Genomic DNA, 461,373 nt, shown 5'->3' with positions numbered 1-461,373 from the left:
AGACCTGCTGCAGGTAGAGATGCGTGCCGCCGAGCGCGACGGTCGCCTGGAGCATATCCTCGGTGGCGTAGCCGAAGGTGGAACGGCCGAGGGTCACGCCGAAGCCGATATCGACGGGCCTGTGGGTTCCCGGCGTCGTCGGCGTGACGGGACTGACCTCGGCGAGGCGCGTACAAGCCAGCACATCCGCAGGCGAATCGACGATCTTGACGAGTTCCGTCGGCGCAGGCCGGACGGCGCAGGCCGAGGCGGCCAGGGCGACGAGGGAAGCGAGAAGGGCACGTTGCATGGAAGTTCCGCCAATGATCAGCCGATTGCTCCAGCTTAGAGCATGAAGCGGTCTTGGGGAGAAGCCTTGCCGTATCCGCTGTGAAAAACCTAGACGCCGTGGCTCAAGAGCAACGGTCCGTTTACCCGCTCCGTCGGCCCGAAGATCTCCTCGAAAGCCTTGCGCATCGCCGCATCGACCTCCGGCATCGTGACGGGGATCCCGAGATCGACAAGGCTCGTCACCCCGTGCTGGGTCACGCCGCAGGGAACGATGCCGGAAAAATGCGAGAGATCCGGGTCCACGTTCAGGCTGATGCCGTGAAAGGTGGCCCAGCGGCGGACGCGGATTCCGATGGCGGCGATCTTGTCCTCGGCAGTCTCGCCCTTGTCAGGCCTGCGCACCCACACGCCGACCCGATCCTCCCGCCGCTCGCCGCGGATGTTGAAGGCATCCAGCGTCGCGATGAGCCAGGCCTCCAGGGCGGTCACATAGCGACGCAGATCCGGAGCGCGGCGCTTGAGATCGAGCATTACATAAGCCACCCGCTGCCCGGGGCCGTGATAGGTGTATTGCCCTCCCCGCCCCGTCTGATGAACGGGAAAGCGGTCAGGTTCCACGAGGTCCGCCGGCTTAGCGGAAGTCCCCGCCGTATAAAGCGGCGGATGCTCCACGAGCCAGACCAGCTCCCGCGCGTCACCCGCAGCGATCGCCTCGGCGCGCGCTTCCATGAAGGCCACTGCCTCCTCATAGCCGACAAGGCCATCCGTGATGAGCCATTCCACGGGGTCGGAGCCGCTGTCGGGATGGAATTGAACGGTCAGGCTGTCTCGCAGGTTCGACACCGATTCACCTTGGAACTTGGCGGGAAGCGGAGCGGGAATGCTCCGGTCCCTGGAAGGAGCACGGGTCAACCTCGCACTCTTCTTAAAACTCCCGCTTATATAGTCGTTACAGGCGCTTATCGCCTATACCGCCATAGGCAAGCGTGGCATTCGCTCAGCTCAATCGCCGCAAGCTCCACGGAAGGGGTTGCGGTGTCCCAATCGATCTGCTAGAGCGGCGACCTCTTCAGGAAAACCAGTCCTGAAACCGAGTTCGCGGTCATGGCGGAATTGGTAGACGCACTACCTTGAGGTGGTAGCGGGGAGACCCGTGGAGGTTCGAGTCCTCTTGACCGCACCAACTTTCGGCACGCTCGTGTCGAAGACGAAAAAGGCCCCTTTCGGGGCCTTTTTTGTTGACCATATCTGTTCAGCGCAAGGCGGCTTGAACCATCGTCTCAGCCCCCTGAATCGAGCTGGCAGGGACGGCCAATAACTGTTTCTTCGAGAAAGTCTTTTGGGCGCATTGCGTGGTCCTCCATGCGCACCTAAAAGGCGGACAACCCACCTTCAGAGCTTCAGAGGACGGCTGATGCTGGAAGTCGAAGACAAGACGCCGCTTCCGAAGCCCGATGGGCCTGAAACCGAATCCCTGGTCTTCAGGGACGAGGAAGGCGAGCTCAATCCGGAATTCCTGGCCGCCGCCGCCGATGCCATCGAGGCCTCGGAGGTCGAGCGCCTGCAGAAGCTCGTCGAGGACTTCCACGAATCCGAACTCGGCGATCTTCTCGAGGCGCTCGAGCCGGATCAGCGCCCGCGTCTCATCGAACTTCTCGGCACCTCCTTCGACTTCGCCGCCCTCACCGAGGTGGACGAAGCGGTCCGCGAGGAGATCCTCGAGGAACTCGAGACGGCGACCGTGGCCGAGGGCGTGCGCGACCTCGATTCCGACGACGCCGTCACCATTCTCGAAAGCCTTCCCGAAGAGGAGAAGGCAGAGGTTCTCGATCAGCTTCCCGCGATCGAGCGCGTCGCCCTCCAGCGCTCCCTCGACTACCCGGAAGACAGCGCCGGACGGCGCATGCAGACCGAGTTCATCGCTGTGCCGCCGTTCTGGACGGTGGGGCAGACCATCGACTTCATGCGCGAGACGGAGGAGTTGCCGGAGACCTTCTACGAGATCTTCGTCATCGATCCGGCCGCTCATCTGCTCGGAGCGGTTCCCCTGGACAAGCTCCTGCGCTCCAAGCGCCCGGTGACGATCCAGGACATCATGAACGCCGAGCCCGACCGGGTGGAGGCAACCGAGCATCAGGAGGAAGTCGCCCGCCTGTTCGAGCGCTACAACCTCGTCTCCGCCGCAGTGGTGGACGAGTCAGGCCGGCTCGTCGGCGTTATCCTTGTCGATGACATCGTGGACGTGCTCGAGGAAGAGGCGGACGCCGACATCAAGCAGCTCGGCGGCGTGAAATCGGACGAAGAGCTTTCCGATACGGTGCTCTATACCCAGAGAAGCCGCTTTCCCTGGCTTTTCGCCAATATGTGCACCGCCTTCCTGGCCGCGAGCGTCATCAGGCTCTTCTCGGAGTCCCTCGAGCGGATGGTGGCACTCGCCATCCTGATGCCCATCGTCGCCTCCATGGGCGGCAATGCCGGCACCCAGACCATGACTGTCGCCGTCCGGGCGCTCGCCACCCGCGAGCTCGGGCGCTCCAATGCCTGGCGCATCATCCGCCGCGAGGCGGCGGTCGGCCTGCTTAACGGGCTGGTCTTCGCCGTCATCCTGGGGAGCGTGGCCGGTCTGTGGTTCCAGTCGCCGCAGCTCGGGATCGTGATCGGCCTCGCACTCATCACGGTCCTGATCTTCGCGGCCCTCGGAGGCATCTTCGTGCCGCTGACCCTCAACAAGCTCGGCGTCGACCCAGCCGTGTCGTCTGGACCCTTCGTCACCAGCATCACGGACATCGTCGGCTTCCTAGCCTTTTTAGGTATCGCAACGGCCTGGTTTCATCTGTAGGCTCGCTTCGCACCGCTGTCGTAAGAGCCTGTTAACGCTCTTCCGGCATCTCTGGTGCGATCCCGTTTTGCGTACAATACAGTTGAACCGATGAAGACTCGCCGCCGCTCCTCCAGCCGCTCCAAGAGTTCCGGCCTAACGACATTCGTTCGGGCTGCCCGGTTCAGCGCGCTCGCTGCAATCGCCTTGGGTCTCGCCTCCTGCGCCATCGCCCCCTCGTCGGGCCGTTACCCGACCAAGGGTGACGCCCGTCCGCACGAGGGCGTCGCGACGGCTCACCGGTTGCCGATCCACGGCGTCGACATCTCCAAGTGGCAGGGTGACGTCGACTGGGCCGCCCTGCACCAGGCCGGCACCAAGTTCGCCTTCATCAAGGCGACCGAGGGCGGTGACCATATCGACAGCAAGTTCCATGAGAACTGGTGGGAGGCCAAGAAGGCGGGCGTTCCGCGCGGCGCCTACCATTTCGTCTATTGGTGCCGTCCGGCCCATGAGCAGGCCGCCTGGTTCAGGCGCAACGTGCCTCAGGATCCGCACGCCCTCCCCCCGGTTCTCGACGTGGAGTGGAACGGACAGTCGGTGAACTGCCCGAAAAAGGTTCCGCGCGAGCAGGCGCTCGCCATGATCAACGTGATGCTGCGCGAGATGGAAGCGCATACCGGCAAGCGGCCGATCATCTACACCGACATCACCTTCCATAAGGAGATCCTGGAGGGCGAGTTCAACGACTACCCGTACTGGATCCGCAGCACGGCAGCCGAGCCCCACGTGCGCTACAACGACCGCCGCTGGACCTTCTGGCAGTTCACGACGACGGGCCGGGTTCCCGGCGTGAAGGGCGATGTGGACCGCAACACGTTCTATGGCACCGAGAACCAGTGGCGCATGTTCGTCCAGAGCGCCTGCGACCCCCGCGACCATGGTCGCCTCAGTGCACAGGGCGTCTGCCGCAGCATGGACACCGTACAGACGGCGAGCATCGACGAGTAGCCACCTCAATCCTGCCGGACAGTTTCATCCAAGATCATCGGCCGGGAGCTCCGACGGGACCTTTGAAGCTCCAATCCTGAGCTAGAGCATCGGAATTGATCCCAAAAGTGGGCTCCACTTTTGGGATCAATTCCGATGCTCCCTCCTATAAGCGGCGCATCGTTGGGCGCGGAAAACCGGATCCACTTTTCCGCACGATGCGCTAAAGAGCCTCTCCTTAGGGAAGAACTTCCTATCTCAGTCAGAATATGATACGATACCATGTATCACTCACTCTGGCGCGAGTGGATCCCGATGTCTAAGAGCCGTCCGAACGATATCTTCTCAGCAAATCCAAAAGAATTATGGGAAGGCTTTCCCAACCCGGCACCTCAGCTTGGCGTATATCTCGTCGGCACGGATGCCGATGAAGTTCTCACCGGAACCGACTTCGGCGACACGATCGAAGGTGGCGCCGGCACCGACCTGCTCGAAGGTGGGTATGGCGACGACGTCTACATCTGGCGCCCCGGCCATGACGTCGATGTCGTGCGTGATTACGGCGGGAGCGACAAGGTTCTGATCGACGCAACCCCGGACCAGCTCAGATTCTTCGGACGGCTGGGAGAGAAAGGATATCCTCTCATCATTAAGTTTGGAGACGATCAACTCGCGATCGAGGGCTATTTCAGCGACGCCCCGTTCAAGAACGGCCAGATCGAAAAGCTGGTCTTCTCGAATGGCGTCGAATGGGGGTTGGAAGATGTCCTTGCTGTCCTGGAGAACGTGCCCGATCAGACCTCGGAAGGCGAATTCATCACCGGCACCGCGGGAGATGATACGCTCCAGGGCGGTGATAAAGACGACACTCTGGATGGTGCTCTCGGTGACGACGCTCTGTTCGGCGGCAAAGGCGACGATGTTTACGTGTGGAATCCCGGCAGCGGCAACGATCTGATCCAGGATGCTGGAGGCATGGACACGGCTTACATCGGCGCTGCATCGTCTGCAGTGACCTTGTTCGGCCATTTGGACGGAACCCTTGTCATTTCCTTGAATGGGCAGAATCTCACCATCAGGAACTATCTCGCGACAGGCGCCGAAGGGCGGTATATCGAGAACCTGATGTTCTCGGACGGTGTTACCTGGAGCCGAAACGACGTTCTGGAGATATTGAATCGTCCCAATCCTCCTCCGTCCAAGGATCTTTACCTTGTGGGGACTGAGAGCAACGACACCCTTCAAGGCGGCCAAGGTAACGATACTCTCGATGGCGCCGCCGGTGACGACGCGTTGTTCGGTGGCATGGGTGACGACGTCTATGTATGGGGCGAGACCAAGGGCTTCGACCTGATCGAGGATGCCGGAGGGGCGGACACCGTTCAGATCGGCACGGCTTCGTCCGCCGTGAAGCTGCAAATGCATCTCGACGGCACCTTAGTTGTCTCGTTGGATGACAGCGCTCTGACGATCAGAAACTATCTCGCCGCCTCGGAAAAGGGTGGCCATATCGAGAAGCTGGTTTTCGCGGACGGCGCCGTATGGGATTTGGACAAGGTCCTCGCAATCCTATCTGATCCGAAACCCGATCCAGTTCCGGAGCCCGACCCTGTTCCCGAACCCGAAGGTGAGGTTATCGTTGGTCAGAAAGGCAATGACGTTCTGCTCGGGACCCTCGACGACGACACCCTCATAGGCGGAATTGGCCAGGACACCCTCGATGGCGGAGCCGGCAATGACATCCTTGTCGGCGGTCAGGGCAAGGACGTTCTGACGGGTGGAGCGGGTGAAGACTTCTTCGTCGTCATGAAGAATGCGGATCTCGGAACCGGCAGCAAGCGAGATACGATCACGGACTTCGAAACTGGTGTTGATCTCATCGATCTCGGCAAGCTCGATGCGAATAGCCCAACAAAAAGGAACGATGCCTTCAAGGTTCTGTTAAAGGGCAAAGCGGCTTTCACGAAAGCAGGGCAACTCCACTACGATTCGAAGACAGGGATCCTCTCGGGCAACACCGATAGAGACACCCAAGCGGAGTTCCAGATCCTGCTCAAGAACAAGCCTAAGGCTCTCCACCTCGACGACTTCGTTCTCTGACGTTTCGGCTGGCTCCAGCCAAGATCGAGCTCCCTCACCCAGCGTGAGGGAGCCTTTTCTTTATGGCTTACGACCAATTGCCGGTCGCTGGGACAGCCCCACCTTTCCTTTTCCAAGCGATCCGGCCTTGATAAGGGCAGCATTGCTGACCAAAATGGGCGATCAGAAAAGCGATCCATCGCGACCCGCTTCAGCGGGCCGAGGAATGGAATTGGGAGGACAAGAGATGCTGCCGAATGCCGCCAAGAGCTTCAATTTCGATCTCGGCGAGACCGCCGATGCCATCCGCGAGACTGTGCGCGACTTCGCACAGGAGAAGATCGCACCGCGGGCGGAGGAGATCGACCGCACCAACCAGTTCCCGCGCGACCTCTGGCCCCAGATGGGCGATCTTGGCCTGCACGGCATCACGGTCGAGGAGGAATATGGCGGCGCGGGCCTCGGCTATCTCGAGCACGTGATCGCCATGGAGGAGATCTCCCGCGCCTCCGCCTCGGTCGGCCTTTCCTACGGCGCCCATTCGAACCTCTGCGTCAACCAGATCCGCCGCAACGGCAACGAGGAGCAGAAGCGCCGCTACCTGCCGAAGCTGATCTCCGGCGAACATCTCGGCGCACTCGCCATGTCCGAGCCCGGCTCCGGCTCCGACGTGGTCTCCATGCGCACCCGCGCCGAGAAGCGCGGCGACCGCTATGTGCTCAACGGCAACAAGATGTGGATCACCAACGGCCCCACCGCCGAGACCCTGGTGGTCTATGCCAAGACCGACCCGGAGGCAGGCCCCCGCGGGATGACCGCCTTCCTGATCGAGAAGGATTTCAAGGGTTTCTCTACGCATCAGAAGCTAGACAAGCTCGGCATGCGCGGCTCCGACACCTGCGAGCTGGTGTTCCAGGATTGCGAGGTGCCGGAGGAGAACGTGCTCGGCCAGGTCGGCAAGGGCGTGAACGTGCTCATGTCCGGCCTCGATTACGAGCGTGCCGTGCTGGCGGCTGGCTCCACGGGCATCATGCAGGCCTGCCTGGATGTGGTGCTGCCGTATATCCATGAGCGCAAGCAGTTCGGACAGGCCATCGGCGAATTCCAGCTCGTGCAGGGCAAGGTCGCCGACATGTATGTGACCATGAATGCGGCGAAGGCCTATGTCTATGCGGTCGCCAAGGCCTGCGACCGGGGCGAGACGACCCGTGAGGATGCCGCCGGCGCCATCCTCTATGCCGCCGAGAACGCCACCAAGATGGCTCTCGACGCGATCCAGCTTCTCGGCGGGAACGGCTACATCAACGACTACCCGACGGGCCGCCTGCTGCGCGACGCGAAGCTCTACGAGATCGGCGCCGGCACCAGCGAGATCCGCCGCATGCTGATCGGCCGCGAGCTCTTCGCCAAGACGGCATAAGAGGTGGCCCATAAAGGAGTGAGGCGCGACCGACCCTCTCCCCCTTGTGGGGGAGAGTTGGAGATGTGGGGGAGAGTTGGAGAGGGGGGTGCTGCGCAGGACTGGAACCAGCATGGCGCTCACACCCCCCTCCCTAGCCCTCCCCCACAAGGAGGGAGGGGAATAGCGCCTACATCCCAGCGCCAGCCACCCAGTGATGAATGACTCAGACTTTGAGGAAGTTTGCTCCTGCGATGACCATGTGGACCGAAACGGTTACAGTGAGGAATTCATTGATAACCGCGAGGCCTCGATGACCCTGCAGCTCTACGCGCATCCCTTCTCTTCGTACTGCCAGAAAGTCCTGACCGCGCTGTACGAGAACGGCACGCCGTTCGACTACCGCATGCTCGGCAATGAGCAGATCGACGCCGAGCTGGAGGCGCTCTGGCCGATCAAGCGCTTCCCCGTGCTCGTGGACGATGGCCGCACCGTGATGGAAGCCATCGTCATCATCGAGTATCTGGGACTTTATCACCCAGGCCCGGTGCGGCTGATCCCCGAGGACCCACGAGAGGCTCTCAATGTGCGCCTGATGGATCGGTTCTTCGACAATTACGTCATGACGCCGATGCAGAAGATTGTGTTCGATCACATCCGCAAGGAGGGAGATCGCGATCCCCCTGGCGTGGCTGATGCCCATGCGATGCTCGACAAGGCCTATGGCTGGCTCGACAAGACGCTCGCCGGGCGCGAATGGGCAGCGGGGGCGTCGTTCAGCGCCGCCGACTGCGCGGCGGCTCCGTCGCTGTTCTATGCCGACTGGGTTCACCCCATCGGAGAGGCGTATCCGCACGTCCGGGATTACCGGACAAAGCTCCTCGCCCGTCCGTCCTTCGCGCGAGCGGTCAACGAGGCCCGGCCCTATCGCCATTTCTTCCCGCCGGGTGCGCCCGACCGCGACTGAGGCACGATAAGAGAGAGTTGAGCACCCCCTTGCCCCCTCCCCACAAGGGGGAGGGAAAATGCGCCTGCATTCCATGCGAACTGCCAATAATTTGTAAGCCAGACTCTGAGATGGCGCTCATTCGGCCGGAACGCTATGAAAGCCCGATCCACCATCAGGAAACCGCCATGACCCTCGACAAGACCATCGCCGATGCCCTGCGCGCCGCCTCGACCGCCACGATCACCACCGTGCTGCTGAAGAAGGGCGTCCGCCGCTGCTGGATGAAAGGGCCGATGCCGGCCTTCAACGCCACGGAAAAGATGGTCGGCCGCGCCTTCACCTTACGCTTCGTGCCGGCGCGCGAGGATCTGGCGACGCCGGAATCCTGGGCCTCCCCGCGCTCCACCCGTGCGGCCATCGAGGACATGCCGGAAGGCTGCATCGCCGTGGTCGATTCCATGGGCATCACCGATGCCGGCATTTTCGGCGACATCCTCACCGCCCGCATGCAGAAGCGCGGCGTCGCAGCGCTGATCACGGACGGCGTGGTGCGCGATGCGGTCGGCGTCGAGGGGACGCACCTGCCGGTCTGGTGCGCAGGCGTCGCGGCACCTCCCTCTGTGGCCGGCCTCACCTTCGTCGGCTGGCAGGAACCCATCGGCTGCGGCGGCGTCGCGATCTTCCCGGATGACGTGATCGTCGCCGACCGGGACGGCGTGGTGGTGATCCCCGCCGCCATGGTGGAAGAGGTCGCCAAGGCTGCCGTCGAGCAGGAGCGTTACGAGCTTTGGGTCATGCGCGAGGTCGAGAAGGGCGTCCCCCTCCCCGGCCTCTATCCGCCGAATGCCGAGACCAAGGCCCGCTACGAGGCCGAACTGAACAAGTCGTAAGACTGAACCGAGTAAGGATGGCGGGTGTTCTACTACCTCTCGAAAGTCGCGTGGTTCTTCGCCACGCCATCCAACCTCCTGATCAGTCTCATCCTGCTCGGGCTGATCCTCGCTTTCTTCAAGCGACTGCGTCTGTTCGGCATCGGTCTAAGCCTCGCCATGACGCTGGCGACCATCGGTCTCGGCCTTCTGCCCATCGCCAGCTACGTCCTGACTCCGTTGGAAGAGCGCTTTCCGCCCTTCCGCGACGACGGCAGGCCGGTGGACGGCATCGTCCTTCTTGGCGGCTCCGTCGAGGCTGCGGATTCCGCCTCCCGCGGTATGATCGTCTCCAATGAATCGGCGGAGCGCGTGCTCGATACCATTCAGCTTGCCCACCGCTATCCGAACGCCCGCATCCTGATCTCGGGAGGTGGAGGCACGGTCTTCGGCGATGGTGCTGCGGAGGCTCCCATCATCGCGGCCTATCTGAAAAGTGTCGGCATCGACCCGGCCCGCATCCTGGTGGAGGACCGCTCACGCACGACCTCCGAGAACGCGCTCTTCTCACGTGATCTCGCGAAGCCCCAGGAGGGCGAGCGCTGGCTACTCGTAACCTCCGCCTGGCACATGCCGCGGGCCGTTGGCGTGTTCGAGAAGGCGGAGTTTCCGGTCACGCCCTATCCCGTCGATTTCCGCACCGGCGGCGGACGCAATACGCACCGCCCCTTCGCCTTCATCTCGGAAGGCTTGCGGCGGCTCGATCTCGGCACGAAGGAATGGGCAGGCCTGATCGGCTATTATGCGACGGGCCGCACGTCGAGGCTGTTTCCAAGTCCTTAGGTTTCCGCTTCGGGCGGCAGCGCCAGCCGGTAGGTGCCGCGGAAATCGTCGGGATCAACGGGACGTCCTTTGCGCAGGATGACGATGCGCCCCTCCTTCATGAGTCGCACGGCCACCTTCCGCACCGGCTGCATGAGCGGCCCCCATCCCTCCGGCTGGTTGCCGCCGAGGACTTGCGCCACATCGGCCGGGCCGATGGTCTTGCCGGGGCCACGCTCCTCAAGAAGGGACAGCATCGCGGTTTCCAGCTCCTCCGGCGTCGCATTCTTAGACATCGGTCGACCTCAAGGCTGCATCGTGCGCATCCGACAGGAATTGGCGCCGCCACATGACGAGCAGAACGCCGGCCGTCGCCGCGATAAAAAGATAAGCGCTCACAAACCAGCCGAGATAGGCCAGCGAGAAGAAGAAGGCCCGCTGCCCCCGGTTGAAATGCTTGCCGGCGACCGCATTCATGGTGCCTGCCTGCCGGGCCACCGCGAGGGCCTCGGTCTGGTTGCTTTCCTTGAGGACGGGAACTGCGCCAACGATGATCACCATGTAGTTGAAGAGGCGGTACGCCCAGGCAAATTTGAAAAAGGCATAGACGAAGATCACCGCCAGTCCGATCACCTTCACGTCCCAGGCAAGCCGCGTCGGCGGAGGACCGAACGGAAGGTCGGCAAAGACGGGAAGCACCGAGTCGGTGGATTGCAGCAGCGCCAGCACGCCGCCGATGGCGATCAGCGAGGTCGAGGCGAAGAAGGCGGTACCGTTCATGAGCGAGGCCATGATCGTGGTGTCGACGATCCGGTTCTCGCGCACCACCATCTGCTCCATCCAGCGATACCGGTACTGGTTCATGATCTTATTCAGGCTTCTCTGCCCGGCGGGCGTGAGCTCGAGCGCGGCGTGATAGCCGAACCAGGCGATCAGAAAAAAGGCCAGCGCCACATAATCGAGATTGGTGAAACCCAGCACCCGTCGCCTCCGGTTGACTCCGCTTCCATCTTGCCCAGTTTGTTGAAGGGTTCAAACAGGAAGAACATTCTGTCATGCCTCAGACCATCACACGCGGCTACAAGACATTGCTCGACGAGGCCCATGCGAAGATCAAGACGCTGCCTGTCGCCGAGGCCATGGCTCTGCATGGCCAGGAGGACGTGGTGTTCGTGGACCTGCGCGATCCGCGGGAGCTGGAAAGAGAAGGACGCGTGCCCGGCGCTGTTCACTGTCCGCGCGGCATGCTGGAATTCTGGATCGATCCTGAAAGCCCCTATCACAAGCCGGTCTTCGCCCAGGACAAGACCTTCGTGTTCTTCTGCGCCGCCGGCTGGCGCTCGGCTCTCTCGACGGCGACGGCACAGGATATGGGGTTGAAGCCTGTCGCCCATGTGGAGGGCGGCTTCACCGCCTGGAAGAAGGCGGGAGGCCCTGTGGAGACTACGGAGCCAGCGAAAAGCTAGACGGTTCCCCGGATCTCGAACCGGCCCGAAGCATCGACTTCCGCGTCACCAGCACGGAGGAGTTCGACCTGTGTCACATGGGAGCCGTAAGGCCCCTCATGACAGGCCTTGAGCATCACCTCGACGAGGTTTTCCGGACCTGAAAACACTGCCTCGACGGTGCCGTCTCGCCGATTGCGAACCCAACCTTTCAGCCCATGCAGTTCCGCCTGATGTTGCGTCCAGGCCCGAAAGCTCACGCCCTGGACGCGTCCATGGATCAGAACATGTGACGTTCGGCTCTCGGTCATCGTCTTTCAGCGGTGTGCGTGGCGGGCATCGGTATGGCGCCCGGCGTAATCCTCATCGAGCGTCTGGATGATACGCTCGCCATTCTGCGGGTCCACTTTGCGCAGGATCTCGTCGATCTTCGCTTCGACCCGGTCGTCGCCTTCCTTGGATTGGGGCGAGCCGACATAAAGAAGGATGGCGAGACCGCCGACCTGCCAGAGGAGCTGCAGAAATTCCGATTGCCAATTCTCCAGGGTGTCCCGCATCATCTCGACCAGATATTCGGAGGTCTGGATCGGCTGGGCGTGGGCCTGCTGTTCGCTGACATAGGCGAACCAGCCGAAGAGCCAGTGACCGATCAGGGAAATGATGAAGAAACCCAAGGTGATCCAGGCATAGCCATAGGCTTTCCAGATGGAGTGGGTCTTCGTGTCCATGAGCGAACCTCCTACGCAATACGGCGACTCAACGCGCTCCCGTGGGGAAGGTTCTCCCGGAGATTGAGACTCAGCGGGACTTGCGGATCGTCCCCGAGGGAGCGCTCCAGAGCGGTCGGACTTTAGGAGCCTGAGGAACCGGTGCCGCCATCTGCGTCTTCGGCAGCCATATACCTAAGCTTCGGATGTAATCCTCCGGCAGGCCCGCGTGCTTGGCTGCCTCCACCACCCCTTCCATATAGCCCGGCAGCGGCGTTCCCGGCTTGGTGCTCCGTCCGATATAAACGACAGCCCGGCGCGGCCCATGCTCCGTCACGATGGGCTGGATCACCTTGGTGTAAAGGCCGGTCGAAAGGCTCTCATAGCGGTCGAGAGCGGGCACATCGGCGAGCGCCAGATCCCACACCATGCCCCAGACCGCGCGTTGCGGATCGCGCATCACGGAGGCATAGCCTTCGTCGAAAATGATGAAGCGGTGGCGCATGAGCCGCCCGATGCCGACCGGCTTCGAAGCCGGACAGCGCTGGAGCATGGCGGCCTGGTCCATGTTGGAGCCATAGGCGAAATAGAGGGGCATGGACTAACGCATCCTTTGTTGCTGACCCCACCTCTTTCTCGGAGAGGTCGCAAGCCCTCCTCCCCCTAGACCAAATGTTCGCCTGAGATTGGGGCGACCCGTCTCACAGTATGCAGGTGTTCGAGGATTGCGCCGGATGGTTCGGCGCCGAGCCTCATGCATCGGAGACGGGTCATGGGTGAGCCTATCATCTTTGTCGGATTGGATGTGCACAAAGACACCATCACGGTGGCGCTGGCTGAAGAGGGCCAGCGCGGCGAAGTGCGCGAGTATGGCCGGATCGCCAACACGCCTGCAGATCTCAAAAAGCTGGTGGACAAGCTGGGATGCACAGGCCGCACTCTGCGGTTCTGCTACGAGGCGGGTCCATGCGGCTATGGCATCCAGCGTCAACTAACGGCGGCCGGGCACGTGTGTGTGGTGGTGGCTCCCTCACTGATCCCGCGCAAGCCAGGCGAGCGCATCAAGACCGACCGGCGCGATGCCAGCAACTTGGCCAGGCTGCATCGGGCCGGCGAACTCACCTCCGTCTGGGTTCCTGATCCGGCTCATGAGGCCCTGCGCGATCTGGTTCGGGCCCGTCTGGCGGCAGTGCGAGCCTTGCGCCAAGCCCGTCAGCAGCTCTCGGGCTTTCTCCTGCGCCATGGGCGACATTACAACCGACCGGCTTGGACCCTGATGCACCGGCGTTGGCTGGCCGGACTGCGCTTTGACCAGGAGATCCACCACGTTGTGCTGGAGGATCTCATCGCGACGGTCGAAGCTGCCACAGAGCGACGGGACCGGCTGACGCGTCAGATCGAGATGGTCCTGCCCACCTGGTCTCTGGCTCCGGTCGTCCGAGCCCTGCAGGCTTTGCGCGGCATCGCCCTGGTGAACGCGGCCACGATCATTGCCGAACTCGGTGACCTGACGCGCTTTGCCAACCCGCGGCATCTGATGGCTTACCTTGGGCTGGTTCCCTCTGAACAGTCCAGCGGCCAGAGGAGACGCCAGGGTGGGATCACCAAAGCCGGGAATGGGGCGGCCCGGCGCCTGTTGATCGAAGCCGCCTGGTGTTACCGCTTTCCGGCGCGGGTCAGCCGCGAGCTGCTGCTGCGGCAGGAGGGCTTGGCTTCCACGATCCGGGACACAGCCTGGAAGGCCCAGCTGCGGCTGTGCCGGCGTTATCGCCGACTGTCCCAAGCCGGCAAGCTGCCGACTGTGGTGACCACCGCCATCGCCCGCGAACTGGCTGGCTTTGTCTGGGCCATTGCCCGGCAGGCGTAGGCCCCGCTGATCCGCTGCCAATCCAACTCAGGGAGGTGCGCCGCGCTCATTAACATCATCTGCAGCCGAGCAAGGCCGGAGGTGCGATCCCGGCAGGAGAACCCTCGCCACCCACTACCAGCCGGATCCACTCCGACGCTGGTTCCTAGACCGAGGCAGCTCCGCGACGCATCAGGTCCTGCGGTTTTGATCCGCGTATCAGAGGATGATCAACCGTCGTTTCAGGATCGTGCCTCCTGCTTTGCCCGGGTGCAGCTGTCCTCAACCGCTGGCCAGATAAGCCAGAACTTTTCTGTTGCCTGCTGCTTGAAATGGCGAACATGAGAGTGGGGAGGAGTTGGAGGTGGGGGTGTGAGCGCCACACCTTCATTGGCTATCGCTCACACCCCCACCCTGGCCTTCCCCACAAGGGGGAGGGAATGGGCCCCTGCATCTCATCGCAGTCCGCCCGCGATTTAGGGGCCAGACATTCAGGATGGAAGCTGCGGCGTACCCGCTATCGAACCAGCTTCTCAGGCTAATAACCGAATGTGTCGGCCTTATGCGAATTCCATGATCACGGCATCGACCGCGAGGCTGTCGCCTTCCTTGGCGTGGATCTTGGAGATGGTGCCATCGCGCTCGGCGCGCAGCACGTTCTCCATCTTCATCGCCTCGACGATGCAGAGCGGCTCGCCCGCCTTGATCTCCTGGCCGACGGAAACGCTGATCGCCTTCACCAGCCCCGGCATCGGGCAGAGCAGCTGCTTGCCCGTATCGGCCTCCAACCGTTCCGGCATCAGGGCCGCCAGTTCAGCCTCGCGCCTGGTATAGACCCGCACCTCGGCCGAGGCCCCGGCATGGGACAGCACCACGCCGTTGAGGATCGTGCGCACCTGCACGGCGACCTCTTCACCACCGACCGTGCCGGTCCAGACCGGCTGGCCGGGCACCCAGCCCGAGAGGATGGGCCAGGCCTGACCGTCGATGACGACCGCAAAGCCGCCCTCGATGTCCTCGATCACGACCTCGTGTCTCTGGCTCCCCAGCAGCACCACGCGCTCGCGGTCGAACTTTACGCTGGAAACCTGGCGCATCTGGCCCGAGATGTGGCGCTTGCGCTCGTTGAGCAGATGGTCGATGGCGGCCCCCACGGCCGCCATGCGCAAGGCCACCTCGCCCTCCGGTGCCGGCGCCTTGAACCCTTGCGGGAACTCCTCGGCGATGAAACCGGTGGAGAGTTTTCCGCTTTGCCAGCGCGGATGCTGCATCAGGGCCGAGAGGAACGGGATGTTGTGGCGGATGCCATCGATGGCGAAGGCATCGAGCGCGGTGGCCTGCGCCTCGATCGCCTGTTCGCGCGTCGGAGCGTGCGTCACGAGCTTGGCGATCATCGGATCGTAATAGATCGAGATCTCACCGCCTTCGTACACGCCGGTGTCGTTGCGCACCGTGACGCCGTGATGCTCGCCTTCCTGCGGCGGGCGGTAGGTGACGAGGCGGCCCGTCGAGGGCAGGAAGTTGCGCACCGGGTCTTCGGCATAGATGCGGCTTTCCACCGACCAGCCGTTAAGCTTCACGTCGCTCTGGGACAGTCGCAGCTTCTCGCCGGCGGCAACGCGGATCATCTCCTCGACGAGGTCGATGCCAGTGATTAGCTCGGTCACCGGATGCTCCACCTGCAGGCGGGTGTTCATCTCGAGGAAGTAGAACGACTTGTCCTGGCCGGCGACGAACTCCACCGTGCCGGCGGAATCGTAGCCGACAGCCTTGGCCAAGGCGACCGCCTGCTCGCCCATGAGGCGGCGGGTGGCTTCGTCGAGCAGCGGCGACGGCGCCTCCTCGATGACCTTCTGGTTGCGGCGCTGGATCGAGCATTCGCGCTCGCCCAGGTAGATCACATTGCCATGCTTGTCGCCGAGCACCTGGATCTCGATATGGCGCGGATCGGTGATGAACTTCTCGATGAAGACGCGGTCATCGCCGAAGGAGGACGCCGCCTCCGACTTGGCGCGGGCGAAACCCTCGGCGACCTCGCCGGCGGAATAGGCGATGCGCATGCCCTTGCCTCCGCCGCCGGCGGAGGCCTTGATCATCACCGGATAGCCGATCTCATTAGCGATCTGCACCGCCTGCTCCGGCCCCTCGATCACGCCGAGATAGCCGGGCACGGTCGAGACCTTGGCGGCGGCCGCCGCCTTCTTCGACTCGATCTTGTCGCCCATGGCCGCGATGGCGCCCGGGTTCGGGCCGATGAAGACGATGCCGGCTTCGGCGAGCGCCTTCGGGAAGGCCTCGCGCTCGGACAGGAAGCCGTAGCCCGGATGGACGGCCTGGGCGCCAGTGGCCTTACAGGCCTCGATGATCTTCTCGATCACGAGATAGGATTGGGCGGCGGCGGCCGGACCGATATGAACGGCCTCGTCGGCCATCTCCACGTGGAGGGCATCCCGATCGGCATCGGAATAGACGGCCACCGTCTTGATGCCCATGCGCCGGGCGGTCTTGATGACCCGGCACGCAATCTCGCCCCGGTTCGCAATCAGGATCTTGTCGAACATGAACCCTCGAACGCTCCACCCAAACAATTAAGCCCCACCTCCGTTACTGCACATCCGTGCCTTGGGGAAGCGGGGCTTCGTCAGCATTTAGCGTTAGATCAGGCACATCCCTCAGGCAGCCATCTGGGAGAGCCTCGCCTGCTGGCGTCCGCGCATGATGAAATCGAGGAGCGCCACATCCACATAGCCGGCCTCATCGAGGATAGCGTAGGCGATGTTCATGGCGTTCGGGGATGGGCCGCTGATCTCCAGCAGGGTGGCGAGCCAGAAGGCATCGTCGTTGCTGACGACGCCATGGGGCGCCCGGTTCCAGACGACGAAATCGACCACGAGCTTGGTGAGCGTCGTTCCCCAGTTCTCCTCCGCGTCGACGACACGGTCGAGCGCCAGCAGGGACTCGACCTCGAGACGGCTTGTGATGCCGCCTTCCAGGATCCCGCCCTGAAGCATCGTCACGTCTTCATCCGAAACATACTTGGTCTCGGAGATCCTCTCGATGAAATCGCGAAGTTGATCCTTCATCATCCCTTTGGCTCCCGCCGGCTTTTCTTTGGCTCTCCGCCGGTTGATCGCTTGTCTTGAGGATGACTCTCACACGGATGGCAGGCCTAAACCGTTAATACGACATGCTGAATCGTCGTTGAGGTTAAGCCTTGTTGAGAGACTTTGGTTGCTGGAATCTTGCCGAACCGAATTCTCCAGGAATCACGCGGATTTGCCCATTCGGTGGTTCGGGCTTTGCAATCCCGCAAGGTCGCTCTTTCCGCACTTCATCGGGTTTCGGTGGTACATATCTTCCTGCCAAGCGACGCAAATCCGCGCTCGCTCGTTAAGGATTAGTCCCATGCGGCACCACGGTATTCATCACGTCACTGCCATCGCTGGCCCCGCCCGTCGCAATCTCGACTTCTACACCCGCGTGCTTGGCCTGCGCCTCGTCAAGAAGACCGTCAACTTCGACGATCCCGGCACCTATCACCTCTATTTCGGCGACAGCCTCGGCCAGCCGGGCTCGATCCTGACGTTCTTCCCGTGGGAGCATGTCGCACCGGGACGCAACGGGATCGGCTCGACGCAGGAGACCTCGTTCAGGGTGCCTGAGGCGTCACTTGGCTACTGGGCGCATCGCTTCATCGAGCAGGGCGTCGGGCACGGCACGGTGGAGAAGCGCTTCGGACAGAGCGTGCTGACCTTCAAGGACCCGCACGGCACGAGCCTTGTGCTCGTCGGTACTCCGAACGCGGAGAGCGAGCCCGCCTGGACGGTCGAAGGCATTCCGGCTGAGCATGCGATCCGCGGCCTGGAGGGCGTGACGCTCCTCGTCGAGAACGGCGAGCGGACCGGCGCGATCCTCACCGACGTGTTCGGCTTTCGCGAGACCGCCCGCGATGGGTCCCTCGTGCGCTACAAGTCCGACGCGCTGATGGGCAGCACGGTCGACATTCGCAGCGCCGGCGGCTTCCTGCCGGGCCGGCTGGGCGGCGGTTCCGTCCACCACGTGGCGTTCCGCGCCAAGGACGATGCCGACCAAGCCGAGATGGTGAAGAAGCTCGCCGAGAAGCACGGCATCGAGACCACGGAGCAGAAGGACCGCAACTATTTCCGGTCCGTCTATTTCCGCGAGCCGGGCGGCATTCTCTTCGAGATCGCCACCGACGAGCCGGGCTTCGCCGCCGACGAAGCGCAGGACAGCCTGGGCGCCGCGCTGAAGCTCCCCGCCTTCCTGGAGCCTCGGCGCAGCGATATCGAGGCTCACCTGCCGGAACTGGCGTAACCTAAAAGCCCTCTCCCCTATGCGGGAGAGGGTGGCGAACGGAGTGAGCCGGGAGAGGGGAAGTCATCGAACGAACACAACCCCTCTCCCACCCTGCTTCGCAGGGCACCCTCTCCCGCAAAGGGGAGAGGGAGATAATCGAGGAACCCCATGACCGAACCGTCCTTCATCCACCGCTTCGAGCCCGCCACGGATCCTAACCGCCCGCCGCTCCTGCTGCTCCATGGTACCGGCGGCGACGAGAACGATCTTCTCGGCCTCGGCCGCACGATTTCCCCCGGCTCCGCTCTCATTTCCCCGCGCGGCAAGATCCTGGAGAACGGCATGCCCCGCTTCTTCCGCCGTCTTGCGGAAGGCGTGTTCGACGAGGAGGATGTGAAATTCCGCGCGAATGAACTGGCGGATTTCGTCGCCGAGGCGCGTGAGGCTTACGGTCTTGAAGCACCCATCGCGATGGGCTTTTCCAACGGCGCCAACATCGCCGCCGCCATGCTGATGCTGCGGCCGGAGTCTCTAGCCGGTGCGGCGCTGCTGCGCGCCATGGTGCCGCTGTCGAACGCACCGCGAGCGGACCTCGCGGGCAAGCGCGTACTGATGATCTCCGGCGCCATGGACCCGATCATCCCAGTCGACAATGCGAAGCAACTCGCCACGTCGCTATCGGCATCCGGTGCGGATGTTCAGCACCAGATGCTGCCCACGGGGCACAACCTGTCGCAGACGGATTTGCAGCTGTTGGTGAAATGGTTTGCCGAATAGGTGCTTTTCAGAACCTCCACTGTCATCCCCGCGAACGCGGGGATCCATAACCATGACGTTTCAAGAAGAGGCGAGCAGCGTCATACATCACCTTGCAACGTCAGCGGTTATGGATTCCGGGCTCCGCTGCGCGGCCCCGGAATGACAGTAAGAGTGTAAGCTGCTCTATCATGGCCGGGCTCGTTCCGGCCACTCACGTCTTATGCAGCGCTCAAAACACCCGTCTCGAAGAACCGCTCCATCGCCTCTTCCGCCGGCTTGATGTCGATGCCCCTGCCCTGAAGCCACGCATCGTCGAAATGCGTGCTGCGGTAGCGCTCGCCGGAATCGCAGAGCAGCGTCACCACGGAGCCCTTTTCACCGTTTTTCACCATCTCACCGACGATCTGAGCGACCGCCCACAAGTTCGTGCCGGTGGAGCCGCCGCAGGAGCGGCCGATGCGGCGCGAGAGCACGCGCGCGGCCGCGATGCTCGCCGCATCGGGCACGGCGAAAGCGCGGTCGATGAGCTCCGGCACGAAGGACGGCTCGCAGCGCGGACGGCCAATTCCCTCGACGACCGATGGCGAGCCTGAGACGTTGCACACGGCACGATCCGCGAGATGCCGGTGAAACACGGACGCCTCCGGATCGGCGAGACACAGCTTCGTCGGCAGGCGACGATAGCGGATGTAGCGCCCGAGCGTCGCCGAAGTGCCACCGGTCCCCGCCCCCACCACGATCCAGCTCGGAACAGGATGCTCCTCGTGCGTCATCTGGCTGAAGATGGATTCGGCGATGTTGTTGTTGCCGCGCCAGTCCGTCGCCCGCTCGGCATAGGTGAACTGGTCCATGTAATGACCGCCGAGTTCCTCCGCGAGCCGCGCGCTTTCCGAATACATCTCGGCAGGTGAGTCCACGAAGTGACTCTCGCCGCCATAGAAGGCGATCTGCGCGATCTTTTCGGCGGACGTGGACCGCGGCATCACGGCGATGAAGCGCAGGCCCAGCATCCGGGCGAAATAAGCCTCCGACACGGCGGTCGATCCGCTCGAAGCCTCAATGATCGTGGTCTGAGGCCCGATCCAGCCGTTGCACAGCCCATACAGAAACAGCGACCGCGCCAGCCGATGCTTCAGGCTCCCCGATGGATGGGTCGATTCATCCTTGAGATACAGCTCGATCCCCGGCACTGCCGGCAGCGGCACCCGCAAGAGATGCGTATCCGACGAGCGGTTGAAATCCGCCTCGATGATCTGGATGGCGGTGGAAACCCAGGAGCGGGGACACGGGATGGTCATGGACATGTCTCGGCCGGCGTTGGCAAAAGTGCCCGGATCGGGTGATCCCGAGCCCGGACTATTGGAAGCAACGCCTTATCGAGGTCGGCCGCGCAACGCAATGGTGCGCCAAGTCCATATGGCCGCCCGTCGGAAACAGCCCAATGCTATGGACGTGCGGCGGCCGTGACAGCGAGATTCGGCGTTGTGCCCTTCGGAGCCGCGATGGAATGGAGCCCTTCGGCGATGAGCTGGGCCATGCAATCATAGCCATGATCGCCCATGTGGAATCCGTCGCCGGACAACATGGAATGCAGGACATCCGATGACCGCTCACCCCAGCCTTTCATGAGCGCATAGCGAGAAAACACCGGAACCTGTTCGGCCGCGGCAGTCGCACCTACGAGGCTCACGAACCGCTCGTAACGGTTGAGATCCTTGATGGCCGGATAATATTGCTGGTCGACAAGAACCACCTCGACGCCAAGGGCCTGTGCGGCATCGATCCCCTGCCTGAGGAGAGTCGAAAACCGGGCTTCGTCGCCTCCCTTGATGGCGTCGTTCGTGCCGACCTGCCAGATGACCAGATCCGGCTTGCTGGATTTCAGGGCCGCCTCGAGGCGGCCGACCGTCTCAGAGATCGTCTCTCCGCCCTTTCCGGCGTTCTCGACAGTGACTGTTCCCTTTCCCATCCGGGTCAGGTCGGCCTGAAGCTGGGCCGGATAGGAGAAGTCCGGAGAGGAGGCCCCGATCCCTTGCGTCGAGGAGGATCCGATGGCCAGGACCCGAACGGGCTCATGATGCCTCAGCCTTGATGCGACCCGCTCCAGCCCCGTCGGGCCCGAGAAGACCGGCTGGGAAGCGCGGCAGCTTGCATCCCCCGCAAATGCGGCACTGCTCGCGCTAACAAGGAGAAACGACGCTACCGCGGAAGCTGTCCGGGCGATACCGAAACGAGGCCATGTTTTTCGACCCGCTCCTGCCTGGGAGCGGTCGAGCCTTTCTTTTTCCATTCGAGGTATCGTGCGAGCAGGAGGAGTCCGAGGATGCCGAATATGGTGAATACCATACCGACGATGTGCGGACTAGCGGACGACTTCACGGCCGCAAGCGTCATCGTGACCTCCCCGAGGGCGCTCAGGATGGACCCGATGGCAAAGACCGGCAGGGAATACCGTCCCAGGCGCATCATTTCGGCGCCGAAGACGGTTCCCTGGAGTGCCTGACCGAAGCGAATCTGCGTCACCACATAGGCCAGCGCCAGGAAGTGAAGCAGGCGACCGAGACCGAGATCGCTCTTGATGATGTCGAGATTGACGAAGGCGCTCCAGAGCAGGTTCGGTGCCAATCCGAACGCATTCGTCATGGTGACCAGCGACGCGGCGAGGAAGGCGACGGCGCCCACAAACGCAGGACGCCAATAGAGCGAGCCCCGCTCGGACAGGAATGCCCCCGTGAAGATTCCCATCGTGAACAGAAGCTGCCATGCGAAGGGATTGAAGAACCATCTTCCTGGCTCAGGCCAGCTCGGCAAAGCGAGCACATCGGCGCGAGCGAGCGCATAGATTCCGAGAGACACGGCAGCGGCCAGCACCACATGAATCCGCATCAGGATCATGATCACCGGTGCCCACAGCATCAGGGCGATATAGAGGGGCAGAATGTTGAAGTAACCGAGTTGATGTCCGAGCAGAAGAATGCCCGTGATGCCACGCGCCGTATCGTCGAACACGGCGCTCCGGCCGTGCGCCTCGAGCATGCCGATATCGTCGCTGAGCACATAGCCGACGGAGAACAAAGCCACGGCTATCCCAGTCAGGATCAGGTGCATGCGGTAGAGCTCGAACGAGCGCTGAAAGCATCGTCTGACGACATCCAGAATGCCGCTCTGAGGCAGCTTCGGATAATAAACGAGAGCAACCGATAGGCCGGAGATGAAGACGAAGGCTTCCGCCGCATCGGAGAAGCCGTAATTGCGCGGGGTCAAGTGCTCGAGAATATTGCCTGGAACGTGATTGACGAAGATGATGACGAGGACGAGTCCCCGCCAGAAATCGATCACCGTATTGCGGCCTCTCGAGGCGTGCATTCCCAATCCTCGCAGTTTTTTGGATAGCGACAGAACGCCAGAAAACGGCAGCGGGATCCGATGAACGTCATCAACTCTTCGAGACGGATTCGGCCCTTGAGCCGGTATCCCAAATCAAACTTGGCGAGGCAAGCGTGACAGAGAACCGCGTATGAGCTGGGCGGTCCTACGCGGCGCGCTTGTCAGTTTTCGTGAAGCTCTGGATTTCGTTAGAGGCCAGCGCGCAACCCTCCGCCGTTACAGCGGAATGTTGTCGTGCTTCTTCCAGGGTCGCTCGCTCTCCTTGTGCCGCAGCATGGCGAGAGCACGCGCAATCCGCCGGCGCGTCGAATGCGGCATGATCACCTCGTCGATATAGCCGCGCTCGGCTGCGACAAACGGTGACATGAAGCGGTCCTCGTATTCCTTGGTGCGCGCCGCGATCTTGTCCGCATCGCCGATGTCCTGACGGAAGATGATCTCGACCGCGCCCTTGGCGCCCATCACGGCGATCTGCGCGGTCGGCCAGGCGTAGTTGATGTCGCCGCCGATATGCTTCGAGGCCATCACGTCATAGGCGCCGCCGAAGGCCTTGCGCGTGATGACGGTGACCAGCGGCACGGTCGCTTCCGAATAGGCGAAGAGCAGCTTCGCGCCGTGCTTGATCAGGCCGCCATATTCCTGCGCCGTGCCCGGCAGGAAGCCCGGCACGTCCTCGAAGGTGACGATCGGAATGCCGAAGGCATCGCAGAAGCGCACGAAGCGCGCGGCCTTGCGCGATGCGTCGGAATCGAGCACGCCGGCGAGCACCATCGGCTGGTTGGCGACGAAACCGACCGTGCGGCCCTCGACGCGGCCGAAGCCGGTGATGATGTTCTTCGCGTAGGATTCCTGGATTTCGAAGAAGTCGCCCTCGTCCACGACCTTCAGGATCAGCTCCTTCATGTCGTAGGGCTTGTTCGGATTGTCCGGGATCAGGGTGTCGAGGCTGTCGTCGGTCCGGTTCGGATCGTCGAAGCTCGGGATCTCCGGCACGCCGTCCATGTTGTTGGCCGGCAGGAAATCGATCAGGCGGCGCACCTGCAGCAGCGCCTCGACATCGTTGTCATAGGCGCCGTCCGCCACCGACGACTTGGTGGTGTGCACCTTGGCGCCGCCGAGTTCCTCCGAGGTCACCGTCTCGTTGGTGACGGTCTTCACCACATCGGGGCCGGTGACGAACATATAGGAGCGGTCGCGCACCATGAAGATGAAGTCGGTCATGGCGGGCGAATAGACGTCGCCGCCGGCGCACGGGCCCATGATCACCGAGATCTGCGGGATCACGCCCGAGGCGATGACATTGCGCTTGAACACCTCGCCATAGCCGCCGAGCGCCGCCACGCCCTCCTGGATACGGGCGCCGCCGGCATCGAACAGGCCGACGATGGGGGCGCGCATCTTCAGCGCCATGTCCTGGATCTTGATGATCTTCTGGGCGTGTGCCTCGGACAGCGAGCCACCGAAGACGGTGAAGTCCTTGGCGAAGACGAAGACGGTGCGGCCATTCACGGTGCCCCAGCCGGTGACGACGCCGTCGCCGGGGATCTTGACCTTCTCCATGCCGAAATCGGTGGAGCGGTGCTCGACGAACATGTCGAACTCCTCGAACGAGCCCTTGTCGAGCAGGAGCTCGATGCGCTCGCGGGCGGTGAGCTTGCCGCGGCCGTGCTGCGCCTCGATGCGCTTCGCGCCGCCGCCTAGGCGAGCCTGTGCACGCCGCTCCTCAAGCCGTTCAAGCATGTCTTTCATCGGGGATCCCTGGATGCCGGGGGAAATGTTGCTTCCCGCTTAGCACAGCCGCGCTGAGCCCAAAATCCCACTATCGGCGTGTGCTCCGCAGCACTTCACAGGGACGGTGGAGCAAGGTAGGAGCGGAGCGTTATAATGTTATAATTGAGCTGATATGACGAAGATCCATAAATCTGCGGCCGTCGCCGTGTCCCTCTCCCTCATGGCAGCGGCTTGTGCGAGCCGTTCGGAGGATGTTGGAGCTGCCTATGTCTCATCGGTCACATACCAGAGCTATAGCTGCAAGGAGTTGAGCCTTGAGGCTCAGAGGGTCAGCAGCGCCGCCGCTGCCGCGTCCGGAGCACAGGACTCGCAGCGTACCAAGGATGTGGTCGCTACGACGGCCGCCGTCGTCATCTTCTGGCCCGCTGCCTTCTTCGTGGGCGGTGACAATGCCAAGACGGCGGAACTGGCCAACCTGAAGGGCCAGTTGCAGGCCATCGAGGCCGCCTCGATTCAGAAGAAGTGCGGGATCAGCTTCCAACGCACCTGATACGGAATACAGAGATCGCGAGCCGCCGATGTGATCGCATCGGCGGCTTTTCTTATTGATTGGATAGGCGATAGACCTTTGAAGCCGCCTTGAAATCGGCCTCGCGCCGGCGGCGGCGCTCCATGGCCTCGTGATCCTCGCCCCAGACACCTTCCTGGTAGAGTTCGTCCACATGGGCGGCGGCCCAGGCCTGGTCCGCGTCCATCTGCTGCGCCGCGTGGGCGAGCGCGATCAGCACCGAACCGGAAAGCGTCGTCATCACGTGCAGGGCGGCGAGCGCGAAGGGCGAACGGTTCTGCTCGATGGCCCTGCGGATCGCGGCGATCGCCTCCTCCGGCTGGGTCACATGCATGACGCCCTCGCCCAGGGTGAAACGGGCGCCATGGGCATCCTTGGCCCAATCGAGAACCGGACGCCATGCCTCGTCCTGGGCTTTGGCCAGCCGCTCGGGCTCGCCGGCGCGATAGTAGACCAGATCGGACCCTGCATAGCGGACGAGATCATCCACCACCTCCGCCTGCCGGGGCGTGACGCCGTCGATGGCGGAGTTGACGATGCGGGTGATCGGCATGGTCGAGGGGTCGATCTCGTCCCCCTGCCCCTGCCATTCCGCGGCCAGCGCCTCGGCCAAGCCTCGTGAAGGCACGGCCAGGGTCTGCTTGCCGGGGGTCTTGGCGGTGCGCCCATCCAGAGTGAGCAGGAACTGGCCGTCCCGCTCCTCGACGTCAGCGTCCTTGTAGAAGCGCTTGGGCAGGGTGGGCTTCATGCCGGCCTGGGCGGCCCGCATCGGGTTCGGTTCCTCTTCGGACGGGAACCAGTCGCGTGAATCGGTCATGGGCATCAAATGGGTTTCAGGCGGAAATCTTCGAGGGCGTATTCAGGAATTCCTGCAGCACCGTCTCAAGCTCGGCATAGGAATGCACGATGGGTCCCGCCCCCGCCTCGGTGAGAGCCGATACGGGCTGGAAGCCCCAGGAGACGCCTACGCCCAGTACCCCGGCAGCGCGGGCCATGCCCATGTCGAAGCTCGAATCCCCGACCATGACCGTGTCATGGGGGCTGGCTCCCGTCTCCCGCATCGCCTGCAGGATCATGCCCGGATGAGGCTTCGACGGCGCATCGTCGGCGGTCTGGATCGAGGAGAAGACCCCATGCCAACCGAAATGGTTGACGATGCGCGCCACGCCGCGCTGGGAATTGCCGGTGGCGATCCCAAGCAGCACATCCTCGCGACGGCGCAGCATCTCGATGCACGCGCCGGCCCCGGGAAAGAGCGGCTCGGCATGAGCCGGATCCCGGCGCAAGGTGATGGAGACCTCCTTATAGGTCCTCACCAGGCTCTCGATGGGTGCTTTCGGCCCCGCCAGCGCCATGAAGGCCTCCGGCAGCGAAAGACCGACGATGGAGAGCGCACGTTCCCGGCTCGGTGGCTCCAGGCCATGGGCCGCGAAGGTCCTCTGCTGCGCCGCGATGATGATGTTCTGGCTGTCGACCAGCGTGCCGTCGACATCGAAGAGAATGAGCTTCAAGGATCTCTCTCGGTCCGAAGGAGAAGACGGCGCTTTAGCTTTGCGGCTTGTCGGCGTGGCAGAACTGCGGCGTGTTCATGTTCCAGTTGCCGCACTTGTCGCAGGCGGTGGCCATGAGGCCGAGGCCGATGACGGCGATGATACGGATGATGCGCTTCATGATGGGAGCCCCCTTGGTGGCGCGCACCTTATTCAATAATCCGTGCCGCTGCCAGAAGGCACTGATGGGAAACAATCTTTCACATCGCGGTTTTTCCTCCCGTCGGCCTGTAATCGTGCCTAGATCATGAGTAGGATAGGGTTTGTGCGGAAAATGGGCCAAGAAGAATAGATGATAACGACCGAGGCCATGGACAGGGATTCTCTGCTGCACAGACTTGCGGAACTGGAGCGCGAGAATCGCGAACTGCGGGCCCGGCTGCAGGAACAACCGAGTCCGGCCGCTTCCCATCCCAAGTCGGCAAATGGCGATGCGGCGGATGACAGCGACTGGCCGCTCCATGTCAGCGAGGAGAAACTCAGACAGATAGCCGATCATCTGCCGGCCCTCGTTGCCTATGTGGACACAGACCAGCGCTACCGCTTCAACAACCGTGCTTACGAGACTTGGATCGGGCGCACGCCGGAAAGTCTGTATGGGCTCCGTATTTGGGAGGCCGTCGGTTCCCCGGCCTATGAGCGGACGAGACCCTATATCGAGGCTGCCCTCGCCGGGGAGCGGACCGGGCACGAATGGTGGGCGCCCTTTCGCACAGGCATGCGCTACATCAAATCGGATTACATCCCCGACCGCGACGAGGACGGTCGCGTCATCGGCTTTTATGTCCTTGCGTCCGATCTCACCGAATCCAAGCACTCGCAGGCGGCCTTGGCCGAAAGCGAGACCCGTCTGCGGCTCGCCATCGATGCCGGGCGCATGGCCGTCTGGGAAATCGAGACGGCGACGGACACGGTGACGGTCTCGCCGGAGCTGAAACGGCTGCTCGGGCTTTCTCCGGATGCAAATCTGACCACCGAGGACATCAGGGCACGTTACTATCCGGGAGAACGTGAACGCCTCCGCGCCACGGCCCTGGGCGCTCTCGCTCGTGGCGAACGGCACGTGGAGACCGAGCTGCGGATCGTCTGGCCGGACGGCTCCCTGCACTGGCTCCTGCTCCGGGCAGAGATGCAGGACATCAAGGACGGCATACCGGCACGGACCCTGGGCGTGGCGGTGGACATCACGGAGATGAAGAAGGCCGAGGAGCATCAGCGGCTCCTCATCAACGAACTCAATCATCGCGTGAAGAACACTCTGGCGACCGTCCAATCCATCGCTTCTCAGAGCCTGCGCAACGCAGAGACGGCGAACGAAGCCCGCGACGCGGTCGAGGGTCGTCTGTTCGCCCTCTCCCGCGCCCATGATGTGCTGACCCGCGAAAACTGGAACGGGGCCTATCTGCATCAGGTCGTTCAGGGAGCCATCGCTCCTTTCCAGGGCCATGGACACAGCCGCTTCGATCTTCGCGGTCAGGACATACGCCTGCCGCCCCGGATCGCGCTTGCGGTTGCCATGGCGCTTCAGGAGCTCGGCACAAATGCGGTCAAATACGGCGCCCTGTCCGATCAGACGGGACGCATTGCGATCCATTGGTCAGTGACGCAGCAGGCCGGTGGAGCGGCCTTGGAAATGACCTGGCGGGAGATGGATGGCCCAGCCGTTGCCGAGCCCGTTCGGCGAGGCTTCGGCACAAGGCTGATCGAGCGCAGTCTCGCTCAGGAACTCCACGGCGACGTCACCATCACCTTTGCGCCGGACGGCGTCGTTTGCACGATCAACGCGCCGCTGAACGAAGATGGTGACGCGAACCGGGAAGCGGTTCGCGCCTGAAAAGAACTGGCCGCGGGCTCAGGCGGCCAGTCTCGTCTCCTGCTTGGCGACGATCGCGCGGATCTCGTCACCTTCGATCGTCTCATGCTCCAGCAGCGCCTCGGTCAGGGCATCGAGGGCATCGCGGTTATCCTCGATGCAGGTCTTCGCGGCCGCATACATCTCGTCGATGATGCGACGGATTTCCTGCTCGACCTCGCGCGGGAGACTCTCGCCCGAGCGCGCGACGCGGACCATGCCGATGGCCGGGCTCATGCCCCATTCGGTCACCATCTTGGTCACGATATTGGTGGCATGAGCGATGTCGCTCGCAGCCCCCGTCGTGACCTTCTTGGGACCGAACACGACCTCTTCCGCAGCCCGTCCGCCCATGGCGACGATCAGGTCCGCCTCGAGCTTCTCCACCGGGATGCAGAACCGATCATGCTCCGGCAGCCGCATGACGAGGCCGAGAGCCTGGCCGTGCGGGATGATGGTGGCGCTGTGCACCTTGTCGGAGGCCGGCAGCAGGCAGGCGCAGAGCGCGTGACCCGCCTCATGCACGGCGACCAGCCTGCGCTCCTCGTCCGTAATCACGAGGGACCGCCGCTCGAGCCCCATGATGATCTTGTTGCGAGCCGCCTCCAGGTGGTCGCGCGTGACCTCCTCGACGCCCCCGCGCGCCGCGAAGATCGCCGCCTCGTTCAGGAGGTTGCCGAGATCGGCGCCTGAGAAGCCGGGTGTGCCCTTGGCGATCGAGGTGAGGCTGACACCCTCCGCAAGCTTCACGTTGCGGGCATGAACGTTGAGGATCGCCTCGCGGCCGGAAATATCGGGCAGGCCGATATGGACCTGACGGTCGAAGCGGCCGGGACGCAGCAGCGCCGGATCGAGCACGTCGACGCGGTTCGTCGCGCCGATGACGATCACGCCGGCGGTGGTGTTGAAGCCGTCCATCTCCACGAGAAGCTGGTTCAGCGTCGACTCGAATTCGCGGTCGGCCGCCGAGCCTCCGCCGCCGCGCTTGCGGCCGATGGCGTCGATCTCGTCGATGAAGATCAGGCACGGCGCCTTCTTGCGGGCCTGCTCGAAGAGCTTGGATACACGGCCCTTGGCGATGCCGATCAGAGGCGCCGAGAAATCGCTGCCCGATACGGCCATGAAGGAGACACCGGCCTCCCCGGCCAGTGCCTTGGCGATCAGGGTCTTGCCCGTTCCAGGCGGCCCGACCATCAGGAGGCCGCGGGGAATGCGGGCGCCCACCTTCGTAAAGGCTTCGGAATCGCGTAAGAAGGCGATCACCTCCTGCAACTCGGCCTTGGCTTCCTCCTGGCCCGCGACATCGTCGAAGCGGTTCGGAATGCTCCGGACGACCTTGGGCCAGCGCGAGGTCGGCTTGAAGTCGGTCTGGATCGCCAGCATGAGGAGCACGGCCGCCACAAGAATAATCGGCACCAGGATGCTGGCGAGATGGGCCGCGTCGAAACCGGGCTTCTTGAAATCGACCTCCGCGCCGGAGGCGGTGATCCGCTCGATGTAATCGGCGCTCACGAGGCCATTGGGCATGCGCACGAAAACGTTCCTGTCCGCCATCGAGACGGAGAGACCGCCGCTCTCGATCAGGACCTTCTGGACCTTCTTGTCGGCGAGGTCTCGTGTGAATTCCGAATAGGTGATCTCGACAGCAGGCTCGGCCAGCAGACGGGGGCCGATGAACACGGCGGCTGCAATGACCAGGGCAAGGATGGCGGCTGAAACAGCCACGCTTTTCTTGGCCAGAACCCTTCTGGCTTTTTCGAGAACATTGGTCACGGGCGGCGCCCCCATAGCGCAGTATGGAATTTTTTGGAGGAGCCGCTGTTTAGTCGATTTTGACGCAGATCGCAGTACGGCGAATAGGCACACCCACCGAACGGCTAGAATCGGCATCAGTTCAGGAGATCGCTGTATTCCTTATGTCGGCGGATCCAGGCCCAGGCATAGCCGCAGAGCGGCGTGATCTTGCGCCCCTCCGAGCGGGCAATCTCAGCCACGCCCTGCATCAGTTCGCCAGCCGCCCCGGTACCGCGCAGCGGAATGGCGGCCTCCACATGGCGGATCACGAGATCGGATCCGCGCCGCTCGTAATTGGCGAAAGCGATATGCCCGTTCCGTTCGAGTTCGAACCGACGGTGGGCGGCGTTATCGCGAACGATGCTGCTCATGCTTCAACTCACGTTACAAACCTGTCGGAGACCAACGTTGCCCGACAGACGGCGTTCCGCAACTGGGAAAGGCTCGACACGTACAGACTGAGCGGATGAATACCCTTTACCCCTCGCTACGCGCCCTTGCGGGACTGACACTGCATTCCAAGCCCCCGCGCGTCATGGCCGGGCTTGTCCCGGCCATCCACGTCCTTACAGCGTCGCAGTTCCCAAGGCGTGGGTCCCCGGGACAAGCCCGGGGATGACGGCGGAAGTGTACCCTCGAGATGATGTTCTTGTTCTTCTTTTGTTCTTGACAATGATCCTAACCTCGGCTATATCATTGCCTCAGATCTGCTCCTGAGAGGGGCGCGCTCGCGAGGCGTCGCAGTGTGGGAGCAGGCACGGTCCCGTGCACGCACTGAACGCAGGTGCGGGTGACGGGAGGCCCAGGATGTGGGTTGGTGGTCGGGATCGGTCGCAGGCCGCCGTCGCGCAGACGGTCACCGCCGGCGGCGGTTGACTGAGCCGGCCTCGCCTGTCCGCCTAAAGAAGCCGTGCGCGGAGAGGCAGTTCGGCTCTTCCATCTCCCATCAGACATCGAGCCGGGCTGCCCGTCGCGCCACCCTCGATCACCACTCAGGCTCGCAGCGCAAGCTGCGGGCCACACGGTGCTGGCTCTTTGACAGACCCATCCCCACCCACAGCCGTCATGGCCGGACGTGATCCGGCCATCCACGTCTTGGGAACCACAGCGCTGCATAAGACGTGGATCCCCGGGACAAGCCCGGGGATGACGCGGAGAGCAATATCACTGGACACGTCATCCTGAACGGCAAAGCCAATCCGGAAACGTTTTCAGAACGATCGAGCGAAATCTCCCACCGAGCAGATTTCAGATCGACGTCAGCCGTCGCTCCAACCCCGCCTTCACCGCAGGCCATTCCTCCCGGACGATGCTGTAGGTCGCTGTGTCGCGGATGTGCCCGTCGGGCATGATCATGTGATGGCGCAGGATACCGTCGAGCTTGGCACCAAGGCGCTCGATGGCGGCACGGGACTGGTCGTTGCGGGCATGAGTGCGAATCTCGACAGAAATACAGCCTAGCGTCTCGAAGGCATGGCGCAGCATGAGGAACTTCGCCTCGGTGTTGACGAAGGTCCGCTGCCAGGACTTGGCAATCCAGGTGGTCCCGATCTCGACCCGATGATTGGCGGCATCGATGTTCATGTAGCGCGTCGAGCCGACAACCCGATTGCCGTCGTTCACCACCGTGGCGAAAGGAAGGGCAAGGCCTGCGGTCTGAAGTTCCAGCGCCTTCTGCACGTAAGCTTCGAACCCTTCCGGCCGGGGCACGGTCGTAGTCTTCTTCTCCCAAAGCTCGCCATCGCTGGCGGCGATGCCCAGAGCCGGGACATCCGCGAGGCTCAGCGGACGCAAGGTCAAACGATCCGTCGAGAGGGTTACGGGCTCGATTTGCAGCATGAGAGAAGTGCCTTTCCGATCTGCTGCTTTGTCTCCGATTCAGGGACGGCCTGCAACGGTCAAGGCACCATCAGGAGGCGGATAGCCTCCTGACGTGGTTGTCCTTCGTATAAGAACGCGCCTCAGCTCAGCAGATAGACGAGGCCAGGCAGGCTCACGGCCAGAGCAGCGAGAACCCAGGCACCGACTGCGGATTCCCAGGTGACGTTGCCCGTCGCGTTCCGCAATCTCAGAGCGCAGGTCCCAGCTTCCATCGTGCGTCCGCTCAGGCACGAGCAGAGGGCATAATGGGCCTGACCGTCGGAGAGCGCGAAGTAACGCATGGCATCGCCGAGCCGGTCGCTCGCCAATCCGTCCGCACGCAGGATGGGATCATCATAGGCGACCGTGAGCGGCGAGTCGTCCTCGCGGACCAGCGCTCGCTCCGCCGGCGGCTTGTACTCGATTTCACCGAGGGAGTTCAGGCGGCGCTTGGGATCCCTTTCGAGCAGGTCGATCCAGCGCTGAAGTCGTTCCTCGCGGGAGAGCGGTCTCGGCTGAACGTCGGCTACGCTACGGAGCTGATCAAGAGGCTTGTGTTCCATCGATCTCCTCCTTGTCATCTCAACAGCCAAAAGGCTGAATGAGACACTTGATGCTGCGCTTGATGCGCGGCGAAAGTGCGACAGGGAGAATGATCGAAGGTGTTATGAAAGCTACTCTTCCGGCGCCTCGACGATGGGATCGTAGCGGCTCGTATCGAGGCCGAGGAGGTTGAAGCTCTGCTGCATGTGCGGCGGCAGCGGCGCGGTGACGTCGATGGGCTTGCCGGTGCGCGGATGCGCGATGACGATGCGGCGCGCGAGAAGATGCAGCTTGTTCTGGATGCCGCCCGGCAGCTCCCAGTTCTCGATGTCGAAATATTTCGGATCGCCGACGATGGGATGGCCGATATGAGCCGTATGGGCGCGCAGTTGGTGCGTGCGTCCCGTGACGGGCTTCAGCGACAGCCAGGCGAGCTTCTGTGCCGCCGTATCGACCACCGCGTAATAGGTCAGCGCGTGGCTCGCCCCCTCGTCGCCATGGCGCGCCACACGCATACGGGAATCGCCCTCGTCGGCTTCCTTGGCGAGATAGGTCGACACCCTGCCCTGCCGCACGCGCGGCACACCGGCGACGAGCGCCCAGTAGATCTTGCGCGTGGTGCGGGAACGGAAGGATTTCGCCATGGTCGACGCGGCAAAGCGCGTCTTGGCGATGACGAGGCAGCCGGCCGTGTCCTTGTCGAGACGATGCACGAGACGCGGCTTCTGCCCGTCGTCATCCTTGAGAGCTTCGAGCAGCCCGTCCACATGCCGCTTGGTGCCCGATCCGCCCTGGACGGCGAGCCCCATCGGCTTGTTGATGATGAGAACGTCCTTGTCCTCGTAGAGCGTGATCGACTTCAGGAAGTCGCGGTCGTCCTGGTCCTTGGCCGCATTGCGGGAGACCGGTCGCTGCTGATCGAGCTTCAAGGGAGGCACGCGGACTTTCTGCCCGGGCACCAGACGGTCGTTGGGCTGCGCCCTCTTGCCGTCGATGCGCAGCTCGCCTTTGCGGACGATGCGCTGGATATGGGTGAAGGCGAGTTGCGGGAAGCGGGCGACCAGAAAACGGTCGACGCGCATATCGGCCTCGTCGGACTCGACCACGAGAGTCTGCACGCCGGTCGCCAGCACTTCCTGGGCTGCCGCCTTGGCCTGAGCCCGTGTCGGCTGGCGCGGAGCTTCCGCCGCAGGCCTTGCCTGCTTCGGCCGTGCAGCCGGCTTCTCCCGCAAGGCCGATGCCGTGCGCGTCTTGCCCGCAGCCGATTTCAACCCGCCCAGCTTCGCCGAGGAGGACTTAGGCGATGAAGCCTTGCGCGCTGGCTTGTCCTCGCGCGAGCGAAAGCCCTGCCGGGCACCCGAGCGCCCACCGCGGGCACCATTCCGTTCTGAACCGCTTTTTCTCATGGATCTGTCGGTATCAGAGCGCCGCGCAGGCGGCAATCGAGGTTTAGGCGCTGATCGCTCTCACCAGGCCGAGGCCGGCGACCAATCCGGCGATGGAGAGAACCACCGAAGCGACCACATAAGTCGCGGCAAGCCCGAGTTGCCCCCGCTCCCAGATCAGCACCGCATCGAGAGAAAAAGCCGAGAAGGTAGTGAAGCCACCGAGAATTCCGGTCGTGAGGAAGAGCCGCAGAGGCTGGCTCCAACCCTCGCCCGCCTTGAAGGCGAGCCATCCGGCAAGAACGCCCATGATGAAGGAACCGACGACGTTGACCGTCAGCGTCCCCCACGGAAAAGCCGTTCCGCACATCCGGGCGCAGCCGACATTCACCCCATGCCGGAGCGCGCCGCCAATCCCGGCGCCCAGGAAGACGAGGAGATAGGATTTCATGCACCCAAGCTAGCAGCCTGCCTTCTGCTTGAACAAGGCCAGATCGCGTTCGACTTTTTCAAGATCCTGCCCTTTCACCTGCATAATGAGGCGGCAGGCTTCGTCACGATTTCCAGATTGCAATGTGGCCCAAGCCAAGTTCATGCGAGGCACGGCCCAATCGGAAGTGTCCTTCACGGCCTGCTCCAAGATCGGCTTCGCCTCGGCAGGACGATTGGCAATCAAGAGCATCCGGCCGTGATCGGCTCGCAATGACTTTGCGGGTGATTTCATGCGAGCGGCAATTCGGAAGAGTTCATCGGCGTAGTCAAAATCCTTGAACCGAGCAGAAACCACCATCGCAAAGCCATGATAGACACCGCTTTGTTGCGGATCGAGCAGATAACCCTGATTGAATCGTTTTGCGGCGGTAGCGATGTCATTGTCAGACAGGAAGGCTCGCATACCGGCAACGATCGCTGTTTCTGCCGCTTTCGACCTATCCGGAACCCTTTCCAGAATCGCATCGACGAGCTTCTTGTCGGCCGCCTTTTGGGCTTCGTTCTTTTCGGCAAAGTTGAAGAACGGCGCTTCGTTGTCCGGCACCCGGTAAGTCTTGCGGCTAACGCTGACGCCAGGAGAAACTTCGGCCTTCTGAGCCTGTGCAAGACCAGGGATGGTGGCCGTTACCAACCAGATCAGTAAGAGTATTGGTTTCCTCACATGCGCCTCCCTGCCCGTCTATCGTAACAGCAAAGAGGCTTATAGGATATACAGTTACTCAGATCGCTCCTTCCTGAGCTTCTCCCACCAATCCAGCCGCTTCCTGATCTCCCGCTCGAAGCCGCGATCCACCGGTTCGTAGAACTCCTGCTGCCCCAGCTTCTCGGGCCAGTAATCCTGGCCTGAAAAGGCGTCGGGTTCGTCGTGGTCGTAGCGGTAGCTCTCGCCATAGCCGATCTGCTTCATGAGCTTGGTCGGTGCGTTCAGGATTGTCTTGGGCGGCATGAGGGAGCCGTGCTCCTTCGCCACCCGGGTGGCGGCCTTGTAGGCAGTGTAGAGCGCATTCGATTTCGGCGCGGTGGCGAGATAGACGGCCGCCTGCGCCAGCGCCAGCTCCCCTTCCGGCGAGCCCAGAAAGTCGAAGGCATCCTTGGCCGCATTGGCGATAACAAGGGCCTGCGGATCGGCAAGTCCGATATCCTCTACCGCCATCCGAACGAGCCGGCGGGCGATGAAGAGCCGGTCCTCGCCCGCGTCCAACATGCGGGCGAGGTAATACAGCGCCGCGTCCGGATCGGAGCCTCGGACGGTTTTGTGCAGGGCGGAGATGAGGTTGTAATGCCCCTCCTGGCCCTTGTCGTAGATGGGTGCGCGGCGCTGGATGATCTCCTGCAGTTGCTCCGCATCGAAGATCTCGCCTGGCTTCGCCGACCGCCAGACTTCCTCGGCGAGCGTCAGGGCGGCCCGCCCGTCGCCGTCCGCCATGCGTACCAGTGACGCCCTCGCCTCCTCGTCGAGCGGCAGGCCTTTTCCCATAACCTCCTCCGCACGGGCCAGGATCTGCTCGATCGCCGCCTCGTCGAGGGACTTGAAGAGAAGCACTCGGGCACGGGAGAGGAGAGCAGCGTTCAGCTCGAAGGACGGGTTTTCGGTGGTCGCACCAACCAGCGTGATAGTGCCGTCTTCCATGACGGGCAGGAAGGCGTCGAGCTGGGCCCTGTTGAAGCGGTGGATCTCATCGACAAAGAGTAAGGTGCCCTTGCCAATGGAGCGCCTAAGGCGAGCCGCCTCAAAGACCTTCTTGAGATCCGCCACGCCGGAGAAGATGGCCGAGATCTGCTCGAAATGAAGCTCCGTCTCATGGGCAAGCAGGCGTGCGACGGTGGTCTTGCCGGTGCCGGGCGGGCCCCAGAAGATCAGGGATCCCAAGGTTTTCGATGCGATGAGCCGGGTCAGGATACCGTCCGCCCCCACGAGATGATCCTGGCCGACCACCTCGGAGAGCTTGGTCGGCCGCATCCTGTCCGCCAGCGGACGGGGCGCATTCTGGTCGAGGCCGGCAGAGGAAAACAGGTCACTCATGATGCTTTAGGGGCTCGGACACGGACGGAAATCATTATCCGATTTCCCTGCCGCCGTCCCGCCTATCGCCCGAAAACCGTTGTGAACACGCGCCCGCCCCGGCTGACGGTCACTTCCCAATAACCACTGTTGCGGTTGATCACGCGCTCGGCATCCTTGGTGGAGGCAAGCCTCTCGCCATTGATGGCGACGATCTGGTCGCCCTTTTCGAAGCCGACGCTGCCGGCGAGGCTGCGCTCGTCGATATCCGCAATCACCACGCCGTCATCCGCGATATCGATCTGCAGTTCGTCGGCGACCGCCGGCGACATATTCACGAGTGTGGCCCCGGCAAACGGCGTGCGATTGCGGCCGCGCACGGATTCCCGCGGTGGGTTCTCGGGCGGAGGCACAAGCTTCACCTGGACCGTCGTCTGCTTGCCGCCGCGCAGGACCGTGATCGGCGTCTGCCCCTGCGTGCCCTTGAGCGTAAAGCGGTAGCCGAAGGAATCCGGGTTATCGACCGGCTGTCCGTCGACCATCAGAATGGCGTCGCCCCGCTTGAGACCGGCTTCAGCAGCAGGTCCCTTGTCGTAGATAGCGGTCACGAGGACGCCGGTCGGGCGCTCCAGCCCGAGGCCGTTGGCGATATCGCCGTCCACGGGCTGGAGGCGTGCGCCGAGCCAGGGCCGGACCACGTTCTTCGCTCCGCCCCTGGCGGAATTCAGCACTACCCGAACCATGCTCGACGGCACCGCGAAACCGATGCCGATGCTGCCGCCGGAGCGGGAATAGATCGCCGTGTTGATGCCGACCACGCGGCCGCTCATGTCGATGAGCGCACCGCCCGAGTTACCGGGATTGATGGCGGCATCGGTCTGGATGAAGAACTGATAGTCCGAGATGCCGACCTGGGTGCGGGCGAGCGCCGAGACGATACCCTGAGTTACCGTCTGTCCGACGCCGAAGGGGTTGCCGATGGCGAGTACGAGGTCGCCGACTTGAAGGGCCTCCGAGTCACCAAGCTCGATCGCCTGCAGGTTGGTAGCGTCCTTCAGCTTGAGCACCGCGATATCCGTGCGGGGGTCGCGCAGCAGGATTTCAGCCTCGAATTCCCGCCGGTCGGCGAGGGCCACCTTCACCTCGTTCATGTTCTCGATCACGTGATTGTTCGTGATCACGAGCCCCGAGGGATCGACGATCACGCCCGAGCCGAGGGAGCTCTGGGACCGGCCGCGCGGCACGCCCGGTGCATTGTCACCAAAGAAGCGGCGGAAATAATCCTCGATGGCCGCGTTCTGCCGGCGGTCGTTGCGCTTGGCATAGACGTTGACGACGGATCCAGCGGTCTGGCGCACGACGGGCGCAAAGGACAGCTGGACCTGCGCCTTGCTTTCGGGAATGACGCGCTGCGTCTGTGCCTGTCCGCCGGCTGGGGCAAAGGCCAGTATGGCGGCGAGAAATCCGATCGCGGGGTTAAAGAAGCGCATTCCTGTCGAATCCTGTGTTCAAAGGCCGTTATGGATAGAACGCGGGAAGCGAAACACCAAGTTCCAACCGCGGGCTCCAGCATGGCCGACGAAAACAAAAAGGGCGGCCCGAAGACCGCCCTTCATGAAATCTCTGAACCGAGAGCTTACTCGGCCGCCTCGACAAGCTCGTCCTTCATGGTCGGGCCCGAATCCTGGCCGCGCGCATCGACGTCGCGGTCCACAAACTCGATCACGGCGAGCGGAGCATTGTCGCCGTAGCGGAAGCCGGCCTTCAGGACGCGGGTGTAGCCACCGTTGCGGTCCTGGTAGCGCTTGCCCAGCACCTCGAAAAGCTTCTTGACCATCGCCTCGTCGCGCAGCTTCGACATGGCGAGGCGGCGGGCATGCAAGTCGCCGCGCTTGCCGAGCGTGATCAGCTTCTCGACGACCGGACGCAGGTCCTTGGCCTTCGGAAGCGTCGTGACGATCTGCTCGTGCTTGATCAGCGCTGCCGCCATATTGGCGAACATGGCCTTGCGGTGTTCGGTCGTGCGGTTGAAGCGACGACCACGGAATCCGTGACGCATTGGCTTTCTCCTAAATCTTCCGGCCGCCGTGCCAAGGGACGGACCGTCTCTCTTGATTACCGCCGGTTTCCGGCGGGGTGGACCGAAGCCGCTTGTCAGGGAAGACGAGCGGCTTCGAAAATCTTAGTAGTGCTCTTCGAAGCGCTTCGCGAGGTCTTCGATGTTCTCCGGCGGCCAGCCCGGCACGTCCATGCCGAGGTGCAGGCCCATGCCGGCCAGAACTTCCTTGATCTCGTTTAGCGACTTGCGGCCGAAGTTCGGGGTGCGGAGCATTTCCGCCTCGGACTTCTGGATGAGGTCACCGATATAGACGATGTTGTCGTTCTTCAGGCAGTTCGCCGAACGGACCGACAGCTCGAGCTCGTCGACCTTCTTGAGGAGCGCCGGGTTGAACGGCAGCTGCGGCGCGGCAGCCGCGGCCTCTTCCTTGCGCGGCTCTTCGAAGTTGACGAAGACCTGGAGCTGGTCCTGCAGGATGCGGGCGGCATAGGCCACGGCATCCTCAGGCGTCACGGCGCCATTGGTCTCGACCGTCATGATCAGCTTGTCGTAGTCGAGAATCTGGCCCTCGCGGGTGTTCTCGATGCGATAAGAGACCTTCTTTACCGGGCTGTAGAGCGAGTCGACCGGAATGAGGCCGATCGGCGCGTCCTCGGTGCGGTTGCGCTCGGCCGGAACATAGCCCTTGCCGGTATCGACCGTGAACTCCATGCGGATCTCGGCGCCCTCGTCGAGGGTGCAGAGCACGAGTTCGGGGTTCAGAATCTGCACGTCGCCGACCGTGTTGATGTCGCCAGCGGTGACGGCTCCGGGGCCGGTCTTGCGGAGCGTCATGCGTTTCGCGCCCTCGCCCTGCATCTTGATGGCGATCGTCTTCACGTTGAGGACGATATCGGTCACGTCCTCGCGGACGCCCGGGATGGACGAGAACTCGTGCAGCACGCCGTCGATATGGATCGCAGTCACTGCCGCGCCCTGGAGCGACGACAGGAGGACCCGGCGCAGCGAGTTGCCGAGCGTCGTGCCAAAGCCACGCTCGAGCGGCTCGGCCACGACCGTCGCGATACGCTTCGGATCGTCGCCGGGGGCAACTTCAAGCTTGTTCGGCTTAATCAGCTCTTGCCAGTTCTTTTGGATCACAACCACACCTCATGAGGTACGGCTTGAAGGGAGGTTTTCGACCAACCCTTTAAACCGGAACGCGCGTGGGTTTTGGACCCACGCGCCGGATAACCTTAGACGCGGCGACGCTTGCGCGGGCGGCAGCCGTTGTGCGGGATCGGCGTCACGTCACGGATCGAGGTGACGGTGAAGCCGGCCGACTGGAGGGCGCGCAGAGCAGACTCACGGCCGGAGCCGGGGCCGGACACCTCGACCTCGAGGGTACGCATGCCATGCTCGGCAGCCTTGCGGGCCGCATCTTCAGCGGCGATCTGCGCCGCATACGGGGTCGACTTACGCGAACCCTTGAAACCCATGGCGCCAGCCGAGGACCAGGAAATCGTGTTGCCCTGGGCGTCGGTGATGGTGATCATGGTGTTGTTGAACGAGGCGTTCACATGCGCCACGCCGGAAACGATGTTCTTGCGTTCGCGGCGGCGGACGCGGGTAGCTTCTTTAGCCATTCGAAAGATCCTTCAAGCGCGCCCGTCGTTCCAGGCGCTCGGGAGAAAAGGCCACCCGCCAGGGGTGGCCAAAAAATTACTTCTTCTTGCCGGCGATCGGCTTCGACTTACCCTTGCGGGTACGAGCGTTCGTGTGGGTGCGCTGACCGCGAACGGGCAGGCTGCGGCGGTGACGCAGGCCACGGTAAGCGGCGAGATCCATCAGGCGCTTGATGTTCATGGACACTTCGCGGCGCAGATCGCCTTCGACGACGTAGTCGCGGTCGATCGTCTCGCGGATGGCCAGAACCTCGGCGTCGGTCAACTGGTTCACGCGGCGCTCGGCCGGGATATTGACCTTCTCGATGATCTCTTGGGCCTTCTTGGGTCCAATGCCGTGGATATACTGAAGCGCGATCACAACGCGCTTGGCGGTCGGGATGTTGACGCCTGCAATACGGGCCATCGTCCGTCTCCATGTAAGAAGCAAATGCTTCGGGTTTTGATTATCGCGCGTCCGGTGGAGGCCGGCCCCTGCGCGGGCTTATGCAAAACAAAACGACCCGAGTGACTTCTCACGAAGCCCTCCGAGCCGAGCGCCTTCTTTTGCAAGTGGAGGCACATAGCCGCTTTTTGGCGCTACGTCAACCGGCTTCTATCACCTCCTCACTCTGATCAGTTTTGATGGCATGCTCACGGCCTTATGTTCCCATTTTGTTCTTTACAAGCGCAGTTATATGATGTAACGTTATAAATACTCGTTAAGGCATTGTAGCTATGGCCCAATCCAGACTTTCAGATCGTTATTTGTTGTAGATACAATCCAAGCTCAACTTGTTGCGGGCAAGAGCCCTCGCACTTCGCTCACGACACCCCCTTGAGCAACGCTATGACCCTAATCAGCCCCGAGTTCCTGCTGGTTCTTCTAGTGGAGGACAATGAACGAGTGGCGGCGGTAGTTCGAGTAGCCCCACACGGTCAAACAACGAGACAGGTCAGAGGGTCCGCCCAAGATCAGTTGAAGAAGGGGGAGCGGGCAGAATCACCTTGGCGTCTCAAGCACGGCGCTCAGTATGTGAAGCGCAGTATGAGTGCGACTTGTTCCAATGCAGACTTGTTCGAATCCCAAACTGCTATTCACAAGCGATGGTCTGCAAGGTCGCGTGCGATAAGGGCCACCCTTATCCTTCCCTTAAATTATTAAGGCGATCCCATGATTATTGCTAAGCGCAAGCTCAACTACATGCTGGAAGATGGAACAAACGTGACTGTTCCCGTTTGCCTTTTTTCACCGTTTACAACGGTCAAGACTGGGCATGCCAATATACGATTGAATGGCCGAATGGTGTGGAGACGTATACCATCTATGGCTTGGATCAGATGCAAGCTGTTGTTCTTGCACTTCAAGGTGTCGGCGCAAGCCTTTATCTTAGCGACTACCACCAAACTGGTCGTCTCTATTTTGACAAACTGGGCAATGGATACGGTTTCCCTGTTCCCAAGAATATCCGTGATATGCTTGTGGGAGACGACAAGGAATTTGACAGTTGAAGTGTCAAGAATCGTGGGCGGAGCGCACCGTCACCGCCCAAGGATTGCCCTGATCTCTTCCGTCACCGCATCAATAGGCTTCATGCCATCGACAGTCTTCAGCATGCCCGTGCGCTCGTAATAGGCCGAAAGCGGAGCCGTCTGCTTCCTGTAGGCATCCAGCCGGGTCTTGAAGACCTCCGGGTTGTCGTCCTTGCGCACCGGCTCTCCGCGGGCCTCGGACTCCTTGGCCCGCTTGACGATCCGGTCCACCAACTCGGCTTCGTTCACCTTGAATTCGACGACGGCATCGAGCCTGAGGCCCTTGGCAGACAGCATGGCGTCGAAGGCTTCGGCCTGCGCCACGGTCCGGGGAAAACCATCGAGGATGAAGCCGCTCCTGGCGTCTGCCTCCTCGATTCGGTCGGCGATGATGCCGACGACGATGTCGTCCGACACCAGGTCGCCCCGGTCCATGACTTCCTTGGCCTTGAGGCCGACCGGCGTGCCGGCAGCCACAGCTGCGCGGAGCATGTCGCCCGTCGAAAGCTGAGGAATTCCCAGCCGTTCAACCAGACGCACAGCCTGAGTGCCTTTTCCGGCCCCCGGCGGCCCCAGCAGGATGATCCTCATCGACGTCCCCCTCACTTCGTCGAATCTGCTCGCCTTCGGCGAGTTGTTCAATCTTAGCGTCTGCGCGCGCCCTTGAGCTTCGCCTTCTTGACGAGGCCCTCGTACTGGTGAGCCAACAGATGGCCATGCACCTGCGCGACCGTGTCCATGGTAACAGACACGACGATCAGAAGCGAAGTGCCGCCAAAGTAGAATGGCAAAGCCGCATAGGACACCAGCAGTTCGGGAATCAGGCAGATAATCACCAGATAGGCGGCGCCCAACACGGTGATGCGGGTCAGCACCTGATCGATGAAATCGGCCGTGCGCTCGCCGGGACGGATGCCCGGAATGAAGCCGCCCTGCTTCTTCAGATTGTCCGCCGTCTCCGTAGGATTGAAGACGATGGCCGTATAGAAGAAGGCGAAGAATACGATCAACGCCGCATACAGGAACATATAGGCTGGACGCCCATGACCCAGATAAGTCGTGAGCATGGAGATGAAGCCAGTGCCGTCCGTGCCGGTCTGGAAGCTGGCGATAGTGGCCGGCAGCAGAAGCAGCGACGACGCGAAGATCGGCGGGATCACGCCCGAGGTGTTCAGCTTGAGCGGCAGGAACGAGGTCTGACCCTCATACATCCGGTTGCCGACCTGGCGCTTCGGATAGTTGATGAGCAGACGGCGCTGAGCGCGTTCCATGAACACGACAAAGTAGATGATGGCGATCGCCATCACGATGACACCGAGGATCAACCCCGTCGAGATCGCGCCCTGGCGGCCAAGTTCGAGGGTACCGGCGATGGCCGACGGCAGGTTGGCCACGATGCCGGCGAAGATGATCAGCGAGGTGCCGTTACCGATACCACGCGAGGTGATCTGCTCGCCGAGCCACATCAGGAACATCGTTCCGCCAGTCAGCGTGATCACGGTCGAGATCAGGAAGAACGGCCCGGGCGCCTGCACGATGGTGCCGGAACTCTGCAGGCCGACGGCGATACCCCAGGACTGGAAGACAGCGAGGAACACCGTGAGATATCGGGTGTACTGGTTTAGGATCTTGCGACCCGCCTCGCCTTCCTTCTTGAGCGCCTCGAGGGAGGGCAGAACGGAGGTGAGGAGCTGGACGATGATCGATGCCGAGATATACGGCATGATGTTCAGGGCAAAGATGGCCATGCGCTCCACGGCGCCGCCCGAGAACATGTTGAAGAGGCCGAGCACGCCGCCGCTGGCGTTCTGGAAGCTCTGAGCCAGGGCCTCCGGATTGATGCCGGGCAGCGGGATATAGGTGCCGAGACGGTAGACGATGAGGGCGCCTAGGGTGAACCAGATGCGCTTCTTCAGCTCATCGGCCTTGGCGATGGCGCCGAAATTGATGTTTGCCGCAAGTTGCTCGGCTGCTGAGGCCATAGTGGTGTCCCCGAAATACCTGGTACGTGACGATCATCACGCAAACGGCGGCCACGCGATCAGACGCGGGCCGCCGCTTGGATCTTAGTCAATGTGGGCGCGGGCTCACGCCTGCGCAACGGCACCCAGGAGGGTAACCGAGCCACCAGCCTTCTCGATCGCTTCGACGGCCGACTTGGACGCGCCATGGACCTGGAAGGAAAGCTTAGCCTTGAGCTCGCCGACGCCGAGGATCTTCACGCCGTCGCGCGGCTTGGAGACCACACCGGCGGCCACCAGCGACTCGACTGTCACGGCAGCGCCCTTGTCGAGCTTGCCGGCCTCGATAGCCTGCTGGATACGGCCGACATTAACCTCGTTCAGGTCAATCGCGTTCGGCTTGTTGAAGCCGCGCTTCGGCAGACGACGGTGCAGAGGCATCTGACCGCCTTCGAAGCCCTTGATGGACACGCCGGTGCGGGACTTCTGTCCCTTCACGCCGCGACCACCGGTCTTGCCCTTGCCGGAGCCGATACCACGGCCGACGCGCATACGGTTCTTGGTGGAACCTTCGTTGTCACGAATTTCGTTGAGTTTCATGACGCTCTCCTCACTGCCCGTCTACAACGCGCACGAGGTGCTTGACCTTCTCGATCATGCCGCGAACTGCAGGCGTGTCTTCCAAGGTCGAAGTACGGTGAAGCTTGTTGAGCTTGAGACCGATCAGCGTCTGGCGCTGCTTGGCCTCGCGACGGATCGGCGAACCGATCTGCTCAACGGTGACGGTGGATGCTGCAGCAGCAGGCTTCTTTGCCATGGTTACAGCCTCCCTTACGCTTCAGCGCCAGCGGCTTCGCTGGTGTCAGCGTCACGGCGGCGAGCCTGCAGCGTCGAGACCTTCAGGCCACGGCGAGCAGCGACCGAACGCGGGCTGTCCTCGTTCTTGAGCGCGTCGAAAGTCGCGCGGACGAGGTTATAGGGATTCGACGAGCCGAGCGACTTCGCAACGACGTCCTGCATGCCCACCACCTCGAAGACGGCGCGCATCGGACCGCCGGCGATGATGCCGGTACCCTGAGGAGCGGCACGCAGCACGACCTTACCGGCGCCATGGCGGCCGTTCACGTCGTGGTGAAGCGTGCGGCCCTCACGGAGAGCGACGCGGATCATGGAGCGCTTCGCAGCGTCCGTTGCCTTACGGATGGCTTCCGGCACTTCGCGAGCCTTGCCGTGGCCGAAGCCGACGCGGCCCTTCTGATCGCCGACGACCACGAGAGCAGCGAAGCCGAAGCGACGGCCGCCCTTCACGACTTTGGCGACGCGGTTGATGTGGACCAGGCGGTCCACGAATTCGCTGTCGCGCTCTTCGCGATCAGCACGTTCTCTTGGTTCTCTAGCCATGAGACCTCTCACTTGCGCGGGCGGCGGGCCCGCTCGCTAAGGGTTGCTTGGATTATACCCGCCGTTAGAAATCCAGACCGCCTTCACGAGCAGCGTCGGCCAGAGCCTTGACGCGTCCGTGATAGAGGTAGCCCGAGCGGTCGAAGATGACCTGCTTCACGCCGGCCTTCGCCGCGCGCTCAGCAACGAGCTTGCCCACTTCCTTCGCCGCATCGATAGTGGCGCCGGTCTTGAGCTTGCCCTTCACGTCAGCCTCGAGGGTCGAAGCCGAGGCGACCGTGTGGCCGCGCACGTCATCGATAACCTGGGCATAGATCTGCTTGGACGAACGGAAGACCGACAAACGCGGACGGCCATTCGCTGCCTTCTTGATCGCACGGCGCACACGAGCCTTGCGGCGATCTTCAGCGCCTTTCTTCTCAGCCATGATACGTCGTCCTTACTTCTTCTTGCCTTCCTTGCGGAAGATGAACTCGTTGGCATACTTGACGCCCTTGCCCTTATAGGGCTCCGGACCGCGGTATTCGCGGATCTCGGCGGCAGTCTGACCAACGACCTGCTTGTCGATGCCGACAACGACGACTTCCGTCGGCTTCGGTGTCGTGATCGTCACGCCGGCCGGGATCTCGTAGTCGATATCGTGGCTATAGCCCAGCGACAGCTTCAGCACCTTGCCGGCAACGGCGGCCTTGTAGCCGACGCCGTTGATCTCAAGGCGCTTCTCGAAGCCCTTGGACACGCCTTCGACCAGGTTCGCCACCTGAGCGCGGGACATACCCCACTTCGCACGGGCCGTCTTGGACTCGTCGCGCGGGTTAACCGACACGGCGCCGTCTTCGAGAACAACCGACACTTCTTCGGGAACGAGGAACGAGAGTTCGCCCTTCGAGCCCTTAACTTTCACCATCTGACCGTCAACGGTCGCCGTCACACCTGACGGAACCGGAACGGGCTTCTTGCCTACTCGGGACATTTTCGAATCTCCGTGGTTCTGTGCGGGTGCTAAGTCTTAGAAGACCTTGCAGAGCACTTCGCCGCCCACGTTCTTCTCCCGGGCCTCGTGATCGGCCATCACGCCCTGGGGCGTCGAGAGAATGGTGATGCCCAGCCCGTCAGCCACGCGCGGCATGGTGTCGACGGAAGCATACACGCGGCGGCCCGGCTTGGAGACTCGCTCGATGGAGCGGATCACCGGCTGGCCGTCATAGTACTTCAGCTCGATCGAGAACTCGGTCCGGCCGTTGCCGAACTCGGTCTGCGAGTAGTCGCGGATGTAGCCCTCGGACTTCAGAACCTCGAGGACGCGAGCGCGGAGCTTCGAGCCAGGGGTGGAGACGGACCCGCGACGGCGCATTTGCGCGTTGCGGATACGGGTGAGCATATCGCCCAACGGATCGTTGATCATATGATGCCCTCCCCCTTACCAGCTGGACTTCACAAGGCCCGGGATCAGGCCCTTGTTGCCGAGCTCGCGCAGAGCGATACGCGACATGCCGAGCTTGCGGTAGTAAGCGCGCGGGCGGCCTGTGATCTCGCAGCGGTTGCGGATACGGGTCTTGCTCGCGTTGCGCGGCAGCTCAGCCAGCTTGAGGCGCGCCTCGAAGCGCTCCTCCATGGACTTCGACTCGTCGTTGGCGACCGCCAGGAGGCGCTCGCGGCGGCCAGCGAACTTCTTCACTAGCTCACGACGATGCTTGTTCTTCTCAATAGCGCTTTTCTTAGCCATGCTTTTATCTCCAGTGTCCGCGTTTGAGGACAGCTATCCTCACTGCCGGAACGGGAAGTTGAAGTGACGCAGCAGGGCGCGGGCTTCTTCGTCGGTCTTCGCCGTAGTGGTGATGACGACGTCCATGCCCCAAACCTGCTCGACCCTATCGTAATTGATCTCAGGGAACACCAGGTGCTCCTTGATACCCATTGCGTAGTTGCCGCGGCCGTCGAACGACTTGGGGTTCAGGCCCCGGAAGTCGCGGACGCGCGGGAGAGCGATGGTCACGAGACGGTCAAGGAATTCGTACATACGAACCTTGCGCAGCGTAACCTTGGCGCCGATCGGCATGTTCTCGCGGACCTTGAACTGCGAGATAGCCTTACGGGCCTTCGTGATCACCGGCTTCTGGCCGGCGATGAGCGCGAGATCGGCAGCAGCGACCGAAGCCTTCTTCGAGTCGGCGGTCGATTCGCCAACACCCATGTTGAGGACGATCTTCTCGATCGTCGGCACTTCCATGGGGTTCTTGTAGCCGAATTCTTCAATGAGCTTCGGACGCACCACTTCCTCGTAGTGCTTCTTCAGCCGCGGCGTGTAGCCGTCCACCTGAGCCTTAGCCATCGATCAGGTCTCCCGAACGCTTGGCGAAACGAACCTTGCGGCCGTCTTCGAGAACTTTGAAACCAACCCGGGTCGGCTTGCCGTCCTTCGGGTCCGCGTAGGCCAGGTTCGACAGATGGATGCTCGCCTCTTTCGAGATGATGCCACCCTCGGAGTTTGCCGTCTGGCGCTGGTGACGCTTCACGATGTTCACGCCACGGACGACCGCGCGCTCTTCCTTCGGGAGCATCTGCACGACTTCACCGGTCTTGCCCTTGTCGCGACCGGTCAGGACGACGACCTTATCGCCCTTCTTGATCTTCGCGGCCATTAGAGCACCTCCGGCGCAAGCGAAATGATTTTCATGTGGTTCTTGGCACGCAGTTCACGCGGAACGGGGCCGAAGATACGGGTGCCGACCGGCTCTTTCTGATTGTTGATCAGAACGGCGGCATTGCGGTCAAAACGGATGACCGAGCCGTCAGCGCGACGGATGTCCTTCGCGGTGCGAACGACGACTGCCTTCATGACATCGCCCTTCTTCACGCGACCGCGCGGAATAGCCTCTTTTACGGATACGACGATGATATCGCCCACGGAAGCGTACTTACGCTTCGAACCGCCGAGAACCTTGATGCACATCACGCGACGGGCGCCGGAATTGTCGGCGACGTCAAGATTCGTCTGCATCTGGATCATGGCTTTGATCCTTTCCTTTGTTTCAGACAGGTTTCCGGGCCAAGGCAGGATTGCCCCCCGGACTACGCCTGACGGGGATCTCATGTCCCCTGCCCTTCAAATGTCGAGAGAGGCGGCCGTATACACGAACCGCCCCTTTAAGACAACCCCTAGCGAAGGCCTTTTTAAGCCTTCGCTTGGTCGACGAGCACCCAGGTCTTGAGTTTGGAGAGCGGCTTGGTCTCTTCAATGAAGACCGTGTCGCCCACCTTGGCTGTGTTGTTCTCATCATGAGCGTGGTAGTTCTTCGTCTTACGCACGGTCTTCTTCATGACCGGGTGCGTGAAACGGCGCTCTACCTTCACGACGACCGTCTTGTCCTGCTTGTCGCTGACAACGACGCCCTGCAAAACGCGCTTTGGCATCTTGAATCCCTCTTAAGCCTTCGCCGCGGCCGACTTCTGGCGCTGCAGCGTCTTGACGCGGGCGATGTCCCTGCGGACTTCACGGACACGTCCGGTGTTCTCGAGTTGGCCGGTGGCGCGCTGGAAGCGGAGGTTGAACTGCTCCTTCTTCAGGTTCAGCAGCTCATCCGACAGCTGGTCCTTCGACATCGCGTTGAGGTCAGAGGCTCTCTGCTTAGACTTCATGATCCCCTCCTTACTCGGCAATGCGCTGGATGAAGCGCGTCTTGATCGGGAGCTTCGCAGCGCCGAGGCGCAGGGCCTCGCGAGCGATGTCCTCGGATACGCCGTCGATCTCGAACATGATACGGCCAGGCTTCACCTTGGCCGCCCAGAATTCGGGAGCGCCCTTACCCTTACCCATACGCACTTCGGTCGGCTTCGACGACACCGGCACGTCCGGGAAGATCCGGATCCACACACGACCCGCGCGCTTCATGGCGCGGGTGATCGCGCGGCGAGCCGCTTCGATCTGACGAGCGTTGATGCGCTCGGGTTCCATCGCCTTCAGGCCGAACTGGCCGAAGTTGAGGTCCGTGCCGCCCTTCGCGGTGCCGGAAATACGGCCCTTGAACTGCTTACGGAACTTGGTTTTCTTCGGTTGCAACATGGCAACAAACCTCTCCTGACCTCTCGGTTACGCCGCCTGCTCGCGGCGGCCACCGGAGCGGCCTCCTTCGTCGTTCATCCGCTTGTCCTGGGCCATCGGATCGTGCTCAAGGATTTCGCCCTTGAAGATCCAGACCTTGATGCCGCAGGTGCCATAGGTCGTGAAGGCCGTGGACGTGCCGTAATCCACGTCCGCACGCAGCGTGTGCAGCGGAACGCGGCCCTCGCGGTACCATTCGAGGCGGGCGATTTCAGCGCCACCCAGACGGCCCGAGCAGTTGATACGGATGCCCTCGGCGCCCAGACGCATGGCCGACTGAACGGCGCGCTTCATGGCACGGCGGAAAGCGACACGGCGCTCGAGCTGCTGAGCGATCGAGTCGGCCACCAGCGTCGCGTCGACTTCCGGCTTGCGGACTTCGACGATGTTGATCGCCACGTCGGCGTCCGTCATCTTCGAGACGAGCTTGCGCAGCTTCTCGATGTCCGCACCCTTCTTGCCGATCACCACGCCCGGACGGCCCGAGTGGATAGTGACGCGGCACTTCTTGTGCGGACGCTCGATGACGATCTTCGAAACGGCGGCCTGCTTCAGCTGCTTCATGAGAGCTTCGCGGATCGCCATGTCCTCGTGCATCAGCTTGGCGTACTCGCCCTTGCCGGCGAACCAGCGCGAGTCCCAGGTCCGGTTGATGCCGAGCCGAAGACCGATCGGGTTAACTTTCTGACCCATCTGGTTCTCCTTTATGCCTGTTCGGCAACTTCCCGAACCACGATCGTGAGGTTCGAGAACGGCTTCATGATACGAGCACCCCGGCCACGGGCCCGGGCGTGGAAGCGCTTCATGACGAGCGCCTTGCCGACGAAAGCCTGGCTGACGACGAGATCATCCACATCGAGATTGTGGTTGTTCTCGGCGTTGGCAATGGCGCTCTCGAGGCACTTCTTCACGTCGCGAGCGATGCGCTTGCGTGAGAACTCGAGATCGGCGAGAGCCGCAGAAACTTTCTTGCCGCGGATAAGGGCCGCAACAAGGTTGAGCTTCTGGGGGCTGACGCGCAGCATGCGAGCGACGGCTTGAGCCTCAGTGTCGCTCAGTGCGCGAGGAGTCGCGGCCTTACCCATCTTACTTCCTCTTCGCCTTCTTGTCCGCCGCGTGGCCGTGGAACGTGCGGGTCGGCGAGAACTCGCCGAACTTGTGACCCACCATTTCCTCGCTCACGGAGACGGGAATGTGCTTCTGACCGTTGTAGACCCCGAAAGTGAGGCCCACGAACTGCGGGAGAATCGTGGAGCGGCGGCTCCAGATCTTGATAACCTCGTTGCGGCCCGAGGAACGGGCAGCCTCGGCCTTCTTGAGGAGGTAGCCGTCGACGAACGGACCCTTCCAAAGCGAACGTGCCATGACGTGCCTCTATCCTTACTTCTTCCGAGCGTGGCGGCTCGACACGATGAACTTGTCGGTCCGCTTGTTCGAACGGGTTTTCTTGCCCTTGGTCGGTACGCCCCACGGGGATACCGGATGGCGACCACCGGAGGTGCGGCCCTCACCACCACCGTGCGGGTGGTCGATCGGATTCATGGCGACACCGCGGTTATGCGGGCGCTTGCCGAGCCAACGGTTACGACCAGCCTTACCGATCGAGGTGTTCATGTGGTCCGGGTTCGACACCGCGCCGACGCTGGCGAAGCACAGGCCATGGACCAGACGTTGCTCGCCGGAGTTCAGGCGGATCGTCACGTAGCCCTGGTCACGACCCACGATCTGAGCGTAGGTGCCGGCGGAGCGGGCGAGTGCGCCGCCCTTGCCGATCTTCAGCTCGACATTGTGGATGATCGTTCCCACCGGCATGTTGCCGATCGGCATCGCGTTGCCCGGCTTAATGTCGACCTGCTCGCCAGCCGACACCTGATCGCCGACAGCCAGACGCTGCGGGGCCAGGATGTAGGACTGCTCGCCGTCGGCGTAACCGATGAGCGCAATGAAGGCGGTGCGGTTGGGATCGTACTCGATCCGCTCCACGGTCGCCACATCGCCCAGACGGGTACGACGCTTGAAGTCGACCAGACGGAGGGTGCGCTTGTGACCACCGCCACGGAAGCGGACGGTCACGCGACCCAGGTTGTTACGGCCGCCGGAGGAGTTCTTGCCCTCCGTCAGCTTCTTGACCGGCTTGCCCTTGTAGAGCTCGCTGCGGTCGACGATCACCAGCTGGCGCAGGCCGGGGGTGATTGGTTTGAATGTTTTCAAAGCCATCGGATCACTCTCTCAACCGATCAGAGGCCCGTCGTGACGTCGATGGTCTGGCCCTCTGCGAGGGTTACGACCGCCTTCTTCACGTCCGACCGCTGGCCGCGGGTGCCGCGGAACATCTTCACTTTGCCCTTGGTGACGAGCGTGTTGACGCTCTTCACCTTGACATCGAACAGCTTCTCAACCGCTTCCTTGATCTGCGGCTTCGTCGCATCCAGCCGCACCTTGAAGACGACCTTGTTCTGTTCGGACAGGGTCGTGGCCTTCTCAGTGATGACCGGGCTTACGATCACATCGTAATGGCGCGGGTCCAGGCTCATTTGAAGCGCGCCTCCAGCGCATCGACAGCCGACTTCGTGAGAACAAGCTTCTCGCGACGCAGGATGTCATAGACGTTGATGCCCTGCACCGGCAGGACGTCGATGTTCGGGATGTTGCGAGCAGCCCGCTGGAAGTTCGTCTCGATCTCGGCTCCGCCGATGATCAGGGCGTTGCCGAGGCCGAGCTTGCCGAAGCGCTCGACGAGAGCCTTCGTCTTCGGCTCGGCGAGCTTCACGTCGTCGATCACGACGAGCGAGGCGTCCTTGGCCTTGGACGAAAGCGCATGCTTCAGGGCCAGAGCGCGAACCTTCTTGGGCAGGTCGTGAGCATGGCTGCGGACCTGCGGGCCAAAGGCACGACCGCCGCCCCGGAACTGGGGAGCGCTCGCTGCGCCGTGACGGGCGCTACCTGTGCCCTTCTGCTTGTAGACCTTCTTCGTCGTCCGGTCGATGTCCGAACGATTCTTGACGGCGTGCGTTCCGGCCTGGCGCTTCGCGAGCTGCCAGCGGACGCAACGGGCGAGCAGATCGGCGCGCGGCTCGAGACCGAAAATGGCCTCGTTGAGATCCACGGAACCGGCCTTGGCGCCTTCGAGCGTGGTGACATCAAGCTTCATCACGCATTCTCCTCTTGGGCCTGCTCAGCCTGGGCGGCCGGCGCAGCATCGTTGGCCGTGCGGAACGAGCCGGGCATCGGCACTTCCTTCGGCAGCTTGCGCTTCACCGCATCGCGGACGAAGATCCAGCCGCCGGCAACGCCGGGAACGGCGCCTTCAACGAGGATCAGACCGCGCTCGACGTCGGTCGACACGACACGCAGGTTCTGCGTGGTGACGCGCTCCACACCCAGGTGACCCGGCATCTTCTTGTTCTTGAACGTCTTGCCCGGATCCTGGCGGCCACCGGTCGAACCGATCGAGCGGTGGGAGACCGACACGCCGTGCGTGGCGCGCAGTCCGCCGAAGTTCCAGCGCTTCATGCCGCCGGCGAAGCCCTTACCGGTCGTGATGCCCGTGACATCCACGAACTGACCGGCAATGAAGTGATCAGCGGTGATCTCGGCGCCGACCGGGATGACAGCATCCTCGGAGACGCGGAACTCCGCGAGCTTGCGCTTCGGCTCGACCTGGGCAACGGCGAAACTTCCGCGCTCGGCCTTCGAAACGTTCTTCACCTTGGCCTTGCCGACGCCGACCTGCAGCGCGGTGTAGCCGTTCTTTTCCTTGGTCCGGTGGGCGACGACTTGGCAGCTGTCGACCTTCAGAACCGTGACCGGGACATGCTCGCCTGCATCCGTGAAGATGCGGGTCATCCCGACTTTCTGTGCAATGACGCCTGAGCGCATGTGCGTATCCTCTCGGCGTGTCTACCGAAGGCTCCAAGCCCGAGGCTTAGAGCTTGATTTCCACGTCCACACCAGCAGCGAGATCGAGCTTCATCAGAGCATCAACCGTCTGCGGGGTGGGGTCCACGATATCGAGAACACGCTTGTGAGTGCGCATCTCGAACTGCTCGCGCGACTTCTTGTCGATGTGCGGCGAGCGAAGCACCGTAAAGCGCTCGATGCGCGTCGGCAGCGGGATGGGTCCGCGCACCTGAGCGCCGGTCCGCTTCGCGGTCGACACGATTTCGCGTGTCGAAGCGTCGAGGATCCTGTGGTCGAACGCCTTAAGGCGAATACGAATGTTTTGACCGTTCATGGCTTATCCATTCAACAAGGGAAGCGACCGAGCCGAAACCCGGCCGCTGTCCTTTGATCCTCTCAAATTAATCCATCACGGCGGCGACGACGCCGGCGCCGACGGTGCGGCCGCCTTCGCGGATGGCGAAGCGCAGCTTCTCTTCCATGGCGATCGGCGCAATCAGCTCGACTTCCATCGTGATGTTGTCGCCCGGCATCACCATCTCGGTGCCCTCAGGCAGCTTCACCACCCCGGTCACGTCCGTCGTGCGGAAGTAGAACTGCGGCCGGTAGTTGCCGAAGAACGGCGTGTGACGGCCACCCTCTTCCTTGGTCAGGATGTACGCCTCGGCCTTGAACTTGGTGTGCGGCTTGATCGAGCCCGGCTTGCACAGCACCTGGCCGCGCTCCACGTCCTCGCGCTTCGTGCCGCGCAAGAGCACGCCGACGTTGTCGCCCGCCTGGCCCTGATCGAGCAGCTTGCGGAACATCTCGACGCCGGTCACCGTGGTCTTCTGCGTGTCGCGCAGACCCACGATCTCCACTTCCTCGCCGACCTTCACGATGCCGCGCTCGACGCGACCCGTCACCACCGTGCCACGGCCCGAGATCGAGAACACGTCCTCGATCGGCATCAGGAACGGCTGGTCGATCGGACGCTCCGGCTGCGGGATGTAGCGGTCGACCTCGGCCATCAGCTCGAGCACGCGCTCGCGGCCGATCTCCGGCGACCGGTCCTCCAGCGCGCACAACGCCGAGCCCTTCACGATCGGAATGTCGTCGCCCGGGAAGTCGTACTTCGACAAAAGCTCGCGCACCTCGAGCTCGACCAGGTCGAGCAGCTCGGCGTCGTCGACCATGTCGACCTTGTTCATGAACACCACCAGGGCCGGCACACCGACCTGACGGGCGAGCAGGATGTGCTCGCGGGTCTGCGGCATCGGGCCGTCGGCCGACGACACCACCAGGATCGCGCCGTCCATCTGCGCCGCGCCGGTGATCATGTTCTTCACGTAGTCGGCGTGGCCGGGGCAGTCGACGTGGGCATAGTGCCGGTTCGTGGTCTCGTACTCCACGTGCGCGGTCGAGATCGTGATGCCGCGCGCCTTCTCTTCCGGCGCCTTGTCGATCTGGTCATAGGCCGTGAACGTCGCCCCGCCCGACTCCGCCAGAACCTTCGTGATCGCCGCCGTCAGAGACGTCTTGCCATGGTCCACGTGACCAATCGTCCCAATGTTGCAGTGCGGCTTAGTGCGCTCAAACTTTTCCTTCGCCATCGTGGCACCCGTTCCTTTGATCTTTCAAATATTCGCTTAGTGGGTTCAGGCGTATTTCGCCTGAACCTCGGCAGCCACGTTCGACGGCACCTGCTCGTAGTGGTCGAACTGCATGGTGTAGCTCGCACGCCCCTGGCTCATGCCGCGCAGGGTGTTGACGTAGCCGAACATGTTGGCGAGCGGGACCATCGCATTGATGACCACGGCATTGCCGCGCATGTCCTGACCCTGGATCTGGCCACGACGGGAGTTGAGATCACCGATCACCGAACCGGTGTAGTCCTCAGGAGTCGTGACTTCGACCTTCATCACGGGCTCGAGCAGAACCGATCCGCCCTTCTGGAGGGCCTCACGGAGAGCAGCGCGAGAAGCGATTTCGAAGGCCAGTGCCGACGAGTCGACTTCGTGGAAGGCACCGTCGATGAGCTCGACCTTGAGGTCGACCACCGGGAAGCCGGCGACGACGCCAGCGCCCACGACCGACTGGAGGCCTTTTTCAACGCCCGGGATGTATTCCTTCGGAACCGCACCGCCGACGATCTTCGACTCGAAGGCGAAGCCTGCACCCTGCTCGTTCGGCTGAACGACGATCTTGACGCGAGCGAACTGCCCGGTACCGCCGGTCTGCTTCTTGTGGGTGTAGTCAACTTCAGCCTTCTTCGTGATCGTCTCACGATAGGCGACCTGCGGAGCGCCGATATTCGCATCGACCTTGTAGGTACGACGGAGAATGTCGACCTTGATGTCGAGGTGAAGTTCGCCCATGCCCTTCAGAATCGTCTGGCCCGACTCCTGGTCGGTGGAGACGCGGAAGGACGGATCCTCGGCAGCCAGCTTCGAGAGAGCCAGACCCAGCTTTTCCTGGTCGGCCTTCGACTTCGGCTCGATCGCGATCTCGATGACGGGCTCAGGGAACTCCATACGCTCGAGGATGACGGCCTTGTTCGGATCGCAAAGCGTGTCGCCGGTGCGGACTTCCTTGAGGCCGGCCAGAGCGACGATGTCGCCGGCATAGGCTTCCTTGATGTCCTCACGGTTGTTCGCATGCATGAGAAGCATGCGGCCAACGCGCTCTTTCTTGTCGCGAGACGAGTTGAGCAGCGTGTCGCCGGCGTTCACCTTGCCCGAATACACGCGGCAGAAGGTGATCGTGCCCACGAAGGGGTCGTCCATGATCTTGAACGCGAGCATGGAGAAGCCTTCTTCGTCGGTCGGCTTACGGGTCGTCGGCTCTTCGGTCTTGAAGTCGATGCCCTGGATAGCCTCACGGTCTGCCGGGGACGGCAGGAAGTCCACGACCGCGTCGAGCAGGGGCTGAACGCCCTTGTTCTTGAACGCGGAACCACAGAGCACCGGATGGAAGGCGCGACGCTGCACGGCTGTACGGATCAGACGACGGAGGGTCGCCTCGTCGGGCTCCTGGCCTTCGAGGTAAGCAGCCAGAGCGTCGTCGTCCATTTCGACAGCGGCCTCGACGAGCTTGGCGCGATACTCGGCAGCCTGGTCCTTCAGGTCAGCTGGGATTTCGACCTCGTCGAAGCTGGCTCCGAGCGACTCGCCGGACCAGACCAGAGCCTTCATCTTGATCAGATCGACCATGCCACGGAAGTCGCTCTCGGCGCCGATCGGGATCTGAAGGCAGACGGGCTTACCGGCGACGCGCTTCACGATGTCATCGACGCAGTTGAAGAAGTTCGCGCCGGTCTTGTCCATCTTATTGACGAACACAACGCGGGGAACGTCATACTTGTCGGCCTGACGCCACACGGTCTCGGTCTGGGGCTCGACGCCCTGGTTGCCGTCGAGAACGCAGACGGCGCCGTCGAGCACGCGCAGCGAACGCTCGACTTCGATGGTGAAGTCGACGTGGCCGGGGGTGTCGATGATGTTCAGACGCTTGTTGTTCCAGAAGCAGGTGGTGGCAGCAGACGTGATCGTGATGCCACGCTCCTGCTCCTGCTCCATCCAGTCCATGGTGGCGGCACCTTCGTGCACTTCACCGATCTTGTGGGACTTACCGGTGTAGTACAGGATGCGCTCGGTCGTGGTGGTCTTGCCGGCATCGATGTGGGCCATGATGCCGAAATTACGGTAGTCCTCAATCGCGTGCGTGCGGGGCATCGCTCAGCTCCTCAGGCCGTTACCAGCGGTAGTGCGAGAACGCACGGTTGGCTTCCGCCATACGGTGGGTATCTTCGCGCTTCTTGACGGCATTGCCGCGGTTGTTCGAGGCATCGAGCAGTTCGGCAGAGAGACGCTCGACCATGGTCTTGTCGTTGCGGCCGCGGGCGGCCTGAATGATCCAGCGGATCGCGAGAGCCTGACGACGCTCGGCACGAACCTCGACCGGGACCTGGTACGTCGCACCGCCGACGCGACGGGAACGGACTTCGATCGCCGGAGCGACGTTGTCGAGGGCCTGCTTGAAGACCTCGAGCGGGTTCGCCTTGGCGCGGCTCTCAATGCTGTCGAAGGCACCGTAGACGATGCTCTCGGCAGCGGACTTCTTGCCGTCGTACATGATGGAGTTCATGAACTTGGTGACGACGATATCCCCGAACTTCGGATCCGGGATAATCTCACGCTTTTCGGCGCTGTGGCGGCGGGACATGAGCTGACCTCAATGACAGTTGACGGCTTACTTCGGCCGCTTCGCGCCGTACTTCGAACGACGCTGCTTACGATTCTTCACGCCCTGGGTGTCGAGAACACCGCGGAGGATGTGGTAGCGGACACCCGGAAGGTCCTTCACGCGGCCGCCGCGGATCATGACCACGGAGTGCTCCTGAAGGTTGTGACCTTCACCGGGGATGTACCCGATGACTTCAAATCCGTTCGTTAGACGAACCTTGGCAACCTTACGGAGAGCCGAGTTCGGCTTCTTCGGGGTCGTCGTGTAGACGCGCGTGCACACGCCGCGCTTCTGCGGGCAGGCCTCAAGCGCGGGAACCTTATTCCGGCTCTTTTGCGCCGTCCGCGGCTTGCGGATCAGCTGAGAGATCGTTGGCATCCTGTGCCCTCTTTCACCAGCCACCGACGCGGTGGCCTTGCGAGTGTCTTCAACGGTTTAACGCCGCACCTCGACGTTTCTGCGGACCTTTTTAGGTTGCACAAAACGAAGCCACGCCATTGACTTGGGTAAGCCCCTGGCGCGGTGCGATTGCAGAGGACCACGGTTTTTATCACCGCGGTCGTGCCCTAAATCTGACATTTGTCAGTCAAGGTTGAGTTCGGCAGCGTTTAGGTGGCATCGGTCGAAGCTAGGCGCTTCAACTGGCGAAAACCTACGGCCAGCCGGAAAGTTCGGTCTCTCTAGCGTCCGAGTCGTGGAAAGTCAACACTTTTCGGTAACGTTCCCGAAAGGCTCCTCTTCCCTATCGGAATCTTCGCCAGCGTGTGCCCCAATATGGGCTTTCACGGGCGCGCAGGCAAGGTTATTTAGTAGCATAATCTGCAAGGACAGCTCCTTTGACCGCGGCGATTCATTTTGAGAACGAGGCCTACCAAGTGGCGCATGGGAAACCCATGGGCCGACATTTCGCAGGATACGGCTTCCTCTCGGCCTTCGCCCGGTACTCTTCGGGTGAGACAATCACAGGCTATGTCCGCAATGCCAAGACCGGCGAGGATTTCTGTAGCTTTATCAAACAGTTTCGCCCCGACAGCATTCCGAACTACGTCGTAACGGCCAAGGTTTCTGCGCTCAGACAGGTAGGCTGCCTTTTCACGCCAAGCCCCATCAATGCCGCTCAAGCCTGGCAGCGGGGGACCCATGGCTCGCGTGCCTGGAGCCTCTGCGGAGTGAATCATACTCTCTCCTCCGCTCGAGCCATGGACGGCCTGACGGAACTCCTGACCGCTCCGATCCAGCCATGGGATGCAGTGATCTGCACTTCCATGGCCTCCCGCGAAGTCATCGAGAAGCTTTTTGCCCGTCAGGAGGAGTATTTGGCGAAGCGCCTCGGTGCCTCGCGTTTCGTCAGGCCGCAGCTTCCCGTGATTCCGCTCGGGGTCGATTACGTCTCTCAAGCGGGACATTCCAGGCATAGGACGGAGGCCCGCGCGGTACTCAGGATCGAGGCGAACGATTTCGTCATACTGTTTCTCGGCCGCCTGTCCTTCCATGCCAAGGCCAACCCGGCCCCCATGTATATCGCGCTGGAGCGCCTAGCCTCCCGGCATCGGGTCGTGCTGATCGAATGCGGATGGACCGCCAATAACCAAATCGCCCAAGCCCTGGCCGAGGCCCGTGCCAAGCTTTGTCCCTCGGTTCGTTCCCTCGTTCTGGACGGCCGCGAACCCGATGTCCGGACCCGGGCCTGGGCTGCAGCGGATATCTTCTGCTCCCTTTCCGACAACATCCAAGAAACCTTCGGCCTGACTCCCATCGAGGCCATGGCCGCCGGGCTACCGGTGGTGGTGACCGATTGGGACGGCTACAAGGACACGGTCCGCAACGGGATCGACGGCTTCTCCATACCGACCCTTGCTGCACCATCGGGAGCCGGACAGCGCTTGGCGTCCCGCCATGCGCTGGAAGTCGACTCTTACGATTCCTATATCGCCCAAGCTTCGACGGCTGTGAGTGTCGATATCGACGCGACGGCTGCAGCTTTCAAGCAGCTCGCCTCGGATCGAGATCTGCGGCGCAGGATGGGCGAAAGCGGCGCGGCCCGGGCCCGAGAAGTCTTCGATTGGAAGGTCATCATCAAGGCTTATGAAGAACTTTGGCGCGAGCTTGCCGAATTGCGTAGAGCCGGAGAGCCGTCATCGGACTCCCCTCAGCGTACCTCAGGTTGCTGGCCCGCACGACCTGACCCGTTCGAGCTCTTCGCCAGCTTTCCGTCCGCAAGTCTCTCGGCCCGACACGTGTTCATCCAGTCACCCGGCATCGACGAAGCCGAAGTCGTAGCACGCCTTGCGCTGAAGATCGCAATGGTGAATGTCTTGCCGGATGTTTCGCCAGCGCTCCTGCTCGACCTATGGAAGCAGGTTGGCAATCAAGGAGCGAGTACAAGGGACATTCTCCAACAGCGCCCAGACTCCGTTGCTGCTCTCATTATCCGAAGCCTGCTCTTGCTGGCCAAGCTCGGACTCCTGCGCATTGCAGATCCGGCCTAGCGCATCCTGCGGAAAAAGATGATGCCGATCCCTGCAACGGCAAGGAGTGCCCATGTGCAGGATGCGGCAGCAAGTCCCAGGCCTGCGAGGACGCCGGCACGACGGGAAACGCTCATCACCGTCGATGTGACGATAGCGAGTGATCGCCTATGTCGAAGGGCTTTGAAGCTGCGCCTCGATGGCAGCCTTGTCGATGACGGACCATACTTGTTCGATCTTCTCTCTCTGAAACCGGTAAAAGACGTTCTCGCTGAATGAAACGCGTTTCCCGTTTACCGGCAGACCAAGGAAATTTCCTTTAGGAGTACAGTCGAAGACCAGCCGGCTCGCGACATGAGGCGGATCGGAAATCAGCAGCTGAATGTCAAAGTGAAGATCCGGGATTTCATCGATATCCCTCTCCAGCATTTCGCGATAACCTGAGATCCCGATCTGCCGATTGTTATGCTGGACGTCCTCCCGAACGAATTGGTTCAACGATTGCCAGTCCCGCTTATTCAGGCAGGCGATGTAGGCTCGGTAGATACGAGACAGGTTAGCTTTTATCACTGCGATTTGCTCCATGTTTCCTCAGAGGCGTGCATCAAAGCCGCACGAGGAGAAAACTCGCTTTCGGGAAGTGTGATTCAAGCAGATGCCCAGCGCCCATGAAAAAGGCCGCCCGGAGGCGGCCTTTTCGTTCTTAGCGGAAGTCTTCCAGCTTACTCGGCCGCCGGAGGCAGCTCGCTGACCTGAGCCTGGGATTCGGAGCGCTTCTGCTGCAGGATCAGTTCGTCGCGATGGGTCGCGACGGCCTTGACCTGAGCGGTCAGCGCACCGGTACCGGCCGGGATCAGGCTGCCGACGATGACGTTCTCCTTGAGACCTTCGAGGGTGTCAACCTTACCATTGACCGCCGCCTCGGTGAGGACGCGGGTGGTCTCCTGGAAGGACGCCGCCGAGATGAAGGAGCGAGTCTGCAGCGAGGCCTTGGTGATACCGAGCAGAACCGGCACGCCTTCGGCGGGCTTCTTCTTCTCGGCCACGAGACGCTCGTTGATCTCCTCGAATTCGAGGCGATCGACCTGCTCGCCGGTAAGCAGCTCGGAATCTCCGCCCTCGGTGATCTCGATCTTCTGCAGCATCTGGCGAACGATCACCTCGATGTGCTTGTCGTTGATAAGCACGCCCTGGAGGCGGTAAACCTCCTGGATCTCGTTCACGAGGTAGGCTGCGAGCTCCTCGACGCCCTTGATCGCCAGGATGTCGTGCGGTGCCGGGTTGCCGTCGACGATGAAGTCGCCGACCTCGACCACGTCGCCGTCCTGCAGGTGGATGTGCTTGCCCTTCGGGATCAGGTACTCCACCGGCTCCGAGCCATCGTGCGGGTTCAGCGTCAGGCGACGCTTGCTCTTGTAGTCGCGGCCGAACTGGATCGTGCCGGACTTCTCCGCAATGATGGCTGCGTCCTTCGGACGACGGGCCTCGAACAGCTCCGCCACGCGCGGCAGACCGCCAGTGATGTCGCGGGTCTTGGCGCTCTCGGTCGAGACACGGGCGAGGATGTCGCCGGCCTTGACCTTCGAGCCCGGATCGGCCGCGAGGATAGCATCCACGGGCAACAGGTAGCGAGCGTCACCACCACGGGCGACTTTGGCGACCTTGCCTCCGGCACCCTGGATGACCACCGCCGGACGCAGGTCCGCCGTACGCGGCGAACCGCGCCAGTCGATAACCACGCGCTTGGCGATACCGGTCGACTCATCCATCGACTCGATCATCGATGCGCCGTCGACGAGATCCTCGTAGCCCACCGTACCGTCGATCTCGGTAAGGATCGGACGGGAGTATGGATCCCACTCGGCGATACGCTGGCCGCGCTTGATCGTGTCGCCCTCGTCCACCTTCAGGCGGGAGCCGTATTGCAGGCGGTGAACCGCCCGCTCGGTACCGTCAGAGCCAATGATTACAACAGCCACGTTGCGGCCCATGACAACGAGGTCGCCATCGGAGTTCTTCGCAATGTTCTTGTTGCGGAAGCCGATCTTGCCTTCAAAGCTCGACTCGATGAAGGACGAGTCCGCGATCTGGGCCGCACCACCGATGTGGAAGGTACGCATGGTGAGCTGCGTGCCCGGCTCGCCGATGGACTGCGCCGCGATGACGCCGACTGCCTCGCCGTGGTTGACCGGGGTACCCCGGGCCAGGTCGCGGCCGTAGCAGGTGGCGCAGACACCGTTCTTCGACTCGCAGACGAGCACGGAGCGGATCTTCACCTCCTGGATACCGGCAGCGCCGATGGCCTCGAGATGATGCTCCTCGATCATCGTGCCCTTCGGAACGATGACGGTGCCGTCCTGGGCGACCAAGTCCTCCGCCGTCGAGCGGCCGAGGATGCGGGAAGCCAGCGACGCGACCACTTGGCCGGCATCGATGATGGCACGCATCTTGATGCCCCTCTCGGTGCCGCAATCCGGCTCCCGGATGACCGCATCCTGCGCCACGTCGACGAGGCGGCGGGTCAGGTAACCCGAGTTCGCCGTCTTGAGCGCGGTGTCGGCCAGACCCTTACGGGCGCCGTGGGTCGAGTTGAAGTACTCGAGAACGTCGAGGCCTTCCTTGAAGTTCGAGATGATCGGCGTCTCGATGATCTCGCCCGACGGCTTGGCCATGAGGCCGCGCATGGCCGCGAGCTGCTTCATCTGGGCCGGCGAACCACGAGCACCCGAGTGGGACATCATGTAGATCGAGTTGACCGGCTTGTCGCGGCCCTGATCGTCCTTCTGAACCGTGGAGATACGGTTCATCATCTCGGCAGCGAGACGGTCGGAGCACTTCGCCCAGGCGTCGACAACCTTGTTGTACTTCTCGCCCTGGGTGATAAGGCCGTCCTGGTACTGCTGCTCGTAGTCCTTCGCGAGGGCACGAGTCTCCTCGACGATCTCCCACTTGTTCTCCGGGATCACCATGTCGTCCTTGCCGAACGAGATGCCGGCGCGGAACGCATTGTAGAACCCAAGGCCCATGATGCGATCGCAGAAGATGACCGATTCCTTCTGACCGCAATGCCGGTAGACGGCATCGATCATGTTGGAGATCTCCTTCTTCGTCATGAGCTTGTTCACGACGTCGAAGGGGAGCATCGGATGCTTCGGCAGAAGGCGCGAGAGCATTACGCGGCCAGCCGTGGTGTCGACGATCTTCGACACCGGCTTGCCGTCCTCGCCGAGACCTTCCCAGCGATAGCGGATCTTCGTGTGGAGCGTGATGACCTTCTCGTTCAGGGCATGCTCGATCTCGCCCATGTCAGCAAAGGCCTTGCCCTGGCCGGGCTGGCCGTCGGAGACGATGGAGAGATAGTAAAGTCCCAGAACGATGTCCTGCGACGGCACGATGATCGGCTGACCGTTGGCCGGGTGCAGGATGTTGTTCGTCGACATCATCAGCACACGGGCTTCAAGCTGAGCCTCGAGCGAGAGCGGCACGTGAACGGCCATCTGGTCACCGTCGAAGTCCGCGTTGAACGCGGCGCAGACGAGCGGGTGCAGCTGGATCGCCTTGCCCTCGATCAAGGTGGGCTCGAAGGCCTGGATACCGAGGCGGTGGAGCGTCGGAGCGCGGTTCAGGAGCACCGGATGCTCGCGAATAACCTCGTCCAGGATATCCCAGACTTCCGGCTTTTCCTTCTCGACGAGCTTCTTCGCCTGCTTGACGGTGGCGGACAGGCCGCGCGCGTCGAGCTTGGCATAGATGAACGGCTTGAACAGCTCGAGCGCCATCTTCTTCGGCAGGCCGCACTGGTGCAGCTTGAGCTCCGGACCGACCACGATGACCGAGCGGCCCGAGTAGTCGACGCGCTTGCCGAGCAGGTTCTGGCGGAAGCGGCCCTGCTTGCCCTTCAGCATATCTGCAAGCGACTTCAGCGGACGCTTGTTAGCGCCGGTGATGACGCGACCACGGCGGCCGTTGTCGAACAGGGCGTCGACAGCCTCCTGGAGCATGCGCTTCTCGTTGCGGACGATGATGTCCGGCGCACGCAGTTCCATCAGGCGCTTCAGGCGGTTGTTGCGGTTGATGACTCGGCGGTAGAGATCGTTCAGGTCAGACGTCGCGAAACGGCCGCCATCGAGCGGCACGAGCGGACGCAGGTCCGGCGGGATCACCGGAACGACCGTCATGATCATCCATTCCGGCTTGTTGCCCGACTGGACGAAGGCCTCGATGATCTTGAGGCGCTTCATGAGCTTCTTGGGCTTCAGCTCGGACGTGGTAACCGCGATCTCCTCGCGGATCTCCTGCGCGGTCTTCTCCAGGTCGAGTTCCTGCAGGATCCGGCGGATCGCTTCCGCGCCGATCATGGCCGTGAAGCTATCCTCGCCGTACTCGTCCTGAGCACGGATGTACTCCTCCTCTGTGAGGAGCTGACGGTCCTTCATGGGCGTCAGACCTGCATCGACGACGATGTAGGATTCGAAATAGAGGATGCGCTCCAGATCCTTCAGTGTCATGTCGAGCAGCAGACCGATGCGGCTCGGCAGGGACTTCAGGAACCAGATGTGAGCGACGGGCGCGGCGAGCTCGATATGGCCCATGCGGTCGCGACGGACGCGGGCCAGCGTCACCTCGACGCCGCACTTCTCGCAGATCACGCCCTTGTACTTCATGCGCTTGTACTTGCCGCACAGGCACTCGTAGTCCTTGATGGGACCGAAGATGCGCGCGCAAAACAAGCCGTCACGCTCGGGCTTGAACGTACGGTAGTTGATGGTCTCCGGCTTCTTGATCTCGCCGTAGGACCAGGACAGAATCTTCTCAGGGCTCGCGATCGAGATCTTGATCTGATCGAAGCTCTGCGGCTGGGCCGTCTGGTTGAAGAGATTCATGACCTCTTGATTCATCGCCGTCTCCTGGGCTGAAGGGCGCTCACATAAGCACCCTCACCGGCAATTGCATGGGGCCGCGGCATCAGAGCCGCGGCCGAACGTCAAACTTGAAGCGCTCGAGGCGCTTACTCGGCGGCCTCAGACGGAGGCAGTTGCCCCGGCTCGTTGGCGGCCTTCTTGGAATTGGTCAGCTCCACGTTGAGACCGAGCGACCGCATTTCCTTCACGAGAACGTTGAAGCTCTCCGGAATACCCGACTCGAAGGTGTCGTCGCCGCGCACGATGGCCTCGTAGACTTTCGTACGGCCGGCCACGTCGTCCGACTTGACCGTGAGCATTTCCTGCAGCGTGTACGCGGCGCCGTAAGCCTCCAGAGCCCAGACCTCCATTTCGCCGAAGCGCTGACCGCCGAACTGAGCCTTGCCGCCCAGCGGCTGCTGGGTAACGAGGCTGTAGGGGCCGATGGAGCGGGCGTGGATCTTGTCGTCCACGAGGTGGTGGAGCTTCAGCATGTAGATGTAGCCCACGGTCACCTTGCGGTCGAACGCCTCGCCGGTCTTGCCGTCATAGAGCGTGACCTGACCCGAGGGGTTCAGGCCGGCCTTCTCAAGCATGGCCTCGATGTCCGCTTCCTTCGCACCGTCGAAGACGGGCGTGGCGAACGGAACGCCGCGACGCAGCTTGTTGCCGAGCTCGACGAGCTCCTCGTCCGAAGCCTGCTCGATCTCAGGCAGATTGCCGTAGATCGACACGAGCTGCTCACGAAGTGCGTTGGACTTGCCCGACTTCATGTAGGCATCGACCGCCTGGGCGACCTGCTTGCCGAGACCGGCAGCAGCCCATCCGAGGTGTGTCTCAAGGATCTGACCCACGTTCATGCGGCTCGGCACGCCGAGCGGGTTGAGCACGATATCCGCATGAGTGCCATCCTCAAGGAACGGCATGTCCTCGATCGGAACAATGCGCGACACGACACCCTTGTTGCCGTGACGGCCGGCCATCTTGTCGCCCGGCTGAATCTTGCGCTTCACGGCCACGAAGACCTTGACCATCTTCATGACGCCGGGAGGAAGCTCGTCGCCGCGCTGCAGCTTCTCGACTTTGTCGAGGAAGCGCTGCTCAAGGCGCTTCTTCGACTCGTCGTATTGCTTCTGCATGGCCTCGATCTCGGTCATCAGAGCATCGTCTTCGACCGCGAACTGCCACCACTGCGACCGCGGGAACTCGTTGAGGAGCTCGCGGGTGATCTTCGCGTCCTTCTTGTAGCCCTTCGGGCCCGCAACGCCGCTCTTGCCGGAGAGGATCTCGGCCAGACGCGCATAGGTGTTGCGGTCGAGGATCGCCTGCTCGTCGTCGCGGTCCTTCGCGAGACGCTCGATTTCCTCACGCTCGATGGCCTGGGCGCGCTCGTCCTTGTCGACGCCGTGACGGTTGAAGACACGGACCTCGACGATGGTGCCGGTCACGCCCGGAGGCACGCGCAGCGAGGTGTCGCGAACGTCGGAGGCCTTCTCGCCGAAGATGGCGCGCAGAAGCTTCTCTTCCGGCGTCATCGGGCTTTCGCCCTTCGGCGTGATCTTGCCGACGAGGATGTCGCCCGCATGGACCTCGGCGCCGATATAGACGATGCCGGCTTCGTCGAGGTTCTTCAGCGCCTCTTCCGACACGTTCGGAATGTCGCGCGTGATTTCCTCAGGACCCAGCTTCGTGTCGCGGGCCATCACTTCGAATTCCTCGATGTGGATCGAGGTGAAGACATCTTCCTTCACGATCCGCTCGGAGAGCAGGATGGAGTCTTCGAAGTTGTAGCCGTTCCATGGCATGAACGCGACGAGCACGTTCCGGCCGAGCGCCAGCTCGCCGTACTCAGTCGACGGACCGTCGGCGATGATGTCGCCCTTGCGCACGAGGTCGCCGGCGCGGACCAGCGGCTTCTGCGTGATGCAGGTCGACTGGTTGGAGCGCTGGAACTTCTGCAGGCGGTAGATGTCGACGCCCGGACGGGTCGGATCCGTGTTCTCCGTCGCGCGGATGACGATACGGGTCGCGTCCACCTGGTCGACGATACCGGTGCGGCGGGCCGCGATGGCGGCACCCGAGTCACGGGCCACGACCGCTTCCATGCCGGTGCCGACGAACGGAGCGTCCGCTTGAACCAGAGGCACAGCCTGACGCTGCATGTTCGAGCCCATGAGAGCGCGGTTCGCGTCGTCGTTCTCGAGGAACGGGATGAGCGCGGCAGCGACCGACACGAGCTGCTTCGGCGACACTTCCATCAGGTCCACGCGATCGGGAGCCACGACGATGTTTTCACCGGCGCGACGGCAGATCACGAGCTCTTCCGTCAGGGTACCCTGGGCATCCAGCGGCGAGTTGGCCTGGGCGATGTTGTACTTCGCCTCTTCCATGGCGGAGAGGTAGATCACCTCGTCCGTCACGCGGCTTTCGCGCACACGGCGGAACGGCGTCTCGATGAAGCCGTACTTATTGACGCGGGCGAAGGTGGCCAGCGAGTTGATCAGACCGATGTTCGGGCCTTCCGGCGTCTCGATCGGGCAGATGCGGCCATAGTGCGTCGGGTGCACGTCGCGCACCTCGAAGCCGGCGCGCTCGCGGGTGAGACCGCCCGGGCCGAGGGCCGAGAGGCGACGCTTGTGCGTGACTTCCGAGAGCGGGTTCGTCTGGTCCATGAACTGCGAGAGCTGCGAGGAACCGAAGAACTCGCGCACGGCGGCAGCGGCAGGCTTCGCGTTGATCAGGTCCTGCGGCATGACGGTGTCGATATCGACCGACGACATGCGCTCCTTGATCGCGCGCTCCATGCGGAGCAGGCCAAGACGGTACTGGTTCTCCATGAGCTCGCCGACAGAACGCACGCGGCGGTTGCCGAGGTGGTCGATATCGTCGATCTCACCCTTGCCGTCGCGCAGATCCACGAGCGCCTTCGTCACCGCGAGGATGTCCTCACGGCGCAGCGTACGCACGGTGTCCTCAGCATCGAGGTCGAGGCGCATATTCATCTTCACGCGGCCGACTGCCGAGAGATCGTAGCGCTCGGCGTCGAAGAACAGCGAGTTGAACATCGCTTCCGCCGTCTCGAGGATCGGCGGCTCGCCCGGGCGCATGACGCGATAGATGTCGAACAGCGCATCCTCGCGAGAGGAAGCCTTGTCGATGGCGAGCGTGTTGCGGATATAGGGGCCAACCGTGACGTGATCGATGTCGAGAACCGGGATCTCGGTGAAACCGGCCTCTTCCAGACCCTTCAGCAGCTTCTCGGTGATCTCGTCGCCCGCCTCGGCATAGATCTCGCCGGTCTTGGGATTCACGAGGTCTTCCCCGATGTACTGGCCGTAGAGGTCCTCATCGGTCGCGCGCAGGTTCTTGAGACCCTTCTCGGCGAGCTGGCGGGCGGCACGCGCCGTCAGCTTCTTGCCGGCCTCGAGCACGATCTCGCCGGACTTGGCGTCGATCAGGTCGACGGAGGCCTTGAAGCCCTTCATGCGCTCGGCATCGAACGGCACGGACCAAGCATCGCCATCCCGCGTATAGGCGATGTGGTTGTAGAAGGTGTTGAGGATCTCCTCGCCATCGAGGCCGAGAGCGTAGAGCAGCGATGTGGCCGGGATCTTACGCTTGCGGTCGATACGCGCGTAGACGATGTCCTTGGCGTCGAACTCGATGTCGAGCCAGGAACCGCGATACGGGATGATGCGGGCGGCGAACAGCAGCTTGCCCGAGGAGTGCGTCTTGCCCTTGTCGTGGTCGAAGAACACACCCGGCGAACGGTGCATCTGGGAGACGATGACGCGCTCGGTGCCGTTCACGATGAAGGTACCATTGTCCGTCATGAGCGGCATGTCGCCCATGTAAACATCCTGCTCCTTGATGTCCTTCACGGAGCGGGCGCCGGTATCCGGGTCCACATCGAACACGATGAGGCGCAGCGTCACTTTCAGCGGCGCAGCGAAGGTCATGCCCCGCTGACGGCACTCGTCGACGTCGTATTTCGGCGGCTCGAACGTGTACTTCACGAACTCGAGCAGGGCAGTATTAGAAAAGTCCGAAATCGGGAAAACCGATTTGAAGACGGCTTGCAAGCCCTCTTCCGGCCGGCCGCCCTTTGGCTCTTCGACCATCAGGAACTGGTCGTAGGATGCCTTCTGAACCTCGATCAGGTTCGGCATCTCCGCCACTTCCTTGATTTTCCCGAAGAACTTGCGAATGCGCTTCCGGCCGATCAGTGTGTTGGCCATCTGGACCTCGTTCCTCATACACGGCTAATCGAGAACCCCGTAAGATCAGGCTCCTCGATTAGCCGCCCGGCGGCTCAATCCGCCCGCTAACCGCAAGAATTCAGGTCCATTTCCAGACCCTTTGACGTGCCATCAAGAAGCTTGGCCTCTTTGACGACACAACGGCCCCAGGCAAAAACGCCTGAGACCGCGTGTTGTTTGAGCCCCGATTACTCGGGGGTAACCTCACGGCCCTGAAGGGCCGCAAAATTACTTAAGCTCGACCTTGGCGCCGACCTTCTCGAGGGTCGCCTTGATCTTCTCGGCTTCGTCCTTGGAAGCGCCTTCCTTAACGGTCTTCGGCGCGCCTTCGACGAGGTCCTTAGCTTCCTTCAGACCCAGGCCCGTGATGCCACGGACTTCCTTAATCACTTCGATCTTCTTGTCGCCGGCCGCAGCCAGGACGACCGTGAACTCGGTCTGCTCTTCAGCAGGAGCAGCGCCGGCACCAGCGCCAGGAGCAGCAGCGACGGCGACGGCCGCAGCAGCGGAAACGCCCCACTTCTCTTCGAGCATCTTCGAGAGCTCAGCAGCCTCGAGAACGGTCAGCGACGAAAGATCGTCAACGAGCTTGGCAAGATCAGCCATTTTTTAGATCCTTAAGTTCGGTTCGAACGGTTTGATAGTTGAGGTTACGGCCTCACGCCGCTTCGCCTGTCTTGGCATAGGCCCCGAATACGCGGGCGAGCTTCGCCGCCGGCGCAGTGCTGAGCTGAGCGATCTTGATAGCCGGAGCCTGGATAAGGCCGACCAGCTTGCCGCGCAGTTCATCAAGGGACGGCAGAGTGGCAAGCGCCTTCACTCCGTCCACGTTCAGGGCGGTCGTACCCATTGCTCCGCCGAGGATCACGAGCTTGTCGTTAGCCTTGGCGAAATCAACAGCGACCTTGGGCGCCGCGACCGGATCGTTTGAATAAGCGATCAGGGTCGGACCTTTCATAAGGCCCGAAATGGACGCGACGTCCTTGCCTTCGAGAGCGATTTTGGCGAGGCTGTTTTTTGCGACCTTCACGGTGGCGCCGGCCTGCTTCATCTGCGCACGCAGCTTCTGCATATCGGCGACCGTGAGACCAGCATAGTGGGCGACGACGACAACGCTCGTGGTGCTAAACACGTCGTTGAGAGTCGAGACGAGCTCGCGCTTTGCTGCTCTTTCCACTGGGCTCTCTCCGGTTGGCGGAAATGTCCGCCGGTTGCATTTGCCGCTCAAGGCCCGGACTTGCATCCGAGGCATCTTGAACGACGCTCTCGCAAGCCCTGTCCCCCAAATGACGCCTGGCGGCGCACCGGGTGAGATGGTTCGAACCGACTCTCTTCACCTGCGTTGAACAGGTGTTAAACTCGGCTTCCCCGTCTATGCAGGCCCTTTCGAATTAAACTGGCAAGCCAGCACCTGCAGTCTCGGACAGGACATAGCCGGAACGCGCCAAAGGTTGCCCCTTGGCTCGCCGGCTTGTCACCGCCCCGTCTCCGGGACGGATTCGCAGCCAAAGGCACGCGCAAAAAAGCGGAGCCTCGGCTTATGTTGGAAACTCAAAGCGTTCTATTAAGCCTTTCTGAAGCATTTGCCAAGAGGCTTTTTGCCGGACCTGCCGCACAAATTGACGATACGTTATTTCGCCAACTTGGCACTATCACTTTCCTGGCCAACACCGTCGCAGAAAGGACTGCTTGCAACAATGTGATGACGACAAGCTTCACATTCAAGAGCCCACACAACGAAAAAGCCCGGCACTGAGCCGGGCTTTCCCAAGTCTTGGCAATTGGGCTGATTAGCCGCCGATCACCGAGGAGGGATCGACCTTCACGCCCGGGCCCATCGTCGAGGAGATCGCGACGCGCTGGATGTAGGTGCCCTTGGCGCCGGTGGGCTTCGCCTTGGAGACGGCATCGGCGAAAGCCTTGATGTTCTCCACCAGCTTGCCCTCGTCGAAGGAGGCCTTGCCGATACCGGCATGGACGATACCAGCCTTCTCGACGCGGAACTCGACCGCGCCGCCCTTGGCGGCCTCGACAGCACCCTTCACGTCCATGGTGACTGTTCCGACCTTCGGGTTCGGCATCAGGCCGCGCGGGCCGAGAACCTTACCGAGACGGCCGACGAGCGGCATCATGTCCGGGGTGGCAATGCAGCGGTCGAAGTCGATCGTGCCGCCGTTGACGACTTCGAAGAGCTCCTCGGCTCCGACCACGTCGGCACCGGCAGCCTTGGCCTCGTCAGCCTTGGCGCCACGGGCGAAGACGGCAACGCGGACCGTACGGCCGGAGCCGTTCGGCAGGTTGCAGACGCCACGGACCATCTGGTCGGCGTGACGGGGATCGACGCCGAGGTTCATCGAGACCTCGATGGTCTCGTCGAACTTCGCCTTGGCGCGTTCCTTGATCAGCTTCACCGCGTCCTGGATCGGATAGAGCTTGGTGACCTCGATGCCCTCGCGGGCGGCGCGGATGCGCTTACCTTCCTTAACAGCCATCATGCCCTCCTTACGCCACTTCCATGCCCATCGAGCGCGCGGAGCCCTCGATCATGGCCATGGCGGATTCAACGGTGTCGCAGTTGAGATCGACCATCTTCTTCTCGGCAATCTCGCGGATCTGGTCGCGGGTCACGCGGCCAACATTACCGCCCTTGCCGGGGGTCTGCGAACCCTTGTCGATCTTCGCGGCCTTCTTGAGCCAGTACGAGACCGGGGGCTGCTTCATCTCGAAGGTGAAGGAACGATCCTGATACGCGGTGATGATCACCGGGATCGGGGTCCCCTTCTCCATCTGCGAGGTCTTCGCGTTGAAGGCCTTGCAGAATTCCATGATGTTCAGGCCGCGCTGACCGAGCGCCGGGCCGATCGGCGGCGACGGGTTGGCCGCGCCTGCGGGCACTTGAAGCTTAACGTAGCCCGAGATTTTCTTTGCCATAGGACTGCTCCCAATGGACCAACCGCCCGGCGCCAACCGAGCGGAATGGCAGTTGCAGATCGCGGTGCAGCCTGAAGCTCCCGGCTGGCGACCGGGCAGACCTCCCGCGGATGAAAGCCCCTAACAAGGGGCCTGGAAAGCGCTACCGGAAAAGTACCACTTCCCTTCCGATCAGATCTTCTCGACCTGACCGTATTCGAGCTCGACCGGCGTCGCGCGACCGAAGATGGACACCGCCACCTTGAGGCGGGCCCGGGCATCGTCGACTTCCTCGACGACGCCATTGAAAGAGGCGAACGGACCATCCGAAACACGGACCTGCTCGCCAACCTCGAAGCTGACGGACGGCTTCGGATGATCGACACCCTCGGCCACTTGGCCCTTGATCCGCTCCGCTTCCCGATCCGGGATCGGAACCGGCTTGGACTTGTCGGCGCCCAGGAAGCCCGTCACCTTGGGCGTATTCTTGATGAGGTGGTAAACTTCGTCGGTCAGGTCACACTTCACCAGGACATAGCCCGGGAAGAACTTGCGCTCCGTGTCGACCTTGCGGCCGCGGCGCACCTCGACGACCTTCTCGGTCGGGACCATGACCTCGTCGAACTTATCTTCCAGGCCGCGCTGCGCCGCCTGATCCTTGATCGACTGAGCGACCTTGTTCTCGAAATTCGAGTAGGCGTGGACGATGTACCAACGCTTCGTCATTGCATCCACCCCTTAACCACCAAGCCCAAGGATCACCGAGCGGACACCCCAGCCGATCGCCTGATCGACGACCAGAAAGAACAGGCTGGCAACCACCACCATCACGAACACCATGGCGGTCGTGATCATGGTTTCCTTGCGCGTCGGCCAAGTCACCTTCGCGGCTTCCGAGCGGACCTGCTGTATAAAATCGAACGGGTTCGTCTTCGCCATTTTGCTTGCGTCCACAGGCTTTGAAGCCACCGCGAACGTCCTCTAAGGGCACGCTTGAGCCCAAATTGAAGGGGCGCGAGGCCGTTTTCCGAGCCTCGCGCCACCTGTTCAAACCATCAGTGGGGCGCTCTGTAAACCAAAACGCCTACTTTGTCGACCCGCCGGCAGGAGTGGAGGGACTCGAACCCCCAACCCCCGGTTTTGGAGACCGGTGCTCTAGCCGATTGAGCTACACTCCTGCGAGCGGGTCGATAGGTGGCGGCGAACCGCCACCCAGGTCTTTTTAATCCATCACGGCGGCGACGACGCCGGCGCCGACGGTGCGGCCGCCTTCGCGGATGGCGAAGCGCAGCTTCTCTTCCATGGCGATCGGCGCAATCAGCTCGACTTCCATCGTGATGTTGTCGCCCGGCATCACCATCTCGGTGCCCTCAGGCAGCTTCACCACCCCGGTCACGTCCGTCGTGCGGAAGTAGAACTGCGGCCGGTAGTTGCCGAAGAACGGCGTGTGACGGCCACCCTCTTCCTTGGTCAGGATGTACGCCTCGGCCTTGAACTTGGTGTGCGGCTTGATCGAGCCCGGCTTGCACAGCACCTGGCCGCGCTCCACGTCCTCGCGCTTCGTGCCGCGCAAGAGCACGCCGACGTTGTCGCCCGCCTGGCCCTGATCGAGCAGCTTGCGGAACATCTCGACGCCGGTCACCGTGGTCTTCTGCGTGTCGCGCAGACCCACGATCTCCACTTCCTCGCCGACCTTCACGATGCCGCGCTCGACGCGACCCGTCACCACCGTGCCACGGCCCGAGATCGAGAACACGTCCTCGATCGGCATCAGGAACGGCTGGTCGATCGGACGCTCCGGCTGCGGGATGTAGCGGTCGACCTCGGCCATCAGCTCGAGCACGCGCTCGCGGCCGATCTCCGGCGACCGGTCCTCCAGCGCGCACAACGCCGAGCCCTTCACGATCGGAATGTCGTCGCCCGGGAAGTCGTACTTCGACAAAAGCTCGCGCACCTCGAGCTCGACCAGGTCGAGCAGCTCGGCGTCGTCGACCATGTCGACCTTGTTCATGAACACCACCAGGGCCGGCACACCGACCTGACGGGCGAGCAGGATGTGCTCGCGGGTCTGCGGCATCGGGCCGTCGGCCGACGACACCACCAGGATCGCGCCGTCCATCTGCGCCGCGCCGGTGATCATGTTCTTCACGTAGTCGGCGTGGCCGGGGCAGTCGACGTGGGCATAGTGCCGGTTCGTGGTCTCGTACTCCACGTGCGCGGTCGAGATCGTGATGCCGCGCGCCTTCTCTTCCGGCGCCTTGTCGATCTGGTCATAGGCCGTGAACGTCGCCCCGCCCGACTCCGCCAGAACCTTCGTGATCGCCGCCGTCAGAGACGTCTTGCCATGGTCCACGTGACCAATCGTCCCAATGTTGCAGTGCGGCTTAGTGCGCTCAAACTTTTCCTTCGCCATGTCCTTAGATCCTCGACACGCTTTGATACCTGAACGGCAAACTCGTGCCGCCCAATAGGGCTCTTTGCTCAGTTACGCAAGAGCCAGTTTCGATAGGCGGACAGATAATCTGTGATCATCGAATAACCAAGATCCGACCTTTCGAACGCCAGCGCGATACCGGTCGCCACGCCGCCGATCAGCGGTTTCGTTTCCAAGCGTCCTTCGTATCGCAAGATAAGCCGCCCCGTCGTCTTGTCGAGGATGTCGATATCGGCCTGGATCTTGGCCGTGTTGTCGACGAAGACCCGACGCGCCGCCGACGGGATATCGAACGTCTTCAAACGGACCACGGCCGTGGCCGGCTGACGTCCGGCAAAGATCTGGGCGGTCAAGTCGGTGAATTCATCTTTCACCCTGGCCGTCAGCACCTGCTTGAAATGCGCCGCCAACTGCGGAAAGTTCGTGGCAGGCTCAGCCCTGATCCGGTCGGCCGTTGCCGCGTCGACGGCACTTGATTGAACGAAACGCCCCTCCTCCGTCGGCCACGACCGGATAGCCTCAGTCCCCTCCACAGCGACGTCGACAATTCTGTACCGGCTAAGATCTTCGACACCAAGGCTATGCGGGGGAACGGAAAGACAGCCGCCCAAGAACGCGCACATAAACGCTACAACGATGCATCTCACGAACATTAAAAACCGCCGGTGCCGATAAAGATCTGTAGGGGAAACTTGTGGGATTAGAGGGGTGGAGCGGGTGAAGGGAATCGAACCCTCGTATTCAGCTTGGAAGGCTGCTGCTCTACCATTGAGCTACACCCGCATGCCATCTGATTGGGTGGTGGGGGAAGTAGGACTCGAACCTACGAAGGCATAGCCAGCGGATTTACAGTCCGCCCCCTTTGCCGCTCGGGACATTCCCCCAAAAGACCCAACCCGAACGCAAAACGCCGAGGCTGTTCTGCAGAGCGCCAGCCGTTGGCTAAGCGTTCCGTGGCGCTCTTATGGTGACCTGCATGGCCGGTGTCAACCTCAAAGCGCATTGAAATCGGATGGGTCGTGAATGGGCTCGCTCTGTGCTATGGCCCCTCCCGTCAGCACACGAGATCCAAAGAACATGAGCGACCGCCCCTTCCAGTCCCGCAAGCCCAGGTTTCAGCGCCCTCATGGGAAATCCGGCCGTCGCGATCCTCAGGCCAGGCGGCCGAATTTCGAGATCGACACCACCATTCTCTATGGCTGGCATCCCGTTGTTGAGGCCATCCGGAACGGCAAAAGGACGATTCGCCGCCTCCTGGCCACGGAGAATTCTGCCAAACGGCTGAGCGAGGAGCTGGAAGCCCCCTTGCCTATCGAACCTGAGATCGTTCGCCCGGACGAGATCAGCCGCCTCCTGGAACCGGACGCCGTACACCAAGGACTTTACGTCGAGGCCGATCCGCTGCGCTCCCCATCCGTCGATACCTTAAGCGGCAAGCGTGTGGTCTTGGCCCTCGATCAGATTACCGATCCCCACAATGTCGGCGCCATCGTCCGCACAGCGGCCGCTTTCGACGTCGAGGCCATCATCACGACGGCCCGGCACAGCCCAGCCGCCACGGGCGTCCTCGCCAAGTCGGCGTCCGGCGGCCTCGAACATGTGCCTTTCATGATCGTACGCAATCTCGGCGACACACTGACGGCGCTTGGCGAACGGGGTTTTCAACGAATCGGGCTCGATTCCTCCGGTGAGGCCAACCTGGACGAAGTCGAAATCAACCTGCCGGTCGTTCTCGTATTGGGATCGGAGGGCAAAGGGCTGCGTCAGAGGACGCGCGAATGCTGCGACGTGATCGGCCGGCTCGACATGCCTGGAGCCATCAAGAGTCTGAACGTGTCCAATGCCGCTGCGATATGCCTTTATGCTGTGGTTAAAGGAGCTTCTAGAAGCATTCGAAAGTAAACCGGTCGTTTCGGCTAAACATTTGCTGACGCTCGCTATTTTCTTTGGGTGTACGGCTTCTTAGACGGAAGTCGCAAATACCAATTGTGAATTGTGGAAAGAAAGGCCGGAGTTAGCCTCCCATTCGTTGGATTCTTGGCTGCCACGCGCAGTCACGATGCCGCGGCCCAGGCCTGCACCGCATGGCTTGCGGCTCAGAACCCGGATCACCGGGCAATGAATGGAAGGGAACCCTTATGGCAACAGCAGCAACTACGCCGCAATCGGCTGCCGCAGCGCGGCCGATGACGCGTGAGGAGAAGAAGGTCATTCTGGCCTCCTCCCTCGGTACCGTCTTCGAATGGTACGATTTCTATCTCTACGGCTCTCTCGCCACGATCATCGGCGCGCAGTTCTTCTCCGCCTTCGACGTGACGACCCGTAACGTCTTCGCGCTCCTGGCCTTCGCGGCGGGCTTCCTGGTTCGCCCCTTCGGTGCCATCTTCTTCGGCCGTATCGGCGATCTCGTCGGCCGGAAATACACCTTCCTCGTGACGATCCTGATCATGGGCTTCTCGACCTTCTTCGTGGGTCTTCTGCCCAGCTACAATCAGATCGGCTGGGTCGCACCCGTGGTCCTGATTGCCCTGCGCATGCTCCAGGGCCTAGCGCTCGGCGGCGAATACGGCGGCGCCGCGGTCTACGTGGCCGAGCACGCCCCTGTGGGCCGTCGCGGTTTCTACACCAGCTTCATCCAGACCACGGCTACAGTCGGTCTGCTGCTGTCTCTGGCTGTCATCCTTGTCCTCCGCACCTGGATGGGTGAGGCCGGATTCCAGACCGGTGAAGGCTGGCCGATTGCCGGCTGGCGCATTCCGTTCCTCCTCTCGGTGGTCCTGCTCGGCATCTCGGTCTGGATTCGTCTCCAGATGCAGGAATCCCCAGCCTTCAAGAAGATGAAGGAAGAGGGAACGCAGTCGAAGGCTCCGTTGAAGGAAGCGTTCGGACAATGGGCCAACGTGAAGATGGTGCTCATCGCCCTCATCGGTCTCGCCATCGGTCAGGCCGTGGTGTGGTACACGGGTCAGTTCTACGCTCTGTTCTTCCTCCAGAGCATCCTCAAGGTCGATCTGCTCACCTCGAACGTGCTGATCGCCTGGTCGCTCATCCTCGGTACGGGCGGCTTCATCGTGTTCGGCGCCCTGTCCGACAAGATCGGCCGCAAGCCGGTGATTCTCGGCGGCTGCCTGATCGCGGCGATCACCTACTTCCCGCTCTTTGGTGCTCTCACGAACGTCGCCAGCCCGAAGCTGGCCCAGGCGCTCGAGACCGGGAAGGTTCAGGTCGTAGCCGATCCCGCCACCTGCGGCTCGGTGTTCGATCCGGTGGGCATCCGCACCTTCACGTCACCTTGCGACGTGGCTCGCGTGTCTCTCGCCCGCGCCGCCATCAAGTACGAGCTCGTTCCGGCCGCGGCCGGCTCGCCCGTGAAGGTAACCTTCAACGGCAAGGAAGCCCCTCTTGCCCCTGCGATTCCGGCCAACATCACCGCATTCACGAATGCCGCGGCTGAAGCGGGCTATCCGAAGGCAGGCGACCCGAGCATCCTGAAGGTCGGCGGCTTCTTCGACGCCCTCGGCAACGCGCAGGCCCTCAAGGCCATCGGCATCCTGACGATCTTCGTGATCTACGTGACGATGGTGTACGGCCCGATCGCGGCGGCTCTGGTGGAGTTCTTCCCCACCCGTATCCGCTACACCGCGATGTCCCTGCCCTACCACATCGCCAATGGCTGGTTCGGCGGCCTTCTGCCTCCGACGGCCTTCGCTATGGTGGCAGCCACCGGCGATATCTACTACGGCCTCTGGTATCCGATCGTGATCGCCCTGGTGACCTTCGTGGTCGGCCTCCTCTTCGTGCCGGAGACCAAGGACCGGGATATCATGACCTTCGAGGGCGTCGGCGCGAAGCGCTAAGCCTCCAAACGGCTTCAACAGGAAAGCCCCGCCTCACGGCGGGGCTTTTCATTTGGCTTCTGGTGAAACTGAGGCTCAATAACAGGTCGTCACGCGGCGAACGATCCAGCCTTCGCCTTCGACGAAGAGACGCTTACGGGAGATGTCGCAAGACGCGTCGTTTGCGGATTTCGTCTCGATCGAGGACGTGGTCTCGACATCCTTTGCAACGACCGACGTCACTGCCTCCTTGGCAGGCTTAGCTGCCACGCCGTGCCCTGTATGAGCCGCATCCGTGCGCTCGGCAGCGAGACCGAAACCCACGGCAATTGCCAGAACAGCGAGAACCTTGAAGCCACCGAGCGGCGAGATCTTTTTCCCAGCAGAAGCCCCTAAGGCCTTCATAACACCCACTCCTTGATCATGTTTTCCTGACAATTCCATAATCAGGGGTTGGTTTCGGTGCGCTGGAACACTTAATATTTACATTTGTGTGGAACTTGCGTCCTGCTTCGCGGACTGCTACCTGAGCACGCATGACGCCAGCCGGTGTAGCACAGCGGTAGTGCAGCGGTTTTGTAAACCGAAGGTCGGGAGTTCGATCCTCTCCACCGGCACCATTCCTTCTCTCGAACGATGAAGCGTCTCCGGTTACGGCCTTTCATTTGTTTTGACGCTCGAGGACAGCAGGGCAATCGAGCCCGCGTTCACCTCAAGAATTTCACCCGTTTTCATCTGCCGAGGTAGCCCACCTGCCCAAGCTTGATTTCCGGCAATGAGGCTTACGCTGCGCCCCATATCGGACAGGAGGCGCCTATGGAGATGATCTTGCTCAAGGTGATGGGCTCAGCCGCCGTAGCCTCCGCCGTCATTGCCGGCATCCTATCGCTCCAGGTGTCGCGGCAGCTTGCCGGGCGAAGGCCCGGTCACTCCGATTCGTCTCAGGTAAAACCGAACCGGAACTTCTTTAAAGCTTGGTTCCGGTGATAGAGCGTCTCCAGGAATGATTCTGGCACAAACGCCAATTGGGCGGAGCTATGAAACAGGCCATGGACCTGCGTGAACTATCGGCTCCCCGTCGCCGATCTCTGCGGAACCGTCCTCGCAGACTGCATTTCACCCAACATTTCCAGTGAAGCTGCTCCTTGCCTCAATTTTCATGAGCGGCCTGATCGGTCATCTTCTGCTCGGTTCGCGTCAATTTGCGGCGCCGGCTGCTGAAAACGGCCATGAAGATGCCGATCAGCAAAGGCCCGCCGATGATCACCAGGCCCCAGACCCAGAGACCCAGCCATCAGCAATATCCCAATCCATCTATCATCTCCCTGCGGAAGACCGCTTTCGGCGGTCCTTTCCGCACGATGCACTAGCCGGATCGGAATGTCGTCGTTCCGCGAGCAGGGTCACATAGGCAAAGTCACGATCCGGCATTAGACAGACGGGATACATCAGCTTGCCCGGAGTGCGCCAAGCCCCATGCCAATCCCCATTTCAGAACCTGACGACCCGCGGATCGAGGCGTACCGCTCCGTGCGGGAGCGCGATCTCGTTGGGCGGCAGCACCGTTTCGTTGCGGAAGGGGAAGTGGTCTTAAGGGTTCTCCTGAAGCAGTCACGCTTCAAGATCGAATCGCTCCTGTTGGCAGAAAACCGGCTGGAAGGCCTGAGCGATGCATTGAACGTGCTTGCTCCTGAGATTCCGGTTTACACGGCGAACCGGACGGTGATGGATGCCATCGTCGGCTTTCCGATCCACAGAGGCATCCTGGCCGTTGCTCACCGGCCTTCCTTACCACCGATTGAGGAATTGCTCGCGCAGATGCCGGAAAAGGCGCTCGTGGTCGGTCTAGTCGGCTTGGCAAACCATGACAATGTCGGTGGGATCTTCCGTAATGCCGCGGCCTTCGGTGCCGGAGCGGTTCTGATCGACCAAGAGACTTGCGATCCGCTCTACCGCAAGGCCATCCGTGTTTCTGTCGGAGGGGCATTGGTGGTGCCCTTTACACGTGTCCCCTCGGCGGGCGTCATGGTGCACGCCCTGCAGGCAGCATCCTTCGACGTGATCGCTCTGTCGCCATCCGGCCGAGAAATCCTCTCGCAGGTTCGATCCTCGCGGCGAACCGCGCTCCTCCTCGGAGCAGAAGGGCCGGGGCTACCAATGGAACTGATGGCTCGCACACGTACCGTATCCATTCCCATGAGTGGCGGTTTCGACTCGCTGAATGTGGCGACCACGAGCGGGATTGCCTTGCACCACCTTGCGAATACCGCTCTCTGATTTGTGAGAAATCAGTCCCTTGTCTCCAAGCGTAGCCGTTCTAGGCTTCCGCTCCCATGACTGGAGACGCCCATGTCGATCACACGCCGCACCGTTCTTGCCAGCACCGCTCTTGCCGCTGCTCCCATCGGAGGTCCTGCCTTAGCCCAAACTGCCGCTTCGACCCCGGCCCCTGCGGCTGGCAGCCGCCAGGCTCCCGGCTTCTATCGCTACAAGGTCGGCAATATCGAGGTGACGGCCATCAATGACGGCTCTGCACCGCGCCCTCTCGAGGGCTTCATCCGCAATGCGGAACTGTCGGCCGTCCAGCAGGCCGCCAATGAAGCGTTCCTGCCTCAAACCACGATTCAGAACACCTTCAACGGCCTCGTTATCAAGGATGGCAACCGGCTGACCGTCATCGACACCGGCAATGGAGATATGGGCGCCCCCACCACGGGCCGCTGGATGGAGAACTTCCGTGCCGCGGGGTTCGATCCGGCCCAGGTGAACACTGTCGTCATCAGCCATTTCCATGGCGACCACATCAACGGTCTTCGCCGCAAGGACGGCACGGCCGTCTTCCCGACCGCCGAAGTGATGGTCCCGGCGGCCGAGTGGGCCTTCTGGATGGACGACGCCCGCATGAACCAAGCGCCCGAAGGCGCGAGGGGCGGATTCCAGGGCGCGCGCCGTGTCTTCGGCCCCATCGCCAACGATGTGAAGCGCTTCGAGGCGGACAAGGAGGTCGTGCCCGGCCTGACCTCTATTGCAGCCTATGGACACTCGCCCGGCCACACTGCCTTCATGCTGTCCTCCGGCTCGGGCCGCCTGCTGATCCTGTCGGACACGGCAAACCATCCTGCCCTGTTCGTCCGCAATCCGGACTGGTCGGCAGTGTTCGACATGGATGCGGACCAGGCCAGGGCCACCCGCCGCAGGATGCTCGACATGGCCGCTTCCGAGCGAGCACAGGTCGCGTTCTATCACGCTCCCTTCCCGGCTACGGGGCATATCGCGAAGGACGGCAACGGATTCCGCTTCGTGCCGGTGCAGTGGAGCTCGGCCGTTTAGAGCCCATCTCCAGCCGTTTCCCCGATGAGCCACTCCAGGGTGGCTTCATCGGCCCCGGTCGGCTCGATGAAGAGGATGACCGGCGTTTCATAAGGGTGTCGCTCTTTCAGCGCCCGATGCACCTGATCCTGAAGGCCCTTACGGGTCTTCAGGATGGCAACCGCCTCCTGTCCCTGCTCGATACTGCCCTTCCAGGCATAGACGGACCGCATGCCGGGCAGCACATTGATACAGGCGATCATCCGGTCCCGAACGAGCCCTTCCCCGATCGACAGGGCGATATCCATATCGGGAAAGGTCGTATAGACGAGAAGTGGGCGATCCATGCTATGCCTTTCCTCCGCATCCGATGGGACGCAACGAGGGTAACTGGGCATGGCCCGCCGTTTCAACAATATCGCATTCGTCGCCAGCGCTGCGCCTGACGCCCAAAGCGCGTTGAAGACCCTGCAGGATCGCTATCCCAACGTCGTCCCCCAGGATGCCGATGCCATCGTGGCACTCGGCGGCGATGGCCTGATGCTGCAGAGCCTCCACAGGTTCATGGGCACGTCCAAGCCAATCTACGGCATGAACAAAGGTACGGTCGGCTTCCTGATGAACGACTATCGGGAAGACGATCTGTTCGAGCGTCTGGAAGAGGCCGAGCGCAGCGTCGTACACCCGCTGCTGATGGTGGCCTGGGACGTGCATGGCGTTGCTCACACGGCGCGGGCCATCAACGAAGTCTCCATGCTGCGGCAGACCTACCAGGCCGGAAAGCTGCGCATCAGCGTCGATTCCCACGTGCGAATTTCGGAGCTCATCGCCGACGGCATCCTGGTTTCGACGCCGGCCGGTTCGACCGCCTATAATCTCTCGGTCGGTGGGACGATCCTGCCGCTCAACGCGCCACTTCTCGCCCTGACTCCGATCTCCGCTTTCCGTCCACGCCGCTGGCGCGGTGCGCTTCTGCCTGATTACGCCAAGATCCAGATCGAGGTTCTGGAAGCCGATAACCGCCCGGTGAGCGCGGTGGCCGACCACACGGAATTTCGCAACGTCTCCCACGTGCATGTCTCCATGGATCGCAGCGTCGACCTCGTGATGCTGCATGATCCCGGCCACAGCCTGGACGAGCGAATCTTACGCGAGCAATTCGGCTATTGATGCAGCAAAGGCATGGGCTCCAACATGCCGGTCAAAACGATGAGGTAAACGTCATGAACGATGACAACAGGCACCCGAGAGGCGGCCTCTATTTCGAGGATTTCGTTGTCGGCACTACCATCAAGCACCGTCTCACGCGGACGGTGACGCAGATGGACAACATGCTGTTTTCCAACATGACGTTGAACCCGCAGCCGCTCCATATCGACGCGCATTTTTGCGCCACCGAGACGGAATGGGGCAAGCCGCTCATGAATTCCCTGTTCACACTCGGCCTGATGATCGGCATCTCGGTCAACGATACGACGGTGGGCACGACCATCGCTAATCTCGGCATGACAGATGTAAAGTTTCCAGCGCCCCTGTTCGAAGGCGATACAGTCAACGCAACGACGGAGATCGTTGCCAAGCGCGAGTCGAAGTCGCGTCCCGATGCTGGTATCGTCGACTTCATCCATCGCGCCTACAAGCAGGACGGCACGCTCGTGGCCGAATGCCGCCGACAGGCCTTCATGCGCAAGAGGAGCGCCTGATGCGTTCGCTCCTATTCGTCCCGGGCGACAGCCCAAAGAAGCTCGAGAAAGGCATGAATTCAGGAGCCGACGTGCTCCTCATCGATCTGGAGGATTCGGTTTCCCTCGATGCCAAGGAGGAAGCCCGACGCACCACCGCCGCCTTTCTCGCCGAGCACAGCAAGGAAGCTGAACGCCCTCGCCTGTTCGTGCGTGTCAACGGGCTGACGACAGGCCTCATCGATGCGGATCTCGACGGCGTGATGCAATCCGCTCCCGACGGCATCGTGCTGCCCAAGACGGTCGGCGGTGCCGACGTGGCGCATCTCGGCGCCAAGCTGGCGGTGCGCGAAGCCGAATTCGGCCTGGAGGACGGTGCGACCCGCATCCTCGCCATTGCTACGGAGAACGCCGCCGGCGTGTTCGCGCTCGGCACCTTCCCCGGCGCAAGCCACCGTCTGATGGGCCTTACCTGGGGTGGCGAGGATCTGTCCGCCGATCTCGGGGCCGAGGCCAATCGCAGCGAGGATGGGGCCTATACGGATCCCTATAGGCTCGCCCGTTCCCTTACCCTCCTGGGCGCTGCAGCTGCCGGGGTCGACGCGGTCGATTCCGTCTTCACCAATTTCCGCGACATGGCCGGTCTCGAAACCGAATGCCGGACAGCGCGGCGCGATGGCTTCGTCGCCAAGATGGCGATCCATCCGGCTCAGGTCCCGGTGATCAACGGGGCCTTCACTCTGTCCCCTGAAGCTGTCGAGGGGGCACAGGCCGTGATTGAGGCGTTCAAGGCCAATCCGGGCGCAGGCGTCGTCGGCGTCAACGGCGAGATGCTCGATCGCCCGCATCTGCTCCGCGCCGAGCGGCTCCTGAGGCGAGCCGGCCGGTTCCCGTAAAGGTCAGCTTCGTTCGGAGAAACGGGATAGCAGGCTTACGAGCTGGGCCTGATGGTTCGTGCCTGTCTTCGCGAAGATCGATTTAAGGTGATACCGGACGGTCTGAGTCCCGACCTCATTTTCGTTTGCGATCTGCTGCGTATCCAACCCCTTGAGAAGCGCCGAAGCCACCCGCAACTCGGCGGGCGTCAGTTGAAAGATTTCCCGCACGGTCGTCAGTGCCAGGGTCCGATCCTCTGTCGGATCGGTGATCAGCAGGATGGCTCGTGCCCCTTGAAAGATATCGCACGCCGCCCGGGCGACCGGATAGGAATGCAGGAGGAACGGCAGACCGTTGGCCCTATGGAGGAGTGCGGAGTTCGGCCCGTCATCCTGCTCGCCGATCATGGAACGGGTGCAGGCGGTGATCAGGTCCTGCAGCGCCTTATTCGCCTCGCGCTCCGGTGAGCGCAGGCGCGACGAGACGATTTGCAGGTGCTCGCCAAGATATGCCTCGGCTCGTCCGTTGAGGCGAATAACGCGCCCTAGCCAGTCGATCAGGATGGCCCCACAGGTGAAGCGCTCGAGGCCATCGACGAGCCCTTCCGCGTATGACAGGCGTGCTTTCGAGGCCAGACGCGCTGCCCTGCGCACATGAGGCAGGTCGTGCCGCAACAGGGAGAGATCGTCTTTCGAAAAGGGCTCCCGCTTCGCCCGACGATGAAGGGAAAGGGCAATATTCGCGCCTCCTGACTCCATCAGGATCGTCCCAGCAAACCAGCCAAAGCCGACTGAAGGGAGAAACTCGGAATAAAGGGGCAGCTTTCTCAGCTCGTCTGCCGTGACCAGATCGGCATCGGTGACGATCTCTTTCCCTTTACGGGCCAGTGGGATGCCGCGCTGGGTACGCACATCGCGCGCCTCCCAGTCCTCGTCAAAGAACCGGGTGCAGAATTCCTCAAGGGCATCGGAATGGATCAGGCCTCCCAGGGAATTCGCATAGGACAAGAGAATGCCTCCATCCGCGCCCCAGGCGGCACTCGCCAGATCGAGCGCCCGTCCCCACAACTCCGGAACAATCGCGGCCTCATAAAACGCATCGGTCGCAGGCATCTCTTCTTACGCTCGGGACTTCGAGGATCGCCACTGTTGCCGAAAGGCAACCATTGGAAAGCGACCTAACCAATAGGAACTTAAACGTTATAAACTACCTAAATGGGTAGTGTACAGCCCGAGGCTGTATGGTTTTATCCGATATAACACCACAAATCGCCCTCTCCCCGCGTGGTTGGAAGCGGCAGGGCAAATGAAAACTCACCGAGCCATTCCGACCTCTCTAACGGCCGGAGCGGCTCAAAACAGGCCCGCCGCGAAGGTGGGCGTTGGGGGATATCTATGTCTCAGATGCTTATCGATGCGTTCAATGCTGCCACGACGTGGCAGCAGGCATTAGCGGCAATTAAGAATGAAGAATATGCATCGCTTCTGCTCGAGGATACTCATCGCGCCAAGCTCAATCAGCTCCCGGATGACGCTGGTCGCGAACAAGCCATCGGCCTCGGTGTGACCGAGATCAAGACCCTGTTTGGCGACTTCACCACCGTCGACGAGATCAGGTCGGCCGTGCAGAAGCAGATCGACGTGGAATACGCCAAGTTCGAGGTCATCGAGGGGGTCAGGACTGCGAACGGGGTCGGTGAGATGAGGGACGCTCTCAACCTCGTCCCAATCCTGAACGAGCACCGCCAGAATCTCATCGAGGAGTGGTCCGCCAGCGAGATTGAGGCCGTGCAGGCGCGGGTGGCGGCGCTCGAGGCCGAGGAATACACTCTCGTTCTGAAGGAAATCGCCTCGCGCGCCGGCGGCGGAGCCTATCTCGACCTCCTGGCGGCGAAGTTGGTGATCGTTCGTGACGATCCGGAGGCCGATCCCATCTTCGGCACCGGCACTCTCATCCCCGCGCTCAAGGCGGCGGATCTGGCTGTCAATGCGGACATTCTGGCCGCTTTCAACGAGGCGGATACGTGGCAGGAAGCGCTGGCCGCGATCAATGCTTACGAGATACTCCTGCTCGATGAGGTTCATCTCGACAAGCTCGATGACCTTCCCGATGGCCAGGGCCGTGAGCAAGCCATCGGCTTGGGTCTGAATCAGACCAAGGCTCTGTTCGGCAATTTCCAGTCCATCGCGGACCTCAAGGAAGCTCTCGAGTATCAAATCGATACAGAACACGCCAAGTTCGAGTTCATCACCGCGCTCGATGCCGCTGCGACAGAGGCGGAAATGACTGCAGCCATCAAGGCCACCATCCAACTCGTCAATACCCACCGGCAGGATCTGATCGCTGATCTGTTGGCCAGCGAAGACCCGGATGCCATCGAACTCGCCGGAGTCCTTCAACAATCGGCCTACACCACGGTCTTGGCAGAGATCGTGACTCACCTCAACGACAATGCCTACATGGCGCAGCTCGGCGCGCGCATGCTGTCAGTACGGAACGCCCTGGAGGGCGGTCAGTTCTTCGGCGACAGCAAGATCATCCCGGCGCTTGCCGAGGCCGATGGAGCTATCGATGCAGTGGTGACCGCGTTCAACGAGGCCGATTCGTGGCAAGAGGCTCTGGCGGCCATCAAGGACAACGCCTCCGTTCTCCTCGATGAAGCGCATCTCAGTCAGCTCGATGATCTGCCAGACAATCAGGGCCGCGAGCAGGCAATCGGCTTGGGTGTCCTTGAGATCAAGACCCTATTTGGCGATTTCACCTCGCTTGATACCGTCATCGTTGAGGTGCGGTATCAGATTGAGGTCGAGCATACCAAGTTCGCTGCTCTCAATGCGATCAATGCGGCCACTGAGGAGAACATGGTTGCCGTCCTGAAGGAACACATCGGCAAACTCCATGATCATCGCCAGGAACTGATCGAAAAGTGGTCGGCTTCTACGGACCCTGACGCACGGGAGCGTGCGGAGGAACTGTCTCACGAAGATTATACGCTCGTTCTGGCCGAGATCGTGTCGCATTTCGACGATGCCACCTATATGGCTGGGCTTGCCGAGACCATCCTGGACGCAGAGCACTTCTCCGGCGTGGGCGCCCTCATCACTGCCCTCAGGGCTGCCGATGTCGAACTCGACTCGCCAGTAGCCGGCGCTACCCAGAATGTGACGACTGACGAGGACACCGTGATCGTCCAGGACATCGGCGCGACCGATCCGAATGGCGATACACTCACCTATTCGGTCAAGAGCGGAGCAGAACCCCAGAAGGGCAAGGTCACTTTCGCCGGCGGCAAGTTCACCTATACGCCGGCCAAGGATGTGAACGGCACCGACACCTTCACCATCGTGATCTCGGACGGCGAGCACTCGATCGATCAGACGGTCACGGTCACGATCAACGCGGTGAACGATGCGCCGGCCGATATCACCCTGTCGAACAGCAAGGTCTCGGAGAACTCAATCGCGGGAACGCCGGTGGGTCAGCTCACGGCTACCGATCTGGAAGGCGGTGCGATGAAATTCGCCCTGCTCGACGATGCGGGCGGACGCTTTAAGCTCGAGACGAAGGACGGTGTCACGTCGCTCGTGGTCGCCGATGGCCTCAGGCTCGATTACGAGCAGGCGGCCTTCCACACGGTCCGGGTTCAGGTAACGGACTCGGATAACAAGACCTATGAAGAGACTCTCACCATCGACCTTACGGACGTCGCCGGCGAGAAAATCACCGGTACGACTGGCACGGATGTTCTCGCCGGCGGCACCGGCAAGGACGTGTTCAATGGCGGCCTCGGCAACGACAAGCTTTCGGGCGGCCTCGGCAACGACACGCTGACCGGCGGCAAGGGCAAGGACACGTTCGTCTTTGACTCGAAGCTTGGTACGTCGAGCACCGACCGCAAGGTCAACTTCGACGCGATCAAGGACTTCTCGGTCAAAGATGACAGTCTCTATCTCGACAACGCCATCTTCAAGAAGTTGGGATCGGGCACGGAGGCCAAGCCGAAGCAGCTCAGCAAGTCGTTCTTCACCATCGGCGACAAGGCCAAGGACAAGAACGACTACTTGATCTACAACAACAAGACTGGCGTGCTGTCCTACGATGCCGACGGTTCGGGCAAGAGCAAGGCGGTTGAGTTCGCTCAGCTCTCGAAGAACCTGAAGATGACCTACAAGGACTTCTTCGTCATCTAAGATGGTCTCAATGGTTTATTGAGATCCAATGAGCGGTAGCGGCCTGCGAGGATCCTCGCAGGCCGCTTTCTTATGGATGCGACGAGAAGCTTGTCGTCCTGACGGTCAGCGAAGCGTCTCAGCCGCCAGGACGCGTGATTGAGAACTTGGTCTCGGGCGTCGCCACGAAGTAGTCGCGATATCCCGAGCGGGCGATGGGGCGCATGGCTGCCGTGTCGACAAGGCCGTTCACGATGTAGCGGTCATCGATATGGATACCGACCACCTGCCCGATCACGAGATAGTAGGACGGATCGCCTCCCCCTAAGGGATTGAGCGGCACGGTCTGCAGCCATTTGCATTCGAGCGCCGCGAGAGCATCGGCCACACGCGGCGGCTTCACGAGTCGGGAGGGCGCGGCTTTCAAGCCTGCATGCTCCATCTCGCTCTCACCCCGCGGCAGAACAGCGGAAGTCAGGTTCATCTGCTCGCGCAAATCGTATGTCGCGAGATTGCAGACGAACTCACCTGTCTCCTCGATGAAAGTAAGCGCATCCTTCTTTCCGGCCGAGGAGAACGCCACCATGGGCGGGCGCTCGGATACGGCATTGAAGAACGAATAGGGCGAGAGGTTCACTTCCCCTTTCGCACTCATGGAGGTGATCCAGCCGATAGGCCGGGGCGTGACGATAGCCTTGAACGGATCGTGCGGAAGGCCGTGGGCGTTGGTCGAGGTTTCGTAGAACATCAGCTTAGAACCGCGTCACAATGTCGTCGAGGCTGGGTCGGTCGCGGTCTGCCGGGGTCTCCTTGATCGTGCCGATATGGACATAGCCCGCAATCCGCTCGTCGGGCTTCAGTCCCAGAGCATCCAACACCCGCCGGTCGAAAGCGGCCCAGCCCGAGAGCCATGAGGCGCCGTAGCCGAGAGCCGTCGCGCCGTTGAGCAGGTTCATACAGACGGCGCCCGCGGAGAGAACCTGTTCCCAGTCCGGGATCTTCACATGAGGGACCACACGGGACACCACTGCGATGACGAGCGGTGCCTGCGCAAAGCGCTCCCGCTCGGCGGCCACCTGCTCGCCGCTGGCGCCGGGGTTGTCCGCCTGGAAAGTCGTCGCCAAAACATCCCCAAAGCGCTGGCGTGACTCCCCTTGGATGAGGATGAAGCGCCAAGGAACGAGCTTTCCATGGTCCGGCACCCGGGAGGCGACCTTCAGGAGGATTTCGACCTCCTGCTCGCTCGGCCCCGGGGCCCCCAGCCAGCGCGGAGGGACGGAACGGCGCTGCAGGAGGCGAGAGAGGCTATCATTCATGGGATCTTCATCCGGCTTGAATAATGTGAAACAATGAAGGTGGATGCTCATGAAGGCGGTGGAAGAGGCAAGCTCCGGCTTGCCATCGTCTCGCCGTCTTACTGCGCTTGAGGGAGCGCGGGCATCTCAAAAGACGGGCCGCTGCCACAACAGAAACAGCAGCGGATGTATAGGGGGAGTGCGGTCAGACGCCAAGCAGGTTTCAACCCATGGCGGCCCCAGCGGTATGCGCAGGCAGGCCGAAGGGTGGTCCCATGGGGAGAGGCAAGGTGGCGCGATGCCGCTTGAGAGCAATGCAGACATCGATTTCCGGACTGGATAGTCCACCGTCCCTGACCGCCTGGCCTGAGCGCCAGACGCTGATCGCCTTTGGTCTCATCCTTGTAGCTTGGGCGCTGGCGGCCTCCATCTGGCCGCTGACCGGAACCGTCGTTCCCTGGGACTCCAAGAATCAGTTCTATCCGACCCTGCGCTACCTGGGCAGCGCCCTCGCCCATGGTGAGCTCCCCCTGTGGAACCCCTACCATTTCGGCGGGCACCCCTCGGCGGCCGATCCCCAGTCCCTTCTGTTCACGCCCACCATGCTGCTGTTCGGATGGCTCGTCCCCGAACCGTCGATGCAGCTCTTCGACGTGGTCGTCTTTGCCCATTTCCTGCCCGGAGCCCTGGCCTTCGTACCCCTGTTCCGGCGGAGGGGATGGCATCCGGCGGGAGCCGTGGTGGCTGCTCTCATCTTCATGCTCGGCGGCTCCGCTACGGCCCGGCTCCAGCACACCGGCATGATCTTCAGCTATGGCTTCTTCCCGCTCGCCCTCTGGCTCCTGGAAGAAGCCCTGGACCGCCGCTCGTATCTTTATGGCCTGCTCTTTGCCGTCAGCGCCGCCATGATGGTCATCGGGCGCGATCAGGTCGCCTTCCTCTGCGCCCTGACACTCATTGCCCTGGCCGTGCAGCGGATCTGGGCGGCGCCCCGGTCCTTCGCTTATCTCAAGTCCCGCCTCGGGCTCCTGGTCTTCATGGGGCTTGTCGGTGGCGCGCTTCTCGCCGTGCCGATCGTGCTGACGATGCAGTTCCTCGCCACATCGACGCGCCCCTCCTTCGGTTTCGGGGTGGCGGCCATGGGCTCCCTGCCGCCGGAGAGCTTGGCGACGATTCTGTTCGGGAACGTCTTCGGCTCCCTGCGCTGGACCTACGATTACTGGGGACCGGACTGGCACAGCCTGTCCGAGGGAACCTGGACGGACAGGGCCACCAACTACCTGTTCATCGGCACAATCCCGGCTCTTCTCCTCCTCTGGCACGGTGTGGCGGGTGGACGCCTGTTCGCCCGAGAGTTCCGGTTTTTCCTCGTCGTCGGCTTGGTCGCCCTATTCTACGCCCTCGGGCGCTATACACCCGGCTTCGAGATCATTTTCGACCACTTACCGGGCGTGAATCTTTACCGCCGGCCGGCCGACGCGACCTTTGTCATCAACATCGCCCTTGCCTTTGCTGCAGGCTATCTCGTCCATCGCTATGCGACGGACGGATTGCCGAAATGGAACCGGGCCTCGCTTGGGCCGTTCTGGGCCGCCCTTCCGCTCCTGGCCCTGGGTCTCCTGACCGCGGCCACCGCCAGCGCTCTCGCCTTCGCCATCAAGGGAGGACATGTCTCGCCCGCCCTCATCGAGATCGGCGTGGGCCTCGCTGCCGCAGCCTTGGCCATCGCGGCGATCACCAGGATGAGCGGCACCTCGCGCTGGCGCGAAGCCATGGCCCTCATGCTGGTCACGCTGACCGGTGCCGAACTCATCGGCCGCCACGCGGCTTCAGCACTGAATGCAGAGCCCGCCGAGCGCTACACGGTCTTCACCAAACTGCCGCCCGAGCAGTTGCAGGGCCTGCAGATCCTCAAGCGGGAGCTGGCCGAGCGTAACGCGAGAGGCGAATATCCTCGTGTCGAGATCCTGGGCCTGAAGGGCGCCTGGCAGAATGCGTCCATGGTCCTCGGGATCGAGGATATCATCGGCTACAATCCCTTGCGTCTGGCCGATTACGAGCGCGCCATTGGACCAGGCGAGAACGCGGAAGATCCCAACCTGCGTCGGTTCCCGACGAGTTTCCGGGGCTACAAGTGCGAACTCGCAAGCCTGCTCGGGCTCGACTACATCGTGCTCGACCGTCCGGCAGAGAAGCTGCCGCGCCATTTCCCGCGCCTGACCGGCGCCGAGGTCGTCTACGGAACCGGTCGGATGTGGATCTACCGCCTGAACACCTCCGTTCCGCGTGCCTATGTAGCCCATCATGTGACGCCGGTGGATTCTGAGGCAGTGCTGGGTCTGGAAGAACTGCCGGAATTCAACCGCGAGACGGAAGCTCTCATTGACGATGAGAGCATGTCCCTGCTCAGGGCCTCCTATGCGCCCGCGGGCTCAGTCCGCGACAAGGCCAAGGGAGAAGCGCGGATCGTGAGCTATCAGAGAAACTCGGTCACGCTCGATGTCGAGAACAGCGAGAATGGCGTGCTGGTGCTTCACGACATTCATTACCCGGGCTGGGAGGCCTGGGTCGATGGCGAGCGCCGGCCGATCCTTCGCGCCAATCTTCTGTTCCGCGGCGTCGAGATCGGCCCCGGACGCCATCGGGTCGAGTTCCATTTCCGCCCGATGTCGCTCGAGAATCTGGTTGCGGCCGCCTCCGATCTGATCGAAAGCGACGAAAAGCCGATTCAGACGGCCATTGCCTCCCCGCTCCAATGAGAGCCAATTTTCAATCGATGACCTTATTTGTGAAACAGTCCTTCCCCTTTCTTGGTCTGCTCGGTCTCATCGCAGCCGGCACTGCCTCGGCCCAGTCTCCGGCCGTGCCGTCGATGTCGCAGAGCCTGCCCCCGATCTCGGTTGGGCAGGTGACGCTGAATGCCGGGGCGACCTTCGCAGGGAGCAACGAGCCGATCCGCTCAGGACTCGTGTGGCGGATCTATGAGGATCGCGGAGACGCATCCCAGCCCAATATCGTGGCCCGCTCTACAAGCCCCATGCCGAGCTTCACGCTCTCCCCAGGCAACTACATCATCCACGTGGCCTATGGCTTCGCGAGCGCCTCGAAACGCATCAGTGTGCAGCGGGGCAACCTCAACGAGCGGCTTGCCATCAACGCAGGCGCCCTCCAGCTCAAGGGCGCCGTGGGCGGAAGCCCCATTGCCGCAAACCGCCTCACCTTCTCCGTCTATGTGCCGGAAGCACAGAACTCCGAAGGACGGCTCGTGATCGCCGACGCCAAGGCGAACGACATGATCCGCTTGCCCGAGGGCACCTATCACGTGGTCTCCACCTATGGAGATGCCAACGCCATCATGCGCAGCGATCTGAAGGTGGAATCGGGGCGTGTCACCGAAGCGACGCTGAACCATCGCGCCGCGACGGTAACCCTCAAGCTGGTTGGATCGGCCGGCGGTGAGGCCTTCGCCGGCACGGCCTTCAGCGTGCTCACGCCCGGCGGCGACGTGATCCGCGAGGCCATCGGTGCCTTTCCGTCGGTCACGTTGGCCGAGGGCGAATACGTCCTGATCGCGCGCCACGAGGGCAAGGTTTATACCCGCGAGTTCAAAATCGAGAGCGGGCTCGACCGGGATATCGAGATCATCGCCACCCCGTAAAACCGCTGAACCTTTCAGTCCCCGCGGCATTGACGGTCAGTCAATGATCGGTCGCGCCGCGCATGAGCCTGGACTCCCAAGGCGTGACCTTGCTGGAGAGGAAGCTCATGAAAATCGCAGAGATCATGACCCGCAACGTACGCGTGGTGAGTCCGGATCGGACGATCCAGGAAGCAGCGCGTCTTATGGATGAGATGAATGTGGGTGTGCTGCCCGTCTGCGACGGACGCCGCCTGCGCGGCATGGTAACCGATCGGGACATCACGGTCCGGGCGACGGCTGCGGGCCTCACGCCCGACACGACCCGCGTGCGCGAAATCATGTCCGACAATGTAGTCGGCCCTGAATAATGCGTCGGCACGGGGCTAGCGCTGGATTTCAGGCGGCTTGAGAAGTATCCGGTTGCGCAAATGAATCCATCAGAGCTGCAATGATCCAGGCAACAAAAAGCCTGAGCCAGTTCAGGATCAGCCGCAGGTTGTGCCCGGCGGCCACGAGCAAGGCATTGATCGCGTCGCCGGCTGCGCCGAGCAGGTGATTGCGTCCCAGCCGCCCGTCCGCCTTCATGTGCCCGATCGTCGGCTCGATCGCGGACCGGCGTCGCAGCTCGCGCTTGATCGTCGGCGTCAGACCCCGCCGCTGCCGGGTGATGAACACCCGATCTGTCTTGGCGTAGTCATGCCCACGATAGCCCTGGTCGACATAAGTCCGCTCCGGCTCGATGCCTGTCATGGCCACGACCTGATCGATCGTCGTGCCGAGCGTATGGCCGTCATACGGATTGCCCTCCAGCGCCTTGGAGGCGAGCACGAACCCTTCGCGGTTGGTCACCGCGAGCGCGACCTTGCTGCCGAACTCATACGGCCGATGCGCCTTGCCTTTGGCGATGCACACCACCTCGGGCGCGTGCAGGCTGTAGAGCTTGTTCTTGCTCGTGCGCTCCTGGGACAGAAGACGTTCTACGAGGCCGAGCAGAGGAGCAAACCGGCGTAAGAGAACCTCATCGCCTGTGACTTTGCGGGCGACATCGCGATAGACCCGGCCCAAATAGGTCTTCAGCCGCTTCAGTTCGCGGCGCATGCGCCGCATCTGCCGGGCATGGGCATAGCGACCGACCTGCACGGCCACGCGTTTGGCCAGGCGCGTGTGGGCCTGCCGCAGCGCGAGGCCGTGCCGCTTGGCCTGTCGCACCAGAGCCTGCAACGCCTTGAGATAGAGCTTGGCGTCGGTCGGATGGGTGATCGCCTTGGGCTGCACGGTGGTGTCGACGCTGATCCGCTCCAGGCTCGACGAGCGCACGGCGCCGCTCTCCAGCCCGGCCTGGATCGTCTCAGCCAGCAGTGTCTCCAGTCCGTCGGGTCCGAGCCGTTTGCGCCAGCGCGTCAATGAGCTCGGATCGCAGGGCAACTCATGCTGGAAGTACTCACAGCCACAGAACCATTGGTAATACGGGTTCTCGATCCAGCGCTGCACCACCGCCTCATCGGACAGGTTGAAGGTATGCTGGAGATAGGACAGCCCGACCATCAGGCGCGTCGGCTTCGCGGGCCGCCCCAGGGGCCGATAGAAGCCGCCGAACTCCTCATCGAAGCGGTGCCAGTCGATCAAAGCAGCCAGGCGGAACAACGCGTGGCGGGGATCGAGGATCTGGTCGAGGCGGCTGCGGTAGAGATCGCCGGAACTCGGCAGCGTCGGCTTGGGTCCCATGGCAAAACACCAGGTTTAAGCGGGTCCATCCCCAGATGCTGGCATTTTACAATGCTTCGTGACGACGAAGAATCCTTCTGCCCCAACAAGTTGTGGGTTATTCAGGGCCGACAATGTATGGTGGTGCTTCGATGACGATGACGTCAATCACATTGTCGAGTTGATGAGCGAGCATCAGATCCGCCGCTTGCCGGTGGTCGATCATGACAAGCATCTGGTCGGCATCGTCGCGCTCGGCGATCTCGCGACCGACAGCGAGGGCGATGCCTCCCGTGCGCTGCATCGCATTTCCACGCCCTCCGAGCCTGACCGGACTGGCACGCCAACGACCTCACGAGCAGATCAGACCCGGAGCAGTGGACAAGCCCGACTGACCGGTGAGGAGCGGCGCGAACTGGATCGACGACTGAGGAATGACGATGACGACTGGCGCCACCGTCCACACGATTACCACGAAGATCGGCACAGCCGGGAAGACCGCTCGCGCAATCGTGGCCGCGGCAGGTTCCGCTTCCGTGACGAGGATAACGTGCGCGCCGCCTTCGGTAGCTTCGGCTATCCCGGCGAGGAGAGAGCTCGCAATGCGCGCATGCGCGGCGGCTTCGGTGGTGACGGCTATCAGAGCTACGGCGACGAATACGCAGGCCGCGGCTCTGCCGGCAGAGGCTATCGTCCAAAGCGCTATGGCGCCTCCACCATCACGGGTGGACGTGCTCGCCCCGGCGATGACAGCAACGAGGATGATCACCGCATGCAAGATCGCGAGCGCACCTGGAGCCTCGTGAACGAGCGCCGCGATCACAGCAATTACGGCATGGGCCCAGGTAATACCCGCTTCGGCAATGACGCGACCGCCAGCCGCGGCGAGGTCCGCCGGGGCGAGCATCAGGGCCGCGGACCGAAGGGCTATCAGCGTTCGGACGAGCGCATCCGGGAAGACATCAACGAGCGCCTGACCGACGATGCCATGATCGATGCGTCAGAAGTCGAGGTGCAGGTCCAGAACCGGGAGGTGACCCTCACGGGTACGGTTCGCGACCGCAACGAGAAGCGGCGCGCTGAGGATTTGGCAGAGTCCGTGTCGGGGGTGAGCTACGTGCAGAACAATCTGCGCGTCGGCCAGCACCAAGGCACCCATGCTACCGGAACGGAAGCAGGCGACGCTGGTGCTGCGACAAGCAACCCCGGCAGCGGCACGGCTGGCACGACTGCCGGCACGTCCCCCGGAGGACGCACGACCGGCCGACAGCGGCAGACGACTTGAGATTTTAAACTGCGCCCTCATCCTAAGAGCTAAGTAAAAAGAAAAAGGCGGCGCTTCTCTCGAGAAGCGCCGCCTTCATTCGTGCAAACAGAATTTAAGCGATTGTCCGCTCGACCACGTGATGTCCGTCGAGCGTCACGTGGCCTTCCGGCTCGGAAACCGCCTTCGCCACACGTCTGCGATCTGGTGTCACGGCCTCTGCGGCGAGAACCTTCAAGGCCTCGTCGAGCGTCATGGTCTGCTGGTTCGGGCTTCCCAGTCGGCGGATGGAGACCGTCCGTTCGGCGGCCTCCTTGCGGCCGACCACGAGAAGCACCGGCACCTTCACGAGCGAGTGCTCGCGGACCTTGTAGTTGATCTTCTCGTTGCGCAGATCCGCTTCGACGCGAAGACCCGCGGCTTCAGCGGCGCGCACCACTTCCATGGCGTATTCGTCACCCTCGGAAGTGATGGTGGCGACGACCGCCTGTACAGGAGCGAGCCAGAGTGGGAAGTGTCCAGCGAAATGCTCGATCAGGATGCCGGTGAAGCGCTCCATGGAACCACAGATCGCGCGGTGCACCATGACAGGCGTCTTCTTCTGGCCGTCATGGTCGACATAGAACGCGCCGAAACGTTCCGGCAGATTGAAGTCTACCTGCGTGGTGCCACATTGCCAGTCCCGGCCGATGGCATCGCGCAGCACGTACTCGAACTTCGGCCCGTAGAACGCGCCCTCACCCGGGTTGATCGAGGTCTTGATGCGTCCGCCGGACTGGTCCTCGATCTGCTTGAGCACTCGGGTCATCACATCTTCCGCATGATCCCACATCTCGTCCGTGCCGACGCGCTTGTCAGGTCGGGTCGAGAGCTTCACGACGATCTCATCGAAGCCGAAATCGGCATAAGTGGAGAGGATCAGGTCGTTGATCTTCAGGCACTCGGCGGCGAGCTGATCTTCTGTGCAGAAGATATGAGCATCGTCCTGCGTGAAGCCGCGCACGCGCATCAGGCCATGAAGTGCGCCCGACGGCTCGTAACGGTGCACGTTGCCGAACTCCGCAAGACGCAACGGCAGGTCGCGATACGACTTCAGGCCATGCTTGAAGATCTGCACGTGGCCCGGGCAGTTCATCGGCTTGATCGCGAAGATGCGATCGTCCTCGGTCTGGGTCGCGAACATGTTCTCGCGATACCAGCCCCAGTGACCCGAGGTCTCCCATAGGGCCTTGTCGAGGATCTGTGGCGCGTTGACCTCCTGATAGGTGCCTTTCAGGCGGCGGCGCATGTAGGAGATCAGCTCCTGGAACACCGTCCAGCCCTTCGGGTGCCAGAAGACGACGCCCGGCCCTTCTTCCTGGAAGTGGAACAGGTCCATCTCGCGGCCGAGGCGGCGGTGATCGCGCTTCTCGGCCTCCTCGAGCTGACGGATGTAGGTGTCGAGCTCTTCCTGGTTTGCCCAGGCGGTCGCATAGATGCGGGTCAGCATGGCGTTGTTCGAGTCGCCGCGCCAATAGGCGCCCGCCACCTTCATGAGCTTGAAGGCGTTGCCGATCTTGCCTGTCGAGGTCATGTGCGGGCCGCGGCACAGATCGAACCAATCACCCTGGAAATAGATCTTCAGATCCTGGCCTTCGGGAATCGCGTCGATAAGCTCGATCTTGTAGGTCTCGCCTTTCTCCTTGAAGACCTGCTTGGCCTTGTCGCGGCTCCAGACCTCCTTGGTGAAGGGTTTGTCGCGCGCGATGATCTCGCGCATCTTCGCTTCGATGGCGGGGAAGTCCTCAGGGGTGAAGGGCTCGTTGCGGGCGAAGTCGTAATAGAAGCCGTTCTCGATCACCGGACCGATGGTGACCTGCGTTCCGGGAAACAGCTCCTGCACCGCTTCCGCAAGCACGTGCGCGGCATCGTGCCGGATCAGCTCCAGCGCGCGCGTGTCCTCGCGGTTCAGAAATTCGATCTTGGCATCCTGGGTGATCGGATCGGTGAGATCGGCGACCGTGCCGTCGAGTGCCATGGCGACGGTGCGCTTGGCGAGCGACTTGGCAATGCCTTCGACGATCTCCCGGCCGGTGATGCCGGAGTCATATTGGCGCTGCGCGCCATCGGGGAATGTCAGGGTAATCATCAAATGTTTCTCCTGGCTCACTCCTGCCAACGGAGCAGGTAAGCGGGGGCCGACGGTTCGTTGGATTGGAAGGCGAAATCAGCCGCCGTCAGGTTCGACTGCCTCGCAGGTGATCGCAGTGGCATTCTCCGGCGCGTTCACGCCCCGCCAGCGACCATAGGCCCACGGCTTATACCAGGCCGCGCTCTCGGGCAATGTTTCGGTCACCAGATCGATACCGTGAGTGCCGAAGGGGCCGCAGCGGCAGATGCGGGCCAAGCCCATCCACCCCCCAGGCCAAAAACCATGCCGTTGGATCGCCTCATCCGTGTATTCAGAGCAGGAGGGCAGATGGCGGCACTGGCGGCCGATCAGGCCGGACAGGCTCAGCTGATAGCCTCGGATCGCCCAATGGGCCGCCTGCTGGACAGGGTTAGGCATTTATCCCACGCTCTCGACGCTGTGCCTCGACTTGGCCAAGCGCATCCACGACTGCGTCGAATGTCAGGAGGATCGAGGCATGACGGGCCTTGTAATCTTGCAAAGGTTCCAGCACCTTAAGCTCTTCCCATTTGCCTTGAGGGGATTCCCCGCCAGCTTTGAGCAGACGAGTTGCCGCATCGCGAATGTCGCGAAGCTCCGCTATGGTCGCGCCGATTATATTCCGCCCCATGATCGACGATGAGGCTTGACCCAACGCGCAAGCCTTTACGTCATGGGCGAAAGCCGTCACGACATTGCCTTTGAGCTTCACATCGACCGTAACGGTCGAGCCGCAGAGCTTGGACCGGGCCGTCGCAGACGCATCGGGCTCGGCCAGCCGTCCCAGATGCGGAATATCGGCGGCCAGCTCAAGGATACGTCGGCTGTAGATGTCGTTCAGCATATCGGCCTGTGACATGACGGTTGGGAATGTGCTCATATACCTATATAAGCACTGTGATAGAGTTCTGCGACAGCGGTCATTATGGCACTGTCTGGAAAGAAAATAGAAACTGCCGGGCTGCCAAGCTTCCTCGGTTTAGAAAAGTTGAGAAAAGAGGCTCCACGTGAGTGATGTGGTTAAGTCCCTGTCCACGCGTCTGACGACAGCCGCCGACAAGCCAGTTGCGTCTCCCTCCCGGGAAGAAGCCGAAGCGGCGGTTCGCACCCTGATCCGTTGGGCTGGCGATGACCCGACCCGCGAAGGTCTGCAGGACACGCCCAAGCGCGTCGCCAAGGCCTTCAGGGAGTTCTACTCCGGTTACGACGAGGATCCATCGGAGATCCTCGACAAGATCTTCGCCGAAGTCGAAGGCTATGACGATATCGTGCTCGTGCGCGATATTCCCTTCTACTCCCATTGCGAACACCATATGGTGCCTTTCTTTGGGGTGGCGCATGTGGCTTATTATCCCACGAAGGGCGTCGTCGGTTTGTCCAAGCTCGCCCGCCTCGTCGACGCCTATGCCCGCCGCCTGCAGACGCAGGAGTCGATGACATCCCAGATCGCTAAAGCGATGGTCGAGGCGCTTGAGCCGCGCGGCGTGGCGGTCATGATCGAGGCCGAGCATATGTGCATGTCCATGCGCGGCATCCAGAAGGCAGGCGCTCTCACGCTGACCACGCAGTTCACCGGCGTCTTCAAGGAAGATCCGGCCGAACAGGTGCGCTTCCTGACCCTTGTACGGAGCCGGGGCTGAGGTCTTCTATGAACCCGTCGCCATCCACTCTTTTCCCCTCGCCTGGCTCCAAGGCCGAACTTGAGGAGGGAACGGTCCTGTCCCCTCGCTTCGGAGCGGACGGGCTGATCACCTGCATCACGACGGATGTCGCGACCGGCGAAATCCTCATGGTCGCCCATATGAATGCAGAAGCTTTGGCCAGGACGATCGAGACCGGCGAAGCTTGGTACTGGTCCCGCTCGCGTGGAGAGCTCTGGCACAAGGGCGCAACCAGCGGGCAGATCCAGGCGGTCAGGGAGATGCGGGTCGATTGCGACCAGGATGCTCTTCTTCTCAAGGTGCAGGTCGCAGGTGATGGCGGCTGCTGCCACACCGGGCGCCGGTCCTGCTTCTACCGGAAGGTCGAGACCTCCGGCGGCAAGCCCCACCTCGTCATCGATTGAGGTTCACAGCCCTGCAAAAAAGCAAGGCTGCCATCGTCCAGGAAACGGGTGCAGTTTCGGCCTGTCCGGGTTAGGAAGGCCCGATGACACGACGTGACCTTCTCCCTGCGCGGGCGGCCGCCAGCGCCATCTTCTTCGGCAACGGCTTCGGCATCGGCACTTGGGCGGCTCAGCTTCCTCGGTTCAAGGAATCGCTCGGCCTGTCCGATGGCCAGCTCAGCCTCGGTCTCCTGGCCTTCTCCCTCGGCGCAGTAGCACTCATGCCGATCATCGGCTGGGCTGTGGTGATGGTCGGCAGCCGCCCCATGACGCTGATCGCTGCCTTTTCCTTTGCGACGACCCTGATCCTCCCGGGCCTTTCTCCGAACCTGAGCTTCTTCGTCGCAGCCGCCCTCGTGGCCGGGGCCTGCAACGGCACCATGGACATCGCCATGAACACCAATGCGACGGTGGTCGAGAAGGCCTGGGGCTCGGCGATCATGTCCTCCTTCCATGCCTTCTTCAGCCTGGGCGGTCTGGCAGGAGCCGGAGCGTCCGGCCTCCTCATCGCTCTCGATGTCGGGATCGTGCCGACGCTCGTGCTCTCCTCCCTTGGGATGGGTTTCCTCTTCCTGCTGGCGGCCTTCTGGACGCTCGGCGAAAAAGAGCGGGCCGTCGAGGGTCATGGCTTTGCCTGGCCACGGGGGAGCGTCATCCTTCTCGCGGTGCTCGCCATGTTCTGCTTCATCGTCGAGGGTGCCATGGTCGACTGGACGGCGATCTATCTCCAGACCGAGGCCGGCGCGAGCCTGGAGGCTGCCGTCACGGGGTTCGCCGCATTCTCCCTCGCCATGACAATCTGCCGCTTCATGGGCGATTTCGTTGTCCGACATCTCGGCCGCGTTCGCACACTGCAGCTGGGAGCACTGCTCTCGGCCCTCGGTCTCGCGCTCGCCATGCTCGTTCCGCACCCCCTGCCCGCCTCCATCGGCTTCGCCCTGGTCGGCATCGGTCTTGCCAACACGGTACCGGTCCTGTTCAGCACAGCAGGCCAGATGAAGGATTTTCCGCCGAGCATGGGTGTCGCCATGGTGGCAACTTTGGGGTATGGCGGCCTGCTGCTCGGCCCCCCGTTGATCGGATTCGGCGGAGAAATCTTCAGCCTTCGCGTAATGCTGGGCCTCCTTATCGGCTTCACCTTCGTCATCATCATTTTGTCGCAGCGGGCTTTGCAGCGCTCCACTGTTCAGTTTTCCTGAACCAGTCCTACTTGAAACTTGAGGGGACCATTCATGCGGCTTTCATAGCGGGTTGGCATGAATAGGAAGCAAGGCCTTGGAGTGATCAATGTTGTGGGACGGGATTGCCCGGCGCAGCGCCGGATCAGGGGGTGGCGGAGGAGCGGTCGAGATCAAGTCACCGGCCGAGCGCGAAATCCGGACGAAAGCAAGAATCGGCCTGGCCTTGGGCGGCGGCGCAGCGCGCGGCTGGTCCCATATCGGCGTGCTGCGCGTCCTTACCGAAGCCGGCATCGTTCCGGACGTGATTGCCGGCTCCTCTATCGGCGCCGTGGTCGGCGGCTGCTATGCGGCCGGCAAGCTCGACGAGTTGGAGGCTTTCGCCCTGTCCCTGACCAAACGGCGGGTCATGGGCCTTCTCGATTTCCATTTCAGCGGCGCAGGCCTCATTGGCGGCGGGCGCCTGCAACGCCTGCTGGATCAGGATCTGACGGACCGAAGGGTCGAGACTTTGCCGATCAAGTTCTGCACCATCGCGACCGAGCTCGTGAGCGGGCATGAGATCTGGCTGACCCGCGGCCCTCTCGTCCAGGCCATGCGGGCTTCCTACGCCCTCCCCGGCGTGTTCGATCCGGTCATGATCGGCGGCCGCTGGCTTATGGACGGCGCCCTGGTCAACCCGATCCCGATCACTGCCGCCCGCGCGCTCGGCGCGGATATCGTCATCTGCGTGAATCTCAACGGCGAGGTGCGCGTGCGCGGGACCGTCATCCAATCCTACGATGCCGGGACGAGCGACGAGCAGGAGATCGAGGACGCCATCGATGAAGCGCCCCGGCGCTGGGGTATCTTCCCAGGATCTCGAGGAGACAAGCCGCGCAAGCCGAATGCGCCTGGTCTTGCCACGGTGATGGTCGATGCCTTCAACATTACCCAGGACCGCATCGCTCGCTCGCGGCTCGCCGGAGACCCGCCCGATATCATGGTAGCGCCGAAGCTCGCCAAGATGGGCCTGTTCGAGTTTCACCGGGCCCTGGAATGCATCGCCCTGGGACGGCAGGCCACGGAGCGTGCCCTGCCGGATATTCTCGAATTGCTGCAGGAAACCCAGACAGGCTAATCAGGCCGTCGCGATATATTCCTTGATCGCCTGAGCTTCAGCCTCGACCTCTTCAAGGCGCAGCTTCACCACGTCTCCAATGGAGACGATGCCGGTCAGGCGTCCGCTCTCGACGACCGGGATGTGACGGAACTTCTGCTGGGTCATGAGTTCCATCACGTCGTTAATGGATGTCTCGCCCGTGCAGGTTACGACCTTCTCGGTCATGAAACGGGAGACAGGCTCGTCCAGGGCTTTCGCACCTTGCGTAGCAACGGCGCGCACGATGTCGCGCTCGGAGATGATGCCGGTGACGGGCCGGTGGCCGTCGACGATAAGAAGGGCACCTATTCTGCGTTCTGCGAGAATCCTGGCCGCTTCGCTCAAGGATCGGCCCGGCTCGATGGTGGCGACATCCCGGCCTTTGAGCGAAAGGATTCGATTGACGATCATTTATTCCCTCCCGTTGTGCGAACGGCGAGGACCGTCAGCCCTCGTATCCGCAAGACTGAAGTCGGGAACCTATCCCATGACAATGGGTGAGAACCCTACGTCAGTATTACGATGATTGGGGCAAACGGTGTCGGTTTCAAGCCGAGATGCGGCTTGGCCGTGCGGGAAGTGGGTCCAGCAGCGGGAAAATGACGAGACCGGCCAGGAAGCCACCGATATGAGCCTCCCAGGCGATGCTCGCATCCATGAGCCCCAAGGGCTGGACGAAGGCGAACACATAGTTTGCGGCAAACCAGATCCCAAGGAAGATCAGAACCTGACGGTTGCGCACCATGTGCCCCAGGGTCTCGCGGGGCCGCTCGTGCGGCTGCGTTATGCGCCCTTCCCAATGCCATGAGGCCGGGGCAAACATGAACCAGGAGGCTGCTGCCATTAGGCCCGACACGGCCCCGGACGCGCCAATCATCGGCAGGATCTGCAAGGGATTCATGACGGCATAGAACACGGCTCCGCACACGGCGGAGGCCGCCAACAGGATGAAGAACCGTCCACCGCCGCATCGCCTGACGATAGGAGTGCCGAAAGCGGCAAGCCAGACGCTGTTGATGAGCACGTGGGCCCAGGAGCCATGAAGGAAGGCATAGGACAGCGCGATCCAGGGCCGCCCTTCCTCATTGGCTAGAACGTATTGTGCCAATGCCATCATCGGCGTGACCGTATCCTCCGGCACACCCTCGCGCAGGGATCTCATGATCTCGTCGACCTGAACACCCCCGAAGGCCACGGACCAGCGTGCCGGAATCACGGCCCAATCGATGATCACGGTGAAGTCCGTTTCATCGGACAGAAGCATCCGGAAGGCGTGGATGCCAATCAGTACTGCTAGGCACAGGGTGATCACAGCCGGCAGGTTGAGGATCGGCTCTCGGAGGCGGGGCGCGTGTGGAGACATGAAAAACTTTTTTGTCTGGCAGCCGGCTTAAATCCTTGTGCCGACGGCGTTCGATTCAATTTCTGAGCTAGCCCCAATCTGGGCCCGCAGTCGAGAAAAACCAACAGATTAGCAACAACCAAGCTTGCCTCAGAGGAAATCTTTCCTCCCTCTTTTCGGACGCTCGAAGTTTTTGTTAACCATAATGGAACCGGTCGAGCCGCGACGCGTTAACTCACCTTTTACTTTCCACTTGAGCCGAAAATGCAACCATGTCAGTTTGGTTAAAAGAACGTTAACCGGCTGGTGGGGCATGCGGCAGGATTATTTCAAGAATGGCCTTTTCTGTGGCGTAAATGAGAAGCCAGCCTCTGTGAGCACGTTCATTAAAACAGCTCTTCTCGGTCTGTCTCTCCTGTTTATCGGTACAACCGCCCAAGCCCAAACCGTGGCCGCCCTGCCCGTTTCGAGCGCTCCGATTACGAGCATCGGCACTGCCAAGCCGCTTCTGGGCTGGTCACAGTTTTGCGAGAATTTTCGCTCCGAATGCACCGTGAATGTGGCGGAGTCCGATACGATCGACCTGACCCCCCAAGTCTGGAAGACGATCGTCTCCGTGAATCAGCGCGTGAATTCCAGCATCAAGGCCGTGACGGATGCGGATCACTGGGGGGTCGTCGATATTTGGGGCTTCCCCGATGACGGCCGCGGCGATTGCGAGGATTTCCAGCTCCTGAAGCGCCGGCTTCTTGCCGAGGCAGGCCTGCCCCGCCGCGCCATGCGCATGACCGTCGTGATCGACGAGTTGGGCGAAGGCCACGCCGTGCTGATGGTACGCACCAACCGGGGCGACTTCGTCCTCGACAACAAGACCTCGTCGGTTCTCCCCTGGCACCGCACCGGCTACGTCTACGTCAAACGCGAGAGCCAGGACGCAATCGGCTGGGTGTCCCTCGGCGGCATCGTCTCATCGCCGACCACCACCGCAAACCGCTAAAAGAAAAACCGGCGCAAGACGCCGGTTTTTCTTTTCGGGATCAGCTTTATTCGAGGCGGATCAGTCGATCCGCCTCATTCCTTTTGCGAAGCGCTTCCAATTGTCCACGTAGTTCCTGGCCGACCAGCGAAGCCGATCGATTGCATCCGCATCAAGCGCGCGAATAGCCTTGGCCGGCGCGCCGACGATCAGCGAATTGTCGGGAAATTCCTTGCCTTCGGTGACCAGCGCATTGGCGCCCACCAGGCAATTCGCACCGATGCGGGCGTGATTGAGGATCGTGGCTCCCATGCCGATCAGGGAGTTCTCGCCGATCGTGCAACCATGCAGGATGGCCTTGTGCCCGATGGTGCACCCTGTCCCGACGGTGAGGGGCGCACCCATATCCGTATGGAGCAAAGCCCCTTCCTGGATATTCGTGCCCTCGCCGATATCGATCAGCTCGTTGTCGCCGCGTAGCACGGCTCCGAACCAGACACCCACATCCAGCCCCAAGCGCACCTTGCCGATCACATGAGCGTCCGGAGCGATCCAGAAGCGGTCAGGCGAAGGAAGAATGGGGGCGCTGTCGTCGAGGCTGTAGATCGGCATCGCATGTCCAAAAAGAAAAACAGCAGAACCTGGGAAGGCCCTGCTGCGGAAGATTGCCTAGTCCTCGAGATCCGTATCGAGGATGGCCATGGTGAAGTTGTAGGAGCGGTCCCCATCTTCATCGTCGAGGAAGAGCACGCCGACGAATTCCTCACCGATGTAAACTTCCGCCGAATCGGCCTTTTTCGGGCGACCGACGACGCGGATCGAGTGGTTCGCAAAGGTCTGGCGCAGATAGCGCTCGACTTTAGCCATCTCGGTTTTGTCCACTACAGGTCCTTTCTTGATTTTACGGAAGCTGCACTTGCCATGCCCGGCAAACGCGAGCAAGCGGGGTTAGGTCCCGAAGGGAGCCCTGCCCTCAGATTCCGTCCATCTCCGAGAAGCAATGATCCATGGAGCGGGCAGGCTCTTCGCATCCGGCCGTACCGATGACCTTCGCCGGAACACCGGCCACCGTGGCATTATGGGGCACAGGCTTGAGAACCACGGATCCTGCAGCGATTCTGGCGCAATGGCCGACCTCGATATTGCCGAGGATCTTGGCGCCGGCTCCGATCAGGACGCCATGCCGAATCTTGGGATGCCGGTCGCCGCGTTCCTTGCCGGTGCCGCCGAGCGTCACATCCTGCAGCATCGAGACATTGTCCTCGATGACGGCGGTGGCACCCACGACAAGACCCGTAGCATGATCGAGGAAGATGCCGCGGCCGATCTGGGCCGCCGGGTGGATGTCCGTCTGGAACGTGTCGGAGGAGCGGCTCTGGAGATAGAGCGCGAAATCCTGCCGCCCTCTTTTCCAAAGCCAATGAGCCAGTCGGTGGGTCTGAATGGCGTGGAAGCCCTTGAAATAGAGCACGGGTTCGATGGCACGGGTGACAACCGGATCACGGTCCATGACCGCGCTGATGTCCGCCCGGAAGGCCGCTCCGATGGTCCTGTCATCCTCAATGGCTTCGAGGAAGATCTGCTCGATGATATCGGCTGGTACAGCCACATGCCCTAAGCGCGAGGCGACCCGGTGAATGACCGCAGCTTCCAGGCTCGGCTGATGCAGGATGGCGCTGAGCACGAAACCCGCGATAGCCGGCTCGGCCTGAACGATGGCCTCGGCCTCCGAGCGCAAGCGGCTCCAGATCGGATCGACCTTTCCGGCCACGGCATCCGGAGCTCCTGGCTTCAGACGCGTCTGTGTCATGATAGTCTCCTTGCCGGCTTCTTTATCGCCTTAAGCATAGATAAGAAGCCCAAGCCCCTTACCATAGATCCACGCGAGCCATGACCTACTCTTTTTCGCCGTCGACGTCCAAGCTTGTCGTTTCGCTTTCCGGCGGCATTGCGACCCTGGCCATAGACAACCCATCCAAGCACAACGCGCTCGACCTGGAGATGTGGAAAGCCTTTCCCGACATCATGGGAGCACTCGATCAGGACCCGCAGGTGCGCGTGGTCGTCTTAAGGGGAGCGGGGCAGGAATCCTTCGCCTCCGGCGCCGATATCGGCGAGTTCGCGACCTTGCGTGCCGATGCCGAGGGCGGAAGGCTGTACGAGGCCACCAACGAGGCCGCCTTCTGGGCGGTCGCCCATTGCTCGAAGCCCGTCGTCGCCATGATCCGCGGCTTCTGCCTGGGAGGCGGCTTCGGCCTCGCCCTCTCCTGCGACCTGCGCGTGGCCTCCGAGAGTGCCATTTTCGGCATCCCGGCAGCACGACTCGGGATCGGCTACCCGCCGGGCGCCATGAAGCTCGTGACGGCATCCGTCGGTGCTCCGGCCGCGAAGGATCTTTTCTTCACCGCAAGGCGTATCGATGCGCAGGAGGCCGCACGCCTGGGCGTGGTGCAGCGGGTTGTGACGGAGGATCAACTGGAAGCCCACGTCCTGGCCCTGGCTAAGACGATTGCGGCGAATGCGCCCCTGACGATCAAAGCCGCCAAGGCAGCCATCGACGAGGCAGTTGGCGTAATGCACCCCGATGTCGATCCGATCACCCTCGCCGATCAATGCTTTGACAGTGCCGATGCCGCTGAGGGACGCAATGCGTTCCTGGAAAAGCGCCATCCGGTCTTTACCGGCAGCTAAGCTCCGTTGTCCCGGCAGTACACGAAATAGCGTCCTTCCAGCACCCTCGTCTCCGATGAAATGTCCCGACATGTTGGCATGTCGAAGGCGCGGTCGCCCAGCAGGATTCCGCCCGGCTGGAGCAGAGCTTCGAGCAAGGGCGACAGGCGCCGCGCGAGGCTTAAATTCGCGTCCTCGTCACCCGATCCGATATCGATATGAATCAAGGCCGCCGAGCCTCGGCCGTGTCTCTCGATGAAAGGCGGCAGGGTGTCGAAGAGATCGCCGACGATCAGATAGCCTTCGGGCGGATAGCAATCGGGATGGGCGGCGGGCGAGCGCTCGAAGACATAGATCTCACGCCCGGGCAGATGAGCACGTAAATGATCGTAGGTGCGCCCGTTGCCGAGGCCGACCTCCAGCACGAGTCCCGCTGGGCTTAGGTTCCGCGCGGCCCAGTCGAGTAGATCGCGCTGTGCAGTCAGACGTCGGATGGCGCTGTCGAGACGAGTCATTCGCTGCTCCTCTCAGAGAGATTGGAATGAGAAGCGCCAAGTCAACCGGCCAAGCTTCAGGGTCGGTGAGCGAGGAAGTCCAGAACACCCTGCTTGTGAACCTTGTCGCCGACGGCGAGGTTGTGATCGCGCCCGGGAATGTCGAGCGCAGTTGCATTGGGTATGAGCTTGGCCAGCTCTGGCCCCGAGCCTGACACATCGTCGGCCGTGCCGACGGAGACCAGGGTTGGGAGCTTGATGGAGGCAATCTCCGCCTTCGACAGCACCTGCCGCGAGCCGCGAATGCAGGCAGCCAACGCTTTCAGATCACTGCCGTTCTGCTCCGCAAAGGCTCGGAACATGCGCTGCATCGGATCGGTCAGGTCGTCGAGGGAGCGCGTCTCCATGGCATCGGCAATACCGAGCGGCAGGCCGACACCTTCGACGAGGTGGATGCCGAGGCCGCCAAGAAGCATAGAACGCATGCGATCCGGCGAGGCAATCGCCATATGGGCTGTGATCCGCGCGCCCATGGAATAGCCCATAACGTCGGCGCGCTCAATGCCGAGATGATCGAGGAGCCTGCGTCCGTCCTCGGCCATGCGGTAGGAATCGTAAGCCACGGGATCGTAAAGCTTCTCGCTCTCTCCATGACCGCGGTTGTCGAAGGCAATCACCCGGTAGCCAGCCCGCGTGAGGGTTTTGACCCACAGCGTGTTGACCCAGTTCACCGCATGGGTCGAGGCGAAGCCATGGATGAGGAGGATCGGATCGCCCTGCCCCTCATGGGGCGGGACATCGATATAGGCGATGCTCACGCCGTCAGAATTGAAATAGCGCATGGAACCGAAGGTAATTGGAACGATCGGGAAACTGCCGCAACCTAAGCACCTCCGGCGGCGGATGCAATCGGTTGAACTTTGCTCTAGGCGCATGGCCGTTCGGCCATTATGGTGCGCGCAAATTTCACCGGTTAGAGCAACGGCAATGGCTGACAAAGGCACACCGCACTTCCACAACGATCCGGGCGTTCCCGTCATTCACGTGGGCTCCAAGGAGTTCATGTGCATCGGAGCGACGCCGCCTTTCGATCATCCGCATATCTTCATCGACATGGGCTCTGACACCGAGACCGTCTGCTCCTATTGCTCGACCCTCTTCAAGTACGATCCGTCCCTGAAGGCCTACGAGGCTCGCCCGGCCGAGTGCGTGTGGGAGCCCGATTTCGTGGCGACTGCCGCCTCACGCTAACGCATCGTGCAGAAAACCGGCCTCTCGATTGCGGTTATCGGCGCCGGCATCGGCGGCCTGACGGCGGCCCTGGCGCTGGCTCGTCAGGGCCATGCAATTACCCTCATCGAGCGTCGGACGGGCTTCAGCGAGGTCGGGGCTGGCCTCCAGCTCTCGCCCAATGCCAGCCGGATCCTGATCAAGCTCGGCCTCGGCCCCGCCCTGCGCCGGGCCGCGTCGGAACCGCAGCGCGTCGTCGTGCGCGCCATCCGCACCGGCAAGACCATCGGACAGGTCGCGCTCGGATCTTTCATGCACGAGCGCTTCGAGGCGCCCTACTGGGTGGTGCACCGGGCCGACCTCCAGACGATTCTTCTCGACGCCGTCCGTTCCGAACCGGCGATCCGCCTTGTGATGGGCCGGACCGTCGAGGAGGTGGAGGACGGACCTCAGCGGGCCAGACTCACCTGGATTTCTGCGGGCGGTATGCGAGAAAGTATCGAGGCTGACATGATCGTCGGCGCCGATGGGGTCTGGTCGAAGGTCCGGCAGGCCCTCGGAGATGGAAAGCCCCCTGCCTTTCGTGGCTACATCGCTTGGCGTGCAACCTTCGAGCGGAAGGCAGCGCCGGCCGAACTCGCTGGCGACGAAACCGGCCTGTGGCTCGGCCCGCAGGGACATGTCGTGCACTATCCGATTGCCGGTGGCAGGCTCGTCAATGTGGTGGCCATCGAGAAAAGCCCCACGCCTGTAGAAGGCTGGGCCGCTCCAGGCAACCGGGACGAGCTTCTCAAGCATTATGCCTCGGCCACCCCTGCTCTGCGCACTCTCCTATCACAGCCGCAGGAATGGCTGCGCTGGTCGCTGTTCGACCATCCGGCTGCGCGCCTCGCCGACGGTCGCATCGCCCTTCTCGGCGATGCTGCCCACCCCGTTCTACCTTTCCTGGCCCAGGGTGCAGCTCTTGCCGTCGAGGAAGCGGCCACCCTCGCCTTCCTGCTAGGCCAAGGGGGGCAGGATATCCCTCAAATTCTCGCTTCTTATGAGAAACAACGTCTTGCGCGCGCAACCCGTGTGCAGAACGAAGCCCGCAGGAACGGGCGCCTCTACCATGCCGGCAATCTCATGGGCTTCGGGCGCAATCAGGTCATGCGCCATCTCGGACCCGAGGGCATGACCCGGCGTTACGATTGGCTCTACGGTTTCCGCACGCCTGAATGACGGCGAGAGCGGCTTGCGCTCTTGCGCTCTTGGCTTGAGCCCGATAACCCTCATTCCAACGCGGACGTGGCGAAACTGGTAGACGCAAGGGACTTAAAATCCCTCGGGCTTTGCCCGTGCGGGTTCGACCCCCGCCGTCCGCACCACTACAAATTCCTTACATCACAGCGGCTTAGAGAGGCTCCAGTCGCACATGGAGCCTGCCAATCGCCCTCGGCATGCCCACGACCGGTGACGGGATAGCCCGTCGGGTCATCGCGGCTGATGGAAAGGGCAACCTTACCGTCCTCGTGAGATCCTGGGTCCAACTTCCGTGCGGGAACGCACTGACGGCGTGACGACATGAGAGCATCCTCTTCAGATCGTTAATTCCTGATCCCTATCTTGGAGGAGATAGACAGTGACCATGAGAGGCACTCGGGCTTCCACCAAAGCCCTTCCCTATGTCGTCGAGAATTCAGACCTGGAGCGGCGTCGCGTCCCTCTCTCGCTGTGTCTGGCCGGAACCGCGGTGGCGATGAATGTTCTCGCGGCAGTGCTGTCGTTGATGGCCTTGTCGATATCCTGACAGGGATCGCGGTCGAGCGTGCCCTTACAGTGAGGTTCGCCATGAGAAACATGAAGCCGGTCTATGCTGCTATCGTCCTCGTCAGCATGAGTTCTGGAGCGATCGCCCAAAACCGCCAGCTGACCACTGCCATGGCCTGCGATCAGGCACGAAGCCTTGTTGCTGCGCAAGGCTCCGTTGTTCTCAGCACTAGCCCCACGACCTACGAACGATACGTCGCATCTTCTGCCTATTGCGGGCTGGGTGAACTGGCAGGACCGGGTTGGGCTCCAACAAAGGATGTTCCCCGGTGTCCGATTGGCTCTCGCTGTGTGCCTGTCAGTCGCGGTAGCGGGCCTTGAGGCCTTAGGGCTTCCGTGCCATCCAATAAAGGCCGACCTTGTCTCGGCAGGTCTTAAGTTGACCTAGAGCATAGGACCCAAAAGTGGATCCACTATTCCGCACGATACGCTAGGCAATACCCTCACGATAGCCCGTGGCAGCATATGGGTACCCCAGTCACAATCGCATCCTGCATGTCCTGGTGCCTAACCTGTCGCTCTCCCTCGAGGCCTCGCAGAAAGTAAGTGCGGCTGTGAAGCAGCTCACAGCATCAATGGCCAAATTGCTTCACCTTGCAGCCTCTCTGATAAGGCCGAAAGGAAGAAGCCATGAAGAAAGCGGACTATCTCCAGAGGGAAGGTAAACCAGAATCGCGGCGCATTCCCGTATCGGTTGCGCTGCTTTTTATCCTCGTCAGTATCAATATAGCGGCAACTGTCGCGTTGCTTGCGTCATTGCCAGGATGATCATCCCCTATTGTGGGCAAGCACACCAGAAGGCCAACAGACGCTACTGCCCGAACGACAAAGGAGACCGTCAGAGGCTCTTAAAACCATGTTTTTCAATAAGATCACCCGGGGATTGGAGTCCTTTGCCGTTCATACGAACCTTCTTGAAAACCTCATGACGAAAGCCGCCAAAGGGCGGTTCCCGGTGATATTTCAGCTCAGTCGCCGTGCCTCGTGCATCTCTCCCGCAGATGGACCGATCTCTCTGAGATTTCCCGTTGCCCACATGGCAGCCTGGGTGCGGTTAGCGACGCCGATCTTGCGCAGGATCGCCTTGACGTGAACCTTGATCGTCGCCTCGGTGATATCGAGCTTCCGCGCGATGACCTTGTTCGGATCGCCGCCCATCAGCGACTGTAGGATCACGGTCTCACGGGGTGAAAGCTTCTGAACTTTCGGATCCGGCGCACGGCGCTCTGCCAGTGGGATGATCTCGGCAGAATTGGAAGGCGCGAATTCCTGGTTGAGGAGCTTTCGAATGAGTGATCCGGGCAGGATCCTTTCACCCAGCATCGTGAGTTCGAGAGTCTTGATCAGAACCTCACGGACACTTGTTGCAAGACAGAAACTGTCGACGCCCGCAGAGACTGACGATTGGACCATCGGACAATCGAGCTGATTGGCGATCGCCACGACCCGAGCAGCAGGATGCTGCCTCTTGGCGTCTTGGATGAAATCGAGTGCTTGCTCAGATGAGCCAGTGCCATCGACGATGCAGAGGGCCGGTTCCGTTTGAGCGCGTTCTTCCGCCCCCGCGATCCCTCTCGACGTCGGGTTGAGGACAGTGAAGCAGGTGGCCGACAAGAGCTGCTCGAGACCGGCCTGCAGCAGCGCGTTCCCGCAAAGCAACTTTGTTACTACAATTTGAGTAGAAGCAGCCACAGGATCGATTGCAGACATTCCAGACGTTGCGTCAGATTGAAAATGTTCCTTGAACATTACTTGCCCCTTTTTGAATAAACTCTACGACATCAGCCTCCTCCCTCTATCAGCGCTCAAAGAATGGACTTGATCAAGGGATATACATACCGTTCTAATCACTAAGGAGTATGTGCTACTCCCTAAGGGCATCGGCGAATAAAGCTTGCGTTAAGGATTTTCAGATCCAGGCGGCATGGCCCCTCATAGCAGCGATTGACTCCTCGAAGTGACTATGGGCCTGAGAGTTCGCTTCCTCCTTGGGATTACTAATTCCGGGCCAGGTGCTTAATCCACAAGCTTAGATTGTACTCATTGCCGGCGAAGCTGCCGGAACGATATTATTCCCCCATGGACTCAGAAGGCTGGAGGGGGAACATGCCAGTCACCAAAGAACCTTTGACGCAACAGCTCCTCACGGACGAGCCACAGCGAGGCATGATAACCGAGAATGACTTGAAGATACTTTGGGTAGCACGGACGCTCACCAATATAGATTTCCAATATGGGGAAGACATCCTCAATCTCGACCGCAGTGGCATCGAAAGTGAGCAGAAGCAATACATCGAGAAGCAGTTGCTCCTAAAGTATCGCGAGCGGCGGGAGCCCTATCAGCGGCTTCTGGAGAACCTCAGAGCTTAACTCCCTTGCCGAGATCCGTCCCAATAAAAGAGGCCCCGAAAGGGGCCTCAGTTTCTCAGAGGGAGCAACCAATGCTGTCGGCCACGCATCAGTCTCCCGCCGCCAGGCACAATGGTCAATTCACGTATCCTTACGGATCGTGACGATCGTGATCGTAAGCGCATCAGGCAAAACACAGATCCGATTGTTCGCGCCATGCTAGCGCATCGTGCGGAAAAGTGGACCCGGTTTTCGCTGACGCGGCCCTCTGGGTCCGCACCGAACGATGCGCTCTTCAAAGAGTGGAGCAGTGGACCCACTCTTTGAAGAGCGCAGGCGCCCCATGGAACAGCGAAGCCCCAGCAAAGTTGATGATGGAGGAACAAAAGCAGCCACCGGGGCAGTTCGATCTGCTCAAGGAGTCATCTATGCCGACTGTCATTGCCATCGAAGCCAAACCCCTCGAATTCGAAGACATCGACAGCGGCCTTTTTCATCTCTATCTCGTCAAGACGGAAACCGATGCCAGGGGTCGTATCTTATCCGAGAAGGTAATCAGGGGATCCCTCGAGGGCATCGACGATCTTGGAACGCTAGCAGGAGCTGATCTTGCTTCTTCGCCCGACAGAAGAGGCTCTGACACGCCGGAAGACCGTCATCGCACATTGCTCGACCTCGGCTCAAGGAGTGCCACCGATGTTTGGAAAGTGATGGTCCAACACGCAGCCAACATCGACAAGGCCGGTCTCCATTACAGCTTCGACATTTTTAGAGAGTTTTCTGGAGGCGATCTGAACAGCAACTCAGTCATTGCCTCGGTGATTCATACCGCTGGCCTTGATTGGAGGACGAGTCTTCCAGTCGGCGTCAGCAGATCGGAGGCGCCCCTTTATGGTCAGCTTCAGTACATGAACGTGAATGACACGCTCTCTGGCACCGCGAATATCGATCGCATGCGGGGAGGTGTCGGCAACGACGAGATCAAGGCCGGACAGGCAAACGACACGATCTTCGGCGAGGACGGCAACGATCGCCTATGGGGAAGTTCAGGCAATGACAGCCTCTCCGGCGGAGACAATGATGACCGGCTCTATGGCGGTTGGGGTGCCGACATTCTGCGCGGAGGATCTGGGAAAGACGCCTTCGTGTTCTACGCGAGGCCGAATGGAACCACGAATATCGACACGATCCGGGATTTTTCCGTTGCGAGCGATACGGTGTGGCTCGAGAACACAATCTTCACAAGCGTCGGTTCGACAGGCCGCTTGAAGTCGGCGGCTTTCTGGACTGGTGATGCCGCCCACGATGTGACGGACCGCATCGTCTACGATCGCGACGACGGCGTTCTCTACTACGATTCCGACGGCACTGGTGCAACCGAACAAGTCGCCTTTGCGAAGCTCACGATAGGATTGAGAATGACCTCTGCCGATTTTCAGATCGTGTAGATCACTCCTGAATTGGTGCGAAGATCGACAGTACCAGAACGGAATGAGCGCTAAAGCACGCTGAGCAATCGCTCAACTGTCCTCTTCCCCATATCCTGAACTGCCTTCAGCGGTTAGCGGACGATTGCTCCGCCGTTATCCCAGGTCGTTGAATTTTGTTCTCGTGGAAGCGGCGAACCATGTCGGTACCCATGGTTGCTCTCACAGCACTCATAAGCTGATCACGGCTCGGCGCATGACAATCCTGCATGGCGAAGTTCTCATTGGCCTTCGGATTGTAGAACATCTTCTCCGTGCGGTTGTATGTCCATGGCTCATCGCCACAGTTACGTCCAAAAGCCCCGACCGTGTTCTCGACCGCTGTCCATTTGAGGCTGGAATTGGGGCATTGGCCTTCATATTGACCGCTATAGGCACCTATGCGCGGGTAGCAACTCGTCTGGGCTCGGGCAGCGCCGAGCCCAGCCAAGAGGATTGCAGCAGACAAAATCACTCTGGCCATTGGTTCATCCGCAAACGTTACGGCTCAGATTAACAACATAATTGACGGAGGGAAAAGCGTGCGCTGGTCATGCCTGGCACGAAAAAGAGCGCCTCTTAGCGGCTGGTCCAGGCTCGCAAGGCCAAGATCGGAGTGAGAATCGGCCAGCCGAAGCCCGCGATCAGGATATGGTCGAGGCCTATCTCTTCCTCGCCATCGATTGTGGTCGATACTGCCAGCAGCAGGATCACACCGCACAGATAAACCATGAGAACTTCACGCATGAACCCAGCCCGCCTTCGTCTTTAAGGTCGAGCTTTGGCGCAGTGTTCGAATGAATCCAATGCGACCGGCGGTCGCCTCATTCTTTGAGGTGGGGCTTTCAGACGACGATCAATCTAGAAGGAAGCTCGTCCCATCGCAGGGAGCACACGCTCCGCCAATCAAAAGAATCTTCTTTTTCAGAAACTTAGCCGCAACCCAATCCAATTTTATCCGTTCTCAGGCTCAAGGATGAGCAAAGAGGGAGCGTGTGGATGCCAAAGCGGCACCATCCTTATGCCGCAGGGAGCCATAGAGGTTGGAGCATCGGATCCAACAGTCTGACTCCGACCGGTCAGTTCGAACTCTTGAAAGATCTCGGGAGGCAGCTGCAACAGAACTACCAGAATATCCTGAAAGAGCCGGCTCCCGATCGCATCAAGCAGCTGCTGGAGAGACTGGAACGAGCCCGCCACCACGAAGAGGATTAGGATCGCTAGAGCATCGTCCGGTGCGAGCCGGCGACCTGCGTCAGTGAAACCTGGCTCCGCTTTGCCGCACAACGAGTTGGAGTCCGACCGACTTCTTGTGCGACCCCAGCCACTCTCGCAATGATGACCATCAGCGCCCGCGACGGCTTCCATGACCGGAATGGCCGTTTGTGGCCTCCCGCGGAATAAGATTGTAGATCAGAAATCCTGCCAGAATTCCCGCCCCAAACAGAATCAGTGGATAGGACTTGGCCGCATAGGCCACTTCGGACGCTTTCTGCCGCACAACGTATAACGGCGCGGAATCGTGGATCAGACGCTCGGCCCTTCTGAGGTTTTCGCGGCGGGTATGAATTTCCAGATCATATCCGTCGTCCTCCTCGTGATGGCGGAGCGAGATGCTGTTGCGGGCAAACCCACTAGACACCAGACGCTGAACGGCCTGATTGGCCTCCTTGCGAGATGAGAAGGTGCCTGTGGCAATGGACGTATGCGGCATCAGTCAAATTCCTTTTCAAACTGCTGACGCCAATTCCTGGCAAGCGCCAAGGTTCCAGATTTCTGCTGGATAGCTGGGATGAGACGTTGGGAGTGAGCCCAGTCTGCCTGTTTGATACCGCTTTAGTTCCTGCGGTAGGCCTGAGCAGCCCTCTCGGCTTCCATCAGGACTTCGAGCGCTCTCCAGGGCTTCTGCATGAACCGGACGTCACGGGGAACGTCAACGGCCCGCTGATCAAGAGGCTTGCCAGAGGTCAGCACTGTCCGAACCCATGGCCATTTGAGGCGCACGGTGCGGACCAAATCCAAACCGTCCATCAGGCAGGGAAGACGGACATCCGCAAACAGGAACGCGACCTCCTCGGAATGCTGCTTCAGATAGTCCAGCGCCTCTTCCGCGCTCGACGCCTCCACGACCTTGAGGTCGGTCTCCTCAAGAAGTGCTGCCGCTAAGCCCCTGACTTCAAAATCGTCCTCGACGATGAGGGCTATACGATAAGGCTCCATCCTCTCTCCCATCCGTCCATCTCCTCTATCCGGTTACTGTTCTTGGAGCCCATTGCGAGCGCAACGACCCTTGAGGCTCTGTGACCATTGAAAGACCGGCCCGGAAACGCAAAGCGGGTGGTCGGCATGATAAAGAAGGCGCAATACTTAGGCTGCCTCCCGTCATGCAGCTCTTCGAAATGGTTCGCCTTGAAACTATATGCAAAACCCACATCCCCCGATGGCGTGGCCATCGGGTGAAGGCCCTCATCACAGAACGGTGAACATTGAGCTCTGTTTCAGCTTGGCCGTTAAGAAATTTGCCGGAACCTCTTTTTGCCCTAGAGGAACCCGCCTTCACGCGGTAACCTAGGCTTGGAACTGACTGTTCTCATGTGAGACCTCTGCCGTGTTCAAGGAGACCCAGCTTCACCAAGAATTCTTGGATCTGGAGCACCATATGCGGCTTCTGGACCGACAGCTCGCGGATGCCCTTCAGCGCATTCGTCATGGCTCTTCCCCGGATCTCGTCGAAAAGGCCAAGCAAGACGAGAAGCAACTTCTTACGGAACTCGATCGCCTGATGACCCGGATGCGCGCCATCGAGGGACAGCTTCTCCAGATTCAGAAGGCCGCCACCCGACACTGAAATAAAGACAAAAGCACGCTGCGCTATGTGTGGAAGCACACCTCGCACGGCGCATTTGCGGTCCATGGTGGCGTGCAACTAACGCAAGGTCAGGCTACGAAGAGGATGAGACATGGCCATCAAAGGTTCTCATCTCAAATCGCATACCGAAGCTGCCTGCGATCGAGCGGCGCGGCGGCTTGGCATTCCTTTGGTTCCGACATTGCTCGGCGCATTGGCCGTCGTGAATGTCGCGTCGGTCGTCATGGTTCTGATGGAATAGGCCTCTTCACTGATAACCCTGCAGCACCGAGGTTACATGAAGGGATATTGGGAACCGCAGGGCGCCAAGCAGAAAGCCACCCTGCAGTTTCCAGATCATCGAGTGGGCGGAGAACCGAATCCGCTTTCGCTATCGTGAGCCTTCGGTTCCGCACGATACGCTAGAATGGTTTAGCGCAACCCGAGGAACGACAAGATCGCGAGGACGACTACGATCGCCCCGATGAGCCAGATGATGTTGTTCATGATGATGCTCTCCTGACGGTGGAATTGACCCCATGCCAACGGTCAAGGTGAGCCTTCGTTCCTTCGGTCAAGGTATACGGGGTTAATTGGAAGCACAGGCAGTCACGTCTTCGCCGGCTGCACTTCCCGATCGACCGATCCGCCTTCTCGATACGGTCGTGCAAGCCTCTCGCGTGAAGCCTTGGCTGGTATCCGCCTGAACGCGGCTGTCATAGACACGCTCCGTCTCATAGCCCGGCCCGGCTTGGTATTGCCAAGTGGAAACGCCGGCGGTTCCCACGCATCCGGTCAACCCAATGGCAAGGACGACAGCGGAAGCCAGATTTCTGACGGCTTTGGACATTGCTTTACCCGATCATTTTGAAACTGAACGATCAATCGCGGGCGTATAGGTAGCCTTTTCGACGCAGCAATGCACCGGCCAAACTCCAAAAGAAAACCCCGGTGTTGCCACCGGGGTTTTCCGATTCAATCAGGACAAGCCGATTAGAAGTCGCGTTGAACGCGCAGACGGCCTTCCCAAGCGTCGCCGTCGTCATTGCCGATGACGCCGCGCGGGTCGAGGTTGGAGTAGAGAACTTCAACACCGATATCGAGACCGGAGACCGGAGACCAGATCAGGTTCGAACCAGCGCGCCACTCGTTGAAGTCGCTTGCAGGGGCCGGAGCATTGGCACTGTACTCGACGCGAGCATACGAACCGAAGACGCTCTGACGGATGGTCGGGGTCCAGTAGTGGTTCAGACCACCGGCAATCGACCAACCGCGGCCGGTCTTGATGTCGCCATCGGCGCCGATGTAAGCGTCGACAACCGTGCTGGAAGCCGATCCTACCCCGACATCGGGATCGAAACCGAGATAACCGAGAGCGCCGTCCGCATAGGTCGCAGCAAGCCAGAGAGCATCGCCCTCGGCAAGCATCGGCAGGTTGACGGAGCCCTGAGCCGTAACGGCCCAGCCGAGCTCGCTGTCAGGAATTGTGCCAGCGAACGGAGCGGCGGTGAGCACATCGCTGCGCAGCTGATGGAGCGCGCCGCCGAGCTGAGCCGAACCCCAGGTGCCGGCGTATTTCACGTTGGCGACGAGGTCAGGCATCGTCTGGCCACCCTCGGGGAAGAGGCTCGTGGCATAGGTGCCCTCTTCAATCGCCAGCGTGGCCGAGAAGCCGTTGCCGAAGGAGAAGGTGTAGGCGAATGCGTTCACCGTCGGGGCATCATAGAAGCGGAGCGTACCCCAGTTCTCGTTCGGAAGGTCGCTGTTCATGAAGAACGAGATGGTACGACCGGCGGTGAGGCCGCCGAACTGGATGAAAGCCTGATCGACATTGGCTGAGGTGGCGCTGAAGCCATAGACGCCGGTGTCGCGGGTCATCTCGAAGCGCACGAAGGTGCGGAGCAGACCGTAAGCGGTGGCAGTGCGGGCATCGAGCTGGATGCGGCCACGAGCACGGAAGCCGATCGCGTCGTCTTCACGATCCACCGGTTCGAGGTACTGGAACTCGGCGCGAACACGGCCGCCGACGCGGAGGCAGGTTTCGGTGCCGGGGATGTAGAAGAAGCCTGCACCGTAGGTGGAGCAGACGCGCACGTATTCGACAGCAGCGGCCTTCTTCGCGGGAAGGTCGGCGGCTTGAGCCCCGGCGACAGCCGCGAGACCCGCGACCGACCCGAGGAAGAGGCTCTTAGCGAGCTTCATGGTTTTCTCCAAAATGCCTGAGTCCATGACCCATGTACAAGCGTGACCATAATCAAGCCCCTGTCTGACGCAACCGAGGCGAAGGCCGAACCCGCTCAATAGACTCGCAATATGCTGAAAAGATAAGCATTTTCGGCAAGGGCAAGTGTTTATCTGAGTCACTGTGACATAATTTCAACAAGCATAGGCTACGCTGAACAGAACATGACGAAACGTCAGGCGCGCACTCGGTCACCACTGCCAGGGAAGACTGGCAGACCGCGCTAGAGCTTAATCGTTGAAGAAATAATCCGCATCCCGGCAGAGATATCCCACAGGGCATTGAGGCGTGTCCCTCGTCGGCACAAAACCGGGTTGGATCGTCTCGTTGATCTCGCAGAAGCTGCGGTCCCGGACGTAGCGGTCGTAGGTGTAGGTGCCTGTGCCAAGGACCACGGCGCCGCGCGAGAACACGATTCCGCGTGCCTGATTGCAGGTCATACTGGGCGTAAAGGGCCGGGACTGAGCCAGTGCGCTCGACGTGTAGGCCAGGGCGACCAGAACAAGAGTAATTCTTCTCATCTCTGAACCCTTCAAATAGACCCGGCCATAGGGGCTAACAGTCCAAAGAACAACGTGGAAAGCCGAGCTTGGTTACCGGCAAAGTTTAAGGCTGCTCTTCAAAGAAACGAGAGCTCGGGCCTAGAGCATCGGTTGCAACCTGCGGGCTAGTTCAACGGCGGCGGCGTAATCGGTCTTGCCAGAACCTAGCACTGGAATACCGGATACCAATATGGAACGGGGCATCCAAAGCTCGGGAAAGCCCTGGGTCTTGGCATGAGCAATCAGCATATCCCGATCCGCATCGGCCTTGTCCGTAATGAGGACAATTTGCTCGCCCTTTCGCGGGTCCGGAATGGCCACGACCACATGGCTGTTGTCAGGCCACAATCCCTGAACGGTCGCCTCGATGGCGGCCAAGGATATCATCTCACCACCGATCTTGGCGAAACGCTTCGCCCGCCCCCGGATGGTGACGATCCCGTCATCTACGGTGACGATGTCACCGGTATCGTGCCAGCCATCAGTGGGAGGACGGATGCCTCCCGGAGCCTCAGAATCGAGGTATCCCTTCATCACGTTCGGGCCGCGCACATGCAGGCGCCCGCCCTCATTGATCCCCTCGACTGGGTCGAGACGCCATTCGATCCCCGGGAGGATCGGCCCGACCGATCCCGGCCTGTTGCGATCCGGCAGGCTGACGGCGATCACCGGCGAGCACTCGGTAGCTCCGTAGCCTTCCAGGATTACGGTACCGTGCTTGGCCCAGAGCCTGCGCGTCTCATCCTTCACCCGCTCCGCGCCCGCGATGACGTAACGGACGCTCGCCAGATCGCTCTCGCCGGCCGCGCGGGCATAACCCTGCAGAAAGGTGTCGGTCGCGAGCATGATCGTGGCCCGTGTGCCGGCGACGAGCTTCGGGATCTGCCTGTAGTGAAGCGGGCTCGGATAGAGCACCGACTTCATGCCGTTGAGAACGGCTGTCAGGAGCCCTGCCGTCAGGCCGAAGGAGTGGAAGATCGGCAGAGGGTTGAAGAAGACGTCGTCATCTTTCAGCACATCGCCCGCGAGCGCTTTGACCTGATAGGCATTGGCGATCAGGTTGGCATTCGAGAGCACCACGCCTTTCGGGACACCTTCCGAGCCTGACGTGAAAAGGATGACGGCGGGATCGTCGGGCTCGACTCTGACTCGGGCATGAACGCGTCGAGCCATCCAGGAATCGAGCAGCCCGCGCAGTTTGTCGAGGCTCGTCAGCTTCGCGCGAACGTCCTCAAGCCACAGGATCCGCCGTCCCTCCCCCAACGCCGCGACGATGTCATCGAGCTTACCCTGCTCGACGAAGCGGCGGGACGTGACGATGGTCCTGATCTCGGCGAGCTCGCAGGCCGCCTTCAGATTCTTGAGCCCGGCCGTGAAATTCAGGAAAGCCGGAACGCGCCCGAAAGCATTGAGCCCGAATAGGGTGACCGCAATGGCCTGGACATTCGGAAGCAGCACCCCGACAGGCTCGCGCTCATCCGTCAGGTTCGCCAACTTGCGCCCGAGAACAAGCGAACCCAAGACAAGGCGGCCAAAGGTGATCGGTTGGCGTTCGAGATCCTCGAGCGCGACCTTGTTCCGGCCGAACCGATCCCTCGCATCGAGGAGAGCACTGAAGAGGCTCTTGCGCGTCCGCGCGATATCGAACTCCGCCACGGGCGCTCCTCTGTTCGTTTAGCCTGCAGAGCCTTCGCGGATCGGGGCCTGATAGGCCAGGCCCATATCCCAGGGGAAGTAGATCCAGGTATCCTGGCTCACTTCTGTCACGAAGGTATCGATCAGAGGTCGTCCGGCGGGCTTGGCATAGACGGCAGCGAAATGCGCATTGGGAAGCATGTCGCGCACGATCTTGGCAGTCTTGCCAGTGTCCGTCAGATCGTCAATCACGAGAACGCCCTGGCCTTGACCGTCGCCCAGAGCCTTGATCGAGGGAGCGACATCCTTGAGCACCATCAGCTCGCCCTGGTTCTTGTAGTCGTGATAGCTCGCGATGCAGACGCTCTCGATGAGCCGCAGATCGAGTTCGCGCGCCACGATGGCCGCCGGCACGAGGCCGCCACGGGTGATGCAGACAATCGCCTCGAAGGGACCGGCCGAGGCCAAGCGCCAGGCGAGAGCTCGGCAATCGCGATGGAACTGATCCCAGGAGACGGGGAAGGCTTTAGGAGAGGTCGGGGACATCGTTTTGCTCTTCTAGACTGTCAGGTGACGAGGATAACTCTTAGAGCATCGGACCCAAAAGTGGATTCCACTTTTGGGATCCAATCCGATGCTCCATTCTTTTCCGATGCTCCATTCTTTGAAGAGCGCATCGTTTGAGCGGAAAACCGGGGCCACTTTTCCGCACGATGCGCTAGAGAGGCGCTCGGTCACCCTTCAGGCGACCGAGAAGCTCACGAATGGCGGTGGAGGCTGTTGTAACCGCGTCCGGGTCCTTGCCTCGGACGACAATCTGGTTGCGGAAGCCGCTTGTCGAGAACGAGGGGTAGGAACCGATGGACACGCCTTCATTCGACGAGGCGATCTGGCTCAAGCCCTCGGCATAGATGCCCTCGGCCAGCCCCTCCGCCTCAATGGTCTCGATGATCATGCGGGCGCCGGTCCGGAGAGATGGCGCGATGATGTCGAGCATCGCCTGCATGATCGACGGCACGCCTGCCATGACGAAGACGTTGCCGATCCTAAAGCCGGGAGCCTTGGAGATCGGGTTCTCGATGAGATCAGCACCTTCGGGAATCCGGGCCATGCGTAAGCGTGCCTCGTTCAGCTCGTGCGGCTGATAGCGCTCCCGCAGCAGGGCGACTGCGCGCGGGTCGACGCCGATGGCGACGCCAAAGGCCGCGGCGATGGAGTCCGCAGTAATGTCGTCATGGGTGGGGCCGATGCCGCCGGTGGTGAAGAGATAGGTGTAGCGGCTGCGCAGGGCGTTGACCGCGGCCACGATCTCCTCTTCCACGTCCGGCACAATGCGCACTTCGCGTAGATCGATGCCGATCCCGGTCAGGTACTCGGCGATATAGCCGATATTCTTGTCCTTGGTGCGCCCTGTGAGGATCTCATCGCCGATGATGAGAAGGGCAGCCGTGACGGAGATTGCCATGTGCAGCGATCCTTTTGAGGGCCTTTAGCGTCAGAAACGGCAATTCTCAAGCAACGGTTCAGTTGAACCCAGGCCTTCTCCCCTGCTACCAGGGTTTCTTCGATCAAGCGTTGGAATTTGATGCGTTTTCAGGAAACCCTGCTCGAGGGCCGTCTCATCGAGCGCTACAAGCGATTTCTGGCGGATATCGAGCTCGACACCGGCGAGGTAGTCACGGCCCATTGCGCCAATCCCGGTGCGATGCTGGGGTTGAAGGAACCTGGCAGCCGGGTCTTTCTCTCCCGGGCGACGAACCCAAACCGGAAGCTCAAATACAATTGGGAATTCGTAGAAGTCGCGGCAGGTGGCGGTCCGCTCCAGCTGATCGGCATCAACACCTCCCGCCCCAACCTCCTGGTTGCTGAAGCCCTGCGGGAGGGACTCCTTGCGCCCTTCGCCCGCTACGACCGGGTCAGGCCTGAGGTGAAGTACGGCAAGAACAGCCGTGTCGACTTCCTGCTCGAAAAGGAGGGCGAGCCGCCCTGCTATCTGGAGGTGAAGAACTGCCACCTTATGCGCGAGGCAGGCTTCGCCGAGTTCCCGGATTGTGTCGCGGCCCGCAGCGCCAAGCACCTCTACGAGCTCGCCGACATGGTGGCGGCGGGAACCCGAGCTGCCCTCGTCTATGTCATCCAGATGGATGCCGAGCGTTTCGATGTGGCCCGCGACATTGACCCGGCCTACGACAAGGCCTTTCGGCATGCCTTGGCGGCCGGTGTGGAATCATATGCCTATGTCTGTCGGATTACACCGGAGGAAGTCGTCATCGACCGGCCGGTTGAGATTGTGACGCCGCGATAGAACTACCCAACGGCTGGCTCATAAACCTACGTCCACATCCTGAGAGACTGACCGGAAAAGCGCTGACAACCCTCCTCCCCCACAAGCCTCGGGCTTGCCCGAGGCTTGTCTTGGGTCTGCTGCAAGTCGGGAACACCCGACTTGCAGTGGGGAGGAGTTGGAGGTGGGGGTGTGAGCGATCGCCTATGAAGGTCTGGCGCCGACACCCCCACCTGGTCCTCCCCACAAGGGGGAGGGAAGCCCGCGTTAATCTTTTCAGGCCAGACTTTGAGGGCTCAGGTGAATGCCGATTTGGGTTGGGCTTTCAGGAGCGCTCGAACGCGAGATTCATCTTGGTCTCGAGGATCTGCCGGTAACCCTTGTTCTTCAGGAGCTTCACCACATCGGTCTGCCAACGCTCCGGCACATTCGCGATGATCAGAAGCGAAGGATAGAGGGAGACAGGCGCATCCCGGAAAAACGGGTCGAGGACCAAGTCCTCGGCGCCTTCCACGTCGAGCTTGATGGCATCGACGCGGGTCAGGCCTTCTCGATTCAGAAGTTCCAGCATGGTCACAGTCGGGACGCGGATCGCGTCCGTCTGGCTCGAGTTCACGATCTTCAGGCTCGCTTCGCCCCGGTTGAGGGGATCGAGGAACAGGGTGAGCTTGCCGGTCTTATCCGCCACCGCGCAATCCACGGCCTTGATCGTGCAGGAGGGGTTCTGGCGGATGTTGTAGATCAGGCGGTCGAAGATCTCCGGTTGCGGCTCCACAGCCAGGATCCGCGTCGGAACACCCCTCGCCTCCCGCGCGACGGAGAGGGCATACCAGCCGACATTCGACCCTACATCGATGAAAGTGAAACCGTCCGTGATCCGGGAGATCAGGATCCTGATCTCATCAGCGTCGAAATATTGGGGGGTGAACAGGATCCGCCGCTCACAGACGTTCTTATAAGGGTAGAGCCTCATGCGGACGCCGAAGGTCTCCAGGTCGAGCGGCAGGCCCGTCAGGGTTTTCATCGCCAGGCGGCGCAGCATCAGGGCCAACCGGCGGCCGGCCCATCCCTCGGGCAGCCCGCGCGTGCGGTCGATCACCCAGCGGGCGAGTCCTGAAGGCGCAAAATCGCCGAAAGGGCGAGAATCATTCATTAAGCGGGAATCCAAAGCCGTCGAATGGGATGAACAGGGTTGCTCATGACACCCTCGGGCGCCATTCGCAAGCGGGGCATTAAGGTCTTTGCTTGCGTCGCGCGCGGCGATCCTTACATTCCGGGCATCAGATCAAGGATCGAAAATGACTGAAACCGACATTGTCGAGCGCAAGCGCGCCGCCGAGATCCCGCTCCACGGGTCGGAGGCCTTCGAGGCCATGCGGCGGGTATGCCGCCTGACGGCCGAGTGCCTCGACATGCTGACTGACTATGTGAAGCCGGGCGTCACGACGGAATTTCTGGACAAGCTCGCCTTCGACTTCATCCGCGACCATGGTGCCTATCCGGCCTGCCTGCACTATCGCGGCTATACAAAGACGATCTGCACCTCGATCAATCACGTGGTCTGCCACGGCATCCCCAACGACAAGCCCCTGCGCGACGGGGACATCATGAATATCGACGTGACCCTGATCCTCGACGGGTGGCACGGGGATTCGAGCCGGATGTACTATGTGGGCGAGGTTCCCCGCCGGGCCCAGCGCCTCTGCGAGATCACCTATGAATGCCTGATGCGCGGCATCGCCGCAGTGAGGCCGGGCGCGACCACGAACGACATTGGTGCGGCCATCCAGTCCTATGCCGAGGCGGAGCGCTGCTCGGTGGTCAGGGATTTCTGTGGCCATGGCCTCGGTCGCGTCTTCCACGATTCGCCAACCATCCTCCATTATGTGGAGCCGGCCTATAACGTGGAACTGAAGCCGGGCATGCTCTTCACCATCGAGCCCATGATCAATTTAGGGCGACCCCAAGTGAAAGTGCTCGCGGACGGCTGGACCGCGGTGACCCGCGACCGCTCCCTCTCGGCCCAGTTCGAGCACACGGTCGGCGTGACGGAGACCGGAGTCGAGGTCTTCACCTTCTCGCCGAAGGGGCTGGACAAGCCGCCTTACACCGCAGCTTGACACTAGCCTGCCGCATCGCTTCAAGCCTACAAAGTAACATCGATGGCCAGAGACCCTCGGACCATTGATTGGCAAGAAGCGACGGGCGGGCATGAGCGGCGACGAGACTCCCCATTATCACGGCCATCGCGACCGGCTGCGCGCCCGCTTCATGGAGGTGGGCGGCGATGCACTGCCGGATTACGAACTGCTGGAACTCGTCCTCTTCCGCTCGATCCCACGCCGGGATGTGAAGCCCATCGCCAAGGAACTTTTGAAGCGCTTCGGCACCTTCGCCGAGGTAGTGGCGGCCTCCCCCGCCCGACTCATGGAGATAGAGGGGATCGGCGAGAGCGTGGTCGCGGATCTCAAGATCGTGGAGGCTTCCGCCCGCCGGCTTGCCAAGGGCGAGGTGGCGAAGCGCCCGGTCCTGTCCTCCTGGACCTCCGTTCTCGACTACTGCCGGACCGCCATGGCCTTCATGGACAAGGAGCAGTTCCGGCTCCTCTTCCTCGACAAGCGCAACGCGCTCATCGCCGACGAGGTGCAGCAATCCGGCACAATCGACCACACTCCAGTCTATCCGCGAGAAGTGGTGAAGCGCGCCCTCGAACTCTCAGCCTCCGCCCTGATCCTCGTCCACAACCACCCCTCCGGGGACCCGACACCCTCCTCCGCCGACATCAAGATGACCCGCGAGATCATCGACGTCGCCAAGCCTTTGGGGATCACCGTGCACGACCACATCATCGTCGGCCGCGAGGGCCATGCCAGCCTGAAGGGTCTGCGGCTGATCTGAAGTGAGTTGCAGAACGAGAACCCCTTGCATCGCACCTATCCGGTTTCTGTCGGATCTGCATTGAAACAATGTTTTGCCGCACATAAGCTTGAGGCCATGCGTCTGAAGACCTGCCTTACCATGATCGCTGCCGCCTATTTGCTGCTCGCTCAGCCGGTAACCACTCTGGCGGCAGAACTGCCTGCCAAGAATGTCTCAGCCGTAGCCTGGCATTTCGGCCCGGCCTGCCTGATGGCCGATAGCGCTCTTACCTGCCAATGGGACCGCCTCACGCACCACTCGATTGTCCTGAACCCAGCTCAGGAAGAGATCGAAGCCGTTGCGCAGCGTCACCTAAGGAGGTCCTACTCGGACACAGTTTTACACGGGACTCCGGTGCGGCGCCTCACCTGCCCTGATCAGCTCTGCTAGATCAGCGTCTCGATCCCGGTGAAGATCGCGTAGACGAAACCCAGGCTCAAGGTCAGGCCGATGGAGCCGATGATCAGGCCGCCAATGATCACCAAGCCATCGCGCTCGACCAGTCCGAGACCCACCAGGCACACGGCAAGCCCCAACGGAATCTGCCCCACGAAAGGCGGCGCGAAGAGGAGGCCCAGGGCCAGGACCAGAATGATTGCGCCCATGAGCCGCATGGAGAAGGGCGTGTCGAGAAAGGTCATGCGCGGGCGCGAGATGCGCTCCAGCCGGCGGAAGACCGGTATCGCCCGCTCGACCGCCCGCTCCACATCAGTGCGGGCAACCGACCGGTTCATAAGCTGGCGCGGCAACCAGGGGGCTTCCCGACCGAAGGCGATCTGAATGGCGACGAGCGCGAGCAGCAGGCCGCAGACCAACGGAATCGGCGGCGGCATGGGAAGGCAGTTGGGCAGACCCAGCAGGACGATCAGGAGCGCGAAGGCCCGATCTTGGAGCACCGCCATGATCTGGCGCACGGTCAGGCGCTCGCCTGGCTGGGAGGCAAGAGCGAGCAGGATTTGAGAAGTGCGCGCGTTGGAAAACAAGAAGCCCTGGCAGGTTCTGGGATGCTCAGGGCGCCTCTCTACCTGACTTAAGGTCCGGGGCCAAGGCTCTGAGCCCCTCACAAATCAATGAATGTTGATCTCCCCCTGGATGGCCCGGAATTCCGCGGGCTTGATCAGCTGGGCATGGGTGATGGTGACCGAATGCAGCGGCCCGACGAGCTCGCGTTTCCAGAAATCGAGAAAGCCTATGAGAACGGGAAAGCGGGGAGCCAGATCATATTCCTGCCAGATATAAGTTTGCAGGAAAGATGGGTGATCCGGCATGCGGTAGAGAATTTTGGCGGTCGTCAGCCCATAGCCTTCCATCTGCCGGATAAATTCCTTGGATACCATGCGAACTCCCTCTCTCAAGCTCCAGCGAGCCTTTCCGACAGGTGTCCGCCCCAACGGCACAGGCGGTTTCCTGCCCTATGCTCAAGGCTAAATCTTGAGTGCACATCGAAGTTCCTGCAAGCGCATTGGACACAAAAGGGAAGACTACTTTTGGGATTAATCCGATGCTCATCTCTTAGTGAGCGCATCGTTTATTGCGGAAAACCAGGGCCTCTTTTCCGCATGATGCGCTGGCGGACTTGCACATCCATGCGATCTTGCGTTGATTGCCTGGGCGAGAACCTGGACGGGAACATCGGATAAGGAGATCACCGGGAATGCGCTTTGCCTTCGCGGGAATCGATTTTCTCGGAGATGTTTTCGAGACGTTGCTCGCTAAAGGCTGGGAGCCGGTCAAACTCTTCAGCCGCCCCTGCGACAGCATCTACGACTTCAACGACATCACGGTTGCACGCGCACGCGCATTGCGGCTGCCGGTCCAAACGTCGCGGATACATCCTGCGGATCTCGCAGGCCTGAAAGCCATGGGTTGCGAGGCTCTGGTAGTGGCGGGCTATCCCTGGCTGATCAAGGGTTGGGAGCGGCATCTGCCCTACGCCGTCAACTTCCATCCGTCTCCCCTGCCGATGGGACGCGGGCCCTACCCGCTCTTCCAGGCCATCCTGGATGAGCTTCCCGAATGGGGCATGACTGTCCATGTGCTCGAGCCCGCCTTCGACACCGGGGCTATCGTCACCCAGAAACGGTTCTCCTTAAACGGCACGGAAAGGCACGATACGCTGCTCGCCAAGTGCCAGATCGCCGCCAAGGAGATCTCGCTGCAGCTCGCCGACCACCTGCCCCGGCTCTGGGCCGAGGCAAGGCCCCAGGGTCCGGGGACCTATTGGCCGCGGATCACGCAGGCACAGCGGACCGTCGACTGGTCTGGAAGCATCCGGGATGTGCTGCGCACCATCCGCGCCTTCGGCTCCATCGAAGCCTTCGCCCAGATCGATTCCCGCTACATCTATGTGTGGGAAGCGACCGGCTGGCAGGAGCCACACCGCTACCGGCCCGGCACGCTCGTTCACAGGCACCGCAAGCACATGGTCGTCGCTGCGCGCGACGGCTTCATCCAAGTTACGGGCTGGAGTCCCTATGCCCCGGGACCGGCGCGAGGGTCTTAGACATTCGGCACGATCCGGTCTATGCCAGCGGCGCATCCACCGTGCAGACGATCCCTGTCGGCCGAAACTCGATCTGGGCTGCTCCATTGAGCTCCTGAGCCAGACTGCGCTCGATCAGCTTAGAACCGAAGCCCCGACGGCTCGGCGCTTGCACGGGCGGGCTCCCGCTCTCCTCCCAGGTCAAATGAAGGCGAGGAGGATGGGTCTGCTCGACTTTCCAAGAGATTCCGATCTCACCGGTGGAATTCGACAGGGCGCCGTATTTCACGGCGTTGGTCGCAAGTTCCTGAAGCGCCATGGCGAGCGCCAGAGCCATGCGAGGCGACAGGCGAACTTCGGGTCCCTGCAGGTGCAGCCGGTCTTCTCCGCGGCCAGCATAAGGCGCAACTGCCTGGGCGACGATTTCCCTGAGCTCCGCCCCTTCCCAGCTCTCCCTCGTCAGTACGTCATGCGCGCGGGCCAAGGCGATCAACCGACCTTCGAGAGCCTCCTTCGCATCCCGCATGGTCGGAGCATTGCGCAGGGTCTGCGAGGCGATGGATTGGACCGTGGCAAGCGTATTCTTCACCCGATGGTTCAGCTCGTGGATCAGAAGGGTCCGCTGGTCCTCCGCCTGCTTACGGTCTGTGATGTCGCGCTGGATTCCCCAGAGCCGCTTGAGCTGACCGTTCTCGACAATTCCGGTCATGCTGTTGTCGAAATGCTTGTGGTTTCCTGCAGCGTCCAGCTCGACGGACTCCACGCCGGTCAGGTTGTAACCGGAGCGAATGACCCCGGCGAGAAAGGCTCTTGCCTCAGGGTCAGACGAAGGCAATGAAAACTCGAGCGTCTTGCCGATCAGATCCTCCGCCCGCGCGAGGCCATACATTTCGGCCATGGCATCATTGCATTCGACGAAGCGCCCGTGGCGATAAGCGAGCTCGACCTGCTTCTCGACTGGTAGGGACACGTCGAGAGGGGGATCAAATTCCAGAAGCCAGATACCCTCCGAGCTGTGCGCGATGAACGAACGATAGCGCTCCTCGCTCTCGTGCAAGGCTGTCTGCGCGTCCTTTTCCGCCGTGATATCCCATTGGGCGCCGAGCGAACGCACGAAGCGTCCCTTGTCATCGCGAAGAAGTTTGGTTCGCGCGGTGATCCAGCGCATCTCGCCATTATCAGCACGAAGAATGCGGAACTCATAGTCGAGTTGATTGCGAGAGGGATCGGCGACGGCAGCCCGCGTTTCGGCTTCGATCCACGGCCGGTCTTCCGGATGCACAAGGGCGATCCAGTCGTCGTACGAGAAGAAGCCGGAGAGATCCTCGGGCAGTCCGTACAGTTCCAGGTATTCCGGCGAAGTGATGGCCTTGTTGGTTCGGCGGTCGAACTCGAAGCTGCCGATCCTTGCGGCCTCCTGCACCTGCCTGAGCCGCTCCTCGCTTTCGCGGCGGGCGTTTTCGGCTAGTTTTCGCCCGGTGATGTCATCGAACAGAATCGCGACGCGGCGCTGTTCCGGATTGCCGATCCGGTAGGCGAAGACATCGTACCAGCGGTCCAGAGCAGCCGCCTCATGCTCGAAACGGGCCGGCTCGCCGGTCAACGCGACCCGGCCATAGATATCGAACCAGTAATCCTCGTGCGTGGGCTGCAACGAACGCATGCTTTTGCCGGCTGCATCATACAGACCCGTCTGTTCCTCGAAGATGGGATTGACCTCGGCGAAGACGTAATCAACCGGTCGGTTCTGTTCGTCGAAGATCATTTCGACGATGCAGAAGCCCTGATCGAGCGCCTCGAAGAGGGCGTGATAGCGCATGTCGGTCTCACGGAGTGCGACCTCCTGACCTTCACGCAGGGCATCTTCAGTGAGGACCTTGTCCGTTGTCTCTGTTGCGGCGCAGTAGAACCCGGCAACGCCGCCGGCTTCATCCCTGATTGGTGTCCAGGAAAAGGTGAACCAGCTCATGGGCCGACCCGGACGGCCAGCCAGAGGAACCGGACGGTCGATGAAATGCTGCGCCTCGCCCGCCATCGTCGCCGCAGCGATGGGGCGGTATTCGTCCCAAATCTCCGGCCACACCTCCGAATAAGGCCTTCCCAGAGTCTTCGGGTGTTTGATGCCGAGAATTGGCAGGTAATTGTCGTTGTAAAGCGACGTGAGTTGGGCTCCCCAGGCAACATAGACCGGCTGCTGTGAGGCAAGCATGAGATCGACGATAGTCCGCAGGCTCTGGGGCCAGGTCTGTATTGGTCCTAAAGGCGTCGCAGCCCAGTCATGTGTGCGGATGCGCTCTCCCATCTCGCCCCCCGCCGCGGGCCAATGGGATGCCCCGAACGCCTGCGAAGCGGTGCTCTCCTGATATCCCGAACGCTGGGGAGAGGTCCCGTTCAGGGCGACATCGTTCATCGGACGGATGTCCGACGACAAGAGTTTACCGCCTCGGTTGCCTGGCAGGAACGAACCCGATGAGCAGCGTCCGAGGTCAAGACAAGAATGGATCTTTGCGGTCTCGCGGACATTCCCTGCCTTTTGGCTCGACGGATTGCGTCGTGATGCAACCTGGAAACATAAGGCCCATGGGTAGGCGATCAAGAGATGACGGAATTGCCCGCAAGCCGGGACCCGGTCCCTGCCGGGATTCGCATGCCGCATGAGGGTTTCCAGGCCATCTGCCTCAGCCCTGGACGGATTCTTCGCCCATCACCTGCGGAACTAATATCTCCTGACAGCATTACTTCCTCACGAAGACCAAATGCCCCCAGGTCTTCGAGACCCTCAAAGCCCTTCACCGCCCCTCGTGAAGGGCTTTTTCTTTGTGCGGACTTAGCTGTCGGCCAAGCTGAAACTCTCCGCCCTCCCGATCATTGCCCTTCTGAAGGCTATCCTGTTGGCCTTCAGGACCGGGAGGCCTCCTCATTTGCTGGAAACGGCGGGTGGGGAGGCCTCTCTGTCATGTGTCCACAGATTTCAGAGCTGGTGGTAGTGACGTCCCTGATAGACCAGGGTGGGCTTCTGTTCGCCAAGCCGGATGCGGACGATCTCGCCGATGATGACATGGTGGGTCGCAACGACCCGGGCATCGCTGATGCGGCAATCGAAGGAAACGAGGCTCGTTGTCAGGGCGGGCGAACCCGTCTCCAACCTTTCCCACTGACCGACTGTGAAGCGCTCCTGCCCTTGAAGACCGGAGCGGCCCGCGAAGACGTCAGCGAGCGCCAGATCCTCAGCACTCAAGGTATTCACGCAGAAAACCCGGTTGGCCAGGAGCGCCTGCGCCGACCGTGAGGCGGTATTGACGCAGACCAGAAGCGAAGCTGGGCTGTCCGTCACAGGGGTGACAGCGGTCGCCGTAAAGCCCGCGCGTCCGGCCGAGCCATCAGTCGTGACCACGTGAACGGCCGCGGCCGCCCGGCTCATGCCCTCCCTGAAGAGAACAGCATCGGGGCTGGTGTCATCTGCGGTGGCTGAATTGGGAGTGGCTTGAGACTTCAACATCGTGATCCGGACAAGCCTCTTCCACTCTTTTCAGGCCGAGCACAAGGCTGCTCAGAACCATATGGGCCTCGGTCTTATCCTTTGGAAGCAGTAGGCAAAATTGGACTTGCCCAGTATTGCAGCTGTTCCTGCCGCTTATTCCATCATAAGAGGTAATAGGAAACTTAACAGAAAGTTGTCGAACGAAAATCCGTTTGCTAGAGACACGCGCACCTTACGTCAGGCTTGGCGACGTTCGCACGTCGTGCTTTCCTGCAGTGTTTCCCAAGAATGACCCCATTCCAGAGGGGCAAGGGTAGGACATGGAAATCTTTGTGCAGCAGCTCATCAATGGGCTGACTCTGGGGTCGATCTACGGCCTCATCGCCATCGGCTATACGATGGTCTTCGGTATCATCGGCATGGTGAATTTCGCCCACGGCGACGTCTTCATGCTCTCGGCCTTCATCTCGCTCATCCTCTTCCTCCTCCTGACCACTTGGCTCGGGATCTCGTCCGTCGCGCTGGCACTTCTCGTCGTGCTCGTCGTCGCGATGGCGCTCACGTCCCTGTGGGGTTGGGCCATCGAGCGGATCGCCTACCGGCCCCTGCGCGGCTCGTTCCGCCTGGCGCCTCTGATCTCGGCCATCGGCGTCTCGATCTTCCTGTCGAACTTCGTCCAGGTGGCGCAAGGAGCGCGTAACAAGCCGATCCCGCCGATGGTCCAGGACGTGATCGTGCTCTTCCAGGGCGAGAGCGGCTACAACGTCGCCCTCTCCTACAAGCAGATCATCATCATGGTCACCACCGCGGTGCTGCTGACGATCTTCTGGTATCTCGTCCAGAAGACCTCCCTCGGACGTGCCCAGCGCGCCTGCGAGCAGGACCGCAAGATGGCCGCTCTCCTTGGCATCAACGTGGACCGGACGATCTCCCTGACCTTCGTCATCGGCGCCGCCCTCGCTTCGGTCGCGGGCACCATGTACTTGCTGTATTATGGCGTGGTGAGCTTCAACGACGGCTTTGTGCCGGGCGTGAAGGCCTTCACGGCAGCGGTTCTGGGTGGCATCGGCTCGCTCCCGGGCGCCGTTCTGGGCGGGTTGATCATCGGCCTCATCGAGACCTTCTGGTCGGCCTACTTCTCGATCGAGTACAAGGATGTGGCCGCGTTCTCGATCCTCGCCATCGTCCTGATCTTCATGCCCTCCGGTATCCTCGGACGGCCTGAGGTCGAGAAGGTTTAAGGAGCCTAAAAGCATGAACGCTCCTTCCATCACCACCGCGGGCCAAACCCAGGCCGCGACGCGGACCTTCGACCTGCGCGCCGCCTTGAAGGATTCCTTCAAGACCGCACTGATCATGTTGGGCCTCTCGATCCCGATCCTGGCCTACAGGACGGATCAGTCCGGTGCCGATCTCTTCCTCACGCCCCGCTGGGGCCTGGTCGCAATCATCTGTGCCATCGTCTTCGGACTGCGCCTGTTCCTGCACGCCTTCACGGCGTCGCGGGCCTATCGCCAGGCGACGCCCAGCCCACGTCAGGCGACGGAACCGGTTCATGCCGAGCCGAGCGCCTTCCAGCATGTGTCACGCTTCGCTATCCCCTTCTTCCTTGGCATAGCGCTCGCTTTTCCGCTTCTGGTCTACCTGATCCAAGGCGGATTGAACGAATCCCGTTACTGGGTCGATCTCGGCATCCTGATCCTCACCTATGTGATGCTCGGATGGGGTCTGAACATCGTGGTGGGGCTCGCTGGCCTGCTCGATCTGGGATACGTGGCCTTCTACGCGGTCGGGGCCTATTCCTATGCCCTGCTCTCGACCACGTTCGGGCTGTCGTTCTGGATCTGCCTGCCGCTCGCCGGCATTCTCGCCGCCTTCTGGGGCATGATCCTCGGCTTCCCGGTGCTGCGCCTGCGCGGCGATTATCTCGCCATCGTCACCCTGGCCTTCGGTGAAATCGTCCGCCTTGTCCTCATCAACTGGGTGGATCTGACCAATGGCGGCGCCGGCATCTCCTCGATCCCGCGCGCGACCTTCTTCGGCATACCGTTCACAGCGGGTGAAGGCGGGTTTGCGCAGACCTTCGGGCTCGAATTCAACGGCATGCACAGGATCATCTTCCTCTATTACCTGATCCTGGTGCTGGCCCTGATCACCAACTTCGTCACCATGCGCCTGCGCAGGCTGCCGATTGGTCGGGCCTGGGAAGCTCTGCGTGAGGACGAAATCGCCTGCCGGTCTCTCGGCATCAACACCACGAACACCAAGCTGACGGCCTTTGCCATCGGCGCCATGTTCGGCGGCTTTGCCGGCTCGTTCTTCGCAGTCCGCCAGGGCTTCGTCTCTCCGGAAAGCTTCAACTTCCTGGAATCGGCGATCATCCTGGCCATCGTGGTGCTCGGCGGCATGGGCTCGCAGATCGGCGTGGCGATTGCGGCCATCGTGCTCGTCGGCGGCCCCGAGATCCTGCGCAACCTGACCTTCCTCCAGGCCATCTTCGGATCGGGCTTCGACCCGAACGAGTACCGCCTGCTGCTCTTCGGTGCCGGCATGGTGGCGATGATGGTCTGGCGTCCGCGCGGCCTGATCTCGGAACGTGAACCCTCGGTGATCTTGAAAGAGCGCAAAGCCATTTCCGGCTCGCTCGTGAAGGAAGGACACGGCTAATGCGCTGGCTGCAGGATCCCATCCTCGACGTACAGCATCTCACGATGCGCTTCGGCGGCCTCGTCGCCGTCAACGATCTCTCCTTCCAGGCCGGGCGCGGCGACATCACCGCGCTCATCGGCCCCAACGGAGCAGGCAAGACCACGGTCTTCAACTGCATCACCGGATTCTACAAGCCGACGGAGGGCATGATTGCCCTTCGCAAGCCCGACGGCTCGCATCTGCTGCTGGAACGGCTTCCGGGCTTTGACATCAACTGGAGGGGCAAGGTTGCCCGTACCTTCCAGAACATCCGCCTGTTCTCCGGCATGACCGTGCTCGAGAACCTGCTGGTGGCCCAGCACAACCCGCTGATGATCGCCTCGGGCTTCACCTTCCTCGGCGTCCTCGGCCTCGGCGGCTATCGCAAGGCCGAGAAGGAGGCCATCGAGAAGGCCAAGTTCTGGCTGGAGAAAGCCCGGCTGATCCACCGGGCGGACGACCCGGCCGGCGACCTGCCCTACGGCGACCAGCGCCGTCTGGAGATCGCCCGCGCCATGTGCACGGACCCGCTGCTGCTCTGCCTCGACGAGCCTGCGGCGGGCCTCAACCCGCGCGAGTCGCATGAGCTCAACGAGCTCCTGCTCTCCATCCGCAAGGATCACGGGACCTCGATCCTTCTGATCGAGCACGACATGTCGGTCGTGATGCAGATCTCGGATCACGTGGTGGTGCTCGATTACGGCACCAAAATCTCGGACGGCGCGCCCTCCGAGGTCAGAAACGATCCCAAGGTCATCGCCGCCTACCTGGGCGTGGCGGATGACGAGGTGGAGAAAGTCGAAGCGGAGGTCGGGGCATGAGCACCGCTGGAGCAAACATCGCGATGCAGAGCCCTCAAGGGGCCACCTCCCGCCAGCCCCTGCTGAGCGTACGGGGCGTGAAGACCTATTATGGCAACATCATCGCCCTCAAGGGCGTCGACATGGACGTCCATGAAGGCGAGATCGTCACCCTGATCGGCGCCAACGGCGCCGGCAAGTCGACGCTGATGATGACGATTTTCGGCAACCCGCGCGCTCGCGAGGGCACGATCACCTATGGGGGCCAGGACATCACCAAGATGCCGACCCACGAGATCGCCCGCCTGTCGATCGCGCAATCGCCCGAAGGCCGGCGCATTTTCCCGCGCATGACAGTATTCGAGAACCTTCAAATGGGCGCGTCCATGCACAACATGGCCCATTTCGACCAGGATCTCGAACGGGTCTGCACCCTGTTCCCGCGCCTGAAGGAGCGCCTGCAGCAGCGCGGCGGCACCCTCTCGGGCGGCGAGCAGCAGATGCTGGCCATTGCCCGCGCGCTCATGAGCCGGCCCAAGCTTCTCCTCCTGGACGAGCCGTCCCTCGGCCTGGCACCCCTGATCGTGAAGCAGATCTTCCACATCATCAAAGAGCTGAATGAGAAGGACGGCATGACTGTCTTCCTCGTGGAGCAGAACGCCTATCACGCCCTCAAGCTGGCCCATCGCGGATATGTGATGGTGACGGGCAACATCACCATGAGCGGTTCCGGCAGGGAATTGCTTGAAAATCCGCAAGTCCGGGCAGCCTATCTCGAAGGGGGGCATCACTGATGCAGGGCATCCTCTACGAAGAGCCGTCGATCTGGCTCTTTCTCCTCATCACCGTGGTCATGGGCGGATGGGCGGCCTGGATGACGGGCCGGGCCATCGCCGTCACCTGGCGGCCGTTCTGGACCCTGATCCTTTACCTGTTCATCCTCGGCGCGGCGGTGCGCTTCATCCACTTCGCGCTGTTCGAAGGCACGCTGCTGTCGATCCATTATTATGCGGTCGACACCATCGTCCTTCTGATCATCGGGGCGCTCGGTTTCCAGTACCGCCGGGCCCGGATGATGACCAGCCAATACCGCTGGCTCTACGAGCGGACCGGCCCGTTTTCCTGGCGGGAAAAGGCGTCTGCTACCAAGGGCTAAGCCCAAAAGATTCCCAGGTGACATCCGCTTAAAAACCAGCATGATGCTGCCTTGGATGACGGGCATCCCGTCAAACCGGCCCCACAAGGAAGGGGGGCCTATAAAACCACCCAGAGGAGTGACCTCATGAAAAAACTGCTGTTGACCGGCGTAGCCCTCGGTCTTGGCCTCGCCTTCTCCAGCGCAGCCAGCGCCCAGATCAAGATCGGCGTTGCTGGCCCCATCACCGGCCCGAACGCGGCTTTCGGCGCCCAGCTGAAGAACGGCGTCGAGCAGGCTGTCGAAGACATCAACGCAGCCGGCGGCATCAATGGCCAGAAGCTGCAGATCGTCATCGGCGACGACGTGTCCGACCCGAAGCAGGGCGTGTCGGTGGCGAACAAGTTCGCCGCTGAAGGCGTGAAGTTCGTCGTCGGCCACTTCAACTCCGGCGTGTCGATCCCGTCCTCGCAGGTCTACGAGGAAGCCGGCATCGTCCAGGTCACCCCGGCCTCGACGAACCCGCAATTCACCGAGCGCGGCCTGTGGAATACCTTCCGCACCTGCGGTCGTGACGATCAGCAGGGCCTCGTTGCCGGCAGCTATCTCGCCGACAAGTTCAAGGGCAAGAAGGTCGCCGTCGTTCACGACAAGACCCCCTATGGAAAGGGCCTTGCCGACGAGACCCAGAAGGCCATGAACGCCAAGGGTCTGAAGGAAGTCGTCTATGAAGGCGTGAACCCGGGCGAGAAGGACTATTCCGCTCTCGTGTCGAAGCTGAAGCAGGCTGGCGTCGACGTCGTCTACTTCGGCGGCCTCCACACGGAAGCCGGCCTCATCATCCGTCAGATGCGCGACCAGGGCCTCAACGCTCCGCTCATGTCGGGTGACGGCATCGTGTCGGCCGAATTCACCTCGATCGCCGGCCCGGGTGCCGACGGCACTCTGATGACCTTCTCGCCGGATCCGCGCAAGAACCCGAACGCGAAGGACGTCGTGGCCAAGTTCAAGGCCAAGAACTTCGAGCCTGAGGCCTACACTCTCTACAGCTACGCCGCCGCCCAGATCCTGGCCGAGGCTGCGAAGCAGGCCGGTAGCACCGATGGCAAGAAGGTTGCCGACGTCATGAAGGCGGGCAAGCCCTTCAAGACCGTCATCGGCGACATCTCCTTCGACAAGAAGGGCGACATCACCCGTCCGGACTACATCATGTATGTCTGGAAGAAGGGCGCCGACGGCAAGATCGACTACTCTGGCAACGAACTCGCCATGTAATCGATTGGCCTGAAAGCCAATGATTGGAACCCGCCCTGGCGACAGGGCGGGTTTTCTTATGAAAGCTCCCGTTCAAAGCAGCCAGGATTATGCCAGCTCTGACTTTATCGCTGCTCGAGGCCACTTATGCGGTCTGCCGCTTCCCGGCGGGCATGCCCGTCACGGCCCCTTCGCCGGGACCCTTCTCGCTCCTGATTCAAGCGGCGGAGGAAACGACCCTCGTCTGTCCGCTCGATGAGGCTCGATCCGATGCCGAGGTCGATGTAGGCTGGCGCTGCTTTCGGATCGAGCAGAGTTTCGATTTCAGCGTTCCGGGCATCCTGGCCTCCGTCCTCACCCCCTTGGCCAAGGCGAGCATCGGCATCTTCGCCACGTCCACCTTCAGCACCGATTACGTGCTGGTGAAGGCGGAAGATGCGGAGAAAGCCGTGGCCGCGCTCAGGGACGCCGGACACGAGGTCAGAAGCGAGGATTGATCAGGCCCGTTCGACCCGGGCGGCAAAACAGCCGCGCCTCGCGAAATGAGCATCGATATGCGCCACCTCGGGATTGGCGAAGAACCGCTCGATCACCTGCAGAACGTCACCGCCTTCCGCGACCTCGGCATCGACGATGAAGGCGTTGGCGTCATAGGCGCGCAGAGACAGGAGCCGATCACGCAGCATCGGCGGCAACTCATCCTGGTAGGTGCCCGTCTTAGCATAGCGGCTAACGAAGATTGGTCCCGCCGCGCGGTACGGTGAGGTCGATGTCGTCTGATGGGCGTGGTTGAGCAGCAGGAGCTCCTCCCCTACTCCAACCCGGGTCAGGGACACCCGGCATGGATAAGCATCGGCCTCATCGGCATAAACGCGCTTGGCGCCGATGGCCCTCAGGTCAGCTTCATTCAGTTCGAAGAGCGGTGCGAAAGGTTCGGCATCGAGGCCGCGGACTTGGAAGGGCATAGGTGATCTCCGTGTGAGATCACCAGAATGGCAAGTCATACTTCGTCGAACGACCCGATTCCTGTGACAACCTATCCTAACCGCCCGAGCGCCGGAAAGGTCTCCAGAAGCCAGAACGACATGTTGGTGATCCAGCCGGTGAGAAACGCAATCCCGGTCAGGACGAGGAGCACGCCCATGACCTTTTCGACCATGGCGAAGCGCGAGCGCATGCGCTTCAAGAGCGCCACGAAAGGCTTCATGGCGAAGGCCGCGAGCAGGAAGGGTATGCCCAAGCCTGCCGAATAGGCCGCCAGCAACAGCGCTCCGTGAGCCACGCTGTCCTCCGAGCCCGCCATGGTCAGAATCGCCGCCAGGACCGGACCGATGCAGGGCGTCCAGCCGAAGGCGAAGGCGAGGCCCATCACATAGGCGCCCCAGAGGCCGACTGGTTTCGCCACATTGAACCGGGCCTCGCGATAGAACAATCCGATGCGGAACAGCCCAAGGAAATGCAGGCCCATCACGATGATGGCGATACCCGCTACCGTGCTCAACACATCGAGATATTGGCGGATGACCTGGCCCAGGGCGGAAGCGGTCGCGCCGAGGAGCACGAAGACCGTCGAGAAGCCCGCCACGAACAGGAGCGCCGCCAGCATCGCGCGCTGGCGGACGGCGCGGTCGTCGCCCGCGCTCAGGCGGTCGAAGGTCGTGCCGGCCAGGAAGGACAGGTAGGGCGGGACCAGCGGCAGAACGCAGGGACTTAAGAAACTGATGAGGCCGCCGAGCGCCGCGGCTGGATAAGAAACACTGAGCATGACAGCCTTCTATCCGTTCGCGTCCGCTTGAGAAAGGCGGTGGAAGGCGGGTTCTCCAGCTTGTGAAGAGCGACGATTTTCGGTTTGCTTCGCCCCATGACACAGCGCCGCAATCTCATCACCGACGTCGCCGGACTTCGCATTGGCAATGCTCACGATGCCATCCTCGGTTCCGGCGTGACCGTCGCTCTCTTCGATGAGCCTGCGGTCACCTCCGTCTTTGCCATGGGCGGAGCCCCGGCTACCCGCGAGACCGATCTGCTCGACCCGGACAAGATGGTGCCCGGCATCCACGGCGTCGTGCTCTCCGGCGGTTCCGCCTTCGGTCTCGATGCGGCCAGCGGCGTCCAGGCTTATTTACGGGAACAGGGGATCGGCTTTGCCGTGAGGGACGCTCTCGTTCCCCTGGTCTCTCAAGCCTCCATCTTCGATCTCATCAACGGCGGCAACAAGGATTGGGGTCGCTATCCACCCTATCGGGAACTCGGCTACGAGGCAGCCCAACAAGCCGGCCTGGACTTCGAACTCGGCACGTCCGGCGGAGGATACGGCGCCACGACGGCAAACCTGAAGGGCGGTTTGGGCTCAACGAGCGCCACGACCTCCACCGGTCATACGGTTGGCGCTCTCGTCGTGGTGAACAGCATCGCTTCGGCCGTGATCGGCAACGGTCCCCATTTCTGGGCTGGCGCCCTGGAGGAAGGCGGCGAGTTTGGCGGGCACGGGCACCCTAAGCGCGTCGATCCGGAGAAACGCAAGCTCATCTGGAAGGGCGGACCACAACCGGCCACCACCATCGCGCTCATCGCCACCGATGCCGTTCTGACCAAGGCTCAGGCCAAGCGGCTTGCCATTGCGTCCCATGCGGGGCTAGCTCGAGCCTTACGCTTCTCCCACGCCCTCTTCGACGGCGACACGATCTTCGCCGCAGCCATTGGCCGCAAGCCCCTCAAGGATGAAGCCGCGGAGTTCACGGAACTGACGGCCCTTGCCGCGGACTGCCTCACCCGCGCCATCGCGCGTGGCATCTACGAGGCGACAGCCCTGCCCTATCCTGGCGCGCAACCGGCCTGGCGAGACCGCTTCGGAAAAAGCGAATAAGGCTAAGTCAAGCAGAGTGGTTGTCTTCCTGCGGGGCCGTATTCCGGATCGTCGCCGAGTCGCCACAGGAAGTTCGCCATACGGGCCTCCAATCCGTTTTGTGTGCTTCCGAGCGCGCGGTCAAGAGTGGCCTGAACGTTCTCGGTCGAGGCCAGGAGCGCCGCGGCCAGGCGTGGCGATGTAGCAGCAATCAGCCGACCCCAGCGCTGAGCATCGCCGGCATCGATGGCGAACCGGGTCCGCACCAGATCCATGAGCCGGTTCTCTGAACCGGCAGGCCGGATCATAAGCAGCGTGCTCTCGCAGCCGAACAGATCCTGGGCAGCCCCGCGCATCGGGATCAGATAGGCGACCGCCGGCCCGTGCTCGTCTGTGGCCGGAAGCGGAATGGGGCCGCGCAGCTGGTCGAACAAACCGGCCGTAATCCGCTCAAGGCTTTCGCTCAAGGCCTGTTGGGCGTTGCTATCCGTGAAAGTGATCCGGTCGCCCGCTCTCACGCTCACCTGCGTCAGCCGAGTTTCCATGAGCGCATTGCAGGCGAGAAGCCGGCCATTCCGAGTGAGTACCGCAGCGGGAACATCCATGAACTGCAAAGCGGCAACCGCCGAGCGGGCCTGCCGCGTTCCGAGCTTCGTAAACAGGAAAGACGCACGCGCGAGGTGCGACCTGAGGAGGTTGAGGCTCTCCCGGACATCCCGCTCCAAGGGACCATGATGATAGGCGCGCTCGAAACGCATGCAAACGAGGCTGCCACCGGGGACCCGCATGATGGCACCTGCGGACCGCCCGCCGCCACGCGGACGATGGAAGTCCCGATACATCGGAATTGAATCAACTTCGCCGGATTCGAAAATGTCGGTTTCGTCGAAGAACTGAAGACGCTTGCGCTGGAGACCGCGCTCAAACCAAGTGTTTCGCAGATGCCAGCCGTCGGCATACCATTCGGATAAAATGGGTCGGTAATAGTCCGTGGCGACCCAGGATCTTTCCCCTCTTGAGGTTCCGGCGGCAATGAAGCCCCCCTCGGCCCCTGCAATGGTGGAAATCTGGTCGAGAACCTGGAGCCACCGCTCAGGAATGACCGCAGCTTCATAGATGTCACCGATCAGCGACCGGTCGCCCCCCAGCATCCGCCTCCCCCGTAACGTTGGAGCGGATCATAAACGTTCTAACCTCTCATTCAAGCATTTTCCCCTCCAAACGGATAGGATACCTATCTTGCAAGGAGGGGTCTGAGGGCCACGAAAAGGAAAGCGGCTTAAAACCGCTCCGCCCGATACGGCTTCGGATCGACGACTGGCGTCTCGCCCGTGATCATCTCGGCGAGCAGCCGGCCTGTCACCGGGCCGAGCGTCAGGCCATGATGGGCGTGGCCGAAGCCGAACCAGAGGTTCTTGTGCTTAGGCGCTGGCCCGATAATCGGCATCATATCCGGCGTGCAAGGGCGCATGCCCATCCACGGCTCCGGATCGACCCGTTCGCCCAACGGGAAGAATTCCCGGGCGATCGGCTCGGCGCGCTGCAGCTGGACCGGTGTCTTCGGCGCATCGCGATTGGCGAACTCCGCGCCTGTCGTGAGGCGGATGCCATTCGTCATCGGAGCCAGGAAATAGCCGCGGTCGAAATCGAGCGTCGGCCGATTGAGCACCGCATTGCCCGCGGGCTTGTAGTGCATGTGGTAGCCGCGCTTGACTGCAAGTGGTAGATCATACCCAAGCTTTGTCGTTAGCACATCCGCCCAGGCGCCCAGAGCGATGACGACAGTTCCGGCCTCTACCGGGCCCTTCTCCGTCTGGATGCGCCAACCGGTTGCAGTTTCCTCGAGCGTCTTGGCATCGGCCACCGCCAGCTCGCCGCCGAGGCGCTCGAACAGGCCCACGTAGCCCAAGGTCAACAAGTGGGGGTCGGAGACCGAGGCCGGATCCGTCCAATGGATGCCGCCCCTCGTCTCGACCTTGAGATGCGGCTCGCGCTCCGCGACTCCCTTGGTGTCGAGCGCGTCGAAGTTGACGCCGAAATCGCGCTTCACCTCCTCCGCGTCCTTGAACTGCTCGTCCATGCTCTGCTGGTCGCGGAACACCTTCATCCAGCCGGTCGGGCGGATCAGTTGCGTGGAACCGGATTCTTCCGCCAACGCCATGTGCTCGGTGACGCTGCGCTCGATGAGAGGCGCATACATCCGCGCGATCGCCTTGTGCTGGGCAGGACGCGAGTGCATCCAGTACTGCCACAGGAAGGGCGCGAGCTTCGGGATCGCGGCCCAATGGTAATGGGCATCGACGGTGTTGTTCAGGGCATAGCGCAGCAGGGCGCCGAAATCATGCGGGAACCCATAAGGATAGACACCCTCGCGCTGAATCAGGCCCGCATTGCCGAAGGAGGTCTCCTCGCCGGGCTTGCGCTTGTCGACCAGCAAAACAGACCGTCCGCGCTTCTGCAGGTGCACGGCAATCGACACGCCGACGATGCCGGCGCCAAGAACAACCACATCCTTACGCATCAATATCCTGCCCCGTTCCAATCGCCTCTCAGGCCGAGCGATGACGTTCATGCCTTTTGACGAGGCATCTTTACTCCCGTTGGCTCAAGGCCGTCCATGGAATTCCTGTCGCAAAAGAGCCTCTCCCCAGCCAAGTGGTCTTCAATTGGTTGGGCTCGCGCCTGAATGTCCCGTTGCGATGGAAAAGGGCTCGTGCTACCGGCGCGGCATGACACGCCCGCTTCTCATCGCCCCCTCCATTCTTGCCTCCGACTTCTCCAAGCTCGGAGAAGAGATCCGCGCCATCGATGCTGCCGGTGCAGACTGGATCCACATCGACGTAATGGATGGGCACTTCGTGCCGAACATCACCATCGGCCCCGATGTGGTGAGGGCATTGCGCCCTCACACCTCCAAACCCTTCGACGTGCATCTGATGATCGCCCCCGTCGATCCCTATCTTGAAGCCTTCGCCAAGGCGGGCGCGGACATCATCAGCATCCATGCGGAGGCAGGCCCGCACCTGCACCGCTCGCTCCAAACCATCCGGAAGCTCGGCAAGAAGGCCGGCATCGTCCTCAATCCCGGCACCCATGAGGGCTCCATCGAGCCGGTGATCGACGAGGTCGATCTCATTCTCCTCATGACGGTCAATCCCGGCTTCGGCGGTCAGGCTTTCATCCCCTCCGTCTGCACCAAGCTGCGCCGGATCAAGGAGATGGTCGGCAACCGGAACATCGATATCGAAATTGATGGCGGCGTGACGCCTGAGACCGCGCCGCTGGTGGCCGAGGCCGGAGCCAATGTGCTCGTCGCCGGTTCCGCCACGTTCAAAGGCGGCCCCTCGGCCTATTCCGCCAACATGGCTGCCATTCGCGAGGCGGCGGCAAAGGCGCGTTGAGATCAAGGGGTGATCGTGCTACCGCGCGGGCATATCACCCGCGTGGAAGTGGAAAGCCATGATCCCCCGTCATAGGCGTCAACTGGGCAGTATCCAGTCGAGGCCAGAGGGTTAGATCACGCACCAGGACTGGAGGACCATCAACTGGTCACCAGAGAGAAGCAGGCGATAGCCTGTTTCGTTCAGTCTTCCGGGTTCGGCCAAGCCTGCTCGTAGTCCCTCCTGCGGAGGAAGCCCTTCAACTCCTCCTCGCTAGGCAGCGGAGTCTCCGGCTCCGGCTCCGCAGGATAGATGACCTCGGTCGGCCTGCCGGTCGCCTCCATGATGGCGAGTTCGTGCCCGGCGGCGAGCCCCTGGAGGAACCTGATATCCTCTCGAAGCTCCTTGATGTCTTGCCGAAGCCGTTCATTCTCGGCCTTCACGTCGGCAATGGACTCGTCCACGATACCTTGCAGTTCAGGTCCGAGGGTCTCCAGCATCGTGGACAGAATCTCGTCCAGACGCTCGTTCTCCTTCCTCACATCAACAACTTCGCCTGCGAGTTTTTTGACGGCAGCAGCCAGCTTGAGGGGGTCAATAGCCGTCATCGTTCCCCTTCCACCTTCGGGTTGATCTTCCCGAACGGATCGTAGAGGCCGTGGAACTTCGGGGCGTTGGCCTTCCGTGATCTCGTGTTGGTGTAAAACTTAGTTTCCTCGATCACATCACCATCGAGATAGAGGGTGACCGACATCTCGTCCGAGGTCGTCAGGCGAACCGCCACGAACTGGTTGTGGAAGTAATGGTTGCCCGGCGGCGAACTGATGTGCCCCATCAAGGCCAACTCGGCATCATCCTGATCAGCCCAGGTTGTGATCTGGTCTGAGACAGTAGTGTAACGGGCCAACTGCTCATCCGTGAGCTTGCCTTGGGCATGCTCATCGACGGCCCAGGCCACCACTGCTTTCGGGGGGAGAAGGCCGATGGTTCGCTCCCAGTCAGGTTTGCGCTGGTCGATCTGCTTCACACCGAGATAAGCCCGGAGTTTGAGGGTGTACTGGTTCCTTCCTGAGCCAGGGCTCTCGCCATTATCGAAGAATTGCAGGCGCATAGCTGTCACGAGGTCCTTGGCCGGGAACTTCGTGAACCAGGGCTCCGCGTTCTTCTTCGGCTTCTTGGCTTTCTTTGTCCTCTTCACTGCGGGCGCGGGTTTTGCGGGATTGACGAAAGCAGGTTTGGGCTGGGCTGGAATAGGCTCGCCTGAGCCAGCAAGATAATCGTCCAACCAATCAGAGATATCGCTCACGATAAAAGTCTTTCTAAAATAGATATGGTCAATACAGACCAGAATGAGGCAATCGAAATGAGTTATGCCGATGAATACCGCGCAATATGCGGCTGCAATCAGCTTCCCATTTAATGGGAGTGACTAATACTAAGCTTAATTGTTCCCATTGAACAATATATTCTTCTTCAATGTACTTGGTACAACATTGTTCAATGGGAATGCGCTGTGCTCTCGCTGGCTCGGCGCGCGCCTTCGTCGGATCAATAGGGCTTCCAGCCGAGTTCGGGATGAACCCGATGAACGCACGCCTCGCTGCTCTCGGCCCGCTCAATGTACAAAAGCGCGATGCCCACCCCGTGGACCTCGGTCGAGAAGAACAGAGGGAGAGGAATGAGGACCAGGACCACCCCGCCGCTGCCCAAACTAAGTTTGGGCTCAGGCGGCAGCCTCGACAGCGCGATGTTCCTTCCCGATCCCCTGCACGGTCGCCGTTCCGGCTCCTGGCCGTCATGGACCGGCAAAACTAAGTTCGGACCCGATTATGCGGCTTCGGCTGATCCCATGGCTTCGCGCTGTCCTGCCCGAAGAGCCATGTAATAGCTCGATTTGCTGATCCCCAGCACGCGACAGGTCTCCGGGACCGTGATGTTCGGGTCATCATGGGCGAGCATCACCTGCCGGATCAGAGCCTCGGTAATCTTGGGTGGTCGGCCAAAGCGAGTTTGACGTTGACGGGCAATGGCTCGACCTGCTGCACTGCGTTCCATCAAGAGATTGCGCTCGAACTCGGCCAGGACAGCCAGCACGCCGACGACCATTTTGCCGGTTGCCGTGCTCGTGTCGATGTTGTCCATGACTGAAACCAACTTTGCCCCCTTGGTCTCGATCTCCTCGACAATCTGGAGCAGGTGAAGCTGAGAGCGGGCGAGCCGGTCGAGGCGGTAGACCGTTGCCTGATCGCCTGGACGAAGTTGATCGAGCATGCGGCGGAGTTCAGTGCGATCCCGCTTCGCGCCCGACGCCTTCTCTCGATAGATGTCCCGGTCATCGACACCGGCTTTGATCAAGGCATCGAGTTGAAGGGACCAGTCCTGGTCAGAGGTTGAGACGCGCGAGTACCCGAACTTCCGACCAGCAACCATCCAAAAACTCCCGTGCAGTTTGGGAAGATTCTCGCACGGACTTTCTGCACGTCAAACACTTTGAACTCCCGTCACCACTCCAGCAGTCCAGAAACTGAAGACATTCTGGAGAAGGTTGATCCGGCCAGATTTACCCCAGCCGGTAACAGCCCAAGGTCGATGCTCTCCACCACCGTCCCCGCCGACCATCGACCGCAAACTCAGTCTGGAGCCGGAGTGGACAGAAAGTTAGTTTGAGCGTGGGAAGGAGACCGGTCAGGGCTCCATGTCCTTCCGGTTCTGAGCTTTAAGCCCCTCCTGTGCTGTCGGAACATCGAGTTCGATGATCTCGCTCGGCTCCAGATCACCCAGGAGACGCTCGACAAGCATCCGCCCCTTTACCGTCAGAAAAACCAGTTTCCTGCGAGGCTCCTCGGGATCGGGCACTGTGGCGACCAGTTCGAGCCCAGGTTTGCCGTGCCTGTGAACCGCCCCAAGTGCATCTAGGTTCCGGGATACCGAGGAGAGGGCCATCCCGGTAAGTTCCGGCAGTTCATTCATGCGAAGTCCAGGCTTCAATGCCACAGCAAGGAGGATTTCGACGCTCTGCGGAGATAGCTCGTTTTGTCGAAGCACGCGCATGATGCAGCGGAGTGTCCAAGCGCTTTGCTCCACCACACCTTTCATGCGCCTTCGTTCGGAAGCTTCGGCATCGGAGAGCGAGCGCTTGGCGCTCTCCTTTTCATTCTGGACCATCTCCTGGAGCCACTCTGCCCCGTCCTGAGAGGTCTGCTCCTTCTTCTGATTCTTGACCATTTATCTCGCCGGATCGTCCGCCCCCATTGGAAGGCTTCATGGATGCAATCATTCCACCTGTGGAAATATCATGTCCAGGGGTGATATTTCCACAGGTGGAATGATTTTGGAGACCCAGCGTAGTTGAACGGACGAAATCCTCGCCCTCGCACAATCCTGGAATCGGTATGTTCGACCTGCACAAGCTGCTAAATACTGGATGAACCGATGGTGCCACTCTCAGAACCGCTGTGCACAGATAACCTGTGCACGATGCGCTCGCCGCTATGCAAACCGTCTTTCCCGCCGTGTAATTGCCATCAATCCCAGGCGTCTGTTCGCGGTTGAGATACAGGCCGCTATCCACACACCTAACGAATTTCGGCAATGGCGCACCGCCGTGCGCAATATCGTCGATTATAATCGACGAGCAACATCGCGCTGGTGGTGGGACGTTGGCCTATGGCTTTGGTGGTCTGCTGACGGCGGCATTAGAGGGATCGTCAGCCTCGAAGCACTCACGGAAACTGAGTTCCTGAAAGCTGTTGGCCAGCGATGGCATACGAAGTTGCGGCCTATCGCACCGTCGGAACTGCGGAGGGAGATCGTATCGGTCGTCCATCCAGATACGATCTGCTCTTGGAATGGCAGGGCGAGATATCAGCCCATTCGGACTGCGATCTGGCCACGTCGCGCTCTATCGCCACTGAAGCTGAACTCAATTCCAGTGACAAGTCGCCCCCTGGAGCCCATGCCTGTCATCATCATTTGAAAGGAACTTATGACAATTCGACCCCCTACCTTCGTAATCTATGGAGGCTGCACCGCCGAGCGAGCCATCAACATCATTTGGGATCGCCGCCTCCGCAACTGCGAGCTTTTATCCCGTCCGATTTGCGGCATCTGGTTTGGCCAGGACAAAGACCTCATCGCGTTCAAACTCGCTTTTGGCGAGGATATTGCTTTTCACGACCACCTCGCAATAGTGTTCTCAGAGCAGCAAAAAGCCGTTGGTGCCTTCATCTCCGACCATGAGATGGAGAACCGAGTGACACGGGCCGACCTTCTGGGCATTCAGTTCTGGGATAGAGAAGACCAGTGGGTTTTCGAGAAAGCATTGGATGTCGCACCAAGTAACTAGTCGCCCTAGTTTGCTTCCTGCTCATCTCAGACCGGAAGCCTATCCGGCCTTTTAGGTCAGAAGTTGATAAACAACACATCGAGGTCGCTGTCGGGACGAAAGTCCCGCTTCTTTACCTCGAATGTCGTCGGACCAACCTTGCGGATGCCATCTGCGCATAGCGATACTAAAGCGTTGGGCATCAGCTTATCGACGGTGAGTGTAAAGTCTCTGATAGGCCCTCTCCAGGATCGAGCGGTCTGCAAGATGTATTCAAGATTCCGACCGATCACTGCCCCACCTTTCGCAGCCCGCTTGCGAATAGCGCGCCATGTCCCCTCATCGACACAAAACCGGGTGAGATCAGGATCACGTGGCGTCATCCGGTCGGGTGGTCCAAACAGCTTGTCGTCAGGCGAGATGAAGAACGATCCCACAACAGGGCTGTAGCCATGGCTGATCCGCGTGGCGACACCGGGCTCAAACCGCTGCTGCCAGTGGTAGATCGTTTCGGTCGTCCAGACGGGCTGGGGACCATCGCCGCAGTACTCTTGCTCTCCGAGTGCTCCCACCTCCGTGAGCCGGTTCCTCTCCGCTGCCGACAATCGTTCGAGGCGCTCCTGAAGTTTGCCCCCGAGACTATTGATCGGGATTCCTAACTCCTTAAGGACAGGTGTGATGTCGCGGCTGGCGACGTAAGCCTTCGTCTGCACATCCATCCGCACGGGCCGACCGTTAACTTGGGTCGCAAATCGAACGAAGTTCTCGTCGTCTGGATGTGGGATACCTACATCGGAACAGCCTTGTACGAGGCGCATATCGAGGCGAGGCAATGGGAAAGCTACCCGTATTTCGACAGGACTACTTGTTACGTTCCGAAAGACGTAATCGACCTTCACCAGTTCCGGAGAAAGATAGAGGTCTTCTTTCTCCATGATCACGGCATCCGTGGTTGTGAACTCAAGGCCACCCGCCCCGATATGGGCAGCGCTGTCATTGGCGGATGCCGTTGTCACAGCAGCCCCTATGCATGAGAGGATCGCGATCCCCATACAGGAAGCAGCGCGTACCAGAAGATTTCTCATCGCTTTAGACTAGAGGTGTCGAGGGTCTCGGTTAGATCGGCACTGGAGTAGGAGAATGTCTCGCGGTCATGTTCATAGCGCATTCCCGGACGACCATTGAACGTGATCCGCGCCCAAATCCCTTGCCTATCCAGAACGGCAATACGGATTACACGTCGCCCAATCCGAAACTCTGTCACATCTTGACCGTTCTGAGTTGTGGATTTCGCTGAACATGCTTGGTCTAGTAGTTCACTCTCCGGCACATTGAAATACTCACATTTCAGCCGGTAGGTTTGGGCACTTGCCGCGCACGGAACACAAAGAAGTAGCGCAGCTACTGCGTATCTCATCAAGACCCCCTACATCATACGCCCGTCTTCTGGATGCTGAACCATCTCAATCAGCCGAGCACAGGCCGGTGATAGCTATGCGCCTCGTCTCGGTAAAGTCGCTGCACCAGAGCCGATATGGTTGAAGCACAGCATTTTCGATGCCCGTTCTCTAGTTCATCCCTCGATGAGCCGCTCGACCCGACAGAAGTGGCGTTCTGGTGCAACCCGCAGCACCTTCCCGCTCTGGGCGATTCCATAGAACCGGTTGGCGACCTCACCTGAGAAGGATTGTGTCTCGCCGGGTTTCACCGCCACCGGAATGGTCCCCGAGCCGGTATCCGAGCCGTGCAGAGCCTCCGCCCGACACCAGACTTTGATGCCCGTGATGAGCCGGTCAGAGTGGTTGCTGATCGAACCGCTTGCATTGATCGCGAATCGCTCAGGGCCAGCCGGTCGGACCCCGGTTGACATCGAGATCGTCGATTTCGAAACCAAATTTTCCGAGAGCAAGCGGGGGCGATCTGATGATGCTCCACTCAGACCGAAGAGCGTAAGCCCGAACTTGACACCCAAGAAGACAACACCTCCGATCAGCAGCCACGACATGATCGGGGTAAAGACGATCAGCAGTCCAACGAGAACCACCCCGATCAGGCACACCCCCAAGAAAACGAGAAGAGCGGTATCCGAATCCACTCGGTTCATCCTCCTGCCTGGAAGAGGTCTACCGCCTCGTACTGGTAGCGCGGCTCGCACGAAAAGCTTGAAGGGTGCGCCCTCGTGAGGAGCCCATGCGGTTCCAGTACGAGAGAAACCTGCTCGGCTACGCCTGGGGCGATATAGCTGTAGTGATAATCAGTCGAGATCATCTCCTTCTTGCCACTCGGATCGGTTGCCTTGTACTGCGTCTGAGGAACCTGGAAGGTGCAACGGAGCCAGACATCATAAACACGCGCGTTGCTGCCGTTGTGGACGATAGCCGTGATGAGCCGCTCATCGAAGTTCACCTGCTCGTTGCTTACGTGGACGTTCGCGTTGAAGGTGCGGGTTATGGAGGCTTGCGCAGAAACTTCCTTTCGGTCAGGCGCGACCATCTCTGTGGCGATCCAGAACGCGACGCCCGCCAGAATGATCCCGGCATGGGCACCCCGCCAGGGGATCACGAGGACGAGGATCAGGAGTGCAATGAGGCTGGCTTGAGGCATGAGGTCTTCCCAACACGGTGGTGTAAAGCCGGTTTGTGACGGGCTCATGCAGCGCGGACTGTCTCCGAAAGCTCCGCTTCCAAGGCAGCCAGACCCTCCTCCATGTCGGCTTCGTGCTCGAAACCCAGGTCGCCGACTGTGTCCCAAAGCCCGAGCAGATGAAGAACGTCGCGCACACGAGGGCAGCCATCGCCAGGGGAAAGAGCCGGGATTCCCCGTGCTGCGAGCTTGCGACGGACGGTGGCACAGAGCGCTGGGCTGGGCCGACCGTTTCTATGGACAAAGATATCGACGAGCACGAACCGTCCGTCCGTCGTATAGCGGCAATCCGCGATTGCTCCAGGCTCATGGAGCCACTCAACGTAAGCATGTGATCCCGTTGCCACGAGCGGGACCTGTTGAGCAGCGCAATTTTGATAGCGCCGCCCGAGTGCAATCATCGCCTCACCCGTCGTCAGCACCGCGAAATCGGGATCGTTCTTCGGGATTGGCGGCACAGCCGGTGGCTGATCCATCTTGCTCAGCCAGCGAGTGAAAAAAGTCGCGAGGTCGGTCTTAGGCTGGAGGTGTTCGACTGACTGGCGAATAGCCTGATCAGAAGCAGTCGAGACTACCCTCCGGATCAGCGCAAGGGCAGCGTTCGCGCTCTCAATGTGATCCACGCTGTGAATGCGGTCCAGGATGTTCAAGTGAACAAGGACGGGATCGAGACGGTGTACGATCTCGACGTGCTTGGCGCTGATTGGACCGCTGCGCTGCATCAAAGCCCGCGCTCGATAGCGATGTTCGCGGTTGCTTAGGGTCTCATAAAGCGTCCAGTACTGAGCGGGGTCAGGAAGCGGGCTATCACCAAGACGACGAAGGATACCCAGGAAGCCGTCCGGGACACGCCCAAAAGCAGCGCGGACGATATCCCTGGCCCGCGAGGTAACCATCAGTGCCCGTGCGATCTGCTTCCTGGGGTCCTGGCGAGGATGGCAATCGCCCGGCGCGAGAAAATGGAGGTGCGCCGCAAGCCGTTCGGCCCCCTCTCGGGCAAGAACTGCGAAGGCAGAGAACACAGCCTGTCGTTTCAGCGGAGGGGCGCAAAAGAGAAAACTGAGAAAGGATTGGCAGGAAGCATCAAATTCGACAGCCGCGTCCAAAGACCAGCCTGAAAAAGGCCGAGGTTTCAGTAATTTACTTGCAGACGACTGGATCAAATGGCGGGCTCCATGACTGCCTCAGATGATTCGAGACTCTCATGACTTTCAAATCTGTCTACTAATTTCTGCCGTGCGTTAGGTGTAATGTTGTACGCAGGCTCGACATTGAGCCTTCCTCCATGCACAAATCAGGTTTGGGGGAGTTTGCGGGCAACGACCTGTGCGTCTGCGTGAGTGGGAGCGCCGGGAGGCCGTTAACGACCTCGTCGGACCCGAACTCTTGCTTACGCCAGTCAAATGAGTGCCCAGACAATCTTCGATCTTTGCGTTCCCCGTGCCGATGTTCTTGCTGGAACTGCCAGCGACGCGGATTTTGCGGCGGACCTGTCGCACGTCATCCGAGGCGGTGGCCCGGTCGAGTACTCCGACCCAGTTCGGTTCTTCCGTAACACCTACCCGACCCGTGGTCTGAAGAGCCTACTGGCTAACGTCTGCGCTCGGCTTTCAGGAGCAGGTGGGGCCGTAAGCGCCATTTTCCGTCTCGATACCAGCTTCGGCGGCGGCAAGACGCATGGGCTCATAGCTCTCGTCCATGCTGCGCGAGGGATGCAGGGAATTAACGACTATGGTGAGTTCATCAGTCCTGAACTTCTCCCCCGAGAGGAGGTAAGGGTTGCAGCCTTCGATGGCGAAAATGCTGACCCGGCTAATGGGCGACGTATGGGCGACGGTGTTCTGGCTTATACCCCGTGGGGTGAGATCGCCTATGCACTCGCTGGGAAGGAGGGGTATGAGCGCGTCCGAGCATCAGATGAGGAGGGTATGGCTCCCGGTGCCGAGACGTTGGCAGAGTTATTTGCTGATCGTCCCGCTCTCATCCTCTTGGACGAGTTGTCGATTTACCTCCGCAAAATCCAAGGACGTTCCGGGGCTCGCGACCAACTCACCGCCTTCCTGACCTCCCTTTTCAAAGCGGTCGAGTCCTCGCCACGCGCCGCCCTCGTCTATACCCTTGCGGTCGGCAAAGATGGTCGGGCATCGGATGCCTACGGCAACGAGAACCAATTCATCGCCGATAAGATGGCCGAGGCGGAGAGCGTCTCAGCCCGTAAGGCAACACTCCTTAACCCAACGGAAGATGACGAGACCGTTCAGGTCATTCTGCGCCGCCTCTTTGAGCGAATTGATGCTCAGGGGGCAAGTCAGGCGGTGGAGAACTACCGAGCACTGTGGCATGACCATAAGGCATCCTTGTCGCCGGAAGCCGGGAAGGCGCAGACGGTGGCTGACTTCATGGCAAGTTACCCGCTGCACCCAGATGTCCTGGAGACCTTCACAGCGAAGACCGCCACACTGGCAAACTTCCAGCGGGTTCGTGGAATGCTGCGTCTCCTCGGGCGGACGGTTGGGAGGCTCTGGGCCACACGACCTGGGGATGCAACGGCGATCCACCTGCACCACATTGATCCCGGCTATGAGCCGATCCGGCAGGAGATCGTCACCCGTCTCGGACAATCCATGTATGTGCCCGCCATCCGCAACGATGTTGCTGGAGAAGGGGATAAGAAGGCGCTTGCCCAGGAAATCGACGAAGATCAGTTCCGGGGCCTTCCGCCGTACGCAATCTATGTCGCGCGAACTGCCTTCATGCATACGCTGGCCTTCAATGATCAGCTAAAGGGAGTTACACCCGAGCACCTTCGTTTCGCGCTTCTTGGTCCCCAGATCGACATAAGCTTCATTGAGTCGGCCCGACAGAAGTTCATTAGCCAGTCGGCATACCTCGATGATCGCCCTGGTGCGCCGATGCGCTTTCTGGCTGAGGCAAACCTCACCCAGGTCATTCGTCGGCAAGAGCAGAATGTTGACCCTGGTGAGTTACGAGCGCAACTGAACGACCGTATCAAGGGCATCTTCGCGGGTTCGACGATGGAGGCCGTGCCGTTTCCTGGTGGGCCATGGGATGTGCCCGATGAGGTCGGAAGCGGTCGCCCCCTGCTGGTCTTGCTTTCTCAGGATGCGTGCAGCGTTGGGGTCGGTGCAGACAATGTGCCCGATCTCGTGGGCCGCATCTATGAGCGGAAAGGATCGGAGGGTGGCAGCCTCCGAGCGCTGCGGAATAATCTTGTCTTCGTGGTGGCCGATGATGGTCGCATCGACGACATGCGTCAGAAGATGGCTCGTCGGCTGGCACTTCGCGAGTTGAAGTCACCAGAGCGCCTGAGTGAACTGGCCGAGCACCAACAGGCAAAGGTTCGAGAGTATGAAGCTCGGTCCGAGACCGAGGTGGCTATCGCCATCCAGCAATGTTTCCGGCATGTCTTCTATCCTAGCAAGACCCGTGCTACCGGGGCGACGGTTGATCTGGCCCACAGCGCGCTAGACATTCATTCGGCCTCCGAAAAGCCCGGCTCTGGCCAACAGCAGGTTGTCCGGGCACTCCGGGAATTCCGGAAACTGCGCGCGCCCGAGGATGAGCCGGATGCTCCGGCCTATATCCGCGACCGGACACCTCTGAAACGCGGCCAGATCACAACGGCTGCCCTGCGCGACGAATTCCGTCGCGATCCAACCCTGCCAATCCTTATCGGGGATGATGTGTTCCTGAAGGGTATCCGGCGTGGGATCGAGCAGGGAGAATACGTCTACCGGCGAGGCGACCTGCTCTATGGTAAGAGTGATCCCCACACGAGCATCGCCATTGATGAGCAGGCCAGCGTCTTCACCATGGCCTATGCCGTCGAGCATGGCATTTGGCCTCGTCCAGCACCCAAGCCTGCCGGAGAACCAGGGAAACCTGAAACTGGCCCGGCCCCATCTGGAGCCGGAGATACAGGGCCAGGGCTCGGAGGGCAGCCGCAGAAGCCGTTTGATACCGATACGGGGAGCAGTCCTGGAGCATCGCAGTCGAACGGGCAGTCTCGGTTCACAGCAGAGGGGCCACTGCGTGAAGCGCTCATCCGGCTCTGGGAGCAAGCGCAGGCTAAGCGTGTTGAGCGGCTTGGCCAACTTACCATCCGGATGTTCGATGCAGGTGACGCCTTCCGCTTGATTGGCGTCGTTGCTGCCGTTCGCGGAGCCGATGCCAAGAAAGTGCATCTTGAAGGGGGCTATGAAACTACCGGCGGAAGCACCATTGAGGTCAGGTACGAGGGAACGCCAACGGACGCTCAGCCCTTGAAGGACTTCCTCGACCCGCAACTGCGTGCTGCCTCGGAGAAGACACTAGAAGCCCGCTTCGAGATAACCTTCAGCGAAGGGCTCCCCGTGTCTAGTGAGGGTACGGAGAAGCTCACCGAGCAGCTAACCCGGTTTGCGACGGGAGCGGCTTATGTCGAGGCTACTGCGGAGGCAAAGGCATGACGGCTCGACTGAGAAGGATCGAGGGCATGGTGACGACCCAGACTGCCCCGATATACGAATTACGGGTCCGGCGTCATGGTCCTGGAGATACCGAAATCGAGGTCTGGCAACTCCCTTCGCTCGCCTCGCCTCATATCACTACGGCAACCCGAGTCGCGGGCCTAAGAGGGCGCAACCTCGAACTCATTGAGCACCGCGTGCTCCGGCGGCTGTCCCAAGCTGGCGTGCGGCTTACCGGCCATGAAGCCGAGCGTAAGGAGGGGCACCGGATTGAAGAAGACCTTGCACTCATGCTTGGTCTGCTATTCCGAACTCTTGCCCCGATGCGTTCGCGCGATGCTATGCGAGCAGTTGCCGAAGGCATAGAGGCTATGGGGCGTGAAGAAGCTGCCTACTGGCTCGGCATGGCGATGCACCGCAAGAACCCACGCAGAGTACTTACGGCACTACGTTACCTGCTCACCGACCCCAAACGCGTCTGAAACAACGAAGAAGAATTATGACCGACACCCGCCTTATTGAACGCTGGTTGCCGATTGCTGCGCTTGGAGAGGAAAGCGCACGCGAACGCCGCTCGCTCCAGGAGCTTCCTCCGGTCTATTATCTTCACGTCTGGTGGGCACGCCGTCCACTGGTCGCATCGCGCGCTGCAATTCTAGGCTCGTTATTGCCTGCGGATGCAAGCCGAAGTGACTTTCTACACGCCCTCGGAATCCATGGTGATCCCGTAGCAGCGAGACGTAAGATTATTACGGCGCGGAAAACAGGTGTACGCGTCGATAACCCTTACGATTACAATCGAGCGTTCTCGCACAACCTAAACACCTCCGACCGCAACTATCTTAAAAGGGAGATGGTATCTTCCTCTCCGGTTGTGCTGGACCCTACTGCGGGTGGTGGTAGCATACCCTTCGAGGCTGCACGTCTCGGATTAAACGTCCTATCCAATGACCTTAATCCAGTAGCTGCACTCATCCAAAAAGGGACTGTTGAGTGGCCAGTTAAATTCGGTCCAGCCCTCAAGGACCATTTCCAGAACTTAGCTCAGTCGTTCAGCACCCGGCTTCGAGCATCTCTTTCCTCGTACTTTCCGCAACCGGAAGCACCTGACAACATCACCCTTACGCATCTTTGGACCCGTACCGTTACCTGCCCTTACTGCGATGGGATCGTCCCTCTGTCGCCCAATTGGCGGTTGACCCCAGATGGGATTGGAGCACGCCTATTGCCTAAGTGCGACAGTGGGCCGGGCTCTACAAACCGAATTTGTGAGTTCGAGGTTGTCAATTCATTGAGTATGCAGTCCGCTGGGACTGTATCCGATGGCGACGGCATCTGTCCCTTCCCAGACTGCGGGCGAGTTATTGACGGAAGCGAGATCAAGGCGCAGGCGCAGGCAGGCAGGATGGGCGACCAATTGTACTGCGTCGTGTCAAAGCGCCGTATAGAAACTCGTACGAAAGCAGGTAAGCGGGGACGTGACAAATGGGTGCGTAGTTATCGCGCCCCGCGTGCTGGCGACGAGGAAGAAGCTAGGGTCGATGCTCACCTTGCCGATAAGATGTTGGAATGGGATGCGCTGGACATTATACCGACCGAGCGGTTTCCAGAGCAAAGCAACGATGACCGACCCATTCAATATGGAATGCCATATTGGCGCGATCTCTTTTCCCCGCGTCAGCTTCTCGGTCATGGCACTGCCGTGGAAACCTTCCGTGAACTGCTCGCCGAGGAAGAAGCAAAGGGCCTTTCAGAAATAACGAGAGCGGCATTCGTTTATCTGGCCCTCGCTCTCGATACGATGATAAACTATAACAATCGCTCATGTCGGTGGGACGTTCGCAAGCAAACGGTCCGGTCAATTTTTGACCGACACGATTTCGCTTTCTGCTGGTCCTTCTGCGAAATGGTCCCGGTCGCGGAAGGCCACGGTTATGATTGGTGCCTTCGTAAGACGGCGAAGTGCATAGATGAACTGATACAGCTTGCGAGGCCGGATGCCGTAACCGCTCCTGATCTTCTCTCGGAGCCCCTCCAATCTGAGTTCAAACCGCCCCTCGTAACAGTAACCGGCAAGCCCGGTGATACACTTGATCATATCGAGGATCAGTCGGTTGATATAGTTGTCATGGACCCGCCATACTATGACAACGTTATGTACGCCGAGTTATCCGACTTTTTCTACGTCTGGCTCAAAAGGACGGCAGGTCGGGTTGTTCCCGAATTCTTTACGCGCCACTTGACAGACAAAGAAAGCGAAGCCGTCGCAAATCCAGCGAAATTTGCCGGTCAGAAAGGAGCCAAGAGGCTTGCAGGTCGCGACTACCAGGAACGCATGGCGCGCATTTTCGAAGAGTGCCGCCGTGTTCTGAAGCCCAGCGGCGTGATGACCCTCATGTTCACGCATAAGGCAACGGGAGCGTGGGATGCGCTCACAACTGGACTAATGCAAGCGGGATTCTCCATTTCGGCTTCTTGGCCGATTAACACCGAAGCCGAAGGATCACTGCACATTATGGACAAATCGGCGGCGAACTCGACTATTTTCTTGGTTTGTCGTCCCCGCGTTGATGATGTCGCCCATACTGAGACAAGCTACTGGGAGGACGTGGAGCCAATTGTTGCACGAGCCGTGCGTGCTCGTGTGGCCGAGTTCCAGCAGTCGGGCATTTCCGGAGTTGATCTCTATCTCGCGAGCTTTGGTCCAGCACTGGAGGAGTTCTCTCGGCACTGGCCTCTGAAACGAGGAACACCTCGCCCACAGCCAGAGGCACTGCGCCGTCGCAAGCAGGCTGAAATGTTTGAGGAGGCATTTGATCCTTACGCTGTGACACCCGAGGACGCACTAGAGGCTGCAAGGAGGGAGGTGAAACGGTGGAGGCTGGAGCAACTCACCCATATGAAAGCCAGTGCCGAACTGGACTCATTAACGTCATGGTTTGTGCTTGCCTGGGATGCATTCCGGGCTCCCGTCTTCCCCTATGATGAGGCTCTTCGGCTTGCCCGCGCAGTCGGCGTTGATCTTGATACCCAGATTGTTGGTGTGCTCGCCGAGAAAAAAGGGAGTGACCTTGTACTTTGGGACAGCGCGCGGCGCGCAGCAAAGGGAGCGCTGGGTCCCTCGGATGGCTCCCGTGCCATGATAGATGCGATCCACCACGCAGCCAACATTGGCCGCACCCGTACGCTGCAAGCTGCCCGCGAGATGCTAGAGAAGACTAAGGTCAATACTGAGCCGTCATTCTTTGCTGCTCTCGAAGCGGTTCTGGAGGTTCTCCCAGTTTCAAAGACCTTTAGCGGGATCGACCTCGACGGCGATCTCGCTTCCGCTGGGTCAGACTTCGAGGCACTGGAGAACCTCCGCAAACTCGCTTTTGCAGATCAGGTGGATGAGCCCAAGCAGCTTGACTTGTGGAGAGAGGCCGAGGCTGCCTAACCATGAAGGTCGAGCGTCTCCCCCTAGAGGAAGTGCGCTGGTTAGGTCAGCAGGTTGTCCGGATCACCGGTACCCTCGATGACCTAGCAGCCAGCCTTCCGAGGTTCTCGCGCAGGGACTTCACACATGAGAATGCCCTAAACGAGTACCTCGATCTAATTTTGCGTGATCCTGTGCCTGACGATGAGCGTTGGGTGCCGGTTTCCACGGTCTCGAAGCGTTATGTGCTGATCCAGCATCAAGACACCATCGGGATGCTCCAAGCGGCTTTTGAGCAGCAGAACTGGCAATCGGAAGCGACAAATGCCACCGTATGGCTATCGGACTATGGCGAGCGGATGAGGGTTGAGGTCTCCCTTCCGGTTGAACCAGTTGAAGCAACAGTCGGCGACAAAATCGCGGCAGAGGTCGTCCTCTGGAACTCAGTGGATCGGAGCCGTGCATTCGAGTTAGCGATCCGATGGCGCAGGCTCATCTGCAACAATGGTCTAACAATCTGGGAGGGGGATCGTCTCCGAAAAGTGCATCATGCGGACTATATGTCGGCTGCCTCTCCCATCGACTTCCTGGTGGAGCGTCTGCCCAAGTCGCGTCGTCTAGTTGAAGACCTGAGATCGTGGGCCGAAATCAAGTTTGACCCGACAAGCCTAGTACAATGGGTCGATACGGATGTGACGGCCCGCTGGGGCAAGTTACGCGCCGCCCGCGTATTTCATGTCCTTCGCACAGGCTACGACTGCGCCGTTGGAAGGCCACTAGAAGGACAAAGCGCCAGCCAGATTAGAGTTAGCCTAACATCGCCCGTTCCAGGCTCTCCAGCGCCTGCCGGGAGCGCCTATGATGTGTATCAAGGTTTACTCTGGGTGGTCGGCCACGGGCGGTCCATTGAACAGGAAGAGGAGTTGTTGGCGGACGTGCTCCCCCTGATGGCTGACCTCTTCCCGGCACTGCCAGAGCGCATCAGAGGCGCAGAATGACGATTCTCCAGGACCACAGTTGGCGACTCAAGTACACACCGGACCATGGGGACCTCGTAAGGTCACTCTATATCCCACTCCTGTCCTGTGCAGTTCGTTATGATCGGCTCACCGGATTCTTCTCGGCCTCGGCGCTCGCGCTCGCCGCAAGGGGCGTTGAGTGGATGATCGCCAACGGTGGTCGGATGCGGATGGTGGTCGGTTGTACCCTGGAGCAGAAGGAGATCGACGCTATCGAGCAAGGTGAAGCTCTAAAGCAGAAAGTTGAGCAGCATCTGCGCAGTGCGCCTCTGAAGCCGGGTGATCCGACTATGGCCGAGGCACTCGAACTCCTCGCCTGGATGGTGTCCCACGGACATCTCGAAATCCGCGTTGCCGTGCCTTGTGATGAGCGGCGGAAGCCGCTCCCGGCGAACGGGCTTTTCCATGAAAAATCCGGTATCATTGAGGACAAGACTGGTGATCGTCTCGCCTTCAATGGTTCTCTCAATGAGACCGAGGCGGGATGGACCCGTAACTGGGAGAGCTTGAACGTCTTTACCTCCTGGCGTGATCCCGACAGGGTCGGTGAGGAGGACGAGAATTTCGCTCGCATCTGGGCCAACCAAGCTCGCCACGTTGTTACCCTCGACGTGCCGAGCGCCGCTCGTGATGACCTGCTGCGTTTTCTCCCTTCCGATGATCGCCCAGCACGTTTGAAGCGCCTTGATGCTACTGAACCGGTGGACCCAAAACCGGAGCAGCCGCAAACCCCTGCCGAAAAGGCATCAGAGCCCTACCTCGACCCACGTCGGGCGGTGTGGTCGTTCATCGCAAATGCTCCGAAGATGCCGAACGGTGGAGAGCGGGTCGGCGAGGTCACGTCGGCTGTGACACCTTGGCCGCATCAGGTTCGTGCTTTCCATCGCCTCTATGAGCGCTGGCCACCGAAACTCCTCATCGCCGATGAGGTTGGCCTTGGAAAGACGATCCAGGCGGGCCTTCTGCTGCGTCAAGCAGTCCTAGCGGGCCGGGCGAAACGTGTCCTGATCCTGGCACCCAAGAATGTCTGCCGACAGTGGCAGATCGAGCTTCGCGAGAAGTTCAATCTCAACTGGCCTATCTACGATGGAGCCAAGCTCATTTGGTATCCCTCACCTGCCATGAGGGGACGGAACGAGCGTGCCGTATCCCGGCAGGAGTGGCATGAAGAGCCGTTCGTGATTGTTTCTAGCCATCTGGTGCGCCGAAGCGAGCGCCAAGGCGAACTGCTTGAAGTTGCGACGCCTTGGGACCTTGTTGTGCTCGATGAGGCCCATCACGCTCGCCGCCGTGCAGCCGGAGCGGCTAAGGAGGGAGGTCCGAATGCACTCCTCGCTCTGATGCGTAGAGTGAAGGACAGAACACAAGGACTGGTCCTCCTCACTGCGACACCCATGCAAGTGCATCCTGTCGAGGTGTACGATCTCCTAAGCCTGCTCGGACTTCCTCCTGAATGGACGCAGGAAGCATTCTTGCGGTTCTTTGACGAGGTGCTCCAGGATAGCCCGAGCCACGATGCATTCGACCGTCTCGCCGCCATGTTCCGGTCCGTGGAAGTTGCTTACGGGCCGGTGTCAATCGAGGAGGTGCGTCGGTTAGAGGGCAACGGGAGTACTCTAAGGGCGAAGCGCATCCTGAACGCTCTCCGCGACCCGGCGAGCATTCCACGCCGGAAGCTAGAGACTGCCGAGCGCAAGACGGCTCTCCGGCTTATGCGTCTGCACACGCCTATCAACCGCCTTGTTTCACGCCACACACGGGAACTCCTGCGACGGTATTACAAGGCGGGTAAGATCACGACGCCCATCGCAAACCGCAAGGTTGATGATCGGTTCATCGACTTGTCCCCGGAAGAACACGAAATCTACAAGGAGGTCGAGAGATACATCTCGACCACATATAATCAGGCCACCGTCCAGGAGAAGAATGCAGTCGGCTTCGTAATGACAATTTACCGTCGCCGACTGGCCAGCAGCTTCTACGCCCTTGGGCAGACACTCGAAGCGCATTTACAGGCGATCACCAATCACCAAGCTGCAAGCTCTCAGCTTGCTTTGGAAGAAAGCATCGACGAAGACCTCGACGCTGACGACTTCGATGCCGACGAGGCGGCAAAACTCGAACAGCAAGCGCTGGCGCTTGAGGAGCGATCTGACATTGAGCGACTCTTAGAGCGCATTAGGACACTACCACCAGACACGAAGCTTGAGAAACTTCGTGGCAAAATCAGAGAACTTCGTTCGGCAGGTTACAAGCAGGTGATGGTGTTCACCCAGTTCACCGACACCATGGACTTCATTCGCCAGCAACTTCTGAACGAGCCCGACCTCAAGATCATGTGCTTTTCCGGTCGTGGCGGCGAAGTGGCTGGGCCAGATGGAAGCTGGCGTACGATCTCGCGCGACGACGTGAAGCGCCGGTTTAGAGAGGGCCAAGCTGACGTTCTACTCTGCACGGACGCCGCCGCCGAGGGCTTGAACTTCCAGTTCTGTGGATCGCTGGTCAACTACGATATGCCCTGGAACCCAATGCGGGTGGAGCAGCGGATTGGGCGTATTGATCGTCTAGGGCAGAAGTTTCCGGACATCCAGATCGTGAACCTGCATTATGCAGATACCGTTGAGACGGATGTCTACCTTGCCCTGCGCCAGCGCATCGGCTTGTTTGAAACCGTCGTAGGACGGCTTCAGCCTATCCTGGCACGCCTTCCAAGCCTGATCTCGGGTCGCGTTCTCCGGGGCCAAGGAGCCGAGGAGGAAGATCGGCAGGCGGCGGTAGCTGAGATTGATGCTGAAGCTGAGAGGGCCGAAGGAGGTTTTGACCTCGATGCTGTAACAGAAGCCGATCTTGAGGAGCCGCCCCGTCCAGAACCACCTTTGACGATGGTAGACCTCGACCGGGTGATCTCATCGGCAGTTCTGCTACCTCCAGGAATTGAGGTCTCTCCGCTGGGTCAGAGGGAATATGCCTTTCGCCAACCAGGGCTTATTCAGCCGATCAGAGTTTCAACTGATCCCGCATACTACGAGCAGCACGCGGAGACGATGGAGTTATGGTCACCGGGCAATCCGGCATTTCCTGGTCCTGATCAGGTCCCCACAGAGGACGATTCAGTAGCTCCGAATTTAACCGCCCTTATCGACGCGCTGGCGCAGAAATCTTCAAGGATGTGAGCGTCCTATGGTTTCAAACTGGTAGCTCCGAACCTCGCATTACAGATGACACTCACACGCAAACATTGGCAGCCTCCGTTCGATACGTGGCCTAGTTGGATGTGCCCTATCTGTCAGGCTGGCACACTGATCGTTGCTAAAGATGGCGTTAAATCAACTGAAACAGGTCCATCCGTCAAAGCTCATGAACACGAGGCATGGGACCCAGACTGGACTGAAAGCCGGTTTGTGGCCACGTTTGTGTGCGTCAACGCAGAGTGCGGTGAGGTTGTTGTCTGTTGTGGCAAAAGTTCGGTTGATGTGACCTTCGGTTATGACCACCTTGGGTATCCTGAAAAAGGCTGGCAGGAGGTCTTTACCCCGCACTTCTTTTCCCCGGCCCTTCGCTTCTTTGCAATACCTCCCGAATGCCCAGTGGAGGTGGCCCAGGAGATTAGCCGGGCGTTCGCCGCCGCATGGTCAGATTTGGGTTCTGCCGCCAACAGGACACGGTCGGCTGTCGAGGCCCTTCTGACCGAGAGAAAAGTACCAAAGACGACCATCAACAAAAACGGAAAGAGGGTTGGCATCAACCTTCATGACCGGATCGTCCGGTTTCGCTCCCAGGATGCCGAGGGTGCAGCATACTTGGAGGCAGTGAAGTGGCTCGGGAATACAGGAAGTCACTCTGCCCAGGAACTCAGCCTCGACGACATTCTGGATGGCTTTGAGGTTTTCGAGCACGCGCTTCACCACATTTATGTTCAAAGAGATCGTGTGATCAAAAGAATCGCGAAGGAAATGACGAGGCGAAAAGGACGCCCAAAACCACGCGGTAATACCAATCGGCGCTGATGCTCATGCATTGGCCCAGTCCCGCAAGCCGATGGACATGATCAAACATACGCCCGGCTGAAAACCCCAAATGAGTCAGCCTTCATGCCGCTTGGTATAAGTCGAAACTTCGGAAGAACTAAGCACGTAGAGATCGCGAACGGGATAGCTCTCATCACGTCGTTGAAACTGCGCGTTGCACGCTTCCTCAAATTGACTTTCTTATTCGATCCGCTCCCAGACTGAGTTTGCGGTCGATGGTCGGCGGGGACGGTGGTGGAGAGCATCGACCTTGGGCTGTTACCGGCTGGGGTAAATCTGGCCGGATCAACCTTCTCCAGAATGTCTTCAGTTTCTGGACTGCTGGAGTGGTGACGGGAGTTCAAAGTGTTTGACGTGCAGAAAGTCCGTGCGAGAATCTTCCCAAACTGCACGGGAGTTTTTGGATGGTTGCTGGTCGGAAGTTCGGGTACTCGCGCGTCTCAACCTCTGACCAGGACTGGTCCCTTCAACTCGATGCCTTGATCAAAGCCGGTGTCGATGACCGGGACATCTATCGAGAGAAGGCGTCGGGCGCGAAGCGGGATCGCACTGAACTCCGCCGCATGCTCGATCAACTTCGTCCAGGCGATCAGGCAACGGTCTACCGCCTCGACCGGCTCGCCCGCTCTCAGCTTCACCTGCTCCAGATTGTCGAGGAGATCGAGACCAAGGGGGCAAAGTTGGTTTCAGTCATGGACAACATCGACACGAGCACGGCAACCGGCAAAATGGTCGTCGGCGTGCTGGCTGTCCTGGCCGAGTTCGAGCGCAATCTCTTGATGGAACGCAGTGCAGCAGGTCGAGCCATTGCCCGTCAACGTCAAACTCGCTTTGGCCGACCACCCAAGATTACCGAGGCTCTGATCCGGCAGGTGATGCTCGCCCATGATGACCCGAACATCACGGTCCCGGAGACCTGTCGCGTGCTGGGGATCAGCAAATCGAGCTATTACATGGCTCTTCGGGCAGGACAGCGCGAAGCCATGGGATCAGCCGAAGCCGCATAATCGGGTCCGAACTTAGTTTTGCCGGTCCATGACGGCCAGGAGCCGGAACGGCGACCGTGCAGGGGATCGGGAAGGAACATCGCGCTGTCGAGGCTGCCGCCTGAGCCCAAACTTAGTTTGGGCAGCGGCGGGGTGGTCCTGGTCCTCATTCCTCTCCCTCTGTTCTTCTCGACCGAGGTCCACGGGGTGGGCATCGCGCTTTTGTACATTGAGCGGGCCGAGAGCAGCGAGGCGTGCGTTCATCGGGTTCATCCCGAACTCGGCTGGAAGCCCTATTGATCCGACGAAGGCGCGCGCCGAGCCAGCGAGAGCACAGCGCATTCCCATTGAACAATGTTGTACCAAGTACATTGAAGAAGAATATATTGTTCAATGGGAACAATTAAGCTTAGTATTAGTCACTCCCATTAAATGGGAAGCTGATTGCAGCCGCATATTGCGCGGTATTCATCGGCATAACTCATTTCGATTGCCTCATTCTGGTCTGTATTGACCATATCTATTTTAGAAAGACTTTTATCGTGAGCGATATCTCTGATTGGTTGGACGATTATCTTGCTGGCTCAGGCGAGCCTATTCCAGCCCAGCCCAAACCTGCTTTCGTCAATCCCGCAAAACCCGCGCCCGCAGTGAAGAGGACAAAGAAAGCCAAGAAGCCGAAGAAGAACGCGGAGCCCTGGTTCACGAAGTTCCCGGCCAAGGACCTCGTGACAGCTATGCGCCTGCAATTCTTCGATAATGGCGAGAGCCCTGGCTCAGGAAGGAACCAGTACACCCTCAAACTCCGGGCTTATCTCGGTGTGAAGCAGATCGACCAGCGCAAACCTGACTGGGAGCGAACCATCGGCCTTCTCCCCCCGAAAGCAGTGGTGGCCTGGGCCGTCGATGAGCATGCCCAAGGCAAGCTCACGGATGAGCAGTTGGCCCGTTACACTACTGTCTCAGACCAGATCACAACCTGGGCTGATCAGGATGATGCCGAGTTGGCCTTGATGGGGCACATCAGTTCGCCGCCGGGCAACCATTACTTCCACAACCAGTTCGTGGCGGTTCGCCTGACGACCTCGGACGAGATGTCGGTCACCCTCTATCTCGATGGTGATGTGATCGAGGAAACTAAGTTTTACACCAACACGAGATCACGGAAGGCCAACGCCCCGAAGTTCCACGGCCTCTACGATCCGTTCGGGAAGATCAACCCGAAGGTGGAAGGGGAACGATGACGGCTATTGACCCCCTCAAGCTGGCTGCTGCCGTCAAAAAACTCGCAGGCGAAGTTGTTGATGTGAGGAAGGAGAACGAGCGTCTGGACGAGATTCTGTCCACGATGCTGGAGACCCTCGGACCTGAACTGCAAGGTATCGTGGACGAGTCCATTGCCGACGTGAAGGCCGAGAATGAACGGCTTCGGCAAGACATCAAGGAGCTTCGAGAGGATATCAGGTTCCTCCAGGGGCTCGCCGCCGGGCACGAACTCGCCATCATGGAGGCGACCGGCAGGCCGACCGAGGTCATCTATCCTGCGGAGCCGGAGCCGGAGACTCCGCTGCCTAGCGAGGAGGAGTTGAAGGGCTTCCTCCGCAGGAGGGACTACGAGCAGGCTTGGCCGAACCCGGAAGACTGAACGAAACAGGCTATCGCCTGCTTCTCTCTGGTGACCAGTTGATGGTCCTCCAGTCCTGGTGCGTGATCTAACCCTCTGGCCTCGACTGGATACTGCCCAGTTGACGCCTATGACGGGGGACCATTAAAAGACTCCTTGGCTCTGTTCGCGGCGCTCACTCAAGTTATTCAAAACATTGGTGAAACCGTGTGTAGGCGTTGTTGGATGGAACGGTCGGGGGAACGGTCCCAGGACGTTTTCGTGATGGCTATTTGATGACTCGCGGAAAGGCAAGGATGGAGCATCCTCAGCGTATGGATGCGCCATCCTCGAATCTTCCGTAAGTATCTGATCCGCCACGTATTCTCCTGTTGGGCTCAAAAAACACCCGCCTACCGTCAATTCCAGCTTCGAAATCAAGGTCTTACCCACCGAAAATCTAACGTGGGTCCGGAAACTCGAAGCGGAACCTCAACTGCGGCGTCCATACGAAACATGCGGAGCGCTTCAGTTAGTTCCTACTCGCTTAGCCCACCTTGCTGGGAGAGGTCATCGTTAGAGCAAGACCACCCAGCACCAGGACCACGCCGACCGCAAAGAGCGCTCCCATCTGATCGCCGAACATCGCAGACGAGGCGGCGACGCCGACCACCGGCTGAAGGTACTGAACGCCCGCTGCAATCCCAGCCGGAACGGTGCGCAGAATGTTCAGCCACAGGAACAGGCCCGCAACGGTCACAACAAGACCGAGATAGACCGCAGCCACTATGGCTTGACCTGTGATCTGGAGTGGAACGTGCCACATTTCCCAGCCTGCCCAAGGCAGCAGCGCAAGGAAGCCGAATAAGGTGCTCCAAGCCGCCACGGTCGCGGTGCCGTACTCGTTGGTGAGTTCGACGCTCCAGACGTAATAGAACGCAATGGCCAGTGCGGACAGCAACATGAGAACGACACTGGCCACGCTGGTTGCGGACACAGCACTCGTCTCGTTGCCGCTTCCGGACGCAACCAGCGCAATACCACCAAAAGCTGCCAGCAATCCCAACTGCTGCCGACCCGATACCGGCTGCTTGAGGCGCAGGGCAGCGAAGACCACGATGAAAACCGGAATGGTGGCCGAGATGATGGTGCCAACCGAGGCCGACGTTCCGGCGACGCCGAAGGTTTGGGCAACTTGGCCCACGCCAATCCCCAATACCCCAAGCGCGGCGACGCGAGGTATTGCCCGCCTGGGCAGCGTTTGCCTGCCCACGATGAGAAGCATCAGGAGGGGCACGGCGATGGCGAACCGCAGCGCGGTCAGCGTCAGAGGCGGCATCGTCAGAAGGCCGAGCTTCGTGACGGGGATGGACAGTCCCCACATTGCGGCGAGCAGTAGCATGGCCGCGAGGCTGCCCATCGAGAGGGCCGCATCACGGTGAGCGATGGGCGAAAAGGAGGGCTCGGAACGGACTGGGTTCTGGTTCGACATGAACAAGTCTGCAAGGAAACGAAGTGATGCCGCCACTGCGGCTGTTCCACCTTGGTATGGAGGACGGTGCCTCCTGACAAACCATTTGTCCTCACGTAACGTGTGAGTGAAGCTCACGCATACGGACCCATGTTCAACCGCCTTCCCCCTCTGCAAACTCTACGCGCCTTCGAGGCAACCGGACGCCTGTTGAGCATGACGCGTGCCGCCGAGGAACTGCATGTCACCCACGGCGCAGTGAGCCGACACATCAAAACTCTCGAAGATCACCTTGGCGTCGCCTTGTTTCGACGCCTCACGCGCCGGATCGTCCTGACCGACGAGGGGGCCGAGTTCCTCGTGGTCGTGACCCGGCTGCTGGCAGAACTGACGCGGGAGGCCGAACGTCTCCGTGGACCGAAGAACGCAGGACGACTGATCATCAGCACCGGCATCTCTTTTGCGAGCAAGTGGCTGGGGCCGCGTCTACACCGGTTGATAGCTCGTCACCCCGAACTCAATGTCCATCTCGACATCACCGATACCGATGTTGATCTGAACAATGGGCAGGTCGATGCGGCGGTGCGCTACGGCAGTGGCCGCTATCCGCACGTCGCCTCCGAGCGCATCTTGGAGGAGACCCTGACCCCGGTGTGTAGCCCAGCCTATCTGGCGGAAGTGGGCGGATTGCTGTCGGTTGAGAGCCTTGCCAATTGCAGGCTGCTGCATGAGGACCGCTTGCTGTATGAGGACCGCTGGTCGGCCAACTGGGAGCAATGGTTTGCAATGGCGGGGGTGGATGGTGCCCCTAAGAGTCGCGGCCCAATCTACAGTCATGGCAGCATGGTCATCGAGGCAGCCATTCGCGGGGAAGGCGTGGCGCTCGGGCGCAGCGCCCTGGTAGCAGAAGACATTGCTGCTGGACGGCTGGTTTCCTCATTCCCACACCTACGACTGAAAGCTGACCGGGGCTACGATCTCGTCTATCGTCCAGGCAATCGGGAGCATCCCAAGGTGTGTGCCGTGCGCGACTGGCTGGCTGACGAAATCCGGCAGTTCCTCGCGGACACCGATTGAGCAAGGACCGGTATTTTCGCCAATGGTGCTGCGTCCCTCCACATTGTGTTAGACCGGGCATACGGACGGGTACGAAGTCTTACATTTCAACTGCTACAACGCCTATCGAGACGCTCCTGCTCGTCGGATTGACCTGTCCCCTCACCCCGAAATCCAGCTAAAGCTTCACCGATCCGCGCTGTGATCTCGCGTTTCAGATCGGATGATAAATGCCAGTAGTGCATCTCGTTTACTCTGGCTGAATTGCCCAGCACTTTTCCCATGGCTTCGGGTCCATAACCTAACTTTGCTCCGACGCTGTTCCAGCTTCGACGGAGGTCATGCAGTGTTACACGGTCCCTGCCCTCATGCAGGCCAGCGTCCCTGCGAATAGCCAACCAGCCCTTGTTCACGTCGGCGATGTGTCCTTTGCGCGCATCAGGTCGGGGAAACACCCACTCGCAACAGCGCGGAATCCTTCGGAGTAACTGTTCCAGCGCCTCGCTCATGAAGACTTCCAGCACACCGTCTTGTCGATCTGTTTTGTGCTCCACCACCCGGATCACCCGCTGCTCGAAATCCACGTTCTCCCATCGAAGACGGAAAGCCTCCGTTTTTCGCAATGGCGACAACATCAAAAACTCGATGGCCCACAGAGACACGTTTGGAATCGCTCCCCGATAGCGGTATCGCTCCAAAGCAGCCCAAAGGCGCTGGTACTCCTCGGGGGAAAGTACACGGTCCCGGCGCGGCTTTCGCACGCTGATCTCGATCACGAATGGATTGCGACTATTCCCAACAAGCTCTCGCTTTTCGGCCCATGCCCAGATTGCTCGGGACCATTGGATGATTTTCGCCCGCACGTGAGGCGCTTGCCTGAGCCGGTCATAAGTCTGCTGTACCTGACCCCTTGTCAGGTTGGACACGAGAACATCCCCGAAGTGACGGCGTATGTGTAATCGACAGAAGCGATTGACCTCTGTGAAGGAGGTTTCCTTATGGTGCCCTTGAGCCCACGCGAGGTAACGGTCGATCACATTACTGAACGAGGTTGCAGATGCGACGACAATCTTCCTTTCCCAGGCTGGATCATGACCCTCGTTGATTCGTCCGACCAGCACCCGTGCCTTCCGACGAGCCTCATCTGTATCAATCACGCCAAACTGGCCGATTCTAAATTCTCGCTGGCGTTTGTCTGGGGAGCGGTATCTCAGGATAAATTGCACCTTCCCTGTAGAGTAGACTTTTGCCCCAAAGCCGCCGATCTCGGTATCCCAGCTTCGGCCCACAGGGAGTCTCCTCACAGTGGCGTCCGTGAATTTGAATTTCCGTCTCGTCGGAGGAGCCATGCCGCTTTCCTCAGCCTACTTTTGCCAACACTTTGTTCTGGACGCCGCAGTTGAGGTTCCGCTTCGAGTTTCCGGACCCACGTTAGATTTTCGGTGGGTAAGACCTTGATTTCGAAGCTGGAATTGACGGTAGGCGGGTGTTTTTTGAGCCCAACAGGAGAATACGTGGCGGATCAGACACTTACGGAAGATTCGAGGATGGCGCATCCATACGCTGAGGATGCTCCATCCTTGCCTTTCCGCGAGTCATCAAATAGCCATCACGAAAACGTCCTGGGACCGTTCCCCCGACCGTTCCATCCAACAACGCCTACACACGGTTTCACCAATGTTTTGAATAACTTGAGTGAGCGCCGCGAACAGAGCCAAGGAGTCTTTTAATGGTCCCCCGTTACAGCCGTCCCGAGATGGTGGCCATCTGGTCGCCGGAAACCAAGTTCCGCATCTGGTTCGAGATCGAGGCCCATGCCACGACAGCGCTCGCCAATCTCGGCGTTGTGCCGAAGGAGGCTGCGGACAAAGTCTGGGAGAAAGGCTCCAAGGCGACCTTCGACGTGGAGCGGATCGACGCCATCGAGCGTGAGGTCAAGCACGACGTCATCGCCTTCCTTACCCATCTGGCCGAGATCGTCGGTCCCGAGGCCCGCTTCGTTCACCAGGGCATGACTTCCTCGGACGTGCTCGACACCACCTTCAACGTGCAGCTCGCCCGCGCCTCCGATCTGCTGCTGCGCGACCTCGACGAGCTTCTCGCGGCCATCAAGCGTCGCGCCTTCGAGCATAAGATGACGCCGACCATCGGCCGCTCCCACGGCATCCACGCCGAGCCCACCACCTTCGGCCTCAAGCTCGCCCAGGCCTATGCGGAATTCGAGCGCTGCAAAATCCGGCTGATCGAGGCAAGGCGGGAGATCTCCACCTGCGCCATTTCCGGCGCGGTCGGCACCTTCGCCAATATCGACCCAAGCGTCGAGGAATACGTGGCCGAGCGGATGGGTCTCCAGGTCGAGCCGGTTTCGACCCAGGTCATCCCGCGCGACCGGCACGCCATGTACTTTGCGACGCTGGGCGTCATCGCCTCCTCCATCGAGCGGCTGGCGACGGAAGTGCGTCACCTGCAGCGGAGCGAGGTTCTGGAGGCGGAAGAGTTCTTCTCGGCCGGCCAGAAGGGCTCGTCCGCCATGCCGCACAAGCGCAACCCGGTCCTGACCGAGAACCTGACCGGCCTTGCCCGCATGGTCCGGGCCTACGCGATGCCGGCCATGGAGAACGTGGCACTCTGGCACGAGCGGGACATCTCCCATTCCTCCGTCGAGCGCATGATCGGCCCCGATGCCACCGTGACCCTCGACTTCGCGCTCGCGCGCCTGACCAACGTCATCGACAAGCTCGTGGTCTATCCGGAGAACATGCAGAAGAACCTGGATCGCCTCGGCGGCCTCGTTCACTCACAGCGCGTCCTGCTGGCCCTGACCCAGAAGGGCGCCTCCCGCGAGGACGCCTACCGGCTCGTCCAGCGCAATGCCATGCCCGTCTGGCGCGGCGAAGGTGACTTCCTGACCCTTCTGAAGAACGATGCCGACGTGACGAGGTACCTGTCTGCGGACGAGATCGAGACCTGTTTCGACCTCGGCTATCACTTCAAGCATGTGGATACGATCTTCGCGCGGGTCTTCGGCGCAGGCGGCGCATAGCTTGGGGGCTGGAAATCTTTCCACAATGAGCAACAATCCCCATTCAGGAGATCAACAGCGCGGGGATTGTTGCCATGCTGTCGGAGAAGCTTCTCGATCTTGCGTTCACGCGGGCCGTGAAACACGGAACCCTGGAGGTCGTCACGGCAGGGGGTAAGCGTTTCACCTTCGGCGACGGAGCGGAACCTCAGGTCTCGATCCGCTTTTCGGACGCCTCAGCCCAAATGGCCCTTTGCCTTCATCCGGAACTGAAGCTTGGCGAATTGTTCGTGGATGGGCGGCTCGTCATCGAGCAGGGCACCATCCTCGACCTGCTTCAGCTCCTCCTCCAGGACACCCATGGGGAGCTCGATGAGCTGCCCCTGAAGCGCCTGCGTAAGATCCGCACCTGGATGATGCGCCGGGCCGAGAACGATGCGAGCCGTTCCAAACGGAACGTGGCGCATCACTACGACCTCGATGGGCGGCTCTACTCCCTCTTCCTCGACAGTGACCGGCAGTATTCCTGCGCCTATTTCGACCCTCCGGATGCCAGCCTCGAGGAGGCTCAGCTCGCCAAGAAGCGGCATATCGTGGCCAAGCTACTGATTGATCAGGGTCACAGTGTTCTCGATATAGGCTCCGGCTGGGGCGGAACGGGACTCTACCTCGCTCAGATCGCAGGGGCTGGCTCCGTCAAGGGCATCACGCTCTCGGAGGAGCAACTCGAAGTCTCGCGCAAACGGTCGGCCACCGCATGCCTGCAGGACCGGGTGCAGTTCGAGCTTCAGGACTACCGCGACACCACGGGCTCTTTCGACCGGATCGTCTCCGTCGGCATGTTCGAGCACGTCGGCGTGCCCTCCTATGACGCCTATTTCCAGGCATGCCACCGCCTCCTGAAGGAGGACGGGGTCATGCTCCTGCATACCATCGGGCGGTCGGGCACGCCCTATCCGACCAATTCCTGGATCACCAAATACATCTTTCCCGGAGGGCACCTGCCGGTGCTATCGGAGATGATGCCCGCCATCGAGCGGGCCGGGCTGGTCGTGACCGACATCGAGGTTCTGCGCCTGCACTATGCCTACACCCTGCAGGCCTGGCGCGAGCGCTTCATGGCCCATCGCGAGGAGGCCTTACGCCTCTATGACGAGCGCTTCTGCCGGATGTGGGAGTGCTATCTCGCCATGTCCGAATCCGCCTTCCGCTGGCAGGATGCGGTCGTCTTCCAGCTTCAGCTCGCCCGACGCAACGACGTGGTGCCCCTGACCCGCGACTATATCGCCGAGCGGGAAGCCACTCTGAAGGAGGCGGAGCGGAACATGGAGTTGAAGCGCAGCGCTTGAACCTGCCTGTGCGGGTCTTTATCTCCGTGGGATGAAAACTTCCGATTGCGACATCCTCATCGTTCCAGGCCACACGAATTCCGGCGAGGACCATTGGCAGAGCCGATGGGAGCGCCAGCTCTCGACCGCATGGCGCGTCGAGCAGGAGAACTGGGACGCTCCCAACAAGGATGCTTGGGTCGGGCGGATCGTCGACGATGTGAAGCGGGCCACGAAGCCCGTCGTGCTGGTCGGCCACAGCCTCGGCGTGCTGGCCATTGCCCATGCGGCCCCCCAACTCGCGGGCGGCAGGGTCCAGGGCGCTTTCCTGGTCAGCCTGCCGGATGTGGAACGCCCCGATTTCATTCCCGCCATTGACCGGGCCTTCGCGCCGATCCCGCGCGAACCTTTCCCCTTCCCGTCGGTTCTCGTCGCCAGCCGGACCGATCCGCATTGCGACTACGCCAAGGCGGAAGACATCGCCTATGCCTGGGGCTCTGCCATCGTCGATGCCGGTGATGCAGGCCACCTCAACACGGAAAGCGGCCACGGCCCCTGGCCGGAGGGACTGATGCGATTCGCAGGGTTCCTGAAGCGGCTGTAAGACCTAACTTCTCGTCTCGACTGTCATTCCGGGGCCGCGCAGCGGAGCCCGGAATGACAGTGCGAGTAGCCTTTATCCACATGACGAAAAGTTCATGCTGCCTTCACCTGAGTGAGAGCAGGATCGGAGCAATCTAATCCTATCGCCACCACGGAGGATATCCGCATGAAGACCATTGCCACCATCGCTCTCGTTGTCCTGATGGCCGGCTCCGGCACCTATGCCTTGGCGCAGCAGAATCCTGTTCCGAACGCGCCGGCGGCCTCCCAGGATCAGCAGCAGAATCGCCGGCCGCGCATGAGCCAGGACGATTTCAACCGGCTCGTCGATGCCCGCATCGCCTCGATCAAGGCCGGTCTGAAGCTTTCCGCCGATCAGGAGCGTCTCTGGGCACCCGTCGAGACCGCCATCCGCACCTCCGCGACCGAGCGCTTCTCCCGCTTCGAGCAACGCCCGACCCGCGAACAGCGCCAGTCCATGGATTTCATGCAGCGCCTCGAGCGGCGCAGCACCATGATGAATGAGGGTGCCCAGCGCTCGGCCGCCGTCACCACCGCCCTGCGTCCGCTCTGGGACAGCCTCAGTGAAGACCAGAAGCGGATCGCTCCCCGCCTCTTGCGGGAAGCCGTGAACGTTGACGGTCCTCGCTGGAATGCCCGCGATGGGCGCCGCGGCCATGGCCGGGACCATCACCGCATCGGCATGCACCAGGGCGACCCCCGCGGCCCGGTGCAGCAACAATAACCCCAGACAGCAAAAAGGCCGCCCATTGGGCGGCCTTCCTGTTTTCCGAAACCGGCTCTTCGCAGATTAGCGCGAATAGAACTCGATCACGAGGTTCGGTTCCATCTGGACCGGGTACGGCACTTCCGACAGGGTCGGGATGCGCGTCACGCGAGCCGTCATCTTGGAGTGATCGACCTCGATGTAGTCCGGAACGTCGCGCTCGGCGAGCTGGCTCGCCACGACGACGACTTCGAGCTGCTTCGACTTGTCCTTCACCTCGATCACATCGCCGGCCTTCACCTGATAGCTCGGGATGTTGACGCGACGGCCGTTGACCTTCACGTGACCATGGTTGACGAACTGACGGGCGGCGAACGGGGTCGCGACGAACTTCGCGCGGTACACGACCGCGTCGAGACGGCGCTCGAGCAGGCCAACCAGGTTCTCACCCGAGTCGCCCTTCAGGCGGATCGCCTCCGCGTAGTAGCGGCGGAACTGCTTCTCGGTGATGTTGGCGTAGTAGCCCTTCAGCTTCTGCTTGGCGCGCAGCTGCGTGCCGAAGTCAGACATCTTGCCCTTGCGGCGCTGGCCGTGCTGGCCGGGGCCGTATTCGCGGCGGTTCACAGGGCTCTTCGGGCGGCCCCAGATATTCTGACCCATGCGGCGGTCAAGCTTATGCTTGGCCTGAATGCGCTTCGACATCGCTGTTCCTCTTTGTTGTCGAATTTGCGAGGAACGCGCCCTCCTCTTCCCCTCATCCCGAGGAGGCCCAAAGGGCCATCTCGAGGGACGGGACGACAGGCCGACCAAAGCCGGGCCACGGGAGCGTAAAAAGTTACGCGGCCCGTGAGGACCGCGTGAACGGGAGGCATTTAGGCGGAAAAGGCGGGAAAGTCAATTGATGTCTGAGCCTCTCGTCATCCCGGGGCTGCGCAGCAGAAACCGGGATCGCAAGACGAGAGTGGTACCCGAACCCTCCTCCCCTTGTGGGGAGGTGTTGGAGGTGGGGGTGTGAGCGATAGCCTATCAAGGTAAGGCGCCAACACCCCCACCCTGACCCTCCCCACAAGGGGGAGGGAAAACCGCGCTATATCCTGCACCCGATCCCGGATCGCCGCTTTGCTTCGTCCGGGATGACGAGCTGGGGGCTAACCCACGAGCAGCGGCATATCCTCAATGGCTACGAACGGCAGTCCCTTGTCCTGCAGCGCTCCACGTAATGCAACGCTGATCCCCGCCCCGCTCGTGAACACGGCCATGGCTTCGTTCTCGTCAGCTTCGTGGCCCGGAACCGGCTGGCCGATCAGCTGGGTTACCCGGCGGGCGATGGCGGGAGCCGGATCGATCCAGGTCACCGGCCAGGGCGCCAAGGACTGGAAGCGCTGGAGAAGCAGCGGATAATGGGTGCAGCTTAGCGCCACCACGTCGGTCCTGCCGCCCGCATCCTCGATGAAGCAGGGCTTGAGCTCGTCGAGCAGCTCTTCGTCGGAAACCGGATTGCCCGCAAGCTCCGCCTCGGCAAAGCCGGCCAAGCGGCGCGAGCCGACGAGATTGACCCTGCAGCCTGCCGCATAGGTTTCGATGAGATCACGGGTATAGTCCCGTGCAACCGTCCCGGGGGTGGCCAGAACCGTGACGTAGCCGGTCTGCGTCGTCTTCGCCGCTGGCTTGATGGCCGGAACGGTGCCTACAAAAGGTATGGAGAACCGCTCGCGCAGATGCGGCAGCACGATGGTCGATGCCGTATTGCAGGCCACCACGACGATATCGGGATTATGGAGAGCGAGAAGCCGCTCCATCACGGCCACGACCCGCTCCGCCAAAACCGCCTCGGTCAGGCGCCCGTAAGGAAACCCGGCATCATCCGCCGCGTAGACATAACGGGCATCGGGGCGAACCTTCAGCACCTCGGAGAAGACCGTGAGCCCGCCGAGACCGGAATCGAAGACGAGGATGGTGGGAACCGGAGACGGCATGACGGCGGGATTATAGGTTGCTCCCGCCAGAAGATCGACACGCATGACTAACCCTTACGAACGCAACTTGGTCAGAAAGTCCTACAATCCCTGCTTGGTTTCCGTGGGCGCCGTGTTCAGCCTGCGGCGCGGCCCCCGCTCTTCCTTGGCTTCCGGCCCCTCGCCTTTTGGCATCTGAGCCGAGAGGCGCTTGACGGGCCAGCCGTCGCTCCAGGTGCTCATGTCGACGAATTTGGGATCGCGCAGGAGAGCGCTCGCATCCTTACCGCCGAAGGCTGCCTCGGATGCGATATCGAAGGTCTTCCAGAAGGCCAGGTAATCGAGGGTATCGGTGACGTTGTTCCCGAGCTGTTGAGTCAGGATCGTCTGGGGCCCGGTGAGCGCCATGTCGGCGCTCCAGCGCCAGGTATTCCTCTGCTTCGGATCGCGAGGCGGATCGGGCGGCAGCTTGATCTTGGAAGCATCGTAATCGGCCTTGGGAGACCCAGGAGACGCGAGTGTCGCCGTCAAGGCCGGAAAGCCGTGATCGTCGGAGGAGGCCCGCATGAACAGCTTGCGGGTCGCCGGGACGGCCGATGCCTGCTGCAGGATCAGGCGCGAGGCTCGGTCGCTCGGCAGATAGTCGCGATCGCCGCTCATGGTAATGATCATGGTGGCCGGATCGATGGTCGAGAGATCCCGCAGGAGGATGCCGCGCTCCTTTTCGTTGGACGCGATGCCGCCCGGCATCAGGCCGAAGATCAGTTTCGGGGCCGGAACCTTCCCCGAACCCACCCCGGCCGCCAGATTGAGCGCGAGGGGCACGCCAGCCGAATGCCCGATGAAAGCAACCCGGTCCCTGTCAGGTCTGGCATGCGGATCTTCGGCCAGCTCCGCGAGAGCACCTTGGATCAGATCTTCGGCGAGGTTCGACGCGTCGGCGGGACGGGAGCGGTTCACATCCTGGAAGCGCGGAAAGAGCACGAGATGGCCCTTGCGCGCCAAGTGGTCGATCCAGCCGCCATAAAGGCCCGGATTTACGCCCCCCCAGGAATGCAGGAACACCACGACCGGGCGCGGTTTCGCGGGCGCATCGGCACCATGGAACACGAAGGTTCCGGAGCTTGCCGTACCAACGGCCCGCTTCACCACTTCAGTCGACTTGTAGTCGCGCCCGCCCGGCCCCTGCTCGGGTTGTTGCGGCGGCGTTGCCGCGTGCGCCGATGAGGAGGCGAGAGAGACGCCAAGGAACAGGACAGGCAGCAGGAAGCGGCGCATCGTCGTTTCGACCTCTATGGTCAATCGGGCAGATAGCGCCCGACCGTAATAAAGCCACGATTAGATTAAGGCTTTCTCAACCTGCGTCCTTCCGCAAGAGCACGAATCGCCCCACGCAGGGTGCGCACTTCCTGCTCCGACATTTCGAGTCGATGGAAGATATCCCGCATGTTGCGGGTCATCGTTGGTTTCTTATCCTCGGGATAGAAGTTCACCGCATCGAGCTCGGTCTCGATATAGTCGAAGAACGACATCACCATCTCACGCGGAGCAGGCGGCGATTGCCGACCACCGTCAAAGGGCAGCGAACCGCCTGTGGCGAGCTTGTGCCATTCGTAGGATACGAGAAGGACAGCCTGCGCGAGATTGAGCGAGGAGAATTTCGGATCGACCGGGAACGTGATGATGGCATCGGCAAGCGACACCTCGTCGTTCTCAAGCCCTGTCCGTTCCCTTCCGAACAGGATGCCGATGCCCTGCCCTGCTCCGATGCGCTGGTGCGCCTCCGATATGGCCGCATCAGGCGCGAAAACCCGCTTCATCTGCCCCCGCTCCCGAGCGGTCGTGGCGAAGACGAAATTCAGATCCGCAATGGCCTCGCGGACGGTGTCATAGAGCTTCGCCCCTTCCAGCACATGGGTCGCCCCGGAGGCCGCTGAATGCGCCCCCTTCTTGGGCCAGCCGTTGCGCGGCGACACGAGGCGCAGTTCCGACAGCCCGAAATTAGCCATCGCCCGCGCCACCATGCCGATGTTCTCGGCCAGTTGCGGTTCGACAAGGATGATGATCGGGCGGGTCATTGAGGTTCGGTCAGCTTGGATGAAAGATGCATTCCCATAGCGCCAAACCCGATGCCACGACTAGCTCCGTCGATGAGCGAAAGAAGTCGGAAAGCCGCCCTATGAAAAGCCTCCCCGAGATACTCGGGGAGGCCCCTCATGCTTGAACCGCTGCTTCGGACGCCTGCTTACCAGCAGCCGCCCCAGCCGCAGTAATAGCCCGGACGGGCCGCGGCCGCGCCGATGGCCGCGCCGCCGACAACGCCGACCGCCGTGCCGACGGCCACCTGGCTGGCGGCCGCATTCGACTGGGCGACGTTGTTGCGGTAGTTGGCGTTCCGGCAACGCTCGTAGGTCTTCGTGCCGGGCTTCAGGCCCGATTCCATGCAGACGGAATCGGCATTGGCCATGGATTGCTCGGCCGTCTGGCAGCCTGCCAGAACCAAGGCCGCCGCTCCGAGAATGATAGCAAGACGCATGTCAGCTCCCCTTTTGTTCAACAAAGTTCCTCCGGTGGCGCCCTTGATCCGAATTGTCGGATCTGATGCCTCTGAGGAAGCCGCCGGAATGAGAGGATCTGAACTACGGATAAGCTTGGCTTTCCGTGCGGAAGCGCACGTGGCGTGGTGAGTTTTCCCCTAAAGGGAACTCAGACCCATGGATGTCTCTTAATTCCTGCAGTCTTACGTCATAGCGTCACGTCTTTTTCGGCTTCATGGATTCCCGAGTGCCTCTGTTGCGCTGCCTTGCGACAAGTCTTTGTCTGATTCCATGGCTCCTGGGCCATGCCCTTGCGGCGCCGTCGCCGAGCACCTCGTCCAATCAGGCGCCTCCCTTGTTCCACGGAAACTGGTGCGGCGCAGGCGATGCAGATCGGGCGTCTCCCATCGACGCCTTGGATAGGGCCTGCCGGGCCCACGATCTTTGCTATGAACGGCATGGCCGCGGTGCCTGTCTCTGCGACAAGGCCATCCTCGAGACGACCGCTACCCTCGTGAAAAGCCCCGAGGTTCCGGAGGCAGTTCGAAGCAAAGCGGCAACTGTCAACTCGCTCTTCAGCGCAGCTTTGTGCACAGAGACTGCAAAAATTCCGCGATAGGTGGGAAAGCGCTGAATTCCTGCCCTGCCCCCACCTTCCCCCCCGGACTTAACCGCGCTATAGCCCCCGCAACCATCCTGCCGCAGGCAGGAGTGTTTCAAGCCCTAAAGCGCAAGGTGAGATCATGGCGAAGATCAAGGTCGCGAATCCGGTCGTCGAGCTCGACGGCGACGAGATGACCCGCATTATCTGGCACTTCATCAAAGACAAGCTGATCCACCCGTATCTCGACATCGACCTGAAATACTACGACCTCGGCGTCGAGCACCGCGACGCCACCAACGACAAGGTCACGGTCGAGGCGGCCGAGGCGATCAGGAAGTACGGCGTCGGCGTCAAATGCGCCACCATCACCCCGGACGAGGGCCGCGTCGAGGAGTTCAAGCTCAAGGAGATGTGGAAGTCGCCCAACGGCACCATCCGCAACATCCTCGGCGGCGTGATCTTCCGCGAGCCGATCATCTGCAAGAACGTGCCGCGCCTGGTGCCCGGCTGGACCCAGCCGATCATCGTCGGCCGCCACGCCTTCGGCGACCAGTACAAGGCGACCGACTTCAAGGTGCCGGGCAAGGGCCGGCTGTCGATCAAGTTCGAGGGCGAGGACGGCACGGTGATCGAGAAGGAGGTGTTCAAGTTCCCCGAGGCCGGCGTCGCCATGGCGATGTACAACCTCGACGAGTCGATCCGGGATTTTGCCCGCGCCTCGATGAACTACGGCCTGAACCGCAAGTACCCCGTCTACCTCTCCACGAAGAACACCATCCTGAAGGCCTATGACGGCCGCTTCAAGGACATCTTCGAGGAGGTCTACCAGAACGAGTTCAAGGCGAAGTTCGATGCGGTGGGCATCACGTATGAGCACCGCCTGATCGACGACATGGTGGCCTCGGCGCTGAAGTGGTCGGGCGGCTATGTCTGGGCGTGCAAGAACTATGACGGCGACGTGCAGTCCGACACGGTGGCGCAGGGCTTCGGCTCACTCGGCCTGATGACCTCGGTGCTGATGACGCCGGACGGCCGGACGGTCGAGGCGGAAGCGGCGCACGGCACGGTGACGCGCCATTACCGCGAGCACCAGAAGGGCAAGGAGACCTCGACCAACTCGATCGCCTCGATCTTCGCCTGGACCCGCGGCCTGAGCCATCGGGCCAAGCTCGACGACAACGCCGAGCTCGCCCGCTTTGCCGCGACGCTGGAGAAGGTCTGCGTCGACACGGTCGAGGCCGGCTTCATGACCAAGGACCTGGCGCTCCTGGTCGGCGCCGAGCAGAAGTGGCTCTCGACCACCGGCTTCCTCGACAAGATCGACGAAAACCTCAAAAAGGCCATGGCCGCTTAAGGCTTGCCCCGCCAGATTTGACGACGTTGACGGCCGGGTTTCGCCCGGCCGTTTTCTTTTGCGGCACGTCAGGGCACGATCACGGATAACGGTCGCTCGCCCAAGCCGATCTCGAGCGGGAGGTTGCCTCGGCAATCCCCGTCCAGTTGCGCCGGATCACCGTCATGACCAGAGATGCGAACCGCTTTGGCCGCAACCGTCCGATAGCCCGGCATACGGTCGAGATGACCTATGCCCATGCCGATAATGTAGAGGAGCGTACTCAGCCGCCCGCCACGCAGGAAAAGGCAGACCTGGAATTCGGGCTTGCCGATATCCGCCTGAGGAGCGAGCTGGAATTCGCCGCCATAGAACCGGCTCTTCGCCACGATGACGGAGGCTGCCTCCACCACCTCCGATCCATCGATCTCGACCCGATAGCGGCGCGGCACCCCGGCCACGAGCTCGCGCAGGCCCTGCAGGACATAAGCCAGCTTGCCGATCCTTTTCTTCAGGCGAAGACTGGTGCGGTTGACGATATGCGCATCCATGCCGACCCCGCACATGAGCGAGAAATATCGCCCATTCGCGCAGCCCACATGAATCTCCCGTGTGCGTCCATGGGCGAGAAGGCGCGCCAGCGCATCGGCCTGTCTCGGAATGCGCAGGTCTCGCGCCAACACATTCGTGGTGCCGATGGGGATGATCCCAAGCGCCAGCACCGACGCTCCCTCCCACGCCATCAGGCCGTTGGTCGCCTCGTTGATCGTGCCGTCGCCTCCGGCCACCACCAGAACGTCGATGTCGGACCTGCAATCCCGCGCGACCCGCTCGGCATCGCCGGCGCTCGCCGTCGCCTGCAGCTCGACATGCACCGCCTCCTTCCGAAATGCGGCCAGGATGGCCGCCAGCCGCCGGCGCTCGCCGCGGCCGGCGGTCGGGTTATGAATCACGAGCAGTCGGCGAGCCGGGGAGAGGTGGCTTTCCGAAGGCGCAACGGATTCATCGGGCCGGGTCACAACGGCACTTTCGGAAAGGTTGAGGAACCGGCGCAATAGTGAATCATTTCCTTAAGCCATCAGGGCCCGGATGGTCGATTCGCCCAGCCAAGTTGACACCGGAGCCTTCGGATCTAGCTGATCGATCGAGACAGGGGAAAATACCATGACCAATGCCACGAAGTCAGTCATGACCGGGGGCTGCCAATGCGGTGCGGTCCGCTATGCACTGATGTCCGAGCCGACCCATGCCAGCATCTGCCATTGCCGCATGTGCCAGAAGGCCTTCGGCAATTATTTCGCGCCGCTCACCGGCGTGCCACGCAAGGATCTGGTCTGGACGAAGGGTGAGCTCGGCGTTTTCAGGAGTTCGGAGGCCGCGGAGCGCGGCTTCTGCCGCGATTGCGGGACGCCGCTCACCTATTCCTATCTGGAGAACGACCGCATCAGTGTCTCGATCGGTAGCCTCGACGAGCCGGGCCGGGTCACGCCGGAGATCCAGTATGGCCTCGAGAGCAAGCTTCCCGCCTTCGAGATGCTGCACACCCTGCCCGGCCAGCGGACGGACGATTACGCGACGCCGGCGGAGTTGGAGAAGATGGCGTCGCGCCAGCACCCGGATCACGATTGAGGCGCTGCTCTCCAACCGTCATCCCGGGGCCGCGTAGCGGAGCCCGGGATCCATAACCGCTGACGATGCAAGGAAAGCGAAGCGGATACCGCTGTGCAATTCCTCTGAATGTCGTGGTTATGGATCCCCGCCTGCGCGGGGATGACAGTGTTGAGTGTCTGACGCCTATTCTGCCGACGATCCCGGATCGGCTTGCTCCGTCCGGGATGACGCCAACTCTCAAGCAGCCGCCAGCGCCGCCTCGATGGCAGCGAGTGCGGCTTCCGCCTGGGCACCGTCGGGGCCGCCGGCCTGGGCCATGTCGCGGCGTCCGCCGCCGCCCTTGCCGCCGAGCTTTTCCGACCCGACGCGCACGAGCGCAACCGCATCGACCTTCGCGGTCAGGTCCTCGGTCACGCCGACGACGATGCCGGCCTTGCCGTCTTCCCCAACGCCGACGATGGCGACGACGCCGGAGCCAAGGCGCTTCTTGCCCTCGTCGGCGAGGCTCTTGAGGTCCTTCATCTCGACGCCGGTGACCGCACGCGCCATAAGCTTGATGCCGGCAATGTCCTTGACCGGATCGTCCCCGCCCGCACTACCGCCGCCCATGGCGAGCTTGCGGCGGGCCTCGGCCAGATCGCGCTCCAGCTTGCGGCGCTCTTCCAGCAGGGCCGTGAGGCGCGCGGAGACTTCGTCCACCGGAGTCTTCAAAAGACCCGCGACTTCACGTAAGCGGCGGCTTTCCTCGGCGAGGTGACGGCGTGCGGCATCGCCTGTCATGGCTTCGAGACGGCGCACGCCTGCGGCGACCGCGCTCTCGCCGACGATGGTGACGACGCCGATATCGCCGGTGCGGTTCACATGGGTGCCGCCGCAAAGCTCAATGGAGAAAGCCTTGTTGGTCTCGCCCTTGCCCATGGAGACCACGCGGACCTCGTCGCCATATTTCTCACCGAAGAGCGCGCGGGCGCCGGATTCAATGGCCTCGTCCACTGCCATGAGCTTGGTGACGACCGGCTCGTTCTGGAGCAGCACCTTGTTGGCAATCTCCTCGACCCTGGCCAGTTCCGCATCCTCGATGGGCTTGGGATGGCTGAAGTCAAAGCGCAGGCGATCTGGCGCCACCAGCGATCCCTTCTGGGCCACATGATCGCCGAGCACCTGGCGCAGGGCCTCGTGCAAGAGATGGGTCGCCGAATGGTTGGAGCGCACGGCGAAGCGACGCTCGTGATCGACGATCAGCTCCAGCGACTGATTGAGTTTCAGGGAGCCGTGCTCCACGGTGACGCGGTGCACGAAGAGGTCGCCGAGCTTCTTCTCGGTGCCGGTCACGAACACGCGCGCGCCCTCGCCCTGCATCACGCCGGTATCGCCGACCTGACCGCCGGATTCGCCGTAGAACGGCGTCTGGTTGAGGACCACGAGGCCGGTCTCGCCAGCCTTGAGCTCGGTCACCTCCTGGCCGTCCTTTAGAAGCGCCAGGACGATGCCCTCGGCCGTCTCGGTGTCATAGCCGAGGAAGTCGGTGGCGCCGGTACGCTCCTTGACGCCGAACCAGACGGTCTCGGTCGCCGCCTCGCCCGAACCGGACCAGGCCGCGCGCGCCTTCTCGCGCTGGCGCTCCATGGCGGCGTTGAAGGCATCCGTGTCGACGCCGATGCCGCGGGGCTTCAGCGCGTCCTGCGTCAGGTCGAGCGGGAAGCCATAGGTGTCGTAGAGGGTGAAGGCCGTGTCGCCGGAGAGGTTCTGCCCCTTCGTGAGCTCACGGGTTTCCTCGTCGAGGATGATGAGGCCGCGCTCCAGGGTCTTGCGGAAGCGGGTCTCTTCCAGCTTCAGAGTCTCGGTGATCAGCGCCTCGGCGCGGATGAGCTCTGGATAGGCCTGTCCCATCTCGCGCACCAAGGCCGGTACGAGGCGGTACATGAGCGGATCCTTGGCGCCCAGAAGCTGCGCATGGCGCATGGCGCGGCGCATGATGCGGCGAAGCACGTAGCCGCGGCCCTCGTTCGACGGCAGCACGCCATCGGCGACGAGGAAGCAGGAGGTGCGCAGGTGATCGGCGATCACCCGGTGGGAGGCCTTGCGCTCACCCTCTGGTGCCACGCCGGTGGCGTGCGCCACGGCCTCGATCAGGGTGCGGAACAGGTCCGTGTCGTAGTTCGAATGCACGCCCTGCAGGATCGCGGAGACGCGCTCCAAGCCCATGCCGGTATCGATGGAGGGCTTGGGCAGGCCGATGCGGTTGCCGGGCTCGATCTGCTCGTATTGCATGAAGACGAGGTTCCAGAACTCCAGGAACCGGTCGCCGTCCTCTTCCGGGCTACCGGGAGGGCCGCCCCAGAGGCTCTCGCCCTGGTCAATGAAGATCTCCGAGCACGGGCCGCAGGGGCCGGTATCGCCCATCTGCCAGAAATTGTCCGAGGTCGGGATGCGGATGATCTTGGAATCCGAGAAACCGGCGATCTTCTTCCACAGGTCCGCCGCTTCGTCGTCCGTGTGGTAGACGGTGACGAGGAGCTTGTCCTTCGGCAGATCGAACTCCTTGGTGATCAGGTTCCAGGCGAGCTCGATGGCGCGCTCCTTGAAATAATCGCCGAACGAGAAGTTGCCAAGCATCTCGAAGAACGTGTGGTGACGCGCCGTGTAGCCCACATTGTCGAGATCGTTGTGCTTGCCGCCGGCGCGCACGCATTTCTGCGACGTCGTGGCCGTGCTGTAGGGGCGCTTCTCGACACCGGTGAAGACGTTCTTGAACTGCACCATGCCGGCATTCGTGAACATCAGGGTCGGGTCGTTGCGCGGCACGAGGGGGCTCGAGGCCACGACCTCATGGCCGTTCTTGGCAAAGTAATCGAGGAAGGCCGACCGGATTTCGTTGACGCCGCTCATGGGTTTTCAAACTCAGGGATAGGGGCTTTTCAGGCCCGAAAGGTCTTGGTGGTGGCCGGTTTTAGCCGCCCGCGCCCGCCCTGTCGAGGCGGCGCGTCGTCTAATCCCTTGCGTCATCCCGGACGCCGACAGGCGATCCGGGATCGCAAGACGAGTGTGGCGCTTGGACTTCAACCTCGTCATCCCCGCGCAGGCGGGGATCCATAACCGCTGACGGCGCCGAACTGGTTGAAGGTCGTGGTTATGGATCCCGGGCTCCGCTGCGCGGCCCCGGGATGACAGTGCCAAGCCGGTTTGCACGATCCCGGATCTCCGCTGCGCTTCGTCCGGGATGACGTTTGGTCAGGAGAACAAACGAAAAGACCGCCGCGATCTCTCGCGACGGCCTCTCTTTGCCCTTGAAGGAGAGCAAACTTAATCCGCGGTTCCCTCATCGAGGTCGTCGGCGGTCGGGGTCGCCTGCTCCAGGATGCGATCGGCGAGCAAGCCGGCATTCTGGCGGATGAGGGCCTCGATCTTGCCGGCGATCTCGGGGTTGTCGCGCAGGAATTGCTTGGCGTTCTCGCGGCCCTGGCCAAGGCGCTGGCTGTCATAGGAGAACCAGGCGCCGGACTTGTCGACGATGCCGGCCTTGACGCCCAGATCGATGAGCTCGCCCACCTTGGACACGCCCTCGCCGAACATGATGTCGAACTCGACCTGCTTGAAGGGCGGAGCGACCTTGTTCTTGACGACCTTCACGCGTACCTGATTGCCGATCGGATCGTCGCGATCCTTCAGGGTCGAAACGCGGCGGATGTCGAGGCGCACGGAGGCATAGAACTTGAGCGCATTGCCGCCCGTCGTCGTCTCCGGCGAGCCATACATGACGCCGATCTTCATGCGGATCTGGTTGATGAAGATCACCATCGTGTTCGAGCGCGAGATCGAACCGGTGAGCTTGCGCAGGGCCTGGCTCATCAGGCGGGCCTGAAGGCCCGGCTGGACCTCGCCCATCTCGCCGTCGAGTTCAGCCTTCGGAGTGAGCGCCGCGACCGAGTCGATGACCAGCACGTCGACCGCGCCGGAGCGCACCAGCGTATCGGCGATCTCAAGGGCCTGCTCGCCCGTATCGGGCTGCGAGATCAGGAGGTCGTCCAGGTTCACACCGAGCTTGCGGGCATAGACCGGATCGAGCGCGTGCTCCGCGTCCACGAAGGCGCAGACGCCCCCCTTCTTCTGGGCTTCGGCGATGGTGTGCAGGGCGAGCGTCGTCTTGCCCGAAGATTCCGGCCCGTAGATCTCGATGATGCGGCCGCGGGGCAGACCACCGACGCCGAGCGCGATGTCGAGGCCGAGGGAACCCGTCGAAACGGTCTCGATTTCCACGGGCTGCTGGCCTTTGCCGAGCCGCATGATCGAGCCTTTGCCGAAGGCACGCTCGATCTGGGAGAGCGCCGCGTCGAGAGCTTTCGATTTATCTTTATCCATTGATGAGCTTTCCACCAGTCTCAGAGAGGACTGTGACATGACCGACATCCTTATGGCACGGAGGGGAGTTGAATCTCAACGCGGTGTTGAGGAAATATATGTACTTACTTTGTTCTCTCTCGCAAGTTCTTTTTTTGTTCTCATGGAAAAATTCACAGCCCTCTCGCAGGGCACGATGCCGCAGGGTTAAAACTGAGTTAATTCAGGAGCTTATCGCCCCATCACCTGCTTCACGATCTCGACCAACTGGCGCAGGCTGAAGGGCTTGGGCAGGAAGTTGAACTCCTCCCCTTCCGGCAGGTTCTTGCGGAAGGCTTCCTCGGCATAGCCGGAGACGAAAATCACCTTCAGGTCGGGATAGAGCTTGCGCAATTCGCCAAGCAGGGTCGGTCCGTCCATCTCCGGCATGACCACGTCGGAGACCACGAGATCGACGGGCGCGCCACGTTCCTGGATGATCTCCAGCGCCTCGATGCCGGAGGCCGCCTCCAGCACCGTGTAGCCGCGGGCGGAGAGTGCTCGGGCATTGACGGCACGAACCGGATCCTCGTCCTCCACGAGGAGGATGGTGCCCTGCCCCGTCATGTCGGCGGCTGGCTTCTTCGGCGCGTCGGCCTTCGTTTCTTCGGGAGCTTCCTGAACGTCCGGAATGTGGCGCGGCAGGTAGATGCTGAAGGTCGTGCCCTCGTCGGGCTTCGAGTTCACGTCAATATAGCCGCCCGACTGCTTGACGATGCCGAAGACGGTAGAGAGCCCGAGGCCCGTGCCCTTGCCGACTTCCTTGGTGGTGAAGAAGGGCTCGAAGATCTTTTCCAGAACCTCCGGCGTCATGCCCGAGCCCGTATCGGACACCTCGACAACCACATAATCGGCCGGCGGCATCGCACTCACATTGAGCCGTGCGGCCTCAGTCGTGGAAATGTTCGCCGTGCGGATTGCGAGCTTGCCGCCGTTGGGCATGGCATCGCGCGCATTGACCGCGAGGTTCACCACCACCTGCTCGAACTGGTTCACGTCCGCCTTCACGAACCACAGATCGCGGCCGTGGCTGAGATCCAGTTCCACGCGCTCGCCGAGCAGGCGCTTCAGCAGCATGGAGAGATCGTAGAGCCGGTCATTGAGATTCAACACCTCCGGCCGCAGGGTCTGGCGGCGCGAGAAGGCGAGCAGCTGCCGCACCAGGCTCGCGGCCCGGTTCGCGTTCTGCTTGATCTGCATGATGTCCTGGAAGGACGGATCGGTCGGCCGGTGGTTGGCAAGCAGCAGATCGCTGTAGCCGATGATCGCCTGCAGCACGTTGTTGAAATCGTGCGCCACGCCGCCGGCGAGCTGACCCACCGCATTCATCTTCTGCGATTGGGCGAGCTGCTCCTCCACTTTACGGAAATCGGTGGTGTCGAGGGCGTAGAGGATTGCCGTCTCGCCTTCCGCGCCCGTATCCCCGACCGGCGTCACCCAGACCCGGACGGAACCGCCATTTTCTCCCGCGGTCTGAAGCTCCAGGGGCGGAATGTCCCCCTTGTTCTCCGCCGCCGCCTTGAGGGCGGCCTCAATGGGACCGCGCTCACGGAACGTGTGGAGAATGGACGTGCCGTTGCCGCCGCTCTCGCCCGGACGCGCCAACGTGCCGAACAGTTTGGAGAAGGGTGCATTGGCGTGGACGATCCGGCCCGCCTGATCGACCGTCGCGATGGCGATAGGCGTGTTGTTGAAGAAGCGAGCGAAGCGCACTTCGGCGGCGCGCTGTCCTTCATCGACCTCCCCGCCGGCCGAGCGATTGAGAACGAGTGTCCGGGAGGCGCCCATCCGGCCGTCCTGTCCGAAGGCGATGCGGTGATAGAGGCGCACGGGAAGGAACTGACCGTTGCGGCGGCGCAGGTCGAGATCGAAGGTCTCCGTACGCACGCTGCCCGGCTCGCCGGAGAACGACGTCATCATCGCGACGACGTCGCGCGGCACAATGTCGGTAATGTTCAGCCCACCGGAGCCGACCTGGGCAAGATCGTAATCCAGCCATGAGGCGAGGGTCGCGTTGAGATAGATGATCGAGCCTTCGGGATCGACCGACAGGAAGCCCGCCGGGGCGTGATCGAGATAGTCGATGGCATGCTGGAGCTCCTGGAACACGTTCTCCTGGCGCTCGCGCTCATGCGTCACCTCGCAGATGACCCAGAGCGCCGCCTGCCGTCCGTTGGGGCGCGGCACCGGACGCACGCGCACGCGATACCAGCCGAATTCCTGCGCACCGTTCAACGAGGGCGACAGGCGGATTTCCTCCGCGCCTGTGCGATGCTCTCGCGCGGCCTGGGCCAGCCTATAGATCGCCTCGGAAACTTCGGGCGCGCCCATGAACAGGCGCTCGACGGGACGCACCTCCCCGCCCTGCAATCCGGCGAAGGAGAGATAAGCCTCATTGGCGTAAGTAATACGCCCGTCATCCTCGACCACCACAAGGCCATCGGTCGATGTGTCGGCCATGAGCTTGGTGATATCGTTGCGCGCTGTTTGCCCTGAAAACCGCACGACACCGATGGCCATGGCGAAGAGGAAGAAAACGCCGGCCATGGCGAAGAAGGCGAGAAGCCCGAGAATCAGAGGCTGAGCCTGCTCTATGCCGAGGAAACGCAGGCTTAAAGTGGCGCCGACCAGAATGCTGGCCAGAAGCAGGACCCACCCGATATGGCCGTGACGGTCAGAACGGTCGATGGCCGAGCCTTTTGGCGTGTCGCCCTCGTAAGCCATGGAATGTCAACATCCTCAACGGAGGCGGGTGTGCCTTACGGCACCGGATGCAACGTTGCAGCCAGCCGCTCGATCTTTGTCGTTCATCTTACACGCTAATTGTTGATCGACCTCTAAGGCGGAGCCGCGAGCGGATGCAAGGGCCGAACAGCCCAAGGAACGCCCTTGCGGGACGATTTCGCCATACGAAATCCCTATTTTCCTTGATGAAGGGATGAACAGACCCATCTTGGTCCCATCGTTGAGGACCTTTCCTCACCCACATGCCCGCTCTCGGAAGCCAGCCCCTGTTAACCATCTGTTAACCTTGCCGCTGGCTTTGACGGTCAATGTGGTACAACCACCACAGAACTGGCCTGCATAGGCCTGCCAACACTTGAGAGTACATCGTGTCATCTCTTTTCGGTCTCGAAGCGTCTCGGGCAGTCCAATTTGCGATTGCATTCGCGATCATTCTGATCCTGCTCGTGCTCTTCGGTGTAGTCTTCCGCAAGCTGACAGGCGCCCGCCTCATGATGCCGGGCAGCGATCGCGGTCGCAGCAGCCGTCAACCGCGCCTTGGCATCGTCGACGTCTATGATCTCGACCGGCAACGGCAGCTTCTTCTTCTCCGTCGCGACAACGTCGAGCACCTTCTGCTCATCGGCGGTCCCAACGATGTGGTGATCGAGACCAACATCGTTCGCGTTGCCGGCGCCCGCATTCCCGCCCCGTCCAACGATACGGGTGTCGAACGCTTCGAGCCGACCCTGGATCAGCCTCCCCGTGCTCCACAGGTCGAAGCCAACGGCCGCCCATCCATCGAGAGCCAGCTCGCGGCTCAGCTCGGCGCCTTCGTACGGCGCCCCTCGGAAGAGTCCGATATCGACGAGGAGCTCTCCCCGGTCGCCACGGTGAGCGCCCCGATCCCGGCTCACCCGGAGCCCGTGCTCAAGCCTGACGCCGTTGCGATCTCGGCCGCTCCCGCCATCCAGGGCCTGCGCGCCGAGGCACGGACATCCTCTTTCCAGAATGCTCCCCAGAGCACTCCGTCCGCGCCCGCACCGGCTGTGGATCGCTCGGAGCCGCGTCCGACCTTTTCGCCGCCGCCGTTCCAATCCCGTGCCACACCGGTTCCGCCTGCCCCTCCGGCGCGGCCGGAACCGGTCCGGGAGCCTGAGCCGGCCCCGGTAGAACAGCCGACCCCGCCTCAGCGCTCGGCCCCCGATGCGGGCCTGCTGTCGAATATGGCCAAACAGCTCGAAGAGGCGCTGAAGCGTCCCGCAAGCCCCGTGCCTCCTCCGGTCTCCCCTGTCGCTCCGGTACCGGTCGCGGCACCGATAGAGCCTGAGGACATTAGGGATGAGGAAGAGCTCCCCGAGCCGACTTCAACCGATGCGGACCATGTCGCTGCTCATGACGAACGGCAGGACGAGGAGGATCTCGCTGAGGAGCCGGAAGTTACTCCTCCGGTCAAGCCTGCCCCGGCTCCGGAGCCGCTCCGCCCGGTGCCGCCTCCCCCGCCGGTGACGGCGCCTCTGCCGCCCCAGGCCAAGGAAGCGCCTGCGGCAGCCCAGAAGCCGACAGACCCGTTCTCCGTCGAGGATATCGAGGCGGAATTCGCCCGCCTTCTCGGGCGCCCGCTCGATCCGACCAAGAAAGGCTGAGGCCCTAGAGCATCGTGCGGAAAAGTGGATCCACTTTTCCGCACGATGCGCTAGGACACGTCAAAGTGAAAACAAAAAGGGCTCCGCAAGCGGAGCCCTTTTAATTTAGTGGCGGAGGATCTCAGTCGTCCCGATAGACCCGCTCGTTTCTCTCGTGGCGCTCCTGCGCCTCGAGAGAAAGCGTTGCGATGGGGCGAGCCTCCAGGCGCTTGAGGGAGATCGGATCGCCGGTCTCCTCGCAGTAGCCGTAGCTGCCGTCCTCGATCCGCGCGAGCGCGGCATCGATCTTGGCAATGAGCTTGCGCTGGCGATCCCTGGCGCGAAGCTCAATGGCGCGATCCGTTTCCGAGGAAGCGCGATCCGCAAGGTCAGGATGATTCTCGTTCTCGCTCTGCAAGGTGGCGAGAGTTTCCTGAGCCTCTTTGAGGATGTCGTGCTTCCACCGGATCAGTTTGCGCCTGAAATACTCCCGTTGCCGTTCATTCATGAAGGGCTCGTCTTCTGTCGGACGATAACCCTCATCAATCACGATATCTGTCATGTTCAGCCGTTCTTCCCCGATGAACCGTGGCGCCCCTATATAGGCAAGCAGGGTCGGCGACAACGAGATTAAGCGTCATCGATTTGTCTAAGTGGCCAGGGCACCTCTTATGAGCTCTGGAAAAGCCGGCTAAGAACGATTTGCCGCACCTCTTAAGAGGCCGCTGCTTCGGCTCGGCTGATCAGCTCACCGGCCACGTCGCCGATCTTCGGCATCTCCTCGCGGATAAAGGGGAGCGGCCGGCAGACCGAGAGGGCCGCGAGGCCGAAGCGGGCGGTCATGAGCCCATTCAGGACTCCCTCTCCGAGCTTGGCCGAGATTCGCGCCGCGAGACCCAATCCCAGAACCTGCTGCATGAGGCTGTCGCCTACAGCCACGCCTCCCGTCACTGCGAGATGGTTGAAGGCAGCCTTCGCCAGTCGCAGGAATCCGAACAGGCCGGGCCGTCCGCCATAGATTCGCGAGAGCGTTCGCAGGAGCCGTACCGCCACGAAGATCACGAAGGCCACGTCGACGATGGCCCGCGGACTCACTGCCGTAACGAGGGAAACCTGCTTCGCCGCACCGGCGATCGCCCGCTTGGCCTGGATATCGAGCGGGGCGAGAAGCTCACGCTCTGCAATGGCGAGACGGTCGTCCGCATCGATGATCTCGTCGGTCAGCCCGCGCAGACGTGCGCTCCCTTGAGCCGCCGAGGCCCGGCCTCCGTAAAGGCTGAGGAGATCGGACACGATACCCTTGGCGGCCTTGTGGTCCTTCACCGCAAGTGCATCGACGGCCGCCTCGCGCAGGTGCTCGATCTTCTGCTCACGCCAGATCCCTGCTGCTTCCCGCCCGACGATGGCGAGAAAAGCCAGGACGGCGAGGACGGCGAGCGCCAACGCCACCCAGCCGAGCCAGGGCGCGATGGCATAGAGATCGACGATCAGGTTCTCGACCGCGAGCCCGAGCCCCAGCAGAAGCAGGCCCGACAGCGCGGAGAGAAGGATGGCGAGCCAGGGCGCGCGGCGCTTCTCGCCCATGGGTACCATAACGCCGTCAGCGGCCTCGACGGCATCGAAGGGCTCCTCCGTCACCTGCACGGCGCCGGCCGTGACGTTCGGATCGTCGAGTCGATAGGCGCGAGGTTGGCGGCTCATGCGAAGCGATCCCCCAGCAGGAATTCAAGGGCCCGGTCGAGGCGGATATGGGGCATCTTGGCCATGCGGCCCGCTGCGTCGACCGGCAGTTTCGGCGGACGGAAGCGCGGGAACCGGAAGGAGCCTGGCGGAATGGCACCCTGGAACACGGCCTCCGGCGTCTCCGGCAACTCGCCCGGGAAGATCGCAGCCTCCGTCTCGCCGTCGAAGATCTCGTCCCCGACCCGCTCACCGGCCTCGGGAACGCCCGCGACCGCGCGCAGGGTTTCGCGGCCCTCGCGGATGGTCGTCTCGCGGGTGGCGCGCACGGAGGCGAGCGCCACCGTCCCGACCCTGGCCCCGGCCGCCTCGGTCCGGCGCGAGGCGCGATTCACGAGGAGGCGCAGGATCGCGTCCAGCCGGTCGTGATCGGTGTGGTGGATATGATCGGCCTTGGTCGCCGCAAACAGGACCCGGTCGGCGCGGGGCGAGAACAGGCGGGACAGAAGCGTGTTGCGGCCGATCCGGAAGGCCATGAGCACCTGATCGAGCGCCTCCTCCAATTCGGCAAGCGCCACCGGCCCGGCATCGATGGCGGCCAGCACGTCAACGAGGACGATCTGGCGGTCAATGCGCTGAAAATGATCACGGAAGAACGGTCGAACCACATGGGTCTTATAGGCTTCGAACCGGCGTTCCATGAGCGCCGCGAAGCTCCCCGGAGCGATGGGCTGTCCACGCGGAAGATCGAGAGGCGCGAAGGTCAGCGCTGGCGAGCCCGCGAGATCGCCCGGCATGAGGAAGCGCCCGGGCGGTGTGGTGGCAACGGCCTCGGAGCCTGCACGCAGGGCGGTGAGATAATCCTTGAAGGCTTCGCTTGCTCTCAACGCGAGCATCTCGTCGGAAGCGGCAGCATCGAGGGTTTTCAGGGTCTCATGCCAGGGCCCCGCAGCCCCGACCCGGTCGCGTTTGCGGCTCGCCTCGATGGTCTGGCGGGACCATTCCGCATATCCCGCATCGAGAAGCGCGAGGTCGAGCAGCCATTCGCCGGGATAATCGACGATGTCGAGGGCGAGCGAGGCCGGCCCCGTGCGCCAGCCGGATTTGCGCTCATATTCAACATCCACCCGCAACTCGCTGATCCTGTTGGTGGATTGCGGCCAGCGGCGGCTCTCGGTGAGCGCCGCCATGTGTTCCTCATAGGGAAAGCGTGGCACCGCATCGTCGGGCTGATGCGCCAGATGGGCACGCCGGATCCGCCCCTCGGCGGAGGCGCGGAAGGCAGGCAGGTTCGTGCCGCGCGTGAGATGATGCACGAGAGCCGTGGTGAAGACGGTCTTGCCGGAGCGGGCAAGCCCCGTGACGCCGAGGCGGAGGGAGGGCTGGATCAGCTGGCCGGAGACCTCCCAAAGCGATTGCGCAGCGGACCCGGCGCGGGAGGCAAGATCGGTGATGACGGACACGAAGATGAACCTAATGCTCTCAAGCCAAGCTTGAAGGTGGGGCTTGAAGTCCTAACGTGCAAGGCAGCTTCAACGCTCTATGCTCTGCGCCGGCACCTGAGACAGGTCCGCCTTCCTCTCTTCAGCCTTCACGCCGTCCTTCAATCTTGCGGCGGCCCGCTCGATGGCTTGCTCCACCAGATCGGGGCTGGCTCGCAGAGCCCCCAGCTCGAAGGCCGACATCGCTAGCATCACATGGGTCAGGTTCGGCTGCGGCGCGCCATCCTGGGCAAAAAGCTTGAGGTCGTCGCTCGGACTTAATCCCAAACCTTCGACCATCCGGCTCGCATAATTGCGGTGGCGCTGCTCCTCGGAGGGACAGGCCGCAGCGACTTGCACCTTCGGGGCAAGCTTAGGCGTCGCCGAGGCGGCACTCATCGATTTGCTGCGAGCGACGACCAGCGGCCGGGATGGCTTTACGGGCTTCGGCTTCTCCCCCATGCCCTCGGCGATGCTGGGCACGCGATATTGCGGCGTCTTCGGCTTCATCGGGATCACCATGGAGACCCGACCGGGCTTGCCGCCTGCGCTGGCTTTGGCCGTATAGCGAACCGCCCCGCCCTTCTTCCTGCGGGAAGCGAGATATTGCGCCCGCACGGTGCCGCCGATGCCCCTCACCGCCAGCACCGCAATACCACCGATTCCTGTCGCGACATTGCATTCGGCCGGCGCCCAGCGGCGGACGATGTCGAGGGCGGATTTGCGGTTGAATTCCAGATAATAGCGCCGCAGCAGGATGGCTGCCGCATCCGCTCCGTGATCGGCGGAGGCGAAGCCCACATGGCCCTCGTTGTCGGTAGCCAGTTCACCGTTCCAGCGGGCGCTCTTGATACACCAGTAGTTATTGAGCTTCACGCAGCGAGTCACGAAGGGGCGCTCGGCCTTCAGCAATGCCGCCAGCACCACGACCGGCTTCGGCTCGAGCGCATCCATGGCCTCCCGGCGCCAGTTGCTGACCTCGCGGGTGTCGGGCTGGTACTGCACGGCGAGGGTCCGTGCTTCCTGTTCCGGCTGCGGGAGGTTGTTGTCCGCGACGCGGGTGTCACCGGGGAGAAGTGCACGGGCCGCAAGAGCGAGCGCGAGAAACGTCTGAGGCATCATGATAGGGATCAGCCCCGCTTTGGCCGGAAACTATCGAGAAGGTTTCAGGCAGAACGATGGTAGGGCTGATCGGTTCAGACTCAACGCCTGATGCCTGGCTCTCTTACAGGATTTGAAGTCTGTTGCTCGAACCGTTCAATGGACGGCCACGAATCGCTTACACGCCATCACACCGCAGGAAGCCATGGCCGCCCCTCTTTCAATTCGACCTCTGCACCCGACTGACGCGCAGGCTTATCAAGATCTGAGGCTGGAGGCGCTGCATGGCAGCCCGGAAGCCTTCGGTTCCAGCTATGAGGAAGAGGCGCCGCTCCCGCTCGAGACGATCAAGGCCCGCATCTCATCCTCCGGCCCGAATACGATCTTCGGCGCCTTCGCAGATGAAGCTCTCGTCGGCATGGCGGGCTTCGCCGTCTATGAGCGGGTGAAGGCTCGGCACAAGGGCTTGATGTGGGGTGTCTTCGTACGGCCGGAATGGCGGAAGCAGCGCGTCGGGAAGGCCCTGGTCCAGCGTGTGATCGGTCACGCCGCCCGGCATGTGATCATGCTCGAAGCGGCTGTCGGCATCACGAACGAGAGCGCCCGGCGCACTTATCACGGCCTCGGCTTCGAGCCTTACGGCATCGAGCGCAAGGCGATCCGGGTGGGCGATCAGTTCTATGATGAGGAATTGTTGTACCTGGATCTTCCGGGCGCCTAGTCGTCCTCGCCGTTCCCCAGCGATTTCGGCGTCTCGAAGCGCTCGAGTCTTCCGGATTTGTGCGCGATATCGGACCAATCGCCCAACGCGAAGTCGATCACGGCGAGACCGGCGGTCGGGTATTTCTGGCCGAGCCGCAAGATCCCATCCATATCGCCCTCGCCGATGAGAAGTTTCGCGAGTTCCTCGAAGCCCGGATTGTGACCGATCATCAGAAGGGTGCGGATCCCAGGTTCCACCTCGCGCAGAACCTGCATGAGCCTGCCGACAGGAGCTTCGTAGATCCGCCCGTCCCGGCGCGCCTCGATTTCGCCAAGGAAAGGCTGGACCCGTTCCCAGGTCTCCTGCGTCCGCCGGGCTGGCGAGACGACGACGAGATCGGGCTCGAGCCGCTCACTCTTCAGGTAATTCCCCATCACGAGGGAAGCCTCCTGCCCCCGTTTGGCAAGAGGCCGGTCGAGATCGAGGGTCCCGGATGGCCAGGCGGACTTGGCATGACGGAGGAGAATGAGACGGAGCATCAGCGACCTTCCCTCCTGGCGATGAAGGCCAGCTTCTCGAAGAGGCTCACATCCTGCTCGTTCTTCAACAGCGCCCCATGGAGCGGCGGAATGAGCTTGCGGGTGTCGCGCTCGCGCAGTCGCTCTGGGCCGATATCCTCGGAGAGCAGGAGCTTGAGCCAGTCGAGCAGTTCCGAGGTAGAGGGCTTCTTGCGCAAGCCCGGCACGTCCCGCACTTCGAAGAAGATTTTCAGGGCTTCCTCGACCAGACGATGCTTGATGCCGGGATAATGCACCTCGACGATCCGGGCCATGGTCTCGGCATCCGGGAACTTGATGTAGTGGAAGAAGCAGCGGCGCAGGAACGCGTCCGGCAGCTCCTTCTCGTTGTTGGAGGTGATGATGACGATGGGGCGCTGCTTGGCCTTGATCGTCTCGGCCGTTTCGTAGACGAAGAACTCCATGCGGTCGAGTTCGAGCAGGAGGTCGTTGGGAAACTCGATATCGGCCTTGTCGATCTCGTCGATCAGCAGCACGGGCCGGGTCTCGGACGCAAAGGCCTCCCATAGCTTGCCGTGTTTGATGTAGTTGCGGATGTCCGAGACCCGGGGATCGCCAAGCTGGCTGTCGCGCAGGCGCGAGACAGCGTCATATTCGTAGAGTCCCTGCTGGGCCTTGGTGGTCGACTTGATGTGCCAGGTCAGGAGCGGGGCATTCAGGCTCTTGGCGATCTCTTCCGCCAGAACCGACTTGCCCGTACCGGGCTCGCCCTTCACCAGGAGCGGGCGCTCCAGAGTGATGGCGGCATTGACCGCTACCGTCAGGTCCTCGGTCGCCACATACGATTCAGTTCCGGCAAAACGCGCCATTCTCACCATTCCTCGAATTCATCCAGACCCTAGCGCATCGCGGGGAAAAGTGGACCCGGTTTTCCCATGAAGCGATGCGCCCGGCAAGAAAACCTGTCCCCGCCTTTCGGCAATCGCCTTCATAAGGTAAGCCCATGACAAACAATCCGGAGGACAATGACCTATGGCTTACAACCGCTATCACAAGGACCGCATCGGCAATCACAAGCTGAAGCCCGAGACCCTGATGCTGGGCTACGGCTACGATCCGACCCTGTCGGAGGGCGCCGTGAAGCCCCCGGTCTTCCTGACCTCGACCTTCGTGTTCAACAGCGCCGAGCACGGCAAGGAATTCTTCGATTACGTGGCAGGCCGCCGTGAGCCGCCTAAGGGAGAGGCTGCGGGGCTCGTCTATTCCCGCTTCAATCACCCCAATTCCGAGATCGTCGAGGACCGGCTTGCCATCTTCGAGGAAGCGGAAGCCGGCCTTCTCTTTTCCTCCGGCATGTCGGCCATCGCCACCACGATCCTGGCCTTCGCCCGGCCCGGCGACGTGATTCTCCACTCACAGCCCCTTTACGGGGGCACGGAGACCCTGATCGCCAAGACGCTCGCCAACATGAACATCGGCGCCGTGGGCTTCGGCGACGGCGTGGACGAGGCCGGCATCCGGGCGGCCGCGAAGGAAGCTCAAGCCAAGGGCCGCGTCTCGGTCATCATGATCGAAACGCCCTCAAACCCGCTCAACACCCTGGTGGATATCGCCCTGATCAAGAAGATCGCGGACGAGATCGGAGCGGCCCAGGGCCATCGCCCGGTGATCGTCTGCGACAACACCCTGCTCGGCCCCCTCTTTCAGAAGCCGCTCAAGGACGGCGCCGATATCTCGGTCTATTCGCTGACGAAATATGTCGGCGGCCATTCAGATCTGATCGCCGGCGCGGCTTTGGGCTCCAAGGACCTGATGAAGACGGTGCGCCTGCTGCGCTCGGCCATCGGTACCCAGCTCGATCCGCATTCCTGCTGGATGATCGGCCGCTCGCTCGAAACGCTGGCCTTGCGCATGAGCGCGGCGAACCGCAACGCGGAAGTCGTGGCGCAGTTCCTGCACGAGCATCCGAGCATCGTGAAGGTGCACCACCTCGCCTATCTGCCGGACGGCTCGCGGGCGAAAGAGGTTTACAACGCTCAGTCCGACGCCCCCGGTTCCACCTTCTCTTTCGACGTGAAGGGCGGCGAGGCCGAGGCCTTCCGAGTGCTCAACGCGCTGCAGGTGTTCAAGCTGGCGGTGAGCTTAGGGGGCACCGAGTCGCTGATCTCGCATCCGGCCTCCACCACCCATTCGGGCGTGCCGAAGGAAACCCGCGACCGCCTCGGCGTCTCCGACGCCACGATCCGCGTCTCCATCGGCATCGAGCACCCGGATGATCTGGTGGCAGATCTGGCACAGGCGCTGGCGACGTTGGGGTAAGCTAGTTCGTCATCCCGGGGCTGCGCAGCAGAACCCGGGACCGCAAGACGAGAATGGCGCCATATCCTAAACGCGATCCCGGATCGGCTTCGCCGTCCGGGATGACGCGTATGGAGGTATCGCGGCGACACCCATGCGTTCATGTCGCGCCCGCCATTCCGCCTTGCGCGGAATTAACCCCTTGCGCACTCCTTGCCGGTAGAACGAAGATACTTTCAACCGGAAGGAAGCAATGGCCGCTGCGATAGACCTGCAGTCCTATCAGGAACCCATTCTTTTTCTGGCAACGGCAGGCATCGTCGTCCCTCTGTTTCACCGGCTCAAGATCAGCCCGGTTCTGGGATTTCTGGCGGCAGGCGCGTTGCTGGGACCCTATGGGCTTGGGCGCCTGGTTCCGGCTTACCCTTGGGTCAACTGGATCACCTTCACCAATCCAGAGGGGACTTCGCGTCTTGCCGAGTTCGGCGTGGTCTTCCTGCTCTTCACCATCGGCATCGAGCTGTCCTGGCAGCGACTTCGCACCCTGCGGCGCCTCGTCTTCGGGTTCGGCTCCCTGCAGGTCATTTTGGGTGCCTTCATTCTCGGGCTGGCATTCTACGCGTTCAAAACCGTGAATACGATCACGGCCGCGACCATCGTCGGCCTAGCCCTTGCCCTGTCGTCCACCGCCATCGTGATCCCGGTCCTGGCGGAGCAGAAGCGTCTCAACACGGCAGCCGGACGCGCCAGTTTCTCGGCCCTGCTGTTCCAGGACCTGCTCGTGGCGCCGATCCTGTTCGCCATCGCTGTGCTCGACACGAGCAAGCCCGAGGTGACGCTGTCGTCCTTTGCAGTCCTGCTCCTTCAGGCAGTCATCGCGCTGGCTCTGATCGTCGGCCTCGGCCGCATCATCCTTCGACCCTTCTTTCAGCTAGTCTCAGCCACGAAAAGTCCCGAGCTTTTCATGGCGGCCTGCCTGCTCGTCGTGATGGTGACCAGCGTGATCGCAGCCGTCAGCGGCCTATCGATGGCGCTCGGCGCCTTCATCGCCGGCATCCTTCTGTCCGAGACGGAGTACCGACGTGCCGTCGACGTGACGATCCAGCCCTTCAAGGGATTGCTTTTGGGCGTGTTCTTCGTGTCGGTCGGCATGAGCCTCGACCTGTTCCGCTTCCTTGAAGCGCCACTGCTGATCCTTTCGCTCGCGGCCACTGTCGTGATCATCAAAGGAATGACCATCGTCGCGCTCGGACGCCACTTTGGCCTCAACACGGCGGAGGCGGCCGAGACAGGGCTTCTCCTGGGCCCCGGCGGCGAGTTCGCCCTCGTGATCCTGGGCGTCGCGATGATTGCCGGCCTCGTGCCGGGCGGGATCGGCCAGAACCTCCTTCTCGTGACGACCCTCACGATGGTCGCAATCCCGCTCCTCGCCCGCCTAGGGCAGCGCCTGAGCCGTAAGCTCGAAGTGCGCAAATCGCTCGATCCGCTGGCCACCATCGCGCCTCCGACAGACGAGGTCGGACGCGTGATCATCGCCGGCTACGGGCGGGTCGGGCAGCTCGTCGCGGAGATGCTCGAACGCCATAAGGTACCCTATCTCGCCATCGACCTGGACCCTGCCCGGGTCGCGACGGAGAGAAAGGCCGGAAAGCCGGTTTATTATGGTGACGGGTCCCACCCGGAGTTCCTGCGGGCCTGCGGCATCGACCGGGCTCTCGCCCTCGTTATTACGCTGGACACCCTCAGCTCCATCGAGGCCGTCGTATCGGCTGCCCGACAGGAATGTTCCGACCTCACGATCGTGGCTCGGGCCCGCGATGCGCGTCACGCCACCCAGCTCTACGAGCTCGGCGTAGACGATGCGGTGCCGGAAACCATCGAGGCGTCTCTCCAGCTCAGCGAAGCGGTCCTGAGCGATATCGGGGTTCCGATGGGTCTCGTGATCGCTTCGATCCACGAGCGGCGGGACGAGTTCAGGGAAATTCTCAGGAAAAAGAACCCGAGGCGCGATCCGAACCGGGTCGTATTTCAGGCGCGTCGGCGTGTCGGCAAGCCGGCTCCTTCGGCGGTAGCCGGACAGGCGACGCAGGTCGATACCTGACCAGCTCCCCCTATTGACCTTCCTAGGGTTTGCCGGACACTGGCGCGATGTTCCTCACCTTCTTCACAGAGCTGCGCGCGGCCAAGGTGCCTGTCTCCTTCCGGGAGTACCTGTCTTTGCTGGAGGCGCTTGATCAGGATCTGGCCGACAAGAGCGTCGAGGAATTCTACTATCTCTCCCGCACCTGCCTGGTGAAGGACGAGCGCCATTTCGACAAGTTCGATCAGGTCTTCGCCCATGTGTTCAAGGGCCTTGAGAGCATGGGGTACGCGGTCGACGAAACCGGGATCCCCGAGGAATGGCTGCGCAGGCTCGCGGAGCGCTATCTCACGGACGAGGAGAAGAAGCAGATCGAGGCCATGGGCTGGGACAAGCTCTGGGAGAACCTGAAGGAGCGCCTCAAGGAGCAGAAGGGCCGCCACCAAGGCGGCAACAAATGGATCGGCACCGCCGGTACCTCGCCCTATGGCGCCTACGGCTACAATCCGGAAGGCATCCGCATCGGCCAGGACAAGAACCGCAATTTCCGCGCCGTGAAGGTGTGGGACAAACGCGAATTCAGGGATTTCGATGACAGCGTCGAGCTCGGCGTGCGCAACATGCGCATCGCCCTGCGTCGCCTGCGTCGCTTTGCCCGCACCGGCTCCGCGGAAGAGCTCGACCTCGACGAGACGATCCACGAGACCGCTCACAAAGGCTATCTCGACGTGCGGCTGCGCCCTGAGCGCCGCAATGCCGTGAAGGTGCTGCTTTTTCTCGATGTCGGCGGCTCCATGGACTGGCACATCGAGATTGCCGAGGAACTGTTCTCGGCCGCTCGGCTCGAGTTCAAGCATTTCGAGCACTTCTACTTCCACAACTGCGTCTACGAGAATCTGTGGAAGGAAAACCGCCGCCGCTTCGACGAGGTGATCCCGACCCTCGACGTGATCCGCACCTACCCGTCCGATTATCGGGTCGTCTTTGTGGGCGATGCCTCCATGAGCCCCTATGAAGTCACGCATCCCGGTGGCTCCGTGGAGCACTGGAACGAGGAACCCGGCCAAGCCTGGCTCCGGCGCATCCTCGACCATTTCCCGAAGGCCGTGTGGCTGAACCCGGTGCCGCAGTCGCATTGGGGCTATACCCAATCCATATCCCTGATCAGACAGCTGTTCGGAGAGCGGATGTATCCACTCAATCTCGAAGGCATAGACCACGCGATGCGCGAATTGGTGCGGTAGGCATCATCGTTTGCCGAAAAGATGATGCGAAGATAAGAAGCCGCATGACCCAGACCTACACCCACAGCCCCAAGCCCTTCGGCGGGCCGATTTCCTTCACGCTCAAGGGTGAGAAACTCACCGTGGATTCCGGCCGCAAGGTGCATGAAGTCCAGCTCGGCGCCGTCAGTACCGTGCGCATGACCTTTGAACCCGGCCGGCTGGCGCAAAAGTCCTTCCGGACGAAAGTGATCATGAAGGACGGCAAATCCTTCACATTCAACTCGCTCGATTGGAAGAGCCTGGTCGAGGCCCAGGAGCTGACGCAGGAATACCGCGCTTTCACCCAAGCCCTCTGCGATGCCATCGCGCGCGCCAATCCGCAGGCGAAGTTCGTGGCCGGAAAGCCCCTAGGGCTCTGGATCCCGACATCCGGGCTTGCCATCGCATCGCTGTTGGCCATGGCCTACCTGATCTGGCAGGCTTTCCAGATGGGGGCCACGGGCGTCGCCCTGATGGGCGCGCTGTTCGCCATCGTGGGCGTGTGGCAGATCGAGCCGATGATCCGCCTCAACAAGCCCCGGCCCTTCCGCGCCGGAGAACTGCCGGCAGAGCTTCTGCCGAAGGCGCCTTGACGTGTCATTCCCGGCCGGAGTGTAGCGGAGGGGAAGGGAATCCTTAGCGCCGCGCTTGTGAGCGGATCCCCTTCCCGATCCTGCGGACCGCCGGGGATGACACAGTGCACTTCCGCCAACACGGTACTTTCTTCATCGGGATGGCCGGGACAAGCCCGGCCATGACGGGTGAGGAGTGCAACTTAGGCCCGCACCACCAGCACCGAGCACTTGGCGTGGCGCACGATGGTGGCGGCGTTGGAGCCGAGCAGGTAGGTCGCCATGGTCGGCCGGTGTGAACCGACCACGACGAGATCGGCGCCGGTCTTTTCGGCCTCATCCAGCACCTCATTGTAGACCGAACCCAACCGGACCACGGCGGAGACACGCTCGGAAGGAAGCTTCACCTTGGCGGCGAGTTCCGCCAGCTTCTTCTCCGCCTCACCCTGCTGATCCTCATCGAAGGCCGGCGGCATGAACTCCATGTAGGTGACGGGCACGATGGCGCGCACATAGATCAGGCGGAGGGAGCCGGCCGAGATTTTGGCAAGCTCGACCGCCTTATCGATGGCGGGCTGAGCCGCTTCCACTTCACCGAGATCGACGGGGACAAGGATCGTCTTGAACATGGGGCTTTCTCCTGATCAGCCTTGGCGGGTGGGAGTGTGAACGACGAGCCCGTCGAGTTCGGGCCGGACGCGGATCTGACACGAGAGCCGCGAATTGGGACGCACATCATAAGCGAAGTCGAGCATGTCCTCCTCCATCGGCTGAGGCTGGCCCGTCGCGGCCTCCCATTCTTCTGCGACATAGACGTGACAGGTGGCGCAGGAGCAGGCGCCGCCGCATTCCGCCTCGATGCCTGGAACGCCATTGCGAATGGCGGTTTCCATGACGGTTGCGCCCTCCTCCGCCTCGACGGTGCGGGCAGTCCCTTCGGCATCGATGAACGTAATATTGATCATTGCGGACCTCTGCTTGTCGGCGCATACTTAAGACAGACTGCGCCGGAAGACGAGAGACGGGCGCAATACCTGCCGTCTTTTCGCCGCAATTTTCCCCGGTAGAGCAGGTTACTAAGCCGTTAACGACGTTCATAAATGACAGGGGACATCGGGTTTCCTTGTTTCAGATCGGCCGCTAGACTTGCTTGGTAAATGACAGATTACCGTGCGGAAATCCTTGAATGAGGCTCTCCGTACCGGTTGAAGCCACGCATTCACCTCCTTTTTCAGAGAATGAGGCGGCTTCAACCATCAGCAGTTGCGTCACGAGGGCGGATCATGGCGACCGAGAACAAGAAGATGAAGGACCCGGCCGAGGCAGCCTTGTCGGCTGTCGAGCAGGCGCTCAACCTTGACGAGACATTCGTGATCCACACCCCGGGGCGCGCGGGCAGCAAACCTTATGAAGAGCCCAAGCTGCCGGATATCGACGATCACGACTTCACCAAGGGTCCCTTCGGTCTTGGCTCCGATTCCCTGTCCGCCCAGGCAGACGACCACGACCCCAGGCTCGACGACATGGCCCGTTCCGGCTTCGTCGCGCCCGACCGGAATGCCGTCGCCAACGATGATCGCCAGAATGTCGGCGTGATGCTGCAGGCCCTTCAGATTCGTCCCTCCCGCCGCGCTTACTGGATGGCCGCCCTCGCCTCCCTGCTCTGGCTCGGCGGCGTCGGAGCTCTCGTTTACACGCAGGGCATCACGACTCCCGAGCAATTGCTCACCACCTTCTCGACTTCCCAGCTGGCCCTCGGCGCCGTCGGACTCGTGGCTCCCGTCTTTCTGTTCTTCATCGCCGCGATGATGACCGTTCGCTCGCAGGAGATGAAGATGGTGGCCCGGGCGGTCGGCGAAGTCGCCGTGCGTCTGGCTCAACCGGAAAACTTCTCTACCGATGCGGTTCTCTCCGTCTCGCAGGCCGTGCGCCGTGAGGTGGCTGCCGTCGGCGACGGCGTCGAGCGTGCCCTGGCCCGTGCCGGCGAGCTTGAGACGCTCGTGCGCAGCGAGATCTCCACGCTGGAGCGTGCCTATTCCGACAACGAAATCCGCATCCGCTCGCTCATCGATGAGTTGGTGGCGCAGCGCGAGGCTATCGTGTCGAATGCGGAGCGTGTGCGCGGTTCCATCACTGGCGTGCATCAGAACCTGATCCAGGATCTCGACGGCGCCAGCGAGCGTGTCGTGTCCGCTGTCAGTGGCGCAGGCGACAAGGTCACCGCCTCGCTCGAAAAGCAGGGCGATCACATCACGCAAGCTCTCGGCCGCGCCGGCGAGCGCGTCGTCGAGGAGATGGCGAGCCGCGGCGTCGAGTTGGTCGAGCGCCTCTCGGGCTCCAGCGAAGAGATCAAGAACGGCATCTCGGAGGTGGGCACCACCATTACGAGCACCCTCGAGAGCAAGGCGCAGGACATCACCGGCGCGTTCGAGCGCACCGGCGACCTGCTGACCCGTCACCTGCAGGACGGCGCAAGCCAGGTCACCCGCACACTCGCCGAGACCGGTCGCGGTGTGATCGATGCCCTCGCCGAGCAGGGCAACGACGTGCGTGAGGCCTTCGAGCAGACTGCGCGCAGCCTGGAAGACAGCTTCACGCAGCGCGGAGCCGAGATCACCGAGAAGCTGGCGGCCACCGGCGGCGTGATTGCCGACGACATTTCCGCCCGCACCGCGGAGATGCGCGATCAGATCGCCGCGGCAGGCACCACCGTGAGCGAAGAGATCACGACCCGCGGCACACAGGTGCGCGAGCAGCTCTCGACCACTGGCGCCACGCTCGTTCAGGAGCTCACCGCCAGCAGCAGCGGCCTGCGCGAGGAATTCGCCCTCACCGCCGGCTCTCTCATCGAGGAGTTGTCGACGCGCGGCACGAGCCTGCGCGAGCAGCTCGCGACCACCGGAACGGGCGTCGTCGACGAGATCGTTCTGCGCGGCAACGAATTCCGCGAGCGTCTTGCAACGACAGCCGCCGATGTTACCCGTGAGATCAGCGAGCGCGGCGGCGAAGTGCGCGATCAGCTCGAAGGCGCCGTGCGACTTGCCGACGAATCCATCGGCAACCGTGTCGAGGATCTGGCGAACCGCCTCGAGACCGCAAGCCAGCGCGTCAGTGAATCCGTCACCGTCCAGGGCCAGGCCCTGGAGACCAGCCTCGCTCAGGCCGGCGAGCGCGTCTCGACACTCATGGGCAGCCAAGTCGAGGAATTCCGCACCGCCTTCGAAACGCGCGGCCAGGAATTCTCGGAGACTCTCTCCCGCCATACCGACGAAGCGCAGACCCGTCTGGCAACCGCTGCCAAAGACATCGTTCTTGCCATCGCGGCCCAGGGATCGCGCGTCAACGAGGTGCTCAACCGGACGGCGGAAACCCTGTCCACAACGGTCGATACCCGCAGCCGCGAGATGGAAGAGACCCTCGGATCCCGTCTGACCGCTTTCGAAGGCGTCATGGCCCGCGGCGGCGAGATGGCCGAGCGCATGTCCCGCGACGTGGGCAACCTGACCGAGACGATCAGCAGTCGCGTCGAGGAGATGGACCGCCTCATCTCCATCCAGGGTCGCACCGTGGCCGAGTCCTTTGCCGAGCGTGCGCGCGAGGCGACCACCGCCATCGAAACCCAGCTCGCCGCTCTCGAGGAGCACGCTTCTCGTCGCAGCTCGGAGATCACGGGCAACTTCGACACCATCGTCGAGCGCGTCGACAGCGTTCTCGGCGCCCGGTCCACGGCCCTCAACGAGGCTCTCGTCATACGCACCGGCGAGATGGCCCGCGTCATGGCCGAGGGCGGACGCGACGTGGCGACCGCGCTTCAAGCGCGTGTGGACGAGATCAGTCAGGCGATCACTGCCAAGACCAACGCGATTGCCGATACCCTGTCCTCCAGGGCCGAGCAGATCGGTGAGTCGCTCGATGGCCGCATCGCCTCGATCAACGAGGTTCTCGGCAGCCGTGCCGACAGAATCACGGAAACCCTCGGCACCCGTGCGTTCGAGATCAACCAGACCCTGGGAACTCGCGCGGAAGAGATTGCCAACGCTCTCAACCAGAGCGTGACGATGCTCGAAGACCGGGTCGTCAACCGCCTGAGCGGCGTGGCCGAAACCATCGACGAGCGCGGACAGGCCGTCCTCAGCTCGCTCACCGGCCGCATCGGCGAGATTCGCTCGATCTTCGACACCGAAGGCGCGTCCCTCGTCGAGAACCTGGGCAACCGGGGCGAAGTCATCGGCCGCGAAGTTGCCGCCATCAGCGAGACAACCCTGCGCAACCTTGAAGAGCGCAGCAGCACCATGCTCTCCTCTCTCCAGGAGCGCACCATGGAGCTGACCGCCTCCTACATGCAGTCGACCGAGGCCATGCGCAGTGCCATCGACGACGGCACGCAGCAGACTGTCGAAACCCTCACCGGCGCCAACGAGCGTCTGCGCGGCGAACTCTCCGACGTTCTCGGCCGCCTGCAGGATGCCAATCGTCTGCTCCAGCAAGTTGCGGCCTCGGCCAGCAGCAATCTCGGCGCCGTCGAGGATGGGTTAGCCGGACGCGTCCAGCACATCGAGTCGCTCCTGTCCGAGATCGCCACGCAGACCGGCCGTGCTTCCGATCAGGTTGCCGATCAGGTCGATGCCCTGCGCAGCGTGTCCTCCGGCGCTATCCAGCAGGCGCTGGAACTGGCCCAGAGCCTCGAGGAGCGTGGCCGTACGCTCACCGACACCACCGGCGAGCAGATGCGCACCCTTACCGAGGCTGCAAACGCACTGGAGCGCGTCGAGGCTCGCATGGGCGAGGCCCTCTCCAGCCGCCAGCAGGCCCTGGACGAACTTCTTGGCCGGATTAACGATCGTTCGCAGGATCTCGAGTCCGTCACCCGCTCCTTCACGACTCTGCTGGAAGGTTCGCTCGAAAGCGCCGACGCCAAGGCACGCCAGCTCGGCTCCGTCCTCGCCGCTGCCGCGCAGACCACGACCAATGCCATCGGCGAGCAGTTCGAGCGCATCCGTGCCACCACGGGCGAGGAAAGCGCACGCACAGCCGCCGCCCTGCGCACCAACTACGAGCAGGCCGCGGCCGAAATGACCGAGGCGCTCAGCAATGCCACCGCGAAATTCCGAGATACGATGGGCGAACTGCGCGGCATGACGGGCCAGATCCAGCGCGAGCTGGAAGCCACCCGCGCTGAACTCCGCCGCGGCGTCGTCGAGCTGCCGCAGGAAACGCAGGAAGCGAGCGCCAATATGCGCCGCGTCGTCGCCGACCAGATCAAGGCTCTCAACGAGCTGTCCGCACTGGTCTCGCGCTCCAACCGTCTGGTCGATGCCGCTCCGGCCGCCCAGCCGCGCAAGGCCGCAGTCAACGAGACTCCGGTCGCCGCCACCATGGCTGCTGTTGCAGCCGCGGTCGAGCAGCGGATCGCGCAGACTCCGGCCCCCGCCCCTGCTCCGGCGGTCGCTCGTCAGGCCGAGCCCAAGCCTGCGCCCGCTCCGGCCCCAGCGCCCACCCCGACGCCCGCTCGCCAGGCTCAACCCGCTGCGGAGCGTCCGGCTCCCCGTCGGGAGGAGGCTCCCCGCGATGCCGGGGTTCGTGGCGGCTGGCTGTCGGATCTCCTGAATCGCGCCTCCCGGGACGAGAATGTGGAGCCGACCCGCACGCCGGCCCGCGCCGACCGCGCTCGCACCAACAGCCTCGAATCCCTGGATTCAATCTCGGTCGATATCGCCCGCATGATCGACCATGACGCGGCCGTCGAGTTGTGGGACCGCTACCGCCGCGGCGAGAGCAACGTGTTCACCCGTCGCCTCTACACGCTGCAGGGTCAGCAGACCTTCGACGAGATCCGCCGCAAGTACCGCCGCGACGAGGAGTTCCGGCAGACCGTGGATCGTTATGTGGAAGAGTTCGAGCGTCTGCTTGCCGAAGTCTCCCGCGACGATCGCGACTCCATGATGACGAAGACCTACCTCACGTCGGAAACCGGCAAGGTCTACACCATGCTGGCCCACGCGAGCGGCCGGTTTGATTGAGGCTTGAGAACGTAAATTGAGAAGTGAAAAACGCGGCCTCCGGGCCGCGTTTTTTCTTGGAGAGCCAACCTTAGACCCGTGTCATTCCCGGCCGGAGCGTCAGTGGAGGGGAAGGGAATCCACCCTCACGCTCAGCGCCAGGGATCCCCTTCCCGGCCTGCGTCCGCCGAGGATGACTCGCTCGACGTCATGGCCGGGCCGGTCCCGGCCATCCCGATGCGGTGAGGCTCTGCACTTCGACCCATCGGGATCACCGGCACAAGGCCGGTGATGACGTGGCTTTGGATCTGAAAGTTGAGGATAAACCTAAGGGTAAGGGACGGCCCTCAAGCCGGCGGTCGTGTCTCGCCCATGGCGGTGCTCGGGTCGTCCCGCCGTGGCAGATGACTGCCGCTCACCCAGCGCACGATGTTGAGCATGACCACCGACAGGGCCTCGTCGAGGGCGCGCGCAGCGTTTGGAGCGTCCACGGCGCTTGCCGGGACGCTAGCGCGGAAGATACGGCCGTTGACAATGCGGCCGTCTCGATCACTGACGATCTTCACGGAGATCTCGACAACAGCCTCATTGACCGGCGTAGCGATCTCGAATCGGCGCAGCTCGGAGATGAGCTGGACGTCGGCCACGGCGCCGCTGCTCGGACGGGACACGCCACGGAGCTGCGAAGCATTCTCGAACGTGTTGATCAGGCGAGTCTGGATCAGGCGCGGCAGGTTATCGGCCCACTGTCCTCCTCCAATGAACGACACCGAGCCGCTGTCATCCTTCACCAGGATCTGCTGGGTCGAGAGCTGCTGCAGGGCCGCAGGCTCGTTGACCAGAACCTGAACGCCGGCAGCGCCCCGGATCCGGGACGTCGGCGCCGAGAGATCATAGGTGGCCGGTGCCGGCCCCGACGAGCAGGCGCCCGTCAAGGCAGCCAGGACCAGCACCGGAGCAAAGCGCCGGAGCGGGAAGGCTCGATCAGGCCGGGGGAGCGACACAGGGAGTCCACGCATACTGGTTACTTAACGGCGTCCATTGTATTGGGGGAGATTGGGACTGCTACCGAAAATAAACTGCTGTGGATTACGCTCGATGCTGCGGACCGCCCGGCTGATATCGCCAAGCGTCCTGCGACCTTCCACGGCCAGAGCCTCGTATTCCCGCAATCCCGATTCCGTGAATCGGTTGACGCCACTCAGGACGCCTTCGGTCCTGGTGTTGAGATCGTTGGCAAGCTCGCGGACGGCCACGGCAGCCGCGCGGATTTCATCAAAAGCGCTCCTTCCGGATTCGCCGGAGGCCGAGCCGAGAAACTTCTCGGCCGCCGCCAGCACGCTGTCGATCTTATCGGCGGATTTGTTGAGCTTTTCGGTGATCGAACGCGCTTCCTGGATCGCTTTGTCGATGTCCGGGCTGCGCTGGCTCAAGGTCTGGGTGAAGGTGTCCACATTATCGACCGTGCGGCCGATCTTGGCCGGATCGATGGCTTTGGTGATCTCAGCAATCTCGGCCACGGCCGAATCGAGCTTCGGCGCGGTCTCGTTCAACCGGTCGATCAGGCTCGCCGCATCCTTCAGCGCGTCGCTCACGACCTGCCGGTTTTCGCCAAGTGCCGCAGTGAAGTTGTCGACGTTCTCGACAATGCGGGCGACCCGCTGGCGGTCGACGGAACGCACCACCTCGTCGACATTCGTCGCCAGGGTCTCGAGCTTCTCGGCCAGCGGCCCCACCTTTTCGGCCGCCTGACCGATCTGCGCCAGGAAGCGGTCGATGCCCTCTGCGTTCTCGCCCAGGGCCTGGGAGAAGCGCTCCACGTTCTGGATCGTACGGTTGATGGAGCCTTCGTTGTCGGTGATGACCCGACTGACGCGCTCCAGCACGTCGTCGGCCCGCCGGGCGATGTTTCGCGCGGTCTCGATAAGGTCCTGGAAGTCGGAGCGATCGGCAAAGATCGTTGGCATGGGCTGGCCCGGACCGGCCACCAGCGGCGGGGCACCCGGCTCACCCCCCGACAGGCCGACATTCGCCACGCCGGTCAGGCCCTGGTATTCCAGACGGGCGCGCGTATCGGAACGGATGGGCGTGTTGCTGTTGACCGTCGCGATGGCGACCACGCGGCGGGGATCTTCCGGGAGGAGATCGAGACTCGACACCTCGCCGACGCGCAGTCCATTGAAAGACACGCTCGACCCCTGGGAAAGCCCCGAAACCGAGCCGGAAAACACGATGCGGATGGTCTGGCGCGCCTGTCCCCGCTCACCCCCGGAAAACCAGTAGACGAAGCCGAAGGCGGCCGCGATCACCGCCAGGGTGAAGAGGCCGATCAAGGCATAGTTTGCGCGCGTTTCCATCGTTACCCTTACGCGCCGCCGGCCATGACCGCGCGTGCCCGTTTCCCATGAAAATAAGAGCGAAGCCACGGGTGATCCGATTCCAGCATCACCTCGATGGGACCCTCCGCGAGAATTTTTCCCTCGCCCAGAGCCGCTATGCGGTCGCAGACCGAATAGAGGCTGTCCAGATCATGGGTTACCATGAATACGGTCAGGCCTAAAGTCCGCTGTAACGTCGCAATAAGGTCGTCGAACTCGCCGGCGCCGATGGGATCAAGGCCCGAGGTTGGCTCATCAAGGAAAACAATCTCAGGGTCAAGAGCAAGCGCCCGCGCCAGGGCTGCGCGCTTGATCATGCCACCTGACAGCTCGGAGGGAAGCTTGTCGGCCGCATCCGGATTGAGGCCTACCATCTCAATCTTGAGCATGGCCAGCTCATCGAGCAGTCGGTCGGACAGGTGCAGGTATTCCCGCATCGGGACCTGAATGTTCTGCTTCACGGTCAGCGCCGAGAAGAGCGCGCCCTGCTGGAACAGCACACCCCAATGACGCTCCAGCTGGCGGCGTTCCTCTGGAGAGAGCTCATCGAGGTTCTGGCCCAGCACCTCGATGGTGCCGGCCCGCTTGGGCACGAGCCCAAGGATGGCCCGCGTCAGCACCGACTTGCCCTGGCCGGACCCGCCGACGAAGCCGAGGATCTCGCCGCGATAGACGTCGAGGTCGAGGCCTTTCAGGATCGTTCTGTCTCCGAAGCCGACCTCGACGTTGCGGGCGCAGATGATTACGTCGCGGTTCTTGGTCAGGTCAGGGTGGCGCCGTTCGAGCATCATCTCAGTAATTAATCGCTGCAAAGAACATGGCGAAGAGACCATCGAGCACGATGACCATGAAGATGGCCTTCACCACCGAAGACGTCACGTGGCGCCCCAGGGACTCGGCGGAGCCCGCGACCGCCAGACCTTCCAGGGTCGCGATGATGCCGATCACCAGCGCCATGAAGGGCGCCTTGATCATGCCGACGAGGAAGGTGTTCATGCCGACGGCGGCCCGAAGACGGTTCAGGAAGATGTCCGGGCTGATATCGCCATAGACCCAGGTCGTCAGGCCACCGCCGACGAGCGCCGCGATGGAAGCGATGAATGTGAGAAGTGGTAGGCCGATTACCAAAGCCATGATGCGAGGAACGATCAGAACCTCGATCGGATCGAGCCCCATGACCCGCAGGGCATCGATCTCCTCGCGCATCTTCATGGAGCCGATCTCGGCCGTGAAGGCTGAGCCCGAGCGGCCCGCCACCATGATCGAGGTCAGCAGCACGCCCAGTTCGCGCAGGACCAGGATGCCGATGAGATCGATGACGAAGGGCGTCGCGCCGAACTTCACAAGCTGGAAGATGCCCTGCTGCGAGACGATACAGCCGACGAGGAACGAGATCAGGACGATGATCGGTACGCCGCGATAGGCGATCTGCTCGAGCTGGTTGATGACGGCCGTGCCACGGAAGCGACGGGGGTGGATAACGACGCGGATTAGCGCCGAGATGAGTTCGCCCAGAAATCCGACGCCGCCGACCATGTCCTTGCCGGCCCCGGCAACGGTCTGGCCTACATCGACGAGAAAATCGACCACGCGGGAATGCCGCGGCTTCGGTGCACCTTGAAAGTCGCGATAGGCCGCCTCGTCCAAGAGGATCTTCTGCTCCGGCGTCGGATTGACGAAATCCACCTGCCCCTTGGCGGACAGTTCATGCCTCGTGCGATTGAGGGTCCAGGCGCCAAGGGTATCGAGACGTTCGACGCCGCTCAGGTCGAGGGTCAGAGGAAAGCTCTCGGCTTCCGTGGCGATTTCATCGACCAGAGCCTCGACCTTCTGGGCATGCGGCGCCGTCCAGGGACCGGCCAGCCGGACCACCGTCTGCCCCCCGGCACGGTCGATTGTCACTTCCGGCTCTCGAGCCAAGGTGCTCTGCGCCACGATCATCCCTTCGGTATTGATTCCGCTTGGTGATAGCGTGTCATTGCGCCACAAGTCGAGACGAAGTTCAGAAGAGACCTAAGAGAATGCGCAAGCTCACCGTTTCCATCGACCGTTTCCCCATTGCCGGAAAATTCACGATCGCCCGCGGCTCCCGCACCGAGGCGGTGGTGGTCACGGCGACAATCTCAGAGGACCGGGCTGTCGGGCATGGGGAATGCGTACCCTACCCTCGCTATGGCGAGACGGTCGAGGGCGTCGCGGGGGCTATCGAGGCCATTCGCCCTCAGATCGAGGCAGGCCTGACCCGTGAGGCACTGCAGAACCTCATGCCCGCCGGAGCAGCCCGGAACGCCGTTGACTGCGCTCTGTGGGATCTCGACGCCAAACGCTCCGGCATCCGCGCCCACCTGACCGCAGGCCTGACCCGCTGGCCGCCCGCGACCACGGCCTACACGATCAGCCTCGACACGCCTGAAGGCATGGCTGAGGCTGCCGCCAGGGCCGCGGAGAGGCCGATCCTCAAGGTGAAGTTCGGTGCTCCCGATGGCGATATCGAGCGGATCAGGGCCGTTCGTCGGGCCGCCCCGCAGGCAACCCTGATCGCCGACGCGAATGAGGGCTGGACCGAAGAGAACCTAGAACGGCACCTCGCGGCCTGCGCGGATGAGGGCTATGCCCTGGTGGAGCAGCCCCTGCCCGCCAAGGCGGACGATTACTTGAGCCGGATCTCACGCCCCGTCCCGATCCTGGCGGACGAGAGCGTTCATGACCGGGCAAGCCTCGACCGGCTGGTCGGCCTCTACGAAGTCATCAACATCAAGCTCGACAAGACAGGCGGGCTGACGGAAGCTCTGGCGCTCGCCGATGCGGCGGAAGCCAAGGGCTTTTCGCTCATGATCGGCTGCATGGTCGGCACCTCGCTCGCCATGGCGCCGGCCCTGGTGCTCGCCCCCCGCGCCCGCTTCGTCGATCTCGACGGCCCGCTCCTTCTCGCCAAAGACCGGGAGCGCGGCCTGCGCTATGAGGGCAGCATCGTCTATCCGCCGGAGCCTGCCCTCTGGGGCTGATCCTTCTGCAACCTGATGACCACCAGCATCAACACGAAGCCGATGGCTCCCAAGGGGGCCATCGCGGCAAAGACGCCGGCGCCTGCCTCGGCATAGATCATGCCGCTCACGATCGTCGCCGCCGCGATCGTCAGGGCAGCCAGCGAGCCATAGATCCCCTGCGCCCTTCCCCTCGCATTCATGGGCGCCAGCGCCGCAAGCGCCGCCATGGTGCCGATATGGGTGGCAGCGAAGGACAGGCTGTGCATGGTTTGCAGCACGAGCATGATTTCGGTCCCCGGCTGCAGGGACATGATGGTGAAGCGGATGACGGCTGCGGCCGATCCGATCAGGATCAGGCCGACGCCCGAGCTGCGGCCGACATGGCGGCCGAGATAGATGAAGACCAGGATCTCAGCGATCACTGCAGCGGCCCAGAAATACCCGATGGCCTCGTCCGAAAAACCGATGGAGCGCCAATAGATGCTGGAGAAGGCGTTGAGAGCGCCGTGGCTCCCTTGAGTGACCGCCCCCGCGATCAGCACGATCCAGAGGATCTTCGACAGCTTCGGCGTCGCCGCCTCCTGTTTGGGCGCCTCATGGATCGCAGGTTCCGAAGCTTCGTGCGGAACCGCGATGAGAGTGGCGGTGAGTCCCAGGATTGGGATGAGGGTCAGGGCGACGATCACGATATCCGCCCCGAAGGCACCGACCAGATAGCCGCCGACAATGTTGGTGATGAAGAACGCCACGGAACCCGCGCCCCTGATCCGGCCGTAGTTCAGGCCGGGATGCTTCTGGACCGCGTTGGTGGACACGAGATCATTGCCGGGGATGACACAGGATTGCGCGACGGCGACGAGCGCCACCAGGGCCATGATGGCCCAGGGACTATCGACCAGCAGGAAGAGAGGAAAGCCGATCAGCTGCCCCAAATGGCTCGCCAGAAGCAGCCGGCGGGCCCCGAACGACCGGTCCGCCAAGCTCATGAGCGGTGCGGTCGCGAGGATCCGCACGATGATCGGGATGGCAATCACGAACCCGATCAGGGTCGGCGACAGCGCCTTGCTCTGCAGCCAGAGCGGGAAGAACGGAAGATACATCCCGTGGCTGGTGAAGCTGGCGGCCTGTAATGCACCCAGGCGAAATTCGAGAGCTTTGAGCGGATGCATCAGGAATAAGGTCTTCTCAAATCGAGAATTGGAGCCAATGGTGCAAGAACGCGGTGCATGACCACTCCTGAAAGCCTTACAGGGGTTGAGCTTGCGAGCGCTTTGCACACATCTGTTGGAGACAGGAATCAAACCCGGCAGAGATGGATTTTGTCACCATGCCCGATGAAGAGACCAACGTCACGTTCGGCGACCTGGATTTCGACACCATCGAAGCGGCGGTCATGGAGACGGTTCGCGGCCGCTGGTTCCTGAAGGAATACGCCCGGCGCAATCGCAATGCGGACACGCAGGCCATCCTGGAAGCCGTGGATCGCTTGAGGGAGCCAGCACTCGACGGCGCGCCCCTCGCGCATCTCAAAGCCGAGCTCCAGGAGATGGCTGCAGCCATCCGGCAAACGAAGGAAGCGATCCGCTCCCTCCCCATGGCAGATCCCGATGGTTCTTCGGGCAACATGTCCGAAGCGGAGCTTCAGGCCGCCGCCGAACAGCGCATCCGGCAAATGATCCGGACCTTCCTCTACCTGGAAAGTCATATCAACGACATGCTCGCCCTCTGCGTCGCAGAGGCTGATCGGAAAGACGGCTCCTCAGGAGCTGGCCCTTTCGAGGGTGAGAAGGCCCAGCATCTCCACCCGCACCCTGCCTTCCTGATGTAGGACAGGCTATTTCCCGGAATGGGCTTTCTCGATATTGGAGAAGAACTGCCTGGCACTTTCGTGCCAGGTGAAAGTCTCGCCATAGGCCCGGCAGCGATCCCTCGGAATATCGAGTGCCGCGAGTGCAGCTTTCCGCAGATCGACGTCGAGAACGCCGCAGCCTGAGGCGCCGATCACATCCAGCGGACCTGTGACCGGAAAAGCCGCAATCGGCAGGCCGGAGGCCAGCGCCTCGATCAGCACGATGCCGAAGGTGTCGGTCAGGCTCGGGAATACGAAGGCATCCGAGGAGGCATAGACCCGCGCCAGATCCTCGCCCGTGAGAGAGCCGAGAAAGCGGGCTTCCGGGTATTTCCGCTCAAGGTCGGTGCGTGAGGGGCCGTCGCCGACCACGACCTTGGTCCCCGGAAGATCGAGGCTCAGGAAAGCGTCCAGGTTCTTCTCGACGGCCACTCGCCCGACATAGAGAAAGATGGGCGCAGCCGCGTCCAGGATCCGCTCGTTTCGCGGCCGGAACAGAGTGGTGTCGACACCGCGGGTCCAGCGCATGATGTTCTTGAAGCCACGCCCCGTCAGCTCGCGCTCTAGAGAAGGTGTGCTGACCATCATGGCGCGAGATGCCCGATGGAATCGCCTGAGCGCCCTATAGGACCATGCCTCGGGGATCTTGGTTCGCGCAGCCACGTATTCCGGAAAACGGGTGTGGTAGCTCGTGGTGAATGCTCGCCCTTGGCGTGCACAAGTCAAGCGCGTGGCGAGCCCGATAGGCCCTTCCGTAGCGATATGGACATGGGTCGGCCGGATCTCCTCAAGGATCGCGGACAATGACCCGGGCGCGACTAAAGACAGACGGATTTCAGGATAGGTCGGCATGGGAACGGAGCGGAAGCGCTCGGGCGTCAGGAAAACCACCTCCGCGCCAAACCGCGGAGCCTCCTCTGCCATGTGTTCTAGGGATCGCACCACTCCATTGACCTGGGGCCGCCAGGCATCGGTCACGATCAGCAGGCGCATCAGGCCGCCCTCTCGCTGATCTTCGCAGAGACCAGGTTCTGCTCGCTGATCTTTGCCAGCTGAACCTCGGCCCAACGGATCAATTGGAAAGAGCCGTCGTAATGCTCGACCACAGCGGTGCAGGACTCGACCCAATCGCCTGTATTCACATAAGCCACGCCGAACTGATCGTGAATGATCGCGTGGTGGATATGCCCGCAAATCACGCCGTCGGCCTGCTGACGCTGAGCCTCTGCGGCAAGAAGCTCCTCGAACCGGCTGATGAAGTTCACCGCATTCTTAACCTTCAGCTTGGCCCAGGATGAGAGCGACCAATAGGTCAGGCCAAGCCGCCGGCGCACCATGTTGAGGTAGGTGTTGACGAAGAGGGCTGCCGAGTAAGCGCCGTCGCCTAGAAGAGCCAGCCACCGGGCATGCCGGACCACGAGATCGAACTGATCGCCATGGATCACGAGATAGCGCTTACCATTGGCAGCCTCGTGGACGGCGTAGTCAGCCAGTTCGATGCCACCGAGATTGACACCGATATAGTCGCGCAGGAACTCGTCGTGATTGCCGGGAAGGTAGATGAGGCGGGCCCCCTTTCGAACCTTGCGCAGAAGCTTCTGCACCACATCGTTATGGGCCTGGGGCCAGTACCAACCCGATTTCAGCTTCCAGCCATCGACGATATCGCCGACGAGGTAAATGGTATCCGCGTCATAGACCTTGAGGAATTCCAGCAGAGCGCCGGCCTGGCATCCCTTGGTGCCAAGGTGGAGATCAGACAGGAACAATGTCCGTACCCGAATAGCATTCATGTCCTGAGCCATGGGTCTCCTCGACAAGCTTACCATTCCAGCCAAACCGGATTCGCATCTCGTCCCCATGACGGTTTTTCTGCAGTTTTGTGACCTTGGCAGTGGCCCTTCATTCCTCAGGTCAGGCAAAAAGCCCATTTCAAGGCGGATCGATTTGCCACGGCGCATTGTGCGGACCCGAAGGGCCACGCCAGTGAAAAGTGGACCCGGTTTTCCGTACCCAACGATGCGCTCATCAAAGAAGGAGCATCGAATTGATCCCAAGTGTGGATTCCACTTTTGGGTTCGATGCTCTAGAGGCTCTGCATCGGATCGGGCGGAGATCGTCGATGAACGTACCTGATTTAGTCGGACTGATCGGAGTTGCAGCCTACCTATCGGCCTATGGGCTGTTGCAGTTAGGCACCTTGAAAGTCGAGGATAATCGTTATGCGCTTCTCAACGCATTAGGCGCAGTGCTGATTCTCTATTCATTGCTGTTCGACTTCAATTTAGCGTCCTTCGTGACCCAATCCGCATGGCTGATGCTGACTGCAATCGGCTACATACGCTCTCACATCAAGCGCTCGCGGGCAGTCCAACCCTAAACCTATGCGTCCGACGCGGGGGTTTTCCCACCGATTAGGGGTTCACGAGGCGGCTCGTCCGTGATTGGTTGCGTATCTTCCTTCAAGCGACGCCACCCGTGAAAACCCGCCTCCCGTGAAACCTCTTCTGGGGATCTCCCTCAAAGTCCTCTCCGCTGTCGTCTTCACGATGATGTCGGCGACCCTCAAGACGCTCGCCGCCCGCTATCCCGTCGGAGAGATCGTCTTCTTCCGCTCGGCCTTTGCGCTGCTGCCGCTGCTGCTGTGGCTGAAATGGCAGGGAGACCTCATCAATGCCGTGCGGACCAAAAATGTCGTCGGACATTTCAAGCGCGGCTTCATCGGCACGAGCGCCATGTATCTGGGCTTTGCCGCCCTCTCCTACCTCCCTCTCCATGATGCCATCGCCATCGGCTATGCCTCGCCCCTGATCGCCGTGATCCTGGCGGCGCTTCTCCTCAAGGAGACGGTGCGCGCCTATCGGTGGACGGCGGTCGGCATCGGTTTCGTCGGCGTCCTGATCATGCTGTCGCCCTACCTGAAGGCCAGCACCTTCGGCGGAGACCTGAACGCAGGACCGACACTCGGCGCCATGCTGGCCCTAGCCGGAGCATTCTGCTCGGCGGGCGCCATGATCCAGGTAAGGCGTCTGACCCAGACCGAGAAGACCGGCGCCATCGTCTTCTATTTCTTCATCATGGCATCCGGTCTTTCCCTCTGTACCATCGCCCTGGGCTGGCGCATGCCGGATGCCATGGACCTTGCCCTCTTCATTCTCATCGGCATCCTGGGCGGTGTAGGGCAAATCCTTGTCACTCAGTCTTACCGCTACGCAGATACCTCGGTGATCGCGCCGTTCGAATACACCACCATGATCTGGGCGCTTCTGTTCGGCTGGTTCATGTTCGACGATCTGCCCACCATGACCGTGCTGATCGGCGCGATCATCGTCGCCGCAACGGGCCTCTTCATCGTCTGGCGCGAGCACCGACTCGGGCTCCTGCGAACGAAGGAGCTTCAGGCCACCCCCCAAAGACCAGGGGTCTGAGCCGAAAAGAAAAGGCCGTGGCGTCTCAGGTGCTTGACCCATAGGGTCGATTACCCCACAACCGTTTTGAGGAACGAACGTTCTCTTTTTCAGCACAGAGGCAGTCATGGGCGTCGAGGGCAAAGAACGGAGCCGGGACCTGGAAGCAGGCGCACAGGTTCTCTCCGGCAACATGGGCAAGACGATCCAGCGGCTTCGCAAGGCCTACAACCTGTCTCTGTCAGAATTGGCCGAGCAGTCCGGCGTCGCCAAGTCGATCATCAGCCAGATCGAGCGCAACGAGACCAACCCGACGCTCGCCACCATCTGGCGGCTGAGCCAGGCCCTAGACGTCTCGATCGAGCGGGTTCTCGCCTCCGGCGACGAGGAACCCTTCATCGAGAAATCCTCCAAGGCGGACACCCCGATCCTCGTTTCCGAAGATGGCAAGATGTGTCTGGCCATCATCGGCTGGCTCAAGACCATCGAATGGCTGCAATGGTACGATGTGCAGTCTGAGCCGGGCGGCGTGCTCGATTCCGACAGCCACCAGCGTGGCTCGGTGGAGTGCCTGTCCGTCCTGGAGGGAGAGTTCGAGGTCGAGGTCGGCGGCGTGATCCAACAGGCGAAGGCAGGAGAAAGCCTGCGCTACCGCTGCGACCGTCCCCATTCGGTGCGCTGCATCGGCGATGCGCCCGGCCGCGCTACCATGGTCTGCATCCTGAAAGCCGCCGTAATGGATTGAGGCCTGTCCTCAATCCATCCCCAGGCTATCCCCAACCTATTCAGGCTTCTTGAAGCCTTGCCGTGGCGGCAGAGCCAGCAGGTATTCAGCTATGGCCTGCCGATCCGCATCGGGAAGCTGCGCCGTATTGGCCACGACAGCCCCCATCGGTCCGCCCACCGTGTCGAAATTCGGTGTCTCGCCAGTTTTCAGCAGGGTCGTGAGGTCATCCGCCGTCCAGCCCCCGATACCGCTCGGATGAGGGGTGATGTTGGGAACAGTGCTCCTGCCGCCCTCCGGATCGGGCCCGCCGGCGAAACGCCGATCCTCGATGATGGCCCCTGCGGCGTTGCGCTCGCTGTGGCACTCGGCGCAATGCCCCGGCCCGTTCACCAGATAGGCTCCCCGATTCAAGCTCGCGGACTTAGACGGGTCCGGCCGGAAGAGCTGCCCGTCCAGGAAGGCGAGCTTCCACAGACCGAGACCGCGGCGAATATTATAGGGGAAAGGCAGCTCGTGATCGGGAGCGCGCCCTTCGACAGGCGCCAGTGTCATGATGAACGCGAAGATATCTGCAAGATCTTCGGGACTCATCCGCTGATAGCTCGCATAGGGGAAAGCCGGATAGTAATGGCGGCCATCGGGCGAAACACCCTCGCGCATGGCGCGGACGAAATCAGCCGTGGTCCAGGAGCCGATGCCGTCCTGCTTATGGGGCGAGATATTCGGAATGTGGAATGTGCCGAAGGGAGATTTCAAGGCATACCCGCCGCCGAGCCGCAGCTTATCGGCCTGATTGGGCACCGCATGGCAGGAGGTGCAGCCTCCGGCGAAGAACAAGGTGCGGCCGTTCTCCAGGTTGGGCTGACGTGTCGAACCGGCCGACGTCGCAGGAGAGACTTGGTTGTCGCCGCGGATGAGGGCATAGGCCGCCGGGGAGGTCAGACCCCAGAAGGCCAGCGCCCCAATGATGGCCAGAACCAAAAGACCCAGGATCGCCTTACGCATCGCCTCTTCTCCAAATGAAACGGGCGGCCCAGAGGCCGCCCATTCTGAGCCGATTGCCCTTAAGAGCTCTTCTTCCGGAAATCGTTGTGGCAGGCGCCGCAGTTCTGCAGCACCTTCGGCAATTCCGTCTTGAAGGAAGCCTCGTCCTTGATCGCTGCTATCGCCGTCTGGGCATCTGTACGGAGCTTTGTCAGGACCGCATCGAACTTCGCCTTGTTTTCCCAGATGGCCGGGAGAGCTTCGGTCTTCTCGGCGCTCTTGGAGCTCTCGGGGAAGAGCGGGGCGGCTTTCTCGGCATTCGCCGCAAGGACCTTAAGGCCAGCCTGGGCCTTGGCCAGGTCGAATGGCTCCTGGCCACGCAGCATGCCGCCAAGTGGACGCGTCTGCGCCCCCATCTCCTTCATGAGACCCTGGCGCTGCTCGACGACATTGCTTTGTGCAATAGCGGCCGTCACTCCGAGCGCCAGAAGGCTGGCGACAAAAATTGTACGCTTCATATTTTCTTTCCCCTCCTGGGTGCGACCGATGGTGTCCCTACGAACCATCGTCAGCGGGCCGGCATTAGCGCACATCTCTTCAAGCTTGAGCACTACACTTTAGAACAAATCTATGTGAGGTGCCCGTGTCGCCCGTTTACTCCACAGGCTCTCCAGCAGCGGCCCAATCCTTGAAACCGCCCTTGTAATGTTCGCGAATGTCCCGACCGGATGCCTGTGCGAATTCGAGGGCCCTCACCGACCGAACGCCGGCCGCGCAGGAAAAGACGATTCGCTTCCCTTCGGGCAGAGCAGACGGATCGAAGGACGAAAGCGGGTGCGAGACGGCCCCCGGGATGTGCCCAGCGGCGAACTCATGGGGCTCGCGAACGTCGACCAGCACGAGCGCCCCTTCGCGAAGCCCCTGCTTGATGGCGTCCCGGTCGAGATCGATGACTCTTGGCGCTTCACTCATGCAAATTCCTCCCTGCGATGAAGCACTCATACCGGCTTCGCAGGGAGGAGCGCAATCAATCGCTCTTCAGGCGAGCGGTGGAATCCGCAGAACCCAGCCCGGCTGGATCATGTCCGGATCCTTGACCGGCGGGGAGTTGGCCTTGACGATTTCGGTATATTTCGCGCCCTTACCCTTGCCGTAATGCTTCTCGGCGATCTCCCAGAGGGTGTCGCCTTTCTGGACCGTGTACATGGTCGAGGCTGCAGAGGGCTGCTGGACCTTGAGTTCCGAAGTGTCGACCTCGGCCACGCCATAGGTGTTGCCAAGAGAGAGAATGATCTTCTCGGCCTCCTCCTGATTGGTGGCTTGGCCCGAGAGTTTCACCTTGTCGCCTTCGACCTGAATTCCGAGCTTGGTCGCGTCGAACCCGTGACCCTTGACCTCCTCCTGCAGCTTTTCCGGAGTCGCGGCCGCTGCACTTCCACCAAAGATCTTGGCGCCTGCCTCCTTGATGAATTTGAACAGACCCATGTCATCCTCCTGGTGCTCCGCCTGGCTCACGATGGCCAAGCTGAGATGAAGACGCGCGGTCGTTCCAAGGGTTCCGGTCAGGCCAGGCTTGAGAACACATCGGCCAGCGACGGCAGGCGATCCTTGAGCCGGAGCAGCGCGATCAGCTCGATCTGTTCGATGGCCGTTTCGAATTCTATGTCCTGCTCATGATCCAGCCGCTCCTCGAACGCGGCGAGGATCTCGTCCTTCGAGCGGCCCTTCACCGCCATGATGAAGGGGAAGCCGAATTTTTGCTTGTAGGCATCGTTCAACTTCAGGAAGCGATCGCGCTCAGCCTCCGTCAGGCTGTCGAGACCCGCGGAGGATTGCTCGTTGCGGGAATCCGCCGTGAGATCGGCAAGCTTCAGGCGCCCGGCGAGATCGGGGTGGGCGTTGATCAGCGCCAGCTTCTGTTCGCGGGTCGCCTCCGAGAGCACCTGGACCATGGCGGCATGTAGCCCCTCCGCCGTGTCCTGCCCTGTCGTCAGGCCGGCATCGAAAGTGCGTTCGGCAATCCAGGGCGAATGCTCGAAGATGTCTCCGAACAGTTCGACGAACAACATCCGGCTCATGCGGCTCGGCTTCAAATCGACCGGACGATGATGGCGGATCCAGTGGCGCGCAATGTCGATGCGACGCGCCACCCAGACATTCTCGTGTGAGGCAACATAATCCAGGAAGCGAGCGAGGGCCGCGGCCCGTCCCGGACGGCCGACGAGGCGGCAATGGAGGCCGACCGACATCATCTTCGGCGCGGTTTCGCCTTCCGCATAGAGCGTGTCGAAGCTGTCCTTCAGATAAGCGAAGAACTGATCGCCCGCATTGAAACCCTGCGGGGTCGCAAAGCGCATGTCGTTGGCATCGAGCGTATAGGGCACGATCAACTGTTGCCGCTCACTGTGCTGCTCCCAATACGGCATCTCGTCCGCATAAGAGTCGGCGCTATAGAGAAAACCGCCCTCCTCCGCCACGAGGCGGTTGGTATGCTCCGAGGTGCGTCCCGTATACCAGCCGAGAGGCCGCTCGCCCGTCACTGCCGTGTGGATGCGGATCGCCTCCTTCATGTGCGCCCGCTCCTCTTCCGCCGAGAAGTCTCGGTAGTCGATCCACTTGAGCCCATGGCTCGCGATCTCCCAATCGGCCTCCTTCATGGCGGCGACTGCCTCCGGATTGCGCATGAGGGCCGTGGCGACGCCATAGATGGTCACAGGCAGGTTGCGCTCCGTGAACATCCGCCACAGGCGCCAGAAGCCGGCGCGGGAGCCGTATTCGTAGATCGACTCCATACTCATGTGCCGCTGGCCGAGCCAGGGTTGTGCGCCCACGATCTCCGACAGGAATGCCTCGGATGCCCGGTCGCCATGGAGGATGTTGTTCTCGCCGCCCTCTTCGTAGTTGATCACGAACTGGACGCAGATCCGAGCCCCGTTCGGCCAGCGCGGATGGGGCGGATTGCGGCCGTAGCCGACGAGGTCGCGGGGATAGGATGTCTCAGGCAAGGTCAGCTTCCTCGATAGGTGGAATAGCTCCAGGGCGAAACGAGGAGCGGAACGTGATAATGCCCGTCGGGCTCTGCGATTGTGAAACGGATCGGTACGACATCCAGAAATGGCGGATCGGCCGTCGCCGTGCCGAGGGCTCTGAAATAGGCCCCGACCGCGAAGACAAGCTCGTAGGTTCCTGTGTGGAATGCTTCATTGATCATCAAAGGCGCGTCCGTGCGTCCGTCGGCATTGGTTGTCGTCTGCAGGATCGAACGGCGCTTCTCGCCCTCGATGGCGAAAAGCTCAATGGCGATACCGCGTGCGGGCTTGCCGTTGGCGGTATCCAGAACGTGGGTGGACAGGTGTCCCATGAAACCTCGCGGGTGGAGAACAGCTTCGTTGGCCTTCGGAAATCTTTCGGGCCCGTGCCCTGGCGTCAAGCCGCATCCATAAGTCTAGTTGCGGAAATGTCGGTTTTCCGGAACAGGGCTCCTGTTGAAAAAGCCCGAAACCGGCCTTTCGCAAAAGGGATCGCCGCCGCGAGCATCAGATTGATCCTGAAAGTGGAATCCACTTTCAGGATCAATCTGATGCTCGTCTTCTTGACTGGCGCATCGCTCTGAGCGGAAAACCGGGTCCACTTTTCCGCGCGATGCGCTAGGCTACGCATTCCTTCACCGCTCAAGTGACTGCATGATCGACCCGCAAATTTCCGAATGGATCAGCCAGATCATCCGCTGGGTCCATGTGATTACGGCCATCGCCTGGATCGGCTCGTCCTTCTATTTCATCCATCTGGATCTCAGCCTGAAGAAGCGGGAAGGGCTGCCCGAGGGCGTCGGCGGCGAGGCGTGGCAGGTCCATGGCGGCGGGTTCTACAACATGCGCAAGTATCTCGTTGCGCCACCCGAACTGCCGAAGGAACTCACGTGGTTCAAGTGGGAGAGCTATTCCACCTGGATCAGCGGGTTCTTCCTGATCGTCTGGGTTTATTACCTCCACGCCGACCTCTACACGATCGATCCGGCCGTGCGCCCCCTCGAATTTTGGCAAGCGCCCGTCATCGGCATCGGCGGCATCGTGGTAAGCTGGTTCGTCTATGAAGGTCTCTGCCGCTCTCCCTTGGGCAAGAACGGCGTCGTCCTCGGCGTCGCGCTCTTTGTCTATATCCTGCTGGCTGCTTTCGCCTTCACCCAGGTATTCAACGGCCGCGCCGCCTTTCTCCATACGGGCGCGATGATCGCCACCTGGATGTCTGCGAGCGTCTTCTTCATCATCATCCCGAACCAGAAGAAGGTAGTAGACGAACTCCTGGCCGGCCGCTCGCCGGACCCGAAACTCGGCAAGGAAGCCAAGCTGCGCTCGACGCACAACAACTACCTGACCCTGCCGGTCATCTTCCTGATGCTGTCGAACCACTACCCGCTCGCGTGGTCGTCGCACTACGCGGTCGCCATCATCGGGCTGATCGTCATCGCGGGCGCGGTCATCCGGCACTTCTTCAACTCGCAGCATGCGGGCAAGGGCTCGCCCTGGTGGACCTGGGGCGTCGCCGCGGCTTCCGTCGCTCTCGCGATCTGGCTTTCGATCCTCGGCAAACCCGGCAACGCCAACCTGGCAGCAGCTCCCGTGGATGCGACGCCTCCGGCCGTTACGGCATCCTTCGATGAAGCCGTGCTCGCGATCCAGTCCCGCTGCTCCATGTGCCATGCGGCCGAGCCCGTCTGGGATGGCATCGCCACGGCGCCGAAAGGCGTGCGTCTCGACACGCCGGAGGAGATCGCCCGCCATGCGGAGATCATCCGCATCCAGAGTGTGCTGACCCACGCCATGCCGCCCAACAACATCACCGAGATGACCCTGGACGAGCGCAAGGCTGTGGCAACCTGGCTCGCGGCCAAGGAAACGGCCACTCGCTAAATCCGTGCAGACCGCACCAACAATGACAACCAATGGAGGAATCGAGTGACCGAACTCACCCTTGAAACGGCCCAGAAAATTGCCACCGCCACCCTCAAGACCGCGCGGGAAAAGTCCTTCAAGCCACTTTCCGTCGTCGTCTATGACGCCCGCGGCGCCGTCAAGACGCTCCTGTCGGAGGACGGCACCAGCCTGAAACGGGCCGAGATCGCCATGGGCAAGGCCTATGGTGCCCTGGCGCTCGGGGTCGGCTCCCGCGCTCTTCACAAAATGGCTACCGACCGTCCCTATTTCGTGGCCTCGGCGACCCATGCGGTCGGCGGGCAGCTCGTGCCGGTTCCGGGCGGCGTCCTGATCAAGGATGCCCAAGGCCAAGTTCTCGGATCCGTGGGCGTCTCCGGGGATACCTCCGACAACGATGAAATTGCCGCGGCCGGCGGGATCGAAGCAGCAGGACTGGTGTTCGATACAGGAGCCTGAAGCTTCTCCACACGACCAAAGTCTTGCTTTTCTTCAAGTTTTATTGTTGCAAGGGATAGTACTGGACATAAACAGTTGATTGATCAACAAATAGGGCAAGGTCACTGCCCTACCGGCTCTGACCGAGATAATTCCAATACCCTGAGAGAAAACCAGAAAGGGAACGCGTCCAATGTCATCATGGATCAAACGCACGGCTCTCGCTGCCGTCGCCACGGCTGCCCTCATGAGCGCCGCGTCGGCTCAAGTCGTCTACAACCGCGCCAATTCGGGCGAGCCTGAGACGCTCGACACCCACAAGACCTCGACTGTTCAGGAAGCACACATCCTGCGCGACATGCTCGAAGGTCTCGTGACCTACAGCGCCAAGGGTGAAGCCGTCCCCGGCCAGGCCGAGAAGTGGGAGATCAGCGACGACGGCAAGACCTATCGCTTTACGCTTCGTAATGGCCTGAAGTGGTCGAACGGCGATCCGGTTACGGCAGAAGACTTCGTCTATTCTTACCGCCGCATCATGGATCCGGCGACCGGCGCGAAATACGCCAATATCCTGTATCCCATCAAGAATGCCGAGAAGATCAACAAGGGCCAGGGCAAGCCCGAGGAACTGGGCGTGAAGGCCGTCGATGCCAAAACCGTCGAGATCACCCTCGAGTCACCGACTCCTTACTTCATCGAGCTGTTGACCCACCAAACCAGTCTGCCCGTCCACAAGGCCTCCGTCGAGAAGTTCGGCAAGGACTTCGTGAAGCCCGGCAACATGGTCACGAACGGCGCTTACAAGCTCGTCGAGTTCGTGCCGAACTCCCACATCAAGCTCGCTAAGAACGAGAACTACTACGACGCCAAGAACGTCCAGATCGACACGGTCAACTACTTCCCGACCCCGGACTTCGCCGCGATGGTCCGTCGCTATGAAGCCGGCGAGCTCGACACCACCGACGACGTGCCGGCCGACCAGATGAAGTCGCTCAAGGAGCGCTTCAAGGATCAGGTCCGCCTCGGCCCGTATCTCGGCACCTGGTACATGGTCGTGAACTCCAATAAGGCTCCGTTCAACGACGTGAAGGTGCGTCAGGCCCTCTCCATGCTGGTCGACCGCGAGTTCATCGCCGAGCAGATCTGGGGCCAGACCATGCAGCCGGGCTACTCGTTCATGCCTCCGGGCGTGGGCAATTACGGCGATCCGGCCTACATGAGCTACAAGGACCAGTCGCCGATCGACCGCGAGGACGCCGCCAAGAAGCTCCTCACCGAGGCTGGCTTCGGCCCCGGCAAGCCGCTGAAGGTCGAGATCCGTTACAACACGACGGACAACAACCGGAACACGGTCATCGCCATCTCCGAGCAGTGGAAGCAGGCCGGCATCGAGACCTCCTTCATCAACACGGACGGCAAGACCCACTTCGCCCACCTGCGTGACGGCGGCGACTTCGACATCGCCCGCTACGGCTGGATCGCCGACTACTCGGATCCGAACAACTTCCTGTTCCTCCTCAAGAGCGACAACAGGGGCTTCAACTACGGCAAGTACAACAATCCGGAGTTCGACAAGCTGCTCGACAGCGCGGCCAAGGAGCTGGATCTGAAGAAGCGCGCCGATATGCTGAAGCAGGCCGAGACGATCCTCATGAAGGACATGCCCTGGATTCCGATCATGTACTACGGCAAGAGCAACTTGATCTCGCCGAAGATCAAGGGTTTCGTGCAGAACACCAGGGGCGTCTATCCGACGCGGTATCTGTCGAAGACACAGTAAAAATAATTCTGATAAAGGGGGCGGTCTGCTTGTCAGGCCGCCCTATTCTTTTACTGTTATGCTGTAGCAGCGGGAGGAGCTTTCCGTGCTCTCCTTCATCTTTCGCCGTTTCCTGTCGGCCATCCCGACCCTCTTCATCATCATTACGATCTCGTTCTTCCTGATCAGGCTCGCCCCAGGCGGCCCATTCGATCTGGAGCGGCCTCTCGAGGCCAAGGTGATGGAGAATCTCAACCGGATCTATCAGCTCGATAAGCCGCTGATCCAGCAATACTGGCTCTATCTGAGCGCCGTCATGCACGGCGATTTCGGTCCGTCCTTCATCTTGCGCGACTTCACCGTCGGAGAGCTCTTTGCGCGCGGCCTGCCGATTTCGATGACGCTCGGCGCGCTAGCCCTCTCCTTCGCGATCATCGTCGGCGGCACCCTCGGTGCCATCGCGGCCTTGCGCCAGAACAGCACGATTGACTACCTGGTCACCGGTATGGGAGCGCTTGGCCTGACCATTCCGAACTTCGTGGTCGCGCCGATCTTCCAGATCGTCTTCGGTTTGACCCTCGCGTGGCTACCCGTAGCCGGTTGGGCCAATGGGAACATTCGCAATCTCATTCTCCCGGTGCTGGTGCTCGCCCTACCGCAGATCGCCGTCGTCGCGCGTATGACCCGCGCCGCCATGATCGAGAACCTGCGCTCCAATCATATCCGGACCTTACGTTCGCTCGGCCTGCCCACGAGGGTGATCGTCGTTCACGCCCTGCGCGGAGCTGCTCTGCCCGTGGTGTCCTATCTCGGACCCGCAGCAGCAGCCCTGCTCACCGGCTCGGTGGTGGTGGAAACCATCTTCGGTCTGCCGGGCATTGGTCGCTACTTCGTCGAAGGCGCCCTTAACCGTGACTACACGCTCGTCATGGGTACGGTCGTGGTGGTCGCCGTCTTCGTTCTGCTCTTCAACCTCGTGGTCGATATTCTCTACGCCCTTATCGATCCGCGCATTCGCTACGAGTGAGATCTCCCATGGCTGAAGGCGCCGTTCTTCCTGTCGAGACCATGACAGGTCCCATCACCGGACGCTCCCTCTGGGCCGAGGCCCGCGGGCGTCTCATCCGCAACCGCGCTGCGCTGACCAGCATCATCGTGCTGGGCTTGATCGCGCTCGCCTGCATCTTCGGACCGTTCCTTACGGGCCATCCCTTCGACCGGGTCTATCCGGACTATGTGAAGGTGCCCGCAAGCCTTGAGGCCTATCCGAAGGCCGATCAGATCGAGCCGAATATCGAGCGCATCGGCGCCCGCGTCCGCGCGAGGGCCGAGAACATCACGATCGACAACGATGTCGTTCACATGACGCTCGTGAGCTCCAGCAGCCGGCCGATCGACGAGCGGCTGCTTGCCTATTTCGAGCGCTCGGACCTGTTCGGCCCTGCCAAGGTCGTCGAGAAACAGCAGGACGGCCAACGGCTCGTCGTCGATGTGCCTCTGAAGCGGCAGTACTTCTTCTTCGGCACCGACACCAATGGACGCGATCTTCTGACACGCACCATGAAGGCAGGTCAGGTTTCGCTCGCCATCGGCTTGCTTGCGACCTTCGTGGCGATCCTCATCGGCGTGATCTATGGCGCAACCTCCGGCTATCTCGGCGGACGCGTCGACCTCGTGATGATGCGCGTCGTCGATATTCTCTACTCGCTGCCCTTCATCTTCTTCGTGATCATGCTGGTCGTGTTCTTCGGCCGCAATTTCGTGCTGATGTTCATTGCGGTCGGCGCGGTCGAGTGGCTCGACATGGCCCGCATCGTTCGTGGACAGACGCTCTCCATCAAGCGGCAGGAATACGTCCAGGCCGCCGAGGCATTGGGCGTCGAGACGAAGGGCATCATTCGTCGCCACGTGATCCCCAATACGCTGGGGCCTGTGGTCGTCTATATGACACTTCTCGTGCCGAAGGTGATCCTTCTGGAAAGTTTCCTCTCCTTCCTTGGTCTCGGCGTCCAGGAGCCGAACACCAGCCTCGGCGTCCTGATTTCCGAAGGCGCCAAGAACATCCAGGGCGCCACCTGGATGCTGATTTATCCCTCCATCACGCTCGTCACGATCCTTTTCTGCCTGAACTTCATCGGCGACGGCTTGCGCGATGCTCTCGACCCGAAGGATCGCTGACATGAAGGACGCCAACATGGCCGAACCCGTTCTTTCCGTCCGCAACCTTCACGTTCGATTCCGTACCGGCGACGGCATTCTCCATGCGGTGAAGGGCATCGACCTCGATATCAATCCGGGCGAGACCGTCGCCATCGTCGGCGAGTCCGGATCGGGCAAGAGCCAGACCATGATGTCTGTCATGGGGCTCCTCGCTTCGAACGGCTGGGCCGAGGGCTCGGTCAAGTATCGCGGCGCGGAGCTTGTGGGTCTCTCTCCCGACAAGCTCAACAACTATCGCGGCTCCAAGCTCACGATGATCTTCCAGGAGCCGATGACCTCGCTCGATCCGCTCTACCGGATCGGGGATCAGCTTGCTCTACCGCTTACCACCCATGGCGGCTTGGGCAAGGCCGAGGCGCGCAAGCGTGCCATCGAGCTTCTGGAGCTCGTCCGCATCCCGGATCCCGCCCGGCGCATCGATGCCTATCCGCACGAGATGTCCGGCGGCCAGCGCCAGCGTGTCATGATCGCCATGGCGCTCGCCAACAATCCGGACGTGCTGATTGCCGACGAGCCAACGACGGCTCTCGACGTGACCGTCCAGGCCCGTATCCTGGAGCTTCTGGCGGATCTGCAGAAGCGGCTCGGCATGTCGATCGTTTTCATCACGCACGATCTCGGCGTCGTGCGCCGTTTTGCCGACCGCACCTATGTCATGAAGCGTGGTGAAGTGGTCGAAAGCGGCCGCACCAACGATATCTTCGCGGCGCCGAAGCACCCCTACACGCAGATGCTCATCGATGCCGAGCCGACCGGCCGCAAGGAGCCTGTCGCATCCACAGCCCCGCTGGTGCTTGATGCGAAGAACATCGCGGTCCAGTTTACGCTCGAAAAGAGCTTCTTCGGCAAGGCAACCCACGTGCTCAAGGCCGTCGACGATGTGAGCCTGAGAGTTCGCGCCGGCGAGACGGTGGGGGTCGTGGGCGAATCCGGCTCCGGCAAATCGACGCTCGGCCGCGCCATCCTGCGCCTGCAGCCGGCCTCCGGTATGGTGCGCTTCGAAGACCGCAACCTCATGCCGCTCGACCGGGGTGGCATGCGCCCCTTGCGACGGCACCTTCAGCTCGTCTTCCAGGATCCTTTCGGCTCCCTCTCGCCGCGCATGACGGCGGGCGAGATCGTGACCGAGGGTCTCCTCGTCCATGAGCCCAGCATCTCCCGCAAGGAGCGCGACCGGCGCGCAGCCCAGGCCTTCGAGGAGGTCCAGCTCGATCAGGCTTGGCGCAACCGCTTCCCGCACGAGTTCTCCGGCGGCCAGCGTCAGCGCATCGCCATTGCCCGCGCCATGATCCTGCACCCGAAACTCGTGGTGCTCGACGAGCCGACCTCGGCGCTGGACCGCTCGGTCCAGAAGGAGATCGTCGAGCTGCTGCGCAATTTGCAGAAGGCCCATGGCCTCGCCTACATCTTTATCAGCCACGACCTCGCCGTCGTGCGAGCCCTCTCCGACGAGATCATGGTGATGAAGAGCGGCAAGGTGATGGAGCGCGGCACGGCCGAAGAGATCTTCGACCGGCCTCAGGAGGAATATACCCGCGACCTGATCGCGGCGGCCTTTCTGACCGAGCGCAACAAGGCCGAGGCAGCAACCCAGCCCCTCGCTTCGTAAGGCTGGAACCAGATTGCCGGGCGTGGATTTGACTCCACGTCATGGCAAAGCTCGCAGCCTATCGCGCCAAGCGCGACTTCACCAAAACCTCCGAGCCGGCGGGCAAGACCTCCCGCCGGCGGGGAGCGTCATTCGTTATCCAGAAGCACGACGCCTCGCGCCTGCACTACGATTTCCGTCTGGAGCTCGACGGTGTCCTGAAGAGCTGGGCGGTGGCGAAGGGCCCGAGCCTCGTTAAAGGCGAGAAGCGCCTTGCCGTCCATGTCGAGGATCATCCACTCGATTATGGCGACTTCGAAGGCACTATCCCGGAAGGCCAATATGGCGGCGGTACCGTTCTGCTATGGGACCGGGGGACATGGGAGCCGGAGGGTGATGCCCGTGAGGGCTACGAGAAGGGCCGCCTCACCTTCCATCTCGATGGCGAGAAACTGCACGGGACGTGGCATCTCGTCCGCATGGGCAAGCGCCCCCGCGAAAGGCAGGAATCCTGGCTTCTGATCAAAGCAGACGATGCCTATGCCCGCATCAAGGACGATCCGGATATACTAGATGAAGCGCCTCTGTCGGTGAAAACCGGACGCTCTCTGGAGGAGATTGCACCGGGCCGCATGGCCAAGAGTTCTGCGAAGCGGAAAGCGCCGACGAAGAAGACGGCCTCAGCCAAACCTGAAAAACCTTCGAAGCGAGGCTCCTCAAAGTCCAAGACATCGGACGACCGTTCGGCCGACGTGGCCGGTGTGACCCTGACTCATCCGGATCGTGTGCTGTGGGAGGATCAGGGTCTCACCAAGCAGGAACTGGCGGAGTTCTATGTCGGCATCCAGGATTGGCTGTTGCCGCATCTGATCGATCGCCCTCTCACGCTCATCCGCTGTCCCGGAGGAGCGGAAAAGAAATGCTTCGTCCAACGTCACTCCTGGGCGGGCATGAGTTCCTTCATCCACCCGGAGATGGTGCCGGACGGAAAGAGCAAGCTGGAAGTGCTGACCGTTCGCGACATCCAGGGCGTTGTCGCGCTCGTGCAATCGGGCGTGCTGGAAATGCATGTCTGGGGCGCGACGCTGGCCGACCTGGAACGGCCCGACCGGCTCATCTTCGACTTCGATCCCGGAGAAGGCGTGGAATGGCCGCGCGTGATCGAGGGCGCGCTCGCTCTCCGTGAGCGTCTGAAGGGATTGCAGCTGGAAGGCTTCGTGAAGACGACCGGCGGCAAGGGTCTGCATGTGGTTGTGCCGATCAAGCCAAAAGCACCTTGGAAGGATGCCAATGCCTTCACGCGGGAGATCGCCGAGGCCATGGCGGCCGACGAGCCTGATCGCTACACGACCACGTCCGTCAAGCAGGAGCGCGCGGGTCGCATCTTCATCGATTACCTGCGCAACAACCGGGAAGCCTCGGCAATCGCGCCCTATTCGTCTCGCTCACGACCCGGCGCTCCCGTGGCGACGCCGGTAGCCTGGGAAGAGCTGTCGTCCGATCTCAAACCCAACGGCTTCACCGTCGAGAATTTGAGCAAGCGCCTTACCACGCTGAAGCGAGATCCCTGGGCGGGAATGAACAAGGTCGATCAGGTGCTACCCGAGCGCCGCACTGCGAAGCGAACATCGCGAAAAAGGTAAGACTCAGAAGATCGGAGCCTTGATCCCTTCCACCTCGAGCGCCTTCTGCACGGCGGGTCGTGCTAGCACACGCTCGGCGAGAGCGTTCAGGTTCGGGATGCTGCGTGGCGGGCGCGGCATGCCTCGGCCCCAGCGGATCAGCATGAACAGGAAGAGGTCCGCGGCGGAGAAGCGTTCGCCGAGAAGCCATGTCCTGTCGCCAAGCTGTCCAGAGATCACGTCGAACATGCGATTGAGGCGCTGCTCCGCTGCCTGCTTCACGACGGGCGCAGCCGCCTCGTCAGTCACATGCTCATGTGGATAGAACCAGGCGCGATACTCCGCCTGCGGCGTATTCGTGAGATGAATCATCCACTTGTAGAACTCGGCCCGCTCCGCCGTTCCGACGGCGGGGGCAAGGCCCGCATCTGGGAACTTGTCGGCAAGGTGCAAGGCGACAGCCGCCGTTTCGAACAGAACCAAGTCGCCGTCGATCAGAACCGGAATGCGTCCGCTGGGATTGAGCTTGAGATAATCCGGGCTTTTCTGGGCGTTCTGCCCCCGGTCCACGAGGCGCAGCTCAAACTCGGCGCCGATTTCCCGCAGCATCATGTGCGGCAGCAGGCTGGCATTGCCGGGATAGTAGTAGAGTGAAAGCATCGTGGCAGCCTCTTCCATTTGGACTGGTAAAACTCTGGTAAGTCCTGTCAGGACAACCGTAAAGAGTGCATCGGCAACGATCCAAACCTTCCTTTCCCGCCGCTATGCCCTATCGTCCTGAAGAAATGGAGGATCGGGGATGGCAGATCAGGAAAAGTCCTTATTGGAAAAGCTCTGGGTCGAACCCGGCGAGAAGTTCCGGCTGAAGGACCACAACCCGCGGGACAAGTCCCTCTTCGGCGACGAGCTGGAGACGAAGGCCGCCACGGCCGCTCTTGCGAAGGATATCGATACCCTGCAGGACCGACTCTATGCGGAAGGCTCCCGGGCTCTGCTCGTGATCCTTCAAGGCACGGACACGTCGGGTAAGGACGGCACGATTCGCGGCGTGTTCAATGCGACCGGACCTTTGGGCGTGTCGGTCCACGCCTTCGGCCCGCCCTCGCGGCTTGAACTGGCGCACGACTATCTCTGGCGCGTCCATGATGCCTGTCCGAGACGTGGCACCATCGGCATTTTCAACCGGTCCCATTATGAGGACGTTCTGATCGGCAGAGTGCACAAGCTTGCACCGGATAAGATCATCGAACAGCGCTACGAACAGATCAACGCTTTCGAGAAGATGCTGGTGGAAACCGGCACCACGATCCTCAAGTTCATGCTGCACATTTCAAAGGATGAGCAGAAGGAGAGGCTTCAGGAGCGTCTCGACGATCCGACGAAGCATTGGAAATTCAACCCGGGCGACCTGGAGGACCGAGAGCACTGGGACGATTACCAGGAGGCCTATGAGGTCATGCTCAACCGCTGTTCGACCAAATGGGCCCCCTGGTATGTCATTCCTGCCGACCGGAAATGGGTCCGCAACGCGGCTATCGCGACCATCGTCAAGGCGACCCTCGAGGAGATGGACCCGCAATATCCGAAAGTCTCCTGGAAACCAGAAGAGTTCAAGATCGAGTAGACCGCTATTGCTGGATACCCGGATAAGCCCATAGTCCTGAGACCCGCATGAGATCGCGGTAGATCACCATCCTCTCGTCCTTCGAGACTTTGGCGGCCTCCTCAATCGACGGTGCGTCGAGGGCAACGACCGGAAGTATCGGCGCGCTGATGTCGTATTGCCGGAAGGCATCCTCAAGCAAAGTGCGAGCGCGGCGCATGTGGCTGGAGCTTGTCACCAGGATGACCGCATCGGCGGTATGGCGCTTCAGCAGATTGGCGACGTTCAGCACGTTCCCGACCGTATCCTTCGATTTGTCCTCGATCAGGATGCGATCGCGGTCGACGCCTTTTTCGACGAGCCACTTGGTCATGACATCACCCTCCGTGACGCCGGCTTGAGGCTGACCGCCGGTGACCATGATGCGCGCCGTCGGGTTGGCATTGGCGGCCTTCAAGGTGACGTCCAGGCGATCGAGGAGCGGCTTTTCCGCCGTTCCATCCTTGGCCAACGCATAGCCGAGAGCGACGATCATCACGCGGCCCGGAACCGTCGGCGCATCCACGTTCGGACGCTCGGCCATGATAGCCTCGGCGCGGGCGAAGCGCTGGCGATAGGTCTCGGCTCGCGCGCGGTCGAGAGCGGCCAGCGCCTGATCCGTCAAAGCCGCTTCATCGGACTTGCCCTCGATACGGGCGAGCGCCGCGAGCCAAGCCTGGGCATCGAAGGAAGACGGGTTCTTGGCGAGGATATCCTCATAGGTCGCGCGAGCACCGGCAAGATTCTTCTGCAGAATCTGGGACGAAGCGACGGCAAAGCGGAAATCGAGACGCTCTGGCGCAAGCGAAGAGGCCTCCGCGAAAGCCTTTTCCACCACGTCGTAGCGACCGTGCAGGGTGATGCCCTTGAAGACCTCGGCCTCCGCCTTCTTCACGTCCCCGCCGGACCAGTAATATTGCATGCCGGTATCGACCAGCGTCTTGATCCGGCCCGTATTGCCCGGATCGAACGCATAGGCCGTCACCGACACGGACAATGCGAGGAGAGTGGCTGCGCTGATGGTTGCGAACTTACGCATCTCGAAGGCCTCCATGATTTGCCGGGCATTCAAGCTGGAGCCGACGACAATCGGATGTCAAACCCAATCCCATCCACAGCCAGGGTGAACTTTCGGATGGTCTTGCCGAGCGGGGGTTTAAGCGCGACAATAATCCTCATGAAAAGCATCCTTATCCCGATTGAAGATCACGGTATCGTCGAGCCTCAGCTGCAGGCGGCCCTGCAACTCGGCCGATTGTTCGACAGCTATATCGAGGGGATTGCCATCACCCCCGATTACCCGGTCGTGCTGCCGGTGGACATCGCCATCGGCGTGCCCTCCCCCATCACCCCGGAGAACCGCCTCGAAATGGCCCGCGCCTGCCGCGAGCGGTTCGAGGCCTTCATGACGACGCAGCAGATTGCGCGCGCCTCCGCGGGCCTTCCAGGACTGAGTTCCGGCTGGCGGCAGGATGGCCTGATGGAAGACGCGTTCCTGGGCGCCTATGGTCGGGTTTTCGATCTGGTCGTGGTCGGGCGGCCGGATGGATCGAACGGTCAGACGCGTCTCTCCACCGTGGAGGCGGCCCTGTTCGAGACTGGCCGTCCCGTTCTCGTGGCACCGCCAAACGCACCCCGGACCTTCGCCGAAACCGCCGTAATCGCCTGGAACCGGAGCACGGAAACGGCCCGCGCTGTCCTGGGATCGATGCCGCTGCTCAAGCAGGCACGGCGCATCGTGGTTCTCGAACTCGACGATTGGGGCGTGCCCGGCCCGTCCGGATCGGAACTTGCAAGGCATTTGAGGATGCACGATCTGCCGGCGGAGGCGATCACGGCGCCGGACCCGTCGAACAAGCCTGGTGAGACCATTCTCTCGGAAGCCGTTTCTCTCGGATGCGATCTTCTCGTGAAGGGCGCCTATACACAGAGCCGCCTGAGGCAGATGTTCTTCGGCGGCGCTACCAGCCACATCTTGAGCAACGCCACCGTGCCCGTTCTGATGGCTCACTGACAGGACATATCTTTCTCCATGTTCAGAGATGTCGCCGTTGTTCTTGACGATCGCTTCCAGCACTTGGTCAAAGGATCAGCGCGCCTGGAAAAACTGGCGGAAGGCTGCCGTTGGGCCGAGGGCCCGGCCTATTTCCCGGCCGGCCGCTATCTTGTCTGGAGCGATATCCCCAACGACCGAATGATGCGCTTCGACGAGACATCGGGCGCCGTCAGCGTCTTTCGTCATCCGGCCGGGTATTCCAATGGCAACACGGTCGACCGGCAGGGCCGCCTCGTCACCTGCGAGCATGGCAACCGACGCGTGACGCGTACGGAGCATGACGGCTCCATTACGGTGCTCGCCAGCCACCACCAGGGTAAGCGCTTCAACAGTCCCAACGATGCGGTGGTGAAGTCCGACGGCTCGATCTGGTTCACGGACCCTGCCTATGGCATCGATTCCGATTACGAAGGACACAAGGCGGACAGCGAGGTCGGCGCCTGCCATGTGTACCGCATCGATCCTCAGACGGGTAATATCAGCATCGTCGGCGACGATTTCGTCCGCCCGAACGGGATCGCCTTCTCGCCCGACGAAACATGCCTCTACGTGGCCGATACCGGCGCGACCCACGTCAAGGATGGGCCGCGCCATATCCGCGTCTTCGATGTGAACGCCGATGGCAGCCTCTCGGGCAGCAAGATCTTCGCCACCTGCACGCAGGGCCTGTTCGACGGCTTCCGGCTGGACGAGGCAGGGCGGATCTGGACCAGCGCCGGAGACGGTGTCCACTGCTATGATCCTGACGGCACGCTGATCGGCAAGATCCTGGTGCCGGAAGGCGTGGCAAACGTGGTCTTTGGCGGACCGAAACGGAACCGCCTTTACATCTGCGCCACCACCTCGCTCTACGCAATCATGCTGCCCGTGAACGGGGCGAAGACGTTTTAATCACTCACACCCTCACGCCCCTCCACCGTCATGAGCGTCGCGGTGAGCAGGGCAATGTGCTTCTCGACGTCCTCACGGATAGCGAAGACGTCGGTCTGCGCGAGCGTGAGCGTCCTGCCCGCCTTGATGACCCTGCCCCGGGCGATCATGCGTTCGCCGATCCCCGGCGCCAGGAGATTGATCTTGAACTCGGTAGTGAGAACGCCGGCGCCGGGCGGCATCAGGGTCAGGGCGGCATAGCCGGCGGCGGAATCCGCGATACTGGCCAAAGCTCCCGCATGAACGAAGCCGTGCTGCTGCGACACTGCCTTGGAGGCAGGCAGCGAGATCTCGACCTGACCGGGCGATACGCGCACCAGAGAGGCACCCAGCGTCACCATCAATCCTTGAGCCCCAAAGCTCGCTCGAACGCGAGCTTCGTACTCAGGATCTTTGGGCGTCGGCTCGCTCATTTCGCTGTCTCCAGGGGCTTTTAACCTAAGTCAGACGTCAAAAGCCTTGGAATCAAGTTATTTTTCCCTCATTGATCCGGCCCATGAGTCACTCCGCTTCGTCTTCCGCGCCTAAAGTGCGCTCGGGCACGCTTGTCGGCATCGGCCTGATGCTGCTCGGCGTCTTTATGTTCGCCATGAACGACGTCATGGGAAAGTGGCTCGTCGCCACCTATTCCGTCGGCCAGGTCCTGCTCCTGCGCAGCGTTGCGGCCTTGGTGATTCTGCTGCCCCTGATGCGGCAGCGAAAGGTCCCCTTCGCCATTCCGCCGCAACCGGGCCTGCACGCGGTGCGGATCATCCTCTCGACGCTTGAAGTCGCCTGCTTCTATTGGGCGGTCACTTACCTGCCCCTGGCGGACGTGATGACCTATTATCTGGCCGGGCCGATCTATGTGGCGGCCTTCGCGACCTTCTGGCTCGGCGAGAAGATCGACAAGCCGCGTGTCCTCGCCATCGGGGTCGGGTTCGTCGGCGTTCTCATCGCTCTACGTCCGTCCCCTGCCACCCTGTCCCTGCCCGCTCTCATCGCGCTCGCGGGAAGCCTGTTCTACTCGCTCCTGATGATCACGACCCGCAAATTACGGGAAACAGATGATGCGACGCTCGTCTTCGGACAGATTCTCGGCACGCTGATCTTCGGCATCGTTGCAGCCCCTCTCGCCTGGGTGACGCCCGGTCCGCTCGATCTCGCAGGTCTGTTCCTGCTCGGCATCGTCTCCATGGCGGCCCATGTCTGCGTCAACCGCTCGCTGAAGATCGCACCGGCCTCGGTCGTCGCGCCCTATCAGTACACGCTGATCGTGTGGGCCATCATACTGGGTTACCTGTTCTTCGGCGACATCGTCGGATTCTGGACACTCGTCGGCGCCGCCGTGATCTGCGGCGCCGGAGTGGTTCTGATCCTCTTGGAACGCGAAGCCGCGCGGCGCGGTCGCGAGGCGAAGGATATCGAAACGCCGGTGTTGCCAGAAGCCTGATCCGGTCCGGCAACCTTGTGTCATTTTCCCTGCGGATGGTCCGAGAGTCGAACTTGACACTTAGCTTGGCGACGCAGTCAATGACCCCATAAAACATGGGGAGTTCGATGCGCCTGAAGCTTACATTCGCTGCCGCTGCGGCAGGCATTCTTTTTGCGTCCGCGGCCTTCGCGCAAGACATCAAGATCGCGCTGATCGCCGGCAAGACGGGTCCGCTTGAGGCTTATGCCAAGCAGACCGAAGCCGGCTTCATGATGGGCCTGGAATATCTCACGAAGGGCACGATGGCGGTCAACGGCCGCAAGATCAACGTGATCGTGAAGGACGACCAGCTCAAGGCCGATCTCGCCAAGACCCTGCTGGAGCAGGCCTATACCGACGACGATGTCGATCTCGCGGTCGGCACCACGTCGTCCGCGGCGGCTCTCGCGATGCTGCCGGTAGCCGAGGAAAACGGCAAGGTGCTGATCGTGGAGCCCGCCGTGGCGGACGCGATCACCGGCGAGAAGTGGAACCGCTTCATCTTCCGCACCGCGCGCAACTCGACCCAGGACGCCTATGGCGCTGCAGCCGCCGTTCCAGCAAGCGGTGACGTCTCGATCGCGACCCTCGCGCAGGATTACGCCTTCGGCAAGGACGGCGTTGCAGCTCTCAAGAACGCGCTCGCCGAGATCCGTCCGAATGCGAAAGTAGTGTTCGAGGAATATGCACCGCAGAACGCCACGGACTTCACCGCTTCCGCCCAGCGCATCTTCGATGCGCTCAAGGACAAGCCGGGCAAGAAGATCATCAACATCATCTGGGCCGGACAGCACCCGCTGCCGAAGATCGCCGATCTGAAGCCGGAGCGCTTCGGCATCGAGATTGCGCCCGGCGGCAACATCCTGCCGGCCATGCAGATCTACAAGAACTATCCCGGCATGGAAGGCGCGGTGTATTACTATTATGCCTTCCCGAAGAACGCGATGAACGACTGGCTCGTGGCCGAGCACCAGAAGCGCTACAACGCGCCGCCGGACTTCTTCACCGCCGGCGGCTTCGCAGCCGCCTCCGCCGCCGTCACGGCAATCCAGAAAGCCGGCGGCACCGATACCGAGAAGCTAATCATGGCCATGGAAGGCATGACCTTCGAGACGCCGAAGGGTCCCATGACCTTCCGCAAGGAAGACCATCAGGCCCTGCAGGAGATGTATCACTTCAAGGTCAAGGCCAACGGCAAGGACGCGAACGACCTGCTCGACCTCGTCGGCGTCATCCCAGCCGATAAGATGCCGGTCCCGGTTCGCAACAAGCGCTGATCAGACCTGTGACGTCATCAACGACGACGACGCCCGCGCTTGAAACGCGCGGGCTTACTATTCGTTTCGGCGGCCATGTGGCCGTCAACGACGTGTCGTGCCGGTTTACCCCCGGCACGCTCACGGCGATTGTCGGACCGAACGGTGCCGGCAAGACGACCTATTTCAATCTCATCTCCGGCCAGTTGCGCGCCACCTCCGGACAGGTCATCGTCGAAGGCGAGGACATCACGGGATTGCCGCCCTCCACGCGGACCCGGCGCGGACTCGGCCGCGCGTTTCAGCTCACCAACCTGTTCCCGCAACTGACGGCGCTTGAGAATGTCCGCCTCGCCGTGCAGAGCCGCGCCGATGCGGGCTGGGCCCTGTTCAATGTGTGGAACACGCGCCGCGATCTGATCGAGAAGGCGGAAAGTATCCTGGAAAGGGTGCGCCTTGCCGACAAGCGCCACATCGCCCCAAAGGCTCTCTCGCATGGCGACCAGCGCAAGCTCGAAGTGGCGCTCCTCATCGCCATGGAGCCCAAGGTCTTCATGTTCGACGAGCCGACCGCCGGCATGAGCGTCGACGAGGTGCCGACCGTGCTCGAGCTCATTCACGACATCAAGCAGCGCGGCGATGCCACGGTGCTTCTCGTCGAGCACAAGATGGACGTGGTCCGCTCGCTCTCCGACCACATCATCGTTTTGCACAACGGCACGCTCGTCGCCGACGGCGAGCCTGCGGAGGTCATTGCCTCTCCGGTAGTGCAAGAAGCCTATCTCGGCGTGGAGGCCACCCGTGACTGAGCCCCTCCTCCAATTATCGGATGTGCATACGCATATCGGTCCCTATCACATCCTCCACGGCGTGGACTTCACTGTCCCCGCCGGCGAGCTCACCATGCTGCTCGGCCGCAACGGCGCCGGCAAGACGACGACGTTGCGCACCATCATGGGCCTGTGGCAAGCCTCCTCCGGCTGCATCCGTTTCGACGGCCGCGACATCACCGCAAGCTCCACGCCTGACATCGCGCGCTCCGGCATCGCCTATGTGCCGGAGGCCATGGGCATCTTCACCGACCTGACAGTGCGCGAGAACATCGTGCTCGCCGCGCGCAGCGGGCCGGTCAACAAGACCCGTCTCGACTGGATCCTCGGCCTGTTCCCGGCTCTCAAGCGCTTCTGGAACCTGCCGGCCGGCAATCTCTCCGGCGGCCAGAAGCAGATGCTCGCCATCGCCCGCGCTATCGCCGAGCCGCGCCGCCTTCTGCTCATCGACGAGCCGACCAAGGGCCTGGCACCCGTGATGGTGCGATCCATGATCGAGGCCTTTAAGGCGCTGAAAGCGGCGGGCGAGACGATCCTGCTCGTGGAGCAGAACTTCTATGCCGCCTCGGCGCTTGGCGACAACGTGGTCGTCATGGATGACGGGCGCATCGTGCATTTCGGCGCCATGAGCGAGCTGGTCGAGGACAAACCCCTGCAGCAGCGCCTGCTCGGCCTCTCTCTGGATGCGCACCAATGAGCGACATGACCGCTGAAACATCGGCCCCGACCGAGTTGCCGCGCGCCAAGACGGACTGGCTGCCCCTCCTCCTGATCCCGGCCCTCGCCCTCCTGGCGCTGCCCTTCGTCGGCAGTCCCTCGACATGGGTGACGCTCACCGTGGCGGGGCTTGCCATGGGCATGATGATCTTTCTCATGGCCTCGGGCCTCACTCTCGTCTTCGGCCTGATGGACATCATCAATTTCGGCCACGGCGTCTTCATCTCGCTCGGTGCCTACGCCACGCTCCTCGTGCTCGGGCCGCTCGCCGGCTGGGCGACGGCGGATTCCATCGGCCTGAATCTTCTGCTACTGCTCTTGTGCATCCTGTGCGCCATGGCGGTAACCGGTGTGGTCGGCGCCGTGTTCGAGCGCGTCATCGTGCGCCCGGTCTATGGCAGCCACCTGAAGCAGATCCTCGTCACCATGGGAGGGTTGATCGTGACCGAGCAGGCGATCCATGCGATCTGGGGCGCCTCGCCGATCCCGATCCCGCTGCCGCAGTCGCTACGCGGCGCCTTCGTGTTCGGGGACATCGTCATGGAGCGTTACCGCGTCGTGGCGGTCGTCATCGGGCTCGTGGTCTTCCTCGGCATGCAGCTTCTGCTCAACCGCACCCGCATCGGCCTTTTGATCCGGGCCGGCGTCGAGAACCCCGAGATGGTTGAGGCTCTCGGCTACCGCATCCGCCGCCTCTTCGTCAGCGTCTTCATCGCGGGCTCCGCTCTCGCCGGCCTCGGCGGCGTCATGTGGGCGTTCTATCGCCAGACGCTGACTGCCGGCATGGGCATGGAAGTGATGGTGCTGGTCTTCATTGTCATCATCATCGGCGGCCTCGGATCCGTCGGCGGCTGCTTCGTCGGCTCGCTCCTCGTCGCGCTGGTCGCCAATTATGTCGGCTTCATCGAGCCCAAGCTCGCCTTGATCTCCAACATCCTCGTCATGGCCCTCGTCCTGATCTGGCGTCCGCAGGGCCTGTTTCCGGTGGCCCGCCGATGAGCACTTCCCTCGCCCTTCCCTTCGACGAGACGCGCCGACGCGGCGGTTTCTTAAGCGCGATCCTGTCCTCGGACATGCCGCGCTCAAAGGTGCTGAGCGTCATCCTGCTCGCCATCCTGCTGCTTCTCGCCGCGACGCCGTTCCTGTTCTCCGGCAGTCAGCCCTTGGGCACGGCGGCGAAGATTTGCGTCTTCATCGTACTGGTCGCGAGCTATGACCTTCTGCTCGGCTATTCCGGCATCGTGTCCTTCGCCCACACCATGTTCTTCGGAATCGGCGGCTACGGCATCGCCATTGCGCTCGAGCGCTTGGGCCCGACCTGGGGTTCGGCCGCCGTCGGGCTCATATCGGCCCTCGCCTTGTCCGCCGTGCTGGCCGTCGCCATCGGTCTCCTGTCGCTGCGGGTGCGCGCCATCTTCTTCTCGATGATCACTCTAGCGGTCGCTTCGGCCGCCGCCGTTTTCGCCTCGCAGATGTCGAACATCACCGGTGGTGAAGATGGATTGTCGTTCCAGCTGCCGCAGGCGCTGCGCCCCGCCTTCCGTCTTCTCTCCGAGCCCCTCTTCGGCACGGCAATCAACGGGCGGCTCCTCGCCTATTATCTCGTCTTCTTCGTCTCGCTCGCTGTCTTCCTCGTTCTCCTGCGCATCGTGAACTCGCCCTTTGGGCGCGTGCTCCAGGCAATCCGTGAGAATGAGTTCCGGGCAGAGGCGCTCGGCTATCGCGTCGTCGCCTATCGCACGGCAGCCTCCGTGATCTCGGCGCTCGCCGCGACCATCGCCGGCGCGCTCATGGCCCTGTGGCTGCGTTATAACGGGCCCGACACCACCCTCTCCTTCTCGATCATGGTCGACATCCTGCTTATGGTCGTGATCGGCGGCATGGGCACCATGTACGGCGCAGTCATCGGCGCCGCGCTGTTCGTCCTGGCCCAGAGCTATCTGCAGGTGCTGATGGGCGCCGGGAGCGCGGCCCTGGCGGGCATCCCGCTCCTGCCCAACCTCATCCACCCGGATCGCTGGCTCCTGTGGCTCGGAGCGCTGTTCATCATCAGCGTCTATGCCTTCCCGGGCGGCATCGTCGGGCGCCTGCGGCAAGCCAAGCAATAAAGGTTAGGTCGGGAAACCTTCGGCAACCTCGAACCGTTTCCTCTGCAAAGAGCGGAGGAGACGTAATGAGCCGTGCCTTTGTTCGTGAAATCGAGGGTGGTGAGGCCTTCGAGGACCTTCCGGACCGGATGATCAGTCCGCATCATCTCGTCACACCCTCGGGTCTGGCCCAGATGGATGCGGAAATCGAGGCCTTGCATCAGCGCCTAGACGAAGCTCAATCCGCTGATGACAAGGCCGAAGTGGCGCGTCTCAACCGCGACCTGCGCTATTGGTCCGCCCGCCGGGCATCCTCGGAGGTGGTGCCGCCTCCCACGGACACCGCTCATGTCCGCTTCGGCGCGCGCGTCACCTTCGAGCGCGAGGACGGACGGCGCCAGACCTACCGGATCGTCGGTGAGGACGAAGCCGATCCGGCCAAAGGGAGTCTATCCTACGTTTCGCCCCTGGCGCAGGAACTCATGGGGAAGGAGATCGGCGACGTGGTGCCGATTGGACAGACAACGGCCAAAATCGTTGAGATCGGTTTGTGAGAACTTCCTTATTCCCGCCCGTCATCACCGGCCTTGTGCCGGTGATTTCGATGTGAGGACTGCCGCAGTGTTATTCCCGGCCGGAGCGCAGCGAAGCGAAGCGGAGGGGAAGGGAATCCATAGCGCTGAGCGTTGGCATGGATCCCCTTCCCGGTCCTGCGGACCGCCGGGGATGACACGGAAGCGTTACTCCGCGGCGGCCGCATAATAGGCGCGCTTGGCCTCGTACATCAGGAGATCGGCGCGCTTGACGACGGTTTCCAGCCTTTCGCCCGGCTGGCTCGTCGCAGCGCCCATGGCGAAATTGAGTGGCAGACCGGTGTAGAACTGGTTGTTCACCTCAAGCAGGTTTTCGATACTCTCCATCACGACCTTGCCGTCGCGCTCATCGGTTCCCGGCAACAGCAGAGCGAACTCGTCGCCGCCGATACGCGCGGCATAGGATGGCTTGTCGACCGCCTTGTTCAGCACCTCGCCGGCACGGCGCAGCAATGCGTCGCCTGCGGCGTGGCCGAGCTGATCGTTCGCGGCCTTCAGGCCGTTGAGATCGATAATGACGACGGTGACCGGAAACGGCCCCTTGCGCTCCAGGCGGTTGAGTTCGTCGACATAGAAGGAACGATTGTAAAGCTTGGTCAGAACGTCGTGCTTGCCGAGATATTCAAGATAGGCCTCGGCACGCTTGCGCGCGGTGATATCGGTCAGCGCCACCTGGACCAGCGACCAATCCTTCTCGTAGCCGGGCAGCACGGAAAACTGCAGATGAAGGTGCAGCTCGTCTCCCGACAGGGAATAATTGACGACCTCGCGCTGCTGGAAAGTTTTTCCGTTCCAGAGATCGATCAGCTGCTCCTTGAAATGCTCCCGCATCTCGTCGCGGAAGACGTCGCCGAGGCGCAGCAGCAGGGTCTGCTTGTCGGGCGCGGAGAAGAGCTCGAGCGTATGCCGGTTGACGTCGATCACGCGGATCTCGCTCATGCAGCGGGTGACGAATTCCGGATGAACATCCGTGAACACGCGAAAATCGGTGATTCCCTGCCGGCGCACGTCGTCGAGTAGCCGCTTGACCGAACTGAAATCCTCCACCCAGAGCGACACGGGCGAGTGCTCGAACAGGCCCCGGGCGTAAGTCTCGCTCGTCGCCAGCTGTCGGCGAGCTGTCTCACGCTCGGTCACGTTCTCGATGGCAATCAGAACCCGGTCCCATCGTTCGTCGTGCCCAGGCAGAACGCTACCCTTGAGCTGGATGTCAAGTCTCTTTCCCGACAGGGTGTAATTCACCGTGTTGCTGAAAAATTCCGTCTGACCGTCCCAGAGCTGCACCAGCTCCTCGATGTGGGTTTTCAGCATGTCATTGCGGAAAATCCGGCCGAGATTGTCGACCAGCTGCGGCAGGCCTTCGGCTTCATACAAGCTGAGGGTCTTGCGGTTCACCTTGATGACGCGGATCAGACTGGAGCAGGCCTCCACACGAGTCGTGTCCTCCAGGAGATAGTCCCGCAGCGAGGTCACGCCTTCCGCACGCCAGCGTTCGAAAAGCGCCTTGAGGCCGCTGTAATCTTCTAGCCAGAGGGAAACGGGCGCCAGCTCGAACATCTCGGCATCGTCGGCGAGTTCGCCTGCCGGCTGAACACTGAAACGGTCGGCTTTGGAGGACAGCATGGAAGGCCTGAAGATAAACCTGATCTCAGGCGCAATTCAGCTCAGACCCGCAATGTAATACTAGGTCAAATACGACGTTTTTCCAGGCAAGATGAAAGATGTGCAAGAAGCAGGCATTCTTGCAACACTGCCGTTTTGTCGCAGCGACTTCGGCTATCGGTGAAATTCTGCCCTCTTCCTTAATTGCTCTTTGCTAACCTTTACTCGGAACGACAGCCGTCGCTTCGATCTCGATCCGCGCAGCCTTCTCCACGAGCCGCACGACCTGAACGAGAGCCATGGCGGGGTAATGGGCGCCGAACACGTCCCGATAGGCACGGCCCAGCTCACGGAGATTGGCGAGGTACTCGTCGATATCGACCACATACCAGGTCAAGCGCACGAGATGCCGGGGTTCTGCTCCTCCTTCGGCCAGGATGGCACGAATGTTCTCGAAGATCTGACGGGCCTGCGCGACGAATCCATCGGCGAAGGCTTCCTTCTCATCCCAGCCGACGATGCCGCCCGTGACGACGATCCTGCCCTCGGCCATCATGCCGTTGGCATAGCCCTTGGGCGTCGGCCAGTGTTTCGGATTGAGGACTTCTGGTCCATCGTCGATGCCAGGCATGGGAGTGCCTTCCAGAGCGGCGGTCATTGTTGTTCCTCCCTTTATTGACCGGACACGGTGCCAAGGTCGCTGGAGCGCTGTGCCTCCAGCATCTTCACGAGCTCGCGCGCGATCACGACCTTCTGAACCTCGGTAGCGCCCTCATAAATACGAAGGGCGCGGATTTCCCGATAAAGCTCTTCGACCTTCACGCCCTTCGTGACGCCAAGACCGCCGAAAATCTGCACGGCCTTGTCGATCACGCCCTGCGCCGTTTCCGTCGCGTACATCTTCGCCATAGCCGCTTCGCGCGTCACGCGCGGCGCTCCCTGATCCTTGGTCCAGGCCGCGCGATAGACGAGCAGCGCAGCACTGTCCACGCCAGTCGCCATATCGGCGAGAGCTCCTTGAGTCATCTGCAAGTCGCTGAGAGGCGCACCGAAGAGCTTGCGCGAGGATGCATGCTGCAGTGCCTCGGCCAGAGCGCGGCGCGCTAGTCCGAGCGCCGCGGCTCCGACCGTCGAGCGAAACACGTCGAGCGTCGCCATGGCGACCTTGAAACCTTCTCCTGGACCGCCGATGCGCTTCGCAAGCGGCACACGACAGCCCTCGAACCTCAGGGTGGCAAGCGGATGCGGCGCGATGACATCGATGCGGCTCTCGATGCTCAATCCAGGCGTTTGCGCATCGACCACATAGGCGGACAGGCCCTTCGCGCCGGGCGCCTCGCCGGAACGGGCGAAGACCACATAATGATCCGCGATCCCGCCGTTGGAGATCCAGGTCTTCACGCCGTCGATCCGCACATGACCGGGGCCATCCGGCGTGGCCGTGGTGCTCATGGCCGCCACATCCGATCCAGCCTCGGGCTCCGAGAGCGCAAAGGCCGCGATGGCATCTCCGCGCGCGACCGGCGGCAGGTATTGCTCCTTGAGCGCATCCGAACCGAACAGGGTGATCGGGCCCGTGCCGAGGCCCTGCATGGCAAAGGCGAAATCCGCCAGGCCTTCGTGAGCTGCGAAAGTTTCCCGTGCCAGGCACAAGGTGCGCACATCGAAGGTAGGATAGAGACCGCCATAGACCTGCGGCACCACAGCCTTGAGCCATCCGCCTTCGCCCAAGCGGCGCACGATGCAACGGCACGAGGCATCCACATCGTGATGATCGACGAGCGGTTTGATCTCCCTGGCAGCCCAGGCATTCAGGTCACCGGCAAACTGCCGGTGGCGATCTTCGAAGAACGGCCAGGAGAGAAAGCTCGCATCGATCACGTCAATCTCCCTTGAAGATCGGCTTCTCTTTCGCCGCGAAGGCGCGATAGGCGCGGGCGAAATCCTCCGTCGTCATGCACAAGGCCTGCGCCACGGCTTCGGCCTCGATCGCTTCTTCCACGGACATCGCCCATTCCATCGCGAGCATGCGCTTCGTCATAGTATTGGCATAGGTTGGCCCGGTGCCGATCGTGTGGGCCAGCGCCTGAGCCTCCTCGACAAGGCCGCCGGCTTCCACGAGACGGCTGAAGAAGCCCCAACGCTCACCCTCCTCCGCGTTCATGAAGCGCCCGGTATAGAGCAGTTCCGACGCACGCCCCTGGCCGATGATGCGCGGAAGAATGGCGCAGGCACCCATGTCGCACCCAGCAAGGCCGACCTTGTTGAACAGGAACGCCACCTTCGCGCCGGGTGCCGCAAGACGTAGATCCGACGCCATGGCCACGATGGCACCGGCTCCCGCGCAGATACCTTCGACCGCCGCGACGATGGGCTGCGGCGCAGCGCGCATGGCCTTCACCAGTTCACCCGTCATGCGCGTGAAGGCGGTGAGCCCTTTGGTATCCATCTCGACGAGCGGGCCGATGATCTCGAACACATCGCCGCCGGACGAGAAATTGCCACCCGCTCCCGTGATGACGACGGCCTTGACGTCATCGTCCTTGGCACAGGCATGGAAGAAATCGGTCAGCTCGCGATAGCTCTCGAAGGTAAGCGGATTTTTCTTGTCCGGGCGATTGAGCGTGACGGTCGCGACCGGTCCGTCAACCGTCAGCAGGAAATGACGCGGCTCGTAGCCTGCCAGCGGCAGGGTGACTGAATTGGCGAACTGCGTCACTGGTCGTCTCCCATGATGGCACGACGTGCCGACAGCTTGGTCCTCGCGAGAAGCCGCATGAGATCGTTGCGATCCTTCGCACTGAGGTCGCCGAAGAGATCGGCGATCCAATGCTCATGCTCGCCTGCCATCGTCCTGAATTCGGCGCGACCTTCATCAGTCAGGCTGATCACCATGGCCCGTCGGTCCGTCGGCGACACGGTTCGAGCCACATGGCCGGACGCGACAAGCCGGTCGACGAGGCCGGTGAGATTGCCGTTCGAAACCATCATCCGCTTCGAGAGATCGGACAGGGTCATTCCATTCGGCACCTTGTCGAGCTGCGCCATCAGGTCGAAGCGGGGAAGCGTCACGTCGAAGCGCTCGCGCAGGCGGCGGCGCACCTCCCCTTCGATCAGGGTCGAGCAGGTGAGAAGCCGCAGCCACAGACGCAGCTCCTCCCTGTGATCCTCGGGCATCTCGACCGCCTTCGTCTCGGCGTCGAGGGGAATTGCATGGTCGTCCATCTCTAGATTTCTCCACCGGCCACCACGATGGCCTGCCCCGTCACGGAGCGCGCACCCTCGCTGCAGAGCCAGAGCACGGTATCGGCAATCTCCGAGGGATCGATCAACCGCCCCTGCGGATTGTGCTTCACGAGCTCGCCAAGCGCCTCGTCACGGGTTCTGTTCGTTTTCGCCACGATCCGATCAAGGCTCTCGGCCACGAGATCGGTATCGGTAAATCCAGGGCACACGGCATTAATCGTGACACCGCTCTTCGCCGTCTCAAGCGCGAGTGCGCGGACAAAGCCGATGACCGCATGCTTGGCGGCGCAATAGGCGCTCACATACGGATAGCCCTTGAGACCCGCAGTGGAGGCCACGGCGACGATGCGCCCGAAGCCGCGCTCCGTCATGGCACCCAGCACCGCCTGCGCCATGTTGGTGACGCCGAGCAGATTCACGTCCAGCATCTGCCGGAAAATGTCAGGTCCCGATTTCATGAACGGCGCTGAGGCAGCGGCTCCCGCATTGGCGATTATCAGATCGACAGGGCCATAGCGCGCTACCGCCTCCTGAACGGCTCGTTGCACCGCCTGCGCATCAGTGACATCGGCAACGGCAGCGGCATGGGCATCGCCCTGCACGATCGCCTGTTCGAGCGACGCGGGAGAGCGCCCGACGATGGTGACGGTCGCGCCAGCCTGTACGAGCGCTGCCGCGATGGCGCGGCCGATCCCCCGTCCGCCGCCGGTGACCAAGGCATGCCGGCCCTTGAGATTTGTCATGGTCATCTCATTCCGCCGCGAGAGGTTTCTCGCCGGCCTCCATCTTCAACTCCGCCCGGGTCTTCGGCTTTGCCTTGACTTTAAGCTCTTCGAGATCCTGTCGGTCACGCACGGAGTTGCGGAAGATCTGGTCCTTGCCGACGAGATATTGCGGCGGGCAATGAATGTCCTTGGCGCCATACCAGGCGGCGGCCTTCATGGTGAAGAACGGATCGACCAGATGCGGCCGTCCGAGCGCAACGAGATCCGCGCGGCCTGCGGCGAGAATCGTGTTCACCTGATCGGCCGCCGTGATGTTGCCGACGCACATGGTGGCGACCTGCGCTTCGTTGCGCACCTGATCGGAGAACGGCGTCTGGAACATGCGCCCGTAGATCGGCCGCGCCTCGCGCACGGTCTGGCCCGTCGAGACATCGACGAGATCGACTCCATGTTCGGAAAAGGCGCGCGCGATCTCGACCGCATCGTCACCCGTCACGCCACCCTCCGCCCAATCGGTCGCGGAAATGCGCACCGACATGGGCTTGTGCGCGGGCCAGACCTCGCGCATGGCATCGAACACCTCGAGCGGGAACCGCAACCGGTTTTCGAGAGAACCGCCATATTCATCCGTGCGCTGGTTCGTGAGCGGCGAGAGGAAGCTCGCCATCAGGTAGCCGTGGGCGCAATGCAGTTCGAGCATGTCGAACCCGGCGCGCTCACCGCGCTTGGCCGCCTCGACGAATTGCGCCTTGATGAGATCCATGTCGGCGCGCGTCGTCTCGCGCGGTACCTGGCTGTCCGGGAAATAGGGGATCGGCGACGCGGAGCAGATGTCCCAGGCGCCCTCCTCAAGCGGCCGATCCATGCCCTCCCACATGAGCTTGGTTGCGCCTTTGCGACCTGAATGTCCGAGCTGCAGGCAGAACTTGGCCCCCGAATTGGCATGGATGAAATCGACGATCCGCTTCCAGGCAGCCTCCTGCTCATCGTTCCACAGACCTGTGCAGCCGAGCGTGATGCGCGCCTCCGGCGACACGCAGGTCATTTCCGTGAAGATCAGTCCCGCACCGCCCGAGGCGCGTGAGCCGTAATGGACGAGATGGAAATCTCCCGGCACGCCGTCCTTCGCCGAATACATGTCCATCGGCGAGACGACCACGCGGTTGGCGACAGTCATCTCCCGCAGGCGGAAGGGCTGGAACATCGGTGCGCTCGGGTTGTCGACCGGAACGTCGAAGCCCTGTTGCTGTACCTGCCTCGCAAAGGTTTTGTCGACGGCCTCGACGAAATCCGGCGCGCGCAGACGCAGGTTGTCGTAGGTGATCGCCTTGGCGCGGGTCATGACGCCGAAGGCGAACTGCACCGGATCGAAATCCCAGAAGCGCGCCACGTGCTCGAACCAGACGAGAGACACGTCGGCCGCATGCTGCGTCTTCTCGACCTCCTCGCGCCGCCCGGTCTCGTAGAGAGACAGCGCACCCTCAACGCTCGGATCGCGACGGAAGGCCTCGAACAGCGCGATGGCGTCCTCCATGGCGAGCTTCGTGCCGGAGCCGATGGAGAAATGCGCCGAAGCCTTGGCATCGCCCAGAAGCACCTTGTTGCCCATGACCCAGCGCTTGCTGCGGATCATCGGGAAATTGCGCCAGATCGAGCGGTTGGTAAGGACGCGGTGGCCGCCGAGGAACCAGCCGAAGATCTTTTCCATGAGCGCCGCCGACTCGGTCTCGCTCTTGTCCTTCAGCCCTGCCCGCTCGAAGGTCTCGGGATCGGTCTCGAACACCCAGGTCGAGCGGTTCGCCTCGTATTGATAGGCATGGGCGATGAAAGGTCCCCATTCCGTTTCCTGGAAGATGAAGGTGAAGGCATCGAGCGGCTTGGTGGAGCCCATCCAGGTGAACTTGTTGGGCCGCAGATCTACCTCCGGCTGGAAGTGGTCCGCATAGCGCTCGCGGAAACGGCTGTTGATGCCATCCGACACGACCACGAGATCCGCATCCGCGAACAGGCTTTCGTCATCCACGTCGACTTCGTAGCGCAGTCGGATACCAAGCTCTTCCGCACGATCCTGCAGGATGAGGAGCAATGTGCGGCGCGAGCAGCCGCAGAAGCCATTGCCGCCGATCCGGTGCTCGGTGCCGCGAAAATGGATCGCGATGTCGTCCCAATAGGCGAATTCCCGGACGATCCGCTGATAGCCCGGCAGATCGTACTTCTCGAAATTGTCGAGGGTAGCATCGGAAAACACGACGCCGAATCCGAACGTCTCGTCGGCGCGGTTGCGCTCATAGATCGTGATGTCCGATTCCGGCCGAAGCTTCTTCAGCAGGATCGCAAAATAAAGCCCTGCCGGGCCGCCGCCGATGATCGCCGTCTTCATGAGAATCCTACCCGAGAATTTGCATTTATTATTTTAAGCTTAAAATAATTTTTGATCAACTGGTGCAATCCGGTTGACGACGCGTTCAGGCACTCATCGCCTCGTGGTGACCTTCGGCCTCCTGGGCGATACGGCGTAACTCGAAACGCTGCAGCTTGCCGGTCTGGGTGCGCGGTAGAGCCTCGACGAATTCGATGAGGCGCGGGTACTTATAAGGCGCGATCTCCGTCTTCACGTGATCCTGCAGCCCCTTCGTCAGCTCGGGACCCGGGACATGGCCGGGACGCAGGACCACATAGGCCTTGACCACCGTTCCGCGCCCATCGTCGGGCGCCCCCACCACGCCGCATTCGGCAACGGCCGGATGCATGAGGAGCGCGGCCTCGACCTCCGGACCGGCGATGTTGTACCCGGCGGAAATGATCATGTCGTCGGAGCGGGCCTGGTACCAGAAGTACCCGTCATCATCCATGAGGTAGGTATCGCCGGTGATGTTCCAGCCGTCCTGCACGTATTTACGCTGCCGCTCGTCGGCGAGATAGCGGCATCCGGTCGGCCCGCGCACGGCCAGGCGGCCGATGCTGCCGGGCGGAAGGTCGCGCCCCTCGTCGTCGACGACTTTCGCCTCGTAGCCTGGAACGGGCCTGCCCGTCGCGCCGGGACGGATCTCGTCCTCGGTCGCGGCGATGAAGATGTGCAGCATCTCGGTGGCGCCGATCCCATCCATGAGGCTGATGCCGGTCGCCGCCTTCCAGGCCTCGAAGGTGCCCTTCGGCAGCGGCTCGCCGGCGGAGACGCATTTGCGCAAGGACGAGATGTCGCGCCCTTCCAGCTTCGACAGCATGGCGCGATAGGCGGTCGGCGCCGTGAAGCAGATGGTCGCCCGATACTGCATGATGGCCGGCAGAAGGTCGTCAGGCCCGGCCTTCTCCAGCAGCACCGTCGAAGCGCCGACACGCATGGGGAACAGCACGATGCCGCCGAGGCCGAAGGTGAAGGCGAGCGGTGGAGAGCCGATGAAACGGTCGCTCGGCCCCGGCCGCAGCACATTCTTGGCATAGCCGTCACAGATCGCCAGCATGTCACGGTGGAAATGCATGGTGCCCTTCGGCTCGCCCGTCGTGCCGGAGGTAAAGCCGATCAGGCAGACATCGTCCGCTGCCGTATCGACGGCTTCGAAATCCGGCGAGGCTTCGGCGAGCAGGGCCTCGAGGCTGTCGGGCTTGCCCGATCCCCAATAGACCACATGCTGCAAGCTGGGCGCCATCGTCCTGGCGCGCTCCATTTCCTCCGAGAGGCGATGATCGCAGAGAGCGATGGTGATCTCGGCCTTCCTCAGCGGATAAGCGATCTCCTTGGCGCGCAAGAGCGGCATGGTCGCCACGACGACGCCACCAGCCTTCAGGACTGCCAGATAGGCTGCCACTATCATCGGGGTGTTGGCAGAGCGCAGCAGAACGCGATTGCCCGGCACGAAGCCGAGCCTGTGGATCAGCACGTTACAGATCCGATTCACGCGCTCCTGAAGCGCGCGGTAGGTGAGCGTCTCGGTCGGGCTGATGAGGCAAGGTTCGTCCCCCCTCCCCTCATTGACCCATCGGTCGAGAAAGGCCACCGCGCAGTTGAGCCGCTCGGGATATTGGAGCTCGGGGCGGGTGAACTGGAAGGTCGGCCACTGATCCCGAGGCGGAAGATTATCCCTCGCGAAGGTATCCACATGCGCCGTGTCCGCCATCGTCCGCTCCTCTGTCTTATTATGCTGCAGGAGAACGGAGCTCGCTAAGCTTGGCTGGTTTGGGGCGCTCATATTTGGAGCCGCGCGCCGCGGCGAACTCCGTATCGCTGCCCATTACCGCCAATCACGCGCTCGTCATTTCGCCTGCTTTCCCCTGCGGAACAATCCGCTTGAAGAACCTGAAAAATATTTTAATCTTAAAATAATCCTTGGCAATCCCAAAGATTGAGGAAAGACTGGGGACGCCGGGGGAAAAGCTCCGACAAAGGGAGTGTTCGGCAGAAAAGTTTTGCGGCAGAGTATCGCCGACTTGTCCGTCGAGGCGTCTCACGTCCCGTCGGGAACAATCACGCAGCACAGCAAATGTGCGCAGGGAACAGCCACTCGGGAGACTATGATGAACGTGACGATCAAAACCCTTGGCCTTGCAGCGGCTTTTGGCCTGGCTGCCGCACCGGCCATGGCGCAGGAGAAGCTGAAGGTTGGACTGCTTTTGACCCTCTCCGGCCCGTCGGCCGTGCTCGGCCAGCAGGCCCGTGACGGTTTCCAGCTTGCGGTGAAGGACCTCGGCGGCAAGCTCGGCGGGCGCGATGTCGAAGTGATCGTCGTCGACGACGAGTTGAAGCCCGACGTGGCCGTAACGAAGGTCAAGGGTCTCCTGGAGCGCGATAAGGTGGACTTCGTTGTCGGCCCGATCTTCTCGAACGTGGCCGTTGCCGTCCACAAGCCCATCGTGGACGCGAACACATTCTATATCAGCACCAATGCGGGCCCCTCGAACCTCGCAGGCAAGAGCTGCAACCCGTACTTCTTCGCGACATCCTACCAGAACGATCAGAACCACGAGGTTCTCGGCAAGGTGGCGCAGGACCGCGGCTACAAGAAGGTCTATCTGCTGGCACCGAACTATCAGGCCGGCAAGGATGCGCTCGCCGGCTTCAAGCGCCACTACAAGGGCGAGATCGTCGAGGAATCCTACGTTCCTCTCAACACGCTCGATTTCCAGTCCGAGCTTGCAAAGATCGCCTCCATGCAGCCTGACGCGATCTTCACTTTCATGCCGGGCGGCATGGGCGTGAACCTCGTCAAGCAATACCGCGCGGCGGGCCTCGCCGACCGCATCCCCTTCCTGTCCGCCTTCACGGTCGATGAATCGACCCTGCCTGCGCAGCAGGATGCCGCCATCGGCATGTTCGGTGGCTCGAACTGGGCTCCGAACCTCGACACCCCGCAGAACAAGAAGTTCGTTGCGGCCTACGAGGCGGCCTACAATTCCGTGCCTGGTTCCTATTCCATGCACGCCTATGACGCAGCCCTGCTGATCGACAGCGCGCTCAAGGCGACCGGCGGTAAGATGGACAAGGACGCCGTGCGCGCTGCCATCAAGAAGGCCGATTTCAAGTCCCTGCGCGGTGACTTCAAGTTCGGCACCAACGGCTTCCCGATCCAGGACTTCTATCTGGTGAAGGCCGCCAAGCGCCCGGATGGCAAGTTCCAGACCGAGATCGTGGAAAAGGTGTTCGACGATTATACGGATGCTTATGCCAAGGAATGCACGCCGACGAACTGAGATGCACTGACAAGGACCGATTTGCCTTGGCCGTGCTTGGGCAGATCGGTCTCCATCTGCAAACGATGAAGATACTCTCATGCAGGGAGTATCCGAGCGGAGGCCCGGCTGATGAAGGCCTTCCGCAAGTGACGTGTCGATGACCGCAACACTCCTCTTCGTCCAGGCGCTGAACGGCCTTCAGTTCGGCCTCATCCTCTTTCTCATCGCCGCCGGGCTGACCCTGGTGTTCGGGGTGATGGATTTCATCAATCTCGCGCACGGCGTGCAATACATGGTCGGCGCCTATCTGGTGGCGGCGTTTAGCGCCTGGACCGGAAGCTTCGGCTGGGCACTGCTTCTCGCCCTGCCCTCGGCGCTGGCCTTCGGCCTTCTGCTCGAAGTGCTGGTGTTCCGGCATCTCTATGATCGCGACCATCTCGATCAGGTGCTCGCCACGTTCGGCGTGATCCTGTTCCTGAACCAGGGCGTCAAGTTCGTCTGGGGTGCGGCTCCTTTAAGCGTTCCCGTTCCCGAAATCCTCTCGGGTTCGGTCGAGATCGCGAACGGCCTGCTCTATCCCGTCTATCGCCTTGCGATCATCGCGGCAGGCCTCGTGGTCGCCGCCCTGCTCTATGTTCTCGTCAATCACACGCGGGTCGGCATGCTGGTGCGCGCCGGGGCCAGCAACGCCTCCATGGTGTCGGCGCTCGGCGTCAACATCCAGAGACTGTTCATGATCGTGTTCGGCTTCGGCGCCATGCTCGCGGGCTTTGCTGGCGCGATGGTGGCCCCGATCCTCTCGGTCGAGCCGGGCATGGGCGACAACATCCTGATCCTCGCCTTCGTGGTCATCGTGATCGGCGGCATCGGCTCGATCCGCGGCGCGTTTCTGGCAGCCCTTCTGATCGGGCTCGTGGATACGGTCGGACGCACTTTCGCGCCGAACCTGCTGCGCCTTTTCCTCGACCCTGCGGCGGCGAGCCAGACCGGTCGGGCCCTCGCCCCGATGCTGATCTATATTTTCATGGCCGCGGTGCTGTTCTTCCGCCCCTCCGGCCTGTTCCCCGTGAAGCGCTAGGGTGCGATGATGACTGAACTCGCAGAAACGCGCTCCGCTCCGATGCCGTCGCTCACCACACGGTTCGAGATCGTCCCCATTGTCCTCTTCGCCGCCTTTGCTGCGGCGCCGCTCTTCGCCGTGTTCTCCGGCGCAGAGGGTTACGTCCTGTCCCTGCTGACCCGGGTGATGATCTTCGGCATCGCCGCCATGGCGCTCGACCTCATTCTCGGCTACGGCGCGCTCGTGAGCTTCGGCCACGCGGCCTTCCTGGGGATCGGCGGCTACGCGGTCGGCATTCTCGCCAGCCACGGAATCGAGGATGCCTTCATCCAGATTCCCGTGGCGCTCGCAGCCTCCGCCATCTTCGCTCTGATCACAGGAGCGATCTCATTGCGGACCAAGGGTGTCTATTTCATCATGATCACCCTCGCCTTCGGGCAGATGCTGTATTTCCTCGCCACATCGCTGGCGGCCTATGGCGGCGACGACGGCATGACGTTGGCATCGCGCAGCCTCGTGGCTGGCTCCGGCATTCTGGAGAACGACTTCGCCTTCTACTGGGCCTGCCTGCTCTGCCTTCTTGGAACCTATGCGTTCGCCCGCTCCGTCGTCGCGTCCAGGTTCGGTCGTGTTCTGCGCGGAACGCGGGAAAACGCCCTTCGGATGCAAGCCATCGGCTTCCAGCCCTTCCGCTTTCAGCTCGCGGCCTATGTGCTCAGCGGCATGATGGCGGGGCTCGCCGGATGCCTGCTCGCGAACCAAGCAGAATTCGTGAGCCCGGCCTTCATGACCTGGCAGCGCTCCGGCGAACTGATCTTCATGGTCGTGCTCGGCGGGCTCGGCTCTCTGCATGGCGCCATCATCGGCGCCGCCGCCTTCCTGTTGCTGGAGGAGTTCCTGCCGGAAATCCTGCATGCGTTGAGCTTCTTCCTGAGCGAAGAGACCCGCGCCCATATCGCCGAGAACTGGAAGATGGTGTTCGGTCCCCTTCTCATCCTGATCGTGCTGTTCGTCAGAGGCGGGATCATGGGCCTGCTGCGGAGGCCTCACCATGGCTGAGCCCCTGCTCGAACTTCGCAACTTACGCAAAGCCTATGGCGCTCTCGTCGTCACCGACGACGTCAGCCTCTCCATCAAGCCGGGCGAGCTGCATGCCATCATCGGCCCCAATGGCGCAGGCAAGACGACGCTGATCCACCAGATCTCGGGCACGTTGTCTTCGGATTCGGGATCAATCCTGTTCGCGGGTGAGGACGTCACCTCTCTCTCGATGCCGCAACGCGTCGGACGCGGACTTGCGCGCTCATTCCAGATCACCTCGATCCTGCCCGGCTTCTCGGCTCTCGAGAATGTGGCTATGGCGGTTCAGGCGCGCTCGGGATCGAGCTTCCGCTTCTTCGGCAATGCCTCGCAGGAGAAGGCCCTGAACGAGCCTGCCATGGAGTGCCTGACCCAGGTCGGGCTCGCCGCTCGCGCGCACATCCCGGCGGGCCTGTTGTCCCACGGCGAGAAGCGTCAGCTCGAACTCGCCATTGGCCTTGCGACGGAGCCGAAGCTTCTCCTTCTCGATGAGCCGCTTGCCGGCACCGGTCACGATGAATCCCAGCGCGTGGTCGAGACCCTGCGGCGTCTGAAGAGCCGCCTTACCATTGTATTGATTGAGCACGACATGGATGCCGTGTTCTCGCTCGCGGACCGCGTCTCCGTTCTCGTCTACGGCCGCGTGATTGCCACGGGCACGCCGGAGCGGATCAGAGCCAATCCGGAAGTCCGCGCAGCCTATCTCGGCGAAGAGGAGCTGGTCTGATGCTCTCCGTCCGACAATTGCAGGCGTCCTATGGCGCCGCGCAGGTCCTCTTCGACATTTCGCTTGAGGTCAATGCCGGCGAAGTGGTGACGTTGCTCGGCCGCAACGGCATGGGCAAGACCACCACCATACGCTCGATCATGGGCCTGCTCCGTCCCCGCGGCGGCGAAGTGCGCTTCGATGGCGCCGCCGTGACAAGGCTTGCTCCCTATCGCATCGCGCAGACCGGCATCGGCCTCGTGCCGGAAGGCCGGCAGATCTTTCCGACGCTGACGGTGGAAGAGAACCTCGTCGCGACGGCCTCGGCCAGAACGGGTTCCCGTCGCTGGACGCTCGATGCGGTCTATGACCTCTTCCCGCGCCTGAAGGAACGCCGGAGCAACCTGGGCACACAGCTCTCCGGGGGCGAGCAGCAGATGCTGGCCATCGGCCGCGCGCTGATGACCAACCCGAAACTGCTCATTCTCGATGAGGCCACCGAAGGGCTGGCGCCGTTGATCCGCGCCGAGATCTGGGCGTGCCTCAAGCGCCTCAAGGGCGAGCACCAGTCGATCCTGGTGATCGACAAGAATATCAGCGCACTGGCGAGCTTCGCCGACCGCCACGTGATCATCGAGAAGGGCCGCTCGGTCTGGACGGGAACGAGCGACGAACTCATGACCGATGCGAGCCTCAAGGACCGATATCTCCACGTTTAAGGACAATCCGCGATGGCTGCCGCAGAACTCGACCTGGAGGCCGAGTACAACAACCGGGCCCGCGTTCCCGAACATCCCGCTCACATTGCGGGCTGGCAGCGGGATTCCGCCGCCTATCGCGAAGTTGCACGTTGCGAGCTCGATCTCGCCTATGGCGCCGGCGAGCGGCATCGGCTCGACCTGTTCTATCCGCAAAACGGCGATGCCGGCGGCCCGGTCGTGCTGTTCATCCATGGCGGCTATTGGCAGGCGCTCGACAAATCCACGTCGAGCCATCTGGCACGCGGTGCCAACGAACGTGGTCTGACGGTTGCGATCCCGAGCTATACACTCGCCCCGGCGGCAAAACTGGCCGACATCATTTCTGAAATCGAGGCCGCCGCCAATTTCGTCATCCAACGCACAGGCCGCCCTCTCGTCGTAAGTGGACACTCGGCGGGCGGGCATCTGACGGCATGTCTCATGGCACACCCGGGCGCGTTGCAGAGGCCCGTCCGCGCCGCCATGCCAATCTCCGGCTTGTTCGACCTGCCTCCACTGGTCCCGACCTCGATTAACAAAGCTCTTGGGCTGAATCTTAATGAGGCGCATCGCCTGAGCCCGCTGGAATGGAATCCGCCCACGAGCGGGCGCCTTATCGCAGTGGTTGGGGGGGCCGAAAGCAGCGAGTTTCTCAGACAATCCCATGCCATCGTCGAGCGATGGAACCAGGCGGGCATTGCAACTCAGTACCATGAAGTGACTGGAGCGCATCACTTTGATGTCATCGCGGGACTTGCCAATCCGAGTGATCCGCTCGTGGATATGCTCATGGAGTTGGCAGAGGACGCTTAAGTCTGGCCAGACACCTCCAGGAACCTGTGCCATTACCTAACGTTGCGCATGGTGAGCCGGTATTTCTGCAGCGGATAACGACAGATAGATTGGCAGGTGACATATGCCGCTCGCAATGACCCTTCTGTTCCTGCTGGTGCTGGCATGGCCTCAGGCTCTTCATGCCTCCGAGGAGGTATGGCAGGCACTGCGTGCCGGCGGCACAATTGGCCTCTTCCGGCACGCCAGCGCTCCAGGAGCAGGCGATCCTGCCAACTTCCGGCTCGAAGATTGCGCGACGCAGCGCAACCTCTCGGCTGAGGGCCGGCGGCAGGCGCAGGCCATCGGAGAACAGTTCAGAGCCCGGCAGATCCCGGTCGAGCGGGTGCTCTCAAGCCGCTGGTGCCGCGCGCTCGACACCGCCCGCTTGGCCTTCGGCAACCTGACGGAGTCCTCCCCGCCACTGGATTCGTTCTTCTCAGACCGAGACCAGGAACCGGCTCAAACGCGGGCTGTGCGTCAGATCGTTCAGGACTGGCGTTCCAGAGGGGTCCTCGTGCTCGTCACGCACCAAGTCAACATCACGGCCCTCACCGGTATCTTTCCCGACGAGGGAGAAATGCTCGTGCTCAGGCCGAAGCCAGGTGCCGACTTCGATCTTGTCGGAAGAATTAAACTATAGAAATCAACGATCAGCCCTGAGCTGCTCGACCACGCCCTGGCTCATATAGGGGTGCCCCGCCTCGTTGAGAGCCCGGTCCAAGGCTTCGATGGCCATAAGAATTTTTGTCAGCTCCTCTGCCATCTCGACAGAAGGGAGGGGCGCCTCGGAAATCTGCCGCGCCATCTCCCTGCGCCGTTTCACAAGGTTTTCGCGTGCAGCGTTCAGTTCCTTGATCTCCTCGGACGTCATGGGCTCCTCACCATCTGGCTAAGTTTTAGAGTTAAGTCCTCGTGGCCGAATACGTTCATTATCGGCACCCGGGGCAGCCGCCCGCTACAGCACTTTGTAAACTATCATCGCCCATAGTTTCGGACATGACTTATGGGAATGCAAAACGTCTCTGCCTCGGATTGGCTCTGCTCTCGTGCTCCGCCTTCGGGACTCCTCTGGATGCCTTGGCGGCACCCGAAAATATTGCGCCAACTTCTCCAGTGCAGGTGTTGCCGAGCATTCCGGCACCTCCGGCAGCAGGGACGAACCTGCGACTGAAAGCTGCACCGACGGCGGCAGCCAAATCGGCCGAGAAAGTCGCCGCTCCCGCGCCCGTCATCTCGATTTCGCAGGATCCCCGCCCTACTCTGGACGCGAGCACCTTCATCAACACGATGCGGGCCGCCTGGACCTATAAGCGCATTGCAGAGGCGGGAGGATGGCCTACCCTGCCCGCAGGCACAATTCTGAAGGCTAGCGACAAGGGCTCGCTCGTCGTGACTCTTCGGCAACGCCTTGCCTCGGAGGGCGATCTTTCGGCTGATCTCACCACAAACCCAACCTTCGACACAGAACTGACCAATGCAGTCAAACGGTTCCAGGCTCGTCACGGTCTGCCGGAATCGGGCGCTGTGCGCGCACGGACCCTGGAAGCGCTGAACGTTCCGGCGCTCACGCGTCACCGCCAACTCACAGCCTCCGCACAACGGTTGGCCGGATCCACCTTTTCCTTCGGCGAACGCTATGTGGTCGTGAACATTCCCTCAGCCGCCGTGGAAGCGGTCGAGCGCGGACAGGTAGCCCGCCGCTTCGTCGCCATTGCCGGTAAGGTGGACCGCCCTTCGCCCACTGTCGAAACCCGCGTCACCGCCGTCAACCTCAATCCCACATGGACGGTGCCGGTCTCCCTGATCAAGAAGGACATCATTCCCCATGTCCGCAAGGATCCCAATTATCTGGAGAAGATGAAGATCCGTATTCTCGATGCGAAGGGCCAGGAAGTAGATCCGAAGACCCTCGACTGGTCGACGCAGAATGCGGTGAACTACACGTTGCGCCAGGATCCTGGAGCGATCAATTCGCTCGGGCAGATCCGCATCGACATGCCGAACAAGCATGCCGTGTACATGCACGATACACCCAAGAAACAACTCTTCGCACAGGATGCACGCTTCCATTCTTCAGGCTGCATTCGCGTAGCCGACGTCACCGACTTTGCCGAATGGCTGCTGCGCGGTACCAATGGCCAGGCAGGCGTATGGACGACGGAAGGGATCAACACCGCTATCGCCAGCGCTGCACGGCAGGATATTCGTCTCGAGAAGTCCGTTCCCGTCGCCTGGGTCTATCTGACAGGCTATGCGACGGCAGACGGTGCGGTGCATTTCCGCGAGGATGTCTATGGGCTCGATACACCGAAGGCTGATCCGCTGATCGAGCCCCAGATGGTTGATGTTCCCGCGACAGCGTCGATCAAGCCCAAGCGACTGTGACACAACTTGAGGCGACCAAAGGATCAGAGACTCTTCCTGCGCAGTAACCGGCCGGACGACGGGCGGATGGTGCGGGCCTTGCGCCATTCGAAGGCAGCGTCCTGAAACAGATCGACGGCTGCGACAGCCTGAGCCCGCGATGCTGCGATCAGTGCGGGATCGCGCTGCGCGAAGCGATCCGCCGCCTGTGTCAGCTGTCGACACCGCTCCTCGACCATGCGCCGCGCCTCCTTCAACCGGGAGTTCGGCTCATTCGCATCCGTTACCTCGTCACAGATGCGCAGGACGTCGCTGGTGAGATTCTCGCCCGAATAGAGTCCGGAATAATGGTCAATCAGGCCGCGGACAAAACCGAGAGAATGACGGATTTCCTGCCTTAGAAGTGTCTCGCTGCTCATCGCGTCTTTCCCGGAAAAGGAGCCGCATTCCCGTCGCGTCTCGGCGACGACGTGATATGAACCGGAGAATTCTAAAAAGGCGTTAGCCCGGTCCTCCGGCATTGGCCTGGACGGGGGGAGTCGGCGGAACAGGGCTGGGGACGGTGGCATTCTGGGTGACGGTGGTCGGGCGGGACGACCAGATCCTTTCAAGGAGTGGACCTGCAACAATTCCTGCAACGAATGCGAACGCTGTCACGATCAGGCCTATACGGCCGCAAAGGCTGAGCACATCCTTGAATGCCATTGACTCGCCTCCCGTTTGCTTCGTTAACCAGGATCTTAGGGGAGCACTTCCGACCCGCCAATAGACCAACACGCGAAAGCGCAGCTACACAACGGCGATGCGCTTGAGCATTCAAGCCGAACATCAGGAAAAACCAGACGTTTTTAACAAAGCTTTCACCATGAATTTTTTTCAACAACCTCGGCCGGAGCGGTCAAAGCGTCGTTTTTTGCAACATTGCAACTCGATCGTCGTAGCTCAACTTTGTCCAATTCGTGGCAAAACGAAAGGTCTTCAAGCACCGTCATCCGGCCCATGCTTGACCCGCCCGGATCCCTCTGAACATTTCGGTGGTGCTGGGAATTGAACACGAGTTCATGGGACACCCTACATGCCCACCTCCGCCGCTTATCGCGCCTCGACAGGCCATCAGGAACTCGGTTCGGATTTCTATGACATCGTCCGGCCGGCGGAATTCCCGCACCATATTCTGCGCTACCGCAACCAGCGCTGGGCCGAGCGCGTGGGCCTCGGTTCGCTTACCAACGAGGAATGGATCGTTCATTTCGGGCGCTTCGCGCCACTTCCCAGCAGTTTGGAACAGCCTCTTGCCCTGCGCTACCATGGCCATCAGTTCCGAACCTACAATCCACATCTCGGGGATGGGCGCGGCTTTCTCTTTGCTCAACTTCATGATGTGGCGGATGGGCGGCTTCTGGACCTCGGCACAAAAGGCAGCGGGCAAACGCCGTGGTCGCGCCACGCGGATGGCCGCCTGACCCTGAAGGGCGGCGTGCGGGAGATCCTCGCAACGGAAATGCTCGAGGCCCTCGGCGTCGAGACATCCAAGTCCTTCAGCCTGATCGAGACAGGCGAGGAACTCGAGCGTGGTGACGAACCTTCCCCGACCCGCTCGTCGGTCCTGGTGCGTCTCAGCCATTCACACATCCGCATCGGAACATTCCAGCGTCTGTTGTACCTGGATGAGACCGACAACATCCGAAAGCTGCTCGACTACACCATCCCAACCTACATGCCGGAGACTTGGCGCGACGGTGAAGCGGAACGCGCAACAGCCTTTCTAGAGGAAGTTTGCCGACGCGTGGCTCGCATGGGCGCACAATGGATGGCGGCAGGATTCGTGCATGGCGTGCTCAACACCGACAACATCAACGTCACGGGAGAAAGCTTCGATTATGGCCCATGGCGTTTTCTACCCGTCTACGAGCCAGGATTCACGGCCGCCTATTTCGACGAGACAGGACTTTACGCCTTCGGCCGCCAGCCCGACACCCTTTTGTGGAATCTGTTTCGTCTCGCAGAGTGCCTGCTTCCCCTAGCCCCGCAGAGCAGCCTCGAACAGGCACTCACAACATTCGAACCAGCTCTCCATCGGGAGTTCCCGCGTGCCCTTCTACGCCGCCTGGGCCTGCAATCGAAAGGGTTCGAGCAGGATGGGGTACTCGCCAAAGCCTTATGGACATTCCTGCACGAGAGCAAAGCTCCGTTCGAACAAACCTTTTTCGATTGGTATGGCGGGCGCCTGAGTGAGGAACGCGCAGAGAGAAGCCCCTCTGCAAATCTATACGCACAACCGTCGTTCGAACCCGTTCGCGCGGCGCTTGGCGCCTTCGACTCTGTCGCTCAGGCGAAACTCGATCATTCCTATTTTGCACGTGCTACACCGTGCACAATGCTGATCGATGAGGTAGAGGCGCTCTGGGCCCCGATCGCTGCCGAGGATGACTGGGCGGCCTTCGACACCAAGTTGGTAGAGATCCGCAGCATGGCCGAGGCCTATGGTGCGGATCCCGTTGCATAGAGCATTACGGCAATGCGTCAGCCAAATGCGATGATGATCCCGGACATGGTCACAACCGCTCCGGTAAGCCGCATGACAGTGGTAGAGCCAGAGGTAAGAAGTCCGGCAGAAATTCCAACGCCATGCAGCATGGCCGACGCGAGAGCAAATCCCAGACTGTAGAGAGCCGCATCGGACCCGACCGGGATCTCCGCGCCGTGAGCATAACCGTGAAACAGGGCGAAGACGCCGACGAGCGTGACTGCCGCCAGGATCGGCCATTGCCGCACCCACGTCACAATGGCGCCCAAAACGACAATGGACATCGCGATGCCGAATTCAACGGCCGGAACCTCGATGCCGCTCAGGCCGAGAATTCCGCCAACCAGCATCATGCCCACGAAGCTTGCGGGAGGCGCCCACAGAGCCCGTCCTCCAAGCAAGGCCGCGAAGAGGCCGACGCTCACCATCGCAAGAACATGGTCGAGGCCTCCTAGGGGATGCGAGAACCCGAAGAGAAAGCCTGACACCACATCATGTCCTGTATGGGCCAGGGCGGGAGTGGCGACCGCTAACAACATGGCGGCAAGAATCGAGCGCTTGAACATCATGAGATCCCCCTTAGGCCGCTGAAGACAGGCCACCGGCCTGTTCGACGAATTTGGCGATGACATCGACCCCGACACCATCGCGGATATTGCTGAACACATAGGGACGCTGGCCGCGCATGCGCTTCGTGTCTTCCTCCATGATCGCAAGGTCGGCGCCCACATAAGGCGCAAGGTCGATCTTGTTGACTACGAGGAGATCCGAACGCGTGATGCCGGGACCGCCCTTGCGCGGAATCTTCTCGCCGCCAGCGACATCGATGACGTAGATCGTCAGATCGGCGAGCTCGGGCGAGAAGGTCGCAGCGAGATTGTCGCCACCGGATTCCACGAGCACGATGTCGAGCGCCGGAAAGCGCTTGCGCATCGTCGCGATGGCGGCAAGGTTGATGGAGGCGTCCTCGCGGATCGCCGTATGCGGGCAGCCGCCGGTCTCGACGCCCATGATGCGCTCGACCGGCAAGGCGCCGGCGACCGTCAGAAGACGCGCATCCTCCTTGGTATAGATGTCGTTGGTGATCGCGCAGATGTCATAGTGCTCGCGAAAAGCCTTGCAGAGCGCTTCCATCAGCGCCGTCTTGCCGGAGCCGACCGGCCCGCCGATGCCGACGCGAAGAGGTCCCGTGTGAGAAGTCATGAGCGGAAGAGCCTCGTATATTGATTTTCGTGATGGAAGGAGCTGAGATCGGCGCGGAAGGTCGCCCCGCCGATATCGTCGAGGGAATGCGTCATCCCCTGCCCCGCGAGGTCGCGCACAGTGCTCGCGAGCGCAGCTACAACGCGGATGCCCGCGGTCTGCCCGATGGGCGCGAGACGGATCGCGGCGGAGACCAGGGTCTGCACGAGGCCGAACAGGTAGGCCTCGGCGGTGACGCCAAGCGGAATGTCATGCGCCGCGGCAGCCATGCCGATCGCGACAGGAAAGGCCACGTCGCCGTCAAGGAGGACTAGGCGCGGCGAAGGCCAGGCTGCCAGCGTCGCGTCGAGAAAGCTGCGTCCCTGCTGACTTGTTTCCAGGTAGAGCTCCGACGATGGCGACAGCGCCAGCGCCAGTTCGTTGATCTCTTCGAGAGCTACCCGGTCTCCACCAAGCACAGCACGATAGGTGCAACTCAGGAGAATGGCGTCGTTGCGTCCGAAACCCAAAGTGAGCAAATCGACGAGCCAGGACACCAGCGTCGCCTCATCTGTCACATCGCCTGCCTCCACCGCCCATTCGAGCGTGTGCGAATAGGCATAGCAGCCGACGGGATAAGACGGTGACAGCCACGCGAAGAGCGGCAGGATCGCCGAGGCGCTTTCATGCAGCAGCGGCTTTGCCGAAGCATCATCCATGGCCATGTCCGTGATGATGGCCGCCATGCTCATGGTGATGATAGGCCCCGCGCACCGGACGGAATGGGCGCTCGACGATCTCCACCCTGGCACCCAGACCGACGAGCATGTCGACGAGCACATGGTCGTAGGCGATGTAGATCGCCTCGCGCGTGATCTCCGCCGGCACGTGCCGGTTGCCGATATGCCAGGCGAGCGTGAGCAGGTCGAGTGGATCTGCCGTCCTGATCTCGACGAGACGCTCGGGCGCCGCCTTCACCTCGACGAGCCAGCCGCTGTCGAGCCGGATGGCATCGCCGTCCTCGAGCACATCGGCCTTGTCGAGATCGAGGAGGAAGGCGGTGCCACCGTCCGCGTTGAGCAGGATGCGGCGGCGGTGTCGGTCGCCGTGGTCGAGGGTGATCACATCGACGATGCGATCACTCTCGACCGATTCACGGCGAATGATGGATGTGGCGCGGATCATGTCAGAACAGGAAATAGCGTTGGGCCATGGGAAGAACTTTTGCGGGCTCGCAGACCAGCAGCTCGCCGTCTGCGCGCACGTCGTAGGTCTCGGGATCGACCTCGATCACGGGCGTGGCGTCGTTGAGGACCATGTCCTTCTTGCCGATGCCGCTGCGCACGTTCTCGACGGCGACGAGCGGCTTTCGAACTCCGAGCTTCGCGGCAAGCCCGTTCTCCGTCGCCACCTTCGACACGAAGGTGAGCGACGTGGAGGCAAGAGCCTTGCCGTAGGCGCCGAACATCGGCCGGTAATGGACCGGCTGCGGCGTCGGGATCGAGGCATTGGGATCGCCCATCAGAGCTGCTGCGATGGCGCCGCCCTTGACGACGAGATCGGGCTTTACGCCGAAGAAGGCGGGCGTCCAGACGACGAGGTCCGCGAGCTTTCCGACCTCGACGGAACCGATATGCCTCGACACGCCGTGCGCGATGGCCGGGTTGATCGTGTATTTCGCCACGTAGCGGCGGGCGCGGAAATTGTCATTGTCGCCGGTCTCGCCGGGAAGCGCGCCGCGCTGGACCTTCATCTTGTGCGCGGTCTGCCAGGTGCGGATGATGACCTCGCCCACGCGCCCCATGGCCTGGCTGTCGGAGGACATCATCGAAAGCGCGCCGATATCGTGCAGAATATCCTCCGCCGCGATGGTCTCCTTGCGGATGCGGCTCTCGGCGAAGGCGAGATCCTCGGGGATCGATGGAGACAGATGGTGGCAGACCATGAGCATGTCGAGATGCTCGTCGATGGTGTTCACCGTATAGGGCCGCGTCGGATTGGTGGAGGACGGCAGCACGTTGGGAAGCCCCGCCACCTTGATGATGTCCGGCGCATGCCCGCCGCCCGCTCCTTCCGTGTGGAAGGCATGGATTGTGCGGCCCTTGAAGGCCGCAATGGTGTCCTCGACGAAGCCGGATTCATTGAGCGTGTCGGTGTGGATCATCACCTGCACGTCATAAGAATCGGCAACGGACAGGCAGCAATCGATGGCGGCGGGCGTCGTGCCCCAATCCTCGTGCAGCTTGAGCGCGCAGGCGCCGGCATGGATCATCTCCTCGAGCGCGCCGGGCCTCGAGGCGTTGCCCTTGCCGGTGAAGGCGAGGTTCATCGGAAAGGCGTCCGCGGCCTCGATCATGCGCGCGATGTGCCAGGGGCCGGGCGTGCAGGTGGTGGCGAAGGTGCCGGTCGCCGGCCCCGTGCCGCCGCCGAGCATGGTGGTGACGCCCGACATCAGCGCCTCTTCGATCTGCTGCGGGCAGATGAAGTGGATATGCGAGTCGAAGCCGCCGGCGGTGATGATCTTGCCTTCGCCGGCGATGATCTCCGTGCCGGGCCCGATGATGATGTCGACATTGGGCTGCACATCCGGATTGCCGGCCTTGCCGATGGCCGTGATCCGGCCGCTCCTGATGCCGATATCGGCCTTCACGATGCCCCAATGGTCGAGAATGACCGTATTGGTGATGACCGTATCGACAGCGCCTTCCGCGCGCGTCGTCTGCGCCTGCCCCATGCCGTCGCGGATCACCTTGCCGCCGCCGAACTTCACCTCCTCGCCATAGGTGGTGAAGTCCTTCTCCACCTCGATCACGAGGGCGGTATCGGCGAGGCGAATTTTGTCGCCCGTGGTCGGGCCAAACATGTCCGCATAGCCGGCGCGCGGCAGGGAGGCGGGCTTTCGTGCATTCGACATCAGAGCGCTCCCATCACGCCTTGGCGGAACCCGTAGACCTCGCGCTTGCCGGAGAGCGGCACCAACACCACCTCGCGCGTGGAGCCCGGCTCGAAGCGCACCGCCGTGCCGGGCGCGATGTCAAGCCGCATGCCGCGCGCCTTTTCCCGCTCGAAGGACAGGGCAGGATTGGTCTCGAAGAAATGGTAGTGGCTGCCGACCTGGATCGGCCGGTCGCCTGTGTTGGCGACTGTCAGCACGGTGCGCTCCGCGCCCACGTTGAAGACGATCTCGCCCTCCTGTGCGATCACCTCGCCAGGCACATCCTTCGAGGCCGCGCCGCGGACTGGGTGATGCACAGTGACGAGCTTGGTGCCATCCGGAAATGTCGCCTCCACCTGCACGTCGTGGATCATCTCGGCGACGCCTTCCATCACCTGATCGGCGCCGATGACGTGCGCGCCCGCTTCCATCAGCTCCGCAACCGAACGACCGTCGCGCGCACCTTCCACGACCGTGTCGGTGATCAGTGCGATCGCCTCCGGATGGTTGAGCTTCACGCCGCGCTCCAGCCGGCGGCGCGCCACCATGGCGGCCATGGCGATCAGGAGTTTGTCTTTTTCACGGGGTGTGAGTTGCATGGTTCGACCCTAGCTGAGCCAGACACGCGGCAGAGGTTCGCCGCGAAAGGCAACAAGGAAAGGAATAGCCGCGGCGCGCAGCGCCTCAATCTTCGTGGCGCAGAAGCGCACGGCAAGAATCCCGTTCCAGGCACTGGCCGCAGCATCGCAGCCTTCGATTGCCGAAAGACTGTCACGCACGGATTCGAGCCGCGCCTCCGCATCCGGCGCCACATGGATGAGAGTCGCGAAGGCGCGCGCACCCTTGCCGATGCTTGGCTTCTGCAGCAACTCCGCGATGGGGCCGTCGAACCGCAGCGTATCGGCATAGATGAGGCGGCCGTTGCGACGGATGCGCCAGCGGTCCTCGAATAATCCATCGGTGATACGCTCGACCCTCGCCTCGCGCCCGAAGACGACCGCTTCGAACAACGTCAGGCGCGCATGCTCCGGCATATCGGCCGTGAGGCTCCGACGAAGGCGCGCTTTGTCGAACAGGATCGTTTCCTGCGGCAGCCAGTCGAGTCCGGCATTGGTGCCCAGCTTCAAATCGACGGCCAGCTCCGCAACCGGCCCGTCCGAACGGTACACCTTTTCCGCAGCCGGAGTCGCGACTGTCACCGAGGCACCGGCCTGTGCCTCGATCGCCACGGAGAAGCGGTCGCCGCAGGCGATGCCGCCGGCCGTGTTGACGAGAACGGCGTCGATCCTGTTCCCCTCGCCTTTCGGGAGCCTGATCCGCATGGATCCGCTCTCCTCAATGCGAGCCGGACGCGTGCGACCGCCGAGTTCCGTTGCACTGAATGCAACACGACCGACGGCTCGCTGGCGTTGTGAGGACGGGAGCTGGGAGGCGCCATCAAATGGCCAGGCGCTGACGGACATCGTCTCCCTCAAGAGCTGAGCGATCGCCGTGCTGGACAATCTCGCCGCGCTCCATCACCACGAACCGGTCGGCCAGCTCGCGCGCGAAGTCGAAATATTGCTCGACCAGGAGGATGGCCATATCCTTCCGATCGCGCAAGTAGGTAATCGCCCGCCCGATATCCTTGATGATCGAGGGCTGGATGCCCTCCGTCGGCTCGTCGAGCACGAGAAGGCGCGGCCTCGTGACGAGCGCGCGCGCGATGGCGAGCTGCTGCTGCTGCCCGCCCGACAGATCACCGCCGCGCCGGCCGAGCATGGATTTCAGCACCGGAAAGAGCTCGAAAACCTCTGCCGGAATCGTCTTCTCGCCGCGCTTCAGCGGCGCGAATCCGGTCTCCAGATTCTCCTTCACGGTAAGAAGCGGAAAGATCTCGCGGCCCTGCGGCACATAGGCGATGCCGAGCGCCGCGCGCTCGAAGGGCTTCAACCGCGCAATGTCGCGGCCCTCGAAAAGGATGCTTCCGCCGGAGATCGGGCGGTGCCCGGCAATGGCGCGCAGAAGCGACGTCTTGCCGACGCCGTTGCGGCCCAGCACGCAGGTGACCTCGCCGAGGGAGGCGGATACGGAAACGCCGCGCAGGGCCTGCGCCGCGCCGTAATGCAGGGACAGGTTATCGACCGAAAGCATCGTCATCGTCCCAGATACACCTCCACCACGCGCTCGTTGGCGCTGACCGCATCGAGGGTTCCCTCGGCCAGAACGGAGCCCTCATGAAGGCAGGTGACCTTCACGTCGAGATCGCGCACGAAGGTCATGTCGTGCTCAACGACGATCACGGCCTGGGTCTTGGCAATGTCGCGCAGCAAATCGGCCGTGTCGGCTGTCTCCTGGTCCGTCATGCCCGCCGCCGGCTCGTCGATCAGCAGGAGCTTGGGCTGCTGCGCCAGCAGCATGCCGATCTCGAGCCATTGCTTCTGGCCGTGGGACAGTTCTCCCGCCTTGCGATGACGGTGACCCGTGAGCCGGACCCGCTCAAGCAGAGCATCGATCCGCTCGCGCTCCTGCGCCGTCCGCCGCGACAGCAGGGTCGCGAAGGGCGAGCGGTGCTCCTTGAGGGCAAGCAGAATGTTGTCCTCGACCGAATGCATGTCGAATACGGTCGGCGTCTGGAACTTGCGGCCGATGCCGAGTTCGGCAATCGCCGCCTCGTCGAGCGCGGTCAGATCGTGCGCGCCTTCGAACAGAGCAGTGCCCTCGTTCGGCCGCGTCTTGCCGGTGATCACGTCCATCATCGTCGTCTTGCCGGCGCCGTTCGGCCCGATGATGGCGCGCATCTCGGCATGATCGACGGCGAGAGACAGCGCATTCAGGGCGCGAAAGCCGTCGAACGACACGGAGACGTTGTCGAGATAGAGCAAAGTGGGGGTGACGGGTGCGGTCATGGTTTACTCCGCCGCCTGCGAAACGGGCTCTGTCGTGACCGGCGATCGCAATCGCTGTCCGATCCTTTCCCAGATGTCTTTCGCGGCACCGAGAATACCGCGGGGCATGAGCAGCGTGACGAAGACGAAGAGGCCGCCGAGTGCGAAGAGCCAGAACTCCGGCAGAACGCCGGTGAACCAGGTCTTGCCCGCATTGACCAGCAGGGCGCCGAGAATCGGGCCTGCCAGCGTGCCGCGCCCGCCGACGGCCACCCAGATCACGACCTCGATGGAATTGGCCGGAGCGAACTCGCTCGGGTTGATGATGCCGACCTGCGGCACATAGAGCGCGCCCGCGACGCCCGCCAGCATCGCCGAGAGGGTGAAGACGGCGAGCTTGTAATGCTCGACCCGGTAGCCGAGGAAGCGGGTGCGGCTTTCCGCGTCTCGCACCGCCACGAGCACCTTGCCGAATTTCGACGTCACCACCCAGCGGCAGAGCAGATAGCCGCCAGCGAGCGCTGCTACGGAGAGCACGAAGAGAACGATGCGGGTCGATGAGGATTGAATCGGAAAGCCCAGGATGTCCTTGAAGTCGGTGAGGCCGTTATTGCCGCCGAATCCCATGTCATTACGGAAGAAGGCCAGCATCAGCGCGAAAGTCATGGCCTGTGTGATGATGGAGAGATAGACCCCCGTGACCCGCGCGCGGAAGGCGAACCAGCCGAAGACGAAGGCGAGGATTCCCGGAACGAGCAGAACCATCAGCATGGCGAAGGGAAACCAGTCAAAGCCCTGCCAGAACCAGGGCAGTTCCTTCCAGTTCAGGAACACCATGAAATCCGGGAGGATAGGATCCGCATAGACGCCGCGCGGCCCGATCTGACGCATGAGATACATGCCCATGGCATAGCCGCCGAGCGCGAAGAAGGCGCCGTGGCCGAGCGAGAGAATGCCGCAGAAGCCCCAGATGAGATCGACCGACAGGGCGAGCAGCGCGAAGCAGATGTATTTTCCGAGCAGCGGCACCAGATGGTCCGACAGGTGGAACGGTGATCCCGGCGCCACTGCAATGTTGAGAGCCGGCACCAGGATGGCGGCGGCCGCTAGCAGGCAGAGGACGGCGATGCTCTGACGGTCGAGCAGGGTTTGCTTTGTCATGCTTCGACCGCCCTGCCTTTGAGCGCGAAGAGGCCGCGCGGACGCCTTTGGATGAAGAGGATGATGGCAATAAGCAGCACGATCTTGCCGAGCACGGCACCGGCATAGGGTTCGAGCAGCTTGTTCGCGATACCGAGCGTCATGGCGCCGACAAGCGTGCCCCAGAGATTGCCGACGCCGCCGAACACGACCACCATGAAGCTGTCGATGATATAGCCCTGCCCGAGATTGGGGCTGACATTGTCGATTTGCGAAAGCGCAACGCCCGCAATGCCCGCGACGCCCGAGCCGAGGCCGAAGGCGAGCGCGTCGATCCGATTGGTGCGAATGCCCATGGAACCCGCCATGCGCCGGTTCTGCGTGACCGCGCGCACGAACAGGCCGAGCGATGTATAGCGCAGCACGAGCAGAAGGATGGCGAAGACGGAGAAGGCGAAGACCACGATGGCGATGCGGTTATAGGTGAGGCTCAAGCCCCCGATCTCCAGCGCACCGCTCATCCAGGCCGGTGTTCCGACCTCGCGGTTGGTGGGGCCGAAGATCGTGCGCACACCCTGCTGCAGAATGAGGGAGATGCCCCAGGTGGCGAGAAGCGTCTCGAGAGGTCGCCCATACAGGAATCGGATGACCGTGCGCTCGATGAGGACGCCGATCACGCCGGCAACGAGGAAGGCCAGCGGCAAGGCGATGAAGAGCGAGGCGCCAAACAGGTAAGGCGCCTGCGTGCGGATCAATTCCTGCACGATGAAGGTCGTATAGGCTCCGATCATCACCATTTCTCCATGCGCCATGTTGATGACGCCCATGGTGCCGAAGGTGATCGAGAGACCGATGGCCGCAAGCAGGAGGACCGAGCCGAGGGAGACGCCGTACCAGACATTCTGGACGGCATTCCAAAGAGCGAGCCTGCTGCGGATGCCTTCCGCTGCTTTCGCCGCCGCTTCGCTAATATCGGCCGGCGTGCCGCTCGGCAGGTTCGAGAGAAGCGCCAGGGCGTCCTGGTCGCCGCGAGCCTTCAGGGAATCTATCGCGGAAAGCTTCTCGGAAGCGGACACATCGGCCTTGTTGAGAAGAATTGCGGCGCGAGCGCTCTCGAGCGCTCCCTTCACATCGCCGTCGCTCTCCTTCGCAATGGCTTGCTCGAGCGTCGGCAGGGCCGCGGCATCGCGCGAGCGGAAGACGGCACGGGCGGCATCGAGGCGGGTTCCCGCATCCGGACTGAGCAGGGTCATACTGCCAAGGGCGGCCTCGACGGCGCGGCGGACGCGGTTGTTGAGCCGCACGGGCTTGGCGCCGGCAGGCTCGGCGGCCTGACCGGTTACTGCATCGACGGACTCGCCGTCGGCATCACGGATATAGACCTTCCCGCCGGCGACCATCAGCCGTCCGTCGCGCAGAGCCTCGACAAGCTTCAGAGACAGGGGATGACCGCTGCCGGCGACAGCACCGATGGCGGCCTCAGTATCGGAATAGCTGTCGGCAGTAAGTTTCGGCAATGCGTCTTCGTAGGGTCCGGCCACAGCGGCGGACGCCATGCCGACCAGCAGAACGAATGCCTGCAGAATGCTGCGCAAGCGTGCCATGCAATCAACTTCGAACGGAGGAGAAGGCGAGGACGGCTTCTTGAGCCGCCCTCGTTTTCGTCAGGCGATCAGGCGCCGCACTTCTTCGTGACGGTGTTGTAGTTGCCGCACTTGAGGTCCTTCCAGTCGGCAATCAGATCCTTCGAGCCGTCGAGATACTTGGACCAAGCATCGCCGGGCACGAGAGCGTCGGTCTGCGAAACGGTCTCGAACTGCCCGTCTTCCTTGATCTCGCCGATAAGGACCGGCTTGGTGATGTGATGGTTCGCGAGCATCTTCGAGGTGCCGCCGGTCAGGTTCGGAACCTCGACGCCGACGATGGCATCGATCACCTTGTCCGGATCCGTGCTACCTGCCTTCTCCACGGCCTTCACCCACATGTTGAAGCCGATCACATGTGCTTCCATGGGATCGTTGGTGACACGCTTCGGGTTCTTGGTGAAGGTCTTCCACTTCTCGATGAAGGCCTTGTTGTCGGGCGTGTCGACGGACTGGAAGTAGTTCCAGGCAGCCAAGTGGCCGACGAGGGGCTTGGTATCGATGCCGGCGAGCTCTTCCTCACCGACCGAGAAGGCCACGACAGGAATATCCGTCGCTTTCACGCCCTGGTTGGCAAGCTCCTTGTAGAAGGGAACGTTGGCGTCGCCGTTGATGGTGGAGACCACGGCGGTCTGCTTGCCGGAGGCTCCAAACTTCTTGATGTCGGCCACGATCGTCTGCCAGTCGGAGTGACCGAACGGCGTATAGTTGATCATGATGTCCTCGGCCTTCACGCCTTTTGCCTTGAGATAGGCCTCGAGGATCTTGTTGGTCGTGCGCGGATAAACGTAGTCGGTGCCGGCGAGAACCCAGCGCTCGACCTTCTCTTCCTTGGCGAGATATTCAACGGCCGGAATGGCCTGCTGATTCGGCGCAGCGCCCGTATAGAACACGTTGCGCTCGCTCTCCTCGCCCTCATATTGGACGGGATAGAAGAGAACGCTGTTGAGTTCCTTGAACACCGGCAATACGGACTTGCGCGACACGGATGTCCAGCAGCCGAAAACGGCGGAAACCTTGTTCTGGCTGATCAGCTCGCGCGCCTTCTCGGCGAAGAGCGGCCAGTTGGAGGCCGGATCGACCACAACGGCTTCGAGCTTCTTGCCGAGCAGGCCGCCCTTCTTGTTCTGCTCCTCGACGAGCATCAGCATGACGTCCTTCAGCGTCGTCTCGCTGATTGCCATCGTGCCCGACAGGGAGTGCAAAACGCCGACCTTGATCGTCTCCTGCGCTTGCGCCGTTCCCATCACAGCGCCGGAAACCAGCGCGGCAGAGGCCAGCGCCATCAGGTGTCTGCGGGTCAAATTCAACATCGACATAGGTCCTCTCCCTTGGCTGCCCTGTTTCAGGTGCAACGTCAGGGCATTAAGCAAGAACCATGCCAGTTTGGATCAGCCCTTTGGTGTCAGATCGCGGGGAATTTCATGCAAGCCGTGACAGGAATACGGTCACATGACATTTGCCCGAAAAAGCAGCACAGGCTTAAGAATAAGGCTGCGACATTGTGGCGACGGCGTCCATTCATTGGGCGCTTTGGACGAAAAATGAGCTGCAGATCGTCCAGCCCATTCTTAGGAAGCAATTATGCGAGAGCCGTCCGACAAGCGCGTTCGTAGACCTCCTGATAACGGGACGCAGATCGACCCCAACCCTGAGGCCTGCTCATGGCGGCCTTTCGCATCGCTGTGAGACGGGATCGCGAGTTGAAGGTATCGAGACCTCTTCGAATGGCATCCATGAAGCGGTTGAGCGAAGGTTCGCCGAACAGGAAACCGTTGACACCATCCTCGATCGTATCCGCAAGCCCGCCCGTCCTGTGCGCAATCGGCAGCGAACCGAAGCGCTGCGCATACATCTGGCTCAGGCCACAGGGTTCGAAGCGCGAGGGCATGAGCAGGAAGTCGCTGCCCGCATACATGCGTCGTGCGGCTCCCTCGTCATAACCGATCTTCACGCCGACGGAACCGGGATATCGGTTTGCGAGCACCTGCAGCTCGGCTTCGAAGCGAGGTTCGCCCTGGCCGATGACGGCGATCTGCCCGCCCTGCGAAACAATGGTCTCTGCGGCCGAGATGGCAAGGTCGACACCCTTTTGATGGACAAGGCGGGACACCACGGCAAAAAGAGGCCCCTTCGATAGTGCAAGCCCGAAATTCTTGCGCACATTGTCGGCGTTGGCGCGCTTACCCCGGCAGTTCTTCGCAGAGAATGGGCTGACCAGATAGGGATCCGTGGTCGGATCCCAACTCTCGTCGATGCCGTTGATGATGCCGTCAAGGCGCCCCTGTTCTGCACGAGTTCGGAGCAGGCCATCGAGACCGCAGCCATATTCGGGGCGCGTGATCTCGCGGGCATAGGTCGAACTGACCGTCGTGATATGGGACGAGTAGTAGATCCCTGCTTTCAGGAAGGAGAGCTTTTCATGAAATTCGACGCCATTGATCTGGAAAGCAGAATCGGGAATTCCGAGAAGAGACAGGCGGTTGCGGTCGAAGATCCCCTGATAGGCAAGGTTATGAATGGTCAGGATGGTCGGGACAGGCTGCCCGCGCCAGGCAAGATAAGCCGATGCTAGCCCTGACGGCCAATCGTTAAGATGAAGAAGATCGGCGCGCCACAGATCATCACCATGGCCGCAGGCGATATCGGCGGCCGCAAGTCCGAGACGCGCGAAGCGGATGTCATTGTCGCTCCAATCCACACCGAAGCGGTCGACATAAGGCGAACCGTCGCGGTCGTACAGCTCGGGACATAGCAGAACGTAAACCGTCAAGCCATCATGCGTCGTGCTGCGACCCAAGCCACAGGCCGGAATACCGAAGGAGGCAGGTAGCCGTGCGATCTCTTCCATGGGGCCGATCTGCGACAGTACCTGACGATAGCCCGGGATGAGAACACGCACATCGTAATAGCGGCGCAGCTCCCGCGGGAGCGCAGCAGATACCTCACCAAGGCCACCGGCCTTGATGTAATCGGCAATCTCGGATGTGACGAAAAGGATGGACTGTCGTCGCTTTGCGGAAAAGGACGGCCGGCTTGTGTCCTGCATTTCGGCACGCGCCACCGTCGGGAAAGCCGCACCGGCTTCCAGGCAAGATGATTCCAGCATGTTCGCTCAGCGGCGCGATCCCCAGCGACCCCCAGCGCCATAGGCAGTCGGGCTTACAACTCTCTGACCCCTGAACCAGTTCCGCGGGAATTTCAGAAAATTAGCGATTACCTCAAACTGCCTATGCGATCGAACTCCGGTGATATGGATAGCGTTGCAGAAAATCCGAGCTTGGCAGTTTTTTTGATCTGAGCCGGAACCTTGCATTAACATGTCCGTTCGCAAGAGCTTTCCTCGATCTTCCGGAGATCTGATGCGGCGCGTTCACTCCATGTCCTTTGGGGCAGAGATAACCTCCGAAGGCGTTCGCTTTGCCCTATGGGCGCCAACGGCGCGCGAGGTGCGTCTGGTGCTTGATGGTATAGAGCGTCCGCTGAAGGCAGATGGTGACGGATGGTATCGTCATGTCTCAGAGGACGCGCGCGCCGGAAGCCGCTATGGCTACAAGATCGATGGCAACCTTATTGTGCCCGATCCGGCCTCCCGCTTCCAACCCGACGACGTTCACGGACTCAGTCTCGTGGTCGATCCGCAATCCTTCGAATGGTCAGAGACTTCGTGGAAGGGCCGGCCATGGGAGGAAGCCGTCCTGTATGAGGTTCATGTAGGCACGGCCACGCCGGAGGGCACCTATGCAGGCTTGATGAGCAAGCTTGCTCGCTTACGCGACCTTGGCATTACGGCGATCGAGCTCATGCCGATCGGCGAGTTTCCGGGCCGACGCAACTGGGGCTATGACGGGGTCCTGCCCTATGCACCGGACGCAGCCTATGGAAGCCCGGAGGATCTCAAGCGTCTCATTGAGCGTGCGCACGAGCTTGGCCTGATGGTATTTCTCGATGTGGTGTACAACCATTTCGGCCCGTCGGGAAACTATCTCCACGCCTACGCCAAGACGTTCTTCACGGAGCGCCATCCGACGCCGTGGGGTGCCGGCATCAATGTGGACGGCGAAGGTAGCCGCGTGGTGCGCGACTTCTTCATCCACAACGCGCTCTACTGGCTGCAGGAGTACCACTTCGACGGCCTGCGCTTCGATGCAGTCCATGCCATCACCGATGATGGCAAGCCGCACTTCATCGAGGAGTTGGCGAACCGCATCCGGCAGGCGATCCCTGACCGCCATGTTCATCTGGTACTTGAGAACGAGGCCAACCAGGCGCGCTGGCTCAATCGTGACGACCGCCGGAGGCCGAAGCTTCACACGGCACAATGGGCGGACGACATCCACAACTCCTGGCACGCTCTCCTGACCGGCGAGAACGAGGGCTATTACGAGGACTATGCCGACAAGCCGCTCCAGCACCTCGGGCGCGCCTTGGCAGAAGGTTTCGCCTATCAGGGCGATCCGTCCCCGCACAAGGATGGCGTGATTCGCGGTGAGCCCTCAGGACATCTGCCGCCGTCGGCGTTCGTAGCCTTCCTTCAGAATCACGATCAGGTCGGGAACCGCGCCTTCGGTGAACGCCTGTCACATCTGATCCCGCCGGAGCGCTTCGCTCTCGCTCACGCGATCTTTCTCCTTTCTCCACAGATCCCACTTCTGTTCATGGGTGAGGAATGGGCGGCGTCAACACCGTTCCAGTTCTTCGTCGATTTCGAAAATGAACCGGATCTTGCCAGGGCCGTCCGTGATGGACGGCGGAGCGAATTCTGGCGCTTCAAGGCTTTTACGGATCCGGAGATGTCTCAGAAGATTCCCGACCCGACGGATCGAAAGACCTGCGAGAACTCCAGGATCGACTGGTCAGAGACCGAGCGGTCGCCGCATCGGGAAGTTCTGTCACAGACCCGTCATCTGCTCGATCTGAGGCGGACTGAGATCGTTCCTCTACTCAAGAGCGAATATCGCGGCTCTCATTACAAGGTCTCACCGGAAAGCATGCTCGACGTGACCTGGACCTTCGCCGACGACAAACTCCACCTTCTCGCGAATTTTGGCAACAATCCCATGAATGGGAACATTGAGGAAAATGCTCGCGTGCTGTGGTCGAGCCAAGGCATCGATGCGAATGGAAAAAGTCTTCAACTCCCACCCTGGTCCGGAATCGTCGTGAAAGGGCAATCGGCATGAGCAAGCTGGACGCTCTCTTGGAGCGCATGGCCGCCCTTGTCGGTATCGCCCCTGATTACACCGATGCCTTCGGCAAAAGCGTCCAGACCGGTTCGGCAACGCGGCAAGCGTTGCTAGCCGCCCTCGGGCTCGACGTCACATCTGAGTCTGGCGCACAGGAGAGCCTCGCCCGGCTGGAACGCTTGAAGAATGGTCTGCTTCCAGCGGTCGTCACGATCGATGCGGAAAATCCCTCGACAATCGAATTTCATATTTTGCCCGGACAGCAGGCATGGATCCTGATCGAAGAGAATGGCGCGGTTCATGAAGGATGGCTCGCCAAGGATAGCGACGCCTTGGACCTTCCTGCCCTGCCGATGGGCTATCACCGCCTTCGGTTGGGCGACAGGGAGACGACCGTCATCGCCGCACCACCCCGATGCTGGGAACCCGAGGCCTTCCAAGGCGAGGCAAAACTGTGGGGCGCGACGGCTCAGATCTACTCGCTACGCTCGGAACGCCATTTCGGCATCGGGACCTATTCCGATGTGGCGCTCCTCGCCGAGAACGTCAGTCACCTCGGCGGCGCGTTCCTCGGACTCAGTCCCGTTCATGCGCTCTTCGCATCGGATCGCTCCAAGATATCGCCTTACTCTCCATCCTCGCGCCTCTTCATTGAGCCCATCTATATCGACCCAACCGCAGTCGAAGGCTTCGTCGAGAGCGGCGCTCAAGCGCTTCTCGAAGATCCGAAAATGCAGAAGCGACTAGCGCGGCTGCGAAGCGCTCACCTCATCGATTATGCCGAGGTCTGGTCCATTAAGCGCCCGCTTCTCGAAGCCCTCTGGAGATATTTTCAGAAGTCCGGCACTTCCCCTGCCTTCGACGCGTTCCGGCGCACAGGCGGTGAAGCATTGGAAGCGCACGCGACTTTCGAGGCGCTCTCCGAGCATCTTAAGGAACAGGACCAGTTCTGGGTTGGCGAGTGGCCTGAGGAGTATCGTTCGGTCCATTCCGTGGCCGTGAGGCGCTTTCGCTTGCATCACACGGAGCGTGTGGCCTTCCATGCGTGGCTGCAATGGCTGGCGGACACTCAGCTTCACCAGGCGGCGGAACGGGCCCGTGCCGCAGGGCTGCCGATAGGCCTTTACCGCGATCTCGCCGTGGGCGCGGATGGCGGCGGGTCCGAGATCTGGGCGACACCGGAGCGCTACGCTCCAAAGCTGTCCATCGGCGCGCCCCCGGATCCGCTTGGTCCGCAGGGCCAGGATTGGGGGTTGCCGCCCTTCAATCCGCTCATCCTGGAGGAGCAGGGCCTCGCAGCTTTCCGCGAGCTCGTCTCGGCCAATATGCGCCATGCCGGCGCCATTCGCATCGACCACGCCTTCCAGCTCCAGCGCCTATTCCTGATCCCTGCCGGTGCTCCGGCCTCTCAGGGCGCATATGTGGATTATCCGTTCGAGGCCATGCTGGCGGTGCTACGCGTCGAGAGCCACCGCGCTTGCTGCCTCGTGATTGCAGAGGATCTCGGCACGGCGCCGAAGGGTTTCTCCGATGCCATCATGGAATCCGCCATCCTCAGCTACCGGGTGCTGCCTTTCGAGAGGGAGGGATCGGCCTTCAAGAGGCCGCAGCAATATCCCCGCTCTGCTCTGGCCGTCATCTCCACGCATGATTTGCCGACCTTCACCGGCTGGTGGCGCGGCCTCGACATTGACCTACGCCAGACATTTGGCATCTTCGAGCCGACACAGGCTGCCAGTGAGCGCATCGCGAGGGCTGCCGACAAACAGCACCTGACAAGAGCCCTTGCAGAGGAAGGTCTCCTCCCCTCGTTTCAGATTCCGGAGATGCCCCCGCTTGAAGAAACGGTCCGTTATCTCGCCCGCACGTCCTCAGTTCTCATGGCTCTGCAGATCGAGGACGGCTCGGGCGAGCTGAACCAGCCCAACCTGCCGGGCATGGATGTGGGACACCCCAATTGGCGCCGGCGCCTGTCGAATACGATCGAAACCATCACCTCGCCCGGAAGCCTGATGCCTAAGCTCGCGGTCGCTCTGGCGGAGGAAGGCCGAGACGTCCGCTCCCGTCGAAACATCATCGCTTCGCCTCCGCCGCGGGCTACCTATCGCCTGCAGTTTCACAAGGGCTTCACCTTCGACGATGCGGTGACGATCGTGCCGTATCTGGCGAAGCTCGGCATCAGTCACGTCTATTCCTCGCCGATTCAGACGGCCGCACCCGGATCTACACATGGCTATGACATCGTCGACCACTCGACCATCAATCCGGAACTCGGCGGAGAGGACGGCTTCCGCCGCCTCTCGGAAGCGTTGAAGGAGCACGGCCTCAAGCTCCTGCTCGACATCGTGCCGAACCATATGGGTGTGGGCGGGAAGGATAACGGCTGGTGGCTATCGGTGCTGGAATGGGGCCAGTTCTCACCGGTAGCCCATGCCTTCGACATCGATTGGGAGCGACCCGGTGCCGACGGCAAACTGATCGTCCCATCCCTGAGTGGGCTCTATGGGGACGTCTTGGAGAAAGGCGAACTCCAGCTGAAATTCGACCCAGTTGAAGGCTCGTTCAGCGTCTGGCACTGGGAGCACCGCTTTCCGATCTGCCCGACGACCTATCCGGTCGTGCTCGACCAAGCGCTGGTCGCTCTCAACGATCAGGCGAAGGCTGGTGAATTGCGCATCCTCACCGAGCGCTTGCGGGTGTTGAAAGGTCGAACCTCGCAGAAAGATTGTGCCTCCCTGCCGGAAGTAGCTGAAACAGCAAAGCGCGCACTCGCTCAGACCGTCGCAGCCTCGCCAGCGATCAGAAAGGCTATCGACGGCGCCATTGCGGCCATCAATGGCGTCTCTGGCCATCCCGAAAGCTTCAATCCCCTGCATCGCCTCCTGGAGGCACAGATCTACCGCCTGTCTTACTGGCGTGTGGCATCGAGCGACATCAACTATCGCCGCTTCTTCGACATCAACACACTGGCAGGCATCCGGATCGAGATCCCGGAGATTTTCGACAAGACGCACGAGCTCATATTCCGTCTTGTGAATGAGGGCCTCGTCCACGGTCTGCGGATCGACCATATCGACGGTCTCGCTGATCCTGAGGGCTATTGCCGCACTCTTCAGCGGAAGGTGGGGCCGGGCTTCTATGTAGCGGTCGAGAAGATTCTGGAGCCGAGCGAGGAGCTGCGTCCCTGGCCCGTCGCCGGAACATCGGGCTACGAGGTGCTCAACCTCATCGATGGCGTGCTGGTGAATGCTGAGGCAGGCGCCACGTTCGAGCGCATCTATCGAAAAGCCTCGGACCTTCAAGGCTCCTATGACGAACTGCTGAGACAGGCCAAGACCGAGATCACCGAGAAGAACTTCGCCAGCGAGCTGGAGGTTCTGGTCTCGGACATCAAGACAATCGCTGATGCCAGCCGCCGTACCCGCGACTACACGGCATTTACCCTGCGCCAAGCCCTTGTCGAGATCATCGCGGCCTTTCCGATTTATCGCAGCTATCTCCGCGATGCAGATCCATCGGCTGGAGATGCGCGGCTGATCGAGGCGACGATCCGGACGGCGCAACAATCCAGCACCCTGGCGGATCGCAGTGTGCACGATTTCATCGCCACTGCCCTTCTAGGCAAAGCAGTCGCAGATCCGGCCGATATCCGCCGCTTCCGGCGACGGTTCCAGCAGCTGACAGGCCCCGTCATGGCGAAGAGCCTGGAGGACACCCTGTTCTATCGCTACGGCCGCCTGATCGCGCTCAATGAAGTCGGCGGCGATCCGGGTCATTTCGGCCTCTCTCCGGAAGCCTTTCACCAAGCCAATGCAGACCGCGTCCGCAATTGGCCACATGCGATGATCGCTACCGCGACGCATGACACCAAACGCGGCGAGGACGCGCGGGCACGCCTGCTCGCTCTCTCGGAGATGCCGGACGAATGGGCGCAGGCTCTCGATCTCTGGCGAGAAATTGCAACTCCTAAGCTGTCTGAGGTGAATGGTGCACCAGCACCGGACGCCAACGATCAGGTGATCCTGCTTCAAGTTCTCCTCGGTGCCTGGCCCCTGGAGCTTATAGAAGGAACCGACAGCAAGCAGCTAGCTACGTTCCAGGAGCGCATGGAGGGATATCTCATCAAGGGTCTTCGGGAAGCCAAGCGGCACACGAGCTGGGTCGCGCCGAACGAAGCTTATGAGGGGGCAGCCCTCAAGCTTCTGCGGGCTCTGCTCGACCCTCGTAATTCCTTCATCGAGCGTTTTAAGCCTCTTGCCCGGCGTCTCTCTCTTCTTGGTATGCTGAACGGTCTCTCACGAACCGTCCTGAAAATGACGTTGCCGGGCGTGCCCGACATCTATCAGGGTACCGAGTTCTGGGACTTTTCCCTCGTCGACCCGGATAACCGGCGGCCTGTGAATTACAAAACCCGCATTCAAGCTCTAGATGAGAACGAACCATTCACGGCTCTGATGAAAAACTGGTCCGACGGACGAATTAAGCAGCGCATCCTCGCCCGGCTGCTTCATGATCGTGCGGCCTCTCCGGACCTGTATGCCGAGGGTAACTACAGGCCTTTGACGACCAATGGTGAACGGGCGTCTCACCTGCTTGCCTATATCAGGCGGCACGGCGAGACGGCACTCGCCGTGATCGCGCCTCGCCTCGGGAGCGCACTAATGAGCAAGGAAGACCTCTTCCCCGATCCGGCCATCTGGAGAGGTACGACAATTACTCTGTCCCACGGGCGCTGGCGAAACGTGCTGACAGGAGACGATATTCTCATCGACACGGATCAACACGAGGTTTCGTCACTCATGGGTTCTCTCCCCTTTGCCGTCCTCAAGCGCGAGGACGATAAGAACGATCCGCATTAACAAAGAGCATCGGCATGTCCGCCACTTGGCCTCACTGCTTCTGGTCCGAAGCGGGACCTGCTCCATAATGAAATCTTCAAAGGCAGCGAAGGAACAAGCCGCTTCGGTGGTGTCTATGGAACAGCATATGAAGGGGAATATCCGGATGGATCAGCATCGTGGAGGATCCCAGAGCGCACCAAAGCGCCGGGCCGAACCGCCATCAGTTGCCGAGATCATCAATTCGGGCGACCCCTTCTCCGTCCTCGGTCCTCATGAGATTTCACCCGGCCAATGGGAAATCCGTGCCATCCTGCCGGATGCCGATGCCGTAACGGTGCTGGATAGGGATGGACAGACCGTTCTCAGCACAATGGAGCGGATGCCTCCGGATGGCCTGCTCGTCGCTTCGCTCCGCGCCTCCGGCCGACCCGACTACAGGCTGCGGATCGAGCGGCAGGGTTATCCCGAAATCCGGCATGATGCCTACAGCTTCGGCGCATTTCTTTCCCATGACGACCTCATGCGGATCAGCGATCCTACAAGCGATGCGGTCTACACAAAGCTCGGCGCACATTTTCTCGATCTCGGAGGAATCCAGGGCTTTCTCTTCACGGTCTGGGCGCCAAATGCCCGCCGGGTGAGCGTTGTAGGCGACTTCAATTCCTGGGACGGGCGCTGCCATCCCATGCGCCGTCGCCATGAACATGGGGTCTGGGAGCTGTTCATCCCGGATGTCACGCCGGATCAGCGCTACAAGTTCGAGATCATTGGCCTTCACGGAAATCTTCTCGCTCTCAAGGCGGATCCCATCGCCTTTGCCGCGGAGCACCCGCCCGCAACCGCTTCCGTTCTCAAAGGGGCACCTACATTCGACTGGCAGGATACGGATTGGATGACATCGCGGTCGGCGCAGAACCACCGCAAGGCGCCGATGTCGATCTATGAGTGTCACCTCGGCTCGTGGGCCCGCGCTCCCGAGGAAGGCAATCGCTATCTGACCTATCGCGAATTGGCCGTGCGCCTGATTCCCTACGTGAAAAATCTCGGCTTCACGCATATCGAGCTTCTGCCGATCACCGAATATCCCTTCGATGGCTCATGGGGTTATCAGCCGATCTCGCTTTATGCGCCGACGAGCCGCTTCGGCACCCCAGAGGATTTCGCGGCATTCGTGGAGGCAGCGCATGCCGCCGGGATCGGTGTGATCCTCGATTGGGTGCCGGCGCACTTCCCGAACGACCCGCACGGATTGTCCTATTTCGACGGCACGCATCTTTATGAGCATGCCGATCCGCGCTTGGGCTTCCACCAGGATTGGGGCACCTACATCTACAATTTCGAACGCCAGGAGGTGATGAGCTTCCTCATAGCGAATGCCCGTTTCTGGCTTGAGCGCTATCACCTCGACGGATTGCGGGTCGATGCTGTCGCCTCCATGCTCTACCTCGATTACTCGCGCAAGCCAGGAGAGTGGATTCCCAATCGCTACGGGGGCAACGAGAATCTCGGCGCCATCGACTTCATCCGTAAGATGAACGAGGTCGCCTATGCCACCTCGCCGGGTGCCGTCACCATTGCAGAAGAATCCACTGCTTGGCCGGGCGTTTCGCAGCCAACCTACACGGGGGGTCTCGGCTTCGGGTTCAAATGGAACATGGGCTGGATGCACGATACCTTGCGTTACATCAGCAAGGATCCCGTATTCCGCCAGTATCATCATCACGATCTGACCTTTGGCCTGCTCTACGCCTTCTCCGAAAACTTCATCCTGCCCTTGAGCCATGATGAGGTCGTGCACGGCAAGGGATCTCTCCTTGGCAAGATGCCGGGCGATCAATGGCAGCGTTTTGCCAATTTGCGCGCCTATTTCGGCTTCATGTGGGGGCATCCCGGCAAGAAGCTTCTGTTCATGGGCGGAGAATTCGCGCAGGAGCGGGAATGGAACCACGACGAGAGCCTCGATTGGCATCTCCTTGACAACTCTTACCACAAGGGTGTGCAGACTCTCATCGGAGATCTGAACCGCGCCTACCGCTCCATTCCTGCCCTGCATGAGCGCGACTGCGAGGCGAAGGGATTCGAGTGGCTTGTGGCCGATGACCGCGACAACAGCGTCATCGCTTGGGCGCGGCGTGGCGATCGCGATAAATCCCTTGCCATCATCGTGTCGAACTTCACGCCCGTTCCGCGTGAGGCATATCGCATCGGCGTCCCGCTGCCGGGCTTCTATCGCGAGGCAGTCAACACGGATGCCGGCCTCTATGGCGGCAGCAACATGGGCAATCTCGGCGGGGTCCTGGCCGAGACTACTCCAAGCCACGGCCAGCCATGCTCGCTTACCCTGACAATCCCGCCTCTGGCGACGCTCATCCTCGTACTGGACGATGAGAGCTCCAGAGTGAACATATAGTTCCGCTTGCACGGGACTTAACCCGAGGCTCGCGCGTTGATGACATGAAGGTTTTTCTCCGTTTGGCTTTTTGAGATTCCCGAATGAATGACAAGGTCGATACCAGTGAGCTCTCGGCAGCTCAGATCGTTGCTCCGAACATGAGGCGCACATCGCGCGTGCGCGAAGGTTTACCCTACCCGCTTGGAGCGACCTGGGATGGACTGGGTGTCAACTTCGCGATCTTTTCTGCCAATGCCACCAAGGTCGAGCTCTGCCTGTTCGATCTGGAAGGCCTCAACGAGCTGGAGCGGGTCGAGCTGCCGGAATACACGGATGAGGTCTGGCACGGCTACCTGCCGGATGCGCGTCCGGGGACGACATATGGCTACCGTGTTTACGGCCCCTATGAGCCTAAGGAGGGTCACCGCTTCAACCCGAACAAACTCCTTCTCGATCCCTATGCACGGCAGCTTGTGGGCGACCTTATCTGGAATCCTGCGCTGTTCGGCTACATCATCGGATCACCGGATGCCGATCTGTCCTTCGACAAGCGCGACAGCGCGCGCTTCATGCCCAAATGCCGCGTCGTTGAATCGGCCTTCACCTGGGGACGTGTGCGCCGGCCGCAAATTCCGTGGGAGCGCACGATCGTTTATGAAACGCATCTGCGCGGCTTCACCATGCAGCACCCGGCCGTCCCCAGGGAGCTGCGCGGCACCTTCTCCGGCCTGATGCAGCATGAAGTGATCGAGTATATCAAGAACCTCGGCGTCACCGCCGTCGAGTTGCTTCCCATCCACGCCTTCGTGGATGACAGTTATCTCATTGAGAAGGGTTTGCGGAACTACTGGGGCTACAACACCATCGGATACTTCGCGCCGCAGCCGCGCTATCTTGCAACGCCCTTCGTGAACGAAGTGAAGGAGATGGTGAGCCATCTTCACGATGCCGGGATCGAGGTCATTCTGGATGTGGTCTACAATCACACGGCCGAAGGTAACGAGCTTGGACCGACCCTGTCCTTCAAAGGGATCGACAACGCATCCTATTACAGGCTTGCTCCCGACAAGCGCTACTACATTAACGACACCGGTACCGGGAACACGGTCAATCTCAGCCATTCCCGCGTCCTGCAGATGGTCACGGACTCTTTACGCTACTGGGCGCAGGAGGTGCAGATCGACGGCTTTCGATTCGATCTCGCGACCATTCTCGGCCGCGAGCCGCATGGCTTCGATGAGGACGGACGTTTCCTCGATACCTGCCGTCAGGATCCCGCGCTCAGCCAGGTCAAGCTCATTGCCGAGCCATGGGATTGCGGCCCTGGTGGCTACCAGGTCGGCCGTTTCTCACCCGGATGGGCGGAATGGAACGACCGTTACCGCGACACGGTACGAGCCTATTGGAAAGGCGATGAAGGGAAGCTTCCGGAACTCGCCTCGCGTCTCACTGCGTCGGCGGACATTTTCAGCAAGCGTGGACGCAGACCCTGGGCTTCCGTCAACTTCATCACCGCCCATGACGGCTTCACGCTGAACGATCTCGTGTCCTACAATGAGAAGCACAACGAGGCGAACGGCGAAGACAACAAGGACGGGCACGATCACAACTTGTCCTTCAACAATGGTGTAGAAGGACCAACGGACGATCCGAAGATCCATACACTGCGCCTGCGTCAGATGCGCAACATGCTCGCCACCCTGCTCTTCTCGCAGGGAACACCCATGCTGCTTGCGGGCGACGAATTTAAGCGAACTCAACAGGGGAACAATAATGCCTATTGCCAGGATAACGAGATTTCCTGGATCGACTGGGAGGGGATCGATGAGGATGGCATCGAGCTTCTCGAATTCACCCGCAAGCTCATCCGGTTGCGCCAGGACCTCCCTATCCTCCGAAGAGGACGGTTCCTGTCCGGCGTCTACAACGAGGAACTCGACGTCAAGGATGTGACGTGGCTCACACCCGCCGGAGATGAGATGACGCCAGAGCACTGGCAAGATCCGAATGCCCGCTGCATCAGCATCCTGCTCGATGGTCGCGCCCAGCCGACAGGCATCCGCCGGCGAGGCACGGACGTGACCCTGCTGCTGATTCTGAATGCGCATCATGATGTGGTGAAGTGCATATTACCGGAGGTGATAGGCGGAGAGGCCTGGATGTGCCACATCGATACCAATCAACCCGATCTGGACGCACCCACTGAATTCAAGTTCCGCAAGGAATATACCGTGACCGCCCATTCCCTGCTTCTCTTCCAGCTCAAGCCGGAGAAGCAACGCAAGCCGGAGAGGAAAAGGAAAGGCTCTTGATCGGGCGCTTTTTTCTCATGCTCGAAGACACGAGCGGTAGAGGCTGACATATTGCCTTGCAGGGCGATGCCAGCTCACATCGGCTCCCATGCCGTTCACCTGCAGACGCTGCCACGCGCTCTTGTCGCGCCATAAGCTTTTCGCCCGGTCGAAGGCATCCAGGGCTCCGCCAAGATTGACAGGCCCGAACTGGAAGCCCGTTGCGGCACCGGCGGCGACGGCCATCTCGTTGGCATCGATGATCGTGTCGGCCAGCCCGCCCACGCGTGAGACGATGGGGATGCTTCCATAGCGCATGGCACAGAGCTGCGTCAGACCGCAGGGCTCGAACCGCGACGGGACGAGAAGCGCGTCGCTCCCGCCTTGAATCTGATGAGCGAGCGCTTCGTCATAGCCGATAAAGCAGCCGACCTGACCAGAATAAACGAGACGTGCAGTCTGGAAACTGTCCTCCAACGCTTTGTCTCCCGCCCCTAAAAGGGCCAATTGGGCCCCATCCGCGAGCAGCCGTGAGAGGCCAGCAAGCACGAGATCGAGGCCCTTCTGCTCCGACAGACGGCTGACGACACCGAACAGAAGCGCCTCGGGATTGGGGTTTAGCCCCAGCCGTTCCTGCAATGCTCTCTTGTTGACAGCCCGTGCTTCGAGACTGTTGCGGTCGTAAGGCTGCGCAAGGTGGGGATCCGTTGCTGGATCCCACACCTTATCATCGATTCCGTTGAGAATGCCGGATACGACACTTGCACGAGAACGCAATAAACCATCGAGAGCCATTCCGCCCTCGGGGGTCTGGATCTCCTTGGCGTAGGTCGGAGACACCGTGGTGATGTGATCCGCGAGCTGCAAGCCCGCCTTCAGAAAGCCGATCTGCCCATAATATTCGACTCCATCCACCGTGAAGACGCTGGTGGGGAGGCCAAGCTCAAAGAGAAGATCAGCCGGGAAGACGCCCTGAAAAGCAATGTTGTGAATGGTGATGATAGTGCCGGGGCGCGGGCTGTCGGTGAGGCTCAGATAGACCGGCACGAGGCCGGCCTGCCAGTCATGGGCATGGATGACATCGGGAACGAATCCGGGCGTTAGCCCCTGCCCGATATCAGCCGCAGCCCGTCCGAGCGCCGCGAAACGCCGGGCGTTGTCGGGCCAATCCCGGCCGTTCGGCGCGAGATAGGGCGAGCCGGGGCGCTCGAAGAGATGGGGAGCATCGATGACGAAGAGGTCGAGCGCTCCTGCCCTTCCGGACAGAAGATGTGCCAGACCGCCGAAGAAGCTGGGATAGGTGTGCAGGACTTCCGGCCGCTCCAGAGCCTTCATTACGGCGGGATAGCCCGGGACGAGCGTAATGACCGTCACGCCTTCTTCTGCAAGCGCGGACGGCAAGGCGCCCGCCACATCGGCCAATCCGCCTGTCTTGATAATGGGAAAGACCTCTGACGCAACAGACAGAACGTTCAGAGGCTTCATCCGGATAGTCTCTCGATCATCGGCTTCGTGATGAGACAGACGCCCTTCTCGGTTCGGCGGAATCTTTGGGCATCCTTTTCAGGATCCTCACCAACCACTAGCCCATCCGGGATGCGTACGCCGCGATCGATCACGACGTTCCGCAGCCGGGCCCTGCGGCCGATCTCAACGAAGGGAAGAATGACTGCTCCCTCGACATCGGCATGGGAATGCAGATGCACGGCCGTGAAGACGAGTGACCGGCGCAGAGCCGCACCGGAGACGATGCAGCCACTCGAAACCAGTGAGTTGATGGCGTTTCCGCGCCTGCCATCCTCATCGTGAACGAATTTTGCTGGCGGCCATGTCTCGGAGAAGGTCGAAATCGGCCAGTCGCGATCATAAAGGTCGAGAGACGGGACGATAGCGGTCAGATCGATATTGGCCTCCCAATAGGCATCGACCGTGCCCACGTCGCGCCAATAGGCCTCCGCATCACTGCCGCCGGCTTCGGCACCCGAGCGAACGCAGGAGCGTGTAAAGCGGTGCGCTACTGCTTTTCCGTGCTGCACCAGATAAGGGATGATGTCCTTGCCGAAGTCCCGGTTCGAACCCGGTGTGGCGGCATCGCGCTGCAATTGCTCGAACAGAAACTGGGTATTGAAGACGTAGATGCCCATGCTTGCCAGCGCCATGTCCGGCTTGTCGGGCATGCCTGGCGGATCTGCGGGCTTTTCGAGGAACGAGACGATGCGGTCCGTCGCGTCGACGGCCATCACGCCGAATCCGGTCGCCTCCATGCGTGGCACCTCGAGACAGCCGACGGTCACATCGGCTCCCGAGTCGACATGCTGGCGCAGCATGATCTCGTAATCCATCTTGTAGATATGATCACCGGCCAGGATGATAATGTATTCTGGGCCATTGCTCGCAATGATGTCGATGTTCTGATACACCGCGTCGGCCGTTCCCTCGTACCACATGGTCTCGGATACGCGCTGGCTGGCCGGCAAAATATCGAAGCTCTCGTTGCGTTCAGCCCGGAAGAAGTTCCAGCCGCGCTGGAGATGACGGATGAGGCTATGCGCCTTGTACTGCGTCGCCACCCCAATGCGCCGGATGCCGGAATTCAGTGCATTCGACAGGGCAAAGTCGATGATCCGTGTGTTGCCGCCGAAATAAACGGCGGGCTTGGCGCGGATATCGGTCAGTTCCATCAATCGACTGCCGCGTCCACCGGCGAGAATGTATGCCATCGCATGGCGGGCGAGAGGGGCGTAGAAAACGCTGGAATTAGGCAAGACCGGGTCCTCACATCAACGGCAGCCACCTGCCCGCTCTGTAGACGCTGAAGCCGATCACAAGTTCTTAGCGCGTGTTCCGGTTTCAGTTTTACTCCTGCCCCCGAGCCTCCGGCCGTACCGGTCGAAGGCCCATGTCAGCTCTTTCATTCAAGTCGCTCGGGTCGTGCGCTTGCGCTTCGGTGGCACGATGGGCGTCTCGCCTTCTGCAACAGGAGCGGCCGCAGGGCTGCGCTTTTTGCGAGTTTTCGGCGCTACCGGGGCGGGAAGTTCTTCATCCGCCGTCGCGCTCGTCATGCCAAGAGGCGCCGGGTCGACGATCGGCGCCTTCGTGCCCCCCACCTCATCGCCCTCGCCGAGAATTTCCTGCTCTGCCTGGTACCAATATTCATCGGCGCGGCCATGAATACTCCCGTGCCGCATCCAAAGCTCATATGCCCGTTCACGGATTCTTTCTTCGAGGTTCTTGTCCATAATCGCCCTACGTCCTGATGCGTGCCTCGCCCTGACGACGCGCCAAGCGAACTGGTCTTGCACTCCAGCCACAAGGTTACGCGTTCATCGGAAATGAACTATGTAAATTATTAGGCAGCTCCCGCGAATGGCAACGGCTGCACGCTCAATCTGCGGCAAATGTTTGCCCAGCGCATGGTGCGAAAAGGTGGGTCCACTTTTGGGTCCGATGCTCATCAAAGCTGGCGCATTGTTGGACGCATTGTTGGACGCGATCCGAGGAGCCGCACGATGCGCTAGGGATGAAACGGTGTCAGCTGAAGATTTCATCCATCTCCCAACCGGATCTCCCAACCGGATCGGGACATGTGCAGCCTTACAATTTCCAAAGGTTTGCCTCGAGACCGACCGTCGGACGACAGATCACTAGCGGATGCAGATCTGAGCAGCCGGGATGCAAATCCGGGATTGAGCGGCCGGAACCTTGGCTTCAGTCCCGAGTTGGCAAGATATTCCGCCCAAAAACGTGGCTGACGTGCAACTTTTGGAAGAAACGACGAGCAGGCAGGCACTCGACATCGCCCGCGAGCCCACGCAGGTCCCGGCAGGTCCGATCCTGCGTCCGGGGCAGAATTGCTGGCGCGTGGCTCAGGCCGACAGGGCCAGCGTTCTGATCGACGGGGCTCCCTATTTCGCTCATCTCGAATCTGCATTGCGGAAAGCTCAACGGTCAATCCTCATTATTGGGTGGGATTTCGATGGCAGCATCCGCCTTCGCCCGGATGCCAGTCCCGAGGATTCTCCGCCGCTCGGCCCGTTCCTCCGATCGCTTGTCGAGGAACGGCCTGATCTGGAAGTCAGGATTCTCGTCTGGAGCATCGCCATCGTCCATGCGCCAGGCGCGCCAGGCCCGCTGATCTTCGGCGCAGACTGGCAAAACCATCCGCGGCTACAGGTCAAGCTCGACACGCATCATCCGCTCTATGCGGCCCATCATCAGAAGATCGTCTGCATCGACGACACTCTGGCGTTCGTCGGAGGCATGGACCTGACCGTCGAGCGCTGGGACACCTGCCGCCATGCCTGTGACGATCCGATCAGGCTGAAAGACGACGGAAGCATCTACGAACCGGTTCACGATCTCCAAATGGCCGTGGACGGCGACGCTGCGCGGTCTATTGCCGAAATCGGTTATGAGCGCTGGAAGTTTGCGACCGGCGAAGAGCTTACGCCGTCTACGAACGGATCCGCCCCTTGGCCATCCGGCCTCGTGCCCGATTTTCGTAAAGCGCCAATTGCTATCGCCCGAACCTATCCAGCTTGGGGCGAGCAGCCGGCTGCCGGCGAGGCCGCGGCACTGACCCTGGACGCCCTTTCGGCTGCGAAGAAGATGATCTACATCGAAGCACAGTACATGACGGCGCCGTATGTCGGCGACGTTCTCGAGCGGCATCTCGCCGATCCTGACGGCCCTGAAATCGTCGTCATCCAGACCCACGAGTCTCATGGCTGGGCCGAGGAGTTGGTCATGGGCACCAACCGCGACCGGCTGATCCGCCGCCTGCGCAAATGCGACCATCACGACCGGCTGCGCGTCTATTACCCTGTCACCCCCGATGGCGAGGGCGGGGAATGCCAGATCCTGATCCACTCCAAGCTCATCATCATCGATGACGTGCTTTTGCGCGTCGGATCCTCGAACCTGAACAACCGGTCGATCGGTCTCGACAGCGAATGCGATGCCGCCGTCGAGGCGACGACGGAGGAGATGCGCCAGACCATCGTCCAGCTGCGGAACCGCCTGCTCGCGGAGCATCTGGAGGTCGATCCGGACGTCTTCGCCCGGACCCTTGAGTGCGAGGGAGGATCCGTCATCAAAGCCATCGATCAGCTCAATACAGGTGGACGCGGCCTTCGGGCCTTCACGGCCATGTCGGATAACGGCCCAGACGCGCCGGCGACGGGCACCGGACTCCTGGATCCACTCGAACCCTTCGAGCCTCTGTCCCTGTTCAGGCGGCGTAGGGAATAGGGATCAAGCCTTCGCCCCGATCCCGGTGCCGGCCCCGTAAGCACGCCCTCTGTGACGATAGAACAATTCCGTCACCGCAAACAGAATGCTTCCCAAGCCGAGTGGCACGAGGAAATAGACGAACCGGAACACCAGGAGCGGCCCGATCAGGTTATTCTGCGGCAGCAGATACATGACCACGCTCTCGATGACGCCGAGCCCGCCGGGAACATGGCTGACAAGGGCTGTCGCATTGGCGATCACATAGACGGACGCCACACCGAGATAGGCCACCTCGGCAACAGCCGCGAGCGCCTGATGCAGACAGGCCGCCACGAAGGCAAAGTTGATGGCGCCGACCAGGACCTGCCCGATGGCAAGCTTGAGCGGCGGGATCTCAAGAGTCCAGCGTCTGATCCGCAGCGGCCTTCGTACGATGGCGGAGAGGATCACGTACACCGCAGGCAGCGCAAGGCAGCCGATGCCGAGGGCTATGACGACCGGCTGCGTGAGCCCCGTAATCTCCACCGCCAGTCCGGAGCGCAACAGGAGCGCCGCGCCGCCTAAGATCATGAGGCCAAGTCCGACCGTGATGCCACAGAAGATGATCACCTTGGCGACCTCTCCGGTCCTCAAGCCCCAACGGCTGTAGAAGCGGAAGCGGACTGCACCGCTGCTCAAGGCGGCCAAACCGATATTGTGACCGAGGGACAGGGCCGTGAAGGAGGCTAGAGCCACTTTCGGATAGGGCAGCGGCCGCCTCACGTAGTGCAGGGCCAGATAGTCGAAGAAGGTCAGAGACAGATAACTCGCGGCGGCGAACCCGGCCGCGCCCAGGAGCCTTGGCACAGGCACGGCCGCAACGGCGGCGATCAGCTGGTCCAGGCTGTAGCGGCTGAGCGTGCGGTAGAGCAGGAAGGCTGCGAGGCCGATGGCTGCCGCAGCAATCACATATTTCCAGTTCCGCATTCGCTCTCCTTAGCGTCGTAGGCCCGTTCACCGCGGACGGCACCACTCCAAGGGCTCAACGCGATGAGGCGATGTGCGATCCGTAACGTTGCGGCGAGCCCACCTATTCCTGCGCATAAGCGACGCTCGGCTTGTGCCCCGTGCCATGGGCGATCTGGAACTCGACCATGAGAGGCAGGTGATCCGAGGCGATCCGCGCGAGGGATGTCCGCACGGTTTCGACACGCAGGACGCGGATCGAACGGCTGACGAAGACATGATCGATACGCACGAATGGCAGGCGGGAGGGAAAGGTTGCCTTGGGCCGCGGAAGCTGGGTCTGCACCTGCGCATCCAAGAGACATGAGGCGAGACGCCGATAGACCCTGGATCGAGGGGTGGCATTGAAATCGCCCACCAGGATCACCGGTTCCCGGCAGGCCCGATGGCCGAGCCAGTGCGGGCCCAGCAGGGTATCGGTCTGCGCCAGCCGCTCGTGCCGGCGCAGGCCCAGGTGGGTGTTGATCACCTGCACCTCGCTCCCGCCCAGCTGGATCGAAGCCCAGAGGGCTCCCCTCGGCTCCAGTCGCGGCCTGCGGGCCCATCCTGGAAGCGCTTCCGCCTTCACCAGCTGCGATGGCCGGTGGGTCAGGATAGCATTGCCGTATTCCTCTTCCAGAACCCGCAGGCTGGCATGGAAATGGACGTTCATCCCGAGCGCTTGCGCGATCGCATGGGCCTGATCGATCCCGCCGGTGCGGAGGCGTCCGACATCGAGCTCTTGAAGTGCGACCACATCCGGCTCGTAGGCGGCGATCACATCCGCGATCCGTGAAGGGGAAAGCCGACCGTCCGTCCCGAGACAGCGGTGCACGTTGTAGGTCAGGATTCGCGGCACTTGGCCCCCTGTCTCATCCCTCCCCGCGCATGCGGTTTCTATCTGGAGGGTCTATTCAATCCGATTTGAAGCCAAACTCGGATTGGAGGGGATTGGATCCCACGAAGCCTGACAATTCAGGCAGAGGGGCCCTTCAATCGCTCGATGCTAATCCCGCGGCCTCGAATGGCTCGGATCGAGGGTCAGGAACGCAGTGGCAAGGGCAATCGCGGCAATCCACCAGCCCTGCCAAGCGCCATGGCTGACAAGCGCGATCGCGCTTGTTGACATGAGAGTCATGAGGCCCGCGCGACGGATATCGGCCGGTGCGCCGGAAAGGCTCTTCAGCACCCAGAGGACGAGTGCGGACAAAAGGACAGCGCCGATTGCCCCCAGCTCGACCCATGCCTGCAGGAATGCGTTATGAGGATGACCGACTTTCAGCATTTGCCGGTAGGCGGGGTTGATTTCGGCTGCGACTGGATGGCTGCCCATATGCGGCGACGATGCGAAGCCGGTCCCAAAGATCGGGTAATGGCGGGCGACATCGCTGAAGGCCTGCCAGAGTTCGATGCGCTCCCGCGAGTGCCCTCCCTTGGTCGCCTCGATCGCCTTGTCGGGTACCAAGCTGGCGACGGCGTTTCCGAAGAAGGGCTGAATCCAGATCAGCCCGAGAAGGACGACCGTGAGAAAGCGTTTCACCCAGACGAAGGGGGCGTAGCTCAGCGCGAATGTCCCGGCAGCGGCCAGCAGACCGAGTTTAGCAGCCTCGCTGTCGGAGACGATGATGGTGGCCACGATTCCGAGCAGGAGACCTAAGAAAAGCGCCCGCTGCCTGTGAAAGCCCACCAGGACGAGGACCGGCCCGAGCAGGAGAAACAGCGTCACGACCGGCCTGTTGTGAATGAAAGTACCGATACGCTCGGGGAGAAATCGTCTCAAAGGAAAGTCGAGCAGGAGTTCGGCGGCGATCAACCCTGCGGCGATCAGCATCGTCCTTGCAAGGGCTCCGACCATCCACCGGGGCGGGGGGGCTGCGCGCCAGCTCACGATAAGGGTCGCGCTTGAGACGGCCGGGAGCACCGCCTCGCCCCAAGCAAACAGACCCAGGGCCGGCCTCATCGCCCAACTGAGTGAGATCAGAGGATAGGCCGCCGCACAAAGGACGAGAATGAGGACGCCTGTCCGCTGCCCTGCCAGCACCGCACGATAAGAGCCGATGGCACCGGAGGCGAGACGCGAGGCAAGCACGAAAAGAGCGGCACAGGCTAGAAATAAAGGTGAGGAGCGATTGGCGACCGCCATCGCTATCGGCAGCAGAACAATCAACCCATGGCCGATATTATCCAGATGAGCGCTAATATTTTTATGTTTATCAGAAACCGAACAAGGAGATTTTTCTTCTGAATTTATATGATCAGGCACGCCAGCGGCATTTTTTTGCTTAAGACTTTCTCTATATTCCGCGAACATGCACACTCTCGTTATTCAAAAGCCTAAAATCCGATAATCCCGTTTTCGTGCGCATCGGCACATTGCATCTGACCGGCGCCAGACGAGCAGCGGCTATCAGTAAGCGAGACGCAACAATATTCATAGACCAGCCAGTCCTCCCTGAAACGGTGGAATGTCGCTCCTCGGCAGCATTCTACGATAACCGATCGGCCAAGTTCGCTGCAATGGAAGGGGGAACCTGATGGAATACCAAGCAATGCTTGACATCTGTGGCATGTCGCCCCGGGACCGGGGCTCGCCCGCTGCAGGATCGATAATGGAGCCGACCGCGATGGCTGCGGCTCAGAAATGGAACGGGAGCCGTGCGTACATCCGGCAACGGCTCCCGCCTCCTTGACCGGTCGCCGCTGCAACCGGATTGGCTCATCATATCCCAGACCGACCCGGGCGGGACGGTGCATAGGAGGTATGAGACTCCCTCGCCCGAGGGCACCCTCCCCTCCGGGACATAGGCACGATGCACCAAAAGGGGCTTGCACCACCGCTCCCGCGCGGTATGGCATGCCAGCGCACGCCAAACGGAGCCGACATGTCCGAGATGTTCTCTCTGCAGAAAGACAAGATCCGCGTTCTTTTGCTCGAAGGAGTGAACGACAGCGCTGTCGAACTGATCAGAGGCGCCGGTTACACGAACCTGACCTATCTCAAGGCTGCCCTCGATGAGGATCAGCTGATCGAAGCGTTGCAGGGTATCCATCTGCTGGGCATTCGCTCGCGCACGCAGCTGACGGCCAAGGTTCTGGAAGCCGCGAACAGGCTGATCGCCGTCGGCTGCTTCAGCGTCGGCACGAACCAAGTCGACCTGGAAGCCGCCCGGCATGCAGGCATTCCGGTCTTCAACGCCCCCTTCTCCAATACCCGAAGCGTTGCCGAACTCGTGATCGGCGAGATCGTCATGCTGCTGCGGCGCACTTTTCCCAAGTCCACGGCTGCCCATACAGGACAATGGGACAAATCGGCCGCCGACAGCCATGAGGTGCGGGGCAAGACGCTCGGCATTGTCGGCTACGGCAATATCGGCTCGCAACTCTCGTACCTGGCCGAGGCCATGGGCATGCGGGTCATCTTCTTCGACCAGACCGACAAGCTTCGGCACGGCAATACGGAGCCTGCCGACAGCCTGCATGCCCTGTTGAACCAGAGTGATGTGGTGAGCCTCCATGTTCCCGAGACGCCGGCCACGCACGGCATGATCGGTAAGGCTGAGATCGCGGCGATGAAAAAGGGCGCTTATCTCATCAACAACAGCCGGGGCACGGTGGTCGATCTCGAGGCGCTCGCGGAGGCTCTGAAAAATGGCCACTTACGTGGCACCGCTGTGGACGTGTTCCCTGTGGAGCCCGCCTCGAACAAGGAACCGTTCGTCACGCCGTTGCAAGGGCTCGACAATGTTATCCTGACACCGCATATCGGCGGATCGACGGAGGAAGCGCAGGAGCGCATCGGCGCGGAGGTCGCAAAGAAACTCGTCGAGTATTCCGACGTCGGCACGACGATCGGCGCCGTCAACTTTCCGCAAGTGCAGCTCCCGTCGCGCCCTACCGGTACACGCTATATCCATGTGCATCGGAACGTGCCCGGCATTCTCGGGCGCCTCAACAATGCCTTCTCTCAGCGCGGCCTCAACATCACCGGTCAGCACCTGCAGACGGATGGCGAGATCGGCTATGTCGTGATCGAGGCGGAAGGTCTGCCCGAGCAAAGCCGGGAGACCCTCGATGAGATCCGCACCCTGGACGGAACCATTCGAGCACGGCTGCTCTATGCAAGGGGATAACCTGTGTCATTCCCCTAAGGAGCTTCCTGAAGCATTTGCACGGAAGTCATGGTACCGTCGGATACTCTCCTCTCCGAGGGATATGAGTGCATGCTGTTGGGAGCAGACGTGGAAACGTGATTGCCGATGTTCAGGTGAAGTTGCGTCGCTTCTTGCGGCAGATAGTGGCCAAACTCACCCGCGCAGCGGGTCTGCCTAAGATTGTCGCGGATGAGTCGGAGGCTGCGCCTGGTCAACCGCCTTCCGCGAATGCCGACGTTCATTTGGACGAATCGGATCGCCTTTCATCCGCGCTGCTCTCCGTCAGCAAGTCGCTCCGACGCCATGTTGCCGAAGACTTTCAGCCCCTTGCGCCCTCAAGCATTGAAGATTTGGGACGTCCGAACGACATGAACGCCTCCGTAGATACTCTCGCCGAACAGATGCTGACCCTGGTGGAGATCGTTTCGGCCCAGGAGAGAGACATCAAGGCTCTCAAGGAGCAGTGCCGCCGGCTCGAGGAACACGATCAGGCCATCGCCGTCGCCTTCTCGACCTTCTTCCATGTCCTTTCGGCCGGCCGCGTCGCCAAGCTGAGCGAGATCGCCCATATCCTGAACAACATCATCAAGATCGCCGAACAGGAGGGGCGCCCGCCCGCTTCCATCAAGTTCCTCCAGGATCTCGCCGCCATGCTTCCGGACGATCAGCGCTGAGAAGTGATCGAGACATGCGCCGAAGCGACAGACAATTTCCCTAGCGCATCGTGCGGAAAAGTGGCCCCATCATTAACCACCCGTTAACCATGCTCCTTCACCTTGAGGGAACTGCCACATTGGAGCTGCCGGACGTTTCGGCCTGAGCATTTCGGTTCATCCACACGGCCCATTCGCAACCGAAGCACCAGAGGCGAAGGAAGCTGTTGATGTCGATGGACAGGGCCGAGGCTGCGGTCGAAATGGCGATCGCCAAGCACGTTGCGAATTCCTTTCAGCGGACCAGCCGTGACGGGAAGCCCGACACCATCGTCGTCCAGGTCCGCAACCGCATCACGGACAGCTTTCAACCCAGCGATTTCCAGACCGAACAGGACAACCAGCCGCCTGCGCTCGTGGCACTCTACCGCCGCATCGCTGCCGCTTTCACCCCGACTGCGCGGGAACCTGATACGTCGGAAAGAACATCGCGCCTGAGCGATATCAAGGGCTCTCTTGAAACCCTGCGCGGTGCTCTGCCCTCCATGGCACAAAGGTCCAGGCTCGACCATGCCAGAGGCCATCTCTTGATAGAACGGCAGCAATTGCTCGTGAAGAACGAAATGACGGAAGGTTTCGGACGGATAGAAACCTGGGTCCTCTCCTTCGCATTTCTGGGTCTCGTTCTCCTGGATGCAGTCAGCATCCTTTGGGCCCTGCCCTTTCTTGGTCTGAGCATCTGCAGAGCCTGGTATCTCGACCGGCAATGCAAGCGCCGCCTCAAGAAAATCGCGGATATCGATGCTCTGCTCGGCCGCATCGAGCGGGCAGGCTGATCAGGAATATCGGCCTTATGAACCCTTCAGAATGGCCGACGCCATCGCGATATCCTGAACGGCCAACCCCGAGAAGGTTGAAACGGTAATCTGGCCTGCCCTCACACGCCCTTTCGCCGTTCCCATAACGATCTCGCCGATCTCGACAACCTTGCTCATGGCAGAGATGTCAGTGCCGCAGGCGTGCCCCAGTTCCCCGCGTGATTGGGCCTGGTGCCTGCTGTCTGTCACAACAACGTCGGCGTTGCGAATGATGGCCGCGTCCAACTCCTGCTTATCCGCGCTGTCGGCGCCAATGGCCGTGATATGGGTGCCGGGCCGAATGTCACGCCATTGGAGGAGCGGTGATGGGCTGGCTGTTGCGGTGACGATCAGACGGCAGCGAGACGCAACCTCTGACGGCGATGACACGATCTCGACGGAAAAATCCTTGTCCCGCATCCGTCCCGCATAGGCCGATGCTCGCTCGACATTGCGGCCCCAGACCACGATGCTGCGGCAGGGACGAACGGATTGCAGCAGTTGCACCTGCAGTTCCGCCTGGATGCCGCAGCCGAGGACACCGATCGCGTCAACTCTCTCAGGCGCAAGATGTTTTGCGGCGACTGCGCCGGCTGCAGCCGTGCGCAGATCCGTCAGTCGCCCGCGATCATTGAGCACTGCGGCCAGTTCGCCCGTTTCCCTCTTGAAGACGAGAAGCAGGCCGTCGCTGCTGCTGAGGCCTCTTGCTGGATTGTTCCAGAATCCGGAGGCGATCTTGATCACATAGGTGTCGCCGCTCGTCAGATATCCATACTTGATGTGCACCTCGCCACGCGGATCGGTCAGGAGCAGCTCACCGGGCACCGGAACACCGCTTCGCCACGGGAGAAGGCGGCGAACGCGCCCTCCATCAGACCGACCAGATCGAGACCTTCGAGTCGTTCCTCGATCTGCAGAAGATCGAGAAAAGCAATCGGAGATGCAGCCGCCATCACGCTCATGATCCTAGCCGTTCAAAATAGAGAAGATCTTGTCGCGGTCGAAATTGGCGCCGCAGAGCACGACGACGTTCGTCTGCCCTTTGCAATGTTCGGCAACTTTGAGAAAGCCGGCGAGAGCAAGTGCGGCCGCGCCCTCGACGATCTGGTTCTCCTTGAAGGCGAGATCCTTGAGAGCGTCAACAATCTCGGCCTCCGTGCATGTGACGACCTCGTCGATGACGGAGAGCGCGAGCGGCAGCGTGATGCTGTCATCGTCCATACCCCCGGCAACGCCGTCGGCCAGCGTATCGAGATGCCCGGTCTCGACCACACGTCCTGCTGCCATGGATGCAGCGAGAGCGGCCGAATTCTGGGCCGCCACACCGTAAATCCGCGTGTGCGGGCTGAAGCTCTTGAGCACGGAGCCGATGCCGCCGATCAGACCGCCGCCTCCCATGGCAACGAAGATATTGTCAATGCTCTCGGCCTGTTCGAGCAATTCCAGGCCTATCGTTCCCTGCCCGGCAACGATCTCGGGATCGTTATAGGGGGAGACATAAGCCAAGCCGTGTGAGACTGCCTCCTGCTGCGCGTAAACTTCTGCCAAACCGCTCTCGGCGCCGTGCAGGATCACATCCACATTGAAGGAACGGATCCGTTCGAGCTTGGCCCGGGCAACATTCTCCGGCAGCACAACGGTCAAGGCCTGACCGATGGAGCTCGCAGCTTGGGCCGATGCGATGCCATGATTGCCGGACGATGCCGTGATGACTCTCCGGTCGAGCCCGAGCGACGTCATCTTGCTCGCAGCGCCCCGGATCTTGAAGGAACCCGTGAGCTGAAAGTTCTCGGCCTTGAAGAAAACGGAGGATTCTGTGTCACGGCCGATCTGACGAGATGGCAGCAGAGGGGTCTCGAAGACATGCGGGCGGATGCGCCGACGCGCCTGGACCGACCGTGCGGCGGATTCGAGAACGGTGTTGTTCATGGTGTCACTCCGTCTGCGGGATAGGCGGACTCCAGGTTAGTCTTCGTCCTCAATGCGGCCGCTCGCTCCGCAAACCTGTCGAAGAGCGCGGCAGAACATTCGATCATCGTCTCGAACTGCTCGATGATGATGTTTTCATTCGGCGAATGGAGCATGGCACCATGATGGGTGATGCCGATACCGACGATGCTCGCCCCGAGTTGCTCGACGAAGGGATGGGCGGTACCGGAGGCCGGTGAACTCGGCTGCACGATGACGGGACGCTCGAAATGCTTCTCCAGAATCTCTTTCGCATCCTGGATGAACCAATGATCCGTCGACGAGCGGACCGGCTTCACGTTGGCATCGTGAACAATGAGTTCGATGTCTTCGAAGCCGTGTCGATCGAGATGGGCGCGAAGGAGGCTCACGACATGCTGCGGATCCTGATCGGGAACGAGCCGGAAATCGATTTTGACGGAGCCTTCGGCCGGCAGCACAGTCTTGGCCCCCTCCCCCGCATAGCCGCCAGCGAAACCGTTGACGTTCATGCACGGTTCGAAATTCATCGCCCGATAGAAGTTCGCTTCGTCGATGCCATCCAGAACCTGCTGTCCGCCCGTTGCCTCGACCAGGCTGCCGAACGGAAAGGGAGGTTTGGTCACGAGATCCCGATCCTCCTGCGTCGGCTGCCGGATGGCATCGTAGAAGCCATCGATCAGAATGCGGCCCGATCTGTCGCGCAGGGAAGCCGTTGCGGCGGAAAGCCGCCACAGCGGGTTGTCGAAAACCGCGCCGAGGCTCGAATGCAGGTCGGCCTTGGCCGTCCTGCAGCGTAGCTCGACGGCCATGACACCCTTGAAGCCGCACAGGACGACGGGACGACCACTCGAGTCGATCTCGCCAGATTCCCACCAGCAGACATCGACCTTTTCGCCCGGAAAGCGCGTTTTGAGAAACGCTTCGAGGGAAGGACTTCCGATTTCCTCCTCACCATCGACGAGCCAGATGACTCTGAAGGGCAAAGGTCCTGGATGCCGCTCCCGGAAAAGGCGCCAGCCTTCAAGTCGGCTGATGAACTCACCCTTGTCATCCGCAACGCCGCGTCCATACCAGCGCCCATCGCGCTCGGTCATTTCGAATGGCGGACTGTGCCACAATGAAACCGGATCCTCAGGCTGAACGTCGTAATGGTTGTACACCATGACGGTCAGCGGACCCTCGCCGATTTCTCCAACGACGAAGTGACCAATATCACCGGGGTGAATCTCGGTTCGGAATCCGGCGCCGCCGAGGAGATCGCGAGCGGCCTCGGCGCATTCAGAAAGGAATTCTCCTCGTGCACTCACCGATGGAATGCCGACGAGGCGCCGGAGATCCTCTCTTGCTCGCACCACATGCTCGTTCGGCAACATCGCGTATGCTCTCTACGCTAAGCCACGCCGGGAGAGGAATGCATCCAGGCGAGCCAGCCCCTCCTCCAGGTGCTCGGTCTTCACGCCGATGCCGATGCGGATATGGCTCTCGATTCCGAACCAGCTTCCGGCGACCACGAAGACGCTTTCCTCTTCCCGCAGCTTGTTCGACAGTTCTTCCGAAGGCATGTCGAAATCGTAATGAAGAAACGCCATGCCGCCGGCGGCCGGGCGCTGCCAGGACCAGCGGTTTCGCTTCTCGACCCAGCGCTCGACGATATCGGCATTCTCGCGCAGCAGGGTTCGCCCGCGTGCCAGGATGCGCTCGCGATTTTGCGGCTCCATGACGGCGGCGCCGAGGATCTGGCTCAAAATTCCACTGCCGATGGTCGTGTAATCCTGCCGCTTGGCTGCTTCGGCCACCACCTCTTCAGGCCCGACGATCCAGCCGAGACGCAGTCCTGGGCAGGCGAAGGATTTCGACAGGCTGCTGGTGATGATGACACGGGAGTAATCGCCGTAGAACGTCCCTGTCTCCGCCCCGTCGATCTCGCCGCCACGATAGATCTCGTCGACCAGAAGCCAGGCACCTAGCTTCTCTGCTGCCTCCAGCAGAGCCTCGCGGCTCCGGCGCGACAGGACGGCGCCGGTCGGATTGCCGGGATTGGTAACCGCGATCAGCTTTACGCCGTCCAGTGCTTTCTTGAGAGTAACCGGATCGACCTGCCAGCCCTGATCGGCGAGCAACGGAAGACGCTGGATGTTCATGCCGAGCGCGCGTCCGAGCCCGTCCACCTGCATGAAGTTGGGAACGGCGAAGAGCACCTTGTCGCCGGGGTCGATCATCGCCATCAGCGTGATCATCGTCGCCTCCGACGAACCGTTCGTCACCAGCACGTTGGAGGCAGAAGCCCCAGGATACCAGCTCGCAATACCGGCCCTGAGATCCGGGCGCCCATCCGTCCATCCATAGCCGAGCGGCAGGCGCAGCAGGGCCTGAGCCTGATCGGCAGGCAAGATTTCCTCGATGGAGCAGGGATGAACCCCGCTCTCGGTGAGATTGATCTCGACGCCGTTCTCGAACAGCGTCTGGTTCCGCTCCATCAGGAATGTATCGAACTGCACCCAAAGGCTCCAATCGGGAATGGGGTAGATGTGGCCAGTTGCACCGAGCCACCATTGTGGCACCCGGCGGATCGGACCATGGCAGCGCGACAATTAAACCGTCAAGTCCAATTTGGACTATGAAGTCCAATTTCTTGGTGCTACAGACCCTGTGACTTGCTTTTCGCAGCGCGGGGATTGCCATGAAGATCGAAGAGTTCACGCTCGAGCGCATTCAGTCGCTCTACGAGAACACGGTTGAGTACAACCTGTCCGACAGCGGCGTGCATCCCTATTCCCTGCGAGAGCTTCTGACGCCCGAGCAGCAGAACCAGGTGCTCGATGTGGAACTCGGCTATGGCTGGACGAACGGCCGCGTGGAGCTGCGGCAGGCCATCACCAATCTTCACCCGAACCGCGATCCGGATCATGTGATCGTCACCAACGGCTCGGCCGAGGCAAACTTTCTGCTCGTGATGTCCCTGCTGGAGCCTGGTGACGAACTCGTGGTCTTCGTCCCGAACTACCTGCAGATCTGGGGCTGGGCCCGCGCCATCGGCGTGACCGTGAAGGAAGTCCTGCTCCGCGAGGAACTCGGGTGGACGCCGGATCTCGACGATGTGCGCAAAGCGGTGTCCAGCCGCACGAAGATGATGACGATCTGCAACCCGAACAACCCGACAGGTGCCGTCCTGTCGCGCGAGACGATGGACGGTCTCGTCGCGATCGCCCGCCAGCACGGCATCTATCTCCATGCGGACGAGGTCTATAAGGGCGCAGAGCTAGAGCAGGATGAGCCCCCGAGCTTCGCGGATCTCTACGAGAAAGCCATTATCACGAGCGGCCTGTCGAAAGCGATGGCGCTTCCGGGCCTGCGTATCGGCTGGCTCGTCGGCCCGGCCCAGGAGATCTACGCCTCCTGGCAGCGCAAGGACTACACCTCGATCACCACGGGTGCGGTGAGCGAATTCGTGGCTGAGATCGCCATACAGCCCGCCAAGCGGCAGGAGATCTTGTCCCGCAGCAAGCGTATCCTGCGCGAGAACCTCGCGCTGCTGCAGCGCTGGGTCGATGCCAACAATGATCTCTTCTCCTTCGTGCCACCCAAGGCGGGCGGCATGGCCTTCATCCGTTATGCCATGCCCATGAATTCGACCGAGCTGGTGCATCGCCTGCGCGAAGAGCGCGGCATCATGCTTCTGCCGGGCGATGTCTATGGTATGGACAAATACATCAGGATTGGCATCGGAGCGCCCGCCCATCATCTGGAGGCGGGATTGGAACGGCTTGCGGCTTTCGTGCGTGTAGAGATGAAATGAACCAGATGCGCCAAACCAGTAGCAAGGTTGCGCTATCGCCCGACTTGACGAGCTATGCGCCGGTCTGCGATGCCATCGCCCTGCTCTTCCAGCCCTATGCGGAAGTGGTGCTCCACGATCTTGCGACCGAGACCGTGGTATACCTCTCCAATCCCTTTTCCAAGCGGGAGCTCGGCGAACCGTCTCTTCTGCACGAGATCGACTTCAAGCCCTCCGACATCATCATCGGGCCTTATGAAAAGGTGAACTGGGACGGACGGCGCATCAAATCGGTCAGCGCCGTCCTACGTACGAATGAGAAAGCTATCGGCATTCTCTGCATCAATGTGGATGTTTCGCATTTCCACGCTGTCATGCAGACGTTGACCGCGCTCGTTGCCGTGCCGCACTCGTCCGAGAAGCCTGCCTCGCTGTTCAAGGAGGACTGGCACGAACGCATCAACGAGTATATTCAGTCATGGACCCGCGAGCGTGGTCTTACCATCGCCGAGATGAGCCGCTCACAGAAGCAGCAGCTCGTCACGGATCTCGCCGGTGACGGAGCTTTTGGTGGACGCAATGCGGCGGCCTATATCTCGCGCGTGCTGGGCCTCGGCCGTGCTACGGTCTACAACTATCTCAAAAAAGATCAGGCCTGAGGCGGGAGAAGCGCATCGCGCAGAGCCTGCCAGCTCTCCTCGTCCGGCGCACTGATGAGACCGCCGCCGCGATTGACGGGGTGGTAAGGCGAACCGTCGAAATGCGCCGTGTAACCGCCAGTCTCGCGGTGGATCAGCCAGCCCGCCGCGTGATCCCACGGCATCACACTCGATGAGAACGAGAAGTGAAGGTGACCGGCGGAGGTCTGGCGATAGGTATGGGCCGAGCATCGGAGATCGGCCGCCATCGCAACCTTCGGCAGATTTCCCGTCACGACAGGGCGGAGATCCTCCGGCAGATACCGCCAAGAGACGTTGCCCGTCATTTGCGACAAGGGCACCGGCGGTGCAACGCGAAGCGGGATGGTGCTACCGTCCGGGCGCTGGATCCAGGCCCCCTCCCCGCGAACGGCCATCGCCCAATCGTCCGAGATCGGGTCCAGGATCACACCGCAGACGATCTCGCCCTTCATCACCACAGCGGCCATGACGCCGAAGAGCGGCAGGCCTGAGGCAAAATTCAAGGTGCCATCGACAGGATCGAGGATAAAGGCGAGTTCGGCGTCGCCGATGCCATCGAGCAGGCTCGCATTTCGGCTGACACCCTCCTCGCCGACGACAATCGCTTTCGGAAACCTGCGCAGAATCTCGGCCTCGATGACACGCTCGGCGGCCTCATCGGCATCCGTCACGAGGTCGAGCTGCGAGGATTTCGTCCGGATGGCATCGGCCGACAGATTCCGGAACCGTGGCAGGATCTCGGCCTGGGCAGTGGTTCTGAGAATGTCCGCAACAGCGAGTGCGTCGGCTCCGGTGAAAGTCATCAACCTGCAATGTCCTTGTTCTCGGAATGGATCAGATCATCTCAAGCGGGCGCTTGCGTCTCGGTGTTGGAAACTCGGCATCGATGGCCTCAAGATCCTCTTTGTCGAGGCGGATCTCAAGCGCTCGATGATTGTCCCTTACGTGATCGGGACTTGAGGCCTTCGGGATCGCGATCACGTCAGGCTTTTGAAGGAGCCATGCCAGGGCAATCTGGAACGGGCTTGCTCCATGCTTCTGTCCGATCCTCTGCAGAACGTCGCCGCGCGGGAGCCTGCCCTGTTCGATCGGGCTGTAGGCCATAAGCGGCATGCGCTGCTCGGCCATCCAGGGGATCAAATCGAATTCCGGGCCTCGTCGCGTCACATTGTAGAGCACCTGATTGGTGGCGCAGTTTTCACCGGCAGGCACCCGAAACAGCTCTTCCATGTCATCGACATCGAAATTGCTGACGCCCCAATGACGGATCTTGCCGGCGCGGCGAAGCTCTTCGAGCCCAGCCACCGTCTCCTCCAGCGGCACGCCTCCACGCCAATGCAGCAGATAGAGATCCAGACGGTCCGTCCTCAGGCGCTTGAGACTGCGCTCGCAGGCCTGCGCGACACCCTGGCGGCTCGCATTGTGCGGATAGACTTTGCTCACGAGGAACAGTCGTTCGCGCTGGTCGGCAAGGGCCTCTGCGACAAGTTTCTCCGCGGCTCCCTCTCCATACATCTCGGCGGTATCGATGAGCGTCATGCCAAGTTCGACGCCAAGGCGGAGCGCTTCAATCTCCTGAGCCCGCCGGCTTGCCGTCTCAGCGATCTGCCAAGTTCCCTGGCCCAGAGCTGGAACGGTATCGCCTCTCGGCAACGTAACCTTCGGACTCATGTCTCAACCTCCATCTGAGGGACGAGTGTCCGTTCACGGTCTGCTCGATTGATCCCCGGAATGGGGCCGCCTGGACTGTTGCAAAGCCGTGCTACAGGCCTTGATGGCTATTGCAGGCGCGGCCCCTTCATGAAGCGGCCACGGTCGGCCGATCTCACCGTCACATCGAACGTATCACCCTCCCGTTCGAGGGTTAGCGGCACATCGACACCGGCGGCGCCCAGGCCCCAGATGGCGCGATAGAACTCCGCCAGCGATGTCACGGGCTGGCCCGCGACCGCATGGATCTGATCCCCGGCCCGCAAGCCCGCGCGCTGCGCCGGAGCATCCCCGGCCAACCCGATAATCGTGATCTGATCATCCTCCGCCTCTGCAACATAGAATCCGAGCCAGGGTCGTGGCTGACTCCTGGTCCGCCCAAGAGTCAAAAGGTCGTCCAGGATCGGCTTCAGGAGGTCGATCGGCACGCTCATGTTGAGGGGCACCACGGTGCCGCCGGACGCCTGATGCTGGAGCTGGAGCGAACCGATGCCGACCAGATCGCCGCGCGGTCCGATCAAGGCGGTTCCGCCCCAATTGGGATGGGCCGGCGCGGTAAAGATGGCGGGATCGATGAGATATTCCCAATAGCCCGCGAATTCCTGGCAGGCGACGACTTGTGCGGCGAGAGAATGGCTCTGCCCTCCGCTGCCTCCGACCACCACCTGATCGCCAGGTTCCAGATGATGGGAATCGCCCAAGGCCAGCACCGGCACGTCGAGGGGTTCGAGCGCCTGCACCAGTCCGAAACCGCTCTCATAGTCGTAAGCGAGCACATGGGCCTGAACGACCCGACCCTTGTTGGTGGTCAGCCAGACTTCCTCGGCCTCGGCGATCAGATAGCCGATGGTGACGACAAGGCCGTCATCCCGGATGACGACGCCCTGTCCCGCCCGTTCCGTCCCGAGCGTCTCGGCCGTGAAGGCGTCGTCAGGAACTCGCGCACGCAGGGAAACCACGGCGGCCAGGGCATCCTTGAGGTCATAGCCGAGGGTTCTCGGGTCAGGCTGGTACTCAGGAGGAATTTCCCATTCGTCGGGTGATTGCATGAAACGCTCCTCAGACCCTCAGGAGAGAGTCTGCACCCTTTCAAATTGGCAGGAAACGCGACGCCTTCAACAGGCCTCCCCCTTTTGGCGCACAAAAAGCCGTGATGTCCGCCCATGCCTGGGGAGCAATCTCGAGACAGACTTTGGCCTTTTCAGCGCTGGAGAGCTTCCGTCATGCGGCCTCGAGGGAGGGCGCCACTGTCATCTCACGGCTGTCACCCCAGACCTGCTCCTGCTTTTTTTCGATCATGCTCAGAGCATGTCGCGCATAGAGGCGAAACTCGTGCTTCAGGACTCGCGACGCAGTTTCCCAAACCCCGGTTTCATTCCGAGCGGCAAAGAACGCCCGAGCGATATGCTCGATTTCTTGGTCCGTCTGATCCATCTGTGTCCCCCACACAGAACCCGCCTTGTGGCTGTACCAGAAACAGTTCCGGCGACAGCTATCTGTAAGGTGTCTGATTTGCGGGATCGTGTCTGTACCCAAAAAGACACGGTTCAGCGGCAAAAACTGACTTCAGCCGACCTCGCGGGATCAGATACGACAAGTCAATCAATCACCGCCCAGATCAGTTTCTCTCCATTAGTTTAGACTGTTCAAGACGAGCCTGGGAAAGGCCGACAGTGTTCAGGCTTTCCCCGCACGTTCAGCTTAGGCGGCTCTTGCGGTCGCGAGGAATTGGTCGATGTCCTGTCTCAGGCGCTGAAGCTGTTGGTCCAAGGTATGCTTGGCGCTTGAGACGCTCTGCGCCGCGGTTGCTGCAGAGGCTGTCGATCCGGTCAGGGCCTCGATGCTCCGGACCACGGCATGGGTATGATCATTGGTCTGGTTGACGTTCACGGCGATCTCCGATGTCACCGCAGCCTGCTCTTCGACGGCAGCGGCAATTGCCGTGGCAATACCGCTCATTTCCTCCATGATACGACCGATATTGTCGATATCGGACACGCTTCGCTGCGTAGCCTCCTGGATCGCGCCGATACGGGAACCGATCTCTGTTGTTGCCTTGGCGGTTTGGTTGGCGAGGGTTTTGACTTCCTGCGCCACGACGGCAAAGCCCTTACCCATCTCTCCAGCACGGGCTGCTTCGATCGTCGCATTCAGCGCAAGCAGATTGGTTTGAGCCGCAATCCGCTCGATCAGATCAACCACGTCTCCGATCTGCTTGGCCTGCTCAGCCAGTCCGGTGACAGATTCCTTGGTGCGCTGAGAGTTCTCCAAGGCATGCCGCGCGACATCGGCCGAACGGCTGGCCTGCTGCCCGATCTCTCGAACAGACGATGCCAACTGTTCCGCCGCGGCCGCTCCGGACTGCATGTTCAAGGCTGTCTGTTCGGCAGCCGCCGTGACCTGAATGGCAAGATTACTGGCGCTTCCGGTTGCCTCATCGAGGGCCGTCGCACTGTCCGACAAGGCGCCGCTCGCCTGCCCTGAAATCTGCAGGCTCTCTTGAACGGCATCGGAGAAGGCGACGACAGCCTGTGACAGGAGCTCACCTTTTTTCTGGCGATCCTGGACGAAGGCCTCCTCATACACGGAAATCGCAAAGTCCATGTCCAGCATGACAGCCTGGTTCATCACCGTCAGCTTGCGGGCGAGCATTGCTCCTTTGAAGCGGTGCTTCTTCGAAAGAGCACCCACCAGTTCATTGAGAATGAAGGCATAGCCTCCGATATACCACCGGGGCTCCAGGCCGATCTTGTTGTGAATGAGGCCGATGCGTCGAATTCCGTCAACATAAGAGGCATCGAAGTTACCGCTGAAGAGCCTGCTCCAATGCTGCAACTGGGCCGAAACGAGCCGGGACTGCTGCGTCCCGATCAATTTGGAAAGGCGCGGCTGCCGGTGCATATGCGCGTAGAACCGTTCGAGGATCTTCGGCAGCTCAGGAGATATCTCCTGCCAGATCGTGCGAAGATCGCGGCAAGTCCCGTCATCGATGCCAATGAATTCAAGTCGCTCGGCAAGCAAAGGGTCGTTTCGCAAAGCTCTTCCCCACCTCATATCCTGGGGAGCTCTAATGGGGAAAGCTTGATCCAGGCTTGCCGAACAGTCCCGCAAATGACGCGGGTTGCCTGCGTCAGTTTGTGCCAATCGTGACTGCAACCAAGTCATCGGCTGCGCGTTAACCTGAGCAGTTCTGCGGGGCCAAATCGATGTTTGATAACGTTGCGCAACATCAGGGAACGAGCCACTTAGGCTCTCCGACGCTACCGGCACGCCATAGTGTTCTGCCGCTTCCACCCTCGGTTCGGGAGCATCTTGGGCAGATGCTGAGGTCAGATTACTACGAGCGAGCGGAGAAGCCGCGTTATCCCGGCGACCCTGCCCTACCGCTCGAGTTCGATCCCTACCTCTATCGCCTCGAGCAGAAAGAGCGGGCTCTCAGGATCATGCGAGTTCGGGAACAGGGGGCACAGGCGGTCGCCGACGCGCTTTCGGGTCTCAATCTCTAAGCCCGCCTGTGAGAAACTGAACCTGTTCTCCTGGCGTAAAGACCGGGCGACAGGATGCCGATTCAGCTCGCGTTCAATGTCCATGATGCAGAAAGGCTGCCCTGAAGGAGCTCCCAGCCACTCTTGAGGCTTTGACGGAACTCCTATCGGCCATGGATATTGCGAAGAGCATGAGACACGAAAGTGGAAGAGCGGTTCTAAGGCAGGCATTCAGGCGTCTGGAGCATGAGGTGCCGGGCAAGGTCGCGCGTGTCCTTCGCAGCCTTCGCCACCCGGACTCGCGGTGGGTCAGATTTCCAATGGGTGTTCTCCTCATCCTTGGCGGGATCTTCTCGATCTTGCCGTTCCTCGGATTGTGGATGCTTCCCTTGGGCCTGCTGTTGATTGCCTATGACATACCCTTTCTGCAGAAGCCCGTAGGACGTTTCACGCTCTGGGCAATCCATCAATGGGCATCTTTTCGGCAGAGATTCTTTTCGGAGCGGCCCAGAGGCTGAGACTTCCGTCGACGGCACATCCTCCGTATTGCGCCGTGGTGTCCCCCATCACCTCGGGATGACGCCACCAAGCTCATCCTCGATATAGATGGATATGATCTCGTCGAAGCTTTCCTCGGCACGGAAGCCCAGGCTCTCGGCACGGCTGGCATCGAAGCGGCGGGGCCAGCCCTCGACGAAGCGGATGATATCCGGGTCGAGCTGATGACGGATTCTGGCAACCGCCTGATCGCCAGCAATACGCCGCAGCGCGTCGATCTGCTCACCCACAGTCACAGACGCACTCGGCATCGTCAGATTGCGCCTCGGGCCGATCTTCGACGTGTCGAGGGTTGCCGCATGAACAAGGAAATTCACGGCGGATCGTGGCGAGGCATGGGCATGGCGCACATCCATCGAAACCGGCAGGACCGTCTCGTGACCGTTCAACGGTTCACGAATAATGCTCGAGAAGAAGCCCGACGCCGCCTTATTGGGCTTCCCAGGTCGGACACAGATCGTAGGAAGCCTGATTCCCACACCGTCGAAGAACCCACGTCGCGTGTAATCGGCGAGCAGCAGCTCACCCATCGCCTTCTGCGTGCCATAACTCGTGAGCGGCGTCAGGAAGAATTCATCTCCGATCGCCTCCGGGAATGGAGCTCCAAAAACAGCAATGGAGGATGTGAAGATCATCCGCGGCTTGTATCCATCTCCAATGGTCCGGATGGCATCGAACAGAAACCGGGTGCCGTCGAGATTGATCCGATATCCTTTGTCAAAATCCGCCTCGGCCTCACCGGAAACGATGGCGGCAAGGTGGAAGATGACATCGGGACGTCTTGCAATGAGCTTCTCCGCTTCTCCAGGCATGGAGAAATCGGAGGTCAACGTATCGATGGCAAATGAAGCCTCGGGGCGCTGGGGCTCAACCACGTCATGCAGAGCAAGGCGCGTGATCGCCTTTCCGCCCAACTGGCCTTCCTTCACCAGTCGTTCCGTAAGCTTGCGGCCGACCATCCCGGCCGCTCCGAGAATGAGGATCTGCATCGATCGAAACCTTCTCCACGTTCAGGTATCTGCAGGCTTCTTGGATATCAAAGGGCGAACCGCGCCGATCGCGAGCATAGCTTCACGAGCCGCGCGGTTCCTGGCGAAATCCAAAGCTTACTTCGGGCGAACCTTGTCCAGTTCCGCCTGCATCAACTTCACCGTCTCCGGGCCAATGGTCGCGGAATGCTTCTCCCAGACCGACTTGGCCTGCTCCCGCATGCGGTTGGCTTCCTGAGCGTTGAGCTCGTTGACGACAATGCCCTCTCCTTTGATCTTGTTGAGAGAGGCCTGCGAGAGCTCGCGTGAAACCTTGCGCTGCTCGTCACGAGCGACAACGGCGCAGTCCCGCAGAGCCGCCTGCTCATCCTTCGACAGCCCGTCCCACAGCTTCTTGGAATAGAGAACGAGGAACGGGGTATAGGCGTGACGGGTCACGGAAAGGTATTTTTGCACCTCATAGAATTTGGAGGTATCGATGGTCACGAACGGATTTTCCTGGCCGTCGATGGCCTTGGTCTCAAGGGCCGTAAACACCTCGCCGAACGCCATCGGCACGGCGTTGGCACCCATGTTCTTGAACGTGTCGAGGAACACGTTGTTCTGCATGACGCGGACCTTCAGGCCCTTGAAGTCTTCCCACTTCTCGACCGGCCGGCGCGAATTCGTAAGATTCCGGAAGCCGTTCTCCCAGTATGCCAGATTGACGAGGCCTACCGTTTCGAGCTTGCCGTCGACGTACTTGCCGAAGGCACCGTCGAGAACGGTATCGGCTTCCTTCTCATTGGCGAACAGGAACGGAAGATCGAATACGCCGAGATCCGGCAGAATGCCAATGAGCGGCGAGCTCGAAGTGACGACCATCTCCTGGGTGCCGGAACGAAGAGCCTGCGTGGCTTGAAGGTCTCCACCCAGGGCGTTGCCCCAGAAGCCCTGCACCTTCAGCTTGCCTCCGGACTTATCGGCGAGGCAGGCCCGGAACTTCTCGACGCCCTTGCCGTTCGGGTGATCCTCGTTCACGCCATTGGACAAGCGGATGTTGCGCTCCGTGAACTGGGCATAGGCCGGAACAGCGGCCATAACGGTTGCTGCGACACCAGCAGCAAGAGCGAATTTGAAAGCGTTCATGATTGTTTCCTCTCTCTTTTAGTTTTTCAGCCGGCTCATCGCCCTCTCAACCAGGAGAAGGGCACCATAACCAGATCGGGGAAGATGATGAGCAGAATGAGCACGATAAGTTGGGCGATCAGGAATGGGTTCACGCCGCGGATAACGGCTCCCATTGGCACGCGGGCGACACCGCTTACGACATTGAGCACGATTCCCACCGGAGGCGTGATCAGGCCGATGGCATTGTTGATGATGAACAGCACACCGAAATAGACGGGATCGATACCTGCCTGTTTGACGATCGGCATGAGAACGGGCGTCAGGATCAGCACGGTCGGTGAGAAATCCAGCGCAGTTCCGACGATAACGACAAGGAACATCAGAGCGAACATGAGCAGGGTCTTGTTCCCCATCAGAGGCTCGATGAGCCCGCTGATTTCGCCCGGTATGTTCGCCTGCGTGATAAGCCAGGCGGAGACAAGTGCGGCGGCGACAAGGAACATCACCACAGCCGTCGTCTTCGCCGCCGTGAGGAACACGCCATACAGCATCGACGGCTTCAGTTCGCGATAGACGAACATGCCGATGATGAGCGCATAGACGGCAGCAAGAACTGCAGCCTCGGTCGGCGTCACGATACCCCATTTGATGCCGCCCAGGATCATCACGGGCATGAGGAGAGCATAAAACCCATCGATGAAGGCTTTGCCGCGCTCGCGCATGGTGGCCCGGGGCGCTGTCTGCATCTTGTCTCTTCTGCTGACGATGGCCCACGCAACGACAAGCGACAGTCCCATCATCAGTCCAGGGGCAACACCTGCCAGGAAGAGCTGGGAGATCGACACATTGGCGGCAACGCCGAAGACGATGAAGCCGATCGACGGCGGTATCACCGGAGCGATGATGCCGCCCGCAGCAATGAGACCCGCCGACCTTGGAATGTCATATCCGGCATTCCGCATCATGGGAATCAGGATAGCCGCAAGAGCAGCCGTATCCGCCGCAGCAGAACCTGACAGTGCCGCGAGAATGAGTGCCGCGACGATGGCAACGTATCCCAGTCCGCCATGAATGTGCCCGAGGCACGCCAGAGCGAAATTGACGATGCGCTTCGACAAGCCGCCGACATTCATCAATTCACCGGCCAATAGGAAGAACGGCACGGCCAAAAGCTGAAAGTTGTCGGCCCCGATAATCATGTTCTGAGCCACGATCTGGCTGTCGAAATTACCGAGCCAGAGCATGAGCGCGAGAGCGCAGACAATCAGAGCAAAGGCAATCGGCATTCCGAGAGCCATGGCTCCAAGAAGCGAGGTGAGAAAGACAATGATTGTCACTCGAGTCGCTCCCTCAGGGCATGCGCTTCATCATCGCTGTAGTCTCCGGCGAACGCCTTGAGTTCATGCTCGCTCACTCGCCCAGTCACGACACGCAGGATCCGCAAAGCGGCCATCACGCCCAGTCCGATGCTCGTGAAGAATCCTACTCCGTAGACCCAAAGCATCGAGATTTCGGTGATAGGCGCGTAATTCGTGGCGTTGATCTCGGCCTGCTGCCAGGTTCCCCAAAAGAAGACGACGCAGCAGCCGATGATGAACAGGTCGGACAGAACCATGCAAACCTTGCGACCATTGTCGCCAAGGCGCGCCACAAGAGTCTCGACACCCAGATGGGCATTTTCGCGCCCCACCACGACGGCACCGATGAAGGTCAGCCAAACGAAGAAGAAGCGGGAGAGTTCCTCGGATACGTCGATCCCGGTATCAAAGAGATAGCGCAACACGACATTGCCAAAAACCATGACAACCATACCCGCCAGCAGAAGCACCAACAGACCTTCCAAGCCCCTGAAGAAGAAGGAAATTATCCTGCTCACTGTCTCTCCCTGCTTTGGCGGCCCTGTTGGACGCCGTTTAATCTGTTCGTCCTCAAGGCCTCTTCAAGCCCAGGGAAGACCAAACATGTTACCCGATCTAAGGCGCAGTCTTATGGAGTGTCAATTCAGCGGAAAGACAAGATGCAAGTTCAAACCGTCAGGGTCTGACAGCCGACGTTCTTTATGCGAGGCTGCGTGCCACCATTCTGCATCCAAGACAGAACCAATTGTCTGGCTTATGACGGTCTCTTTTGGATCAACCGAGATAAAATTGTGCCCCAGTCAAATTGCATCTTTGTTTCATATTAGACTTATGAATAGCTGCTCGGGCTGACTATTTCCGTGGATATCGGTGTGAAGTGACGGCGTCTCACCGAACAGACTATCGTTCCGTTTTGCCCCTACCCTCACTGACGAGGGCGTAGCCGCAACGAGGACCCCATGAAGATCACAAGCGTGGAAACAATCCGTCTCCAGGAATTTGCAAACATCGTCTGGATCCGCCTTCACACCGATGAAGGACTTGTCGGGCTTGGCGAGACATTCATGGGCGCTGCTGCCGTGGAGGCGTATATTCACGAGACGGTCGCGGCGAAGCTGATCGGGCGCGATCCTCTTCAGATTGAAGGCATCAACCGCGATCTTCAGAATTATCTGGGCTGGCGTTCCGCAGGCGTCGAAACTCGGGGCAATTCAGCTATCGACATCGCCTTATGGGATCTTTTCGGTAAAGCTCACGGCAAACCCGTCTGCGATATGCTGGGAGGCCGCTCGCGGGACAAGATACGGGTTTACAACACCTGCGCCGGCTACAGGTATATTCGCGACAGCCGCGCTCAGAAAGTCGCCAATTGGGGCATCGGCGGCACGGAAGGAGCATACGAAGACCTGGATGCATTTCTGTACCGCGCGGACGATCTGGCTCATTCCCTGCTTGAGCAGGGGATCACGGGCATGAAGATATGGCCCTTCGATCTCGCCGCGGAGCGCAGCCACGGATACGATATCTCGCCCGATGAACTTCGGACCGCGCTTGAGCCGTTTGCCAAGATCCGTAAGGCCGTCGGGGACAAGATGGACATTATGGTCGAGTTCCACTCCCTGTGGAGCCTGCCGATGGCCAAGAAGCTTGCCTCGGCCCTCGCCGAGTTCGACACCTACTGGCACGAGGATCCCTTCCGTCTCGACAATATCGGCGACCTCAAGGAGTACGCGCAGCATTCGAAAGCCTGGGTCTGTGCTTCGGAAACCCTTTCCTACACCCACGCCTTCCGCGAATACCTCGAGACCGGCGTTGCCGGTGTCGCCATGCTCGATCTGTCCTGGTGCGGCGGCCTGACGGAGGCGCGTAAGATCGCGGCACTAGCGGAAGCCTGGCATGTCCCTGTCGCGCCTCACGACTGCACAGGCCCCGTGGTTTACGCCGCATCGTGTCACTTCTCGCTGCATGCACGGAATGCCTTGATTCAGGAGAGCGTCCGGGCCTTTTACACGGGTTGGTACACCGAACTCGTGACGGAGCTACCGACCGTCACGAGCGGAGAGGTCACGGTGAACATGAAGCCAGGTCTCGGACTGGAGTTGCTGCCGGATCTTTGGAAGAGACCAGATGCAATCGTCAGGCTGACCACTGAGCCATAGCAAGCCAAGCCCTCCCCACAGTTCAAGTTAGAACACCATGAGCAACGTGATCGACGCCCTTGTGGCAGCCCTGGGATCTCAGGTCCGAATCGGGGCAGACATTCCCTCCCGCAATCATGCCGATGCCAGCGGACTCCTGCCGACAATCCCTCAAGCCTTGATTCTGCCCCAGACCACTGAGGATATCTCAAAGGCGTTGAGGATCTGTCATGAGCATCGCCAATCTGTCGTGACGCAAGGGGGGCTGACAGGATTGGCTGGTGGTGCCCATCCGCAAGCCGGAGAGGTTGCGCTATCCCTGGAGCGGATGAACGGGATTGAAGAGATCGACGCGGCAAGCGCGACACTCACCGCTCTCGCAGGAACCCCACTCGCAGTCATCCAGCAGGCAGCGGACGACGCAGGCTTTCTGTGCGGAATCGATCTCGGTGCCCGCGGAACCTGCACGATCGGCGGCAACATCGCGACCAACGCAGGCGGCAATCAGGTGCTGCGCTACGGTATGGCTCGCCGCAATACCCTTGGCCTCGAAGTCGTGCTTGCTGATGGCACCGTGGTTCGCTCACTCAACAAGATGTTGAAGAACAATGCCGGATACGATTGGACGCAACTCTTCATCGGCAGCGAAGGAACGCTCGGCGTCATCACGAAGGTCGTCATCGGCTTGCACCCCAAACCCCAGGGGCTGCAGACAGCTCTTTGTGCGGCCAGCAGCTTTGAGGACGCTCTCGTCGTCCTGCGCCGGTTCCAGCAGGCTCATCCCGGACGCCTGCTTGTCTTCGAGGCCATGTGGCGGGAATTCATGACGGTTGCGACCCAGATCTGTGGCCTTCCACCTGCTTTCGACGCGGAGCACGATGTGACGCTCCTGATCGAGGCCGATATGGGAGCAGATCCGGAAGGAACGGAAACCTTCTCTCTGCTTCTCAGCGAGTTTTACGAGGAGAACCTTATCAAGGATGCCGTGGTCGCTCAGTCCCGTGCTGATAGGAACCGGTTCTGGGCCTATCGGGAAACACCCTACGAATATGGACGTTTCCTGCCGGAGGAGATCCGCTTCGATGTCAGTGTACCCCTGGACCGTATGACCGCAGCCGTCGCCCATCTGCGTCAGGAAATGCCGAAACAATGGCCGGATGCCGTATATGTCGTCTTCGGACACGTGGCTGACAGCAATATTCACATCAACGTGGCAATCCGCGACATGAACGACACCATCAAGAAGGGCGTTCAGGGTCTCGTCTACGACCTCGTCTCCAAGCTCGGTGGATCTATCTCCGCGGAACACGGAATCGGACGCATCAAGCGTCCTTATCTCCCATTGAGCCGAACGGAGCCCGAACTCGCCTTGATGGCAAAGATGAAGCAGACACTCGATCCGGTGGGCATCCTCAATCCAGGACGCGTCCTCTAAGAGCGACTTTGGCTCCGGAATCCGATGGAGATCAAGGAAGGCATGGCGATCGACTGGGGTAAGTGCGGTCTTCAGGTCAATGGCATCGGACCTGGCTACTTCAAGACGGAACTCAATCGAGCCCTTGTCCATGACACGACGTTCTCGGACTGGCTGATTGCGCGAACCCCATCACGGCGCTGGGGCGAGATAGAGGACCCAATTGGAGCAGCGATTTTTCTTGCCTCAGATGACTCGAACTTCGTCAATGGACAGATCCTCTATGTGGATGGCGGCGTTACGGCGTCACTCTGAATCAACCGTGAAACCGATCCTTAATCCTTGAACCATAAATCGTCATTCGTGGTTGCCTTCTCCCTTTAGGATGGTTAGCAACTGCAGCTGTGATTTGCCAGAAAAGCTACTTGGGAGGTGCTTCATGCCCCACGGAGCGTACTGCGTTACTTTCAAGCATAATCGTTGGACGGTTTCTCAATTCGGCCGGGATCTCGGCTCGTTCCATTTTCGTGCAAAGGCTTTGAAATTCGCCGTCGAATCAGCCTGCTGGTCGGCCATGTCGAGTAAGCCGACTGTTTTCGTTCTGGATCGCACTGGCGACTTCTATACCGCCTGGTGCGATGGCAGGGATAGTCTCTGCGCTGATCTCTAGATCATTCTTGGCGAAGTCGATCTGGTTCACTCCCAAGAAATGCGACAAAGCGAAGGAGATGATTCCATGAGAGTAGAATCATCTCTAATGTCGCTTCTTGACATATCGTGAGAGAGTAAGAGAGTTCCACTCTGAGATTGATAATGACCGAGATCTAAAATCCCGGTCATTCGAAACCCGATGCCCCTTTCCACACAATATTGCAGAGAGGCTATGCAACGGCCGCGGTCCGGTGCGTCGCCGTGTTCTCAAATTCCACGGATCTCGGAAGCTTCATCAGGGACTGGATCCTTTCTGCAAGATCCGTTGCGCGATATGGCTTGTAGAGAAGATTGAGATCTTCGAGCTTACCTTCCCCATCGAAATAACCGGTGGTCAGGAGAACTTGAATTTCCGGTCGCTCGTGTTGAATGAGACGAGCCAAGTCGACACCGCTGAGCTCTCCGGGCATTCTCACGTCGGAGAGAACAAGATTGATATCATTCCTCGTCTTCAGGAGTTCAGCGGCCTCATCGCCTGTCTCGGCTTCCAGCACCTTGAAGCCGAGGGAATGAAGGGTGGAGAGCGCCACCTGGCGAACGGCTGGATTGTCCTCAACGACAAGCACCGTGTGCCCTTCTCCGAAGGGATGAGCAACGGCTGATTGATTCTCGGAAGCACTTTCTGCAGCTTCATAGGAGCGGGGCAGGAAAATACGGATCGTCGTACCCACGTTCGGCACGCTCTCGACCTCCACATGGCCATGGCATTGCTGAACAAAACCATAGACCATGCTAAGTCCCAAGCCGGTACCTTTTCCACTTTCCTTGGTGGTGAAGAAGGGTTCGAAAACCTTCTCCAGCACCTCAGGCGCCATGCCGATCCCGGTATCGGTCACGGAGATCACGACGAATTCTCCGCTGGGTGCGGATCGTCCCTCCTCAATAAATTGGTTTTCGAGACTGATCGTCAGATCGCCGCCATCGGGCATCGCATCGCGCGCATTGACTGCGAGGTTCAGAAGAGCTGCTTCAAACTGCGCACGGTCAACTTGAATTGGCCATATATTGTCGCTTGACTGCAAGCTCGCATTGATATGCTCGCCAAGCGTTCTGCGCATCAGTTCCAGCAGGCTCGGCATCACGCTCGTCACGTCGATCGTTGATACCTGCAATGCCTGGCGTCGTGAGAAAGTCAGCAGTCGATAGGTGAGATCGGCACAGTGCTGAGCGCTCTCCAACGCCATCCGTACCCGCCGCTCGGCCTTCTCATTCCCTTGAATGGACTTCTTCAGGAGATCGAGATTGCCGATGACGACGCTCAGCATATTGTTGAAATCGTGGGCAATTCCGCCGGTCAGGCGCCCGACAGCTTCAAGCTTGCTGGCATGGAGCAGGTTCTGCTCCATCTGTTTGCTCTCGGTGATATCGAACCACATCCCGAAGAATTCGCGTGGGCGGCCGTCTTCATCTCTCATGAGAACCGTCTGATCGAGGAAATGTCTTTCAACGCCATCGGCGCACCGCCAGCGATACTCGAGATTGACGGATCCCTCTTCCTCCAACCGCCTCAGCTGGAGCAGCACGCGTTCCCTATCGTCCAGGTTGATCCGAGACGACCAGAAATCGGGACGCTCGAGGAAAGCTCCCGGCCGGAAACCTGTAATGCGTTCGATACTCTCATTGGTAAAATGAAGCTGCCGATGATCCTCCTCAACGGACGCCGTGTACAATGCAATCGGCAACGACTGGAGGATGATCGACTGATGCTCCTCGCGGCGGCGCAGGGCTTGCTCGGCTTTCAGCTTCTCGCTTCGGACATGAAGGTTGTCCATCAACAAGCGGCGCTCCTGCTCCGCCTGCCGGCGGATCTCCTCCGTCTTGCGATAAAGATCGACGAAAATGTCGACCTTGGATCTGAGGATCAAGGGCTCGATGGGTTTGAAGACATAGTCGACGGCACCGGCCGAATACCCCTTGAAGACATGCATGTCGTCCTTGTTGAAGGCGGTCAGAAACAGTATCGGCACTCGCGAGGAACGCGGCCGGTTCCTGATCAGGCTGGCAACCTCGTACCCGTCGAGGCGCGGCATTTGTACATCGAGAAGAATGACGGCGAAGTCATCCTTCAAAACATGGCGCAAAGCGCTCTCACCGGAATCGGCGGTCACGATCTCCACACCGGGAGACCGGAGCACCTCCTCGACGGCTACAAGGTTTCTCGGGTCGTCATCGACCACCAATATCTTGGCGGGGATCGGATCCGCCAGCGGGCGGGCCGAGACCAGATGAAAATCATCCAAGTTCAGGCCCGCTTCGCCTTGCCTCAGATCGTCCGTCATGAGTTTAGCCCGGTCTCTGCCGCACCATTGGGAACCACGTGCCCATCCGGATTATATGTGCTTCGACTGAGTTGAACGCGCAAGACCGCAAGAAGTTGATCGATGTCGACGGGCTTCGACACATAATCGGTCGCTCCCGCCTCAAGGCACTTCTCGCGATCCCCCTTCATGGCCTTCGCCGTGACCGCCACCAGAGGGAGCTCACGGTAACGCGGAATGTTCCTGATTTCCCGCATGGTCTCATAGCCGTCCATCTCCGGCATCATGATATCGACCAAGGCGACATCGACATCCGGATTGGCTTTCAGCATCTCAATGCCTTCCAAGCCATTTTCAGCAAAGAGAACCGAAATCCCATGCTGTTCCAGTGCGCTGGTCAGTGAAAAGATGTTGCGCATATCGTCGTCGACAATCAGCACCTTCCGCCCTTCGAGGGATCCATCGGCTGGCCTCTCGACAATGATGTGTTTCTCCTCGGGAAGAGCACTGATCGTCCGGTGCAGGAACAGAGCCGTATCATTGAGGAGGCGCTCGGATGAACCCTCGCCTTTGACGATGAGCGTCGCGGCGATGCCTTGTAGCCTACGCTCCTCGGCCTTTGTCAGGTCCTGACCCGTATAGATGACGATTGGCAGTTCCTCACTGCCTTTGATCTTGCGGATGCGTTCAATGAGTTCTGTCCCGGGGAGATCCGGCAGGCCGAGATCGATGACGGCGCAATCGAATTGGCGGACTTGAATAACCTCCAATGCACTCTCAGCCGTCCCGACTGCCGTAACATCAACCTGTTCGCTCTTCATGAGTTCTGACAAGCTCATGCGCTGGTTGTCGTCATCTTCCACGAGAAGAAGCTTCTTCACAGGTCGATCGATGAACTCCTTCGTGCGGTTGAGCGCTCCCATGAGCGCCTCCCGGTCGACTGGCTTCTCCAAGAAGCCGAAGGCGCCAGCCTTGAGACCGCGCTTCTTCTGGTCATCGACTGAGATCACGTGGATTGGCACATGCCGGGTTCTCGGGTCATGCTTCAAAAGATCGAGGAGCGCCCAGCCGTCCATATCGGGAAGTCCGATATCGAGAGTGACAGCATGCGGCTTGTAGCGATGTGCGAGGGCGAGCGCCGAGGCACCGTCCATGGCGATCAATCCCCTGAAGCCTTCCTCTCGAGCAAGCTCAAGCAGCACCGATGCGAACATGGCGTCATCCTCGATGATGAGAACGACCCGGTCACCGCTCGTGATCGCATGGCGATCATCGAGTGAAGCCGACAGCGCCATTGCGGCGGACGGCTGACGGATCATCGACCCTGTCGAGTCGTCGGAGCCGGCATACTGTCCCGCACCATCGCCATTTGGCTTCGCAAGGGTTCCCGATCCTGCGATGCCATGGCTGGCCGGCGGCTCGACCGGGACGAAGATGGTGAAAGTCGAACCGCTTCCCGGCGTGCTTGACACCACGATCTCACCACCGAGCAGCCGGGCGATTTCACGGCTGATCGATAGGCCGAGACCTGTGCCGCCATATTTCCGGCTCGTCGTCCCGTCCGCTTGCTGGAAGGCCTCGAATATGATGCGTTGCTTCTCTTCCGGAATGCCAATGCCAGTGTCGGTCACCGACATGGCGATCCACTGGCTGCCGGCTCGCAGCGGCGTTCCCTCAGCCGAGCCGATCTGCAACGTGACCCCCCCACGCTCCGTGAATTTGAAAGCGTTAGACAGCAAGTTGCGAAGCACCTGCTGCAAGCGCTTCGAATCCGTCCTGATTGCCGGTGGCAGTTTCGGATCGACCTCCACATGGAACTCGAGCTTTCTCTCTTCCGCAACCTGGCGGAAGGTTCTCTCCATATTTTCGACGAGATCCTTGAATCCGACACTCGATACTTCCAGGCTAACTGTTCCGGACTCGATCTTCGACAGGTCTAGAATATCATTGATAAGCGAGAGAAGATCTGAACCTGCCGCGTGGATCGTCTTGGCGAACTCCCTCTGCTTGTCGGTCAGATTACCGTCTGAATTCTCGGTTAGCAGCTTCGAGAGAATAAGGAGCGAGTTCAGCGGTGTCCTCAGCTCGTGGCTCATATTGGCCAGGAACTGCGACTTGTAGCGCGATGTCAGCGAGAGCTGCTCGGCTTTTTCCTCTAGGGCCGTCTTGGCGATAGAGACCTCCTGGTTCTTCGCCTCGACTTCCCTCTTCTGGAGCTCAAGCAGTCGCGCCTTGTCCTCAAGCTCCTCGTTCGTCTTCTGCAGCGCTTCCTGCTGCTGCCGCAGGAGCTCTTCCGACTGACGTAGCGTTGCAGCTTGCTGCTCCAGCCGGTCGTTGGTGTTTCTCAACTCCTCCTGCTGGCTCTGCAGCTCGGTTGTCAGAAGCTGGGATTGCTTCAGCAGGCCCTCTGTCCGCATGTTTGCCGCTATCGTATTCAGGACGATACCGATCGACTCGGTGAGCTGCTCGAGGAAGGATTGATGTGTTTCCGAAAACCGGCTGAACGAGGCAAGCTCGATCACCGCCTTCACTTCCTGTTCGAATAGGACGGGCAGCACGATGATATTGAGCGGCGAGGCCTCGCCGAGAGCCGAACTGATGGTAATGTAGTCGCCCGGTACATTGGTGAGTAGGATCCGCTTCTTCTCGTATGCGACTTGGCCAACCAAGCCTTCGCGGAGACGGAAGCGGTTGTTGAGATGCTTTCTTTCCGTGAAGGCATAGGAGGCTACCATCTCCAGCACGGGCTCGCTGCCGTCGCGTTCGGCGGTATAGAACACACCCTGCTGCGCATTCACGAGAGGCGCGATCTCCGACAGGATCATGTTCGACACAGTGGTGAGATCGCGCTCGCCCTGCAGCATGCGGGTGAACTTGGCAAGGTTGGTTTTCAGCCAATCCTGCTCCGCATTTTTGAGCGTCGTATCGCGCAGGTTGCGAATCATCTCGTTGACATTGTCCTTGAGCGAGGCCAGCTCGCCCGAGGCTTCCACCGAAATCGATCGTGTCAGATCGCCCTTGGTCACGGCGGTGGCCACGTCGGCAATGGCTCGCACCTGGGTAGTCAGATTGGCGGCAAGTTGGTTCACATTGTCCGTGAGGTCGCGCCACAGGCCGGCAGCACCCGGCACCCTCGCCTGTCCACCGAGCTTGCCTTCGACGCCCACTTCGCGAGCGACGTTCGTCACCTGATCGGCAAAGGTCGCCAGAGTGTCGATCATTTCATTGATGGTTTCGGCGAGGGCTGCGATCTCGCCCTTTGCGTCCACAATCAGCTTACGCTTGAGATCGCCTTCGGCGACCGCGGTCACGACGCTGGCGATGCCCCGCACCTGACCGGTGAGGTTGTTCGCCATCATATTCACATTGTCGGTCAGGTCCTTCCAGGTGCCGGCGACGCCACGAACCTGCGCTTGGCCACCAAGCTTGCCTTCGATGCCCACTTCGCGGGCCACACGTGTCACTTCCGAGGCAAAAGAGTTCAGCTGGTCCACCATGGTATTGATGGTCGATTTCAGCTCCAGAATTTCGCCGCGCACATCTACGGTGATCTTCTTCGAGAGATCCCCGTTCGCGACCGCAGTGGTCACCTCCGCGATGTTACGAACTTGGCCGGTGAGATTGGCGGCCATCATGTTCACGTTATCGGTGAGATCCTTCCAGACGCCACCGACGCCGCGCACCTGGGCCTGTCCACCAAGTTTACCTTCGGTACCCACTTCGCGGGCCACACGGGTCACCTCGCCGGCGAACGAATTGAGCTGATCCACCATGGTATTGATCGTGGATTTCAGCTCAAGGATTTCACCCTCGACCGCGACAGTGATTTTCTTGGAAAGGTCGCCATTAGCCACAGCAGTCGTGACTTCCGCGATGTTACGCACCTGGCCGGTCAGATTGGCCGCCATCATGTTCACATTGTCGGTGAGGTCTTTCCACACACCGCCGACACCGCGAACCTGGGCCTGACCACCCAACTTTCCTTCCGTGCCCACCTCACGCGCCACACGCGTCACTTCGCCGGCGAAGGAGTTCAGCTGGTCCACCATGGTGTTGATGGTCGATTTCAGCTCCAGGATTTCACCGCGCACATCCACGGTGATCTTCTTCGACAAATCGCCATTCGCAACCGCGGTCGTGACCTCGGCGATGTTACGCACCTGACCGGTGAGGTTCGCCGCCATCAGGTTCACGTTGTCGGTCAGGTCCTTCCAGGTGCCGGCAACGCCTTCAACCCGGGCTTGACCACCGAGCTTGCCTTCCGAACCCACTTCCTTCGCCACACGCGTCACCTCGCCCGCGAAGGAGTTGAGCTGATCGACCATCGTATTAATTGTGGACTTGAGTTCCAGGATCTCGCCTCGTACCTCCACGGTGATTTTCTTCGACAGGTCGCCGTTCGCAACCGCGGTCGTGACCTCGGCGATGTTACGCACCTGGCCGGTGAGGTTCGCCGCCATCAGGTTCACGTTGTCGGTCAGGTCCTTCCAAGTGCCGGCGACGCCACGAACCTGCGCCTGGCCACCAAGCTTGCCTTCCGATCCGACTTCCTTAGCAACACGCGTCACCTCGGAGGCGAAGGAGTTCAGCTGGTCCACCATCGTGTTGATGGTGTTCTTCAGTTCCAGAATCTCGCCGCGGACTTCGACGGTGATTTTTTTGGACAAATCGCCATTCGCGACCGCAGTCGTCACCTCCGCAATGTTACGAACCTGCGCGGTGAGGTTCGAGCCCATCATGTTCACGTTCTCAGTCAGATCACGCCAAACACCGCCGACACCTTCGACCTGTGCCTGACCACCCAGCTTCCCTTCCGATCCCACCTCTTTTGCGACGCGGGTCACTTCCGAGGCGAAAGAATTGAGCTGATCGACCATCGTGTTGATGGTGGACTTGAGAGCCAGGATCTCGCCCTTCACATCGACGGTAATCTTCTTAGAGAGGTCGCCCCGTGCGACGGCCGTGGTCACTTCCGCGATATTGCGCACCTGACCGGTGAGGTTCGCCGCCATCATGTTTACGTTCTCGGTCAGGTCCTTCCAGACGCCGCCGACGCCGCGCACCTGAGCCTGCCCACCCAGCTTGCCTTCCGAGCCGACTTCCTTCGCCACACGCGTCACTTCCGAGGCGAAGGAGTTCAGCTGATCGACCATCGTGTTGATGGTGTCCTTCAGCTCCAGAATCTCGCCTTTCACATCGACGGTGATCTTCTTCGACAAATCGCCGTTCGCGACCGCGGTCGTGACCTCGGCGATGTTACGCACCTGATCGGTGAGGTTCGCCGCCATCAGGTTTACGTTCTCGGTCAGGTCCTTCCAAGTGCCGGCAACACCTTTGACCTTCGCTTGTCCACCAAGCTTACCTTCCGAGCCCACTTCGCGGGCCACGCGGGTTACCTCCGAGGCAAAGCTTCCGAGCTGCCCGACCATGGTGTTGACCACTTTGCCGATGCGCAGGAACTCGCCCCGGAGCGGGCGACCATCCGTCGCGAGATCGATCGTCTGGCTCAAGTCGCCTTTCGCGACAGCGCCGATGACCCGTGCGACTTCGACAGTCGGCTGTACGATATCGCCGATCATGGCATTAACGGAATCGACGCACTCACTCCAGCAGCCGGTCGCCCCGGCGAGACGCCCGCGCTCCTCGATCCGTCCCTCTTTGCCGACGACCTTGGCGACGCGCTCAAGTTCTTGCGCGAGGCCTTGATTCAAATCGGCGATGTCGTTGAAAGCTTCTGCAATCTCGCCGTCGATGCCGGTCAGATCCGATGGCAGGCGGATCGAGAAATCGCCTTTCCGAAAGGCGCGCAATGTCTTGAGGAGCAGCTTGGGATCAAGCTGCGAATTGACGGTTTCGACTTGTGACATAAGGCCCCCCGTTACGCTGTCCCAGGCTTACTCGCGCCTGGATCCCCATGTGTCGACGTCCCAAAAGCTACCTTGTTCGTCTTCAGATGGAATTCGACCCCGTTTAACGCATTTCAAGACCCGGAGTTCCGAGACGGGAGCAAATTTTATCGGCCACAGTCGAAAATGAAACAAAGCATCAAAATGAATATGCGGGCTATCGGGCCATATGGGCGAGAATAAGCAGGCTTTTAGGACTGCCTCGCGCCCACTCCATGACGCAACGTCAATTACATAAGATAAGAGCCAGGGCACACAAAGCATGAACAAATCAAGCCGCATCGGGAGATGCGGCTTGAACGATTGGAAAATGTCGATCGGCTTCAGGGCTTAAGGCCAACGAAATCTTCTCGCATCGGCGTGAACACGTCGAGGAGCATGCCAGCTTCAATGGCGACCGCACCATGAACTGCATTCGGTGGGATGAGAAAGCTATCCCCCCGCTTGAGACGCTCTGTGCGCCCCGCAATGGTGATGTCAAAGACACCAGCCTCGACAAGACTACACTGGATGTGCGGATGCGAGTGAGGCGTGCCGATGGCACCCGCCTGAAAATCCACGCGAACCATCATCACCTCCGCATTGTAGGTCAGGATCTTGCGGTGGATACCTTCGCCCGCGGGCTCCCACTCGACGTCGCTGTCGAAGGCGAAGGGTTGGTCAATTCGGTTCATAGGGTTCCTCCAGAAATTGTCAGCGGGCAAGCCAACCGCCATCCACGGGCAGAACGATGCCGTGGATGTAGTTTGCGGCAGATGATGCCAGGAAGACGGCAGCGCCACCGAGATCGGTCGGCTCGCCCCAGCGCCCTGCCGGAATCCTGCCCAAGATCTCGCTGCTCCGTTTCGGGTCGTTGCGAAGCGCCTCGGTGTTGTTGGTCACGAAGTAGCCGGGCGCGATGGCATTCACGTTGATGCCCTTGGCCGCCCATTCGCAGGCCAGCAGCCGCGTGAGGCCGGCTAGTCCGCTCTTGCTAGCTGTGTAGGACGGAATGCGGATGCCACCCTGGAAGGACAGGAGCGAGGCGATGTTGATGATCTTGCCGCCCCCCTCATCCGTCAACATCCTGCGCGCCACGGCCTGAGATAGGAAGAAGGTGGATTTGAGATTGACGTTCATCACGTCGTCCCAATCCTGCTCCGTGAAGTCGATGGCATCGGCACGGCGGATGATCCCGGCATTGTTAACCAGAATGTCGATGCGCCCGCAGGCCGATATGGCCTCAGCGACGATGCGCTCGATGGGCTCGAGACTCGACAAATCGGCCTGGACAGGGTGAAAGCGAGCACCGGCCTTGCGGCACAGCCGCTCTGTTTCATCCATGCTTGAGCGGCCAACACCGACAACGGAGGCTCCGGCTTGCGCCAATGCCCCAGCGATCGCCTGGCCGAGCCCGGTGTTGGCCCCAGTGACGACCGCATTCTTGCCGGACAGATCGAACGAGAACGTCATTCCTGGCTCCTCACCGCAATGCATCCATAGGCACCATGTCCATATCAGTGAAATCCTGATTGTCGCCACCCATGGCCCAGACGAACGTGTAATTGCTGGTTCCGACACCGGAATGGATGGACCAACCGGGAGACAGGATCGCCTGCTCGTTGGCGACGACGAGGTGCTTCGTCTCGTTGGGCTCGCCCATGAAATGGAACACACGCGTGTCGGGCTGCATGTCGAAATAGACATAGACCTCCGAGCGGCGGTCATGCACGTGCGCCGGCATGGTATTCCACATGCTGCCGGGCTTGAGCTGCGTCATGCCGAGGACGAGCTGGGCCGAGCGGCAAACCTCCGGATGGATCATCTGGAAGATCGTGCGGACATTGCCGTTCGTGGCGTCACCGAGATCGACACGCCGGGCTCTTTCGAGGCCGATTTTCACCGTCTCGAAACGGGCATGAGCCGGCGTGCTGACGAGATAGAATTTCGCCGGGGTATCTGCATCGCGGCTCTCGAACCGGACCTCCTTCGTGCCCATGGCCACATATAGAGCATCGCGCGGCCCGAGATTATGGACCTCGCCATCGGTGTGAACGCGCCCCAGGCCGCCGAGATTAACGACGCCGAGTTCGCGGCGGTCCAGAAAATTGGGCGAGCCAATCTGCTTGTGCGACTCCAGTTTGACCGCTCTCGAAGTTGGAGCCGCACCGCCGACCACCAACCGGTCGATATGACTGTAGGTCAGCTTAACCTCACCGGGAACGAAGAGGCTCTCGATCAGAAAGTGACGGCGCAATTCGGCCGTGTTGAAATGGCGGACGGCTTCCGGATGGCATACCTGCCGGATGTCGATGGTCATGGGTGCCTCTTTGAACGGGAACGATCAACGGAACAGGGCCGGAAGCCAGAGCGACAGGCCGGGAATATAGGTGACGAGCAGCAGCACCATGATGCTTGCGCCTAGGAACGGCCAGATCGTCTTCATGGCTTCGCCGATGGTGATTTTGCCGACCGCGCAGCCGACGAAGAGCACCGAACCCACCGGCGGGGTGTTGAGGCCGATGCCGGCGTTGAGGATCAGGATCACGCCGAAATGCACAGGATCGATGCCGAAGGCTTTGATGACCGGCAGGAAGATCGGCGTGCAGATGATGGTCATCGGCGCCATGTCCATGAAGGTGCCGAGCACCAGCAGGATGATGTTGATAAGCAGAAGAACGACGATGGGATTGTCCGACACCGTCTTCATGAGAGCGATGGTGGCCTGTGGCACCTGCAGGAAGGCCATGAGCCAGCCGAAGGCACTGGCGGTGCCGATGACGAGGAGAACCATCGCCGTGGTACGCACGGCGCCGAGGGTCGCCTCGACAAAGCTTTCCCAGTTCATCTCGCGATAGACAAAGAGTGTGACCAGAAGGGCGTAGACGACGGCGATGCACGAGCTCTCGGTTGCCGTGAACACGCCCGAGCGGACGCCCCCGAAGATGATGAAGATGAGCAGGATGCCCGGTATCGCCGAGACGAAGAAATAGGCCAGCATCCGGAAGCCCGGGAACGGATCGGCGGGATAGCCGCGCCGCACAGCCACCACATAGGCCGTGATCATCAAGGCCGCGGCCAGCAGAAAGCCGGGAATGATGCCCGCGGTGAACAGATCCGCCACCGAGATCGTGCCGCCGGCTGCGATCGAATAGATGATCATGTTGTGCGACGGCGGGATGAGCAGCGCGATGATCGCGGCGTTCACCGTCACGTTGACGCTGTAGTCCTTCGCGTAGCCCCGCTTCTCCATCTGCGGGATCATGATGCCGCCAATCGCGGAGGCATCCGCGATAGCCGAGCCGGAAATGCCGCCGAAGAGCGTGGAGGCGACGACATTCACCTGTCCCAACCCGCCGCGCAGATGACCGACCAAGCCAGCTGCCAGACGGATCAGGCGATCGGCGATGCCGCCGCGCATCATGAGATCGCCGGCATAGATGAAGAACGGGATCGCCATCATGGCAAAGGCGTTCATGCCGGAGTTGAGCTGCTGGAACACCACAATTGGCGGCAGCTGCATGTAAAGAACGGTGGCCAGCGATGCGATCCCAAGGCAGAACGCAACCGGCGTGCCGATGATGAGCAGGAGCGTGAAGACGCCGAAGAGAATCCAGATCTCCATGACATCAATCCTTCACGGCAACGAGATGGGGCTCGTCCACGCGCACCATCGGGACATCTTCGCCAACGAGCAGCAGGCGAACGAGCTTTTCAAGGGAAAAGAGAGCAATCAGAACACCGCCCACGGCGAGAGGCACGTAGTCGAACCCCTGCGGGATCGGCATACCCGGCATCAGCGCGGACCAGGTTTCGACCGCCAGGGATGTGCCGTACCACGCCATGGCACCGCCGAAGATCATTACCAGCACCTCCGTGACGGCGAGCATGATCTGGCGCAGGCCCTGCGGCGCATAGTGGAGGGCGATCTCGAAGCCGAGATGATTGCCGTCGCGCACGCCTACGGCGGAACCCAATAGGATGAACCAGCTCATGAGGAGCAGGGAGGCAGGCTCAGTCCAGCTCGGCGATTGGTTCAGCACATAGCGACCGAACACCTGCCAGCCAACGAAGATGGTCATAAGAATGAGGCCGATCCCGGCGGTCCATAGAGCCAATCGATTGACGACGGCGAGAATGCGGGATAGCGCGGCAAGTTCAGCGCGCATCGGTAAAGGTCTCCAGTGAGGCAAGAGACGGATCGGCTGGAGCCGATCCGGTAGCATATTGCCGTCGCGCGGCTCAGTTCATCGCCTGGATGCGGGCGACGAGCTCCTTCACCTTCGCATCCTTGGCGTATTTCTCGTAGACAGGCTTCATCGCATCGATGAAGGGCTGCTTGTCGACATTGTTGATCTGATTGTTGTTCGTGCGGATCTTCTTCTCGGCATCCTTCTCGCGCGCCTCCCAGAGCTCGCGCATCTTCGCGACGGATTCCTTCGCCGTTTCGCGCACAGCCTTCTGGTCTTCGGGCGACATCTTGTCGAAACTCTTCTTCGACATCACCAGAACCTCCGGCGACATGGAGTGCTCGGTCAGCGAATAGAATTTCGCCACCTCGAAGTGACGGAAGGAATCGTAGCTCGGCCAGTTGTTTTCGGCCCCATCCACCACGCCGGTCTGCAGTGCTGAATAGACCTCGCCCGGAGGCATCGGCGTCGCGTTGGCGCCGAGCGCATTCACCATGTCAAGGAAGAGATCGGACTGGATCACGCGCACCTTCATGCCCTTAAGATCGGCGGGCGTGTTGATGGCGCGCTTGGAATTGTAGAAGGAGCGCGCACCCGAATCGTAGAAGGCAAGCGCCACGAGCCCGTGCGGCTCGAAGGACTTCAGGATCTGATCGCCGACCGGACCATCCATGGTCTTGCGCATATGGTCGACCGACCGGAAGATAAAGGGCAGCGAAGGAACCAGGGTTTCAGGAATGAGATTGTTGAACGGCCCCATATTGATGCGGTTTAGGTCGATCACGCCGAAGCGGGTCTGTTCGATCGTGTCCTTTTCCTGGCCGAGCTGGGCCGAATGGAAAACCTGGATCTTGTATCGGCCATTCGTCTTCTTCTCGAGTAGAGAACCGAAATACTTGACCGCCTCGACGGTCGGGTATCCATCCGGATGGATATCGGCGGAGCGCAGGGTCGTCTGCGCCCATGCCGTGCCGCTCATGAGCGCTGCCCAAAGACCGAGGGTAGCAGCTGCGAAAGTTCTCTTCGTCAACATCGTTGTCCTCCTAGGCTTCCTCTGATGTTTTGTTGTTTCCCCGACTTTCCGCCGGTTTACTCTTCGCCCCTGACGCATCGGATACGCCAAAGGAGAGACCAGACGCCGTCCTTGCGACTTATCTGGTCGACTATTGTATGGTAGTATGCACTTATATATAACGCAACCCGTCGAAAGAATGAGATCTGTTGTGAACACGCCCTTCCCTGTCGGCCATGGCTCTGCGGCTCAGCGCATCGAGAACGAGTTGCGCCGCCTGATCATTGCTTTGGAACTTCCACCCGGGAGCCGCCTGTCCGAGCAGGACATCGCCGAGCGCCACGGGGTCTCGCGGCAACCCGTACGGGAAGCCTTGATTGGCCTGGCACGCACGCGGCTGGTGGAAATCCAGCCCCAGCGAGGCACTACGGTCGTCAAGATCTCAGTGAGGAAGATGATGGAAGCCCGGTTCGTCCGGGAAGCCATCGAGACGGCGGTCGTGCGCCGCGCCTGCTCATCGTTCGATCAGCAGAGCCGGGAGCGGATCAACGATCTTCTGGAGATGCAGGATCAGGCGGCCCGCAAGGACGACCATACAGCCTTCCAGCGCTATGATGAGCTGTTCCACATCGCCCTTGCCGAAGGCGCCGGCTGCCCGCTTGCATGGGAAGCGGTCCAGGACATCAAGGCCCATATGGACCGGGTATGCCAGCTCACCCTGCCCGGGCCGGAGGCGATGCTGCCATTGATCGATCAGCATCGTGCCATCATGGCTGCTATCGATGCGCGCGACGAGGAAGCCGCCGCGGAGGCCATGCGCCGGCACCTCACCGAAATCCTGCGCGCTTTACCACGGGTCGAGGCCGAGCATCCGGAACTGTTCAGCTCCTGAGCACACCGTGGGAGTTTAGGACTTCAGGACGAATGCAGTCGTCGACTTGATCCGCTCCATGGCAAACCGCGACGTGACGTTCTTGAGCGGGATCGCCTTGACGAGTTGCTTATAGAACAGGTCGTAGGCCGCCATATCGGGCACGACAACACGCAGGATGTAGTCCACGTCGCCGGCCATTCGATAGATTTCCATGACCTCGGGGATCGTCGTGACAAAATCCGCGAACCGCTGCATCCAGACCTCGGAATGGTCATAGGCCTCGACCGCCACGAAGGCCGTCAGGCTCAAGCCCACCTTTTCCGGATCCACAAGAGCCACGCGCCTTTTGATGACCCCGGACGCCTCCAGCCGCTGGATCCGCTTCCAGCAGGGCGTCTGAGACAGGTTCACCCGTTGGGCGAGCTCCGCCACGGAGATGCTCGCATCCTCCTGCAGAAACCCCAAGATCTTGGCATCGATTGCATCCATCGGCAGATCCGCATTGTGTTCGCTAATCCCTTTATGTTCTTTATAACGAACATGGTCAAGAGGCCGATATTATCGGCCGGCCATCCTCAGCGCCTCCAGTATTCCTAAGCTCAAGCATAAGCCGGGAACTAACTCGGATTTCGCATGTCGAATGGCGCGTCGAAAATTTTTCGCTCTGCATCGGACCGCAGGGAGAAGTTTCTTTCTCCCCTCCATGTTCTAAAAAAAGAACATCCTAATTGACCGGGGCCGATGCCCTGGGCACCATTCCTCAAGTCTCCGGGATGCGAATTGAGGTGGCGTCTTCAGCCTGATGAAGACCCGCGGCAGGACATGCAGCGGCACCCACAAGCAAAGCTCATGACGTGTCCGGCTGAATGCTTCCGAGAAGTGTTCCGCTCCTCGGGAGACAAGGAGCGCAATTCTTTTTCTTCTGAACCAAGGTCCTGTCCCATGCTGATGAAATCATTGACCATCTGGCACCGTCGCCGGTCGAACACGAAATTTTTCCCGGTCCTGGCGCTCCTTGCCGCATCCACATGGGCCATCACCTCTGGATCGGCACAAGCGGTGGATCCACTAAGAGTTGGCATCAATTCCGGCCTTTCGGCCGATGCCGTTCATCAGGCTGCGAAAGAAGCGAAGGAGCAGGGCCTCGACGTGAAGGTGATCGAGTTCACGGATTGGGTCACGCCCAATGCCGCGCTCGCCAATAAGGACATCGACGTCAACTACTTCCAGCACATCCCCTTCCTCGAGGATGCCAAGAAGGCGCGAGGTTATGACTTCGTGTCCATCGGCGTGGGAACGATGTCGAAGGTCGGTCTCTATTCGAAGAAGTACAAGAGCGTCGCGGATCTGCCTAATGGCGCGAAGGTTTCCATCGCCAACGATCCGGTCAATGGCGGCAGAGGCCTCGTCCTGCTCGACCGGATCGGCCTGATCAAGCTGAAAGAAGGCCTGGACTACAAGGCCACCGTCGCCGACATCGTCTCGAATCCGAAGAACATCAAGATCACCGAGCTCGTCGCCCAGCAATTGCCGACAGCCCTCGACGATGTGGATTTGGGACAGGGCTATCCTGCAGCCCTCAAGCAATATGGCGTCGACCCGAACTCGGCCCTGATCTTCGATGATGTGCAAAAGCGCTTCGCCATCCAGTGGGTGGTTCGTCCTGCCGACGCGAAGGATCCAAGGATCAACAAGTTCGTCGCCATCTACCAGAACTCGCCCGAGGTCAAAGCCATCCTCAAGAAGCATTTCGGCGACATGACCGTTCCTGCGTGGGAGCCCGTGCAAGCGTCCGCGACCAATCCAACGAACTGAGCATCAGCTGACGATCAAGCCGGGTGAGACAATGACCAAGAAGATCAACATCTACGCCTTCGACATGAACTGCGTGGGCCACATCAATCACGGAATGTGGACCCACCCGCGCGATCAGTCTCCGTCCTATACAAGCCTCGATTATTGGGTGAACCTCGCGAAGATCGCCGAGCGCGGCAAGCTCGATGGCATCTTCCTCGCCGATATCGTCGGCGTCTACGATGTCTACAAGGGCGGGCCGGAGGCGGCCATCACAGCAGGCGCTCAGGTTCCCGTCAACGACCCGATGCTTGTCGTACCGGCCATGGCCTATGCGACGAAGCATCTGGGCTTCGGCGTGACCGTGAACACCACATACGAACAGCCCTATCTTCATGCCCGCCGCATGTCGACGCTCGATCATCTCACGAAGGGCCGGATCGGCTGGAACATCGTCACCGGCTATCTCGACAGCGCGGCCCGTGGCATGGGCCTTCCCGCGCAGCTCGATCACGACCACCGCTATGACATCGCGGACGATTACCTCGATGTGCTCTACAAGCTCTGGGAAGGCAGCTGGGATGACGATGCCGTCATCAACGACCGCACCAGGGGCATCTATGCTCGTCCTGAAAAGGTCAGACCCATCAAGCATAATGGACCATACTATCAGATCGACGCCATCCACTTAAGCGAGCCATCGCCGCAGCGCACGCCCGTGCTATACCAGGCGGGCTCGTCGACACGCGGACGGGAGTTTGCCGCGAAACATGCGGAATGCGTGTTTACAGGCGGCCCCAACCCGATCGTCGCGCGCGACATCATCGCCGATATCCGCGCCCGGGCGGCAAGCTTCGGCCGCGATCCTTATGACGTGAAGGTCTTCGTCGGCATGAGCCTTGTGGTCGGGCGGACAGAGAAGGAAGCACAGGACAAGCTGGAGGAATACCGGCGTCACGCCAGCGTGGACGGCGCCCTCGCTCACTTCTCGAGTTCGTCCGGCGTGGACTTTTCGAAATACGATCTCGACGAACCGATCCAGTACGAGAAGAACAATGCCAACAACTCGACCCTGGAGGCGATCACCACGCGCAGCGCCGGCACGGTCTGGACGGTACGCAAGCTGATCGATCAAATGATCTTAGGCAGCCGCCAGAAGCCGTTCGTCGGCACCCCGGAGCAGATCGCCGACCACATCGCTTCATGGGTCAATGACGCGGACATCGACGGCATCAACTTACCTCGCACAGTAGCGCCCGAAAGCCTTGCGGACTTTGTCGATCTGGTCGTTCCCGTCCTTCAGGAGAGAGGCCTGTTCAAAGCCGATTATTCGGAGGGCACCTTACGCGAAAAACTGTTCGGTGGAGGCCGGAGCCGACTGCCCGCCGCGCATTGGGGCGCTCGCTACCGTCCCGGCACAGACCAGACCGTTCCCGCCAAGGAAGTCGCTTGATCGCCCTCATTTTCCGACCCGAATGGAAATAACAATGTCCGCCGCCACGAGTCTTTTCCCGACGGATCCGCGTACCGAATCCAGAAACACGCTGCATCGGTTCGCGTCTACGCCTGTCTCCTATGAGGAACTGGCAGAGCGCTTCCGGCCCATCTTCAAGAGGATTGCTGAAGGCGCCGTTGCTCGCGAGCAGTCGCGCACCCTGGCCGTCGAGCCTGTGGCATGGCTACGTGAGGCCGGTTTCGGCGCTCTGCGCATCCCGCAAGTCTATGGCGGACTTGGCGCCAGTCTGCCTCAAACATTCCGACTTCTCATCGAGTTAGCTGAGGCTGACTCGAACCTGCCGCAGATCTTCCGCGCGCATTTCGCATTCGTCGAGGAGCGGCTCAACAGCAAGGAAGAAGCCGATCGCGAGCGCTGGTTCCCCCTGATCATCGACGGTGCAACCTTCGGCGCAGCCATGGCCGAGAAGACGGAGGGCACGGAGACGACCGTGACCCTCACGAAGGAGAACGACCGTTGGCTTCTCGACGGCTATAAATTCTACAGCACCGGGACGATCTATGCGAACTGGATCGTTGCCGTCGCCCTGGAGGGAACGGAATATGTTTCCCTCGTCCTTCCTACCACGGCTCCGGGTGTCGTCGTCGAAGACGATTGGGACGGATTCGAACAGCGCCTGACAGGTAGCGGCACGACGCGATTCAATAGGGTCGAGATCAGGGCGGATCAGATCCTGCGGCGGCTCTCCGTCGAACAGCCGCCGAAGACGTCCTACATCATCGCCTATTATCAGCAGTTCCATCTCGCAGCTCTCGCGGGCATCGCGCGGGCGGTTCTGAAGGATGCAATCGCATTCACGCAAACCAAGACGCGAACATTCGGGGTGCCCGGCAAGTCCAGTCCGCGTCATGATCCTCTAGTGCAGAGTGTCATCGGTCGTCTTGCCAGCCTCTCTTTCACAGTGGATTCGCTGGTTGAAAGTGTCTCTGCATCCATCCAGGAGGCCTATGAGGCCTCTATAAAAGGCGAGGATGCAGACGATTTCATCACAACGGCCAACATCAAGGCCTATCAGGCGCAGCAGATCGTGATCGAGCAGGTGCTCGAAGCGACGACATTGCTCTTCGAGATCGGCGGTGCATCAGCCGTGAGCGAGACGCGTCGTCTCGACCGCTACTGGCGCAACGCGCGCACGCTCGCTTCGCACAACCCCGCCGTTCACCGCGCGCGTGCCATCGGCGATTATTGGCTCAACGGTACACCGCCGGTCGGCGTCCTCCAGGCGGTGATCCAGAGCGAAGCGCAGTTGAAGAACGCCGCCGAAGCGTCGGCACGAAATTCATAACCAGGGGATCGTCAGACATGCCCACAAACTTTCTTCCCATGTTCTGGGATGCCTTCCTCGAGAGCCTAATTATGGTCGGCACGGCGGGTCTTTTCGCTTTCGCCGCCGGAATTCCGTTGGCCGTTGTTCTCGTCACCACAAGTATCGGAGGCATCTATGAGATGCCCCGCCTCAACCGGGTGCTGGGCAGCATCGTCAATGGCTTCCGCTCAACGCCGTTCATCATTCTGCTAGTCGCCCTCATTCCCTTCACGCGCCTGATTGTCGGCACGTCAATCGGGCTTTGGGCCGCCGTCGTGCCATTGAGCATCGCGGCAACGCCGTTCTTCGCCCGCATCGCCGAAGTCAGCCTGCGAGAGGTGGATCATGGCCTGATCGAGGCGGCTCAGGCCATGGGAGCGAGTCGCTGGCAGATCATCGTCCATGTGCTTCTGCCTGAAGCCCTGCCGGGGATCATCCGGGGCTTCACCATCACGCTGGTGTCGATGATCGGCTCGTCGGCCATGGCCGGTGCCGTGGGCGCCGGCGGGCTGGGCGATCTCGCCATGCGCTACGGCTATCAGCGCTTCGATACCAGCGTGATGATCAGCGTCATCGCCGTCCTGATCGTCATCGTCACGGTTGTTCAGTCCACGGGCGACCTCATCGCCGGCCGATTCGACAAGCGTTAGAAAAGGAAGAGGGACGGCATAACAGTCTCTCCTGTTCCAACTGAGAGCCCTAGTATTCCAGCTCGAACCCCAATCCGACGGAGCTGCCACCCTCGGCATTGATCTCCCCCTGGGCCTTCAGGCGCCGAGTCAGATCAATATCGACCGTCACGCCGCTCTCCTCGGGCAGAGCACCGGCTTTCACGCCGACTCGCACATTGTCGCTGATATAGCGCGAGACACCTACACCCGGCCCTCCACCAGCACCGACGGTGATGTCGAGGCTGTCGACACCGAGAGAGCGGCGCAACTGCTCAAACGCATCGTTGCCGGAACCGCCGGAGAGCTGCGCAACAGCCTGCGCGAGCTGCAGCGCCTGCCCCGCAGACAATCCGCCTGACGGCCTCTGGAACAGGATACGGGACAGGACCTCGTCCTGAGGCAGATTCGGTTCGGAACTGAAGGTGAATTGAGGGCTCGAGGCCGGGCCCGTCACGCCGATGCGTGCGGTGACGTCCCCTGACTGTGTTTCGGCCAGGAAGTCGAGCGAAGGCGTGAGATCGCCGGTAAAATCCAGACGTCCCCGCACGAATTCGAGCCGCTTACCCAAAAGATCGAAGCGGCCGCGCCTGAGCTCGAAGGCGCCGATGGCGATGGGATCCTGCGTCGTACCCTGGAGCCGCAGATCGCCACCGAGTTCGGCATTGATGCCGCGTCCCCGCACGAAAATCCGGTTCTGCGCCGTCACTGTGAGATCGAGTTCCGCCCGGAACGGAGTGCCTCTCGCGGAAGCGGATTGCCGCCGCTGCGCCAGAGCAAGCCGCGCCGCAGCGGTCGGCGTCGGCCGCACATGCCGGGTTCCCGGGAGCGGCCTTAAGGTGGTAGGCAGCCGGTCGGGCACGGAGACGTTCATCGAGATGATGTTGATGCTGCCCGCAGCGCGCGGCCTGCTCAGAAGTGGCCCCGATATGGTCAGATCCAGATCAGCGGTTGCGTCAACGGTCTCGTTGGAGACGAGCTGGGCGCGGCTGCCCGTGATGCGGATGTCGCCGGGCAGTCCCGCGGCCGGATCGATCGTCACCTGTCCCCGAGCTGCCAAAGAACCGCCGCTCGGCGTCTGCGCAGTGAGGCTCTCGATGGTGAGCACCTGCCCGCGCGCAACGAACCGCCCTGCAATCCCGTTCAGCTGGACGCCCTGCAAAGAGTCGACGAAGCTTCCATTGGCAAGAGTAACCATGCCTTCAATGCGTGGATTGGAAAACGTGCCAGCAATTGACAGATCGAGATTGGCAGCTCCTGTCACACGTCGACCAGATGCGGACAGGAGGGAATTGGTAATCGCAAGATCGGTGCGCCCCGAGACCCTGAGTGCAAGCTCCTCGGCCGGGCTGAGAGGAACGCTTCCGGACACTTGCAAGGTTCCGCCACGTCCGATCGCAATCCGCGCATCGATGCCGGCCCGCTGATCAGCAAGGCGCCCCTGCGCCTCGATGTTAAGCGGCGGCAAGCCCGCTTGGCGCGTCTCTGCCGTGGCAAGGCCTGATACGTCGATGCGATAGTTTCCAGTCGGGCTTGCCACCGTTCCACCGATGGAGGCATTTCCGTTGACCGTGCCGGCAAGGCCGAGATTGGGCACCACGATATCGGCAACCTGAAGCGGCAGGCTGCGGACATCCACAGTGAGGTCGAGCCTGTCGGAAATCGTGCCGTTGACAGTGACCCGCCCCTGATCCGCTGCGATCACGAAGTTTGATAAGGTAACCGCACCGCTCTGCAGCGTGATGGCTGCAGGTTGTGCGAGAGCCAGGCGCCTGCTGCCGCGGCGTGCCGTGAAGCTCGCAAGCTCGATCCGCGTCGCATCGCCCGGCACGAGGCGGCCCTGCGCATCGAGATTGAATCCCTGTCCTACGGCGGATGCGGTAAATTGTGAGGCAGAAGGCGTGCCGTCGGCCACGAAGCGCACGGTTCTATAAGTCTGGCCGCCAGCCATCAGGGCGTCGGCGGAGACGTTGCCGTCGATGATGGGACGACGGTAGAGATCCTGGATGCTCAACCTTGCATCAAAGTCTCTCACCGACGTGCCCGCCACGGCAAAGCGAGTGCCTTGTGCCGTAATCGTGGCATTCTGACCGCCACCGCTCGCATCGAGCGAGATAACGGCATCGAGCGAACCATCGAGCTTCGTCAGCACGAGCGGAGACAGGTCGTCGAAGTTGCTGCCGGACAAGGAGATCTCGCCCTGCGCCAACTGATCGGAGCCCAGGCGAAGATTTCCATTGAGGGCCACCGATCCGATATCGATATCGAGCCGGTCCAGGAGCCACCCGCCTTCCGGCGGCCTTGCGAGGCGAACGGAGCCCGTTGCAGGCTTGCCGTCGACCTGTCCGTCGAGGGTGAGAGCGGCATCGAGCGCACCCGTCACGTCCTTTGCGTCGACGCTGACCGCAAGGCTTGGAATGGAACGGTTCAGGGCGCGCACGTCGGTGAGCGTTGCAACGCCTCTCACGTCCGGCAGTTCGAGAGAGCCACCGAGGCGAGCCATGACATTCGCCCGGCCGGCGGTCACCCGCGGATCCACATGCCTCAGTTCGTCGATGGTGATGTCGAGGCCAAGATCAGCCGCGGATTGCGTGGCCCTCCCATCGATGCGGGCATCGAGATGGGCGCCGTCGACACGGAAATTTTCGAAGGCGAACCCATTGGGGATGCGCCGCACCGTTCCCGCCGCAGTGACCGTGCGCCCCAGAAGACCGTCTGCAGCCGGCATCCCGGTCGAGAGGTCCCGCAATCGAGCATCGATGGCTGCCGCCATGTCGTATCGGCGGGGATTGCCTGACAATCGTGCCGTCAGATTTGCGGAACCCTGCAACGATCGGCCTGCGATGCCAGAAAAGGATGCCAGTGCCGGGATACTGGCATCGAGCGTGCCATCGAGGACGGTGCCACCGACCTGTCCCGTGAAACCTGCCCGCGCCGTGGCGGTCTCGATGCGCGCCGTTTCGACATTGGCGATGCCATCCAGACCGAAGGAACCCCGCGACGTGATCGCGAGCGTCGGGCCGATCGCCCGGGCGAGCGCCCGGTCGGCAGGTCTGATCCCTCCAGCGTTGGCGTCGATGGCAAAGGAGAACTGGCTGGGCGGCGATGGGCCGTCGACCGGGTTCATGGTCACGCGGGCCGTCAGCGTATCGAGCGCGCCCTGCGGCAGCCTGATCTCGGCGGCATCAAGCGTACCGTTGATGCGCGGCGCAGTCAGCGGCCCCTGAACCGTTCCGTCGAAATTGAAACGGGCGATCTCCGCCTCCCCTGCGCGGGTTTTCGCACCGTCGGTCGGCAGGGCGCGGGCGTTGAGCGTCAGATCGAGAACCTGGCCGGAGCTGACGGTTCCGGTCATGTCGAAGCGGGCGACGTTCGATGTGATGCGCACCGGCTGGAAGCGCAGGCTGCTGTCGTCGCCGACGGTCACGTTGCCGACGAGCTGGGTGGTCCCACTGAAGACCGGAGCAGCCGGCGCGGGCAGCAATCCTTCGATGCGGGCCGCAAGATCCAGGTTCACATCGTAGGCGGCCGTGGCACGCCTGACGGTCGCCGTCCCTGCAGCCCCGATCGTCGGTCCGGCAGAAAAATCGAGCCGGGCGGCGAAGTCGCTCATGGGCCCCTGACCGGCCAGTTTCAGGTCGACCGGCGGAAGTCCGGGCAGATCCATCAGCCGGGCGGCGATGCCGCCGGCGGGCTCCTGATGCGTGAGGTCGAGGGCGAGACGGTTCGTCTGCGGCACATAGGTGAGATCGATCGAGAGCTGACCGGGCGCATCGAGACGCTGCGCCTGGAAGTTCAGATCGAGGCCTTCGGACGGATTGCCGAGTTGGGCGGAACCTGCCGCGGAGAGCCGCGCCTGCGTGCCGAGCACCGGCTGACCGAGGATAAGTTCCTGCAGGGCGAAGCGATCCACGATCACACGCACCGGCAGCTCGGGCAGGATCGGTGCATCGGAAACAGGCGCATCCTCTTCGGCTGGCAGCGGCCGGCGCGAAATCTGCAGACGGTCGATGGTGAGCTCATCGACCTGAAGTCGTCCGGTCAGCAGCGCCGTGCGGCTCCAGACCAGGCGGGCGCGATCGAGGTTGAGCCACACGCCATCCCGGTCGGCGATGCGGATGTCCCGGATGACCGCATTCGAGGAAAGCGCCCCCTCGATGCTGCCGATGGTGACGCGCGTGGTCGGCGTCGACAGAAGGCGCGAGATCAGGCTGGCCAGAACACCCTGGTCGCTCTGCGCCTGGCTCGGACGTCCAGCCGCCAGCCAGACGGCCGCAAACGCCAGGAGAGCGATGATTGAGACAAGGGCGAGGGAGCGGATTGGCTTGTTCATCAGAAGGCCTGCCCGATTCCGACGTAGATGGCATAAGAGGGGTCGCCGGGTCCCGGATTGACCGGGATCGCGACATCCAGGCGGATGGGGCCGATGGCCGTGTAATAGCGCAGGCCCAGGCCTGCCGCGACGCGGATGGTCTCATCGAAATCCGGGAAGCTCGACTCGAAGGCCGTGCCGGCATCCACGAAGGGCACGATGCCGATGGTATTGGTGATCTTGATGCGGGCCTCGAGCGAGCCTTCGAGCAGGCTCCGCCCGCCAATCGGTTCGCCGAGGAAGGTCGGCCCGAGCGTCCGGTAGCGGTAGCCGCGCACCGAACCGCCGCCGCCGGCATAGAAGCGCCGGTTGGCGGGAATCTCATCCAGATCCGCGCCGACGATCGAACCCAGACCGATGCGGCCGGCGAGGATGTAGCGGGCCTCCTCGTCGAGGGCGTAATACGCGGAAGCCGTTCCCTTCGCGATGGTGATCGGCACCGAGGAGCCGAGGAATTCCGGGTATGGCGCCACGGAGGCAATCACCCGAATGCCCTGGCTGGGGTTAAGGGGATTGTCGGTGGAGTCGTAGCTGAGGGAGACCGGCAGGCCGACGAGGGTGTAATCGATCTGCCCGAGGATGTCCGTCGTCTGCCCTTTCTCGTACTCGATCCCGCCCTGGATCGAGAAGCTCTCGCTGAAGCGATGGCGGATGCCGGTGCTCGCATTGACGAGGCGGCTGGTATAGCCTTCCGTCCGGTCGCGTTCGACGAGACCGTCGACCAGCCAATCGTTGCGCGTTCCCCAGAGAGCCGGCTTGAGGAAGCTCGCGCGGAACCGTCCTCCGAGATTGTCCCAGAAATCCTGACTCCGGTCAGGCTGGCCGCCATCCTCGGTGAGATAGAAGATGCTGCCCTCGAGCCGAAGCCGCTCGGCACCGCCGAACAGGTTCCGATGCGCCCAATAGGCCCGCACGGCCGGTCCGTCGGTCGTCGAATATTGAACCGAGGCGCCGATGACCCGCTGCGGGCGCTCGGTCAGCTCCACGAACAGAGGCAGGTTGCCATAGGCGTCCAAAGCCTCGCCTTCGCGAATGCGCACAGATGACAGCGCCTCGATCTGGGAGATCGACTTGCGCATGGAGGCGAGTTCCGCGGGCGAATAGGGATCGCCCGGCTCCGTGTAGATGAAGGAGCGCACCACGGCCGGATCGACATTCTCCGCCCCCTGGATCGATATCGCCCCGATCCCCGCCCGAGGACCGGGATCGACGGCAAGGCTCACGTCCATCACTTGCGCCGGATGAACCACTACAGGATCCTGTCGCCGGACTTTGGCGAAAGGACGTGACTGGGACCGGAAATAATCGACGATCCGCGCTTCCGCGGCGACGATGTCGGCGGAACGTGCCGGGTCTCCAGGCTTGATCTGCACGACCCGGGGCGGGAGCTCGCCCGGCGAGAAGGGACGGCCTGTCCTCGCATCCAGGACGGCAACATCCCGCAAGGCAAATTGCGGACCTGGATCCGCGATGATCTGAATCGGCACGAGCGCACGCGCGAGGTATCCTGAGGCTGCCCGGGTTGCGGCATCCGTGCGGGGAGCCTGCAGCATCATCGGAACGCCGGCGACATTGATCGTGATACGGGCGTTGTAGTATCCGGCGCCCCAGAGCGCGTCGATCAGACGAGGCAGGTCGGCTTGTGCCCGGCTGGCCAGAGCCGCCGCATCGGGGGGCGGATCCGATTGCAGGCTTTGAAGGGTCGAGGCGTCCTTCAGAACCTGCTTCAGGTCTTTGCTGTCCGCACCCACCACGATGTCGAGGGAATAGGGCAGCGCCTGCGGGCTTGGAGGCGGCGGCGCATCGCCTCCCCCGCGAAGCCAACCGAAGAGATCGAGTGCGACGGCAGGCGCAATCGGCAGTCCACTGAGCAGAACGCCTACAAGAACGGGGAACGCGACCCGTCGTTTGTTACTCAGCCACCGCAATTGAGGCACGATCTCCCTGATGAAGACGGACCAGTAATCTCTTGGTCACACAGCAGACCCCGCCCAGCCAATGCGCCGGGGTTCAGATCAGCTCAGTTTATCGAGAGGCACCTAATCACAGTTTCCCCAACGGCAAAACCCTGGCCGTTCGAATTTGGGTTGATAGTTGATGAAAGATCACACGTGGCATTAAGGAAAATATACTTCAATAGAAGCTGTTCAATCGCTCAACCAAATGCCATTCCGACAATGTTTTACCAGCAAGCCAATAACATTCTATCTTGCCACAAAGCCAATTCGACCGGCGATTTCTCGACTTCGCCAAATGTGGCGAAAATGAGGACTAACTGTGACCGGCAGGAGAGCGACGTTCATCTTTATCGACCAGGAGCCCGATTTACCGACCAGGAGCCGATGGCCAAGGCTCATTGACCAACCGGTCGGCCCGGTGTAATTTTTTAATTTAGCTATTGGCTTATTTCGAAGTTGCTCCGATGTAGAGCGACCAATATCAAGCCAATGTTGCTTATAATTTTGTTTTGGTTGAGTCCTCTTGTAGAGTTTCCCGACCAAAAACATTGTAATGGCGTACAAGAGTTATTGCCTTCTGCTTCAAATCCGAGGCCTCTAACGGCAAGGATGGTGAGGAATGGCTGTAGCGCTCATATTGGTTCTGGTCGCCGTCGGCTCGGTCGTATTCCACCTCGTGAGCCCTTGGTGGTGGACGCCGATTGCCTCGAACTGGCGCTATATCGACAGCACGATCATCATCACCTTCTGGATCACCGGTGCCGTCTTCGTCGCCATCGTTCTCTTCATGGCCTATTGCGTCTATCGGTTCCGCCATCAGGCCGGCCGACAGGCCCATTACGAGCCTGAGAACAAAAAGCTCGAATGGTGGCTGACCGTCGTCACCGGCATCGGCGTAGCCGCCATGCTGGCGCCCGGGCTGTTCGTCTGGCAGCAGTTCATCACCGTTCCGGAAGATGCGACCGACATCGAGATTTTCGGGCAGCAATGGCAATGGAGCTTCCGCCTGCCCGGAGCGGATGGTCAATTGGCTACCTCGGGCGCGCATCTGATCAGTCCCGACAATCCCCTCGGGCTGAACAAGGACGATCCGAAATCGCAGGACGATGTCGTCATCGAAGGCGGCGAATTGCATCTGCCGGTCGGCAAGTCGGTCAAGGTGCTCCTGCGCTCGGTCGACGTCCTTCATAATTTCTATGTGCCGGAGTTGCGAGCCAAGATGGACCTGGTCCCGGGTCAGGTTTCCTATATCTGGTTCACGCCGACACGAACGGGGACGTTCGACATCCTCTGCGCGGAACTCTGCGGCGTCGGTCACTCGCAGATGCGAGGGAAGCTCGTAGTTCAAGAGCAGAGCGAATATCAGGCTTGGCTGCAGGATCAGGTCGCGCGCAGCTTCGCGCGCCTTGCACCCGCGGCCAACTGAAGAGGCGGTTGCGCCTCATGAGACGGAGAAGGAACGGAATACACCGAGGAGAGCTTTCTGATGGTCGATGTGCCGCTTGGTCCGGCCGGAGCCGTTGCACCGGCCGATGTTGAAGATGTCGAGCTCTATCATCCTCATAGCTGGGTGACGAAGTACGTCTTCAGCCAGGATGCGAAGTTCATTGCGATCCAGTATTCGTTCGTCGCCCTCTCGGTGGGACTGGTCGCCCTCGTGCTGTCATGGCTGATGCGGTTGCAGCTCGGCTTCCCCGGCGCCTTTTCCTTCATCGATGTCAATGCCTATTACCAGTTCATCACCATGCACGGCATGATGATGGTGGTCTACGTGCTCACCGCCTTGTTCCTGGGAGGTTTCGGCAATTACCTCATTCCCCTGATGGTCGGCGCGCGCGACATGGTCTTTCCCTATGTCAACATGCTGAGTTTCTGGGTCTATCTGCTGGCCGTCCTGGTTCTCATCGCGAGCTTCTTCGCGCCCGGTGGCCCCACGGGAGCCGGTTGGACGCTGTATCCGCCGCAGGCCATTCTCTCAGGCACGCCGGGAGGACAGGAATGGGGCATCATCCTGATGCTCGCTTCCCTGATGATCTTCATCATCGGCTTCACCATGGGCGGCCTGAATTACGTGGTGACGGTTCTGCAGGCACGCGCGCGCGGCATGACGCTGATGCGCATGCCGCTGACCGTCTGGGGCATCTTCACCGCGAGCTTCATGGCCCTGCTGGCCTTCCCGGCCCTGTTCGTCGGCGCCGTGATGATGCTGTTCGACCGGATTTTCGGAACCAGCTTCTTCATGCCGGCGATCGTCGAGATGGGCCAGCCGCTTGATCGCAACGGCGGCAGTCCCCTTCTCTTCCAGCACCTGTTCTGGTTCTTCGGACATCCGGAAGTCTACATCGTCGCCCTGCCCGCCTTCGGCATCGTCTCGGACCTGATCAGCACCCATGCAAGGCGCAACATCTTCGGCTATCGCATGATGGTCTGGGCGCTGCTCGCCATCGGCGCCTTGAGCTTCGTCGTCTGGGCACACCACATGTATGTGAGCGGCATGAATCCCTATTTCGGGTTCTTCTTCGCCACGACCACGCTGATCATCGCCGTGCCGACGGCGATCAAGGTTTACAACTGGATCCTCACACTGTGGCGCGGCAACATCCACCTCACCGTTCCGATGCTCTTTGCCCTCGCCTTCATCGTCACCTTCGTGAACGGGGGCCTCACGGGCCTGTTCCTCGGCAATGTGGTGGTGGACGTTCCCCTATCAGATACGATGTTCGTCGTGGCCCATTTCCACATGGTCATGGGCGTGGCCCCGATCCTCGTGATCTTTGGCGCGATCTATCACTGGTATCCGAAGGTGACCGGGCGCATGCTGAACGACACGCTCGGCAAGCTCCATTTCTGGGTCACGTTCCTCGGGGCCTATGCGATCTTCTTCCCCATGCATTATCTGGGGCTGATGGGCGTTCCACGGCGGTATTACGACATCGCCGACATGTCCTTCGTTCCGCCATCGGCTCACACGCTCAATGCCTTCATCACCATCGCGGCCCTGATCGTCGGCGCGACCCAGCTGGTCTTCGTCTTCAATCTCTTCTGGAGCCTGCGCTACGGCAGGCCGTCCGGCGGCAATCCCTGGCGGGCGACCACACTGGAATGGCAGACGCCCGAGACGCCACCGCCCCATGGCAACTGGGGGAAGGACCTGCCGGTCGTCTATCGCTGGGCTTACGATTACAGCGTGCCCGGAGCCGATCAGGATTTTCTGCCGCAGAACCAGTCCGGAATCGCACGCACAGTGCCGGGTTCGTCCCATGGGTAGCATCCTCCTGTTCCTGAGTGTGCTGGCCGTCATCGGCGCCTGGTGGCTCTCACGGCAGGGGCTGGCATCCAAGCCCTGGCTGGAACAGGGAACGGCAAGCACTTTGCCGGAAGGAAATATCACGCCAACTCCTCCGTCCAAGATCGGACTGAACGTCTTTCTCGCCGTGGTCGGATCGTTGTTTGCGCTCTTCATCAGCGCCTACGCGATGCGGATGCAATTGCCCGACTGGCGCACAGTGCCAGTGCCGACCATCCTGTGGCTCAACACCGTGATGCTTGCCTTGAGCAGCGTTGCCCTGCACGGAGCAAAGCGTGCCGCTGCGCGCGGAGAAATGCCTGAACTGAGGCTAGGTCTGCTCGCAGCAGGAATATCCGCGCTGGCGTTTCTCTCAGGTCAACTTCTGGCCTGGCGGCAGCTGAGCAACGAAGGCTACCTTCTGGCGGCCAATCCGGCGAATGCCTTCTTCTATGTCCTGACCGGCATGCACGGCCTTCATCTGCTCGGTGGATTGGTGGCGCTGGGCAGGACTGCCGAAAAGGCGTGGCGCGAAACGGTCGCGGAGCGTTTGCGACTGTCCGTGGACCTCTGCGCCACATACTGGCACTTCCTGCTCCTGGTCTGGCTTGTCTTCCTCAGCGTGCTGACGGGTTGGGCTGGTGAATTCGTGGATATCTGTCGGCAGTTGCTGACTTGAGGGGAGTTCTGCGCATGGCGGAACAGGTTCTGACGGATTTACGAACGGCTCATACCGAGCCCTCGGGCCTGCGCAGCGTCGCGGCCGACTTCTCCTCGGACCGGCAGGCCTTCAGGAGCGTGTCCTGGGGCAAGGCCATGATGTGGATCTTCCTGCTGAGCGACACCTTCGTCTTCAGCTGCTTCCTGATCTCCTACATGACCGCGCGCATGTCCACGACCGTGCCGTGGCCCAATCCGAGCGAAGTCTTTGCGCTCACCATCGGCGGCACGTCTCTTCCCCTGATCCTGATCGCGATCATGACCTTCGTGCTGATCAGCAGCAGCGGCACGATGGCAATGGCGGTGAATTTCGGCTACCGCCGGGACCGTAAGAAAACCGCCATCCTGATGCTGGTGACGGCGCTGCTCGGCGCCACCTTCGTCGGCATGCAGGCCTTCGAGTGGACCAAGCTGATCCATGAGGGCGTCCGCCCCTGGGCCAATCCCTGGGGCGCGGCCCAGTTCGGTTCGTCCTTCTTCATGATCACGGGCTTTCACGGCACCCATGTGAGTTTCGGCGTGCTGTTCCTTCTCATCATCGCCCGGAAGGTCTGGCGCGGCGATTACGATCACGCCCGAAAAGGCTTCTTCACGAGCCGCAAAGGCAATTACGAATCCGTCGAGATCATGGGACTCTACTGGCACTTCGTCGATCTGGTCTGGGTCTTCATCTTCGCCTTCTTCTACCTTTGGTAAGAGACACGTCATGGCACAGGCAACGGCACATGCGCAGGGGCAGCAGCATCCAATCAAGCTTTATCTGGTCGTCTGGGCTTGGCTTTTCATCCTGAGCGCCTGCTCGTATTTCGTCGATTACTTCCAGCTCCAGGGCCTGCTCAGATATTCCCTCATTCTTCTCTTCATGATGCTGAAGGCAGGGCTCATCGTCGCCGTCTTCATGCATATGGCCTGGGAGCGTCTGTCGCTGGTCTATGCCATCCTGGTGCCGATCAGCGCGGTTCTGGTATTCGTCGCGATCATGGTTCTCGAGGCGGATTACACGCTCCTGTCCAGAATCGTGTTCTTCAATTCCGGCTCCTGAACAGCATGGAGGCGGCCCGATGACCGGGCCGCCTCCAGATTTCTTCGCCTGAACGTCATTTACCGCACGGGATGTGCCTCGTCAGGATGAGGAGGTTCCACGACCCGGCGATAGAGATGCCAGGTTGCGTGTCCAAGCACCGGCATCACGATGGCAAGGCCGACGAAGAGCGGGATCAATCCGATGAGGAGCGACACCGCGACGATGAGGCCCCATAGCGCCATGGTGAGCGGGTTCATCGCCACTGCCTTGATTGAGGTATAAACCGCAACGGCCGCGCCGACATCGCGGTCGAGAAGAAGCGGGAACGAGATCACGCTGATGCTCAGCACCGCCACGGCGAAGACGAAGCCGATGATGTTGCCAAGCACGATCAATCGCATGCCCTCGGACGTCGTAAGGACCTGATTGGTGAGTTGCGCAAAGGATGTCGGCACCTCGTAGCCGAAGATTGACTGATACAGAAGGCGGGCCGTCGTCAGCCACACCAGGAAGATGGCCAGCAGCAGGACGCCGAGCGCGATGATCGACGGGATCGACGGGGACTTCAGGACGTTGAACGCGTCCTGCCAAGTGGTCGACAGGCCGAGTTCCCGCCGCCGGCTGATCTCGTACAGACCGATGCCCGCGAACGGGCCGATCAGCGCAAAGCCCGAGGCCAGGGGGTAGAGAAGCGGCAGCGCATTGTTGCTGAAGGTGAGCGCGGCAAGGCAGACGCCGACGATAGGATAGATCAGCCCGAGGAAAACCAAATGGGACGGCATGGCCCAAAAATCATCGAACCCCTTCGTCAGGGCTTCTTTCAAATCGGCAGGCGTAATCTTTCTGACGACAGGATGTGCCGGAGCCTCGCTTGCGCCGGCAACAATATGAAAATTGGCCATAATCGCTCCTCCAGGGCTTTACCTTGGCAGTTGAGATCACGGCCATGCGTGCGTGTCATCCAGCGGGTCACGCGTAACCGTAACCTATGCCTTGAGTATAGGATGAAACGATCAGGCTGTCGCCATGGATCCGCGTAACGTGAATCCATGGCGCTGATTTCGACATACGAAATTCAAGCCATGCTTCTTATTTCGCAAGCGCGGCCAATATTCGGGCCCATGAGCGAATGCCGTGATGGAAGCTTGACAGATCGTATTTCTCGTTCGGCGAATGGACCCGGTTATCGAAGCGGGCGAAGCCGACCATGAGCGCATCCATGTTGAGCATGCGCTTGAAATCGCCGACGATCGGGATGGAACCGCCCGTTCCTGCCAGTGCCGCCTCGCGGCCCCACTCCTCCGTGAGAGCATCCAGGGTCGGCTTGAGCCAAGGCCCATCCAGCGGCAGGCTGAGCGCCGGGCTGCCGCCATGTTCCTTGAACGTCACGGTGCAATCCGCCGGAATACGAGACTGAACATGAGCCCGGAAAGCCTCCCGGACCTTGGCCGGGTCCTGTCCCGTCACGAGGCGGAACGAAACCTTGGCGGAAGCCTTTGAGGGGATGACCGTCTTGAAGCCCTCGCCCGTATAGCCCCCGACGATCCCGTTCACTTCGCAGGTCGGACGCGCCCAGACCTGCTCCAGCACGCTACGTCCTTTCTCGCCGGCCGGAATGCTCAAGCCCACCTGTCCGAGAAAGCCGGCCCCGTCGAATGGCAGGCGGTTCCATTGATCCTTCACTTCAGCGGGAAGTTCCTGCACGCCGTCATAGAAGCCCGGCAGGGTGATGCGTCCATCGGCATCGCGCAACGTCGCGAGGATCTCGGTCAGGAGATGGATCGGGTTGCGTGCGGCGGAGCCGAACATGCCGGAGTGGAGATCCTTGTCGGCACAGGTGATTTCCACCTCCTCCCCGACCAAACCGCGCAGCATGGTGGTGATCGCCGGCGTATCGTGGTCCCACATGTCGGTGTCGCAGACGAGAGCGACATCCGCCGCCAGTTCGTCTTTGTGAGCCACCAGGAACGGCTTGAGGCTCGGGCTGCCGGATTCCTCCTCGCCTTCGAGAAGGACCGACACACGGACCGGCAACTCGCCCGATACCGCTTTCCAGGCCCGACAGGCTTCGATGAAGGTCATCAGGGCGCCCTTGTCGTCCGACGCGCCCCGCGCGACGATCCAGGTATCGCCGTTGGGAGCCGCCACGAGAGTCGGCTCGAAGGGCGGCGTATTCCACAGCTCGATGGGATCGACAGGCTGCACGTCATAGTGGCCGTAGAACAGTACATGCGGCCCCTTGGCTCCTTGGACCTGATGCCCCACGACCATGGGATGGCCTTGTGTCGTGCGAGCCGAGGCATCGAAACCCAGTTGCCGCAGTTCCGCCGCCAGCCATTCCGCCGTCCGACGGCAATCGTCCTTGTAAGCCGGATCCGTCGAGATGCTGGGGATGCGGATGAGTTCGAAGAGACGCTCGAGACTCTTGTCCAGATCGGCATCGATACGGTCGAGAACGGCAGGAAGCTGGTCGGTCACGGAAGGTTCCTCATGATACGCCGCGAAGAATTGGCAACAGCACCCGCGCTCAAGGCGGGACGCGCCGTTTTACCGCCTCCCCGTCGCAGGCAAAAGGGGAATCCTCGCGTCCACGTGAAGACATCCGCCCGCCCGAACGTTTGCCAGAACCCCGCCAGGATGGTCAGATGGATCATCATGGCGGGACAGGTACGAGCGCTATGGATCGAATTGATGGGATAGGGCGCTGGCTGGTCGATCAGGCGCCGCGCGAGAATGTGAAGGGTCTGTTTGCGGGCTTCTGCCGCGAGGTCGTCCGGGTCGGTTGGCCCGTCTGGCGCGCATCCCTTGGCCTGGAGGTGCTGCATCCGGAAGTCAGCGGCTGGCAGCATGTCTGGATAGACGAGAGCCTCTCCGTGCGGGAATCCGACCGGGCCACAGCGGCAACATCACCGTCGTATCTGAACAGCCCGACCCGCATCGTGGACGAAACGAGCAGGCCTTTCCGTCGCAGGCTTGATGAGCCCTGTCCCGACATGCCACTGCTCGAAGAGCTAAGGCTATCCGGAGCGACGGATTACATCATGTATCCGTTGCCATTCCTCGATCAGACCCGCACGGCCGCCATCTCGTTTGCCACGCAGGATCTGCAAGGATTCGATGAGGCAACCATCGACAACCTCGAACGCGCAGCGATGATGCTGAGCCCCTATCTGGAACGACATGTGCTGCGCCGTATCGCCATCGATCTGCTCGACACCTATGTCGGGCCTCGAACAGGTCAACGCATCATCGAGGGTCGGGTGGATCGCGGCGCGGTGGAATTCATCGAGTCTGCGATCTGGTTCACCGATCTTCGCGGCTTCACCCATTTGTCGGAGCAGGCACCGATTCCGGATGTGCTGGCCGATCTGAATGCTTGGTTCGGCATCATTGGGGAAGTCGTCGAAGCCCATGGCGGCGAGGTGCTCAAGTTCATCGGCGACGCCGTACTGGCAATCTTTCCGACATCTCCTGAGCAGGACAGCACGGCCGTGTGCCGGAACGCCCTTGCTGCGGCACGCGAATTCTGTCTGAGAACAGATGCCGAAAACCAAGTCCGCAGATCGGCAGGCAGCGCTCCTCTGAGACATTCTCTCTCCCTGCATTTCGGAGAGGTCGCCTACGGCAATGTGGGCGCATCTCATCGACTGGATTTCACGGTCATCGGCCCCGCCGTGAACCGAGCAAGCCGGCTTTTGGATCTGGCGAAACAGCTTGATCGAAAGGTGATTGTCTCAAGGGCCTTTGCACGGGAGGTCGATCTGCCCCTCGCCGACCTCGGTCGCCATCGGCTGCGAGGCATTGATCGTCCTCAGCAGGTTTTCGCTCTCCTTGAATAGAGTTTTGCTGTAGGTGTCACATCCATGCTTTGCGGCTTCGCAGACTGGAATGAGGAGGACTTTCCGTTGGTGGACTGGAATGCGGGACTATACCTGAAATTCGAGGACGAGCGCACAAGGCCATCCATTGATCTGCTTGGGCGCGTGCCCTTGGAAGAGGCCACGAGTTGCGTCGACATCGGATGCGGCCCCGGGAACAGCACGGAGTTGATCGCCAAGCGCTATCCGGCAGCACGTGTCCTTGGAATCGACAATTCGCCGGACATGCTCGCCAAGGCACGAGCACGGTTGCCGGATCTGCGCTTCGAGGAAGCAGACATCGCGAATTGGCAGACGGACGAACGTTTCGATCTGATCTTCGCCAATGCCGTCCTGCAATGGCTACCGGGACATCCCGGTCTTCTCAAACGCCTCGTCTCCTTCTTGAAAGACGGAGGATGTCTTGCCGTTCAAATGCCGAACAATCTGAACGAGCCCTCCCACCGGCTTATGGCGCAGATTGCGCAAGAGACACGATGGGCAGAGAAACTGTCCTCCGCGATTAAGGCAAAAGAGACGATCGGATCGTTCGAGGATTATTATGGCTGGCTGCGGCAGGCCGGGTGCGCTGTCGATATTTGGCAAACGACCTATATTCATCCCCTCGATGGCGCCGAGGCGATCGTCGAATGGTTCAAGAGCACCGGGCTGAAGCCTTATATCGACCCGCTCTCGCCGGAGGAGCGCTCCGAGTATCTGCGCCGATACCATGCTGCGATCGCACAAGCCTATCCCACTCAGCAGGACGGGAAGGTCTTGCTGCGCTTCCCACGCCTCTTCTTTGTCGCACGGCGTCAATAGATAGAGGATCGGTGGACAAGAGAGGCGCCCTGCAGCATCCGGGGCTGGTCCAAGGCATGTTCAGGGCCTGTCCTTCCCTAGCCCTTCGCAAGCCTTCATAGTATTATAACCCATCAAAATCTGTATGCCTTTCACGATGACGGCCGGTCCTTTGGCGACGGAGTTACATCATGGCATGGGATCGAACAGGTCGTCGGGTGAGCGGCCTTGCAGTTATCGAGTACATCCTGCCTGTTCTTCTTGCTCTCTTTCTGTTTCCCGAGAAAGCACAGGCGCAGAATGCCGGGTGCGCGCTGCAGGCTGCAGCGGCGCCACAGAGGCAGATTCTCCGCTGTCGTGACGGGTTGACCATCGAGGCCGAGGCCGGAGCCGAATACAGTCTCGTCGATCGGAACAGGGATAACCAGCCCGATGCGGTCAGCCTGCGGAGCCGCGCCATTTTCATCGACGCACCGACACGAATCGGCAGGCAAGGCTTCGAGACCCTGACCCCTCAGGCCATCGCAGCCGTGCGCGGCACGCAATGGGCCGTCGATGTGGCTGGAGGCAAGACAGCCGTTTTCGTCGTGACCGGGCGCGTATCCGTCAGGCGGTCGAGCGGCAGAACGGCCAGCGTCAATCTCGGTCCGGGGGAAGGCGTGGATGTGGAACCGGGGACGGCACCTCTGGTCGTCAGACGATGGCCCGCCGCCCGCGCGTCCGCTCTCTTGGCACGCTTTGGGCGATAGAATCCGAAAATGGGTCGGCACCATGTCTTCACCCTGATCGCGGCGGTTTTGGCCGGTCTCTGGGGTGCAGGGCTTGCGCTGTCGCATTGGCAGGGCCACGCGTCCTTCCTCGACCGCGTGGAAGCGCCCCTCACAGATTTGCGCTTTCTGATCCAGGGCCCTCGCCCGGCTCCGGACGCGGTCACCATCATCGCCATCGATGACCAGACGGTTCACGATGCAGGGTCCTATCCCCTCTCCAGATCCACCATGGCCCGTCTTGTTTCAGCGCTCGGGAGCATGAAGCCGAAGGCGATCGCTCTCGACATCCTGTTCATCGATCAAGGTCCGGCAGAAGGCGATCTTGCACTCACCGGTGCCCTTCGCGAAACGCCGAGCGTTCTCGCCGCTGCCGGCCTGTTCAGGCGCGGCGCGCAGGATGCACCCAATTCCACCGGTGATAACCTTGAGGGGCTTCCTGCCGCGCAAAGTCTGCTTCTGCCGCTTGAAACACTGGCGAGCGTCGCGGCTCTCGGGTTCGTCAACATTGCGACGGACGCATCGGGCGTTCCGCGCCATATCCCTCTCTTGCTGCGGTCGACCGGTCAGATCCTGCCATCCTTTCCTTTGCGGACCGTTTCCGTTGCCGTAAAGCAGGATCCTGTTCTTCACCAGGACGGTATTGACATCGGCGGCATACCGACGAGCACCGAGAGAGGATACGCCCTGCCCCTGCGCTTCTATGGCCCTGGCGGCACTATTCGCACGATCAGCGCGGGTCATATCCTGAACGGCAATGTTCCAGACGATGCGGTTCGCGACAAGATCGTCGTGATCGGCGCGACGGTCACGGGCGGTGGCGACACTTTTCCGACCCCCTTCGATCCAGTCATGCCGGGTGTCGAGGTTTTGGCGACAGCCATCACGCATCTGATGGAGAGCGACGGGCTCGTGCGTGACCGGCATGTTCGTCTCATCGATGCCGCGATGGCGGTCATTCTGCCGGTTTTGTTCGTTATCCTTCTCTCCTGGCATCGCAGCATCTGGGGATTTGCTCTCATCGCCGGCATCGTCACTCTATGGATCGGAGTGACGATCGTGGCATTCACACGCGGCATCTGGCTCAGTGCGACTCTGCCTCTTGCAGCAGCTCTGCCTCCTGCCATTCTGTTTGGAGCGGCGTGGCTCTGGCTTGATCGCAACCGGGCGGAGTTCTTGAGCGTACAAAGCAGGACCCTGCAGAGCTTCCAGCCGCCGAGTCTGACCGAGAGGCTGACAAAGGATCCGACCTTTCTCGTAAAACCAGTCCGTCAACAGGCTGCGTTGATCTTCATCGATCTGTCGGGATTCACAGGCCTGACCGAAATCCTTCCTCTCGACCAGACACGCGAGGTTCTTCGAAGCTTCCACACTCTTGTCGACCAGGAAACCGTGCGCAACCACGGCATCGTCGCCAGCTTCATGGGAGATGGCGCCATGATCGTGTTCGGGCTTCCGGACCCTTCTCCTCAGGATGCCGGCCATGCTCTGGCAGCCTGCGTTGCCCTTTGCATGCACATGGAGAGTTGGCTTGCGGCGCTGCCACTGCCGATCGCATCGCGGATCGGCTTCAAGATCGGCGCCCACTACGGACGGATCATCGCATCGCGGCTCGGAGGCGACAGCCACCAGCACATCACGACGACCGGCGATACGGTCAATGTGGCAAGCCGGTTGATGGAAGTGGCAGCCTCTCATCACGCCGATCTTGCTTTGAGCGATGCCCTCTACCAAGCCGCGGGGCCGGCGCGCTCGGTTCTTGCCTCCGGGGTCCTCGATGGGCCATTTCCCACGGCGATCCGCGGTCGGGCGGGCTTGCTTCCCGTCTGGTTCTGGCGGAGAGACACATCACGGATGACCTGATGGAGAAAGGCTCCGATAACATCCACCGGAGCCTTTCTCCATGATCGCAATCCGATGACGCTGGTTCAGAGTTGATCGGGTACCGGCATATCCGTGCCGAACCAGTTCTTCTGCATCAGCGTCTGTGCTTCCTCGACCGTTTTCTGATCACCGCGCGCCTTTGCAGCAAGAAGCAATCCGGCGGCTGCCCAGCCGTTGTTCGGTGAGCGCTGGAGCGCTGCACGGAAAGCGTCCTCAGCCTCCGCGGGCTTTCCCTGGGCCATCAGCGCCGCCCCGAGGGACTGATGCACCGGATAGTACCAGTATGGCGGCTCCATATAAGGCAGCCGATCCTGGATGGTGGCGGCCTCCGCGAACAACGTGGCGGCCTTGGCCTGATCGCCCGCCGCCTGTGCGATCCGCGCCTCGACCTCGCGGGCTGCAATGGTCAACACGTCAGGTCCGGGCACGCCGGCATCGGGCAGAGCCGTGACCTCCGGTCTCTTCGCCAAGGCGTCAATTGCAGCAGCTTCCGCACGCGCTTCATCCGCACGCCCGAGACGGGCCAGAGCAACGCCGCGCGCATAGTGCCAGGAAGCTTCGACCAAGGGAAAGTCACCCTGCGGCTTAGGAAGCGCCAGTACATCCTCGGGCTTCGAGAAGAGAGCATGGGCGTTATATGGCGCAGCAGCGATCGGCTGCGTCCACGGAACCTCACGCTTGGCGCGATCCGAGACGATGCCGGACAGTTTTTGCGCCGCATCGAGGGTCGTCTGCCCATCGCCTCCCGTCAGGGCGGAGACCATGACGAAATGGACGTTGTGCGCGTAATAGGCCTCGGAATAGAGGAGGCTCGCACTGTCCTGCTTCAGGAAAGCTTCATCGGCCGCCGCCGCACGCACATTCGCGTCGAGACTCTCGCGCCAACGGCCGAGGCGATACCAGATATGGCTCGGCATATGCACCAGATGCCCGGCGCCCGGAATCAACTTCTCCAGCCGTTCCGCATGAGGCGCCGCCTGCTCCGGATGGTCCGAGGACTCGATGGCATGGATGTAGAGATGGATGGCGCCCGGATGATCGGGATCTGGCTCCAAAGGTCCGAGTTGCTTCGTCCCGAGAACGCCCTCGATCAGGGCAACCATCCGCTCCGTCTTTCCTTTCGGCGTCTTGCCGCCATCCGCCCAGTAATCCCATGGCGTTAGATTCATGATCGCATCGGCGGTGAGCAGTGCCACATGAGCATTCTGTGGGAAGCGGGCCTGCACGGCTTCCATGGCATCCGCATAAGCCTGGTCCAGCGCCTTGCGATCAGCCGAGGGATCGGGTGAGTGCCGCTTTGACAGCGCTTCTACCAGGGCAACCTGCAGGTCGCCGCCGTTCGGTGCGAGGCTCCGCGCTTTCTCGAGCACGACGACCGCGCGCGCATTCGCATCGGCGTCCATCGGATAGTTGATATGCGGGCCGAGCACCCAGGCCTCACCCCAGAGACACATGGCGCAGTTCGGATCCAGGTCCTGCGCGGCCCGGAAGGCGCGCGCCGCTTCCGCATGATTGAAGCCCCAGCCCAGCCGATAGCCCTGATCGAAATAAGCCTGAGCCTGCCCGTTCTTGTCCTTGGTCACGGCCCAGGAGAGCTGGCCGAGATTATCGTAAAGAGGCGGCTTCCCATCCGAGCGCGGGGCGGCAGCTCCCTTTGGCAAGTCACGGCTGTAAGTGCCGAGCTCTGTGCGCTTTGGCTGAGCCTCCTGCGGCTGCGATTGCAGTTGCGCGACATTCATATGATGTCCGGCGCCATGCTGGCCCGGCTTCTGCAGGGCATGCAGCATCCGCACGCGCGGGCTGTCGTGACTTCCGAGCGGACAGGCCGCGGCCGGCCCTGCCGCGAGAATGGCCAAGATGGCAGTTGCGGAGAGAAGGACGGATCTTGCTGAGAGACGGCAGCGCTGAGCGATGAAGGTCGTCATGAGCACAGATTCCCAGGTTGATGGAAAGGCGGAGCGCCCGCAGGCGAGATCGTCCGACGCCGGGCGACGAACGCGACCAACTCAGCCCGATTGTGCCCTGAAGTTCACTTGCTCAGGAGAGGCGATCATGACAACGTGAGAGGGCAAAACTGCCAAGGAGACACGCCGATGCTCCACGTGGTCGTTCTGTTCCTGAATGGCGGATGCGCCTCGACGGCCCTTCTCCCGATGGAGATCTTCCGCAATGCCGGCGTCCTTTGGAATCTTCTGAGCGGCAGACCCCCGGAACCCCGTTTCCGTGTCACAACGGCATCGCTCGGGGGCGGCCCTGCCGTCACCGATCAGCTGGTCTCACTTCTCCCGTCCTGCGCAATCGAGAGCGTCGAGCAACCGGATATCGTGTTCGTTCCCGCAGGCGGATTGCCGCTCGATACAATGATGCAGAAAGGTTATTCCATCGATGCCGTCATCGAACGTAATGCCGGCATCATTCCGTGGCTGACGACATGGGCCGATGCGGGAACAAAGGTTGCGGGCGTCTGTTCGGGAGTGGCCCTTCTCGCCGAGGCGGGATTGCTCGATGGAAAGCGCGCAACGACGCATTGGGGCTTGGCGGAAATCTACCGCAGACGCTTTCCCGATGTGGATTGGCAGCCGGATTACCTCATCACCGATGAGGGCGATGTCGCCTGCAGCGGCGGCATCAATTCGGCCGCTGATCTGAGCCTCTACTTGGTGGAGAGGTTTGCAGGCCGCGACGTGGCGCTGGAATGTGCCAAGGCCCTGCTGATCGAGATGCCGCGAACATGGCAGGTCGCATTCGCCGATGTCATGCTGCGCAGGGATCACAATGATGAATGCATCCAGCGCGCGCAGGACTGGGTGCACAGGCATTTTCAACGACCCATCGGCGTGGACGCCATCGCGGCCAGAGTCGGAATGAGTCCTCGCAACTTTGTCCGCCGATTCAAGGACGCGACGGGACATACCCCCTTGAGCTACATCCACACCATTCGCGTGACCATGGCGAAGAGACTGTTGGAAGGCGGACAGCAGACCATTCAGGAGGTCAGTCAGGCCGTGGGCTATGAAGATGTGATTTTCTTCCGGGACCTGTTCAAGCGTCACACGGGTGTGTGTCCCACGGAATACAGAACCCGCTTCGGAACGTCGCCCATCACAAACGCTGTCAACCGGCGCGGCTCTCGCATCGAGGTTCCGGCAAGGCCCTCGTGGTGAGTGGCGACAAGCCGCGCCCTGGTTTCACGGCAGGATCGATCGCGCTGCGATCAGACGCTCTGCTCTTCGGTCGAACGCTCGATCCGGATCGAACGCCTTCTCTCACGCCGCAGACGCTTCATCAAAGCAATCGATGCAACCATCGTGCGTTCAAGTTCGGACAGGATGGCATTCGTATCCACAGCGGGTGTTAGGTTCTTTCGTTCCAATTTCATCAGTAGCCTGTTTCGCTTTTCCAATGTTCCAACTGGATTGTTTTTCAAGCTAAGCGTTGCAGTGCGGCTGGAATATGGCAGGCTGAGAATGAGTTTAGTCGCTGATCTTGCGATAACGAGTTAATACTTTTTGAACGATTTAACGATGCATCGATATCGCCGTTCGGAGTCTTGGATTTCTCCGATCAGCTCGTCTCCAGCAGAGCGTTCCACTCTGCACAATAGCGCTGAAAGCTTTCAGGGAGTTGATGGGAGGATGCCTCCCTGCCTTCCTGAAATGAGCTTTGGGCTGAGGATTCAAGCGCGAGGAGAGCAGCACCAACGCTCGTTCCGGTCGAACTGGAAACGGCGATGACCGGGCGCCCGGTCGCCTTCGACAAGGCCTCGGTATAAAGCGCATTCCGTGCAAAGGGTCCTTCCACGATAACAGGACCTGCCGCGCGCGTCAGGTCGAGGCAAGCCTTCGTCATGAGCGCCGCGTAGAGCGAGGCTGCGACATAGGTCCCGTCTAAATCAAGTTCGTTTGAAGCATTGACGAGACGATGCTCGGCATCGGGAAACGGCCCGCATCCGGACACGACGCTCGGGGTCAGGACAATGCGCTCCTCCACGACACGATGGATCGCTTCCGGCGTGGCTGCCCCCTGCCCTTTTGTCAGCAATTCGAACTCACGCCCTCCCATGAAACGGGCGGAAGGCACGGCGCGACCAAGCGCGTCCACGTTTGCGAGCGTATCACGCTTCGAGTCGAGATGATCGAGATCGCCGCCGACCGCGAAGATCACGACCCATGTGCCTGTCGAGACCACGGAGAACGGGGCCTCATGCTGACCGAGATGGGGCAGGAGCGAGGCATTCGAGTCGTGAATGCCGCAATAGACGGGCACGGGTAGAGCAAGTCCGATCTTCGCGGAGATTTCCTCCGTCACAGACCCCAGAAGATCGGACGGCTTTCTGACGGGAGCCAGATTGTCGGCGATCCCGAGTGTCTCGACGAGCGAGGAGAAGCGCCCCTGTCTTGGTCTCCAGAGATCCGTGTGGCATCCGAGAGATGTCACCTCGGTGGCAGCAATTCCTGTCAGCCGCCAGCTCCAATATTGCGGGTAGGTGACGATGGTCTGCACTTTCTTGAAGGCGCCCGGAAAGGCCGTTTTCTGATAGTGCAGCTGCGCTCCGAGATTGAGGCCGCCGGGAAGGCGTGGCGAAAACGTTTCTGAAAAATCCGGCCTGATCGCGTCATAAGCGGCTTCGATTTCTGCCGGGTAGCGGAATTCATAGTCGAGGACGGGAAGCGCCAGTCCTTCCGCACCCAAAAGCGCACCGCTCGCGCCATGGGCGGTGATCGAAATGGCATCGAACCCGAATTCCGCGTTGAGCTCCGTCAAGGACTGCAGGAAGAACGCGAAAATCCCATCCACGTCGAAATGCGGATAGAGTCCGTCGGTCAGAACTCTGTTGGGACGTGTCCGGGCAGCGATCTCGCGCCTTTCCCGGGCATTGACGATGACGGTCTTGACATTGGTCTTGCCGACATCGAGCACAGCGACTTTCATGAAATCATTCCATATGAAAGACGGTGATGAGCGGCTTATCGACCGGCGAATTGTCGGGATTTGTCGCCATGATGTCGGCCATATGGGCCCACCAGCGTTTCATCACCGGATGGCTTGGCAGATCCGCCATGCGATGATCCACCCGCCGCCATAAAACGCCGAACAGAATGCCTGTCTCCCGGTCGAGATGGATCGAGTAATCCTCGACACCCGCCTCCTTCAGAAGCTCGACCAGTTCCGGCCAGATCTCGTCATGCCGGCGGCGATACTCATCCTCCATGCCCGGATTGAGTTGCATCTTGAAGGCGTATTTCTCTTTCGTGCTCATGCGGCAGCCTTTGAACGGATGCGACGGATGACGATCGGCAGCGCAATGACGAGGATCAGCAGCAGGCCGATGAAAATCGACATGACGATGCCAGGGACGTTGAGAAGTCCAAGACCGAAGGTCACGAGCCCCATGACAATGGCAGCGAGCACGACGCCCGGAATCGTGCCCGAGCCGCCCAGGATGCTGACGCCGCCGAGCACCGCCATGGTGACCACCTCGAGCTCCCAGCCTGCTGCGATGGTGTGGCGAGTCGAGCCCAATCGTGATGTGAGACAGACAGCCGCGAATCCGCTCATGAAGCCGGTCATCAGGAAGAGCATGAACTTGGTGCGCTGAACCGGGATGCCGGAGAACTGCGCCGCAAAGGCATTGTTACCGATGGCGTAAATCCGCCGCCCAAAAGCGGTCCAGTGGAGCAGGATGCCGAAGGCGAGAGCGACGATGACGAAGGCTACCATCTCGAAAGTGACGACTTCAAAGCCGGGAAGCGTCGGCCACCAGGAAAAATCCGACATATAGCCCTGCCCGAACCACGCGAAGCTCGCAGGATAGCCGCCATAGGCCCGATCGCCGAGGACGATCTGGGCGATGCCCCGAAACAGGCTCATGGTCCCGATGGTGACGACGATGGATGGAAGCCCGACGCGTGCCACCAGAAAGCCGTTGAAGGCTCCACAGAGCAATCCAACACCAAGCCCGATCCCAGCGAGAGACGGAGTCTGAAAACCGGCTTGCGCAGCGGCTCCCATGGCCGTTGAAGCCAGCGCAATGATGGCAGCCACCGAGAGATCGATCTCGCCCGAGACGATCAGCAATGTCATGGCGAAGGCGATCATCGCCTTTTCGGTGAAGTTGTAGGTCGCGTCCGACAGGTTCCACGGATCGAGGAAGTGAGGAGACGCCAGCGAGTTTGCGATGAAGATCGCAATGGCGACGGCGGCAAGCAGGGCCTCCCAGCTGCCGAGAATTCGCCCGGCCGGAGTCGAGAGCTTGTCGGGAATATGCCGTGTCGGCTGCTTCTCCAGAGTGAGCGTGCTCATGCGGCTGCTCCTTCGGCCTGCGCTTCCGTCAGCGTCGGACTGCGTTTCACGGCATCGCGAAGAATGAGCCGTCCTTTCCGTTTCTCCTGCCGCGCATTGAAGAGAACGGCAACGATGATCACGAAGCCGGAAATGGCCATCTGCCAGAACGGAGAGATATTGATCACCGGCAATGCATTCTTGATCGTGCCGAGGAACAGGGCACCAAGGATTGCGCCGCCGACGGACCCGATGCCTCCGAGCGTCGAAATTCCGCCGATCACGCAGGCCGCGACCGTATCGAGTTCGAACCCGGCGGCGATATCGACATAGGCAACCGCATAGCGAGAGACCCAGAGATAGCCACAGAGGCCCGCCAGAGCGCCCGACAGAACGAAGGCGAAGAAGCGTGTGCGCCCGACATCGATCCCCGCATAGAGCGCAGCCGTCGGATTGCCGCCCGCCGCGTAGAGGGCGCGTCCGAACACCGTGCGTGTAAAGACGAGACTGATAATCGCGATCACTAGGATGGCGGTCCAGCCGAGCAAGGGAAGTCCGAGCACGTTGAGACGGGGCGTGTTGAGGAAGGCTGGCGTCATCTGGGTCTGATTGACCCAGGCTCCGCCTGAGAGCACGAAGGCCATGCCGCGATAGATCGTCAGCGTGCCGAGCGTCGCCACGATGGAGGGAATACCGATCTTCCACACCATGAGGCCGTTGATCGCGCCGAGAAACGCCCCGATTCCCATGGCCATCACGATGAGAACGGGCAGCGGGATCTGCGGATAAGCGGCGTTCATCATGGCGATGGCCATGCCGGTAAAGGACAGATTCGCCGCCACCGACAGATCGATGGACTTGGTAAGAATCACCGCCATCTGGCCGAGCGCCAGGATCATCAGAATGGAGGTGTCGTTGAAGATGTTGGCAAGGCTCTCCGGCGAGGCGAAGCCCGGCGCGCGATAGGAGAAGACCGCGATCAGAACGATGATAATCGCTGCCAGCAGGAGTTCACGATACTTCAGGATTCGGCTCATCGTCCCGTTCCAGATTCCTTGCCCTGCGAGGTCACACGTTGCCCGTAGCGGCGCGCACCAGCGTCTCGGCATCGAGACCGTCTCGCTCCCACATGCCGGCCATCCGTCCCTCACGCATCACCATCACGCGGTCAGACATGCCTAAGATTTCAGGCAGTTCGGACGAGACCATGATCACGCTCAGCCCCTCGCCTGCGAGTTCGCTCATGAAGGCATGCACCGCGGCTTTCGAGCCGATATCGATGCCCTTTGTGGGTTCGTCCAGGATGATGACCTTCGGCCTGGTGGCGAGCCACTTTCCGATCACCACCTTCTGCTGGTTGCCGCCGGACAGGGTGCCGACAGGAACGGAGAGCGCTGCGGCACGAAGATCCAGTCGCTCGGCATAGCGCCGGGCCAGGGCGAATTCCTCCGCCTGACGCAGGAAGCCAGCCTTGGTGGTGCTTCCGAGCGTTGCCATGGAGATGTTCTGGAAGATCGGCATCTGCAGAACGACACCGTGACGGCCACGCTCCTCTGGCACGTACACGATGCCGGCGGCCGTGGCATCCGCCGGAGAGCGGATGTCGATCCTGTGTCCTTCCAGTTCGATTACCCCTGCGCTGGGACGGGTGATGCCGAACAAGGCCTGGCAGAATTCCGAGCGCCCTGCTCCGACCAACCCATAGAGGCCTAGGATTTCTCCGCGCCGCAGGTCGAAGGAGATGTTGTCGAATTCCGTCGGATGCGAGTAGCCGGAAACCTTCAGAACGGTATTCCCGATCGCAACATCTACCTTTGGAAACACATGCTCGACGGAACGGCCGACCATCATGCGGACGATCTCGTCCTGCCCGGTCTGTGCCAGCAGACCGGAACCGATGGAGCGCCCGTCGCGGAACACCACGAATCGTTCGGCAATCTGATAGACCTCTTCGAACTTGTGGCTGATGAAGAGGATTGCCTTGCCCTGTTTCTTCAACCGCTCGATGATCCGGAAGAGATCCTCCACCTCCTTATAGGAGAGCGCAGCGGTCGGCTCGTCCATGATGACGACGCGGGCCTCGACGGACAGCGCACGCGCGATGGCGACCAGATGCCGGTGCGCGATCGAGAGATCCTTCAGGCGCGTATAGGGGCTGATCGGCGCGTCGATGGAGGTGAGCAGGGCCGCGGCGCGCGCGTTCATGGCTCCCCAATTGACGAGACCCAGCCGGTTTCTCGGCGCGTGACCGAGAAAGATGTTCTCGGCGACCGAGAGCTCGTCGAAGAGCACGGTTTCCTGATGGATTGCCGTAATGCCGCTCCGGATCGCCGCCTCGGCATTGGCGAAATGCACGGAAACACCATCGACGACAATCTCACCGCCATCCGGCTGATAGATACCGGTCAGGATCTTGACGAGCGTCGATTTGCCCGCGCCATTCTCGCCAATCAACGCCGTCACCGTTCCGGGATAGAGCGCGACGTCCACATGATCGAGCGCCTTCACTCCGGGAAACGACTTGGAAATGCCACGCATCTCCAGAAGCGGAGTCTGGACCTCGGGAACCGCTTGAACCACGGACATGGGAAACCCTGCCAAGTGCCGATGAGTGCAAGGAGGGCGCAGCTGTCCGCGCCCTCTCTCCGAGTGGCTTTACGATCTCAGAAGATCTTGGCGAATTCGTCGACGTTTTTCTTGTTGTAGACGAAGGGATCGGCCATCGCGGCCTCGCCGTTGTCGCCGATCTTGATCTTGCCCATGCGGCCGGCATTGATCTCGGAACCGGGCTTGCCGTCGGTTTCCCCTTTGACGATACGATAGGCGATCTGCGTGGCGGAATAGCCGAGGTCGATCGGGTTCCAGATCGCGAATTCCTTCGTCGCGCCGGAATGAACTGCACCGGCCATCTCGGACGGAAGCCCGAGGCCTGTCACGTAGACCTGCCCGATCTTGCCGGCATCCTTCACCACCTGCGAGGCGGCGAGCACGCCAACCGTCGTCGGAGCGACGATCACCTTCACATTCGGATGGGACTTCAACAGGCCCTGGGCTTCGCGGTAGCTCTTGTCCGCCAGGTCGTCGCCATAGACGGTGGTGACGAGATTCAGGCCGGGATATTTCGGAAGCTGCTTCTTCATCTCGGCAATCCAGGTGTTCTGGTTGGTCGAGGTGGAGGTGGCAGACAGGATCGCGAAATCGCCCTTGCCGTCAGGCAGATGAGACGCCGCGAGCTTCAGGCACATATTGCCGATGAGCTCGTTCGACGACGGGTTGAGGTGCACGATCCGCCCGTCCTTGCCGACGGCGGAATCCCAGGAGATCACCTTGATGCCGCGCTGCGCCGCCCGCTTCAGCGCCGGAACGACCGCATCGGGATCGTTGGCCGAGATCGCGATCGCGTCGACGCGCTGAGCGATGAGGGCGTTGATCACCTCAATCTGCCCTTCGGCCGTGGTGGTCGTCGGTCCGGTATAGATGACCTCGACGCCGCCGAGCTCCTTCGCCGCCTCCTGCGCACCCTTGTTGGCGGCCTCGAAGAAGCCGTTGCCGAGGGACTTCACCAAGAGACCGATCTTCACATTCTGAGCGCTTGCGGAACCGGCGAAGAGAGCCAGGCCCAGCGCCGTGCCGAGGGCAAGCTTTGCAAATGCCTTCATGTTCTTCCTCCCTTTTCAAACACCTCTCGCCGGCTCTCAGGCCGCCGATGAGGATTCCACAGACTGATCGGCGGCCGTCGTTCCGGCGATAATCAGTTTGATTCCCGCATTCTCGATCATGGTTCTGGCCGAATCCGGGATGGCGTCATCGGTAATCAGCGTGGAGACACGGTCGAGGGGACAAAGGATGAGGCTGGAGCGACGCTGGAACTTGGTGGAATCCACCATCAGCACCAGCTCGTCGGCCTGATTGATCAGCTTCTGCTCGGCCTGGATGATCAGAGCATCCTGCTCCATGACGCCAAGCGCGCCGACGCCTTGGGCGCCCATGAACATGCGACGCGCATAGAAATTGCGCGTCACGTCATTCTCGAACGGGGAAAGAATGATGCTCTGGTCGCGATAGATCGAGCCGCCCGGCAGCATCACCTGATTTTTGGAATGCTTCACGAGGTGCTCGGCGATGGCGAAGGAATTCGTGAAGACCTGCAACCGGCGAGCGGTCAGATAATGCACCATCTGAAACGTCGTGGTGCCGCCATTGATGATGATAGCGTCACCCTCGGTGCACAAAGCCACGGCCTCCCGGGCAATAGCCCGCTTCTTCGCGATGTTCTCGCTTTCCGACACGCGAAACGGCTTGGCGGCAAGACTTCCGATCTGAGCCGGATGGAGTGCCTCCGCTCCTCCGCGGACGCGGCGCAGGCGCCCTTGAACGTGCAGGGCCGCAATATCGCGGCGGATCGTGGCTTCCGAGGCGGAAGTCAGTTCCACAAGATCCTGGACTGTCGCGACCGGCTTCTCCTGGACGGCGCTCAGGATGATCCGATGCCTTTCACGTTCGTGCATGGGTCCTCAACAAGGCAGATCGACGTTGATCGGAAGGATCAAATACCTTTCAGATTCACGCAAGTTATGGCCGTAGACTGCGCATCAAACCGCTCACAGTCAATCAATATCGACATACCACCTTGGTATCATGATCATTATTGATCAAATTTGATCGTTTCTTGGTTGACAAGAACCGGGGCTCCCGTCACCTTTCGGCTCAAATCCGGGGCATGTGCGCCTCATGAGCGGACAGGAGGAAACCGTGGACACCGCGACCCAAGCCGTCAAACTCCTCGAAAATCACTGGGATGACGCCAAGGCGGCCAAGCTCGATGAGCCGGGTCTCCTGCTCTACCGCTCCAATCTTCTCGGCGCCGATAAGCGGATCACCAATTACGGCGGCGGCAACACCTCGGCGAAAGTGATCGAGACCGATCCACTGACGGGCGAAAAGATCGAGGTACTCTGGGTCAAGGGCTCGGGCGGCGATGTCGGCACGATCAAACTCGACGGCTTTGCCACTCTTTATATGGACAAGCTGCGGTCGCTGAAGACTCTCTATAAAGGCGTCGAGGACGAAGACCGCATGGTCGGCTTTCTCCCTCATGCCACCTTCAACCTCAACACGCGTGCAGCTTCGATCGACACACCGCTCCATGGCTTCCTCCCCTATACGCATGTCGATCACATGCACCCTGATGCGATCATCGCAATTGCGGCCTCAAAGAACTCCCGTGAACTGACGAAAGAGATCTTCGGCGACGAGATCGGATGGCTGCCCTGGCGCCGACCCGGCTTCCAGCTCGGTCTCGATCTCGAAGCCTTCGCCAAGGCCAATCCCGCGGCGAAGGGCGTGGTGCTCGAAAGCCACGGCCTCTTCACCTGGGCCGACGACGCGAAGGAATGCTACGCGCTGACGCTGCGCATCATCAATCAGGCCATCCAATGGTTTGCCGAGAGGACCGCAGGAAAGCCGGCTTTCGGCGGCGCCGTGACGTCCAGCCTCTCGCGGGACGAGCGCCGCAGGATCGCGGCACGCCTCATGCCCGAGATTCGCGGTAAGATCGGCCAAACCGAGCGCAAGCTCGGTCATTTCGACGACCAGGACGCGGTGCTGGAATTCGTCAACTCCGCTAACCTGAAGCCCCTAGCCCAGCTCGGCACCAGCTGCCCCGACCACTTCCTGCGCACGAAGATCCGTCCGCTCGTCCTCGACTTCGATCCGAAGACGCCGGACGTCGATGCGGTGCTTTCCGGACTCGATGCGGCGCTGGAGGCCTATCGCGCCGATTACGCGCGCTACTACGAGCAGTCGAAGCATCCGAACAGCCCGAAGATGCGCGATCCCAATCCGGTAATCTTCCTGATCCCCGGCGTCGGCATGCTGTCCTTCGCCCGCGACAAGGCGACGGCGCGCATCGCCAGCGAGTTCTATGTCAACGCCATCAACGTGATGCGCGGCGCCTCCTCGGTATCCGAATATCAGGGCCTCCCCGAGCAGGAAGCTTTCGACATCGAATACTGGCTGCTCGAGGAAGCCAAGCTCCAGCGCATGCCGAAGCCGAAGAGCCTCGCCGGCCGCGTGGCTTTCATCACCGGTGGTGCCGGCGGCATCGGTCGCGCCACGGCCGAGCGGCTGGTGAGCGAAGGCGCCTGCGTGGTGCTGGCCGATATCGATCAGGAAGCGCTGACCACAACGGTAGAGGATTTCTCCAAGCGCTTTGGGCAGGACGCGGTGCGCGGCGTGAAACTCAACGTCACAAGCGAGCCGGAAGTCCTATCCTCCTTCATCGAGGCCAGCGTCGAATTCGGCGGCATCGACATTCTGGTGTCCAATGCCGGCATCGCCTCCTCGGCCCCCGTGGAGGACACCGATCTGGCGATGTGGAACCGCAACATCGACATTCTCGCAACGGGCTATTTCCTCGTCTCGCGGGAAGCCTTCCGTCTGTTCCGGCGCCAGAAGCTCGGCGGCAATGTGGTCTTCGTCTCGTCGAAGAACGGCCTTGCCTCTTCGCCCAACGCATCGGCCTATTGCACCGCCAAGGCCGCGGAAATCCACCTTGCCCGCTGTCTGGCGCTGGAAGGAGCCGATGCAGGCATTCGCGTGAACACCGTCAACCCGGACGCGGTGCTGCGCGGCTCCAAGATCTGGACCGGCGAGTGGCGTGAACAGCGTGCAGCGTCTTCAAAGCTCGCCGTCGATGAGCTGGAGGAGCATTACCGCAAGCGCTCCCTGCTGAAGCTCAACGTCTTCCCAGAGGACATCGCCGAGGCGATCTACTTCCTCGCCTCCGATCTGTCCGCGAAGTCGACCGGCAACATCATCAATGTGGATGCAGGCAACGCGACATCGTTCACGCGATAAGCTCTGCACTAGCGCATCGTGCGGACCCAGCGGGCCGCGCTAGTGAAAAGTGGACCCGGTTTTTCGCTGCGAACGATGCGCTGCTTAAGGAATTGAGCATCGGATTGGATCCCAAAAGTGGGTCCACTTTTGGGTCCGATGCTCTAGGGAGGAAGCCATGACCGAACAAAGGATTGCGGGAGAGATCGTCTCCGCCGACAACGAGAAGCGCATGAGCGCCTTGAAGGCGGATTATGATGCTCTGGGTGCCAAGCTTGCGCGTGACGGCATCGATATCGATGCCGTCACGCGCAAGGCTGCACGGTTCTTCGTGGCCGTCCCCTCCTGGGGTGTCGGCACGGGGGGCACGCGGTTCGCGCGCTTTCCCGGCATCGGCGAGCCGCGCAACATCTTCGACAAGCTCGATGATTGCGCGGTGATCCACCAGCTCACCCGCGCGACGCCGACCGTCTCGTTGCATATCCCATGGGACAAGGTCGACGATCCGAGGCGGCTCAAGACCCATGGCGATGCGCTGGGCCTTGGCTACGACGCCATGAACTCCAATACCTTCTCCGACGCCCCAGGCCAGGAGAAGAGCTACAAGTTCGGCTCCCTGAGCCACACCGATGCGGCAACGCGCCAGCAGGCCATCGAGCACAATATCGAGTGCATCGAGATTGGACAGGCCATCGGCTCCAAGGCGCTGACGGTGTGGATCGGCGACGGTTCGAACTTTCCGGGACAGACGAGTTTCACCCGGAGTTTCGAACGCTATCTCGATGCCATGAAGGCCATCTACAAGCAGCTGCCGGAGGATTGGCGCATCTTCTCCGAGCACAAGATGTACGAGCCGGCCTTCTATTCCACCGTCGTGCAGGATTGGGGCACCAATTACCTGATCGCGACGGAACTCGGCGACAAGGCCTATTGCCTCGTCGATCTCGGCCACCACGCGCCGAACGTTAATATCGAGATGATCGTCGCCCGCCTGATTCAGTTCAAGAAACTCGGCGGTTTCCATTTCAACGATTCAAAATACGGCGATGACGATCTCGACACCGGAACCATCGATCCCCATCGCCTTTTCCTCGTCTTCAACGAGCTGGTGGACGCGGAACATCGTGGGGCTAAAGGCTTCCACCCGGCCCACATGATCGACCAATCACATAATGTGACCGATCCGATCGAGAGTCTGATCCGCAGCGCCAATGAGATTCGCCGCGCCTACGCACAGGCGCTTCTCGTCAACCGCAAGGCCCTTGAAGGCTACCAGAACGACAACGATGCCCTCATGGCCTCGGAGACCCTCAAGGCAGCCTACCGGATCGATGTCGAACCGATTCTGGCGATGGCGCGCCTGCAGGCCGGCGGTGCCATCGATCCGATTGCTGCCTACCGCGCCAGCGGCTATCGGCAGGCTATAGCAGCGGAGCGTCCGGCCGTCATCGGCGGTGGTGGAGGTATCGTCTGAGGGTTTAGCTTATTCCCTTCAGCGTTTCGCTGTTCTCTCCGGTCTCGGCCTTGTCTTTCCGGATGATACTGATCGTTCCATCGCCCTCGATATAGGCCCGCTTCACTTCCGAGCAGTGTTCGATGCCCTGCTGTCGAAGTTCACTGTTGAGCTCTTCCGTCGTGATCATCTCCTGCCGCATGTTCCGGGGCAGCATCTTGCCGTTGTCGATCAGCAGAAGCGGCGGGGGACGGGTGAAGCGCTGGAATGCGGGGAAGTGGAAGCCGAGCCAGTCGATGGCGTAGTTCCAGAAGACGATGGTAAGAACGAGAACGCCTCCCTCGGTGATCGACTTGTAATCGCTCGACATCGCATTCTGTGCCGCATCGGCGATGAGAACGATCACCAGAAGGTCCGCGACACCGATTACGCCGGTCTGCCGCTTGAGCAGAAACCTCATGATCAGGAACAGCATGATGTAGGTCACTGTCCCGCGCACGATCATCTCGGGGATCGAGTGAACGGGTACGAACATTTCCTGCCAGTCGATCATCGTATGACCCCGTGGTATCAAAATTCTATGCACAGGCCGGAAGGATGAAGGCCGGAACCCCCTGCCACAGGATCACGAGAAGCGAGAAGCCGTTGATCAGGGCGCCCGTGTGACCCATGAAACGATCTGCTGTGGAGGTTTGATTCCCTATCTGCGCATGTGTCCGCAGAGACCATGCCAATGCGATGGTGGTGACGACGAAAGCCAGGATAGTGGTGGCGAGAATGATCGCCTGAACGTTGCCCATCCCGAGCATCGTCGTGCCGGTCCATTCGCGGCCGCACAATGTCGATGTCGCGCCATAAATGAGCGTGAACTGGACTGCCCATGCGATGAGACCGGCCAGCATGAGCATGACCTGTCCTGTCCGTCCGGTCATGCTAAAGGCCTCCCGTCAGGTGCGGGAAACCATAGACGACCGTGAGACCGACAAGGCCCTGGCCAACGGTGTAGTACCAGAACAGCATCGTGTTATCGAAGGTCGTGCGGCGAACGCTGTCGAGCTTGCCAGCAAGCCAGCGGGCAATTGTGTAGCCCCCCATGAGGAGTGTCGTCAGCACGAAGAAGATTTGCAACGCCACGATGGCGTAGACGGCGGCGCCATAGGCATGGGTCGATGGGCTTAAGGCCGATTGCCGCTGCGCCCAGAGATCGACCGCCGACGCGCCGCCGACAAACAGGAGCGCTACGGCGATGAGAAGCGGTACGGAGCGTGGACTACGGCGGTCATCTCCTCGCAATGAGCGGCTGGCATAGGCGATGAGCGCGGCGCTGACGACGTAGAGGGTGGCTGCGAGGAAGGGCCAGATCCGTTCGGGCAGTTGGACGCCTTGGGGCGGCCAGGCGCCGGGATTTACGAGCCACAGGAAGAGATAGGAGAAGATCAGGCAGGTGAAGACCATGCCGGCGACGACCATGAGGACGATCATCGCCCACCATGAATGGTTCATGGGCCCGGTGACATAGACCGGGAGAACGACGCCGCCGCCGATATCGGCCGGTGGGCGGATCGGGCCTGGGTCGGTCTCCCACAGCCACCAGATCACGAAGCCGATTGCAAGCACACCGCAGATCGCCGACGGGAACACCATCTTGACGGTCAGGAGCAGAAAGAACGCTGCCGTGAACACGGCGGCGAGCAAGGGCTGCCATCCGGGACCGGGAATCTGCAGGATATATTGCGGGCGCGCATCGAACGGGCTCGTCACCAGCGCCTCGCGTCCACCCGTGACCGTGCCGGGCATGTAATAGCGACCGTCCTCCACGTCCTTCGGCAGGTTCGGTTGATCCCATAGAGGATCGCGGCTGACGACGGATGGAATGCTGCGCGTGGCATAATTGCCGTTCGGCAGCCATTCGAGAGTGCCGGCATTCCAGACATTGCCTGCATTGTCCTCGCTCGCGAACCGGAACTTACGGGCGAGATCGTAGACGAAGATCGTGACACCGGCCGCGATCATGAAGGCGCCGATGGTGGAGACGAGATTGAGCGCGTCCCATCCCATTCCGACCGGATAGGTATAGACACGCCGAGGCATGCCGATGAGGCCAGTGATGTGCATCGGCAGGAAGGTCATGTTCACACCAAGGAACATGAGGCCGAACACCCAGCGACCGAGTCGCTCCGACAGGGCATGTTTGCTCGCGACCGGTATCCAGTAGTAGAAAGCGGCGAAGAGCGGAAACACCATGCCGCCGATCAGCACGTAATGCAGGTGCGCGACGACGAAGTAACTGTCATGCGCCTGCCAGTCGAAAGGCGCCATGGCGACCATCACGCCTGTAAGGCCGCCGAGCGTGAAGATGAACAGGAAACCGATGACGAAGAGCGAGGGCGTGGTCAGCTTCATGCGCCCCGACGCGATGGTGGCAATCCAGGCGAAGACCTGGATGCCGCTCGGCACCGCCACCGCCGTACTGGCCGCCGAGAAGAAGCTCAACGACATCTTCGGCAGGCCCGTTGCGAACATGTGATGTACCCACAGGCCGAAGGAAAGAAAGCCGGTTGCGACCAGGGCGAGCACGATCAGGCGGTAGCCGACGAGCGGCGTCTGCGCCATGGTCGGCACGATCATCGACACCATGCCGGTCGCCGGCAAGAAGATGATGTAGACCTCCGGATGGCCGAAGAACCAGAACAGGTGCTGCCACAGGAGCGGATCCCCGCCCCTCTCGGCAATGAAGAATGGCCAGTCGAAGGCGCGCTCCATTTCCAGCAGCAGCGTCGCGAGGATGATCGCCGGAAAGGCGATGATGATCATTACCGCGAAGACGAGCATGGCCCATGAGTAAACGGGCAGCTTGTCGAGGCTCATGCCGACCGCGCGCGTCTTCATGACACCGACGATGATCTCGATGGCGCCCGCGATGGCGGAGATCTCGATGAAACCGATGCCGAGAAGCCACCAATCCGCATTGTCGGCGGGCGAGTACTTGGTTCCCGTGAGGGGCGGATACATGAACCAGCCGCCATTGGGTGCGAGACCGAAGAAGATCGTACCGAAGAAGACGAGGCCGCCGACGAAATAGGCCCAGAAGGCATAGGCCGAGAGGCGAGGAAACGGCAGGTCGCGCGCCGCCTGCATGTTCGGCAGGAGATAGACGCTCGCCGCCTCCACGGCGGGAACGGCGAAGAGGAACATCATCACCGTGCCATGCATGGTGAAGAGCTGGTTGTAGAGATCGTGGCCGACGAGGTCGCTTTCTGGAACCGCCAGCTGCGCGCGCATGATCAGCGCAAGGATGCCCGCCAGGATGAAGAACAGGAACGCGGTGCCGACATACCATATGCCGACATAGGTGTTGTTGACGTCCGTGATGAAGCTGAGACCGCGCGGGGATTCCCACGTTTTCTTGAGTGCCTCGAACTCGCCTTCGGGGCGCGGCAGCGAATTGGGGAGCTCGGGCTGCCGCGGCTCGAAGGATCTGGGGCGCTCGGGTGCGTTCATTTCAAGCTCTCCAGATAACCGGCCAATGCCCGCAGATCCTCCCCCGTGAACGAGCCATAGGACGGCATCCGCACTCCTGGTTTGATGTGCTGCGTGTTGGCGATCCAGCCGGCGAGCGTGCCGATATTGTTGGGAAACTGGCCTGCCCCGATGGTGCGGCGGCTGCCCACATGGGTCAGGTCGGGGCCGAACCACCCATTGGCGTCGGTTCCACGCACCACATGGCAGGATCCGCATCCGCCCACGCGAAAGAGTTCGCGGCCGCGTACGAGAAGCGGAAGGTCCGGCTCCGCAGCAGGCTTGGCCTGCGCTGCTCTCCAGGCATCGAAGGCGACCGGCTCCATCGCAACCACATCGAAGGCCATGCGCGCATGCTGGTCGCCGCAGAACTCGGCGCAGACACCGCGATAGACACCGGGTCGTTCGGCCGTGAAGTTGAGCCGGTTGATGCGGCCTGGGATCATGTCGATCTTGCCGCCGAAATTCGGAATCCAGAAGCTGTGGATCACATCGGCCGCGGTGACAGAAACGGCAATGGGCCGCCCGATGGGAACGACGATTTCGTTCGCCGTCGAGAACTCGGGCTGTCCGCGCTCGGCCGAATATTTCACCCGCCACCAATATTGCTCGCCGATCACCTCTATGGGAAGCGCGCCCCTTACCGGAGCATCCGTGTCGCGCATGACGATGAGGCCGTAGGGCAGAAGCATCGACAGCACGACGATCGGAAAGGCCAATCCACCATAGACGATGGTCCGGCGGCTTCCGAGCCAGGCCCTCCGCTCGGGCGGGGCGAAGACCGCATAAAGCACGAGACTCGTAACAACGAGGAAGATGAGGATGGCACCCGCCGTCATGATGACGGTGAGCCAATAGATCCGGAGAGCATCACCACCCGCCGGATCGAGCGCCGATTGCACGCCGCTGCAACCCGCAAGGGCCAGGACACACGCAACCGCATTCACACACCTCGTCCAGGTGCGCAGCCGCCATCGAGGGCAATGCCGGGTCGCCTCGAGCTCCATTCGCCCTACATCGGTTTCGCATGCATTGAACGGATAAGCTTGGCCGTGAGCGTTGGTTCCCTCGAAATATCACCCAGCCGACACCGAAGACACGGGCTCAGCCTCGTCACTGGATTAGCCGTCCTTCTGTTCAGCCGCCCTGCCCTTGCCCATGGAACGGCACCTCATGGCCCTGGGGACCTTTGGCATTCCTGGGCGGCCGATCCGCTGGTCACGATCCCGCTCATTGTTTCAAGCGTCATGTTCGCCCTCGGCGTGTGGCGTCTGCGGCGAAGCCTCGGGCGCCTTCTGCCGGGGTTCGGCATGCCGCAGATTCTCAGCTTCGCTGCTGGAATCGCGATGCTGGTCATCGCCCTTCTCTCCCCGCTGGAGGGGCTCTCCAAGCCGCTTCTCTCGGCTCACATGGTCCAGCACATTCTTCTGATCGCCGTTGCGCCGCCACTCCTCGTTCTCGGCAAGCCGGAGGTCGTGTGGCTCTGGGCGCTGCCCGAGCACTGGCGGCGCGGACTGGCTCGCAACGGACCGATGAGATCGACCCTCGCCTTCCTCGCGCCCTGTGCAAGACCGGTCCCGGCAGCGATGATCCATATGGCGACCCTGTGGGTCTGGCACAGCCCGACGCTCTTCGATGCCGCCGTTGCCTCCGACTTTATCCACTGGCTGGAACACCTCATGTTCTTCGGCACCGCGCTGCTGTTCTGGCGCGGCATCATCAAGGCAAGGACAGGACGTGAAGCAGCGGCGGCGGCACTGATCGCATGCTTCGTCACACTTTTGCAGAGCGGATTGCTCAGTGCGCTCCTCAGCTTCGCGCGCGAGGCTTTGTATCACACGCCAGATACGGCCAAGTGGGGTTTGACCGCGTTGGAAGATCAGCAATTGGCGGGCGCGATCATGTCCCTTCCCATGTGTGGGATCTATCTCATCGCCGGATTGATCATGGCACACAGGCTCGTGACGCCGCCAGGACGGGAACGGAGGAAGCCGTTGCCGGTTGCCCCATCGGACCTCGTCAAGCAGAGTTCATGATCAGGCACATACTCCTCCGCATCGCAATCATCCCGGCCGTTGCAGGACTGACCGCATGCAGCGACCCGCAGGAGAAATCCGTCGCGTCGCAAATCGCGGGTGGCGAGCCCGAGCGGGGGCGTGCCTTGATCCAATCCTATGGCTGTGGCACCTGCCACGCGATCAGCGGGGTCAGAGGTGCGAGAGGCCGGGTCGGCCCGGAACTGAAGGACTATGCTCAGCAGCACCTTCTCGCCGGATTCCTGCCGAACACGCCGCAGAACCTGATCGCGTGGCTGGTCGATCCCGTGGCGCTGAAGCCCAGCACCGGCATGCCGTCACAGAGCGTGACGGAGGCCGAAGCCCGCCATATCGCGAGCTATCTCTATACTCTCGGCGACAGCGGGGCCCGGGTCTTTCCCCCGGAGCCGCCGCTTCCGCTCCGCGGCGAGGAGACGACGGTCGATCTCCCGGAGCCGGCGCTCACTCCATCGGAGACGGAGCCCAGGACGCGCCGCATCGTCCCGAACCAGACCGCAGAGACAGACGCGAAAGGTTAGGGCTCGGCTGCACCTTCCTCCGCATAGGTGGGACGAAGCTGCATGACGATCGCGAGGGCTACGATCCAGAGAGCGGCGAGGATGGCGATGAGACCGAGATCGAACCAGGAAGGCTCACCCCTGGGCTGAAGAATCCAGATGATATGCGTTCCATGGTGCAGAAGAGCGAGTGCGCTTCCAACGATCATGCCGATGCGGCTCACGCCTGAGGGAACCAGCACGACGATTGCAACCAGCATCAGGCCATATGAGACCTTGAGAAGAGCGAGGCTTTCCGGATCGGAGCGCCTCAAATACCACTCCGCGCCATCCGGCAGATTGGCGAGCCAGACGATCAGGAACTGCGCGAACCATGTCCAGACCGTGAGCAAGGCGAGCGTCAGCAAAGCACGTTCAAGGCTCTTCATGCGCTTCGGCGAAGCATGCTTCGGCTTGAGCATGGTCACGAGAATCGCAATGGCGAGGGCGGCGAGAACCTGGCTCAGGCCGAAGGCAAAGCCGAACAGGCTCGACCACCAATGCGGCTCACGCGACAGAACCCAGTCGTAAGCGGCAAAACTCATGACAGGGGTTAGAAGAGCCAGGCCAATGGCGCTGGCGCGGCGTACATGTCGCGTCCGGATCAGCCAGAATGCCAGTCCAGCGCAGACCGCAAGGTAGACGGCACTTCGCGCGAGATAGAAGGCAGGGCTCAGAAAGGCCGCCCGCAGTGGCGGCAGACCCGCCCGCCCGGTAACCCACGGAAAAAGCTCTGCGAGACCGAAGGCGAGAGGAATGCCAAGAAGCAGCAGCAGGGGCAGCGTCAGCGCCGCGGCCTCGATCTCCGCCCGCACGTGAGCAAGCCAATGTTCGTCCATGAGATGGCCGATCATGAGCGCCGCGAGGCTGCCCATCGCGACCCCGGACAGGGACACGAATACGATATAGAAAATTTCCATCGTATTCATGGGCGTATCGCCTCCGGAGCCGCGCCGGACCCACGGGCCTGCAAGGCTTTGACGTAATGGGCGATGGCCCAGCGTTCCTCCGGGAGCACGCGGTCCGCGTATGGGAACATTCGGCCCTTGCCGTGGGTGATCACCTGCACGATCTGCTCCGGTGCAAGCACGCGCAGGCGCTCCTCGTGATAGGAGGGCGGTGGCGGGAAGCCACGTGCGACCACCGTTCCATCGCCGCGCCCGCTGACGCCATGGCATGGGGAGCAGAAAGCGCGGAACCGTTCTTCGCCCCGTGCCATGAGCTCTTGCGTCACCTCCGGCCCCGGTGCTGCAAGAGCGGCCTGCCGTGCCGCCGTGCCCCTGGCGATGCTGCCTGGAGGAACAGGCAGATACGGCCTTTGAATGGCGCGGGTCGAGGCGACGGCATCCCGCTGTTCCGTGCCGGTATCACAGGCCGCTAGAAGAAAGACAGCGATGAAGGCCGCCGCTAATCGCATGCGGGAACCTCCCGCACGATCTGCGGCGACAATGCCTCCAGGAAGTTTCGCGTGGCTTCGCTCTCGAAAAGCGGATCCTCGCTGAGAATGCAGAGGAAGAACCGGTCGTTGGAAGCTCGCTCGAAGCCGTGCACCTCGAAGACCGGATGGTGCAATCGCGGCAAGCGTAGAATCAGAAGCAGGCCGATCAATGTCGCCGCGCCCGCCCACAGAATGGCGACGATCAAGGTGGATGGAATGAAGGCGGGCCAACTGTCGAGAGGGCGACCGCCGACATTCAAGGGATAATCGACCGCGTTCATCCAGTACTGGGAGCCATACTGGATTCCGGCGCCGATCAGCGCCGCAACGAACGCGATCCAGGGAATGATGGTCGTGTGGATCCCAAGCTCTTCCGCAAGATCGGACAGCGGAAACGGGCTGAACACTTCGAGTTTGTTGAACCCGGCACGTTTCGCCGCCCTGACGGCCTCCACCAGGGCTTCTGGATTCCTGAATTCGGCCATGATGCCATAGAGGCGCTGCGTCATGAGGACTTCTCCAGATGCTCGTCATGCCGGGTCTCGAACATGGAGACTACGGGGAGAAAGCGCACGAACAGGAGGAGAAGAGCCGCGAACAGCCCAACGGTTCCGAGGAAGAGCCCGGTCTCGGCAAGGGTCGGCGTGTAAGTTCGCCAGACCGACGGCAGATGATCGGTCTGGAGCCCGCCGACGATGATCGAATACCGGTCGAACCAGATGCCGATACCGATAGAGAAGCCGACAAAGACCCCCGCGATGGTGCTCTGCCGCGCAGCCTTCAGCCAGAGAAGCTGCGGGATCACGACGCTGTAGACGACAGCCGTCCAGTAAAGACCCCCGTAATCGCCGATCATGCGGTTGAACATGGCTTCCTGCGTCAATCGATCCGCGAGAAGAGCCGAAGCAATCTCGTCAAGATAGAGATAGCCCGACACCAGAGCGCTCGCGAGGACGAGCTTGCCCAGAAGATCGATATCGCTTTCATCGATGTAACGCCCCAGCCGCAGGCCCCAGCGCAACAGCATGGCGACGAGGAGAACGATGGACAGGCCCTGGGCCAGGCCGGTGGCCACGAAATGGAGCGGCTGGCGTGTCTCATGCCAATCGGGCACCAGTGTCACGGCGAATTCGAAGGCCACTGTGCTCTGCATGATGAGAATCAGCGGCAGCACCAGGATGGCGACGAGGCGATAGGCGCGCTGATGATAGGCCCAATGGCGCAAGGAGCCGCGCCAGCCGAGTGCAAGGACACCGTAGATGCGCTTCGATGTCCTGCGGCGGGCCCGGTCGCGCAGGGTCGCGAGGTCGGGAATGAGGCCGACATACCAGAGCAGGCTCGTGACGATGGCATGGGTGCTGATGGCCCAGAAATCCCATGTCAGGGTGCTGCGGAACTGCGGCCAGACCTCGAAGGTCGCAGGATAGGGAAACACCCAGTAGAACAGCCACGGGCGCCCGAGATGGAAAATCGGGAAGATTCCCGCACAGATCACGGCGAAGAATGCCACGCCCTCCGCGAAGCGATTGACTGCCGTACGCAGATCATGCCGACGCAGTACCAGGATGGCCGCGAAGAGGCTCGCGCCATTGGCGATGCCGATCCACCAGGCGTAGTTGATGAGGTCGAAGCCCCACACGAAGGGAATGTTCACACCCCAGACGCCGACGCCGATGATCGTGACGGACACCAGCGTATAGCCGAGAAGCAGCACAAGCGCGGCGGAGGCCAGGAGCGCTATCCACCACATCCAGCCGAAGCGGCGGGTGAGCGGAACCTCCGCGACCGTGCTCGTAACGGCTTGGGCCTCGCTGGTCATCCGGCTACCCGTTCTCCAATGAGGATTCGATGCGGGCGAGATAGGTGGTGCGTGGCTTCGTGTTCAGGTTGCCGAGCAGCGCATAATTGCGCGGGTTCCGCTTGAGCCGGCTCACGGCGCTGTCGGGATCGTTCACGTCGCCGAACACGATGGCCTGCGTCGGGCAGGATTGCTGGCAAGCCGTCATGATCTCACCGTCGCGCAGGGGTCTGTCCTCGACGCGCGCGCCGGCGCGAGCTGTGCCGATGCGTTGGACGCAATAGGTGCATTTCTCCATGACGCCGCGATCCCGAACCGTCACCTGGGGATTCATGGCATCGGCAGAGGCGCTGTAATCCGTTCCCTGATAATCAATGAAGTTGAAGCGCCGCACCTTGTAAGGGCAATTGTTCGAGCAGGTCCGCGTGCCGATGCAGCGGTTATAGACCATGTCGTTGAGCCCCTCCGACGAATGCACCGTGGCGTTGACCGGGCACACGACCTCGCAGGGTGCCTTCTCGCAATGCATGCAGGGCACGGGCTGGAAATAGGTGTCGGGATTGGCGGGGTCGCCGGCATGATAGCGGTCGATCCGCAGCCAATGCATCTCGCGCCCCTTCGCCACCTCCTCCGGACCGACGACCGCGACGTTGTTCTCGGCCTGGCACGCGACAACGCAGGCATTGCAGCCGATGCAGGCATCGAGATCGATGGCCATGCCCCAGGCATGGCCATCATAAGGCCATTCCGGATAGAGCGAGGGATGATCGGCCTGCTCTGGTGCGGGCGTCTGATCGTGGGTGACGATGCGCACGATGTCGCGGCCCTGCAGCGAATGGTGTTGCTGTGTGGAAATGACCGTGATCCGCTCACCGACCTTCCTGATCTCGCCCACAGCGATCCAAGGCTGCCGCGAGGGACGCAACGCATAGGTATCGAATCCGATGCCGTTGCCGATCCTGCCAGCGAGCTTGCGGCCATAGCCCAGGGTCAGCGTCACCGCACCCGGCGCATGGCCCGGCAAGATCCAGACGGGCGCACGGATGGCACGCCCTTCGACCGTGAGATCGATGCCATCGCCCGACGACAAGCCGAAGACGGCGGCCGTCTCCGGCGCGATGAGTGCCGCGTTACCCCAGACCTGCTTCGTCAAAGGCTTCGGCAATTCCTGCAGCCAGCCATTGTTCGCGTAGGAGCCATCCCAGATGGACGGATCGGGAGCGAAGGCCACGTCGATTCCACCCGATGAAGAAGGAGCGGCAGGCTCGACATTCCAATCGGATCGCACGGTCACATCGATGGCCGGCAAAGCCGATCCCTCGATCACGCCATCTTCGAGCGAGCGCGCCCAGCGCTCCTCGAAGTCCTCGCCCCAGGCCTCGCGCCACGTCGCCTGAACGAGGGCGTGCCCATCCAGATTCTGCCCCGCCATGAGACCGAGGAACTCCTCCACGCTCAGTCCCGGCTTCAGCGGCATCGTCGCAGGCTGACGCAAACCCACCGTGCCGTCGAAGGCCCGCAGGTCACCCCAGCTTTCAAGCGGATGAGCTTCGGGGATGTGCCATTGACAGGCGGACGCCGTCTCGTCGCGATGCTGGCCGAGATGCAGAGACAGTGGCACGCGTCGGATGAGCGATGCCAGATCGATGTCTGCCGGAGCGGTATAGACCGGGTTGCCACTAAGAATGACGAGATGGGATACCTCACCGGCATCGATGGCCCGTGCAAGATCCGCGAGCGTGCCCATGTCGCTCGCCATCGGTCGGACCGGTTCGATGGTGCGGATCGTCGTGCCGAAAGCGCCGAGGCCGGCATTGATCGCATGCACGAGAGCATGAACCCGCGCCGGCTGCTCGCGCCCCGCCGCGACAAGGCTGCGGGGCCCAGCTTGGCGCAACGCGTCCGCGAGTTTCGCGATGGAGGGATGCGGCGCGGATGCTGGCACCGAACCTATTCCGATAGCCGCCGCGAGCGCCTGAGTGAAAGCGTCGAAATCCCTCGGCCGCAGCGGAATACGCTCGTCCGCACGAGCGCCGGCTAGGCTCGGCCGAGTCTCGACGGCGAAGAGACGCGGCAATGCGCGATCCTGCATCCTCCGTCGTGCCTGATAATCCGCCGCATAGCGCAGATGCCCCGGTTCTTCGGCGAACAAGTCGCCGCCGAGGGTGACGATGGTATCGGCTTGAGTCAGGTCGTAGACGCGATCGAGGTCCCGCCCGAACGCGGCCATGGCGGCTTCTCGCCTGTTGTCATCGTCGATGGGCGCGAACACATGCCATCGTGCGTGGGGAAAGAGCTGCCGCGCCTGTGCCGTCAGCTTTTGCAGAGTCGGCGACGAGGTCGGCGGCATCAGGATGTGCAAACCCCGCCCCTCTGCCACAACCAGTTCATTGCGCACGGGCCGGATGAAGCTCGTGAGTTCCTCCCAGCTTCGTACAGCGCCATTCTGAACTGGCATATCGGACCTGTCCGGATCGTAGAGGGACAGGATGTCGGCCTGTGCGAACACGTCCGTTGCACCGAGGCTTGCCGGGTGCAGGGGATTTCCCTCAATCTTGATCGGGCGCCCCTCCTGCACCTTTACGAGAACGCCCCGGCCGTAGCCGTTCAATGGCAGCGATGTGGCAATGGTGAGCGGCACGCCTAGCGTGTAGCCTGGCATGTTGCGGCTCTGCGACAGAAGCGGTGCGTCCGTGCGGACGTTACAGGCGGCAACACCTCCAAGCGCGAAAGAAGCGCTCATGAGCCGGAGCAAGGTCCGCCGGTCGATGGAGGACGCCTGCACGATGTCCGGGAATTCGGCCTCCACATAGCGGCGCACCTCCGGCCTATCGGCCAGTTCCTCCAGACTGCGCCAGAGTCTTGGCCCTTCCTCGGTGGCGAGGCGGGCCTTCACGGCGTCGAGATCGAGTGGCGCTCCTTCACGCATCGCGTCTACCGGTGGCACGTGTTGCAGCTGGTGAGGCGCCGCGATGCCTCTTGATAGAACACGCGCACGTCTTCCGGCAGGTCCGTTCCGTGCGGCTCGTAACCCATCTCGAACACGGCCTCTCGTGGTCGCAGTTGCGGCACGGGATCGCGATGACAATCCAGGCACCATCCCATGGACATGGTCTCGGTCTTCACTGTCTTCGGCATCTGATCGACGCGCCCGTGGCACGTCTCGCAGGCCACCCCTTTGGTCACGTGAACGGCGTGATGGAAATAAGCGTAGTCCGGCAGGCGATGAACGGAGATCCACTCGATCGGCTGACCGAGGATGAAGCTCGATCGGACCGGCTCGAGGACGCTTGCTCCCACCCACACCTGCGAATGGCACGACATGCAGGTCTGGGCGGATGGCATGCCCGCATCGGCCGCACGCTCCACACTCGAGTGGCAATAGCGGCAATCGATGTCGAGCGATCCGCTATGGAGATCGTGCCGGAAAGGGACCGGCTGCGATGCCGGCTTGCCCACGTTCCAGGTGCTGCCGGAGCGCGCCCAGACATAGGCCATGCCGCCGGCAGCGACGACGCCTAAGCTAATGAGCACGATGGCCACCCGAAACAGAGTGGTTGCCGCCGGTGTGAAGAGCTGCGCCATCGCCCGTGCCGCGTAACCTTTCCTGATCAGGCACTGCGCCCGAGATGAAGCTTCGCTGTTGACACAATCGGTTCAGCGCAGCTTCGTTCCCTCAGGATGCTCGAAGGTCGATGCGGTCTGGATGGGTGAACACCTCGAAGGCGTCGCCCCGGGCGATTGCCACCAGGGTGATGCCGCAGCTCTCCGCCACGCGGACAGCCAAAGCCGTGGGCGCCGAGATGGCAACCAGGATCGGCGCACCCATGCGGGCGGCCTTCTGCACCATCTCGACCGAGACGCGGCTGGTCAGCAGCACCAGACCGTTGGAACATGTCTCCGATGCTCCAGCCAGGGCTCCGGCCAACTTGTCGAGCGCGTTATGCCGGCCGACGTCCTCCCGGATGGCGACCACGCCCTTCCCCGGACGCCAGAAAGCCGCGGCATGAATGGCTCGCGCCTCCCTGTTCAGGCGCTGAGCCTCGGAAAGGTCGGCCATGGCCGCCTTGATGGCGGCAGGCGGCAATCTAAGTTGACCTGTGACCGGCTCGACAGGACGAGCGGCCTCAGCCAGGGATTCCACGCCACACAAGCCGCAACCGACGGGACCTGCCAATGCGCGCCTGCGTATCCGGTAGGCGCGACCGCAGCGATCCGACAGCCACATCCTGATCTCGCATCCGAGATCGTGCTCGACAACGTCCATCGACAAAAGATCGGCGGAATCGGAAATGATCCCCTCCGACAGGCTGAACCCAAGGGCGAAATCTTCCAGATCGGAGGGGCTTGCCATCATCACTGCATGGGTCGATCCGTTGTAAGTCAGAGCAATCGGCGTTTCCTCCGGCACAATGCGTTCTCCGGAGGCACAGGCATCCTGTGCCACGCTCATGCGCGGCAGGCTGATAATGGGCGACAGGTGCAGGGTCATTCTGCCGCCTCCGGCTGATGTCGCTGCAGAAGATCGATGCGGATTGGAATGGATTTCGCAGCCGGCACCTTGCTCTGATCCGCATGATGCCAGACCGGGATCAGTGGATTGCACTCCGGATAGTAAGAGGCACAGCAGCCTTCGGGAATCTCGTAGGGCGTGACGCGCAATCCGCTCACCTGACGCACGACGCCATCATCGACGGCGGTCGTCAGCGTCACGAGGTCTCCCTCCGCCAGCTCCAGGCGAGCAATATCGTTGCGGTTCATGAAGAGCACCATGCGGGTGCCGCGAACGCCTCTGAATCGGTCGTGATAGCCGTAGACTGTCGTGTTGAACTGATCGTTGGAGCGTACTGTCATGAGCCTGAAGACATTAGGGTCATACTCCTCGATGCCGAGATCTGCTTCCAGGCTCTTGGGGGAGATGAAGTTGGCCTTGCCCGTCTTGGTCTTCCATTGCCGCTCGCGGGCTGCGATGGGGCGATGGAAGCCGCCGGGTTGCCACATGCGCTCGTTGAAGCCGCGGAAATCATCCGGATAGGTTTCCTCGATCGCATCGCGAACGAGAGCATAATCGGCCACCCATTCATCCCAGGGAACCTTGTCGTTTGCAGGCAATGTCGCCTTCGCGATCTCCGCGACGATACGCGGCTCCGACAGAAGATCGGGACTTGCGGGCTTCGCCACGCCCTTGGAGCCGTGGATGCAGGCCGTCGAATCCTCGACGGCAACGGCCTGCGGCCCGGTTTCCTGTTCGTCGACCTCGATGCGCCCGAGGCACGGGAGGATGTAGGAAATCTCACCCGGGATCAGGTGATTGCGATTGAGCTTGGTCGAGATCTGCACGGACAGGCGCAGGCGTGTCCAAGCCTCCTCCAAAGCTGCTGTTTCCGGCGCAGCCCGCACGAAGTTTCCGCCGAGTGCCACGAAGGCCTTCACCTCGCCTTTGAGGATGCCCTCGCAGACCTCGACCGTGGTCATGCCCTTCCAACGCGGCGGCTCGAAACCGTACTGTTCCTTGAGCTTGTCGAGAGGCACCAGCTCGGGCTTTTCCGCAATGCCGACGGTGCGCTGTCCCTGCACGTTGGAATGCCCGCGCACCGGGCAGATGCCGGCGCCCGGCTTGCCGATATTGCCGCGCAGGAGCAGCAGATTGACGAGCATCTGCACGTTCTCGACGCCGGCCTTGTGCTGGGTCAGCCCCATGCCGTAGATGCCGATGACCGCATTTGCCTGGGCATAAACATTCGCCGCGGCTTCCAGTGTGGTTTGAGGGAGGCCGGAGCGGCGTTCCAGCTCGGGCCACGACGCCTGCCGGGCGGCCCGGGCGAATTCCTCGAAGCCATGGGTGTGCTCGGCGATGAAGGCATGGTCGAGAACGGGCCTGCTCGCGACCTGCCGGGCTCTATCGTCGGCTTCGATCAGGGCCTTGGCCATCCCCATGAGGGCCGCGATGTCGCCACCGATCTTGACCTGGTGATATTGCGACGAGATGCGCGTCTCAGATCCCGTCAGCATCTCCGTTGGTGCCTGAGGATTGGTGAAACGCTCGAGACCTCGCTCCTTCAGAGGATTGAAGGTGATGATGGGGACACCGCGCTTCGAGGCGTCCTGGAGGGGATGCAGCATGCGCGGGCTGTTGGTGCCGACATTCTGGCCGAAGAACAGGATGCAGTCGGCTTTCTCGAAGTCGTCGAGGATCACGGTGCCCACGGAAACGCCGATGCTTTGTGGGAGAGCCACCGAGGTGCTCTCGTGGCACATGTTGGAAGAATCCGGCAGGTTGTTGGTGCCGTAGAGCCGGGCGAACAGCGCCCACATATAGGAGGTTTCAAGGGACGCTCGGCCGGAGGCATAGAGCACCACCTGGCGCGGATCGAACCCTTTCAGCTCTTGGCCGATCTCGTGGAACGCATCATCCCAGCTTACGGGAACATAGGTATCGGAGGCCGCGTCGAAGCGCATGGGATGCGTCAGGCGTCCGGCTTCCTCAAGGTCGTGATCGGTCCAGGTTCTAAGCTCGGAGAGAGTATGCTCGCTGAAGAACTCGGGCGTCACCCGCTTGGTGGTCAGCTCCCACGCCGTGGCCTTGGCGCCGTTCTCGCAATATTCGAACGGGTGCGGCTCCGCCGGCTTAGCCCAGGCGCAGCTCACGCAGGCATAACCGTCCGGCTTGTTCTGCTTGAGCAGGATCGCATTGCCGCTGACGAGCCGGCCCTCCCTCGTCAGAATGGTCTCGACGGATTTGAGGGATCCCCACCCGCCCGCAGGACCAGGATAGGGTTCGATCTTCGGCACATCGTTCATGGGGCCAGCCTCCCGCTTGCCGCCGTTCACGCGCGGCGGTCGACATAATCCATGTCAATGATCGGAAAGCCTGACCGTTCCGCCGGATCCGACTCACACGATGGGAAGGCACAGGAAGGAGGCCGGCGGAGGCGCCCCGTTAAAATCTGCAATCCGAGGCCGAAAACCGCATCAAACGGGCTAGACAGGGGGCAAGCGGTTTGTTACACGCACGGCCTCTTCAGCGGACATCGCGCCGCTGAACTCGCTTCGGCGACGGGTGTGTAGCTCAGTTGGTAGAGCAGCTGACTCTTAATCAGCGGGTCCAAGGTTCGAATCCTTGCACACCCACCAATCTCTTCAAGATAATCTTTTGAGCAGCTTGAGCGGATCTAACCGCACTTAGGGCCAAGCTGCGCGAGGCCATCTCTCAGACAGGTTCGAACCGCCGGCGGAAGCGCCCGCAATCTGAAGCTTTGCCGATAGCGATACACCCCCGGCACGAACCGGGGATGTATCAAGATGAAGGAATGTTACTCCGCCGCGTGCTGGGCGTGGAGACGAGCTCCTCGGCTCATGAGTTTGTTGAGGGCGCCGAGATAGGCCTGGGCTGAGGCCACCAGGGTGTCCGGATCGGCCGCGCGGGAGGTCACGCTGCGGTTGTCGGCGGAAAGGCGCACAGAGACCTCGGCCTGGGCGTCCGTGCCCTCGGTCACCGCGTGAACCTGATAGAGCTCCAGAACCGCCTCGTGGGGCACCAGGGCCTTGATGGCGTTGAAGGTGGCATCCACCGGGCCATTGCCCTCCTGCTCCTCGATGACGACCTTGTCGTCGACCTGGAGCCGCATGGTGGCGCGCTGCGGTCCACGGGTTCCGGCGACGATGTGGAGCGAGACCAGCTTGATGCGGTCATGGGCCATGGCGATGTTCTGATCGACCAGGGCCTCGATGTCTTCGTCATAGACGTGCTTCTTGCGGTCGGCGAGTTCCTTGAAGCGCTCGAAGGCATCCTGGAACTGGTTGTCGGAGAGGCTGTAGCCCAGTTCCTCCAGCTTGTTGCGGAAGGCCGCGCGGCCCGAATGCTTGCCCATGACCAGGGAGGTCTTGGACACGCCGACGCTTTCCGGCGTCATGATCTCATAGGTCTGGGCATTCTTCAGCATGCCGTCCTGATGGATGCCGCTCTCATGGGCGAAAGCGTTCCGGCCGACGATGGCCTTGTTGTACTGCACCGGGAAGGAAGTGGCGGCAGAGGCCAGCTTCGAGGCGCGGGTCAGCATGGTGGCCTCGATGCCGGTCTCGTAGGGCAGCACGTCACCGCGGGTCTTGATCGCCATGACGATCTCTTCCAGGGCCGCATTACCCGCCCGCTCGCCGATGCCGTTGAGGGTGCACTCGATCTGCCGAGCGCCGCCTTCCAATGCCGCCAGAGAGTTCGCCACGGCCAGACCCAGATCGTTGTGGCAATGGGCCGAGAAGACCGCCTTGTCGGCATTCGGCACGCGCTCGCGCACGGCCCGGAACATGGCGCGATATTCGTCGGGCGTCGCGTAGCCCACCGTATCGGGCAGGTTGATGGTGGTGGCGCCGGACTTGATAGCGGCCTCGACGCAGCGGCACAGGTAGTCGATGGGAGTACGGGTGGCGTCCATAGCCGACCACTCAATGTCCTCGACCAGGTTGCGTGCCTGGGTCACCGTGTTGGTGATGATCTCCAGAACCTCTTCCTCCGACTTGCGCATCTGGTGCGCCAGATGGATCGGCGAGGTGGAGACGAAGGTGTGGATGCGGGGACGGGCTGCATGACGCACCGCTTCGCCGGCCCGGGCGATATCGGCAGAAATGGCGCGGGCGAGTCCGGCGACAGTTGCCCGCTTCACCTGCTTGGCGATGAGCGAAACCGCCTCGAAATCGCCATTGGAGGCGATGGGAAAGCCAGCTTCGATGATGTCGACACCCATGGTGTCAAGCAGTTCCGCAACCTCGAGTTTCTCCTCCAGGGTCATGGTCGCGCCGGGGCATTGCTCGCCGTCGCGCAAGGTCGTGTCGAAGATCAGAACGCGGTCCTTGGAGGAGCCGGATACGGAAGCGGTCATTAGTCTAGTCCTTCTCGGAGGGAGCGGCCCGAAGGAGCGATCCTTGGCGCTCAAGGTTGTTCCTGCTGTTTCAGAACCCCTGAGAGCCCAGGCGGCGACGCCCAGCCGACCCTCAGGGGCAGCTAAGGAGAAGGAGGCCAAGAAGACGCGCGCGATCGGCCGCAGGAGCGGAACCGTTCATCGATGCGCTGTGGGAGCCGATGATCATCGCTGCCCAAATCCTCCTCGGCCGCGGGCATGAAGCCGCGAACAACGGACCCGTTTGTAACGGGGCTTCAGTAAGATGGCAAGCCGTTGAAACAAACGAAAAGACAAAGCTCGACTATCGTATGGGTTATGACTCGAAGCTCGGCAGGGCTGGTCTCTCTCCAAACTGCTCTAGATCGGATGAAGCTTGGCCTTTATTCCTCGCTTCTACGTCTCCAGGAGTGTTTCCATGAGAACAGCGATCCGTTCCCTCTGTCTGACGGGATTGCTGGCGCTGCCGCTGGCCGCCTGCAATCAGACCGCCTCAGCCCCTGCCCCCGCGAGCACCAGCATCACGCCGCCCAGCTTCCGCATGCCCGACGGATCGGGCTGCAAGGGCGAGATCGACCGCTACCGCGCCGTGATGAGCAACGATCTTGCCATGGGGCATGTGAACCAGTCGGTTTATAACCGGGTCGACCGGGAGCTAGGTCAAGCCGAGGCTGCCTGCGCGGCCGGGCGCGATGCAGAAGCCGTGCGCATGGTCAACACCACGAAGTCCCGCCACGGCTATCTCTGATCAAAGACCCACGCAAAGAAAGATTGCAGGAAGAGCGGCATCCGCTCCGGATCGATATCCTCTTTCCCGCGGACAATGCGCACATCCTGCAATTCAGGTTCGTGCTGGGCCGCGATGTTGGCGCGGATCTTCGCCGCGCCCTCCTCTGCCATGACCGGCAGCGTCACCATCCGCAGGAGCGCGATGGTCGGCCAGCGCTGGACGATGATCCACTCGTCGTCCACATGGTAGTCGCTCTCGGAAAGACCTGTCTCTTCTTCAAGTTCGCGAATGAGACTTCCTGCAAGGTCGACGGAACCCTCCGACCTCAGATCCTCGCAATCCGGCGTCCCAGCCGGGAAATAGACCCGGCCCGCATTCGTCGTGCCGTTCCCCATGACCCCGCAGATGAAAGCTCCGTCGGAACCGCGCAGCGCGCCCATGGCGAAGCCGTTGGCGATGGCGGGGTCCGGATAGCCCTTGTCGATCCAGGCGACGAAATCCGCGTAATCGACCTCGAAATAGGTGCCGCGGCACAGATCCTGCTCGAACGCGACATCCTGGAGCAGCAGCACCCGCCCGTTGAACATCTGCGGCTTGCCCGCCGTGCGGCGCTTCCAGTTCTCGGCGATGAATTCCCGGTTATGCTTGGGCCATTCCCAATCCAGCGGACGCAAACAGGCTTCGACGCGGGTGACGCGCCGGATCTGAGGCTCGCGATTCACGCGATGATCTCGCCGCGGCTCACCATCACCGCCTGCCCACCGATCTCGGCTGAGACCAACGCCCCACCCTTGATCGTCATCTGCAGAGAGATCTCGCTCGGGCGGCCCATCTCGACGCCCTGCTCAATGACGATGTTGTGCTCGCCATCGCCCAGGGGCTCGCATTGCATGAGGGCGCCCGCAAAGGCGGCTGCAGCGGAGCCGGTTGCCGGGTCTTCGGCGATGCCCATACCGGGACCATACATGCGTGCGCGAAACCTCAGGCCCTCCGCATCGGGAACGCGGGCATAGACATAAGCTGCCGGATGATCGCTGTCGTTGAATGTCTTATCGAAGGCCTCGCCTTGCGGCTTGGAGCGTGCCAGGGCCTCGAAGGACGAGACCGGCACGAGATCGTAGGCTACGCCAGCCGAATGGCGGCTCGGAATATGCTGGCCGAAACCGATCTCCGTCGGGTCGAGGCCGAGAGCCCAGGCACAATCCTTGGTCTCCTTGCCCTCGCCCCAGACGAAGGGCAGGCGCGGCAGGCGGAACCGAGCCGAACCGCTCGTCCCATCCACCACATCGACGACACAGGGAACGATCCCGACCTGCTCCTTCAGCCCGAATACGACGGCACCCGGCTCGCCGTTCTGATCGAGAATGGCCAGGAGCACCGCCGTTCCGACGGTGGGATGACCGGCGAATGGCAGTTCACGGGCAGGCGTGAAAATACGAATATCGGCCCGCTGGCGCGGCTCGGAGGGCGGGAAAACGAAGACGGTCTCGGAGAGATTGAACTCCTTCGCAATCCGCTGCATTCCGGCCGTATCCAGCCCGTCCGCCTCCAGGACGACGGCAAGAGGATTTCCGGCGAAGCGCTCGCCCGTAAAGACATCGAGGGTGACAAAGCGACGGGACATGCGGAGCAGACCTCTTCGGGAGCCTTCGGGGATACGAGAACACCGATTCTTCAACACCGGATGAGGTACCGTCAGGCGCCCTTCTGTCAACCGAGCGGGCGCGCTGCCGGTGCAGAGGCAAAACCATGTCGCCGGCACAGGTGCCATGCCGGCGACATCTTTCCGAAAGCCCTCCGGCTTATATCGCAGCCTGCCGCACGAAGCGGTCGTTGAAGGTCGCAGCGAGATCGACCTTGGCATCCTTCAGCTCGGGATCGAGCTGGCGCAGCATGTCGAGCACGCTCTGCATGCCGCTCGTCTGAATGATGCCGTCGCGCGAATAGCTCTCGAGCGAGTTCTGCACGGCCTTGAGATAGAGAGGCTTGTCACCCAGGTAATATTCCTCCGGCACCGTGGCGGCGATATCCTCAGGCTTCGCACTCTGGATCCACTTCAGGCTCTTTACGAAAGCGTTGACGAGGCGCTGCGTGGTCTGCGGATTTTTCTCGGTGAAATCCTTCTTCATGTAGAGCGTCGCCGCCGGGTTCGAGCCGCCGAAGAGCTGGCGGGTTCCGGCTTCGGTGCGGGTGTCGATGAGGATCTGAATGTCTCCATCGGCTTCGAGTTTGGCGATGACCGGATCGAGGTGGGAGATCACATCGATCTCGCCCTTCTTCATCGCGGCCACCGCACTGGCTCCGGAACCGACGCCGATGATGGCCGCATCGGATGGCTTCAGGCCCGCTTTCACCATGGCATACTGCGCAGTGAGCGCGGTTGATGATCCTGGAGCGGTAACGCCGATCTTGAGACCCTTGAAATCCGCGGCCGACTTGATCTGCCCAGCCTTGTCCTTCTTCACTGCAATCACGATCGCCGGGAAGCGTCCGAGTTCCGTGACGGCGACCACGTCCTGTCCCTTGGCCTGCATGCGGATCGTGTGCTCGTAGGCTCCGGTCACCACGTCGACGGAGCCGCCGATAAGCGCTTGGAGCGACTTCGCACCACCGCCGAAATCATTGATCTCGACCTCGAGGCCCTGCTCCTTGAAGAAGCCCTTCCGCTCGGCGATGGTGAGCGGCAAATAATAGAGCAACGGCTTGCCGCCGACGCCGAGCGTCACTTTCGCCTTTTCCGGCGCTCCCTGCGCAAAGGCCTTCGTTCCAAAAGCCGCCGAGAGTCCAAGGGCTCCTGCGGTCTTCAGAAATGTACGGCGTTCCATGGCGTTTCTCCCTGTTTTGATTGGGTCGTTTTCATCCTAGGTTCGTGCAGCCAGAGAGGCTTGCGGCCGCCAAACCAGGAAGCGGTTTTCGATTCGCGTCACGAGCATGTCGATAAGAATGACGAAGACGGAAAGGATCAGCATGCCGGCGAAAACGCCCGTCACGTCGAAGACGCTCTCTGCCTCGTGGATCTTGTAGCCGAGTCCGGCGGAAGACCCGAGATATTCGCCGACGACGGCACCGACGAGCGCGAAACCCACTGACGTATGAAGCGACGAGAACACCCAGGTCAGCGCGGAAGGCCAATAGACGTGCCGAAGTAATTGGCGTTCGTTCATGCCGAGCATGCGGGCATTGGCGAGCACGACCGGCGAGACTTCGCGAACGCCCTGATAGACATTGAAGAACACGATGAAGAATACGAGCGTGAAGCCGAGCGCCACCTTCGACCAGATGCCGAGACCGAACCATAGCGCGAAGATCGGGGCGAGCACAACGCGCGGCAGCGCATTCGCCGCCTTGATGTAAGGATCGAAGATCGCGGCGAGCAGTTCCTTCCGCGCGAAGAGGAATCCGAAGATGATGCCGCCGCCTGCGCCGATCAGAAAGGCCAGGATGGTCTCGACCAACGTGATCCAGAGATGGCCCCAGATCTCTCCGCTGGCGAACAGCGTCCAGCACCGCTTCAGAACGTCGAGCGGCGTCGAGAAGAAGAACTGAACCTGCTTGGGCGTTCCTGAGATCGGATAGACGGTCAGCACATGCCACAGCAGAAGGAAGATCAGGCCCACGCCAATCTGGAGAACGGTCAGTTTCAGGCGTGGCATCAGGTCCCCTCCCCCTGGCTATAAGCCTTCTGAACCTCGGTACGCAGGCTTGCCCAGATCTCCTTATGGATGTGGTGGAACGTCGGCTCCAGCCGGACTTCCGCAATGTCGCGAGGCCGCGGCAACGCCACGGGGAAATCACCGATGATCCGCGCGGCCGGCCCTGCCGACATCAGAACCACACGGTCGGCCAGGGCAATCGCCTCTTCCAGATCATGCGTGACGAACATCACCGCCTTGCGGTCCGCGGCCCACAAACTCAAAAGCAGATTGCCCATGATCTGCCGCGTCTGCGCATCGAGTGGCCCGAAGGGCTCGTCCATCAGCAAAATCTCGGGATCGCGGATCAGAACCTGAGCCAGCGCCACGCGCTTGCGCTGGCCGCCGGAGAGCATGTGCGGATAGCGGTCGACAAAGGCCTTAAGCCCGACACGTCCGAGCCAGTCCCTTGCACGCTGCAAAGCATCGCGGTGCGCAACACCCTTCGACTCAAGAGCGACAGCCACATTGTCAAGAGCCGTCTTCCACGGCATCAGTGCGTCCTGCTGGAAGAGATAGCCGGAGCGCAAATTGAGGCTGGAAAGATCGTTGCCGAAGATCCTGACCCGCCCTTCCGAGGGCTTCAGCAGGCCAGCCGCCGCATTCAGGATCGTGGACTTGCCCGAGCCCGTCGGGCCGACGATCGCGACGAATTCGCCTGGACGAACGGAGAGATCGATTCCGCTGACGGCCGTGTAACCACCCACTTTCGGCCCGAACGTGATGGCGACATCGTTGAGCGCCACCGCCGCAAGGGAGGTTGCCTGATCCATTCCGATCCTCATGGTCCCTCTTTCGGGCGGCATTCTAGGACCGCCTGAAGAGGGATCGCAAGGCAGGTTGGCTTCGCCCTTCGACCTATTGGCTCCTCATGTCGGCTTCGCCGAATCAAGCCCCGAGGAGCGGAATCGGCCTAGACTTCTTCGGCTTCGAAACGGTAGGTCGGCGAGACGAACTCATCCTGCGCCGCGATGGTCAGGATCTCGCGCGAGCCCGCTTCTTCGGTGCGCTTGAGCAGGCCGTAGACAGAGGCCGAAGCTTCGGCCAGCGCCTTCGGGGCTGAGCGCGAGCGGGCATAATGAACGAAGAAGAGCGCCGCGATGGCATCGCCCGCCCCGTTGACGGACAGCGACAGCTTTGGCGTCCGCACGCGCCAGAAGCGTCCGCCCTCACCGGCAACGAGATCGACGCTGTCGGCGGGCGTTTCCTTCGTCTCGACCGAGGTCACGAGCATGACCTTGGGGCCCATGGCTTGCACAAGCGAGATCGCCTGTTTCACATCGTCCTGGGCCTGTGTTGTCAGACCGGACAGGTAGTCGAGCTCGAACTGGTTCGGTGTAATGATGTCGGCGGCAGGCACCGCCTGCTCGCGCATGAATTCCGGAATGCCGGGTCGCACGAACACGCCGCGCCCCACGTCACCGATCACCGGATCGCAACAATAGAGCGCATCCGGATTGAGCTCCCGCACCCACGCCACTGCGGAGAGGATCGCGTTGCCTATATCGGCGGAGCCCATATAGCCTGAGAGAATGCCATTGCAGCGCTCGAGCATGCCACGCTCCGCGATGCCCTCCACGAGATCCTCGATGGCAGGCCCATCGAAGACGCGACCTTTCCAGGAGCCGTAGCCAGTATGGTTGGAGAACTGCACCGTATGAATGGGCCAGACCTCGACGCCGAGGCGCTGCATCGGAAACACGGCGGAGGCATTGCCCACATGACCGTAGGCGACATGGGATTGGATCGAGAGAACGTTCATGGTTCTGGCCCCTTTCGCCCTTCGGTTAGCGCAACAAACGCCCCGCTTCAAATTGCCTGATGTGATCTCATTCATCACGAAGGCGGTTGGTTCTTTCCGAGATGCCTCGTATTGACCAATCCTAGCCGCAACAGGACCCCCATCGGTACCATGGATATCGAGTTTCTGAAGACCAGCATTGTCGAATTCGTGCAGACCCATCAGGCCTATGCCCCCCTGGTGCTCAGCCTCATGACCTTTGCCGAGTCGCTTGCCTTCGTCTCACTGCTGCTGCCGACCACGGCGATCCTGATTACCGTCGGTTTCGTGCTGGCTGCGGCCGATATTCCCTTCTGGCAGATTTGGGCGGGGGCAGCCTGTGGCGCCTTTCTCGGAAACTGGGTCTCCTATGCCATCGGCCGGCGCTACAAGAAGGCCGCCTATGAGAGCTGGCCCCTGTCGCGCAGTCCCAAGCTTATCGCGCGGGGAGAAGATTTCTTCCAGCGCTTCGGCCCCTGGGCTGTGTTTCTCGGACGCTTCATCGGCCCCATCCGCGCCGTGATCGCCCTCATTGCCGGCATCTTCCTGATGCCCCCGGTGCTGTTCCAGGCGGCCAACATGGCATCGGCATCCGCCTGGGCCTTCCTCGTCCTCGGGCCCGGAGCGAGCCTCATCCATTACTTGCCCTGGTAGGACCAATCGCCCGGGAACCTGGACTCCCAAGGCTCATTAACCCCCGACACCAAAGGAGGTTACCTATGGGCAAAGGCAAGATGAGCGGCGACAATTCCGGCGAGAGCAAGAAGCATCCAGGCGATCACATTCGCGGCTCGGGCGGTACGATGAAGAACCGCGTCGACCCCGGCAAGCAGAGCAACAACAAAGCGCAGAACACGAAAGGCAATCAGCAGTAAAATCCGGCGGCTCACCCACAAGTGAGCCGCCACTCCCCTCCGTTTCCAGAGGTGGCAGCAACCCTCCGTGATGTTAACAGAATAGCTATAACATCACGGAAGCCTTGTTGTGACTCTTCCTTCTCCCGCTTCTTTCGAAGAGCTTGATTCCGTTGCTCCCCCAGCCGAGGCAATCGATCCGCTGGGAACCGGCCTGCCGGCCGCATGGTGGCCCACCGTCGGGGGAATGGCGTGCTTTATCTTCTCAGTCTTCTGGATGATGGAGAGTTGGAAGGACGCCGATCCGTTGCGGGGCCCGACGAGGGTGAACTACCTCACTCAGGATCTCGCAGGCCTCCTGGCGACCCTTTCCTGCTCCTACGCCATCTATCGGTTCTGGAAGCATCGCTCGGAAACGCTCGGCATCGTCCTTGGCCTCCTGATAGCTGCCGCAGCCATGACGTGGCATCGCCTGTGAGCTGAATGGCCGGGCCTGCCCATCTCAGGTGATCCTGAATGCATCGAGCCCCCCTGCCTCGATGCGTTCCTGCGTGTGACGGTAACCGATTTCGACCACCTTCTCGAACTGCTCCCAAGCTCTTAGCGGCACATCGGCGAGAGGGGGATGGATGACGAGGGCGGCGTGGGCGCGTGCCTTCAGGGTCTGGGCATCGCTGGAAATCGTGGCCGAGCGATAGAGCAGGCTGACGATGTCCGGAGCGTTGGCCGGCAAGCCTAGAATCCTGCGCAGCAATCGTGCCTTCTTCTCTTCGTCGCCCGGAGAGGTGAAGGCGACGTCCCGCGCCACATCGATGCCGAGCACCGGCCCCCTCTGGAAGTCGGCCATCACATCGGCCGGCAGATTGTTCATCATGGCTCCGTCGACGAGCACACCCTCCGGCTCGACCACGGGCGGAAGCAGTCCGGGAATGGCGAGGCTTGCCCGCAAGGCCTTCCAGAGCGTTCCCTGACGATGGACATGGGTCGTTCCCGTGGTCAGGTTGGAAGAGACACAGAAGAACGGCAGCCAGAGATCCTCGATATTGCGCTGGCCGAAATGCTCGATCAGCCGCGCATCGACCTTGAGACCTCGGATCAAGGCGATGAGCGGCAGGGTATAATCGTTCAGCGGCGGGCTTCGAACGAAGGCCTTCATCATGAGATCGCGGGCCTCGTCGAGGCTAACCTGTATGGCACAGATAGCTGCCATAACGGCACCGATGCTGGTTCCACCGACGAGATCGATAGGGATGCCATGTTCGCGCAGGGCCCTGATGGCGCCGAGATGCGCAAAGCCGCGCGCCCCTCCTCCGGCCAGAACGAGGCCGACGGCCTTTCCGCTCGAGGTGCGGATAAGCCGCTGAAGATCGGGCAGGCTTTTCTCGCGCACCTGAATGCGCTGATCGACGGGAAGCCGCTGCAGCGAAGGATGTGCCGGCGCAGGTCGCGTGGCATCCGGTTTTTGCAGCAGGACGAGATCGTGACGACGCCAGGACGACATGGCACCGGTCAGCGCCTCGGCCTCGCAGGTCAGCGGCTCGCCGGGGCGGGCCAGCAGCACCACATGGTCGGCATGGCGGATGCACCTCTCCGTCCAGGCGCCCGACGATTCCGGGGCGACATAGATCACGCGCTCGCGGCTCACCTCGAAGCGGGAGAACCAGGTCTCGTCCTCGTGGGTCGGCATGGCAGCGATCAGATCGACTCCGGCCCCATGGCTGCGTCGCATTTCCGCGAGAAAGGCTTCCACGAAGTCCGAGACCGCTACGCCCTGCGTGACGGGAACGATGGCAAAGGTCGTTGGCGAAAAGGTCGCGGGCGTAAAGCGTGTCGCCGCGCGAAGGCGATCAGCCATCAGCTTCGACAGATAGAGCGTGACGGAAGGCCAGCGCTCGATCAGGTGCTCGAAATCCGCTCGGGCCAGCGTGAGTAGGACAGAATCCCTGAGAGCTGTCACGGTTGCCGAGCGAGGCGCATGGGAAATAAGAGCCATTTCGCCAATGGTCTCGGGCGGGACGATGCGGGAAATGCGCCGCTGCTCGCCATGGCTCCCCTGCACCGACACGCCGAGTGCGCCGGAGACGAGCATGTAGACGGTATCCGCCGGATCGCCCTCCCGGAAGAGAATTCCGCCGCCGGGAAGCATGATGTGCTGCAATTTCGACTGAAGCTCAAGGCGCGCAGCCGGATCCAGTCCGGCCCATAACGGCAGGTCGAATTCCGACAGTTCTTTCAGCAGACTCGTGGCACTCATCGCAACAAAAGAGCATCGAAGGGATCCCTTCGATGCTCTAGCGCTGTTGAGCCAAACTGACAAATCGGCATTCGGCTTGGCTTCAAGCGGACGGCACGGACCGGCCGCGCCGGCCGAAAATGGCTTAGTTCCGGCTCTTGTCGACCAGGGCCTTTTCCTTGATCCACGGCATCATATCGCGCAGGCGGGAACCGACATCCTCGATGGGGTGAGCGGCGTTGCGGGCGCGGGTCGCCTTGAAGGAGGTCTGGTTGACCTTGTTCTCGAGCATCCAGTCGCGGGTGAACTTGCCGCTCTGGATGTCCTCCAGAACGCGCTTCATCTCGGCCTTGGTCTCGGGCGTGATGATGCGCGGACCGGTGACGTACTCGCCGTACTCGGCCGTGTTGGAGATCGAGTAGTTCATGTTGGCGATGCCGCCCTCGTAGATGAGGTCGACGATCAGCTTCACCTCGTGGAGGCATTCGAAATAGGCCATTTCGGGGGCATAACCCGCCTCGACCAGGGTCTCGAAGCCCGCCTTGATGAGTTCGACGAGACCGCCGCAGAGCACCACCTGCTCGCCGAACAGGTCGGTCTCGCACTCTTCCTTGAAGGTGGTCTCGATGATGCCGGCGCGGCCGCCGCCATTGGCAGAGGCATAGGACAGCGCGACGTCATGGGCGTTGCCCGTGGCGTCCTGATGGATCGCGATCAGGGTCGGCACGCCGCCGCCGCGCTGATACTCGGAACGCACCGTGTGGCCGGGGCCCTTCGGGGCGACCATGAGCACGTCGAGGTCCTTGCGGGGTTCGATGAGGTTGAAGTGCACGTTGAGGCCGTGGGCGAAGAGCAGCGCCGCACCCTGCTTCATGTTGTCGTGAAGCTCGTTGCGGTAAATATCGGCCTGCAGCTCGTCCGGGGTCAGCATCATGACCACGTCGGCCCACTTGGCGGCCTCGGCCACCTCCATGACCTTGAGACCGGCCTTCTCGGCCTTGGCCGCGGAGGGCGAGCCCTTGCGAAGAGCCACGACGATGTCCTTCACGCCGGAATCGCGCAGGTTCAGGGTATGGGCATGGCCCTGGCTGCCGTAGCCGACGATGGCAACCTTCTTGCCCTTGATCAGATTGATGTCGGCGTCGCGATCATAATAGACACGCATGGTCCTCAAGTCCCTTATCTCAAAGGGGGTTTTCCCCCGGTCTCCGTTGGCGCTGCGCTGGCCCTGAAACCTGCGCAACATTTGTTTGTCAGGCGCCGCTTTTAGCGAATAAAACTGCGCTGACAAGCTGTTGTTTGTAGCAAAACTGCGACCCCTGGCTGCGCTGAGTGCAAGGGTCCATCCATTTCCGCCGACAAACGATCTGAACCTGGAGAGTTCAAACCTCTCTCCAATGCTCTAGATTGACGTCTCGATTCTCCACCGTGAAGGATGACGCCGCATGCAGCGCCTTGCCACTCCCGACGAAGTTGTCACGTTCTGGCGCAAGGCCGGACCGGAGAAGTGGTTCTCGAAGGACGAAACCTTCGACCAGATCTGCCGCGACCGTTTCATGCCCACCTATGAGGCCGCCGCGCGGGGCGATCTCAACGAGTGGGAACTCATCCCGGAAGGTGCGCTCGCTGTCATCCTCCTCCTCGACCAGTTCCCCCGGAACATGTTCCGGGGGCAACGCGAAACCTACAAAACCGACCCGGTCGCCCTGATGGCCGCAGACCGCGCTATCGAGCGCGGCTTCGACAGACAGGTGGAACCCGATTTCCGCCGCTTCTTCTACCTGCCCTTCATGCACTCCGAGTCCTTGGCGGACCAAGAGCGCTCGGTGACCCTGAACGAAGCCCTCGGCGAGGACTCTTCCAAGTGGGCACGCCACCATCACGAGATCATCGCCCGCTTCGGCCGCTTCCCTCACCGCAACACCATCCTCGGCCGTGAGACGACGACGGAGGAGGAAGCGTTCCTGAAGGAGAACGACTTCAGGGGCTAACCCTTACATGATCCCTTCCGCGCCACGCGCCATGGCTGCGACGCCGGTGCGGGAAACCTCCACGAGGCCGACTGCTGTCATCAGCTTGATGAAGCGCTCGACCTCGTCCGTCGTGCCGGTCAACTCGTAGACGAAGGAGGTCAGCGTCGCGTCCATCGTGCGGGCACCGAAGGCCGAGGCGAGACGCATCGCCTCCACCCGGTGATCGCCCTTGCCCACCACCTTCACGAGGCAGAGTTCGCGCTCGACGGCTTCGCCGGTGAGTGTGAGATCCACGACACGGTGCACGGGCACGAGGCGCTCCAACTGGCTCTTGATCTGCTGGATGATGCTGTCGGTGCCCGTCGTCACGATGGTGATGCGTGAGATATGCGCCTCGTGCTCCGTCTCGGTGACGGTCAGGCTCTCGATGTTGTAGCCGCGTCCTGAGAACAGACCGGCGATGCGCGCAAGGACGCCCGGCTCGTTATCGACGACGATGGCGAGCGTGTGTCGATGTGCAGGCTCGACGCGGGTCGCATCGGGATAATGGGTTTTCATCTGAAGCATGGTCTGGTTTCCCGATTTTTCTAAATTCTCAAGCCGCTTTGCGATAATTTTCGATGGCGTCCTCATCAACCTCGTCGGCGTCGACGATCCATTCTTCCTTCAAGGCGGCGGAGCGCCATTCCTGGAAAGCGGGCAACGAGAGGATCGCATCCATATAAGCGCGGGTGGTGGCATCGAGCGCGATGGAATAGGTCTCAAGACGCGTTACGAGCGGCGCATACATGGCATCGGTGGCCGAAAAGGTGCCGAAAAGAAACGGCCCGCCAGCACCGAAGCGCTCGCGCGCCTGGCGCACGACCTCGCTGAAGCGGGCGACATCGCGGGCAACGGCTTCGCCGCGATCCTTCTGCGCGTACCTCTTGCCGAGATTCATCGGGCATGCAGAGCGCAAGCCTGTGAACCCAGCATGCATTTCTGCCGCAATCGAGCGTGCCATGGCACGGGCCCTGCGATCCTCGGGCCAAACGGGAGCACCATAGGCCTCGCCGACATATTCCATAATGGCGATAGACTCCCACACGGTCACATCGCCATCGATCAGGACCGGCACCTTGCCGGCCGGCGAATGCTTGAGCACCTTCACCTTCGTGTCAGGTAGGTCGAGCGGAATGGTGATCTCGTCGAACGCGATCCCGAGCTGCTTCATCAGCAGCCAGGGACGCATAGACCAGGACGAATAGCACTTATTGGCAATGACGAGGGTTGGCATATCTCAAATCCTCATCAAACCAGCATCTTGCCCTTCTCGTCGATCACGGAGCCGATATCGGCTCCGGTCTCGCCGAGATAGTCGTTGAGCAGCATCTCGTTATGCGCCTTGCCCGACGGAATCATCGGGAAGCAGTTCTCGGTCTTGTCGACGATGCAGTCGAAGATGACCGGGCGGTTCACGTTGATCATCTCGAGGATCTTCGCGTCGAGTTCACCGGGCTTCTCGCAGCGGATGCCGACGCCGCCATAGGCCTCGGCGAGCTTCACGAAATCGGGCAGAGACTCGGAATAGCTGTGCGAGTAGCGTCCACCATGCAGCAGCTCCTGCCACTGGCGCACCATGCCCATATATTCGTTGTTGAGGATGAAGACCTTGAGCGGCAGATTGTACTGCAAAGCGGTCGACATTTCCTGCAGCATCATCTGGATCGAGGCTTCGCCCGCGATGTCGATCACGAGCGCAGCGGGATGTGCCAGCTGCGCGCCAACGGCAGCGGGCAGGCCGTAGCCCATCGTGCCGTGGCCGCCCGAGGTCATCCAGCGATTCGGCTCCTCGAACTTGAAGTACTGGGCCGCCCACATCTGGTGCTGCCCCACTTCCGTGGTGACATAGACATCGCGATCCTTGGTCAGTTCATAGAGACGCTGGATCGCGTATTGCGGCTTGATGGTCTCGGTAGAGTTGCGGAAGGCCAGGCAATTACGTGCACGCCAGCCTTCGATCTTGGTCCACCAATCCGTGACAGCCGCCTTATCCGGTTGGTGAGCGTTCTGCCGCCACAGGCGCAGCATGTCTTCCAGCACATGCGCGCAATCGCCGACGATCGGGATATCCACCTTCACGGTCTTGTTGATGGAGGACGGATCGATGTCCACGTGGATGCGCTTGGAGAACGGCGAGAAAGCATCGAGACGCCCCGTGATGCGATCATCGAAGCGTGCGCCGATATTGATCATCACGTCGCATTCATGCATCGCCAGATTGGCCTCGTAGGTGCCGTGCATGCCGAGCATGCCGAGCCACTGCTTGTCGGAGGCCGGATAGGCGCCAAGGCCCATCAGGGTCGAGGTGATGGGAAAGCCCGTGAGCCGCACGAGTTCGCGCAACAGCGTCGCGGCATGTGGGCCCGAATTCACCACGCCGCCGCCGGTATAGAACACCGGACGCTTGGCATTGGCCATCAGCTCGACGGCGGCACGGATGTGATCCAGGTCGCCTTTGACGGTCGGGCGATAGGTCTTGTGCTGGTTGCTCAAGGGCCGTGCATAGGAACCGGTCTTGAACTGAATATCCTTCGGCAGATCGACGACGACCGGACCCGGACGGCCGTTCTGCGCCACGTAGAAGGCTTCATGCAGGACGCGCGGCAGATCCTCGATCGATTTGACGAGGTAATTGTGCTTCGTGCAGTGGCGCGTGATGCCGACCGTATCGCATTCCTGGAAGGCGTCGGAGCCGATGAGGTGGGTCGGGACCTGGCCGGTGATGCAGACCAGCGGGATCGAATCCATCATCGCATCGGCAAGCCCCGTAATCGCGTTGGTCGCGCCGGGACCGGAGGTCACCAGAACGACGCCCGGCTTGCCGGAGGAGCGGGCATAGCCTTCTGCCGCATGCACAGCTCCCTGCTCGTGGCGGACGAGAACATGGCGAACCTTGTCCTGGTGGAAAAGCGCATCGTAGATCGGAAGCACCGCGCCGCCCGGATAACCGAAGATATGTTCGACTCCCTGGTCCTGCAGGGCTCGGATCACCATTTCGGCTCCGGTCATCGTCTCGCTCATCTCACTCGCTCCCTGGGGTCTTTCGCATCACTGTCTTGGAATTTAGGCAATAAAAAAGGCCCCTGAGGGGGCCTGTGCGCCATCGCCGGACCTGCGGGTCAATCCCGCTCCGTCGATGGCGCTCGTACTACGAGAATAAGCTTGCGCATGGGGGCAGCTCTCGGTTCAAAAGTTGCGCCGACGCTAAACGATCCGTTTCATTCGGTCAAGCGGGGGCGACTTGGCTCAATCCTGCTTAGCTTCTACCTTATGCCCCCTATTTTAGTTGTATGACCATGACGATGACCGAGACCACCTCCTCGACCGGAGCGCCCATACAGAACCTGCGCCTCACGGCCCGTGCCCTCCTCCTGGGCGACCGCCTCGATGTGGCGGGGCTGGAGCGCAGCGACGTGCTTTCCACCACCCCTCTTGCCTTCCGGGCCGGTCAGGATGGTTTCGTCGCCCTCTTCCGATACGGCGTCGCCGTTCTCGTCGGCCTCACACCGCTGGAAGAGGACGAGGTCATCCGCAGCGTGCGCCAGCGCATCCGGGGCGAGTTCGCCCGCCACGAGGAGGAAACGGCGATCATCGAGATTTCGCCGGATCGGGACGACCAGATCCCGCCGGGAGGGCCGATCTATATCAAGCAGCTCTCCACCGAGCGCCTGATCGTCATCGCAGACGCCTTATCCAAGAGCGCAACCCTCGCCCGCGACGAGCGGGAGGCCGCCGCCGCCTTCGAACTGGTGGAACCATCGGTCCGGCACCTCGCCGAAAAGGGCCGGCGCCCCCGGGACCGCCGCAGGATCCTCAAGCAGGTCGGCCAAGCCCTTCTGGTCCGGCAGCGCATGTCGGGCGGCGTCGCTGTCGAGGAAAAGCCGGATGTCCTATGGGACCGCCCGGACCTCGAGCGCCTCTATGCCCGCCTGGAGGACGAATACGAGTTGAAGGAGCGCGCCACGGCACTCCACCGCAAGCTCGAAGTGCTCGGCGACACGGCCCAGGCCCTCACCGACATCATCGACACCGAACGATCCTTGCGCCTCGAACTGATCATCGTCCTCCTGATCGTGTTCGAGATCTTCATCACCTTCTACCAGATGTTCACGGGCGCGCCGGGGCATTGAGCTGAGCCATCACGGCCTCGAACCCCTTCTCGGGCTCGACCCATTGCCAATCGGGCAATTGGTGGCGAAACCAGGTGAACTGGCGCTTGGCATAACGGCGCGTATCACCCTGACCTTTGGCGATGGCTTCATCGAGCGAAATCTCGCCGCACAGATAGGCCAGAAGTCCGGGGACACCGTGGGCCCGCATGGCCGGGAGCATGGGATCGAGGTTTCGTTCGCTTAAGGCGCGCACCTCATCGAGAGCCCCCTGGTCCATCATGGCAAGGAAGCGCCGGTCAATCCGTCGGCGCAATTCGTCCCGGTCCGGGGCGAGGAAGAGCTTGACGACGGGAACGGCGGCAAACGGCCCCGGCTGGCGGGCTCCGTGGAAGGAGACGAGTGGCTGGCCGGTTGCGGCGAAGATCTCAAGAGCCCGCTGGACGCGCAGGCGGTCGGAGGGACGCAAGGTCCGGGCTGTTTCGGGATCACGCTCGGACAGGTGGCGGTGGAGCTCGGGCGTTTCCAGGCACTCGCTCTCCCGGCGCACCTGCTCGCGCACCTCGTCGGGGACGGGCGGCATGTCGGACAGGCCCTCCGTCAGAGCCTTGAAGTAGAGCCCGGTCCCGCCGACGAAGATCGGGAGCTTTCGTCCCTGGACCTCACGCAGGACCTGGAGGGCGTCGGTTACATAACGCCCGACGGAAAAGTTCACCGCGGCATCCACATGGCCGTAGAGCCGGTGGGGAGCTTCTGCCTCCTCCTTGAGCGTCGGCCGGGCAGTAATGACCCGCAGGTCCCGGTAAACCTGCATGGAATCGGCATTGATCACGACGCCATCGAGTCCTTGAGCCAGTTTGATGCCCAATGCGGACTTGCCTGATGCGGTCGGCCCTGCGATGAGAACCGCGCCGATCTTCAATCCACTCACAGCCAGGTTCCCCAATGGCGTCTTCCCAAAATTCCCTCGTTGCGACCCTCATCGCCAACCCGTCTCAACCGGTTGTCACGGACGAGGTCGTGGCGCGGGCGGCAGCATCGCTCGGACAAGAGACGGAATGCTCCATCCTGGCAAGGGGAATCGCAGCGGATCTCATCGTCCCGCTCCCGGCCGAGGCGAAAGCCGTCGAAGACACTCTGCGCCAAGCCTTGGACGGCCAGCCCATCGACATCGTGGTGCAGCCCCTAGGCACCCGCCGCAAGCGCCTGTTCCTGGCGGATATGGATTCCACCATGATCGGCCAGGAATGCATCGACGAACTCGCCGACTACGTCGGACTGAAAAAGGAAGTCTCCGAGATTACCGAACGGGCCATGCGCGGCGAGATCGCCTTCGAGCCCGCCCTGCGCGAGCGCGTGGCGCTGTTGAAAAACCTGCCGGTCAACGTGGTCGACGAGATCATCGAGAAGCACATCACGCTAACCCCCGGCGGCCGCGCCCTCGTCCAGACCATGCGTGCCGACGGCGCCTATGCCTGCCTCGTCTCGGGCGGGTTCACCCTGTTCACCGGTCCGATCGGCGACAAGATCGGCTTCAACGAACACCGCTCCAACCACCTGATCCTGGATGGCGAGAAGCTCGCCGGCACAGTCGAGGAGCCGATCCTCGGTCGCGAGGCGAAGCTCGCGACCTTGATCGAGCTACGTGCCCGCTTCGGCTTAGGCCACCATGAGACCATGGCTGTCGGCGACGGCGCCAACGATCTCGCAATGCTGGGCGAAGCCGGACTCGGCATTGCCTTCCACGCCAAGCCCGCGGTTGCCGCTGCAGCCCACGCGCGGATCGACTACGCGGATCTGTCGGCGCTGCTCTACGCGCAGGGCTACAAGGCCGAGCAGATCGTCAGCGCCTAGAGCATTTTTCGGCGAAGTGGACCCGGTTCGCCGTCAAAAATGCGGCGAACCAAAGAAGAGAGATGATTCCATGCAAATGGAATCATCTCTAAGCCGCAACCTGAACCCGCCTGACAATCTCCGCAACGACGGTTGGATCGGCGACCGTCGATGTATCGCCGTGGTTCTCGTAGTCGCCGGCAGCGATGCGCGTGAGAATCCGGCGCAGGATTTTTCCAGAACGATTCTTGGGGAGTTGCGGTGCCCACTCGATCCGGTCCGGTGTCGCAATGGGACCGATGCGGGTACGCACGACCTGGACGAGATCGCGACGAAGTTCGTCGCTTTCCGCAACGCCCTCTTTCAGCGTCACGAAAGCGAAGATGCCCTGGCCCTTGATCTCATGAGGCATGCCGACGACAGCAGCCTCCGCCACTGACGGATGCGACGCCAGAGCGGATTCGACTTCGACGGTGCCGAGCCTGTGGCCCGAAACGTTGATCACGTCGTCAAGGCGGCCGGTGATCCAGTAATAACCATCCGCATCGCGCCGTGCGCCGTCGCCAGTGAAGTAATAGCCGGGGAACGTGCTGAAATAGGTTTTCAGGAAACGTTCGCGGTCGCCGAGAATGGTGCGCGCCTGTCCCGGCCATGAATCGGCGAAGCACAGGTTGCCTTTACCCTCGCCCTCGACAACGGTTCCGTCGCTGTTGAGCAAGGCAGGCCGCACGCCGAAGAACGGCTTCGTCGCCGAGCCCGGCTTCAGATCCATGGCGCCGGGCAGCGGGCACAGGAGAACCGCGCCGGTCTCCGTCTGCCAATAGGTGTCGATGATCGGGCAGCGCCCTCCTCCGACGACCTCATGATACCAGAGCCAAGCCTCCGGATTGATCGGCTCGCCCACGGAGCCCATGACGCGCAGCGACGACAGATCATGCTTGCGCACCGGTGCTTCGCCCTCGCGCATCAGCGAGCGGATGGCGGTCGGCGCGGTGTAGAAGATGTTGACCTTGTAGGTTTCGATGATCTGCCACCAGCGCGAGACATCCGGCCAAGTGGGCACGCCCTCGAACAGCACGATGGTGGCGCCGTTCGCGAGCGGGCCGTAGATCAAATAGGTATGTGCCGTCACCCAGCCCACATCCGCGGTGCAGAAATGGATGTCGCCCGGGTGATAATCGAACATCGCCCGGAAACTCGCGGCCGCATGGACGAGATAGCCGCCGGTGGTGTGGAGCATGCCCTTCGGCTTGCCCGTCGAACCCGAAGTATAGAGGACGAAGAGCGGATCCTCGGCACTGACCTCGACAGGGGCGCACTCGGCAGAGACTTCAGCCAGAGCTTCGTCGTACCAGCGGTCGCGGCCTGCCGTCATGGGGACATCCCGGCCGGTGCGGCGCACGACGAGCACATGCTCGACGAAGGGCAGGTTCTGCAGCGCTGCATCCGCATTCTTCTTGAGGGGCACGTGCTTGCCCGCCCGCAAGCCCTCATCGGCGGTGATCAGCACCCGCGAGCGGCAATCCTCGATCCGCCCTGCCAGCGCTTCCGCCGAGAAGCCGCTGAAGACCACCGAATGCACCGCGCCGATCCGGGCACAGGCCAGCATGGCAACGATGGCCTCCGGTACGACGGGCAGATAGACGCTGACGAAATCGCCCTTCTTGACCCCGAGCTTCTTCAGGACATTAGCGAGGCGGGAGACCTGCTCCTGCAGATCCTTCCAAGTCACCGTCCGGGTGTCGCCGGGCGTGTCGCCCTCCCACAGGATCGCAGCATCATCGCCGCGGTCGCGGGCATGGCGGTCGAGACAATTGAATGAGGCGTTCAGCGTCCCATCGGCGAACCATTCGATGGTCACGTCATCGGGCGAGTAGTGCGTGTTCTTCACTGTCGTGAAGGGCTTCACCCAGTCCAGGATCTGCGCCTGCTCGCGCCAGAAGCCGTCCGGATCATCGAGAGAGAGCCGGTAGAGATCCTGATAGGCCTGCAGATCCACATGGGCGGTCGATTTCAAGGCCGTGGGAACGGGGAAGACATGCTGGGTCATGGTGCTCTGATCTTGCGCACGAGGCTCGGCAGGAGCCTGCGGTTCAGGAAGATGTGCCATCCATCCCTCGGAATAGGCCTTTATGTCAATCGAATTGTTCTTAATAAAGAACGAAACGGACAAACAAAAAGGGCGGCCATTCAGACCGCCCTTTCCTTATGTTCCGCGGATCAGCTTACTCGATCGACAGGGCTACGAAGCGCACTTCGCCCTGGGCATTCGACACGAGGAGCAGAGCCGACTTGCGGCCCTGGGCCTTAAGATCGTCGATCTTCTTGGTCACGTCGGCCGGGCTCGTTACCGGCTCCTGATTGACCTCGACGATGACCTCGCCGGCCTGGATCCGCTTATCGGACGCGTTCGAGTTCGGATCGACGCGGGTGATGACCACGCCCTTCAGATCGTCCTTCAGGCTGAAACGGCGGCGCAACTCGTCCGTCATGCCGGACATGTTGAGGCCGAGGGCCTGACGGGTCGCCGTCGGCGGTTCTGTCGACGGCTGCTGCAGGCTCGCCTGCTTCTCGGTGTCTTCGAGACGGCCAAGCGTGACCTGCTTTATCACCTCCTGGCCTTTGCGGATGATGGCGACGTCGACCGCCTTGCCGACTGGAGTCGATGCCACGATGCGCGGCAGATCGCGGGAATCCTTTACTTCCTTGCCGTCGAAGCGAACGATCACGTCGCCGACTTCGAGGCCGGCCGGCTTGGCAGGCCCCTTCTCGTCAATGCCGGCAATGAGAGCGCCGCGCGCCGTACCAAGATTCAAGGCTTCGGCCGTGGCGTCATCCACGTTCTGGATGCGCACGCCGAGCCAGCCGCGGCGGGTCTCGCCGAACTGGCGCAGCTGGTCGATGATCGGCACGGCTGTTGAAGCGGGAACCGCGAAGCCTATGCCGACCGAGCCGCCGGTCGGCGAGAGAATGGCTGTGTTGATGCCGATGACCTCGCCGTTCATGTTGAACAGCGGGCCGCCAGAATTGCCCTTGTTGATGGAGGCGTCGGTCTGAATGTAGTTGTCGTAGGGACCGGACTCGATGTTGCGGCCGCGGGCCGACACGATGCCCGCCGTGACGGAGCCGCCGAGGCCGAAGGGATTGCCGATGGCCATGACCCAGTCACCGGGACGGATGGCATCGGAATCGCCGAACTTCACCGCCTTGAGGGGCTTGTCGGTCTTCACCTTCAGAACGGCCAGATCGACCTTGGAATCCTTGCCGACAATCTCGGCCTTCAGGCGCGAGCCGTCCGGGAAGATCACACTGATGTCGTTCGCATCGCCGATCACATGATTGTTGGTCACGACGATTCCGGAGGAATCGATGACGAATCCCGAGCCGAGAGAGTTCGAGCTGCGCGGGCGCGAGGGGCCGCTTTCGCCATTGCCGCCCTGACCGCGACGGTTGAAGAATTCCTCGAAGAGATCCTCGAACGGGGTGCCCGGGGGTAGTTGAGGCAGGGTCCGGTTGCGGGTCTCGACCGTCGTCGAGGCCGAGATGTTGACCACGGCGCCGGTGACCTCTTGCGCCAGATCGGCGAAGGATTCAGGCGCGGAACGGGCATAGGCCGGCAGCGGCACGGTAGCCGTTGCGACAATGGTGAAGACCGCGAAGCAGGACGCGGCCAGCCGGCGCAGAGGACGCTGGGGCAGCGCCGTCTTGGAAGACTCCAGCGCGTTCGTGGCTTTGTTCATCGAAAACCTCTCTCGGAGAATACGCATATAGATTGGTATCTGGCGCCGCCATTCAAGCGGATATTGCGGCGGAAGCTGGGCTGCAGCCGGGCGCACCGGAGAGAACCAAGCCGGGGCCCCTAACCGAATTGACGCACCAGCCAGATGACCCCGACCCCGATGAGCGCCGAGATGATGCCGACGATCCGCATCTGATCGCTCGGGCTGTGGGCGGCCTCATACATGGCCCGGCGCATACCATCCGGGAACGCGGCAAACAAAATGCCCTCGACCGCGAGAGCGAGGCCGAGGGCTGCAATCAAGTCCAACATCAGCGTCTTATTGTGCTGGAGCCGGTTGAACCGGCGCTGGGGTCGGGCGGGCCGCGGCACCTCCACCATTCCTCCGACCGGCAGGGTCATTGAAATAGCGGAAGAAATCGGAATCCGGGCTCAATACGAGGCGCGTATCCCCACCCTTGAGGCCAGTTTCGTAGGCCTGCATGGAGCGGAAGAAAGAGAAGAATTCCGGATCCTGCCCGAAGGCCTCGGCCAGAATGCGGGTTCGGTTTGCATCGCCCTCGCCTCGCAGTTCCTCGGCCTTCTGATTGGCCTCGGCGCGGATGATCGTCGCCTCACGTTCGGCCCTGGCGCGGATGGTCTGCGCCTGCTGCTGGCCGTTGGCGCGCAGATCCGCCGCCTCGCGCTCACGCTCGGTGCGCATGCGCTGATAGACGGCCTGGCTGTTGGCCGCGGGCAGATCGACGCGGGTGAGCCGCACGTCGATCATCTCGATGCCCAGGCTTGCCGCCTGCCGGTTCACGTCGGCCTGGATGCGGTTCATCAGGTCCGCACGCTCGGTGCGGACGATGGCATCGCGCGAAGCGCTCGCCAGGGTGTTGCGCATGGCCGAGTTGGTGAAGCTCTGAAGCCGTTGATTGGCGAGAGCGATGTTGCCGACGGCCTGATAGAACCGCAGCGGATCGACGATCCGGTAGCGGGTGAAGGCGTCGACCTCGAGATTCTGACGGTCTGCCGACAGAACGGTCTGGACCGGCAGGTCGAGATCGAGCACGCGCTTCTCGAAATAGGTCACGGCATCGACCAGCGGCAGCTTGAACTTGAGGCCTGGCTCGGAGATGGCCGACTGCACTGCGCCGAAGCGCAGTACCAGCGCGTACTGGGTCTGCTGGACGATGAAGACCGAGCTGTAGAGAACGATGGCCGCGAGAGCCAGAGCAATCAGGACAACCGTGCGAAGAGTCGAACCGTTCATCGCGTGGCTCCCTGCGGATTAGCGGCATTGCCCTGCGGCTGCGGGCGCGGGTTCTGGGTGAGCGGCAGGAAGGGCACGACACCCTGGCCGCTCTGATCGACGATGACCTTTTCGAGCCCGCCGAAGACGCGCTCCATGGTCTCGAGGAAGATGCGCTCACGGCTCACGTCGGGGGCCTTGCGGTACTCTTCGTAAACCTGGCGGAAGCGGGCCGCCTGACCGGTCGCGTCCGCGACCGCCTGCTCGCGATAGGCCTCGGCCTGCTGCACCGTGCGGGCGGCCTCGCCTCGGGCTTCGGGAACGACGCGACTGGCGAAGGCTCCGGCTTCGTTCTGGACGCGCACCGCGTCCTGCTGGGCGGCGTTCACGTCGAAGAAGGCCTGGCGGACCTCGGAGGGAGGCTGGGCAGCCTGAAGCTGGACCACGTTGATCAGCACGCCGGCGCCATAGGCATCGAGCGCTTCCTGCATGATCTGGCGAACCTCCTGAGCAATGCTGGCCTGCTCGGTGGTCAGGATGGCCTGGATGTTGCGGCGACCAATGACCTCGCGCATGGCGCTCTCGGCCACGGACTTGATGGTGCCCTCAGGGTTCTGGAGGTTGAAGACGTAATCCTGCGGACGAGCGGGATTGATCTGCCACACCGCATCGAAATCGATGTCGACGATATTCTCGTCGGCGGTGAGCATCAGGCTTTCCTCGATCACGTCACGGGCGCGTCCCTGTCCCGTCGGCGTGGAGCGGTAGCCCACTTCGACGCGCTGCTGAGCAGTGACGTTCGGCTTGAGTACCCGGCCGATCGGGTAAGGCAGGTTGTAGCGCAGGCCCTCACCGGACGTTCCGGTAAATTTGCCGAAGATCATGTTGATGCCGACCTCGTTGGGCCGCACCGTGTAGAAGCCGGTGAGCAACCAGACGGCGATCACGCCCAGAACCAGGATGATCAGGCCCCTGCCCCCCATGGAGCCGCCGGGAATGAAGTCTTTCAGGCGATCCTGGCTGCGGCGCAGGATATCTTCGAGGTCGGGGGGAGATCCGTTCCCCTGCGGGCCGGAGCCCCATGGGCTCTTGCCGCCTCCCGATCCGCCGCGTTGCCCCCAGGGGCCACCGCCGCCGCTTTGGTTACTCCAAGGCATAGGACGCCGTTCCTCACTCTTTAAAAACCGGCCGAGACGACCGCTGATATCTCTAGACGGTTGTGGGTGTTGCCTCTTCCGCCTGTCAAGCCTGCGAATTGGGGATTGCAGGGAACTTCGTCAACCTTCGGACGGGTCAGTGGCGCCTTTCGAGATCAATAAAGGTAAACGGATGCTCGTCATCCGGCCCCTTTGGATGGTCCTCCCGCCTCGTCTCGCGAAACTGTGACCGGTCGAAATCCGGGAAGACGGCATCACCCTCGGGCGCGGCCTGAACCTTCGTCAGGAATATGCTCTGCACCTGCGGCAGGGCCAGGGCATAGATCTCTGCCCCGCCTGCGACAGCAACAGAATCGACCCCCATCCTGGCGGCAAGCTCGCTCCCCTTGGCGACTGCCTCCTCCCAGGTATGGGCCACGTGCACGCCCTCGGCCGCAAACCCGGTATCGCGCGTCAGCACAATCGTTTCCCGACCCGGCAGAGGCTTGCCGATCGACTGAAACGTCTTGCGCCCCATGATCATCGGCTTACCCATCGTGAGTCTGCGGAAACGCCCGAGATCTGTCTTGATGCGCCAGAGGAGATGGTTGTCGCGCCCGATGACGCCATTCTCGGCCACCGCAACGACGAGGATGAGGGGGATGGTCATGGCTCCTCCGCCAGTTGTCTTAAAGCGCTTCCCGTCACCCGCTGGACGGTCCATTCGTCCATCGGAATGGCGCCGATGGAGCGGTACACGCGCAGAGCCGGCTCGTTCCAGTCGAGCACCCACCATTCGAGGCGGGCCAAGCCCTCGTCGATGCAGCGACGGGCGAGATGCCTCAGCAGCGCCCTGCCGATCCCTTTGGAGCGGAAGGCCGGCCTGACGAAGAGGTCTTCGAGATAGATCCCGTGCCGTCCGCGAAAAGTCGAGAAATTGTAGAACCACAGAACAAAGCCGACGGGCTCTCCCTCCCGCTCGGCAATATCCGCAAAGACCCGCGGATTGGCGCCGAAAAGCGCCTTCGCGATATCGGCCTCTGTCGCATCGACCTCATGCGCCAGCCGCTCGTATTCGGCGAGTTCGCGGATGAAGGTGTGGATGAGAAGAGAGTCCGAAGGTGCGGCGGGGCGGATCGAAAGGCTCATGGAACTTCTGTAAGGGAACACTGGCTCCCCGCCAACTGCTGCCCGCCCACAATTCACCTCGGTTCGTGAGAACGCGTCTCAAGCTGAGGCATCAAATGACGAAGAAGTCCTTGTGGGTCATGGCCAGCTTTTTCGACAACGTGGCGACTTCCACCACCTTGCCTCGTCCCGACCCATCGGCGTCGTAATAGAGAACGCCCTTGGCCTTGTCGTAGATGATGTAGTCGTTCTTGTCCTTGGCCTTCGAACTGACAGTGAAGTAATCCTTCTTCAACTGGGCTGGTTTTTTCTCCGATCCGGCCTTACCGACCTTGGTAAACACCTTGTTATCGAGCCAGATCGCATCGTCCTTCACCTCGAAGTCAGCGATCCTGTCCTTGTTGCTGCTCCTGTTCGGCTTGGTACCGAACGCGAAGGAGTCGCGTCCCGTGCCGCCGGTCAGCATATCGTTTCCGGCTCCACCCCAGAGCTTGTCGTTGCCGCCCCTGCCCTGGATGTCATTCGCGTTGCTGTTGCCGCGCAGGCTGTTACCTCCGCTATCGCCCGTCAGCAGAACGTCGTTCGTCACGGTCCATGTGACGGTCTGCTCCAAGGCGCTGCGGTCGCCCCTGACCCAATCGGTCGGATCATAGGCTCGTGCACTCAAGGTGTGCGTTCCGAAGCCGTAATTGTCCTGGTTGAGCTTGAAGGTCTCTCCAGAATTGACGAATGTCCTGCCGTCCAATGTCCAATCGACCTTGATCACGGCAGGATCGACGGTGTCGACATAGAAATCGGTCACGTTGTGATGACTGATCCAGGGATCGGTATAGCCGTCAAGCGGATCGACAAATTCATAGAATTTGCGAATGAGTTGCTCCCTCGCGATCGCATCGAAGGGTTGTTCCAAGCTCTTCATCTTGGAATTGAACGAGGGCCTGTAAACACCTTCTGCGTGGTAATAAGCCCCTTCATAAGCGCCGATGATGCCGATACCTGGCTGATCGTAACCAAGCCAGCGAGACCATTTGGCTCCATATGGATCCGTGGTCACGTTGACATAGGCTGGATCGGAACCCGTATAGGAACCGGAGACGCCATAATCGTACTCGTCGCCGAGATCAGCAAAAGCATGGCCGATCTCGTGAAGGGCGATCTCATAGGCTTGTGAATTTCCAGCAGAGTAGATGCCGGAGTCGTAGCCCGCTCCACCATACGCAGCGCTGTTCACCAGAATGAAGCGCATCTCGGATGTGATGCCATTGGGAAGAACAGCTTGTTCGATCTCGTCCGCCTTGCTGAGGCTGACATTCAGTGCGCGACCGCTGTAGCTCGCATTGAGGACGGTATGCCGGGAAATACCATTCGCCAAATCGTCCGCTCCGGATTCATTTGAGACGACATCGATGGAATGGATATTGAAGAAATTCCTGTATCGTCCGAAGGGCTCGCTGAGAAGGCTCCCATTGAACATGTATCCGAGAAAACCATGGATCTGAGACGTATAGTTCGTACCGATCTCGGAGGCTCTATAGCCATCTCCCATGAAGACCATGTCGATCCGGTTGGAACTATAGCCCGTCGTCTGAAAATGCCGAAGCGTAGCCATTTAACAGCCTCGAAATTAAACAATATAAAATTTCACTCAGTGTACATACTTGGCCGCCCTTGGGTTGAAAAGGAATTAATTTAAGCTTGCGTGCCTGAGCTAATCTTCCTCAACCACCCGCCGTGGCGAGCCCCATTCCTCCAGAACGGCATTCATGTCGTCAAGCACGAAGAACCGAGCACTCTCGGGGTCGTAGCCCTCTTCCAGCAGGTTGTCGTATTCTGTCAGCCTGTGCCGGATGTAAGCCGTCAGCGACAGCCAAGCGGCTGTCTCGGGCGAAGCGGTATGAAGGCCGCGGCTGCTCAGGGCATGATCGGTCACGGCCTCGAATTCATGCCGCGGAATGCGCGGCGCGAGAATGCGGACCGCGCTTTCGATGGCCTCGCGCCTGTTCATGTTCCTCAGACTGCGACGGGCGCCTTGATGGCCGGATGCGGATCGTAATCTTCGATGGCGATGTCGTCGAAGGTGAAGTCGAAGAGCGAGCGCACGGCCGGGTTGAGGCGCAGCTTCGGCAGAGACTTGGGCTCGCGCGAGAGCTGGAGGCGCGCCTGCTCTAGATGATTCAGATAGAGATGCGCATCCCCGAAGGAATGGACGAAATCGCCCGGCTGCAGGCCCGTCGCCTGCGCCATCATATGCGTGAGCAGCGCATAGGAGGCGATGTTGAAGGGAACGCCGAGGAATACGTCCGCCGAGCGCTGGTAGAGCTGGCAGGAGAGCCGCCCTTCCGCGACATAGAATTGAAACAGGCAGTGGCAGGGCGCGAGCGCCATCTTGTCGAGATCGGCCGGGTTCCAGGCAGAGACGATCAGGCGTCGGCTGTCGGGATTGCGGCGGATCTCGTCGAGTACCCAGCGAATCTGGTCAACGGTGCCGCCATCGGGCTTAGCCCAGGAGCGCCATTGTTTTCCGTAGACGGGACCGAGATCGCCGTTCTCGTCGGCCCACTCGTCCCAGATCGAAACACCGTTCTCCTTGAGGTAGCGGATATTGGTGTCGCCCTTCAGGAACCACAGCAATTCGTGGACGATGGAGCGCAGGTGCAGCTTCTTTGTTGTGACGAGCGGAAAGCCCTGGCTGAGATCGAAACGCATCTGATGGCCGAAGACTGAAATCGTCCCGGTTCCGGTACGGTCGTCCTTGCGGACACCTTCGTCCATGATGCGGCGGATCAGATCGAGATAGGCTTGCATGGGGTGCTCCTTGCCCAATCATAGGGCAGCGCGCCAAGGGTGCCGAGTCGGCCAAGCCCTATTTCTGTGAATCAGTTAACCCGGGAAGATGATCCTAGTCCGCGTCACTAAAGGTCGATCACCAAACATCTTTCATGCGGATCGCGCCGCCCTCCACTCTTTCAAAATCCGTCCGCGCCACCTATATTGGAATTGCCGGTCGCGAGATCGGCTATGGCGATAAACGGCTATCGGAATAAACCCATCGGACCCGGGGGCGGTACCCGGCGCCTCCACCAAAACTCAGGCTACGCTTGGGTTTCGGCGGGGGCGAAATAGGATCGACGAGGGCGTAAAGGGTAGACTTTCGCTCGGCATGGTTCCGCCGTTATCGGGCCGAATCTATAGTTGCCAACGACAACTATGCTCCGGTTGCAGTGGCTGCGTAAGCGGTCCCTAAAGCCGAATCAAAGCCCTTGCGGTTAGCACCGTAAGGCGGGGTCCGGAGGCACCTGGCAACAGAAGCCTCCACTTTTGTTTCTGCAAGGGCTCGCTTATGGCCGGTGGTAAAGACCTGATCCGCTACGATCTTCTGGTGCAGGACGCGCTGAAAGGCGTCGTGCGCAAGGTGTTGATCGATTGCAAGGACGGGCTTCCGGGCGAGCACCATTTCTACATCTCCTTCCAGACGGATTTTCCCGGCGTTCGCCTTTCGAACCGCCTGCGCGAAAAATATCCTCAGGAGATGACCATCGTCCTTCAGCACCAGTTCTGGGACCTCAACGTCACCGAGCATACCTTCGAAGTCGGGCTGTCCTTCTCCGGCATCCCAGAGCGGCTGCTCATCCCCTTCGATGCGCTCACCGGATTCTTCGACCCTTCGGTCCAGTTCGGGCTCAAGTTCGACAGCCAGGACGAGGATGAGGAGGAAGAAGTCGAGGAGGCTCCTTCCGCGCCGCAACCGATCCGCGGCGGCACGTCTGAGCCGGTCGAGCTGAAACAGCCCCGCAAGTCCCAACCTGCCGCGGACAAGAAGCCCGCGGCCGAAAAGGCTCCCGCCGCAGAGGCCGACACGGCAGCCGAAGATGACTCGAAGGATGAGGCGGCTGAAGGCGGCGCAGGCAGCGCCGAGGTCGTCAGCCTCGACGCCTTCCGCAAGAAGAACTGAGCCGTTCAATCCCTTCCTGTTTCAGGCCGTTGCCAACGCCTCCGTCGGAGCGCGCTGAGAGAGCCGCATCGGCAATCCGCCCCGCGGCCTCAAGGTGATCCGCTGCACCGGCGTGACTTCGTGCCCTTCCACTAGGTCGAGCCGCATGGAACGGGCAATCGTCGCCAGGACGATCACAGCTTCCTGCAGAGAGAAGCTCGCGCCGATGCAGACCCGCGGACCGGCCCCGAACGGCAGATAGGCGAAGCGGTCGATCCGGCTGCGGTTCCCAGGAAGAAAACGTTCCGGCCGGAAGGCGTCCGACTCGTCCCAGAGCCTTCGGTGACGATGAAGCACATAAGGCGAGATCGCGACCATCGAGTCCGCCGGGATCTCCAATTCTCCGATCCGGTCATCGTGAATGGCCGTCCGGCTTATGTAGGGTGCCGGCGGGTAGAGGCGGATCGCCTCGTCGATGACGGCGCGGGTATAGACGAGCTTGTCCAGATGATGGGGCTCGAACGGCCCCTTCCCCAGCACCTCGTCCACCTCCTCCTCCACATGGGCGCGGGCCCGTTCGTCCTGTGACAGCAGATAAAGCGACCAGGAGAGGGCATTGGCCGTGGTCTCGTGTCCGGCGCCGATGAAGGTGACGATGTTGGTCCGCACGTCGATATCGCTCAGGCCCTTGCCGGTCTCGGGGTCGGCAGCCTCCAGCAGAAGGGTCAGCAGGTCCCGGGGCGCAGGCTCGCCGCGGGCGAGCAGGGCCTTTCGGGCGCCGATCAGTTCGTTCACCGTCTCCTCGAAGAACCGGATCGACGGTCGCGCCCGGAGGCGCCCGATCCTGGGAACCCAGTCGGGAAAGCCGAAGATGTCGAGCGGATCGACCCGGCCTAAGCTGTTGAAATAGCGAGTGATGGCGCGCCCGAGCGCATCCGGGTCCTTCGGCACGCCTTGCGTGAAGATCGTCCGCTCCAGCACGTCGAGGGCCACCCGGGTCATTTCGAGGGAGGCATCGATCACGCGGCCATCCGGGCGTCGCTGCCAACGCCTCACGAGCCTCTCCGCCGCCTCGACCATGGCCGGAAAGAAGCCGCTCACATGGCGGGGCGTGAAAAGCGGCGCGATGGTGCGGCGCTGGAGCCGCCACTCATCGCCCTCCGCGGTGACGAGCCCCCGGCCGAGCCCCGGTGCCAAAATCCGAAGCTGGAGATCGTCTTTTCGATAATTTGCGGCGTTGTCCACGAGGATGTGTCGGATGATTGCGGGATCGCTCACCACGGTCATGCGGCCGAGGGCCCCGTCGCCGGTGATGATCGGCTCCTCGAAATGCGCCTCCATCCAGGTGTTCAGGGGGTTTTCACGCACGGCCCTCAGGAAGGCCACCATACCGAGCGGCTCTGTGCGGGGCTTAGGGTGAGGCGGGCAGAACAAGGGGGCTTCCAGGGTCTCGCTCATGCGAATTTACAAGGCCTCCATGCGCGTTCGCAGTTGCGAGCGCCACCATTTGAGATAAGAACACGCAACTCCATCGAAAGAGGTCAGGATGTCGCCCTCAACCCGCATCGAAACAGATACCTTCGGCCCCATCGACGTTCCCGCCGACAAGCTCTGGGGCGCCCAGACGCAGCGCTCGCTCCAGAACTTCCGCATCGGGACGGACAGGATGCCGCTGCCACTGGTCCATGCGCTGGCCATCGTGAAGCAGGCGTCCGCTCTTGTGAACAAGGATCTGGGTAAGCTGGAGCCGCGTCTCGCCGACGCCATCTCTGCCGCTGCCGCCGATGTGGTGCAGGGCAAGTATGACGATGAGTTTCCGCTCGTGGTCTATCAGACGGGCTCGGGCACCCAATCCAACATGAACATGAACGAGGTTCTCTCGAATCTCGCCATCGAGCGCCTTGGCGGAGAGCGCGGCAGCAAGAAGCCGGTTCACCCGAACGACCACGTGAACATGGGCCAGTCGTCCAACGACTCGTTCCCCACGGCTATGCACATCGCGGTCGCCCGCGAGATTCATGATCGGCTCGTTCCCGCGCTCAAGCACCTGCACAAGGCGCTGCACGAGAAGGCGGAGGCCTTCAAGGACATCGTGAAGATCGGCCGCACGCACCTGCAGGATGCGACCCCGGTCACCCTCGGCCAGGAATTCTCCGGCTATGCCGCCCAGGTCCAGCTCGGCATCGCCCGCATCGAGCAGACGCTTCCCGGCATCTATGCGCTCGCCCAGGGCGGCACCGCCGTCGGCACGGGTCTGAACGCCCATCCGGAATTCGCGGACCGCTTCGCCTCGAAGGTCGTGGAACTCACCGCTCTCCCCTTCACCTCGGCGCATAACAAGTTCGAGGCGCTCGCCTCCAATGACGCTCTCGTCTACACGCATGGCGCGCTTTCAAGCCTCGCGGCCGGCCTGTTCAAGATTGCCAACGACATCCGCCTGATGGGCTCGGGGCCCCGTTCGGGCATCGGCGAGATCTCGCTGCCCGAGAACGAGCCCGGCTCGTCCATCATGCCCGGCAAGGTCAATCCGACCCAGGCCGAGGCCATGACGATGCTGTGCTGCCAGGTGGCCGGCAACCAGACCACGGTGACCTTCGCCGGCAGCCAGGGCCATTTCGAGCTCAACGTGTTCAAGCCGGTGATCGTGAACGCAGTGCTGCAATCGATCCGCCTGCTGGCAGACGGCGCCATCAGCTTCACCGACAACTGCGTCGTCGGCATCGAGCCCAACAGGGAACGCCTCAACGAGTTGATGCAGCGCTCGCTGATGCTCGTGACCGCGCTTGCTCCGTCCATCGGCTACGACAAGGCCGCCGCCATCGCCAAGTCGGCGCACAAGAACGGCACGACCCTGAAGGAAGAGGCCCTCAAGGCCGGTGTGGCGGAAGACCACTTCCACGCCGTCGTTCGTCCTGAGACGATGCTTCAGCCGGGCGAGTAAGAGACATTTGCGCCATGGCTGAGATCATCAATCTGCGCCAGGCGCGCAAGCACAAGGCGCGGGCCGAGAAAGAGGCCCGCGCCGACGCAAACCGCATCGCGTTCGGCCGCACCAAGGCCGAGAAGAACCTGACGAAAGCCGAGCAGGATCTGGTGAAGAGCCGCCTCGACTCGCACAAGCGCGATGACAGCGAGAAGCCGTGAATGGGCTTCGGCATCGTCAAGCGCTCCGTCTCCATCGCCGGCCACCGGACGAGCATCTCTCTTGAGGAGCCTTTCTGGGAAGGACTGCGGGAGATTGCGGAACGGGACAGGATGTCCGTCCAGTCCCTGATCGGGCGCATCGATGCGGAACGGGGCGAACAGAATCTCTCCTCCGCGATCCGGGTTTTTGTGCTTACCGATCTACGCCAGCGCTTGAGCGCTTCCTCGTTGAACGGCACAACTCCACTTTAAACGTCAGCCGTCGACACCTTGTCACAGACACGATAGTCCTGGGATGAACTCATGCGCTGTAAAGCATGAGAGCAACCGCGTGAGGTTCGCGATGGCGACGGGATTGCTGGTGATCGATCTGCAACGCGGAATGTTCGAATCCGGCGTATCACCGCATGACGAAGAGGGCGTGCTGTCGCGGGTCGCGAAACTGCTCGAGAAGGCGCGCTCCCGCGGAGTTGCCGTGCTCCATGTCCGACATGACGGCGGCCCCGGCGACGATTTGGAACGCGATACGCCCGGTTGGCACATCCATCCCGCCGTCGCGCCACTGAATGACGAGCCGATCATCGACAAGGACCGTTGCAGCGCCTTTCACGGCACCGATCTGCATGAAAGGCTCCAAGCCCGCGGGATCGCGCGGCTTGTCATCGCCGGCATGCAGACTGAGTACTGCATCGACACGAACTGCCGCACCGCGCATGGTCTTGGTTATGCCGTCTTGCTGGTCCGTGACGCGCATACAACGTTCGACAATCCTGCACTGTCGGCCGAGCAGATCGTCGCGCATCACAACCTCACGCTTCGGAACGGCGGGTTCGTAACATTGGTCGATGCGGCTGCGGTCGAGTTTTAGAACCTCAAAACAACCTTCAGCCCAGCGCTCTATCGCATCGGCGGAGCCCCATAGACCGATGGCGGCGGGCCGATCTGGACCGGCGGGTTCAACGGTGGCACCGAGGTCTGCGATGGCGCTGTCTCGGGCTCTTCCTCCGGCTGGTTCTGGTGCTCCGATTGAAGCCGTTCTGCTTCCCGGCGGGCGCGCTCGGCTTCGGCCCTGGCTCGGGCCTGACGAAGTGCCTCCTCCTCGGCCGCCTTGGCCCGCTGCCGCTCCGCCTCCCGCTGCGCATCGATCTGGCGCTGGCGCTCGGCCGCAGCCCGCTCGAACGCCTCGATCTTTTCCAGCTCGCGCTTGAGCACGATGGCGGCAAGCCCGTTGCGGAACGGACCTGCATCGATTTGGCGGACGGGAGCCACCAGGGAGCCCTGCCAGTTCAATCCCACCGAAGGCGGCGCCCCGACCCATTCGGGCGGCGATGCCTTGGCGGTGAGTGCACCCCGCGCATCGAGCTGCAAGGTCTTGAGGTCATAGGTGACCGCGCCCTGCCAATTGGCCGGTCCGCTCTCGGCCAAGAAGGGAGAGAGACGCAGCAGGCCGCCGACGAGCGCGGCCGAGGTCTTGACGGGGCCCGAGCTGAAGGGACCTCGACCGAGTTCCATCCCGAGGATCGCCTCCGCCTTGCCCTCGGCCAGGGGGTCGTTCTCGGCGAGCGCGCGCTTGAGAGCCCTGTCGAACACCGACGGATCGGCCGCGGGAAGGCGGAGATTCGTGACATGCCACTCGCCGGCACCACCGAGATTGGCCACAAGCTCGGAGAGGCTTGTGCCCGCAGCTCCGAACCGCAGCGGGCCGGACAGAACAGCCTCGAACGGCGAGGATCCGGTCAGAGCCCACAGGGGCACCTTTTCCAGGGCCCCCTCGCCGACGATGGTCGCGGTTCCGGCCTGACGGGTGATGGTGGCCGAGCCCGTGATGCGGCCGGAACCGATGGTGGCATCGAGATTGCGGATGGAAATGCCGTCCGACTGCGCTCCGACGACGAAGGAGGCGCGGCTCGCCTGAAGGCCGCGGCCGAGCTCAAGCGCCCCGACCCGGAAGGTCACCTGCCCGCCTGTGACGAGGCGGCCACTCTGGCCGAAGCGGGCCGTGGACCAGATCGCCGTGGTGCCGACATCACCCGGCACGTTCAGCGCTAGGGCCGCCGTAAGCCATGGTAGAGACAGCCGCCCGAGCGACACCTCACCACTGATCTCCGAACGGGAGACGACGACAAGGCGCGCCTGCACATTGTCGTTCGACACCTTGCCGTTGATATTGAGCAGGGTCGCCCCCCGCTCCCGGCCCAGGGTCACACGTCCATTCACGGGCACCGGCGGAGCAACACCGGCGCCATCCCCTAAGAGGAGCAGAAAGGGCGTGATATCCGGCGTCGAGATTTCGACCTCGCCGCTATCCACCACATCGTCCGCCTCGCTCAGGGCGAAGGGGCGCGTGGTTGCCACTTTCACGCTGGCGATGTCCCCGGCGAGGGTGACGTTGAACAGGCCGGACCCGACGCGGACCCCGCGCAGATCGATCCTGGAAGGCCGGTTCAGCCCTGCCATATTCGCGCGGTTGACCCAGCGCCCCGTGTTGTCGGCAGACAGGCCGATCATGAGGTTCTGGGTCCGCCCATCGACCGATTCGACCTGCCCCTCGAACGGGCCACCGGCCACACGACCCTTCGCGGTCGTGCGCAGCCGCAGCTCGGTCGAGCCCGGAGCCGGCGCAACCCGCTCCGACGTGACATCGAGATCGAGCGCACCCTCACGAACGAAATGGGGCACGAGCTTGGAGATCCCGCCGATCCATACGCTGCCCAACAGGTCGACCAGGGGGCTGGCGCGCTGGGCGGTGACCTTACCGGTGATCTGCCCCGATCCATCGGGAGCGATGCGCCCCCGCACCCGGGCATTGGCTCCGGCGAGATCGACGATATCGAGCGTCTCAACGAGAAGCGCCGGTCCGTCGGACAGGATGCGGGCCGAGATCCGGCCCGTCGGAGCGCTCTTTCCGGCGCTGACCCCGCGCGCATCCAGGATAAAGCCGACGTCGAGATTTTCCGTGGCCTGGAACACGCTCGATACTTGCGGTAGGTCATCGAGGTTCAGGCCCTGGATCGCGACCTGGGCCTCCAGCTTGCCGCGCTCATTGGCCTCCGGCGCGGTGTAGCGGGCATTCCCGGTCAGAACCGACTGGCCCGTCTTCAGTCGCAGGCGGTTGAAGGACAGCACCGGGTTCGAGAAGGCGATCTCCGAGGAGGCCTCGACGGGACGTCCGTCAAAGATTCTCAGGAGCGGCGAATTGATGCCGATACGGGCGAGATAGCGCGCCAAGCGGTCGGACGCGTTGGAGGCCAGCGCCACCTTGCCGTTGATGCCACCTCGGGTGGTCAGGCCGAGCTGGCCTTCGAGCGCGATCCGCGTCTCGCCCGGGGCATTGAATTCGATCCGGTCGAGCGTCGCCCGTCCCGTGTCGAGGGATAGACGCAGGACGGCATTCGAGAGATCCTCCTGGCCCAGGCCGATGCTGTCGATCTTGAGGTCGAGATCGATCGGCACCCGGATCAGCGGGAGGGACCATTGCGCCAACCGGCTTTTAAAGTCCTGCCCGTTTCCTGACAGGATGAAGCTGTCCGCATCGAGCCGGCGCCCTTCGAGCTTGAGGGAGATGCGCGGATCGTCGAGGCCGATCCGCCCCTCACCCGTCATGCGAAGGCTCGCACCACCCTCGCCCGCCTCGAGACTGATCGGCTTGAGCTCGACGGCGCCCGGCACCGTCTTGAACTCGGTCTCGACGGCGATGGGGATCGGGATGCCTGCCGCCGCAACCTGTGCCGGAGGGCCGAACAGGACCTTGGCCTTGCCGACGACCTGCGGCGTTGTGGCGTCGCCGTTTCCTTCGCTTAAGCCCAGCCGGGCATCGATGTCGAAGCGCGGGTAGATATCGCCTCCGCCCGAGAGCTTGACCTGGATGCTCTTATCCTCGGCCAGTTCTCCCGTGACCAGACGAAAGGGTACGCCGGAGGTGGTGCCCTCGACCCGCCAGGGGCCGATCAGCTTCTGTCCCTCGATGGCGACGTTTTCCGCGAATGCTTGGTGCGTGCGGCCGGTGCTCGCACTCTGCGTGGTGACGAGAAGCTGGGCGACGGTGAGATTCTCGATGGTCCATCGGCGGGCGCGACCGCTGCCCGACACCAGATCCGGCGGCAGGCGCCATTCGCCATCGCCCGAAACCGGTATGCGGATATCGGCCCGGCCTACCTGCGTTTCCGTAAACCGCACATCGCCCTGGAGCAGCGGCGTCAGGGCGACTTCGGCCCGAATGTTTTCGGCGATAAGAACGGGCGAGTCCGGTGTCTTGCCGCCAAGCCTCAGGCGACCGAGGATCACCCTGGGTGCCGGCAGAAGACGGATGCTGATATCGCCCTCGGTCTTTGCCTCCGTGCCGGACGCGCGCGAGATCATCCCGTCGATCGTGTTGCGATGGGCCTCCCAGTTGACGAAGGGAGGCGCCGCCACGGCAATCGCCAGGATCAGGATCACGATGGATGCGATGATCGTCAGGATATCGCGCAAGAGGCTGCCTTTTCTCCGTTACTCTGAGACGTCCTTACCTCATGACGCCAAGGACCGGGAGCATTGTTCCATGTGTTCCACCGTCAAAGCGCAACGATCTTGCCTGGATTCATGATGTTGTGGGGATCGATGGCCTGTTTCAAGACGCGCATGAGGTCCAGCGCAGCCGGCCCATGCTCCACCTCCAGATACTTCATTTTCTTCTGGCCCACGCCGTGCTCGCCCGTGCAGGTGCCCTCCATGGCGACCGCCCGCCGCACCAGCCGATCGACAAAAGCTTCGCAGGCCTCGATTTCCGCCGGATCGTCCGTGTTCACGAGCGGCTGGACGTGGAAATTGCCGTCGCCCACATGACCGACGATGGGAGCGACAAGACCGCTTTCCAGGATGTCCTGCTTGGTCGCATCGACGCACTCGGCGAGGCGGGAGATCGGCACGCAGACATCGGTTGCCACCGATTGCGCGCCGGGCCGCAGGCCCTTCGCGGCCCAATAGGCATCGTGCCGCGCCTGCCAGAGGCGCGAGCGTTCCTCAGGTCTAGTCGCCCACTCGAATGGCCCGCCGCTGAACTCGGTCGCGATCTCGCCGAAACGCTCGGCCTGTTCGTGCACACCGGCCTCGGAACCGTGGAACTCCAGGAGCAGCAGCGGGCTCTCCGGCAGGGTGAGCTTGGAGTGAAGGTTGACCGCCTTTACCTGGACCTCGTCGAGCAGTTCGATGCGCGCCACCGGGATGCCGGATTGGATCGTCATGATCACCGCGTCACAGGCCGCCTTCACGGTCGGGAACGGGCAGATGCCGGCCGAGATCGCCTCAGGAATGCCGTTGAGCTTCAGAGTGATCTCGGTGACGATACCCAGCGTTCCTTCCGATCCGATGAGGAGACGGGTCAGGTCGTAGCCCGCCGAACTCTTCTTGGCACGGCTCGCCGTCTTCACGATCTCGCCATTGGGAAGCACCACCGTCAGCGCCAGGACCACGTCCTTCATGGTCCCGTAGCGGACTGCATTGGTTCCGGAGGCACGTGTCGCGACCATGCCGCCGATGGAGGCGTCGGCCCCCGGATCGATGGGAAAGAACAGGCCCTTGTCCCGCAGGTACTCGTTCAATTCCTTGCGGGTCACGCCCGCTTCGACCACGCAATCCAGATCCTCGTCATGGACGGCGATGATGCGTTTCATCAGGCTCAGATCGATGGAAACTCCGCCATAGGGAGCATTGATATGCCCTTCGAGAGACGTGCCCGTGCCGTAGGGAATGATCGGGACCCCATGCGCGGCGCAGAGTTTCACGATCTCCGACACCTCCTCGGTCGTTCGGGGATAGACCACGATGTCCGGCGGCTGGTTCTTCACCCAGGTCAGCGTATGCCCATGCTGTTCGCGCACGGCAGCCGAGGTCGCGACCCGGTCGCCGAAACGCCGGGACAATTCGGACGACAGGGCGGCAATGGAGGCGTCTGTGGCTTTCTGACGGGCGGTCATCTGGGGGGCATTCATGGAGGCTTCAGATCCGGTTGCGATGCTCATTCCACCCATAGCTACCAGAACCGTTGCAAAGGCAACACTCCGGATGAGAAAGATGCCACAGCCCTCATGCACAGGCCGCATGAACGTGCTAACATTCACCCCTTTCGGGGAAAGGAACGGTCATCTGAGCGGCATCGAGGAACAAGTTTGACCATGGAAAAGCGGACGCCCGTCTTTTTCTTTGCGCCCTTCGTGTCATCTACGATGCGGGTCGAACCCGCTTGGATCGACTATAACGGCCACATGAACATGGCCTATTACCATGTCCTCTTCGACCGGGCCGTGGAGGAAGGCTTCAGCCTCGTTGGCCTGGGTCATGACTATATGGAGAAGCGCAAGGCGTCCTTCTTCGCGGCCGAGGTTCACACGGTCTACAAGCGCGAATTGACGATGCACGACCGGGTGCGCGTCACGCTCCAGCTCGTCGATTTCGACGAGAAGCGCATCCACTATTACCTGGAAATCCGCCATGCCAGTGAAGGTTGGGTCGCCGCCTCGATGGAAGGCCTGTCCCTGCATGTGGACATGGAATTCCGGAAGGTGAGCCCGTTCCCGGACGATATCGCGGCCAATCTCACTGTTATGAAGACCACCCATTCCCGGCTGACGAGGCCGCAGGCCCTGGGCCGCGTCATCGGCATTCCGCACAAGGCCGAGGTTCAGGACGCCCTCTCAGCCTCGGGCACGCGCCATTAGCAAACTCTCCCCCGCCCGCAGCCCGCGCGCGGCACCGGGGGGAGATAGCGTGGGGCGAACAGCCGATCCCGATCGACATTCTGCCGGATCTGGTTGCTTTTGCTCTGAATATCCTGCTCGACGCCCAAAATACGCTGATCCTGCTGGATCCGCCGATTGATCGCGTCCGTGTTCCGCTCCGCGGGGCTGGTGCGCGGCAGGCGCGTCTGAGCCTCGGCCGGCACGGCCAGGGACAGGAGAAGGCTTGAGACGATGGCGAGGGCCATCACGATACGCATGGGACATTCCTCTTCAGGCCTGCCATATCCATATGGCAAGAGAGCCCTTCTTCGACAATGAGATGGAAGCTCGGAAGTTCGAGCCTGCGGCAGGATCGACAGGCATTCGGGCTCGACGCCGTTCGCCTTTTGATCCATGGTCCCGCCGATGAATCAGTCCGACAACCGCCCCAATCCGCAGGACAGCCTTGCCCATGAGCCGGCGTCCGGTTCCTTGAGCGCCCGCGCCCGTGCGGCGGTTGCGCCGCAATCGCCCTATCTGAGCGGCCTGAACCCGGAACAGCGCGCTGCTGTCGAGGCCACGGAAGGGCCGGTTCTGGTGCTGGCAGGCGCCGGCACCGGCAAGACCCGCGTGCTCACCACCCGGATTGCGCACCTGATCGCCACCGGCAAAGCCTATCCGTCTCAGATCCTCGCCGTGACCTTTACCAACAAGGCGGCGCGGGAGATGCGCGAACGCATCACCTCGGTGATCGGTCCGGTGGCCGAGGGGATGCGGTGGCTCGGCACCTTCCACTCGATCGGCACCAAGATCCTACGCCGCCACGCGGAACTGGTCGGCCTGCGCTCGGACTTCACCATCCTCGGCACCGACGACCAGCTGCGCCTGATGAAGCAGGTGATCGAGGCCGAGGGCATCGACGAGAAGCGCTGGCCGGCACGCCAGCTCGCCGGCCATATCGATGGCTGGAAGAATCGGGGCCTCGGGCCCGATCAGGTGCCAGCCGGAGAAGCCGGAGCCTTCGCTAACGGCAAGGGAGGCCGTCTCTATCGTGCCTACCAGGAGCGGCTGAAGGTTCTCAACGCCGTCGATTTCGGCGACCTGCTGCTCGAATGCCTGCGCCTGTGGCGTGAGCACCCGGACATCCTGGAGCAGTACCAGAACCGTTTCCGCTACATGCTGGTGGACGAGTACCAGGACACCAATGTCGCCCAGTATCTCTGGCTGAGGTTGATCGCTCAGGCGCGTAAGAACCTGTGCTGCGTCGGCGACGACGATCAGTCGATCTATGGCTGGCGTGGCGCCGAGGTCGACAACATCCTGCGCTTCGAACACGACTTTCCCGGCGCGACCGTGATCCGCCTGGAGCGCAACTATCGCTCGACTGGCCACATCCTCTCCGCCGCCTCCGGCCTCATCGCCAAGAACCAGGGCCGCCTCGGCAAGACGCTGCGCACCGAGGACGAGCCAGGCGAGAAGGTGACGATCACCGGCGCCTGGGATTCCGAGGACGAGGCGCGCCTCATCGGCGAGGAAATCGAGGCGCTGCATGCCAAGAAGCATCCGCTTTCCGAGATCGCGATCCTGGTGCGCATCTCCGCCCAGATGCGCGAGATCGAAGACCGGCTCGTGACGCTCGGCGTCCCCTATCGCGTCATCGGAGGCCCGCGCTTCTACGAGCGCGCGGAAATCCGCGATGCGCTCGCCTATCTTCGTGTGGTCAACCAGCCTGCGGACGATCTCGCCTTCGAGCGCATCGTCAATACGCCGAAGCGCGGCTTGGGCGATGCCACGATCCAGGTGCTGCACAACCATGCCCGCGCCGCCCGCGTGCCGCTGATGGAAGCCGCCCGCTTCATCGTCGAGACCGACGAGCTGAAGCCGAAGCCCCGCGCCACGTTGCGCGATCTTCTGATCTCCTTCGGCCGCTGGTCGAAGCTCTCCGAAACGATGACGCAGTCGGAAGTCGCTCAAACTGTGTTGGAGGAATCCGGCTACACCGACATGTGGCAAAAGGACAAATCGGCCGATGCCGCCGGACGCCTGGAAAACCTCAAGGAGCTTGTGCGCTCCATGGAGGAATTCCCGGACCTGCAGAGCTTCCTTGAGCATGTCTCTCTCGTCATGGAAGCCAACGAGTCCGACACCGCCGAGCGCGTGAGCCTGATGACGCTGCACGCGGCCAAGGGCCTGGAATTCGACACGGTCTTCCTGCCCGGCTGGGAGGAAGGCCTGTTCCCGAACCAGCGCGCGCTCGATGAGAGCGGCCGCGCCGGCCTCGAAGAAGAGCGCCGCCTCGCCCATGTGGGCCTTACCCGCGCCCGGCGTCGCGCCAAGATCTATTTCGCCTCCAACCGGCGAATTCACGGCCTGTGGAACTCGACCGTTCCGAGCCGCTTCGTCGACGATCTGCCCGAGACCAACGTCGAGATCGTCGAGGCACCCGCGAACTTCTCCTATGGCGGTTATGGCAGCGGCTCGCGTTTCGACCGTATGCAGCCCTTCAGCAGCTCCTCTTACCAGACGCCCGGCTGGCAGCGCGCCCAGGCCCACCGCGCCTCGACCGAAGACGGCGGCTATTCCGCCCGCCGCTCCGGCGAACGACGCGGGCCGATGCTGATCGAGGGCGAGCTGGTGGCCAAATCCACCGGAGGCTCAGGCTTTGCGGTCGGCGGACGCGTTCTCCACACCAAGTTCGGTCCCGGCACCATCGAGGCGGTGGACGGTAACAAACTTACCGTCGAATTCGACAAGGCGGGACGGAAGATGGTGCTGGATAGCTTTGTGGAGCCATTAGGCTAGCGTCCCCTCTAGCCACACGCCCGAGACTGTGGAACCATCCCGCCCCCGTCAAAGCAATCCGAGGTGGCGATGTTTCCCCTGTCTCACATGCTCAAGTCCTTCATTCGTGCCGGCACCCTGAAGGTGATCGACGCTGAGGGGAACGTGCATGTCTTCGGCGGTGAGAAGCCGGGACCGAGCGTCACCATGCAGCTGACGGATCGCTCGCTCTATCACAAGCTCTTCCTCAATCCGGAGCTGCATGCGGGCGAAGCCTATATGGATGGGCGCTTGAGCTTCGAGGACGGCTCCAACTTGCGAGACTTCCTCAACCTCTTCTCGATGAACCGCTCGACCCTGGCAAACTATCCGCTTCAGAGCGTGCTGAAGCGCATCTCACGCACCGTGAAACGATTTCAGCAGGCAAATCCCGTCGGCAAAGCGCAGCAGAACGTGGCGCATCACTACGATCTCGGGAACGACTTCTACAAGCTCTTCCTCGACAAAGGCATGCAGTACTCATGCGCCTATTTCATCAACGACGATGACACGCTGGAGGAGGCGCAGCAGAACAAGCTTCGTCTCATCGCCGCGAAGCTGCGGCTCAAGCCCGGCCTGAAGATCCTCGACATCGGTAGCGGCTGGGGCGATCTTGCGCTCTACCTTGCCGTCATGGAGGATGTGGACGTCACGGGCGTCACGCTCTCGAAGGAGCAATATGAACTCTCGAACGAGAAGGCGCGGCGCGCCGGCCTGTCGGATCGTGTGCGCTTCGAATTGCTCGACTATCGCAAGGTGGACAGGAAATTCGACCGGATCGTGTCCGTCGGCATGTTCGAGCATGTTGGCGTGCACCATTACGGCGAGTTCTTTGCCAAGATCAACGCGCTTCTCGACGATGACGGATTGATGGTGCTGCACTCCATCGGCAAGATGAGCCCGCCCGGCACCGCGAGCCCGTGGCTGCGCAAGTACATCTTCCCCGGCGCCTATTCCCCTGCCCTGTCGGAGGTTTTCCCTGTCGTCGAGCAGAACCAGCTATGGGTGACCGATCTCGAGTTCCTGCGCCTTCACTATGCCAAGACGCTCAACCACTGGCATCGGCGTTTCGAAGCCAACCGGGAGAAGATCGCCGCGATGTACGACGAGCGCTTCTGCCGGATGTTCGAGTTTTATCTGATCAGCGCGGAGACGATGTTCACCACCGGCAGTCAGCTCGTGTTCCATATGCAGCTGGCGCGCAAGCGCGATGCCGCGCCCATCGTGCGGGACTACATTACCGATGCCCAACGCGCTTACATGGCCAAAGAAGCGGAAAGGCTCAAGATTCTCGAAGGGGCCAGGGAACTGACGCCGGCTTAAGAACCGGCACCAGCTTCGTTTAGACGCTCACTTCAGGTCAGCGTCTCATAATCTTTGTTCTTCAATCCGTCATGGGAATGACGGGTCGGCAGCTTGCTTTCGGGTTGTTTCCTGAAGTGCGAGGACGCCATGGAGCCGACCGCGCCTTTCGCAATCGTGACGCCGCCATCAACGGTATAAAGCGCTCCGGTGACGTAGCCCGCCTCATCAGACGCGAGGAAGCAGAAAACATTCGCAACTTCTTCCGGCAGGCCGCGGCGGCCCATCGGCGTTGCATCGATCATCATCGATTCCATCTGCCGATCCATCGGGCCGCTCGACTTATGGGTCCAGGCCGTATCGATCGGACCGGGACAGACACAATTCGCCCGGACACCATACGCAGCCTGCTCCACGGCCACGCCTCTCATGAAAGAATGGATGAACGCCTTCGTGCCGCCATACATCGTGTTCTTGGCAATGCCGATCATCCCGGCTTCCGAACCGGTGGAGACGATGTTGCCGTGCGTCTTCTGAAGATGCGGCAGAGCGAACTTGGTCATCAGGAAAACGGAGCGCACATTCGAGCGCAGCGTCTCATCGAACTTGTCGATGGGGTAGTGCTGCGTTTCGGCGGCCGCCAGGAATACGCCCGCGTTATTGACCAGAACGTCAAGGCGACCATAGGCGTTCACGCAGGCATCGACGGCCGCTTCTGCGTGACGCTCCTCGGCGATATCGCCGAGATAGATCTCCGCGAAGCCGCCGGCTCCGTTGATCGTCCGGGCGACATCCTCCACCGGATCGTCCGGCAAACCTACCAGCAGGAGGCGTGCGCCTTCCTGGGCGAACTTGAGCGCAATCGCCTCGCCGATACCGGTGCCGGCACCCGTCACGATGGCAACCTTGTCGAAAAGACGTCCGGACATGGAGAATCTCCTGGAGAGAAAAGTCGCAACCGTCAGCCACAGGCGGCCGACATCAGGTGAGGGCACAACGGGAGGCCACTCTGACGGTTCCAGGGAAAGCCCGATCTCACACAGGTGACCTCAGGCACGAGGGATGGTAAGGCGAGGACATGCTTGAAGGTCTGCACCCCAATCGCCCCACCCACGTCTTCCGCATCACCACGGACGAGCGTTCTGCGCGCGCCATGACCGATATGATCGGCGAGATCTTCGATCCTGCCGAGAGTGCCGTCGCCTCCTTCGAGACAAAGGATGGCGGGCCGTGGATGCTGGAGGCCTATTTCGCGCATCAGCCCAATGAGGCCGCGATCCGGGATCTGCTGCGCCCGATCGTCGGCGCGGAGGCGGACAAGGGCGTTTTCCTCCCTCTCGAGCAGAAGGACTGGGTGAAAGCTTCGCTGGAAGGCCTGAAGCCTGTCCGTGCGGGCCGCGTCTTCGTCCATGGCTCGCATGATCGTCACGAGCGCCGCCCGAGCGACTTCGCCATCGAGATCGAAGCGGGCCTTGCCTTCGGCACGGGCCATCATGGCACCACCAAGGGCTGCCTGCTCGCTTTCGTGGATGAGCTGAAGACGCGTACGCCCCGCCATGTGCTCGATGTCGGTACCGGCACGGGCATTCTGGCCTTTGCTGCTGCGAAGATTCTGAAACGTCCCGTGGTGGCGGGCGATATCGATCCGGAAGCGGTGCGCGTGGCGCGCGAGAATGCGCGGCTGAACGGGATCGGGGCTTTTATGAAGCTTTACGTGGGCCCGGGTATCCGCCATGCGGAGGCTGACCGCATGGGCCATTTCGATCTGGTCTTCGCCAATATCCTGGCCAAGCCCCTGCGGATGCTGGCACCGTCCCTGGCGCGCGTGGCGAGCCGGGACGGGACGATCATCCTGTCGGGGCTGCTGGCTCGCGACGTTCCCGGAGTCCTGTCGGCCTACGCCCATCAGGGCTGGTATCTGCGGCGGCGCTATGATCTCGATGGATGGGCGGCGCTGGTCTTGAAGCGGGGCAACGCTCGTCCGCTGCCCCGTTCCTGATCCGTCTACTCGGCCAGAACGCCCGGATAGCGCTTGGCGAGTTCGCGACGAAGCTTGAGGGTTTCGGCCCAGACTTCGCGGATGGCCTTCATGGCGGTGATGATGATCATGGTGCTGTCTCGTTTCGAAAAATGGGATGGTCAGATCTTGGCGGGCAAGAGCTCGGACTGATCGAGGAAGAGCGCTGAGTGATCCTGCCTGCGGTTCAGATCGTCGATGAAGGCCTCGTGGCGGCGCAGTTCCAATCGGGCGCTTCTGGCGCGGCTTTCGACGACGGCGCTGAAGACGCGCGTTGCGATTTGCGAAAGCTTGGACGGCTTCTCTGGGCTACCGAAGAGGGCGGAAGAAAAAAGGGCTGTGATCATGGGCTCATCTCCAACAGATTGGCGCTGAGACCCTTCAGCGTTCCTCTGTTATCGTTGTCAGGAAGATAAGCTCGGCCCAACTTTAGTTGAAGTCACAAGATCACATGTGCGTCATGCATTCATTGCAGACCACCGTCATAAAAGATTAACTTCCAGGCATCCGGCGCATATTTCGCAGGCGAGTTGCTCCAAGCAACGGCAACGGCTGCAGGATGTTTCGGCAGCTGCCATGCCCACTGGATCGATCCCAAAAGTGGTTTCCACTTTTGGGTCCGATGCTCTAGCGTGTCGCCCTCTTCAATTCCGATCTTCGGTGCTGCTTTCCATGGCTCAGTTCCAGTTCTTCGACGACACGACCTCCCCTGCTCAAGGCCCTCAGCACATCGCCAAGCTGCGGGCCGAAATGGCCCGACGCGGCTTCGATGGCTTCATCGTCCCCCGGGCCGACGAGCATCAGGGGGAATACGTGCCGAAGAGCGCTGAGCGCCTGGCATGGCTCACCGGCTTCACCGGCTCTGCAGGCGCGGCGATCATCCTTCAAAATGAGGCTGCGCTCGTGGTCGATGGGCGCTACACGGTCCAGGCCGCCGAGCAGGTGGACACCTCCGTCATCACGCCGGTTCAACTGGCCAGTTCAACGCCGGAGGATTGGATCGCCGATCATCTGCCTCCGGACGGCACCCTGGCCTACGATCCGTGGCTCCATACCAGCGAGGGCCTGAAGAAGCTGGAGGAGGCGGTGAACCGCGCCGGCGGGAAACTTGCTCCGGTCGACATCAACCTGGTTGACGTGATCTGGATCGATCGTCCAACCCCGCCGCATGCTCCCGTGCGGCCGCATCCGCTGGACTATGCGGGCGAAGCTGCACCCGCCAAGTTGGAGCGCATCCGGAAGAAGATGGCGGAGGCGAAGATCGACGCCCTCGTCATCTCCGACCCGCACAATCTCGCCTGGGCCTTCAATCTGCGCGGCGGCGATGTGGGACACACGCCCCTCCCCCTCGGCTATGCCATCCTGCCCAAGCAAGGCCGTGCGAGCCTCTTCTTCGATCCGGTGAAGGTCACGAACGAGGCCGGTAATGCCGTGGGCGACCTCGCGGAATTTGCGCCCATCGCGACCTTCCAGAGCGCTCTCGATACACTCGGCCAGACAGGCGGCAAGATCCGCGTCGACTCCGCGACCGGAGCCGTCGCTCTGATCCGGCGCATCGAGGCGGCTGGCGGTAAGGTTGATGTCGGGGCCGATCCCATCGCCCTCATGAAGGCGGTGAAGAACGAGGCCGAGATCGCGGGCTCCCATGCGGCGCATCTGCGCGATGGCGTGGCAGTCGCGCGTTTCCTCGCTTGGCTCGACCGCGAGGCGCCTTCGGGCAAGCTGACGGAGATCGATGTGGTCGAGTCGCTCGAAGCCTTCCGCGTCGAGACCGGCGCTTTGAAGAACATCTCGTTCCCGAGCATTTCAGGCGCGGGCCCCAATGCTGCGCTGCCCCATTACCGCGTCACGAGTTCAAGCAACCGTACCCTCGAGCCGAACCAGATCTTCCTGATCGATTCCGGCGCGCAATACGAGGATGGCACCACGGACATCACCCGCACGATCATCGTGGGCGAACCGACGCCTGAGATGAAGGACCGCTTCACCCGGGTGCTGAAGGGCCATATCGCCATCGCGCAGACCGTGTTTCCGAAGGGCACGACGGGCGCGCAGATCGATTCCTTCGCCCGCAGGCCGCTCTGGGAGGCAGGCCTCGATTTCGATCACGGCACCGGCCACGGCATCGGCAGCTACCTTTCCGTGCACGAGGGTCCGCAGCGTATCGCCAAAACCGGGCATACGCCGCTCGAAGTCGGCATGATGCTGTCCAACGAGCCAGGCTTCTACAAGCCGGGTGCCTATGGCATCCGCATCGAGAACCTGATCCTCGTCGAGAAGCGCACGATTCCCGGCGGCGACCGCGAGATGATGGGCTTCGAGACGCTGACCTTTACGCCCATCGACCTGCGCCTCGTCGAGCCCGCGATCATGACCGCCGACGAGATCGCGTGGCTCAACGCCTATCACGCCGCGGTGCGCGAGAAGATCGGGTCGAAGCTCGATGCCGAGACACGGACGTGGCTGGAGAATGCGACGCGGGCGATTGGCTAGAGCAGGTTCCGCAGTACCACGACGGAAACCACGCCGACCGCTACCGTCCCGAGCAGCGGAAGCCTGAACGCCGCAACCGCCGTGATCGCCGCAGCAATGGCTTCCGCCCATCCGGTGGTGAGCGCGGTCGGCGCGATCACGGCTACTAGCACGGCCGGCGGAATGGCGTCGAACGCAGCCTTGGCGCGGCCCGTGAGCACAAGACGGTCGGCGACGAACAGACCTGCAATGCGGGTGAAATAGGTCACGGCCGCCATGGCGATGATGGCGAGCAGGGTCGTCGTGTCGAGGGTCATGAGCGCGTCTCCTCGGGAGCGGCCAGATAGGCGGCAGCAATGCCGGCGAGCGCACCCGAGGCCACATGCCAGGGCGCACCGATGAAGTGGTGCACGAGAGCCGCGACGCCCGCGCTGACGGCCACAGTCACCAGCGTCACGCGGCTGCGGCCAAAGCCGGCGACGAGGCCGATGAACAGGGCCGTGAAGGCGAAATCGGCGCCGATGCGCTCGGGATCGCCCAGGAACGAGCCGAGAATGGCGCCGATGGTCGAGGACAGGGTCCAGTTTGCCCAGAGCACGACCGCCATGGCCGCCCAATAAGTGCCCGTCACCGGGCGCTCCAGAGCGCGGCGCTCGGAGAGGGCCCAGGCCTCATCGGTGAGGAAGAAATAGGCCAGCAGGGTCTGGAACCGCGACATGCGGATCTTCGGCGTGAGCGACGCGCCCATCAGCACGTGCCGCACATTGATCAGCAGGGTCGCGAAGGCCAAGGCCGCGATAGGTGCCGGGCTGACCCAGGTTTCGATGGCGGCAAACTGCGCGCCGCCGGCAAAGACCAGGGCGGACATCAGTATGACTTCGAGAGGTGACATTCCCTTGGCAGCCGCAACCGCGCCGAAGAGAAGACCGATGGGAACGGCCGCAACGGCGACCGGCGCGATATCACGCAGGCCGGCTTTGATTTCGCGGCGATAATTGGTGGCGAAGGGACTCGATTGATCCATGACGATGCTCTTTTCCCGGCCTTATGCAGGACGGACGACGAGCCGTCTTGGACGAAAGTGCGGTTTTATGCGGTCCGGTAAGCCCCAGGCGTCACGCCCATCCGGGCCTTGAAGATACGGTTGAGGTGGCTCTGGTCGAAAAAGCCGCAGGCGGCGGCCACATCGCCGGGCGTCTCGCCCTGCGCCAACAGCCGCGTCGCGGCGCGGAAGCGCCGGTCGAGGAGATAGGCGTGCGGCGTCAGGCCGGTTTCCTTGGCAAAGGCGCGGATGAAGTGGCTGCGGGACAATCCTGCCAGATTCGCGAGATTGGCGAGGTCCGCCTCCTCTCCGATATGGGCATCGAGATAGTCGCGGACCCGCAGGATGCTCTTCGAACCGTAACGGACGGCCGGCAGGGCATCGAGATCAGCCCAGCGGGCGATCAGACGGCTCAGGAAATCGATCAATCGGGTGTCCTGCTCCATCTCGGAGGTCCAGCCCTCGTCCTGGCGAAGGCAGGCATGGAGCTTGACCTGAGCCTGGAAAAGCTCTGGATCCTTGATCACCGAATGCGGGAACCAGGGAGCGCGGGAGAGCGGCCGCCCGGCCACATCCTCGGCGATCTCCTGCATCAGCTCGGACGAGGGATAGAAGGTTCGGTACTCGAACCCGCCGCCATAGGGCTCCCCGTCATGGATCTCGTCAGGGCAGACGACCGCCACGGAGCCTGCTGGCGCATAATGCTGCTCGCCGCGGTGGAAGAAGGTCTCGCAGCCGGCCAGGACCGCCGCGATGGCGTAGGTGTCGTGGCTGTGGCGGGCATAGGCGTGACGGCGGAAGGTCGCACGCAGGCAATCGAGATCGCGAAAGCGCGGCACTCGCCAGAAATGCGTCACGTCGCCCGCCCCGACCAGTTCGGGATCGAGCGAGACCTCGGGGGTGATCACCGTCATGGCCGCCACCATGCCACATCATTGCGCTCAAGTCTTGGACAGAAGTCTCACCCCCGTCCCACGAGGGCGAACCAGCCGTCCTCGTCCATGACCTGAAGCCCGAGTTCAGCCGCCTTGGCGAGCTTCGAGCCCGCGCCGGGCCCGGCCACCACGATATCCGTCTTCTTGGACACGGACCCCGCCACCTTGGCCCCAAGCCGCTCGGCCATGGCCTTGGCCTCCTCGCGGGTCATCTGCTCGAGCGAGCCGGTGAACACCACGGTCTTGCCCGCCACGGGCGAATTCGCGGCGGCGGGCGCCTCCATCGGCTCGACGGTCACTTCGGCAAGAAGCGCATCGAGCAGCTCCTCGTTGTGCTTTTCCTTGAAGAATTCAACGACGGCTTCCGCCACTACCGGCCCGATGCCGCCGATGGCGGTGAGTTCCGCATGCGCTTCCGAAGTCTCATCCGCTGCCGCCTGCGCCGTTTCGCGCAAATGCTCGAAGGTGCCGAAATGGCGCGCGAGCAGTCGTGCCGAAGTCTCGCCGATATGCGGGATGCCGAGCGCGAAGATGAAGCGGTTGAGCGCAATCGAGCGGCGCTCTTCGATGGCGGCGAAGAGATTCTTCGCACTCGTCTCGCCCCACCCTTCCCGGTTCTCCAGACGCTTGAGGCTCTTCGCATTGCGGGCCTGCAGCGTAAAAATATCCTGCGGTCGCTGGACGAGACCCTCCTCGTAGAATTCGTCGATGCGCTGCCCGCCTAAGCCTTCAATGTCGAAAGCATTGCGCGACACGAAATGCTTCAGTCGCTCGCGGGCCTGGGCCGCGCAGATGAGACCGCCGGTGCAGCGCCGCACCGCATCCTCCTTGCCAGTGCGCGGATTGACCTCGCGCACGGCGTGGCTGTGACAAATCGGGCATGTGGTCGGAAACTTGTACGGCTTCGCGTCATCGGGGCGCTTCTCCAGCACCACGTCGAGCACCTTCGGAATCACGTCACCGGCGCGATTGATGATCACCGTATCGCCGATGCGGATGTCGATTCCGTTGCGGATCTTTTCGCCGTTGCCGCCGATGCCCTTGATGTAATCCTCGTTGTGCAGGGTCGCGTTCGACACGACGACGCCGCCGACGGTGACGGGCTTCAAGCGCGCAATCGGATTGAGCGATCCCGTACGGCCCACATTGATCTCGATGCCTTCCAACACCGTCACGGCTTTCTGCGCCGGGAACTTGTGCGCCAGCGCCCAGCGCGGCGAGCGTGAGACGAAGCCGAGACGCTGCTGCAGGCTCAAGTCGTCGACCTTGTAGACGACGCCATCGATGTCGTAGCCGAGATTGGCGCGGTCGGTTTCGATGGCGTGATAATGCTCCAGCATCTCCGCAATGCTCGTGCAGCGGCGGGTGAGCGGATTGACCTTGAGGCCGAAGCTCTTGAAGCATTCCATCATGCCGTGTTGCGTGTCGGCCGGCATCTTGCTCACCTCGCCCCAGGCATAGGCGAAGAAGCGCAACGGGCGCGATGCGGTGATCGACGAATCGAGCTGACGCAGGCTGCCCGCCGCCGCGTTGCGCGGATTGGCAAAGAGTGGTTTGCCGGCTGCTTCCTGCCGCGCATTGATCGCCGCGAAATCCTCGTGCGAGAGATAGACCTCGCCGCGCACTTCCAGGGTCTCGGGAATATCCTTGCCTCGCAGCCTGTGCGGAATGTCCCCCACCGTTCGGGCGTTGTTCGTCACGTCCTCGCCCACAGCACCGTCGCCGCGGGTGGCGGCGGAGACGAGCTTGCCGTCCTCGTAGCGCAGGCTGAGCGACAGGCCGTCGATCTTCGGCTCTGCCGTGAAGGCGAGCGGCGCATCGGCCTTCCATTGCAGGAAGCGACGGATGCGCTCCACAAATTCCTCCACCTCCTCGTCCGCGAAGGCATTGCCGAGCGAGAGCATCGGCACCCGGTGGCGGATCTTGCCGAATTTCTCCGACACCTTGGAGCCGACCTTCTCGGTCAGGCTCTCGGGCGATTTCAACTCGGGGAACTGGTCCTCGACGGCCTCGTAGCGCTTGCGCAGGACATCGTAGTCCGCATCCGAGATGCTCGGCGCATCCTCTTCGTAATAGAGCCGATCGTGCTCCTTGATCTCGGCGCCGAGCACCTCGTGCTCGATCCGCGCCTCATCGGGCGTCAGGTGGTCGACAGGCTTTTGAGAGATGTTGCTGCGTGGGGGCATGATCGAATCGTACGTGTGGGTGTTTGAACCATAGCGCTCCGCGACAGAGTCTCCAGGGGTGAGGAAACACTTGCGCCCGCCATCCACCGTCATCCCGGACGGCGAAGCCGATCCGGGATCGTTGACAGGATGTGGCTTCTGAGCCTCGACGCAGTCATCCCCGCGCAGGCGGGGATCCAGAACCGCCGACGGTGCCGGACTGATTGAACGTCGTGGTTATGGATCCCGGGCTCCGCTGCGCAGCCCCGGGATGACAGTGCTGGACTGGTTTGCCCCGATCCCGGATCGGCTGACGCCGTCCGGGATGACGTTCCTTCATCCGCCTCTCCGGCGTCATCCCCGTCCCCGGACTTGATCCGGGGATCAGTCCCGGGGATCCACGTCTTCTTCGGCATCCGGGTGAAGACGTGGATGGCCAGATCACATCCGGCCATGACGGCGCGGGTGTCAAAGAGCCAGCACCTGTGGGCCCGCAGCGTGAGCTGCGAGCCTGAGGGTTGATCGAGGGTGGCGCGACGGGCAGCCCGGCTCGATGTCTGTGGTGATTGGGAAGAGCCGGGAAGCCTCTTCGCGCACGGCTTCTTTAGGCGGACAGGAGAGGCCGGCTCAGTCAACCGCCGCAGGCGGTGACCGTCTGCGCGACGGCGGCCTGCGACCGATCCCGACCACCGACCCACATCCTGGGCCTCCCGTCGAAGCCGATTGCGAGTCAGCCTCACGGGACCGTGCCTGCTCCCACACTGCGACGCCTCGCGAGCGCGCCCCTCGATAGGAGCAGATCTAAGGCAACGATATAGCCGAGGTTAGGAACCTTGTCAAGAACAAAAGATGAACATAACATTGCTCTGCTCTGCCGACCCTCTCCCCGACGTCATGGCCGGCCTCGTGCCGGCCATCCACGCCTTTTGCAGTGTTGTGGCTCCAAAGACGTGGATCCCCGGGACAAGCCCGGGGACGGGGATGACGGCGGAGAGGGCGGAAGTTGGTGTCATTCCCCGCCGGAGCGCAGCGGAGGGAAGGGAATCCATAACGCGGAGCCCGAACGTGGATCCCCTTCCCGGCCTTTCGGCCGCCGGGGATGACACTGCCCGATGATAGACGGCACTATCAACTCACGCGGACGCCGCAGGTTTCGACCGCGAAAGGCCGTTCAACGCGCTGCGCAGATTGTCCGGCCCCAATCCCGACATGCCGGCCTCGACATCACCGTGAAGGTCGCGCCAGATCGGAATGGCTAAGGCCAGGACTTCCCTCCCCTTGTCGGTGAGGCGCAACAGACGGCTGCGACGGTCATCCGGATCCTTGGCAATGGCGACCAAGCCGTCGCGCTCGAGCGGCTTCAGGGCTGCGGTCAGGGTCGTGCGGTCCATAGCCAGAAGCTTGGCCACCGGCGCGATGGGCGGCGGCGCCGGGCGGTTGAGGGCGTTCAGCAGCGAGAACTGTCCGGAGGTCAGGCCGACCGGCCGTAGAGCATCATCGAACAGGCGCGAGAGCGCGCGGGCGGCGCGCTGGACATGCAGACACAGGCAGGTATCGCGCACCAGATGGGTTGTCTCGAAGGGAACGTCTCGGGGGTTTGACATGGCTCAATTATGTTGATATCAACTTAATTGTCAAGAATAAGAGACGCCAAAGCGTCACAAACTCAAGCTTTACTGCCTCAAAACCCAAGGGAGATACGCGATGAAGTATGTCGATGGCTTTGTGCTCGCCGTGCCGGCTGACAAGAAGGAAGTCTATCGCAAGCACGCCGCCGAGGCTGCGCCGCTGTTCAAGGAATTCGGTGCCACCCGCATGGTGGAATGCTGGGGCGACGATGTGCCGGACGGCAAGGTGACGGATTTCCGCCGCGCCGTGGATGCCAAGGACGACGAGGTCGTCGTGTTCAGCTGGATCGAATATCCGTCCAAGGAAGTCCGCGACGCAGCCAACCAGAAGATCATGACCGATCCGCGCATGCAGGCCATGGGCGAGCAGATGCCCTTCGATGGCAAGCGCATGATCTTCGGCGGGTTCCTGCCGATCCTCGACGTCTAGAGCATCGGACCCAAAAGTGGACCCACTTTTGGGATCTGATCCTATGCTCCACCCTTTGAAGAGCGCATCGTTCGAAGCGGAAAACCGGGTCCACTTTTTCGCACGGTGCGCTAGCCTCTCGCGAGCCAAGATCTGCCGAAGAAAACCCGGTCCACTTTTCAGCAAGGAGATGCACCATGGCCAACAGACATGGCGATTTCATCTGGTATGAGCTCCTGACCACCGACGCCGATGCAGCGGCCCGTTTCTATGAGACAGTTATTGGCTGGAAGGCCCGGGCTTTCGAAGGCTCCGACATCGGCTACAGGCTCTTCGCGATAGGGAGCACGGACATTGCCGGTTTCATGCCGATCCCGGCTGACGCCAAAGGCATGCGTCCGGGATGGCTGGGCTATGTCGGGGTCGACGACGTCGATTCCATCGCGGCCGAGATCGTCCAGGCCGGAGGCACGCAGCATATGCCGCCGACCGACATTCCCGGCGTCGGCCGCTTCGCGATGGTCGCGGATCCGCAAGGTGTCGTGTTCTATGTGATGCGCGGCACAATGGAAGGAACGAGCACCTCCTTCTCGCCGAACGAAACCGGGCATTGCCAGTGGAACGAGCTTTCCACCTCGGATCAGGCCGCGGCACTCGCCTTCTACAAATCCCGCTTCGGCTGGGAGAAGGGCGATGCGATGCCCATGGGCGAGATGGGTGACTACCAGTTCATCAACCATCACGGCCAGACGATCGGCGCTGTCATGCGACGCACGCCCGACGGACCGCCACCGGCGTGGAACTTCTACTTCGGCGTCAATGACATCGATGTGGCCGCGCGGGCCGTATCCGGCCATGGCGGCACGATCCATTACGGCCCTGCCGAAGTGCCGGGCAACATCTTCATCATCGTCGCCAGCGATCCGCAGGGAGCCATGTTCGGCCTCGTCGGCCCACGCATACCAGCGTGATCCAGTTTGCGACCACATCGCACGTGAATCTGTCCAAGGAGCTTTTCCATGGCCGATAAACTTGTTCCCGCTGCAGAACTCGCCCGCCGCTCGCCGGTGCGCTTTCCGAACGAGAGCGCCGAATACCGCGCCGCACGCACGGCTCTGCTGGCGGAAGAGATCGAATTGCGCCGCCATCTGGAACGCGTGGCGGCGCAACGGCGCGCCCTGCCGCCCGGCGGCGAGGTGACAGGCGATTACCGTTTCGAAGGCGAGAACGGCCCGGTGAGCTTTGCCGACCTCTTCGGCGACAAGCAGTCGCTCGCCGTCTACAGCTACATGTTCGGCCCGCAGCGCGAGCGCCCCTGCCCCATGTGCACCAATCTTCTCGGTGCGCTCGAAGGCAACGCGGCCGATGTTCAGCAACGTATGGCGCTCGCCGTCGTTGCCCGCTCTCCGATCGAGCGGCTGATCGCCTGGAAGAAGGAACGCGGCTGGAAGAACCTGCGGCTCTACACGGACCTCAACGGCAACTATTCCCGCGATTATCACGGCGTGCTGCCGGACGGGTCCGAGATCCCGAGCTTCAACGTCTTCACCCGCCGCGACGGGACCATCCGCCATTTCTGGAGCGGCGAGATGACCGGCGATTCCGTCGATCCCGGCCAGGATCCTCGCGGCGCTCCTGACCTCGCACCCTTATGGAACGTGCTTGACATGACTCCCGAAGGACGTGGCACGGATTGGTATCCGAAGCTGAATTACGGGGCGTGAGTTTCTGGACGAAGGGGAAGTTCGATGCGGACGACGAGCCCGCATCGATCAGGTTTGTTTTGCAGCGATATGCGGCCTCCCATCCGGGCCGCCAAGGCTTTGACGATTGAAAGCCCAAGGCCCGTTCCTTCCTGTTCGTGATCGCCGCGAACAAAAGGGTCGCACACACGTTCGAGCAATTCGTTCGAGATCCCAGGGCCGGTATCGGCAATCTCGATCTGCTCCTGTTCTTTTGCCCGTCGGGCAGAGACGGTGATCTGACCACCAGGTGGCGTGTAGCGAATGGCATTGTCGAGGAGGTTGGAAAACATCGCGACGAGATCCTGCCGTTCGGCATGCACCACTCCGGTCGGTAACGCGATGGAATCAAGCCTGATGCTTTTGCTCTCTGCCAAGGGAGCGACGCCACGCATCGCTTCCTGCAGCGCGTCGGCAAGCCCAACCCGCTGTGGCGCCTCTATCGACACGGGGGTCTCCGCGCGGGCAAGCGTCAGAAGCTGGTTCGTCAGAGTCGACATCTTCCGAAGCGCAAGATCCATATCATCCAGAATTTCTGTCGTCGCTTCGCCATTCGACGCGTGTCGCAGAGTACCGGCCTGAATTCGAAGAGCTGTCAGTGGCGTGCGCAGCTGATGTGCCGCGTTGGAGACAAAGCGCTGCTGCGATGCAAGCAGTTCCGCGAGTCGCTCGAGCGCCTTGTTCATCGCCTGGATGAGGGGAGCGATTTCGCTAGGCACATCCGATGTGGCCAGTTGCCGTGTGGAATCGGGCTTGCGAGCCATGAGTTGGCTGGTCAAGGCATCCACAGGCGTGAGGATCCGGCCCACGAGCCAGCGCACGAGAAGCGCCGATACGGGGATGAGGAACAGGACGATGATGATCGCTGGCAAGGCCGCCATCAGAGCAAGTTCCTGACGCACGCTGGCCCTTTGAGAAACCTGAACGGTGCCGTCGTCCAGGACCCAGGTGTAACTGCGCCACTGCCCGCTCGGTGCACCGAAATTCGCGAATCCGGTCGCCGCCTGACGCGGCAAATCGAATCCTGGAGGAAAAGATTTCAGCAGGCGCCCGTCCGCGTCCCAGCTTTGAACGACAATCATATCGTCCGATTCGAGCGGTGGCGCCGGCATCTGTGCCAGATCGTCGACCGAACTGACCACGTTGAAAGCGATCTCGCGCATCTGATTATCGAGGAAGTTGTCCGGATCCTGCTGAGCCACGATGTAGGCTCCGAAGCCACCGAGCAAGCCGAACAAGATCAACAGAGCGGTGAACCATACCGTGAGACGCGTGCGGAGCGAGTTGCGATGCTTCATTTCATCACCATCCAGCCGACTCCGCGGACATTGCGGATGATATCGTTGTCGAACTTCCGACGGATGTAGTGGATCAGCACGTCCACCGCGTTGCTCTCAACCTCATCTCCCCAACCGTAGAGAGCATCCTCGAGCTGCTTGCGCGACAGGATGGCTCCGGGTCTTTTAAGCAGCGCTTGAAGGAGTGCAAACTCTCGCGCAGGGAGAAGCTGCGTGATTCCTTTATAGCTTGCCTCATGAGCTGCGAGATCGAGAACGATTTCAGAGGATCGGATTTGCGATGTCGAATGTCCCGCATGGCGCCTGACGACAGCCCGAATCCGGGCTGCGAGTTCATCGAAATCGAACGGCTTCACGATGAAGTCGTCCGCTCCCAGATCCAGGCCCGCGACGCGGATTTCGACATCATCGCGCGCCGTGATGATCAGCACCGGCGTCCCATCCTTGCTGCGCCGCATTTCCTTCAGCACATCGAGACCGGATGTACCCGGAAGACCGAGATCCAGCAGGACCGCCGAGTAGCAGTTCGCGCTCAAGGCAGTGAGCGCGTCGTCCCCTGAGCGGATCCAGTCGATTGCGGCGCCGGAGCCCTCGAAGGCTCGCGTCAGGCTGCGTCCGATCAACGGATCATCTTCGACCAGCAAAACCCGCATGATGGTTGCTCACGATGCAAGGTGAGTTCAATCCAAATCCGGCGGAAATTCAACGATGCAATTTGCCGCCTGAAGCGGTCGTCCTTCGCCCTCATTCTCTCCTAAGTCGCACGTCCTAAGGTTTTTATCCGGCACCCCCGAGGTGCTGTCATTGAATGGAGAGATCCCATGAAAAAGCTTCTCATCGCCGCTTCGACCCTGGCTTTTCTCGCAGCGGCTCCGCTGACCGCACAGGCGGCAACATCAGGAGCTTCGGCGATGCCGTCACAAAACTCCAAGCATGCCACCGTCCGGCATCATACAGCCGCGAAGAAGGGTCACATCAACGAGGCGAAGAAGAACGTTTCATGTCCTGCCGGGTCGACGAACGCGGCCTGCCACCCGTCATCGACAGGTGCCATTCGCTAGAGCATCGGACCCAAAAGCGGACCCGCATCGGGGACCTAATCCGATGCTCCACTCTTTGAAGAGCGCATCGGTCCCGAGAACAAGCTCACTTTGAGATCGAGCCGATGCTCATCTTAAATGGATATCGTGCGAAAAGCCGGATCCACTTTCGCACGATATGTCCGCCACGGGGTGGCAATGAAGAAGGTAGAGGTTAGTGCGCGGCGGCTTCCAGCAGCCGCGCCGCAGCCGCGCGGGCTTCTTCGGTGATCGTCGCACCCGCAAGCATGCGGGCGATTTCTTCGCGACGGGGCGTCGCTTCAAGCGGAATGACCCGCGTCGCGACCCGGTCCTCTTTTCCGCGCACGCCTTCCTTGGCGATGAGGAAATGGCTGCCAGCCTTGGCGGCGACCTGGGGCGCGTGGGTGACGGCCATGACCTGAACCTTCCCCGCCAGGCGTGCGAGGCGCTGGCCGATGGCGTCCGCCACCGCGCCGCCGACGCCGGTGTCGATTTCGTCGAATACCAGGGTTGGGGCCGAGCCCTTGTCCGCCAGCACGACCTTCAGGGCCAGCATGAAGCGGGAGAGTTCGCCGCCCGAGGCCACCTTCATGAGGGGACCCGGCCGGGTCCCCGGATTGGTCTGGGCCCAGAACTCGACCCGTTCGAACCCGCTCGGATCGCGGCTGGTCTCGTCGATCTGGATATCCGTGATGAAGCGGGCACGCTCCAGCTTGAGAGGCGGCAGCTCGGTCTGGACGGCGGTATCGAGGGCCTGGGCGGCCTTCCTGCGGCCGGCCGACAGGACTTTAGCGGCCTTCACATAGGCCTCGTCGGCTTCCTTCAGGGCCTTCTCCAGAGTTCCCAGCTGCTCCTCACCCGCATCGATGGCGGCGACATCCTCCTCGAAGCGCTGGCGCAGGGCGGCGAGCTCGTCGGCGGGAACATCGTACTTGCGGGCGGCGGCGCGGAGGGCGAAGAGGCGCTCCTCCGTCTGTTCCAGCTCGCGCGGGTCATATTCGGTGGCGCGGATCGCCTCTTCGAGGGCCGCCCTCGCCTCGTCGATGGCGACAAGCGCCGCATCCAAGGCCTTCACGCTGGGCTCCACGAGAGCCGGTGCCTGGGCACCACGGCGCTCCAGCTTGCGCACGGCGGCCGAGAGCTCGTTGACCGGAGATGTGTTGCCGGCGACGACCTCATAGGCCTCGTTGAGGTCCTGGGCCACCTTTTCCGATTGCATCATGATTACGCGGCGCTCGGCGAGGGCTTCCTCCTCGCCCGCCTGCGGGTTGAGCGTTGTCAGCTCCTCGACCGCATGGCGCAGGAAATCGGCCTCCTTGCGCGCCTTGTCGATGCGGCTGCGGTGCTCATGCAGGGCATGCCGCGCCTCGCGGACACGGCGCGAGGCCTCACCCACGGCCTGAATTTCACCCGATAGGCCCCCGAAGGCATCGAGGATGGTGCGGTGCGTCGCAGGATCGACCAGGGCGCGATCGTCGTGCTGGCCGTGGATCTCGACCAGGGTCGCGCCGATGGCCTTGAGCACCTGCACGCTGACAGGCTGATCATTGACGAAGGCGCGGGTGCGCCCATCGGCCACCTGCACGCGGCGCAGGATCAGGTCGCCGTCGACATCGATATCGGCCTCCGTGGCGATGCGACGGGCCGGATGGTCGAGCGGGCAGTCGAAGACGGCCGTAACCTGGCCTTGGTTCTCGCCATGGCGCACGAGGCTGCCGTCGCCGCGGCCGCCGAGGGCCAGGGCGAAGGCATCGAGCAGGATGGATTTGCCAGCGCCGGTCTCACCCGTGAGGACGCTCAGCCCCTCATGGAAGTGAAGCTCAAGCCTGTCGATGAGGACGATATCGCGGATCGCCAGCTGGATCAGCATGGAAGGTGAGGCTTAACCCGTGCGCTGACCGACCTGGGGAACGCCGCGGAAGGCCTTGCTGATCCAGGACTGGGAATCCTCGCGCGGCTCGACGCCGCCCTTGGTCAGCAGAGCATGGGCGTCCTTGTACCAGGGACTGTCAGGGAAGTTGTGGCCGAGAACGGCAGCAGCAGTCTGCGCCTCGTTGACGATGCCCATGGCCATGTAGGCCTCGGTGAGACGCTCGAGAGCCTCTTCCACGTGACGGGTCGTCTGATAGCGCGAAACCACGTTGCGGAAGCGGTTGATGGCGCCTGCATAGTTGCGCTTCTGCAGGTAGAAGCGGCCGACCTCCAGTTCCTTTGCGGCGAGCTGGTCGCTGGCGACCTGGAGCTTCTTGCGGGCATCCGCGACGTATTCGGAAGTCGGATAGCGCTGGATCAGCTCCTGCAGCGTCAGGATGGCACGCTCGGACTTCTCCTGATCGCGGGTGATGTCCGGGATCTGGTCGTAATAGGACGACGCCATCAGGTAATAGGCGTAGGCCGCATCGGACGTGTTCGGATAGCTCTGGAGATAGCGGCGGGATGCCGTGATCGATTCCTCATAGAAGCCGCCCTCGTAATTGGCGTAGGCCTCCATGATCAGCCCCTTACGGGACCATTCGGAATACGGGTACTGCTTATCGAGGCTGGCGAATTTCTTCACCGCACCGTCGAAATCGCCTTTCTGCACCCGGGCGAGACCATCGTTGTAGATCTCCTCTGCGGGGGCACCCGTCACGATCTCGGGCTTGTAGGTTTCGCTCTTGTCGAACGGGTTCAGCGACGAAAGGGATTCGCAGCCCGCGAGCCCCAAGGCGCAGACGCCAAGGATCAGAGCGCGGGCGGACGCGCCTTTCATACCTGCATAAGCCTTCGCGAACGACATGCCTCGCGGTCCTCCAAAAACCGTGCCCGATGTTTTAACGATGCACCAGGGTTCTTTAGCCCAAGCATAGGGGCAGAGCCAAGCCCATACGTTAGGGTTTTATCCAACAGGAATTAAGAAAGCCTGCATGACATCATGCGGCCAATGGGCGCTCGGGCTTCGCCGCGGGGTGAGTGCCGCCCGAAAGCGGCCTCAGTGCATCTCGGGGGCGAGAACCGAAGCCGCCACGTTGCCGATATCGGCATAGCCTGTCTCGCGGCGCGGAATGGCGTCCACGATGGCGTAGTTGGAACGGTTCGAGAATAGGGCCTCGAGCACCGAGAAGTTCATGCGGTGGCCGCCGCAATAGGACCGATAGGTGCCGAGCAGCGGCAGACCGGCGAGGGACAGGTCGCCGACCGCATCGAGCAGCTTGTGACGGACGAACTCGTCCGCATAGCGCAGGCCCTCGGGGTTCATGATGCCGTCGTCGCCGATGGCGACCGTGTTCTCGAGGGACGCACCCAGCGCGAAGCCGGCGCTCCAGAGCTTCTCCACGTCGCGCATGAAGCCAAAAGTGCGGGCGCGGGAGATTTCACGGCGAAAGACGGAGGGGGAAAGGTCGACGACCTTGCGCTGGCGGCCGATCACCGGGGTCGGAAAATCGATCTCCACGTCCAGGCGGAAGGCGCGGTCATTGGGAAGAAGCTCGGCAAACGCCTTACCCTGCGTGACGCGGACCGGCTTGAGAACCTTCAGATAACGGCGGGTGGCCCCCTGAATCGCGATACCGACCTGGTCGATGGCATCGATGTAGGGGGCGGAGCTGCCGTCCAGGATCGGAACCTCCGGCCCGTCGATCTCGACAAGCACGTTGTCGATGCCGAGGCCGGAAAGCGCCGCCATGAGGTGTTCGATGGTGGCGACCGCGCCCGTATCGCGGTCGCCAATCACCGTGCAAAGCTCGGTGGCGGTCACCGCCAGATGCCGAGCATCGATCAGTCGGTCCAGGCCGCCCGGCAGGCCGGTGCGGAGGAAAGCAATACCATGATTCACTTCAGCCGGATGAAGGATCATCTTCACTTCATCCCCGGAATGAACTCCGGTTCCAACGAGGGTCACGGCAGCGCGAAGCGTGGTTTGCTGGCTTTGCTTCATTATTCCTGAACCTCAACTACCCTTGTCGCCAAACTGAGCCTATTTCGCCGGGGAAGGTGCAGTTGCTGCGTTGTGACTTCCGACCGGCAGGCTTCTCATTAGCGCTGCCCCTTTAACGTGGAGGCACCTTAGTCCTGCTGTCAGGCTAGGCCAAATCACGCTTTCTTACTTTGTGTTACAATTTGGATAACTCGCAAGCCATTGATATTAATGATTTTTTAACGAAGAAGGCCCCCAGCCGTATCGGGCTGGGGGCCTTTTGTAACATCTATGATCAGGCGTCAGGCCAAGCTTAGTTGGCTTGGCGACGCAGGAAGGCGGGAATCTCCAGCTGATCGTCTTCCGACTGAGCCCGGGGAGCCGGGGCCATCGGGGCCTGTTGAGGACGCTGGGCCTGGGGCGGCATGGGCCGGCGGGCATACTCGGCATGGACCGAAGACATGGCCTGACGCGGCGCTTCCTGACGTGGCTCGGCCGGAGCGTGCTGGGGCTCCTCGCGGCGGCCGAAGCCGATGGTCGCAAGGCGCTGGATCAGCGAAGGCTTATGCTCATGAGCGGTCTCCTCGCCACGGCTGGCACGGATCTGATTCTGCGCCGGCATCGGCAGCTCGTCGATTCGCGGCATCCGGGCCGGACGCATGGCGCGCTCCGCCTGCGGCGGGATGAAAGCGCCCTGCTCCACCGGCTCTTCATAGATCGGAGCCTGCGGAGCCGGAGCGTCGTAGGCCACCGCCTGGCGGGGCTGAGCCGGCGTGAGAACCACGTCGTCGCGAATCATGGGCTGCGGAGCGGACTCGACCGGCTGAGCCGCCGCGACAGGAGCCGCAACGGGGGCCGGAGCCAGAACGGGCGTGCCCTGGGTCAGGATCGGAGCCGCCTTCACCGGTTCAGGCTGGGCGGCGGAACGAAAAGTTGGCGTCACCTGGGTGGTGGTGGCGCGGGCCCGGGCCTCGGCCCGCAGGCGCTCGGCCACTTCGGAGATGCGCTGCTCGGTCGCCGTCAGATCGCCGCCGTTCTCCAGCATGGCATGGTCGATTCCTGTCGCCACGACGGAGACGCGGATGATGCCTTCCAGGCTCTCGTCGAAGGTCGCGCCGAGGATGATATTGGCATCCTGGTCCACTTCCTCGCGGATGCGGGTGGCTGCTTCGTCGAGTTCGTAGAGGGTGAGATCGTTGCCGCCGGTGATCGAGATGAGCAGACCACGCGCACCCTTCATCGACACGTCGTCGAGGAGCGGGTTCGCGATGGCCGCTTCAGCCGCGCGGATGGCGCGCTTCTCGCCGGACGCTTCGCCCGTACCCATCATGGCCTTGCCCATGCCGCGCATGACGGAGCGCACGTCGGCGAAGTCGAGGTTGATGAGGCCTTCCTTCACCATCAAGTCGGTGATGCAGGCAACGCCGGAGTAGAGCACCTGGTCGGCCATGGCGAAGGCGTCCGCGAAGGTCGTCTTCTCCGTGGCGACACGGAACAGGTTCTGGTTCGGAATCACGATGAGCGTATCGACGGCCTGCTGCAGCTCGTTGATGCCAGCTTCCGCCAGACGCATGCGTCGCACGCCTTCGAACTGGAACGGCTTCGTGACGACGCCAACAGTCAGTATACCGAGCTCGCGGGCCGCACGGGCCACGACGGGAGCAGCACCCGTGCCGGTGCCGCCACCCATGCCGGCGGTGATGAACACCATGTGCGAGCCTGCGAGCTGATCGCGGATCTCGTCGATCACCTCTTCAGCCGCCGCGCGGCCGACTTCCGGCTGCGAGCCGGCGCCGAGGCCTTCGGTGACCTGAATGCCCATCTGGACCACGCGCTGAGCCTTTGAGGAGGCCAGTGCCTGCGCGTCGGTGTTCGAGACCACGAACTCGACGCCTTCGAGACCGGATTCAATCATGTTGTTCACGGCATTGCCGCCGGCACCGCCGACGCCGAAAACCGTGATGTGCGGCCTGAGTTCCCGGATGTCCGGAGCTTGCTGATTGATAGCCATGACCTGTGCCTCTTCTGGCCTTTATACTGATGAGCGTTTGGCGGACGCTGACCCTTGTTGACTTGAACTCATCACGATGGCCCGCCGCGCCAACGCGTTACTCGTCTTAAAAACTCTCGCGAATCCACCGGCCCATTCGCGAGAAATAGCCGTCGGTTCCCGTACTCTGAAACAAGCCGCTGGAGCGCGGCTCGAAATACTCGATATGTGCCACCTGCGGATAAACCAGGAGGCCGACCACTGCCGAAAAGGCAGGGCCCTTTGCCGCTTCAGGCAGACCCTTGATGCCGAGCGGACGCCCGACACGAACCTGGCCCTGCAAGATGCGGCGCGCCGTTTCCGGCAGCCCGACGAGCTGGCTTGCGCCGCCCGTCAGCACGACCCGTCGTCCGGCCTGGGCCGCAAAGCCCGCGCCCTTCAACCGGTCGCGCACGAGTTCGAGAACTTCCTCGACCCGCGGCTTGATGATGCGAACGAGGTGCGATTTCGGCAGATGATTCGGAACGTCACGTTCGTCCTCATCGACCTGCGGCACCGCGATCATGTCCCGGTCATCCGCGCTCGAAGTGATGGCGGAGCCGTAGAGAGTCTTGAGCCGCTCGGCTGCGGACACGCGGGTCGTGAGACCGCGCGCGATGTCCATGGTCACGTGGTGACCGCCGACGGCGATGGCATCGGAATGCACCAGATGTCCGTTGGAGAAGATGCCGACGCTCGTGGTGCCACCGCCCATGTCGACCACGGCGCAGCCCATATCGGCCTCGTCGTCAACGAGAGCGGAGAGACCTGCCGCATAGGGCGTGGCGATCACGGCCTCGACGCCGAGATGGCAGCGCTCGACCGCGAGCATGAGATTGCGTGCGGCCGCCGCCTCGGAGGTGACCACGTGCAGGTCCGCACCGAGACGCTCGCCGATCATGCCGGCGGGATCGACGATGTGGTTCTGCTGATCGAGCGAGAATCCGGTCGGCAGCGCGTGAAGAACGGTCCTTCCACGACGCAGGTCGTAGCTCGATGCGGCATCGAGCACGCGATGAATGTCACCGGAGCTTACTGCACCGCGCACGGGGATATGCGCTTCGAAATGCTCGGACGCGAGACGCCCGCCGGTGAGGTTGACGATCACCGACTGGATCTCGACCTTCGCCATGCGCTCGGCAGCGTGAACCGCCTGACGGATCGCGCTTTCGGCGGCTTCGAGATCGACGACCACGCCGCCCTTCAGGCCCATGGAGCGCTGATGACCGATGCCGAGAATGCGCGCCACGTGGGTGCGGCTGCGCAGCGACTCGACCTCGTCGGCCGGCTTCAATTCCGCCACGACGCAGACGACCTTGCTCGTGCCCACATCCAGGACCGAGAGGATGGCGCTCTTGCGCGCGGACAGCGGCTTCAAGCGAGGCGTCAAACCGTGACCCGAGAGACTCATGTATCGACCCCCTTGCCGCGCATTGGTTTTTTCTTGAGTGCCTCGGCGCGGGCCAGGGCTGCCTCTTCCGTCAAGCGGACGACGACACGATCCGCCATGCGCAGATCGATCGCCAACACGTCCTTTTCCAGAATCTTCTGCTCGTGTTCGAGCTTCACGAGTCGGGCCAGCGCATCGGCGGCCCCGAGCTCCGGCAGGCGCACGTCCATGCCGTTATCCATCTTGAGCGTCCAGCGCCGTCCGGCCACGAGCGTGCCGGCTCGAATGCGGCTCTTGAGCGGGCCTGCGGCTTCGAGCAGCGCGAGATAATCCTTGCTGCGGGTGTTGGCGCCCTCGCCCACCACGAACGGCAGATCGAGGTAGCGTTCGTCCTGCATCAGGTCGATCACCGTACCGTCGGCGGCGATGACGAAGAGCTCGCCGTTATGCTGCCAGATGCCGTGCGCCTCGCGCTCGGTGAGCGTGATGACGAGTTCGTTCGGATAGAGCTTGCGCACGGTCGCCGACTTGACCATCGGCACGCGTTCCAGACGCTCGCGCAGATCGCTCACGTCGAGGAAGGCCAGCGACAGCTTGGAATTGATGCCCGCCGCTGCGAGAACCTCGCTCTCGGTCATCTGCGAGATGCCGGAGATCGTCACCTGTTCGAGGCCGAGGCCGACCACACGGGCCAGGGCATGATGCGGCTCGCCGTGCTCACGGATGAAGCCGTCGATATGACCACCCTGCCAGAGACCGAATCCGACCACAGCGCCGAAGAAACCGAGGGCTAAGCCCGTTCCGAGAAAGCGGGGAAGACGCCGCTCGAGCGGGACGCTCGCCGAGCGCCGGCGCACGCTGCGCGAGGAGCCGAAGATCTTTTTGATTCGCGAGGGCTTCTTGAAGTGGGAGGCACCTGCCGCCCTGCCTCCGGAGGCAGGGCGCGCAACGGCGAATCCGGCCGGGTAGGCCGTCATCGGTTGCAGGTAGCGTCCTCCACCATCCATTGCACAAGCTCGCCAAATGAATAGCCCGCATGGGCTGCCAGTTCTGGCACCAAGCTCGTCTCGGTCATGCCGGGTTGCGTGTTGACCTCAAGAACGACGAGTTCCCCGGTTCCTCCAGGAGTGTCGTCGTACCGCAAGTCGGCGCGGCTGATTCCCCGACAGCCGAGCGCTTGATGCGCCGTTAACGCCAACTCTTGGACCTTTTGGTAAATATTCGGTTTAATTTCTGCCGGGAGGACGTGAATGGAGCCCCCCTTCACATATTTCGCATCGTAATCGTAGAAGACCCCGGTGGCAGGCTGGATATCGATGACCCCAAGGGCCCTGTCACCCATGACCGCGCAGGTGAGTTCCCGTCCCGCAACATATGATTCCACAAGGACTTGCTCGCCGAAGGCCCAGTCCTCACGGGTCAGTTCCTGGGGCGGATGGGAGCGGTCCTCGCGGACGATGATGACGCCGACGGACGAGCCTTCGTTGATCGGCTTGATCACGTAGGGCGTCGGCAGGACGTGGCTTTTCGCCGCCTCCAAACGGTTAACGACCATGCCCCGGGGAACCGGCACACCGGCCGCGGCCATAACCATTTTGGCCTTGTCCTTCTGCATGGCGAGCGCCGAGGCGAGAATGCCGGAATGGGTGTAGGGAATCCTTAAGATTTCGAGCAGACCCTGGATGGTTCCGTCCTCGCCCACGCGGCCGTGGAGCGCGTTGAACACCACATCCGGCGCTACGGCCTGAAGCACGGTAGCGATGTCGGGCTGCACGTCGATGGGGGTGACCTTGTAGCCTAGCTCTTCGAGAGCCTTGCAGCAGGCCCGGCCCGACGCCAGGCTCACCTCGCGCTCCGCCGACCAGCCGCCATAGAGGATGGCAACGTGCTTCGCCATGGGTCTCTCCCGTCATGCGCCCCGGCAAGCCGGGATGATTGATTAAGTGATTCGGATCAGGCCTTCGCCAGTCCGACCCGCTTGATTTCCCATTCGAGCTCCACGCCCGACGCCTCGCGGACGCGGCGGCGTACCTCCTCGCCCAAGCCTTCGATATCGGCCGCGGAGGCGGAGCCATGGTTGATCAGGAA

General features: G+C 61.5%; 432 protein-coding genes, 7 tRNA genes, 1 other RNA gene and 3 pseudogenes (2 of these 443 only partly in view). 173 read left to right on the top strand and 270 right to left on the bottom strand.

The annotated features are described in order from the left end of the window. Positions 1-289, bottom strand: the 5' portion of a protein-coding gene (locus JO965_RS09750) for a hypothetical protein (RefSeq protein WP_203443446.1). Its footprint begins 89 nt before the window's first position; 289 of the gene's 378 nt are visible here — the first part of the coding sequence; its start codon is at positions 287-289; its stop codon lies beyond the left edge, outside the window. Between the two features lie 89 nt (positions 290-378). Beyond that, the gene (lipB, locus tag JO965_RS09745; protein WP_371826870.1) at positions 379-1,104 is read right to left on the bottom strand and encodes a lipoyl(octanoyl) transferase LipB; all 726 of its coding nucleotides are present in this window, start codon (positions 1,102-1,104) and stop codon (positions 379-381) included. Between the two features lie 264 nt (positions 1,105-1,368). Here lipB and JO965_RS09740 point away from each other — a divergent pair. From JO965_RS09740 to JO965_RS09705, 8 genes are all read left to right on the top strand, one after another. Continuing rightward, positions 1,369-1,453, top strand: a tRNA-Leu gene (locus JO965_RS09740). 231 nt (positions 1,454-1,684) lie between these two features. Further along, positions 1,685-3,109, top strand: coding sequence for a magnesium transporter (mgtE, locus tag JO965_RS09735; RefSeq protein ID WP_203443445.1), 1,425 nt, complete (start codon positions 1,685-1,687; stop codon positions 3,107-3,109). A 90-nt stretch (positions 3,110-3,199) separates the two neighbouring features. Continuing rightward, entirely contained in the window at positions 3,200-4,099 is a 900-nt protein-coding gene (locus JO965_RS09730) for a GH25 family lysozyme (protein WP_203443444.1), read from the top strand. Positions 4,100-4,360: 261 nt separating this feature from the next. Further along, positions 4,361-6,178, top strand: coding sequence for a calcium-binding protein (locus JO965_RS49170; protein WP_203443443.1), 1,818 nt, complete (start codon positions 4,361-4,363; stop codon positions 6,176-6,178). Positions 6,179-6,404: 226 nt separating this feature from the next. Next, the gene (locus tag JO965_RS09720) at positions 6,405-7,577 is read left to right on the top strand and encodes an isovaleryl-CoA dehydrogenase (protein ID WP_203443442.1); all 1,173 of its coding nucleotides are present in this window, start codon (positions 6,405-6,407) and stop codon (positions 7,575-7,577) included. A 292-nt stretch (positions 7,578-7,869) separates the two neighbouring features. Beyond that, positions 7,870-8,523 (top strand): glutathione S-transferase family protein, encoded by a 654-nt coding sequence (locus JO965_RS09715; protein WP_203443441.1) that lies wholly within the window; start codon positions 7,870-7,872, stop codon positions 8,521-8,523. Positions 8,524-8,690: 167 nt separating this feature from the next. Then, the gene (locus JO965_RS09710) at positions 8,691-9,395 is read left to right on the top strand and encodes a ribonuclease activity regulator RraA (RefSeq protein ID WP_203443440.1); all 705 of its coding nucleotides are present in this window, start codon (positions 8,691-8,693) and stop codon (positions 9,393-9,395) included. Positions 9,396-9,419: 24 nt separating this feature from the next. After that, on the top strand, positions 9,420-10,217 hold the full coding sequence (locus JO965_RS09705) for a YdcF family protein (RefSeq protein ID WP_203443439.1): 798 nt from the start codon (positions 9,420-9,422) through the stop codon (positions 10,215-10,217). On the opposite strand, the gene JO965_RS09700 is transcribed toward JO965_RS09705, so the two are convergent. Continuing rightward, positions 10,214-10,492, bottom strand: coding sequence for a DUF3253 domain-containing protein (locus JO965_RS09700; RefSeq protein WP_203443438.1), 279 nt, complete (start codon positions 10,490-10,492; stop codon positions 10,214-10,216). The genes JO965_RS09705 and JO965_RS09700 overlap by 4 nt on opposite strands. Continuing rightward, on the bottom strand, positions 10,485-11,177 hold the full coding sequence (locus JO965_RS09695) for a DUF599 domain-containing protein (protein ID WP_203443437.1): 693 nt from the start codon (positions 11,175-11,177) through the stop codon (positions 10,485-10,487). The genes JO965_RS09700 and JO965_RS09695 overlap by 8 nt, the downstream gene beginning before the upstream one ends. Before the next feature lie 74 nt (positions 11,178-11,251). Here JO965_RS09695 and JO965_RS09690 point away from each other — a divergent pair, with 74 nt between their 5' ends. Further along, positions 11,252-11,662 (top strand): rhodanese-like domain-containing protein, encoded by a 411-nt coding sequence (locus JO965_RS09690; protein ID WP_203443436.1) that lies wholly within the window; start codon positions 11,252-11,254, stop codon positions 11,660-11,662. Here the strand turns inward: JO965_RS09690 and JO965_RS09685 are convergent. From JO965_RS09685 to JO965_RS09675, 3 genes and pseudogenes are all read right to left on the bottom strand, one after another. After that, complete coding sequence (locus JO965_RS09685) at positions 11,659-11,952, bottom strand: acylphosphatase (RefSeq protein WP_203443435.1); 294 nt, start codon at positions 11,950-11,952, stop codon at positions 11,659-11,661. The genes JO965_RS09690 and JO965_RS09685 overlap by 4 nt on opposite strands. A 6-nt stretch (positions 11,953-11,958) precedes the next feature. Continuing rightward, the gene (locus JO965_RS09680) at positions 11,959-12,369 is read right to left on the bottom strand and encodes a DUF6766 family protein (RefSeq protein ID WP_203443434.1); all 411 of its coding nucleotides are present in this window, start codon (positions 12,367-12,369) and stop codon (positions 11,959-11,961) included. 163 nt (positions 12,370-12,532) lie between these two features. Then, positions 12,533-12,946, bottom strand: a pseudogene (locus tag JO965_RS09675) (gamma-glutamylcyclotransferase family protein); the annotation flags it as partial. 174 nt (positions 12,947-13,120) lie between these two features. Between JO965_RS09675 and JO965_RS09670 the strand changes: the two are divergent. Further along, positions 13,121-14,215, top strand: coding sequence for an IS110 family transposase (locus JO965_RS09670; RefSeq protein WP_203439323.1), 1,095 nt, complete (start codon positions 13,121-13,123; stop codon positions 14,213-14,215). A 539-nt stretch (positions 14,216-14,754) separates the two neighbouring features. Here JO965_RS09670 and JO965_RS09665 read toward each other — a convergent pair. Continuing rightward, complete coding sequence (locus JO965_RS09665; protein WP_203443432.1) at positions 14,755-16,755, bottom strand: acetyl/propionyl/methylcrotonyl-CoA carboxylase subunit alpha; 2,001 nt, start codon at positions 16,753-16,755, stop codon at positions 14,755-14,757. A 111-nt stretch (positions 16,756-16,866) separates the two neighbouring features. Then, complete coding sequence (locus tag JO965_RS09660) at positions 16,867-17,280, bottom strand: hypothetical protein (RefSeq protein WP_203443431.1); 414 nt, start codon at positions 17,278-17,280, stop codon at positions 16,867-16,869. Between the two features lie 319 nt (positions 17,281-17,599). Between JO965_RS09660 and JO965_RS09655 the strand changes: the two genes are divergently transcribed. Together JO965_RS09655 and JO965_RS09650 are read left to right on the top strand one after the other, a co-directional pair. Then, positions 17,600-18,529, top strand: a complete 930-nt coding sequence (locus tag JO965_RS09655; RefSeq protein ID WP_203443430.1) for a ring-cleaving dioxygenase — start codon at positions 17,600-17,602, stop codon at positions 18,527-18,529. A 150-nt stretch (positions 18,530-18,679) separates the two neighbouring features. Beyond that, the gene (locus JO965_RS09650; protein ID WP_203443429.1) at positions 18,680-19,288 is read left to right on the top strand and encodes an alpha/beta hydrolase; all 609 of its coding nucleotides are present in this window, start codon (positions 18,680-18,682) and stop codon (positions 19,286-19,288) included. Between the two features lie 200 nt (positions 19,289-19,488). Here JO965_RS09650 and JO965_RS09645 read toward each other — a convergent pair whose 3' ends face one another. The 4 genes from JO965_RS09645 to JO965_RS09630 all read right to left on the bottom strand — a co-directional run bounded on the left by JO965_RS09645 (position 19,489) and on the right by JO965_RS09630 (position 24,406). Beyond that, the gene (locus JO965_RS09645) at positions 19,489-20,568 is read right to left on the bottom strand and encodes a PLP-dependent cysteine synthase family protein (RefSeq protein WP_203443428.1); all 1,080 of its coding nucleotides are present in this window, start codon (positions 20,566-20,568) and stop codon (positions 19,489-19,491) included. A 146-nt stretch (positions 20,569-20,714) separates the two neighbouring features. After that, complete coding sequence (locus JO965_RS09640; protein WP_203443427.1) at positions 20,715-21,560, bottom strand: SGNH/GDSL hydrolase family protein; 846 nt, start codon at positions 21,558-21,560, stop codon at positions 20,715-20,717. Beyond that, positions 21,470-22,636 carry an OpgC family protein gene (locus tag JO965_RS09635; protein ID WP_203443426.1) on the bottom strand — a complete coding sequence of 389 codons (1,167 nt, stop codon included), beginning with the start codon at positions 22,634-22,636 and terminating at the stop codon, positions 21,470-21,472. The genes JO965_RS09640 and JO965_RS09635 overlap by 91 nt, the downstream gene beginning before the upstream one ends. A 237-nt stretch (positions 22,637-22,873) precedes the next feature. Continuing rightward, complete coding sequence (locus tag JO965_RS09630) at positions 22,874-24,406, bottom strand: acyl-CoA carboxylase subunit beta (RefSeq protein ID WP_203443425.1); 1,533 nt, start codon at positions 24,404-24,406, stop codon at positions 22,874-22,876. 154 nt (positions 24,407-24,560) lie between these two features. Between JO965_RS09630 and JO965_RS09625 the strand changes: the two genes are divergently transcribed. Beyond that, positions 24,561-24,938 carry a hypothetical protein gene (locus JO965_RS09625; protein ID WP_203443424.1) on the top strand — a complete coding sequence of 126 codons (378 nt, stop codon included), beginning with the start codon at positions 24,561-24,563 and terminating at the stop codon, positions 24,936-24,938. 52 nt (positions 24,939-24,990) lie between these two features. Here JO965_RS09625 and JO965_RS09620 read toward each other — a convergent pair whose 3' ends face one another. The 3 genes from JO965_RS09620 to JO965_RS48900 are packed head-to-tail and all read right to left on the bottom strand — an operon-like array spanning position 24,991 to position 26,627. After that, entirely contained in the window at positions 24,991-25,773 is a 783-nt protein-coding gene (locus JO965_RS09620) for an ATP12 family chaperone protein (RefSeq protein WP_246776789.1), read from the bottom strand. Between the two features lie 16 nt (positions 25,774-25,789). Continuing rightward, complete coding sequence (locus JO965_RS09615; RefSeq protein ID WP_203443423.1) at positions 25,790-26,467, bottom strand: HAD-IA family hydrolase; 678 nt, start codon at positions 26,465-26,467, stop codon at positions 25,790-25,792. Between the two features lie 34 nt (positions 26,468-26,501). Further along, positions 26,502-26,627, bottom strand: coding sequence for a hypothetical protein (locus JO965_RS48900; RefSeq protein WP_256451910.1), 126 nt, complete (start codon positions 26,625-26,627; stop codon positions 26,502-26,504). Positions 26,628-26,798: 171 nt separating this feature from the next. Here JO965_RS48900 and JO965_RS09610 point away from each other — a divergent pair, with 171 nt between their 5' ends. Then, positions 26,799-28,340 (top strand): sensor histidine kinase, encoded by a 1,542-nt coding sequence (locus JO965_RS09610; RefSeq protein WP_203443422.1) that lies wholly within the window; start codon positions 26,799-26,801, stop codon positions 28,338-28,340. An 18-nt stretch (positions 28,341-28,358) separates the two neighbouring features. Here the strand turns inward: JO965_RS09610 and ftsH are convergent, their stop codons facing one another. From ftsH to rpsM, 13 genes are all read right to left on the bottom strand, one after another. Then, positions 28,359-30,131 carry an ATP-dependent zinc metalloprotease FtsH gene (gene ftsH / locus JO965_RS09605; RefSeq protein ID WP_203443421.1) on the bottom strand — a complete coding sequence of 591 codons (1,773 nt, stop codon included), beginning with the start codon at positions 30,129-30,131 and terminating at the stop codon, positions 28,359-28,361. Between the two features lie 116 nt (positions 30,132-30,247). Next, positions 30,248-30,523, bottom strand: a complete 276-nt coding sequence (locus JO965_RS09600; protein ID WP_203443420.1) for a GNAT family N-acetyltransferase — start codon at positions 30,521-30,523, stop codon at positions 30,248-30,250. Positions 30,524-31,400: 877 nt separating this feature from the next. After that, on the bottom strand, positions 31,401-31,991 hold the full coding sequence (locus JO965_RS09595; RefSeq protein ID WP_203443419.1) for a GNAT family N-acetyltransferase: 591 nt from the start codon (positions 31,989-31,991) through the stop codon (positions 31,401-31,403). 122 nt (positions 31,992-32,113) lie between these two features. Further along, the gene (locus JO965_RS09590) at positions 32,114-32,575 is read right to left on the bottom strand and encodes a hypothetical protein (protein ID WP_203443418.1); all 462 of its coding nucleotides are present in this window, start codon (positions 32,573-32,575) and stop codon (positions 32,114-32,116) included. 111 nt (positions 32,576-32,686) lie between these two features. Continuing rightward, positions 32,687-33,961: an RluA family pseudouridine synthase gene (locus JO965_RS09585; protein ID WP_203443417.1), complete on the bottom strand. Its 1,275-nt coding sequence runs from the start codon at positions 33,959-33,961 to the stop codon at positions 32,687-32,689. A 43-nt stretch (positions 33,962-34,004) separates the two neighbouring features. Next, positions 34,005-34,391, bottom strand: a complete 387-nt coding sequence (gene crcB, locus JO965_RS09580) for a fluoride efflux transporter CrcB (RefSeq protein WP_203443416.1) — start codon at positions 34,389-34,391, stop codon at positions 34,005-34,007. A 9-nt stretch (positions 34,392-34,400) separates the two neighbouring features. After that, complete coding sequence (locus tag JO965_RS09575) at positions 34,401-35,093, bottom strand: M48 family metallopeptidase (protein WP_203443415.1); 693 nt, start codon at positions 35,091-35,093, stop codon at positions 34,401-34,403. A gap of 54 nt (positions 35,094-35,147) precedes the next feature. Beyond that, entirely contained in the window at positions 35,148-36,455 is a 1,308-nt protein-coding gene (locus tag JO965_RS09570) for a replication-associated recombination protein A (protein ID WP_203443414.1), read from the bottom strand. Between the two features lie 62 nt (positions 36,456-36,517). Next, complete coding sequence (locus JO965_RS09565; RefSeq protein ID WP_203443413.1) at positions 36,518-37,924, bottom strand: Do family serine endopeptidase; 1,407 nt, start codon at positions 37,922-37,924, stop codon at positions 36,518-36,520. Positions 37,925-38,070: 146 nt separating this feature from the next. After that, positions 38,071-38,493 carry a 50S ribosomal protein L17 gene (gene rplQ, locus JO965_RS09560; RefSeq protein WP_203443412.1) on the bottom strand — a complete coding sequence of 141 codons (423 nt, stop codon included), beginning with the start codon at positions 38,491-38,493 and terminating at the stop codon, positions 38,071-38,073. Positions 38,494-38,616: 123 nt separating this feature from the next. Continuing rightward, positions 38,617-39,639 carry a DNA-directed RNA polymerase subunit alpha gene (locus JO965_RS09555; protein WP_170316116.1) on the bottom strand — a complete coding sequence of 341 codons (1,023 nt, stop codon included), beginning with the start codon at positions 39,637-39,639 and terminating at the stop codon, positions 38,617-38,619. Between the two features lie 89 nt (positions 39,640-39,728). Further along, complete coding sequence (gene rpsK, locus JO965_RS09550; RefSeq protein ID WP_009764323.1) at positions 39,729-40,118, bottom strand: 30S ribosomal protein S11; 390 nt, start codon at positions 40,116-40,118, stop codon at positions 39,729-39,731. A gap of 76 nt (positions 40,119-40,194) precedes the next feature. After that, positions 40,195-40,563, bottom strand: coding sequence for a 30S ribosomal protein S13 (gene rpsM, locus JO965_RS09545; protein ID WP_203443411.1), 369 nt, complete (start codon positions 40,561-40,563; stop codon positions 40,195-40,197). A gap of 812 nt (positions 40,564-41,375) precedes the next feature. On the opposite strand from rpsM, the gene JO965_RS09540 reads away from it, so the two are divergent. Continuing rightward, positions 41,376-41,648 carry a hypothetical protein gene (locus JO965_RS09540; protein WP_203443410.1) on the top strand — a complete coding sequence of 91 codons (273 nt, stop codon included), beginning with the start codon at positions 41,376-41,378 and terminating at the stop codon, positions 41,646-41,648. A gap of 30 nt (positions 41,649-41,678) precedes the next feature. On the opposite strand, the gene JO965_RS09535 is transcribed toward JO965_RS09540, so the two are convergent. The 27 genes from JO965_RS09535 to rpsL form a co-directional block, all read right to left on the bottom strand. Continuing rightward, positions 41,679-42,260 (bottom strand): adenylate kinase, encoded by a 582-nt coding sequence (locus JO965_RS09535; RefSeq protein ID WP_203443409.1) that lies wholly within the window; start codon positions 42,258-42,260, stop codon positions 41,679-41,681. 53 nt (positions 42,261-42,313) lie between these two features. Further along, the gene (gene secY, locus JO965_RS09530; protein ID WP_203443408.1) at positions 42,314-43,651 is read right to left on the bottom strand and encodes a preprotein translocase subunit SecY; all 1,338 of its coding nucleotides are present in this window, start codon (positions 43,649-43,651) and stop codon (positions 42,314-42,316) included. Between the two features lie 105 nt (positions 43,652-43,756). Further along, positions 43,757-44,230 carry a 50S ribosomal protein L15 gene (rplO, locus tag JO965_RS09525; RefSeq protein WP_203443407.1) on the bottom strand — a complete coding sequence of 158 codons (474 nt, stop codon included), beginning with the start codon at positions 44,228-44,230 and terminating at the stop codon, positions 43,757-43,759. Between the two features lie 10 nt (positions 44,231-44,240). Beyond that, a complete protein-coding gene (gene rpmD / locus JO965_RS09520) occupies positions 44,241-44,447 on the bottom strand; it encodes a 50S ribosomal protein L30 (RefSeq protein ID WP_199047545.1) in 207 nt (68 codons plus the stop codon). Between the two features lie 14 nt (positions 44,448-44,461). Then, entirely contained in the window at positions 44,462-45,031 is a 570-nt protein-coding gene (gene rpsE / locus JO965_RS09515; RefSeq protein ID WP_099511403.1) for a 30S ribosomal protein S5, read from the bottom strand. Between the two features lie 64 nt (positions 45,032-45,095). After that, positions 45,096-45,458, bottom strand: coding sequence for a 50S ribosomal protein L18 (gene rplR, locus JO965_RS09510; protein ID WP_203443406.1), 363 nt, complete (start codon positions 45,456-45,458; stop codon positions 45,096-45,098). A 12-nt stretch (positions 45,459-45,470) separates the two neighbouring features. Beyond that, a complete protein-coding gene (gene rplF, locus JO965_RS09505) occupies positions 45,471-46,004 on the bottom strand; it encodes a 50S ribosomal protein L6 (protein ID WP_203443405.1) in 534 nt (177 codons plus the stop codon). 36 nt (positions 46,005-46,040) lie between these two features. After that, entirely contained in the window at positions 46,041-46,436 is a 396-nt protein-coding gene (rpsH, locus tag JO965_RS09500) for a 30S ribosomal protein S8 (RefSeq protein ID WP_173945696.1), read from the bottom strand. Between the two features lie 15 nt (positions 46,437-46,451). Beyond that, on the bottom strand, positions 46,452-46,757 hold the full coding sequence (rpsN, locus tag JO965_RS09495) for a 30S ribosomal protein S14 (RefSeq protein WP_036358373.1): 306 nt from the start codon (positions 46,755-46,757) through the stop codon (positions 46,452-46,454). A 39-nt stretch (positions 46,758-46,796) separates the two neighbouring features. Beyond that, a complete protein-coding gene (gene rplE / locus JO965_RS09490; RefSeq protein ID WP_173945697.1) occupies positions 46,797-47,363 on the bottom strand; it encodes a 50S ribosomal protein L5 in 567 nt (188 codons plus the stop codon). Then, positions 47,356-47,673 carry a 50S ribosomal protein L24 gene (gene rplX, locus JO965_RS09485; RefSeq protein WP_203443404.1) on the bottom strand — a complete coding sequence of 106 codons (318 nt, stop codon included), beginning with the start codon at positions 47,671-47,673 and terminating at the stop codon, positions 47,356-47,358. The genes rplE and rplX overlap by 8 nt, the downstream gene beginning before the upstream one ends. Then, positions 47,673-48,041, bottom strand: coding sequence for a 50S ribosomal protein L14 (rplN, locus tag JO965_RS09480; RefSeq protein ID WP_009764309.1), 369 nt, complete (start codon positions 48,039-48,041; stop codon positions 47,673-47,675). Before rplN ends, rplX begins: the two co-directional genes overlap by 1 nt. 164 nt (positions 48,042-48,205) lie before the next feature. Then, positions 48,206-48,445: a 30S ribosomal protein S17 gene (gene rpsQ, locus JO965_RS09475; RefSeq protein WP_099511396.1), complete on the bottom strand. Its 240-nt coding sequence runs from the start codon at positions 48,443-48,445 to the stop codon at positions 48,206-48,208. A gap of 12 nt (positions 48,446-48,457) precedes the next feature. After that, the gene (rpmC, locus tag JO965_RS09470; RefSeq protein ID WP_203443403.1) at positions 48,458-48,670 is read right to left on the bottom strand and encodes a 50S ribosomal protein L29; all 213 of its coding nucleotides are present in this window, start codon (positions 48,668-48,670) and stop codon (positions 48,458-48,460) included. 10 nt (positions 48,671-48,680) lie between these two features. Next, positions 48,681-49,094: a 50S ribosomal protein L16 gene (rplP, locus tag JO965_RS09465; RefSeq protein ID WP_203443402.1), complete on the bottom strand. Its 414-nt coding sequence runs from the start codon at positions 49,092-49,094 to the stop codon at positions 48,681-48,683. A 27-nt stretch (positions 49,095-49,121) separates the two neighbouring features. Next, the gene (rpsC, locus tag JO965_RS09460) at positions 49,122-49,826 is read right to left on the bottom strand and encodes a 30S ribosomal protein S3 (RefSeq protein ID WP_036358354.1); all 705 of its coding nucleotides are present in this window, start codon (positions 49,824-49,826) and stop codon (positions 49,122-49,124) included. An 11-nt stretch (positions 49,827-49,837) separates the two neighbouring features. Continuing rightward, positions 49,838-50,218, bottom strand: coding sequence for a 50S ribosomal protein L22 (gene rplV, locus JO965_RS09455; protein ID WP_152712967.1), 381 nt, complete (start codon positions 50,216-50,218; stop codon positions 49,838-49,840). A 1-nt stretch (position 50,219) separates the two neighbouring features. Next, positions 50,220-50,498 (bottom strand): 30S ribosomal protein S19, encoded by a 279-nt coding sequence (gene rpsS, locus JO965_RS09450; RefSeq protein WP_036358350.1) that lies wholly within the window; start codon positions 50,496-50,498, stop codon positions 50,220-50,222. A gap of 15 nt (positions 50,499-50,513) precedes the next feature. Next, positions 50,514-51,350, bottom strand: a complete 837-nt coding sequence (gene rplB, locus JO965_RS09445) for a 50S ribosomal protein L2 (protein ID WP_203443401.1) — start codon at positions 51,348-51,350, stop codon at positions 50,514-50,516. 20 nt (positions 51,351-51,370) lie between these two features. Beyond that, complete coding sequence (locus tag JO965_RS09440; RefSeq protein WP_036358344.1) at positions 51,371-51,667, bottom strand: 50S ribosomal protein L23; 297 nt, start codon at positions 51,665-51,667, stop codon at positions 51,371-51,373. Continuing rightward, positions 51,664-52,284 (bottom strand): 50S ribosomal protein L4, encoded by a 621-nt coding sequence (rplD, locus tag JO965_RS09435; protein WP_114947421.1) that lies wholly within the window; start codon positions 52,282-52,284, stop codon positions 51,664-51,666. The genes JO965_RS09440 and rplD overlap by 4 nt, the downstream gene beginning before the upstream one ends. After that, positions 52,284-53,012: a 50S ribosomal protein L3 gene (gene rplC, locus JO965_RS09430; RefSeq protein WP_203443400.1), complete on the bottom strand. Its 729-nt coding sequence runs from the start codon at positions 53,010-53,012 to the stop codon at positions 52,284-52,286. Before rplC ends, rplD begins: the two co-directional genes overlap by 1 nt. A 46-nt stretch (positions 53,013-53,058) precedes the next feature. After that, positions 53,059-53,367: a 30S ribosomal protein S10 gene (rpsJ, locus tag JO965_RS09425; RefSeq protein WP_009764298.1), complete on the bottom strand. Its 309-nt coding sequence runs from the start codon at positions 53,365-53,367 to the stop codon at positions 53,059-53,061. A gap of 67 nt (positions 53,368-53,434) precedes the next feature. Further along, a complete protein-coding gene (gene tuf / locus JO965_RS09420) occupies positions 53,435-54,625 on the bottom strand; it encodes an elongation factor Tu (RefSeq protein WP_203443392.1) in 1,191 nt (396 codons plus the stop codon). Between the two features lie 45 nt (positions 54,626-54,670). After that, positions 54,671-56,746, bottom strand: a complete 2,076-nt coding sequence (gene fusA, locus JO965_RS09415) for an elongation factor G (protein ID WP_203443399.1) — start codon at positions 56,744-56,746, stop codon at positions 54,671-54,673. A 19-nt stretch (positions 56,747-56,765) separates the two neighbouring features. Then, positions 56,766-57,236: a 30S ribosomal protein S7 gene (gene rpsG / locus JO965_RS09410; RefSeq protein WP_036358330.1), complete on the bottom strand. Its 471-nt coding sequence runs from the start codon at positions 57,234-57,236 to the stop codon at positions 56,766-56,768. A gap of 27 nt (positions 57,237-57,263) precedes the next feature. After that, positions 57,264-57,635, bottom strand: coding sequence for a 30S ribosomal protein S12 (gene rpsL, locus JO965_RS09405; protein WP_009764294.1), 372 nt, complete (start codon positions 57,633-57,635; stop codon positions 57,264-57,266). A 515-nt stretch (positions 57,636-58,150) separates the two neighbouring features. On the opposite strand from rpsL, the gene JO965_RS09400 reads away from it, so the two are divergent. Continuing rightward, on the top strand, positions 58,151-59,746 hold the full coding sequence (locus tag JO965_RS09400; RefSeq protein WP_203443398.1) for a glycosyltransferase family 4 protein: 1,596 nt from the start codon (positions 58,151-58,153) through the stop codon (positions 59,744-59,746). A 147-nt stretch (positions 59,747-59,893) separates the two neighbouring features. On the opposite strand, the gene JO965_RS09395 is transcribed toward JO965_RS09400, so the two are convergent. From JO965_RS09395 to rplJ, 5 genes are all read right to left on the bottom strand, one after another. Further along, positions 59,894-60,310, bottom strand: coding sequence for an ester cyclase (locus JO965_RS09395; RefSeq protein ID WP_246776788.1), 417 nt, complete (start codon positions 60,308-60,310; stop codon positions 59,894-59,896). Positions 60,311-60,447: 137 nt separating this feature from the next. Further along, positions 60,448-64,623 (bottom strand): DNA-directed RNA polymerase subunit beta', encoded by a 4,176-nt coding sequence (gene rpoC / locus JO965_RS09390; RefSeq protein ID WP_203443397.1) that lies wholly within the window; start codon positions 64,621-64,623, stop codon positions 60,448-60,450. Between the two features lie 110 nt (positions 64,624-64,733). Continuing rightward, entirely contained in the window at positions 64,734-68,864 is a 4,131-nt protein-coding gene (gene rpoB / locus JO965_RS09385) for a DNA-directed RNA polymerase subunit beta (protein ID WP_203443396.1), read from the bottom strand. Between the two features lie 249 nt (positions 68,865-69,113). Further along, on the bottom strand, positions 69,114-69,491 hold the full coding sequence (gene rplL / locus JO965_RS09380; protein WP_203443395.1) for a 50S ribosomal protein L7/L12: 378 nt from the start codon (positions 69,489-69,491) through the stop codon (positions 69,114-69,116). Between the two features lie 52 nt (positions 69,492-69,543). Further along, complete coding sequence (gene rplJ / locus JO965_RS09375) at positions 69,544-70,062, bottom strand: 50S ribosomal protein L10 (RefSeq protein WP_203443394.1); 519 nt, start codon at positions 70,060-70,062, stop codon at positions 69,544-69,546. 363 nt (positions 70,063-70,425) lie between these two features. Here rplJ and JO965_RS09370 point away from each other — a divergent pair, with 363 nt between their 5' ends. Beyond that, positions 70,426-70,641 (top strand): hypothetical protein, encoded by a 216-nt coding sequence (locus JO965_RS09370; protein WP_203443393.1) that lies wholly within the window; start codon positions 70,426-70,428, stop codon positions 70,639-70,641. Between the two features lie 34 nt (positions 70,642-70,675). Here JO965_RS09370 and rplA read toward each other — a convergent pair whose 3' ends face one another. From rplA to JO965_RS09325, 9 genes are all read right to left on the bottom strand, one after another. Next, complete coding sequence (rplA, locus tag JO965_RS09365) at positions 70,676-71,377, bottom strand: 50S ribosomal protein L1 (protein WP_203444118.1); 702 nt, start codon at positions 71,375-71,377, stop codon at positions 70,676-70,678. A gap of 10 nt (positions 71,378-71,387) precedes the next feature. Next, positions 71,388-71,816: a 50S ribosomal protein L11 gene (rplK, locus tag JO965_RS09360; protein WP_152718393.1), complete on the bottom strand. Its 429-nt coding sequence runs from the start codon at positions 71,814-71,816 to the stop codon at positions 71,388-71,390. 171 nt (positions 71,817-71,987) lie between these two features. Then, complete coding sequence (gene nusG, locus JO965_RS09355; protein WP_009764284.1) at positions 71,988-72,521, bottom strand: transcription termination/antitermination protein NusG; 534 nt, start codon at positions 72,519-72,521, stop codon at positions 71,988-71,990. A 12-nt stretch (positions 72,522-72,533) separates the two neighbouring features. Then, the gene (gene secE, locus JO965_RS09350; RefSeq protein WP_173945259.1) at positions 72,534-72,734 is read right to left on the bottom strand and encodes a preprotein translocase subunit SecE; all 201 of its coding nucleotides are present in this window, start codon (positions 72,732-72,734) and stop codon (positions 72,534-72,536) included. Between the two features lie 165 nt (positions 72,735-72,899). Next, positions 72,900-72,973, bottom strand: a tRNA-Trp gene (locus tag JO965_RS09345). A gap of 44 nt (positions 72,974-73,017) precedes the next feature. Further along, positions 73,018-74,208, bottom strand: coding sequence for an elongation factor Tu (tuf, locus tag JO965_RS09340; RefSeq protein WP_203443392.1), 1,191 nt, complete (start codon positions 74,206-74,208; stop codon positions 73,018-73,020). A gap of 68 nt (positions 74,209-74,276) precedes the next feature. Further along, complete coding sequence (locus tag JO965_RS09335) at positions 74,277-74,639, bottom strand: hypothetical protein (protein WP_203443391.1); 363 nt, start codon at positions 74,637-74,639, stop codon at positions 74,277-74,279. Positions 74,640-74,938: 299 nt separating this feature from the next. Then, positions 74,939-75,012, bottom strand: a tRNA-Gly gene (locus tag JO965_RS09330). A 16-nt stretch (positions 75,013-75,028) separates the two neighbouring features. Then, positions 75,029-75,113: transfer RNA gene (locus JO965_RS09325), tRNA-Tyr, on the bottom strand. Positions 75,114-75,306: 193 nt separating this feature from the next. Here JO965_RS09325 and JO965_RS09320 point away from each other — a divergent pair. Together JO965_RS09320 and JO965_RS09315 are read left to right on the top strand one after the other, a co-directional pair. Beyond that, a complete protein-coding gene (locus tag JO965_RS09320; protein WP_203443390.1) occupies positions 75,307-76,131 on the top strand; it encodes an RNA methyltransferase in 825 nt (274 codons plus the stop codon). Between the two features lie 236 nt (positions 76,132-76,367). Then, positions 76,368-78,086 (top strand): MFS transporter, encoded by a 1,719-nt coding sequence (locus tag JO965_RS09315; protein WP_203443389.1) that lies wholly within the window; start codon positions 76,368-76,370, stop codon positions 78,084-78,086. Positions 78,087-78,161: 75 nt separating this feature from the next. Here JO965_RS09315 and JO965_RS09310 read toward each other — a convergent pair whose 3' ends face one another. Beyond that, on the bottom strand, positions 78,162-78,470 hold the full coding sequence (locus JO965_RS09310) for a hypothetical protein (RefSeq protein WP_203444358.1): 309 nt from the start codon (positions 78,468-78,470) through the stop codon (positions 78,162-78,164). 140 nt (positions 78,471-78,610) lie between these two features. Between JO965_RS09310 and JO965_RS09305 the strand changes: the two genes are divergently transcribed. From JO965_RS09305 to JO965_RS09290, 4 genes are all read left to right on the top strand, one after another. Further along, positions 78,611-78,685 (top strand) — tRNA-Thr (locus tag JO965_RS09305). Between the two features lie 196 nt (positions 78,686-78,881). Continuing rightward, on the top strand, positions 78,882-79,052 hold the full coding sequence (locus JO965_RS09300) for a hypothetical protein (protein ID WP_203443388.1): 171 nt from the start codon (positions 78,882-78,884) through the stop codon (positions 79,050-79,052). A gap of 489 nt (positions 79,053-79,541) precedes the next feature. Beyond that, positions 79,542-80,342: an RNA methyltransferase gene (locus tag JO965_RS09295; protein ID WP_203443387.1), complete on the top strand. Its 801-nt coding sequence runs from the start codon at positions 79,542-79,544 to the stop codon at positions 80,340-80,342. 72 nt (positions 80,343-80,414) lie between these two features. Continuing rightward, positions 80,415-81,395: an MBL fold metallo-hydrolase gene (locus tag JO965_RS09290; protein WP_203443386.1), complete on the top strand. Its 981-nt coding sequence runs from the start codon at positions 80,415-80,417 to the stop codon at positions 81,393-81,395. Here JO965_RS09290 and cutA read toward each other — a convergent pair. Continuing rightward, complete coding sequence (gene cutA / locus JO965_RS09285) at positions 81,392-81,721, bottom strand: divalent-cation tolerance protein CutA (protein ID WP_203443385.1); 330 nt, start codon at positions 81,719-81,721, stop codon at positions 81,392-81,394. The two genes, JO965_RS09290 and cutA, sit on opposite strands and share 4 nt — an antisense overlap. Before the next feature lie 49 nt (positions 81,722-81,770). Here cutA and JO965_RS09280 point away from each other — a divergent pair, with 49 nt between their 5' ends. From JO965_RS09280 to JO965_RS09270, 3 genes are read left to right on the top strand one after another with little or no spacing between them, the layout of a single operon-like run. After that, entirely contained in the window at positions 81,771-82,544 is a 774-nt protein-coding gene (locus JO965_RS09280; RefSeq protein WP_203443384.1) for an NAD kinase, read from the top strand. 53 nt (positions 82,545-82,597) lie between these two features. Further along, on the top strand, positions 82,598-83,077 hold the full coding sequence (locus JO965_RS09275; protein WP_203443383.1) for a MaoC family dehydratase: 480 nt from the start codon (positions 82,598-82,600) through the stop codon (positions 83,075-83,077). After that, on the top strand, positions 83,077-83,952 hold the full coding sequence (locus tag JO965_RS09270) for a CoA ester lyase (RefSeq protein WP_203443382.1): 876 nt from the start codon (positions 83,077-83,079) through the stop codon (positions 83,950-83,952). Before JO965_RS09275 ends, JO965_RS09270 begins: the two co-directional genes overlap by 1 nt. 3 nt (positions 83,953-83,955) lie before the next feature. Here the strand turns inward: JO965_RS09270 and JO965_RS09265 are convergent, their stop codons facing one another. Further along, the gene (locus tag JO965_RS09265) at positions 83,956-85,044 is read right to left on the bottom strand and encodes a helix-turn-helix transcriptional regulator (protein ID WP_203443381.1); all 1,089 of its coding nucleotides are present in this window, start codon (positions 85,042-85,044) and stop codon (positions 83,956-83,958) included. Positions 85,045-85,326: 282 nt separating this feature from the next. Here JO965_RS09265 and JO965_RS49165 point away from each other — a divergent pair, with 282 nt between their 5' ends. Beyond that, positions 85,327-88,122, top strand: coding sequence for an Ig-like domain-containing protein (locus JO965_RS49165; protein ID WP_203443380.1), 2,796 nt, complete (start codon positions 85,327-85,329; stop codon positions 88,120-88,122). A gap of 118 nt (positions 88,123-88,240) precedes the next feature. Here the strand turns inward: JO965_RS49165 and JO965_RS09255 are convergent, their stop codons facing one another. Both JO965_RS09255 and JO965_RS09250 read right to left on the bottom strand, forming a co-directional pair. After that, a complete protein-coding gene (locus JO965_RS09255) occupies positions 88,241-88,849 on the bottom strand; it encodes a flavin reductase family protein (protein WP_203443379.1) in 609 nt (202 codons plus the stop codon). 4 nt (positions 88,850-88,853) lie between these two features. Beyond that, positions 88,854-89,417 carry a nitroreductase gene (locus tag JO965_RS09250; RefSeq protein WP_203443378.1) on the bottom strand — a complete coding sequence of 188 codons (564 nt, stop codon included), beginning with the start codon at positions 89,415-89,417 and terminating at the stop codon, positions 88,854-88,856. A gap of 293 nt (positions 89,418-89,710) precedes the next feature. On the opposite strand from JO965_RS09250, the gene JO965_RS09245 reads away from it, so the two are divergent. From JO965_RS09245 to JO965_RS09235, 3 genes are all read left to right on the top strand, one after another. Next, a complete protein-coding gene (locus JO965_RS09245; RefSeq protein ID WP_203443377.1) occupies positions 89,711-92,155 on the top strand; it encodes a YfhO family protein in 2,445 nt (814 codons plus the stop codon). 17 nt (positions 92,156-92,172) lie between these two features. Next, positions 92,173-93,054 carry a hypothetical protein gene (locus JO965_RS09240; protein ID WP_203443376.1) on the top strand — a complete coding sequence of 294 codons (882 nt, stop codon included), beginning with the start codon at positions 92,173-92,175 and terminating at the stop codon, positions 93,052-93,054. A gap of 107 nt (positions 93,055-93,161) precedes the next feature. Continuing rightward, on the top strand, positions 93,162-93,404 hold the full coding sequence (locus tag JO965_RS09235) for a CBS domain-containing protein (RefSeq protein WP_203443375.1): 243 nt from the start codon (positions 93,162-93,164) through the stop codon (positions 93,402-93,404). Positions 93,405-93,432: 28 nt separating this feature from the next. On the opposite strand, the gene JO965_RS09230 is transcribed toward JO965_RS09235, so the two are convergent. After that, a complete protein-coding gene (locus tag JO965_RS09230; protein WP_203443374.1) occupies positions 93,433-94,761 on the bottom strand; it encodes an IS5 family transposase in 1,329 nt (442 codons plus the stop codon). Positions 94,762-94,924: 163 nt separating this feature from the next. Here JO965_RS09230 and JO965_RS09225 point away from each other — a divergent pair, with 163 nt between their 5' ends. Then, positions 94,925-96,025 (top strand): BON domain-containing protein, encoded by a 1,101-nt coding sequence (locus JO965_RS09225; protein ID WP_203443373.1) that lies wholly within the window; start codon positions 94,925-94,927, stop codon positions 96,023-96,025. 94 nt (positions 96,026-96,119) lie between these two features. Here JO965_RS09225 and thrS read toward each other — a convergent pair whose 3' ends face one another. The 3 genes from thrS to JO965_RS09210 all read right to left on the bottom strand — a co-directional run bounded on the left by thrS (position 96,120) and on the right by JO965_RS09210 (position 98,997). After that, positions 96,120-98,132 carry a threonine--tRNA ligase gene (gene thrS / locus JO965_RS09220; protein WP_203443372.1) on the bottom strand — a complete coding sequence of 671 codons (2,013 nt, stop codon included), beginning with the start codon at positions 98,130-98,132 and terminating at the stop codon, positions 96,120-96,122. Between the two features lie 78 nt (positions 98,133-98,210). Continuing rightward, on the bottom strand, positions 98,211-98,552 hold the full coding sequence (gene yidD, locus JO965_RS09215; RefSeq protein WP_203443371.1) for a membrane protein insertion efficiency factor YidD: 342 nt from the start codon (positions 98,550-98,552) through the stop codon (positions 98,211-98,213). Beyond that, the gene (locus tag JO965_RS09210; protein ID WP_203444117.1) at positions 98,545-98,997 is read right to left on the bottom strand and encodes an iron-sulfur cluster assembly scaffold protein; all 453 of its coding nucleotides are present in this window, start codon (positions 98,995-98,997) and stop codon (positions 98,545-98,547) included. Before JO965_RS09210 ends, yidD begins: the two co-directional genes overlap by 8 nt. A gap of 163 nt (positions 98,998-99,160) precedes the next feature. Between JO965_RS09210 and folE the strand changes: the two genes are divergently transcribed. The 4 genes from folE to JO965_RS09190 all read left to right on the top strand — a co-directional run bounded on the left by folE (position 99,161) and on the right by JO965_RS09190 (position 102,555). After that, positions 99,161-99,793: a GTP cyclohydrolase I FolE gene (gene folE / locus JO965_RS09205; protein WP_203443370.1), complete on the top strand. Its 633-nt coding sequence runs from the start codon at positions 99,161-99,163 to the stop codon at positions 99,791-99,793. An 8-nt stretch (positions 99,794-99,801) separates the two neighbouring features. Continuing rightward, positions 99,802-100,218, top strand: coding sequence for a phosphoribosyl-AMP cyclohydrolase (gene hisI / locus JO965_RS09200; RefSeq protein ID WP_203443369.1), 417 nt, complete (start codon positions 99,802-99,804; stop codon positions 100,216-100,218). Between the two features lie 83 nt (positions 100,219-100,301). Further along, positions 100,302-101,456 carry an MFS transporter gene (locus tag JO965_RS09195; RefSeq protein WP_203443368.1) on the top strand — a complete coding sequence of 385 codons (1,155 nt, stop codon included), beginning with the start codon at positions 100,302-100,304 and terminating at the stop codon, positions 101,454-101,456. Positions 101,457-101,544: 88 nt separating this feature from the next. Further along, the gene (locus JO965_RS09190) at positions 101,545-102,555 is read left to right on the top strand and encodes a patatin-like phospholipase family protein (protein WP_203443367.1); all 1,011 of its coding nucleotides are present in this window, start codon (positions 101,545-101,547) and stop codon (positions 102,553-102,555) included. On the opposite strand, the gene JO965_RS09185 is transcribed toward JO965_RS09190, so the two are convergent. Both JO965_RS09185 and JO965_RS09180 read right to left on the bottom strand, forming a co-directional pair. Then, positions 102,556-102,987 (bottom strand): CBS domain-containing protein, encoded by a 432-nt coding sequence (locus JO965_RS09185; RefSeq protein ID WP_203443366.1) that lies wholly within the window; start codon positions 102,985-102,987, stop codon positions 102,556-102,558. 136 nt (positions 102,988-103,123) lie between these two features. Continuing rightward, positions 103,124-103,939, bottom strand: coding sequence for a rhomboid family intramembrane serine protease (locus JO965_RS09180; protein ID WP_203443365.1), 816 nt, complete (start codon positions 103,937-103,939; stop codon positions 103,124-103,126). A gap of 292 nt (positions 103,940-104,231) precedes the next feature. Here JO965_RS09180 and JO965_RS09175 point away from each other — a divergent pair, with 292 nt between their 5' ends. Then, complete coding sequence (locus JO965_RS09175) at positions 104,232-104,915, top strand: transglutaminase-like cysteine peptidase (RefSeq protein ID WP_203443364.1); 684 nt, start codon at positions 104,232-104,234, stop codon at positions 104,913-104,915. Between the two features lie 60 nt (positions 104,916-104,975). Here the strand turns inward: JO965_RS09175 and JO965_RS09170 are convergent, their stop codons facing one another. The 3 genes from JO965_RS09170 to cysE all read right to left on the bottom strand — a co-directional run bounded on the left by JO965_RS09170 (position 104,976) and on the right by cysE (position 106,704). Further along, positions 104,976-105,506, bottom strand: coding sequence for a gamma carbonic anhydrase family protein (locus JO965_RS09170; protein WP_203443363.1), 531 nt, complete (start codon positions 105,504-105,506; stop codon positions 104,976-104,978). A gap of 57 nt (positions 105,507-105,563) precedes the next feature. Then, the gene (locus JO965_RS09165) at positions 105,564-105,776 is read right to left on the bottom strand and encodes a DUF3126 family protein (protein WP_040637969.1); all 213 of its coding nucleotides are present in this window, start codon (positions 105,774-105,776) and stop codon (positions 105,564-105,566) included. Positions 105,777-105,867: 91 nt separating this feature from the next. After that, a complete protein-coding gene (cysE, locus tag JO965_RS09160) occupies positions 105,868-106,704 on the bottom strand; it encodes a serine O-acetyltransferase (protein WP_203443362.1) in 837 nt (278 codons plus the stop codon). A gap of 80 nt (positions 106,705-106,784) precedes the next feature. On the opposite strand from cysE, the gene JO965_RS09155 reads away from it, so the two are divergent. After that, positions 106,785-107,585 carry an enoyl-CoA hydratase gene (locus tag JO965_RS09155; protein WP_203443361.1) on the top strand — a complete coding sequence of 267 codons (801 nt, stop codon included), beginning with the start codon at positions 106,785-106,787 and terminating at the stop codon, positions 107,583-107,585. Here the strand turns inward: JO965_RS09155 and JO965_RS09150 are convergent. Together JO965_RS09150 and JO965_RS09145 are read right to left on the bottom strand one after the other, a co-directional pair. Then, positions 107,582-108,079, bottom strand: a complete 498-nt coding sequence (locus JO965_RS09150; RefSeq protein ID WP_203443360.1) for a class I SAM-dependent methyltransferase — start codon at positions 108,077-108,079, stop codon at positions 107,582-107,584. The genes JO965_RS09155 and JO965_RS09150 overlap by 4 nt on opposite strands. 56 nt (positions 108,080-108,135) lie before the next feature. Then, a complete protein-coding gene (locus JO965_RS09145) occupies positions 108,136-108,900 on the bottom strand; it encodes an alpha/beta fold hydrolase (protein WP_203443359.1) in 765 nt (254 codons plus the stop codon). 145 nt (positions 108,901-109,045) lie between these two features. Here JO965_RS09145 and JO965_RS09140 point away from each other — a divergent pair, with 145 nt between their 5' ends. The 5 genes from JO965_RS09140 to JO965_RS09120 all read left to right on the top strand — a co-directional run bounded on the left by JO965_RS09140 (position 109,046) and on the right by JO965_RS09120 (position 111,865). Then, positions 109,046-109,309 (top strand): zinc-finger domain-containing protein, encoded by a 264-nt coding sequence (locus JO965_RS09140; RefSeq protein WP_203443358.1) that lies wholly within the window; start codon positions 109,046-109,048, stop codon positions 109,307-109,309. A gap of 6 nt (positions 109,310-109,315) precedes the next feature. Then, complete coding sequence (locus JO965_RS09135; RefSeq protein WP_203443357.1) at positions 109,316-110,509, top strand: FAD-dependent oxidoreductase; 1,194 nt, start codon at positions 109,316-109,318, stop codon at positions 110,507-110,509. 60 nt (positions 110,510-110,569) lie between these two features. Then, positions 110,570-110,655 (top strand) — tRNA-Leu (locus tag JO965_RS09130). 254 nt (positions 110,656-110,909) lie between these two features. After that, the gene (locus JO965_RS09125) at positions 110,910-111,077 is read left to right on the top strand and encodes a hypothetical protein (protein WP_203443356.1); all 168 of its coding nucleotides are present in this window, start codon (positions 110,910-110,912) and stop codon (positions 111,075-111,077) included. A 650-nt stretch (positions 111,078-111,727) separates the two neighbouring features. Further along, a complete protein-coding gene (locus JO965_RS09120; protein ID WP_203443355.1) occupies positions 111,728-111,865 on the top strand; it encodes a hypothetical protein in 138 nt (45 codons plus the stop codon). Positions 111,866-112,060: 195 nt separating this feature from the next. Here JO965_RS09120 and JO965_RS09115 read toward each other — a convergent pair whose 3' ends face one another. Then, positions 112,061-112,711 carry a response regulator transcription factor gene (locus JO965_RS09115; protein WP_203443354.1) on the bottom strand — a complete coding sequence of 217 codons (651 nt, stop codon included), beginning with the start codon at positions 112,709-112,711 and terminating at the stop codon, positions 112,061-112,063. A gap of 492 nt (positions 112,712-113,203) precedes the next feature. Here JO965_RS09115 and JO965_RS09110 point away from each other — a divergent pair, with 492 nt between their 5' ends. Together JO965_RS09110 and JO965_RS49160 are read left to right on the top strand one after the other, a co-directional pair. After that, entirely contained in the window at positions 113,204-113,467 is a 264-nt protein-coding gene (locus JO965_RS09110; protein ID WP_203443353.1) for a hypothetical protein, read from the top strand. 407 nt (positions 113,468-113,874) lie between these two features. Next, a complete protein-coding gene (locus JO965_RS49160) occupies positions 113,875-114,894 on the top strand; it encodes a M10 family metallopeptidase C-terminal domain-containing protein (RefSeq protein WP_305846574.1) in 1,020 nt (339 codons plus the stop codon). Positions 114,895-115,000: 106 nt separating this feature from the next. Here JO965_RS49160 and JO965_RS09100 read toward each other — a convergent pair whose 3' ends face one another. Together JO965_RS09100 and JO965_RS09095 are read right to left on the bottom strand one after the other, a co-directional pair. After that, positions 115,001-115,396: a hypothetical protein gene (locus JO965_RS09100; protein WP_203443351.1), complete on the bottom strand. Its 396-nt coding sequence runs from the start codon at positions 115,394-115,396 to the stop codon at positions 115,001-115,003. Between the two features lie 95 nt (positions 115,397-115,491). After that, the gene (locus JO965_RS09095; protein ID WP_203443350.1) at positions 115,492-115,659 is read right to left on the bottom strand and encodes a hypothetical protein; all 168 of its coding nucleotides are present in this window, start codon (positions 115,657-115,659) and stop codon (positions 115,492-115,494) included. 252 nt (positions 115,660-115,911) lie between these two features. Between JO965_RS09095 and JO965_RS49295 the strand changes: the two genes are divergently transcribed. Then, the gene (locus JO965_RS49295) at positions 115,912-116,127 is read left to right on the top strand and encodes a NepR family anti-sigma factor (protein ID WP_203443349.1); all 216 of its coding nucleotides are present in this window, start codon (positions 115,912-115,914) and stop codon (positions 116,125-116,127) included. 130 nt (positions 116,128-116,257) lie between these two features. Here JO965_RS49295 and JO965_RS09085 read toward each other — a convergent pair whose 3' ends face one another. Together JO965_RS09085 and JO965_RS09080 are read right to left on the bottom strand one after the other, a co-directional pair. After that, on the bottom strand, positions 116,258-116,626 hold the full coding sequence (locus JO965_RS09085; RefSeq protein WP_203443348.1) for a hypothetical protein: 369 nt from the start codon (positions 116,624-116,626) through the stop codon (positions 116,258-116,260). Positions 116,627-116,748: 122 nt separating this feature from the next. Then, the gene (locus JO965_RS09080) at positions 116,749-117,144 is read right to left on the bottom strand and encodes a response regulator (protein WP_203443347.1); all 396 of its coding nucleotides are present in this window, start codon (positions 117,142-117,144) and stop codon (positions 116,749-116,751) included. Positions 117,145-117,571: 427 nt separating this feature from the next. Here JO965_RS09080 and JO965_RS09075 point away from each other — a divergent pair, with 427 nt between their 5' ends. Both JO965_RS09075 and JO965_RS09070 read left to right on the top strand, forming a co-directional pair. Continuing rightward, positions 117,572-117,760: a hypothetical protein gene (locus tag JO965_RS09075; RefSeq protein ID WP_203443346.1), complete on the top strand. Its 189-nt coding sequence runs from the start codon at positions 117,572-117,574 to the stop codon at positions 117,758-117,760. Between the two features lie 112 nt (positions 117,761-117,872). Continuing rightward, positions 117,873-118,022, top strand: a complete 150-nt coding sequence (locus JO965_RS09070) for a hypothetical protein (RefSeq protein WP_203443345.1) — start codon at positions 117,873-117,875, stop codon at positions 118,020-118,022. A 731-nt stretch (positions 118,023-118,753) separates the two neighbouring features. Here JO965_RS09070 and JO965_RS09065 read toward each other — a convergent pair. The 5 genes from JO965_RS09065 to JO965_RS09045 all read right to left on the bottom strand — a co-directional run bounded on the left by JO965_RS09065 (position 118,754) and on the right by JO965_RS09045 (position 123,644). Then, the gene (locus tag JO965_RS09065; RefSeq protein ID WP_203443344.1) at positions 118,754-119,962 is read right to left on the bottom strand and encodes a porin; all 1,209 of its coding nucleotides are present in this window, start codon (positions 119,960-119,962) and stop codon (positions 118,754-118,756) included. Between the two features lie 270 nt (positions 119,963-120,232). Continuing rightward, entirely contained in the window at positions 120,233-120,523 is a 291-nt protein-coding gene (locus JO965_RS09060; protein ID WP_203443343.1) for a hypothetical protein, read from the bottom strand. Between the two features lie 120 nt (positions 120,524-120,643). After that, complete coding sequence (locus JO965_RS09055; protein WP_203443342.1) at positions 120,644-122,200, bottom strand: AMP-binding protein; 1,557 nt, start codon at positions 122,198-122,200, stop codon at positions 120,644-120,646. A gap of 18 nt (positions 122,201-122,218) precedes the next feature. Continuing rightward, a complete protein-coding gene (gene gpt / locus JO965_RS09050; RefSeq protein WP_203443341.1) occupies positions 122,219-122,725 on the bottom strand; it encodes a xanthine phosphoribosyltransferase in 507 nt (168 codons plus the stop codon). Between the two features lie 172 nt (positions 122,726-122,897). Next, positions 122,898-123,644, bottom strand: a complete 747-nt coding sequence (locus JO965_RS09045) for a molybdopterin-binding protein (protein WP_203443340.1) — start codon at positions 123,642-123,644, stop codon at positions 122,898-122,900. Between the two features lie 120 nt (positions 123,645-123,764). Between JO965_RS09045 and sfsA the strand changes: the two genes are divergently transcribed. Then, positions 123,765-124,484, top strand: a complete 720-nt coding sequence (gene sfsA, locus JO965_RS09040) for a DNA/RNA nuclease SfsA (RefSeq protein ID WP_203443339.1) — start codon at positions 123,765-123,767, stop codon at positions 124,482-124,484. Between the two features lie 304 nt (positions 124,485-124,788). Here sfsA and JO965_RS09035 read toward each other — a convergent pair whose 3' ends face one another. After that, positions 124,789-125,616: an FkbM family methyltransferase gene (locus tag JO965_RS09035; protein ID WP_203443338.1), complete on the bottom strand. Its 828-nt coding sequence runs from the start codon at positions 125,614-125,616 to the stop codon at positions 124,789-124,791. 145 nt (positions 125,617-125,761) lie between these two features. On the opposite strand from JO965_RS09035, the gene map reads away from it, so the two are divergent. The 3 genes from map (at position 125,762) to JO965_RS09020 (ending at position 127,772) form a co-directional block, all read left to right on the top strand. Further along, positions 125,762-126,583, top strand: a complete 822-nt coding sequence (map, locus tag JO965_RS09030) for a type I methionyl aminopeptidase (RefSeq protein ID WP_203443337.1) — start codon at positions 125,762-125,764, stop codon at positions 126,581-126,583. Positions 126,584-126,674: 91 nt separating this feature from the next. Beyond that, positions 126,675-127,361, top strand: a complete 687-nt coding sequence (gene radC, locus JO965_RS09025; protein ID WP_203443336.1) for a DNA repair protein RadC — start codon at positions 126,675-126,677, stop codon at positions 127,359-127,361. Positions 127,362-127,457: 96 nt separating this feature from the next. Then, positions 127,458-127,772: a hypothetical protein gene (locus JO965_RS09020; RefSeq protein ID WP_203443335.1), complete on the top strand. Its 315-nt coding sequence runs from the start codon at positions 127,458-127,460 to the stop codon at positions 127,770-127,772. Here the strand turns inward: JO965_RS09020 and JO965_RS09015 are convergent. Together JO965_RS09015 and JO965_RS09010 are read right to left on the bottom strand one after the other, a co-directional pair. Further along, positions 127,769-128,365, bottom strand: a complete 597-nt coding sequence (locus tag JO965_RS09015) for an exopolysaccharide biosynthesis protein (RefSeq protein WP_203443334.1) — start codon at positions 128,363-128,365, stop codon at positions 127,769-127,771. The genes JO965_RS09020 and JO965_RS09015 overlap by 4 nt on opposite strands. Positions 128,366-128,449: 84 nt before the next feature. After that, positions 128,450-128,719 carry an usg protein gene (locus JO965_RS09010; protein WP_203443333.1) on the bottom strand — a complete coding sequence of 90 codons (270 nt, stop codon included), beginning with the start codon at positions 128,717-128,719 and terminating at the stop codon, positions 128,450-128,452. A 317-nt stretch (positions 128,720-129,036) separates the two neighbouring features. On the opposite strand from JO965_RS09010, the gene JO965_RS09005 reads away from it, so the two are divergent. Beyond that, on the top strand, positions 129,037-129,885 hold the full coding sequence (locus tag JO965_RS09005; protein WP_203443332.1) for a methionyl-tRNA formyltransferase: 849 nt from the start codon (positions 129,037-129,039) through the stop codon (positions 129,883-129,885). A 19-nt stretch (positions 129,886-129,904) separates the two neighbouring features. Here JO965_RS09005 and JO965_RS09000 read toward each other — a convergent pair whose 3' ends face one another. Beyond that, a complete protein-coding gene (locus JO965_RS09000) occupies positions 129,905-132,274 on the bottom strand; it encodes an HWE histidine kinase domain-containing protein (protein ID WP_203443331.1) in 2,370 nt (789 codons plus the stop codon). Positions 132,275-132,835: 561 nt separating this feature from the next. Next, positions 132,836-133,363, bottom strand: coding sequence for a flavin reductase (locus tag JO965_RS08995; protein ID WP_203443330.1), 528 nt, complete (start codon positions 133,361-133,363; stop codon positions 132,836-132,838). A gap of 302 nt (positions 133,364-133,665) precedes the next feature. On the opposite strand from JO965_RS08995, the gene JO965_RS08990 reads away from it, so the two are divergent. The 7 genes and pseudogenes from JO965_RS08990 (at position 133,666) to JO965_RS08960 (ending at position 139,719) form a co-directional block, all read left to right on the top strand. Continuing rightward, on the top strand, positions 133,666-134,586 hold the full coding sequence (locus JO965_RS08990) for a branched-chain amino acid ABC transporter permease (protein WP_203443329.1): 921 nt from the start codon (positions 133,666-133,668) through the stop codon (positions 134,584-134,586). A 13-nt stretch (positions 134,587-134,599) separates the two neighbouring features. Next, the gene (livM, locus tag JO965_RS08985) at positions 134,600-136,012 is read left to right on the top strand and encodes a high-affinity branched-chain amino acid ABC transporter permease LivM (protein ID WP_203443328.1); all 1,413 of its coding nucleotides are present in this window, start codon (positions 134,600-134,602) and stop codon (positions 136,010-136,012) included. Beyond that, positions 136,012-136,824, top strand: a pseudogene (locus tag JO965_RS08980) (ABC transporter ATP-binding protein); the annotation flags it as partial. The gene livM and the pseudogene JO965_RS08980, both read left to right, overlap by 1 nt. 26 nt (positions 136,825-136,850) lie before the next feature. Further along, on the top strand, positions 136,851-137,627 hold the full coding sequence (locus JO965_RS08975) for an ABC transporter ATP-binding protein (protein ID WP_203443326.1): 777 nt from the start codon (positions 136,851-136,853) through the stop codon (positions 137,625-137,627). Beyond that, positions 137,627-137,989, top strand: coding sequence for a DUF6867 family protein (locus tag JO965_RS08970; protein WP_203443325.1), 363 nt, complete (start codon positions 137,627-137,629; stop codon positions 137,987-137,989). Before JO965_RS08975 ends, JO965_RS08970 begins: the two co-directional genes overlap by 1 nt. Before the next feature lie 126 nt (positions 137,990-138,115). Further along, complete coding sequence (locus JO965_RS08965; protein WP_203443324.1) at positions 138,116-139,243, top strand: branched-chain amino acid ABC transporter substrate-binding protein; 1,128 nt, start codon at positions 138,116-138,118, stop codon at positions 139,241-139,243. A gap of 89 nt (positions 139,244-139,332) precedes the next feature. After that, positions 139,333-139,719: an ACT domain-containing protein gene (locus tag JO965_RS08960; RefSeq protein WP_203443323.1), complete on the top strand. Its 387-nt coding sequence runs from the start codon at positions 139,333-139,335 to the stop codon at positions 139,717-139,719. On the opposite strand, the gene JO965_RS08955 is transcribed toward JO965_RS08960, so the two are convergent. Both JO965_RS08955 and JO965_RS08950 read right to left on the bottom strand, forming a co-directional pair. Continuing rightward, positions 139,720-140,187, bottom strand: coding sequence for a DUF1203 domain-containing protein (locus tag JO965_RS08955; protein ID WP_203443322.1), 468 nt, complete (start codon positions 140,185-140,187; stop codon positions 139,720-139,722). A gap of 71 nt (positions 140,188-140,258) precedes the next feature. After that, the gene (locus tag JO965_RS08950; protein ID WP_203443321.1) at positions 140,259-140,987 is read right to left on the bottom strand and encodes a cytochrome c biogenesis CcdA family protein; all 729 of its coding nucleotides are present in this window, start codon (positions 140,985-140,987) and stop codon (positions 140,259-140,261) included. Positions 140,988-141,083: 96 nt separating this feature from the next. Between JO965_RS08950 and JO965_RS08945 the strand changes: the two genes are divergently transcribed. After that, complete coding sequence (locus JO965_RS08945; RefSeq protein WP_203443320.1) at positions 141,084-142,088, top strand: P1 family peptidase; 1,005 nt, start codon at positions 141,084-141,086, stop codon at positions 142,086-142,088. A 2-nt stretch (positions 142,089-142,090) separates the two neighbouring features. Here the strand turns inward: JO965_RS08945 and JO965_RS08940 are convergent, their stop codons facing one another. Together JO965_RS08940 and JO965_RS08935 are read right to left on the bottom strand one after the other, a co-directional pair. Next, the gene (locus tag JO965_RS08940) at positions 142,091-143,218 is read right to left on the bottom strand and encodes a hypothetical protein (protein WP_203443319.1); all 1,128 of its coding nucleotides are present in this window, start codon (positions 143,216-143,218) and stop codon (positions 142,091-142,093) included. 128 nt (positions 143,219-143,346) lie between these two features. Next, positions 143,347-144,588 (bottom strand): FAD-binding oxidoreductase, encoded by a 1,242-nt coding sequence (locus JO965_RS08935; RefSeq protein WP_203443318.1) that lies wholly within the window; start codon positions 144,586-144,588, stop codon positions 143,347-143,349. A 208-nt stretch (positions 144,589-144,796) separates the two neighbouring features. Here JO965_RS08935 and rpe point away from each other — a divergent pair, with 208 nt between their 5' ends. Then, positions 144,797-145,468, top strand: a complete 672-nt coding sequence (gene rpe, locus JO965_RS08930; RefSeq protein WP_203444116.1) for a ribulose-phosphate 3-epimerase — start codon at positions 144,797-144,799, stop codon at positions 145,466-145,468. A 182-nt stretch (positions 145,469-145,650) separates the two neighbouring features. On the opposite strand, the gene JO965_RS08925 is transcribed toward rpe, so the two are convergent. The 4 genes from JO965_RS08925 to JO965_RS08910 form a co-directional block, all read right to left on the bottom strand. Next, positions 145,651-146,055 (bottom strand): hypothetical protein, encoded by a 405-nt coding sequence (locus JO965_RS08925; RefSeq protein WP_203443303.1) that lies wholly within the window; start codon positions 146,053-146,055, stop codon positions 145,651-145,653. Beyond that, positions 146,052-146,753, bottom strand: a complete 702-nt coding sequence (locus tag JO965_RS08920; protein WP_203443304.1) for a hypothetical protein — start codon at positions 146,751-146,753, stop codon at positions 146,052-146,054. Before JO965_RS08920 ends, JO965_RS08925 begins: the two co-directional genes overlap by 4 nt. Positions 146,754-147,274: 521 nt before the next feature. Continuing rightward, entirely contained in the window at positions 147,275-147,877 is a 603-nt protein-coding gene (locus JO965_RS08915) for a recombinase family protein (RefSeq protein ID WP_203443305.1), read from the bottom strand. Between the two features lie 255 nt (positions 147,878-148,132). Next, positions 148,133-148,672: a MarR family winged helix-turn-helix transcriptional regulator gene (locus tag JO965_RS08910; protein WP_203443317.1), complete on the bottom strand. Its 540-nt coding sequence runs from the start codon at positions 148,670-148,672 to the stop codon at positions 148,133-148,135. A gap of 760 nt (positions 148,673-149,432) precedes the next feature. Between JO965_RS08910 and JO965_RS08905 the strand changes: the two genes are divergently transcribed. Next, positions 149,433-149,792 (top strand): hypothetical protein, encoded by a 360-nt coding sequence (locus JO965_RS08905; protein WP_203443316.1) that lies wholly within the window; start codon positions 149,433-149,435, stop codon positions 149,790-149,792. 56 nt (positions 149,793-149,848) lie between these two features. Here JO965_RS08905 and JO965_RS08900 read toward each other — a convergent pair whose 3' ends face one another. From JO965_RS08900 to JO965_RS08885, 4 genes are all read right to left on the bottom strand, one after another. Then, entirely contained in the window at positions 149,849-150,823 is a 975-nt protein-coding gene (locus JO965_RS08900; protein ID WP_246776866.1) for a DUF4424 family protein, read from the bottom strand. Positions 150,824-151,344: 521 nt separating this feature from the next. Beyond that, positions 151,345-151,866: a hypothetical protein gene (locus tag JO965_RS08895; protein ID WP_203443314.1), complete on the bottom strand. Its 522-nt coding sequence runs from the start codon at positions 151,864-151,866 to the stop codon at positions 151,345-151,347. Between the two features lie 5 nt (positions 151,867-151,871). Continuing rightward, positions 151,872-152,375 carry a hypothetical protein gene (locus tag JO965_RS08890; RefSeq protein WP_203443313.1) on the bottom strand — a complete coding sequence of 168 codons (504 nt, stop codon included), beginning with the start codon at positions 152,373-152,375 and terminating at the stop codon, positions 151,872-151,874. Positions 152,376-152,419: 44 nt separating this feature from the next. Beyond that, positions 152,420-153,310 carry a hypothetical protein gene (locus tag JO965_RS08885; RefSeq protein ID WP_203443312.1) on the bottom strand — a complete coding sequence of 297 codons (891 nt, stop codon included), beginning with the start codon at positions 153,308-153,310 and terminating at the stop codon, positions 152,420-152,422. A 507-nt stretch (positions 153,311-153,817) separates the two neighbouring features. Between JO965_RS08885 and JO965_RS08880 the strand changes: the two genes are divergently transcribed. From JO965_RS08880 to JO965_RS08865, 4 genes are read left to right on the top strand one after another with little or no spacing between them, the layout of a single operon-like run. Then, a complete protein-coding gene (locus JO965_RS08880) occupies positions 153,818-156,883 on the top strand; it encodes an ATP-binding protein (RefSeq protein ID WP_203443311.1) in 3,066 nt (1,021 codons plus the stop codon). A 26-nt stretch (positions 156,884-156,909) separates the two neighbouring features. Beyond that, complete coding sequence (locus tag JO965_RS08875) at positions 156,910-157,365, top strand: hypothetical protein (RefSeq protein ID WP_246776786.1); 456 nt, start codon at positions 156,910-156,912, stop codon at positions 157,363-157,365. Between the two features lie 17 nt (positions 157,366-157,382). Then, on the top strand, positions 157,383-160,319 hold the full coding sequence (locus JO965_RS08870; RefSeq protein WP_203443309.1) for a DUF1156 domain-containing protein: 2,937 nt from the start codon (positions 157,383-157,385) through the stop codon (positions 160,317-160,319). A gap of 2 nt (positions 160,320-160,321) precedes the next feature. Beyond that, positions 160,322-161,296, top strand: coding sequence for a DUF932 domain-containing protein (locus JO965_RS08865; protein ID WP_203443308.1), 975 nt, complete (start codon positions 160,322-160,324; stop codon positions 161,294-161,296). A gap of 251 nt (positions 161,297-161,547) precedes the next feature. Here JO965_RS08865 and JO965_RS49290 read toward each other — a convergent pair whose 3' ends face one another. Continuing rightward, positions 161,548-161,913, bottom strand: a complete 366-nt coding sequence (locus JO965_RS49290) for a hypothetical protein (RefSeq protein ID WP_371826902.1) — start codon at positions 161,911-161,913, stop codon at positions 161,548-161,550. 210 nt (positions 161,914-162,123) lie between these two features. Here JO965_RS49290 and JO965_RS08860 point away from each other — a divergent pair, with 210 nt between their 5' ends. From JO965_RS08860 to JO965_RS08840, 5 genes are all read left to right on the top strand, one after another. Then, positions 162,124-164,490 (top strand): DEAD/DEAH box helicase, encoded by a 2,367-nt coding sequence (locus JO965_RS08860; RefSeq protein ID WP_371826869.1) that lies wholly within the window; start codon positions 162,124-162,126, stop codon positions 164,488-164,490. A gap of 45 nt (positions 164,491-164,535) precedes the next feature. Further along, positions 164,536-165,324 (top strand): DUF4145 domain-containing protein, encoded by a 789-nt coding sequence (locus tag JO965_RS08855; protein ID WP_203443306.1) that lies wholly within the window; start codon positions 164,536-164,538, stop codon positions 165,322-165,324. Between the two features lie 425 nt (positions 165,325-165,749). Further along, positions 165,750-166,352 carry a recombinase family protein gene (locus tag JO965_RS08850; RefSeq protein WP_203443305.1) on the top strand — a complete coding sequence of 201 codons (603 nt, stop codon included), beginning with the start codon at positions 165,750-165,752 and terminating at the stop codon, positions 166,350-166,352. Between the two features lie 521 nt (positions 166,353-166,873). Beyond that, complete coding sequence (locus JO965_RS08845) at positions 166,874-167,575, top strand: hypothetical protein (RefSeq protein ID WP_203443304.1); 702 nt, start codon at positions 166,874-166,876, stop codon at positions 167,573-167,575. Further along, complete coding sequence (locus JO965_RS08840) at positions 167,572-167,976, top strand: hypothetical protein (protein WP_203443303.1); 405 nt, start codon at positions 167,572-167,574, stop codon at positions 167,974-167,976. The genes JO965_RS08845 and JO965_RS08840 overlap by 4 nt, the downstream gene beginning before the upstream one ends. Before the next feature lie 505 nt (positions 167,977-168,481). On the opposite strand, the gene JO965_RS08835 is transcribed toward JO965_RS08840, so the two are convergent. Then, a complete protein-coding gene (locus JO965_RS08835) occupies positions 168,482-169,336 on the bottom strand; it encodes a DMT family transporter (protein WP_203444115.1) in 855 nt (284 codons plus the stop codon). Between the two features lie 219 nt (positions 169,337-169,555). Here JO965_RS08835 and gcvA point away from each other — a divergent pair, with 219 nt between their 5' ends. Next, positions 169,556-170,482, top strand: a complete 927-nt coding sequence (gene gcvA, locus JO965_RS08830) for a transcriptional regulator GcvA (RefSeq protein WP_203443302.1) — start codon at positions 169,556-169,558, stop codon at positions 170,480-170,482. A gap of 86 nt (positions 170,483-170,568) precedes the next feature. Here the strand turns inward: gcvA and JO965_RS08825 are convergent, their stop codons facing one another. Then, a complete protein-coding gene (locus JO965_RS08825) occupies positions 170,569-171,750 on the bottom strand; it encodes an integrase family protein (RefSeq protein ID WP_203443301.1) in 1,182 nt (393 codons plus the stop codon). 440 nt (positions 171,751-172,190) lie between these two features. Here JO965_RS08825 and purB point away from each other — a divergent pair, with 440 nt between their 5' ends. The 4 genes from purB to JO965_RS08805 all read left to right on the top strand — a co-directional run bounded on the left by purB (position 172,191) and on the right by JO965_RS08805 (position 176,159). Next, entirely contained in the window at positions 172,191-173,504 is a 1,314-nt protein-coding gene (purB, locus tag JO965_RS08820) for an adenylosuccinate lyase (protein ID WP_203443300.1), read from the top strand. 74 nt (positions 173,505-173,578) lie between these two features. Further along, entirely contained in the window at positions 173,579-174,832 is a 1,254-nt protein-coding gene (locus JO965_RS08815) for a cyclopropane-fatty-acyl-phospholipid synthase family protein (protein ID WP_203443299.1), read from the top strand. Positions 174,833-174,863: 31 nt separating this feature from the next. Next, positions 174,864-175,415: an alpha/beta hydrolase gene (locus JO965_RS08810; RefSeq protein ID WP_203443298.1), complete on the top strand. Its 552-nt coding sequence runs from the start codon at positions 174,864-174,866 to the stop codon at positions 175,413-175,415. A gap of 165 nt (positions 175,416-175,580) precedes the next feature. Then, the gene (locus tag JO965_RS08805) at positions 175,581-176,159 is read left to right on the top strand and encodes a Spy/CpxP family protein refolding chaperone (RefSeq protein ID WP_203443297.1); all 579 of its coding nucleotides are present in this window, start codon (positions 175,581-175,583) and stop codon (positions 176,157-176,159) included. A gap of 66 nt (positions 176,160-176,225) precedes the next feature. Here JO965_RS08805 and rpsD read toward each other — a convergent pair whose 3' ends face one another. From rpsD to JO965_RS08780, 5 genes are all read right to left on the bottom strand, one after another. Next, the gene (gene rpsD / locus JO965_RS08800) at positions 176,226-176,843 is read right to left on the bottom strand and encodes a 30S ribosomal protein S4 (RefSeq protein ID WP_009494134.1); all 618 of its coding nucleotides are present in this window, start codon (positions 176,841-176,843) and stop codon (positions 176,226-176,228) included. Between the two features lie 446 nt (positions 176,844-177,289). Then, positions 177,290-178,162, bottom strand: a complete 873-nt coding sequence (gene murI, locus JO965_RS08795) for a glutamate racemase (RefSeq protein WP_203443296.1) — start codon at positions 178,160-178,162, stop codon at positions 177,290-177,292. Positions 178,163-178,198: 36 nt separating this feature from the next. Then, on the bottom strand, positions 178,199-179,374 hold the full coding sequence (locus JO965_RS08790; protein WP_203443295.1) for a dienelactone hydrolase family protein: 1,176 nt from the start codon (positions 179,372-179,374) through the stop codon (positions 178,199-178,201). A gap of 65 nt (positions 179,375-179,439) precedes the next feature. Further along, positions 179,440-180,174, bottom strand: coding sequence for an RNA methyltransferase (locus tag JO965_RS08785; RefSeq protein WP_203443294.1), 735 nt, complete (start codon positions 180,172-180,174; stop codon positions 179,440-179,442). Positions 180,175-180,341: 167 nt separating this feature from the next. Then, positions 180,342-180,632, bottom strand: a complete 291-nt coding sequence (locus JO965_RS08780; protein WP_203443293.1) for a hypothetical protein — start codon at positions 180,630-180,632, stop codon at positions 180,342-180,344. Between the two features lie 236 nt (positions 180,633-180,868). On the opposite strand from JO965_RS08780, the gene JO965_RS49285 reads away from it, so the two are divergent. Further along, on the top strand, positions 180,869-181,252 hold the full coding sequence (locus tag JO965_RS49285) for a phospholipase A2 family protein (RefSeq protein WP_371826850.1): 384 nt from the start codon (positions 180,869-180,871) through the stop codon (positions 181,250-181,252). Between the two features lie 124 nt (positions 181,253-181,376). Beyond that, a complete protein-coding gene (locus tag JO965_RS08770; RefSeq protein WP_203441441.1) occupies positions 181,377-182,591 on the top strand; it encodes an NADP-dependent isocitrate dehydrogenase in 1,215 nt (404 codons plus the stop codon). Between the two features lie 68 nt (positions 182,592-182,659). Here the strand turns inward: JO965_RS08770 and JO965_RS08765 are convergent, their stop codons facing one another. Beyond that, a complete protein-coding gene (locus JO965_RS08765) occupies positions 182,660-183,625 on the bottom strand; it encodes a diacylglycerol kinase family protein (protein WP_203443291.1) in 966 nt (321 codons plus the stop codon). A gap of 109 nt (positions 183,626-183,734) precedes the next feature. On the opposite strand from JO965_RS08765, the gene JO965_RS08760 reads away from it, so the two are divergent. Further along, a complete protein-coding gene (locus tag JO965_RS08760; RefSeq protein ID WP_203443290.1) occupies positions 183,735-184,199 on the top strand; it encodes a GFA family protein in 465 nt (154 codons plus the stop codon). Positions 184,200-184,418: 219 nt separating this feature from the next. Here JO965_RS08760 and alaS read toward each other — a convergent pair whose 3' ends face one another. The 3 genes from alaS to cckA form a co-directional block, all read right to left on the bottom strand. Then, a complete protein-coding gene (gene alaS / locus JO965_RS08755) occupies positions 184,419-187,070 on the bottom strand; it encodes an alanine--tRNA ligase (RefSeq protein ID WP_203443289.1) in 2,652 nt (883 codons plus the stop codon). A 414-nt stretch (positions 187,071-187,484) separates the two neighbouring features. Then, complete coding sequence (recA, locus tag JO965_RS08750; RefSeq protein ID WP_203443288.1) at positions 187,485-188,579, bottom strand: recombinase RecA; 1,095 nt, start codon at positions 188,577-188,579, stop codon at positions 187,485-187,487. Positions 188,580-188,750: 171 nt separating this feature from the next. Continuing rightward, on the bottom strand, positions 188,751-191,282 hold the full coding sequence (gene cckA, locus JO965_RS08745) for a cell cycle histidine kinase CckA (RefSeq protein ID WP_203443287.1): 2,532 nt from the start codon (positions 191,280-191,282) through the stop codon (positions 188,751-188,753). Between the two features lie 389 nt (positions 191,283-191,671). Here cckA and JO965_RS08740 point away from each other — a divergent pair, with 389 nt between their 5' ends. After that, entirely contained in the window at positions 191,672-192,928 is a 1,257-nt protein-coding gene (locus JO965_RS08740) for a hypothetical protein (RefSeq protein WP_246776784.1), read from the top strand. A 121-nt stretch (positions 192,929-193,049) separates the two neighbouring features. Here the strand turns inward: JO965_RS08740 and dksA are convergent, their stop codons facing one another. The 4 genes from dksA to JO965_RS08720 form a co-directional block, all read right to left on the bottom strand. Next, positions 193,050-193,469, bottom strand: a complete 420-nt coding sequence (gene dksA, locus JO965_RS08735) for an RNA polymerase-binding protein DksA (RefSeq protein ID WP_009489488.1) — start codon at positions 193,467-193,469, stop codon at positions 193,050-193,052. Positions 193,470-193,621: 152 nt separating this feature from the next. Further along, complete coding sequence (locus JO965_RS08730; protein WP_203443286.1) at positions 193,622-194,608, bottom strand: YcjF family protein; 987 nt, start codon at positions 194,606-194,608, stop codon at positions 193,622-193,624. After that, positions 194,605-196,050 (bottom strand): YcjX family protein, encoded by a 1,446-nt coding sequence (locus JO965_RS08725; RefSeq protein ID WP_203443285.1) that lies wholly within the window; start codon positions 196,048-196,050, stop codon positions 194,605-194,607. Before JO965_RS08725 ends, JO965_RS08730 begins: the two co-directional genes overlap by 4 nt. A 69-nt stretch (positions 196,051-196,119) precedes the next feature. Continuing rightward, positions 196,120-197,190, bottom strand: coding sequence for a hypothetical protein (locus JO965_RS08720; RefSeq protein ID WP_203443284.1), 1,071 nt, complete (start codon positions 197,188-197,190; stop codon positions 196,120-196,122). A 184-nt stretch (positions 197,191-197,374) separates the two neighbouring features. On the opposite strand from JO965_RS08720, the gene JO965_RS08715 reads away from it, so the two are divergent. Further along, positions 197,375-197,890 carry a GNAT family N-acetyltransferase gene (locus JO965_RS08715; RefSeq protein ID WP_203443283.1) on the top strand — a complete coding sequence of 172 codons (516 nt, stop codon included), beginning with the start codon at positions 197,375-197,377 and terminating at the stop codon, positions 197,888-197,890. On the opposite strand, the gene JO965_RS08710 is transcribed toward JO965_RS08715, so the two are convergent. Both JO965_RS08710 and JO965_RS08705 read right to left on the bottom strand, forming a co-directional pair. Beyond that, positions 197,887-198,411 carry a histidine phosphatase family protein gene (locus JO965_RS08710; protein WP_203443282.1) on the bottom strand — a complete coding sequence of 175 codons (525 nt, stop codon included), beginning with the start codon at positions 198,409-198,411 and terminating at the stop codon, positions 197,887-197,889. The two genes, JO965_RS08715 and JO965_RS08710, sit on opposite strands and share 4 nt — an antisense overlap. After that, entirely contained in the window at positions 198,411-199,259 is an 849-nt protein-coding gene (locus JO965_RS08705; RefSeq protein ID WP_203443281.1) for a MoxR family ATPase, read from the bottom strand. The genes JO965_RS08710 and JO965_RS08705 overlap by 1 nt, the downstream gene beginning before the upstream one ends. Before the next feature lie 163 nt (positions 199,260-199,422). Between JO965_RS08705 and JO965_RS08700 the strand changes: the two genes are divergently transcribed. The 4 genes from JO965_RS08700 to JO965_RS08685 all read left to right on the top strand — a co-directional run bounded on the left by JO965_RS08700 (position 199,423) and on the right by JO965_RS08685 (position 204,626). After that, positions 199,423-200,709, top strand: a complete 1,287-nt coding sequence (locus JO965_RS08700; RefSeq protein WP_203443280.1) for a cystathionine gamma-synthase family protein — start codon at positions 199,423-199,425, stop codon at positions 200,707-200,709. Positions 200,710-200,941: 232 nt separating this feature from the next. After that, positions 200,942-202,789 carry a cation:proton antiporter gene (locus tag JO965_RS08695; protein WP_203443279.1) on the top strand — a complete coding sequence of 616 codons (1,848 nt, stop codon included), beginning with the start codon at positions 200,942-200,944 and terminating at the stop codon, positions 202,787-202,789. A 47-nt stretch (positions 202,790-202,836) separates the two neighbouring features. Further along, entirely contained in the window at positions 202,837-204,012 is a 1,176-nt protein-coding gene (locus tag JO965_RS08690) for a VWA domain-containing protein (protein ID WP_203443278.1), read from the top strand. 44 nt (positions 204,013-204,056) lie between these two features. Then, positions 204,057-204,626: a hypothetical protein gene (locus tag JO965_RS08685; RefSeq protein ID WP_203443277.1), complete on the top strand. Its 570-nt coding sequence runs from the start codon at positions 204,057-204,059 to the stop codon at positions 204,624-204,626. 182 nt (positions 204,627-204,808) lie between these two features. Here the strand turns inward: JO965_RS08685 and JO965_RS08680 are convergent, their stop codons facing one another. Next, a complete protein-coding gene (locus JO965_RS08680; RefSeq protein WP_203443276.1) occupies positions 204,809-205,234 on the bottom strand; it encodes a universal stress protein in 426 nt (141 codons plus the stop codon). Between the two features lie 15 nt (positions 205,235-205,249). Next, positions 205,250-205,570, bottom strand: a complete 321-nt coding sequence (locus tag JO965_RS08675; protein WP_203443275.1) for a 2Fe-2S iron-sulfur cluster-binding protein — start codon at positions 205,568-205,570, stop codon at positions 205,250-205,252. Between the two features lie 318 nt (positions 205,571-205,888). Between JO965_RS08675 and JO965_RS08670 the strand changes: the two genes are divergently transcribed. Beyond that, positions 205,889-210,625, top strand: a complete 4,737-nt coding sequence (locus tag JO965_RS08670) for a hypothetical protein (protein WP_203443274.1) — start codon at positions 205,889-205,891, stop codon at positions 210,623-210,625. 326 nt (positions 210,626-210,951) lie between these two features. Here JO965_RS08670 and JO965_RS08665 read toward each other — a convergent pair whose 3' ends face one another. From JO965_RS08665 to JO965_RS08650, 4 genes are read right to left on the bottom strand one after another with little or no spacing between them, the layout of a single operon-like run. Further along, a complete protein-coding gene (locus tag JO965_RS08665) occupies positions 210,952-211,623 on the bottom strand; it encodes an ABC-type transport auxiliary lipoprotein family protein (protein WP_203443273.1) in 672 nt (223 codons plus the stop codon). A gap of 9 nt (positions 211,624-211,632) precedes the next feature. Next, a complete protein-coding gene (locus JO965_RS08660; protein ID WP_203443272.1) occupies positions 211,633-212,961 on the bottom strand; it encodes an MlaD family protein in 1,329 nt (442 codons plus the stop codon). Between the two features lie 8 nt (positions 212,962-212,969). Beyond that, the gene (locus JO965_RS08655) at positions 212,970-213,770 is read right to left on the bottom strand and encodes an ABC transporter ATP-binding protein (protein ID WP_203444113.1); all 801 of its coding nucleotides are present in this window, start codon (positions 213,768-213,770) and stop codon (positions 212,970-212,972) included. A gap of 4 nt (positions 213,771-213,774) precedes the next feature. After that, positions 213,775-214,923, bottom strand: a complete 1,149-nt coding sequence (locus tag JO965_RS08650) for an ABC transporter permease (protein WP_203443271.1) — start codon at positions 214,921-214,923, stop codon at positions 213,775-213,777. Between the two features lie 80 nt (positions 214,924-215,003). Here JO965_RS08650 and dgcA point away from each other — a divergent pair, with 80 nt between their 5' ends. Continuing rightward, positions 215,004-215,987 (top strand): N-acetyl-D-Glu racemase DgcA, encoded by a 984-nt coding sequence (gene dgcA / locus JO965_RS08645; protein WP_203443270.1) that lies wholly within the window; start codon positions 215,004-215,006, stop codon positions 215,985-215,987. Here dgcA and JO965_RS08640 read toward each other — a convergent pair. Beyond that, entirely contained in the window at positions 215,957-217,138 is a 1,182-nt protein-coding gene (locus JO965_RS08640; protein ID WP_203443269.1) for an MFS transporter, read from the bottom strand. The genes dgcA and JO965_RS08640 overlap by 31 nt on opposite strands. 158 nt (positions 217,139-217,296) lie before the next feature. On the opposite strand from JO965_RS08640, the gene JO965_RS08635 reads away from it, so the two are divergent. After that, the gene (locus JO965_RS08635; RefSeq protein WP_203443268.1) at positions 217,297-217,797 is read left to right on the top strand and encodes a hypothetical protein; all 501 of its coding nucleotides are present in this window, start codon (positions 217,297-217,299) and stop codon (positions 217,795-217,797) included. Positions 217,798-217,803: 6 nt separating this feature from the next. Here the strand turns inward: JO965_RS08635 and JO965_RS08630 are convergent, their stop codons facing one another. Together JO965_RS08630 and JO965_RS08625 are read right to left on the bottom strand one after the other, a co-directional pair. Continuing rightward, a complete protein-coding gene (locus tag JO965_RS08630; RefSeq protein ID WP_203443267.1) occupies positions 217,804-218,811 on the bottom strand; it encodes a glycosyltransferase family 1 protein in 1,008 nt (335 codons plus the stop codon). After that, on the bottom strand, positions 218,811-219,623 hold the full coding sequence (locus JO965_RS08625) for a UDP-2,3-diacylglucosamine diphosphatase (protein ID WP_203443266.1): 813 nt from the start codon (positions 219,621-219,623) through the stop codon (positions 218,811-218,813). The genes JO965_RS08630 and JO965_RS08625 overlap by 1 nt, the downstream gene beginning before the upstream one ends. Positions 219,624-219,940: 317 nt before the next feature. Between JO965_RS08625 and JO965_RS08620 the strand changes: the two genes are divergently transcribed. The 3 genes from JO965_RS08620 to JO965_RS08610 all read left to right on the top strand — a co-directional run bounded on the left by JO965_RS08620 (position 219,941) and on the right by JO965_RS08610 (position 221,970). Next, entirely contained in the window at positions 219,941-220,198 is a 258-nt protein-coding gene (locus JO965_RS08620) for a cyclic nucleotide-binding protein (protein ID WP_203443265.1), read from the top strand. 115 nt (positions 220,199-220,313) lie between these two features. Further along, the gene (locus tag JO965_RS08615; protein WP_203443264.1) at positions 220,314-221,246 is read left to right on the top strand and encodes a DMT family transporter; all 933 of its coding nucleotides are present in this window, start codon (positions 220,314-220,316) and stop codon (positions 221,244-221,246) included. Between the two features lie 106 nt (positions 221,247-221,352). Continuing rightward, on the top strand, positions 221,353-221,970 hold the full coding sequence (locus JO965_RS08610) for a helix-turn-helix domain-containing protein (protein ID WP_203443263.1): 618 nt from the start codon (positions 221,353-221,355) through the stop codon (positions 221,968-221,970). A gap of 36 nt (positions 221,971-222,006) precedes the next feature. Here JO965_RS08610 and JO965_RS08605 read toward each other — a convergent pair whose 3' ends face one another. From JO965_RS08605 to uraH, 6 genes are all read right to left on the bottom strand, one after another. Next, the gene (locus JO965_RS08605; RefSeq protein ID WP_203443262.1) at positions 222,007-222,957 is read right to left on the bottom strand and encodes a cytochrome c; all 951 of its coding nucleotides are present in this window, start codon (positions 222,955-222,957) and stop codon (positions 222,007-222,009) included. A 59-nt stretch (positions 222,958-223,016) separates the two neighbouring features. Beyond that, complete coding sequence (locus JO965_RS08600) at positions 223,017-223,454, bottom strand: cytochrome c (RefSeq protein ID WP_203443261.1); 438 nt, start codon at positions 223,452-223,454, stop codon at positions 223,017-223,019. 136 nt (positions 223,455-223,590) lie between these two features. After that, positions 223,591-223,908 (bottom strand): rhodanese-like domain-containing protein, encoded by a 318-nt coding sequence (locus tag JO965_RS08595; protein WP_203443260.1) that lies wholly within the window; start codon positions 223,906-223,908, stop codon positions 223,591-223,593. A 66-nt stretch (positions 223,909-223,974) separates the two neighbouring features. Next, positions 223,975-224,421: a peptidoglycan-binding protein LysM gene (gene lysM / locus JO965_RS08590; protein ID WP_203443259.1), complete on the bottom strand. Its 447-nt coding sequence runs from the start codon at positions 224,419-224,421 to the stop codon at positions 223,975-223,977. Between the two features lie 77 nt (positions 224,422-224,498). After that, positions 224,499-225,941 (bottom strand): allantoinase PuuE, encoded by a 1,443-nt coding sequence (gene puuE / locus JO965_RS08585; RefSeq protein WP_203443258.1) that lies wholly within the window; start codon positions 225,939-225,941, stop codon positions 224,499-224,501. A gap of 2 nt (positions 225,942-225,943) precedes the next feature. Continuing rightward, entirely contained in the window at positions 225,944-226,297 is a 354-nt protein-coding gene (gene uraH, locus JO965_RS08580) for a hydroxyisourate hydrolase (protein WP_203443257.1), read from the bottom strand. Positions 226,298-226,619: 322 nt separating this feature from the next. Here uraH and JO965_RS08575 point away from each other — a divergent pair, with 322 nt between their 5' ends. From JO965_RS08575 to ligD, 7 genes are all read left to right on the top strand, one after another. After that, the gene (locus JO965_RS08575; protein ID WP_203443256.1) at positions 226,620-227,846 is read left to right on the top strand and encodes a urate hydroxylase PuuD; all 1,227 of its coding nucleotides are present in this window, start codon (positions 226,620-226,622) and stop codon (positions 227,844-227,846) included. A gap of 45 nt (positions 227,847-227,891) precedes the next feature. Then, positions 227,892-228,326 carry a heme-binding protein gene (locus tag JO965_RS08570; RefSeq protein ID WP_203443255.1) on the top strand — a complete coding sequence of 145 codons (435 nt, stop codon included), beginning with the start codon at positions 227,892-227,894 and terminating at the stop codon, positions 228,324-228,326. 172 nt (positions 228,327-228,498) lie between these two features. Continuing rightward, a complete protein-coding gene (locus tag JO965_RS08565) occupies positions 228,499-230,085 on the top strand; it encodes a peptide ABC transporter substrate-binding protein (protein WP_203443254.1) in 1,587 nt (528 codons plus the stop codon). 85 nt (positions 230,086-230,170) lie between these two features. Next, on the top strand, positions 230,171-231,091 hold the full coding sequence (gene oppB / locus JO965_RS08560) for an oligopeptide ABC transporter permease OppB (protein WP_203443253.1): 921 nt from the start codon (positions 230,171-230,173) through the stop codon (positions 231,089-231,091). 8 nt (positions 231,092-231,099) lie between these two features. Then, complete coding sequence (locus tag JO965_RS08555) at positions 231,100-232,242, top strand: ABC transporter permease subunit (RefSeq protein ID WP_203443252.1); 1,143 nt, start codon at positions 231,100-231,102, stop codon at positions 232,240-232,242. Position 232,243: 1 nt separating this feature from the next. Then, complete coding sequence (locus JO965_RS08550; RefSeq protein ID WP_246776782.1) at positions 232,244-233,893, top strand: ABC transporter ATP-binding protein; 1,650 nt, start codon at positions 232,244-232,246, stop codon at positions 233,891-233,893. A 41-nt stretch (positions 233,894-233,934) separates the two neighbouring features. Then, entirely contained in the window at positions 233,935-235,515 is a 1,581-nt protein-coding gene (ligD, locus tag JO965_RS08545) for a non-homologous end-joining DNA ligase (RefSeq protein ID WP_203443251.1), read from the top strand. Positions 235,516-235,518: 3 nt separating this feature from the next. Here ligD and JO965_RS08540 read toward each other — a convergent pair whose 3' ends face one another. After that, positions 235,519-236,154: a glutathione S-transferase family protein gene (locus JO965_RS08540; RefSeq protein ID WP_203443250.1), complete on the bottom strand. Its 636-nt coding sequence runs from the start codon at positions 236,152-236,154 to the stop codon at positions 235,519-235,521. 139 nt (positions 236,155-236,293) lie between these two features. Here JO965_RS08540 and JO965_RS08535 point away from each other — a divergent pair, with 139 nt between their 5' ends. Beyond that, entirely contained in the window at positions 236,294-237,118 is an 825-nt protein-coding gene (locus tag JO965_RS08535) for a polyphosphate kinase 2 family protein (RefSeq protein ID WP_203443249.1), read from the top strand. 4 nt (positions 237,119-237,122) lie between these two features. Here the strand turns inward: JO965_RS08535 and JO965_RS08530 are convergent, their stop codons facing one another. Next, positions 237,123-238,175 (bottom strand): YdcF family protein, encoded by a 1,053-nt coding sequence (locus JO965_RS08530; RefSeq protein WP_203443248.1) that lies wholly within the window; start codon positions 238,173-238,175, stop codon positions 237,123-237,125. Positions 238,176-238,313: 138 nt separating this feature from the next. Here JO965_RS08530 and JO965_RS08525 point away from each other — a divergent pair, with 138 nt between their 5' ends. Beyond that, the gene (locus JO965_RS08525; protein ID WP_203443247.1) at positions 238,314-239,150 is read left to right on the top strand and encodes a universal stress protein; all 837 of its coding nucleotides are present in this window, start codon (positions 238,314-238,316) and stop codon (positions 239,148-239,150) included. Between the two features lie 18 nt (positions 239,151-239,168). Next, positions 239,169-240,083 (top strand): SMP-30/gluconolactonase/LRE family protein, encoded by a 915-nt coding sequence (locus JO965_RS08520; RefSeq protein WP_203443246.1) that lies wholly within the window; start codon positions 239,169-239,171, stop codon positions 240,081-240,083. Here JO965_RS08520 and JO965_RS08515 read toward each other — a convergent pair. Beyond that, positions 240,080-240,535 carry a PaaI family thioesterase gene (locus JO965_RS08515; RefSeq protein WP_203443245.1) on the bottom strand — a complete coding sequence of 152 codons (456 nt, stop codon included), beginning with the start codon at positions 240,533-240,535 and terminating at the stop codon, positions 240,080-240,082. The genes JO965_RS08520 and JO965_RS08515 overlap by 4 nt on opposite strands. Before the next feature lie 83 nt (positions 240,536-240,618). Here JO965_RS08515 and JO965_RS08510 point away from each other — a divergent pair, with 83 nt between their 5' ends. From JO965_RS08510 to greA, 7 genes are all read left to right on the top strand, one after another. Continuing rightward, positions 240,619-241,554, top strand: coding sequence for a DMT family transporter (locus JO965_RS08510; protein WP_203443244.1), 936 nt, complete (start codon positions 240,619-240,621; stop codon positions 241,552-241,554). A 107-nt stretch (positions 241,555-241,661) separates the two neighbouring features. After that, positions 241,662-242,852, top strand: a complete 1,191-nt coding sequence (locus JO965_RS08505; RefSeq protein ID WP_203443243.1) for a substrate-binding domain-containing protein — start codon at positions 241,662-241,664, stop codon at positions 242,850-242,852. Between the two features lie 8 nt (positions 242,853-242,860). Further along, entirely contained in the window at positions 242,861-243,640 is a 780-nt protein-coding gene (locus JO965_RS08500) for an ABC transporter ATP-binding protein (protein WP_203443242.1), read from the top strand. Beyond that, positions 243,633-244,358 (top strand): ABC transporter ATP-binding protein, encoded by a 726-nt coding sequence (locus JO965_RS08495; RefSeq protein ID WP_203443241.1) that lies wholly within the window; start codon positions 243,633-243,635, stop codon positions 244,356-244,358. The genes JO965_RS08500 and JO965_RS08495 overlap by 8 nt, the downstream gene beginning before the upstream one ends. After that, complete coding sequence (locus JO965_RS08490; protein WP_203443240.1) at positions 244,355-245,377, top strand: branched-chain amino acid ABC transporter permease; 1,023 nt, start codon at positions 244,355-244,357, stop codon at positions 245,375-245,377. Before JO965_RS08495 ends, JO965_RS08490 begins: the two co-directional genes overlap by 4 nt. Then, positions 245,374-246,486, top strand: coding sequence for a branched-chain amino acid ABC transporter permease (locus JO965_RS08485; protein WP_371826849.1), 1,113 nt, complete (start codon positions 245,374-245,376; stop codon positions 246,484-246,486). Before JO965_RS08490 ends, JO965_RS08485 begins: the two co-directional genes overlap by 4 nt. Positions 246,487-246,551: 65 nt before the next feature. Further along, the gene (gene greA / locus JO965_RS08480) at positions 246,552-247,019 is read left to right on the top strand and encodes a transcription elongation factor GreA (protein ID WP_203443239.1); all 468 of its coding nucleotides are present in this window, start codon (positions 246,552-246,554) and stop codon (positions 247,017-247,019) included. A gap of 186 nt (positions 247,020-247,205) precedes the next feature. Here greA and JO965_RS08475 read toward each other — a convergent pair whose 3' ends face one another. The 8 genes from JO965_RS08475 to JO965_RS08440 all read right to left on the bottom strand — a co-directional run bounded on the left by JO965_RS08475 (position 247,206) and on the right by JO965_RS08440 (position 256,746). Further along, a complete protein-coding gene (locus tag JO965_RS08475; protein WP_203443238.1) occupies positions 247,206-248,681 on the bottom strand; it encodes a sensor domain-containing diguanylate cyclase in 1,476 nt (491 codons plus the stop codon). Between the two features lie 193 nt (positions 248,682-248,874). After that, on the bottom strand, positions 248,875-249,318 hold the full coding sequence (locus tag JO965_RS08470; RefSeq protein ID WP_203443237.1) for a RidA family protein: 444 nt from the start codon (positions 249,316-249,318) through the stop codon (positions 248,875-248,877). A gap of 14 nt (positions 249,319-249,332) precedes the next feature. Further along, positions 249,333-250,541: an acyl-CoA dehydrogenase family protein gene (locus tag JO965_RS08465; protein ID WP_203443236.1), complete on the bottom strand. Its 1,209-nt coding sequence runs from the start codon at positions 250,539-250,541 to the stop codon at positions 249,333-249,335. Between the two features lies 1 nt (position 250,542). Next, positions 250,543-251,379: an enoyl-CoA hydratase family protein gene (locus JO965_RS08460; protein ID WP_203443235.1), complete on the bottom strand. Its 837-nt coding sequence runs from the start codon at positions 251,377-251,379 to the stop codon at positions 250,543-250,545. Next, complete coding sequence (locus JO965_RS08455; protein WP_203443234.1) at positions 251,376-251,885, bottom strand: MarR family winged helix-turn-helix transcriptional regulator; 510 nt, start codon at positions 251,883-251,885, stop codon at positions 251,376-251,378. Before JO965_RS08455 ends, JO965_RS08460 begins: the two co-directional genes overlap by 4 nt. A 2-nt stretch (positions 251,886-251,887) precedes the next feature. Next, a complete protein-coding gene (locus tag JO965_RS08450; RefSeq protein WP_203443233.1) occupies positions 251,888-252,655 on the bottom strand; it encodes an SDR family NAD(P)-dependent oxidoreductase in 768 nt (255 codons plus the stop codon). A gap of 1 nt (position 252,656) precedes the next feature. Continuing rightward, positions 252,657-255,011 carry a bifunctional salicylyl-CoA 5-hydroxylase/oxidoreductase gene (locus JO965_RS08445; protein ID WP_203443232.1) on the bottom strand — a complete coding sequence of 785 codons (2,355 nt, stop codon included), beginning with the start codon at positions 255,009-255,011 and terminating at the stop codon, positions 252,657-252,659. Positions 255,012-255,096: 85 nt separating this feature from the next. Continuing rightward, on the bottom strand, positions 255,097-256,746 hold the full coding sequence (locus JO965_RS08440; RefSeq protein WP_203443231.1) for a benzoate-CoA ligase family protein: 1,650 nt from the start codon (positions 256,744-256,746) through the stop codon (positions 255,097-255,099). A 397-nt stretch (positions 256,747-257,143) separates the two neighbouring features. On the opposite strand from JO965_RS08440, the gene JO965_RS08435 reads away from it, so the two are divergent. From JO965_RS08435 to JO965_RS08405, 7 genes are all read left to right on the top strand, one after another. Then, the gene (locus JO965_RS08435) at positions 257,144-258,316 is read left to right on the top strand and encodes an ABC transporter substrate-binding protein (protein ID WP_203444110.1); all 1,173 of its coding nucleotides are present in this window, start codon (positions 257,144-257,146) and stop codon (positions 258,314-258,316) included. A gap of 139 nt (positions 258,317-258,455) precedes the next feature. Continuing rightward, complete coding sequence (locus tag JO965_RS08430) at positions 258,456-259,376, top strand: branched-chain amino acid ABC transporter permease (RefSeq protein WP_203443230.1); 921 nt, start codon at positions 258,456-258,458, stop codon at positions 259,374-259,376. Between the two features lie 9 nt (positions 259,377-259,385). Continuing rightward, the gene (locus JO965_RS08425; protein WP_203444109.1) at positions 259,386-260,417 is read left to right on the top strand and encodes a branched-chain amino acid ABC transporter permease; all 1,032 of its coding nucleotides are present in this window, start codon (positions 259,386-259,388) and stop codon (positions 260,415-260,417) included. Next, positions 260,410-261,165 carry an ABC transporter ATP-binding protein gene (locus JO965_RS08420; RefSeq protein ID WP_203443229.1) on the top strand — a complete coding sequence of 252 codons (756 nt, stop codon included), beginning with the start codon at positions 260,410-260,412 and terminating at the stop codon, positions 261,163-261,165. Before JO965_RS08425 ends, JO965_RS08420 begins: the two co-directional genes overlap by 8 nt. After that, positions 261,165-261,863, top strand: coding sequence for an ABC transporter ATP-binding protein (locus JO965_RS08415; protein ID WP_203443228.1), 699 nt, complete (start codon positions 261,165-261,167; stop codon positions 261,861-261,863). Before JO965_RS08420 ends, JO965_RS08415 begins: the two co-directional genes overlap by 1 nt. Positions 261,864-261,875: 12 nt before the next feature. Then, positions 261,876-262,697, top strand: coding sequence for an alpha/beta hydrolase (locus tag JO965_RS08410; RefSeq protein WP_203443227.1), 822 nt, complete (start codon positions 261,876-261,878; stop codon positions 262,695-262,697). Positions 262,698-262,800: 103 nt separating this feature from the next. Next, positions 262,801-263,358, top strand: a complete 558-nt coding sequence (locus JO965_RS08405) for a histidine phosphatase family protein (RefSeq protein ID WP_203443226.1) — start codon at positions 262,801-262,803, stop codon at positions 263,356-263,358. Positions 263,359-263,361: 3 nt separating this feature from the next. Here the strand turns inward: JO965_RS08405 and JO965_RS08400 are convergent, their stop codons facing one another. After that, positions 263,362-263,589, bottom strand: a complete 228-nt coding sequence (locus JO965_RS08400) for a hypothetical protein (RefSeq protein ID WP_203443225.1) — start codon at positions 263,587-263,589, stop codon at positions 263,362-263,364. 206 nt (positions 263,590-263,795) lie between these two features. On the opposite strand from JO965_RS08400, the gene JO965_RS08395 reads away from it, so the two are divergent. After that, entirely contained in the window at positions 263,796-265,103 is a 1,308-nt protein-coding gene (locus JO965_RS08395) for a murein L,D-transpeptidase (RefSeq protein WP_371826848.1), read from the top strand. Positions 265,104-265,126: 23 nt separating this feature from the next. Here the strand turns inward: JO965_RS08395 and JO965_RS08390 are convergent, their stop codons facing one another. Continuing rightward, on the bottom strand, positions 265,127-265,501 hold the full coding sequence (locus JO965_RS08390) for a hypothetical protein (RefSeq protein WP_203443223.1): 375 nt from the start codon (positions 265,499-265,501) through the stop codon (positions 265,127-265,129). An 82-nt stretch (positions 265,502-265,583) separates the two neighbouring features. After that, positions 265,584-265,787 (bottom strand): hypothetical protein, encoded by a 204-nt coding sequence (locus JO965_RS08385; protein ID WP_203443222.1) that lies wholly within the window; start codon positions 265,785-265,787, stop codon positions 265,584-265,586. A 370-nt stretch (positions 265,788-266,157) separates the two neighbouring features. Here JO965_RS08385 and JO965_RS08380 point away from each other — a divergent pair, with 370 nt between their 5' ends. Then, entirely contained in the window at positions 266,158-267,588 is a 1,431-nt protein-coding gene (locus tag JO965_RS08380; protein ID WP_203443221.1) for a protein adenylyltransferase SelO, read from the top strand. A 17-nt stretch (positions 267,589-267,605) separates the two neighbouring features. Here the strand turns inward: JO965_RS08380 and JO965_RS08375 are convergent, their stop codons facing one another. The 13 genes from JO965_RS08375 to glgA (JO965_RS08315) form a co-directional block, all read right to left on the bottom strand. Next, complete coding sequence (locus JO965_RS08375; protein ID WP_371826847.1) at positions 267,606-268,178, bottom strand: HupE/UreJ family protein; 573 nt, start codon at positions 268,176-268,178, stop codon at positions 267,606-267,608. A gap of 10 nt (positions 268,179-268,188) precedes the next feature. After that, on the bottom strand, positions 268,189-268,812 hold the full coding sequence (gene ureG / locus JO965_RS08370; RefSeq protein WP_203443220.1) for an urease accessory protein UreG: 624 nt from the start codon (positions 268,810-268,812) through the stop codon (positions 268,189-268,191). After that, positions 268,809-269,510 carry an urease accessory protein UreF gene (locus JO965_RS08365; protein WP_246776781.1) on the bottom strand — a complete coding sequence of 234 codons (702 nt, stop codon included), beginning with the start codon at positions 269,508-269,510 and terminating at the stop codon, positions 268,809-268,811. The genes ureG and JO965_RS08365 overlap by 4 nt, the downstream gene beginning before the upstream one ends. Continuing rightward, entirely contained in the window at positions 269,503-269,976 is a 474-nt protein-coding gene (locus JO965_RS08360) for an urease accessory protein UreE (protein WP_203443218.1), read from the bottom strand. The genes JO965_RS08365 and JO965_RS08360 overlap by 8 nt, the downstream gene beginning before the upstream one ends. A gap of 1 nt (position 269,977) precedes the next feature. Next, positions 269,978-271,705, bottom strand: a complete 1,728-nt coding sequence (gene ureC / locus JO965_RS08355) for an urease subunit alpha (protein ID WP_203443217.1) — start codon at positions 271,703-271,705, stop codon at positions 269,978-269,980. Continuing rightward, on the bottom strand, positions 271,705-272,325 hold the full coding sequence (locus JO965_RS08350) for an urease subunit gamma (RefSeq protein ID WP_203443216.1): 621 nt from the start codon (positions 272,323-272,325) through the stop codon (positions 271,705-271,707). Before JO965_RS08350 ends, ureC begins: the two co-directional genes overlap by 1 nt. Positions 272,326-272,334: 9 nt before the next feature. Beyond that, positions 272,335-273,189 carry an urease accessory protein UreD gene (locus tag JO965_RS08345; RefSeq protein ID WP_203443215.1) on the bottom strand — a complete coding sequence of 285 codons (855 nt, stop codon included), beginning with the start codon at positions 273,187-273,189 and terminating at the stop codon, positions 272,335-272,337. Continuing rightward, on the bottom strand, positions 273,164-273,859 hold the full coding sequence (urtE, locus tag JO965_RS08340) for an urea ABC transporter ATP-binding subunit UrtE (protein ID WP_203444107.1): 696 nt from the start codon (positions 273,857-273,859) through the stop codon (positions 273,164-273,166). The genes JO965_RS08345 and urtE overlap by 26 nt, the downstream gene beginning before the upstream one ends. Positions 273,860-273,861: 2 nt before the next feature. Next, positions 273,862-274,614, bottom strand: a complete 753-nt coding sequence (gene urtD, locus JO965_RS08335) for an urea ABC transporter ATP-binding protein UrtD (RefSeq protein ID WP_203443214.1) — start codon at positions 274,612-274,614, stop codon at positions 273,862-273,864. Positions 274,615-274,617: 3 nt separating this feature from the next. Next, a complete protein-coding gene (gene urtC, locus JO965_RS08330) occupies positions 274,618-275,754 on the bottom strand; it encodes an urea ABC transporter permease subunit UrtC (protein WP_203443213.1) in 1,137 nt (378 codons plus the stop codon). Further along, complete coding sequence (gene urtB / locus JO965_RS08325) at positions 275,751-277,337, bottom strand: urea ABC transporter permease subunit UrtB (RefSeq protein WP_203443212.1); 1,587 nt, start codon at positions 277,335-277,337, stop codon at positions 275,751-275,753. The genes urtC and urtB overlap by 4 nt, the downstream gene beginning before the upstream one ends. A 68-nt stretch (positions 277,338-277,405) precedes the next feature. Continuing rightward, complete coding sequence (gene urtA / locus JO965_RS08320) at positions 277,406-278,662, bottom strand: urea ABC transporter substrate-binding protein (protein ID WP_203444106.1); 1,257 nt, start codon at positions 278,660-278,662, stop codon at positions 277,406-277,408. 296 nt (positions 278,663-278,958) lie between these two features. Continuing rightward, a complete protein-coding gene (glgA, locus tag JO965_RS08315; protein ID WP_203443211.1) occupies positions 278,959-280,485 on the bottom strand; it encodes a glycogen synthase GlgA in 1,527 nt (508 codons plus the stop codon). Between the two features lie 253 nt (positions 280,486-280,738). On the opposite strand from glgA (JO965_RS08315), the gene treZ reads away from it, so the two are divergent. The 4 genes from treZ (at position 280,739) to glgX (ending at position 292,107) form a co-directional block, all read left to right on the top strand. Then, on the top strand, positions 280,739-282,559 hold the full coding sequence (gene treZ, locus JO965_RS08310; RefSeq protein WP_203443210.1) for a malto-oligosyltrehalose trehalohydrolase: 1,821 nt from the start codon (positions 280,739-280,741) through the stop codon (positions 282,557-282,559). Beyond that, positions 282,556-287,421, top strand: a complete 4,866-nt coding sequence (locus JO965_RS08305) for a malto-oligosyltrehalose synthase (protein ID WP_203443209.1) — start codon at positions 282,556-282,558, stop codon at positions 287,419-287,421. Before treZ ends, JO965_RS08305 begins: the two co-directional genes overlap by 4 nt. A gap of 145 nt (positions 287,422-287,566) precedes the next feature. Beyond that, positions 287,567-289,813: a 1,4-alpha-glucan branching protein GlgB gene (glgB, locus tag JO965_RS08300; RefSeq protein ID WP_203443208.1), complete on the top strand. Its 2,247-nt coding sequence runs from the start codon at positions 287,567-287,569 to the stop codon at positions 289,811-289,813. Between the two features lie 83 nt (positions 289,814-289,896). Continuing rightward, positions 289,897-292,107, top strand: a complete 2,211-nt coding sequence (glgX, locus tag JO965_RS08295) for a glycogen debranching protein GlgX (RefSeq protein ID WP_246776780.1) — start codon at positions 289,897-289,899, stop codon at positions 292,105-292,107. Positions 292,108-292,122: 15 nt separating this feature from the next. On the opposite strand, the gene glgA (JO965_RS08290) is transcribed toward glgX, so the two are convergent. From glgA (JO965_RS08290) to JO965_RS08280, 3 genes are all read right to left on the bottom strand, one after another. Beyond that, positions 292,123-293,571: a glycogen synthase GlgA gene (glgA, locus tag JO965_RS08290; protein WP_203443207.1), complete on the bottom strand. Its 1,449-nt coding sequence runs from the start codon at positions 293,569-293,571 to the stop codon at positions 292,123-292,125. Next, positions 293,568-294,806 (bottom strand): glucose-1-phosphate adenylyltransferase, encoded by a 1,239-nt coding sequence (glgC, locus tag JO965_RS08285; RefSeq protein ID WP_246776861.1) that lies wholly within the window; start codon positions 294,804-294,806, stop codon positions 293,568-293,570. The genes glgA (JO965_RS08290) and glgC overlap by 4 nt, the downstream gene beginning before the upstream one ends. Before the next feature lie 195 nt (positions 294,807-295,001). Beyond that, on the bottom strand, positions 295,002-295,325 hold the full coding sequence (locus JO965_RS08280; RefSeq protein ID WP_203443205.1) for a DUF2934 domain-containing protein: 324 nt from the start codon (positions 295,323-295,325) through the stop codon (positions 295,002-295,004). A 505-nt stretch (positions 295,326-295,830) separates the two neighbouring features. Between JO965_RS08280 and JO965_RS08275 the strand changes: the two genes are divergently transcribed. Beyond that, positions 295,831-297,336: a phospholipase D-like domain-containing protein gene (locus JO965_RS08275; protein ID WP_203443204.1), complete on the top strand. Its 1,506-nt coding sequence runs from the start codon at positions 295,831-295,833 to the stop codon at positions 297,334-297,336. Between the two features lie 3 nt (positions 297,337-297,339). On the opposite strand, the gene JO965_RS08270 is transcribed toward JO965_RS08275, so the two are convergent. From JO965_RS08270 to JO965_RS08260, 3 genes are all read right to left on the bottom strand, one after another. Further along, positions 297,340-298,284 (bottom strand): lysylphosphatidylglycerol synthase domain-containing protein, encoded by a 945-nt coding sequence (locus tag JO965_RS08270; RefSeq protein ID WP_203443203.1) that lies wholly within the window; start codon positions 298,282-298,284, stop codon positions 297,340-297,342. Between the two features lie 103 nt (positions 298,285-298,387). Next, the gene (locus JO965_RS08265) at positions 298,388-299,161 is read right to left on the bottom strand and encodes an endonuclease/exonuclease/phosphatase family protein (protein ID WP_203443202.1); all 774 of its coding nucleotides are present in this window, start codon (positions 299,159-299,161) and stop codon (positions 298,388-298,390) included. A 147-nt stretch (positions 299,162-299,308) separates the two neighbouring features. Continuing rightward, complete coding sequence (locus tag JO965_RS08260) at positions 299,309-300,445, bottom strand: O-antigen ligase (RefSeq protein WP_203443201.1); 1,137 nt, start codon at positions 300,443-300,445, stop codon at positions 299,309-299,311. A gap of 739 nt (positions 300,446-301,184) precedes the next feature. On the opposite strand from JO965_RS08260, the gene serA reads away from it, so the two are divergent. The 3 genes from serA (at position 301,185) to JO965_RS08245 (ending at position 303,942) form a co-directional block, all read left to right on the top strand. Next, positions 301,185-302,432: a phosphoglycerate dehydrogenase gene (gene serA, locus JO965_RS08255; protein ID WP_203443200.1), complete on the top strand. Its 1,248-nt coding sequence runs from the start codon at positions 301,185-301,187 to the stop codon at positions 302,430-302,432. A gap of 389 nt (positions 302,433-302,821) precedes the next feature. Next, positions 302,822-303,127, top strand: a complete 306-nt coding sequence (locus JO965_RS08250) for a hypothetical protein (RefSeq protein ID WP_203443199.1) — start codon at positions 302,822-302,824, stop codon at positions 303,125-303,127. A gap of 209 nt (positions 303,128-303,336) precedes the next feature. Then, complete coding sequence (locus JO965_RS08245) at positions 303,337-303,942, top strand: hypothetical protein (RefSeq protein WP_203443198.1); 606 nt, start codon at positions 303,337-303,339, stop codon at positions 303,940-303,942. A gap of 15 nt (positions 303,943-303,957) precedes the next feature. Here the strand turns inward: JO965_RS08245 and JO965_RS08240 are convergent, their stop codons facing one another. Genes JO965_RS08240 through JO965_RS08220 form a run of 5 tightly spaced genes read right to left on the bottom strand, consistent with a single transcriptional unit; the run spans position 303,958 to position 308,411 of the window. Then, a complete protein-coding gene (locus tag JO965_RS08240; RefSeq protein ID WP_203443197.1) occupies positions 303,958-304,788 on the bottom strand; it encodes an ornithine cyclodeaminase family protein in 831 nt (276 codons plus the stop codon). Continuing rightward, positions 304,767-304,916 (bottom strand): hypothetical protein, encoded by a 150-nt coding sequence (locus JO965_RS08235; protein WP_203443196.1) that lies wholly within the window; start codon positions 304,914-304,916, stop codon positions 304,767-304,769. The genes JO965_RS08240 and JO965_RS08235 overlap by 22 nt, the downstream gene beginning before the upstream one ends. A gap of 13 nt (positions 304,917-304,929) precedes the next feature. Beyond that, the gene (locus JO965_RS08230; protein WP_203443195.1) at positions 304,930-305,892 is read right to left on the bottom strand and encodes a pyridoxal-phosphate dependent enzyme; all 963 of its coding nucleotides are present in this window, start codon (positions 305,890-305,892) and stop codon (positions 304,930-304,932) included. Further along, complete coding sequence (locus JO965_RS08225; RefSeq protein WP_203443194.1) at positions 305,889-307,286, bottom strand: M20/M25/M40 family metallo-hydrolase; 1,398 nt, start codon at positions 307,284-307,286, stop codon at positions 305,889-305,891. The genes JO965_RS08230 and JO965_RS08225 overlap by 4 nt, the downstream gene beginning before the upstream one ends. A 12-nt stretch (positions 307,287-307,298) precedes the next feature. Next, a complete protein-coding gene (locus JO965_RS08220) occupies positions 307,299-308,411 on the bottom strand; it encodes an aminotransferase class I/II-fold pyridoxal phosphate-dependent enzyme (protein ID WP_203443193.1) in 1,113 nt (370 codons plus the stop codon). A 182-nt stretch (positions 308,412-308,593) separates the two neighbouring features. Here JO965_RS08220 and JO965_RS08215 point away from each other — a divergent pair, with 182 nt between their 5' ends. Beyond that, the gene (locus tag JO965_RS08215; protein WP_203443192.1) at positions 308,594-309,709 is read left to right on the top strand and encodes an aminotransferase class I/II-fold pyridoxal phosphate-dependent enzyme; all 1,116 of its coding nucleotides are present in this window, start codon (positions 308,594-308,596) and stop codon (positions 309,707-309,709) included. 5 nt (positions 309,710-309,714) lie between these two features. Continuing rightward, positions 309,715-310,347, top strand: coding sequence for a transcriptional regulator (locus JO965_RS08210; protein ID WP_246776779.1), 633 nt, complete (start codon positions 309,715-309,717; stop codon positions 310,345-310,347). On the opposite strand, the gene JO965_RS08205 is transcribed toward JO965_RS08210, so the two are convergent. The 5 genes from JO965_RS08205 to JO965_RS08185 all read right to left on the bottom strand — a co-directional run bounded on the left by JO965_RS08205 (position 310,338) and on the right by JO965_RS08185 (position 315,114). Further along, a complete protein-coding gene (locus tag JO965_RS08205; protein WP_203443190.1) occupies positions 310,338-311,171 on the bottom strand; it encodes an inositol monophosphatase family protein in 834 nt (277 codons plus the stop codon). The genes JO965_RS08210 and JO965_RS08205 overlap by 10 nt on opposite strands. Before the next feature lie 31 nt (positions 311,172-311,202). Beyond that, positions 311,203-312,039, bottom strand: coding sequence for an aldo/keto reductase (locus tag JO965_RS08200; RefSeq protein ID WP_203443189.1), 837 nt, complete (start codon positions 312,037-312,039; stop codon positions 311,203-311,205). A 107-nt stretch (positions 312,040-312,146) separates the two neighbouring features. Then, entirely contained in the window at positions 312,147-313,127 is a 981-nt protein-coding gene (locus JO965_RS08195; protein WP_203443188.1) for a S1C family serine protease, read from the bottom strand. A gap of 172 nt (positions 313,128-313,299) precedes the next feature. After that, positions 313,300-313,512, bottom strand: a complete 213-nt coding sequence (locus JO965_RS08190) for a hypothetical protein (protein ID WP_203443187.1) — start codon at positions 313,510-313,512, stop codon at positions 313,300-313,302. A gap of 267 nt (positions 313,513-313,779) precedes the next feature. Next, entirely contained in the window at positions 313,780-315,114 is a 1,335-nt protein-coding gene (locus JO965_RS08185) for a globin-coupled sensor protein (RefSeq protein ID WP_305846560.1), read from the bottom strand. A gap of 284 nt (positions 315,115-315,398) precedes the next feature. Here JO965_RS08185 and JO965_RS08180 point away from each other — a divergent pair, with 284 nt between their 5' ends. Beyond that, positions 315,399-315,584, top strand: coding sequence for a hypothetical protein (locus JO965_RS08180; protein ID WP_246776778.1), 186 nt, complete (start codon positions 315,399-315,401; stop codon positions 315,582-315,584). Between the two features lie 545 nt (positions 315,585-316,129). On the opposite strand, the gene denD is transcribed toward JO965_RS08180, so the two are convergent. The 4 genes from denD to JO965_RS08160 form a co-directional block, all read right to left on the bottom strand. Next, complete coding sequence (gene denD / locus JO965_RS08175; protein WP_203443185.1) at positions 316,130-317,110, bottom strand: D-erythronate dehydrogenase; 981 nt, start codon at positions 317,108-317,110, stop codon at positions 316,130-316,132. A gap of 117 nt (positions 317,111-317,227) precedes the next feature. Further along, positions 317,228-318,238 carry a TRAP transporter substrate-binding protein gene (locus JO965_RS08170; protein ID WP_203443184.1) on the bottom strand — a complete coding sequence of 337 codons (1,011 nt, stop codon included), beginning with the start codon at positions 318,236-318,238 and terminating at the stop codon, positions 317,228-317,230. 35 nt (positions 318,239-318,273) lie between these two features. Then, the gene (locus JO965_RS08165; RefSeq protein ID WP_203443183.1) at positions 318,274-319,557 is read right to left on the bottom strand and encodes a TRAP transporter large permease subunit; all 1,284 of its coding nucleotides are present in this window, start codon (positions 319,555-319,557) and stop codon (positions 318,274-318,276) included. After that, positions 319,554-320,096, bottom strand: a complete 543-nt coding sequence (locus JO965_RS08160) for a TRAP transporter small permease (RefSeq protein WP_203443182.1) — start codon at positions 320,094-320,096, stop codon at positions 319,554-319,556. The genes JO965_RS08165 and JO965_RS08160 overlap by 4 nt, the downstream gene beginning before the upstream one ends. A gap of 441 nt (positions 320,097-320,537) precedes the next feature. Here JO965_RS08160 and JO965_RS08155 point away from each other — a divergent pair, with 441 nt between their 5' ends. The 3 genes and pseudogenes from JO965_RS08155 to JO965_RS08145 all read left to right on the top strand — a co-directional run. Further along, on the top strand, positions 320,538-321,737 hold the full coding sequence (locus JO965_RS08155; protein WP_203443181.1) for a mandelate racemase/muconate lactonizing enzyme family protein: 1,200 nt from the start codon (positions 320,538-320,540) through the stop codon (positions 321,735-321,737). Between the two features lie 37 nt (positions 321,738-321,774). After that, on the top strand, positions 321,775-323,151 hold the full coding sequence (locus tag JO965_RS08150) for an FAD-binding oxidoreductase (RefSeq protein WP_203443180.1): 1,377 nt from the start codon (positions 321,775-321,777) through the stop codon (positions 323,149-323,151). Between the two features lie 30 nt (positions 323,152-323,181). Next, positions 323,182-323,445, top strand: a pseudogene (locus JO965_RS08145) (SDR family oxidoreductase); the annotation flags it as partial. A gap of 566 nt (positions 323,446-324,011) precedes the next feature. Here JO965_RS08145 and JO965_RS08140 read toward each other — a convergent pair. The 8 genes from JO965_RS08140 to JO965_RS08105 all read right to left on the bottom strand — a co-directional run bounded on the left by JO965_RS08140 (position 324,012) and on the right by JO965_RS08105 (position 337,207). After that, positions 324,012-326,120: a response regulator gene (locus JO965_RS08140; protein ID WP_203443179.1), complete on the bottom strand. Its 2,109-nt coding sequence runs from the start codon at positions 326,118-326,120 to the stop codon at positions 324,012-324,014. After that, positions 326,117-331,966, bottom strand: coding sequence for a HAMP domain-containing protein (locus JO965_RS08135; protein WP_203443178.1), 5,850 nt, complete (start codon positions 331,964-331,966; stop codon positions 326,117-326,119). The genes JO965_RS08140 and JO965_RS08135 overlap by 4 nt, the downstream gene beginning before the upstream one ends. Before the next feature lie 362 nt (positions 331,967-332,328). After that, a complete protein-coding gene (locus JO965_RS08130; protein WP_203443177.1) occupies positions 332,329-332,679 on the bottom strand; it encodes a cupin domain-containing protein in 351 nt (116 codons plus the stop codon). 19 nt (positions 332,680-332,698) lie between these two features. Beyond that, positions 332,699-333,457: a 2-dehydro-3-deoxy-D-gluconate 5-dehydrogenase KduD gene (kduD, locus tag JO965_RS08125; RefSeq protein WP_203443176.1), complete on the bottom strand. Its 759-nt coding sequence runs from the start codon at positions 333,455-333,457 to the stop codon at positions 332,699-332,701. 10 nt (positions 333,458-333,467) lie between these two features. After that, positions 333,468-334,304, bottom strand: a complete 837-nt coding sequence (kduI, locus tag JO965_RS08120; RefSeq protein WP_203443175.1) for a 5-dehydro-4-deoxy-D-glucuronate isomerase — start codon at positions 334,302-334,304, stop codon at positions 333,468-333,470. 24 nt (positions 334,305-334,328) lie between these two features. Further along, the gene (locus tag JO965_RS08115) at positions 334,329-335,609 is read right to left on the bottom strand and encodes a TRAP transporter large permease (protein WP_203443174.1); all 1,281 of its coding nucleotides are present in this window, start codon (positions 335,607-335,609) and stop codon (positions 334,329-334,331) included. Positions 335,610-335,613: 4 nt separating this feature from the next. Beyond that, positions 335,614-336,153, bottom strand: a complete 540-nt coding sequence (locus tag JO965_RS08110) for a TRAP transporter small permease (RefSeq protein ID WP_203443173.1) — start codon at positions 336,151-336,153, stop codon at positions 335,614-335,616. A 73-nt stretch (positions 336,154-336,226) separates the two neighbouring features. Then, positions 336,227-337,207 (bottom strand): TRAP transporter substrate-binding protein, encoded by a 981-nt coding sequence (locus JO965_RS08105; protein WP_203443172.1) that lies wholly within the window; start codon positions 337,205-337,207, stop codon positions 336,227-336,229. A gap of 190 nt (positions 337,208-337,397) precedes the next feature. On the opposite strand from JO965_RS08105, the gene JO965_RS08100 reads away from it, so the two are divergent. Further along, a complete protein-coding gene (locus JO965_RS08100) occupies positions 337,398-338,078 on the top strand; it encodes a GntR family transcriptional regulator (RefSeq protein WP_246776776.1) in 681 nt (226 codons plus the stop codon). A gap of 15 nt (positions 338,079-338,093) precedes the next feature. On the opposite strand, the gene JO965_RS08095 is transcribed toward JO965_RS08100, so the two are convergent. After that, positions 338,094-338,549, bottom strand: a complete 456-nt coding sequence (locus tag JO965_RS08095; RefSeq protein ID WP_203443170.1) for an Lrp/AsnC family transcriptional regulator — start codon at positions 338,547-338,549, stop codon at positions 338,094-338,096. 453 nt (positions 338,550-339,002) lie between these two features. Between JO965_RS08095 and JO965_RS08090 the strand changes: the two genes are divergently transcribed. The 4 genes from JO965_RS08090 to JO965_RS08075 are packed head-to-tail and all read left to right on the top strand — an operon-like array spanning position 339,003 to position 343,326. Continuing rightward, positions 339,003-339,875: a MetQ/NlpA family ABC transporter substrate-binding protein gene (locus JO965_RS08090; RefSeq protein WP_203443169.1), complete on the top strand. Its 873-nt coding sequence runs from the start codon at positions 339,003-339,005 to the stop codon at positions 339,873-339,875. A 31-nt stretch (positions 339,876-339,906) separates the two neighbouring features. Continuing rightward, complete coding sequence (locus tag JO965_RS08085; protein WP_203443168.1) at positions 339,907-341,307, top strand: LLM class flavin-dependent oxidoreductase; 1,401 nt, start codon at positions 339,907-339,909, stop codon at positions 341,305-341,307. Positions 341,308-341,341: 34 nt separating this feature from the next. Further along, positions 341,342-342,655, top strand: coding sequence for an acyl-CoA dehydrogenase family protein (locus JO965_RS08080; RefSeq protein ID WP_203443167.1), 1,314 nt, complete (start codon positions 341,342-341,344; stop codon positions 342,653-342,655). A gap of 17 nt (positions 342,656-342,672) precedes the next feature. Then, positions 342,673-343,326 (top strand): methionine ABC transporter permease, encoded by a 654-nt coding sequence (locus tag JO965_RS08075; RefSeq protein ID WP_203443166.1) that lies wholly within the window; start codon positions 342,673-342,675, stop codon positions 343,324-343,326. 49 nt (positions 343,327-343,375) lie between these two features. On the opposite strand, the gene JO965_RS08070 is transcribed toward JO965_RS08075, so the two are convergent. Then, positions 343,376-347,677, bottom strand: coding sequence for a translocation/assembly module TamB domain-containing protein (locus JO965_RS08070; RefSeq protein WP_203443165.1), 4,302 nt, complete (start codon positions 347,675-347,677; stop codon positions 343,376-343,378). After that, positions 347,677-349,653: an autotransporter assembly complex family protein gene (locus tag JO965_RS08065; protein ID WP_203443164.1), complete on the bottom strand. Its 1,977-nt coding sequence runs from the start codon at positions 349,651-349,653 to the stop codon at positions 347,677-347,679. Before JO965_RS08065 ends, JO965_RS08070 begins: the two co-directional genes overlap by 1 nt. Positions 349,654-350,293: 640 nt before the next feature. Here JO965_RS08065 and coxB (JO965_RS08060) point away from each other — a divergent pair. The 5 genes from coxB (JO965_RS08060) to JO965_RS08040 are packed head-to-tail and all read left to right on the top strand — an operon-like array spanning position 350,294 to position 354,722. Next, a complete protein-coding gene (gene coxB / locus JO965_RS08060; RefSeq protein WP_203443163.1) occupies positions 350,294-351,100 on the top strand; it encodes a cytochrome c oxidase subunit II in 807 nt (268 codons plus the stop codon). A gap of 60 nt (positions 351,101-351,160) precedes the next feature. Further along, positions 351,161-352,942, top strand: a complete 1,782-nt coding sequence (gene ctaD, locus JO965_RS08055; protein ID WP_203443162.1) for a cytochrome c oxidase subunit I — start codon at positions 351,161-351,163, stop codon at positions 352,940-352,942. Continuing rightward, a complete protein-coding gene (locus JO965_RS08050; protein WP_203443161.1) occupies positions 352,935-353,639 on the top strand; it encodes a cytochrome c oxidase subunit 3 in 705 nt (234 codons plus the stop codon). The genes ctaD and JO965_RS08050 overlap by 8 nt, the downstream gene beginning before the upstream one ends. Positions 353,640-353,653: 14 nt before the next feature. Beyond that, positions 353,654-354,376 (top strand): heme-copper oxidase subunit III family protein, encoded by a 723-nt coding sequence (locus tag JO965_RS08045; RefSeq protein WP_203443160.1) that lies wholly within the window; start codon positions 353,654-353,656, stop codon positions 354,374-354,376. A gap of 10 nt (positions 354,377-354,386) precedes the next feature. After that, complete coding sequence (locus tag JO965_RS08040; protein ID WP_203443159.1) at positions 354,387-354,722, top strand: cytochrome C oxidase subunit IV family protein; 336 nt, start codon at positions 354,387-354,389, stop codon at positions 354,720-354,722. Positions 354,723-354,781: 59 nt separating this feature from the next. On the opposite strand, the gene JO965_RS08035 is transcribed toward JO965_RS08040, so the two are convergent. Next, entirely contained in the window at positions 354,782-355,606 is an 825-nt protein-coding gene (locus JO965_RS08035) for a DUF2189 domain-containing protein (protein ID WP_203443158.1), read from the bottom strand. Between the two features lie 187 nt (positions 355,607-355,793). Continuing rightward, positions 355,794-357,182, bottom strand: coding sequence for a dipeptidase (locus JO965_RS08030; protein WP_203443157.1), 1,389 nt, complete (start codon positions 357,180-357,182; stop codon positions 355,794-355,796). A gap of 167 nt (positions 357,183-357,349) precedes the next feature. Between JO965_RS08030 and JO965_RS08025 the strand changes: the two genes are divergently transcribed. The 4 genes from JO965_RS08025 to JO965_RS08010 all read left to right on the top strand — a co-directional run bounded on the left by JO965_RS08025 (position 357,350) and on the right by JO965_RS08010 (position 361,992). Then, a complete protein-coding gene (locus tag JO965_RS08025; protein ID WP_203443156.1) occupies positions 357,350-358,543 on the top strand; it encodes an adenylate/guanylate cyclase domain-containing protein in 1,194 nt (397 codons plus the stop codon). 66 nt (positions 358,544-358,609) lie between these two features. Continuing rightward, entirely contained in the window at positions 358,610-359,383 is a 774-nt protein-coding gene (gene tam / locus JO965_RS08020) for a trans-aconitate 2-methyltransferase (protein WP_203443155.1), read from the top strand. A gap of 170 nt (positions 359,384-359,553) precedes the next feature. Then, positions 359,554-360,111 (top strand): FecR domain-containing protein, encoded by a 558-nt coding sequence (locus JO965_RS08015; protein ID WP_203443154.1) that lies wholly within the window; start codon positions 359,554-359,556, stop codon positions 360,109-360,111. 9 nt (positions 360,112-360,120) lie between these two features. Further along, positions 360,121-361,992 (top strand): CHASE2 domain-containing protein, encoded by a 1,872-nt coding sequence (locus JO965_RS08010; protein ID WP_203443153.1) that lies wholly within the window; start codon positions 360,121-360,123, stop codon positions 361,990-361,992. 65 nt (positions 361,993-362,057) lie between these two features. On the opposite strand, the gene JO965_RS08005 is transcribed toward JO965_RS08010, so the two are convergent. Then, positions 362,058-363,938, bottom strand: a complete 1,881-nt coding sequence (locus JO965_RS08005) for a tetratricopeptide repeat protein (RefSeq protein WP_203443152.1) — start codon at positions 363,936-363,938, stop codon at positions 362,058-362,060. 168 nt (positions 363,939-364,106) lie between these two features. Between JO965_RS08005 and JO965_RS08000 the strand changes: the two genes are divergently transcribed. Further along, entirely contained in the window at positions 364,107-365,177 is a 1,071-nt protein-coding gene (locus JO965_RS08000) for a GlxA family transcriptional regulator (protein WP_203443151.1), read from the top strand. Positions 365,178-365,577: 400 nt separating this feature from the next. Here JO965_RS08000 and JO965_RS07995 read toward each other — a convergent pair whose 3' ends face one another. The 7 genes from JO965_RS07995 to JO965_RS07965 form a co-directional block, all read right to left on the bottom strand. Continuing rightward, positions 365,578-366,945 (bottom strand): FGGY-family carbohydrate kinase, encoded by a 1,368-nt coding sequence (locus JO965_RS07995; protein WP_203443150.1) that lies wholly within the window; start codon positions 366,943-366,945, stop codon positions 365,578-365,580. A gap of 4 nt (positions 366,946-366,949) precedes the next feature. Next, positions 366,950-367,273 (bottom strand): L-rhamnose mutarotase, encoded by a 324-nt coding sequence (gene rhaM, locus JO965_RS07990; RefSeq protein WP_203443149.1) that lies wholly within the window; start codon positions 367,271-367,273, stop codon positions 366,950-366,952. Continuing rightward, positions 367,270-368,316: an ABC transporter permease gene (locus JO965_RS07985; RefSeq protein ID WP_203443148.1), complete on the bottom strand. Its 1,047-nt coding sequence runs from the start codon at positions 368,314-368,316 to the stop codon at positions 367,270-367,272. The genes rhaM and JO965_RS07985 overlap by 4 nt, the downstream gene beginning before the upstream one ends. After that, positions 368,313-369,332 carry an ABC transporter permease gene (locus JO965_RS07980; RefSeq protein WP_203443147.1) on the bottom strand — a complete coding sequence of 340 codons (1,020 nt, stop codon included), beginning with the start codon at positions 369,330-369,332 and terminating at the stop codon, positions 368,313-368,315. The genes JO965_RS07985 and JO965_RS07980 overlap by 4 nt, the downstream gene beginning before the upstream one ends. 31 nt (positions 369,333-369,363) lie before the next feature. Continuing rightward, positions 369,364-370,881 (bottom strand): sugar ABC transporter ATP-binding protein, encoded by a 1,518-nt coding sequence (locus tag JO965_RS07975; RefSeq protein ID WP_203443146.1) that lies wholly within the window; start codon positions 370,879-370,881, stop codon positions 369,364-369,366. 77 nt (positions 370,882-370,958) lie between these two features. Continuing rightward, complete coding sequence (gene rhaS, locus JO965_RS07970) at positions 370,959-371,954, bottom strand: rhamnose ABC transporter substrate-binding protein (protein WP_203443145.1); 996 nt, start codon at positions 371,952-371,954, stop codon at positions 370,959-370,961. Between the two features lie 36 nt (positions 371,955-371,990). Next, the gene (locus tag JO965_RS07965) at positions 371,991-372,803 is read right to left on the bottom strand and encodes a DeoR/GlpR family DNA-binding transcription regulator (protein ID WP_203443144.1); all 813 of its coding nucleotides are present in this window, start codon (positions 372,801-372,803) and stop codon (positions 371,991-371,993) included. Between the two features lie 223 nt (positions 372,804-373,026). Here JO965_RS07965 and JO965_RS07960 point away from each other — a divergent pair, with 223 nt between their 5' ends. Further along, a complete protein-coding gene (locus JO965_RS07960; protein WP_203443143.1) occupies positions 373,027-375,153 on the top strand; it encodes a bifunctional rhamnulose-1-phosphate aldolase/short-chain dehydrogenase in 2,127 nt (708 codons plus the stop codon). A 157-nt stretch (positions 375,154-375,310) separates the two neighbouring features. Beyond that, complete coding sequence (gene rhaI, locus JO965_RS07955; protein ID WP_203443142.1) at positions 375,311-376,606, top strand: L-rhamnose catabolism isomerase; 1,296 nt, start codon at positions 375,311-375,313, stop codon at positions 376,604-376,606. A 4-nt stretch (positions 376,607-376,610) separates the two neighbouring features. Here rhaI and JO965_RS07950 read toward each other — a convergent pair whose 3' ends face one another. Genes JO965_RS07950 through coxB (JO965_RS07935) form a run of 4 tightly spaced genes read right to left on the bottom strand, consistent with a single transcriptional unit; the run spans position 376,611 to position 381,051 of the window. Beyond that, the gene (locus JO965_RS07950) at positions 376,611-377,138 is read right to left on the bottom strand and encodes a DUF421 domain-containing protein (protein ID WP_203443141.1); all 528 of its coding nucleotides are present in this window, start codon (positions 377,136-377,138) and stop codon (positions 376,611-376,613) included. A gap of 25 nt (positions 377,139-377,163) precedes the next feature. Then, complete coding sequence (locus tag JO965_RS07945) at positions 377,164-377,517, bottom strand: hypothetical protein (RefSeq protein WP_203443140.1); 354 nt, start codon at positions 377,515-377,517, stop codon at positions 377,164-377,166. Position 377,518: 1 nt separating this feature from the next. After that, positions 377,519-380,086, bottom strand: coding sequence for a cbb3-type cytochrome c oxidase subunit I (locus tag JO965_RS07940; protein ID WP_203443139.1), 2,568 nt, complete (start codon positions 380,084-380,086; stop codon positions 377,519-377,521). Then, the gene (coxB, locus tag JO965_RS07935; RefSeq protein WP_246776775.1) at positions 380,083-381,051 is read right to left on the bottom strand and encodes a cytochrome c oxidase subunit II; all 969 of its coding nucleotides are present in this window, start codon (positions 381,049-381,051) and stop codon (positions 380,083-380,085) included. The genes JO965_RS07940 and coxB (JO965_RS07935) overlap by 4 nt, the downstream gene beginning before the upstream one ends. Positions 381,052-381,156: 105 nt before the next feature. Here coxB (JO965_RS07935) and JO965_RS07930 point away from each other — a divergent pair, with 105 nt between their 5' ends. After that, entirely contained in the window at positions 381,157-382,140 is a 984-nt protein-coding gene (locus JO965_RS07930) for a cytochrome c oxidase assembly protein (RefSeq protein ID WP_203443138.1), read from the top strand. Continuing rightward, positions 382,137-382,679, top strand: coding sequence for a cytochrome c family protein (locus JO965_RS07925; RefSeq protein WP_203443137.1), 543 nt, complete (start codon positions 382,137-382,139; stop codon positions 382,677-382,679). Before JO965_RS07930 ends, JO965_RS07925 begins: the two co-directional genes overlap by 4 nt. On the opposite strand, the gene JO965_RS07920 is transcribed toward JO965_RS07925, so the two are convergent. From JO965_RS07920 to JO965_RS07885, 8 genes are all read right to left on the bottom strand, one after another. After that, entirely contained in the window at positions 382,676-383,626 is a 951-nt protein-coding gene (locus JO965_RS07920) for a hypothetical protein (protein ID WP_203443136.1), read from the bottom strand. The genes JO965_RS07925 and JO965_RS07920 overlap by 4 nt on opposite strands. Beyond that, positions 383,623-384,114, bottom strand: coding sequence for a cytochrome c (locus JO965_RS07915; protein WP_203443135.1), 492 nt, complete (start codon positions 384,112-384,114; stop codon positions 383,623-383,625). Before JO965_RS07915 ends, JO965_RS07920 begins: the two co-directional genes overlap by 4 nt. Then, positions 384,105-384,644: a DUF3341 domain-containing protein gene (locus JO965_RS07910; protein WP_203443134.1), complete on the bottom strand. Its 540-nt coding sequence runs from the start codon at positions 384,642-384,644 to the stop codon at positions 384,105-384,107. Before JO965_RS07910 ends, JO965_RS07915 begins: the two co-directional genes overlap by 10 nt. Then, positions 384,641-385,954, bottom strand: coding sequence for an NrfD/PsrC family molybdoenzyme membrane anchor subunit (gene nrfD, locus JO965_RS07905; protein ID WP_203443133.1), 1,314 nt, complete (start codon positions 385,952-385,954; stop codon positions 384,641-384,643). The genes JO965_RS07910 and nrfD overlap by 4 nt, the downstream gene beginning before the upstream one ends. A gap of 4 nt (positions 385,955-385,958) precedes the next feature. Then, positions 385,959-388,862, bottom strand: a complete 2,904-nt coding sequence (locus JO965_RS07900; RefSeq protein ID WP_203443132.1) for a TAT-variant-translocated molybdopterin oxidoreductase — start codon at positions 388,860-388,862, stop codon at positions 385,959-385,961. 5 nt (positions 388,863-388,867) lie between these two features. Then, positions 388,868-389,518, bottom strand: coding sequence for a cytochrome c3 family protein (locus JO965_RS07895; RefSeq protein WP_203443131.1), 651 nt, complete (start codon positions 389,516-389,518; stop codon positions 388,868-388,870). Between the two features lie 91 nt (positions 389,519-389,609). Next, positions 389,610-390,425, bottom strand: a complete 816-nt coding sequence (fdhD, locus tag JO965_RS07890) for a formate dehydrogenase accessory sulfurtransferase FdhD (RefSeq protein WP_203443130.1) — start codon at positions 390,423-390,425, stop codon at positions 389,610-389,612. Further along, entirely contained in the window at positions 390,422-392,734 is a 2,313-nt protein-coding gene (locus JO965_RS07885) for an FdhF/YdeP family oxidoreductase (protein ID WP_203443129.1), read from the bottom strand. Before JO965_RS07885 ends, fdhD begins: the two co-directional genes overlap by 4 nt. Positions 392,735-392,991: 257 nt before the next feature. On the opposite strand from JO965_RS07885, the gene JO965_RS07880 reads away from it, so the two are divergent. After that, positions 392,992-393,067, top strand: a tRNA-Lys gene (locus tag JO965_RS07880). A 179-nt stretch (positions 393,068-393,246) separates the two neighbouring features. On the opposite strand, the gene JO965_RS07875 is transcribed toward JO965_RS07880, so the two are convergent. Next, complete coding sequence (locus JO965_RS07875; RefSeq protein WP_203443128.1) at positions 393,247-394,809, bottom strand: 2-isopropylmalate synthase; 1,563 nt, start codon at positions 394,807-394,809, stop codon at positions 393,247-393,249. A 436-nt stretch (positions 394,810-395,245) separates the two neighbouring features. On the opposite strand from JO965_RS07875, the gene JO965_RS07870 reads away from it, so the two are divergent. Beyond that, positions 395,246-395,575, top strand: coding sequence for a hypothetical protein (locus tag JO965_RS07870; RefSeq protein ID WP_203443127.1), 330 nt, complete (start codon positions 395,246-395,248; stop codon positions 395,573-395,575). Here JO965_RS07870 and JO965_RS07865 read toward each other — a convergent pair. The 6 genes from JO965_RS07865 to pdxY form a co-directional block, all read right to left on the bottom strand. Next, positions 395,566-396,279 (bottom strand): NUDIX hydrolase, encoded by a 714-nt coding sequence (locus JO965_RS07865; RefSeq protein WP_203443126.1) that lies wholly within the window; start codon positions 396,277-396,279, stop codon positions 395,566-395,568. The two genes, JO965_RS07870 and JO965_RS07865, sit on opposite strands and share 10 nt — an antisense overlap. Next, on the bottom strand, positions 396,276-397,181 hold the full coding sequence (locus tag JO965_RS07860) for a PhzF family phenazine biosynthesis protein (RefSeq protein ID WP_203443125.1): 906 nt from the start codon (positions 397,179-397,181) through the stop codon (positions 396,276-396,278). Before JO965_RS07860 ends, JO965_RS07865 begins: the two co-directional genes overlap by 4 nt. Before the next feature lie 178 nt (positions 397,182-397,359). Then, positions 397,360-398,382 (bottom strand): ABC transporter substrate-binding protein, encoded by a 1,023-nt coding sequence (locus JO965_RS07855; RefSeq protein WP_203443124.1) that lies wholly within the window; start codon positions 398,380-398,382, stop codon positions 397,360-397,362. Positions 398,383-398,418: 36 nt separating this feature from the next. Then, positions 398,419-399,210 carry an ABC transporter permease gene (locus tag JO965_RS07850; protein ID WP_203443123.1) on the bottom strand — a complete coding sequence of 264 codons (792 nt, stop codon included), beginning with the start codon at positions 399,208-399,210 and terminating at the stop codon, positions 398,419-398,421. After that, positions 399,210-400,022, bottom strand: a complete 813-nt coding sequence (locus JO965_RS07845) for an ABC transporter ATP-binding protein (protein WP_203443122.1) — start codon at positions 400,020-400,022, stop codon at positions 399,210-399,212. Before JO965_RS07845 ends, JO965_RS07850 begins: the two co-directional genes overlap by 1 nt. A gap of 140 nt (positions 400,023-400,162) precedes the next feature. Further along, positions 400,163-401,011, bottom strand: a complete 849-nt coding sequence (pdxY, locus tag JO965_RS07840) for a pyridoxal kinase PdxY (protein ID WP_203443121.1) — start codon at positions 401,009-401,011, stop codon at positions 400,163-400,165. A 150-nt stretch (positions 401,012-401,161) separates the two neighbouring features. On the opposite strand from pdxY, the gene JO965_RS07835 reads away from it, so the two are divergent. The 3 genes from JO965_RS07835 to JO965_RS07825 all read left to right on the top strand — a co-directional run bounded on the left by JO965_RS07835 (position 401,162) and on the right by JO965_RS07825 (position 402,361). Next, entirely contained in the window at positions 401,162-401,683 is a 522-nt protein-coding gene (locus JO965_RS07835) for a DedA family protein (protein WP_203443120.1), read from the top strand. A 65-nt stretch (positions 401,684-401,748) separates the two neighbouring features. Next, the gene (locus tag JO965_RS07830) at positions 401,749-401,904 is read left to right on the top strand and encodes a hypothetical protein (protein ID WP_203443119.1); all 156 of its coding nucleotides are present in this window, start codon (positions 401,749-401,751) and stop codon (positions 401,902-401,904) included. Positions 401,905-402,013: 109 nt separating this feature from the next. Then, positions 402,014-402,361, top strand: coding sequence for a hypothetical protein (locus tag JO965_RS07825; RefSeq protein WP_203443118.1), 348 nt, complete (start codon positions 402,014-402,016; stop codon positions 402,359-402,361). Positions 402,362-402,385: 24 nt separating this feature from the next. Here JO965_RS07825 and JO965_RS07820 read toward each other — a convergent pair whose 3' ends face one another. Further along, the gene (locus tag JO965_RS07820; RefSeq protein WP_246776774.1) at positions 402,386-404,137 is read right to left on the bottom strand and encodes a patatin-like phospholipase family protein; all 1,752 of its coding nucleotides are present in this window, start codon (positions 404,135-404,137) and stop codon (positions 402,386-402,388) included. Positions 404,138-404,261: 124 nt separating this feature from the next. Further along, positions 404,262-405,281, bottom strand: coding sequence for a ketol-acid reductoisomerase (ilvC, locus tag JO965_RS07815; protein WP_203443117.1), 1,020 nt, complete (start codon positions 405,279-405,281; stop codon positions 404,262-404,264). Positions 405,282-405,561: 280 nt separating this feature from the next. Between ilvC and JO965_RS07810 the strand changes: the two genes are divergently transcribed. Beyond that, a complete protein-coding gene (locus JO965_RS07810) occupies positions 405,562-406,107 on the top strand; it encodes a DUF924 family protein (RefSeq protein WP_203443116.1) in 546 nt (181 codons plus the stop codon). 3 nt (positions 406,108-406,110) lie between these two features. Here the strand turns inward: JO965_RS07810 and ilvN are convergent, their stop codons facing one another. Genes ilvN through JO965_RS07795 form a run of 3 tightly spaced genes read right to left on the bottom strand, consistent with a single transcriptional unit; the run spans position 406,111 to position 409,152 of the window. Next, positions 406,111-406,656 (bottom strand): acetolactate synthase small subunit, encoded by a 546-nt coding sequence (gene ilvN / locus JO965_RS07805; protein ID WP_203443115.1) that lies wholly within the window; start codon positions 406,654-406,656, stop codon positions 406,111-406,113. 28 nt (positions 406,657-406,684) lie between these two features. Beyond that, entirely contained in the window at positions 406,685-407,365 is a 681-nt protein-coding gene (locus tag JO965_RS07800; protein ID WP_203443114.1) for a glutathione S-transferase family protein, read from the bottom strand. A 14-nt stretch (positions 407,366-407,379) separates the two neighbouring features. After that, on the bottom strand, positions 407,380-409,152 hold the full coding sequence (locus JO965_RS07795; RefSeq protein WP_203443113.1) for an acetolactate synthase 3 large subunit: 1,773 nt from the start codon (positions 409,150-409,152) through the stop codon (positions 407,380-407,382). A gap of 281 nt (positions 409,153-409,433) precedes the next feature. Between JO965_RS07795 and JO965_RS07790 the strand changes: the two genes are divergently transcribed. Further along, positions 409,434-410,261 (top strand): RMD1 family protein, encoded by an 828-nt coding sequence (locus tag JO965_RS07790; protein WP_203443112.1) that lies wholly within the window; start codon positions 409,434-409,436, stop codon positions 410,259-410,261. Here the strand turns inward: JO965_RS07790 and miaA are convergent. Continuing rightward, positions 410,239-411,171, bottom strand: a complete 933-nt coding sequence (gene miaA / locus JO965_RS07785; RefSeq protein WP_371826846.1) for a tRNA (adenosine(37)-N6)-dimethylallyltransferase MiaA — start codon at positions 411,169-411,171, stop codon at positions 410,239-410,241. The genes JO965_RS07790 and miaA overlap by 23 nt on opposite strands. 14 nt (positions 411,172-411,185) lie before the next feature. Between miaA and serB the strand changes: the two genes are divergently transcribed. Then, entirely contained in the window at positions 411,186-412,094 is a 909-nt protein-coding gene (gene serB / locus JO965_RS07780; RefSeq protein ID WP_203443111.1) for a phosphoserine phosphatase SerB, read from the top strand. Between the two features lie 88 nt (positions 412,095-412,182). Here the strand turns inward: serB and acs are convergent, their stop codons facing one another. The 10 genes from acs to JO965_RS07730 form a co-directional block, all read right to left on the bottom strand. Beyond that, positions 412,183-414,123, bottom strand: a complete 1,941-nt coding sequence (gene acs, locus JO965_RS07775) for an acetate--CoA ligase (protein WP_203443110.1) — start codon at positions 414,121-414,123, stop codon at positions 412,183-412,185. A gap of 175 nt (positions 414,124-414,298) precedes the next feature. Further along, on the bottom strand, positions 414,299-415,813 hold the full coding sequence (locus JO965_RS07770; RefSeq protein WP_203443109.1) for a DegQ family serine endoprotease: 1,515 nt from the start codon (positions 415,811-415,813) through the stop codon (positions 414,299-414,301). A gap of 119 nt (positions 415,814-415,932) precedes the next feature. Then, entirely contained in the window at positions 415,933-416,124 is a 192-nt protein-coding gene (locus JO965_RS07765) for a DUF2065 domain-containing protein (protein WP_203443108.1), read from the bottom strand. Between the two features lie 7 nt (positions 416,125-416,131). Beyond that, a complete protein-coding gene (hflC, locus tag JO965_RS07760) occupies positions 416,132-417,067 on the bottom strand; it encodes a protease modulator HflC (protein WP_203443107.1) in 936 nt (311 codons plus the stop codon). Continuing rightward, positions 417,064-418,203: an FtsH protease activity modulator HflK gene (gene hflK / locus JO965_RS07755; RefSeq protein WP_203443106.1), complete on the bottom strand. Its 1,140-nt coding sequence runs from the start codon at positions 418,201-418,203 to the stop codon at positions 417,064-417,066. The genes hflC and hflK overlap by 4 nt, the downstream gene beginning before the upstream one ends. A 136-nt stretch (positions 418,204-418,339) precedes the next feature. Then, positions 418,340-418,852: a dihydrofolate reductase gene (locus JO965_RS07750; protein ID WP_203443105.1), complete on the bottom strand. Its 513-nt coding sequence runs from the start codon at positions 418,850-418,852 to the stop codon at positions 418,340-418,342. After that, positions 418,849-419,331 (bottom strand): GNAT family N-acetyltransferase, encoded by a 483-nt coding sequence (locus JO965_RS07745; protein WP_203443104.1) that lies wholly within the window; start codon positions 419,329-419,331, stop codon positions 418,849-418,851. The genes JO965_RS07750 and JO965_RS07745 overlap by 4 nt, the downstream gene beginning before the upstream one ends. Before the next feature lie 91 nt (positions 419,332-419,422). Continuing rightward, a complete protein-coding gene (locus JO965_RS07740) occupies positions 419,423-420,919 on the bottom strand; it encodes a M64 family metallopeptidase (protein WP_203443103.1) in 1,497 nt (498 codons plus the stop codon). A 99-nt stretch (positions 420,920-421,018) separates the two neighbouring features. Further along, positions 421,019-421,315 (bottom strand): DUF2293 domain-containing protein, encoded by a 297-nt coding sequence (locus tag JO965_RS07735; protein WP_203443102.1) that lies wholly within the window; start codon positions 421,313-421,315, stop codon positions 421,019-421,021. A 5-nt stretch (positions 421,316-421,320) separates the two neighbouring features. Continuing rightward, complete coding sequence (locus tag JO965_RS07730) at positions 421,321-422,115, bottom strand: thymidylate synthase (RefSeq protein ID WP_203443101.1); 795 nt, start codon at positions 422,113-422,115, stop codon at positions 421,321-421,323. Between the two features lie 155 nt (positions 422,116-422,270). On the opposite strand from JO965_RS07730, the gene ssrA reads away from it, so the two are divergent. Beyond that, positions 422,271-422,627, top strand: a transfer-messenger RNA (tmRNA) gene (gene ssrA, locus JO965_RS07725). A 23-nt stretch (positions 422,628-422,650) separates the two neighbouring features. Then, positions 422,651-423,262: an SspB family protein gene (locus tag JO965_RS07720; protein WP_203443100.1), complete on the top strand. Its 612-nt coding sequence runs from the start codon at positions 422,651-422,653 to the stop codon at positions 423,260-423,262. 21 nt (positions 423,263-423,283) lie between these two features. Here JO965_RS07720 and JO965_RS07715 read toward each other — a convergent pair whose 3' ends face one another. Further along, positions 423,284-424,699 carry a cytochrome P450 gene (locus JO965_RS07715; RefSeq protein WP_203443099.1) on the bottom strand — a complete coding sequence of 472 codons (1,416 nt, stop codon included), beginning with the start codon at positions 424,697-424,699 and terminating at the stop codon, positions 423,284-423,286. 88 nt (positions 424,700-424,787) lie between these two features. On the opposite strand from JO965_RS07715, the gene fumC reads away from it, so the two are divergent. The 4 genes from fumC to JO965_RS07695 all read left to right on the top strand — a co-directional run bounded on the left by fumC (position 424,788) and on the right by JO965_RS07695 (position 427,253). After that, positions 424,788-426,182, top strand: a complete 1,395-nt coding sequence (fumC, locus tag JO965_RS07710; protein ID WP_203443098.1) for a class II fumarate hydratase — start codon at positions 424,788-424,790, stop codon at positions 426,180-426,182. 14 nt (positions 426,183-426,196) lie between these two features. After that, on the top strand, positions 426,197-426,385 hold the full coding sequence (locus JO965_RS07705; RefSeq protein ID WP_203443097.1) for a DUF4169 family protein: 189 nt from the start codon (positions 426,197-426,199) through the stop codon (positions 426,383-426,385). Further along, a complete protein-coding gene (locus JO965_RS07700; RefSeq protein ID WP_203443096.1) occupies positions 426,386-426,637 on the top strand; it encodes a ribbon-helix-helix domain-containing protein in 252 nt (83 codons plus the stop codon). It begins immediately after the preceding gene. A gap of 109 nt (positions 426,638-426,746) precedes the next feature. After that, positions 426,747-427,253: a cysteine hydrolase family protein gene (locus JO965_RS07695; protein WP_246776859.1), complete on the top strand. Its 507-nt coding sequence runs from the start codon at positions 426,747-426,749 to the stop codon at positions 427,251-427,253. A 29-nt stretch (positions 427,254-427,282) separates the two neighbouring features. Here JO965_RS07695 and JO965_RS07690 read toward each other — a convergent pair whose 3' ends face one another. Next, positions 427,283-430,855 carry an AsmA family protein gene (locus tag JO965_RS07690; RefSeq protein ID WP_203443094.1) on the bottom strand — a complete coding sequence of 1,191 codons (3,573 nt, stop codon included), beginning with the start codon at positions 430,853-430,855 and terminating at the stop codon, positions 427,283-427,285. Positions 430,856-430,938: 83 nt separating this feature from the next. Then, a complete protein-coding gene (locus JO965_RS07685) occupies positions 430,939-432,354 on the bottom strand; it encodes an FAD-binding oxidoreductase (RefSeq protein ID WP_203443093.1) in 1,416 nt (471 codons plus the stop codon). A 183-nt stretch (positions 432,355-432,537) separates the two neighbouring features. Between JO965_RS07685 and JO965_RS07680 the strand changes: the two genes are divergently transcribed. Further along, positions 432,538-433,080 (top strand): thioesterase family protein, encoded by a 543-nt coding sequence (locus tag JO965_RS07680; RefSeq protein ID WP_203443092.1) that lies wholly within the window; start codon positions 432,538-432,540, stop codon positions 433,078-433,080. On the opposite strand, the gene JO965_RS07675 is transcribed toward JO965_RS07680, so the two are convergent. Next, positions 433,077-433,358: a hypothetical protein gene (locus JO965_RS07675; protein WP_203443091.1), complete on the bottom strand. Its 282-nt coding sequence runs from the start codon at positions 433,356-433,358 to the stop codon at positions 433,077-433,079. The two genes, JO965_RS07680 and JO965_RS07675, sit on opposite strands and share 4 nt — an antisense overlap. Positions 433,359-433,506: 148 nt before the next feature. On the opposite strand from JO965_RS07675, the gene JO965_RS07670 reads away from it, so the two are divergent. Next, positions 433,507-435,882 carry an ATP-dependent helicase gene (locus JO965_RS07670; protein WP_203443090.1) on the top strand — a complete coding sequence of 792 codons (2,376 nt, stop codon included), beginning with the start codon at positions 433,507-433,509 and terminating at the stop codon, positions 435,880-435,882. Between the two features lie 69 nt (positions 435,883-435,951). Continuing rightward, complete coding sequence (locus JO965_RS07665; protein ID WP_203443089.1) at positions 435,952-437,223, top strand: cyclopropane-fatty-acyl-phospholipid synthase family protein; 1,272 nt, start codon at positions 435,952-435,954, stop codon at positions 437,221-437,223. Positions 437,224-437,255: 32 nt separating this feature from the next. On the opposite strand, the gene JO965_RS07660 is transcribed toward JO965_RS07665, so the two are convergent. After that, entirely contained in the window at positions 437,256-438,131 is an 876-nt protein-coding gene (locus JO965_RS07660) for an SDR family NAD(P)-dependent oxidoreductase (protein WP_203443088.1), read from the bottom strand. A gap of 149 nt (positions 438,132-438,280) precedes the next feature. Between JO965_RS07660 and JO965_RS07655 the strand changes: the two genes are divergently transcribed. Continuing rightward, positions 438,281-439,201, top strand: coding sequence for a 50S ribosomal protein L11 methyltransferase (locus tag JO965_RS07655; protein WP_203443087.1), 921 nt, complete (start codon positions 438,281-438,283; stop codon positions 439,199-439,201). A gap of 140 nt (positions 439,202-439,341) precedes the next feature. On the opposite strand, the gene JO965_RS07650 is transcribed toward JO965_RS07655, so the two are convergent. After that, complete coding sequence (locus JO965_RS07650) at positions 439,342-439,566, bottom strand: hypothetical protein (RefSeq protein ID WP_203443086.1); 225 nt, start codon at positions 439,564-439,566, stop codon at positions 439,342-439,344. A gap of 325 nt (positions 439,567-439,891) precedes the next feature. Here JO965_RS07650 and JO965_RS07645 point away from each other — a divergent pair, with 325 nt between their 5' ends. Beyond that, the gene (locus JO965_RS07645; RefSeq protein ID WP_203443085.1) at positions 439,892-441,712 is read left to right on the top strand and encodes an aminopeptidase P family protein; all 1,821 of its coding nucleotides are present in this window, start codon (positions 439,892-439,894) and stop codon (positions 441,710-441,712) included. Here JO965_RS07645 and JO965_RS07640 read toward each other — a convergent pair. The 5 genes from JO965_RS07640 to JO965_RS07620 form a co-directional block, all read right to left on the bottom strand. Beyond that, on the bottom strand, positions 441,709-442,008 hold the full coding sequence (locus JO965_RS07640) for an AzlD family protein (RefSeq protein ID WP_203443084.1): 300 nt from the start codon (positions 442,006-442,008) through the stop codon (positions 441,709-441,711). The genes JO965_RS07645 and JO965_RS07640 overlap by 4 nt on opposite strands. Then, complete coding sequence (locus JO965_RS07635) at positions 442,005-442,715, bottom strand: AzlC family ABC transporter permease (RefSeq protein WP_203443083.1); 711 nt, start codon at positions 442,713-442,715, stop codon at positions 442,005-442,007. The genes JO965_RS07640 and JO965_RS07635 overlap by 4 nt, the downstream gene beginning before the upstream one ends. 65 nt (positions 442,716-442,780) lie before the next feature. Next, positions 442,781-443,647, bottom strand: a complete 867-nt coding sequence (locus JO965_RS07630; protein WP_203443082.1) for an AraC family transcriptional regulator — start codon at positions 443,645-443,647, stop codon at positions 442,781-442,783. 47 nt (positions 443,648-443,694) lie between these two features. Beyond that, complete coding sequence (gene ligA / locus JO965_RS07625; RefSeq protein ID WP_203443081.1) at positions 443,695-445,854, bottom strand: NAD-dependent DNA ligase LigA; 2,160 nt, start codon at positions 445,852-445,854, stop codon at positions 443,695-443,697. 1,112 nt (positions 445,855-446,966) lie between these two features. Further along, on the bottom strand, positions 446,967-447,437 hold the full coding sequence (locus tag JO965_RS07620) for a MarR family winged helix-turn-helix transcriptional regulator (RefSeq protein ID WP_203443080.1): 471 nt from the start codon (positions 447,435-447,437) through the stop codon (positions 446,967-446,969). A 100-nt stretch (positions 447,438-447,537) separates the two neighbouring features. On the opposite strand from JO965_RS07620, the gene JO965_RS07615 reads away from it, so the two are divergent. The 3 genes from JO965_RS07615 (at position 447,538) to JO965_RS07605 (ending at position 449,594) form a co-directional block, all read left to right on the top strand. Next, positions 447,538-447,891 carry a DUF1428 domain-containing protein gene (locus JO965_RS07615; protein WP_203443079.1) on the top strand — a complete coding sequence of 118 codons (354 nt, stop codon included), beginning with the start codon at positions 447,538-447,540 and terminating at the stop codon, positions 447,889-447,891. Positions 447,892-448,067: 176 nt separating this feature from the next. After that, a complete protein-coding gene (locus JO965_RS07610; RefSeq protein WP_203443078.1) occupies positions 448,068-448,841 on the top strand; it encodes a VOC family protein in 774 nt (257 codons plus the stop codon). Positions 448,842-448,889: 48 nt separating this feature from the next. Next, positions 448,890-449,594: a DUF899 family protein gene (locus tag JO965_RS07605; RefSeq protein ID WP_203443077.1), complete on the top strand. Its 705-nt coding sequence runs from the start codon at positions 448,890-448,892 to the stop codon at positions 449,592-449,594. Here the strand turns inward: JO965_RS07605 and JO965_RS07600 are convergent. Next, positions 449,582-450,775, bottom strand: coding sequence for a HAMP domain-containing sensor histidine kinase (locus tag JO965_RS07600; protein WP_203443076.1), 1,194 nt, complete (start codon positions 450,773-450,775; stop codon positions 449,582-449,584). The genes JO965_RS07605 and JO965_RS07600 overlap by 13 nt on opposite strands. 131 nt (positions 450,776-450,906) lie before the next feature. Next, the gene (locus JO965_RS07595) at positions 450,907-451,563 is read right to left on the bottom strand and encodes a response regulator transcription factor (protein ID WP_203443075.1); all 657 of its coding nucleotides are present in this window, start codon (positions 451,561-451,563) and stop codon (positions 450,907-450,909) included. Between the two features lie 168 nt (positions 451,564-451,731). Between JO965_RS07595 and JO965_RS07590 the strand changes: the two genes are divergently transcribed. Next, positions 451,732-451,971, top strand: coding sequence for a hypothetical protein (locus JO965_RS07590; RefSeq protein ID WP_203443074.1), 240 nt, complete (start codon positions 451,732-451,734; stop codon positions 451,969-451,971). Positions 451,972-452,164: 193 nt separating this feature from the next. Here the strand turns inward: JO965_RS07590 and recN are convergent, their stop codons facing one another. From recN to murB, 8 genes are all read right to left on the bottom strand, one after another. Further along, positions 452,165-453,841 carry a DNA repair protein RecN gene (recN, locus tag JO965_RS07585; RefSeq protein WP_203443073.1) on the bottom strand — a complete coding sequence of 559 codons (1,677 nt, stop codon included), beginning with the start codon at positions 453,839-453,841 and terminating at the stop codon, positions 452,165-452,167. Between the two features lie 12 nt (positions 453,842-453,853). Next, positions 453,854-454,750 carry an outer membrane protein assembly factor BamD gene (locus JO965_RS07580; RefSeq protein ID WP_203443072.1) on the bottom strand — a complete coding sequence of 299 codons (897 nt, stop codon included), beginning with the start codon at positions 454,748-454,750 and terminating at the stop codon, positions 453,854-453,856. A gap of 192 nt (positions 454,751-454,942) precedes the next feature. Beyond that, positions 454,943-455,887, bottom strand: coding sequence for a UDP-3-O-acyl-N-acetylglucosamine deacetylase (gene lpxC / locus JO965_RS07575; RefSeq protein ID WP_203443071.1), 945 nt, complete (start codon positions 455,885-455,887; stop codon positions 454,943-454,945). 292 nt (positions 455,888-456,179) lie between these two features. Further along, entirely contained in the window at positions 456,180-457,877 is a 1,698-nt protein-coding gene (ftsZ, locus tag JO965_RS07570; RefSeq protein WP_203443070.1) for a cell division protein FtsZ, read from the bottom strand. A 106-nt stretch (positions 457,878-457,983) separates the two neighbouring features. Further along, on the bottom strand, positions 457,984-459,306 hold the full coding sequence (gene ftsA / locus JO965_RS07565; RefSeq protein WP_203443069.1) for a cell division protein FtsA: 1,323 nt from the start codon (positions 459,304-459,306) through the stop codon (positions 457,984-457,986). After that, positions 459,303-460,292, bottom strand: coding sequence for a cell division protein FtsQ/DivIB (locus JO965_RS07560; protein ID WP_203443068.1), 990 nt, complete (start codon positions 460,290-460,292; stop codon positions 459,303-459,305). The genes ftsA and JO965_RS07560 overlap by 4 nt, the downstream gene beginning before the upstream one ends. After that, positions 460,259-461,182 carry a D-alanine--D-alanine ligase gene (locus JO965_RS07555; RefSeq protein WP_203443067.1) on the bottom strand — a complete coding sequence of 308 codons (924 nt, stop codon included), beginning with the start codon at positions 461,180-461,182 and terminating at the stop codon, positions 460,259-460,261. Before JO965_RS07555 ends, JO965_RS07560 begins: the two co-directional genes overlap by 34 nt. Before the next feature lie 56 nt (positions 461,183-461,238). Continuing rightward, positions 461,239-461,373, bottom strand: partial view of a UDP-N-acetylmuramate dehydrogenase gene (gene murB, locus JO965_RS07550; protein WP_371826845.1) — the end only. 786 nt of this gene lie beyond the right edge of the window; only the last 135 of its 921 coding nucleotides appear in the window; its start codon lies off the right edge, out of view — the gene reads right to left on this strand; it ends in the stop codon at positions 461,239-461,241.

This window comes from Microvirga sp. VF16, assembly GCF_016864375.1.
In the GTDB taxonomy this organism is placed as follows: Bacteria; Pseudomonadota; Alphaproteobacteria; order Rhizobiales; family Beijerinckiaceae; genus Microvirga.
Note: the sequence above shows the minus strand (reverse complement) of the source record. Positions and strands in the feature narration are given on the sequence as shown.

Coding starts and splice junctions, on each gene's coding strand:
- JO965_RS08260 (WP_203443201.1), bottom strand. CDS start 300,445: ATGGCGGTCGCCAATCGCTCCTCACCTTTATTTCTAGCCTGTGCCGCT.
- JO965_RS08650 (WP_203443271.1), bottom strand. CDS start 214,923: ATGATCGTGGCGCAGAGCACCTTGGCTCGAGAGCCGGAAGTGACAATC.
- JO965_RS08950 (WP_203443321.1), bottom strand. CDS start 140,987: ATGCTCAGTGTTTCTTATCCAGCCGCGGCGCTCGGCGGCCTCATCAGT.
- JO965_RS07740 (WP_203443103.1), bottom strand. CDS start 420,919: ATGGCTACGCTTCGGCATTTTCAGACGACGGGCTATAGTTCCAACCGG.
- JO965_RS08705 (WP_203443281.1), bottom strand. CDS start 199,259: ATGGCGCGTTTTGCCGGAACTGAATCGTATGTGGCGACCGAGGACCTG.
- JO965_RS49165 (WP_203443380.1), top strand. CDS start 85,327: ATGTCTCAGATGCTTATCGATGCGTTCAATGCTGCCACGACGTGGCAG.
- JO965_RS07735 (WP_203443102.1), bottom strand. CDS start 421,315: ATGAACAGGCGCGAGGCCATCGAAAGCGCGGTCCGCATTCTCGCGCCG.
- livM (WP_203443328.1), top strand. CDS start 134,600: ATGAACGCTCCTTCCATCACCACCGCGGGCCAAACCCAGGCCGCGACG.
- JO965_RS09265 (WP_203443381.1), bottom strand. CDS start 85,044: ATGCCTGCGACCGATGCGTTTTATGAGGCCGCGATTGTTCCGGAGTTG.
- JO965_RS07940 (WP_203443139.1), bottom strand. CDS start 380,086: ATGAACGCACCCGAGCGCCCCAGATCCTTCGAGCCGCGGCAGCCCGAG.
- urtC (WP_203443213.1), bottom strand. CDS start 275,754: ATGACAAAGCAAACCCTGCTCGACCGTCAGAGCATCGCCGTCCTCTGC.
- JO965_RS09155 (WP_203443361.1), top strand. CDS start 106,785: ATGACCTACTCTTTTTCGCCGTCGACGTCCAAGCTTGTCGTTTCGCTT.
- JO965_RS08305 (WP_203443209.1), top strand. CDS start 282,556: ATGAGCAAGCTGGACGCTCTCTTGGAGCGCATGGCCGCCCTTGTCGGT.
- serA (WP_203443200.1), top strand. CDS start 301,185: ATGTCCGAGATGTTCTCTCTGCAGAAAGACAAGATCCGCGTTCTTTTG.
- JO965_RS08640 (WP_203443269.1), bottom strand. CDS start 217,138: ATGCATCCGCTCAAAGCTCTCGAATTTCGCCTGGGTGCATTACAGGCC.
- alaS (WP_203443289.1), bottom strand. CDS start 187,070: ATGAGCGGCGTCAACGAAATCCGGTCGGCCTTCCTCGATTACTTTGCC.
- radC (WP_203443336.1), top strand. CDS start 126,675: ATGAGCGGCGACGAGACTCCCCATTATCACGGCCATCGCGACCGGCTG.
- JO965_RS08805 (WP_203443297.1), top strand. CDS start 175,581: ATGAAGACCATTGCCACCATCGCTCTCGTTGTCCTGATGGCCGGCTCC.
- JO965_RS07860 (WP_203443125.1), bottom strand. CDS start 397,181: ATGTCCCGTCGCTTTGTCACCCTCGATGTCTTTACGGGCGAGCGCTTC.
- JO965_RS09295 (WP_203443387.1), top strand. CDS start 79,542: ATGCCAATCCCCATTTCAGAACCTGACGACCCGCGGATCGAGGCGTAC.
- JO965_RS07915 (WP_203443135.1), bottom strand. CDS start 384,114: ATGCGATTAGCGGCGGCCTTCATCGCTGTCTTTCTTCTAGCGGCCTGT.
- JO965_RS48900 (WP_256451910.1), bottom strand. CDS start 26,627: ATGAAGCGCATCATCCGTATCATCGCCGTCATCGGCCTCGGCCTCATG.
- JO965_RS08475 (WP_203443238.1), bottom strand. CDS start 248,681: ATGCTGTCCTCCAAAGCCGACCGTTTCAGTGTTCAGCCGGCAGGCGAA.
- JO965_RS08085 (WP_203443168.1), top strand. CDS start 339,907: ATGACCAAGAAGATCAACATCTACGCCTTCGACATGAACTGCGTGGGC.
- JO965_RS08525 (WP_203443247.1), top strand. CDS start 238,314: ATGAAAAGCATCCTTATCCCGATTGAAGATCACGGTATCGTCGAGCCT.
- JO965_RS08000 (WP_203443151.1), top strand. CDS start 364,107: ATGCTCCACGTGGTCGTTCTGTTCCTGAATGGCGGATGCGCCTCGACG.
- JO965_RS08605 (WP_203443262.1), bottom strand. CDS start 222,957: ATGCGTAAGGCGATCCTGGGTCTTTTGGTTCTGGCCATCATTGGGGCG.
- JO965_RS07675 (WP_203443091.1), bottom strand. CDS start 433,358: ATGCGTATCGTGATGGCCCTCGCCATCGTCTCAAGCCTTCTCCTGTCC.
- JO965_RS09645 (WP_203443428.1), bottom strand. CDS start 20,568: ATGACCATCCCGTGTCCCCGCTCCTGGGTTTCCACCGCCATCCAGATC.
- rpsC (WP_036358354.1), bottom strand. CDS start 49,826: ATGGGTCAGAAAGTTAACCCGATCGGTCTTCGGCTCGGCATCAACCGG.
- JO965_RS09195 (WP_203443368.1), top strand. CDS start 100,302: ATGACACGACGTGACCTTCTCCCTGCGCGGGCGGCCGCCAGCGCCATC.
- JO965_RS09045 (WP_203443340.1), bottom strand. CDS start 123,644: ATGGCAATCTCCGTCACGGCTGCCCTTCTCATCATCGGCGATGAGATC.
- JO965_RS07980 (WP_203443147.1), bottom strand. CDS start 369,332: ATGAGCCGAATCCTGAAGTATCGTGAACTCCTGCTGGCAGCGATTATC.
- JO965_RS08915 (WP_203443305.1), bottom strand. CDS start 147,877: ATGGTTGCTGGTCGGAAGTTCGGGTACTCGCGCGTCTCAACCTCTGAC.
- secY (WP_203443408.1), bottom strand. CDS start 43,651: ATGGCCTCAGCAGCCGAGCAACTTGCGGCAAACATCAATTTCGGCGCC.
- JO965_RS09000 (WP_203443331.1), bottom strand. CDS start 132,274: ATGAACGATGTCGCCCTGAACGGGACCTCTCCCCAGCGTTCGGGATAT.
- JO965_RS07770 (WP_203443109.1), bottom strand. CDS start 415,813: ATGAACAAAGCCACGAACGCGCTGGAGTCTTCCAAGACGGCGCTGCCC.
- JO965_RS08955 (WP_203443322.1), bottom strand. CDS start 140,187: ATGCCCTTCCAAGTCCGCGGCCTCGATGCCGAACCTTTCGCACCGCTC.
- rplD (WP_114947421.1), bottom strand. CDS start 52,284: ATGAAGCTTGATGTCACCACGCTCGAAGGCGCCAAGGCCGGTTCCGTG.
- JO965_RS09225 (WP_203443373.1), top strand. CDS start 94,925: ATGAGCGAGCATCAGATCCGCCGCTTGCCGGTGGTCGATCATGACAAG.
- JO965_RS09685 (WP_203443435.1), bottom strand. CDS start 11,952: ATGACCGAGAGCCGAACGTCACATGTTCTGATCCATGGACGCGTCCAG.
- ureG (WP_203443220.1), bottom strand. CDS start 268,812: ATGACTTCTCACACGGGACCTCTTCGCGTCGGCATCGGCGGGCCGGTC.
- JO965_RS09600 (WP_203443420.1), bottom strand. CDS start 30,523: ATGAGCAGCATCGTTCGCGATAACGCCGCCCACCGTCGGTTCGAACTC.
- JO965_RS08470 (WP_203443237.1), bottom strand. CDS start 249,318: ATGACCGCCGCTCTGGAAGGCACTCCCATGCCTGGCATCGACGATGGA.
- JO965_RS08880 (WP_203443311.1), top strand. CDS start 153,818: ATGAGTGCCCAGACAATCTTCGATCTTTGCGTTCCCCGTGCCGATGTT.
- JO965_RS08010 (WP_203443153.1), top strand. CDS start 360,121: ATGGGTCGGCACCATGTCTTCACCCTGATCGCGGCGGTTTTGGCCGGT.
- gpt (WP_203443341.1), bottom strand. CDS start 122,725: ATGTCCCCGACCTCTCCTAAAGCCTTCCCCGTCTCCTGGGATCAGTTC.
- JO965_RS08180 (WP_246776778.1), top strand. CDS start 315,399: ATGCTGAGGTCAGATTACTACGAGCGAGCGGAGAAGCCGCGTTATCCC.
- JO965_RS07615 (WP_203443079.1), top strand. CDS start 447,538: ATGAAGTATGTCGATGGCTTTGTGCTCGCCGTGCCGGCTGACAAGAAG.
- JO965_RS08905 (WP_203443316.1), top strand. CDS start 149,433: ATGACAATTCGACCCCCTACCTTCGTAATCTATGGAGGCTGCACCGCC.
- JO965_RS08925 (WP_203443303.1), bottom strand. CDS start 146,055: ATGACGGCTATTGACCCCCTCAAGCTGGCTGCTGCCGTCAAAAAACTC.
- thrS (WP_203443372.1), bottom strand. CDS start 98,132: ATGATTACCCTGACATTCCCCGATGGCGCGCAGCGCCAATATGACTCC.
- JO965_RS08195 (WP_203443188.1), bottom strand. CDS start 313,127: ATGCAATCACCCGACGAATGGGAAATTCCTCCTGAGTACCAGCCTGAC.
- JO965_RS09065 (WP_203443344.1), bottom strand. CDS start 119,962: ATGAAGCTCGCTAAGAGCCTCTTCCTCGGGTCGGTCGCGGGTCTCGCG.
- JO965_RS08440 (WP_203443231.1), bottom strand. CDS start 256,746: ATGGCGGACACGGCGCATGTGGATACCTTCGCGAGGGATAATCTTCCG.
- JO965_RS08025 (WP_203443156.1), top strand. CDS start 357,350: ATGGATCATCATGGCGGGACAGGTACGAGCGCTATGGATCGAATTGAT.
- pdxY (WP_203443121.1), bottom strand. CDS start 401,011: ATGAACGTTCTCTCGATCCAATCCCATGTCGCCTACGGTCATGTGGGC.
- urtA (WP_203444106.1), bottom strand. CDS start 278,662: ATGGCGCTGGCCTCTGCCGCGCTGGTTTCCGGCGCTGTGATGGGAACG.
- cckA (WP_203443287.1), bottom strand. CDS start 191,282: ATGGCTTACGAGGGCGACACGCCAAAAGGCTCGGCCATCGACCGTTCT.
- rplX (WP_203443404.1), bottom strand. CDS start 47,673: ATGGCCGCGAAGATCAAGAAGGGCGATAAGGTCGTCGTCCTGACCGGT.
- JO965_RS09140 (WP_203443358.1), top strand. CDS start 109,046: ATGGCTGACAAAGGCACACCGCACTTCCACAACGATCCGGGCGTTCCC.
- JO965_RS08455 (WP_203443234.1), bottom strand. CDS start 251,885: ATGGACGACCATGCAATTCCCCTCGACGCCGAGACGAAGGCGGTCGAG.
- JO965_RS08865 (WP_203443308.1), top strand. CDS start 160,322: ATGAAGGTCGAGCGTCTCCCCCTAGAGGAAGTGCGCTGGTTAGGTCAG.
- rpsQ (WP_099511396.1), bottom strand. CDS start 48,445: ATGCCAAAGCGCGTTTTGCAGGGCGTCGTTGTCAGCGACAAGCAGGAC.
- JO965_RS07665 (WP_203443089.1), top strand. CDS start 435,952: ATGTTTCCCCTGTCTCACATGCTCAAGTCCTTCATTCGTGCCGGCACC.
- JO965_RS09085 (WP_203443348.1), bottom strand. CDS start 116,626: ATGCCGCATACGTCCATTGCCACAGGCACCTTCTCATCTCGCAAGGAG.
- JO965_RS08420 (WP_203443229.1), top strand. CDS start 260,410: ATGGCTGAGCCCCTGCTCGAACTTCGCAACTTACGCAAAGCCTATGGC.
- JO965_RS08710 (WP_203443282.1), bottom strand. CDS start 198,411: ATGCTCCGTCTCATTCTCCTCCGTCATGCCAAGTCCGCCTGGCCATCC.
- JO965_RS07945 (WP_203443140.1), bottom strand. CDS start 377,517: ATGACCGGACGGACAGGACAGGTCATGCTCATGCTGGCCGGTCTCATC.
- JO965_RS08780 (WP_203443293.1), bottom strand. CDS start 180,632: ATGCGTCTTGCTATCATTCTCGGAGCGGCGGCCTTGGTTCTGGCAGGC.
- recN (WP_203443073.1), bottom strand. CDS start 453,841: ATGCTGATCCAGCTGGCGATCCGCGATATCGTCCTCATCGACAGGCTT.
- JO965_RS08680 (WP_203443276.1), bottom strand. CDS start 205,234: ATGTTCAAGACGATCCTTGTCCCCGTCGATCTCGGTGAAGTGGAAGCG.
- JO965_RS08670 (WP_203443274.1), top strand. CDS start 205,889: ATGGCGACCGAGAACAAGAAGATGAAGGACCCGGCCGAGGCAGCCTTG.
- cutA (WP_203443385.1), bottom strand. CDS start 81,721: ATGGATCGCCCACTTCTCGTCTATACGACCTTTCCCGATATGGATATC.
- rpsK (WP_009764323.1), bottom strand. CDS start 40,118: ATGGCTAAAGAAGCTACCCGCGTCCGCCGCCGCGAACGCAAGAACATC.
- JO965_RS07620 (WP_203443080.1), bottom strand. CDS start 447,437: ATGTCAAACCCCCGAGACGTTCCCTTCGAGACAACCCATCTGGTGCGC.
- fdhD (WP_203443130.1), bottom strand. CDS start 390,425: ATGACCCTGCACCTGTCGCCCATTATCAGCCTGCCGCGCATGAGCGTG.
- JO965_RS07800 (WP_203443114.1), bottom strand. CDS start 407,365: ATGCCAACCCTCGTCATTGCCAATAAGTGCTATTCGTCCTGGTCTATG.
- JO965_RS08225 (WP_203443194.1), bottom strand. CDS start 307,286: ATGTTGCCGAACGAGCATGTGGTGCGAGCAAGAGAGGATCTCCGGCGC.
- dgcA (WP_203443270.1), top strand. CDS start 215,004: ATGCGCAAGCTCACCGTTTCCATCGACCGTTTCCCCATTGCCGGAAAA.
- JO965_RS07835 (WP_203443120.1), top strand. CDS start 401,162: ATGGATATCGAGTTTCTGAAGACCAGCATTGTCGAATTCGTGCAGACC.
- JO965_RS09585 (WP_203443417.1), bottom strand. CDS start 33,961: ATGAGAAAAAGCGGTTCAGAACGGAATGGTGCCCGCGGTGGGCGCTCG.
- JO965_RS08715 (WP_203443283.1), top strand. CDS start 197,375: ATGGCCGCCCCTCTTTCAATTCGACCTCTGCACCCGACTGACGCGCAG.
- JO965_RS08660 (WP_203443272.1), bottom strand. CDS start 212,961: ATGGAAACGCGCGCAAACTATGCCTTGATCGGCCTCTTCACCCTGGCG.
- JO965_RS08375 (WP_371826847.1), bottom strand. CDS start 268,178: ATGATGTTCAAGCGCTCGATTCTTGCCGCCATGTTGTTAGCGGTCGCC.
- lysM (WP_203443259.1), bottom strand. CDS start 224,421: ATGGGTCTGTTCAAATTCATCAAGGAGGCAGGCGCCAAGATCTTTGGT.
- ligD (WP_203443251.1), top strand. CDS start 233,935: ATGGCAAAGCTCGCAGCCTATCGCGCCAAGCGCGACTTCACCAAAACC.
- JO965_RS08360 (WP_203443218.1), bottom strand. CDS start 269,976: ATGATCCGCGCCACATCCATCATTCGCCGTGAATCGGTCGAGAGTGAT.
- JO965_RS09095 (WP_203443350.1), bottom strand. CDS start 115,659: ATGCGTGAAGTTCTCATGGTTTATCTGTGCGGTGTGATCCTGCTGCTG.
- JO965_RS08215 (WP_203443192.1), top strand. CDS start 308,594: ATGAAGATCGAAGAGTTCACGCTCGAGCGCATTCAGTCGCTCTACGAG.
- JO965_RS07910 (WP_203443134.1), bottom strand. CDS start 384,644: ATGACGCAGCGCCTCTATGGCATCATGGCCGAATTCAGGAATCCAGAA.
- JO965_RS08170 (WP_203443184.1), bottom strand. CDS start 318,238: ATGAACGCTTTCAAATTCGCTCTTGCTGCTGGTGTCGCAGCAACCGTT.
- denD (WP_203443185.1), bottom strand. CDS start 317,110: ATGCAGATCCTCATTCTCGGAGCGGCCGGGATGGTCGGCCGCAAGCTT.
- rpmC (WP_203443403.1), bottom strand. CDS start 48,670: ATGAAGTCTAAGCAGAGAGCCTCTGACCTCAACGCGATGTCGAAGGAC.
- JO965_RS08250 (WP_203443199.1), top strand. CDS start 302,822: ATGAACGCCTCCGTAGATACTCTCGCCGAACAGATGCTGACCCTGGTG.
- JO965_RS09690 (WP_203443436.1), top strand. CDS start 11,252: ATGCCTCAGACCATCACACGCGGCTACAAGACATTGCTCGACGAGGCC.
- JO965_RS08885 (WP_203443312.1), bottom strand. CDS start 153,310: ATGGTTACCTCGCGGGCCAGGGATATCGTCCGCGCTGCTTTTGGGCGT.
- JO965_RS07635 (WP_203443083.1), bottom strand. CDS start 442,715: ATGGATCAATCGAGTCCCTTCGCCACCAATTATCGCCGCGAAATCAAA.
- rpoB (WP_203443396.1), bottom strand. CDS start 68,864: ATGGCCAACACACTGATCGGCCGGAAGCGCATTCGCAAGTTCTTCGGG.
- JO965_RS07630 (WP_203443082.1), bottom strand. CDS start 443,647: ATGACGGTGATCACCCCCGAGGTCTCGCTCGATCCCGAACTGGTCGGG.
- JO965_RS08675 (WP_203443275.1), bottom strand. CDS start 205,570: ATGATCAATATTACGTTCATCGATGCCGAAGGGACTGCCCGCACCGTC.
- JO965_RS09395 (WP_246776788.1), bottom strand. CDS start 60,310: ATGGAGCAAATCGCAGTGATAAAAGCTAACCTGTCTCGTATCTACCGA.
- treZ (WP_203443210.1), top strand. CDS start 280,739: ATGCGGCGCGTTCACTCCATGTCCTTTGGGGCAGAGATAACCTCCGAA.
- rpsE (WP_099511403.1), bottom strand. CDS start 45,031: ATGGCTAGAGAACCAAGAGAACGTGCTGATCGCGAAGAGCGCGACAGC.
- ligA (WP_203443081.1), bottom strand. CDS start 445,854: ATGCCCCCACGCAGCAACATCTCTCAAAAGCCTGTCGACCACCTGACG.
- ftsZ (WP_203443070.1), bottom strand. CDS start 457,877: ATGGCTATCAATCAGCAAGCTCCGGACATCCGGGAACTCAGGCCGCAC.
- JO965_RS07790 (WP_203443112.1), top strand. CDS start 409,434: ATGACCGAGACCACCTCCTCGACCGGAGCGCCCATACAGAACCTGCGC.
- JO965_RS07875 (WP_203443128.1), bottom strand. CDS start 394,809: ATGACCGCTTCCGTATCCGGCTCCTCCAAGGACCGCGTTCTGATCTTC.
- JO965_RS09700 (WP_203443438.1), bottom strand. CDS start 10,492: ATGTCTAAGAATGCGACGCCGGAGGAGCTGGAAACCGCGATGCTGTCC.
- JO965_RS07900 (WP_203443132.1), bottom strand. CDS start 388,862: ATGCGTGAAGGAGCGCCACTCGATCTCGACGCCGTGAAGGCCCGCCTC.
- JO965_RS08105 (WP_203443172.1), bottom strand. CDS start 337,207: ATGTTGACGAAGAGAACTTTCGCAGCTGCTACCCTCGGTCTTTGGGCA.
- JO965_RS07590 (WP_203443074.1), top strand. CDS start 451,732: ATGAAAAAGCTTCTCATCGCCGCTTCGACCCTGGCTTTTCTCGCAGCG.
- JO965_RS09120 (WP_203443355.1), top strand. CDS start 111,728: ATGAAGAAAGCGGACTATCTCCAGAGGGAAGGTAAACCAGAATCGCGG.
- JO965_RS08390 (WP_203443223.1), bottom strand. CDS start 265,501: ATGAGCAGCGAGACACTTCTAAGGCAGGAAATCCGTCATTCTCTCGGT.
- JO965_RS08785 (WP_203443294.1), bottom strand. CDS start 180,174: ATGACCCGCCCGATCATCATCCTTGTCGAACCGCAACTGGCCGAGAAC.
- JO965_RS08635 (WP_203443268.1), top strand. CDS start 217,297: ATGCCCGATGAAGAGACCAACGTCACGTTCGGCGACCTGGATTTCGAC.
- JO965_RS07845 (WP_203443122.1), bottom strand. CDS start 400,022: ATGGATCAGGCAACCTCCCTTGCGGCGGTGGCGCTCAACGATGTCGCC.
- JO965_RS08815 (WP_203443299.1), top strand. CDS start 173,579: ATGCTGTCGGAGAAGCTTCTCGATCTTGCGTTCACGCGGGCCGTGAAA.
- JO965_RS08610 (WP_203443263.1), top strand. CDS start 221,353: ATGGGCGTCGAGGGCAAAGAACGGAGCCGGGACCTGGAAGCAGGCGCA.
- JO965_RS08150 (WP_203443180.1), top strand. CDS start 321,775: ATGAGCAACGTGATCGACGCCCTTGTGGCAGCCCTGGGATCTCAGGTC.
- JO965_RS07920 (WP_203443136.1), bottom strand. CDS start 383,626: ATGAATACGATGGAAATTTTCTATATCGTATTCGTGTCCCTGTCCGGG.
- urtD (WP_203443214.1), bottom strand. CDS start 274,614: ATGACCGCACCCGTCACCCCCACTTTGCTCTATCTCGACAACGTCTCC.
- JO965_RS09005 (WP_203443332.1), top strand. CDS start 129,037: ATGCGCTTTGCCTTCGCGGGAATCGATTTTCTCGGAGATGTTTTCGAG.
- JO965_RS08850 (WP_203443305.1), top strand. CDS start 165,750: ATGGTTGCTGGTCGGAAGTTCGGGTACTCGCGCGTCTCAACCTCTGAC.
- rpsH (WP_173945696.1), bottom strand. CDS start 46,436: ATGATCAACGATCCGTTGGGCGATATGCTCACCCGTATCCGCAACGCG.
- JO965_RS08995 (WP_203443330.1), bottom strand. CDS start 133,363: ATGTTGAAGTCTCAAGCCACTCCCAATTCAGCCACCGCAGATGACACC.
- JO965_RS08140 (WP_203443179.1), bottom strand. CDS start 326,120: ATGACGGACGATCTGAGGCAAGGCGAAGCGGGCCTGAACTTGGATGAT.
- JO965_RS08490 (WP_203443240.1), top strand. CDS start 244,355: ATGAGCGACATGACCGCTGAAACATCGGCCCCGACCGAGTTGCCGCGC.
- JO965_RS09660 (WP_203443431.1), bottom strand. CDS start 17,280: ATGATGAAGGATCAACTTCGCGATTTCATCGAGAGGATCTCCGAGACC.
- glgX (WP_246776780.1), top strand. CDS start 289,897: ATGAATGACAAGGTCGATACCAGTGAGCTCTCGGCAGCTCAGATCGTT.
- acs (WP_203443110.1), bottom strand. CDS start 414,123: ATGACCCAGCATGTCTTCCCCGTTCCCACGGCCTTGAAATCGACCGCC.
- JO965_RS08200 (WP_203443189.1), bottom strand. CDS start 312,039: ATGAGTCCGAAGGTTACGTTGCCGAGAGGCGATACCGTTCCAGCTCTG.
- JO965_RS08385 (WP_203443222.1), bottom strand. CDS start 265,787: ATGGCATTCAAGGATGTGCTCAGCCTTTGCGGCCGTATAGGCCTGATC.
- JO965_RS09670 (WP_203439323.1), top strand. CDS start 13,121: ATGGGTGAGCCTATCATCTTTGTCGGATTGGATGTGCACAAAGACACC.
- JO965_RS09635 (WP_203443426.1), bottom strand. CDS start 22,636: ATGCACGCCTCGAGAGGCCGCAATACGGTGATCGATTTCTGGCGGGGA.
- rpsD (WP_009494134.1), bottom strand. CDS start 176,843: ATGTCGAAGCGCATTCAGGCCAAGCATAAGCTTGACCGCCGCATGGGT.
- rhaM (WP_203443149.1), bottom strand. CDS start 367,273: ATGAGCACGAAAGAGAAATACGCCTTCAAGATGCAACTCAATCCGGGC.
- urtE (WP_203444107.1), bottom strand. CDS start 273,859: ATGCTTTCGGTCGATAACCTGTCCCTGCATTACGGCGCGGCGCAGGCC.
- JO965_RS08095 (WP_203443170.1), bottom strand. CDS start 338,549: ATGGATGCAATCGATGCCAAGATCTTGGGGTTTCTGCAGGAGGATGCG.
- JO965_RS09255 (WP_203443379.1), bottom strand. CDS start 88,849: ATGTTCTACGAAACCTCGACCAACGCCCACGGCCTTCCGCACGATCCG.
- JO965_RS07985 (WP_203443148.1), bottom strand. CDS start 368,316: ATGAGCACGCTCACTCTGGAGAAGCAGCCGACACGGCATATTCCCGAC.
- JO965_RS08075 (WP_203443166.1), top strand. CDS start 342,673: ATGCCCACAAACTTTCTTCCCATGTTCTGGGATGCCTTCCTCGAGAGC.
- greA (WP_203443239.1), top strand. CDS start 246,552: ATGAGCCGTGCCTTTGTTCGTGAAATCGAGGGTGGTGAGGCCTTCGAG.
- JO965_RS08015 (WP_203443154.1), top strand. CDS start 359,554: ATGGCATGGGATCGAACAGGTCGTCGGGTGAGCGGCCTTGCAGTTATC.
- JO965_RS08620 (WP_203443265.1), top strand. CDS start 219,941: ATGAACGTACCTGATTTAGTCGGACTGATCGGAGTTGCAGCCTACCTA.
- JO965_RS09640 (WP_203443427.1), bottom strand. CDS start 21,560: ATGGAAAAAGAAAGGCTCGACCGCTCCCAGGCAGGAGCGGGTCGAAAA.
- JO965_RS08695 (WP_203443279.1), top strand. CDS start 200,942: ATGGCCGCTGCGATAGACCTGCAGTCCTATCAGGAACCCATTCTTTTT.
- JO965_RS08655 (WP_203444113.1), bottom strand. CDS start 213,770: ATGCTCGAACGGCGCCACCCTGACCTGACCAAGAACCGCGACGTAATC.
- rplK (WP_152718393.1), bottom strand. CDS start 71,816: ATGGCAAAGAAAATCTCGGGCTACGTTAAGCTTCAAGTGCCCGCAGGC.
- JO965_RS07850 (WP_203443123.1), bottom strand. CDS start 399,210: ATGCCACGCCTGAAACTGACCGTTCTCCAGATTGGCGTGGGCCTGATC.
- JO965_RS09035 (WP_203443338.1), bottom strand. CDS start 125,616: ATGAATGATTCTCGCCCTTTCGGCGATTTTGCGCCTTCAGGACTCGCC.
- JO965_RS09565 (WP_203443413.1), bottom strand. CDS start 37,924: ATGCGCTTCTTTAACCCCGCGATCGGATTTCTCGCCGCCATACTGGCC.
- JO965_RS09620 (WP_246776789.1), bottom strand. CDS start 25,773: ATGACCGATTCACGCGACTGGTTCCCGTCCGAAGAGGAACCGAACCCG.
- coxB (WP_203443163.1), top strand. CDS start 350,294: ATGGCTGTAGCGCTCATATTGGTTCTGGTCGCCGTCGGCTCGGTCGTA.
- JO965_RS07965 (WP_203443144.1), bottom strand. CDS start 372,803: ATGCACGAACGTGAAAGGCATCGGATCATCCTGAGCGCCGTCCAGGAG.
- nrfD (WP_203443133.1), bottom strand. CDS start 385,954: ATGACCAGCGAGGCCCAAGCCGTTACGAGCACGGTCGCGGAGGTTCCG.
- ctaD (WP_203443162.1), top strand. CDS start 351,161: ATGGTCGATGTGCCGCTTGGTCCGGCCGGAGCCGTTGCACCGGCCGAT.
- JO965_RS08835 (WP_203444115.1), bottom strand. CDS start 169,336: ATGCTACTGCTCGCCGCAATGTGGGGACTGTCCATCCCCGTCACGAAG.
- rhaS (WP_203443145.1), bottom strand. CDS start 371,954: ATGAAGGCATTTGCAAAGCTTGCCCTCGGCACGGCGCTGGGCCTGGCT.
- JO965_RS07745 (WP_203443104.1), bottom strand. CDS start 419,331: ATGAGCCTTTCGATCCGCCCCGCCGCACCTTCGGACTCTCTTCTCATC.
- JO965_RS08790 (WP_203443295.1), bottom strand. CDS start 179,374: ATGCGCCGCTTCCTGCTGCCTGTCCTGTTCCTTGGCGTCTCTCTCGCC.
- JO965_RS07895 (WP_203443131.1), bottom strand. CDS start 389,518: ATGGCGCAGCTCTTCACACCGGCGGCAACCACTCTGTTTCGGGTGGCC.
- rplV (WP_152712967.1), bottom strand. CDS start 50,218: ATGGGTAAGGCCGCGACTCCTCGCGCACTGAGCGACACTGAGGCTCAA.
- JO965_RS09570 (WP_203443414.1), bottom strand. CDS start 36,455: ATGAGTGACCTGTTTTCCTCTGCCGGCCTCGACCAGAATGCGCCCCGT.
- urtB (WP_203443212.1), bottom strand. CDS start 277,337: ATGGCACGCTTGCGCAGCATTCTGCAGGCATTCGTTCTGCTGGTCGGC.
- JO965_RS08110 (WP_203443173.1), bottom strand. CDS start 336,153: ATGCGCGCTGAACTTGCCGCGCTATCCCGCATTCTCGCCGTCGTCAAT.
- JO965_RS08860 (WP_371826869.1), top strand. CDS start 162,124: ATGCCGAACGGTGGAGAGCGGGTCGGCGAGGTCACGTCGGCTGTGACA.
- rpsG (WP_036358330.1), bottom strand. CDS start 57,236: ATGTCCCGCCGCCACAGCGCCGAAAAGCGTGAGATTATCCCGGATCCG.
- JO965_RS08700 (WP_203443280.1), top strand. CDS start 199,423: ATGGCTTACAACCGCTATCACAAGGACCGCATCGGCAATCACAAGCTG.
- JO965_RS08970 (WP_203443325.1), top strand. CDS start 137,627: ATGCAGGGCATCCTCTACGAAGAGCCGTCGATCTGGCTCTTTCTCCTC.
- JO965_RS09730 (WP_203443444.1), top strand. CDS start 3,200: ATGAAGACTCGCCGCCGCTCCTCCAGCCGCTCCAAGAGTTCCGGCCTA.
- JO965_RS07765 (WP_203443108.1), bottom strand. CDS start 416,124: ATGTTGGACTTGATTGCAGCCCTCGGCCTCGCTCTCGCGGTCGAGGGC.
- JO965_RS07685 (WP_203443093.1), bottom strand. CDS start 432,354: ATGAATGCCCCCCAGATGACCGCCCGTCAGAAAGCCACAGACGCCTCC.
- serB (WP_203443111.1), top strand. CDS start 411,186: ATGGCGTCTTCCCAAAATTCCCTCGTTGCGACCCTCATCGCCAACCCG.
- JO965_RS09010 (WP_203443333.1), bottom strand. CDS start 128,719: ATGGTATCCAAGGAATTTATCCGGCAGATGGAAGGCTATGGGCTGACG.
- JO965_RS09280 (WP_203443384.1), top strand. CDS start 81,771: ATGGCCCGCCGTTTCAACAATATCGCATTCGTCGCCAGCGCTGCGCCT.
- JO965_RS08050 (WP_203443161.1), top strand. CDS start 352,935: ATGGGTAGCATCCTCCTGTTCCTGAGTGTGCTGGCCGTCATCGGCGCC.
- JO965_RS09110 (WP_203443353.1), top strand. CDS start 113,204: ATGCCAGTCACCAAAGAACCTTTGACGCAACAGCTCCTCACGGACGAG.
- JO965_RS08760 (WP_203443290.1), top strand. CDS start 183,735: ATGACCAATGCCACGAAGTCAGTCATGACCGGGGGCTGCCAATGCGGT.
- uraH (WP_203443257.1), bottom strand. CDS start 226,297: ATGGGACACCTGTCCACCCACGTTCTGGATACCGCCAACGGCAAGCCC.
- JO965_RS08810 (WP_203443298.1), top strand. CDS start 174,864: ATGAAAACTTCCGATTGCGACATCCTCATCGTTCCAGGCCACACGAAT.
- crcB (WP_203443416.1), bottom strand. CDS start 34,391: ATGAAATCCTATCTCCTCGTCTTCCTGGGCGCCGGGATTGGCGGCGCG.
- JO965_RS08975 (WP_203443326.1), top strand. CDS start 136,851: ATGAGCACCGCTGGAGCAAACATCGCGATGCAGAGCCCTCAAGGGGCC.
- JO965_RS08595 (WP_203443260.1), bottom strand. CDS start 223,908: ATGAGTGAAGCGCCAAGAGTCATCGATCTCGACCGGGACGCCATCAAG.
- JO965_RS07995 (WP_203443150.1), bottom strand. CDS start 366,945: ATGAAAGTCGCTGTGCTCGATGTCGGCAAGACCAATGTCAAGACCGTC.
- JO965_RS08960 (WP_203443323.1), top strand. CDS start 139,333: ATGCCAGCTCTGACTTTATCGCTGCTCGAGGCCACTTATGCGGTCTGC.
- JO965_RS08445 (WP_203443232.1), bottom strand. CDS start 255,011: ATGAAGACGGCGATCATCGGCGGCGGCCCGGCAGGGCTTTATTTTGCG.
- rhaI (WP_203443142.1), top strand. CDS start 375,311: ATGACCGAACAAAGGATTGCGGGAGAGATCGTCTCCGCCGACAACGAG.
- nusG (WP_009764284.1), bottom strand. CDS start 72,521: ATGACGAAGCGTTGGTACATCGTCCACGCCTACTCGAATTTCGAGAAC.
- JO965_RS08270 (WP_203443203.1), bottom strand. CDS start 298,284: ATGCGGAACTGGAAATATGTGATTGCTGCGGCAGCCATCGGCCTCGCA.
- JO965_RS08115 (WP_203443174.1), bottom strand. CDS start 335,609: ATGGAGATCTGGATTCTCTTCGGCGTCTTCACGCTCCTGCTCATCATC.
- rpsM (WP_203443411.1), bottom strand. CDS start 40,563: ATGGCCCGTATTGCAGGCGTCAACATCCCGACCGCCAAGCGCGTTGTG.
- JO965_RS08990 (WP_203443329.1), top strand. CDS start 133,666: ATGGAAATCTTTGTGCAGCAGCTCATCAATGGGCTGACTCTGGGGTCG.
- JO965_RS09310 (WP_203444358.1), bottom strand. CDS start 78,470: ATGAAGGCCTTAGGGGCTTCTGCTGGGAAAAAGATCTCGCCGCTCGGT.
- JO965_RS08415 (WP_203443228.1), top strand. CDS start 261,165: ATGCTCTCCGTCCGACAATTGCAGGCGTCCTATGGCGCCGCGCAGGTC.
- JO965_RS49160 (WP_305846574.1), top strand. CDS start 113,875: ATGCCGACTGTCATTGCCATCGAAGCCAAACCCCTCGAATTCGAAGAC.
- JO965_RS09595 (WP_203443419.1), bottom strand. CDS start 31,991: ATGCTGCAAATCGAGCCCGTAACCCTCTCGACGGATCGTTTGACCTTG.
- JO965_RS07560 (WP_203443068.1), bottom strand. CDS start 460,292: ATGGATGGTGGAGGACGCTACCTGCAACCGATGACGGCCTACCCGGCC.
- JO965_RS08855 (WP_203443306.1), top strand. CDS start 164,536: ATGACACTCACACGCAAACATTGGCAGCCTCCGTTCGATACGTGGCCT.
- secE (WP_173945259.1), bottom strand. CDS start 72,734: ATGGCGAAGACGAACCCGTTCGATTTTATACAGCAGGTCCGCTCGGAA.
- JO965_RS07750 (WP_203443105.1), bottom strand. CDS start 418,852: ATGACCATCCCCCTCATCCTCGTCGTTGCGGTGGCCGAGAATGGCGTC.
- JO965_RS07600 (WP_203443076.1), bottom strand. CDS start 450,775: ATGCGCGAGATCGCTTTCAACGTGGTCAGTTCGGTCGACGATCTGGCA.
- JO965_RS09145 (WP_203443359.1), bottom strand. CDS start 108,900: ATGCGCTATTTCAATTCTGACGGCGTGAGCATCGCCTATATCGATGTC.
- JO965_RS08520 (WP_203443246.1), top strand. CDS start 239,169: ATGTTCAGAGATGTCGCCGTTGTTCTTGACGATCGCTTCCAGCACTTG.
- JO965_RS08945 (WP_203443320.1), top strand. CDS start 141,084: ATGACACAGCGCCGCAATCTCATCACCGACGTCGCCGGACTTCGCATT.
- JO965_RS09290 (WP_203443386.1), top strand. CDS start 80,415: ATGTCGATCACACGCCGCACCGTTCTTGCCAGCACCGCTCTTGCCGCT.
- JO965_RS08040 (WP_203443159.1), top strand. CDS start 354,387: ATGGCACAGGCAACGGCACATGCGCAGGGGCAGCAGCATCCAATCAAG.
- JO965_RS07660 (WP_203443088.1), bottom strand. CDS start 438,131: ATGTCCGGACGTCTTTTCGACAAGGTTGCCATCGTGACGGGTGCCGGC.
- JO965_RS07925 (WP_203443137.1), top strand. CDS start 382,137: ATGATCAGGCACATACTCCTCCGCATCGCAATCATCCCGGCCGTTGCA.
- rplR (WP_203443406.1), bottom strand. CDS start 45,458: ATGGCTGAGAAGAAAGGCGCTGAAGATCGCCGCAAGGCTCGTGTGCGC.
- rpsJ (WP_009764298.1), bottom strand. CDS start 53,367: ATGAACGGTCAAAACATTCGTATTCGCCTTAAGGCGTTCGACCACAGG.
- JO965_RS08230 (WP_203443195.1), bottom strand. CDS start 305,892: ATGAACAACACCGTTCTCGAATCCGCCGCACGGTCGGTCCAGGCGCGT.
- rplL (WP_203443395.1), bottom strand. CDS start 69,491: ATGGCTGATCTTGCCAAGCTCGTTGACGATCTTTCGTCGCTGACCGTT.
- JO965_RS09210 (WP_203444117.1), bottom strand. CDS start 98,997: ATGCTGAACGACATCTACAGCCGACGTATCCTTGAGCTGGCCGCCGAT.
- JO965_RS07650 (WP_203443086.1), bottom strand. CDS start 439,566: ATGATCACAGCCCTTTTTTCTTCCGCCCTCTTCGGTAGCCCAGAGAAG.
- JO965_RS08935 (WP_203443318.1), bottom strand. CDS start 144,588: ATGCGTAAGGATGTGGTTGTTCTTGGCGCCGGCATCGTCGGCGTGTCG.
- JO965_RS07820 (WP_246776774.1), bottom strand. CDS start 404,137: ATGAGTGCCACGAGTCTGCTGAAAGAACTGTCGGAATTCGACCTGCCG.
- JO965_RS08575 (WP_203443256.1), top strand. CDS start 226,620: ATGATCGACCCGCAAATTTCCGAATGGATCAGCCAGATCATCCGCTGG.
- JO965_RS09235 (WP_203443375.1), top strand. CDS start 93,162: ATGAAAATCGCAGAGATCATGACCCGCAACGTACGCGTGGTGAGTCCG.
- JO965_RS07680 (WP_203443092.1), top strand. CDS start 432,538: ATGGAAAAGCGGACGCCCGTCTTTTTCTTTGCGCCCTTCGTGTCATCT.
- rplO (WP_203443407.1), bottom strand. CDS start 44,230: ATGAAACTCAACGAAATTCGTGACAACGAAGGTTCCACCAAGAACCGT.
- rplA (WP_203444118.1), bottom strand. CDS start 71,377: ATGGCTGTTAAGGAAGGTAAGCGCATCCGCGCCGCCCGCGAGGGCATC.
- rplC (WP_203443400.1), bottom strand. CDS start 53,012: ATGCGCTCAGGCGTCATTGCACAGAAAGTCGGGATGACCCGCATCTTC.
- JO965_RS08430 (WP_203443230.1), top strand. CDS start 258,456: ATGACCGCAACACTCCTCTTCGTCCAGGCGCTGAACGGCCTTCAGTTC.
- JO965_RS08665 (WP_203443273.1), bottom strand. CDS start 211,623: ATGCGTGGACTCCCTGTGTCGCTCCCCCGGCCTGATCGAGCCTTCCCG.
- JO965_RS07885 (WP_203443129.1), bottom strand. CDS start 392,734: ATGAACGATGTGCCGAAGATCGAACCCTATCCTGGTCCTGCGGGCGGG.
- JO965_RS07950 (WP_203443141.1), bottom strand. CDS start 377,138: ATGATCGACTGGCAGGAAATGTTCGTACCCGTTCACTCGATCCCCGAG.
- JO965_RS08730 (WP_203443286.1), bottom strand. CDS start 194,608: ATGAGCCGCCAACCTCGCGCCTATCGACTCGACGATCCGAACGTCACG.
- rplB (WP_203443401.1), bottom strand. CDS start 51,350: ATGGCTTTGAAAACATTCAAACCAATCACCCCCGGCCTGCGCCAGCTG.
- rplN (WP_009764309.1), bottom strand. CDS start 48,041: ATGATCCAGATGCAGACGAATCTTGACGTCGCCGACAATTCCGGCGCC.
- JO965_RS08210 (WP_246776779.1), top strand. CDS start 309,715: ATGCGCCAAACCAGTAGCAAGGTTGCGCTATCGCCCGACTTGACGAGC.
- JO965_RS08080 (WP_203443167.1), top strand. CDS start 341,342: ATGTCCGCCGCCACGAGTCTTTTCCCGACGGATCCGCGTACCGAATCC.
- JO965_RS08555 (WP_203443252.1), top strand. CDS start 231,100: ATGGCTGAAGGCGCCGTTCTTCCTGTCGAGACCATGACAGGTCCCATC.
- rpsL (WP_009764294.1), bottom strand. CDS start 57,635: ATGCCAACGATCTCTCAGCTGATCCGCAAGCCGCGGACGGCGCAAAAG.
- JO965_RS09080 (WP_203443347.1), bottom strand. CDS start 117,144: ATGGGAGAGAGGATGGAGCCTTATCGTATAGCCCTCATCGTCGAGGAC.
- JO965_RS09655 (WP_203443430.1), top strand. CDS start 17,600: ATGCGGCACCACGGTATTCATCACGTCACTGCCATCGCTGGCCCCGCC.
- JO965_RS08565 (WP_203443254.1), top strand. CDS start 228,499: ATGTCATCATGGATCAAACGCACGGCTCTCGCTGCCGTCGCCACGGCT.
- JO965_RS08900 (WP_246776866.1), bottom strand. CDS start 150,823: ATGGGGATCGCGATCCTCTCATGCATAGGGGCTGCTGTGACAACGGCA.
- JO965_RS09715 (WP_203443441.1), top strand. CDS start 7,870: ATGACCCTGCAGCTCTACGCGCATCCCTTCTCTTCGTACTGCCAGAAA.
- JO965_RS07580 (WP_203443072.1), bottom strand. CDS start 454,750: ATGTCGTTCGCGAAGGCTTATGCAGGTATGAAAGGCGCGTCCGCCCGC.
- JO965_RS07715 (WP_203443099.1), bottom strand. CDS start 424,699: ATGAGCGAGACCCTGGAAGCCCCCTTGTTCTGCCCGCCTCACCCTAAG.
- JO965_RS09665 (WP_203443432.1), bottom strand. CDS start 16,755: ATGTTCGACAAGATCCTGATTGCGAACCGGGGCGAGATTGCGTGCCGG.
- rplP (WP_203443402.1), bottom strand. CDS start 49,094: ATGTTGCAACCGAAGAAAACCAAGTTCCGTAAGCAGTTCAAGGGCCGT.
- dksA (WP_009489488.1), bottom strand. CDS start 193,469: ATGACAGATATCGTGATTGATGAGGGTTATCGTCCGACAGAAGACGAG.
- JO965_RS09190 (WP_203443367.1), top strand. CDS start 101,545: ATGTTGTGGGACGGGATTGCCCGGCGCAGCGCCGGATCAGGGGGTGGC.
- JO965_RS08345 (WP_203443215.1), bottom strand. CDS start 273,189: ATGTCCGTCAGCGCCTGGCCATTTGATGGCGCCTCCCAGCTCCCGTCC.
- JO965_RS08530 (WP_203443248.1), bottom strand. CDS start 238,175: ATGCGTAAGTTCGCAACCATCAGCGCAGCCACTCTCCTCGCATTGTCC.
- JO965_RS09370 (WP_203443393.1), top strand. CDS start 70,426: ATGTTGGAAACTCAAAGCGTTCTATTAAGCCTTTCTGAAGCATTTGCC.
- JO965_RS49295 (WP_203443349.1), top strand. CDS start 115,912: ATGCCAAAGCGGCACCATCCTTATGCCGCAGGGAGCCATAGAGGTTGG.
- JO965_RS09625 (WP_203443424.1), top strand. CDS start 24,561: ATGACGAAGATCCATAAATCTGCGGCCGTCGCCGTGTCCCTCTCCCTC.
- mgtE (WP_203443445.1), top strand. CDS start 1,685: ATGCTGGAAGTCGAAGACAAGACGCCGCTTCCGAAGCCCGATGGGCCT.
- JO965_RS09070 (WP_203443345.1), top strand. CDS start 117,873: ATGGCCATCAAAGGTTCTCATCTCAAATCGCATACCGAAGCTGCCTGC.
- JO965_RS08280 (WP_203443205.1), bottom strand. CDS start 295,325: ATGGACAAGAACCTCGAAGAAAGAATCCGTGAACGGGCATATGAGCTT.
- JO965_RS08045 (WP_203443160.1), top strand. CDS start 353,654: ATGGCGGAACAGGTTCTGACGGATTTACGAACGGCTCATACCGAGCCC.
- JO965_RS08205 (WP_203443190.1), bottom strand. CDS start 311,171: ATGACTTTCACCGGAGCCGACGCACTCGCTGTTGCGGACATTCTCAGA.
- JO965_RS08450 (WP_203443233.1), bottom strand. CDS start 252,655: ATGACCATGACAAATCTCAAGGGCCGGCATGCCTTGGTCACCGGCGGC.
- JO965_RS07855 (WP_203443124.1), bottom strand. CDS start 398,382: ATGGAACGCCGTACATTTCTGAAGACCGCAGGAGCCCTTGGACTCTCG.
- JO965_RS09250 (WP_203443378.1), bottom strand. CDS start 89,417: ATGAATGATAGCCTCTCTCGCCTCCTGCAGCGCCGTTCCGTCCCTCCG.
- JO965_RS08515 (WP_203443245.1), bottom strand. CDS start 240,535: ATGAGCGAGCCGACGCCCAAAGATCCTGAGTACGAAGCTCGCGTTCGA.
- JO965_RS08435 (WP_203444110.1), top strand. CDS start 257,144: ATGAACGTGACGATCAAAACCCTTGGCCTTGCAGCGGCTTTTGGCCTG.
- hisI (WP_203443369.1), top strand. CDS start 99,802: ATGAACCCGTCGCCATCCACTCTTTTCCCCTCGCCTGGCTCCAAGGCC.
- JO965_RS08090 (WP_203443169.1), top strand. CDS start 339,003: ATGCTGATGAAATCATTGACCATCTGGCACCGTCGCCGGTCGAACACG.
- JO965_RS09245 (WP_203443377.1), top strand. CDS start 89,711: ATGCAGACATCGATTTCCGGACTGGATAGTCCACCGTCCCTGACCGCC.
- JO965_RS09270 (WP_203443382.1), top strand. CDS start 83,077: ATGCGTTCGCTCCTATTCGTCCCGGGCGACAGCCCAAAGAAGCTCGAG.
- JO965_RS09590 (WP_203443418.1), bottom strand. CDS start 32,575: ATGGAACACAAGCCTCTTGATCAGCTCCGTAGCGTAGCCGACGTTCAG.
- JO965_RS08770 (WP_203441441.1), top strand. CDS start 181,377: ATGGCGAAGATCAAGGTCGCGAATCCGGTCGTCGAGCTCGACGGCGAC.
- recA (WP_203443288.1), bottom strand. CDS start 188,579: ATGTCACAGTCCTCTCTGAGACTGGTGGAAAGCTCATCAATGGATAAA.
- JO965_RS08245 (WP_203443198.1), top strand. CDS start 303,337: ATGTCGATGGACAGGGCCGAGGCTGCGGTCGAAATGGCGATCGCCAAG.
- JO965_RS07795 (WP_203443113.1), bottom strand. CDS start 409,152: ATGAGCGAGACGATGACCGGAGCCGAAATGGTGATCCGAGCCCTGCAG.
- JO965_RS08630 (WP_203443267.1), bottom strand. CDS start 218,811: ATGCGCCTGCTGATCGTGACCGATGCCTGGCGGCCCCAGGTCAATGGA.
- JO965_RS09440 (WP_036358344.1), bottom strand. CDS start 51,667: ATGAGCCTGGACCCGCGCCATTACGATGTGATCGTAAGCCCGGTCATC.
- JO965_RS09300 (WP_203443388.1), top strand. CDS start 78,882: ATGGAGATGATCTTGCTCAAGGTGATGGGCTCAGCCGCCGTAGCCTCC.
- JO965_RS07720 (WP_203443100.1), top strand. CDS start 422,651: ATGGCCGGTGGTAAAGACCTGATCCGCTACGATCTTCTGGTGCAGGAC.
- JO965_RS07640 (WP_203443084.1), bottom strand. CDS start 442,008: ATGACCCTCGACACGACGACCCTGCTCGCCATCATCGCCATGGCGGCC.
- JO965_RS08840 (WP_203443303.1), top strand. CDS start 167,572: ATGACGGCTATTGACCCCCTCAAGCTGGCTGCTGCCGTCAAAAAACTC.
- yidD (WP_203443371.1), bottom strand. CDS start 98,552: ATGCCTAACCCTGTCCAGCAGGCGGCCCATTGGGCGATCCGAGGCTAT.
- JO965_RS08155 (WP_203443181.1), top strand. CDS start 320,538: ATGAAGATCACAAGCGTGGAAACAATCCGTCTCCAGGAATTTGCAAAC.
- cysE (WP_203443362.1), bottom strand. CDS start 106,704: ATGACACAGACGCGTCTGAAGCCAGGAGCTCCGGATGCCGTGGCCGGA.
- JO965_RS07705 (WP_203443097.1), top strand. CDS start 426,197: ATGGCTGAGATCATCAATCTGCGCCAGGCGCGCAAGCACAAGGCGCGG.
- lpxC (WP_203443071.1), bottom strand. CDS start 455,887: ATGAAGCAAAGCCAGCAAACCACGCTTCGCGCTGCCGTGACCCTCGTT.
- JO965_RS08380 (WP_203443221.1), top strand. CDS start 266,158: ATGCCCACCTCCGCCGCTTATCGCGCCTCGACAGGCCATCAGGAACTC.
- rplQ (WP_203443412.1), bottom strand. CDS start 38,493: ATGCGTCACGGATTCCGTGGTCGTCGCTTCAACCGCACGACCGAACAC.
- JO965_RS09150 (WP_203443360.1), bottom strand. CDS start 108,079: ATGACTCGTCTCGACAGCGCCATCCGACGTCTGACTGCACAGCGCGAT.
- JO965_RS08875 (WP_246776786.1), top strand. CDS start 156,910: ATGGTGACGACCCAGACTGCCCCGATATACGAATTACGGGTCCGGCGT.
- JO965_RS08510 (WP_203443244.1), top strand. CDS start 240,619: ATGAGTCACTCCGCTTCGTCTTCCGCGCCTAAAGTGCGCTCGGGCACG.
- rpmD (WP_199047545.1), bottom strand. CDS start 44,447: ATGGCAAAGAAGCCTGCTGCTGCAGCATCCACCGTCACCGTTGAGCAG.
- hflK (WP_203443106.1), bottom strand. CDS start 418,203: ATGCCTTGGAGTAACCAAAGCGGCGGCGGTGGCCCCTGGGGGCAACGC.
- JO965_RS08890 (WP_203443313.1), bottom strand. CDS start 152,375: ATGCCTCAAGCCAGCCTCATTGCACTCCTGATCCTCGTCCTCGTGATC.
- JO965_RS08600 (WP_203443261.1), bottom strand. CDS start 223,454: ATGAAGCGTACAATTTTTGTCGCCAGCCTTCTGGCGCTCGGAGTGACG.
- sfsA (WP_203443339.1), top strand. CDS start 123,765: ATGCGTTTTCAGGAAACCCTGCTCGAGGGCCGTCTCATCGAGCGCTAC.
- JO965_RS08005 (WP_203443152.1), bottom strand. CDS start 363,938: ATGACGACCTTCATCGCTCAGCGCTGCCGTCTCTCAGCAAGATCCGTC.
- JO965_RS08130 (WP_203443177.1), bottom strand. CDS start 332,679: ATGAACCGAATTGACCAACCCTTCGCCTTCGACAGCGACGTCGAGTGG.
- JO965_RS08940 (WP_203443319.1), bottom strand. CDS start 143,218: ATGCTGGGGGGCGACCGGTCGCTGATCGGTGACATCTATGAAGCTGCG.
- JO965_RS09075 (WP_203443346.1), top strand. CDS start 117,572: ATGCGGCTTCTGGACCGACAGCTCGCGGATGCCCTTCAGCGCATTCGT.
- JO965_RS09720 (WP_203443442.1), top strand. CDS start 6,405: ATGCTGCCGAATGCCGCCAAGAGCTTCAATTTCGATCTCGGCGAGACC.
- JO965_RS09610 (WP_203443422.1), top strand. CDS start 26,799: ATGATAACGACCGAGGCCATGGACAGGGATTCTCTGCTGCACAGACTT.
- JO965_RS08365 (WP_246776781.1), bottom strand. CDS start 269,510: ATGGATGATGCTTCGGCAAAGCCGCTGCTGCATGAAAGCGCCTCGGCG.
- rpoC (WP_203443397.1), bottom strand. CDS start 64,623: ATGAATCAAGAGGTCATGAATCTCTTCAACCAGACGGCCCAGCCGCAG.
- JO965_RS08690 (WP_203443278.1), top strand. CDS start 202,837: ATGTTCCTCACCTTCTTCACAGAGCTGCGCGCGGCCAAGGTGCCTGTC.
- JO965_RS07655 (WP_203443087.1), top strand. CDS start 438,281: ATGCTTGAAGGTCTGCACCCCAATCGCCCCACCCACGTCTTCCGCATC.
- glgA (WP_203443207.1), bottom strand. CDS start 293,571: ATGAAGCCTCTGAACGTTCTGTCTGTTGCGTCAGAGGTCTTTCCCATT.
- JO965_RS09400 (WP_203443398.1), top strand. CDS start 58,151: ATGGGCCGACATTTCGCAGGATACGGCTTCCTCTCGGCCTTCGCCCGG.
- rplE (WP_173945697.1), bottom strand. CDS start 47,363: ATGGCTAAGGCTCAGGTGGACGGCTACACGCCGCGGCTGAAGAAGCAC.
- JO965_RS49170 (WP_203443443.1), top strand. CDS start 4,361: ATGTATCACTCACTCTGGCGCGAGTGGATCCCGATGTCTAAGAGCCGT.
- JO965_RS07555 (WP_203443067.1), bottom strand. CDS start 461,182: ATGGCGAAGCACGTTGCCATCCTCTATGGCGGCTGGTCGGCGGAGCGC.
- JO965_RS08965 (WP_203443324.1), top strand. CDS start 138,116: ATGAAAAAACTGCTGTTGACCGGCGTAGCCCTCGGTCTTGGCCTCGCC.
- JO965_RS08410 (WP_203443227.1), top strand. CDS start 261,876: ATGGCTGCCGCAGAACTCGACCTGGAGGCCGAGTACAACAACCGGGCC.
- JO965_RS09175 (WP_203443364.1), top strand. CDS start 104,232: ATGCGGCAGGATTATTTCAAGAATGGCCTTTTCTGTGGCGTAAATGAG.
- glgA (WP_203443211.1), bottom strand. CDS start 280,485: ATGCTGGAATCATCTTGCCTGGAAGCCGGTGCGGCTTTCCCGACGGTG.
- JO965_RS09630 (WP_203443425.1), bottom strand. CDS start 24,406: ATGAAAGACATGCTTGAACGGCTTGAGGAGCGGCGTGCACAGGCTCGC.
- rplF (WP_203443405.1), bottom strand. CDS start 46,004: ATGTCCCGAGTAGGCAAGAAGCCCGTTCCGGTTCCGTCAGGTGTGACG.
- JO965_RS09185 (WP_203443366.1), bottom strand. CDS start 102,987: ATGATCGTCAATCGAATCCTTTCGCTCAAAGGCCGGGATGTCGCCACC.
- JO965_RS08505 (WP_203443243.1), top strand. CDS start 241,662: ATGCGCCTGAAGCTTACATTCGCTGCCGCTGCGGCAGGCATTCTTTTT.
- JO965_RS09535 (WP_203443409.1), bottom strand. CDS start 42,260: ATGAGGATCATCCTGCTGGGGCCGCCGGGGGCCGGAAAAGGCACTCAG.
- JO965_RS08720 (WP_203443284.1), bottom strand. CDS start 197,190: ATGATGCCTCAGACGTTTCTCGCGCTCGCTCTTGCGGCCCGTGCACTT.
- rpsS (WP_036358350.1), bottom strand. CDS start 50,498: ATGGCACGTTCGCTTTGGAAGGGTCCGTTCGTCGACGGCTACCTCCTC.
- JO965_RS09315 (WP_203443389.1), top strand. CDS start 76,368: ATGGCAACAGCAGCAACTACGCCGCAATCGGCTGCCGCAGCGCGGCCG.
- JO965_RS09710 (WP_203443440.1), top strand. CDS start 8,691: ATGACCCTCGACAAGACCATCGCCGATGCCCTGCGCGCCGCCTCGACC.
- fumC (WP_203443098.1), top strand. CDS start 424,788: ATGTCGCCCTCAACCCGCATCGAAACAGATACCTTCGGCCCCATCGAC.
- ureC (WP_203443217.1), bottom strand. CDS start 271,705: ATGTCGAATGCACGAAAGCCCGCCTCCCTGCCGCGCGCCGGCTATGCG.
- ilvN (WP_203443115.1), bottom strand. CDS start 406,656: ATGCTTCAGATGAAAACCCATTATCCCGATGCGACCCGCGTCGAGCCT.
- JO965_RS07975 (WP_203443146.1), bottom strand. CDS start 370,881: ATGTCCGTGGTTCAAGCGGTTCCCGAGGTCCAGACTCCGCTTCTGGAG.
- map (WP_203443337.1), top strand. CDS start 125,762: ATGACTGAAACCGACATTGTCGAGCGCAAGCGCGCCGCCGAGATCCCG.
- ftsA (WP_203443069.1), bottom strand. CDS start 459,306: ATGAGTCTCTCGGGTCACGGTTTGACGCCTCGCTTGAAGCCGCTGTCC.
- JO965_RS07610 (WP_203443078.1), top strand. CDS start 448,068: ATGGCCAACAGACATGGCGATTTCATCTGGTATGAGCTCCTGACCACC.
- glgB (WP_203443208.1), top strand. CDS start 287,567: ATGGATCAGCATCGTGGAGGATCCCAGAGCGCACCAAAGCGCCGGGCC.
- JO965_RS09170 (WP_203443363.1), bottom strand. CDS start 105,506: ATGCCGATCTACAGCCTCGACGACAGCGCCCCCATTCTTCCTTCGCCT.
- JO965_RS08350 (WP_203443216.1), bottom strand. CDS start 272,325: ATGCAACTCACACCCCGTGAAAAAGACAAACTCCTGATCGCCATGGCC.
- JO965_RS09180 (WP_203443365.1), bottom strand. CDS start 103,939: ATGTCTCCACACGCGCCCCGCCTCCGAGAGCCGATCCTCAACCTGCCG.
- fusA (WP_203443399.1), bottom strand. CDS start 56,746: ATGCCCCGCACGCACGCGATTGAGGACTACCGTAATTTCGGCATCATG.
- JO965_RS08685 (WP_203443277.1), top strand. CDS start 204,057: ATGACCCAGACCTACACCCACAGCCCCAAGCCCTTCGGCGGGCCGATT.
- JO965_RS08035 (WP_203443158.1), bottom strand. CDS start 355,606: ATGGCCAATTTTCATATTGTTGCCGGCGCAAGCGAGGCTCCGGCACAT.
- JO965_RS49285 (WP_371826850.1), top strand. CDS start 180,869: ATGGATTCCCGAGTGCCTCTGTTGCGCTGCCTTGCGACAAGTCTTTGT.
- JO965_RS09275 (WP_203443383.1), top strand. CDS start 82,598: ATGAACGATGACAACAGGCACCCGAGAGGCGGCCTCTATTTCGAGGAT.
- JO965_RS09230 (WP_203443374.1), bottom strand. CDS start 94,761: ATGGGACCCAAGCCGACGCTGCCGAGTTCCGGCGATCTCTACCGCAGC.
- JO965_RS08535 (WP_203443249.1), top strand. CDS start 236,294: ATGGCAGATCAGGAAAAGTCCTTATTGGAAAAGCTCTGGGTCGAACCC.
- JO965_RS08235 (WP_203443196.1), bottom strand. CDS start 304,916: ATGGCGGCTGCATCTCCGATTGCTTTTCTCGATCTTCTGCAGATCGAG.
- tuf (WP_203443392.1), bottom strand. CDS start 54,625: ATGGCGAAGGAAAAGTTTGAGCGCACTAAGCCGCACTGCAACATTGGG.
- JO965_RS07700 (WP_203443096.1), top strand. CDS start 426,386: ATGGGCTTCGGCATCGTCAAGCGCTCCGTCTCCATCGCCGGCCACCGG.
- JO965_RS08425 (WP_203444109.1), top strand. CDS start 259,386: ATGACTGAACTCGCAGAAACGCGCTCCGCTCCGATGCCGTCGCTCACC.
- JO965_RS08485 (WP_371826849.1), top strand. CDS start 245,374: ATGAGCACTTCCCTCGCCCTTCCCTTCGACGAGACGCGCCGACGCGGC.
- JO965_RS08070 (WP_203443165.1), bottom strand. CDS start 347,677: ATGAACAAGCCAATCCGCTCCCTCGCCCTTGTCTCAATCATCGCTCTC.
- JO965_RS09680 (WP_203443434.1), bottom strand. CDS start 12,369: ATGGACACGAAGACCCACTCCATCTGGAAAGCCTATGGCTATGCCTGG.
- JO965_RS07595 (WP_203443075.1), bottom strand. CDS start 451,563: ATGCGGGTTTTGCTGGTCGAAGATGATCCGTTGATCGGACGCAGCCTG.
- kduI (WP_203443175.1), bottom strand. CDS start 334,304: ATGACCATCGACATCCGGCAGGTATGCCATCCGGAAGCCGTCCGCCAT.
- gcvA (WP_203443302.1), top strand. CDS start 169,556: ATGTTCAACCGCCTTCCCCCTCTGCAAACTCTACGCGCCTTCGAGGCA.
- glgC (WP_246776861.1), bottom strand. CDS start 294,806: ATGGCATACATTCTCGCCGGTGGACGCGGCAGTCGATTGATGGAACTG.
- JO965_RS09020 (WP_203443335.1), top strand. CDS start 127,458: ATGCGTCTGAAGACCTGCCTTACCATGATCGCTGCCGCCTATTTGCTG.
- JO965_RS07670 (WP_203443090.1), top strand. CDS start 433,507: ATGAATCAGTCCGACAACCGCCCCAATCCGCAGGACAGCCTTGCCCAT.
- JO965_RS08870 (WP_203443309.1), top strand. CDS start 157,383: ATGACCGACACCCGCCTTATTGAACGCTGGTTGCCGATTGCTGCGCTT.
- tuf (WP_203443392.1), bottom strand. CDS start 74,208: ATGGCGAAGGAAAAGTTTGAGCGCACTAAGCCGCACTGCAACATTGGG.
- JO965_RS07960 (WP_203443143.1), top strand. CDS start 373,027: ATGAGCGGACAGGAGGAAACCGTGGACACCGCGACCCAAGCCGTCAAA.
- JO965_RS08910 (WP_203443317.1), bottom strand. CDS start 148,672: ATGGTCAAGAATCAGAAGAAGGAGCAGACCTCTCAGGACGGGGCAGAG.
- kduD (WP_203443176.1), bottom strand. CDS start 333,457: ATGACGTTCTCGTTCGATCTGTCCGGCAAGAATGCGGTCGTCACTGGG.
- JO965_RS09320 (WP_203443390.1), top strand. CDS start 75,307: ATGAGCGACCGCCCCTTCCAGTCCCGCAAGCCCAGGTTTCAGCGCCCT.
- JO965_RS09060 (WP_203443343.1), bottom strand. CDS start 120,523: ATGAGAAGAATTACTCTTGTTCTGGTCGCCCTGGCCTACACGTCGAGC.
- JO965_RS09240 (WP_203443376.1), top strand. CDS start 92,173: ATGACCTTATTTGTGAAACAGTCCTTCCCCTTTCTTGGTCTGCTCGGT.
- JO965_RS07605 (WP_203443077.1), top strand. CDS start 448,890: ATGGCCGATAAACTTGTTCCCGCTGCAGAACTCGCCCGCCGCTCGCCG.
- JO965_RS08540 (WP_203443250.1), bottom strand. CDS start 236,154: ATGCTTTCACTCTACTACTATCCCGGCAATGCCAGCCTGCTGCCGCAC.
- JO965_RS08400 (WP_203443225.1), bottom strand. CDS start 263,589: ATGACGTCCGAGGAGATCAAGGAACTGAACGCTGCACGCGAAAACCTT.
- JO965_RS08625 (WP_203443266.1), bottom strand. CDS start 219,623: ATGGCTCAGGACATGAATGCTATTCGGGTACGGACATTGTTCCTGTCT.
- murI (WP_203443296.1), bottom strand. CDS start 178,162: ATGCGTGTCGATCTTCTGGCGGGAGCAACCTATAATCCCGCCGTCATG.
- ilvC (WP_203443117.1), bottom strand. CDS start 405,281: ATGCGTGTCTATTATGATCGCGACGCCGACATCAATCTGATCAAGGGC.
- JO965_RS08550 (WP_246776782.1), top strand. CDS start 232,244: ATGAAGGACGCCAACATGGCCGAACCCGTTCTTTCCGTCCGCAACCTT.
- JO965_RS07730 (WP_203443101.1), bottom strand. CDS start 422,115: ATGCAAGCCTATCTCGATCTGATCCGCCGCATCATGGACGAAGGTGTC.
- JO965_RS08190 (WP_203443187.1), bottom strand. CDS start 313,512: ATGGATCAGACGGACCAAGAAATCGAGCATATCGCTCGGGCGTTCTTT.
- rpsN (WP_036358373.1), bottom strand. CDS start 46,757: ATGGCTAAGAAAAGCGCTATTGAGAAGAACAAGCATCGTCGTGAGCTA.
- JO965_RS07810 (WP_203443116.1), top strand. CDS start 405,562: ATGCAGCGCCTTGCCACTCCCGACGAAGTTGTCACGTTCTGGCGCAAG.
- hflC (WP_203443107.1), bottom strand. CDS start 417,067: ATGAACGGTTCGACTCTTCGCACGGTTGTCCTGATTGCTCTGGCTCTC.
- purB (WP_203443300.1), top strand. CDS start 172,191: ATGGTCCCCCGTTACAGCCGTCCCGAGATGGTGGCCATCTGGTCGCCG.
- JO965_RS08405 (WP_203443226.1), top strand. CDS start 262,801: ATGCCGCTCGCAATGACCCTTCTGTTCCTGCTGGTGCTGGCATGGCCT.
- JO965_RS09650 (WP_203443429.1), top strand. CDS start 18,680: ATGACCGAACCGTCCTTCATCCACCGCTTCGAGCCCGCCACGGATCCT.
- JO965_RS08135 (WP_203443178.1), bottom strand. CDS start 331,966: ATGTCACAAGTCGAAACCGTCAATTCGCAGCTTGATCCCAAGCTGCTC.
- JO965_RS07870 (WP_203443127.1), top strand. CDS start 395,246: ATGAGAACAGCGATCCGTTCCCTCTGTCTGACGGGATTGCTGGCGCTG.
- rpe (WP_203444116.1), top strand. CDS start 144,797: ATGACACGCCCGCTTCTCATCGCCCCCTCCATTCTTGCCTCCGACTTC.
- JO965_RS09100 (WP_203443351.1), bottom strand. CDS start 115,396: ATGGCCAGAGTGATTTTGTCTGCTGCAATCCTCTTGGCTGGGCTCGGC.
- JO965_RS07830 (WP_203443119.1), top strand. CDS start 401,749: ATGGGCAAAGGCAAGATGAGCGGCGACAATTCCGGCGAGAGCAAGAAG.
- JO965_RS07645 (WP_203443085.1), top strand. CDS start 439,892: ATGGCTCAGTTCCAGTTCTTCGACGACACGACCTCCCCTGCTCAAGGC.